General features: G+C 61.5%; 398 protein-coding genes, 3 tRNA genes, 1 rRNA gene, 8 pseudogenes and 2 riboswitches. Of the genes and pseudogenes, 206 read left to right on the top strand and 204 right to left on the bottom strand.

Annotated elements, in window-relative coordinates:
* Window positions 1-236 (bottom strand): 16S ribosomal RNA (locus tag B5E41_RS04345); the annotation flags it as partial.
* A 48-nt stretch (window positions 237-284) separates the two neighbouring features.
* A complete protein-coding gene (locus tag B5E41_RS31150; protein ID WP_141098740.1) occupies window positions 285-464 on the bottom strand; it encodes a hypothetical protein in 180 nt (59 codons plus the stop codon).
* A 417-nt stretch (window positions 465-881) separates the two neighbouring features.
* Here B5E41_RS31150 and lhpI point away from each other — a divergent pair, with 417 nt between their 5' ends.
* The 4 genes from lhpI to B5E41_RS04325 all read left to right on the top strand — a co-directional run bounded on the left by lhpI (window position 882) and on the right by B5E41_RS04325 (window position 6,287).
* Window positions 882-1,829, top strand: coding sequence for a bifunctional Delta(1)-pyrroline-2-carboxylate/Delta(1)-piperideine-2-carboxylate reductase (lhpI, locus tag B5E41_RS04340; RefSeq protein ID WP_088391323.1), 948 nt, complete (start codon window positions 882-884; stop codon window positions 1,827-1,829).
* The gene (gene hrpB / locus B5E41_RS04335) at window positions 1,826-4,291 is read left to right on the top strand and encodes an ATP-dependent helicase HrpB (RefSeq protein WP_088391321.1); all 2,466 of its coding nucleotides are present in this window, start codon (window positions 1,826-1,828) and stop codon (window positions 4,289-4,291) included. Before lhpI ends, hrpB begins: the two co-directional genes overlap by 4 nt.
* 21 nt (window positions 4,292-4,312) lie before the next feature.
* A complete protein-coding gene (locus B5E41_RS04330; RefSeq protein WP_088391319.1) occupies window positions 4,313-5,641 on the top strand; it encodes an ActS/PrrB/RegB family redox-sensitive histidine kinase in 1,329 nt (442 codons plus the stop codon).
* Window positions 5,642-5,708: 67 nt separating this feature from the next.
* The gene (locus B5E41_RS04325) at window positions 5,709-6,287 is read left to right on the top strand and encodes an ActR/PrrA/RegA family redox response regulator transcription factor (RefSeq protein ID WP_064800168.1); all 579 of its coding nucleotides are present in this window, start codon (window positions 5,709-5,711) and stop codon (window positions 6,285-6,287) included.
* Between the two features lie 12 nt (window positions 6,288-6,299).
* Here the strand turns inward: B5E41_RS04325 and B5E41_RS04320 are convergent, their stop codons facing one another.
* Window positions 6,300-6,794 (bottom strand): MmcB family DNA repair protein, encoded by a 495-nt coding sequence (locus B5E41_RS04320; RefSeq protein WP_088391317.1) that lies wholly within the window; start codon window positions 6,792-6,794, stop codon window positions 6,300-6,302.
* A gap of 179 nt (window positions 6,795-6,973) precedes the next feature.
* Between B5E41_RS04320 and B5E41_RS04315 the strand changes: the two genes are divergently transcribed.
* Window positions 6,974-7,657, top strand: a complete 684-nt coding sequence (locus tag B5E41_RS04315; RefSeq protein WP_088391315.1) for a L,D-transpeptidase — start codon at window positions 6,974-6,976, stop codon at window positions 7,655-7,657.
* Window positions 7,658-7,726: 69 nt separating this feature from the next.
* Here B5E41_RS04315 and B5E41_RS04310 read toward each other — a convergent pair whose 3' ends face one another.
* The 5 genes from B5E41_RS04310 to hslV form a co-directional block, all read right to left on the bottom strand.
* Window positions 7,727-9,898: a malate synthase G gene (locus tag B5E41_RS04310; protein WP_088391313.1), complete on the bottom strand. Its 2,172-nt coding sequence runs from the start codon at window positions 9,896-9,898 to the stop codon at window positions 7,727-7,729.
* Between the two features lie 85 nt (window positions 9,899-9,983).
* Entirely contained in the window at window positions 9,984-11,396 is a 1,413-nt protein-coding gene (locus tag B5E41_RS04305) for a cytochrome P450 (protein ID WP_088391311.1), read from the bottom strand.
* Window positions 11,397-11,444: 48 nt separating this feature from the next.
* Window positions 11,445-12,392 carry a DUF1402 family protein gene (locus B5E41_RS04300; protein WP_088391376.1) on the bottom strand — a complete coding sequence of 316 codons (948 nt, stop codon included), beginning with the start codon at window positions 12,390-12,392 and terminating at the stop codon, window positions 11,445-11,447.
* A gap of 189 nt (window positions 12,393-12,581) precedes the next feature.
* Window positions 12,582-13,889 carry an ATP-dependent protease ATPase subunit HslU gene (gene hslU / locus B5E41_RS04295; protein WP_064708200.1) on the bottom strand — a complete coding sequence of 436 codons (1,308 nt, stop codon included), beginning with the start codon at window positions 13,887-13,889 and terminating at the stop codon, window positions 12,582-12,584.
* A gap of 105 nt (window positions 13,890-13,994) precedes the next feature.
* Entirely contained in the window at window positions 13,995-14,522 is a 528-nt protein-coding gene (gene hslV / locus B5E41_RS04290; protein ID WP_064800163.1) for an ATP-dependent protease subunit HslV, read from the bottom strand.
* Window positions 14,523-14,699: 177 nt separating this feature from the next.
* Here hslV and hisB point away from each other — a divergent pair, with 177 nt between their 5' ends.
* The 9 genes from hisB to coaA are packed head-to-tail and all read left to right on the top strand — an operon-like array spanning window position 14,700 to window position 20,130.
* Complete coding sequence (hisB, locus tag B5E41_RS04285) at window positions 14,700-15,308, top strand: imidazoleglycerol-phosphate dehydratase HisB (protein WP_088391374.1); 609 nt, start codon at window positions 14,700-14,702, stop codon at window positions 15,306-15,308.
* Between the two features lie 21 nt (window positions 15,309-15,329).
* Window positions 15,330-15,815, top strand: coding sequence for a DUF2628 domain-containing protein (locus B5E41_RS04280; protein WP_088391309.1), 486 nt, complete (start codon window positions 15,330-15,332; stop codon window positions 15,813-15,815).
* 2 nt (window positions 15,816-15,817) lie between these two features.
* On the top strand, window positions 15,818-16,468 hold the full coding sequence (gene hisH / locus B5E41_RS04275; RefSeq protein ID WP_088391307.1) for an imidazole glycerol phosphate synthase subunit HisH: 651 nt from the start codon (window positions 15,818-15,820) through the stop codon (window positions 16,466-16,468).
* Between the two features lie 52 nt (window positions 16,469-16,520).
* On the top strand, window positions 16,521-16,703 hold the full coding sequence (locus B5E41_RS04270) for a hypothetical protein (protein WP_088391305.1): 183 nt from the start codon (window positions 16,521-16,523) through the stop codon (window positions 16,701-16,703).
* Window positions 16,700-17,257, top strand: coding sequence for a hypothetical protein (locus tag B5E41_RS04265; protein ID WP_088391303.1), 558 nt, complete (start codon window positions 16,700-16,702; stop codon window positions 17,255-17,257). The genes B5E41_RS04270 and B5E41_RS04265 overlap by 4 nt, the downstream gene beginning before the upstream one ends.
* Before the next feature lie 6 nt (window positions 17,258-17,263).
* Window positions 17,264-18,010, top strand: a complete 747-nt coding sequence (gene hisA, locus B5E41_RS04260) for a 1-(5-phosphoribosyl)-5-[(5-phosphoribosylamino)methylideneamino]imidazole-4-carboxamide isomerase (RefSeq protein WP_088391301.1) — start codon at window positions 17,264-17,266, stop codon at window positions 18,008-18,010.
* Window positions 18,010-18,798, top strand: coding sequence for an imidazole glycerol phosphate synthase subunit HisF (gene hisF, locus B5E41_RS04255; RefSeq protein WP_088391299.1), 789 nt, complete (start codon window positions 18,010-18,012; stop codon window positions 18,796-18,798). Before hisA ends, hisF begins: the two co-directional genes overlap by 1 nt.
* Window positions 18,799-18,814: 16 nt before the next feature.
* Window positions 18,815-19,138 (top strand): phosphoribosyl-ATP diphosphatase, encoded by a 324-nt coding sequence (locus B5E41_RS04250; RefSeq protein WP_088391297.1) that lies wholly within the window; start codon window positions 18,815-18,817, stop codon window positions 19,136-19,138.
* Entirely contained in the window at window positions 19,135-20,130 is a 996-nt protein-coding gene (gene coaA / locus B5E41_RS04245; RefSeq protein WP_011423444.1) for a type I pantothenate kinase, read from the top strand. Before B5E41_RS04250 ends, coaA begins: the two co-directional genes overlap by 4 nt.
* Window positions 20,131-20,144: 14 nt before the next feature.
* Here coaA and B5E41_RS04240 read toward each other — a convergent pair whose 3' ends face one another.
* The 3 genes from B5E41_RS04240 to B5E41_RS04230 form a co-directional block, all read right to left on the bottom strand.
* Entirely contained in the window at window positions 20,145-20,756 is a 612-nt protein-coding gene (locus tag B5E41_RS04240; protein WP_088391295.1) for an alpha-ketoglutarate-dependent dioxygenase AlkB family protein, read from the bottom strand.
* Between the two features lies 1 nt (window position 20,757).
* A complete protein-coding gene (gene arfB / locus B5E41_RS04235; RefSeq protein WP_064805811.1) occupies window positions 20,758-21,195 on the bottom strand; it encodes an alternative ribosome rescue aminoacyl-tRNA hydrolase ArfB in 438 nt (145 codons plus the stop codon).
* Between the two features lie 185 nt (window positions 21,196-21,380).
* A complete protein-coding gene (locus B5E41_RS04230; protein ID WP_088391293.1) occupies window positions 21,381-22,991 on the bottom strand; it encodes a phosphoenolpyruvate carboxykinase in 1,611 nt (536 codons plus the stop codon).
* A gap of 338 nt (window positions 22,992-23,329) precedes the next feature.
* On the opposite strand from B5E41_RS04230, the gene B5E41_RS04225 reads away from it, so the two are divergent.
* The 12 genes from B5E41_RS04225 (at window position 23,330) to trxA (B5E41_RS04170) (ending at window position 40,948) form a co-directional block, all read left to right on the top strand.
* The gene (locus B5E41_RS04225) at window positions 23,330-24,067 is read left to right on the top strand and encodes a response regulator transcription factor (protein WP_210191816.1); all 738 of its coding nucleotides are present in this window, start codon (window positions 23,330-23,332) and stop codon (window positions 24,065-24,067) included.
* A gap of 78 nt (window positions 24,068-24,145) precedes the next feature.
* Complete coding sequence (locus B5E41_RS04220) at window positions 24,146-25,936, top strand: sensor histidine kinase (protein WP_088391289.1); 1,791 nt, start codon at window positions 24,146-24,148, stop codon at window positions 25,934-25,936.
* Window positions 25,933-26,382, top strand: coding sequence for an HPr kinase/phosphorylase (locus B5E41_RS04215; RefSeq protein WP_088391287.1), 450 nt, complete (start codon window positions 25,933-25,935; stop codon window positions 26,380-26,382). The genes B5E41_RS04220 and B5E41_RS04215 overlap by 4 nt, the downstream gene beginning before the upstream one ends.
* Before the next feature lie 150 nt (window positions 26,383-26,532).
* Window positions 26,533-26,934 carry a PTS sugar transporter subunit IIA gene (locus tag B5E41_RS04210; protein WP_011423437.1) on the top strand — a complete coding sequence of 134 codons (402 nt, stop codon included), beginning with the start codon at window positions 26,533-26,535 and terminating at the stop codon, window positions 26,932-26,934.
* Window positions 26,935-26,943: 9 nt separating this feature from the next.
* Window positions 26,944-27,219, top strand: a complete 276-nt coding sequence (locus tag B5E41_RS04205) for an HPr family phosphocarrier protein (RefSeq protein ID WP_011423436.1) — start codon at window positions 26,944-26,946, stop codon at window positions 27,217-27,219.
* A gap of 144 nt (window positions 27,220-27,363) precedes the next feature.
* Window positions 27,364-28,764, top strand: coding sequence for an adenosylhomocysteinase (gene ahcY, locus B5E41_RS04200; RefSeq protein ID WP_088391285.1), 1,401 nt, complete (start codon window positions 27,364-27,366; stop codon window positions 28,762-28,764).
* A gap of 203 nt (window positions 28,765-28,967) precedes the next feature.
* On the top strand, window positions 28,968-31,553 hold the full coding sequence (locus B5E41_RS04195; protein WP_088391283.1) for a PAS domain-containing sensor histidine kinase: 2,586 nt from the start codon (window positions 28,968-28,970) through the stop codon (window positions 31,551-31,553).
* Window positions 31,550-33,064 (top strand): tRNA (adenosine(37)-N6)-threonylcarbamoyltransferase complex ATPase subunit type 1 TsaE, encoded by a 1,515-nt coding sequence (tsaE, locus tag B5E41_RS04190; protein ID WP_088391281.1) that lies wholly within the window; start codon window positions 31,550-31,552, stop codon window positions 33,062-33,064. The genes B5E41_RS04195 and tsaE overlap by 4 nt, the downstream gene beginning before the upstream one ends.
* 13 nt (window positions 33,065-33,077) lie before the next feature.
* Window positions 33,078-33,809 (top strand): nucleotidyltransferase family protein, encoded by a 732-nt coding sequence (locus B5E41_RS04185; protein ID WP_088391279.1) that lies wholly within the window; start codon window positions 33,078-33,080, stop codon window positions 33,807-33,809.
* 4 nt (window positions 33,810-33,813) lie between these two features.
* Entirely contained in the window at window positions 33,814-37,008 is a 3,195-nt protein-coding gene (gene addB / locus B5E41_RS04180; RefSeq protein ID WP_088391277.1) for a double-strand break repair protein AddB, read from the top strand.
* On the top strand, window positions 37,001-40,552 hold the full coding sequence (gene addA, locus B5E41_RS04175; protein ID WP_088391275.1) for a double-strand break repair helicase AddA: 3,552 nt from the start codon (window positions 37,001-37,003) through the stop codon (window positions 40,550-40,552). Before addB ends, addA begins: the two co-directional genes overlap by 8 nt.
* 75 nt (window positions 40,553-40,627) lie before the next feature.
* Entirely contained in the window at window positions 40,628-40,948 is a 321-nt protein-coding gene (gene trxA, locus B5E41_RS04170) for a thioredoxin (protein WP_004672616.1), read from the top strand.
* Between the two features lie 61 nt (window positions 40,949-41,009).
* Here the strand turns inward: trxA (B5E41_RS04170) and B5E41_RS04165 are convergent, their stop codons facing one another.
* The 10 genes and pseudogenes from B5E41_RS04165 to B5E41_RS04120 form a co-directional block, all read right to left on the bottom strand.
* Window positions 41,010-42,362: a bifunctional folylpolyglutamate synthase/dihydrofolate synthase gene (locus tag B5E41_RS04165; RefSeq protein WP_176439336.1), complete on the bottom strand. Its 1,353-nt coding sequence runs from the start codon at window positions 42,360-42,362 to the stop codon at window positions 41,010-41,012.
* A 27-nt stretch (window positions 42,363-42,389) separates the two neighbouring features.
* Window positions 42,390-43,295 (bottom strand): acetyl-CoA carboxylase, carboxyltransferase subunit beta, encoded by a 906-nt coding sequence (accD, locus tag B5E41_RS04160; protein ID WP_088391271.1) that lies wholly within the window; start codon window positions 43,293-43,295, stop codon window positions 42,390-42,392.
* A gap of 39 nt (window positions 43,296-43,334) precedes the next feature.
* The gene (gene trpA / locus B5E41_RS04155) at window positions 43,335-44,174 is read right to left on the bottom strand and encodes a tryptophan synthase subunit alpha (protein ID WP_088391269.1); all 840 of its coding nucleotides are present in this window, start codon (window positions 44,172-44,174) and stop codon (window positions 43,335-43,337) included.
* Between the two features lie 3 nt (window positions 44,175-44,177).
* The gene (gene trpB / locus B5E41_RS04150; RefSeq protein ID WP_088391267.1) at window positions 44,178-45,398 is read right to left on the bottom strand and encodes a tryptophan synthase subunit beta; all 1,221 of its coding nucleotides are present in this window, start codon (window positions 45,396-45,398) and stop codon (window positions 44,178-44,180) included.
* A gap of 2 nt (window positions 45,399-45,400) precedes the next feature.
* Entirely contained in the window at window positions 45,401-46,069 is a 669-nt protein-coding gene (locus tag B5E41_RS04145) for a phosphoribosylanthranilate isomerase (protein ID WP_088391265.1), read from the bottom strand.
* A 75-nt stretch (window positions 46,070-46,144) separates the two neighbouring features.
* Window positions 46,145-46,903 carry a M48 family metallopeptidase gene (locus tag B5E41_RS04140; RefSeq protein ID WP_088391263.1) on the bottom strand — a complete coding sequence of 253 codons (759 nt, stop codon included), beginning with the start codon at window positions 46,901-46,903 and terminating at the stop codon, window positions 46,145-46,147.
* A 209-nt stretch (window positions 46,904-47,112) separates the two neighbouring features.
* Complete coding sequence (locus tag B5E41_RS04135; RefSeq protein WP_064800136.1) at window positions 47,113-47,547, bottom strand: DUF2852 domain-containing protein; 435 nt, start codon at window positions 47,545-47,547, stop codon at window positions 47,113-47,115.
* Between the two features lie 144 nt (window positions 47,548-47,691).
* Complete coding sequence (locus B5E41_RS04130) at window positions 47,692-48,969, bottom strand: polyhydroxyalkanoate depolymerase (RefSeq protein ID WP_088391261.1); 1,278 nt, start codon at window positions 48,967-48,969, stop codon at window positions 47,692-47,694.
* A 204-nt stretch (window positions 48,970-49,173) separates the two neighbouring features.
* Entirely contained in the window at window positions 49,174-50,016 is an 843-nt protein-coding gene (locus B5E41_RS04125) for a fumarylacetoacetate hydrolase family protein (RefSeq protein WP_088391259.1), read from the bottom strand.
* A 95-nt stretch (window positions 50,017-50,111) separates the two neighbouring features.
* Window positions 50,112-51,049, bottom strand: a pseudogene (locus B5E41_RS04120) (glutathione S-transferase family protein).
* Between the two features lie 278 nt (window positions 51,050-51,327).
* Here B5E41_RS04120 and B5E41_RS04115 point away from each other — a divergent pair.
* Together B5E41_RS04115 and B5E41_RS04110 are read left to right on the top strand one after the other, a co-directional pair.
* Window positions 51,328-51,612: a DUF2218 domain-containing protein gene (locus B5E41_RS04115; RefSeq protein ID WP_064805809.1), complete on the top strand. Its 285-nt coding sequence runs from the start codon at window positions 51,328-51,330 to the stop codon at window positions 51,610-51,612.
* A 36-nt stretch (window positions 51,613-51,648) separates the two neighbouring features.
* A complete protein-coding gene (locus B5E41_RS04110; RefSeq protein ID WP_088391257.1) occupies window positions 51,649-52,248 on the top strand; it encodes a nitroreductase family protein in 600 nt (199 codons plus the stop codon).
* Between the two features lie 69 nt (window positions 52,249-52,317).
* On the opposite strand, the gene gyrB is transcribed toward B5E41_RS04110, so the two are convergent.
* From gyrB to B5E41_RS04085, 5 genes are all read right to left on the bottom strand, one after another.
* The gene (gyrB, locus tag B5E41_RS04105; RefSeq protein WP_064805807.1) at window positions 52,318-54,753 is read right to left on the bottom strand and encodes a DNA topoisomerase (ATP-hydrolyzing) subunit B; all 2,436 of its coding nucleotides are present in this window, start codon (window positions 54,751-54,753) and stop codon (window positions 52,318-52,320) included.
* A 135-nt stretch (window positions 54,754-54,888) separates the two neighbouring features.
* Window positions 54,889-55,266 (bottom strand): helix-turn-helix domain-containing protein, encoded by a 378-nt coding sequence (locus tag B5E41_RS04100; RefSeq protein WP_064800131.1) that lies wholly within the window; start codon window positions 55,264-55,266, stop codon window positions 54,889-54,891.
* Complete coding sequence (locus tag B5E41_RS04095) at window positions 55,263-55,832, bottom strand: Smr/MutS family protein (protein ID WP_088391255.1); 570 nt, start codon at window positions 55,830-55,832, stop codon at window positions 55,263-55,265. Before B5E41_RS04095 ends, B5E41_RS04100 begins: the two co-directional genes overlap by 4 nt.
* Window positions 55,832-56,953: a murein transglycosylase A gene (mltA, locus tag B5E41_RS04090; RefSeq protein WP_088391253.1), complete on the bottom strand. Its 1,122-nt coding sequence runs from the start codon at window positions 56,951-56,953 to the stop codon at window positions 55,832-55,834. The genes B5E41_RS04095 and mltA overlap by 1 nt, the downstream gene beginning before the upstream one ends.
* Window positions 56,946-57,650 (bottom strand): Tim44/TimA family putative adaptor protein, encoded by a 705-nt coding sequence (locus B5E41_RS04085; RefSeq protein ID WP_088391251.1) that lies wholly within the window; start codon window positions 57,648-57,650, stop codon window positions 56,946-56,948. Before B5E41_RS04085 ends, mltA begins: the two co-directional genes overlap by 8 nt.
* Window positions 57,651-57,781: 131 nt before the next feature.
* Here B5E41_RS04085 and B5E41_RS04080 point away from each other — a divergent pair, with 131 nt between their 5' ends.
* Together B5E41_RS04080 and secB are read left to right on the top strand one after the other, a co-directional pair.
* On the top strand, window positions 57,782-58,288 hold the full coding sequence (locus B5E41_RS04080) for an FxsA family protein (protein ID WP_088391249.1): 507 nt from the start codon (window positions 57,782-57,784) through the stop codon (window positions 58,286-58,288).
* Window positions 58,289-58,389: 101 nt separating this feature from the next.
* The gene (gene secB / locus B5E41_RS04075; RefSeq protein ID WP_011423412.1) at window positions 58,390-58,872 is read left to right on the top strand and encodes a protein-export chaperone SecB; all 483 of its coding nucleotides are present in this window, start codon (window positions 58,390-58,392) and stop codon (window positions 58,870-58,872) included.
* Between the two features lie 52 nt (window positions 58,873-58,924).
* Here secB and dnaQ read toward each other — a convergent pair whose 3' ends face one another.
* The 5 genes from dnaQ to B5E41_RS04050 are packed head-to-tail and all read right to left on the bottom strand — an operon-like array spanning window position 58,925 to window position 62,554.
* The gene (gene dnaQ / locus B5E41_RS04070) at window positions 58,925-59,647 is read right to left on the bottom strand and encodes a DNA polymerase III subunit epsilon (protein ID WP_088391247.1); all 723 of its coding nucleotides are present in this window, start codon (window positions 59,645-59,647) and stop codon (window positions 58,925-58,927) included.
* Window positions 59,640-60,251, bottom strand: a complete 612-nt coding sequence (coaE, locus tag B5E41_RS04065) for a dephospho-CoA kinase (protein ID WP_088391245.1) — start codon at window positions 60,249-60,251, stop codon at window positions 59,640-59,642. Before coaE ends, dnaQ begins: the two co-directional genes overlap by 8 nt.
* On the bottom strand, window positions 60,251-61,108 hold the full coding sequence (locus B5E41_RS04060; protein WP_088391243.1) for a shikimate dehydrogenase: 858 nt from the start codon (window positions 61,106-61,108) through the stop codon (window positions 60,251-60,253). Before B5E41_RS04060 ends, coaE begins: the two co-directional genes overlap by 1 nt.
* On the bottom strand, window positions 61,101-61,700 hold the full coding sequence (locus B5E41_RS04055; RefSeq protein WP_088391241.1) for a Maf-like protein: 600 nt from the start codon (window positions 61,698-61,700) through the stop codon (window positions 61,101-61,103). Before B5E41_RS04055 ends, B5E41_RS04060 begins: the two co-directional genes overlap by 8 nt.
* A 32-nt stretch (window positions 61,701-61,732) precedes the next feature.
* Complete coding sequence (locus B5E41_RS04050) at window positions 61,733-62,554, bottom strand: pyruvate, water dikinase regulatory protein (RefSeq protein ID WP_088391239.1); 822 nt, start codon at window positions 62,552-62,554, stop codon at window positions 61,733-61,735.
* Window positions 62,555-62,954: 400 nt separating this feature from the next.
* Between B5E41_RS04050 and hemE the strand changes: the two genes are divergently transcribed.
* From hemE to B5E41_RS04005, 8 genes are all read left to right on the top strand, one after another.
* Window positions 62,955-63,998: a uroporphyrinogen decarboxylase gene (gene hemE / locus B5E41_RS04040; RefSeq protein WP_088391237.1), complete on the top strand. Its 1,044-nt coding sequence runs from the start codon at window positions 62,955-62,957 to the stop codon at window positions 63,996-63,998.
* The gene (gene hemJ / locus B5E41_RS04035) at window positions 63,995-64,537 is read left to right on the top strand and encodes a protoporphyrinogen oxidase HemJ (RefSeq protein WP_088391235.1); all 543 of its coding nucleotides are present in this window, start codon (window positions 63,995-63,997) and stop codon (window positions 64,535-64,537) included. Before hemE ends, hemJ begins: the two co-directional genes overlap by 4 nt.
* A 200-nt stretch (window positions 64,538-64,737) precedes the next feature.
* The gene (gene rho, locus B5E41_RS04030; RefSeq protein WP_088391233.1) at window positions 64,738-66,003 is read left to right on the top strand and encodes a transcription termination factor Rho; all 1,266 of its coding nucleotides are present in this window, start codon (window positions 64,738-64,740) and stop codon (window positions 66,001-66,003) included.
* A gap of 102 nt (window positions 66,004-66,105) precedes the next feature.
* Window positions 66,106-67,425, top strand: a complete 1,320-nt coding sequence (gene mnmE / locus B5E41_RS04025; RefSeq protein WP_088391224.1) for a tRNA uridine-5-carboxymethylaminomethyl(34) synthesis GTPase MnmE — start codon at window positions 66,106-66,108, stop codon at window positions 67,423-67,425.
* Window positions 67,426-67,490: 65 nt separating this feature from the next.
* On the top strand, window positions 67,491-69,368 hold the full coding sequence (gene mnmG, locus B5E41_RS04020; RefSeq protein WP_088391222.1) for a tRNA uridine-5-carboxymethylaminomethyl(34) synthesis enzyme MnmG: 1,878 nt from the start codon (window positions 67,491-67,493) through the stop codon (window positions 69,366-69,368).
* Window positions 69,369-69,391: 23 nt separating this feature from the next.
* Window positions 69,392-70,009, top strand: coding sequence for a 16S rRNA (guanine(527)-N(7))-methyltransferase RsmG (rsmG, locus tag B5E41_RS04015; RefSeq protein WP_088391220.1), 618 nt, complete (start codon window positions 69,392-69,394; stop codon window positions 70,007-70,009).
* Between the two features lie 19 nt (window positions 70,010-70,028).
* Window positions 70,029-70,823 (top strand): ParA family protein, encoded by a 795-nt coding sequence (locus B5E41_RS04010; protein WP_064805796.1) that lies wholly within the window; start codon window positions 70,029-70,031, stop codon window positions 70,821-70,823.
* 32 nt (window positions 70,824-70,855) lie between these two features.
* A complete protein-coding gene (locus tag B5E41_RS04005; protein ID WP_064805794.1) occupies window positions 70,856-71,737 on the top strand; it encodes a ParB/RepB/Spo0J family partition protein in 882 nt (293 codons plus the stop codon).
* On the opposite strand, the gene holA is transcribed toward B5E41_RS04005, so the two are convergent.
* Genes holA through leuS form a run of 3 tightly spaced genes read right to left on the bottom strand, consistent with a single transcriptional unit; the run spans window position 71,738 to window position 75,930 of the window.
* Window positions 71,738-72,778: a DNA polymerase III subunit delta gene (holA, locus tag B5E41_RS04000; protein WP_088391218.1), complete on the bottom strand. Its 1,041-nt coding sequence runs from the start codon at window positions 72,776-72,778 to the stop codon at window positions 71,738-71,740.
* Between the two features lie 10 nt (window positions 72,779-72,788).
* Complete coding sequence (gene lptE, locus B5E41_RS03995; RefSeq protein WP_085860753.1) at window positions 72,789-73,310, bottom strand: LPS assembly lipoprotein LptE; 522 nt, start codon at window positions 73,308-73,310, stop codon at window positions 72,789-72,791.
* Window positions 73,300-75,930, bottom strand: a complete 2,631-nt coding sequence (gene leuS, locus B5E41_RS03990) for a leucine--tRNA ligase (RefSeq protein ID WP_088391216.1) — start codon at window positions 75,928-75,930, stop codon at window positions 73,300-73,302. Before leuS ends, lptE begins: the two co-directional genes overlap by 11 nt.
* A 201-nt stretch (window positions 75,931-76,131) precedes the next feature.
* Here leuS and B5E41_RS03985 point away from each other — a divergent pair, with 201 nt between their 5' ends.
* Both B5E41_RS03985 and B5E41_RS03980 read left to right on the top strand, forming a co-directional pair.
* Entirely contained in the window at window positions 76,132-76,791 is a 660-nt protein-coding gene (locus B5E41_RS03985) for a YggS family pyridoxal phosphate-dependent enzyme (protein ID WP_088391214.1), read from the top strand.
* A gap of 82 nt (window positions 76,792-76,873) precedes the next feature.
* Window positions 76,874-78,784: a propionyl-CoA synthetase gene (locus B5E41_RS03980; RefSeq protein ID WP_088391212.1), complete on the top strand. Its 1,911-nt coding sequence runs from the start codon at window positions 76,874-76,876 to the stop codon at window positions 78,782-78,784.
* 264 nt (window positions 78,785-79,048) lie between these two features.
* Here B5E41_RS03980 and B5E41_RS03975 read toward each other — a convergent pair whose 3' ends face one another.
* The gene (locus tag B5E41_RS03975) at window positions 79,049-79,750 is read right to left on the bottom strand and encodes a DUF1013 domain-containing protein (RefSeq protein ID WP_088391210.1); all 702 of its coding nucleotides are present in this window, start codon (window positions 79,748-79,750) and stop codon (window positions 79,049-79,051) included.
* 230 nt (window positions 79,751-79,980) lie between these two features.
* On the opposite strand from B5E41_RS03975, the gene acs reads away from it, so the two are divergent.
* Window positions 79,981-81,936 (top strand): acetate--CoA ligase, encoded by a 1,956-nt coding sequence (gene acs / locus B5E41_RS03970; protein WP_088391208.1) that lies wholly within the window; start codon window positions 79,981-79,983, stop codon window positions 81,934-81,936.
* 109 nt (window positions 81,937-82,045) lie between these two features.
* On the opposite strand, the gene B5E41_RS03965 is transcribed toward acs, so the two are convergent.
* Window positions 82,046-82,270 (bottom strand): DUF1674 domain-containing protein, encoded by a 225-nt coding sequence (locus B5E41_RS03965; protein WP_088391370.1) that lies wholly within the window; start codon window positions 82,268-82,270, stop codon window positions 82,046-82,048.
* A gap of 110 nt (window positions 82,271-82,380) precedes the next feature.
* Between B5E41_RS03965 and htpX the strand changes: the two genes are divergently transcribed.
* From htpX to purH, 4 genes are all read left to right on the top strand, one after another.
* A complete protein-coding gene (gene htpX / locus B5E41_RS03960) occupies window positions 82,381-83,337 on the top strand; it encodes a zinc metalloprotease HtpX (RefSeq protein ID WP_088391206.1) in 957 nt (318 codons plus the stop codon).
* Entirely contained in the window at window positions 83,328-84,716 is a 1,389-nt protein-coding gene (locus tag B5E41_RS03955) for an RsmB/NOP family class I SAM-dependent RNA methyltransferase (protein ID WP_088391204.1), read from the top strand. Before htpX ends, B5E41_RS03955 begins: the two co-directional genes overlap by 10 nt.
* A gap of 204 nt (window positions 84,717-84,920) precedes the next feature.
* Complete coding sequence (locus B5E41_RS03950; RefSeq protein ID WP_088391202.1) at window positions 84,921-86,594, top strand: heparinase II/III family protein; 1,674 nt, start codon at window positions 84,921-84,923, stop codon at window positions 86,592-86,594.
* A gap of 204 nt (window positions 86,595-86,798) precedes the next feature.
* A complete protein-coding gene (gene purH / locus B5E41_RS03945; RefSeq protein ID WP_088391200.1) occupies window positions 86,799-88,415 on the top strand; it encodes a bifunctional phosphoribosylaminoimidazolecarboxamide formyltransferase/IMP cyclohydrolase in 1,617 nt (538 codons plus the stop codon).
* A gap of 27 nt (window positions 88,416-88,442) precedes the next feature.
* Here the strand turns inward: purH and B5E41_RS03940 are convergent, their stop codons facing one another.
* The 3 genes from B5E41_RS03940 to B5E41_RS03930 all read right to left on the bottom strand — a co-directional run bounded on the left by B5E41_RS03940 (window position 88,443) and on the right by B5E41_RS03930 (window position 94,893).
* Window positions 88,443-89,831: an MFS transporter gene (locus B5E41_RS03940; RefSeq protein WP_088391198.1), complete on the bottom strand. Its 1,389-nt coding sequence runs from the start codon at window positions 89,829-89,831 to the stop codon at window positions 88,443-88,445.
* A gap of 23 nt (window positions 89,832-89,854) precedes the next feature.
* Window positions 89,855-94,630: an NAD-glutamate dehydrogenase gene (locus B5E41_RS03935; protein WP_088391196.1), complete on the bottom strand. Its 4,776-nt coding sequence runs from the start codon at window positions 94,628-94,630 to the stop codon at window positions 89,855-89,857.
* Window positions 94,631-94,707: 77 nt separating this feature from the next.
* Entirely contained in the window at window positions 94,708-94,893 is a 186-nt protein-coding gene (locus B5E41_RS03930; RefSeq protein ID WP_176439335.1) for a hypothetical protein, read from the bottom strand.
* A 15-nt stretch (window positions 94,894-94,908) separates the two neighbouring features.
* Between B5E41_RS03930 and pdxY the strand changes: the two genes are divergently transcribed.
* The 3 genes from pdxY to B5E41_RS03915 all read left to right on the top strand — a co-directional run bounded on the left by pdxY (window position 94,909) and on the right by B5E41_RS03915 (window position 98,207).
* Window positions 94,909-95,784 carry a pyridoxal kinase PdxY gene (gene pdxY, locus B5E41_RS03925; protein WP_088391194.1) on the top strand — a complete coding sequence of 292 codons (876 nt, stop codon included), beginning with the start codon at window positions 94,909-94,911 and terminating at the stop codon, window positions 95,782-95,784.
* A gap of 71 nt (window positions 95,785-95,855) precedes the next feature.
* Window positions 95,856-96,497 carry a carbonic anhydrase gene (locus tag B5E41_RS03920; protein ID WP_088391192.1) on the top strand — a complete coding sequence of 214 codons (642 nt, stop codon included), beginning with the start codon at window positions 95,856-95,858 and terminating at the stop codon, window positions 96,495-96,497.
* Window positions 96,498-96,587: 90 nt separating this feature from the next.
* The gene (locus B5E41_RS03915; RefSeq protein ID WP_088391190.1) at window positions 96,588-98,207 is read left to right on the top strand and encodes a GGDEF domain-containing protein; all 1,620 of its coding nucleotides are present in this window, start codon (window positions 96,588-96,590) and stop codon (window positions 98,205-98,207) included.
* Between the two features lie 80 nt (window positions 98,208-98,287).
* On the opposite strand, the gene B5E41_RS03910 is transcribed toward B5E41_RS03915, so the two are convergent.
* From B5E41_RS03910 to B5E41_RS32005, 3 genes and pseudogenes are all read right to left on the bottom strand, one after another.
* A complete protein-coding gene (locus B5E41_RS03910) occupies window positions 98,288-99,112 on the bottom strand; it encodes a lytic murein transglycosylase (protein WP_088391188.1) in 825 nt (274 codons plus the stop codon).
* 170 nt (window positions 99,113-99,282) lie between these two features.
* Window positions 99,283-100,317, bottom strand: coding sequence for an aspartate-semialdehyde dehydrogenase (locus B5E41_RS03905; RefSeq protein ID WP_020922622.1), 1,035 nt, complete (start codon window positions 100,315-100,317; stop codon window positions 99,283-99,285).
* A gap of 111 nt (window positions 100,318-100,428) precedes the next feature.
* Window positions 100,429-100,642: pseudogene (locus B5E41_RS32005) on the bottom strand (hypothetical protein).
* 85 nt (window positions 100,643-100,727) lie between these two features.
* Between B5E41_RS32005 and B5E41_RS03900 the strand changes: the two are divergent.
* From B5E41_RS03900 to B5E41_RS03880, 5 genes are all read left to right on the top strand, one after another.
* On the top strand, window positions 100,728-102,482 hold the full coding sequence (locus tag B5E41_RS03900; protein ID WP_088391186.1) for an alkaline phosphatase: 1,755 nt from the start codon (window positions 100,728-100,730) through the stop codon (window positions 102,480-102,482).
* Between the two features lie 99 nt (window positions 102,483-102,581).
* A complete protein-coding gene (locus tag B5E41_RS03895) occupies window positions 102,582-103,043 on the top strand; it encodes a hypothetical protein (RefSeq protein WP_088391184.1) in 462 nt (153 codons plus the stop codon).
* Between the two features lie 5 nt (window positions 103,044-103,048).
* A complete protein-coding gene (locus B5E41_RS03890; RefSeq protein WP_088391368.1) occupies window positions 103,049-103,741 on the top strand; it encodes an ABC transporter ATP-binding protein in 693 nt (230 codons plus the stop codon).
* Entirely contained in the window at window positions 103,738-105,009 is a 1,272-nt protein-coding gene (locus B5E41_RS03885; RefSeq protein WP_088391182.1) for an ABC transporter permease, read from the top strand. The genes B5E41_RS03890 and B5E41_RS03885 overlap by 4 nt, the downstream gene beginning before the upstream one ends.
* Window positions 105,010-105,252: 243 nt before the next feature.
* Complete coding sequence (locus B5E41_RS03880; RefSeq protein ID WP_088391180.1) at window positions 105,253-107,139, top strand: MFS transporter; 1,887 nt, start codon at window positions 105,253-105,255, stop codon at window positions 107,137-107,139.
* A gap of 41 nt (window positions 107,140-107,180) precedes the next feature.
* Here the strand turns inward: B5E41_RS03880 and lpxE are convergent, their stop codons facing one another.
* Window positions 107,181-107,933, bottom strand: coding sequence for a lipid A 1-phosphatase LpxE (gene lpxE, locus B5E41_RS03875; RefSeq protein ID WP_176439334.1), 753 nt, complete (start codon window positions 107,931-107,933; stop codon window positions 107,181-107,183).
* Window positions 107,934-108,110: 177 nt separating this feature from the next.
* Window positions 108,111-109,223 carry a 3-isopropylmalate dehydrogenase gene (gene leuB / locus B5E41_RS03870; protein ID WP_088391178.1) on the bottom strand — a complete coding sequence of 371 codons (1,113 nt, stop codon included), beginning with the start codon at window positions 109,221-109,223 and terminating at the stop codon, window positions 108,111-108,113.
* Between the two features lie 168 nt (window positions 109,224-109,391).
* Here leuB and B5E41_RS03865 point away from each other — a divergent pair, with 168 nt between their 5' ends.
* Window positions 109,392-110,324: a pyridoxal-phosphate dependent enzyme gene (locus B5E41_RS03865; protein WP_064805751.1), complete on the top strand. Its 933-nt coding sequence runs from the start codon at window positions 109,392-109,394 to the stop codon at window positions 110,322-110,324.
* A 102-nt stretch (window positions 110,325-110,426) separates the two neighbouring features.
* Here the strand turns inward: B5E41_RS03865 and leuD are convergent, their stop codons facing one another.
* From leuD to B5E41_RS03850, 3 genes are all read right to left on the bottom strand, one after another.
* Window positions 110,427-111,035 (bottom strand): 3-isopropylmalate dehydratase small subunit, encoded by a 609-nt coding sequence (gene leuD, locus B5E41_RS03860; RefSeq protein WP_064708129.1) that lies wholly within the window; start codon window positions 111,033-111,035, stop codon window positions 110,427-110,429.
* 237 nt (window positions 111,036-111,272) lie between these two features.
* Complete coding sequence (locus B5E41_RS03855; RefSeq protein ID WP_088391176.1) at window positions 111,273-111,692, bottom strand: VOC family protein; 420 nt, start codon at window positions 111,690-111,692, stop codon at window positions 111,273-111,275.
* A gap of 107 nt (window positions 111,693-111,799) precedes the next feature.
* Window positions 111,800-112,033, bottom strand: coding sequence for a hypothetical protein (locus B5E41_RS03850; RefSeq protein WP_088391174.1), 234 nt, complete (start codon window positions 112,031-112,033; stop codon window positions 111,800-111,802).
* A 113-nt stretch (window positions 112,034-112,146) separates the two neighbouring features.
* Here B5E41_RS03850 and B5E41_RS03845 point away from each other — a divergent pair, with 113 nt between their 5' ends.
* Window positions 112,147-113,052, top strand: a complete 906-nt coding sequence (locus B5E41_RS03845) for an HpcH/HpaI aldolase/citrate lyase family protein (protein WP_088391172.1) — start codon at window positions 112,147-112,149, stop codon at window positions 113,050-113,052.
* Window positions 113,052-113,258, top strand: coding sequence for a DUF1737 domain-containing protein (locus B5E41_RS03840; protein ID WP_009996762.1), 207 nt, complete (start codon window positions 113,052-113,054; stop codon window positions 113,256-113,258). The genes B5E41_RS03845 and B5E41_RS03840 overlap by 1 nt, the downstream gene beginning before the upstream one ends.
* Window positions 113,259-113,281: 23 nt before the next feature.
* On the opposite strand, the gene B5E41_RS03835 is transcribed toward B5E41_RS03840, so the two are convergent.
* On the bottom strand, window positions 113,282-113,719 hold the full coding sequence (locus B5E41_RS03835) for a metallopeptidase family protein (RefSeq protein ID WP_064811585.1): 438 nt from the start codon (window positions 113,717-113,719) through the stop codon (window positions 113,282-113,284).
* A 162-nt stretch (window positions 113,720-113,881) separates the two neighbouring features.
* On the opposite strand from B5E41_RS03835, the gene B5E41_RS32080 reads away from it, so the two are divergent.
* From B5E41_RS32080 to bfr, 5 genes and pseudogenes are all read left to right on the top strand, one after another.
* On the top strand, window positions 113,882-114,835 hold the full coding sequence (locus tag B5E41_RS32080; RefSeq protein WP_245303050.1) for an ImuA family protein: 954 nt from the start codon (window positions 113,882-113,884) through the stop codon (window positions 114,833-114,835).
* A 40-nt stretch (window positions 114,836-114,875) separates the two neighbouring features.
* Window positions 114,876-116,294, top strand: coding sequence for a Y-family DNA polymerase (locus tag B5E41_RS03830; RefSeq protein WP_245303053.1), 1,419 nt, complete (start codon window positions 114,876-114,878; stop codon window positions 116,292-116,294).
* The gene (locus B5E41_RS03825; protein ID WP_088391168.1) at window positions 116,291-119,743 is read left to right on the top strand and encodes an error-prone DNA polymerase; all 3,453 of its coding nucleotides are present in this window, start codon (window positions 116,291-116,293) and stop codon (window positions 119,741-119,743) included. Before B5E41_RS03830 ends, B5E41_RS03825 begins: the two co-directional genes overlap by 4 nt.
* A 90-nt stretch (window positions 119,744-119,833) precedes the next feature.
* Window positions 119,834-120,233: pseudogene (locus tag B5E41_RS03820) on the top strand ((2Fe-2S)-binding protein).
* Complete coding sequence (gene bfr, locus B5E41_RS03815; RefSeq protein WP_064805736.1) at window positions 120,199-120,684, top strand: bacterioferritin; 486 nt, start codon at window positions 120,199-120,201, stop codon at window positions 120,682-120,684. The pseudogene B5E41_RS03820 and the gene bfr overlap by 35 nt, the downstream one beginning before the upstream one ends.
* A gap of 81 nt (window positions 120,685-120,765) precedes the next feature.
* Here bfr and B5E41_RS03810 read toward each other — a convergent pair whose 3' ends face one another.
* The 6 genes from B5E41_RS03810 to rsfS all read right to left on the bottom strand — a co-directional run bounded on the left by B5E41_RS03810 (window position 120,766) and on the right by rsfS (window position 126,530).
* Window positions 120,766-121,299 (bottom strand): RNA pyrophosphohydrolase, encoded by a 534-nt coding sequence (locus B5E41_RS03810; RefSeq protein ID WP_088391364.1) that lies wholly within the window; start codon window positions 121,297-121,299, stop codon window positions 120,766-120,768.
* 25 nt (window positions 121,300-121,324) lie between these two features.
* Window positions 121,325-122,521 (bottom strand): divergent polysaccharide deacetylase family protein, encoded by a 1,197-nt coding sequence (locus tag B5E41_RS03805; RefSeq protein WP_088391163.1) that lies wholly within the window; start codon window positions 122,519-122,521, stop codon window positions 121,325-121,327.
* A 76-nt stretch (window positions 122,522-122,597) separates the two neighbouring features.
* A complete protein-coding gene (locus B5E41_RS03800; protein ID WP_088391161.1) occupies window positions 122,598-123,920 on the bottom strand; it encodes a S41 family peptidase in 1,323 nt (440 codons plus the stop codon).
* Window positions 123,910-125,307: a murein hydrolase activator EnvC family protein gene (locus B5E41_RS03795; RefSeq protein ID WP_088391159.1), complete on the bottom strand. Its 1,398-nt coding sequence runs from the start codon at window positions 125,305-125,307 to the stop codon at window positions 123,910-123,912. The genes B5E41_RS03800 and B5E41_RS03795 overlap by 11 nt, the downstream gene beginning before the upstream one ends.
* 179 nt (window positions 125,308-125,486) lie before the next feature.
* A complete protein-coding gene (gene rlmH, locus B5E41_RS03790; RefSeq protein WP_064805729.1) occupies window positions 125,487-125,969 on the bottom strand; it encodes a 23S rRNA (pseudouridine(1915)-N(3))-methyltransferase RlmH in 483 nt (160 codons plus the stop codon).
* Between the two features lie 117 nt (window positions 125,970-126,086).
* Window positions 126,087-126,530 (bottom strand): ribosome silencing factor, encoded by a 444-nt coding sequence (gene rsfS, locus B5E41_RS03785; RefSeq protein ID WP_042119120.1) that lies wholly within the window; start codon window positions 126,528-126,530, stop codon window positions 126,087-126,089.
* Window positions 126,531-126,739: 209 nt separating this feature from the next.
* On the opposite strand from rsfS, the gene B5E41_RS03780 reads away from it, so the two are divergent.
* Window positions 126,740-127,117, top strand: coding sequence for a winged helix-turn-helix domain-containing protein (locus B5E41_RS03780; RefSeq protein ID WP_088391157.1), 378 nt, complete (start codon window positions 126,740-126,742; stop codon window positions 127,115-127,117).
* Here the strand turns inward: B5E41_RS03780 and modC are convergent, their stop codons facing one another.
* The 7 genes from modC to obgE form a co-directional block, all read right to left on the bottom strand.
* A complete protein-coding gene (modC, locus tag B5E41_RS03775; RefSeq protein WP_088391155.1) occupies window positions 127,118-128,185 on the bottom strand; it encodes a molybdenum ABC transporter ATP-binding protein in 1,068 nt (355 codons plus the stop codon).
* Window positions 128,182-128,883 (bottom strand): molybdate ABC transporter permease subunit, encoded by a 702-nt coding sequence (gene modB, locus B5E41_RS03770; protein WP_088391153.1) that lies wholly within the window; start codon window positions 128,881-128,883, stop codon window positions 128,182-128,184. Before modB ends, modC begins: the two co-directional genes overlap by 4 nt.
* 264 nt (window positions 128,884-129,147) lie before the next feature.
* The gene (gene modA, locus B5E41_RS03765) at window positions 129,148-129,939 is read right to left on the bottom strand and encodes a molybdate ABC transporter substrate-binding protein (RefSeq protein WP_088391151.1); all 792 of its coding nucleotides are present in this window, start codon (window positions 129,937-129,939) and stop codon (window positions 129,148-129,150) included.
* 429 nt (window positions 129,940-130,368) lie between these two features.
* Window positions 130,369-130,968 (bottom strand): nicotinate-nucleotide adenylyltransferase, encoded by a 600-nt coding sequence (locus tag B5E41_RS03760; protein ID WP_245303052.1) that lies wholly within the window; start codon window positions 130,966-130,968, stop codon window positions 130,369-130,371.
* A gap of 37 nt (window positions 130,969-131,005) precedes the next feature.
* Complete coding sequence (locus B5E41_RS03755) at window positions 131,006-132,289, bottom strand: glutamate-5-semialdehyde dehydrogenase (RefSeq protein WP_088391147.1); 1,284 nt, start codon at window positions 132,287-132,289, stop codon at window positions 131,006-131,008.
* On the bottom strand, window positions 132,282-133,451 hold the full coding sequence (gene proB / locus B5E41_RS03750; RefSeq protein WP_088391362.1) for a glutamate 5-kinase: 1,170 nt from the start codon (window positions 133,449-133,451) through the stop codon (window positions 132,282-132,284). The genes B5E41_RS03755 and proB overlap by 8 nt, the downstream gene beginning before the upstream one ends.
* Window positions 133,438-134,526 (bottom strand): GTPase ObgE, encoded by a 1,089-nt coding sequence (gene obgE, locus B5E41_RS03745; RefSeq protein WP_088391145.1) that lies wholly within the window; start codon window positions 134,524-134,526, stop codon window positions 133,438-133,440. Before obgE ends, proB begins: the two co-directional genes overlap by 14 nt.
* 84 nt (window positions 134,527-134,610) lie before the next feature.
* Between obgE and B5E41_RS03740 the strand changes: the two genes are divergently transcribed.
* Complete coding sequence (locus B5E41_RS03740) at window positions 134,611-135,477, top strand: endonuclease/exonuclease/phosphatase family protein (RefSeq protein ID WP_088391143.1); 867 nt, start codon at window positions 134,611-134,613, stop codon at window positions 135,475-135,477.
* 37 nt (window positions 135,478-135,514) lie between these two features.
* On the opposite strand, the gene B5E41_RS03735 is transcribed toward B5E41_RS03740, so the two are convergent.
* The 4 genes from B5E41_RS03735 to rplU form a co-directional block, all read right to left on the bottom strand.
* Window positions 135,515-136,102, bottom strand: a complete 588-nt coding sequence (locus tag B5E41_RS03735) for a GNAT family N-acetyltransferase (RefSeq protein ID WP_085860724.1) — start codon at window positions 136,100-136,102, stop codon at window positions 135,515-135,517.
* The gene (locus B5E41_RS03730) at window positions 136,099-136,755 is read right to left on the bottom strand and encodes a GNAT family N-acetyltransferase (RefSeq protein WP_064696443.1); all 657 of its coding nucleotides are present in this window, start codon (window positions 136,753-136,755) and stop codon (window positions 136,099-136,101) included. Before B5E41_RS03730 ends, B5E41_RS03735 begins: the two co-directional genes overlap by 4 nt.
* A gap of 125 nt (window positions 136,756-136,880) precedes the next feature.
* A complete protein-coding gene (gene rpmA, locus B5E41_RS03725; RefSeq protein WP_004676172.1) occupies window positions 136,881-137,150 on the bottom strand; it encodes a 50S ribosomal protein L27 in 270 nt (89 codons plus the stop codon).
* Between the two features lie 34 nt (window positions 137,151-137,184).
* Window positions 137,185-137,502, bottom strand: coding sequence for a 50S ribosomal protein L21 (gene rplU / locus B5E41_RS03720; protein ID WP_007824851.1), 318 nt, complete (start codon window positions 137,500-137,502; stop codon window positions 137,185-137,187).
* Between the two features lie 304 nt (window positions 137,503-137,806).
* Here rplU and B5E41_RS03715 point away from each other — a divergent pair.
* Window positions 137,807-137,896, top strand: a tRNA-Ser gene (locus B5E41_RS03715).
* Between the two features lie 79 nt (window positions 137,897-137,975).
* Here the strand turns inward: B5E41_RS03715 and B5E41_RS03710 are convergent.
* The gene (locus tag B5E41_RS03710) at window positions 137,976-138,590 is read right to left on the bottom strand and encodes a TetR/AcrR family transcriptional regulator (protein ID WP_088391141.1); all 615 of its coding nucleotides are present in this window, start codon (window positions 138,588-138,590) and stop codon (window positions 137,976-137,978) included.
* Between the two features lie 96 nt (window positions 138,591-138,686).
* Here B5E41_RS03710 and B5E41_RS03705 point away from each other — a divergent pair, with 96 nt between their 5' ends.
* The 4 genes from B5E41_RS03705 (at window position 138,687) to B5E41_RS03690 (ending at window position 144,515) form a co-directional block, all read left to right on the top strand.
* On the top strand, window positions 138,687-139,415 hold the full coding sequence (locus tag B5E41_RS03705; protein ID WP_088391139.1) for an NIPSNAP family protein: 729 nt from the start codon (window positions 138,687-138,689) through the stop codon (window positions 139,413-139,415).
* 241 nt (window positions 139,416-139,656) lie between these two features.
* Window positions 139,657-141,099 (top strand): M81 family metallopeptidase, encoded by a 1,443-nt coding sequence (locus B5E41_RS03700; RefSeq protein ID WP_088391137.1) that lies wholly within the window; start codon window positions 139,657-139,659, stop codon window positions 141,097-141,099.
* Between the two features lie 48 nt (window positions 141,100-141,147).
* A complete protein-coding gene (locus tag B5E41_RS03695) occupies window positions 141,148-142,932 on the top strand; it encodes a gamma-glutamyltransferase family protein (protein WP_088391360.1) in 1,785 nt (594 codons plus the stop codon).
* 251 nt (window positions 142,933-143,183) lie between these two features.
* Window positions 143,184-144,515 carry a glucoamylase family protein gene (locus B5E41_RS03690; RefSeq protein WP_088391135.1) on the top strand — a complete coding sequence of 444 codons (1,332 nt, stop codon included), beginning with the start codon at window positions 143,184-143,186 and terminating at the stop codon, window positions 144,513-144,515.
* A 35-nt stretch (window positions 144,516-144,550) separates the two neighbouring features.
* On the opposite strand, the gene B5E41_RS03685 is transcribed toward B5E41_RS03690, so the two are convergent.
* The 6 genes from B5E41_RS03685 to hglS all read right to left on the bottom strand — a co-directional run bounded on the left by B5E41_RS03685 (window position 144,551) and on the right by hglS (window position 153,110).
* Window positions 144,551-145,588: an ABC transporter ATP-binding protein gene (locus B5E41_RS03685; protein WP_088391133.1), complete on the bottom strand. Its 1,038-nt coding sequence runs from the start codon at window positions 145,586-145,588 to the stop codon at window positions 144,551-144,553.
* The gene (locus tag B5E41_RS03680) at window positions 145,585-147,252 is read right to left on the bottom strand and encodes an ABC transporter permease (RefSeq protein WP_088391131.1); all 1,668 of its coding nucleotides are present in this window, start codon (window positions 147,250-147,252) and stop codon (window positions 145,585-145,587) included. The genes B5E41_RS03685 and B5E41_RS03680 overlap by 4 nt, the downstream gene beginning before the upstream one ends.
* Before the next feature lie 103 nt (window positions 147,253-147,355).
* Entirely contained in the window at window positions 147,356-148,378 is a 1,023-nt protein-coding gene (locus B5E41_RS03675; protein WP_088391358.1) for an iron ABC transporter substrate-binding protein, read from the bottom strand.
* 383 nt (window positions 148,379-148,761) lie between these two features.
* Window positions 148,762-150,300: an L-piperidine-6-carboxylate dehydrogenase gene (gene amaB, locus B5E41_RS03670; protein WP_088391129.1), complete on the bottom strand. Its 1,539-nt coding sequence runs from the start codon at window positions 150,298-150,300 to the stop codon at window positions 148,762-148,764.
* Window positions 150,301-150,325: 25 nt separating this feature from the next.
* Complete coding sequence (locus tag B5E41_RS03665) at window positions 150,326-151,609, bottom strand: NAD(P)/FAD-dependent oxidoreductase (protein ID WP_088391127.1); 1,284 nt, start codon at window positions 151,607-151,609, stop codon at window positions 150,326-150,328.
* Between the two features lie 67 nt (window positions 151,610-151,676).
* On the bottom strand, window positions 151,677-153,110 hold the full coding sequence (gene hglS / locus B5E41_RS03660; RefSeq protein ID WP_088391125.1) for a 2-oxoadipate dioxygenase/decarboxylase HglS: 1,434 nt from the start codon (window positions 153,108-153,110) through the stop codon (window positions 151,677-151,679).
* 84 nt (window positions 153,111-153,194) lie between these two features.
* Here hglS and B5E41_RS03655 point away from each other — a divergent pair, with 84 nt between their 5' ends.
* The 3 genes from B5E41_RS03655 (at window position 153,195) to B5E41_RS03645 (ending at window position 155,731) form a co-directional block, all read left to right on the top strand.
* Window positions 153,195-154,103: a LysR family transcriptional regulator gene (locus B5E41_RS03655; protein WP_088391123.1), complete on the top strand. Its 909-nt coding sequence runs from the start codon at window positions 153,195-153,197 to the stop codon at window positions 154,101-154,103.
* A gap of 68 nt (window positions 154,104-154,171) precedes the next feature.
* Window positions 154,172-154,408, top strand: coding sequence for an Lrp/AsnC ligand binding domain-containing protein (locus tag B5E41_RS03650; RefSeq protein WP_003567502.1), 237 nt, complete (start codon window positions 154,172-154,174; stop codon window positions 154,406-154,408).
* 144 nt (window positions 154,409-154,552) lie between these two features.
* Window positions 154,553-155,731, top strand: coding sequence for a glycosyltransferase family 4 protein (locus B5E41_RS03645; protein ID WP_088391121.1), 1,179 nt, complete (start codon window positions 154,553-154,555; stop codon window positions 155,729-155,731).
* Window positions 155,732-155,753: 22 nt separating this feature from the next.
* On the opposite strand, the gene B5E41_RS03640 is transcribed toward B5E41_RS03645, so the two are convergent.
* The 9 genes from B5E41_RS03640 to epmA all read right to left on the bottom strand — a co-directional run bounded on the left by B5E41_RS03640 (window position 155,754) and on the right by epmA (window position 168,660).
* Complete coding sequence (locus tag B5E41_RS03640) at window positions 155,754-159,065, bottom strand: alpha/beta fold hydrolase (RefSeq protein WP_088391119.1); 3,312 nt, start codon at window positions 159,063-159,065, stop codon at window positions 155,754-155,756.
* Window positions 159,066-159,256: 191 nt separating this feature from the next.
* Entirely contained in the window at window positions 159,257-160,435 is a 1,179-nt protein-coding gene (locus B5E41_RS03635) for a glycosyltransferase family 4 protein (protein WP_088391117.1), read from the bottom strand.
* Between the two features lie 41 nt (window positions 160,436-160,476).
* A complete protein-coding gene (locus B5E41_RS03630; RefSeq protein WP_088391115.1) occupies window positions 160,477-162,957 on the bottom strand; it encodes a beta-mannosidase in 2,481 nt (826 codons plus the stop codon).
* A gap of 16 nt (window positions 162,958-162,973) precedes the next feature.
* The gene (locus tag B5E41_RS03625) at window positions 162,974-163,936 is read right to left on the bottom strand and encodes a DUF1839 family protein (RefSeq protein ID WP_088391355.1); all 963 of its coding nucleotides are present in this window, start codon (window positions 163,934-163,936) and stop codon (window positions 162,974-162,976) included.
* Between the two features lie 8 nt (window positions 163,937-163,944).
* Window positions 163,945-164,853: an amino acid--[acyl-carrier-protein] ligase gene (locus tag B5E41_RS03620; RefSeq protein ID WP_088391113.1), complete on the bottom strand. Its 909-nt coding sequence runs from the start codon at window positions 164,851-164,853 to the stop codon at window positions 163,945-163,947.
* A 4-nt stretch (window positions 164,854-164,857) separates the two neighbouring features.
* Window positions 164,858-166,039, bottom strand: a complete 1,182-nt coding sequence (locus tag B5E41_RS03615; RefSeq protein ID WP_088391111.1) for an acyl-CoA dehydrogenase family protein — start codon at window positions 166,037-166,039, stop codon at window positions 164,858-164,860.
* A complete protein-coding gene (locus tag B5E41_RS03610; protein ID WP_088391109.1) occupies window positions 166,039-166,290 on the bottom strand; it encodes an acyl carrier protein in 252 nt (83 codons plus the stop codon). Before B5E41_RS03610 ends, B5E41_RS03615 begins: the two co-directional genes overlap by 1 nt.
* 253 nt (window positions 166,291-166,543) lie before the next feature.
* A complete protein-coding gene (locus B5E41_RS03605) occupies window positions 166,544-167,602 on the bottom strand; it encodes a lysine-2,3-aminomutase-like protein (RefSeq protein ID WP_088391107.1) in 1,059 nt (352 codons plus the stop codon).
* Window positions 167,599-168,660 carry an EF-P lysine aminoacylase EpmA gene (gene epmA, locus B5E41_RS03600; protein ID WP_088391105.1) on the bottom strand — a complete coding sequence of 354 codons (1,062 nt, stop codon included), beginning with the start codon at window positions 168,658-168,660 and terminating at the stop codon, window positions 167,599-167,601. The genes B5E41_RS03605 and epmA overlap by 4 nt, the downstream gene beginning before the upstream one ends.
* A 149-nt stretch (window positions 168,661-168,809) precedes the next feature.
* Between epmA and efp the strand changes: the two genes are divergently transcribed.
* The gene (gene efp / locus B5E41_RS03595) at window positions 168,810-169,379 is read left to right on the top strand and encodes an elongation factor P (RefSeq protein WP_064696465.1); all 570 of its coding nucleotides are present in this window, start codon (window positions 168,810-168,812) and stop codon (window positions 169,377-169,379) included.
* Window positions 169,380-169,520: 141 nt separating this feature from the next.
* On the opposite strand, the gene B5E41_RS03590 is transcribed toward efp, so the two are convergent.
* Window positions 169,521-170,195, bottom strand: coding sequence for a GntR family transcriptional regulator (locus B5E41_RS03590; RefSeq protein ID WP_088391103.1), 675 nt, complete (start codon window positions 170,193-170,195; stop codon window positions 169,521-169,523).
* A gap of 146 nt (window positions 170,196-170,341) precedes the next feature.
* Here B5E41_RS03590 and B5E41_RS03585 point away from each other — a divergent pair.
* The 4 genes and pseudogenes from B5E41_RS03585 to B5E41_RS03570 all read left to right on the top strand — a co-directional run bounded on the left by B5E41_RS03585 (window position 170,342) and on the right by B5E41_RS03570 (window position 174,075).
* Window positions 170,342-171,267 (top strand): annotated as a pseudogene (locus B5E41_RS03585) (substrate-binding periplasmic protein).
* Between the two features lie 9 nt (window positions 171,268-171,276).
* The gene (locus B5E41_RS03580) at window positions 171,277-172,020 is read left to right on the top strand and encodes an amino acid ABC transporter permease (protein ID WP_088391101.1); all 744 of its coding nucleotides are present in this window, start codon (window positions 171,277-171,279) and stop codon (window positions 172,018-172,020) included.
* Window positions 172,021-172,023: 3 nt separating this feature from the next.
* On the top strand, window positions 172,024-172,824 hold the full coding sequence (locus tag B5E41_RS03575) for an amino acid ABC transporter ATP-binding protein (protein ID WP_088391099.1): 801 nt from the start codon (window positions 172,024-172,026) through the stop codon (window positions 172,822-172,824).
* A 54-nt stretch (window positions 172,825-172,878) separates the two neighbouring features.
* Window positions 172,879-174,075, top strand: coding sequence for an NAD(P)/FAD-dependent oxidoreductase (locus B5E41_RS03570; RefSeq protein ID WP_088391097.1), 1,197 nt, complete (start codon window positions 172,879-172,881; stop codon window positions 174,073-174,075).
* 48 nt (window positions 174,076-174,123) lie between these two features.
* Here the strand turns inward: B5E41_RS03570 and B5E41_RS03565 are convergent, their stop codons facing one another.
* From B5E41_RS03565 to metA, 6 genes are all read right to left on the bottom strand, one after another.
* Window positions 174,124-174,852, bottom strand: a complete 729-nt coding sequence (locus tag B5E41_RS03565; protein WP_088391095.1) for an SIS domain-containing protein — start codon at window positions 174,850-174,852, stop codon at window positions 174,124-174,126.
* A gap of 17 nt (window positions 174,853-174,869) precedes the next feature.
* Window positions 174,870-176,021: an N-acetylglucosamine-6-phosphate deacetylase gene (gene nagA, locus B5E41_RS03560; RefSeq protein ID WP_088391093.1), complete on the bottom strand. Its 1,152-nt coding sequence runs from the start codon at window positions 176,019-176,021 to the stop codon at window positions 174,870-174,872.
* Complete coding sequence (locus B5E41_RS03555) at window positions 176,021-177,052, bottom strand: SIS domain-containing protein (protein ID WP_088391353.1); 1,032 nt, start codon at window positions 177,050-177,052, stop codon at window positions 176,021-176,023. Before B5E41_RS03555 ends, nagA begins: the two co-directional genes overlap by 1 nt.
* The gene (locus B5E41_RS03550; RefSeq protein ID WP_088391091.1) at window positions 177,045-177,821 is read right to left on the bottom strand and encodes a GntR family transcriptional regulator; all 777 of its coding nucleotides are present in this window, start codon (window positions 177,819-177,821) and stop codon (window positions 177,045-177,047) included. Before B5E41_RS03550 ends, B5E41_RS03555 begins: the two co-directional genes overlap by 8 nt.
* Before the next feature lie 224 nt (window positions 177,822-178,045).
* Complete coding sequence (locus B5E41_RS03545) at window positions 178,046-179,068, bottom strand: aldose epimerase family protein (RefSeq protein WP_088391089.1); 1,023 nt, start codon at window positions 179,066-179,068, stop codon at window positions 178,046-178,048.
* A gap of 119 nt (window positions 179,069-179,187) precedes the next feature.
* Entirely contained in the window at window positions 179,188-180,111 is a 924-nt protein-coding gene (gene metA / locus B5E41_RS03540) for a homoserine O-acetyltransferase MetA (RefSeq protein WP_088391087.1), read from the bottom strand.
* A gap of 49 nt (window positions 180,112-180,160) precedes the next feature.
* A riboswitch (SAM riboswitch) is annotated at window positions 180,161-180,238 on the bottom strand.
* Window positions 180,239-180,391: 153 nt separating this feature from the next.
* Between metA and B5E41_RS03535 the strand changes: the two genes are divergently transcribed.
* The gene (locus B5E41_RS03535) at window positions 180,392-182,248 is read left to right on the top strand and encodes an ABC transporter ATP-binding protein/permease (RefSeq protein ID WP_088391085.1); all 1,857 of its coding nucleotides are present in this window, start codon (window positions 180,392-180,394) and stop codon (window positions 182,246-182,248) included.
* Window positions 182,249-182,315: 67 nt separating this feature from the next.
* Here the strand turns inward: B5E41_RS03535 and B5E41_RS03530 are convergent, their stop codons facing one another.
* From B5E41_RS03530 to B5E41_RS03520, 3 genes are read right to left on the bottom strand one after another with little or no spacing between them, the layout of a single operon-like run.
* On the bottom strand, window positions 182,316-184,136 hold the full coding sequence (locus B5E41_RS03530; RefSeq protein WP_088391083.1) for an ABC-F family ATP-binding cassette domain-containing protein: 1,821 nt from the start codon (window positions 184,134-184,136) through the stop codon (window positions 182,316-182,318).
* 3 nt (window positions 184,137-184,139) lie between these two features.
* Entirely contained in the window at window positions 184,140-184,796 is a 657-nt protein-coding gene (locus B5E41_RS03525) for a thiamine diphosphokinase (RefSeq protein WP_170965842.1), read from the bottom strand.
* Window positions 184,797-184,855: 59 nt separating this feature from the next.
* Entirely contained in the window at window positions 184,856-185,383 is a 528-nt protein-coding gene (locus tag B5E41_RS03520) for a MarR family winged helix-turn-helix transcriptional regulator (protein ID WP_088391081.1), read from the bottom strand.
* Between the two features lie 114 nt (window positions 185,384-185,497).
* Between B5E41_RS03520 and B5E41_RS03515 the strand changes: the two are divergent.
* Both B5E41_RS03515 and B5E41_RS03510 read left to right on the top strand, forming a co-directional pair.
* Window positions 185,498-187,035 (top strand): annotated as a pseudogene (locus tag B5E41_RS03515) (MDR family MFS transporter).
* 386 nt (window positions 187,036-187,421) lie between these two features.
* Window positions 187,422-188,966, top strand: coding sequence for a M48 family metalloprotease (locus B5E41_RS03510; RefSeq protein WP_088391079.1), 1,545 nt, complete (start codon window positions 187,422-187,424; stop codon window positions 188,964-188,966).
* Window positions 188,967-189,018: 52 nt separating this feature from the next.
* On the opposite strand, the gene B5E41_RS03505 is transcribed toward B5E41_RS03510, so the two are convergent.
* The 5 genes from B5E41_RS03505 to B5E41_RS03485 all read right to left on the bottom strand — a co-directional run bounded on the left by B5E41_RS03505 (window position 189,019) and on the right by B5E41_RS03485 (window position 195,347).
* Window positions 189,019-189,882, bottom strand: coding sequence for an RNA polymerase factor sigma-32 (locus B5E41_RS03505; protein ID WP_064806404.1), 864 nt, complete (start codon window positions 189,880-189,882; stop codon window positions 189,019-189,021).
* 376 nt (window positions 189,883-190,258) lie between these two features.
* A complete protein-coding gene (locus tag B5E41_RS03500) occupies window positions 190,259-190,831 on the bottom strand; it encodes a CarD family transcriptional regulator (protein ID WP_011427211.1) in 573 nt (190 codons plus the stop codon).
* A 394-nt stretch (window positions 190,832-191,225) separates the two neighbouring features.
* On the bottom strand, window positions 191,226-191,564 hold the full coding sequence (gene fdxA / locus B5E41_RS03495; RefSeq protein ID WP_011427210.1) for a ferredoxin FdxA: 339 nt from the start codon (window positions 191,562-191,564) through the stop codon (window positions 191,226-191,228).
* A 193-nt stretch (window positions 191,565-191,757) separates the two neighbouring features.
* Entirely contained in the window at window positions 191,758-192,162 is a 405-nt protein-coding gene (locus B5E41_RS03490) for an RNA-binding S4 domain-containing protein (protein ID WP_088391077.1), read from the bottom strand.
* A gap of 2 nt (window positions 192,163-192,164) precedes the next feature.
* Window positions 192,165-195,347, bottom strand: coding sequence for a helicase-related protein (locus B5E41_RS03485; protein WP_088391075.1), 3,183 nt, complete (start codon window positions 195,345-195,347; stop codon window positions 192,165-192,167).
* Between the two features lie 795 nt (window positions 195,348-196,142).
* Between B5E41_RS03485 and B5E41_RS03480 the strand changes: the two genes are divergently transcribed.
* Both B5E41_RS03480 and B5E41_RS03475 read left to right on the top strand, forming a co-directional pair.
* Window positions 196,143-196,298: a DUF3309 family protein gene (locus B5E41_RS03480; protein WP_003543790.1), complete on the top strand. Its 156-nt coding sequence runs from the start codon at window positions 196,143-196,145 to the stop codon at window positions 196,296-196,298.
* Between the two features lie 26 nt (window positions 196,299-196,324).
* A complete protein-coding gene (locus tag B5E41_RS03475) occupies window positions 196,325-196,585 on the top strand; it encodes a YMGG-like glycine zipper-containing protein (protein ID WP_009991900.1) in 261 nt (86 codons plus the stop codon).
* Window positions 196,586-196,998: 413 nt separating this feature from the next.
* On the opposite strand, the gene phbB is transcribed toward B5E41_RS03475, so the two are convergent.
* The gene (gene phbB / locus B5E41_RS03470) at window positions 196,999-197,724 is read right to left on the bottom strand and encodes a beta-ketoacyl-ACP reductase (RefSeq protein ID WP_064805631.1); all 726 of its coding nucleotides are present in this window, start codon (window positions 197,722-197,724) and stop codon (window positions 196,999-197,001) included.
* Between the two features lie 67 nt (window positions 197,725-197,791).
* Window positions 197,792-198,973, bottom strand: coding sequence for an acetyl-CoA C-acetyltransferase (locus B5E41_RS03465; RefSeq protein WP_088391073.1), 1,182 nt, complete (start codon window positions 198,971-198,973; stop codon window positions 197,792-197,794).
* A gap of 238 nt (window positions 198,974-199,211) precedes the next feature.
* Between B5E41_RS03465 and phaR the strand changes: the two genes are divergently transcribed.
* The gene (phaR, locus tag B5E41_RS03460; RefSeq protein WP_085860697.1) at window positions 199,212-199,787 is read left to right on the top strand and encodes a polyhydroxyalkanoate synthesis repressor PhaR; all 576 of its coding nucleotides are present in this window, start codon (window positions 199,212-199,214) and stop codon (window positions 199,785-199,787) included.
* Here the strand turns inward: phaR and B5E41_RS03455 are convergent.
* The 5 genes from B5E41_RS03455 to mtgA all read right to left on the bottom strand — a co-directional run bounded on the left by B5E41_RS03455 (window position 199,782) and on the right by mtgA (window position 202,889).
* Window positions 199,782-200,189 (bottom strand): hypothetical protein, encoded by a 408-nt coding sequence (locus B5E41_RS03455; RefSeq protein ID WP_064805625.1) that lies wholly within the window; start codon window positions 200,187-200,189, stop codon window positions 199,782-199,784. The genes phaR and B5E41_RS03455 overlap by 6 nt on opposite strands.
* A 140-nt stretch (window positions 200,190-200,329) precedes the next feature.
* A complete protein-coding gene (rpmF, locus tag B5E41_RS03450) occupies window positions 200,330-200,515 on the bottom strand; it encodes a 50S ribosomal protein L32 (RefSeq protein ID WP_003543812.1) in 186 nt (61 codons plus the stop codon).
* Between the two features lie 156 nt (window positions 200,516-200,671).
* Entirely contained in the window at window positions 200,672-201,319 is a 648-nt protein-coding gene (locus tag B5E41_RS03445) for a glutathione S-transferase family protein (RefSeq protein ID WP_088391071.1), read from the bottom strand.
* A gap of 13 nt (window positions 201,320-201,332) precedes the next feature.
* A complete protein-coding gene (locus B5E41_RS03440; RefSeq protein WP_088391069.1) occupies window positions 201,333-202,055 on the bottom strand; it encodes a DUF1868 domain-containing protein in 723 nt (240 codons plus the stop codon).
* Between the two features lie 96 nt (window positions 202,056-202,151).
* The gene (gene mtgA / locus B5E41_RS03435) at window positions 202,152-202,889 is read right to left on the bottom strand and encodes a monofunctional biosynthetic peptidoglycan transglycosylase (RefSeq protein WP_176439333.1); all 738 of its coding nucleotides are present in this window, start codon (window positions 202,887-202,889) and stop codon (window positions 202,152-202,154) included.
* 134 nt (window positions 202,890-203,023) lie between these two features.
* On the opposite strand from mtgA, the gene B5E41_RS03430 reads away from it, so the two are divergent.
* The gene (locus B5E41_RS03430) at window positions 203,024-203,938 is read left to right on the top strand and encodes a polyprenyl synthetase family protein (RefSeq protein WP_088391067.1); all 915 of its coding nucleotides are present in this window, start codon (window positions 203,024-203,026) and stop codon (window positions 203,936-203,938) included.
* An 8-nt stretch (window positions 203,939-203,946) separates the two neighbouring features.
* Here the strand turns inward: B5E41_RS03430 and hisC (B5E41_RS03425) are convergent, their stop codons facing one another.
* From hisC (B5E41_RS03425) to B5E41_RS03410, 4 genes are all read right to left on the bottom strand, one after another.
* Window positions 203,947-205,008: a histidinol-phosphate transaminase gene (gene hisC / locus B5E41_RS03425; protein ID WP_088391065.1), complete on the bottom strand. Its 1,062-nt coding sequence runs from the start codon at window positions 205,006-205,008 to the stop codon at window positions 203,947-203,949.
* A 16-nt stretch (window positions 205,009-205,024) separates the two neighbouring features.
* On the bottom strand, window positions 205,025-206,275 hold the full coding sequence (ispG, locus tag B5E41_RS03420) for a flavodoxin-dependent (E)-4-hydroxy-3-methylbut-2-enyl-diphosphate synthase (RefSeq protein ID WP_088391063.1): 1,251 nt from the start codon (window positions 206,273-206,275) through the stop codon (window positions 205,025-205,027).
* Window positions 206,276-206,371: 96 nt separating this feature from the next.
* Window positions 206,372-207,565 carry an MFS transporter gene (locus B5E41_RS03415; RefSeq protein ID WP_088391061.1) on the bottom strand — a complete coding sequence of 398 codons (1,194 nt, stop codon included), beginning with the start codon at window positions 207,563-207,565 and terminating at the stop codon, window positions 206,372-206,374.
* A 62-nt stretch (window positions 207,566-207,627) separates the two neighbouring features.
* Window positions 207,628-208,404 carry a DeoR/GlpR family DNA-binding transcription regulator gene (locus B5E41_RS03410; RefSeq protein ID WP_064805613.1) on the bottom strand — a complete coding sequence of 259 codons (777 nt, stop codon included), beginning with the start codon at window positions 208,402-208,404 and terminating at the stop codon, window positions 207,628-207,630.
* 265 nt (window positions 208,405-208,669) lie between these two features.
* Here B5E41_RS03410 and B5E41_RS03405 point away from each other — a divergent pair, with 265 nt between their 5' ends.
* The 3 genes from B5E41_RS03405 to B5E41_RS03395 all read left to right on the top strand — a co-directional run bounded on the left by B5E41_RS03405 (window position 208,670) and on the right by B5E41_RS03395 (window position 211,098).
* Entirely contained in the window at window positions 208,670-209,443 is a 774-nt protein-coding gene (locus tag B5E41_RS03405) for an amino acid ABC transporter substrate-binding protein (RefSeq protein WP_085860690.1), read from the top strand.
* A gap of 216 nt (window positions 209,444-209,659) precedes the next feature.
* Entirely contained in the window at window positions 209,660-210,340 is a 681-nt protein-coding gene (locus B5E41_RS03400; protein WP_064805609.1) for an amino acid ABC transporter permease, read from the top strand.
* Window positions 210,337-211,098: an amino acid ABC transporter ATP-binding protein gene (locus B5E41_RS03395; RefSeq protein ID WP_088391059.1), complete on the top strand. Its 762-nt coding sequence runs from the start codon at window positions 210,337-210,339 to the stop codon at window positions 211,096-211,098. The genes B5E41_RS03400 and B5E41_RS03395 overlap by 4 nt, the downstream gene beginning before the upstream one ends.
* A 57-nt stretch (window positions 211,099-211,155) precedes the next feature.
* Here the strand turns inward: B5E41_RS03395 and B5E41_RS03390 are convergent, their stop codons facing one another.
* The 3 genes from B5E41_RS03390 to B5E41_RS03380 form a co-directional block, all read right to left on the bottom strand.
* Window positions 211,156-211,728, bottom strand: coding sequence for an NADPH-dependent FMN reductase (locus B5E41_RS03390; protein WP_088391058.1), 573 nt, complete (start codon window positions 211,726-211,728; stop codon window positions 211,156-211,158).
* A gap of 190 nt (window positions 211,729-211,918) precedes the next feature.
* Complete coding sequence (gene pyc, locus B5E41_RS03385; RefSeq protein ID WP_088391056.1) at window positions 211,919-215,383, bottom strand: pyruvate carboxylase; 3,465 nt, start codon at window positions 215,381-215,383, stop codon at window positions 211,919-211,921.
* Window positions 215,384-215,556: 173 nt separating this feature from the next.
* Window positions 215,557-216,312 (bottom strand): helix-turn-helix transcriptional regulator, encoded by a 756-nt coding sequence (locus tag B5E41_RS03380; protein WP_064805601.1) that lies wholly within the window; start codon window positions 216,310-216,312, stop codon window positions 215,557-215,559.
* Window positions 216,313-216,698: 386 nt separating this feature from the next.
* Here B5E41_RS03380 and B5E41_RS03375 point away from each other — a divergent pair, with 386 nt between their 5' ends.
* On the top strand, window positions 216,699-218,462 hold the full coding sequence (locus tag B5E41_RS03375) for a glucan ABC transporter ATP-binding protein/ permease (RefSeq protein ID WP_088391054.1): 1,764 nt from the start codon (window positions 216,699-216,701) through the stop codon (window positions 218,460-218,462).
* Between the two features lie 428 nt (window positions 218,463-218,890).
* Window positions 218,891-219,244, top strand: coding sequence for a VOC family protein (locus B5E41_RS03370; protein ID WP_088391052.1), 354 nt, complete (start codon window positions 218,891-218,893; stop codon window positions 219,242-219,244).
* Window positions 219,245-219,372: 128 nt separating this feature from the next.
* Here B5E41_RS03370 and B5E41_RS03365 read toward each other — a convergent pair whose 3' ends face one another.
* From B5E41_RS03365 to B5E41_RS03310, 13 genes are all read right to left on the bottom strand, one after another.
* Window positions 219,373-220,611 carry an OpgC family protein gene (locus B5E41_RS03365; protein ID WP_088391050.1) on the bottom strand — a complete coding sequence of 413 codons (1,239 nt, stop codon included), beginning with the start codon at window positions 220,609-220,611 and terminating at the stop codon, window positions 219,373-219,375.
* 102 nt (window positions 220,612-220,713) lie between these two features.
* Window positions 220,714-229,236, bottom strand: coding sequence for a glycoside hydrolase family 94 protein (locus B5E41_RS03360; protein WP_088391048.1), 8,523 nt, complete (start codon window positions 229,234-229,236; stop codon window positions 220,714-220,716).
* Window positions 229,237-229,687: 451 nt separating this feature from the next.
* The gene (locus B5E41_RS31590; protein WP_176439332.1) at window positions 229,688-229,852 is read right to left on the bottom strand and encodes a hypothetical protein; all 165 of its coding nucleotides are present in this window, start codon (window positions 229,850-229,852) and stop codon (window positions 229,688-229,690) included.
* Between the two features lie 124 nt (window positions 229,853-229,976).
* The gene (locus tag B5E41_RS03355) at window positions 229,977-230,168 is read right to left on the bottom strand and encodes a hypothetical protein (RefSeq protein ID WP_088391046.1); all 192 of its coding nucleotides are present in this window, start codon (window positions 230,166-230,168) and stop codon (window positions 229,977-229,979) included.
* A 162-nt stretch (window positions 230,169-230,330) separates the two neighbouring features.
* Window positions 230,331-231,080 carry an ABC transporter ATP-binding protein gene (locus B5E41_RS03350; protein WP_088391349.1) on the bottom strand — a complete coding sequence of 250 codons (750 nt, stop codon included), beginning with the start codon at window positions 231,078-231,080 and terminating at the stop codon, window positions 230,331-230,333.
* The gene (locus tag B5E41_RS03345; protein WP_064805587.1) at window positions 231,077-231,910 is read right to left on the bottom strand and encodes an ABC transporter ATP-binding protein; all 834 of its coding nucleotides are present in this window, start codon (window positions 231,908-231,910) and stop codon (window positions 231,077-231,079) included. Before B5E41_RS03345 ends, B5E41_RS03350 begins: the two co-directional genes overlap by 4 nt.
* Complete coding sequence (locus tag B5E41_RS03340) at window positions 231,907-232,842, bottom strand: ABC transporter permease (RefSeq protein ID WP_088391044.1); 936 nt, start codon at window positions 232,840-232,842, stop codon at window positions 231,907-231,909. The genes B5E41_RS03345 and B5E41_RS03340 overlap by 4 nt, the downstream gene beginning before the upstream one ends.
* Window positions 232,839-233,909, bottom strand: a complete 1,071-nt coding sequence (locus tag B5E41_RS03335; RefSeq protein WP_088391042.1) for an ABC transporter permease — start codon at window positions 233,907-233,909, stop codon at window positions 232,839-232,841. Before B5E41_RS03335 ends, B5E41_RS03340 begins: the two co-directional genes overlap by 4 nt.
* Window positions 233,910-233,927: 18 nt before the next feature.
* Entirely contained in the window at window positions 233,928-235,571 is a 1,644-nt protein-coding gene (locus tag B5E41_RS03330; RefSeq protein ID WP_088391040.1) for an ABC transporter substrate-binding protein, read from the bottom strand.
* Window positions 235,572-235,669: 98 nt separating this feature from the next.
* Window positions 235,670-236,728, bottom strand: coding sequence for a dipeptidase (locus B5E41_RS03325; protein WP_088391038.1), 1,059 nt, complete (start codon window positions 236,726-236,728; stop codon window positions 235,670-235,672).
* A gap of 158 nt (window positions 236,729-236,886) precedes the next feature.
* On the bottom strand, window positions 236,887-237,912 hold the full coding sequence (locus B5E41_RS03320) for an ABC transporter permease (RefSeq protein WP_088391036.1): 1,026 nt from the start codon (window positions 237,910-237,912) through the stop codon (window positions 236,887-236,889).
* Between the two features lie 34 nt (window positions 237,913-237,946).
* On the bottom strand, window positions 237,947-239,488 hold the full coding sequence (locus B5E41_RS03315; RefSeq protein WP_064805576.1) for a sugar ABC transporter ATP-binding protein: 1,542 nt from the start codon (window positions 239,486-239,488) through the stop codon (window positions 237,947-237,949).
* Window positions 239,489-239,557: 69 nt separating this feature from the next.
* Window positions 239,558-240,487: a sugar ABC transporter substrate-binding protein gene (locus B5E41_RS03310; protein WP_088391034.1), complete on the bottom strand. Its 930-nt coding sequence runs from the start codon at window positions 240,485-240,487 to the stop codon at window positions 239,558-239,560.
* A gap of 368 nt (window positions 240,488-240,855) precedes the next feature.
* On the opposite strand from B5E41_RS03310, the gene B5E41_RS03305 reads away from it, so the two are divergent.
* A complete protein-coding gene (locus tag B5E41_RS03305; protein ID WP_064805573.1) occupies window positions 240,856-241,353 on the top strand; it encodes a DUF1993 domain-containing protein in 498 nt (165 codons plus the stop codon).
* A gap of 94 nt (window positions 241,354-241,447) precedes the next feature.
* On the opposite strand, the gene B5E41_RS03300 is transcribed toward B5E41_RS03305, so the two are convergent.
* The gene (locus B5E41_RS03300; protein WP_088391032.1) at window positions 241,448-243,025 is read right to left on the bottom strand and encodes an alkaline phosphatase family protein; all 1,578 of its coding nucleotides are present in this window, start codon (window positions 243,023-243,025) and stop codon (window positions 241,448-241,450) included.
* Complete coding sequence (galE, locus tag B5E41_RS03295) at window positions 243,003-243,986, bottom strand: UDP-glucose 4-epimerase GalE (RefSeq protein WP_088391030.1); 984 nt, start codon at window positions 243,984-243,986, stop codon at window positions 243,003-243,005. The genes B5E41_RS03300 and galE overlap by 23 nt, the downstream gene beginning before the upstream one ends.
* Window positions 243,987-244,231: 245 nt before the next feature.
* On the opposite strand from galE, the gene B5E41_RS03290 reads away from it, so the two are divergent.
* A complete protein-coding gene (locus B5E41_RS03290; protein ID WP_088391028.1) occupies window positions 244,232-244,876 on the top strand; it encodes a ThuA domain-containing protein in 645 nt (214 codons plus the stop codon).
* 62 nt (window positions 244,877-244,938) lie between these two features.
* Here the strand turns inward: B5E41_RS03290 and B5E41_RS03285 are convergent, their stop codons facing one another.
* Entirely contained in the window at window positions 244,939-245,193 is a 255-nt protein-coding gene (locus B5E41_RS03285; protein WP_088391026.1) for a DUF2934 domain-containing protein, read from the bottom strand.
* Between the two features lie 150 nt (window positions 245,194-245,343).
* On the opposite strand from B5E41_RS03285, the pseudogene B5E41_RS32740 reads away from it, so the two are divergent.
* Window positions 245,344-245,529: pseudogene (locus B5E41_RS32740) on the top strand (transposase); the annotation flags it as partial.
* A 56-nt stretch (window positions 245,530-245,585) separates the two neighbouring features.
* Here the strand turns inward: B5E41_RS32740 and B5E41_RS03275 are convergent.
* Window positions 245,586-245,660: transfer RNA gene (locus tag B5E41_RS03275), tRNA-Gly, on the bottom strand.
* A gap of 255 nt (window positions 245,661-245,915) precedes the next feature.
* Here B5E41_RS03275 and B5E41_RS03270 point away from each other — a divergent pair.
* The 4 genes from B5E41_RS03270 (at window position 245,916) to B5E41_RS03255 (ending at window position 248,415) form a co-directional block, all read left to right on the top strand.
* Window positions 245,916-246,425 carry a prolyl-tRNA synthetase associated domain-containing protein gene (locus B5E41_RS03270; RefSeq protein ID WP_088391024.1) on the top strand — a complete coding sequence of 170 codons (510 nt, stop codon included), beginning with the start codon at window positions 245,916-245,918 and terminating at the stop codon, window positions 246,423-246,425.
* Between the two features lie 56 nt (window positions 246,426-246,481).
* Window positions 246,482-247,456 (top strand): thioredoxin, encoded by a 975-nt coding sequence (gene trxA, locus B5E41_RS03265; RefSeq protein WP_088391022.1) that lies wholly within the window; start codon window positions 246,482-246,484, stop codon window positions 247,454-247,456.
* 74 nt (window positions 247,457-247,530) lie between these two features.
* Complete coding sequence (locus tag B5E41_RS03260; protein WP_176439331.1) at window positions 247,531-248,217, top strand: LON peptidase substrate-binding domain-containing protein; 687 nt, start codon at window positions 247,531-247,533, stop codon at window positions 248,215-248,217.
* Window positions 248,218-248,226: 9 nt separating this feature from the next.
* Window positions 248,227-248,415, top strand: a complete 189-nt coding sequence (locus B5E41_RS03255; RefSeq protein ID WP_088391020.1) for a Trm112 family protein — start codon at window positions 248,227-248,229, stop codon at window positions 248,413-248,415.
* A 15-nt stretch (window positions 248,416-248,430) separates the two neighbouring features.
* Here B5E41_RS03255 and B5E41_RS03250 read toward each other — a convergent pair whose 3' ends face one another.
* Entirely contained in the window at window positions 248,431-249,645 is a 1,215-nt protein-coding gene (locus tag B5E41_RS03250; RefSeq protein WP_088391018.1) for a ubiquinone biosynthesis hydroxylase, read from the bottom strand.
* An 84-nt stretch (window positions 249,646-249,729) separates the two neighbouring features.
* Between B5E41_RS03250 and tesB the strand changes: the two genes are divergently transcribed.
* The 6 genes from tesB to B5E41_RS03220 all read left to right on the top strand — a co-directional run bounded on the left by tesB (window position 249,730) and on the right by B5E41_RS03220 (window position 257,259).
* A complete protein-coding gene (gene tesB / locus B5E41_RS03245) occupies window positions 249,730-250,614 on the top strand; it encodes an acyl-CoA thioesterase II (protein ID WP_088391016.1) in 885 nt (294 codons plus the stop codon).
* A 210-nt stretch (window positions 250,615-250,824) separates the two neighbouring features.
* A complete protein-coding gene (locus tag B5E41_RS03240) occupies window positions 250,825-251,175 on the top strand; it encodes a P-II family nitrogen regulator (protein ID WP_003543684.1) in 351 nt (116 codons plus the stop codon).
* Between the two features lie 27 nt (window positions 251,176-251,202).
* On the top strand, window positions 251,203-252,630 hold the full coding sequence (locus B5E41_RS03235; protein ID WP_088391014.1) for an ammonium transporter: 1,428 nt from the start codon (window positions 251,203-251,205) through the stop codon (window positions 252,628-252,630).
* Window positions 252,631-252,878: 248 nt separating this feature from the next.
* On the top strand, window positions 252,879-255,551 hold the full coding sequence (locus tag B5E41_RS03230; protein ID WP_088391012.1) for an FtsK/SpoIIIE family DNA translocase: 2,673 nt from the start codon (window positions 252,879-252,881) through the stop codon (window positions 255,549-255,551).
* 135 nt (window positions 255,552-255,686) lie between these two features.
* A complete protein-coding gene (locus B5E41_RS03225; protein WP_064805551.1) occupies window positions 255,687-256,355 on the top strand; it encodes an outer membrane lipoprotein carrier protein LolA in 669 nt (222 codons plus the stop codon).
* A gap of 100 nt (window positions 256,356-256,455) precedes the next feature.
* Window positions 256,456-257,259, top strand: a complete 804-nt coding sequence (locus B5E41_RS03220; RefSeq protein WP_088391010.1) for an exodeoxyribonuclease III — start codon at window positions 256,456-256,458, stop codon at window positions 257,257-257,259.
* Between the two features lie 6 nt (window positions 257,260-257,265).
* Here the strand turns inward: B5E41_RS03220 and B5E41_RS03215 are convergent, their stop codons facing one another.
* Window positions 257,266-257,721, bottom strand: a complete 456-nt coding sequence (locus B5E41_RS03215) for a cyclic nucleotide-binding domain-containing protein (RefSeq protein WP_064805547.1) — start codon at window positions 257,719-257,721, stop codon at window positions 257,266-257,268.
* Window positions 257,722-257,858: 137 nt separating this feature from the next.
* Complete coding sequence (locus tag B5E41_RS03210; RefSeq protein ID WP_011427159.1) at window positions 257,859-258,542, bottom strand: response regulator transcription factor; 684 nt, start codon at window positions 258,540-258,542, stop codon at window positions 257,859-257,861.
* Window positions 258,543-258,710: 168 nt separating this feature from the next.
* On the opposite strand from B5E41_RS03210, the gene B5E41_RS03205 reads away from it, so the two are divergent.
* A complete protein-coding gene (locus tag B5E41_RS03205; protein ID WP_088391008.1) occupies window positions 258,711-259,232 on the top strand; it encodes a L,D-transpeptidase family protein in 522 nt (173 codons plus the stop codon).
* Window positions 259,233-259,363: 131 nt separating this feature from the next.
* Window positions 259,364-260,194 carry an aldo/keto reductase gene (locus tag B5E41_RS03200; RefSeq protein ID WP_088391006.1) on the top strand — a complete coding sequence of 277 codons (831 nt, stop codon included), beginning with the start codon at window positions 259,364-259,366 and terminating at the stop codon, window positions 260,192-260,194.
* A 107-nt stretch (window positions 260,195-260,301) separates the two neighbouring features.
* Here the strand turns inward: B5E41_RS03200 and leuC are convergent, their stop codons facing one another.
* The 9 genes from leuC to ffh form a co-directional block, all read right to left on the bottom strand.
* On the bottom strand, window positions 260,302-261,711 hold the full coding sequence (gene leuC, locus B5E41_RS03195; protein ID WP_088391004.1) for a 3-isopropylmalate dehydratase large subunit: 1,410 nt from the start codon (window positions 261,709-261,711) through the stop codon (window positions 260,302-260,304).
* 243 nt (window positions 261,712-261,954) lie between these two features.
* Window positions 261,955-262,770, bottom strand: a complete 816-nt coding sequence (locus B5E41_RS03185; RefSeq protein WP_088391002.1) for an amino acid ABC transporter permease — start codon at window positions 262,768-262,770, stop codon at window positions 261,955-261,957.
* Window positions 262,771-262,788: 18 nt separating this feature from the next.
* Window positions 262,789-263,586: a basic amino acid ABC transporter substrate-binding protein gene (locus tag B5E41_RS03180; RefSeq protein WP_088391000.1), complete on the bottom strand. Its 798-nt coding sequence runs from the start codon at window positions 263,584-263,586 to the stop codon at window positions 262,789-262,791.
* Window positions 263,587-263,724: 138 nt separating this feature from the next.
* Window positions 263,725-264,267, bottom strand: coding sequence for a 50S ribosomal protein L19 (gene rplS, locus B5E41_RS03175; RefSeq protein ID WP_064805537.1), 543 nt, complete (start codon window positions 264,265-264,267; stop codon window positions 263,725-263,727).
* Window positions 264,268-264,477: 210 nt separating this feature from the next.
* On the bottom strand, window positions 264,478-265,179 hold the full coding sequence (gene trmD / locus B5E41_RS03170) for a tRNA (guanosine(37)-N1)-methyltransferase TrmD (protein WP_088390998.1): 702 nt from the start codon (window positions 265,177-265,179) through the stop codon (window positions 264,478-264,480).
* Window positions 265,179-265,745: a ribosome maturation factor RimM gene (rimM, locus tag B5E41_RS03165; RefSeq protein ID WP_064811781.1), complete on the bottom strand. Its 567-nt coding sequence runs from the start codon at window positions 265,743-265,745 to the stop codon at window positions 265,179-265,181. The genes trmD and rimM overlap by 1 nt, the downstream gene beginning before the upstream one ends.
* Window positions 265,746-265,861: 116 nt before the next feature.
* Window positions 265,862-266,233, bottom strand: a complete 372-nt coding sequence (gene rpsP / locus B5E41_RS03160; RefSeq protein ID WP_064805533.1) for a 30S ribosomal protein S16 — start codon at window positions 266,231-266,233, stop codon at window positions 265,862-265,864.
* Between the two features lie 48 nt (window positions 266,234-266,281).
* Window positions 266,282-266,602 carry a chorismate mutase gene (locus B5E41_RS03155; protein ID WP_088390996.1) on the bottom strand — a complete coding sequence of 107 codons (321 nt, stop codon included), beginning with the start codon at window positions 266,600-266,602 and terminating at the stop codon, window positions 266,282-266,284.
* A gap of 16 nt (window positions 266,603-266,618) precedes the next feature.
* A complete protein-coding gene (ffh, locus tag B5E41_RS03150; RefSeq protein ID WP_088390994.1) occupies window positions 266,619-268,196 on the bottom strand; it encodes a signal recognition particle protein in 1,578 nt (525 codons plus the stop codon).
* Window positions 268,197-268,593: 397 nt separating this feature from the next.
* Here ffh and B5E41_RS03145 point away from each other — a divergent pair, with 397 nt between their 5' ends.
* The 6 genes from B5E41_RS03145 (at window position 268,594) to B5E41_RS03120 (ending at window position 274,018) form a co-directional block, all read left to right on the top strand.
* Window positions 268,594-268,818 (top strand): hypothetical protein, encoded by a 225-nt coding sequence (locus B5E41_RS03145; protein WP_064805530.1) that lies wholly within the window; start codon window positions 268,594-268,596, stop codon window positions 268,816-268,818.
* Between the two features lie 112 nt (window positions 268,819-268,930).
* The gene (dapF, locus tag B5E41_RS03140) at window positions 268,931-269,836 is read left to right on the top strand and encodes a diaminopimelate epimerase (protein ID WP_088390992.1); all 906 of its coding nucleotides are present in this window, start codon (window positions 268,931-268,933) and stop codon (window positions 269,834-269,836) included.
* Window positions 269,833-271,104 (top strand): tRNA (N(6)-L-threonylcarbamoyladenosine(37)-C(2))-methylthiotransferase MtaB, encoded by a 1,272-nt coding sequence (gene mtaB, locus B5E41_RS03135; RefSeq protein WP_088390990.1) that lies wholly within the window; start codon window positions 269,833-269,835, stop codon window positions 271,102-271,104. The genes dapF and mtaB overlap by 4 nt, the downstream gene beginning before the upstream one ends.
* A 16-nt stretch (window positions 271,105-271,120) precedes the next feature.
* On the top strand, window positions 271,121-272,713 hold the full coding sequence (ftsY, locus tag B5E41_RS03130; RefSeq protein ID WP_088390988.1) for a signal recognition particle-docking protein FtsY: 1,593 nt from the start codon (window positions 271,121-271,123) through the stop codon (window positions 272,711-272,713).
* Window positions 272,714-272,789: 76 nt separating this feature from the next.
* A complete protein-coding gene (locus B5E41_RS03125; RefSeq protein ID WP_088390986.1) occupies window positions 272,790-273,434 on the top strand; it encodes a septation protein A in 645 nt (214 codons plus the stop codon).
* On the top strand, window positions 273,431-274,018 hold the full coding sequence (locus tag B5E41_RS03120) for a DUF2585 domain-containing protein (protein WP_088390984.1): 588 nt from the start codon (window positions 273,431-273,433) through the stop codon (window positions 274,016-274,018). The genes B5E41_RS03125 and B5E41_RS03120 overlap by 4 nt, the downstream gene beginning before the upstream one ends.
* 38 nt (window positions 274,019-274,056) lie before the next feature.
* On the opposite strand, the gene B5E41_RS03115 is transcribed toward B5E41_RS03120, so the two are convergent.
* From B5E41_RS03115 to ccmA, 5 genes are read right to left on the bottom strand one after another with little or no spacing between them, the layout of a single operon-like run.
* Complete coding sequence (locus tag B5E41_RS03115; RefSeq protein ID WP_088390982.1) at window positions 274,057-274,665, bottom strand: DsbE family thiol:disulfide interchange protein; 609 nt, start codon at window positions 274,663-274,665, stop codon at window positions 274,057-274,059.
* Window positions 274,662-274,829 (bottom strand): heme exporter protein CcmD, encoded by a 168-nt coding sequence (gene ccmD, locus B5E41_RS03110; RefSeq protein ID WP_064811520.1) that lies wholly within the window; start codon window positions 274,827-274,829, stop codon window positions 274,662-274,664. Before ccmD ends, B5E41_RS03115 begins: the two co-directional genes overlap by 4 nt.
* A 3-nt stretch (window positions 274,830-274,832) precedes the next feature.
* Entirely contained in the window at window positions 274,833-275,594 is a 762-nt protein-coding gene (locus B5E41_RS03105; RefSeq protein ID WP_064828670.1) for a heme ABC transporter permease, read from the bottom strand.
* A 47-nt stretch (window positions 275,595-275,641) separates the two neighbouring features.
* On the bottom strand, window positions 275,642-276,301 hold the full coding sequence (ccmB, locus tag B5E41_RS03100; RefSeq protein ID WP_088390980.1) for a heme exporter protein CcmB: 660 nt from the start codon (window positions 276,299-276,301) through the stop codon (window positions 275,642-275,644).
* Window positions 276,298-276,945 (bottom strand): heme ABC exporter ATP-binding protein CcmA, encoded by a 648-nt coding sequence (ccmA, locus tag B5E41_RS03095; protein WP_088390978.1) that lies wholly within the window; start codon window positions 276,943-276,945, stop codon window positions 276,298-276,300. Before ccmA ends, ccmB begins: the two co-directional genes overlap by 4 nt.
* A gap of 261 nt (window positions 276,946-277,206) precedes the next feature.
* On the opposite strand from ccmA, the gene acnA reads away from it, so the two are divergent.
* The 3 genes from acnA to B5E41_RS03080 all read left to right on the top strand — a co-directional run bounded on the left by acnA (window position 277,207) and on the right by B5E41_RS03080 (window position 281,695).
* The gene (gene acnA / locus B5E41_RS03090; RefSeq protein WP_088390976.1) at window positions 277,207-279,897 is read left to right on the top strand and encodes an aconitate hydratase AcnA; all 2,691 of its coding nucleotides are present in this window, start codon (window positions 277,207-277,209) and stop codon (window positions 279,895-279,897) included.
* 342 nt (window positions 279,898-280,239) lie between these two features.
* The gene (locus tag B5E41_RS03085) at window positions 280,240-280,980 is read left to right on the top strand and encodes a DUF1223 domain-containing protein (protein ID WP_064805509.1); all 741 of its coding nucleotides are present in this window, start codon (window positions 280,240-280,242) and stop codon (window positions 280,978-280,980) included.
* Window positions 280,981-281,293: 313 nt separating this feature from the next.
* Window positions 281,294-281,695, top strand: a complete 402-nt coding sequence (locus B5E41_RS03080) for a DUF2794 domain-containing protein (RefSeq protein ID WP_064805507.1) — start codon at window positions 281,294-281,296, stop codon at window positions 281,693-281,695.
* Between the two features lie 6 nt (window positions 281,696-281,701).
* Here B5E41_RS03080 and B5E41_RS03075 read toward each other — a convergent pair whose 3' ends face one another.
* The 4 genes from B5E41_RS03075 to B5E41_RS03055 all read right to left on the bottom strand — a co-directional run bounded on the left by B5E41_RS03075 (window position 281,702) and on the right by B5E41_RS03055 (window position 286,638).
* Window positions 281,702-282,259 (bottom strand): GNAT family N-acetyltransferase, encoded by a 558-nt coding sequence (locus tag B5E41_RS03075; protein ID WP_088390974.1) that lies wholly within the window; start codon window positions 282,257-282,259, stop codon window positions 281,702-281,704.
* 106 nt (window positions 282,260-282,365) lie between these two features.
* On the bottom strand, window positions 282,366-283,094 hold the full coding sequence (locus B5E41_RS03070) for a Bax inhibitor-1/YccA family protein (protein ID WP_088390972.1): 729 nt from the start codon (window positions 283,092-283,094) through the stop codon (window positions 282,366-282,368).
* A 296-nt stretch (window positions 283,095-283,390) separates the two neighbouring features.
* Window positions 283,391-285,934, bottom strand: coding sequence for an ABC transporter permease (locus B5E41_RS03060; RefSeq protein WP_088390969.1), 2,544 nt, complete (start codon window positions 285,932-285,934; stop codon window positions 283,391-283,393).
* Entirely contained in the window at window positions 285,931-286,638 is a 708-nt protein-coding gene (locus B5E41_RS03055; RefSeq protein WP_088390967.1) for an ABC transporter ATP-binding protein, read from the bottom strand. Before B5E41_RS03055 ends, B5E41_RS03060 begins: the two co-directional genes overlap by 4 nt.
* Before the next feature lie 72 nt (window positions 286,639-286,710).
* Here B5E41_RS03055 and B5E41_RS03050 point away from each other — a divergent pair, with 72 nt between their 5' ends.
* Both B5E41_RS03050 and thpR read left to right on the top strand, forming a co-directional pair.
* Window positions 286,711-287,355, top strand: coding sequence for an arylesterase (locus B5E41_RS03050; RefSeq protein ID WP_088390965.1), 645 nt, complete (start codon window positions 286,711-286,713; stop codon window positions 287,353-287,355).
* A gap of 68 nt (window positions 287,356-287,423) precedes the next feature.
* Complete coding sequence (thpR, locus tag B5E41_RS03045; protein WP_064805495.1) at window positions 287,424-288,017, top strand: RNA 2',3'-cyclic phosphodiesterase; 594 nt, start codon at window positions 287,424-287,426, stop codon at window positions 288,015-288,017.
* Here thpR and B5E41_RS03040 read toward each other — a convergent pair.
* Window positions 287,924-288,424 (bottom strand): low molecular weight protein-tyrosine-phosphatase, encoded by a 501-nt coding sequence (locus B5E41_RS03040; RefSeq protein ID WP_088390964.1) that lies wholly within the window; start codon window positions 288,422-288,424, stop codon window positions 287,924-287,926. The genes thpR and B5E41_RS03040 overlap by 94 nt on opposite strands.
* A 33-nt stretch (window positions 288,425-288,457) precedes the next feature.
* On the opposite strand from B5E41_RS03040, the gene B5E41_RS03035 reads away from it, so the two are divergent.
* Both B5E41_RS03035 and B5E41_RS03030 read left to right on the top strand, forming a co-directional pair.
* A complete protein-coding gene (locus B5E41_RS03035) occupies window positions 288,458-288,763 on the top strand; it encodes a 4a-hydroxytetrahydrobiopterin dehydratase (RefSeq protein ID WP_088390962.1) in 306 nt (101 codons plus the stop codon).
* A 67-nt stretch (window positions 288,764-288,830) separates the two neighbouring features.
* Window positions 288,831-289,223 carry a YkvA family protein gene (locus B5E41_RS03030; protein WP_088390960.1) on the top strand — a complete coding sequence of 131 codons (393 nt, stop codon included), beginning with the start codon at window positions 288,831-288,833 and terminating at the stop codon, window positions 289,221-289,223.
* A gap of 15 nt (window positions 289,224-289,238) precedes the next feature.
* Here B5E41_RS03030 and B5E41_RS03025 read toward each other — a convergent pair whose 3' ends face one another.
* Window positions 289,239-289,799 (bottom strand): sigma-70 family RNA polymerase sigma factor, encoded by a 561-nt coding sequence (locus B5E41_RS03025; RefSeq protein WP_088390958.1) that lies wholly within the window; start codon window positions 289,797-289,799, stop codon window positions 289,239-289,241.
* Between the two features lie 336 nt (window positions 289,800-290,135).
* On the opposite strand from B5E41_RS03025, the gene B5E41_RS03015 reads away from it, so the two are divergent.
* The 5 genes from B5E41_RS03015 to B5E41_RS02995 all read left to right on the top strand — a co-directional run bounded on the left by B5E41_RS03015 (window position 290,136) and on the right by B5E41_RS02995 (window position 294,957).
* Window positions 290,136-290,645: an invasion associated locus B family protein gene (locus B5E41_RS03015; RefSeq protein WP_064805485.1), complete on the top strand. Its 510-nt coding sequence runs from the start codon at window positions 290,136-290,138 to the stop codon at window positions 290,643-290,645.
* Between the two features lie 247 nt (window positions 290,646-290,892).
* A complete protein-coding gene (gene rlmN / locus B5E41_RS03010) occupies window positions 290,893-292,122 on the top strand; it encodes a dual-specificity RNA methyltransferase RlmN (RefSeq protein ID WP_088390954.1) in 1,230 nt (409 codons plus the stop codon).
* A gap of 93 nt (window positions 292,123-292,215) precedes the next feature.
* On the top strand, window positions 292,216-293,169 hold the full coding sequence (locus tag B5E41_RS03005) for an ABC transporter substrate-binding protein (protein ID WP_088390952.1): 954 nt from the start codon (window positions 292,216-292,218) through the stop codon (window positions 293,167-293,169).
* A gap of 118 nt (window positions 293,170-293,287) precedes the next feature.
* Entirely contained in the window at window positions 293,288-294,166 is an 879-nt protein-coding gene (locus B5E41_RS03000; protein ID WP_088390950.1) for an ABC transporter permease, read from the top strand.
* Window positions 294,163-294,957, top strand: coding sequence for an ABC transporter ATP-binding protein (locus B5E41_RS02995; RefSeq protein WP_088390948.1), 795 nt, complete (start codon window positions 294,163-294,165; stop codon window positions 294,955-294,957). The genes B5E41_RS03000 and B5E41_RS02995 overlap by 4 nt, the downstream gene beginning before the upstream one ends.
* A gap of 35 nt (window positions 294,958-294,992) precedes the next feature.
* Here B5E41_RS02995 and B5E41_RS02990 read toward each other — a convergent pair whose 3' ends face one another.
* Together B5E41_RS02990 and B5E41_RS02985 are read right to left on the bottom strand one after the other, a co-directional pair.
* The gene (locus B5E41_RS02990) at window positions 294,993-295,634 is read right to left on the bottom strand and encodes a LysE family translocator (RefSeq protein ID WP_088390946.1); all 642 of its coding nucleotides are present in this window, start codon (window positions 295,632-295,634) and stop codon (window positions 294,993-294,995) included.
* Window positions 295,635-295,818: 184 nt separating this feature from the next.
* On the bottom strand, window positions 295,819-296,670 hold the full coding sequence (locus B5E41_RS02985) for an SDR family NAD(P)-dependent oxidoreductase (protein WP_088391345.1): 852 nt from the start codon (window positions 296,668-296,670) through the stop codon (window positions 295,819-295,821).
* A gap of 176 nt (window positions 296,671-296,846) precedes the next feature.
* Between B5E41_RS02985 and B5E41_RS02980 the strand changes: the two genes are divergently transcribed.
* Window positions 296,847-298,070, top strand: coding sequence for an argininosuccinate synthase (locus B5E41_RS02980; protein ID WP_085861016.1), 1,224 nt, complete (start codon window positions 296,847-296,849; stop codon window positions 298,068-298,070).
* 92 nt (window positions 298,071-298,162) lie between these two features.
* Here the strand turns inward: B5E41_RS02980 and B5E41_RS02975 are convergent, their stop codons facing one another.
* On the bottom strand, window positions 298,163-299,131 hold the full coding sequence (locus B5E41_RS02975; protein WP_141098741.1) for a DMT family transporter: 969 nt from the start codon (window positions 299,129-299,131) through the stop codon (window positions 298,163-298,165).
* A 266-nt stretch (window positions 299,132-299,397) separates the two neighbouring features.
* Between B5E41_RS02975 and B5E41_RS02970 the strand changes: the two genes are divergently transcribed.
* Window positions 299,398-300,312, top strand: a complete 915-nt coding sequence (locus tag B5E41_RS02970; RefSeq protein WP_088390944.1) for a LysR family transcriptional regulator — start codon at window positions 299,398-299,400, stop codon at window positions 300,310-300,312.
* Between the two features lie 45 nt (window positions 300,313-300,357).
* Here the strand turns inward: B5E41_RS02970 and B5E41_RS02965 are convergent, their stop codons facing one another.
* Window positions 300,358-300,603 carry a DUF2798 domain-containing protein gene (locus tag B5E41_RS02965; protein WP_088390942.1) on the bottom strand — a complete coding sequence of 82 codons (246 nt, stop codon included), beginning with the start codon at window positions 300,601-300,603 and terminating at the stop codon, window positions 300,358-300,360.
* A 253-nt stretch (window positions 300,604-300,856) separates the two neighbouring features.
* Between B5E41_RS02965 and B5E41_RS02960 the strand changes: the two genes are divergently transcribed.
* The 3 genes from B5E41_RS02960 (at window position 300,857) to B5E41_RS02950 (ending at window position 302,559) form a co-directional block, all read left to right on the top strand.
* Window positions 300,857-301,261 (top strand): organic hydroperoxide resistance protein, encoded by a 405-nt coding sequence (locus B5E41_RS02960; RefSeq protein WP_088390940.1) that lies wholly within the window; start codon window positions 300,857-300,859, stop codon window positions 301,259-301,261.
* Window positions 301,262-301,353: 92 nt separating this feature from the next.
* Window positions 301,354-301,794, top strand: a complete 441-nt coding sequence (locus B5E41_RS02955; protein WP_088390938.1) for a DUF6130 family protein — start codon at window positions 301,354-301,356, stop codon at window positions 301,792-301,794.
* A 102-nt stretch (window positions 301,795-301,896) separates the two neighbouring features.
* A complete protein-coding gene (locus B5E41_RS02950) occupies window positions 301,897-302,559 on the top strand; it encodes a LysE family translocator (protein WP_088390936.1) in 663 nt (220 codons plus the stop codon).
* Here the strand turns inward: B5E41_RS02950 and B5E41_RS02945 are convergent.
* Window positions 302,540-302,970: pseudogene (locus B5E41_RS02945) on the bottom strand (hypothetical protein). The gene B5E41_RS02950 and the pseudogene B5E41_RS02945 overlap by 20 nt on opposite strands.
* A gap of 227 nt (window positions 302,971-303,197) precedes the next feature.
* On the opposite strand from B5E41_RS02945, the gene B5E41_RS02940 reads away from it, so the two are divergent.
* The 4 genes from B5E41_RS02940 to ppa all read left to right on the top strand — a co-directional run bounded on the left by B5E41_RS02940 (window position 303,198) and on the right by ppa (window position 308,656).
* Window positions 303,198-305,285: a M3 family metallopeptidase gene (locus B5E41_RS02940; protein ID WP_088390934.1), complete on the top strand. Its 2,088-nt coding sequence runs from the start codon at window positions 303,198-303,200 to the stop codon at window positions 305,283-305,285.
* Window positions 305,286-305,444: 159 nt separating this feature from the next.
* On the top strand, window positions 305,445-307,265 hold the full coding sequence (gene typA / locus B5E41_RS02935) for a translational GTPase TypA (RefSeq protein WP_011427108.1): 1,821 nt from the start codon (window positions 305,445-305,447) through the stop codon (window positions 307,263-307,265).
* Between the two features lie 200 nt (window positions 307,266-307,465).
* A complete protein-coding gene (locus tag B5E41_RS02930; protein ID WP_011427107.1) occupies window positions 307,466-307,972 on the top strand; it encodes a GNAT family N-acetyltransferase in 507 nt (168 codons plus the stop codon).
* A 147-nt stretch (window positions 307,973-308,119) separates the two neighbouring features.
* Window positions 308,120-308,656, top strand: coding sequence for an inorganic diphosphatase (ppa, locus tag B5E41_RS02925; RefSeq protein WP_011427106.1), 537 nt, complete (start codon window positions 308,120-308,122; stop codon window positions 308,654-308,656).
* A gap of 4 nt (window positions 308,657-308,660) precedes the next feature.
* On the opposite strand, the gene B5E41_RS02920 is transcribed toward ppa, so the two are convergent.
* The gene (locus B5E41_RS02920) at window positions 308,661-308,972 is read right to left on the bottom strand and encodes a DUF167 domain-containing protein (RefSeq protein WP_088390932.1); all 312 of its coding nucleotides are present in this window, start codon (window positions 308,970-308,972) and stop codon (window positions 308,661-308,663) included.
* Window positions 308,969-309,259 carry a YggT family protein gene (locus B5E41_RS02915; protein ID WP_011427104.1) on the bottom strand — a complete coding sequence of 97 codons (291 nt, stop codon included), beginning with the start codon at window positions 309,257-309,259 and terminating at the stop codon, window positions 308,969-308,971. Before B5E41_RS02915 ends, B5E41_RS02920 begins: the two co-directional genes overlap by 4 nt.
* Window positions 309,260-309,398: 139 nt before the next feature.
* Between B5E41_RS02915 and B5E41_RS02910 the strand changes: the two genes are divergently transcribed.
* Window positions 309,399-310,631, top strand: coding sequence for an MFS transporter (locus B5E41_RS02910; RefSeq protein ID WP_088390930.1), 1,233 nt, complete (start codon window positions 309,399-309,401; stop codon window positions 310,629-310,631).
* 9 nt (window positions 310,632-310,640) lie between these two features.
* Here the strand turns inward: B5E41_RS02910 and B5E41_RS02905 are convergent, their stop codons facing one another.
* From B5E41_RS02905 to hemC, 6 genes are all read right to left on the bottom strand, one after another.
* A complete protein-coding gene (locus tag B5E41_RS02905; RefSeq protein WP_064806387.1) occupies window positions 310,641-311,396 on the bottom strand; it encodes a glutamine amidotransferase in 756 nt (251 codons plus the stop codon).
* Entirely contained in the window at window positions 311,383-311,868 is a 486-nt protein-coding gene (locus tag B5E41_RS02900; protein ID WP_085860640.1) for a tellurite resistance TerB family protein, read from the bottom strand. Before B5E41_RS02900 ends, B5E41_RS02905 begins: the two co-directional genes overlap by 14 nt.
* A 17-nt stretch (window positions 311,869-311,885) precedes the next feature.
* Complete coding sequence (locus B5E41_RS02895; protein WP_088390928.1) at window positions 311,886-313,496, bottom strand: heme biosynthesis protein HemY; 1,611 nt, start codon at window positions 313,494-313,496, stop codon at window positions 311,886-311,888.
* Between the two features lie 4 nt (window positions 313,497-313,500).
* Complete coding sequence (locus B5E41_RS02890) at window positions 313,501-314,772, bottom strand: COG4223 family protein (protein ID WP_176439330.1); 1,272 nt, start codon at window positions 314,770-314,772, stop codon at window positions 313,501-313,503.
* A 68-nt stretch (window positions 314,773-314,840) separates the two neighbouring features.
* A complete protein-coding gene (locus tag B5E41_RS02885; protein ID WP_088390924.1) occupies window positions 314,841-315,548 on the bottom strand; it encodes a uroporphyrinogen-III synthase in 708 nt (235 codons plus the stop codon).
* 7 nt (window positions 315,549-315,555) lie between these two features.
* Window positions 315,556-316,485, bottom strand: coding sequence for a hydroxymethylbilane synthase (gene hemC / locus B5E41_RS02880; RefSeq protein WP_088390922.1), 930 nt, complete (start codon window positions 316,483-316,485; stop codon window positions 315,556-315,558).
* A 72-nt stretch (window positions 316,486-316,557) separates the two neighbouring features.
* Between hemC and tsaD the strand changes: the two genes are divergently transcribed.
* The 5 genes from tsaD to B5E41_RS02855 are packed head-to-tail and all read left to right on the top strand — an operon-like array spanning window position 316,558 to window position 320,033.
* On the top strand, window positions 316,558-317,655 hold the full coding sequence (tsaD, locus tag B5E41_RS02875; protein WP_088390920.1) for a tRNA (adenosine(37)-N6)-threonylcarbamoyltransferase complex transferase subunit TsaD: 1,098 nt from the start codon (window positions 316,558-316,560) through the stop codon (window positions 317,653-317,655).
* Window positions 317,652-318,635 carry an NAD(P)H-dependent glycerol-3-phosphate dehydrogenase gene (locus B5E41_RS02870; protein WP_088390918.1) on the top strand — a complete coding sequence of 328 codons (984 nt, stop codon included), beginning with the start codon at window positions 317,652-317,654 and terminating at the stop codon, window positions 318,633-318,635. Before tsaD ends, B5E41_RS02870 begins: the two co-directional genes overlap by 4 nt.
* Before the next feature lie 10 nt (window positions 318,636-318,645).
* Window positions 318,646-318,939 (top strand): YciI-like protein, encoded by a 294-nt coding sequence (locus B5E41_RS02865; protein WP_064805448.1) that lies wholly within the window; start codon window positions 318,646-318,648, stop codon window positions 318,937-318,939.
* Between the two features lie 2 nt (window positions 318,940-318,941).
* A complete protein-coding gene (locus B5E41_RS02860; RefSeq protein ID WP_088390916.1) occupies window positions 318,942-319,373 on the top strand; it encodes an EVE domain-containing protein in 432 nt (143 codons plus the stop codon).
* A gap of 6 nt (window positions 319,374-319,379) precedes the next feature.
* On the top strand, window positions 319,380-320,033 hold the full coding sequence (locus B5E41_RS02855; RefSeq protein WP_088390914.1) for a class I SAM-dependent methyltransferase: 654 nt from the start codon (window positions 319,380-319,382) through the stop codon (window positions 320,031-320,033).
* Here B5E41_RS02855 and B5E41_RS02850 read toward each other — a convergent pair.
* A complete protein-coding gene (locus B5E41_RS02850; protein ID WP_088390912.1) occupies window positions 320,030-320,533 on the bottom strand; it encodes a hypothetical protein in 504 nt (167 codons plus the stop codon). The two genes, B5E41_RS02855 and B5E41_RS02850, sit on opposite strands and share 4 nt — an antisense overlap.
* Window positions 320,534-320,948: 415 nt before the next feature.
* Between B5E41_RS02850 and sdhC the strand changes: the two genes are divergently transcribed.
* The 18 genes from sdhC to B5E41_RS02760 all read left to right on the top strand — a co-directional run bounded on the left by sdhC (window position 320,949) and on the right by B5E41_RS02760 (window position 339,014).
* On the top strand, window positions 320,949-321,344 hold the full coding sequence (gene sdhC / locus B5E41_RS02845) for a succinate dehydrogenase, cytochrome b556 subunit (RefSeq protein WP_064805441.1): 396 nt from the start codon (window positions 320,949-320,951) through the stop codon (window positions 321,342-321,344).
* A 10-nt stretch (window positions 321,345-321,354) separates the two neighbouring features.
* A complete protein-coding gene (gene sdhD, locus B5E41_RS02840) occupies window positions 321,355-321,735 on the top strand; it encodes a succinate dehydrogenase, hydrophobic membrane anchor protein (RefSeq protein ID WP_064805439.1) in 381 nt (126 codons plus the stop codon).
* A gap of 7 nt (window positions 321,736-321,742) precedes the next feature.
* Window positions 321,743-323,584, top strand: a complete 1,842-nt coding sequence (gene sdhA, locus B5E41_RS02835) for a succinate dehydrogenase flavoprotein subunit (protein ID WP_088390910.1) — start codon at window positions 321,743-321,745, stop codon at window positions 323,582-323,584.
* A gap of 18 nt (window positions 323,585-323,602) precedes the next feature.
* The gene (locus B5E41_RS02830; RefSeq protein WP_011427088.1) at window positions 323,603-324,382 is read left to right on the top strand and encodes a succinate dehydrogenase iron-sulfur subunit; all 780 of its coding nucleotides are present in this window, start codon (window positions 323,603-323,605) and stop codon (window positions 324,380-324,382) included.
* 467 nt (window positions 324,383-324,849) lie between these two features.
* Window positions 324,850-325,365, top strand: a complete 516-nt coding sequence (locus tag B5E41_RS02825; RefSeq protein WP_088391343.1) for a protease inhibitor Inh/omp19 family protein — start codon at window positions 324,850-324,852, stop codon at window positions 325,363-325,365.
* 80 nt (window positions 325,366-325,445) lie between these two features.
* On the top strand, window positions 325,446-326,609 hold the full coding sequence (zapE, locus tag B5E41_RS02820) for a cell division protein ZapE (RefSeq protein ID WP_088390908.1): 1,164 nt from the start codon (window positions 325,446-325,448) through the stop codon (window positions 326,607-326,609).
* Between the two features lie 176 nt (window positions 326,610-326,785).
* Window positions 326,786-327,748, top strand: coding sequence for a malate dehydrogenase (gene mdh / locus B5E41_RS02815; protein WP_010034465.1), 963 nt, complete (start codon window positions 326,786-326,788; stop codon window positions 327,746-327,748).
* Window positions 327,749-327,782: 34 nt separating this feature from the next.
* A complete protein-coding gene (gene sucC, locus B5E41_RS02810; RefSeq protein ID WP_088390906.1) occupies window positions 327,783-328,976 on the top strand; it encodes an ADP-forming succinate--CoA ligase subunit beta in 1,194 nt (397 codons plus the stop codon).
* 19 nt (window positions 328,977-328,995) lie between these two features.
* Window positions 328,996-329,898: a succinate--CoA ligase subunit alpha gene (gene sucD, locus B5E41_RS02805; RefSeq protein ID WP_088390904.1), complete on the top strand. Its 903-nt coding sequence runs from the start codon at window positions 328,996-328,998 to the stop codon at window positions 329,896-329,898.
* A gap of 170 nt (window positions 329,899-330,068) precedes the next feature.
* A complete protein-coding gene (locus B5E41_RS02800; RefSeq protein ID WP_088391341.1) occupies window positions 330,069-333,053 on the top strand; it encodes a 2-oxoglutarate dehydrogenase E1 component in 2,985 nt (994 codons plus the stop codon).
* 15 nt (window positions 333,054-333,068) lie between these two features.
* Window positions 333,069-333,377, top strand: coding sequence for a YciI family protein (locus B5E41_RS02795; RefSeq protein WP_088390902.1), 309 nt, complete (start codon window positions 333,069-333,071; stop codon window positions 333,375-333,377).
* 39 nt (window positions 333,378-333,416) lie between these two features.
* A complete protein-coding gene (gene odhB, locus B5E41_RS02790) occupies window positions 333,417-334,673 on the top strand; it encodes a 2-oxoglutarate dehydrogenase complex dihydrolipoyllysine-residue succinyltransferase (protein WP_064811503.1) in 1,257 nt (418 codons plus the stop codon).
* 12 nt (window positions 334,674-334,685) lie between these two features.
* Window positions 334,686-335,435: a DUF4241 domain-containing protein gene (locus tag B5E41_RS02785; protein ID WP_088390900.1), complete on the top strand. Its 750-nt coding sequence runs from the start codon at window positions 334,686-334,688 to the stop codon at window positions 335,433-335,435.
* Window positions 335,432-335,962 carry a hypothetical protein gene (locus B5E41_RS02780; protein ID WP_088390898.1) on the top strand — a complete coding sequence of 177 codons (531 nt, stop codon included), beginning with the start codon at window positions 335,432-335,434 and terminating at the stop codon, window positions 335,960-335,962. Before B5E41_RS02785 ends, B5E41_RS02780 begins: the two co-directional genes overlap by 4 nt.
* Window positions 335,959-336,711: an SDR family oxidoreductase gene (locus tag B5E41_RS02775; RefSeq protein ID WP_088390896.1), complete on the top strand. Its 753-nt coding sequence runs from the start codon at window positions 335,959-335,961 to the stop codon at window positions 336,709-336,711. Before B5E41_RS02780 ends, B5E41_RS02775 begins: the two co-directional genes overlap by 4 nt.
* Before the next feature lie 21 nt (window positions 336,712-336,732).
* Window positions 336,733-336,978 carry a hypothetical protein gene (locus B5E41_RS02770; RefSeq protein WP_088390894.1) on the top strand — a complete coding sequence of 82 codons (246 nt, stop codon included), beginning with the start codon at window positions 336,733-336,735 and terminating at the stop codon, window positions 336,976-336,978.
* 26 nt (window positions 336,979-337,004) lie between these two features.
* Window positions 337,005-338,411 carry a dihydrolipoyl dehydrogenase gene (lpdA, locus tag B5E41_RS02765; protein ID WP_088390892.1) on the top strand — a complete coding sequence of 469 codons (1,407 nt, stop codon included), beginning with the start codon at window positions 337,005-337,007 and terminating at the stop codon, window positions 338,409-338,411.
* A 102-nt stretch (window positions 338,412-338,513) separates the two neighbouring features.
* Window positions 338,514-339,014 carry a cytochrome b gene (locus B5E41_RS02760; RefSeq protein ID WP_088390890.1) on the top strand — a complete coding sequence of 167 codons (501 nt, stop codon included), beginning with the start codon at window positions 338,514-338,516 and terminating at the stop codon, window positions 339,012-339,014.
* A 78-nt stretch (window positions 339,015-339,092) separates the two neighbouring features.
* Here B5E41_RS02760 and B5E41_RS02755 read toward each other — a convergent pair whose 3' ends face one another.
* Window positions 339,093-340,169 (bottom strand): TraB/GumN family protein, encoded by a 1,077-nt coding sequence (locus B5E41_RS02755; RefSeq protein ID WP_088390888.1) that lies wholly within the window; start codon window positions 340,167-340,169, stop codon window positions 339,093-339,095.
* A gap of 179 nt (window positions 340,170-340,348) precedes the next feature.
* Window positions 340,349-341,284, bottom strand: a complete 936-nt coding sequence (locus B5E41_RS02750; protein ID WP_088390886.1) for a tyrosine recombinase XerC — start codon at window positions 341,282-341,284, stop codon at window positions 340,349-340,351.
* Between the two features lie 139 nt (window positions 341,285-341,423).
* Between B5E41_RS02750 and B5E41_RS02745 the strand changes: the two genes are divergently transcribed.
* Together B5E41_RS02745 and B5E41_RS02740 are read left to right on the top strand one after the other, a co-directional pair.
* On the top strand, window positions 341,424-342,374 hold the full coding sequence (locus B5E41_RS02745; protein ID WP_088390884.1) for a GNAT family N-acetyltransferase: 951 nt from the start codon (window positions 341,424-341,426) through the stop codon (window positions 342,372-342,374).
* Between the two features lie 4 nt (window positions 342,375-342,378).
* Entirely contained in the window at window positions 342,379-342,819 is a 441-nt protein-coding gene (locus tag B5E41_RS02740) for a GNAT family N-acetyltransferase (protein ID WP_088390882.1), read from the top strand.
* Window positions 342,820-342,833: 14 nt separating this feature from the next.
* On the opposite strand, the gene B5E41_RS02735 is transcribed toward B5E41_RS02740, so the two are convergent.
* The gene (locus B5E41_RS02735; RefSeq protein WP_088390880.1) at window positions 342,834-343,769 is read right to left on the bottom strand and encodes a dihydrodipicolinate synthase family protein; all 936 of its coding nucleotides are present in this window, start codon (window positions 343,767-343,769) and stop codon (window positions 342,834-342,836) included.
* 185 nt (window positions 343,770-343,954) lie between these two features.
* On the opposite strand from B5E41_RS02735, the gene B5E41_RS02730 reads away from it, so the two are divergent.
* From B5E41_RS02730 to B5E41_RS02695, 8 genes are all read left to right on the top strand, one after another.
* Window positions 343,955-346,171 carry a primosomal protein N' gene (locus tag B5E41_RS02730; protein ID WP_088390878.1) on the top strand — a complete coding sequence of 739 codons (2,217 nt, stop codon included), beginning with the start codon at window positions 343,955-343,957 and terminating at the stop codon, window positions 346,169-346,171.
* A 71-nt stretch (window positions 346,172-346,242) separates the two neighbouring features.
* Window positions 346,243-346,632: an AGROH133_08824 family phage infection protein gene (locus B5E41_RS02725; protein ID WP_088390876.1), complete on the top strand. Its 390-nt coding sequence runs from the start codon at window positions 346,243-346,245 to the stop codon at window positions 346,630-346,632.
* A 255-nt stretch (window positions 346,633-346,887) separates the two neighbouring features.
* Window positions 346,888-347,454: a F0F1 ATP synthase subunit delta gene (locus B5E41_RS02720; RefSeq protein ID WP_088390874.1), complete on the top strand. Its 567-nt coding sequence runs from the start codon at window positions 346,888-346,890 to the stop codon at window positions 347,452-347,454.
* Window positions 347,454-348,983, top strand: coding sequence for a F0F1 ATP synthase subunit alpha (gene atpA / locus B5E41_RS02715; RefSeq protein ID WP_011427067.1), 1,530 nt, complete (start codon window positions 347,454-347,456; stop codon window positions 348,981-348,983). The genes B5E41_RS02720 and atpA overlap by 1 nt, the downstream gene beginning before the upstream one ends.
* 28 nt (window positions 348,984-349,011) lie before the next feature.
* Window positions 349,012-349,896, top strand: coding sequence for a F0F1 ATP synthase subunit gamma (locus B5E41_RS02710; protein ID WP_064805394.1), 885 nt, complete (start codon window positions 349,012-349,014; stop codon window positions 349,894-349,896).
* A gap of 22 nt (window positions 349,897-349,918) precedes the next feature.
* Entirely contained in the window at window positions 349,919-351,346 is a 1,428-nt protein-coding gene (gene atpD, locus B5E41_RS02705) for a F0F1 ATP synthase subunit beta (protein WP_011427065.1), read from the top strand.
* A complete protein-coding gene (locus tag B5E41_RS02700; RefSeq protein ID WP_064696517.1) occupies window positions 351,346-351,585 on the top strand; it encodes a hypothetical protein in 240 nt (79 codons plus the stop codon). The genes atpD and B5E41_RS02700 overlap by 1 nt, the downstream gene beginning before the upstream one ends.
* A complete protein-coding gene (locus B5E41_RS02695) occupies window positions 351,585-351,989 on the top strand; it encodes a F0F1 ATP synthase subunit epsilon (protein ID WP_088390872.1) in 405 nt (134 codons plus the stop codon). The genes B5E41_RS02700 and B5E41_RS02695 overlap by 1 nt, the downstream gene beginning before the upstream one ends.
* A 343-nt stretch (window positions 351,990-352,332) precedes the next feature.
* Here the strand turns inward: B5E41_RS02695 and B5E41_RS02690 are convergent, their stop codons facing one another.
* The 5 genes and pseudogenes from B5E41_RS02690 to B5E41_RS02670 form a co-directional block, all read right to left on the bottom strand.
* Window positions 352,333-353,070 (bottom strand): sugar transferase, encoded by a 738-nt coding sequence (locus tag B5E41_RS02690; protein WP_088390870.1) that lies wholly within the window; start codon window positions 353,068-353,070, stop codon window positions 352,333-352,335.
* 167 nt (window positions 353,071-353,237) lie between these two features.
* Window positions 353,238-354,457, bottom strand: a pseudogene (locus tag B5E41_RS02685) (acyltransferase family protein).
* An 87-nt stretch (window positions 354,458-354,544) separates the two neighbouring features.
* The gene (locus tag B5E41_RS02680; RefSeq protein WP_088390866.1) at window positions 354,545-355,555 is read right to left on the bottom strand and encodes an ABC transporter substrate-binding protein; all 1,011 of its coding nucleotides are present in this window, start codon (window positions 355,553-355,555) and stop codon (window positions 354,545-354,547) included.
* A gap of 64 nt (window positions 355,556-355,619) precedes the next feature.
* Entirely contained in the window at window positions 355,620-356,432 is an 813-nt protein-coding gene (locus B5E41_RS02675; RefSeq protein ID WP_088390864.1) for an ABC transporter ATP-binding protein, read from the bottom strand.
* Window positions 356,429-357,235 (bottom strand): ABC transporter permease, encoded by an 807-nt coding sequence (locus B5E41_RS02670; protein WP_088390862.1) that lies wholly within the window; start codon window positions 357,233-357,235, stop codon window positions 356,429-356,431. The genes B5E41_RS02675 and B5E41_RS02670 overlap by 4 nt, the downstream gene beginning before the upstream one ends.
* 160 nt (window positions 357,236-357,395) lie before the next feature.
* A riboswitch (TPP riboswitch) is annotated at window positions 357,396-357,509 on the bottom strand.
* Between the two features lie 311 nt (window positions 357,510-357,820).
* On the opposite strand from B5E41_RS02670, the gene soxR reads away from it, so the two are divergent.
* The 10 genes from soxR (at window position 357,821) to B5E41_RS02620 (ending at window position 368,686) form a co-directional block, all read left to right on the top strand.
* The gene (gene soxR, locus B5E41_RS02665) at window positions 357,821-358,291 is read left to right on the top strand and encodes a redox-sensitive transcriptional activator SoxR (RefSeq protein WP_088390860.1); all 471 of its coding nucleotides are present in this window, start codon (window positions 357,821-357,823) and stop codon (window positions 358,289-358,291) included.
* Between the two features lie 123 nt (window positions 358,292-358,414).
* On the top strand, window positions 358,415-359,185 hold the full coding sequence (locus B5E41_RS02660) for an SDR family NAD(P)-dependent oxidoreductase (protein WP_088391339.1): 771 nt from the start codon (window positions 358,415-358,417) through the stop codon (window positions 359,183-359,185).
* A 103-nt stretch (window positions 359,186-359,288) separates the two neighbouring features.
* Window positions 359,289-359,630: an ArsR/SmtB family transcription factor gene (locus B5E41_RS02655; RefSeq protein ID WP_088390858.1), complete on the top strand. Its 342-nt coding sequence runs from the start codon at window positions 359,289-359,291 to the stop codon at window positions 359,628-359,630.
* Between the two features lie 78 nt (window positions 359,631-359,708).
* Window positions 359,709-360,602 carry a LysR family transcriptional regulator gene (locus B5E41_RS02650; protein ID WP_011427055.1) on the top strand — a complete coding sequence of 298 codons (894 nt, stop codon included), beginning with the start codon at window positions 359,709-359,711 and terminating at the stop codon, window positions 360,600-360,602.
* A gap of 133 nt (window positions 360,603-360,735) precedes the next feature.
* Window positions 360,736-361,215: a formate dehydrogenase subunit gamma gene (locus B5E41_RS02645; protein WP_011427054.1), complete on the top strand. Its 480-nt coding sequence runs from the start codon at window positions 360,736-360,738 to the stop codon at window positions 361,213-361,215.
* Complete coding sequence (locus tag B5E41_RS02640) at window positions 361,212-362,768, top strand: formate dehydrogenase beta subunit (protein WP_088390856.1); 1,557 nt, start codon at window positions 361,212-361,214, stop codon at window positions 362,766-362,768. Before B5E41_RS02645 ends, B5E41_RS02640 begins: the two co-directional genes overlap by 4 nt.
* Window positions 362,769-362,834: 66 nt before the next feature.
* A complete protein-coding gene (fdhF, locus tag B5E41_RS02635; protein WP_088390854.1) occupies window positions 362,835-365,714 on the top strand; it encodes a formate dehydrogenase subunit alpha in 2,880 nt (959 codons plus the stop codon).
* Between the two features lie 73 nt (window positions 365,715-365,787).
* On the top strand, window positions 365,788-366,612 hold the full coding sequence (fdhD, locus tag B5E41_RS02630; RefSeq protein WP_088390852.1) for a formate dehydrogenase accessory sulfurtransferase FdhD: 825 nt from the start codon (window positions 365,788-365,790) through the stop codon (window positions 366,610-366,612).
* The gene (locus B5E41_RS02625) at window positions 366,602-366,847 is read left to right on the top strand and encodes a formate dehydrogenase subunit delta (RefSeq protein ID WP_064805366.1); all 246 of its coding nucleotides are present in this window, start codon (window positions 366,602-366,604) and stop codon (window positions 366,845-366,847) included. The genes fdhD and B5E41_RS02625 overlap by 11 nt, the downstream gene beginning before the upstream one ends.
* Before the next feature lie 180 nt (window positions 366,848-367,027).
* Window positions 367,028-368,686 carry an OFA family MFS transporter gene (locus B5E41_RS02620; RefSeq protein WP_088390850.1) on the top strand — a complete coding sequence of 553 codons (1,659 nt, stop codon included), beginning with the start codon at window positions 367,028-367,030 and terminating at the stop codon, window positions 368,684-368,686.
* Window positions 368,687-368,870: 184 nt separating this feature from the next.
* Here B5E41_RS02620 and B5E41_RS02615 read toward each other — a convergent pair whose 3' ends face one another.
* From B5E41_RS02615 to rocF, 3 genes are all read right to left on the bottom strand, one after another.
* On the bottom strand, window positions 368,871-369,347 hold the full coding sequence (locus tag B5E41_RS02615; RefSeq protein ID WP_064707940.1) for a chemotaxis protein CheW: 477 nt from the start codon (window positions 369,345-369,347) through the stop codon (window positions 368,871-368,873).
* 197 nt (window positions 369,348-369,544) lie between these two features.
* The gene (gene rocD, locus B5E41_RS02610; protein ID WP_088390848.1) at window positions 369,545-370,744 is read right to left on the bottom strand and encodes an ornithine--oxo-acid transaminase; all 1,200 of its coding nucleotides are present in this window, start codon (window positions 370,742-370,744) and stop codon (window positions 369,545-369,547) included.
* A gap of 22 nt (window positions 370,745-370,766) precedes the next feature.
* Complete coding sequence (gene rocF, locus B5E41_RS02605; protein WP_088390846.1) at window positions 370,767-371,702, bottom strand: arginase; 936 nt, start codon at window positions 371,700-371,702, stop codon at window positions 370,767-370,769.
* 122 nt (window positions 371,703-371,824) lie between these two features.
* Here rocF and B5E41_RS02600 point away from each other — a divergent pair, with 122 nt between their 5' ends.
* Entirely contained in the window at window positions 371,825-372,262 is a 438-nt protein-coding gene (locus B5E41_RS02600) for an Lrp/AsnC family transcriptional regulator (protein ID WP_176439329.1), read from the top strand.
* A 191-nt stretch (window positions 372,263-372,453) separates the two neighbouring features.
* Here B5E41_RS02600 and B5E41_RS02595 read toward each other — a convergent pair whose 3' ends face one another.
* The 3 genes from B5E41_RS02595 to B5E41_RS02585 form a co-directional block, all read right to left on the bottom strand.
* Window positions 372,454-378,876 (bottom strand): translocation/assembly module TamB domain-containing protein, encoded by a 6,423-nt coding sequence (locus B5E41_RS02595; protein WP_088390844.1) that lies wholly within the window; start codon window positions 378,874-378,876, stop codon window positions 372,454-372,456.
* Window positions 378,877-378,936: 60 nt separating this feature from the next.
* A complete protein-coding gene (locus B5E41_RS02590) occupies window positions 378,937-380,865 on the bottom strand; it encodes an autotransporter assembly complex protein TamA (protein ID WP_176439328.1) in 1,929 nt (642 codons plus the stop codon).
* A 166-nt stretch (window positions 380,866-381,031) separates the two neighbouring features.
* Complete coding sequence (locus B5E41_RS02585; RefSeq protein ID WP_011427043.1) at window positions 381,032-381,289, bottom strand: YMGG-like glycine zipper-containing protein; 258 nt, start codon at window positions 381,287-381,289, stop codon at window positions 381,032-381,034.
* A gap of 327 nt (window positions 381,290-381,616) precedes the next feature.
* On the opposite strand from B5E41_RS02585, the gene hemA reads away from it, so the two are divergent.
* From hemA to B5E41_RS02550, 7 genes are all read left to right on the top strand, one after another.
* The gene (gene hemA, locus B5E41_RS02580) at window positions 381,617-382,831 is read left to right on the top strand and encodes a 5-aminolevulinate synthase (RefSeq protein ID WP_088391333.1); all 1,215 of its coding nucleotides are present in this window, start codon (window positions 381,617-381,619) and stop codon (window positions 382,829-382,831) included.
* Window positions 382,832-383,122: 291 nt separating this feature from the next.
* Window positions 383,123-384,145: a LacI family DNA-binding transcriptional regulator gene (locus B5E41_RS02575; RefSeq protein WP_088391331.1), complete on the top strand. Its 1,023-nt coding sequence runs from the start codon at window positions 383,123-383,125 to the stop codon at window positions 384,143-384,145.
* A gap of 69 nt (window positions 384,146-384,214) precedes the next feature.
* The gene (locus B5E41_RS02570) at window positions 384,215-385,453 is read left to right on the top strand and encodes an ABC transporter substrate-binding protein (RefSeq protein ID WP_088390842.1); all 1,239 of its coding nucleotides are present in this window, start codon (window positions 384,215-384,217) and stop codon (window positions 385,451-385,453) included.
* 73 nt (window positions 385,454-385,526) lie between these two features.
* Window positions 385,527-386,444: a carbohydrate ABC transporter permease gene (locus tag B5E41_RS02565; protein ID WP_088390840.1), complete on the top strand. Its 918-nt coding sequence runs from the start codon at window positions 385,527-385,529 to the stop codon at window positions 386,442-386,444.
* Window positions 386,441-387,304 (top strand): carbohydrate ABC transporter permease, encoded by an 864-nt coding sequence (locus B5E41_RS02560; protein WP_011427038.1) that lies wholly within the window; start codon window positions 386,441-386,443, stop codon window positions 387,302-387,304. Before B5E41_RS02565 ends, B5E41_RS02560 begins: the two co-directional genes overlap by 4 nt.
* A gap of 19 nt (window positions 387,305-387,323) precedes the next feature.
* Entirely contained in the window at window positions 387,324-389,246 is a 1,923-nt protein-coding gene (locus tag B5E41_RS02555) for a glycoside hydrolase family 127 protein (protein ID WP_088390838.1), read from the top strand.
* Between the two features lie 23 nt (window positions 389,247-389,269).
* Entirely contained in the window at window positions 389,270-390,343 is a 1,074-nt protein-coding gene (locus tag B5E41_RS02550) for an ABC transporter ATP-binding protein (RefSeq protein WP_176439327.1), read from the top strand.
* Window positions 390,344-390,358: 15 nt separating this feature from the next.
* Here B5E41_RS02550 and dxr read toward each other — a convergent pair whose 3' ends face one another.
* Window positions 390,359-391,549: a 1-deoxy-D-xylulose-5-phosphate reductoisomerase gene (dxr, locus tag B5E41_RS02545; protein WP_088390834.1), complete on the bottom strand. Its 1,191-nt coding sequence runs from the start codon at window positions 391,547-391,549 to the stop codon at window positions 390,359-390,361.
* A gap of 377 nt (window positions 391,550-391,926) precedes the next feature.
* Here dxr and B5E41_RS02540 point away from each other — a divergent pair, with 377 nt between their 5' ends.
* Window positions 391,927-392,577: a hypothetical protein gene (locus tag B5E41_RS02540; protein WP_088390832.1), complete on the top strand. Its 651-nt coding sequence runs from the start codon at window positions 391,927-391,929 to the stop codon at window positions 392,575-392,577.
* Between the two features lie 61 nt (window positions 392,578-392,638).
* Window positions 392,639-392,929 (top strand): BON domain-containing protein, encoded by a 291-nt coding sequence (locus B5E41_RS02535; RefSeq protein WP_064805340.1) that lies wholly within the window; start codon window positions 392,639-392,641, stop codon window positions 392,927-392,929.
* 68 nt (window positions 392,930-392,997) lie between these two features.
* Here B5E41_RS02535 and B5E41_RS31585 read toward each other — a convergent pair whose 3' ends face one another.
* Complete coding sequence (locus tag B5E41_RS31585; RefSeq protein ID WP_164517809.1) at window positions 392,998-393,150, bottom strand: hypothetical protein; 153 nt, start codon at window positions 393,148-393,150, stop codon at window positions 392,998-393,000.
* Window positions 393,151-393,270: 120 nt separating this feature from the next.
* Window positions 393,271-393,531: a hypothetical protein gene (locus B5E41_RS02530; RefSeq protein WP_088390830.1), complete on the bottom strand. Its 261-nt coding sequence runs from the start codon at window positions 393,529-393,531 to the stop codon at window positions 393,271-393,273.
* 146 nt (window positions 393,532-393,677) lie between these two features.
* On the opposite strand from B5E41_RS02530, the gene B5E41_RS02525 reads away from it, so the two are divergent.
* Window positions 393,678-394,193: a DUF2937 family protein gene (locus B5E41_RS02525; RefSeq protein WP_088390828.1), complete on the top strand. Its 516-nt coding sequence runs from the start codon at window positions 393,678-393,680 to the stop codon at window positions 394,191-394,193.
* 129 nt (window positions 394,194-394,322) lie between these two features.
* Here B5E41_RS02525 and B5E41_RS32075 read toward each other — a convergent pair whose 3' ends face one another.
* From B5E41_RS32075 to B5E41_RS02510, 3 genes are all read right to left on the bottom strand, one after another.
* Window positions 394,323-394,481, bottom strand: coding sequence for a DUF982 domain-containing protein (locus B5E41_RS32075; RefSeq protein WP_245303049.1), 159 nt, complete (start codon window positions 394,479-394,481; stop codon window positions 394,323-394,325).
* Between the two features lie 422 nt (window positions 394,482-394,903).
* A tRNA-Arg gene (locus tag B5E41_RS02515) sits at window positions 394,904-394,980 on the bottom strand.
* A 54-nt stretch (window positions 394,981-395,034) separates the two neighbouring features.
* The gene (locus B5E41_RS02510) at window positions 395,035-396,198 is read right to left on the bottom strand and encodes a M20 aminoacylase family protein (RefSeq protein ID WP_088390826.1); all 1,164 of its coding nucleotides are present in this window, start codon (window positions 396,196-396,198) and stop codon (window positions 395,035-395,037) included.
* A 158-nt stretch (window positions 396,199-396,356) separates the two neighbouring features.
* Here B5E41_RS02510 and B5E41_RS02505 point away from each other — a divergent pair, with 158 nt between their 5' ends.
* Together B5E41_RS02505 and B5E41_RS02500 are read left to right on the top strand one after the other, a co-directional pair.
* Window positions 396,357-397,490, top strand: a complete 1,134-nt coding sequence (locus B5E41_RS02505) for a D-alanyl-D-alanine carboxypeptidase family protein (RefSeq protein ID WP_088390824.1) — start codon at window positions 396,357-396,359, stop codon at window positions 397,488-397,490.
* A 28-nt stretch (window positions 397,491-397,518) separates the two neighbouring features.
* Complete coding sequence (locus B5E41_RS02500; protein ID WP_088390822.1) at window positions 397,519-398,685, top strand: CobW family GTP-binding protein; 1,167 nt, start codon at window positions 397,519-397,521, stop codon at window positions 398,683-398,685.
* A 67-nt stretch (window positions 398,686-398,752) separates the two neighbouring features.
* Here the strand turns inward: B5E41_RS02500 and B5E41_RS02495 are convergent, their stop codons facing one another.
* The 5 genes from B5E41_RS02495 to B5E41_RS31580 all read right to left on the bottom strand — a co-directional run bounded on the left by B5E41_RS02495 (window position 398,753) and on the right by B5E41_RS31580 (window position 402,563).
* Entirely contained in the window at window positions 398,753-398,977 is a 225-nt protein-coding gene (locus B5E41_RS02495; RefSeq protein ID WP_012485421.1) for a sulfurtransferase TusA family protein, read from the bottom strand.
* Window positions 398,978-398,982: 5 nt separating this feature from the next.
* Window positions 398,983-400,215 carry a L,D-transpeptidase family protein gene (locus B5E41_RS02490; RefSeq protein WP_088390820.1) on the bottom strand — a complete coding sequence of 411 codons (1,233 nt, stop codon included), beginning with the start codon at window positions 400,213-400,215 and terminating at the stop codon, window positions 398,983-398,985.
* Between the two features lie 196 nt (window positions 400,216-400,411).
* Window positions 400,412-401,365, bottom strand: coding sequence for an acetyl-CoA carboxylase carboxyltransferase subunit alpha (locus B5E41_RS02485; RefSeq protein WP_088390818.1), 954 nt, complete (start codon window positions 401,363-401,365; stop codon window positions 400,412-400,414).
* A 62-nt stretch (window positions 401,366-401,427) separates the two neighbouring features.
* Window positions 401,428-402,381, bottom strand: coding sequence for a site-specific tyrosine recombinase XerD (xerD, locus tag B5E41_RS02480; RefSeq protein WP_088390816.1), 954 nt, complete (start codon window positions 402,379-402,381; stop codon window positions 401,428-401,430).
* Between the two features lie 5 nt (window positions 402,382-402,386).
* Window positions 402,387-402,563, bottom strand: coding sequence for a hypothetical protein (locus tag B5E41_RS31580; protein ID WP_088390814.1), 177 nt, complete (start codon window positions 402,561-402,563; stop codon window positions 402,387-402,389).
* 148 nt (window positions 402,564-402,711) lie between these two features.
* Between B5E41_RS31580 and B5E41_RS02470 the strand changes: the two genes are divergently transcribed.
* Genes B5E41_RS02470 through B5E41_RS02460 form a run of 3 tightly spaced genes read left to right on the top strand, consistent with a single transcriptional unit; the run spans window position 402,712 to window position 405,739 of the window.
* Window positions 402,712-403,299 (top strand): shikimate kinase, encoded by a 588-nt coding sequence (locus tag B5E41_RS02470; protein WP_088390812.1) that lies wholly within the window; start codon window positions 402,712-402,714, stop codon window positions 403,297-403,299.
* Window positions 403,296-404,429, top strand: a complete 1,134-nt coding sequence (gene aroB / locus B5E41_RS02465) for a 3-dehydroquinate synthase (protein WP_088390810.1) — start codon at window positions 403,296-403,298, stop codon at window positions 404,427-404,429. The genes B5E41_RS02470 and aroB overlap by 4 nt, the downstream gene beginning before the upstream one ends.
* 47 nt (window positions 404,430-404,476) lie before the next feature.
* Window positions 404,477-405,739, top strand: a complete 1,263-nt coding sequence (locus B5E41_RS02460) for an HlyC/CorC family transporter (protein ID WP_245303051.1) — start codon at window positions 404,477-404,479, stop codon at window positions 405,737-405,739.
* A 46-nt stretch (window positions 405,740-405,785) separates the two neighbouring features.
* Here B5E41_RS02460 and B5E41_RS02455 read toward each other — a convergent pair whose 3' ends face one another.
* A complete protein-coding gene (locus B5E41_RS02455; protein WP_170965835.1) occupies window positions 405,786-406,070 on the bottom strand; it encodes a BolA family protein in 285 nt (94 codons plus the stop codon).
* A gap of 102 nt (window positions 406,071-406,172) precedes the next feature.
* On the opposite strand from B5E41_RS02455, the gene B5E41_RS02450 reads away from it, so the two are divergent.
* The 5 genes from B5E41_RS02450 to B5E41_RS02430 all read left to right on the top strand — a co-directional run bounded on the left by B5E41_RS02450 (window position 406,173) and on the right by B5E41_RS02430 (window position 411,682).
* Window positions 406,173-406,790 (top strand): J domain-containing protein, encoded by a 618-nt coding sequence (locus B5E41_RS02450; RefSeq protein WP_088390808.1) that lies wholly within the window; start codon window positions 406,173-406,175, stop codon window positions 406,788-406,790.
* A gap of 309 nt (window positions 406,791-407,099) precedes the next feature.
* On the top strand, window positions 407,100-408,092 hold the full coding sequence (gene cobS, locus B5E41_RS02445; RefSeq protein ID WP_064805316.1) for a cobaltochelatase subunit CobS: 993 nt from the start codon (window positions 407,100-407,102) through the stop codon (window positions 408,090-408,092).
* A 13-nt stretch (window positions 408,093-408,105) separates the two neighbouring features.
* On the top strand, window positions 408,106-410,007 hold the full coding sequence (cobT, locus tag B5E41_RS02440; protein WP_088390806.1) for a cobaltochelatase subunit CobT: 1,902 nt from the start codon (window positions 408,106-408,108) through the stop codon (window positions 410,005-410,007).
* A 24-nt stretch (window positions 410,008-410,031) separates the two neighbouring features.
* Window positions 410,032-411,057, top strand: a complete 1,026-nt coding sequence (locus B5E41_RS02435; RefSeq protein WP_088390804.1) for an esterase-like activity of phytase family protein — start codon at window positions 410,032-410,034, stop codon at window positions 411,055-411,057.
* A gap of 58 nt (window positions 411,058-411,115) precedes the next feature.
* On the top strand, window positions 411,116-411,682 hold the full coding sequence (locus tag B5E41_RS02430) for an ATP-binding protein (RefSeq protein WP_088390802.1): 567 nt from the start codon (window positions 411,116-411,118) through the stop codon (window positions 411,680-411,682).
* Between the two features lie 6 nt (window positions 411,683-411,688).
* On the opposite strand, the gene B5E41_RS02425 is transcribed toward B5E41_RS02430, so the two are convergent.
* Entirely contained in the window at window positions 411,689-412,324 is a 636-nt protein-coding gene (locus B5E41_RS02425) for a VUT family protein (protein ID WP_088390800.1), read from the bottom strand.
* 109 nt (window positions 412,325-412,433) lie between these two features.
* Entirely contained in the window at window positions 412,434-412,730 is a 297-nt protein-coding gene (gene rpmB, locus B5E41_RS02420) for a 50S ribosomal protein L28 (RefSeq protein ID WP_008527777.1), read from the bottom strand.
* Window positions 412,731-412,970: 240 nt separating this feature from the next.
* On the opposite strand from rpmB, the gene B5E41_RS02415 reads away from it, so the two are divergent.
* Both B5E41_RS02415 and yddG read left to right on the top strand, forming a co-directional pair.
* Window positions 412,971-413,750, top strand: coding sequence for a DUF3108 domain-containing protein (locus B5E41_RS02415; RefSeq protein ID WP_088390798.1), 780 nt, complete (start codon window positions 412,971-412,973; stop codon window positions 413,748-413,750).
* A 30-nt stretch (window positions 413,751-413,780) separates the two neighbouring features.
* On the top strand, window positions 413,781-414,671 hold the full coding sequence (gene yddG, locus B5E41_RS02410; protein ID WP_088390796.1) for an aromatic amino acid exporter YddG: 891 nt from the start codon (window positions 413,781-413,783) through the stop codon (window positions 414,669-414,671).
* Between the two features lie 3 nt (window positions 414,672-414,674).
* On the opposite strand, the gene B5E41_RS02405 is transcribed toward yddG, so the two are convergent.
* Both B5E41_RS02405 and gloB read right to left on the bottom strand, forming a co-directional pair.
* Window positions 414,675-415,097: a cupin domain-containing protein gene (locus B5E41_RS02405; RefSeq protein ID WP_064805304.1), complete on the bottom strand. Its 423-nt coding sequence runs from the start codon at window positions 415,095-415,097 to the stop codon at window positions 414,675-414,677.
* Complete coding sequence (gloB, locus tag B5E41_RS02400) at window positions 415,097-415,867, bottom strand: hydroxyacylglutathione hydrolase (protein WP_088390794.1); 771 nt, start codon at window positions 415,865-415,867, stop codon at window positions 415,097-415,099. The genes B5E41_RS02405 and gloB overlap by 1 nt, the downstream gene beginning before the upstream one ends.
* A 53-nt stretch (window positions 415,868-415,920) precedes the next feature.
* Between gloB and B5E41_RS02395 the strand changes: the two genes are divergently transcribed.
* From B5E41_RS02395 to B5E41_RS02380, 4 genes are all read left to right on the top strand, one after another.
* Window positions 415,921-416,697: a class I SAM-dependent methyltransferase gene (locus tag B5E41_RS02395; protein WP_088390792.1), complete on the top strand. Its 777-nt coding sequence runs from the start codon at window positions 415,921-415,923 to the stop codon at window positions 416,695-416,697.
* A 123-nt stretch (window positions 416,698-416,820) separates the two neighbouring features.
* On the top strand, window positions 416,821-417,918 hold the full coding sequence (hisC, locus tag B5E41_RS02390) for a histidinol-phosphate transaminase (protein WP_176439326.1): 1,098 nt from the start codon (window positions 416,821-416,823) through the stop codon (window positions 417,916-417,918).
* Window positions 417,915-418,841, top strand: coding sequence for a prephenate/arogenate dehydrogenase family protein (locus tag B5E41_RS02385; RefSeq protein WP_088390788.1), 927 nt, complete (start codon window positions 417,915-417,917; stop codon window positions 418,839-418,841). Before hisC (B5E41_RS02390) ends, B5E41_RS02385 begins: the two co-directional genes overlap by 4 nt.
* 9 nt (window positions 418,842-418,850) lie before the next feature.
* Complete coding sequence (locus B5E41_RS02380) at window positions 418,851-419,270, top strand: GNAT family N-acetyltransferase (RefSeq protein ID WP_088390786.1); 420 nt, start codon at window positions 418,851-418,853, stop codon at window positions 419,268-419,270.
* An 8-nt stretch (window positions 419,271-419,278) separates the two neighbouring features.
* Here the strand turns inward: B5E41_RS02380 and B5E41_RS02375 are convergent, their stop codons facing one another.
* Window positions 419,279-420,295, bottom strand: a complete 1,017-nt coding sequence (locus B5E41_RS02375) for a DUF2125 domain-containing protein (protein WP_088390784.1) — start codon at window positions 420,293-420,295, stop codon at window positions 419,279-419,281.
* 49 nt (window positions 420,296-420,344) lie between these two features.
* On the opposite strand from B5E41_RS02375, the gene B5E41_RS02370 reads away from it, so the two are divergent.
* Window positions 420,345-420,875, top strand: a complete 531-nt coding sequence (locus B5E41_RS02370) for a gamma-glutamylcyclotransferase (protein WP_088390782.1) — start codon at window positions 420,345-420,347, stop codon at window positions 420,873-420,875.
* Here the strand turns inward: B5E41_RS02370 and B5E41_RS02365 are convergent, their stop codons facing one another.
* The 4 genes from B5E41_RS02365 to ftsE form a co-directional block, all read right to left on the bottom strand.
* Window positions 420,876-421,673 (bottom strand): lysophospholipid acyltransferase family protein, encoded by a 798-nt coding sequence (locus tag B5E41_RS02365; protein ID WP_088390780.1) that lies wholly within the window; start codon window positions 421,671-421,673, stop codon window positions 420,876-420,878. It lies immediately after the preceding gene.
* Between the two features lie 198 nt (window positions 421,674-421,871).
* Window positions 421,872-422,588: a YdcF family protein gene (locus B5E41_RS02360; RefSeq protein ID WP_176439325.1), complete on the bottom strand. Its 717-nt coding sequence runs from the start codon at window positions 422,586-422,588 to the stop codon at window positions 421,872-421,874.
* A 66-nt stretch (window positions 422,589-422,654) separates the two neighbouring features.
* Window positions 422,655-423,674 (bottom strand): cell division protein FtsX, encoded by a 1,020-nt coding sequence (locus B5E41_RS02355; RefSeq protein WP_088390778.1) that lies wholly within the window; start codon window positions 423,672-423,674, stop codon window positions 422,655-422,657.
* Window positions 423,667-424,326 (bottom strand): cell division ATP-binding protein FtsE, encoded by a 660-nt coding sequence (gene ftsE / locus B5E41_RS02350; RefSeq protein ID WP_064805284.1) that lies wholly within the window; start codon window positions 424,324-424,326, stop codon window positions 423,667-423,669. Before ftsE ends, B5E41_RS02355 begins: the two co-directional genes overlap by 8 nt.
* Window positions 424,327-424,532: 206 nt before the next feature.
* Here ftsE and B5E41_RS02345 point away from each other — a divergent pair, with 206 nt between their 5' ends.
* From B5E41_RS02345 to B5E41_RS02335, 3 genes are all read left to right on the top strand, one after another.
* Window positions 424,533-425,186: a hypothetical protein gene (locus B5E41_RS02345; RefSeq protein ID WP_088391327.1), complete on the top strand. Its 654-nt coding sequence runs from the start codon at window positions 424,533-424,535 to the stop codon at window positions 425,184-425,186.
* 129 nt (window positions 425,187-425,315) lie between these two features.
* Entirely contained in the window at window positions 425,316-425,858 is a 543-nt protein-coding gene (hpt, locus tag B5E41_RS02340; protein WP_064805282.1) for a hypoxanthine phosphoribosyltransferase, read from the top strand.
* A gap of 136 nt (window positions 425,859-425,994) precedes the next feature.
* Window positions 425,995-426,354: a response regulator gene (locus tag B5E41_RS02335; protein WP_010028815.1), complete on the top strand. Its 360-nt coding sequence runs from the start codon at window positions 425,995-425,997 to the stop codon at window positions 426,352-426,354.
* Window positions 426,355-426,387: 33 nt separating this feature from the next.
* Here the strand turns inward: B5E41_RS02335 and B5E41_RS02330 are convergent, their stop codons facing one another.
* The 4 genes from B5E41_RS02330 to argH all read right to left on the bottom strand — a co-directional run bounded on the left by B5E41_RS02330 (window position 426,388) and on the right by argH (window position 432,371).
* The gene (locus B5E41_RS02330; RefSeq protein WP_088390776.1) at window positions 426,388-429,072 is read right to left on the bottom strand and encodes a TIGR02302 family protein; all 2,685 of its coding nucleotides are present in this window, start codon (window positions 429,070-429,072) and stop codon (window positions 426,388-426,390) included.
* 267 nt (window positions 429,073-429,339) lie between these two features.
* Window positions 429,340-430,608: a diaminopimelate decarboxylase gene (lysA, locus tag B5E41_RS02325; protein ID WP_088390774.1), complete on the bottom strand. Its 1,269-nt coding sequence runs from the start codon at window positions 430,606-430,608 to the stop codon at window positions 429,340-429,342.
* 12 nt (window positions 430,609-430,620) lie between these two features.
* Window positions 430,621-430,815 (bottom strand): LPS translocon maturation chaperone LptM, encoded by a 195-nt coding sequence (lptM, locus tag B5E41_RS02320; protein WP_003582619.1) that lies wholly within the window; start codon window positions 430,813-430,815, stop codon window positions 430,621-430,623.
* 152 nt (window positions 430,816-430,967) lie between these two features.
* Window positions 430,968-432,371, bottom strand: coding sequence for an argininosuccinate lyase (gene argH, locus B5E41_RS02315; RefSeq protein ID WP_088390772.1), 1,404 nt, complete (start codon window positions 432,369-432,371; stop codon window positions 430,968-430,970).
* Window positions 432,372-432,395: 24 nt separating this feature from the next.
* On the opposite strand from argH, the gene tlpA reads away from it, so the two are divergent.
* Window positions 432,396-433,058, top strand: coding sequence for a thiol:disulfide interchange protein TlpA (gene tlpA / locus B5E41_RS02310; RefSeq protein WP_088391325.1), 663 nt, complete (start codon window positions 432,396-432,398; stop codon window positions 433,056-433,058).
* Window positions 433,059-433,232: 174 nt separating this feature from the next.
* On the opposite strand, the gene B5E41_RS02305 is transcribed toward tlpA, so the two are convergent.
* Window positions 433,233-434,114: a 3-hydroxybutyryl-CoA dehydrogenase gene (locus tag B5E41_RS02305; protein WP_064805274.1), complete on the bottom strand. Its 882-nt coding sequence runs from the start codon at window positions 434,112-434,114 to the stop codon at window positions 433,233-433,235.
* Window positions 434,115-434,220 lie beyond the last annotated feature (106 nt).

Genomic DNA, 434,220 nt, shown 5'->3' with positions numbered 1-434,220 from the left:
TAGGCCTTTACCCCACCAACTAGCTAATCCAACGCGGGCCGATCCTTTACCGATAAATCTTTCCCCCAAAGGGCACATACGGTATTAGCACAAGTTTCCCTGCGTTATTCCGTAGTAAAGGGTACGTTCCCACGCGTTACTCACCCGTCTGCCGCTCCCCTTGCGGGGCGCTCGACTTGCATGTGTTAAGCCTGCCGCCAGCGTTCGTTCTGAGCCAGGATCAAACTCTCATGTTGAGAATTCAATCATTGGCAATTACGTCACGTTCTGAATCGACGAGAACTTCACACCTGTTTTCCAAACGCCAAACCGAAATCCAACGTCAAAAACCAGTGTAACTTCTCTTGATAAACGTGACCGCCAAAGTCTCTTTCAAAGAACCAGCATCGCTGCCGATCCCGCAAGCTCCGCCGCCCACGTTTCTCTTTCTTCTCATCTTCAATTGTCAAAGAACCGACGACCATCAGCCGTCACCAAAACCCGTTCCAAACTCGCGCCCAGAACACAAACCAGCAATCGCCAATCCGCTTGAGTTTCTTTAGAACGAAAGACTTCGTCGCCAGCAGCGCCGCCGCCCTCGTTCAGTGAGTGGGCTTATAGAGCTAACCCCTTTTCTAAGTCAACACACCAAGCCAAAGTTTTTTGACATTTTTGTAACAGGTTGATTCACAAAGGATTTTTGATTTACCGTTCGAAACCGCGCAAATTTACTGCCCGATCTGGCAGTTCCGGGGATTCGTTTTCGCCGAATCTCGATAAATCGCTTCGACCGCGAGGCCATGACCTATATGGGAAGCGGCGAGATGAAATTCCAGGGCGCTTGCCTCTCACGCACGCCACTCGCTAGTTTGCCGGGGAGAAAATGATCGGCGGAGTGAAAAATGCTTGTCCTCAACGAAGAACAGACGCGCGCGGCCCTGCCCTGGCCTGAGCTGATCGAAGCGATCGCCGCCATGTTTGCGAGCGAATGCGTGATGCCGGTGCGTCATCACCACGAGATGGACGTGCCCGGGGAAGAGAGCGCGACGCTGCTTCTGATGCCGGCCTGGGTTCCCGGGCGTCATGCCGGGGTGAAGGTAGTTTCGGTCTTTCCCGGCAATACGCGGCGAAGCCTGCCGGCAATCTCAGGAACCTATCTTCTTTCCTCGGGCGCGACCGGCGAAATGCTGGCCGTGATCGACGGCGCCGAGCTGACGGCGCGGCGGACCGCGGCGGCATCGGCGCTCGCCGCCCGTTATCTCGCGCGCCCGAATGCGGAGGAAATGCTCGTCTGCGGAACCGGGAGGCTGTCGCTCAACCTGATGCTCGCCCACGGCACGACCCGGCCCATCAAGAGATACACGATCTGGGGACGCAACGCGCAGGCGGCGGAGAAGGTCGCGGCGGAAGCGCGGGCGCTGGGCCTCGATGCTAGAGCCGTCGCCGACAGGGAGGCGGCGGCACGGACGGCCGACATCATTTCCTGCGCCACGCTTTCCAGCGACCCGCTGATATCAGGGGAATGGCTGAAGCCCGGCGCACATCTCGACCTCGTCGGCGCGTTCAAGCCGAGCATGCGCGAAAGCGACGACGAAGCCGTTCGCCGCGCTTCGGTCCATGTCGATACCCGCGCCGGCGCCACCAGCGAGGCCGGCGACATCGTTCAGCCGCTGACAAGCGGCGTGCTCGACATGAACGACATCCGATCGGAGCTTGCGGAACTCGTCAGCGGCGCCCATGGGGGGCGAAGCCATGACGAGGAGATCACGCTGTTCAAATCGGTCGGCGCAGCACTCGAGGATCTCGCCGGCGCCATTCTTGCCTATGAGACGGTGGCGGGCCGCAAGTGACGATCAGTGCATCATTGCCGGAGCTTCCGGTTTCGCATGTCCTGCCCGCCGTCGCGGCGGCACTGGCCGAGCAGAGACGCGCCGTTCTTTCCGCTCCGCCAGGCGCCGGCAAGACGACGCTGGTGCCGCTCTACCTGCTCGATCAGCCCTGGCGCGGCGACGGCAAGATCATCCTGCTCGAACCGCGGCGGCTGGCGGCGCGAGCCGCAGCCAGCCGGATGGCGTCGCTCATCGGCGAACAGGTGGGCGAGACGATCGGCTACCGCATGCGCCTCGACAGCAGGATATCGGCGGCGACCCGGGTCGAAGTGGTGACCGAAGGGGTTTTCGCCCGGATGATTCTCGACGATCCGGAGCTTTCAGGCGTCTCGACCGTGCTTTTTGACGAATTCCATGAGCGGTCGCTCGATGCCGATTTCGGGCTGGCGCTGGCGCTCGACGTGCAGTCGGCGCTGCGCGAGGATCTGCGCATCCTGGTGATGTCGGCGACGCTCGACGTGGAGCGTGTGGCCACCCTGCTCGATCACCCGCCTGTCATCGAGAGCCTGGGGCGCAGCTTTCCGATCGATGTCCGCTATCGGGACCGCCCCGGCGGCGAACGCATCGAGGATGCCGTCACCCGAGCGATTATCGAAGCACATGCCGACGAGGAAGGCTCTATCCTCGCCTTCCTGCCCGGCCAGGCGGAAATCACGCGCACCGCAGAGCGCCTGCAGGGGCGATTCGGGCCTGAAACCTTGATTGCCCCTCTCTACGGCAATCTCAGCCAAAAGGAGCAGGATGCGGCGATCCGGCCTGCACCCAAAGGAACGCGCAAGATCGTCCTTGCCACCTCGATCGCCGAAACCTCGATCACCATCGACGGCGTCCGAATCGTGATCGACAGCGGATTGCAGCGGCTGCCGGTCTTCGAGGCCTCGACCGCGATTACGCGGCTCGAGACGGTGCGGGTGTCGCGGGCCTCCGCCGATCAGCGGGCCGGCCGCGCGGGACGAACGGAGCCCGGCATCGCCATCCGGCTTTGGCATCAGGGGCAGATGGCGGCACTGCCGGCCTTCACGCCGCCGCAGATCCTCTCCAGCGATCTCTCCGGCCTGGTGCTCGATCTCGCGCATTGGGGCGTCCAGGATCCGGCATCGCTTGCCTTCGTCGATCAGCCGCCGGAAACGACTCTTAAGGAGGCGCGGGCGCTGCTCGGCCAACTGGGAGCGCTCGACAAGGATGGAGCGTTAACCGTCCGCGGCAAGATGATGCGCGATCTGGCTCTGCCGCCGCGGCTTGCCGCCATGGTCGTCTCATCAGGCGAATCGGGCCATGCCCGGGAGGCGGCGATGATTGCCGTGCTCCTGACCGAACAGGGACTTGGCGGACCGAGCATCGACATTGAGGACCGGCTGCGGCGCTTCAAGGCCGAGCGCGGCGAAAGAGCCGATGCCTCGCGGCGGCTGGCGGGGCGGCTGGCTGCCGGCCTCGATACCGTCACCAGGGCCGCACCTGTACTGGCGGGTCAGCTTCTGCTGCATGCTTTCCCCGATCGGATCGCGCTTCAGCGCGGCGGGCGCGGGCGATTCGTCATGGCGAACGGGCGGGGAGCGGAACTGCCGGAAACCGAGAGGCTCGCCGGCAGCCAGATGCTCGTCATCGCCGATCTCACCGGGCGCGCGGCACAGGGGCGGATTCTGGCGGCGGCCGAAGTGACTCGTGCGGATATCGAAGCCGAACTGCCTGGCGAGATCAGAACCGATGACCAGACATTCTTCGACCGGCAAAGCCGGCAGGTGCGGGCGCGGCGGGCAACCCGGCTCGGCGCGATCATCTTCGAAGAGACGCCGTTGCCGCGTCCTTCCGGGGCCGCCATCACTCAGGCGCTGATGGAGGGCGTGCGCGAACTGGGGCTCGATCAGCTCGCCTTCTCGAAGGAGGCCCTGCAGCTTCGCGAACGGATCGGTTTCCTTCATCGGACGATCGGTGATCCCTGGCCCGATGTCAGCGACGATGCTCTGCTTTCCCGGCTGGAGGAATGGTTCGCTCCCTTCCAGGAAGACGCCCGCAGCCTCTCCGAGATTTCTGCGGCAGGACTTTCGAACGGGCTGATGTCGCTGGTGCCGCACGAGCTGCAGCGCGATCTTAGCCGGCTTGCGCCGACGCATTTCGAGGCGCCGACCGGTCAAAAACATCCTATCCAATATGAGGGCGAGGAGCCTATCTTGACGATCCGGGTGCAGGAGTTGTTCGGGCTCAAACAGCATCCAGCGGTCGCCGGAGGCCGCCTGCCGCTGCTCCTGGAGCTGACGTCGCCGGCGCACCGGCCGATCCAGACGACGCGCGACCTGCCCGGTTTCTGGGCGGGCTCGTGGAAGGACGTACGCGCCGAGATGCGTGGACGCTATCCGCGCCATCCCTGGCCGGAGCGGCCGGAAGAGGCGTTACCGACGACACGGGCAAAACCACGTGGTACATGAGAGCCATCAAGGAGCCCCGGCATGATCGACAAGCCCGGCGTGATCGACAAGACGCAAAGCCATACGCTGGAAGACCGGCACAGCAGCCGCAGGCTGCGGCTGCAGACGCTGGTGCGGCTGCGCTGGCTTGCCGTCGGCGGCCAGGCGCTGACGGTATTCATCGTCGCCTTCTGGCTGAAATTTCCCTTGCCGCTGATCGCCAGCTCCTCGCTGATCGCCGCTCTTGCCTGGGTGAATTTCTACCTGACGATCCGCTATCCGCCGACGCACCGGCTGGCGCCGCCGGCCGCCTTCGCTTTGCTTGGCTTTGATCTCCTGCAACTCTGCGCGCTGCTCTTCATCACCGGAGGCCTCGCCAATCCCTTCGCCGCACTCGTCTGCGTGCCCGTCATCATCTCCTTTGCCTCACAGCCGATCCGCTACAGCACGGCGCTGATCGGCTTTGCGATGGTCTGCATTACAGTGCTCGCCTTTTCGCCTTTCCCGCTGCCCTGGTTCGACGGGGTCGAGATCAATGTCCACAACGTCATGCAGTTCGGGGTCTGGTGCTCGATCGCCTCGACCATGGCCTTTGCCGCCTTCTATGCCTATCGCGTCTCGATGGAAGCAAGCCAGCTTGCCGATGCGCTGGCCGCGACCGAACTGGTGCTGCAGCGGGAAAAGCATCTCTCGCAGCTTGACGGCCTGGCTGCGGCGGCAGCCCATGAACTCGGCACGCCGCTTGCCACGATCAGCGTCGTCGCCAAGGAAATGGAGCGCGAGCTCAAGGACGATGATCGCTTTCGCGAGGATGTCATGCTGTTGCGGAGCCAGAGCGAACGCTGCCGTGACATTCTGCGGCGGCTGACGACGCTCTCCTCGGAAGGCGAGGCGCATATGCGCCGGCTGCCGCTTTCCTCGATGATCGAAGAGGTCGTCGCGCCGCACCGGGAATTCGGCATCACGCTCGAGCTTATCGAAAAAAGCCCACGCAAAAGCGAGCCGGTCACCGACCGCAATGCCGGCATCATGTACGGACTCGGAAACCTCATCGAAAATGCCGTCGATTATGCCAGGGAGAAAGTGACCATCACCGTCGAGCACGATCACGACAAAGTGCTGATCGTCATCGAGGACGACGGCAATGGTTATTCGCCTGACATACTGACGCGAATCGGCGAGCCCTATGTGACCAAGCGGCAGAAGGAAGATACGGCCGGCGGCCTCGGGCTCGGACTTTTCATCGCCAAGACGCTGCTGGAGCGCTCGGGCGCATCGCTGATTTTCGAGAACCGCGAGCCGGAAAGAGCCGGCGCGCGCATCCGCATCGAATGGCCGCGAATGCTGATCGACGCAAATTCGACAAAATGAGTTTATGGGCATAAGTAGAAGAAAAACGGTTGACCAAGATCAGGCCCAACCGCCGGGACTCGAGACGATGACAGAACAGAATCATGGAAATTTCGCCGCATCGGATGAAGACCATATCGGGCCCGACGCCAGCCTGCTGATCGTCGACGATGACGGGCCGTTCCTGCGCCGTCTCGCACGGGCAATGGAGACGCGCGGCTTTGACGTGGAGACGGCCGAATCAGTGGCGGAGGGCGTTGCCAAATCGAAAGGCAGGCCGCCGAAATATGCTGTGGTCGATCTTCGCCTCGGCGACGGCAACGGGCTCGACGTCATCGAAGCGATCCGCCAGCGGCGTGACGACACGCGGATCATCGTGCTGACCGGCTACGGCAATATCGCAACGGCGGTGACGGCGGTAAAACTCGGAGCCGTCGATTATCTGGCCAAGCCTGCGGATGCCGACGACGTCTTTTCGGCACTGACGCAACGGCCGGGCGAAAAGGCGGAACTTCCGGAGAATCCGATGTCGGCCGATCGGGTGCGCTGGGAACACATCCAGCGGGTCTATGAAATGTGTGAGCGCAATGTCTCGGAAACGGCACGCCGGCTCAATATGCACCGGCGAACGCTGCAGCGCATCCTTGCCAAACGCGCGCCGAAATAGACGAAACCTTCGTCAGACATCATCCACGGTGAACGGTTTTCCGTTCGCCCATTCGGCCATCATCAGCCTTTGCGCGGCGGCACGCGAGAAACTGAGCGTGACGGATTTGCGCGTGGCCGGCGCCATGCGGTGTTCCGGCGCCTCGCGAATCATGTGGGCGCCATAGCCATCCGAGAGAAAGAGCCCGCATTCCTCCGGAAAGATGTCGAGCGGCACACCTTCATAAGTCGCAAAGAACAGGCGATCGCAATGCAGCCTGTATTCCGGCCATTTGCGATCCACCCGAAAATCCTCGATCGATGTCTTGATTTCGATAATCCAGACTTCGCCCTTTTCCGAAAGCGTGATCAGATCGGCGCGGCGGCCGCTGGCGAGCGGCAGTTCCGGCAGCACGGCATGGCGCATTTCATGCAGCAATATCTGCGTTCCGCGCCGCACGATCATGGCCCTGTCCGATTGCCGGCCATCGATTAACGGATTGTTATTGTAAACGCTCAAAATCGTCATGGATAACCGTCGCAGAGCCGGGTGTGTTGTTGCAAAAAAACCATGCGCTTTTAATTTGCGCAGCAGACGAATTCGTCGCGCCACAGTAGCCTTGCAAAGCGCAAGTTAATCGAAAATAAACCATAATCAACGATGGTCGAAAGACTGTTCTCCTCGCCCAAAAACTTCAAGAGTTATCTATGCGCATCCGCAATGCATTCCTTGTATTTGGCCTGCTGACGACGCTCGCACTGGCCGGCTGCTCCACCAATTCCGAAAGCGCATCCGTCGACGATAAGGGCGCAGGCCCGACGGTACAGACAGCTCAAATCTTCAACGACGCCTATGGCGTGACGAAGGATGCCGGATATTCCCTCCCGGCGATCCCGATCGACAGGGTCAAGCCGCAGTTCCGCCGCCAGGTCGTCAGCTACCAGACCACCGAGCGTCCAGGCACCATCATCGTCAATACGCGCGAGCGCTTCCTCTATTACATCCTGCCGAACGGTAAGGCGATGCGTTACGGCATCGGCGTCGGCAAGCAGGGCTTCGCATGGGCCGGCACCGCCTACGTCGCCTGGAAGCAGGAATGGCCGACCTGGCACCCGCCGAAGGAAATGGCCGAACGCCGCCCCGACGTCGCCAAATACGTCGAAGACGGTATGGGCCCCGGCCTCAGCAATCCTCTCGGCGCGCGCGCCATGTATCTCTTCAACGACGACGGCAAGGACACCCTGTTCCGCCTGCACGGCACGCCGGAGTGGGCTTCGATCGGCACCGCCGCTTCCTCGGGCTGCATTCGCCTGATGAACCAGGACGTCATCGACCTCTACAGCCGTGTCCGTCCCGGCAAGGGGACCTCCAAGGTCATCGTCATCCAGTAAGCTAGATACCGAATTCGGTATAAAAAAGGCCGCCGGACTGTCGTCCCGGCGGCCTTTTCGTATTCTCGGTCACCCCGATTGTTTCGCCTTGAGCTCGAGGCGGCGGCGGTGAAGCACTGGTTCCGTATAGCCGTTCGGTTGCTCCCTGCCCTTCAGGACGAGATCGAGGGCGGCCTGGAAGGCGATCGAATCATCGAAATTGCCGGCCATTGGCCGGTAGGCCGGATCCGACTCGTTCTGCCGATCGACGATGGCAGCCATGCGTTTCATCGTTTCGACGATGTGAGCTTCGGTGACGACCTTATGATGCAGCCAATTCGCCATGTGCTGGGCCGAAATGCGCAAGGTCGCGCGATCCTCCATCAGGCCGACGTTGTTGATGTCGGGCACTTTCGAGCAGCCGACACCCTGATCGATCCAGCGCACGACATAGCCGAGGATACCCTGGGCATTGTTATCGAGCTCTCGCTGGATTTCCTCCGGCGTCCAGTTCGGCCGCACCGCAACCGGCACGGAGAGAATGTCTGACAGCTTGGCGCGGGCCCGGTCCTTCAGCCCCTGTTGAACCCGGGCGACATTGACGCGGTGATAATGGGTGGCATGCAGGGTTGCAGCCGTCGGCGAAGGCACCCAGGCGGTATTGGCGCCGGCCTTGGGGTGGGCGATCTTCTGTTCCAGCATCGCCGCCATCAGGTCCGGCATCGCCCACATGCCCTTGCCGATCTGCGCATGGCCGGAGAGGCCGCATTCCAGACCGATATCAACGTTCCAGTTCTCATAGGCCGATATCCACGCTGCCTGGCGCATATCGCCCTTGCGAATCATCGGACCGGCTTCCATCGAAGTATGGATCTCGTCGCCGGTGCGGTCGAGGAAACCGGTATTGATGAAGACGACGCGCTCGCGGGCGGCACGAATGCACTCCTTGAGGTTGACCGTCGTGCGCCGCTCCTCGTCCATGATGCCCATCTTGATGGTGTTGCGCGCCATGCCGAGCGCATCTTCGACCCGGGAGAAAATCTCGACGGCGAAGGCGACCTCTTCTGGCCCATGCATCTTCGGCTTGACCACATACATAGAGCCGGTGCGGGAATTCTTCTTCCGGCCGCCGGGACCGATATCGTAAAGCGCGATCAGAGCGGTGATGACGGCATCCATGATGCCCTCAGGCACTTCGTCGCCGTCCTTGTCGAGGATCGCGGGATTGGTCATGAGATGGCCGACATTGCGCACCAGCATCAACGAACGGCGATGCACCTCGAACGAAGCGCCATCCGGGCCGGTATAGTCCAGATCCGGGTTGAGTTCGCGGATGAAGGTCGTTCCGCCCTTTGCCACTTCTTCCCGCAGATCGCCCTTCATCAGGCCGAGCCAGTTGCGATAGACGACGACCTTATCTTCAGCATCGACGGCGGCAATCGAATCCTCGCAGTCCATGATCGTGGTGATCGCCGATTCCAGCCAGACATCGGAAATATGGGCCGGATCGGCCTTGCCGATCGCCGTTGTGGGGTCGATGACGATATCGATATGAATGCCGTTATTCTTCAGGAGAATGCGGGTCGGCGCCGCGGCTTCACCGCGATAGCCGGCAAAATGCCCGCCATTCCCGAGCATTGTCTGCTCGCCGTCGACCGATCTGACGACGAGCGTTCCGTCCTTGACGGCGAAGCTGCCGACATCCTTCCAGCGGCTGTCCTGGAGCGGCGCCGCCGTATCCAGGAAATCACGCACCCAGGCGATGACCTTTTCGCCGCGCTTCGGATTGTAGCCCTTGCCTTTCTCGGCGCCGTCGCCCTCGGGAATGGCGTCGGTGCCGTAGAGCGCGTCATAGAGCGAGCCCCAGCGGGCATTGGCGGCGTTCAGGGCGTAACGCGCATTCATCACGGGAACGACGAGCTGCGGACCGGCGATCGAGGCAATCTCTGGATCGACCTTTCCGGTCGAGACCTGGAAGTCCGATCCTTCCGGCAGAAGGTAGCCGATGCTGCGGAGAAAGGACTGATATTCGTCCATATCCAACGGGACGCCATGCTGGCGATACCAGTCATCGATCTTCGTCTGCAGTTCGTCGCGTTTGGCCAGCAGCGCGCGATTGCGCGGGGCGAGATCGTGGACGATCGCCGAAAAATCGGCAAAGAACCTGTCCGCATCGATCGCCAGACCCGGCAGAACCTCCTGCGTCAGGAAATCGTGAAGGACGGTTTCGATGGCAAGACCGTTCTTATCAATGCGGCTCATGCGATATTCTCCCTGGCAACGCCTGTGAATGCTGCCACTTTGCCCGGCTTTCATTCACAGTCAATTCCGCAATAGTTCGAAAGATTTATGCCGTTCGGGAAATTATGCGCGACGTCACGCGCATGGGAAGCCCGTTCTGCGGCTGAGTCGTCAGTTTCTGCACCGGCCAGGGATTGGTGGTTGCCGTCTGATCGAAACGGAAACGGTGCATCATCACGGCCAGTGCGATCACCGCCTCCTGCAGCGCGAAGGTCGCGCCGATGCAGACGCGCGGGCCAGCGCCGAACGGCAGAAACTGGAAGCGGCCGATGCTGCCACGGTTTTCCGGCAGGAAGCGCTCCGGCATATAGGCGCGCGGCTTTTCCCAATAAAGTTCGTGACGATGCAGCGTCCAAGGCATGATAAGCACGGTGATATCGGCCGGTATTTCGACCTTTTCGCCTTTGGCGTTTATCCAGAGGTCATCGGCTATGGCGGCGCGATTAATCGAGGGGGCCGGCGGATAAAGTCTGAGAGCTTCTTCAAAGGCCGCCCGCGTCACCGGCATCAGATCCAGCCATTCCACCGGTTCGGCTCCAGTCGCCAGGACGGCATCGATCTCCGTCTCCATCGCCTCGCGAATATGCGGGCTGTTGGCCACACAATAGAGCGTCCAGGCAAGCGCACGCGCCGTCGTCTCGTGCCCGGCACCGATGAAAGTCAGGATATTGTCCTCGATCTCCTCCTTGGTCAGGCCATCCGGACCTGCCTGTTCCAGGAGCAGCGTCAGAAAATCGTCCGGTGCGGCGGCGCGATCGGCCTTCATCTTCGCCAGACGCATATCCATGGTATCGCGAACGATCGCCCTGAATTTTTCCAGTACCTTCTGACCGCCGATTCGGGTGAGACGCGGCACCCAGGCGGGCGCGCGCAGCAGGTCCATCGGGTCGATGCGGCCCATGCGGTGGAGAAGCTGATTGACGTCGTCGGCGAAATGACCGCTCGACGAGACGATTTCGCCGGAAAACAGCGTCTCGGCAAGAATAGCAAAGGTCAGATCGGTCATGTCGGTGGCGATATCGAAGACCTGGCCAGCCGCATCGACATTCTCGTATTTGCGGACGAAATCTTCCGATTGCCGCAGCATCTGGCCGGCAAAACCTTTGGCGTGGCGCGGCGTGAAGACCGGCGCGACCGCCTTTCGTGATCGCTTCCAGACCTGGCCTTCCGCCGTCAACAACCCATCACGCAGGATCGGCCGCAGCACCAACTGGCGAATGTCGGACATGCGGTAATTGGCGGCATTGTCGACCAGCACGTGCTTGATCAAGCCGGGATCGTTGACGATGAGGGTGTGTTGCCCGAAGAAACTCGTCTTGATCCAGGGCAAAGTATAAGAAGGCTCGCCCCAGAGTTCGAGCGGGTTGCGCAGGATGATTCGGATGATATCCAGCCGGCTCGGGGGCACGGTGCGCGGCAGCGGTGCCGGCGGAACGAAGGGGTCCGGACGCATGTCCATCGTCAAAGCCTTTCGGGGAAGAGCGACGCCTTCCCGGCAAGCTTGAAGCTAGAGCAGGCCCTTGAGTTCGTCCAGCTTGTCGTTGATCAGCCAGCCGTAATAATTCTCTTCGGGCCAAACGGTCGCGCCGGAAGAGCGGTTTTTCGCAGCCAGGGCTGCGGCACGCTGGCGTGAGTTGCCGACATTGTACAGCGTCGCCGTCAGGCCGGGGTTGCCTGAGATGTCCATGCCGGCAATCTCCTTGTAATCATCGATCGACCGGCGGATCGAGGCCGCGACGAAGGCGAGCGAGATGTCGGGATCCATGATCGCCTTATAGACGTCGCCGGCATTCTTCTCGTTCAGCTTCGGATAGCCGGAGACGCGGCTGACGAGATCGGAAAGCATCAGCGCCGTCAGGGGATTGACCTGGCCGAGGCCGAAGGTCTGGCCGGCGTAAAAGGGCTGGAAGAAGACCGCGCTGAAGCGGTTGTTGGGGAAGCTCTCGCCGCCCACCGTCTTGCCGCGGAAATCGCTTTCCCAGACATCTTCGCGGCAGGACCAGAGCGTGTAGGAATCACTCTTGCCCTTGCACTGCGCAAATTGCGGCCGCGCCACGAAATCATCGACGTTTTCGCCGTCATAGGCGAAGCGGAAACTTTCCCCGGCATAAGAGGCCGCCTTGACATAATAGGCCTGCAGCCGGTCGTAGGCGTCGACATTATAGGTATGTTCGCCGACGATCGCGCCGATGACATGGATAGGATTGATGCCGTAAGCGCTGGAAACCTTGCGGATCTTGGCCATCAGCTCGCGATCGGTCGCGAGAAGCTCATGGACCTTCTCATATTTCAGATCGAAGCTGCTCTTGGTGCCCTTGGTGCGGCGGACGGACGCGCCGGGAATATCGGGCTGCTCAGCATGGCGATTGCCGGCCGGCACCGTCTGCATGGCGAAGGCAGGCGCCGAATTCACCAGGGCAACGGCAATCAAAAGGCTTGTCAAAAGGCGTCGCACGATCCGCTTATCCCGTCCGTTCATCGTCCTGTTCGCGATGCGGCTGACTGGACCAGAATCTTGGCCGAATAAAGCCGCGGCGAAAAACAAAACGGGCCTTCACTAAGAAGGAAAAGGCCCGTTGTCGATAGCCGAGGTCAACAGAATGCGGCATTCACATCGGTAAAGCCATGAACCGGTGCGTCGATATCACAGGATGAAGCGTGACAGGTCGGTATTCTGCGCAAGATCGCCGACATGTTCGCGCACATAGGCTGCATCGATCGTGATGGCTGCCCCGGCCCGATCGGGCGCATTGTAGGAAATATCGTCCAACACCCGCTCCATCACCGTCTGCAGCCGGCGTGCGCCGATATTCTCGACCGAGGAGTTCAAGTGCACGGCGACATCGGCGAGCGCATCGATCGCGTCCTCGGTGAAATCGAGGTTCAGATTTTCGGTTTCCATCAGCGCCCTATACTGGCGGATGAGGCTTGCTTCGGTTTCCGTCAGGATCCGGCGGAAGTCCTCCTTGTTCAGCGGACGCAACTCGACGCGGATCGGCAGGCGACCCTGCAGCTCCGGCAAGAGATCCGAGGGTTTGGAGACATGGAAGGCGCCGGAGGCGATGAAGAGGATATGGTCCGTCTTCACAGGCCCGTATTTAGTCGAAACCGTCGTGCCTTCGACGAGTGGCAGGAGATCGCGCTGGACACCTTCGCGCGAAACGCCGGCGCCCATGCCGCCGTCGCGGGCGGCGATCTTGTCGATCTCGTCGAGGAAGACGATGCCGTCGTTTTCGGTAGAGCGGACGGCCTCGCGCTGGATCACCTCGTTGTCGATCAGCTTATCGGATTCATCGCGGATCAGATCGGTATAGGAAGCCTTGACCGTCGTGCGGACCTTCTTGGTGCGGCCGCCCATCGCCTTGCCGAACATTTCCGACAGGTTGAGCACGCCGATATTGGCGCCCGGCATGCCGGGTATTTCGAAGCCGCCCATGCCGGAACCGGCGTCGGCCACTTCGATGTCGATTTCCTTGTCGTCGAGTTCGCCGTCCCTCAGCTTCTTGCGGAAACTTTCGCGGGTGGCGGGCGAAGCGGTGGTGCCGACCAGCGCATCGAGCACACGCTCCTCGGCGCTCACATGCGCCTTGGCCTGGACCTCGGCCCGCTTCTTTTCGCGCACCAGGCCGATGCCGACCTCGACCAGATCGCGGATGATCTGCTCGACATCACGGCCGACGTAACCGACTTCGGTGAACTTGGTGGCTTCGACCTTGATGAAAGGCGCGCCGGCAAGTTTTGCCAGACGGCGGGAAATCTCCGTCTTACCGACACCGGTCGGGCCGATCATCAGGATGTTTTTCGGCATGACTTCGTCGCGCAGGCTCGGGTCGAGCTGCTGGCGACGCCAGCGGTTGCGCAGCGCGATCGCGACGGCGCGTTTGGCATCATGCTGGCCGATGATGTAGCGATCGAGTTCGGAAACGATCTCGCGGGGGGAAAAGGTCGTCATTGCGTATCATTCTCCTGGCGGTCCGGAACCATCGGCGCCCGGCCGCAATTCATCGTTGTCGCGCCGCGGCAGGTCAGCCGCGGCAGCAGCCGAAAGGCCCGGGATTCAGCTTTCGACGTCCAGCAGTTCCACCACGATATTGTGGTTGGTGTAGACGCAGATGTCGGCGGCGATATCGAGGGCGCGCCGGGCGATCTCCTCGGCCGATTTGTCGGTATCCATCAGTGCACGGGCGGCGGCGAAGGCAAAATTGCCGCCAGAACCGATCGCCGTCGTGCCATGTTCGGGCTCCAGAACATCGCCGTTGCCGGTGATTGCTAGCGTGATCGACTTGTCGGCGACGAGCATCATGGCTTCGAGATTACGCAGGTATTTGTCGGTGCGCCAGTCCTTGGCGAGCTCGACGGCGGCGCGCATCAGCTGGCCGGGATATTGCTCCAGCTTCTTTTCAAGCCTTTCGAGCAGGGTGAAGGCGTCAGCCGTGGCGCCGGCGAAACCGGCGATGACCTCGCCCTTGCCGATGCGCCGCACCTTGCGGGCATTGCCCTTCATGACGGTCTGGCCGAGGCTCACCTGGCCATCGCCCGCCATCACCACCTTGCCGCCTTTTCGAACTGTAATGATTGTTGTCATAAAACACCTGTCTGCCCATGACGCGGGCCTTTATACGAGACCGCAAACCGGCCCTTGTTGAACCCTATGTAAGCAGGCCGGAGCCGATTGCAAATGGGCGGGCTTTTCTCCTGGCCGGCTTCTGGATATTTGCCGATGCGCCTGATAAGGAACGGCCTTATTCCGATGGAGGGCCACATGGCCGAGACCGCAGCAAGCCGCAGGGGCAGCGTTGCCCGCAAGACCAACGAGACGTCGATTTCCGTTTCCGTCAACCTCGACGGCACCGGCAAATCGAAGATTTCGACCGGCGTCGGCTTCTTCGACCATATGCTCGACCAGCTTTCGCGGCATTCCCTCATCGACATGGAAATCGACGCCAAGGGCGACCTGCATATCGACGATCATCATACGGTCGAAGATACCGGCATTGCGATCGGCCAAGCGATCTCGAAAGCGCTCGGTGACCGGCGCGGCATCACACGCTACGCTTCGATCGACCTCGCCATGGACGAGACGATGACCAAGGCTGCGGTCGATCTTTCGGGTCGGCCCTTCCTCGTCTGGAATGTCGCCTTCAGCGCGCCGAAGATCGGCACCTTCGACACGGAGCTCGTGCGCGAGTTCTTCCAGGCGCTCGCGCAGAACGCCGGCATCACCTTGCATATTCTCAACCATTATGGCGCCAACAACCACCATATTGCCGAGACATGCTTCAAGGCGGTCGCCCGCGCATTGCGCACGGCGACAGAGATCGATGCGAGACAGGCGGGCCGTGTTCCCTCAACGAAGGGCACGCTGGTCTGAGCCCCTCAGGGAGCGGCGACAATGACCTCAAGCTATATTTTCCTGACACCGCCGGGCGGGGCGAGCGTAGCGACCGAAGAGGTGCGCACGATTCGCGACGGCTTCACCTGGCTCGGCTTCCTGTTTCCATGGGTTTGGCTGCTGGTGCACCGGCTATGGCTGCATGCGGCCGCGGCGTTTCTCTTGCAGGCAATCGGCGGCGCACTGATGGACGAACCCGGTCTGGGGCCGGCGGGCGCGGCGATCATGCTGGGCGTGAATATAATGGTCGGTCTCGAGGGCCAGAATTTCCGCATCCGCAACCTTGCCGCCAAGGGCTGGAATGAGGACGCCCTCATTGCAGCCGATAAGCTCGATATTGCCGAGCAGGTCTACTTTGCGGACAAGACGGTCCCTGCGGCGAGTGACGACACGGTCGCACCGGGCTGGCAGACCAAGCCCGGTGCAAACAGCCCGCCTGGCCAGGCAACATCGCTTGGTCTCTTTGGTTTTGATGGAGGACGCTGACGATGCGCGTCGCGATTATCGACTACGGTTCCGGCAACCTTCGTTCGGCGACCAAGGCTTTCGAACGCGCCGCGCGCGAGGCGGGCATCGATGCCCAAATCGATCTCACCGATAAGGCGGAGGACGTTGCTGCGGCCGATCGTATCGTGCTGCCCGGCGTCGGCGCATACGCCGATTGCCGGCGCGGACTGGACGCCGTGCCCGGCATGAGCGACATGCTGATCGAGGCTGTCGGGAACAAGGCGCGGCCTTTCCTCGGCATCTGCGTCGGCATGCAGCTCATGTCGTCGCGCGGTCTGGAGAAAACCGTGACGCACGGCTTCGGCTGGATCCCAGGCGACGTCATCGAGATGACACCTGGCGATCCCGCCTTGAAGATTCCGCAGATCGGCTGGAACACACTCGACCTGAAGCGCGAACATCCGCTGTTCGACGGTATTCCCACCGGACCGCAGGGACTGCACGCCTATTTCGTGCATTCCTATCATCTTGCCGCCCAAAACCCCGAGGATGTCATTGCGACCGTCGATTATGGCGGGTCGATGACCGCCCTCGTCGGGCGCGACAACATGGTAGGCGCCCAGTTTCACCCGGAAAAGAGCCAGAAGCTCGGCCTCGCCCTGATCGCCAATTTCCTGCGCTGGAATCCGTAATACCTCCGCCTTATTTCCTCTTTATGGAAAGGGCGGAACAGGAGTGCACTCGATGCCGGCTTGGCGGAAATCAGGCAAGGTGTTCTATATGCTGCGGCCCTCCAAGGAGGGTCTGCCTCCCTTCTCGGACATCCGGCTTCCCGACGGGACGATCATTCGCCGTGTCGACGAAGCCCTCCATAAAAGAGCGCTTTCCAATGCGGCCAAGGCATTGAAAGAAAGGCTGGACCGATGATCCACGAATTCCTTGCCGGCAACGAGAATTCGCAGCTGCGCGCCAATGGGATCAACGCAAATGATATCACCGAAGCCGTGCTGGAATTCTATATCGAAGGCGAAGACGATCTGATCGGCCTGCTTGCCTATGCCCTTTACGAGCGGCAAAAGCGCGATTTCGTCGTCAGCTATCGCAAGCGGAATGCCGGCCGTTCACCCAATGAGGCCGAGCTTGCCGCCGTTTCCAGCAACTATCTCTCTACCGACCTGCGCAATACGCTGCGCGATCGCGCCTCGCAGATTCTTTCGAGCTATGCCGAGACCTATGTGGAGGCGATGGAGCCCGATATCCGGCTCGCCGCCGTCAACAGCGACGCGTTGCGGCGGGTGCGCGAGATCGAGACATCGGTGAAGAAGCGCCTCGGCTTCTGGCGCCAGGTGCGTGCCGGCTTCATCGTCATCCTTCTGCTTCTGCTGCTTTTGAGCGCGGCCGCCATTGCCGCTGTCTTTTTCCGCTCGGATATCGTAGATGCGTGGAATGCGCTGATGGCAGCGATCACTCTACGGACGTAAGACGACATGATCCTTTTTCCCGCGATCGATCTGAAGGGCGGCCAATGCGTTCGCCTCAAGCTCGGCGACATGCAACAGGCGACGGTTTACAACACCGATCCCGCCGCCCAGGCGAAGTCCTTCGAAGACCAGGGATTCGAATGGCTGCACGTGGTCGACCTCGACGGCGCCTTCGCGGGACATTCGGCCAATGGCGATGCCGTCGAGGCGATCCTGAAGGCGACGAAAAATCCGGTGCAGCTCGGCGGCGGCATCCGCACGCTCGACCACATCGAAGCCTGGCTGTCGCGGGGGTTGCGGCGGGTCATCCTCGGCACCGTCGCCGTCAGAAATCCCGAGCTGGTCATCGAGGCCTGCCGGAAGTTTCCCGGCCGCGTCGCCGTCGGCATCGATGCCAAGGGCGGCAAGGTGGCGGTCGAGGGTTGGGCTGAAGCTTCCGAACTCGGCATCATCGAGCTTGCCAGGAAATTCGAGGGCGCTGGCGTTGCCGCGATCATCTACACCGATATCGACCGCGACGGCATCCTGACCGGCATCAACTGGAGCTCGACGCTGGAACTCGCCGATACCGTGTCCATTCCCGTTACCGCTTCGGGCGGCCTGGCCTCCATCGCAGATATCAAGCGCATGCTGCAGCCCGATGCGCAGAAGCTGGAAGGGGCGATTTCAGGCCGGGCGCTTTACGACGGCCGCATCGACCCCAAGGAAGCGCTGGCGCTGATCAAGGCCAACAGGGCCAAGGAGACTGCGTAATGACCCTCAAGGCCCGTGTCATTCCCTGCCTCGACGTCAAGGACGGCCGCGTCGTCAAGGGCGTCAATTTTCTCAATCTCGTCGATGCCGGCGATCCGGTCGAAGCGGCGAAGGCCTATGACGCGGCCGGCGCCGACGAGCTCTGCTTCCTCGACATCACTGCTTCCTCGGACAATCGCGAGACGATTTTCGATGTCGTGTCGCGCACAGCCGATCAATGCTTCATGCCGCTGACGGTCGGAGGCGGGGTCAGAACCATCGCCGACATCCGCAAGCTCTTGCTGTGCGGCGCCGACAAGGTGTCGATCAACTCGGCCGCTGTCAGCAATCCCGACTTCGTCGCCGAGGCGGCCGACAAGTTCGGCGACCAGTGCATCGTGGTCTCGATCGACGCCAAGCGCAGGCGTCGCCAAGCGGTCGGCGGCGACAATCTCAGCGCCTGGGAAATCTATACGCATGGCGGCCGCAACGCGACCGGCATCGATGCCGTCGAATTCGCGCAGAAGATGGTGGCGCGTGGGGCCGGCGAACTGCTGGTCACCTCCATGGACCGCGATGGCACCAAGGTCGGCTACGACCTGGAGCTGACGCGGACGATCGCCGATGCAGTGCGTGTGCCGGTCATTGCGTCCGGCGGTGTCGGCGACCTCGACGATCTCGTGGCCGGGGTGAAGGAAGGCCATGCCAATGCAGTGCTCGCCGCATCGATCTTCCACTTCGGCACCTATACCGTCGGCGAGGCAAAACACTATATGTCGAAGTGCGGCATCGACATGCGTCTCGACTGAATTCTGAGAACGAACAATGAGCGGATTTTCCCTTTCCGACCTCGAACGCATCGTCGAAGAGCGATCGAAAGCCTCACCGGAGCAGTCCTGGACAGCCAAGCTCGTGGCCGCCGGCCAGCCCAAAGCGGCGAAGAAGCTCGGCGAAGAGGCAATCGAAGCGGTGATGGCGGCGGTGACCGGCGATCGCGACAATCTGACCTATGAAGCGGCCGACCTGCTCTATCACCTATTGGTCGTATTGAAGATTGCTAAAATACCGTTAGAGAATGTCATGGCCGAACTCGAGCGCAGAACCGCGCAGTCCGGTCTCAAGGAAAAGGCCAGCCGGCAGAGTTCATGAGTATCGCGACTGAGATTATCGGGGTGCCGGAGATATTGGATCACTTCCAGTCTGAATCCTATTCGCCCTACCATTTCTTCTCTTCCGAGCAATGGGCGAAATTCCGCGCCGACACGCCGCTGACGCTGACCGGCGACGAGGTCAAGCGGCTACGCTCGATGGGCGACCCGATCGATCTCGACGAGGTCCGGCGCATCTATCTGTCGCTGTCGCGCCTGCTCTCGTCGCATGTCGAATCCTCGCAGATGCTGTTCGACCAGCGCAACCGCTTCCTCAGCATGTCGGATGTGACAAAAACGCCTTTCGTCATCGGCATCGCCGGCTCGGTCGCTGTGGGAAAATCGACCACAGCCCGTATCCTGAAGGAGCTCCTGGGCCGCTGGCCTTCCAGCCCGAAGGTCGATCTCATAACGACGGATGGCTTCCTCCACCCGAACGCGGTGCTGCAGCGGGAAAAGCTGATGCAGCGCAAGGGGTTCCCGGAAAGCTACGATACCGGCGCAATCCTGCGATTCCTCTCGGCAATCAAGGCCGGGCGGCCCGATGTGAAGGCGCCGTGTTATTCGCATCTCGTCTATGACGTGCTGCCGGACGAATACAAGATCGTCGACCGTCCCGACATTCTGATCTTCGAAGGCATCAACGTGCTGCAATCGCGCGACCTGCCGGCCGACGGCAAGATCGTGCCGATGGTGTCCGACTTCTTCGACTTCTCGATCTATATCGATGCCGCGGAAGATGAGATCCACAACTGGTATGTGACGCGCTTCATGCGGCTGCGGGAAACCGCCTTCCGCGATCCCAACTCCTATTTCCATCGCTACGCCTCGATCACCGATGCGGAAGCGCTTGAAATCGCCGAAGATCTCTGGACGAACATCAACCTGAAGAACCTGCGGCAGAACATCCTGCCGACGCGGCCGCGCGCCGATCTCATCCTGAAAAAGGGCAAGGATCATCTGATCGAACAGGTCGCGCTCAGAAAACTATAGCAGGCGATCAATTTTCACGGACGAACACGGCGTAGCGTCAGATTGATGCGGCCGCCGTTCTTCAACAGCGTCGATGTCGCGGGGTAAATGCGGTCGACGCCATGATAACAAAGCCTCCCCTCGCCGCCCAGCACGACCAGATCGCCGCTCGCAAGCCTGAAGGATAGCGTGCGATCATTGCGATTGAGGCCGCCGACCCGGAAGAGGCAGCTGTTGCCGAGCGAGATCGAGACGACCGGCGCCTGCAAATCCTGCTCGTCCTTATCCTGATGCAAGCCCATGCGGGCGTCGTCCGAATAGAAATTGACGAGGCAGGCCTCTGGCGGCTTCCCATAGCCGGAAACATCATTCCAGATATCGAGCAAAAGCTTCGGCATCTCAGGCCAGGGTCTGTCGGTCGCCGGATGCGTCGGTTGATAACGATAGCCCCGCTCCTTGTCCGTTACCCAGCCGAGCGGCCCGCAATTGGTCATCCTGACCGACATCGGCTTGCCGGTGCCGGGCATGGCGGGCACATAGAGCGGCGCCTCGGCGACGACGGCACGGATCAGCTCGACCAATTCCTCCTGGCGCGCCCGCTCGAGATATCCCGGCAGATACCGGATGCCGCTCAGGAGCTCGGACATGTCATTCACCGCCGCCGGGGCGGCCGCGCATTTTCTTGACTTCCGAGCGGCCGGATTTCTCCTTCAGACGACGCTCGACCGAACCTTTGGTCGGCTTGGTCTTCTTGCGCGGCGGCGGCGGCGGCTTGGCGGCCTCCAGAATCAATTCCTTCAGCCGCTCGCGCGCATCCTCGCGGTTGCGGTCCTGGCTGCGAAAGCGGCTCGCCTCAATCATCAGCACGCCGTCCTTCGACATACGCCGGCCGGCGAGCTTGATCGCGTTGGCCTTGACGCGATCATTGAGGGAAGGCGAATTCGCAATGTTGAAGAACAGTTGGACCGCGGTCGAAACCTTGTTGACGTTCTGCCCACCGGGACCGCCCGCCAGAACGAACTGTTCCGTCAGCTCCCATCCCGCGATGGTGATCCTGTCATCGATGTAGAGCGCGTCGCTGGCCATGCGGCGTTCTATCTCATATCGGCCGGCAATTGAAAACATCGGCCATCAACGAGAAAAACCCGGCTATCCTGCGATGCCGGGTTTCACGTGAATCAGAGATTCTGTTTAGCGCAATCCCGGCAAAAGCGCTTCGCGCTTTGCCTGGCAAAACAGCTGCACACTTTTGCTGGAATTGCTTGCGCTTTTTATTCGGCGGCGGCCTTTACGCCCGGGGCCGCATCGCGGACGCCGCCATCGACGTGATTCTCGAACTTGGCGAAGTTGGCGATGAACATCGAGACCAGCTTTTCGGCCTGCGCGTCGTAGGCTGCCTTATCAGCCCAGGTCGAGCGCGGATCGAGAATGCCGACGTCGACGCCATCGACGGAAACCGGCACGGCAAAGCCGAAATTCGTATCCGTGCGGAATTCGAGCTGGCCGAGTTTGCCGCTGAGGGCGGCCGCGAGAAGGGCGCGCGTTGCCTTGATCGGCATGCGCTTGCCGGTGCCGTAGGCGCCGCCGGTCCAGCCGGTGTTAACGAGCCAGCACTCGACGCCGTGGCGGCTGATCAGCTCCTTGAGCAGGTTGCCGTATTCGGCCGGGTGACGTGGCATGAAGGGCGCACCGAAGCAGGTGGAGAAGGTCGCTTCCGGCTCGACGACACCCTTTTCGGTGCCGGCCACCTTGGCGGTGTAGCCGGAGAGGAAGTGATACATCGCCTGATCGGGCGTCAGGCGCGCGATCGGCGGCATGACGCCGAAGGCATCGGCGGTCAGCATGATGATCGTCTTCGGATGTCCGGCGCGGCCGGTTTCCGAAGCGTTCGGGATGAAATGCATCGGGTAGGCGCAACGGGTGTTTTCCGTCAGCGAACCGTCATCGAAGTCAGGCTCGCGACGTTCGTTGAGGACGACGTTTTCGAGCACGGTGCCGAAGCGCTGCGTCGTTGCGTAGATTTCCGGCTCGGCCTCGGCCGAAAGGCGGATGGTCTTGGCGTAGCAGCCGCCTTCGAAGTTGAAGATGCCGTTTTCGCTCCAGCCATGTTCGTCGTCACCGATCAGCGTGCGCGCCGGATCGGCCGAAAGCGTCGTTTTGCCGGTGCCGGAAAGACCGAAGAAGACCGCCGCGTCACCGTCCGGACCGACATTGGCCGAGCAGTGCATCGGCATGACACCCTTGGCCGGCAAGAGGTAGTTGAGCACGGTGAAGACCGACTTCTTCATTTCGCCTGCATAGGAGGTGCCGCCGATGAGAACGAGTCCGTTGGTGAGATCGCAGGCGATCACCGTTTCCGAGCGACAGCCGTGGCGGGCCGGATCGGCCTTGAAGCTCGGCAGATCGATGATCGTCAGCTTCGGCACGAAGGTCGGCAGCGCCGCCGCCTCGGGGCGGATCAGCAGATTGCGGATGAACAGCGAATGCCAGGCGAATTCTGTGATGACGCGGGTCGGCAGGGCATGGCCTTCCTCGGCACCGCCGACAAGATCCTGGGCGAACAGATCCTTGCCGGCTGCATGCGCCAGCATGTCGTCGCGCAGCAGGGCAAAATGCTCCGGCGAGAGCGGCTTGTTGTTATCCCACCAGATCTGCCCATCGGTATTGGCGTCGCGCACGATGAATTTGTCGCGCGGCGAGCGGCCCGTGTGCTGACCGGTGAGGGCCCGAAGCGCCCCCTGAGCGGTCAGTTCGGCTTCACCCCGGCGGATCGCTTCCTCGTAGAGCGCTGCGGCGGAAAAGTTGTAGCGAACGCTGGCTGCGCCGCCCAATCCAACCGTTGCAAGCTCCGTTGCCGGGTTATGAACTCCGAACTTTTCCATGGCTAGTTCCCTTTGCTCAGGCTCGCTGCCGTTAAAACTAAGCGGAAAAATACGGGGAGAAATTTTAAAAGACAAGAGACAAAAATCGAGAAAATATAGTAATATCAAATAATTAATCGATTTAAATTTGTTTCATTCTTTTTAAATCGTTTGAAGAGCCACGTTGAAACATTTCGACACACAACTTTTGGGTGCCGGGGAATTTTACAACAATCTTCCCCTTTATCTTTGCCACAATTTGTTCCACCTTTATCCTCCATAAGCGCATCCGGTCATTGAGACCGCCTGGGGACGACCAAAATCCGGGAGATTGCGCACTGATGACGGAGACCAACACCATGGCTACAATCGCGCTCGTTGACGACGACCGCAACATCCTCACCTCGGTGTCGATCGCACTGGAGGCCGAAGGATATAAGGTCGAGACCTATACGGACGGTGCCTCGGCGCTCGATGGCCTTCTGGCGCGACCGCCGCAGCTGGCGATCTTCGATATCAAGATGCCGCGCATGGACGGCATGGAGCTGCTGCGCCGCCTGCGGCAGAAGTCCGACATTCCCGTCATCTTCCTCACCTCCAAGGATGAGGAGATCGACGAGCTGTTCGGCCTGAAGATGGGCGCCGACGATTTCATCACCAAACCTTTCTCGCAGCGCCTGCTGGTGGAGCGCGTGCGCGCCGTCCTGCGCCGCGCCTCGAGCCGCGAAGCTGCGGCCGCCAGCGGCACGAGCCCCGGCGGTGCGCCGAAAGCCGGGGCGGTGCAGCAGGCCCGCTCGCTGGAGCGCGGACAGCTGGTCATGGACCAGGAGCGCCATACCTGCACCTGGAAGGGCGAGGCAGTGACGCTGACGGTGACCGAGTTCCTGATCCTGCATTCGCTGGCGCAGCGTCCGGGCGTCGTCAAAAGCCGCGACGCGCTGATGGACGCCGCCTATGACGAACAGGTTTATGTCGACGACCGGACGATCGACAGCCACATCAAACGGCTGCGCAAGAAATTCAAGATGGTCGATACCGATTTTGATATGATTGAAACGCTCTACGGAGTGGGATACCGCTTCCGCGAAGCAGCCTGAGCCTCGACGGCGCAGCGCGAGACATAATTGAGGGTTGCGGGCCGGTTATCCGGCCCCGCCCTTCGAAAGGGCCTGTCATTGGCACAATTGGTGCAGGAAAGGGATTTGGATGATGCGGAGGGCGTGAGCACCCGTCGCGTGCGAGGCCGCCGTTGGTCGCATCCCTTCACGCTGATTCGCCGCATCTTCGGCAATGCCGTCTTTTCGAGCCTGACGCGGCGCATCGTCTTCTTCAATCTGGTCGCGCTGCTCGTGCTCGTCGGCGGCATTCTCTATCTCAACCAGTTTCGCGAGGGATTGATCGACGCCCGCGCCGAAAGCCTGTTGACCCAGGGCGAGATCATCGCCGGCGCTGTTTCGGCCTCCGCATCGGTCGATACCAACTCGATCACCATCGATCCGCAGAAGCTGCTCGAGCTGCAGGCCGGCCAGAGCATCACACCGGTGCCGAACGACGAGGATCTTGAATTTCCGATCGATCCGGAAAAGGTCGCGCCGGTCCTGCGCCGACTGATCTCGCCGACACGCACACGCGCGCGCATCTTCGATGCCGACGCCAATCTGCTGCTCGATTCGCGCCACCTCTATTCGCGCGGCCAGGTGCTGCGCTTCGACCTGCCGCCGGTCGAAGAGGAGAAGCAGACCTGGAGCGATTGGTTCGCGACCCTGTTCAACAAGGCGCTGCAGCCCGGCAATCTGCCGCTCTACAAGGAAGCACCGGGCGGCGACGGCTCGATCTATCCCGAGGTGATGAACGCGCTGACCGGCGTGCGCGGCGCAGTCGTGCGCACCACCGAAAAAGGCGAACTCATCGTTTCCGTCGCCGTGCCGATCCAGCGCTTCCGCGCCGTGCTCGGCGTGCTGCTGTTGTCGACGCAGGCGGGCGACATCGACAATATCGTCCATGCCGAACGACTGGCCATCATGCGCGTCTTCGGCGTGGCGACGCTCGTCAACGTACTGCTGTCGCTGGTGCTCTCATCGACCATCGCCAATCCGCTGCGCCGTCTTTCGGCCGCCGCCATCCGCGTGCGCCGCGGCGCCAAGACACGTGAGCAGATCCCCGACTTCTCCGCCCGCCAGGATGAAATCGGCAATCTTTCCATCGCCTTGCGCGAGATGACGACGGCGCTCTATGATCGCATCGAAGCGATCGAGAGCTTTGCCGCCGATGTCAGCCACGAGCTGAAGAACCCGCTGACCTCGCTGCGCAGCGCCGTCGAAACACTGCCGCTCGCGAGGTCGGAGGATTCCAAGAAACGGCTGCTTGACGTCATCCAACACGATGTCCGCCGTCTCGATCGCCTGATCAGCGACATTTCCGACGCCTCGCGGCTCGATGCCGAACTCGCACGCGTCGACGCCGCCTCCATCGACATGGAGGTGCTGCTGCGCGACCTGATCGACGTGTCGCGCCAGATCAGGGGCAGCAAAAAGCAAGTGCAGATCGACTATGTCGTCGAACGCAAGCCGAACATCAAAACGCGCTTCGTCGTCAACGGTCACGACCTGCGCATCGGCCAGATCGTCACCAATCTGATCGAGAACGCCCGCTCCTTCGTCCCCGAAAAGGACGGCAGGATTACCGTGCGGCTGATGCGGACACGGTCGCGCTGTGTCACCACGATCGAAGACAACGGCCCCGGCATCCAGGCGGAAAATATCGACCGCATCTTCGAGCGCTTTTATACGGACCGGCCGGAATCGGAAGGCTTCGGCCAGAATTCCGGGCTCGGGCTATCGATCAGCCGCCAGATCGCCGAGGCGCATGGCGGATCGCTCAGAGCAGAGAACATTACCGATGTCGACAGCGGGCAGGTGCTCGGCGCGCGCTTTATTCTCGCCCTGCCCCTCGATCCAGCCGCATGACGGCGGCTGCCAACATCCATGCCACGGCGATCGTCGTCGGCAGAACGGGGCTGCTGTTCAGCGGTCCCTCGGGCTGGGGGAAATCGATGCTGGCTTTCACCTGCATGACCGAGGCGCGCCGCCTCGGGCTGTTCACGGCGCTGGTCGCCGATGATCAGGTGCTCCTGTCGGCAGAGACCGGCACGGTGATCGCCACCTGTCCGCCGTCGATCGCCGGGCTCATCGAACTTCGCGGCACCGGCATCGTTCGGCAGGACCACGTCCCTCAGGCGGCCATGCATTATGCCGTGCTTCCGGGCAGCGCTTCCGGCGAAAACCGCGTGCCTCCAGAGGGTGAGATCGTCAGCCTTGCCGCCGGTGTTTCACTTCCCGCATTGCGGTTGCTCACAGGCGTGTCTTCACCGCTTGCGATCCTGATGGCAAAAGCCCCTGATATCGGAGATTGAGGCCATCCGGATTGATCAATCTGCCTTATATATTTGCATTTTTATCTTGCACTTCGGCTTTTCATGGCCAAGATGTGCCCCCACCGGTGGACGTAATTGCTGCATTGCGATATTGGGGCCACCGTTTGCGTATATGGGAGCAGTAATATCATGATCGGACTTGTGCTTGTCACTCATGGCAAGCTGGCTGAAGAGTTTCGTCATGCTGTCGAGCACGTCGTCGGTCCTCAGAAATTCATCGAGACGGTCTGTATTGGCCCCGAAGACGATATGGACCAGAGACGGCAGGACATTCTGCAAGCCGTTTCCGGCGCCGATGACGGCCATGGCGTTGTCATCCTCACCGACATGTTCGGCGGCACGCCGTCCAACCTCGCCATCTCGGTCATGAGCAGCGGCCACACCGAAGTCATTGCCGGCATGAACCTGCCGATGCTGATCAAGCTCGCCGGCGTACGCGGCGAGAACAACATGGAGAAGGCGCTGGTGGAGGCTTCCGAAGCCGGGCGGAAATATATCAATGTCGCGAGCCGCGTGCTCAGCGGAAAATAACGGCGCTTCATGACATCGCTTTCCCGGGAACTCCTTATCATCAACAAGCGCGGCCTTCACGCTCGCGCTTCCGCTAAATTTGTGCAGATGGTCGAGAATTTCGATGCAGCCATCACCGTTTCCAAGGATGGAATGACGGTCGGCGGCACCTCGATCATGGGCCTCATGATGCTTGCCGCAAGCCCTGGCTCCAGCGTCGTCGTCTCGGCAAGCGGCAGCCAGGCTCAGGAAGCCCTGGAGGCCCTGGATCAGCTGATCCAGAACAAGTTCGGCGAGGAAATGTGAGCTCGGCCGAGTTCATATAAACATATAAAGACTTCTTTATATCCTTATTGCCATCCCAGGCGAAGCCTGCTAAACGGCGGACATGCTGTGCGCTTGCTTGCGCCTGCGCCAATTTTTGAGACGTTTTTCAGCCTGGAGACCTCTATGAGCACTGAAAAAGATTATGTCGTCGCCGATATCGGGCTTGCGGACTTCGGCCGCAAGGAAATCACCATCGCCGAAACCGAAATGCCGGGGCTGATGTCCTGCCGCGCCGAATTCGGCGACGCAAAGCCGCTGAAGGGCGCACGCATCACCGGTTCGCTGCACATGACCATCCAGACGGCCGTGCTGATCGAAACCCTGGTGGCGCTCGGCGCCGAAGTCCGCTGGGCCTCGTGCAACATCTTCTCGACGCAGGATCATGCCGCTGCGGCGATCGCCGCGGCCGGCGTTCCGGTTTTCGCCATCAAGGGCGAGTCGCTCGAGGATTACTGGGTCTATACCGACAAGATCTTCCAGTGGGCCGATGGCGGCCTTTCCAACATGATCCTCGATGATGGCGGCGACGCCACCATGTACATCCTGCTCGGCGCCCGCGCCGAAGCCGGCGAGGACGTGCTCTCCAACCCGCATTCCGAAGAAGAGGAAATCCTCTTCGCCCAGATCAAGAAGCGCCTAGCCGCTTCCCCGGGCTGGTTCACCAAGCAGCGCGACGCTATCAAGGGCGTCACCGAGGAAACCACGACCGGCGTCAACCGCCTCTACCAGCTGAGCCAGAAGGGCCTGCTGCCCTTCCCGGCGATCAACGTCAACGATTCCGTCACCAAGTCGAAGTTCGACAACAAGTATGGCTGCAAGGAATCGCTGGTCGACGGCATCCGCCGCGGCACCGACGTGATGATGGCCGGCAAGGTCGCCGTCGTCTGCGGTTACGGCGACGTGGGCAAGGGTTCCGCTGCCTCGCTCTCCGGCGCCGGCGCCCGCGTCAAGGTTACCGAAGCCGATCCGATCTGCGCTCTGCAGGCCGCCATGGACGGCTATGAAGTCGTGCTGCTCGAAGACGTCGTTTCGTCGGCCGATATCTTCATCACCACGACCGGCAACAAGGACGTCATCCGCATCGACCACATGCGGCAGATGAAGGACATGGCGATCGTCGGCAATATCGGCCATTTCGACAACGAAATCGAAGTTGCAGCACTTCGTAACCTCAAGTGGACGAACGTCAAGCCGCAGGTCGACCTGATCGAATTCCCCAAGGGCAACCGCATCATCCTTCTTTCCGAAGGTCGCCTGCTCAACCTCGGCAATGCGACGGGCCATCCCTCCTTCGTGATGTCGGCGTCCTTCACCAACCAGACGCTGGCGCAGATCGAGCTCTTCACCAAGCCCGGCCAGTACGAGAACAAGGTGTATATCCTGCCGAAGCACCTCGATGAGAAGGTCGCGCGGCTGCATCTCGACAAGCTCGGCGTAAAGCTTACCCAGCTCAGCGAAGAGCAGGCAGCCTATATCGGCGTAAAGCCGCAGGGCCCGTTCAAGTCCGACCACTACAGATATTGATTGGGTCATCAATATCCACAACATGTAGAAGCCGCGGCATTGACAAATGCCGCGGCTTATTTTTTGGCCGCTCCCTTCCCGCCGATTCCCTTCCGAAGTATTGTTTTAAGACTTGATTCGGGACGCCGGACCCCGTCCGATCGCTCCGAAAATGGGATGTCTTGTCGTAATGCGGCACATTGAAGGACGGAGACATACCGCGGATGTCGGAAGTGAAAAACAGCCTGCCCGGTCAGGCGGATGACGGCGCTCGCGCCGGTCGCCGCCCGCTTTCGGCAGGCCAAGACTATAAATCTGCAACGGCACACGAGGCCGCAAAGCAAGAGCATGGATCATTGGCGCGCTTCCTGAAAACCTGCGCAGCCGGCACGGCGCTTGCCGCGCTGGCACGGCCGGTACTGGCACAGACAGAGCAGCAGGCGGCGGCCTCGGCTCACCTTTTCACTTCCTCGCAGGTCATCGGCGTCTCCGTCGTCATCGGCGTCATCTCGGCGGCGCTGCTTTCCACGCTGTGGCTCGTGCGCCAGCGCGGCAATCTGGAAAATGAGAGCCGGGAAATTCGCTCGGCGCTTTCCGATGCCCAGCAGCGCATTTCGCAATATCAGGCGCTGATCGCCGACAAGAACCGGCGGATCGTCATCTGGGACGGCAATGCCCGTCCTGAATTGCTCGGCCAGCTTCCGGCGGAGACCGGCGCGCCGCAGGACGGCGAATTCCTGGCCTTCGGCCTCTGGCTGAAATCACGCTCGGCCTCGGAACTGGAAAAGGCGATCGACCGGCTACGTGACGGGGCGCAGAGTTTCGACATGGTGGTCGAGACCATCCGCGACGAAATTCTCGAGGCGCAGGGCCGGGTTTCCGGCGGACGCGCCTTCGTCCGCTTCGTGGCGCTCAACAATCTGCGCGCCGAGCTTGCCGAACTCAGGATCGAGCGCGACCGGCTGATGACCTCGATCTCGGCCTTCCAGACCATGCTCGACGCGATCGACATGCCGGCCTGGCAGCGCGACCCGGCGGGCCGGCTCACCTGGGTCAACCAGGCTTATGGCGACGCGGTCGAGGCACGCTCGCCGCAGCAGGCGATCAACGAAGGCCGCGAGATGCTGACGACCGTGGCGCGCGAACGCATTCGCGCGGTGACGACGCCGGAATCGCCTTTCCACGACACGATCTCGACGGTTGTGCGCGGCAATCGGACATTCTTCGATGTCGTCGACGTCAAGGTCCCCGGCGGCTCGGCCGGCATTGCGGTCGACGTATCCGACATAGAGGCGGTGCGCGCCGAGCTGGAACGGACGCTGAAGAGCCATGCCGAAACGCTCGACCATCTCGCCACACCCGTCGCCATCTTCGACGGCGAGCGCCGGCTGCAATTCTACAACCAGGCCTTCGTTGCGCTGTGGGAGCTGGATATTGCCTTCCTCGAAGGCCGGCCTGATAATAGCGAGCTGCTCGAACGCCTGCGCGCGGCCAAGAAGCTGCCGGACCAGCTCAACTGGAAAAGCTGGAAGGATGCCGCCCTTTCCGTCTATCGCGCGCTCGACACGCAATCGGATCTCTGGCACCTGCCGAACGGCCAGACGCTGCGCGTCTTCGCCACCGCCCATCCGCAGGGCGGCGCCACCTGGGTATTCGAAAATCTGACCGAGCAGGTCGATCTGGAAACGCGCTACAACACGCTGGTCAAGGTACAGGGCGAAACGATCGATCATCTTTCCGAAGGCGTGGCGGTGTTCGGACCCGATGGTCGCATTCGCCTGTCAAATCCGGCCTTCCGGGCGCTCTGGGGCATTACCGAAATCGAAGCCAAGCCCGGCACTCATATCCGGGCGCTGGGCGAAGCCTGCGCACCCTCCTATGACCGGCCGGACGGCTGGAAGACCTTCGCGGAACTGATCACCAGCTTCGATGACGAACGCCGCTCGAGCCAGGGAACGCTGGAACTCTTCTCCGGCCTTGTGCTCGATTACGCCGTCATCCCGCTGCCGAACGCGCAGACCATGCTGACCTTCGTCAACATGACGGACAGCGTGCGGGCCGAGCGGGCGTTGACCGAGAAGAACGAGGCGTTGCGTAAAGCCGACGAATTGAAAAACGACTTCGTTCAGCATGTTTCCTATGAACTTCGCTCACCGCTGACCAATATCATCGGCTTTACCGATCTGCTGCGCACGCAGGGGGTTGGGCCGCTGAATGAACGGCAGGCCGAATATATCGACCACATTTCCACATCCTCCTCGGTTCTGCTGACGCTCGTCAACGATATCCTCGACCTTGCGACGGTCGATGCCGGCATCATGCGGCTCAACTATGCCGAGATTGATCTCAACGATCTGCTCGACGACGTCTCGATGCAGATCGCCGACCGGCTGCACGAAAGCGGCGTTGCCCTCGAAATCACCGCCCCCGCCTATCTCGGCTCGATCGTCGCCGATCCGCAGCGGCTGAAGCAGATCCTGCTGAAGCTTCTTGCCAATGCGGCGAATTTCTCGCCGGAGGGCACCTCGATCGCGCTCGAATGCCATCGCGAAGGCACGGATTTCGTGTTCGCCGTGAGGGATCACGGCCCCGGCATCTCGCCGGACATGATCGCGACCGTCTTCGACCGGTTCGCGACGGGGGCTAAAAGCGGCAAACGCGGTGGCGCCGGCCTCGGCCTCTCGATCGTCGACAGCTTCGTCAGTCTGCATCATGGCGACGTGGCGATCGACAGCGAGCCGGGCAAGGGCACGACGGTCGTCTGCCGTATCCCCTCGGTCAACATCCCGCATTCCGCCGCCGCCGAATGACGACCGACGATACCATCTCGCTGTTCCTGAAGGACGAAGCGGCCACCATTCGCCTCGGCGAAGACCTGGCCTTGGCCTTGAAGGCCGGCGATTGTCTTGCCCTGTCGGGCGATCTCGGCGCCGGCAAATCCTCGCTCGCTCGTGCGATCCTGCGTGCCATTGCCGATGACGATGGGCTCGAAGTCCCGAGCCCCACCTTCACACTGGTGCAATCCTACGACCTGCGTATTCCCGTTTCGCACTTCGATCTCTATCGGCTCGGCGACCCCGGCGAATTGACAGAGCTCGGCTTCGACGAGGCCCTGCAGAACGGCATATGCCTCGTCGAATGGCCGGAGATGGCCGCGAGCGAATTGCCTACAGAACGCATCACCTTGACGCTGACGCATGAAGGCGACGGTCGCCGGGCGACGATCAGCGCCGCCGGCGCGCAGGCTTCTCGCATCCGTCGGGTCCTCGCCATCCGCGATTTCCTCAACGAGGCTGGTTATGCCGATGCCAAGCGCCGGTTCCTGACCGGCGATGCCTCGCTGCGCGCCTACGAGGCGATCTATCGCGAGAATACCGAGCGTCGCGACATCCTGATGGACTGGCGGCCGCATCCCGAAGGGCCGCCGGTCCATGACGGCAAGCCCTATCCCAAGGTCGCGCATCTTGCACAGAACGCCTATCCCTTCGTCGCAATTGCCGATACGCTGCGCGAACGGGGTTTTGCGGCGCCGGAGATTTATAAGGTCGATTACGAGCAAGGGATTCTCTTGATCGAGGATCTCGGCACGGAAGGCGTGCTCGATGACGACGGACGGCCGATCGCCGAGCGTTACCGGCAAAGCGTCGCTTGCCTTGCCCATCTTCATTCCATGCCATTTCCGCGGGATATTCCGGTTTCCGCCGCGCACACCCACCACATTCCGGACTTCGATCGCATGGCGATGAAGATGGAAGTGCAGCTTGTGCTCGACTGGCACATCGCCTGGAAGCGCGGCACCGCACCTTCCGATGCCGAGCGTCAGGAATATCTGGCAATCTGGGATGCGCTGATCGATGAGCTCGGCACGGCCGAGAAAAACCTACTGCTGCGCGATTTCCACTCGCCCAATATTATCTGGCGGGGCCAGGAACCAGGCATCAAACGGATAGGTCTCATTGACTTCCAGGACGCCATGATCGGCCCCACGGCCTATGACCTGGCCTCGATCGTCCAGGACGCACGGGTGACGATCGAGCCGGAGCTCTTCCGGCAGCTGATGGATGATTATCTCACCCTCCGCCGCGCGCAGGGCGGCTTCGACGAAGCGGACTTCTTGAAGGCCTGGGCGATCATGTCGGCGCAACGCAATTGCAAGCTTGCAGGTCTGTGGGTGCGGCTGTTGCAGCGGGACGGCAAGCCCGGTTACCTCAGACATATGCCGCGCACGCTCGCCTATCTCCAGGTCGCGCTCGAGCACGAGGCGCTTGCCCCCTTGCGCGATTGGTGCGCAAGGGCTGGAATAGGCCAGAGCGAATCATAAGTTCCGGATCAAGATGACCATCAGACAAGCCATGGTACTGGCCGCGGGTCTCGGGACCCGCATGCGCCCGATCACCGATACGATTCCGAAGCCGTTGGTGAAGATCGACGGCAAGCCGATGATCGATTTTGCGCTGGAGGCGCTGGTTTCGGCCGGCGTCGAGCGGGCCGTCGTCAACGTTCATCATCATGCCGAGCAGATGCTCGACCATCTCGGCAAATATAGCGGCCTCGACATCGTCATATCGGACGAGCGCGACGGGTTGATGAATTCCGGTGGAGGCTTGGCGAAGGGCCTGACGCTCCTGGACCGTGACGATATCTTCGTCATGAATGCCGATCTCTTCTGGATCGGCGAACAGCCGGGACGGCCGACGAACCTGCAACGCTTAGCCGGATTCTTCGATGCAAAGCACATGGACATGGCGCTGCTTTGCGTTAGGATTGAGGATACGACGGGTCACAACGGCAAGAACGATTTCAGCCTCGCTGCAGATGGCCGGCTGACGCGGTATCGCGACGATCCGTCCAATCCCGTCGTCTATGCCGGGGCGATCGCCATGAACCCGGCGCTGCTTGACGATGCGCCGAAGGATGCTTTCAACCTCAATATCTATTTCGACAAGGCGATCGCGCGCCGACGGCTGTTCGGCATTATGCTCGAAGGCCATTGGCTGACTGTAGGAACGCCAGAGGCGATCGGCGAAGCGGAGGAAACGATCCGCCGACTGCGGGCGTTCGCGTGAGCTCATGGCGGACCGGCACCAGCCACGCATCCTGACGATACCGGCGGGCCTGCCCTTCCTGAAAACGCTGGCGACGACGCTTTGCGACGGCCGCTTGACGCCCCTCTTTCGGCATGAGCCCGATGATCCGCTGTCGCTCGCCAGGGTGACGATCTACCTGCCGACCCGGCGCGCCGTGCGTGTGCTGCGTTCGGAATTCGTCGACCTGCTCGGCGGCCGCTCGGCGATCCTGCCGGTGATCCGTCCTCTCGGCGAAACCGATGACGACAGCGGATATTTCGAAGAGGCGTTGCCGGCGACGATCGATCTCGCCCAACCGCTGTCGAATACCGCTCGGCTCCTGGAACTGGCGCGGCTGATCCTTGCCTGGCGAAACAAACTGCCGGAGATCGTCCGTCACATCCATTCCGACTCGCCGCTCGTTGCGCCGGCAAGCCCGGCGGATGCGATCTGGCTCGCCCGCAACCTCGCGGAGCTGATCGATTCCATCGAAACCGAGGATCTTGACTGGTCGGAACTGTCGAAACTCGACACCGGCGACTACGCCGCCTGGTGGCAGTTGACGGCGGAGTTCCTGCAGATTGCCAGCGCCTTTTGGCCAGAGCGGCTTTCCGAGCTTGGTAAGTCCTCGCCGGCGCGGCACAGAAACGCCATTCTGCGGGCCGAAGCAGCCAGGATTTCGGCGGCGAAGCCGGCCGGGCCGATTATCATCGCCGGTTCGACGGGTTCGGTTCCTGCCACGGCCGATCTCATCGCCGCCGTTGCCAATCTGCCGGAAGGCGTGATCGTCCTTCCCGGCCTCGATCTCTCCATGCCCGAGAGGCATTGGCAAATGGTGGCGCCGGAGCCGGCGCCGGGCCAGCATGCCAACCCGGCCAGCCGGAGCCATCCGCAATATGGCCTGTCCTCGCTGCTGAAAAGGCTGAGGCTGACACGGGCCGACATCAGTCTGCTTGACTGGCCGGAGGCCGATCTCGATCGGCGCGCCGAAGTCCTGTCGCGCGCGCTCGCGCCGGCAGAGGCGACCAGCGACTGGGGAGCCTGGAAGAGCGCGCTGCCCGAGGGAGCGCTGACTTCCGCCTTTGCCGATGTTTCGCTGATCGAAGCCGCCAATGAGCGCGAGGAAGCAACCGCGATTGCCATCGCACTCAGGCTGGCCTTGGAAAGGCCGGGACGTGACGGCGAAAGCCGGGCAGCGCTGATCACGCCGGACCGCAATCTCGCCCGTCGAGTGATGGCGGAACTTTCCCGCTTCGGGATCCTCGCCGACGATTCGGCCGGCACCCCGCTTCCGGCCACACCGCAGGGCACCTTGTTGCAGCTGCTGCTGGAGGCGGCGCTGCGGCCGGGCGATCCGGTGGCGATCGTCTCGCTGCTCAAACATCCGCTGGCGCGCTTCGGCCTTGAGCGCGACGCCCTGATTTCTGCCACCGAGGCGCTCGAGCTGTTGGCACTGCGCGGCGGCGTGGCGGAGGTGGATATCAGTGCGCTGGAGTTGCTCCTGACCCACCAGCTCGGCGAACAGGTCCTCGACCGACACGCGCCGCAATGGCGAAAGGCGCTGCCAGCCGAGGCGGCCAATGCCGCATCCGAGCTTGCCCGCCGGGTCACCCGCGCAACCGAGCCTCTTGCCTCCGCGCTGATCCGGCACCGGCCGGAGGAGCGCGGCAAGACGGCGCGCTTCACGCTGTCCGAATGGGCGGAGCGGACCGGCCGCTCGCTCGAAGCGGTCGCGGCAGATCCGCAAGGCAATCTTGCCGATCTCTGGTCGCACGAGGCAGGGGACGCCCTTGCCTCGCTTCTTGGCGAAGTGATCGACACGGACGGCCAGATGGAGGCCGACGGACCGCAATGGATCGACATCATGGCCGCGCTCGCCGCCGGCCATGCGGTGAAGCCACGGGCCCTCAGCCATCCCCGGCTCTTCATCTTCGGCACACTGGAAGCCCGCCTGCAGAGCGTCGACACATTGATCCTCGGTGGGTTGAACGAAGGCTCCTGGCCAGGGCAGAGCGCCAACAATCCCTTCATTCCGCGCATGATGAAGACGGAGATCGGGCTCGAACCGCCGGAGCGGCGCATCGGCCAGCTGGCGCATGATTTCGAGATGGCGAACGGCACTCGCCACCTGATCTATTCGAGAGCACTGCGCCAAGGTTCGACGCCGACCGTCGCCTCACGCTGGCTGCAGCGGCTGCTGGCGCTCGGCGGAGAGGCATTTGAAGCGGCATTGAGAGAGCGCGGTAAGAGGTATCTGCAATGGGCCGGTCTCATCGATCGGGGAGAGGACCAGGCACCGGCGCAGCGGCCCTCGCCGAAACCGCCGTTGGCGCTGCAGCCGAAATCCTATTCCTTCAGCGAAGTCGGACGGCTGCGCCGCGATCCCTACGCCATCTATGCCCGTCGCATCCTGCGGCTCGATCCGGTCGACGCGTTCAACCGTGACCCGGGAGCGGCCGAACGCGGAACGCTCTATCACACGATCATCGATCGGTTCATCCGCGAGACGCATGTGGCCGGCACGCCGGAGGCGGCAGCGGCGATGGAGGGGATCCTTACCGAGCTTTTCGACATGGAGAAGCTGCCGCCGCATATCGATGCCGTCTGGCGGCCGCGCTTTCGCGAGGTGGCCCGTGCCTTCCTCGAATGGGAGGCCGGACGACGCCCCGCCATCCGCAGGACGCTGACGGAAGTGCGCGGCGGCGTGGAGCTGGAGGCGATCAATATCCGACTGAACGGCGTTGCGGACCGGATCGATATTACAGGACCGGGGGCGGCCGATATCATCGATTACAAGACCGGCTACAACCCCTCACCGGCACAGGCGCGCGCGCTTCTCGATCCGCAGCTCGCGCTGGAAGCGGCGGCTTTGAACGCCGGCGCCTTCCGCGACGCCGGCAGTCTGGCGCCGCAGGATCTGCTCTATGTCCGCCTGCGTCCGGGACGTCGGTTTCAGGTCGATACGGTGAACAATGAGAACTCGGCCCGCAGCGACAAAGCAAAATCAGCGATGGACCTCGCCGCGGACTCGATCGACCAGCTGATCAAGTTCGTCAGTTTGCTGCAGTCCGGCGAAAAGGGCTTTACCTCGCGGCTCATTCCGGCGCAGCAGTTTGATTTCGGCGGCGATTACGATCATCTCGCCCGCGTCTCCGAATGGTCGACGGCCGAGACTGAGGAAGGCGGCGGCGATGAGTGACCAGACCGCTCTTCCGAATGACGACGATCCCGGCGCGTGGATCGGCTGGACCACGATTCAGCAGGCGATCGCCTCCGATCCCGAGCGCTCGGCCTGGGTTTCGGCCAATGCCGGTTCCGGCAAGACGCATGTTCTGACCCAGCGTGTCATTCGTCTGCTGCTTGCCGGCGCGCGGCCTTCCGCCATTCTCTGCCTGACTTATACCAAGGCCGCGGCCTCCGAAATGTCGAATCGCGTCTTCGAACGGCTGGCAGACTGGGTGGTGCTCGACGACGAAGATCTCAGCCGGCGGATCATGCAGATCGAGGGAACGGCGCCCGATGCGCTGAAACTTGCCGAGGCGCGCCGGTTGTTTGCGAAGGCGCTGGAAACGCCGGGCGGATTGAAGATCCAGACGATCCATGCCTTCTGCGAAGCGCTGCTGCACCAATTCCCGCTGGAGGCCAACGTTGCCGGGCATTTCTCGGTCCTCGACGATCGCGCGGCGGCGGCACTGCTTTCCGATGCGCGCCGGGCGCTACTGACGGCAACGGCGCCGGAGGAAGGCAGCGCCCTTGCCGCGGCTTTCGCCTATGTGCTCAATCTCGGCGACGAATCCGGGCTGGAGAACCTGCTCGCCGACATCGTCGCCAACCGCAACGCCATTCGCCGCTTCACGGCGGCTGCCGAACGACGGGGCGGCGTGGAGGCGGTTCTGCGCGACAGGCTCGGCCTTGCGGTGAGCGATACGGAAAGCCGGATCTCGGCGCAATATTGGCCGTTGCCCGAGCTTTCGGGCCGCATGCTGGAGCTTTATCTGTCCCTTGCCGACCAGAAGGGCGGCGCCAAGGCACAGGAGGTTGCTTATGGCCTCAGGCTCGCCGGCCGGGAGCGCGATGATGGCAGGCGCGCCGAAATGCTGGAGAAGATCTTCCTGACGGCAAGAGGCGAGCCGAAATCGGACTCGCAGTTCCTGGTCAAGGCGATGCTCGCGGAGGCGCCGCAATTGACAGGCGCCATCGCCGCCGCCCGTGCGCATGTCGCGGCAAGCCGTGACCGGTTGAAACTGATGCGGATGTTCGGCGCCACGCAGGCGGCGCTGGTGCTCGCCGGTCGGCTGAACCACGATTACGAGGAGCTGAAGAGGCAGCGCAGCCAACTGGATTTCGAAGACCTGATCACCCGCACCGCCGACCTGCTGACCAGGAGTGGCGTCGGTCCCTGGATCCATTACAAGCTCGACCGGGGTATCGATCATATCCTCGTCGACGAGGCGCAGGATACCAGTCCGATCCAATGGAGCGTCATCCAGTCGCTCGCCGAGGATTTCTTTTCCGGCGAGAGCGCCCGGCCGGACGTGCGCACGCTCTTTGCCGTCGGCGACGAGAAACAGTCGATCTACTCCTTTCAGGGGGCGCGGCCCGAACGTTTTTCCGAAGAGAGCGACCGGACGCGGCGGCGTGTCTCCGACAGCGGGCAGAGCTTTTCTTCCGTGCGGTTGCCGCTCTCCTTCCGCTCGACCGCCGACGTGCTCGAGGCCGTCGACCAGATCTTCAGGACAGCGGACAATGCGCGCGGTCTCAGCGCCGTCGGCGAGCCGGTCGTGCATCGGTCCAGCCGAATCGGCCATCCGGGCGCCGTCGATCTCTGGGAAATGATCGCGCCTGAGGCGGTGGTCAAGGAGGAGGATTGGACGGCGCCCTTCGATGCGACACCGGAAAGTGCACCGGCCGCAATCCTCGCGCGGCGGATCGCCCATGCGATCGGCACGCTCGTCGGCCGTGAAACAATCGTCGACAAAGGCAAGGAACGGGTGATCGAAGCCGGTGACATTCTTGTCCTGGTGCGCAAGCGCGATGCCTTCGTCAATGCGTTGACACGCGCCTTGAAGCGCCGCGGCGACATTCCCGTCGCCGGCGCCGACCGACTGACGCTGACCAGCCATATCGCCGTGCAGGATCTGCTGGCGCTCGGCCGTTTCCTGCTTCTGCCAGAGGACGATCTTTCGCTCGCTGCCGTGCTCAAAAGCCCGCTTTTCGATCTTTCCGAGGACGATATCTTTGCGATCGCCGGCCTGCGGGGCGACAACGAGAGCGTCTGGAGCCATCTCAAGAGGTTTGCGGCCGACGGCACCGAACGTTTCCGTGCTGCCGTCGAAAGGCTGGAGCTGTTTCTGCGGCAGTCGAGGCGTCTGTCGGTCCACGATTTCTATGCGCGCGTACTGGGCAGCCATGGCGGGCGGCGGCAATTCCTTGCCCGTCTCGGCACCGAGGTCAGCGATATTCTCGACGAATTCCTGACCTTTACCCTCGACCACGAGAGTTCCGGCCTTCCTGGGCTGCAATCCTTCATCTCAACGCTGGAGCTCGAAGCGCCGGAGGTGAAGCGTGAGCAGGACAAGGGGCGAAATGAAGTCAGGATCATGACCGTGCATGCCTCCAAGGGTCTTGAAGCACCAATCGTCTTCCTCGTCGACGGCGGTTCCAAGCCCTTCACGCATACACATCTGCCGAAGCTTCGCCTGATCGAAACCGACGCCGACGAGCCGCCGCTGCCGGCCTGGGTTCCCGTCTCCGACCTCGCCAATTCGCTGACGCAAAACGACGCAGCGCGGATCCAGATGCTGGCGGAAGAGGAGTATCGTCGGCTGCTTTATGTCGCCATGACGCGGGCTGCCGACCGGCTTGTTGTTTGCGGCTATCGTGGCGTTCGTGTCAATAACGATACCTGGCATATGATGATCTCAGCCGCGCTGAGCGAAGGCCATCCGCATGTGGAGGCGGCCACCTTCTCCGGCCCAGACGGGGAATGGCCGGGCATCCGATGGCGCGTGCCGCGGGTGGAGCGGCGCTTCGAGCGTATCGACCGCAACGAGGCGCGCGACAGCCAGGAGGCGTTGCCGGAAGGCCTGTTGCGGCCATTGCCGCCGCAGACTGAGCTGCCCCGCCCCCTCAGCCCATCCGGCGCCGGGACGATCGTCGACGAAGACGAAGGCGGCTTGCTTGTCGCTTCGCCGCTGTTCGGCGAGAAAGAGCGCAGCGATCGTTCGCTGGAAAAGGGCAGGCTGATCCATCGCATGCTGCAGGCGCTTCCCGACATTCCACCGGTCGAACGGCCGGGTGCCGCGAGCCGCTATGCCGAGCGGGCGGCGCGGTTCTGGCCGGAAGCGGAACGCCGCCGACTTGTCGATTCGGTTCTGAAACTCATGGACGAAGAGGGTCTGCAGCCGGTTCTCGGAGAAGAGGCGCAGCCGGAAGTTTCGATCATGGGAACATTGACGCTCGAAGACAGGCGCTATGCGGTCTCCGGCCGTATCGACCGGCTCGCCGTGCTTGCCGATCGCGTCGTCGTTCTCGACTACAAGACCAATCGGGTGCCGCCTTCGACCGAGGAGGCGATCCCTTTCGCACATAAGGCTCAGCTCGCGATCTATCGTGAGATCCTGGCGCCGCTCTATCCCGGCAAACACATCGACTGCATGCTCGTCTACACCGAGAATGCGTCGCTCTATAAGTTGAGCGAAAAGGCGCTCGGTTTGGCGCTTGCAGGACTCAAGACAAAGTGAAATACCCGACATTGAAAATTTAGCGCCGCACCATCACATGTGGTTCAACATCTTCTTCGGTCAAAGGAGCAGCCTATGGCTACCGTGAAAGTCGATATCAATAACTTCCAGTCGGAAGTTCTGGAATCCGCAGAACCCGTCGTCGTCGATTTCTGGGCCGAATGGTGCGGTCCCTGCAAGATGATCGCTCCGAGCCTCGAGGAAATTTCCGTCGAAATGGAAGGCAAGGTCAAGGTCGCCAAGCTCAACATCGATGAAAACCCGGAACTCGCCGCCCAGTTCGGCGTGCGCTCCATTCCGACGCTCGCGATCTTCAAGGGTGGCGAAGTGGCCGATATTTCGGTCGGCGCCAAGCCGAAGACAGCTCTTTCGAACTGGATTTCGAACGCCGCCTGATCGATATCGTCCTTCATATCGCATGAAAAAGCCCGGCTTCGACCGGGCTTTTTTCGTCTGCTTATTTCGGGGGCGTGCCATTGTCGGCAAGCACATCGCCGACGAGATAGAGAGAGCCGCCGACAAGGATGCGGGGCGGCGGTGCCGCCGGGGCGAGGGCCGATTTTATCGCTTCCAGCGCCTCGCCGACCGTCGACATCGGTTCGGCGACCAAACCGGCATCATAGGCGGCGTTCGACAATAGCACCGGGTCGATCATCGCGTCGCTGCCGCGGATCGGCACGCAGAACACCTTCTCGACCAGGCCTGTGAAGGCCTTGAAATAACCGATCGGATCCTTGGTGTTGATCATGCCGATGATCAGGAAAAGCGGCCGCGGCTGGCGCTCCTCGAAATTGGCCATGGCTTCGGCGATCACTTCGCCGGCGCCGGGATTATGCCCGCCATCGACCCAGATCTCGGCGCCGAGCGGGGCATGCGACAGCAGCCGGCCTTCGCTCAGGCGCTGCAGCCGGCCCGGCCATTCCACGCAATTCATCGCCTTTTCCATCATCGTCTCGGTGACGGTGAAACCCGCCGCCTTGACGGCGCGGATGGCGGCGGCGGCATTGGCGTATTGATGGCGACCGGGAAGACGCGGCAGCGGCAGGTCGGCAAGGCCGTATTCGTCTTGATAGACAAGCCGCCCATATTCCTCATGGGCCATGAAATCCTGCCCGAAAACCGCGGTCGGGCAATGCAGCCGTTCGGCCGTCGACATCAGCACATCGAGCGCGGCATCATATTCCTGGTGACCGATGACGACGGGCAGTCCCGGCTTCATGATGCCGGCCTTTTCGGCTGCAATCAGCTCGACCCTATCGCCGAGATAGGGCTGATGATCGAGCGAGATCGGCATAATGACCGAGACCGCCGGATCGGAAATAACATTGGTGGCGTCGAAACGGCCGCCGAGGCCGACTTCGATGATCGCAGCATTGGCCGGATGTTCGGAAAACAGAATGAAAGTGACGGCCGTCAGAATCTCGAAGACGGTGATGTGCTCGCCGGCATTCGCATCGGCCACACGGCGCACGGCCTCGGCAAAGACGGCATCGTCGACGAGTTGGCCACGGCCGCCCGCCACGCCGATGCGATAGCGCTCGTGCCAATTGACGAGATGCGGCGAGGTATGGACATGAGCACTGTAGCCGCCGGCTTCGAGCAACGCGCGGCAGAAAGCGGTGACCGAGCCCTTGCCGTTGGTGCCGGCGACATGGATCACCGGTGGCAGTTTCCTGTGCGGATTGCCAAGTCGGTCGAGAAGACGGGTGATGCGATCGAGAGACAGATCGAACCCCTTGGGATGCAATCCCATGAGTTTTTCGATCTCCTGCGCTGCCTCACTCACCGCGGTTTGGCCTCTGGGTATCAATTCGGCACCCCGCCTGTTTGCCTGATATCAGGCGCTCGCCGCCATGGCGATCGCTCCACGAGTCACGTCGTTGGCTGCCGAGACGGGCTTCTTCGTCAGAATTTTCAGGACCCGCGCCAGCGTTTCCGGAATGTCGTGACGTTTGACGACCATGTCGACCATACCATGTTCCAGCAGATATTCGGAGGTCTGGAAGCCTTCCGGCAGCTTTTCACGCAGCGTCTGCTCGATCACCCGCTTGCCGGCAAAGCCGATTTCGGCGCCGGGTTCGGCCAGATGAATATCGCCGAGCATGGCGTAAGAGGCCGTCACACCGCCCGTCGTCGGATTGGTCAGCACGACGACATAGGGCTGGCCGGATTCCTTGAGCAGATCGACGGCAACGGTCGTGCGCGGCAGCTGCATCAGCGAGAGAATGCCTTCCTGCATGCGCGCACCGCCGGAAGCCGGGAACATCACCAGCGGGCATTTTTCCGACGTCGCACGTTCGAAAGCCTTGACGATCGCCTCGCCGGCGGCGATGCCGAGCGAACCGCCGATGAAGTTGAATTCGTGCACGACGGCAACGAGTTTCAGACCCTGCACCTTTCCGAGGCCGGCGAGGATCGTGTCCTCCTGTTCGGTCTTCAGGCGACTGTCGCGCAGGCGATCGCTGTACTTCTTCGAATCGCGGAACTTCAACGGGTCCTGGGCGACCTTCGGCTGCGGCAGCGATTCATACTCGCCATTGTCGAAAAGATCGGCAAGGCGCGCCTTGGCCGGCATCTTCATGTGATAACCGGATGCCGGAATGACCCATTTGTTGGACTCCAGGTCCTTATGGAAGACCATCTCGCCCGTTTCTGGGCACTTGATCCAGAGGTTCTCCGGCACTTCGCGACGGCCCAGCATGGAATTGATCCGCGGGCGAACGTAGTTGGTGATCCAGTTCAACTCGAATTCTCCTAACTGACTAGTGCCAATGTGGGCAAACTATTCGGCAGCAACAAGGCGCGCCGAACGTGCTCCCGATGAGAGGCCGCGCACCAACGTTGCGACTGCCTGAACCGTGTCGGCCGTCGCCTTTCCGTCTTTCGTCAAACTGGTTGCGACCTGATTGACGATGGCGGTGCCGACGACGACGCCGTCGGCAGAGCCGCCGATCACCTTCGCGTGCTCCGCCGTCTTGACGCCGAAGCCGACGCAGACGGGCAGCTCCGTATGCTGCTTGATACGCTGGACGGCGCCGGAAACCAGCGACGGATCGGGCAGTGCCGAACCGGTGATGCCGTTCATCGACACGTAGTAGACGAAGCCGGAGGTGTTCTTCAACACAGCGGGCAGACGCTTTTCGTCGGTGGTCGGCGTCGCCAAGCGGATGAAGTTGATGCCCTTGCGGATCGCCGGAATGCAGAGTTCGTCATCCATCTCCGGCGGCAGGTCGACGACGATCAGGCCGTCGATACCGGCGGCCAGCGCATCATCGAGGAACGTCTCGACGCCGTAGATGTAGATCGGATTGTAATAGCCCATCATCACGATCGGCGTCGCGTCGTTGCTCTTGCGGAAGTCTGCCGCCAGCTGCAGCGTCTTCTTCAGCGTCTGGCCGCCTTTCAGCGCTCGCTGACCGGCCAGTTGGATCGCCGGACCGTCGGCCATCGGATCGGAAAAGGGCATGCCGAGCTCGATGATGTCGGAACCTGCTTCCGGCAATGCTTTCATGATGCCGAGAGAGGTATCGTAGTCAGGATCGCCGCCCATGAAATAGGTCACGAGCGCCGGACGGCCCTCGGCCTTCAGCTCGGCGAAGCGTTTGTCCATGCGTGCGGTCATGTCTTACAGTCCCATTCCCAGAATCTTGCCGACGGTGAAGATATCCTTGTCGCCTCGGCCGGAGAGGTTCATCAGGATGATCTCGTCCTTGCCCATCGTCGGCGCGCGCTTGATGACCTCGGCGATCGCATGCGCGGCCTCGAGCGCCGGAATGATGCCTTCGAGGCGGGTCAGGGTCTGGAAAGCCTCGAGCGCCTCGTGGTCCATGATCGGCACGTAATCGACGCGGCCGATATCGCTCAGCCAGGAATGTTCGGGGCCGATGCCGGGATAATCGAGACCGGCCGAAATCGAATGGCCTTCCTTAATCTGGCCGTCGCCATCCTGCAGCAGATAGGTGCGGTTGCCGTGCAGAACGCCCGGAGAGCCTGCGGTGATCGAGGCGCAATGTTCGTCGCCCTGCAGGCCCTTGCCGCCGGCTTCGACGCCGACGATCTTCACGGAGGAATCGTCCAGGAAGGGGTGGAAGATGCCGATCGCATTCGAACCGCCGCCGACGGCAGCGACGACGAGATCCGGCAGGCGGCCTTCGGCAGCCAGAATCTGCTCTTTCGCTTCCGCGCCGATCACGGACTGGAAATCGCGGACCATCTCCGGATAGGGATGCGGACCGGCCGCCGTGCCGATCAAGTAATAGGTATCCTCGACATTGGTGACCCAGTCGCGGAGCGCCTCGTTCATCGCGTCCTTCAGCGTGCCGCTACCGGCTGTTACCGGTTTGACCTCGGCACCGAGCAGCTTCATGCGGAAAACGTTCGGCGCCTGACGCTCGACATCGGTCGCGCCCATGTAGACGACGCAGGGAAGGCCGAAGCGGGCGGCGACGGTCGCGGAGGCAACGCCATGCTGACCGGCGCCGGTCTCGGCAATGATCCGCGCCTTGCCCATGCGCTTGGCGAGCAGGATCTGGCCGATGCAGTTGTTGATCTTGTGCGAACCGGTGTGGTTCAACTCCTCGCGCTTGAAATAGATCCTCGCGCCGCCGAGTTCGGCCGTCAGCCGTTCAGCGAAATAAAGCGGGCTCGGCCGGCCGATATAGTGCGCGCCAAGATGCTTCAGTTCCGCCTGGAAGGCCGCATCGTTCTTCGCCTTGCTCCACTCGTCCTGCAGGTCGAGAATCAACGGCATCAGCGTTTCGGCAACGAAACGACCGCCATAGATGCCGAAGCGGCCATCTTCATCAGGCCCGGAACGGAAGGAATTCGGTTTAGGCGTTTCGTTCACTCTCAACTCCCTGAGGCCGTCACAAGCGTCTCCGCCCTTTCGACCGCATCAAAAAATTCATCGATCATTGCGACGCTTTTCACGCCGGGCTCAATTTCGACACCCGAGGAGACGTCGATACCACGTGCCTTGGTCTTCACAAGCGCATCCGCGACATTGTTCTTGTTCAGGCCACCGGAGAGCATGTAGTCGATGCAGCCGTCGAGCCAGCCGAGAAGGCTCCAGTCGAAGGAAATCCCGTTGCCGCCAGGCAGTTCCGAACCCTTCGGCGCTTTCGCATCAAAGAGGAAACGGTCGGCAATACCGATATAGGCTTCGACGCGCCTGAGATCGTCGGCCGTGCGCACGGAAAAGACTTTCATGACAGGCAGGCCATAGAGCGCCTTGATCGTCAGCACATGTTCGGGACTCTCGTTGCCGTGGAGCTGTAGAATATCCGGCTTCAGCAGCGAGACGATCTCGTCCAGATCGTCATTGGTGGGATCGACGACGACGGCGACGATCTTCGCCTTGCCGCGCGCCGGTTCGGCGAGCTTTGCCGCCACATCGGGCTCGACGTAACGCGGGCTCTTTCCGAAAAAGATAAAACCGATATGGGTCGCGCCGCGTTTCAGCGCCCGATCGATCGCTTCGGGCGTCTTCAAGCCACAGATCTTGATATCGAGTTTCATGGCAGCGAAGTGACACGAAATGCTGCAAGAGTCGAGCCAATTTGCATGGAAAGCTGTATTTAGCGGGGCTTGGGTCTAATCGAAATCAATGGCGTGCAGCTGGCTGCCGTGCCGCTTCAGCCACAATTTCGCTTCCTCCATGCCAGGGCAAAGCTTCTTGCAAAGCGCCCAGAAGCGAGGGCCGTGATTCATCTCCTTGAGATGGGCGACTTCGTGAGCGGCGAGATAATCGATCACCGAAGGCGGCGCCATGACGATACGCCAGGAGAAACTCAAATTTCCCTCCGACGAGCAGGAGCCCCAGCGGCTGCGGGTATCCTTCATCGAAATCGAGCGGATCGGCGCCCTGATCGTTGCCGCATGCATCGCCGCCAACCGTTCGAGATCGGCGCGCGCCTCTTTCTTGAGGAAGGCCGCGGTGCGCCGTCCGACATGTTCGGGCAGCCCGCTGACGCGCAGCACAGGACTGCCATCCACGGAGACCACCTCCGTCAAGCCGCGCAGGCTGCCGGTGTGCTCGATGAGATGGGAAACGCCGCGCAGGAGGATCTTGCTGCCGTCGCTTAAGCCGGTATCGGTCGAAAACTTGGCAAGCTTGGTCAGCAGCCACCCCTGGTGCCGATCGAGGAAAGCATTGACCTCCCGCGCCGCAAGGCCTCTCGGCACCGTCATCTTCAGGGCCCGACCGCCCGGCTCGATGCGAAGCGTGATACGGGTTGCCTGATCGTGCTGCTTGATGGTCAGCGGCATGAGCCGGCCGGCGACATCGAGCGTCCGCGTTTCGGGCGGAACCGGCTTTCGCGCCTTTGGCCGTGTCTTCAGAAGCGGAAACATGGGGTTTTCTAATACGATTCGCCGGTGAATCTACACGATTTGCGAGGCAGGTGGCATGGAAAAACCGGCATCGCGAGATGCCGGTCATTATGTCATCGCCTAAAGCGCGTCGCGATCTTTCAGATTCGCTCCTTGCGCTTCAGGTCTTTGTTTACGCATGTCGTTGCCGCAAAACCGCTTCACACGTTTGCGCGACATGCTTTAAGCCTTCACGGCGTCTGGAACTCCGCCACCGGGCCGTTGTCGTCGCGCTTGGCGTTCTTGCGGTCACGCATGAAGCGATCAAACTCTTCCTGGTCCTTGGCGCGGCGGAGTTCACGCAGATATTCGTCGAATTCCTCGCGCATTTCGTCGAGCTTGCGGCGCTCTTCCTCGATCCGGTCGAGCTCGGCCTTACGCCAGTCGTCGAAGGCGACATTGCCGGTCGAGAAATGCGGGCGGTGACGGCCATGCGAACGGCGGCAGGAGGCAAAGAAACCATCGGTCGCCTGGTTGACGTCGCGCTTGAAGCCGCGCAGACGATCGCCGAAGATGATATAGGCAAGCATGGCCAGACCCAGAGGCCAGAAAACCATGAAGCCGAGAATCATCAGGGCAATGGTAGCCGGAGTCCAATCCGGTCGAAGCAATGCTGACTGGTTCATCGTGCGGTATCCTCGCTTTCGGCGCCCGGCAAGATGCCGAACGCTGGAAATCGATGTGGTAACCGCAAGAACCGCCTTCAAGACGATTGCCGGCGAAATCGGACAAAGCCTTGAATCGACGTTGCTAATTCAGACGTTACTGAATCACGCTGTCCGTCCACCCTTGATGACGCGCTGCACGGGGCGTTTGACGGCGGCGCGGGAATGCTGGCGGACGAAATTGACGATGCGCGGCGCGATCTCGCGGCGGAATCGCGAACCGTTGAAAACGCCGTAGTGGCCGACATCCGGCTGGAGATAGTGCATGCGCATATCTTCGGGGATGTTGACGCAGATGGTCTGCGCCGCTCTGGTCTGGCCGACGCCGGAAATGTCGTCATTCTCGCCCTCGACGGTCAGGAGCGCGACCTTGCGGATCGCCGCCGGATCGACGCGCTTGCCGCGGTGCATCAATTCGCCCTTCGGCAGCGAATGCTTCATGAAGACCTGTTCCACCGTCTGCAGATAGAATTCGGCGGTCAGATCCATGACGGCGAGATATTCGTCATAGAAATCGCGATGTTTTTCCGGCTCGCCGTCGTTCTTCACGAGATGCATGAAGAACTCCTTGTGAGCGACGAGGTGCCGGTCGAGGTTCATAGACATGAAGCCCGACAGCTGCAGGAAACCCGGATAGACAGGCCGCATGAAGCCCGGCTGCGGCCAGGGCACGTTCATGATGACATTGTCGGAAAACCATTGCAGCGACCGCTCCTGGGCGAGCTTGTTGACCGCCGTCGGGTTGATGCGCGTGTCGATCGGCCCACCCATCAGCGTCATCGATGACGGCGACAGCGGATCCTGGGCCTCCTCCATCACCGCGGCTGCGACCAGCACCGGCACCGACGGCTGACAGACGGCGATCACATGCGTGTCGTGACCGAGGAAATGCAGCATCTCGATGACATAGTCGACGTAATCGTCGAAATCGAAGGTGCCTTCCGTCATCGGCACCATGCGGGCGTCGATCCAGTCGGTGATGTAGACATCGGCGCTCGGCAGCAACGCCTCGACAGTGCCGCGCAGCAGCGTCGCATAGTGGCCGGACATCGGCGCAACAATCAGGATGCGCGGATCGCTGGCGCGGCCGGGCGGAATGTTGCGCGAGAAATGCAGAAGGTTGCAAAAGGATCGCGACCAGACGATCTCCTCGCGAACGGAAACCGTCTGATCGCCGATCACCGTCTGCTTCAATCCGAATTCCGGTTTCCCGTAGCGGCGCGTCGTACGCTCGAACATTTCGAGGCTTGCCGCCATCGTACGGCCGAACGGCGTCTGGGCGAACGGATTCAGCGGATTGGCATAGGCGAACCGCATGATGTCAGCCGCGGCGCGAAACGGCGCCATGGCGGCATGATTCAATTCATAAAGCTGATAGAACATAGAAGGCGCTGCCTTTCTCTATCGGAAAGATGACGTCGCTTGATAGACATCGAGCTCTTTCCGCACGCTGGCACGTAACGCAGACTAACAGGTTTTTGTTGCACAGCAACATGAACGTCCCAGGCCTGCACAGGAAATGCCAGAGAGTTGATCTCTGGCATCACCATAGAACGGAAAGCTTAAGGTTCCGCTGAGGAAGTGTCGTTAACGATCGGCAACGAAGCTCTGCTTCTGGCTGCCGAGACCTTCGATGCCGAGTTCCACGACATCGCCATCCCTGAGGTAGCGCGGCGGCTTCATGCCCATGCCGACGCCGGGCGGCGTCCCCGTCGAGATGACATCGCCGGGATGCAGCGACATGAACTGGCTGAGATAGGAAACGATGTGGGCGACGCCATAGACCATGGTCTTGGACGAACCGTTCTGCATCGTCTGGCCGTTGACCTTCAACCACATGCCGAGATTCTGCGGATCGGCAATCTCATCCTTGGTGACCAGCCAGGGTCCAATCGGGCCGAAGGTGTCACAGGACTTGCCCTTGGTCCACTGGCCGGCGCGTTCCGTCTGAAAGGCGCGTTCGGACACGTCATGCGACACGCAGTAGCCGGCGACGTGGTCGAGGGCCTCGGCTTCGCTGACATATTTTGCCGTCTTGCCGATGACGACGCCGAGTTCGACTTCCCAGTCGGTTTTCTCGGAGCCGCGCGGGATGAGAACGGTGTCGTTCGGGCCAACGATCGCCGAAGTCGCCTTCATGAAGATCACCGGTTCGGGCGGCACGGTGGCGCCGGTTTCGGCGGCATGGTCGGAGAAATTCAGGCCGATGCAGATGAATTTGCCGGTACCGGCGACGCAGGCGCCGATCCGGCCGGGAGCAAGCTCCGGAAGAATCTTCGGATCGAGCGCGGCGATCCTCGCAAGGCCCGCCGGCGAGATTGCCTCGCCGCCGATATCGGCGACATGCGCCGAGAGATCGCGGATCTTGCCATCGGCATCGAGAAGCGCCGGTTTTTCACGACCTGCTTCGCCAACACGCATCAGCTTCATGGAATGCCTCCTCATCGAAAACGAATTTGCAGCCACCTATGAACGAATTATTCATCGGTGTCATTACGGCTTTGCCCGGAAGCGGTACGGCGTTCCTAGAAAATTTCGGAGAGATCCGGCCCGGCAGGAACGATTTTCGTCGGGTTCAGGCTTTCGACCGAGTAGTAGCCACGCTTGATGTGGTCGAGATTCACCGTTTCGGCAATGCCCGGCCAATCCAGCATGCGCCGGCAGAAGGCGCGCAAATTGGCATAATCCGAAAGCCGGCGCAGATTGCATTTGAAGACGCCGTGATAGGCGACGTCGAAGCGCACCAGCGTGACGAAAAGGCGGATATCGCTTTCCGTGGGGTGATCCGCGAAGAGGAAAGACCTGCCTTCGAATTTCGGTTCGATCCAATCGAGGCAGGAGAAGACATCGGCGAAGGCTTCCTCATAGGCGATCTGCGTGGTGGCGAAACCGGCGCGATAGACCCCGTTGTTGAGGGCGGGATAGATGCGTTGGTTGAAAGCATCGATCTCGGCGCGTCTTTCGATGGGATAAAGGTCAATCGGATTTTTCGCCAGATCGCCGAAGCCGCTGTTCAGCATGCGCAGGATATCGGCCGATTCATTGTTGACGAGTCCCAAAGAACCGGCACGGTGGCGCGGCCGCTGAAGTCAGGCGCTGCCCTCGTATAGATTTCATGCATGTAGGTCGTGCCGTTGACATGATCCTGCGTCGCACCGGGATAGTCACCGAAGCGCCAGCCCTGCTTTGTCAGCGCCGGTTCGACGACGGAGATGGAAATGACGTCTTCCAAACCCTTGAGCTTACGGCCGATCAGGGTGCGCGAGGCCCAGGGGCAGATGTAGGCGACGTAGAGATGATAGCGGCCGAGGCCGGCTTCAAAACCGCCCTCGCCCGTCGGCCCGGCGCTGCCATCCGGCGTCACCCAATTGCGGAAACTCGAAATCTGCCTGACGAAGCCGCCTTTTTCATCCTTTGCCTGAACGGGCTGCCAGTCTTCCGTCCATTTCCCGTTCACCAGCATGCGCATTTCTCCGACCGATTGATTGAAGCAGTCCATTACTCTGCTTCGGCGCGTGCGTAAGGCCGCTTTTATGGAGACAGTCCGTCCACCCAACTGCGACGACGCTGCGCTTGCCAAGCCGGCGAAGCAGGAAATATGACTTGGCTCTAAAGCGCGTCACGATCTTTCAGATTCGCTTGATCCACGCTTTAAGTCCTTGTTTTACGCATGTCGTTACCGCAAAACCGCTGCACAGTTTTACGCGACATGCTCTTGTCCAAGATGAGATGGAGTTCGATATGCACCTCTCCAAGGCCGTCGTACGCACCGAACATGCGAGCCGCTACCTGCAGCAGCTCTGCAAACACTGGAGCCACAAGTTCAGCGTCGATTTCGATCCGCATAAGGGCCGGGTGCCGTTCAGCGATAGCGCTGAGGTGACATTCGCCGCCGACGATGCAGCGCTCACCATGACGCTTTCCGTTGCCGATCCCGACCAGCAGGCAAGGATGCAGGGGGTGATCGACGATCATCTGAAGCGTTTCGCCTTCCGCGAGGAACTCGACATCGTCTGGACCGATTGACCTCAACGATTTTTATGCCCCAACCCTGGAACAAGCATGACGCAGAGCAATAACCGCGAATCCCAATATCCGATCGATCCGATGTTTCTCGACCGCTGGTCGCCCCGCGCCTTTACCGGCGAAATCATTGAGGAGGCACAACTGCTCAGCCTGCTCGAAGCCGCCCATTGGGCGCCGTCCTCTTCCAACCAGCAGCCCTGGCGCTTCATCTATGCCCTCAAGGGCTCTGAGCACTGGGAGAAATTCGTCACACTGCTCGTCGATGCCAATCAGGAATGGGCCAGGAACGCGTCGGCGCTGATCTTCCTCGTGTCACGCAGTTTCACCGGCGTTGCTGGATCCGGCGAGGAAAAGCCGAGCTACACCCATTCCTTCGACGCCGGTGCAGCCTGGGGATATCTGGCCCTGCAAGCGCGCCTTTCCGGCTTCTATGCCCACGGCATGGGCGGCATCAAACATGAGGACATCAGAAAAACGTTCGATATCCCCGAGGGTTACCGGGTCGAAGCAGGCGTTGCCGTCGGCCGTCTGGCCGACAAGAGCGTTCTTTCCGAACGCAATCAGGCGCGCGAAGTCCCGAGCCAGCGCAAGCCGCTCTCCGAGCTTGCCTTTAACGGCCATTTCCTAGTCAACTGAGCGAGATCAGAATAAGCGAAAGCCCCGCCGTTCTGCGACGGCGGGGCTTTTTTGTTGAAGGCATATCGATCAGATATCGAGGTTTGCGACGCTCAGCGCATTGTCCTGGATGAATTCGCGCCGCGGCTCGACCTCGTCACCCATCAGGCGGGCGAAGAGACCGTCCGCGTCGGTGGCGTCGGCAACCTTGACCTGCAGCAGCGAACGGACATTCGGATCGAGCGTCGTTTCCCAGAGCTGCTCGGCATTCATCTCACCGAGACCCTTGTAGCGCTGCATGCTGAGACCCTTGCGGCCGCTGGCAAAGATCGCGTCGAGCAAGGCGCGCGGCCCTGAAATCTCGATGTCGCCTTCGCGCCGGTGCAGCGACGGCGGCGTCTGATAGATTTCCTTGAGGCGCGCGGTCAACTGGTCGATGTGCCGGGCATCGGAGGAGCCGATGAGCGCCATGTCGAGCACCACCACTTCCTTGACGCCGCGGACCATGCGCTCGAGGCGCAGGCCGCCATCGCTCGCCAGGTCGCCCTGCCAGCCGCGTTCGGTCTCTTCGGCAATGATGTCGAGACGGCTTGCGACCTCGCTCGCCAACGCCTGCGCTCTTGTCTGATCACTGACGAGCTCGGCGTTGAGAGCACCGGCGATCGCCGCCTGTTCGACGACGGCGCGATTGTAGCGCGAATGGAGATTGTCGAGCAAAGCGCGCATGCGCAGCGCATCGAGGATGACTTCGCGAAGGTCCTGTCCGGTGCGGACCTCGCCGCTGCCGAGCCTCAACGCGGCATCCTCCAGACCCTGGGCGATGAGATATTCCTCGAGCGCCTTCTCGTCCTTCAGATACTGCACCGACTTGCCGCGTGCGACCTTATAGAGCGGCGGCTGGGCGATGTAGAGATGGCCGCGCTCGATCAGTTCCGGCATCTGGCGGAAGAAGAAGGTGAGCAGCAGGGTGCGGATGTGGGCGCCGTCGACATCGGCATCCGTCATGATGATGATCTTGTGGTAGCGCAGCTTTTCGGCATTGAACTCATCCTTGCCGATGCCGGTGCCGAGCGCGGTGATCAGCGTGCCGATTTCCTGGCTGGAGAGCATCTTGTCGAACCTGGCCCGCTCGACGTTCAGGATTTTGCCGCGCAGCGGCAGGATCGCCTGGTTCTCACGCGACCGGCCCTGCTTGGCCGAGCCGCCGGCGGAATCGCCCTCGACCAAGAAGACTTCGGATTTGGCCGGGTCGCGCTCGGAGCAGTCGGCGAGCTTGCCCGGCAGCGAGGCAATATCGAGAGCGCCCTTGCGACGGGTCAATTCGCGGGCTTTGCGGGCCGCTTCGCGCGCGGCCGCCGCTTCGACGACCTTGCCGACGAGGATCTTGGCTTCGCTCGGATGCTCCTCGAACCAGGTGTTCAGCGCCTCGTTGACGAGGCTTTCGACGACAGGGCGAACTTCCGAGGAAACCAGCTTGTCCTTCGTCTGCGACGAGAATTTCGGATCGGGCACCTTGACCGACAGAACTGCCGTCAGGCCTTCGCGGCAGTCTTCCCCCTGCAGCGTCACCTTTTCCTTTTTAGTAATGCCGGAATTGTCGGCATAGGAAACCACCTGACGGGTCAGGGCCGCGCGGAAGCCAGCCATATGGGTGCCGCCGTCACGCTGGGGAATGTTGTTGGTGAAGCAGAGCACGTTCTCGTGATAGCTGTCGTTCCACCACATCGCCACTTCGACGGTGATGCCGTCCTTTTCGCCGCGGATGGCGACCGGCTTGTCGACCAGGGACTTCTTGGCACGGTCGAGATAGGCGACGAAAGCCTCGAGGCCGCCATCGTAACGCAGTTCTTCCTGCTTGATATCGGAATGGCGCTTGTCGGTCAGGAGAATGCGGACGCCGGAGTTCAGGAAGGCGAGCTCGCGCAGGCGATGCTCCAGCGTGCCGTAGTCGAACTCCGTCATGGTGAAGGTTTCGCTGCTCGGCATGAAGCTGACTTCCGTGCCGGTCTCATCGGGCGCGTCGCCGGTGACCTTCAGCGGCGCATCGGCCACGCCGTGGGTGAAGCTCATTTCGTGGATCTTGCCATGGCGGCGGATCTTCAGCTTCAGCCAGACCGACAGCGCGTTGACGACGGAAACGCCGACCCCGTGCAGACCACCCGAGACCTTGTAGGAGTTCTGGTCGAATTTGCCGCCGGCATGCAGCTGCGTCATGATGACTTCGGCTGCCGACACGCCTTCGCCGCTATGAATGTCGGTCGGGATACCGCGGCCGTTATCGGTGACCGTTACCGAGCCATCCGGGTTGAGGGTCACGGTGACGATGTCGGCATGGCCGGCCAGCGCTTCGTCGATCGCGTTGTCGACGACTTCGTAGACCATGTGATGCAAGCCGGAGCCGTCGTCGGTATCGCCGATATACATGCCGGGACGTTTGCGCACGGCATCGAGGCCCTTCAGGACCTTGATGGAATCTGCGCCATATTCGGTGCTTACGCCGTTTTCCGTCGCGGATGTATCGCTCATTCTGTCGAGATTTTCCCTGTTGTCGTAAAGCGGCGGCGCGCCCTGCGAATCACCGGCTTTCTTCACCTTCGTATATAGGTTTTTTGAGCCCGGTTCCCAATGGCAAGTCCCCTGAACAAGCCATTAAACAGGGGATTATGACGCTTTTCCGTCGCCTTTGCCGCCATTTTCGAGAACAGCCGATAGCCGGGCGATCTCGGCGCTGTCAAGATCACGGATCCGCCGGGCCAGCCGGTTGGCGAATTCGGTATATTCCGGCGGCAGGCCGGAGGTGTCGATGACGACGCGCGGGTCGGAGGAACGGGCGAGCAGGAACAGTTCCTCGGCCTCGTCCCAGATGATGTTGAAATAGCCGGCGATGCGCTGCAGCAGGTCGAATGTCGGCAGGCCGCGCTTGCCATGTTCGAGCGCCGAGAGATAGGCGGGCGAGACGTTCAGCGCTTCTGCCATCTCCTTCTGCGAGACCCCTTTGCGCACTCTCAGCCTGCGAACCGCCTCTCCGAAGGGCGTCATGGCTTTTCCCCATGCCACCGCGACAGGCGAATATAGAGCGCGCCCTCACCGCCATGATGCTGTGCGGCGGGCTCGTAGGAGGAGATCAGGTAACGGAATTCCGGCTTCGAGAACCACAGGGGAACCGCCCGTTTCAACGCACCTTCGCTGCCGAGCGAACTGCCTTTGCCGGTGATGACAAGCACATGGCGCATGCCGCGCTCATGGGCGCGGATTAAAAAATCGAGAAGAATGACGTGGGCCTCGCTCTGCACCAGTCCATGCAGGTCGATGCGCGCCTCGAGTGCCAGACGGCCTTTGGCGATCTTGCGCTTGACCGGCCGTTCCAACGGATGGTGCACCTTGGCCGGCTGCCTCGGCGTCGACGGTGGGGCCGGCTGTGCTGCCGTCGGCGAAACGGAGGTCTGCTTTTCGGCTGCCTGCCGTTCGGCTGCCGCTTCCGTTTCGACGAGAAAGGCATCGAGTTCGTTAAGCTCACCGGCCTTGCCCGGCATCGGCCGCGTGCTGCGGGCAACCTTGCCCCACAGGATCCTCTCATCGACGCTGAGCTTGCGATCCCTGGCCATCAGTCGAATCGTCCGGCGGCGGCTTTGGGGATGAGGATGACGAAATCGGCATCGTTGCGGACGGTGCCGGCGCGCGCTCCGGCCAAGTCCCCCGAACCAGTGAAGATATCGCCGCGCGCAGGCCCGACGATCGCCGAGCCCGTGTCGAGCGCCAGCATCAGCCGGCGGAAAGGGCGGCCGTGATCAAGATGGGTGAGGCTGTCGGCGCGGATGAAAAAGGGGAAACCGAACGTATGGATCATCCGGTCGACCGCAAGCGAGCGCCCGGCGAGAAGCGGCACCTTGGCGGCGGCGATCGGACCGGCCTCAGGATCGGCAACCGCCGCTTCCCGGAAGAAAATATAGGAACGGTTGTGCCATAGCACCTCGTCCACCCGCTCGGGATTGCGGGCCAGCCAGGTGCGGATCGACTGCATGGAAATCTCGGCGCGGTCGATCTCACCGCGGTCGATCAAAAGCTTGCCGATCGCCGAGAAGGGATGGCCGGCCTTCGCCGCATAGGTGATGCGGCCGATGCGGCCGTCTCGATAACGCAGGCGCGCGGCGCCCTGCACGTGCACGAAGAAGACATCGACTTTCGATTTCGCCCAGGCGATTTCGAGGCCGCGGCCGTCGAGAAAGCCCTGGTCGATCGCACGGCGATCCGGATAGGCGCCAATGCGGCCATCGTCATGCAGGCGGCCGAAAACATAGGATCCATCCAATTCGGCCGGGCGATTGCCGTCATCGAGATCGATCAGATCGTTCGGACGGCCGTAGAAGGGGAAACGGAAAACCTCGTCCGGCCGATCCGATACCTCGATCTCCGGCTCGTAAAAGGCGGTGACGAAACCGGAACTACCGTCCTTGCGGCGGATCAGAAAGGGCAGGCAACGCGTTTCGAAAAAGGCGCGCGCCGCTGCCGGCGACGACGGCGTAAAATTTTCAGCGTCCATGAGCAGCGGAAGCAGGTCCTCGGCGCTCAGGCCGAGCGACCCGGTGCGGTAGGGTTTGACGTCGGTAATCTGCCGGCGGCAGTGTCGCATCACTTCAAAAAGGCCGGAGGGATCATCATCCTTCCAGCCTTCCAAACAATCGAAGCTGATGGCCTGCAGGACGAAGCCCGATGCCTGATCACTCATGTTCCGATTCGGTCGCCACAAGTTTCCAGTTCGGATCGCGCGAACGGGTGTCGCGGGCGAAGGTCCAGAGATCGTTGACCTCGGCGACGTTTTCGGCGTCGCCCTCGATCAGGACATCCGCCTTGTCGTAAGTCGCCGATATCATCTGGCTGACGATGCGCACGGTGATCTGCGCTTCGCTGCCCTTCGTCTCGGCATGGGTGATTTCGGCCTTGTCGATACCGACGAAGGTGGACTTGACCTTTTCGCCGCGGGCTTCGCGCTCGGCGATCGCCGTCTCGAATCCGTCATAGACCTCGCGGGACAAAAGGCTCTTCAGCGTTTTGCGGTCGCCGTCGGCATAGGCCATGACGACCATTTCGTAGGCCATGCGGGCGCCGTTCAGAAACTCCTTCGGGCTGAAGGAAGGATCGGCCTTGTTCAGAGCGCGCAGCGATTCATTCAGCGGTGTCCCCGGTGCGGCAAAAGCGTCGATGGCGGAGAAGCGATTCTCATCGTCGGCCGTCGCATCACGGCGCGGCAGGGTCACGACCTTACCGGCATCAGCGGCTTCGGGTGGAGCCGCATCTCGCGGACTATAGAGATCGCGCGGCGGCTTCTCATTTCCTGTGCGGCGCCCGAGCACGGAGCGGAGCTGAAAGAAAATCAGCACCGCCGCCACCAGGAAGAATAATGTGATGAAGTCGTTCGAACTCATGTCGTATCGCAACCGCCGTTAACATCTCTGATTTGTACTCCCATATAGTCCGCCTATACAGATGATTCAAATCATGGCTGGCATCTTCGCCGGCGCCACGAGGAGACCGGCAAACACCGGGACATACCACTATGCGTTTTTCAATTCTGCCGGCTTTCATTCTGTTGCTGCCGCTTGGCGAAATTGCCGGCTTCGTCGTCGTCGGCCGGGCGATCGGCCTGGCGCTGACGCTTGCGCTCGTCATGGCGAGTTTCATTCTCGGCGTGGTCCTGCTGCGCCGGCAGGGGATCGGTATCCTGCGGCGCATGTCGAGCGAAGGGCGGAACGGCGTCATGCCCGGACGCGATCTGCTGAAGCCGGCGATGACGGTCATTGCCGCGCTGCTCCTGATCATTCCCGGTTTCCTCACGGATATCATCGCCATCCTCATTCTCATTCCGCCGGTGCGCGATTTCGTCTGGCGGTCGATCGCCAAACGCTTCGTCGTCGTCAACGCCAAAGGCGGCTTTTCCGACGGCCCAAATGCCGATTTCCGCGATCGCAACTCAAATTCAAAGGTGGTCGATCTGGACGAGGAGGACTATCATAGGGAGCCGGATCGTAACTCGCCATGGTCCGGCAAACATCTCGGTGACTGAGGTCTTGCCGGCGAGCGGGTGCGGCTTGCGCCCAGGGTTGTAAGCCCCTCCCCGAAATGTTAGATGGCGGCACCATTCCCATGCCCTTCGAGGAAAAGCCAATGGCAGACGATAACAACAGCAACGGCGCGACCAACCCCACTCTTTCGATCCTTGCGCAATATACCAAGGACCTCTCCTTCGAAAATCCGGGTGCGCCGCGTTCGCTGCAGGCCCGCGACAAGGCTCCGACGATCAACATCAATGTGAACGTCAACGCCAATCCGCTTTCCGACACGGATTTCGATGTCGTGCTGTCGCTGAATGCCGAAGCCAAGGACGGCGACAAGACGGTGTTCCATACGGAACTCGTCTATGGCGGCGTCTTCCGCGTCGCTGGTTTCCCGCAGGAGCACATGCTGCCGGTTCTCTTCATCGAGTGCCCGCGCATGCTCTTCCCCTTCGCTCGTCAGATCATCGCCGACGTGACCCGCAATGGCGGCTTCCCGCCGCTGATGATCGACCCGATCGACTTCACACAGATGTTCGCTCAGCGCGTTGCCGAAGAACAGGCCCGCGCCAAGGTTCAGGCCGTTCCGAACTGATCGAATTCTTTTGATTCTGATATGCGGATGCCCGGGCCGGTCCCGGGCATTTTCAATTCGGGCTGGCGTATTTCGCCCAGATGCCCTTTTCGCCGAGCTTGGCGACCAGCGCCTCGTGCGCCTGCGCTTCGGACTGGCTGAGGCGGGAGCCAAGCGGACGAGGGCGTTCGAGCGCCGCGGCAAACGCCATATCGTCTTCCATCGCCATTTCACCGCGGGCCGTCTGGCCGGGTTGACCCGATATGCTAAGGCCGAACGCTGCCTGTCTGCCGCCGATCATCTCGATATAGACTTCGGCCAATAGTTCGGAGTCGAGCAGCGCGCCGTGTTTGGTACGGTGCGAGTTGTCGATGCCGTAACGCCGGCAGAGCGCGTCGAGCGAATTCGGTCCCATCGGGTGCTTGCGCCGCGCCATTGACAGCGTATCGATGACCTTGTCCGGCAGGATCGGCGGCAAACCAATGCGCGCAAATTCAGCGTTGATAAAGCCCATATCGAAGGTCGCGTTATGAGCGATCCATTTCCCGTCGCCGAAGAAGGCGAGAATTTCGTCGGCAACCGCGGCGAAAGGCTTTTTGTCCTTCAGAAACTCATCGGTGATGCCGTGTACTGCGAGTGCATCCGGATGGACCTTCTGGTCTCCGGGATTGATGTAGATATGCAGCGTGTTGCCGGTCGGAAAATGGTTGAAGAGCTCGATGCCGCCTATTTCGATGATACGGTCGGCACGATTATCGAGGCCGGTGGTTTCCGTATCGAAAATGATCTCACGCATTCCGGAAATCTCCCTTGGCAATCCGCATTTTCAGCTCGGCGATGATCTCAAGCACCTGCGCCCTCGTCTCGGCAATGCTGTGGCTGGTGTCGACCAGATAATCGGCGCGGCGTCTTTTTTCCGCATCCGACGTCTGGCGAGAGAGAATCATGTTGAATTTTTCCTCGGTCATGTCGTCGCGCGCAAGCACCCTCTGGCGCTGAATCTGTGGATCGGTGCTGACGACGACGATGACGTCCACTCTTTCCCAGGCGCTGGTTTCAAAGAGCAGCGGAATATCGAGCAGCACCATTTCGGCGCCGTCTGCCCGTTGTTTCGCCAGAAATTCCATTTCGCGTTTGCGAACCAGCGGATGGACGATCGCTTCGAGGCGTTTAAAGCCTTCGGGATCGAGCGCGAGCTGGCGCCCCAGCTCATGCCGGTCGACTGCTCCATCCTTCATCGTGCCGGGAAAAGCGGCATTCACCAACGGCGCTGCCTCGCCGGCGTAAAGGTCGTGGACCACGGCGTCGGAGTCGTTCAAGGGGATTCCAGCCTCGGCAAAGAGTTTGCCGACCGTTGATTTTCCCATTCCGATTGAACCGGTGAGTCCGATCTTCAGCATCAGTGGACTTCCATGTCAGCAACGATCAGAGCGCGCAACGCCGCGTCGACGACGGGGCGCTTGCCGAACCATTTTTCGAAACCGGGAACAGCCTGGTGCAGCAGCATGCCGAGACCATCGACGACCGACAGTCCCTGCTCTTCCGCCTGTCTCAGGATCGGTGTCTTCAGGGGGATGTAGACGATATCGGTGACGACGGCATCCGCTGCAAGCGGCGCAAAATCGATCGACGGCGCCGCTTCGCCATCCATGCCGAGCGAGGTCGTGTTGATGAAAAGGCCGGCGCCATGCATGACTTCGGCAAGCGCGCCCACCGGATGGGCTCGAACTCTCGGACCGAAGCGATCAGCCAGCTCTCGTGCGCGTTCGATGGTGCGGTTGACGACGTGGATTTCTTTAAAGCCACGATCGCGGACCGCCTGAATGATCGCCCGGCTTGCGCCGCCGGCACCGAAGACCACGGCCGTATCATGACGGTCCCAGCCGGGATGGCGCTCATCGAGATTGGCGGTGAAGCCACGGCCGTCGGTATTGGTGGCATGCAGGAGGCCATCCTCCAGCCAGAGCGTGTTCGAGGCGCCGAGTTCGTGCGCCAGATCGTCCGGCTTGTCGGCGAGCCGGAAGGCAAGTTCCTTATGGGGGATGGTGACATTGCCTCCGATGAAATCGGAACTGCCGTCCTTCAGCGAGGCAATGAAATCGGGAAAGGCATCGGGCGCCACCTCGTGGGCGCGGTAGCTGCCCGGTAGGCCAAGCGTCTTTAGCCAGTATCCATGTATCAGCGGCGAGCGCGAATGCTTGATGGGAAAGCCCGTGACAAACGCATTCGGCCCCAGTGTTTCACGTGAATCATCCATCGATCGCCCCGAATTCTCGCAATTTTCCCAGGAGCGGAAGCATCGGCAGCCCGAGTATGGTGAAATAGTCGCCCTCGATCTTCTCGAAGAGTTGAACGCCCTCGCCTTCCAGTTGGTAGGCGCCGACGCTAGAAAGCGCCCGTTCACCGACCCGCGATAGGTGCCTGGCGATGAAATCTTCCGTCAAGGGTCGCATCGTCAGTTCCGCATGGCCGACATGCTCCCACAAGACGGCGCCGCCGCGGACGATCGCGATGGCGCTGTTCAGCCGGTGGGTCGTGCCCGACAGGGCGCGAAGGTGGTTCGCTGCGTCGCCCATGTCCTTCGGTTTGTGGAAAACGCGGTCGCCGAGCGACATCGTCTGATCCGAACCGATGACGAGACCCTCGGGAAAACGGGCGCTGACATCTTCGGCTTTAGCCTTGGCCAGGATGCAGGCGACGGTATCCGGCTTCGCACCGGCTTTTTCCAGCGGCGCCTCAACCGCCCTTTCGTCGATCTCCGCGGGGTGCGCCTCAAAGGAGAGACCGGCATTTTCCATCAGCATCCGCCGAAAAGGGCTCGACGATGCAAGGATGAGTTTCGGTGTCATGGATTCTTCCACTCCCGGCTTTTCGTCAGCGCTTAGCGCAGCTTCGGGCGGAGGGCAACAATGGCGGCCGCCGTTTCCTCGATCGAACGGCGAGTAACGTCGATCAGCGGCCATCCGTGGCGGGCGCAGAGAGAGCGGGCATATTTCAGCTCCTCGGAGATCGTGGCCCGATCGGTATAGTGCTCGCGGTCGAAACCTTGCGTCGTCCCGAGCACGCGATTTTCCCGAACCTGGGAAATGCGGTCGGTGGTGGCGATCAGGCAGACGATCAGCGGTTTTGTTGCCGCGAGCAGGTTTTCCGGCAGGGGTACGCCGTAGACGATCGGGATGTTCGCTGTCTTGATGCCGCGGTTGGCGAGATAGATGCTGGTCGGCGTCTTCGATGTCCGGCTGATCCCGATAATGACGACATCGGCATCGTTGTAATCATCCGGCATCTGGCCGTCGTCATGATCCATGGTGAAGTTCAGCGCCTCGATGCGCGCGAAGTAACCGGCATTCATCACATGCTGGGCTCCGACACGGCGGCGGGACGGAGCGCCAAGATAGATCTGGAACGCATTCATGACCGGCTCCAGCACATTGACCGAGGCGACACCCATCTCGACGCAGCGCTCGTCGATCAGGTTCGCCAGATCGCGGTCGACAATGGTGTAGAGCACGATTCCCGGCGCATGATCGATCGCCTGCAGAACCGGCAGCAGCTGTTTGCGATTGCGGATCAGCGGATAGACATGCTCGATCGGCTGAGCCGATCTGAACTGCGCCGAAGCGGCGCGGCCGGCGGAGATGAGAGTCTCGCCCGTCGAGTCAGAAATCAGGTGCAGATGAAAGAAGTTCGTTCTGTTCTCCACGTTATTTTCCGCTGCCTGTTGAAAAGACTGGATGATGGAGAGCTAAGGCGGCGAGGCTGCCTCGGGCAAGGGAAAACATGCTTGTTTATCCACATTTCGAATTTTGCGGACCGGTTTCGATCGCTCCTGTGGAGGCTGGGGATGAAATCGACTTGTCGTCCAGCGGCCCACAGCCTATCCACAGGCACGAAAAAACTCGTCCTCCGGCAAAGATTTGGAATCGCTTTCGGATTCGGATTCTCCCCGGAATTTAACAGAAGCGGAGAAATTCTTTCGAGTTCCTCGTCGAACGCGCGACAAATGGCATCGGCAGTGGATGGATTTTAATCCTTGATAGACACCGACTCTAAGAAATAGAAACCTTTTAAAATATCTTTGATTTTTTATAGGGAAGACGCGCTTGAGCGATAGGCGGCGAAAGATCATGAGGGTTCTCGACGGCGAAAGCGTCTTCCCTCCTCCTCTCTGGCTGATGAGACAGGCAGGACGCTATCTGCCGGAATACAGGGAGACCCGGGCAAAGGCCGGAAGCTTCCTCGATCTCTGCTACACGCCCGATCACGCCGTTGAAGTGACACTGCAGCCGATCCGCCGCTATGGCTTCGATGCAGCGATCCTGTTTTCCGACATTCTCGTCATTCCCGACGCGATGAAGCGGAATGTTCGTTTCACGGAAGGCCATGGACCGGAGATGGATCCGATCGATGAAGCGGGCATAGGCAGATTGAACGGCGACGACGTTGTCGATTATCTCAGACCGGTTCTGGAAACGGTGCGGCGGTTGCGGCAGGAATTGCCTGAAGAGACGACTCTGCTCGGTTTCTGCGGCGCGCCTTGGACGGTTGCGACCTATATGATCGCCGGCCACGGCACCCCGGATCAGGCCCCTGCCCGTCTCTTCGCCTACAAACATCCCCGCGCCTTCGAGCATCTGCTGATGCTGCTTGCCGAGGTTTCGGGCGATTATCTGGTGGCGCAGATCGACGCCGGCGCCGATGCCGTGCAGATCTTCGATTCCTGGGCCGGTGTTCTCGGCGAGAAAGAGTTCGACGCCTTCGCCGTCAAGCCGGTTGCACGGATGATCGCCTCGATCAAAGCGCGGCGGCCGCAGGCGCGCATCATCGCCTTCGCCAAGGGTGCGGGCTACCAGCTGAAAACCTATCGTCAGAAGACCGGAGCGGATGCGATCGGTCTCGACTGGTCCGTCCCGTTGGCCTTTGCCGCCGAACTTCAGAAGGATGGTCCCGTTCAGGGCAATCTCGATCCGATGCGCGTCGTTGCCGGCGGCCGGGCGCTGGAAGAGGGTATCGACGATATCCTAAGTCATCTCGGCAATGGACCGCTGATCTTCAACCTCGGCCACGGCATCACGCCGCAAGCCGACCCCGAGCATGTGCGTTTGCTGGTCGAGCGCGTGCGGGGGTCACGGATGCCCGAGGCATGACGACGGAAAAACAGACGGATCGTAGAGCCGGCGCTTACGCCCGGCGCCGCGCGCATTTTGCGCTCGCCTTCTTCGCGCTGATGGCGGTTGGGCTTTTCGCCTGGAATCCCGACAATCTCTATCTCTGGATCAAGGCGCTTCATATCATCGCGGTCATCTCCTGGATGGCAGGACTGTTCTATATGCCGCGGTTGTTCATCTATCATACCGACGCCGAACCAGGCTCGGTGCAGTCGGAAACCTTCAAGGTGATGGAGCGCCGGCTGCTTCGCATCATCATGACGCCGGCGATGATGCTGACCTGGATCTTCGGCCTTTATCTCGCCTGGTCGGTCTACGGGTTTCAGGGCGGCTGGCTGCATGCAAAGATCGGGCTGGTGGTGCTGCTGACCGCGATCCACATGTTCTTCAGCAACGCCGTGCGCGCGTTTGAGCGGGACGAAAATCGCCGTTCCGCGCGCTACTGGCGGTTCATGAATGAGGCGCCGACAGTGCTGATGATCGCGATCGTGATCCTCGTCGTGGTGAAGCCATTCTGAGGAGAAATCCTCTCTCAGGTTAAATTTGCTTCATTTTAAGCAGCCCCCTTGCGGCGGCGATAACGAGTCGCTATTTTCCGCGCATCTCATCTACGTGGCATGTGTGTAGATTTCAGTCGTCTGCGAGCCCCTTTCGCAGTACCGAATACGACCCAACATCGCCTTTCCCCTTCGAAATTGAAAAGAGTATTGGTCACTTCATGGCTGAAATGAAGCTTCAGGAACTTAAGAGCAAATCCCCGACGGATCTTCTGGCTTTCGCCGAATCGCTCGAGGTCGAGAATGCAAGCACGATGCGCAAGCAGGAGCTGATGTTTGCGATCCTCAAAATGCTTGCCAGCCAGGATGTGGAAATCATCGGCGAAGGGGTCGTCGAGGTGCTGCAGGACGGTTTCGGCTTCTTGCGTTCGGCGAATGCAAACTACCTGCCCGGTCCCGACGACATCTACATCTCACCGTCGCAGATCCGCCGTTTCTCGCTGAAAACCGGCGACACGGTCGAGGGACCGATCCGCGGGCCAAAGGAAGGCGAGCGTTATTTCGCGCTCCTCAAGGTCAACACCATCAATTTCGACGATCCGGAAAAGATTCGTCACAAAGTTCATTTCGACAACCTGACGCCGCTCTACCCGAACGAGCGCTTCAAAATGGAACTCGAGATCCCGACCTCCAAGGATCTGTCGCCGCGTGTGATCGACCTGGTGGCACCGCTCGGCAAGGGCCAGCGCGGACTGATCGTCGCGCCGCCGCGCACCGGTAAGACCGTGCTTCTCCAGAACATCGCGCATTCGATCACGGCCAACCATCCGGAATGTTATCTCATCGTCCTTCTTATCGACGAGCGTCCCGAGGAAGTGACCGACATGCAGCGCTCGGTTCGCGGCGAGGTTATCTCCTCGACCTTCGACGAGCCGGCGGTGCGTCACGTCCAGGTGGCCGAAATGGTCATCGAAAAAGCAAAGCGTCTGGTCGAGCATGGGCGCGACGTCGTCATCCTGCTCGATTCGATTACACGTCTCGGCCGCGCCTATAACACGGTCGTTCCCTCCTCCGGCAAGGTTCTGACGGGCGGCGTCGACGCCAACGCGCTGCAGCGGCCGAAGCGCTTCTTCGGCGCGGCGCGCAACATCGAGGAAGGCGGTTCTCTGACGATCATCGCTACCGCGCTGATCGATACCGGCAGCCGCATGGACGAAGTCATCTTTGAAGAGTTCAAGGGTACCGGCAACTCCGAGATCGTCCTTGACCGCAAGGTTGCCGACAAGCGCATCTTCCCGGCGATGGATATTCTGAAGTCCGGCACACGCAAGGAAGACCTTCTTGTACCACGCCAGGATCTGCAGAAGATCTTCGTTCTGCGTCGTATTCTCGCGCCGATGGGCACCACCGATGCGATCGAATTCCTGATCGACAAACTCAAACAGACGAAGAACAATTCGGACTTCTTCGAGTCGATGAACACCTGATCCTTAGCCGGATTCCTCCTATAAGAGCTGGCGCATCGTCTCGATGTCGCCAGCTTTTTGTTTGAGAGAGTCGATTCGGACTCGAACTGAAAAACCGGACGCATGGCCATGTTGAATGATACCATCTATGCGCTTTCGAGCGGTGCTCCGCCCGCAGGTGTTTCGGTCGTCCGCATCAGCGGTCCGCTGACTAAAGATATATTGATCCGACTGGCGGGATCGGCACCGGCTGCCCGAGCGGCGTCCTACCGAACGATTCGGACTTGTAACAACCAGCCGATCGACAACGGCTTGGTGCTGTTTTTCCCCGGCCCGCGCTCCTTTACCGGCGAGGACGTGGCCGAGTTGCAGGTCCACGGCAGTAAGGCCGTGCTGGCAGCATTGTTCTCCGAACTGGGTGATATTCCAGGTGTTCGTATGGCCAACGAGGGCGAGTTTTCGCGGCGGGCCTTCGAAAACGGCAAACTTGATCTTGTCGAGGTCGAGGGGCTCGCCGACCTGATCGGCGCCGAAACCGAAATGCAGCGCCGTCTCGCCGTGGAGCAGAGTGCCGGCGGTGTCTCGGCAATTTACGATTCGTGGGCGGAACGATTGACCCGGGCTCGGGCCTTGATCGAGGCGGAGCTTGATTTTCCCGACGAAGACGACGTACCAGGATCCGTCTCGGATATGGTCTGGACCGACATGAAGCGGCTTCGCGACGATATCGGCCTTCATCTCAACGCGGCCTCGGCGGGCGAAATCATCAGGGACGGCTTTAAAGTGGTGATCGCCGGCGCTCCGAATGCCGGAAAATCGAGCCTGCTGAACGCTCTGGCCCGGCGTGACGTCGCAATCGTCACCGACATTGCCGGAACGACCCGTGATGTGCTGCAGGTCGATCTCGATATTGACGGCTATCTTGTCAAACTCTATGACACCGCCGGTCTGCGCCAGGCGGACGACCGGGTGGAAATGGAGGGCGTGCGGCGCGCGCGTGTTGCGCTTCGTGATGCCGATCTTGCGCTGCTGTTGGTCGACATGAGCAATCCGACGATCCCCGGCGACTTGGAGCAGAATTTGCCCCATGTTATTGTCGGAACGAAGAAGGATCTCGTTGAGACTGGTTCGGATCGCTATGACCTGCAGATTTCGACGCTGACCGGTGACGGTCTGTCGGAGTTGCGCCAGCTGATCGGGCGCATTGTCGCCGATCGTTTCACTGGCCTGTCTCTGGCCATTCCTAGCCGGCAGAGGCATAAGGATTCGCTGACGAAATGTTTGGCAGCGCTCGACGCGGCGATCTTGGAGATTGACACAGATCTTGAACTGCGCACCGAGCAGCTTCGGCTTGCGGCTGAATACCTGGGGAGAATTACCGGGCGAGTGGACGTCGAACAGCTGCTCGACGTGATCTTCTCGGAGTTTTGCATCGGCAAGTGATTCACGTGAAACCTTTTCCGGCGCCCTCAGGTTCACGAGAAACCCTGCTGTTTTGGAGTTTTGATATGACCGATAGTGGCTATGATGTCATCGTCATCGGCGGCGGCCATGCAGGGACCGAGGCGGCCAGTGCGGCTGCGCGCCTCGGTGCGAAAACTGCGCTTGTTACCCACAGGCGAGACACGATCGGGGTCATGTCCTGCAATCCGGCGATCGGCGGGCTCGGCAAGGGACATCTGGTTCGTGAGATCGACGCGATGGATGGCCTGATGGGCCGTGTTGCCGATGTTGCCGGCATCCAGTTCAGAATGCTGAACCGCAAAAAGGGTGCGGCCGTGCGAGGTCCACGGACCCAGGCAGATCGAAAGCTTTACCGGCTGGCGATGCTCGCCGCAATCGACGCGACGCCAGGCCTGGACATTGTCGAGGGCGACGCATTCGATCTCGATGTGCTCGATAACCGGGTCGCTGGCGTCATCATGAAAGACGGCCGACGGCTGCAAGCGCCGGCTGTCGTCTTGACAACCGGCACCTTCCTGCGCGGCCTTATTCATATCGGCTCTGAAAAGACACCCGCTGGTCGTGTCGGCGAAGCGCCGTCGATCGGCCTGTCTGCCACCTTGGCGCGGTTGGGGCTGCGGCTGGGACGGTTGAAAACCGGAACGCCGGCCCGGCTGGATGGCAAGACGATCGACTGGCAATCCGTCGGCCGACAGGGGGCGGATGAGGAGCTTGTGCCCTTTTCCTTCATGAGCGATTCCATCACCACACGGCAGGTTGAATGCGGCGTCACCAGGACCACCGAGGCGACACATCGTATCATTGTCGACAATATCAAGCGCTCAGCGATGTATTCCGGGCAGATCGAAGGCGTCGGGCCGCGTTACTGCCCGTCCATCGAAGACAAGCTGGTGAAGTTCGGAGAGCGCGACGGACATCAGGTCTTTCTTGAACCCGAGGGACTGGATGATGACACGGTTTATCCGAACGGCATTTCAACGTCGCTACCGGCCGAAATTCAAGCCGCGTTTATTAAAACCATTCCAGGCCTCGAATCGGCCAGGATCCTGCAGCCGGGCTATGCCATCGAATATGACCATGTCGATCCAAGAGAGCTTACGCCATCGCTTGAGGTCAAGCGACTGAGGGGTCTGTTCCTCGCGGGCCAGATTAATGGCACCACCGGTTATGAGGAGGCAGCGGCCCAGGGACTGGCAGCCGGTTTGAACGCCGCCCTACGCAGTTCCGATTCGGAACCGTTCCATTTCAGTCGTACAAGCTCCTATATTGGCGTGATGATTGACGACCTGACGTCGCGTGGCGTTACGGAGCCGTATCGAATGTTTACCTCGCGTGCGGAATACCGCCTGACATTGCGTGCCGACAATGCCGATGTGCGGCTGACACCGCTGGCTATGGAGCTTGGATGTGTGGGCGCCGAGCGCGCCGAGCGATTCACGGCCTATCAGGCCGAGATTGACACTGGCCGCGCCCAGTTGATGGCGCTGACGGTGACGCCCAATGAGGCGCGACGGGCGGGCTTGAACATCAACCTCGATGGCCAGCGCCGGACGGCCTACGATCTCCTGTCCTATCCGGCCTTTGATTTCGCCACACTTCGACGGGTTTGGCCGGAGGAATTGGGCAGACTCCGGCCAAAGGCCGCGGAGGCGTTGGAGATCGAGGCAGGTTACTCGGTCTACCTTGATCGGCAGGCGGCGGCGATCGCCGATCAACAACGCGACGAGGAGCGGCGGATACCGGCCGATTTTGATTATGACGCGCTCTCGGGGCTTTCGAACGAGCTCAAGGCGAAGCTCAGTGCTGCTCGCCCGTTCAACGTTGCCCAGGCTGCGATTGTCGAGGGCATGACCCCCGCCGCCATTGCGCTGCTGCTGGTGCACTTGCGTCGGCAGCAGGGATTCGAACGCCAAAGCGCCTGATCGAGATGTGAGAGCTTTTGAGTATGGAATTGAACGGTTTGCGTGTTTCACGTGAAACACAGGAACGACTTCAACATTTTGCGACACTGTTTCAAAAATGGGCCAAGACGATCAACCTGGTGGCGCCCTCGACGCTCGATGCGCTGTGGCGCCGCCATATTGCTGATAGCAGTCAGATTTTTCAGATCTGCCCTCGGCCCGTCACCTGGGTCGATCTCGGCAGTGGCGGCGGCTTTCCCGGTGTGATCACCGCAATCTTTCTGGCAGAGCTGCAAGACGGTTGGGTGCATCTTGTCGAAAGCAACCACAAAAAGGCTGCGTTCTTGCGAACGGCTCTGCGGGAGACGAATGCACGGGGAAGCGTACACGCCAGTCGAATCGAAGACGCCTATGCGGAGATCGGCGACTGCGACGCGATCTCGGCGCGAGCCCTTGCCGATCTTAATGGGTTGATCGATTATTCGGCGCCTTGGATGCTTGGCAGGGAAAATTGCCGGGGGTTTTTTCACAAAGGCCGGGATTACCTGAGGGAAATCGCCGAAGCCCGTGGTCGGTGGGAATTCGATCTGATAGAACATGAGAGCGCCGTCGAGCAGGAATCCGTGATTTTGGAAGTATCGAATCTCCGGCGCTTGGTTTAACAGATCGGATATTGCAGCAATGGCTGGCGAACGACATCGGATAATAACCATCGCAAATCAGAAGGGTGGCGTTGGCAAGACGACCACTGCAATCAATCTGGCAACGGCGCTCGCTGCTATCGGCGAGCGTGTCCTGATCGTCGATCTGGATCCGCAGGGCAATGCCAGCACCGGCCTCGGTATCGACCGTCGCGATCGCAAGCTCTCCTCCTATGACCTGATGGTCGGTGAACGCGGGATCAGCGACGTGACGCTGGAAACAGCCGTTCCCAACCTTTTCATCGTTCCTTCGACAATGGATCTGCTCGGCATCGAGATGGAAATCGCGCAGCAGAGCGATCGGGTCTTTAAATTGCGGAAGGCACTGTCTTCTCCCGAGGCTATGGCATTCTCCTATATTCTTCTCGACTGCCCGCCCTCTTTCAATCTGTTGACGATGAATGCCATGGCGGCCGCCCATTCGGTGCTGGTGCCGCTGCAATGCGAATTTTTTGCGCTGGAGGGGCTCAGCCAGTTGCTCGAGACCGTCAGTCAGGTTCGTCGGACAGTAAATCCGCGGCTGGACATCCAGGGCATCGTCTTGACGATGTTCGATGCGCGCAACAATTTGGCCCAGCAGGTGGTCAATGATGTGCGGACGCATCTCGGGGAAAAGGTTTATCATACGTTAATCCCCCGTAACGTCCGGGTGTCCGAGGCGCCGTCCTACGGCAAGCCCGCTATTCTCTATGATCTGAAATGCGCGGGTAGCCAGGCCTATCTGCAACTGGCCTCCGAGGTCATTCAGCGTGAGCGCCAGAGACTGGCCGCGTAAAATCATTTCCGGGGTATAGGTGGGTGTAGATTATGAATGACGACGTATCGAAAAGACGACTGGGTCGCGGCCTTGCAGCACTGATTGGTGAAATGGATCAGCCTGTTCCGGTCGAAGCTGAGCGCACCGTCAGCGCCGACCGGATGATTCCGATCGAATTCGTCAGCCGTAACCCGCGCAATCCCCGTCGTTTCTTCGACGACACCGAACTGCACGATCTTGCGAGTTCCATCCGTCAGCACGGCATCGTTCAGCCGATCGTGGTGCGGACGATGTCGCAAGACAGATATGAAATCATTGCCGGCGAACGGCGTTGGCGGGCAGCTCAGCTCGCCGGCCTGATCGAAATTCCCGTCATTATTCGTGACGTTGACGATAAGACCGCGCTTGAGATTGCGATCGTCGAAAACGTACAGCGAGCGGACCTCAATCCTCTCGAAGAGGCATTGGGTTATGAGCAGCTGATCGCCGAATATGGCTACACCCAAAACGATCTCGGCGAGATTATCGGAAAAAGCCGCAGTCACGTCGCCAACTCGTTGCGTTTGCTGAAACTGCCGGAGCCGGTTCGCGATCTTCTTGCCGCCGGGAGCCTTTCCGCCGGACATGCCCGCGCGCTTGTGTCTACGCCCGACCCGGCAAGCCTTGCCCGCACCATTGTCGCCAAGGGCATGTCGGTGCGTGATGCCGAGAAGTTGGCGCAGAACAATATCAAGGCGCAATCAGAGCCGCAGCAGCCGGCCCTCCGTCGCGATCAGAAGGATTCGGATACGCTGGCGTTGGAGCGAACGCTTTCCGATGCCCTCGGTCTGGAGGTTTCAATCAATCACAGGAACGGCGGCGGCCAGATCAAGATTGCCTATAAGTCGCTGGAACAGCTAGAGGAAATCTGCCGCCTGCTGGAAAGGCGATGATCACGCGGATTTGCGGCCGGATTGAAGGGTGGTGGAGAGAAGTGTTTGCATCGCAACACTGTCTTCCAGCACCTGCCGCCGCCGGCTCTGGAGGATCGCCGCCTGCAGCCGATTGGATTCACGTGCGATGTTTTCCGCCGACCAGTGGCGGAGCGCCTGCTCGATGATCGGCTTGCGGCGAAAATGCAGATGCCGACCCATCGTCTGCATGACTTGAGGCGCCTGCACACGCTTTTCTTCCATTTCAGCGCGCATCATGTCCAGGAGTTGGAATTGCTTCAGACAGGCCTGGAGCACCAGAGAGATCGCGGTTTTTGAACTGCTGATCTTTTGCATGGCATGCAGGAAGCCGTTGAGGTCACCGCTGAGGATGGCATCGACGGCGTCATCAACGGAGATAGCGCTGGCGTCGCCAATTATTTCGGCAACGTGATGTTCTTCGACCGTATTGAGTCCGCTGCAATAGAGGGCGAGCTTCCGCACTTCGTTACGAGAGGCGATGCGATCACCGCCGATCAGTGCGATCAGCGCCTGACGGGCCGCCGGGGTAATGCCAAGCTTCTCCGCCCCGAGTTCAGCGTCGATCAGGCCGTTCAGAGCGCGGCTGTCGTCGGCGTAGGAGGGGATGGTCATGACGGATCGTGCGGCTTCCGCCGTCTTGCGGAGCAGGGATCCTTTTTTCAGATCGCCGGCCTCGACGATCAGGTAAGCGGCTTCGAGCGGCTTTTCGGCCAGCACCGCCAGCGAGTCCACGAGGTATTTTTCGTTGGCTGCACCGCGAATCCAGATGAGTTTCTCGCCGCCGAACAGCCCGATAGACTGAGCCTCGTCGACTAGGCGTCCGGGATCCTTCTGCAGATCGCCGATATCAAGTTTGGTCAGCGAGAAAGGGTCGTCGAGTGCGACGCCGGTCTTGCCGGCGATCTGGCCGGCCCGTTCGGAAACCAGACCCCGGTCCGGCCCGTAAATGACGAAAATCCGATAGTTCCCCGCCGATTTCTGCAGGAAAGTCTCGAATTCATGGGACTTGATTTCAGCCACCGCCCCGCCCTCAGCGGCTGAGGGCAGCGGCGAGATCCGCTCCTACGAATTCCGCCGCCTGGTCGGCCGCGCGGTTTTCGGCATCGCGGATCGCCCTTTGCTTGGCGAATTCCTGCTCGGAGAAATCCACCAGAGCCGTCGTCTGGCGACTGCCGGCCTTGATCACGTGACCGTCAGCTACGGCGCTCAGCGTATAGGTGACGGTGACGGTGACGCGACCGGCGCGCGATGTATCGCCGGATTGCCGCAGCAGCGTATCGGCGACGCTCGAGGTAGCGCGCATTTGGACGTGATATTGTGGATTTACCGCTTCGCCGGCGCCTCGCGATGCCAGGAAGATCAGGTGATTGCGCACCTGCTGCTCGACGCGACTGGCTGCATCGGAAAAGCCGACCGAGGACAGCTTTTCGACGACACCCGAGTTCTCCGAATAAAGCGGCCGAACCTGGCAGGCCGAAAGAAAGGCCGAGGCAGCAAGGATCATGGCGATGCCGGCATTGCGAGCCAGCCTGCGGGAGATATCAGACGACAATGTTCACAATCCTTTGGGGAACGACGATGATCTTCTTCGGTGCCTGCCCGTTCAGCACGTTCTTCACCGCATCCAGTTCCAGCACGGCGTTGGTGACGGCATTCTGATCTGCATCGCGAGAAATTGTCAATTCGGCGCGCTTCTTGCCGTTGATCTGCACGGGCAGAACGACGTCATTTTCCATGACCAGCGCTTCCACGTAACGCGGCCAGTCCGTGCGGGCGAGCATCCCGGCATTGCCGAGCGTCGCCCAGCATTCCTCGGCAAGATGCGGCGTCATCGGCGCGACGAGCTGGATCAGGATCTCGGCAGCGTCACGCACGGCGGCGCGATAGGCGATATCGCCTTCACCCGCAGCAACCCTCGTCAGCGGCGCAGCAAGTGCATTGACGAGCTCATAGATGCGGGCGACGGCCTTGTTGAACCAGAGCTTGTCGTAGTCGTTCTGAACGGCCTTCAGCGTCTTGTGCGCCGCCTGCGAGACTGCCAGAGCCTCCCCTTCGCTTGCCGGTGCGGGTGTTACGGTCGACAGCCCGCCGGCCGCTTCGGAAATCAGCCGCCACAGGCGCTGGGTGAAGCGATGGGCGCCTTCGACGCCGGCTTCCGACCAGATGACGTCGCGTTCCGGCGGCGAATCGGACAGAACGAAGAAGCGGGCGGTATCGGCGCCGTAGGAGGCGATGATATCGTCGGGATCGACGACGTTTTTCTTCGATTTCGACATCTTCTCGATCGAGCCGATGGCGACCTCCTCGCCTGTCGTCAGCAGCTGGGCGCGGCGTTTACCGTCGACCTCCTCGATGCGGATATCGGCGGGCGCCACCCATTCCCGGCTGGCGCCGGAGCCGCGGCTGTAGGTCTCATGGACCACCATACCCTGGGTGAAAAGGCCCTTGAAAGGCTCGGTGGCGGCGACATGGCCGGTCTCGCGCATGGCGCGGGTGAAGAAACGGGAATAGAGCAGATGCAGGATCGCATGCTCGATGCCGCCGATATATTGGTCGACCGGCAGCCAGCGATTAGCCGCCTCAGGATCGGTCGGTTTGGCTTCCCATGGCGCGGTAAAGCGGGTGAAATACCAGCTTGAATCGACGAAGGTGTCCATCGTATCCGTCTCGCGGCGAGCGTCCTTGCCGCAGTTCGGGCAGGCGACGTGACGCCAGGTCGGATGGCGGTCGAGCGGATTGCCGGGCTGGTCGAAGGTGACGTCCTCGGGCAGCTTGACCGGCAGATCCTTCTTCGGCACCGGCACGACGCCGCAGGCGTCGCAATGGGTGACCGGGATCGGGCAGCCCCAATAGCGCTGGCGCGAAATGCCCCAGTCGCGCAAGCGGAAATTGATCATCCGCTCGCCCTGAGGCGCGTTGCCGAGGGAAGTTGCCGACAGCCGGTCGGCGACGATATTGAAGGCTTCTTCCGTCGTCTTGCCGTCGAGGAAACGCGAATTGATCATCACGCCGTCGCCGTCATAGGCGGTGTCGCCAACGGAAAAGCTTGCGGCGTCACCATCCCTCGGCATGACGACCGGCACAACCGGCAGTCCATATTTCCGCGCAAAATCGAGGTCGCGCTGGTCCCCCGACGGGCAGCCGAAGATCGCGCCGGTGCCGTAATCCATCAGCACGAAATTGGCGATGTAGACCGGCAGTTCCCAGGAGGGATCGAGCGGATGCCTGACGCGGATGCCGGTATCCATGCCCTTCTTTTCGGCGGTTTCGAGCGCGGCAAGCGAGGTGCCGGCGCGGCGGCACTCCTCGCAGAAGGCTTCGATCTCAACATTCTTCGCGGCGGCATCCTTGGCCAGCGGATGATCGGCGGCGATCGCCAGGAAGGAGGCGCCGAACAAGGTGTCCGGCCGTGTCGTATAGACCGTGATTTCGGTCTCGCCGGCGGGCGCCGTTTCCGGCACGATCTCCCACCGGACCGTCAGGCCTTCTGAACGGCCGATCCAGTTCTTCTGCATCAGGCGCACTTTTTCCGGCCACTGGTCGAGCGTATCCAGCGCGTCCAGCAGGTCCTGGCTGAAATCGGTGATCTTGAAGAACCATTGCGTCAGCTCGCGCTGTTCCACCAGTGCACCGGAACGCCAGCCGCGGCCGTCGATCACCTGTTCGTTGGCAAGAACAGTATTGTCGACCGGATCCCAGTTCACCTTCGACTGCTTGCGGTAGACCAGGCCCTTTTCCAGGAAGTCCAGGAACAGGTGCTGCTGGTGCTGGTAATAGTCGGCGTCGCAAGTGGCGAATTCGCGGCTCCAGTCCAGCGACAGCCCCATGGCCTTCAGCTGCGCCTTCATCGAAGCGATGTTCTGGTAGGTCCAGGATGCCGGGTGCACGCCGCGCTCCATAGCGGCGTTTTCCGCCGGCATGCCGAAGGCGTCCCAGCCCATCGGATGCAGCACATTATAGCCGCGGGCACGCTTGTAACGGGCAACCACGTCGCCCATGGCGTAATTGCGGACATGGCCCATATGAATGCGCCCCGAGGGATAGGGGAACATTTCGAGGACATAATATTTTTCGCGCGGATCCGAATTGTCGGTCTCGAAGACCTTGTCTTCGTTCCATTTCTGCTGCCAGCGGGGCTCGGCGTCGCGCGGATTATAACGTTCGGTGGCCATGGTATTCAAAATTCCGGAAAATCAGGGGAGTTGGCCGAGACCTTCACCATGAAACCACCGTAGCGTCAAGTTTTGCAGGCGTTGCAAGCGTCCGATCTTCATGCCGCCGAAGCGATTTCACCAGCGCGGCTCTTGGCAAGCACGGAATGGCTGGCTAGTTCATTGCCAATTCTTTTCACGCTGATATGTCGAGGCAGAACGATGGACCTTCAAGAGCGGTTGAACGACGTGCGGTCGCGGATCGCGGCTGGGGAACGCCAGGCAGGCCGTCCGGCTGGGTCCGTTCAGCTCGTCGCCGTATCGAAGACGTTCGAGGCGGATGCGATCCGCCCCGCCATCGAGGCCGGGCAGCGGGTGTTCGGTGAGAACCGGGTACAGGAAAGCCAGGGCAAATGGCCGGCGCTGAAAACCGCACATTCCGACATCGAACTGCATCTAATCGGACCGCTGCAATCGAACAAGGCGGCGGACGCGGTGGCGCTTTTCGACGTGATCGAGACCGTCGATCGGGAAAAGATAGCGCGCGCCCTTGCCGAGGAGATGAAGCGGCAAGGTAAGACACCGCGGCTTTACGTCCAGGTCAATACCGGGCTCGAGCCGCAGAAGGCCGGCATTGCGCCTGACGACACGCCGGCCTTCGTCACGCTTTGCCGCGACGAGCTCGGCCTATCGATTGAGGGTCTAATGTGCATTCCGCCGGCCGAGGAAAATCCCGGGCCGCATTTTGCCCTGCTGGCAAAACTCGCATCGAAATGCGGCGTTGACAAACTCTCCATGGGCATGTCGGGCGATTACGAGACGGCGATCGCCTTCGGCGCCACCAGCGTTCGCGTCGGTTCGGCAATTTTCGGCGCGCGCTGATACGCTGCTTTGGTCGGGCTTCCCGTTCCCCTCCCCTGTGCCTAAATTAACATCGAGGCTTGCATGTCCTGGGGAGGAGCAGATGCAGAACGGCTACCATCAGGCCTATGCGGCCTGGAAAAGCGATCCCGAAGCCTTCTGGCGCGAAGCCGCCGCCGAGATCGACTGGTTCAAGCCGCCGGAGCGGGTGTTTTCGCCCGATGAGGGTATTTACGGCCGCTGGTTCTCGGAAGCGGAAACCAATACCTGTCACAATTGCCTGGACCGGCAGGTCACGGCCGGCCGCGGCGGCGAGACGGCCATCATCTTCGACAGCGCCATGACCGGCGAGAAGCGCCGGTTCTCCTATGACGAGGTGCTCGGCGAGGTAAAGGCCATCGCCGCGACGCTGCTGGCGCTCGGCATCGCCAAAGGCGACCGCGTTATCCTCTATATGCCGATGCTGCCACAGGCGGTGTTTTCCATGCTCGCCTGTGCTCGCATTGGCGCGGTCCATTCCGTCGTTTTCGGCGGCTTTGCGGCCAGCGAGCTTGCGGCGCGTATCGACGACAGTGGCGCCAGGCTGGTGATCACCGCGAGCTGCGGGCTGGAGCCAGGCCGCGTCGTCGCCTATAAGCCGCTGGTCGATCAGGCGATCGAGATTGCGCGGGTGAAGCCGGAGCGCTGCCTGGTGCTGCAGCGGCCGCAGCTCCGGGCAGAACTCGTCGGCGGCCGCGATGAGGATTTCGAGGCGGCTGTGGCGCCCCACCGCGGCGCCGAGGTGGCCTGTGTTTCCGTCAAGGCGACCGATCCGCTCTATATCCTCTATACCTCGGGCACGACCGGGCAGCCGAAGGGCGTGGTGCGCGACAATGGCGGGCATATGGTCGCGCTGAACTGGTCGATGCGGAATATCTACGGGCTGAAACCGGGCGAGGTCTTCTGGACGGCGTCCGATATCGGCTGGGTCGTCGGCCATTCCTATATCGTCTACGCGCCGCTGATATCGGGCGTGACGACTTTGATCTTCGAGGGAAAGCCGGTCGGCACGCCGGATGCCGGCGCATTTTGGCGCATCGTTGCAGAGCACGACGTGCGCGTGCTCTTCACCGCGCCGACCGCCTTTCGCGCCATCCGGCGAGAGGACGGGGACGGCGACCTGATCGCGCGCTACAAGATGCCCAATTTGCGGGCGCTGTTTCTTGCCGGCGAGCGGGCGGATCCCGAGACCTTGAAATGGGCCGAACGCATGCTTGCCATCCCCGTGATCGACCACTGGTGGCAGACGGAGACCGGCTGGCCGATCGCCGCAAATCCGCTCGGCCTCGGCGCCCTGCCCGTCAAGCACGGTTCACCGGCGCTGCCGATGCCGGGCTACGAGGTAACGGTGCTCGACGATGCCGGCCATCCGATCGAGGCGGGGACGCTCGGCAATATCGTCATCAGGCTGCCCCTGCCGCCCGGCTGCCTGCCGACCCTCTGGCATGCGGATGACCGTTTCCGATCGGCCTATCTCGATGAGTTTCCCGGTTATTACAAGACCGCCGACGCCGGCTATGTCGATGAGGACGGCTATCTCTTCATCATGTCGCGGACCGACGACATCATCAATTGTGCCGGTCATCGCCTCTCGACCGGCGCGATGGAGGAGGTTTGCGCGCGGCATCCCGATGTCGCCGAATGCGCGGTCATCGGTGTCATCGATGCGCTGAAGGGTCAGGCGCCTTGCGGCTTTCTGGTGCTGAAGCGGCATGTTTTGCGCGAATCGACGACGATTGAATCGGAGGTGGTGGCGATGATTCGCGATCAGATCGGGCCTGTCGCCGCCTTCAAGACGGCCATCACCGTGAACCGATTGCCGAAGACGCGATCGGGCAAGATCCTGCGCGGCACCATGCAGAAAATTGCCGACGGCATACCTTGGAAAATGCCTGCGACCATTGATGATCCGGCGGTTTTGGAGGAGATCGCCGAGGCCTTGCGCAAGCGCGGTTTCGGCTCGCTGCCAATGTAAAAGTTGCGCAGTCGATGAGCCCAAATGAGGAATTGTTAACCACGGTGCGCAGGGACTTGTTAACCGCAAAGGTTTGTATAGCAGGCTCTGCATGACACAGTCGCCGTTACCAACAGCAGCTCGGCAGCCAGTCGCCTTCGATTGCAGCTCAGCACAGAACATCCTCACCCTGTTCCGCAGCTGATCCGGGACGGGCGATCTCCATCAAAAAACCCCGTCGGGCGGTTCGCTCGGCGGGGTTTTCTTCATGAGACCTTGGATATCTCAGTACTGGTCGTCCTCGTCGTCGTTCTTCGGGGTCGAGCGCAGCGAGCTCAGCTTGCGGAAGACGGCGTCGGCGTCGATTTCCTTTTCCTCTTCGCGCTCGTAACTCGGGGTCAGGCGCTCGGTTTCCTGCGCCGATTGCAGCGTTGCGCCCAGCTCGGCGGCGGTCGGCAGCGGACGACCCTTGGAAGCTTTTTCCACTTCCATGTCGAGGTCGATCTGGCTGCAGAGGCCGAGCGTAACCGGATCCATCGGCGCCAGGTTGGCGGAGTTCCAGTGAGTGCGCTCGCGGATCTGCTCGATCGTCGATTTCGTCGTGCCGACGAGGCGGGAAATCTGCGCGTCCTTCAACTCCGGATGATTGCGCACCAGCCAGAGAATGGCGTTCGGGCGGTCCTGACGCTTGGAGACCGGCGTATAACGCGGACCGCGGCGCTTGGATTCCGGCACGCGCACCTTCGGTTCGGAAAGCTTCAGCTTGTGGTTCGGGTTGGCTTCGGCACGGGCGATCTCGTCGCGGGAGAGCTGTCCCGTCGAGATCGGGTCGAGGCCCTTGATGCCCTGCGCCGCTTCGCCGTCGGCAATCGCCTTGACTTCGAGCGGGTGCAGTTTGCAGAACTGCGCGATCTGATCGAAAGACAGCGCCGTGTTGTCGACAAGCCAGATGGCAGTCGCCTTCGGCATGAGCAATGTTTGAGCCATGGATATAGTCCTTCTATCGTCCGCGCCGGTCGCGGTCCGTGGATTGTCACCACAATGTCCGGGAAATATGCCGCTATATAACCGGACTGTCGCAGAATTGCAATTCTTCCGAAATGAAATGACCTTTGTCTAATTGCCGTAGCGATGCGAACTGCTATGAATTGCCGTGATTTGAAGTTCGGGCCCTGTATAGCTCGCGGTCCGTCGCATGTCCCATGAGGAGGAGTTCCATGTCGGAGAAGATCTATCCGGTCACGAAGCCGGTGAAGGCGCGCGCCCTGATCGATAAGGATAAGTACCTGAAATGGTACGAGGAGAGCATTGAAAATCCGGACAAGTTCTGGGGCAAGCACGGCAAGCGGATCGACTGGTTCAAACCTTATACCAAGGTCAAGAACACCTCCTTTACCGGTAAGGTCTCGATCAAATGGTTCGAAGACGGCCAGACGAACGTCTCCTACAATTGCATCGACCGCCATCTGAAGACGAATGGCGACCAGGTGGCGATCATCTGGGAAGGCGACAACCCCTATATCGACAAGAAGATCACCTATAACGAGCTCTACGACCATGTCTGCCGGACGGCGAACGTGTTGAAGAAGCATGGTGTCAAGAAGGGCGATCGCGTCACCATCTACATGCCGATGATCCCCGAAGCGGCCTATGCGATGCTCGCCTGTGCCCGCATCGGCGCGGTGCACTCGGTCGTCTTCGGCGGCTTCTCGCCGGAGGCGCTGGCGGGGCGCATCGTCGACTGCGAATCCACCTTCGTCATCACCTGCGACGAGGGCGTGCGCGGCGGCAAGCCGGTGCCGCTCAAGGACAATACCGATACCGCAATCCACATCGCCGCCCGCCAGCATGTCACTGTCAGCAAGGTGCTGGTCGTGCGCCGCACCGGCGGCAAGACCGGCTGGGCGCCCGGCCGCGACCTCTGGTATCATCAGGAAATCGCCAGCGTGAAACCGGAATGCCCGCCGGTGAAGATGAAAGCGGAAGACCCGCTGTTCATTCTCTATACGTCAGGTTCGACCGGCAAGCCGAAGGGCGTGCTGCATACGACGGGCGGTTATCTCGTCTACGCTTCCATGACCCATGAATATGTCTTCGACTATCATCACGGTGACATCTACTGGTGCACGGCCGATGTCGGCTGGGTTACCGGCCATTCCTATATCGTCTATGGGCCGCTGGCGAACTGCGCGACGACGCTGATGTTCGAGGGCGTGCCGAATTTCCCGGATCAGGGCCGTTTCTGGGAAGTGATCGACAAGCATAAGGTCAATATCTTCTATACGGCGCCGACGGCAATCCGCTCGCTGATGGGCGCCGGCGACGAATTCGTCACGCGCTCCTCCCGCTCTTCGCTGCGCCTGCTCGGCACGGTCGGCGAGCCGATCAATCCGGAAGCCTGGGAATGGTATTACAATGTCGTCGGCGACAAGCGCTGCCCGGTCATCGATACCTGGTGGCAGACGGAAACCGGCGGCCATATGATCACGCCGCTACCGGGCGCCACCGATCTGAAGCCGGGTTCGGCGACGGTGCCGTTCTTCGGCGTCAAGCCGCAGCTGGTCGACAATGAGGGCAAGGTGCTGGAAGGCCCCGCCGACGGCAATCTCTGCATCGCCGACAGCTGGCCGGGCCAGATGCGCACCGTCTATGGCGATCACGACCGCTTCATCCAGACTTATTTCTCCACCTACAAAGGCAAGTATTTCACCGGCGACGGCTGCCGGCGCGACGAAGACGGCTATTACTGGATCACCGGCCGTGTCGACGACGTACTCAACGTCTCCGGCCACCGGCTCGGAACGGCGGAGGTGGAGTCCGCCCTCGTCTCGCATAATCTGGTGTCGGAAGCCGCGGTCGTCGGCTATCCGCACTCGATCAAGGGTCAGGGCATCTATTGCTACGTGACGCTGATGGCCGGCCACGAAGGCACCGACACGCTTCGCCAGGAACTGGTGAAACATGTGCGTGCCGAAATCGGACCGATCGCCGCGCCCGATAAGATCCAGTTCGCGCCCGGCCTGCCGAAAACCCGCTCCGGCAAGATCATGCGCCGCATCCTGCGCAAGATCGCCGAAGACGATTTCGGCGCTCTGGGAGACACTTCGACGCTTGCCGATCCGGCTGTCGTCGACGATCTGATCGCCAACCGGCAGAACAAGGTGACCGCCTGATATAAAGAGCCGCTCCGGCCATCCGAGTCCCGGGGCGGCTCACTTTGTTTTGGCTGGCTGAATTTGGATGGCCCGCACGAGGCCCGGATTCGGGCCTGACAATCCTGCTTTAAAAATCGATTGCCCGGCCGTTGATCTCGTAATCACCGAAGCGCGCGGGCTCGGCTCCGCCGCGGCCGCCGATCTCAGGCGGAAGCTCCAGCGGCTTCTGGTTCTTCCGTCGTTCCTCAGCCTCGGCAAGCGCACGTTGGGCCGCCGGGGACAGCACTTTGCGCGGCCGCTCCGATTCCTCCGCCGTCGGCGTTTGGCTATTGTCGTTATCGGCTTCCTGCATGACCTTCTCCTGCCGGAAATATTGAAAATGGCGGGTGAATAACCAAATCATAATGCGCGGTCGCCGGGAATGAAAGCTTGTGACGCCGAAATCGGAGTTGGAGATTCGCAATGAACCTCGTTCGCACTGCCATGTTGCTTGCCTTCATGACGGCGCTTTTCATGTTCGTCGGCTTTCTGATCGGCGGTCGGGGCGGCATGATGATCGCCTTTCTCATTGCCGCCGGCATGAATTTCTTCTCCTATTGGAACTCCGATCGCATGGTGCTTGCAGCCTATCGCGCGCATGAGATCGATGAGCGCAATGCGCCGGAATTCTTTGCGATCGTGCGCGATCTCGCCCGCAATGCCGGCCTGCCGATGCCGAAGGTCTATCTCTACGACAGCCCGCAGCCGAATGCCTTCGCCACCGGCCGCAATCCCGAAAATGCCGCCGTCGCCGCGCCGACCGGCCTGCTCGCTGCCTTGTCTCCCGAGGAGGTCGCCGGCGTGATGGCGCATGAGCTCGCCCATATTCAGAACCGCGACACGTTGACCATGACGATCACGGCAACGCTTGCTGGCGCGATCTCGATGCTCGGCAACTTCGCATTCTTCTTCGGCGGAAACCGCGACAACAACAATAATCCTCTCGGTTTCATCGGCGTTCTCGTCGCGATGATCGTCGCACCGCTCGCCGCCATGCTGGTGCAGATGGCGATCAGCCGCACGCGTGAATATTCGGCCGACCGGCGCGGCGCCGAAATCTGCGGCAATCCGCTCTGGCTCGCCTCCGCACTTGGAAAGATCGCCCGTGGCGCGGCTCATGTGCCGAACGAGGATGCCGAGCGCAATCCGGCGACGGCGCATATGTTCATCATCAATCCGCTTTCCGGCGAGCGCATGGACAATCTGTTTTCCACCCATCCGAACACCGAAAACCGCATTGCCGCGCTGCAGGAGATGGCGCAAAGCGGCATGAATGTCTCGACGGGACCGGTGCGTGCTGCTAATCCGTCGCGCAAATCGCGCTCTGTTCCGAATACGGGTCGCGGTGGTTCGCAACCGCCAAAAGGTCCGTGGTCTTGAATTCAGACGGCACGAAAAAGCCATTCCGGAAACAGAAACCTTCGGCCGTTCGATCGGCGCCAGCCAAGCCCGGCCTGCAGGCCCGGGCGGCGGCCGCAAAAATTATGGCTGCGGTCGTCGACCGCAAGCTGCCACTCGACGGCGCTCTCGATCATGAACATGGCAATCCGGCCTATAAGGCGCTTGGCGAAAGCGATCGCGCCCTTGTCCGCGCCATTTTGAATACGACGCTGCGCCATCTGCCGCGCATCGACGCCGCGATTGCCTTGCTGCTGGAATCGCCGCTGCCGGAGGGTGCTCGGGCCTTGCACCATGTTCTGGCAATCGCGGCTGCGCAGATCCTCTATCTCGACGTGCCGGATCATTCGGCCGTCGATCTTGCCGTCGAGCAGGCCAACCTCGATCCACGCAATCGCCGCTTCGCCAAGCTGGTCAACGCGGTCCTGCGCCGGCTCGGCCGCGAAAAGGACGAGGTGCTGGAGCAGATCGGCAAGGTTCCGCCGATGCCGGGCTGGTTCCTCACACGGCTGGAGAAGGCCTATGGCCGGGACGCGGCGCTGGCGATCTCGCGATCGCAGCTCGAACCTGCGGCGATCGATTTGACTGTCAAATCCGACGCCGAAGCCTGGGCGAAGAAGCTGAACGGCGTTATCCTACCGACGGGCGGAGTCCGGCTTGCCGCCTTTGACGGCGGAATTCCTTCACTGGAGGGCTTCGACGACGGTGCCTGGTGGGTGCAGGATGCGGCGGCAAGCATTCCGGCCAGGCTTTTCGGTGATCTCTCGGGCAAACGTGCCGCCGATCTCTGTGCGGCACCCGGCGGCAAGACAGCGCAGCTCATCCTCGCCGGCGGCGCGGTGACCGCACTCGATCAGTCGGAAAGCCGGCTAAGACGGCTGCGGTCGAATCTCGAGCGGCTTGGCCTCAGGGCGGAAACGGTTGCGACAGATCTGACGACATTCAAGCCGACGGAAGGTTTCGATGCGATCCTGCTCGACGCCCCCTGCTCTTCCACCGGCACGACGCGCCGGCACCCCGACGTGCTGTGGACCAAGGGGCCGGATGATATCGCGAGGCTGGCGGCGCTGCAGGAGCGGCTGCTGCGTCATGCGCTGACCTTGCTGAAGCCCGGCGGCACGCTGGTGTTTTCGAACTGTTCGCTCGATCCCGCCGAAGGCGAGGAGGTCGTCGCCCGGGTTCTTTCCGATACGAACGCGATCGAGCGTGTTGCGATCAACGCCGGCGACTGGCCCGGTCTCGAAGCGGCGATCACGCCGCTCGGCGAATTCCGCACGCTTCCGACCATGCTGAAAATGCCCGACGGGATCGCCTCCGGTCTCGATGGCTTTTACGCGGCGATGCTGCGGCGAGCGGGCTGACCAAGCTCAAAGGCCGGCGCAACCATGCGAGGATTGGAAATCCTCGCATCATCGCCACGGTGCGTTGCGAACCGCCTAATGATCTCAACTGACATGCAGTAATTTGCGTATATCCGAATTTTGTCACGAATTAATTCATTGCGGGCGATGAAATCGGCTGCTTTTCACCTATTCTTAACTACGAGGGTCAATAGACAATAGAATATGCAGTCCGGTCGGCGTTTTGCGAGCATGTATGTTCGGGAAGCTTGGCGGCGCGCCTTGCGCCGCGTCGCATTGCTGCGCCTGAAACTCATTCGTCATTCGATCAAACCGCCCGAGCGTCTGATCGTCGCTCCGACCGATCTTCGCGGCATCGATTCGCATGTGGCCGACGAAATTCTCAATGGACGCTTCCTTCTGGCCGGGCGCATGCTGGAAACGAACGGCAAATCGCCCTTCACCTTCACCCTGCCCTCGCGGCCTTTTGCGACCCGCCTGCACAGCTTCGGTTGGCTGCGGCACATGCGGGCGCACAAGACGGAGCGCAGCGCGGCTGCTGCCCGCGCCATCGTCGACAGCTGGCTTTCCATCCATGCCGGCCGTATGGAAGGAATTGCCTGGGAGACCGACGTCACCGCTCAGCGCGTCATCGCCTGGCTGTCGCATTCGCCTGTTGTGCTGCAGAATGCCGACCGCGGCTTCTATCGCCGTTTCATGAAGTCGCTCGCTTTCCAGGTCAGGTTCCTGCATCGCATGGCGCCATATACGCTCGGCGGCCTGGAGCTGTTCCGGCTGCGCATCGCCCTCGCCATGGCCTCCGTCGCCATGCCGGCCCGCGCCTCCACGCTTCGAAGAGCGGCGCAGGCGCTCGACCGTCAGTTCGATAGCCAGATTCTGCCGGATGGCGGCCACGTCTCGCGCAACCCGCGCATCGGCCTGGAACTGCTGCTCGACCTGCTGCCGCTCAGGCAGACCTATGTAAATCTCGGCCATGACCTGCCGCAGAAGCTGATCTCCGGCATCGACCGCATGTATCCGGCTTTGCGGTTCTTCCGGCATCAGGACGGGGACCTGGCGCTTTTCAACGGGGCAACCTCCACGCTCGCCAATGAGCTGATGTCGGTGCTCAGATATGACGAGACCGCCGGCCAGCCGTTCAAGGCCTTGCCGCAGTCGCGCTATCAGCGGCTTTCCGGGGGCAAGACGGTTATCATCGCCGATACCGGCACGCCGCCTTCGGGCGGCGCGGTGCGGACCGCGCATGCCGGCAGCCTTTCCTTCGAAATGTCGTCCGGCCGCCATCGCTTCATCGTCAATTCCGGCTCGCCGAAATTCGCCGGACACCGCTATGTGCAGATGGCGCGCACGACCGCGGCGCATTCGACCGTCATCCTCAACGACACCTCATCCAGCCGTTTTTCACACTCGCCTTTCCTCGATCACGCGATCACCGAACCGGTAAAAACCGTCACAGTCGAACGTTTGGAAACGGAGGATGGGCGCGACAGCATCAAGCTCAGCCATGACGGTTATCTCAGGACGTTCGGCGTGCTCCACGAGCGTGAGCTGACGCTCAATGCCGCAGGTTCGATGGTGACAGGTCACGACCGGCTCATCCGGCGTGAAGGATATGAAAGTGACGAGGCCCTGAAGGCCGTCGCCCGTTTTCATATTCATCCGTCCATCGTTCTGCAGCAGAGCGATGGAGAATCCGTGCTGCTGACGGCGCCGGACGGCGAAAGCTGGCTGTTCTCCGCGCCCGGCAACGAAGTGCTGATTTCCGAAGACATCTTCTTTGCCGACAGCTCCGGCATTTGCGGCTCGGACCAGATCGAGATCGATTTCGATCTGGCCGAGAAGACGGAGATCCGCTGGTTTCTCTCCCGTAAGGCTTAGACGGGATTGCCGGCTCGCCAAATTCCAATCCGGGACTAAATCGAAAGGCAGAGCATCAGCGCTGTTTGCGTGGCGTCAAAGCTGTGCTAACGCGGCGACAGCAAGAAAACGTCCCTAAGGCAGGATCTCGTCCGAAAAAGCCGCTCACACTTTTCGGCCTCATGCTCTAGCGGATATCTCCCGAAGCCCGAACGGAGAAGGTTCATGGCCGTCATTTCCAAAAAGATCCCCGCCCCGGACAAGGTCGAAATCAAGACCGCGCTCCTTTCCGTTTTCGACAAGACCGGCATCGTCGAGCTCGCCCAGGCATTGTCCGAAAGAGGCGTGCGTCTGCTGTCGACCGGAGGTACCTATAAGGCGATCGCTGCCGCCGGTCTCGCCGTCACCGATGTCTCCGACATCACCCGTTTTCCAGAGATCATGGATGGCCGCGTCAAGACGTTGCACCCGACCGTGCATGGCGGCCTGCTGGCGATCCGTGACGATAGCGAGCACCAGGAAGCGATGAAGAAGCACGGCATCGAGGGCATCGATCTGGCCGTCGTCAACCTCTATCCCTTCGAAGAGGTGCGCGCGGCCGGCGGCGATTATCCGACGACCGTCGAGAATATCGACATCGGCGGTCCGGCGATGATCCGGGCATCGGCCAAGAACCACGCCTATGTGACGATTCTGACCGATCCCGAGGATTATGCCGAGTTCAAGGAGCAGCTTTCGGCTGATGCCGGCAAGACGGCCTATGCCTTCCGCCAGCGCATGGCCGCCAAGGCCTATGCTCGCACCGCGGCCTATGACGCTGCGATTTCCAACTGGTTTGCCGAAGCGCTGTCGATCGACACGCCGCGCCACCGCGTCATCGGCGGCGTGCTGAAGGAAGAGATGCGCTACGGCGAAAACCCGCACCAGAAGGCCGCCTTCTATGTCACGGGCGAGAAACGCCCGGGTGTTTCGACGGCGGTCCTTCTCCAGGGCAAACAGCTCTCCTATAACAATATCAACGACACAGACGCCGCCTATGAACTCGTCGCCGAGTTCCTGCCGGAAAAGGCGCCGGCCTGTGCCATTATCAAGCACGCCAATCCCTGCGGCGTCGCCACCGGTTCGAGCCTGGTCGAAGCCTATCGGCGGGCGCTCGCCTGCGATTCCGTTTCCGCTTTCGGCGGCATCATCGCGCTCAACCGGATACTGGACGCCGAAACGGCCGAAGAGATCGTCAAGCTCTTCACCGAGGTGATCATCGCCCCCGGTGTCACCGAAGAGGCAAAGGCGATCGTCGCCCGCAAACCGAACCTGAGGCTGCTGTCTGCCGGCGGCCTGCCCGATCCGCGCATTGCGGGGCTGACGGCGAAGACCGTTTCCGGCGGCCTGCTTGTCCAGAGCCGTGACAATGGCATGGTCGAGGATCTGGAGCTCAAGGTCGTCACCAAGCGTGCGCCGACGAGCCAGGAGCTCGAGGACATGAAGTTCGCCTTCAAGGTCGGAAAACATGTGAAATCAAACGCCGTGGTCTACGCCAAGGACGGCCAGACGGCCGGGATCGGCGCCGGCCAGATGAGCCGGGTCGATTCGGCGCGCATCGCCGCGCTGAAGGCCGAAGAAGCCGCCAAGGCGCTCGGCCTCGCGGTTCCGATGACCAAGGGTTCGGCGGTTGCCTCCGAAGCCTTCCTGCCCTTTGCCGACGGTCTCCTGTCGATGATTGCCGCAGGCGCGACGGCAGTCATCCAGCCGGGCGGCTCGATGCGCGATCAGGAGGTTATCGATGCCGCCAACGAACACGGCGTCGCGATGGTCTTCACCGGCATGCGTCACTTCCGGCACTGAAGAAGTGCTGGAAATGACCGAGCATTCCTATGCCCGGTCGGCCGGATACGGTGTGCGGATCAAGAGCACCAGGCCGCCGGCGAGAAACAGGATCAGCGTTGCCATTCCGAGCCGCGGTGAGCCGCTGAGATAGGTCACCAGCGAGAAGAGCAGCGTCGCCATGAAGCTCGTGGCGCGTCCTGAGAGGGCGTAGATGCCGAAGTAGCGGCCGGCTTCCTCCAGGCTGACGCTGCGGGCGAGATAGGAGCGCGACGAGGCCTGCACCGGCCCGAAGGCGAGACCGATCAGCAGGCCATAAAGGATATAGGCCTTTTCCGCGGCGGTGCCGAAGAGGCCACCGGAATCGGCGGTCGGCAGCGCCATCAGGCCAAACAGGGTATAACCCGGCCCGGTCGAGATGATGCCGATGGTGGCGAGAAGCAGCATGGTGAGGCTGATGACGACGGTCACCTTGGAACCGACGCCCTTGTCGATCCGGCCGGCGATCAGGCAGCCGAAGATCGCGACGACGTTCAGGATGATGCCGTAGAGGCCGATCTCGATCGTCGCCCAGCCGAACATGCCGGCGGCGAAGACGCCGCCGAGAATCAGCAGGCCGTTGACGCCGTCCTGATAGATCATGCGGGCGACGAGGAATTTCAGAACTCCGCGCCGCTCCTTGAGTTCGCCGAGGGTGTTTCTCAGTTCCCGCAGGCCGGCGCGGATGGCGGTGCCGAAGGGCAGCCCTCTGCCGACATCGGGTGTGAAAAAGAACATCGGCAGGATGAAAATCAGGTACCAGACGGCCGAGATCGGTCCCGTGATGCGCGCATCCTGGCCGGTCTTGGGATCAAGGCCGAAAAGCGGATCGAGGCCGAGAATGGTCTTGCCGCTTTCCGGGCTTGCCGCCAGAAGCGTGACGACAGCAATCAGCACGATCATGCCGCCGAGGTAACCAAGCCCCCAGGCGGTGTTGGAGAGCTGGCCGACCTCGTGCTTGGCGACCAGCCGCGGCATCATCGAATCGTTGAAAACGATCGAAAACTCGGCTGAAACCGAGGCGAGGATCATGAAGATCACGGGATAGAGGACAGGCGAACCGGGGGCTGCAAACCACAAGCCGAAAAGACTTGCGATCTTGATGATGGCGAAGAAGCCGATCCAGGGTTTGCGCGCGCCGGACTGGTCGGCGATCGAGCCGAGCACCGGTGAGAGCAGGGCGATGATCACCGATGAGATCGTCGCCATGTTGCTCCACGTCGTCTGCGCCGACACCGGGTCATCGGTCAGGCGCGAGACGAAATAGGGGCCGAAGATGAAGGTGGTGACCACCGTGAAGAAGGGCTGCGCCGCCCAGTCGAAGAACATCCACCCCCAGATGCCCTTCTCCGTGGCCTTTGGTGGCTGCGTCCCTGTCCAGTCAATGCGATTCAACATCCGCTCCTTTTTGGCGGACTGTCTCACCTCGCCCGGTCGCGCGCAAGATCGGTCAGGATGCCCGCGGCAACGGTAATGCGCGCAAGATTGGGATCGCCGCTGTCGCTGAGGCTCGAAAGTTCCTCGACGATGCGGTTGATGCGGACGCGATCCTGCGCATGCCAGGCCTGGACGGGCAGCTTCTCCTTGCCGTGATCGGAAAGCGCCGAGATGACGATGTCGCGCCGGGCGCTGGCGATCTGGTCGATGCTGCGGGCGAGCGCCAGATTTTCGTAGTGGTCGGAGGTGAGGATTCGGCCGCCTGCCGCCAGCAGCCGGGCGATCCGGAAGGTCTTCGACACCGCGAAATAATTTTCGGCCGCACGCACCAGCGGCTCGCCGGTGCGCTCGGCGATCTGCATGATCTCCGGCACCAGCGCAAAGCTCTGGAGGTTGGCGATCTCGGCAGCGAGCTTTTCGGGCACACCCGCCTGCACGTACTCCGCCTGGCGTGCGGCGGCATCGGCGGCTGCCTGTTCTGCGAAAGCAGGCCGCAACTTCTTGAGAGCGACCTGCAGCCGGCTAATTACCTCGGCCATGTCCGCCTTGGTCATGGCGGTCTTCAACAGCAGGCGCGTGAGCACGACAAAGCTGTGGCTGATTTCCTCGTAGATGCTGTTCTGCACCCCGCCCGATATCTTGCCGTCGAGCGCATCCGTCTCTGCCCAGAGTCGGGTGAGGTCGAAACCGTCACGTGCAACGATTGCGGCGCGCACCACTTCCGGCGCCGAAGCCGCCGTTGCATCCATCATCGCGACGATGAAGCTCGGCCCGCCGCGGTTGATCGCTTCGTTGGCAAGCACGGTCGCGATGATTTCACGCCGCAGGCGGTGGCGGGCGATATCGCCAGCATTCGACTTCTGCATCTTGACCGGGAAGTAATTAGACAGCGTCGACGCAAAATAGGGGTCGTCGGGCAGATCGCTTGCGGCGAGCGCGTCGAAGAGCACGATCTTGGCATAGGACACCAGCACGCCGATCTCCGGCCGCGTCAGCGGCTTGCCCGCCGTATAGCGTTCAGCAAGGGTCTGGTCGTCGGGCAAAGTCTCGACCTTGCGGTTCAGCTGACCGGCGGCTTCGAGCACGCTCATGAAGCGGCCGAGCTCCAGTCCATTTGCCGTGCCCTTGCGCTCCGTCAGCGAGATCGCCAGCGACTGGAGATAATTGTTGCGCAGCACGAGAGCCGCCACTTCAGCAGTCATCGACGAAAGAAGCTGATCGCGTTTTGCTCGCGTCAGCCGCCCGTCATGCATGGCGGCCGCCAGGGCGATCTTGATGTTGACCTCGACGTCCGAGGTGTTGACGCCGGCCGAGTTGTCGATGGCGTCGGAATTGCAGCGCCCGCCCCTGAGGCCATAGGCGATGCGGCCCTTCTGCGTGACGCCGAGGTTGGCGCCCTCGCCGATCACCCTGGCGCCCACTTCCGCCGCCGTGATGCGGATCGGGTCATTGGCGCGGTCGCCGACTTCGCTATCGGTTTCGGACGCCGCTTTCACATAAGTGCCGATGCCACCGAACCAGAGCAGATCGACAGGGCTCTTCAGGATCGCCGTCATGATCTCGAACGGCGTGGCCAAGGCTTTGTCGATGCCGATCGCGCTCACCGCTTCCGGCGTCAGCGTCACCGATTTCGCCGAGCGCGAAATGATCATCGCGCCCCTCGAAAGGACGTTCTTATCGAAGTCCTGCCAGCTCGAGCGCGGCAGATTGAAGAGGCGCTGCCGCTCGGCCAGCGTCTTTTCCATATCGGGATCGGGATCGATAATGATGTCGCGGTGATCGAAGGCGGCGATGAGCCGGATCTTCGGGGAGAGCAGCATACCGTTGCCGAAGACGTCGCCCGACATGTCGCCGACGCCGGCGACGGTAAAGGGTGTCGTCTGGATGTCGATGTCCATTTCGCGGAAATGGCGTTTTACGGTTTCCCAGGCGCCGCGCGCGGTGATGCCCATCTTCTTGTGATCGTAACCGGCCGAGCCACCGGAGGCGAAGGCGTCGTCCAGCCAGAAACCCGCCTCCTGCGCCAGAGCATTGGCGGTGTCGGAGAAGGTCGCGGTGCCCTTGTCGGCGGCGACGACGAAATAGGGATCGTCGCCATCAAGCCTGATCGTATCCGTCGGCGGCACGACCTCGGCGCCGGAGATGTTGTCGGTGATCGACAGCAGCGTGCGAATATAGGTCTTGTAAGCCTCCCGGCCAGCATTGAAGATCTCGTCGCGGCTGCCGCCCACCGGCAGCTTTTTCGGGTAGAAGCCGCCTTTGGCGCCGACGGGCACGATGACGGCGTTCTTCACCTGCTGTGCTTTGACCAGGCCGAGTACCTCGGTGCGGTAATCCTCGGCCCGGTCCGACCAGCGCAGACCGCCGCGCGCCACCTTGCCGAAGCGCAGGTGCACGCCTTCGACCTCGACGCCGTAGACGAACATCTCGCGGAAGGGTTTCGGTTGCGGCAGCCCGTCGACCAGGTGCGGATCGAGCTTGAAGGCCAGCATGGCTTTCGCCGACCCGTCGGGGTTCTTCTGGAAATAGTTGGTGCGCAGCGTCGCGTCGACGATGTTGACGTAACGGCGCAGGATGCGGTCGTCGTCCAGGCTCGGCACGTTGGCAAGCTCGGCCTCGATCGCCTGGTGCAGGTCGGCGATCTTCTTGACGCGGGCCTTGTCGGAAAGCTTGGGATCGAGCGTGTCGTGGAACAGGCGGAAGATCGCTGCGGCCACACCAGGATATTTGTCGAGCGTCGTTGCGATATAGTCCTGCGAATAGGCGATGCCGGCCTGTCTGAGATAACGGGCATAGGCGCGCAGCACATTCGTCTCACGGGCCGAGAGCCCCGCCGAAAGGATCAGCCGGTTGAAGCTGTCATTGTCGATCGTGCCGGCGAAGGCGGCGACGAAGGCTTCCTCGAGCGCAGCGCCATACCGGTGCAGATCGATTTCGCCGCCGGTGCGGGTCTCGAGCTCCATGTCGTGCAGCACGACGAGTTTGGTTTCGCCGTCGGCGACCGGTACTCCGATATCGAAGGTGCGTTCGCTGACGACATTGAAGCCGAGATTCTCGAGAAGCGGCACGCGGCGCGACAGCGCCAACTGACCGCCGGCGTGGAAGATCTTCAGCGAGAGGATGCGGCCATGGCCTTCCTGACGATGATAGAACTGGATGCGGAGCGGCTCGCCGGCGGCGCAGGCGCCGATATCGGCGAGATCAGCGACGGTTTCTTCCGGGGTGAAGGAATCCTGGAAGGCCTGGTCGACCGATATTTTCGGCGCCTTGGGCCCGGCCAGCGCTTCGAAACGGTCGTCCCAGCGGGCGGTGATTTCGCGGATCGTCTGCTCGAGCTTGGCTTGCGGAATGCGTGGCGTCTTGCCGCCGGAACGGCCGATGATGAAGTGCACGCGCGCGACGCCGCCTTCGGGAAAAGCCGGGTAATAGGCGGAGACACGGCCGTCATAGACCGTCTTCAGATAGGTGCCGATCCGCTCGCGCACGATCGAGTCATATTCCTCACGCGGAACATAGACGATGACCGAGACGAAGCGGTCGAAATGGTCGATGCGCGGCAGGACGCGCACGCGCGGCCGGTCGGCGAGATCGTTGATCTGCTCGGCAAAGCTTGCAAGCAGCGTCGTGTCGATCTGGAAGAGGTCGTCGCGCGGGTAGGATTCCAGCGTGTTGTCGAGCATGCGGCCGGAATGGCTCATCGGGTCGAAGCCGAAATGCTCCTTCACCTTTTCGATCTTCGAGCGCAGCAGCGGGATTTCGGAGGCGAGCGAGGTATAGGCCGTCGAGGTGAAAAGACCGACGATGCGCAGCTCGCCGGTGACGTTGCCCTCGGCATCGAACCGTTTGACGCCGACATAATCCATATAGGCGCGGCGATGGACGATCGATTTTACATTCGCCTTGGTGACGATCAAAAACTCGGGGCCGTCGAGGAAGGCAAGGATCTCCGGCGTGGTGGTCACGGCGTCCTTGCCGGTGCGCAGCACGAGAACGTCTGGGTTGGAGAGGATGCCGAGGCCGGCGCCCTTGTCGCGCTCGACCTTGGCGTCGGCGCCCTTGCCCGAATAAATATATTCACGCATGCCGAGGAAGGTGAAATTCTCGTCGCGCAGCCAGGTCAGGAAGGCTACCGCCTCGGCATGTTCGGCCTTCCTGCGGCCGGCGCCGTTGGCCGAAAGCTCGGTGATCACCCCGTCGAGCTTGGCAAGCATCGGCTTCCAATCCGAGACCGACAGGCGGACCTGTTCGAGCACGGTCTGGACGCGCTTGACGAGATCGGCAGCCTGGGTGGAGTTCAACGGGGCAATGTGGAGCTGGATATGGCTGACTCGGGCGGCGGGATCGCTCGGGTGGTCGGCGGAGTAGAGCGCGGGAGCTTTGCCCTTTTCCATGACGAGGATGGGGTGCACGGCCATGAACAGATCGCGATAGGTGCTCGTCACTTCACCCATGACCGATTCATACAGGAAAGGCATGTTCCGGTCAGTCACCGACAGCACCGAAACGGCGGTGCCGCCAGGCGTCACCTCGGCAATTGTGTCGATGCTGACGCGGGGCGCCTTGCCGCTCCAGGCGGCAAGTTCCTTTGCAGAATGCACGGCAGAGCGCGCCAGCATGTCGGGCGTATAGAGTTCCAGATCGTCATTGCTCGCCCGGCCGAAGAGAATTTCCGGATCGAGATGCGCCTCGCTCATCGCCTTGGCGATCTTGCGCGCAGTTTTGATCTGCTTTTCCCGTTTCGGATTGTTTCTGGCAGCCATGAATCGCCTCCCCGCAATGGACTGATTTTTTGCAAGCTAGCAGAAGATTTCTCGAAAAAATCCCTAAAAGAGAGGCCTCAGGCATTGTTTTGATGCTTTTTTGCCGATGGAAATGGGAAATTGTCAGAGATTTTTTCGCTTTTGAGGCCAAAACGCATTGGCAAGGCCTCTCTTCCGGCTTTGCTTTCGCGGCACATTTCCATGCTCACGTGAAGAATGGTTGACAGCCCGGCGTCAAAAAGATCATCAAACGCCATCATCATTCGGACCTCGATTTCATGTCGGAAAATGCAGCGGGCGCAGTCATCGTTATTTCCAGCCACGTCGTGCGTGGCTCGGTTGGCAATCGGGCGGCGGTGTTTGCGCTGGAGACGCTCGGCCATCCGGTCTGGGCGCTGCCGACCATCGTCCTGCCCTGGCATCCCGGCCATGGCCGTTCGACGCGGCTGACATTTGCCGAAGGGGATTTCGACGCGGCGATCGACGACCTGATCCGCGCGCCCTGGATCGGTGAAGTCAGGGCAGTGCTTTCGGGCTATTTCGGCAATGCCGCCCAGGCACGCTCGGTCGCCCGGCTGATCGCTGCGCTCCGGCAAAACAATCCCGAACTGCTTTATGTCTGCGATCCGGTCATGGGCGATCTCGGCGGCCTCTACGTGCCGGAAGCCACAGCCGAGGCCATTCGTGATCATCTCATTCCGCTGGCCTCGCTCGCAACGCCGAACCGGTACGAGCTCGCCTGGCTGTCGGGAGCAGCGCTCGATGACAACAGCGCAATCATGGAGGCAGCGCTGGCGCTCGGGCCGTCGCGCATGCTCGTCACCTCGGCGGTGCCCATGATGGCGGGCGGTACCGGCAATCTCTTCCTTTCCGGCCGTCACGCGCTGCTTGCCGAGCATCGCATCGTCCAGAACCCGCCGAATGGTCTCGGCGACCTGCTCGCCGCCGTTTTCCTGTCGCGCCTGCTGTCCGGCCTCGAGGATGAAAAGGCGTTGCAGCTTGCCACCGCCAGCGTGTTCGAAGTGCTTGCGCGTGCGGTCAAGCGCGGCAGCAACGAGTTGATGCTGGCCAGCGATGCGTCCAGTCTGTCGACGCCGATGGCCATGGTGCAGATGCGCCGGCTCGTACACCCGGCGCAGCGGCGGAAAAAATGACGCATTTGTCAATGTGCGCATTTTGCGGTGCAGCAGTTGATCTTGTCTTCCGCCCGCGCTAATCCAGAGGCATGCAGCGTTTTCCCAACACCCTTCTGAACGGTTATCGCAACTTTATGAACGGGCGTTATGCCGACGCCCGCGACAGGTATCGGCAACTTGCCGAAAACGGCCAGAACCCGAGCACGCTGGTCATTGCCTGTTCGGACTCGCGTGCGGCTCCCGAGCTGATCTTCGATGCCGGCCCGGGCGAGCTTTTCGTCATCCGCAACGTTGCCAATATGGTGCCGCCCTACGAGCCGGACGGTCATTTCCATTCGACGTCGGCCGCTCTTGAATTTGCCGTGCAGGCGCTGAAGGTCTCGGATATCGTGGTAATGGGCCATGGCCGCTGCGGCGGCATTCGGGCGGCACTCGATCCGAATGCCGAGCCGTTATCGCCCGGCGATTTCATCGGCCGGTGGATGTCGCTGGTCAAACCCGCAGCCGAGCAGATCCAGAGCAATGACGTGATGACCGCGGCCGAGCGGCAGACGGCGTTGGAGCGTGTCTCCATTCGCAATTCGCTCAACAATCTCAGAACCTTCCCGGAAATCAAGGCGCTCGAGGACGCAGGAAAAATGCACCTTCATGGCGCCTGGTTCGATATCTCGACCGGCGAGCTCTGGGTCATGGACGCCGAAACACGCGATTTCATCCGTCCCGAAATCTAGGAGCGTACCGGTTTATCACTTTTTTAAGGATTGCTGTTAAGCTTCTAATCGGCTGCACATGACCGGCATTTGACCACGTGGCGATTGGCGATGAAGTTTGAAACCATCAAAAAGGTTATCCTGGCCGCCATCCTGCTGCCGTTCGTCTTCATGCTCATTGAAGGCGTCTTCGTCCTTCGAACTTCGATCCTGCAATACAGAGATCTCGAGAAGGACCGGCAGTTCGCCGACGTACTTGCGCGTGGCGGGTCGATCGCGGCCACGGAAATTCTGAGCGAAATCGATGCCACTCGCCGCTATCTCGCGCATCCCAGCAGCGGGACTGCTGTCGACATGCAGCAAAGCCGACTGACGCTGGATCGCGAACGCCGCGCTTTCTATGCCAGCTTGCCGCCTCGCGATACGCTCGATCAAGGGCTTGCAGGTGAATTGTCGGCCCTCAGCCTTGCCTATAGCCGCATCGTCGCCGCGCGAAGCGCGGTCGACCAGGGCCGTTATTCCGGCAGCAATCCCGGTTCCATCTACTGGTATGCGGCTCTCAAGCAGCTTGCGGTCGTCGACGCACTTTCACCGCTGATCAGCGACCCGGTGCTGCTTGAAAAATCCAACCAACTGATGGGCATCCTGCTCACCTACTACGGCGAAAGATTGATTACCGGAATCGGCACTCGTTACCTCAATCAAGATGTTTCTGCCCGATTTCCGATCGAATTGTTCATTCAAGGCAAGACCATGCTCGGTGCCGGCATGGATCACATGGTCTTCCATTCGACCGCGCCGATCGTGCGCGACATCGTTGCCTATCTCGGTCGCGGCGACCAACTGAAGGCGAATGCGATCACCGACGCCATTCTCGCCGGGTCGCGGCCGTCGCGCGCAATGGGCGACGCCTGGGCGGCCGCACAGCGCGAACGCATGGCTTTCCTTCAGCAAAAGATGGTCGAGGCTGCGAGCGATATTCACGAGACCGGCGAACAGTTTTCCACGCTCTCGCACATACACCTGATACAGATTCTGGCGCTGTGCGCAGGCCTGTTGATTCTCGCCACGCTGGTAATGATGCTGGCGGCAAGAGGACTTCGGCTGATCGACAAGCTCGCTCGGGACCGGGAGACGCTGGTGGGTGAGTTGCGCAACGCTGCTCAAACCGATCTTCTGACGGGGCTCTACAACAGGCGCGGCTTCGAGGTCGCCGCCTCCGCGCTCCTTACGCAGGCCGAGCACGGCTCGCACTGGATTTCCGTCGTCCTCTTCGATCTCGATCATTTCAAGAAAATCAACGATATCCACGGCCACGATGCCGGCGATGCCGTGCTGCGGCACGTCGCCGGCGTTGCGCGCCAGAATTTTCGTTCCTTCGATCTCTTGGTGCGGCATGGGGGCGAGGAGTTTCTGGCGCTTTTGCCGGATTCGACGCCCGACAACGCCGCCATCGTCGCCGAGCGCGTGCGACAGGCGATCGAGGCGGCGGAAATCCCTCTTGCGAGTGGCGATCTCCTCAAGGTCACGGCGAGCTTCGGATGCGCCGGCCGGGCAAACGACGCCGCCAACCGGAACTTCGAGGATCTGGTCAAACGCGCCGATCTGGCGCTCTACGCCGCCAAGGCCTCCGGCCGCAATTGCGTGGTGTCGGGGCCGGTGGTGCCGGCTCCGCCGCAGGAGGAGCGACGCAAGACGGCATCGGGCGGCGGTTTTGATTCCCGCATATGAAAAACGCCGCCTTCGCAGCAGCGTTTCCAGAGCTTTTCCAGGTTAGGCTGGAAAAGCTCGGTATCGTTGTCAATGAAGTGTTATCTGCCGCCGTCGATCTGCTGGCCGATATAGGCAATCGCCTGCTGATAAACGCTGGCGGCGTTCCAGCCCTGGATCGCGGTGAAATTTGGCTCTCCCGGCTGATAGCCGGCGCCGGCACGCCAGCCGTGGCCCTTGAGGAAATTTGCGGTCGAGGCCAGCGCATCGGCGCGGGAGCCGACCATGTCGACCCGGCCATCGCCATCGCCGTCGGCGCCGAAGCGCACGACGTTGCGCGGCAAAAACTGCGTCTGGCCGATTTCACCATGGGCGGCACCCTTGGCCTGCGGGCTCAGATAACCCTCGGAAACCAGCTGGAGCGCAGCATAGAGCTGATCGGTGAAATAGTCCGAACGACGGCAGTCATAGGCAAGGGTCGACACAGCCGAGAGCGTATGCTGGTTGCCCATATAGCTGCCGAAACCGGTCTCCATGCCCCAGATTGCGATCAGCGGACCGGCGGGAACGCCGAAGCGGCGTTCGATCGAGGCAAAAAGGGCCTGGTTGGCCGCTTTCATCGACCGGCCGCGGGAAATGACGGCGGCACCGCCGCGCTTCTGCATGAAGGCGTCGAAGGAGAGCTTGAAGCTTTTCTGGCCGCGGTCGGCGGCGATCGTCGGCTTGTTGTAGTTGACGTTAGCGAAGGCGCGGTTGAGCACCGATTGGCTGACGCCATTGGCCGCTGCCGTCTGCTTGAAATCGGCGACCCAGGCGTCGAAGCCGGCGCTGGTATTGCCACATTGCGGTCCTTGTGCGAACGCCGGTACCGCGTGGAGGACGCCCATTGCCGCAGCGGCCGCCAGAAACAACTTTGTCATGCGCATTGAGAAACCCCGCTCTCGATCTGCATAGTTTTTAAGCGGGCAAGAGAATGCCAGCCACTCGCGATTTTGTCACGATCATCGTTTAGCGAGCGCTTATACAGTCGTATTTGCCCCGGAAAAAGCCCCGCTCAACGAGCAGGGCTTTAACATCTTATGGTTTACAAATGGTATCAGGCTGCCTGCTTGCGCGGCTTGACCAGGCCGCGATTGACGAGCAGCTCGGCGATCTGGATGGCGTTCAGCGCCGCGCCTTTGCGCAGATTGTCGGAAACAACCCACATATTGAGGCCGTTTTCGACCGTGGCGTCCTCGCGGATGCGCGAGATATAGGTCGCATCTTCGCCGGCGGATTCATAAGGCGTGATGTAGCCGCCGTTCTCGCGCTTGTCGATGACGAGGCAGCCCGGGGCATCGCGCAGGATATCGCGGGCCTGGTCGGCGGTGATCTCGTTCTCGAATTCGATGTTGACCGATTCCGAATGACCGATGAACACGGGCACACGCACCGCGGTGCAGGTCACCTTGATCTTCGGGTCGAGCATCTTCTTCGTCTCGGCCAGCACCTTCCATTCTTCCTTGGTGTAGCCGTCTTCCATGAAGCTATCTATGTGCGGGATGACGTTGAAGGCGATGCGCTTGGTGAACTTCTTGTTCTCGATCGGATCGGCGACGAAGACCGCGCGCGTCTGGTTGAACAGCTCGTCCATGCCGTCCTTGCCGGCGCCGGAGACCGACTGATAGGTGGAGACGACGACGCGCTTGATCTTGGCGAAGTCGTGCAGCGGCTTCAGCGCCACCACCAGCTGCGCGGTCGAGCAGTTCGGATTGGCAATGATGTTGCGCTTGGTGAACTGCGTGACGGCGTCCGGGTTCACTTCCGGCACGATCAGCGGTACGTCGGCGTCGTAGCGCCAGGCCGAGGAATTGTCGATGACGACGCAGCCCTGCTGGCCGATCTTGGGCGAGAACTTCTTGGAGACCTCGCCGCCGGCCGACATCAGGCAGATATCGGTATCGGAGAAATCGTAATTCTCCAGATTGGAAACCTTCAGCGTCCGGTCGCCGTAGGACACTTCGGTCCCCTGCGAACGTGCCGAGGCGAGCGCCACGACCTCATCGGCGGGGAAGCCGCGTTCGGAGAGGATGTTGAGCATCTCCCGGCCGACATTTCCGGTCGCTCCCGCAACTGCTACTTTAAAACCCATTTCTCAAGCTCTCTTTCTCTTCTCTCCTCTTGTCCGGTGAGGGGAAAGGCGCGACGGATCGCGTCTTCCTGTCCCCAGCCGAGCCGGGGAGAGAGCGGCAGGCCAGAGACGTCAGACAGTTTTCGTCGTCGTTTTGGCCTTGGTTTTGGCAGAAACCGGAACGGCAATATCCACCCCGGCAACCCGTGCCCGGTCATCGCATGCGGCAATGGCGTGTTCGTCGCGAACCATGGAGATTCCTTTTCCGCTGTTGCTCTTAGAAGGTTTTCCGCAGGAGTCAAGGTTTTTGCGTGAGCAGACAGCAGGTCAAAAGGGGCGGCCGCAAGCCGGGCTTTTTGTCATGCCGCTGTCATGCCCGGGAGATATCCCAACCCGGTTGTTAATGTCTGCAACGAAAACGGGGGTTTTCCATGCGTATGCTTCTCGCCGCCTTTGCGGCCACCACCATCCTCGCGGGCGCCGCTCAGGCGACGACAGTCTATCCGCTTGATCGCGCGACGATCCTTGCCGGCTCCCCATTCGATTTCAAGGTCGAGCTCAACAAGCAGGTCAAGCCGGAAGATGTGAAGGTCACGGTCAACGGTCAGGATTACAAGACTGTCCTTGGGGGCGAAGCGCAGTTCATCGAGCTGGAAAAAGGCAAGGAAGACAAGGCCCTCGGTTCCGCTCTTCTGCTCCGCGGCTTGAAGATCTCGGAACCCGGCGCCTACAAGATCGAGGTCTCCGCCGGCAATGAGACGAAGTCGGTCACCTGGGACGTTTACGAAACCGCCGCTCAGCCGAAGGCCAAGAACATTATCTTCCTCCTCGGCGACGGCCTTTCCGTCGCGCATCGCACCGCCGCCCGCATCATGTCCAAGGGCATGACCGAGGGCAAAGCGAACGGCCGCCTGAATATGGACGATCTCGATCATATGGCTTTTATCGGCACGTCAGCGACGAATGCCGTTGCCACGGACTCGGCCAACACCATGTCGGCCTTCATGACTGGGCACAAGACGGCCGTCAACGCGCTCGGCGTCTATGCGGACCGGACACCGGCCGCACTCGACGACCCGCGCGTCGAAACCTTTGGCGAGGCCGTTCGCCGCACGACCAAGAAGTCGATCGGCATTGTCGCGACGTCCGAAATCGAGGATGCGACGCCAGCTGCGGTCGTTTCCCATACCCGCAGCCGCAACGAAAAGGCCGACATCGTCGGCATGCTGCTCGAGGTGAAGCCGGAAGTCATCCTTGGCGGCGGCTCGGCCTATTTCCTCGGCAAGGAAGTCGCCGGCTCCAAGCGCAAGGACAATCAGGATTACATCAAGCTGTTCCAGGATGCCGGCTACAAGCTTGCGACCGACAAGAACGAACTCGCCGCCAATGCGTCGGCTGAAGGCAACCTTCTCGGCCTCTTCCACACCGGCAATATGGACGTCACGCTCGATCGCGAGTTCCTGAAGAAGGGCACTGTCGACAAGTTCCCGAACCAGCCAGGTCTCGTCGAGATGACCAAGGTTGCGCTCGACCGCCTGTCGAAGAATGCTGACGGCTTCTTCCTGATGGTCGAAGGCTCCTCGATCGACAAGATGTCCCATCCGCTGGATTGGGACCGTGCGGTTATCGACACCATCGAATTCGACAAGGCGATCGGCGTTGCCCGCGAATTCCAGAAGGCCCATCCGGACACTCTGATCGTCGTCACCGGCGACCACACGCACGGCGTATCGATCATCGGCACCGTCGACGACGAGAAGCCCGGCACGGAAATGCGCGAAAAGGTCGGCACCTACGCCGAGGCCGGCTTCCCGAACTACAAGGATGAAAATGGCGACGGTTATCCCGACAAGATCGACGTCAGCCGCCGCCTGTTCCTGAGCGCCAACAACGGCCCCGATCACTACGAGACCTTCCGTCCGAAGCTCGACGGTCCTTTCGTTCCGGCCGTCCAGAACGAGAAGAAGGAATATGTCGCCAACGAACAATATAAGGATGTTCCCGGCGCCGTCTTCGTACAGGGCAATCTTCCGAAGAGCAGCGAGAGCGGCGTTCATGCCGTCGATGATGTCGTCCTGCAGTCGGCCGGTCCGGGTGCCGAAGGCTTCCATGGTTACATGGAACAGAGCGACGTCTATCGCGTGCTCGCCGACACCTTCGCCCTCGGCGCCAGGCAAACGAACTGATTTTAAGCCGATCTTGCAGGGCCGCTTGCCGGCCTTGCCTCTTTTGTCGATCATGGTCCTGGCCGTTCACCGGCCGGGATTTGTTTCCTGGAGGCTGCCATGGACATATTCTCTTCGCTGTATCTCAGCCGCCGCCGGCTGATCGGCGCCGCCGTTGCGCTCCCCTTCACCGCTCACGCCGTTCGTGCCGCCGGCGCTTTGCTCTCCTTCGACGAGCTCTATGGCAAGTTCGGCGTGCTCGGTCTTGAGTTCTCCGATAAGGTGAAGCGCCTTGCCGGCCAGGAAATCAGCATGAAGGGATTTATGGCGCCGCCGCTGAAGGCCGAGGCGCAGTTCTTCGTACTCACCGAAGTACCGATGTCGCTCTGCCCCTTCTGCTCTTCGGATGCGGACTGGCCCGACAATATCGTCGTGGTTTACCTCTCGGAAAAACAGACCTTCGTGCAGCCGCGCCAGACAATCGAAGTGCGCGGCACGCTGGAATACGGCTCCTGGACGGATCCGGAAACCGGCTTCGTCAGCCTGCTGCGCATCCGCCAGGCCGAATATTTCGCCGTGTGAATCCGATGCTCGCGCTCGATATCGAAAACCTTGACGTTACCTTTCCAGGCCTCTCCTCGCCGGCGCTGGCGATCGGCCGCCTGTCGATCGTGGCCGGCAGCAGGGTCGCGATTACAGGAGCATCAGGCTCCGGCAAGAGCACCTTCGTCAATGTCGTCACCGGTCTGGAGCGGACGCGGCAGGGCCAGATCCGCTGGAACGGTGAGGATATCGCCGCTTTTTCGGAAAGCCGGCGCGACCGGTTCCGCGCCGTCAATATCGGCCTTGTCATGCAGGAATTCCATCTTTTTCCCGGCCTGTCGGCACTCGAGAACGTGCTTCTGCCTGCCCGGCTTGCCGGCGCCGCGACGGCCGCCGTCATGGAGCGGGCGCATGTGCTTTTGAACACGGTCAACCTGTCCCGGCCCGGCCAGAAGATCGAGACCATGTCGCGCGGCGAGATGCAGCGCGTGGCGATCGCCCGCGCGCTGCTGCGCAAGCCCGGCGTCATCATTGCCGATGAGCCGACCGCGAGCCTTGACGCCGAAAGCGGTGAGGCCGTCGGCGATCTCCTCCTCGAGCTTGCCAATGCCGAAGGCAGCACGCTGATCGTCGTTTCCCACGACCAGCGGCTCGCCGGCCGTCTCGACCGGCGCATCACGCTCAGCTCCGGTCGAATCAGCAAGGATGCCATTGCCGCTGCGGGGGAGGCCGCATGATCCGCTTCATTTGCGCCGATCTTCGCCGCCTGTGGGCGGGATCGCTGGTTGTCGTGCTGTTGGTGGCGCTTGCGACCGCGCTCGGCGTCTCCGTGGTCCTGCAGGAGCGGGCGCTTCGCCTCGGCAGCGCGCGCGCCGCCGATAAGTTCGACCTCGTCATCGGCGCCGGCGGCAGCGAGACGCAGCTCGTGCTCTCCTCCGTCTTCCTGCAGCCCTCGCCCCTGCCGCTGATGCCGGGCGAGGTGCTGGCAAGACTTGCCGCCGATCCCCGGGTCGACTGGGCGGCGCCGATCGGCTTCGGCGATTCCTTCTCCGGCTACCCGATCGTCGGCACGACGACAAAAATGTCGAACAAGCTGTCCGGCGACTTTGCCGAAGGCAAGGCTTTCACGCATGAGGGAGAGGCAGTGATCGGCTCCGCGGTCAGGCTTTCGCTCGGCGATGAAATCAAGCCGATGCATGGTTCGGCGGAAGAAGGGGGCGAAACCCATACCGAACTCGCCTATCATGTCGTCGGCCGCCTGCGGCCGACGGATACTGCCTGGGACCGGGCGATTCTCGTTCCCATTCAGGCGGTCTGGCACATTCACGGGCTGGAAGCGGAGGAGCATGCGGATGACGCCGAGGAGAGCGAAGGCGATCATGATCATGCCGGCGCCGAGCATGACGAGCATGGTCATCACGGCGCGCTCGATCCGGATGCGACGCTGAACGAGACCTGGGCCGCAGATGCTCCAGGCCTTCCGGCGATCCTCGTCAAGCCGAAAACGATCGCCGACGCCTATAAGCTCCGCCAGGACTATCGCAACGGCAACACCATCGCCGTCTTCCCCGGCGAGGTGCTAACCAGTCTTTACGCCACACTCGGCGATGCCAAGCAAATCCTTGTTGCGGTCGCTTCCGGCGCACAAGCTCTCGTCGCGGCCTCGCTGGTGCTGGTTACGGTCATCCATATCGGCCAGCGCCGTCGTCAGATCGGCGCGCTCAGAGCCTTCGGCGCCCCGCGCGGCGCGATCTTCGGCATCGTCTTCCTTGAATTTTTCTTCCTGGTGGCAGTCGGCATAGCGCTTGGGTTTGCACTCGGTTTCGCCGCGGCGCTGACCTTGTCCGGCATGCTCTCCCAGACCAGCGGCGTCGCCATGCCGGTTGGCTTCGCCCGGGAAGATGCCGGGCTTATGGGGGTGTTGCTTGCCTTTGCCGGCATTCTCGCCGCATTGCCGGCAGTGCTTGCCTACCGGCAATCGCCGGCGCAGGCGCTGAGGGCGTAGCAGGTCCCTTCGCTACCAACTAAAACTGTCCGCCGCCAAATGTCATCACCCGGCAGAAGGGCTGAGCAACGCTGCGATGCGAGTGATGAACGCGCGCTCGTTAGACTAAAGTCATAATCCCAAAGCATCTCTCTTTGCGGCCCGTCTTTTCTGGCACACTCTCGTCAGGCGTGTCGCGGCCAGGGGTATGCTTTGAGGAGAGTAGGCCGCGCGCGTTGCTCATCACTCTGTGGAGGACAGACAATGGCAAATGTCGCAAGCATCGACGGCGCGAAGGCCGGTCCGATGACGGGCGAGGAGAAGAAGGTCATCTTCGCCTCTTCGCTCGGTACCGTTTTCGAATGGTATGATTTCTATCTCTACGGTTCGCTCGCCACCTATATCGGCGCGACCTACTTCACCCAATATCCCGAGGCGACGCGCAACATCTTCACGCTGCTCGCCTTTGCCGCCGGCTTCCTGGTGCGTCCGTTCGGTGCGCTGGTCTTCGGCCGTCTCGGTGATCTCGTCGGCCGCAAATACACCTTCCTGGTGACGATCCTGATCATGGGCATGTCGACTTTTCTCGTCGGTATCCTGCCGGGAGCCGCCAGCATCGGCATCGCGGCTCCGATCATCCTGATCGGCCTGCGCCTGCTGCAGGGATTGGCGCTCGGCGGTGAATATGGTGGTGCGGCAACCTATGTCGCCGAACATGCGCCGAACGGCCGGCGCGGCTATTTCACCTCCTGGATCCAGACGACGGCGACGCTCGGCCTGTTCCTGTCGTTGATCGTCATCATCCTGGTTCAGTCGCTGATGGGGCCGGCTCAATTCGCCGCCTGGGGCTGGCGTATACCGTTCCTGGTCTCGGTCGTCCTGCTCGGCATTTCGGTCTGGATTCGCCTGAAGATGAATGAATCGCCGGCATTCCAGCGCATGAAGGCGGAAGGCAAGGGCTCCAAGGCGCCGCTGACCGAAGCTTTCGGGCAGTGGAAGAACGCCAAGATCGCGCTCATCGCGCTTCTCGGCGCCACCATGGGACAGGCGGTCGTCTGGTATGGCGGCCAGTTCTATGCGCTGTTCTTCCTGCAGAACGTGCTGAAGGTCGACCTCTTCTCGGCCAATGTCATGGTCGCTATTGCGCTCTTCCTCGGCACGCCATTCTTCGTCATCTTCGGCGGCCTTTCCGACAAGATCGGCCGCAAGCCGATCATCATGGCGGGCCTTCTCATCGCGGCGGTGACCTATAATCCGCTGTTCAAGGCGATGACCTGGACGGCAAACCCGGCACTTGCCGAAGCGCAGGCCTCGATCCGTGCAACAGTTACGGCCGATCCGGCGGATTGCAAGTTCCAGTTCAACCCGACGGGCACGGCGAAATTCACCAGCTCCTGCGACGTGGCGACGGCGTTCCTGACCAAGAACTCGGTGCCTTATGACGTCGTGCCTGGCCCCGCCGGACAGCCGGCGACGGTGAAGGTCGGTAACGCGACGGTCCCGAGCTTCGACGCCGCTGCCGCCGGCGACAAGGCGAAGGGCATGACCGCCGCTTTCGAAAAGGCCGTCAACATTGCTCTTCACGATGCCGGCTACCCGCTGAAACGCGGCGTCGCCAAGGTGCCGGATGCCAAGCTCGATGCCTTCATCGCCGCCAATCCGGAACTTTCGCTCAATGCCGATGCTGTTCGCGCCGGCGAGAAGGAAACCATGCCGGCAGCCAAGCTGGTCGAAGGCAAGCTGCTGACGGCCGATGAGGCCAATGGCGTCACCGACATGGCGGTCTACAACATCGCCAATGCCGGCAGCTTCGCCATGGTCGCCGACCCGAATCGCGTCAATTGGATCGGCACGATCGCCATCCTGTTCGTCCTCGTGATCTATGTGACGATGGTCTATGGCCCGATCGCGGCACTTCTGGTCGAGCTCTTCCCGACCCGCATCCGCTACACCGGCATGTCGCTGCCCTATCACATCGGCAACGGCTGGTTCGGCGGCCTGCTGCCGGCGACGGCCTTCGCGATGAGCGCTGCCGCAGGCGACATCTATTACGGCCTCTGGTACCCGATCGTCTTTGCGGCGATCACCCTTGTCATCGGCGTGATCTTCCTGCCGGAGACGAAGAACAGGGATATCCACGCCCTGGATTGATTACGCGATCGAGCGTGAGAAACTCGAAAAAGGCCCGGCGCTCACAAGGCGCCGGGCTTTTCAATGTCGGGGAAAAGGCGTTTGGCGAGTGGCCAGCCATCCGGCGCCAGTTTGAAGAGCAGGCCACAACGGGCATAGACGATCGCCGTCAGCAGCGAAAACCAGCCGCCGAAGGCAAGACCGGCGATGACGTCGCTCGGATAATGGGCGCCGACCATGACACGCGTCATGGCAAGCCAGATGGCGCAGGCGATGAAGAGAATGCGGTAGCGCGGAAACAGAAGCGCAAAGGCGGCGAAGAAGGCGCCGACCGTTGTGGAATGGCCGGAGGGAAAACTTTCAAAAGCGGCATGGCCCGAAAAGGGCGTGAAAGAAAACATGCCGTAATCGTGGAAATGGTCGGGACGCGCCCTTCCAATCGCCCGTTTCAGGAGATTGGCGAGAAGTCCGGAGAAGACGACCGTGGTGAAGAGATAGGCGCCGATCCAGCTGACATAAAGCGCCTGCGCCTTGGACCGCGCGGTCTTCAAAAGCTTGTAACCCGCCCTGCCCTGAAAGAAGAGCAGAATGCTGATGCAGATCAGCCAGGCGGAATCGCCGAAGCCGGTCAGCAGCTGGCCGAGCTGCTTCACCGCCGCAGGGCGTTCGCTGGCGCCGACCGGGGCATCGAAGAGCAGCATGGAAAGAGCCACGGCATTGATGGTGACGAAGAGGCAGGCCTGCCAGCGCAAGGGCGGCATGCCAACGCCGCCGCGGCGCCAGCGCCTATCAAGGGAAGCCCAAAATGCCCGCATCCTGTCGTCCGTTCGATTTTGCCGGGTTAAAATTCGGCGCAAAATACACGAGATTGTGGCTGAGAATAGCCCGTTTCGGATATTTCGACCGACCCGGCTGCGGCTGCTCGGCCTCACATGAAAAAGCCCTCCGCATGCGTGATGCGAAGGGCGGGAAACTGTTTCACGTGAAATATATCAGACGGAAAGCGCCTTGAACTCGGCGAGGATCGCATCGCCCATCTCGGCGGTGCCGACTTGCCTTGCGCCATCGGCCATGATGTCGCCGGTGCGGATGCCCTTGTCGAGCACGTTGGCGATCGCCTTTTCCAGATCGTCGGCTTCCTTCACCAGGTTGAAGGAGTAACGCAGGCACATGGCGAAGGAGGCGATCATGGCGATTGGATTGGCAATGCCCTTGCCGGCGATGTCGGGGGCCGAACCGTGCACCGGCTCGTAGAGCGCCTTGCGCTTGCCGGTTTTACCATCCGGCGCGCCGAGCGAAGCCGAGGGCAGCATGCCGAGTGAACCGGTCAACATGGCGGCGACGTCGGAAAGCATGTCGCCGAAAAGATTGTCGGTGACGATGACGTCGAACTGCTTGGGCTGTCGCACGAGCTGCATGCCGCCGGCATCGGCCAGCATATGTTCGAGCTGAACGTCGGAATATTTCGCCTTATGCGTTTCGGTCACGACCTGGTTCCACAGCACGCCCGACTTCATGACGTTGCGCTTTTCCATGGAGCAGACGCGGTTCTGCCTTGTGCGGGCCATTTCGAAAGCGACGCCGGCGATGCGTTCGATCTCGTAAGTATCGTAGACCTGCGTGTCGATGCCGCGCTTCTGGCCGTTGCCGAGGTCGATGATCTCCTTCGGTTCGCCGAAATAGACGCCGCCCGTCAGCTCGCGGATAATCAGAATGTCGAGGCCTTCGACCAGTTCAGGCTTCAGCGACGAGGCCGAGGCAAGAGCCGGATAGCAGATGGCGGGACGCAGGTTCGCGAAGAGCTGCAGGTCCTTGCGCAGGCGGAGCAGGCCGGCTTCCGGACGCACTTCGTAAGGCACGCTATCCCATTTGGGGCCGCCGACCGCGCCGAAGAGAACGGCGTCGGCGGCAAGCGCCTTCTGCATGTCGGCTTCCGAGATCGCCGTACCATGGGCATCGTAGGCAGAGCCGCCGACAAGGCCTTCGTCGGTAACGAAACCGGCATTCATCGCCTCGTTCATATAGGCGATGATCTTGCGGACCTCGCCCATGGCCTCGGGACCGATGCCGTCACCCGGCAGCAGGAAAACATTGCGCGCTGTCATGGAGCCCTCCTGGAAAAACAAGCTGCGGCTTCTTAGACCCCGGAACTGGGCATTTCAAGCGAGGGAACGGGCGAATCGGTACGCCTCGTTCTCAGCGCCGACGGTTGCTCCGACGCCTTCAACTGGAATAGAACGGTAGGCTCCAGCATTTATTTCCGGAATGTTTCCATGCCTTCAGCGCCTCTTCATCTCGACACGCCTCTGGCTCGAACAGCGCCTGATTACAGCGCCAGCGGCAAGCCGCTCTGGCTGAAGCTCGATGCACTGCAGCCCTCCGGCAGCTTCAAGCTGCGCGGCGTCGGTCGGCTTTGCCGGCACGAGGTGGACAATGGCGCGCGGGAGATCTTCTGTGCTTCCGGCGGCAATGCCGGTATTGCCGCGGCCTATGCCGGCCGGGCGCTCGGCGTGCCGGTCACGATCGTCGTGCCGGAGACGACGGCGGCCGATGTCCGGCAGACGATTGCCGCAACCGGCGCCAATGTCCTCGTGCACGGAGCCGTTTTCGACGAAGCCAATGCCCACGCGGTCGAACTCGCCCGCAGCCGCAAGGCAAGTTATGTGCATCCTTTCGACCATCCGCTTCTGTGGGATGGCCATGCGACGCTGATCGACGAAGTGGTGGCGAAGGGTGCAAAATTTGACTGTGTCGTCACCAGCGTCGGCGGCGGCGGGCTGCTTGCCGGCATTGTCGAGGGGCTGAAGCGAAACGGGCTGCCCGACGTGCCTGTGATTGCCGTCGAAACCGAAGGGGCAGCTTCGCTGCATGAGAGCCTCAAGGCAAATGAGCGCATCGCCCTGCCCGCAATCACCTCGATCGCCACATCGCTCGGCGCGCGGCAGGTGGCCCCGCATGTCTTCGACCTGCCGAAACGGCATCCGATCGAAAGCGTTCTCGTCAGCGACGCCGACGCCGTTGCCGCCTGTCTGAAATTTGCCGATGCGCAGCGCATCCTGGTCGAGCCGGCCTGCGGTGCTGCCCTTGCCGTTGCCGATGTGCATGCCGGGCTGCTTGCCCGCTTCGACAATCCGCTGATCGAAGTCTGCGGCGGCATCGGCGTGTCGCTGGAAAAGCTGAGGCTCTGGAAAGAGAAATTTCTCTGAGCTGCGGCAGTTACAGCGTCCTTTGCGCGCGTGAGATGCGCGCCGCTATAAAGAAAAAGCCGGGCGAAAGCCCGGCTTGATCGATCGGCAGTTCGTCAGGGTTTAAGCGGCCCAGGGATGCGAAGCGGCGTTCTTCTTTTCGAATTCGTCGATCGCCTTGCCCTTTTCCAGGGTCAGGCCGATATCGTCGAGGCCGTTCAGCAGGCAGTGGCGCTTGAACTCGTCGAGATCGAATTTGATCGAGCCGCCATCGGGGCCGGTGATTTCGAGGTTTTCGAGGTCGACGGTCAGGATGGCGTTGGAGCCGCGCGAGGCGTCATCCATCAGCTTGTCGAGGTCTTCCTGGCTCACCTTGATCGGCAGGATGCCGTTCTTAAAGCAGTTGTTGTAGAAAATGTCGGCAAAACTGGTGGAGATCACGCAGCGAATGCCGAAATCGAGCAGCGCCCAGGGAGCGTGTTCGCGCGAGGAGCCGCAGCCGAAATTGTCGCCGGCGACCAGGATCTTGGCATCGCGATAGGCCGGCTTGTTCAGCACGAAATCGGGATTTTCTGAGCCGTCTTCATTGTAGCGGGCTTCGGCGAAAAGGCCCTTGCCGAGACCGGTGCGCTTGATGGTCTTCAGATAGTCCTTCGGAATGATCATGTCGGTGTCGATGTTGACGACCGGCAGGGGCGCTGCAACGCCCGTGAGCTTCACGAATTTATCCATGACCCATGCTCCATTTCAGCAAATGTACTTTCCTGAATGTGCATCTAGTCCAGTTTTTTGCCGAAATGAAGGAGAATCTTTCTAAAGCGTACCGCGATCTTTCAGATTCGCTTGCTACGCTTTAGGTCTGGTCTGCCGCATGTCGTTCTCGCAAAACCGCTGCACACTTTTGCGCGATATGCTTTCAAATGGTGGCCACGCGGCGATTCGCGTGGCCTGGCAACGGTACGCGTCGCGTTATTTGGCGGGCGCGTTCAAACCCCAGATGACGCCGAACGGGTCGCGAAGCTGGCCGTAACGGTCACCCCAGAACATCAGTTCGACCGGCATGACGACTTCGGCGCCGGCGGCCACGGCACGATCCCACCAGAAATCGATATCGTCGATGACAAGCTGGATGGCGAAGCCTTCATGACCTTTGAAGGGATGGCCGTATTCGGGATAGGCATCCGCCAGCATGAGGGAGCTGCCATTGATATAGAGATGAATATGCATCGTCCGGCCGCTTTCATCGACCGGCACTCTGTGGGCCTCTTCGGCGCCGAAGGCCTTCTTGTAGAATTCCGCGGCCTTCACCGCGCCGTCGACGGTCAGATAGGGCAGCAGGCCATTCTTCACCGGCGGCAACTTGGCCGGCTTGTTTTCCGTCGTATCCATACTCGTCCTCCATCGTTTTTGAAGCGCCGGCTGAATGCCCGGCTGCTTCAAAGACGTATCATGGAAGCGTGATGCGACAGTGTCGGCGATTTTTTTGAAAGCAGGCCTCAGAGATCGATGATCGTGCCGCGACCGTCGTTCCAGATGCGCATCTCCGGCTTGCCGTTGTTTGCCTTGGCGCGGACCGGAGCGGGCTTCATCTTCAGCGAAAGCGCGCGTCCGACCATGAGCACGGTCAGGATGCCGCCGACGGCAAGCGTCACCGAGAAGGTGAGAAGCAGCATGGCGACAAAAAAGGTGGCGCCGGCCAGCATGAAGAAGATGGAGCGAATGTTCTGCATGGGTTTGAGACCTTTCTACAGAAAGGAATGTGGTCCTTCCTTTTCCTCTCTGCAAGGCAAGCATGGCTTTTTGTTGTCTTGCCCGGCTTTGCGAAGCTTGGCACTAATGGCTGATGAAGCAAACTACACCTCTGCGTTCCTCAAGTCTGCGCCGCTCGGTGCTGAGTGTCCCGGCCATCAATCTCCGGGCGCTCGAAAAGAGCCGTTCCCTTGATTGTGATGCGGTTATTTTTGATCTGGAGGATTCCGTCGCGCCCGAGAACAAGGGTCAGGCGCGGGAAAATCTGCGGGCTTTTTTTGCCGGGCCGCCGCTTGCGGGCAAGGAAAGGATCATCCGCATCAATTCTCTGTCATCCGCATTCGGGGCGGCGGATATCGATCTGGTCAAGGCGCTTTTGCCCGACGCCGTTCTCCTGCCGAAAGTGGATGGCCCCCAGGATGTCACCGACATCGGCGATCTGCTTGCCGATGCGAATGCGCCGGAGGAGCTGCGCATCTGGGCCATGATCGAGACGCCGCGTGGCGTGCTGAATGTCGGGGCGATCGCCGAAGCCGGCTGCATGCCGGGGGCGCGGCTCGATTGCGTTGTCGTCGGCCTCAATGATCTGCGCAAGGAAACCGGCGTCCTGCCGCAGCCGGGGCGAAGCTTTCTCGTGCCTTGGCTGATGCAGGTCATTCTGGCGGTCAAGGCCTATGGGCTCGATGCGCTCGACAGCGTCTTCAACGATTTCCGGGATGGCGAAGGTTTCGACGTCGAATGCGGGCAGGGACGCGCCATGGGTTTTGCCGGCAAGATGCTGATCCACCCCGCGCAGATTGCGGCCGCCAACCGGCATTTCGGCCCGAGCGCGGAGGAGATTGCCGAGGCGCAGGCAATCATATCAGCCTTTGCTGATCCGGCTGCCAGGGGCCTCAACGTCATCAATGCGAACGGGCGGATGATCGAGCGGCTGCATCTTGTCCAAGCCGAAGCTCTGGTTCATAAAGCGCGTCTGATTTCTGCAAGAAAGCACGCCTGATGAAACTCTACCGCTTCCTGACCGGCCCCGACGACGCTTCCTTCTGCCACAAGGTTACCGCCGCCCTCAACAAGGGCTGGTCGCTGGAGGGGTCGCCGACCTATGCCTTCAATGCCGCAACCGGCGCGATGCAGTGCGGACAGGCCGTCGTCAAGACTGTCGAAGGCAAGGATTATGATCCGGAGATGAAGCTCTCCGAGCAATAGGACCTTCTGCCGAACGCACGGTTTCAGCGCTCGGCAGCTTCCTCGGCGCTGGCCTCGATCCGCTCCATATCCTCGTCGCTCAGCCCGAAATGGTGGCCGATCTCGTGGATCAGGACGTGGGTGATGATATCGCCGAGCGTCTCGTCGTTTTCTGCCCAATAATCGAGGATGGGGCGGCGGTAGAGACGGATGCGGTTCGGCATCTCGCCGGTTTCCACGGTGAAACGTTCGGAAATTCCCCTGCCTTCGAAAAGGCCGAGCAGATCGAAAGGGGTTTCCAGCGCCATGTCCTCGAAAACGTCGTCATCGGGGAAATCCTCGATCTCGATCGTGAGATTGGTCGTCAGCTGGCGGAATTCATCCGGTAGATGGCTGTAAGCCTCCATGGCCAGCGACTCGAAGGTGCTGATCGTCGGCGCATGGCGGTCCTGCCAATCATCGCTCTGGTCTATGCGGGCCATGAATATTCCTTCCTTTGCGGGCCCATATAGAACCTTTGCCGCCGATTTTCGAGTGCGGAATCAAAGGCAGGAATAAATTCATAGAAAATGGTTGTTGACTCTTCTTCAGCTCTCTGGAATCCATAAGAACATAACAGGAACAAGACGGACGGAGTAAACGCCATGGCGCAGAACGCCCTGGCGCGCGAGCGGCTTTTTGCGCTCCGCGAAACCATTGCCAAGCTGGAAGGAAAGCCTGCGCCGGCGCTTGCGGCAGCGGAGCGGGAAGCCTTGGCTTCGGGTGAGACCGGGCGGCCGGATGCGGAACGGAATGGGCGCGCACAGCGCCTGCCGTTTGGCGTGACATCGCTCGACGAAGCGATGGAAGGCGGGCTGCCGCTCGATGCGATAACGGAAATCCGTTCGACGCTTTTCCGGGATGCGGGAGCTGCCAGTGGCTTCGCCCTTGCGGCCGCAGCGCTGCTGCAGCGAGTGGAGGAGGCGAGCGATTGTTCGCCAATACTCTGGATCGGCGATACGGTCTCGACGATGGAAGCCGGGCTTCCCTATGCAGTGGGTCTTCAGGATTTCGGCCTGCGGCCCGAGTGTTTCCTGCAGGCTTTGCCGCGCAAGCTCGACGAGGCGCTCTGGCTTGCGGAAACCGCGGTGGAAAGCGGCGCTTTTTCGGTGGTCATCCTGGAGATCAGGGGCAATCCTGCGCATTTCGGCCTGACCGAGAGCCGGCGGCTCGGTCTTCGCGCCAAGGCGGCCGGCCGGCCCCTCTTCCTGCTTCGGCAGGCCGGAGAGGAGGAGGCGAGCAGCGCCGCCTTCCGGCTGCTTGCCGAACCCGCGCCCTCCGGCATGCGGGCTCTGCCGGATGGATCGAGACTTGCCGGCAGTATCGGCAATCCGGTTTTTCATCTCAGCCTGGAGAAGAGCCGCAACCCGGCTCCGCTCTCCCTTCTTCTGGAGTGGAACCCCCATGAACGTCAGTTTTTCCCCATCGACGAGCCAAGGCGCGCTCTTACTCCAGACGAACGGTCAGCGCATCCTGGCGCTCAGCTTTCCGCATCTTTCGACGGACAGGATCGCCCGCAGAAAATGGGGTCTTTCCTGGCGTTCGAGAGGGCGTCCTGAGGCTGCGCCGATCGTCTGCGCCGGAAAGCACGAAAATGCCATGCGGCTGACGGCGCTGGACGAGGCCGCGGAGGCGCTTGGCCTGAAGAAGGGTCAGGGTGTCGCGGAAGCGCGCGCCATGCATCCGAAACTCGATATCGTTGAGGAGGATTCGGCCGCCGATGCGCGGCTGCTCGAAGCCATCGCCGACTGGTGCGACCGCTATACGCCGCTGGTGGCGATCGACGGACGGGACGGGCTGTTTCTCGACATTAGCGGCTGTGCCCATCTTTTCGGCGGCGAGAGAGCGTTGCTGAAGGATATTCTCCTTAGGCTTTTCCATATGGGGCTCGACGTCCAGGGTTCGATCTCCTCTTCGCCCGGCCTTTCCTCGGCCATCGCTCGTTTCGGCAATGGCGGCGTCATCGAAGACGAGGAAATGGAGGATGTGCTGGCGCCGCTGCCGGTCGCCGCGCTTCGGTTGAACGAAGACACCGTGGCATTGCTGAAGAAGCTCGGGCTGAAATATATCGGCGATGTCATGAATGCGCCGCGGGCGCCGTTGACCCGCCGTTTTGGAGCGAGCCTGCTTTTGCGGCTCGATCAGGCGCTCGGACATGACGAGGAACCGGTTTCGCCGCGCCTGCCGGTTGCGAGCCTTTCGGCCGAGCGGCGGCTGGCCGAGCCGATCGGCACCGAAGAGGATATTCTCGCCCTTGCCGGCCAGATCGCCGTGTCGCTGAAACCCTCCCTGGAAGCTCGCGGCGCCGGTGGCCGCGTCTTCGAACTCGTGCTGTTTCGGGTCGATGGCCGGGTTTTCCGGATTTCGGTCGGCGCTTCACGGCCGCTCAGAGAGCCGAAGCGGATCGCGGATCTTTTTTCCCAGCGTCTGCAGGCAATTCATGATGATCTCGATGCCGGATATGGTTTCGAGATCCTGCGGCTGAATGTCGTGCGCCATGAGCCCTTCGAAGGCACACAGGGTGACTTCGACGGCGGCCGGCAAAGAGAGGTCTCGCTTGCAGCTTTCGTCGACCGCGTCGCGGCCCGCCTTGGCGCGGACTGTCTCCAAAGCTTTCAGCTCCGCGAAAGCCACGTGCCGGAGCGTGCCGCTATTGCAAGCCCGTTCATGGAAAGTTTTCCGGCGCATCGCAGGAGCGAGGGATGCCGTCTTTCCCCAGCTCGCAGCGAGCGGCCCCTGAGGCTTTTTGCCAGACCGGAACCGGTGGAGGCCTTGCTTGCCGAAGTTCCGGAAGGGCCGCCGCAAAGTTTCCGGTGGCGCCGTATGCAGCATCAGGTTCTGCGCAGCGAAGGCCCGGAACGGCTTGCCATGGAGTGGTGGATCGATGGCGCCGACGCCAAAACGCGTGACTATTTCCGTGTCGAGGATAATGCCGGGCATCGTTTCTGGATTTATCGCGAAGGCTTTTACGGTGAAGAGCCGCCGCCGCGCTGGTTCATGCACGGGATTTTCGCATGAGTGCGGCACCTGCATTTTTCGAGATCGGCGCCCGCACCAATTTCTCCTTTCTGGAGGGTGCTTCGAAGCCCGAGGAAATGGTGGTGCAGGCCGCTGCGCTGAAACTTTCCGGTCTTGGAATCGCCGATCGGAATTCGGTAGCCGGCGTCGTTCGGGCGCATGCGCAGGCGCAGGAGATCGAAGAGAAATTCAGAAGAAGGCACGAGAAGAACCTCGACGGCAGAGAGGAAGAGAAGGTTTTCGATCCGATCCGGATTCAGCCGGGCGCCCGTCTCGTTTTTTCGGACGGAACGCCTGATATCCTTGCTTATCCTGAGAACAGGCGAGGGTGGGCGCATCTCTGCCGTTTGCTGAGTGCGGGAAATTTGAGAGCGGAAAAGGGATCCTGCCTGCTTTACGAGGCGGATATCATGGAATGGGGAGACAAGATGATGCTTGCCCTCGTTCCCGGCCAGGCGGCTGCCATCGAGCCTGTCGCCCAGCAGGAATTGGAAGCCTGTCTCGCCCGGTTCCGGAACCGTTTCGGCAAGGCGTTTCACGTGGCGCTGGCGCCTGCCTATGATGGCCGCGACAGGCAGGTTTTCGCGGCACTTTCCGTGATCGCCGCCCGCCACCGCATTCCTGTCATCGCGACCAACCAGCCGCTCTATCACCATACGGATCGCCGTCCCCTTTCCGATATCGTCATCTCGATCCGGGAGCATGTGCCGATCGCCGAGGCAGGATTTCTTCTTGCTCCGAATGCCGAGCGTTATCTCAAGGATCCACGTGAAATGGCCCGGCTGTTTCGCGACTATCCGGAGGCGATTGCCAATACCGGGACATTTTTCGGCAGGCTTTCGTTTTCGCTCGATGAGCTGAAACACAATTACCCGCCGGAAAACGATCCCGGCGAGACGCCTTATGAAACCCTCGAGCGTCTAACGAAGGAGGGCGCTGTGAAGCGCTATCCGGATGGCGTTCCTGCTCAAATCCAGACCCAGATCGACTATGAACTCAATCTCATCCGGGAGAAGAAATACGAGCCCTATTTCCTGACGGTCCACAAGCTTATCCAGCATGCACGTTATGAATTGAAGATCCTGTGCCAGGGCCGCGGTTCTGCAGCCAACTCGGTCATCTGCTATTGCCTCGAGATCACGGAAGTCGATCCGACCAAAAGCACGTTGCTTTTCGACCGCTTCATCTCGATGGATCGTGACGAGCCACCTGACATCGATGTGGATTTCGAGCACGACCGACGCGAAGAAGTCATCCAGCACATCTACAGAAAATATACCAAGGAGCATGCCGGGCTGACGGCCGGTGTCACCACCTATCGCACCCGTTCCGCCGGCCGCGAGGTCTCCAAGGCCTTCGGGCTTTCGGAGGACGTCCAAGCGGCGATCAGCAGCCTGGTCTGGGGCTGGTCGGAGGATAATCTGTCGGAGCGGGATGCCAAGGCGGCGGGGCTCGATATTTCGGACCCGGTGACATTAAACGTTCTGCGCTATGCGTCCGAGCTCCTCGGATTTCCGCGTCACCTGACCCAGCATGTCGGCGGCTTCGTCATCACCCGGGACCGGCTCGATGAAGTCGTGCCGATCATGAAGACGGCGATGCCGGATCGCTACATGATCGAATGGGACAAGGACGATCTCGACAATGTCAAGATCCTGAAGGTCGATGTTCTGGCGCTCGGAATGCTGACCTGTCTCAGGAAAGCTTTCTCGCTGCTCGAACTGCATTACGACGTGAAGAAAACCCTTGCCGATCTCGGCAATAGGGAACACGGAGACGAGGGCGTACCGGTTTATGACATGATGTGCCGGGCCGACACGCTGGGCGTCTTTCAGATCGAAAGCAGGGCGCAGATGAGCATGCTGCCCCGGCTGAAGCCGCGACGATTCTACGATCTCGTGATCGAAGTGGCGATCGTCCGTCCGGGACCAATTCAGGGCAATATGGTCCATCCCTACCTGACGCGACGGGAGCAGTCGCATTCTCCCGGTTTCAAGATCGACTATCCGAAAGACGAGATGATCCCGATCCTCAAGCGGACGCTTGGCGTCCCGCTGTTTCAGGAACAGGCGATGCAGATCGCGATTACGGCGGCGGGATTCTCGCCTGCCAAGGCCGACCGCCTGCGCCGCTCGATGGCGACCTTCAAGCGGTTGGGAAAGGTCAACGCGTTCAAGGATGATCTGATCAATGGCATGACCAGCAGAGGCTATCCGAGGGATTTCGCCGAACGCTGCTTCAGCCAGATCGAAGGCTTCGGCGAATATGGCTTTCCGGAAAGCCATGCGGCTTCCTTCGCCCTGCTGGTCTATGCCTCGTCCTGGATCAAGGCCTATTATCCCGACGTCTTTTGCGCTGCCATGCTCAATTCGCAGCCGATGGGCTTTTACGCGCCGGCGCAGCTTGTTCGTGATGCCAGGGAACACGGGGTCGAGGTCCGACCCGTCGACATCAACAGATCCAATTGGGATTGCCATCTCGAAGAGGCGGTATTCGACAGAACTGCCGTCGATAGGCGGCATGCCGATATGCGAGCCATCATCAAGGCAAAGCGAGCCGTTCGCCTCGGCTTTCGGCAGGTCAAGGGTCTGTCCGAGAAAGCGCTGGAGAGCCTTCTCGCCAACAGGGGCGATGGTTATGGCTCGGTTCGTGATCTCTGGCTGCGGTCCGGTCTCGACAAAGCCGATATCGAAAGGCTGGCGGATGCCGATGCCTTCGGCTCGATCGGCCTGTCGAGACGCGAGGCGCTTTGGGCTGCAAGGGCATTGGATACGAAATACGCTCCTGAAAAATTGCCTCTGTTCGATCGGGTGAACCATATCGATCTGCAGGTCGAACCGAAGACCAGTCTGCCTGATATGCCGCCGGGCGAGCAGGTGATCGAGGACTATCGTTATCTGTCATTGTCGCTGAAGGCGCATCCGGTGTTTTTCCTGCGGGAGGAATTCCGAAAAATGGGCATCACGCGCAATGTCGATCTCCTGACGGTGCCGAACGGAAAGAGGGTGACCATCGCCGGTCTGGTGCTGGTGCGCCAGCGCCCGGGTTCGGCCAAGGGCGTAATCTTCATGACGCTGGAGGATGAGACCGGCGTTGCCAACGCTATCGTCTGGAGCAAGATATTCGACAAATACCGGGCGGTCGTCATGGGCGCCCGGCTCGTGAAAATCCGAGGCAGGCTGCAAAGCCATAGCGGCGTAATCCATACGGTCGTCGAGCATATCGAGGATATGACGCCGGCACTTGGCATCCTACAACGCGAGGCCCGACGCTTCGGCGCCTGCGAGCGCGCCGACGAGGTACTGAGGCCAGGGGTCGATCCACGACAGAGAAGGCTTGCGAATGCGCAGGAAAGGGTGGAATTGGAAAGGCAGGCGGGTGCCGCGGACCGCCATGCCGGTGCGGCGGAAACCGCCGGGGTCATGCCGCGCGGGCGGAACTTTCATTGAGCAGTCGGATCGACCGGGGCATGCCTCATCGTGCGATCGCCGCACAGTTTCAGTCAATCTGCAACAGGCCGCGCCCATCGCTTCCAATCGATGCCGTCGGATTCGAATTTTTTCTTGACAGCCGCCATCTTCTTTAGCAGAAAACACGATAGTCAGTGTCATGTTTGGAAATGAAGACGTGCTTGTCTGCAGCTGCAATTACATAACCGACAAGGAAATCCGGGAGGTTATCATCAACCTTCTCGACGAAGATTGTTGGCAGCTTATCGTGCCTGCGAAGGTCTATCATGCGATGGAAAAGCGAGGCCGTTGCTGCGGCTGCTTCCCAAATGTGGTCGACATCATTATCCGTACAACCGAGGATTATCACGCCCGCCGCCACTCGACGGAAGCCGAAATATTTGATTTCATGTCGCGCTTGAAGCAATTCCATGAGGAAAACAGGAGAGCGGACATTGAAAGGCGACAAAAAGGTCATCGAGCGGCTTAACGAGGCACTGTTCCTCGAACTCGGGGCGGTCAATCAATATTGGGTTCACTATCGTCTTCTCGAGGATTGGGGCTACACCAAGCTCGCCAAGAAGGAACGCGCCGAATCCATCGAAGAGATGCATCATGCCGACCGGCTCGTCGCCCGCATCATCTTCCTCGAAGGCCATCCCAATTTGCAGACTCTGGCCCCTCTGCGCATCGGCCAGAACGTCAAGGAAGTCCTCGAAGCCGATCTCGCCGGCGAGTACGACGCCCGCACGGCCTACAAGAAGTCGCGCGATATCTGTTATGACGCCGGCGATTACGTCTCGATGAAGCTGTTCGAAGAGCTGCTGGCCGATGAAGAAGGCCATATCGACTTCCTCGAAACGCAGCTCGATCTGCTCGAAAAAATCGGTGAAAGCAAATACGGCCAGCTCAACGCCGATTCCGCTGACGAAGCCGAATAAGCTGCTATTAGATGTCGGCCGCTTCAGAGCGGCCGGCACTCCCGCGCTCGCCGCTCGCAAAACGGAAGCATTCCGGCATGATCAGCCTTCCGATTGCAACGCCGCCAGATGCTGGAACTCGGCGATCACCTGGTCGTAGACAGCGCGTTTGAAAGGAACGATCAGGCCCGGCAGTGCCTGCATCGGCTTCCATTCCCAGGCATCGAATTCGGGATCGTGGCCGCCGGGCGGCGGATTGATGGCGATCTCGCTCTCGTCGCCCTCGAAGCGGAAGGCGAACCAGCGCTGCGTCTGGCCGCGAAACTTCCCTTTCAGCCCGATGCCGATCAGCGCCGGGGGCAGATCGTAATTGATCCAATTGCTTGCTTCGGCGAGCAGCGTCACCGTCCTGATGCCGGTTTCCTCATAGAGCTCGCGATAGGCGGCGTCCAGGGGATTCTCGCCCTTGTCGATGCCTCCCTGAGGCATCTGCCAGAGCTGCGGCGAGCCGTCATATTCGGAATTGCCGTCAGGGATACGCCGGCCGGCCCAGACCAGGCCATCGCGGTTCAGGATCATCACGCCGACGCATGGGCGATAGGGCAGATCCTCGGCTTTCACAGTGGCCTGGTTCATCTTCTTCTCCGTTGAGGGCATCATCTCAGGGGTTTCTGGGGTCGTTGGAAAGCGACGCGACGCCGACGATCTCGATGCCGCGCATCGAAGCCTCTTCGCTCCACTTGGCAATGGCGTCGACGCTTTCGTCAAAAGCCGAGGCGATGCCGATCGCCTGGCCGTTCTTGCGAGCGATGCGTTCGAGCTCATCGAGTTTCTTGAGGATGGCGTTGACGTCAAGCTGGCCGTCGAGCTGCAGATCGGCAAAGGCATAGGGCAGTTCGGTCCCCTTGGCGACATCAGCCGTTTTCGACTGCGCCGACGTCCCGTCATCGAGGAAGAGCAGGCCACGCTTGCCGATATCGCGCATGATGGGCTCCATGGCGGCAGGGTCGGAAAGGAAACGGCCGCCGAGATAGTTCATGATGCCGGTGTAGTTGGTGATCTCGCCCATCGCCTTGTGCAGGTTCTCGACATTGCGGGCGACCGGCTTGGAGGTGAGCAGGGTCTCCGGGCCTGGATCATTGGCCGGGTAATCAAAGGGTTCCAGCGGCACCTGAAGAAGGATTTCATGGCCGCCGCGGCGAGCCTCCTGCATCCAGCGCTGGAGGCTATTGCCGCTTGCGGCAAAGGCCAGCGTGATCTCCTCGGGCAATTCGGCGATGGCGCGCTGCGTTCCCGTCTGGCTGAGCCCAAGGCCGCTGACGACAATGGCAACGCGCACACCGCGGGCACCGGACGAGGGACGGGCATACTGATCCATCGGCCGTCGGCCGTCGGGACCGACTTTCGGCAGCCTGCCATAGGCCGAATCCTCAAGCAGTGTCTCGTTCGGCAGCGCCGCCATGCGCGGATCCTGGCCGATCTGCATTGCATCGACCAATACCGGCCCGCTGCCGTCGCGGGGACGGGGGCTGTACTTGGTAACGACGGAGCCGTCACCGGTGACCATCTGCTCGACATTGGCGCCCGAACCCGGTTCGGCGCGCGGTATGCCATCCGCCGCCTGGCCGGCCGGCGTCTGTGCCGGTTGAGGCGTGCTGGAAGAGGGCGCTGCCGCTTGCTCGGTTGTCGGCGGTTTTTTGCGTTCGAGCCCGTCGCCGCGAAACGCCGTATAGAGAGAGAAGCCGCCTATCGCGAAAAGGCACAGACTGGCGGCGATGCGGCCAAGGCGCAGCACTCCCGGCCGCCGGCTGCCGGTTTTGCGGTTGCGCCCCAAAGGCGCATGCAGGTCCGTTCCCAATTTTCTCGCCCGCTCCAAACCGGGAAACAGCAGAAAGGGTCAAGGCCGGGCGAGTGCCCGGCCTTGCAATGATCGATTACTTGGCGACGACGGCCTTGTCCGGGTTCGGCGGGAAGGCCGGATCGGTCTTCTTGCCGCGCAGCAGGTCGAGCGCGTAGTTCAGCTGAACGTCATCCTTCGGGTCCGGCGGCACATAGGCGACGGAGCCCGAACCTTCGTCGGTTTCGCTCTGGCCCTTGATGTGGCCGCGCAGGCTGGATTCGCCTTCGGTCACCATCTTGCCCTGCAGTTCCTCCGGCAGCGGCTCCTCGACCTTGATGTCGGGGGTGATGCCGGTGCCCTGGATCGAGCGGCCCGACGGCGTGTAATAGAGCGCCGTGGTCAGGCGCAGCGCGCCGTTTTCGCCGAGCGGGATGATCGTCTGGACGGAACCCTTGCCGAAGGAGCGGGTGCCGAGAACGGTGGCACGGCGAAGATCCTGAAGGGCGCCGGCGACGATTTCCGATGCGGAGGCCGAACCGCCGTTGATCAGCACGATGACCGGCTTGCCATCGGTCAGATCGCCCGGACCGGCATTGAAGCGACGGGTTTCATCGGGATTGCGGCCGCGGGTCGAAACGACCTCGCCACGCTGCAGCAGCGCGTCGGAGACGTTGATCGCCTGGTCGAGCAGACCGCCCGGGTTGAGACGCAGGTCAAGGACGTAACCCTTCAGTTTGTCGGTCGGAACGGTGTCCTTGATCTTCTTGATCGCCTTCTCCATGTCGGGATAGGTCTTTTCGGTGAAGGAGATGATGCGGAGGTAACCGACATCGTCCTCGACGCGCGACTTGACGGCCTGGACGGCGACCACATCACGGACGATCGTCAGTTCGATCGGCTTGTCGGCGCCCTTGCGGATCAGCGTCAGCTTGATCGGCGTATTGACGGCGCCGCGCATCTTCTCGACCGCGTCTTCCAGCTTCAGGCCGCGCACGGACTGGCCGTCGATCTCGGAGATGTAATCGCCGGCGAGAACGCCGGCCTTGGCGGCGGGCGTGTCATCGATCGGGGTGATGACCTTGACGAGCTCGTCTTCCATCGTGACTTCGATGCCGAGACCGCCGAACTCACCCTTCGTCTGGGTGCGCATGTCTTCGGCGTCCTTCGCATTCATGTAGCTCGAATGCGGATCGAGCGAGGACAGCATGCCGTTGATGGCATTCTCGATCAGCTTGTCCTCGGCCGGCGGCGTGACGTACTGCGCGCGCACGCGTTCGAAGACGTCGCCGAATACCGACAGTTCCTTGTATGTGGAGGATCCGGCTGCTTCTGCCGGCACACCTGCCGAGTAAATGACGCTCATCGCGGTCGCACCCATCAATGCGCCGACCAGAACAAGAGAAGCCCTACGAATCATTGCGTGCCTTTCCAGTGTCCTTGGCGGTCCACCACGGTCGGGAATCGACCGGTTTACCGTCTTTTCGAAATTCAATGTAAAGCGTTGGCCGGTCCGTTTCCAGCGCCAATGCAGTTGCGCTCGCCACTCTTTTCGCTCCCATCACGGCGAGCGGCTCGCCGGAGAAAACGAATTTTCCCTGACGGGTATTGATCGCATCCATTCCCGAGAGAACCAGGTGGTATCCGTCGCCCGCGTCGAGAATGATCATCTGACCGTAACTGCGGAACGCGCCGGCAAAAACCACCAGGCCATCGGCAGGCGCCGTCACCACTGTCTCCGGGTTGGTGGCGACGGTCATGCCCATGGCTTCGTGCCCGGTGCCATCGGCATCGCCGAACTGGCGCAGGATATCGCCGGCCACGGGCAGTTCCAATTTCGCCTTCAATTCTGCGAAGGGATATGCGGGCGCAATGCGGTTTTTATCGGGCACGCCGCTGTCGGCCAGCGCCTTCGCCTGAGCCCGCTGCTCGTCGGTCAAAAGTTTGCGGTTCTCCTCGGCCTGGCGGGCGGCGGCAGCCGCTTCGCGCACCGAAGCGATCTCGGATTCCATCGAGGCGACAAGGCCTTCGAGGCTGGTCGCCTTGCCCGCGAGCTCCTCCGAACGTTTCCTTTCGGCCTCCAGTTCGGCGGCGTTGCTGCGGCTGAGCTTATCGTTTTCGGCAAGCAGCAGGTCCATGCGCCGCTCTTCCTCGATGCTGTCGGTCATCGTCGCCGTAAGCTGCGTCTTCTCGGCGGCGCTCGCCGTCTGCAGCGCAGCCAGGCTTGCGAGATCGGCGGCGAGCTTGTCGGTTTCCTTGCGAATACCGGGCACGACGGCGCCGAGCAGTATGGCGCTGCGCACGGAAGCAAGCGCGTCGTCGGGCGTGACGAGCAAAGCCGGCGGCGGATTGCGGCCCATGCGCTGGAGTGCCGCCAGCACCTCGGCCAGCAGGCCGCGGCGCTCATGCAGGGAACGGCGAATGCTATCCTGCTTGACGCCGAGATCGGCAAGCTTCTTCTCGCTCTCGAGAATCTGCTTTTCCAGCCCTTTGCGGCGGGCGGCGGAATCGATCAGCGCCTGGCGAATGCTCTGCGTGCTCTTTTCCAGATTGGCGATACTCTGCTGGAGTTCGCTCACCTTGTCGGAGGACAGGCTGATCGTCTTCGAGAGGGTTTGGAGTTCGGCGCGGGTCTGATCGCGTTTGGCGGCAAGTTCGGCGGCCGGATCGGGCGGCGCCTCGGCGGGCGGCGGGTCTGAAGATTGCGCCGCTTCCGGGGCGGCATCCTGGGCCCGGACCGAAAACGGGCTTGTCGAGACGAGTATGACCGCAACACCCAAACCGGCCGCAAGTGCCGGCAGAATCATGCGGTGTCGCCTGGTTGGAGTCGTCGTCATGCGTGTCCGGGCACTCTCTCAAATCGCGCCGAGACTAAGCTGATTTGGCACGCTTTGCCAGAAAGTTTGCAGGAGAAAGCCTGCCTGCGCAAAACAAGGCTGCGTGACAATGCGACGCATCGCCAAAGCCATGGACCGAGCCGGAATGGTCAGACGCGGTGATAGGGATGGCCGGACAAGATGGTGACGGCGCGGTAGAGCTGCTCGGCGATCAGCGTGCGCACGAGTTGGTGCGGCCAGGTCATTTTGCCGAGGCACAGTGTGGCGTCGGCCCGGTCGTAAAGGGCGGGATCGAGGCCGTCGGCTCCGCCGATCGCAATCGTCAGCTCGCGTTTTCCCTGGTCACGATAGGTGCCGAGCAGGTTTGCGAAGGCTTCGCTGTCGAGCGCCTTGCCGCGTTCATCGAGAAGAATGAGAACACTGCCCTCGGCCAGCGATTTCAAAAGCATCGCCGCCTCTTCGCGCTTGCGGGTCTCCGCATTGGAGGCGCGGCTTTCGCCCACTTCGGCAACACGGGTGAATTCGAGACCGACAGCAGAGCCGGCCTTGGCGAAACGATCGAGGTAACGGGCCACAAGATCCTTTTCGGGGCCGGACTTCAGCCGTCCCACCGCAAAAAGACCAATTCGCATTTCCCCGCTCCTGCTCGTGACGGCATTTCAGGCGCACGATGCACCGCAGCCGGCTTCTCATGTTTTCCGGCCAGTCAAATGCCGCATCTCAGGCGCCGGGCGATGCCGGCCCGCCTGTCAGTGCCGTGTTTCTTCATCCATATCCGGAGCCGCCCACATCTTTTCGATGTTGTAGAACTCGCGGATTTCGGGACGGAACACATGCACGATGATGTCACCGGTGTCGATCAGGATCCAATCGCCGCCTTCCTGACCTTCGACGCGGGCTGAACCGAAGCCTTCGTCCTTGAGATCGGTGAGCAGGTGATCCGAAATCGCCAGGACATGCCTGTTCGAGCGACCGGAGACGACGATCATGTAGTCTCCAAGCGCCGATTTTCCGGCAATGTCGATAGTGACGATATCTTCAGCTTTGGAGTCCTCAAGGCTGGTGAGGACGGCTTCTAAGGCGCGGGCGGCGGCATCGGCGCCACGTTCCGCGCTCTTCGGGACAACGGCGAGCGTTTTTCCCTTGGCGTGTACTGTTGTCAGTTTTTTCCCTTTCCTGGAATGACAAACCATGCACAACACGAGATCCGATCACGACCGGATCATGGTTAAGATAGGCATCAAACCACTAATGTTTCAAGACGTGCTAAGGTACAGAGCGGCCGAAAATCCGATCTGGCGCCCGAATTGAAGAATATTGCCGCCCAGGCTGCTTGTGCGGTCGGTGTACAGTTTCCGTACCGCGGCGTAAAGTGCCGCAAATTCCTCGATTTCTCGATGCGATGACCGACCCAGCCGCAAAAACACCTGTTCCCGTCCTGCGAATCAGCTTTCCGAATGAGCACCGCCTCGGTCACGGCAAGATGGAACTGCTGGAGCATATCCGCGCGACCGGATCGATCTCGGCGGCCGGACGGGCGATGGACATGTCCTATCGCCGAGCCTGGCTGCTCGTCAGCGAGATGAACCGGATGTTCTCAGAACAGGTGGTGGAGCCGCAACGCGGCGGGCAGAAGGGCGGCGGTGCGGCATTGACGCCATTCGGCGAAGAATTGCTCGCGCGTTTTCGCCGGATGGAAAAGACGGTGCGGGAGAGCCTTGCTGAGGATCTCGCCTGGCTCGAAGCCAAGCGCAACCTGCCGCCTGGCGAGCACGGCTGATCAGCTTTCCAGGGCAACCGTCTTGATGATGGCGAAGACCGTCTTGCCGGGCCGGAGATCAAGGCGCTCGCAGGAGAGCGCGGTTATACGCGAAAGAATGGCGTCGCCGGCACAATCGATCCGGATTTCGACCGTTCCGTCCTCGCCCGACGATATCGCTTCGATCCTGCCTTCGAGAATGTTTAGCGCGCTGAGGCCCTCGGGCCTGGCGGTCGCCAGCATGACGTCGCGCGACGGGATGCGGATGCGCACTGGTCTGCCGGGCGTAAGCACTGCGCTCGGAATATGCAATTGAGAGGATTTCAGAGTGACGGTCGACAAGCGGTGACGCGCATCGAAGCTTTCGACGGTGCCTTCGAGCAGCGCGCCGGCCTCTTTCCGGTCGGCGGCCGCAGACGGGCGGCTCAATATGTCGACGGCCGGGCCGGTCGCTTGCACCTTGCCGTCGCTGAGGACGACGACCTGATTTGCCAGCCGCGCCACCTCGGCGATCGAATGGCTGACATAGACGATCGGGATTTCGGTCTCATCGCGCAACCGCTCGAGATAGGGCAGGATCTCGGCCTTGCGCGCCTCGTCGAGGGCGGCAAGCGGCTCGTCCATCAAAAGCAGCCGGGGCGAGGAGAGAAGGGCGCGGCCGATCGCGACCCGCTGCTTTTCGCCGCCGGAAAGTTTTGCCGGGCTGCGTTCCAGCAGCGGCCCGATGCCGAGCAGGTCGATGATATGGTCGAAACTCTCGCGGCGCGCCGCCTTTGGGGCAAACCAGCGGCCGTAGGAAAGATTGGCGCGGACGCTCAAATGCGGAAACAGCCGTGCCTCCTGAAAGACATAACCGAAACGGCGGCGGTGTTTCGGGACGACGATGCCAGCTGTCGTTTCGGTGAGGCGCTCGCCGTCAAGCACGACGCGACCTTCATCCGGCCGGGCGAGACCGGCGATGATGCGGATCAGTGAGGTCTTGCCGGAGCCGGAGCGGCCGAACAATGCGGTCACACCGCCTTCGGAGGTGAAGGCGGCGTCGAGCGAAAAGGCGCCGAGTCTCTGTTTTGCCTGGACGATCAGGGTCATTCCGGATCGATCCTTCGGCCGGCGAGACGAGCGAGCAATTCGGAGGTGAGCACGGCAGCCATGGAAATGACGATGGCGATCAGCGTCAGCCGCAGCGCGCCGGCATCGCCGCCCGGCACCTGGGTAAAGGTGTAGATCGCGGACGACAAGGTCTGGGTCTCCCCGGGAATATTGGAGACGAAGGTGATTGTCGCGCCGAATTCCCCCATCGCCTTGGCGAAGGAGAGGATCATGCCGGCGATGATGCCGGGCAGGGTCAGCGGCAGGGTGATCGTCAGGAAAATCCAGACAGGGCCGGCGCCGAGCGTTCCGGCCGCCTCCTCCAGCTTGCGGTCGACTGCCTCGATCGACAGGCGGATGCTGCGAACCATCAGCGGGAAGGCCATGACGGCGCAGGCAAGTGCGGCGCCCGTCCAGCGGAAGGAGAAGACGATGCCGAAATGCTGGTCGAGCAGGCTGCCGATCGGACCGCGGCGGCCGAAGAGGATGAGAAGAAGAAAACCGGTGACGACGGGAGGCAGGATCAACGGCAGGTGAACGATGCCGTTCAGCACCGACTTGCCCCAGAAGCGGCCGCGGGCCAAGAGCAGGGCAACGAGGATGCCGAAGGGCAGGCTCGCCAGCATCGCGACGATCGAGACGCGCAGGCTGAGCAGGATCGCCGTCCATTCTTCGTTGCTCAGGCCGAATATGTTCAACTGCGGTGGTCTCCCTGGAAAATCCGGCATCACCTGACGCCTGCCCCTCATCCGCCTGCCGGCACCGCCGGGGTCTGGCCACGGGTCTCGACCCGTCCTTCGGACCCCGGCTCGCGGGGCGAAGGGGGATCGCCGCAACCTCTCCGTCCCTCACTAACGTCTCGGAGCGCAACCATCCGCACGAAGTGGGCAGCCAGAATAGTAGGTCAGCAGCCTTGACGCTAAGCTGTCGCCCCTGATTCCGCAATCGTCTCAGCTTCTCAATCACTTCAGGATAGTGAAGCCCTGCGCCGTGAAGAAAGCGGCTGCCTTGTCCGATTTCAGGAAATCGAGATAGGCTGCTGCATCCGGGTTCTTGCTGTCGGCAAGAATTGCCACCGGATAGATGATCGGTGGGTGGGAGTCGGCCGGGAAGGTGCCGACGATCGCGACACCCTTATCGGCCGCCGCGTCGGTCTGGTAGACGATGCCATAAGGTGCTTCGCCGCGGGAGACCAGGGCGAGGGCGGCGCGCACGCTTTCCGCGCCGGCGACCTTGCTTTCGACCGATGTCCAGACGCCGAGTTTTTCCAGTGCGGCCATGCCGTATTTGCCTGCGGGAACCGATTTCGGCTCACCCATGGCAAGCCTGCCGTCACCGAGCAAATCGGCGAGATCGAAACCCTGTTTGATCTCTACCGGCTTTGCCTTGTCCTTTTCGGCCACGAGTACGATCCGGTTTCCGAGCAGGTCCGAACGGCTCTCGGCTTTGATCAGCTTCTTCTCGGCAAGATAATCCATCCAATCGCCATCGGCCGAAATGAAGATATCGGCCGGGGCGGCATTTTCAATCTGCTTGGCAAGCGCCCCGCTCGCCGCATAGGAGGCGACGGTTTCCTTGCCGCTCTCCCTGGTCCAGGCGGCATTGGCGGCGTCGAGCGCATTCTTGAGGCTCGCCGCGGCAAAGACGGTCAGTTTTTCGGCGGCTGCGGCCGGCGCCGGCAGCGCTGCCGCGCCTAACCAGAGAGCCGCGATCGCGGCGGTTGCCAGGTTCATCCATCGGCCGCGGTTCTGCATACTTTCACTCACCAGGATTCGAAATATTTTAACGAATATAACGGCTCTCACGGTTTGGCTAGGGATGTATCCAAGAAAATATAACTGTATCGATGGCCTTACCTATTCATGAGGTGCATTGCGCGATCGGTACGCCAGAGGACCGCAAGGGCCAAGACGCTCTTTAGGTTTTGCCGATTAAAACGGCAGCGTACCAGGGCTCGCAGCCGCAGTATTGCATCGTCCGCATTGCTGCATTGCACAAAATGACATTCACCTTCCCGCGGAATATGGTACAACACATCCATCGAAACGGCTTTCTCCTCCTCCCATAGCCGTTCGACAGGATCGGCAACACTCCTCCTCCCAGTTGTCGGTCGAGTTTATAAGCCCGACGGATCTCCTCCCCCGTCGGGCTTTCTCGTTTCCGGGAGTTTTCCTGAAATTCAGCTATTCGACCGTGCCCGGCAAAGCGCCGTTGCGGATTGCCGTCGAGCTCAAGCCGGAGCGCGGGCCGTGAATGAAGGTCCAGGCCGGCGCCGGCTTCTTCCAGAGAACCCGCGCGTCGTCCTCGTCGATGCGGGCGAAATCGAAGGTCCTCGTCATTTTCGAAGAGAGATAGGAGAGTGTGGCGCCCGGTCGGTCGATCACGGCGATCGGAAAGGTGCGGGCGATCTCCTGCCATTTCTGCCATTTGTGGAAGGTCTGCAGGCTGTCGGCGCCCATGATCCAGATGAAATGCACATGCGGATTGCGGGCTTTGACGCGGGCCAGCGTATTGGCGGTGTAGCTGACGCCGAGCGCCTGCTCGAAAGCGGTGACCTTGATGCGCGGATCGGCGGCGACACGCTCGCTTTCGGCAATGCGCTCGGCAAGCGGCGCGAGAAGATTGCGGCTTTTCAGCGGGTTGCCGGGAGTCACCATCCACCAGAGCTGGTCGAGGCCGAGGCGCTTGATGGCGATTTCGGCGACGAGCGCATGGCCCTCATGCGGCGGATTGAACGACCCGCCGAACAGGCCGACGACCATGCCGCGCTCGCTGTGCGGCATGCGGAGATAACGTCGGTCCAGCTTTTCCGTCGTCACGTCAGGGTCGGGTCTGTCCGGCACCGCGCACCCGGTATTTGAAGGATGTCAGTTGTTCGACACCGACGGGGCCACGGGCATGCATCTTGCCGGTGGCGATGCCGATTTCCGCGCCCATGCCGAATTCGCCGCCGTCGGCGAACTGGGTCGAGGCGTTGTGCAGCAGGATCGCCGAATCGACTTCGGTGAAGAAACGCGCGACCACGCCGGGGTCTTCGGCGATGACGGCCTCGGTATGGTTAGACGAATATTTCTGGATATGGGCGATGGCGCCCGATATGCCGTCGACCACCGCGACCGATATGATCGCGTCGAGATATTCGGTCGACCAGTCCTCCTCCGTCGCGGGCTTAAGGCCGGGCGCAACCTTCAGCACTGCCGCCGAAGCGCGGATCTCGCAGCCGGCATCGGTCAGCACCTCGAGCAGTGGCGTCAGATGCGTGCCGATCGCTGCCGCATCGACGAGCAGGGTCTCGGCCGCGCCGCAGATGCCGGTGCGGCGCATCTTGGCGTTGACGACGATTTTCTTCGCCATCTCGATATCGGCCGATGCATCGACATAGATGTGGCACAGGCCTTCGAGATGCGCAAACACCGGCACGCGCGCTTCGCTCTGGACGCGGGCTACCAGGCTCTTGCCGCCGCGCGGCACGATGACGTCGATTGCACCCTCGAGGCCGCGCAGCATGGCGCCGACGGCGGCGCGGTCGGTGACCGGAACGAGCTGGATCGCATGCTCCGGAAGTCCCGCCGCCTTCAGGCCTTCGACCATGCAGGCATGGATAGCCTGCGATGAACGGCGCGAATCCGAGCCGCAGCGCAGGATGACCGCATTGCCCGCCTTGAGGCAGAGCGCGCCGGCATCGGCGGTGACGTTCGGCCGGCTTTCGAAAATGACGCCGATGACGCCGAGCGGCGTGCGGACGCGCTCGATCTTCAGGCCGTTCGGCCGGTCCCAGGCGGCGATGATCTCGCCGACCGGATCGGCAAGGGCGGCAATCGCGCGGATTCCCTCGGCCATCTCGGCAATGCGCTTGTCGTTCAGCGTCAACCGGTCGACGAAGGAGGCAAGCGTTTCGCTGCCTTCGATGTCCTTCAGGTCCTTGGCGTTTTCGGCGAGGATATGCGCCTTGTTCGCCAGGATCGCGTCGGCCATGGCGTTCAGGGCCTTATTCTTCGCCTCGGTGGAGGCAAAGCCCAACGGCCGCGCGGCAGCCTTCGCCTTGCGGCCGATGTCGTTCATCAGCGCATCAATGTCAGGGCCCGGCGCAACGGTATCAAGCATAGCTCGCGTCCTTCTTCTGCCTTTCCGATTTCGACCCGATCTGCGCGGTCATCACCATGTCGTCGCGATGAACCATAGCGGCCCGCCCGGCGTAACCGAGAATGGCCTCGATCTCCGCCGATTTACGGCCGGCGATGCGGCGGGCATCCTCGGCATCGTAGCTTACCAGGCCGCGGGCGATCTCGCGGCCGGCCGGTCCGATGATCGCCACGGTGTCACCGCGGCTGAAGAGGCCGGAAATGCTGCGCACGCCGGCGGGAAGCAGGCTCTTGCCAGCGCCGAGCGCCGTGACGGCACCCTCATCGACGTGCAGTTCGCCGGCCGGCTGCAATTGTCCGGCGATCCAGGTCTTGCGGGCGGTGACGGGCGTTCCGGAGGGGGCGAACCAGGAAGAGCGCGCGCCGTTTTCGATTGCCGACAGCGGGCTGTCGGTCTTGCCGGAGGCGATGATCATGGCGCAGCCAGAGGTGGTCGCGATCTTGCCGGCATCGATCTTGGTGCGCATGCCGCCGCGCGAAAGCTCGGAGGCCGCACCGCCGGCCATCGCCTCGATCTCCGGGGTGATTTCGGCGATCGTCTCCAGGAAGGCGGCATTCGGATCGAGATGCGGCGGCGCGGTGTAGAGGCCGTCGATATCGGAAAGAAGGATGAGCAGGTCGGCGCCGGTCATCGTCGCCACGCGGGCGGCCAGCCGGTCGTTGTCGCCATAGCGGATTTCGCTGGTGGCGACCGTGTCGTTCTCGTTGATGATCGGCACGGCGCCGATCTTCAGCAGCTGATTGATGGTGGCGCGCGCGTTGAGATAGCGGCGGCGCTCTTCCGTGTCGCCAAGCGTCAGCAGGATCTGGCCGGCGACGATCTCGTCGCGCGACAGGCTCTCCGACCAGGCGCGCGCCAACGCGATCTGGCCGACGGCGGCGGCGGCCTGGCTTTCCTCCAGTTTCAAGGCGCCAGAGGGAAGATCGAGCACCGAGCGGCCGAGGGCGATGGCGCCGGAGGAAACCACAAGCACGTCGATCCCCTTGGCCTTCAGGCCCGCGATGTCGGCGCACATGGCATCGAGCCAGGCCTTCTTCAGCCCGGCCTTGCGGTCGACCAGAAGGGCGGAGCCGATCTTGATGACGATGCGGCGGTAGCGGCCAAGCGGCTTACGGCTGGTCATCGGCCCCATCCTCGTCGTTGCCGTCTTCACTGACGACCATGTCGCGATGCCGGAGTTTCGGCGCCTTGGCCGGCTTCTCCTCGGCATTGTTCTCGACGATGATGTCGCGCAGTGCACGCAGAACCTCGGTCATGCCCCTGCCGGTAACGGCCGAGATCTGGAAGGGGGTCTTGCCGCAGGCTTTCGCCAATTCCTTCGTCTTCTTCTTCAGTTCGGCCTCGTCGAGCACGTCGATCTGCGACAGCGCCACGATCTCGGGCTTGTCGGTCAGCTCATTGCCATAGGCTTCGAGTTCGTGTTTGACCGTCTTATAGGCCTTGCCGACCTTTTCTTCCTGAGCGGAGACGAGGTGAAGCAGCACGCGGGTGCGCTCGACATGGCCGAGGAAACGGTCGCCGATGCCGACACCCTCATGGGCACCTTCGATCAGGCCGGGAATGTCGGCAAGAATGAACTCCCGCTCGTCGATGGTGGCGACGCCGAGATTGGGATGCAGCGTGGTGAAGGGGTAATTGGCGATCTTCGGCCGGGCGCGGGTAACCGCTGCCAGGAAGGTCGATTTGCCAGCATTTGGCAGGCCGACAAGGCCGGCATCGGCAATCAGTTTCAGCCGCAGCCAGATGGTTTTTTCCTCGCCGGGCAGGCCGGGATTGGCCCAATCCGGCGCCTGGTTGACCGAGGTTTTGAAATGGGCGTTGCCGAAGCCGCCATTGCCGCCGTGGGCGAGGCAGTAACGCTGGCCTTCCTCGGTCAGGTCGCAGATCATCGTTTCCCGGTCTTCCTCGAAGATCTGCGTTCCCACGGGGACCTTCAAGGTCACGTCGCTGCCGTTGGCGCCGGTGCGATTGCGGCCCATGCCATGGGTGCCGATCGTCGCCTTGAAATGCTGCTGGTAGCGGAAATCGATCAGCGTGTTAAGGCCGTTGACGGCCTCGACCCAGACGTCGCCGCCGCGTCCGCCATCGCCGCCATCCGGGCCGCCGAACTCGATGAATTTCTCGCGCCGGAAGGAAACGCTGCCCGCGCCGCCATCTCCGGATCGGATATAGACCTTTGCTTCGTCGAGAAATTTCATTTTACTTCCAGTATCCGGTGGCAGTTGGACGGCCCGTCTTGGCCCATTCGATATAGGCGGTTCCGACGGAGGTCAAAGATTATCGTGAATTTCGTGAGCTATAACATACAGTACGGCTTCGGTCTCGACGGCCGATACGATCTAAAGCGGATTGCCCGGAGCCTCGAAGGCGCCGATGTCATTGCACTGCAGGAGGTGACCCGCGGCTTTTCCCGCAACGGTTTTGCCGACATGGTGGCTGACATTGCTGCCTTCTTTCCCGACCATTTCTGGGTGTATGGGCCAGCCTGCGATATCCATATCGACGGGGGCGAAGGCGGGCTGCAGCCGGTGCGCGGCACGCGTTTTCAGTTCGGCAATATGGTGCTGTCGCGCTGGCCGATCCTGTCGACGCGGACGCTGCTTCTGCCACGCAGCCGGACGATCGCCAAGATCAACCTGCAGCGCGGCGCAACGGAGGCGCTGGTCGCCGCTCCCGGCGGGGCAGTCCGCGTCTATTCCGTCCATCTCGACCACGTCTCCGCCGACGAGCGCATTCGCCAGCTGCAATTTTTGAACGCCCAGATCAAAGCCTTCATGCAAGAAGGCGGGTCGTTGACAGGGGGCGCCGAATTCGAACTGCCGGAGCCGCCGCTGCCGGAGGATTATGTCATCGTGGGTGATTTCAACATGGAGCCGGAATCGCCGGAATATTGCGCGCTTGCCGGTGCCGGTGGCGGATATTACGGCCGCGTGGCGAGGATCGGCACGCCGGTTGACGCCTTTGCGGCGCTTCAGGCCTATCGCCCGGAGAGCTACAGCTGGATGGATCCTGAGGATCACGGTAAACGCATGCATCTCGATTACTGTTTCGTCAGTTGCGGCCTGGAGGGCCGGTTGAAATCCGCCCGGATCGATACGCAATCCGTCGGGTCCGATCATTTTCCGGTGTGGGTCGAGATCGGAGACTAACGGAGGCGCCGCCGGTGCGGCGGCGCCTCCTGTTTGACTAAGCAACCTTCCGCGGCTGCAGCGCGCCCGGCTGCAGCACGGTTTCGATGTGCGACACCATGGTGTTGCGGGCGAAACAATAGATTTCGCCGCAACCCGTCATGCGGAACCCGAGCTTCTCCTGCAGCCGCAGCGAAGCAGGGTTGTCGGCGAAGACACCGGAATGAACAGGCGTCTCAGGCATGCGGCGCGAGAAGCGCTCGATGATCGCCGCCACCGCCTCGCTCATATAGCCGCGTCGCCAGTAGTAGCGGTTCAGCCAATAGCCGAGGTGCCAGCGGCCGTGGCGCAGCTCGATCGAGACGGTGCCGATATGGACATCGTCCTTGCCAGTGATTGCCAGCGACCAGTCCGGCAGCGTGCCTGACGTGACCGGCATCAGCCAGTCCAGCGCATCCTGCCGGTCGAACGGCGCGGGGACGCGGGAAAGCATGCGCGTCACCGCGAAATCGGAGAGCGATTCCGCGATGGCGGGCGCATCGCTCAGCCGGTGGGGGCGGAGCGTCAGCCGTGCAGTCGGGATGACCGGCGCGGGGCCGGGCATCATCGGCCTGGTGTCCGGCCTTTGCAGTGCCGACGTGCTCATGCGATGTTCCCCCAGCTTCGGAGCGACATCCAGGTCTTGCGGTCGAGCCTGTACCATTCCACAGGCACGTTGCTGCCGAGCGCCAGCGAAGCGGCAAGCCCCGATCCCTGGAACTGGAAGCCGCACTTCTGGATGACGCGCCGCGAGGCGACGTTCATCACCCGGCAGCGGGCGTCGATCTGGTCTACGTCCTGCCGCGTCCGGAACACCATGTCGACGAGGGCATGGCAGGCCTCGGTGGTGTAGCCCTGGTTCCAGTAGGGCTCACCCAGCCAGTAACCGATCTCGACGGTCTTGCCGTCGTTATGCGGTTCCACGCCGCAGCACCCCATGAAGGCGCCGTTTTCGGCTTTGGTGATGGCATAGACGCACTTGCCAATCTCGCCATTTCGCGAACGCCAAACAAAGTCGGCGGCATCATTGGCGGTATAGGGGTGCGGCATACGCGATACCATGGTGGCGACTTTGGCGTTGTTGGCGAGATGGGCAAGGGCGTCGATGTCTTCTTCGTGGGGCGCGCGCATGACGAGCCGTTCCGATAACAAGACAGGGCAATCGGTCCTTAACCGCTCCGGCCTCAGCCGTTCCTTGGAAGACCGCTGGTCTTCCCGGGAAGACCGTGATTGGTCCACCCTTATCAATTCGCCTTGCATGTTCAGTCCTCCTGTTTGGACAACGAAAAAGGGGAGATGGCGCCCCATCTCCCCTGTTTTCTGGACTGAACCTGGTACGGCCAGCCGGGTCGATGAGACGCCGGCTGTTTTAGAGCGCTACCGGCTTATTCCGCTGCTTCCGCTTTCGGCATGACAGACACGTAGACGCGACCGTTGGCCTTCGTTCGGTAATCCACATTGCCGGCGGTAAGTGCAAAGATCGTGTGATCCTTGCCGAGGCCGACGTTGGAACCGGGATGCCACTGCGTACCGCGCTGACGCACGATGATGTTGCCTGCGATGACGGCTTCGCCGCCGAACTTCTTCACGCCAAGGCGCTTGGATTCGGAATCGCGACCGTTGCGCGAGGAACCGCCAGCTTTTTTATGTGCCATTGGAGTTCTCCTTTAAACCTGAAACCCGTTGATCTTACTTGGCAGCCACGATGTCCGTGATACGGACGACCGTGTGATGCTGGCGATGGCCGCGCGAACGCTTCGAATTCTGACGACGGCGCTTCTTGAAGGCGATGACCTTCTTGCCGCGGGTCTGGTCGACGACTTCCGCCTTGACGGAGGCGCCGGCTACGAAGGGCGCACCGATCGCCGCGTCGGCGCCTTCGCCGATCACGAGCACTTCGGTGAATTCAATGGAGTCGCCAGCGGATGCTTCAAGCTTCTCGATGGTCAGCACGTCGTTGGCTGCCACACGGTACTGCTTACCGCCGGTCTTGATGACTGCGAACATTTTTTATCCTTTCATGTTCGTTCCGGCGCTCCCCGCGATCGAAGCAGATGGCCGTCTTTTTATCAGTCGAAGTTAAGCAGGGATTTCAGGGAGCTAGCCCGGAATTCTGGTCTGCCGGTGAAACCCCGCGCGAGCGCGAGGCGGGCAAGGGGCGGACTACTCCACTCCTATTGCGGATGCGGGATACGCGAGTGACGGAAAGGTGTCAAGGCAAAAGGATGGAAAAGCTCGATATTTCGGCTTGCCAACCTGGCATAGGCCCGTTATGAGAACGCCCGCGCCGAACAAGCGCCGACCTGACCGCGGAGAGGTGGCAGAGTGGTCGAATGCACCGCACTCGAAATGCGGCATACCTGCAAGGGTATCGTGGGTTCAAATCCCACCCTCTCCGCCACTCGTTCACTGTCCATGCCGGCTTCACAAATCTGATTTTTCAGGCGAGATCGGCCGCCCCCTCTGAATGCAATTGGCGGTCAAGGCCGGCGGTAGTTCGCCGCCAGCAGCGCCGCCAATTCGGCGCGGCAATCGTTGAGCGGGCCGACATCCTGGCTTGCCTTTGCCATTGTCATGGCGCCGGAATAGGCGGCAATGACCAGCGTTGCAATTCTCGATGGAATAAGCCCGACGGCGCGTTTTTCTTCCAGATCTGCCGCAAACTTGGCGGAGAGCGCTTCATGCCAGGCTTCGAACACGGCACCGACAAGCGCGCGCATTTCCGCGTCAAGCTGCGAAACTTCCATTGCCATATTGTTGAGCGGGCAACCGGAGACCCGGTCCTTTTGCGTCAGTTCACCGATGATGGCTTCAAAAATCAGGTCTATGGCGGTCGGTGCATCCACACATGTGTGCAGCGGTTCGATCCATGTCTGCCGAACGGCGGCGGCGACGCGATCGCGGATGACTGCAAGCCCGAGGTCACGCTTTGCAGGAAAATGATGTGCCAGTGCGCCGCCGGACACTGAGGCCCTCTCGCGCAGTTCCAGCATGCCGGTTGCGAGATAACCCTGGGTGACAAAGGCGTCATAGGCAGCATCGATGATCCTGCGGCGCACGCCTTCGGGGTCGTTGATTCTCTTGTTTTCGATCATGGCGTCTCACGGGAACCGACGCTCACTCTAGCAGCTTGACAAAACAGGTCAATTGTCCTGTGATAAAACAGGATGATTGACCTGTCAGGAAAAGCCATGGACTCTCACATCATATTCGAGCTTCGCCGCTACCGGGTTCTTCCCGAGCGCAGGGAGGCGTTGATCCACCTGTTTGATCGCGAGTTCGTTGAGCCCCAGGAGGCGTTGGGCATGCGCGTCGAAGGGGAGTTTCGCGATCTCGACGACCCCGATTGTTTTGTGTGGGTTCGCTCCTTCAAGAACATGGATGCCAGAACGGAGGCGCTCGCATCCTTTTATTCGGGCCCAGTCTGGAAGGAACATGGACCGGCCGCCAACGCGACGATGCTCAATTCGGACAACGTCCTGCTGCTGAAGCCGGCGGCCGGCGTTCTTCCATTTGCGCATAACCTGCCGAGGGAGAAGGAGGCGGAGCGCGCGCCCGCACAGGGGCTGATCATCGTGAACATCTGCTCGCTCGCACCCGGAACGGATGAAGGCTTCTCGGAATTTTTCAGCGACAAGGCGATGCCGGCCATGCTGGCGGCCGGTGCGCGGATCGAGGCGGTGTTTATGACCGAGCGAAGCAGCAACGGTTTTCCTCGCCTGCCGGTTCGCGAGGGAGAAACGGTGTTCGTGTGGTTTGAAGCTCACGCGGATCAAAGCGGTGCCGCCGCCTACCAGCATCGATTGCGGCAGAATCCAATCTGGACGGCGGAGATTTATCCATGGATGGACAGTCAGTGCTGGCGGAGGATCGATGTCGCGCGGTTGACGCCGACGTCGCGGTCGCTTTGCGCCTGGTGAGTGCCCGCTGATCGGCGCAACTCGGTTCCAAAGGCAGATCGTCGACAAGTTTTGGATACCGCAGTCCGGATTATCGATCTCAGAATCGACCCGAAGCAACTTTGTCATGTCTTTGCGGTTGAACGGCTCGTTTTGCGAACTATCATCAGGATCATAGTGGCGGCGCGTCCTCTCGCCCCCATCTTCATCTCATCGCCACCCATTCCGTCGTGATTGCTCCCACTATCAACCGAGGTTTCCCATGCGCATCGCCGTCGGTGGCATTCATACCGAATGCAGCACATACAATCCCGTTCTGAATGAGGAGAAGGATTTTCGGGTGTTGCGCGGGGAAGGGCTGCTGGAATCCCCCTATTTCGCTTTTCTGAAGGATTATGATGCCGAGTTCCTGCCGACGATCCATGCCCGCGCCATTGCCGGCGGGCCGGTTTCGCGTGCCACCTATGAGGCCTTCAAGAGCGAATTACTCGAGCGGCTGAAGCCGCTGCTGCCGCTCGATGGCCTCTACCTCGCCATGCACGGCGCCATGTATGTCGAGGGCATGGAGGATGCCGAAGGCGACTGGATCGGTGCGGCCCGCGCGCTGGTCGGCGAAGCATGCACCGTCTCGGCAAGCTACGACCTGCACGGCAACGTCACCCAGCGCATCATCGATGCGCTCGACATCTACTCCACCTATCGCACCGCGCCGCATATCGATGTCGAGGAGACGATGCGCCGCTCGGTCTCGATGCTGGTCAAGAGCCTGAAAACCGGCGTAAAGCCATTCGTTCTCTGGGCGCCGACCCCGGTCCTCCTGCCCGGCGAGCGCACCAGCACGGTCGATGAGCCGGCGAACAGCCTTTATGCCAGGTTGCCCGAGATCGACGCGATGGATGGCGTCTGGGATGCGTCGCTGATGGTCGGTTACGTCTGGGCCGACGAACCGCGCGCCACGGCCGCTGCCATCATGACCGGCACTGATCGTGCCGTGCTGGAGCGTGAGGCGAGGCGGCTCGCCAGGGCCTATTGGGATGTTCGCGAAGACTTTGTCTTCGGCTGCGAGACCGGTCCGGTCCAGGAATGCGTTGCCAAAGCGATCGCCAGCCCGACCGCTCCTGTCGTGCTCGCCGAATCCGGCGACAACCCGACAGGCGGCGGCGTCGGGGACCGGGCCGATGTCCTGGCCGAATTGATCGCCAAAGATGCTGACGGCGTCGTCTTTGCCGGTATCGCCGACAAGGCGGCGACCGAAGCCTGTTATGCCGCGGGGGTGGGTGCGCAGCTTGTCTTGAGCGTCGGCGCCTCGCTCGATACCAAGGGCAGCAGGCCGGTCAACGCGCGCTTCACCGTCAAGTTCCTGTATGAGACCCCCGACCTCGCCGATCGACAGGCGGTCGTTTCGATCGGCGGCATCGATCTCGTGGTCTCGGCCAAACGGCGGCCCTACCACAATATCGCCGACTTCACCCGGCTCGGCCTCGACCCGCATGGCGCCAAGATCATCGTCGTCAAATCGGGCTATCTTTCGCCGGAACTGGCCCCGATCGCCAATCCCAACCTGATGGCGCTGTCGGAGGGCGTGGTCGATCAGTTCGTCGAGCGTCTGCCGCGGCTGCGCAAGCAGCATCCGACCTATCCGTTCGACAAGGATTTTGCCTTCGAGCCGCAGGTCTTCCTCTCCGCGCGCTCGCCACAGGCTTGAGTCCCAGCGATCCGAACGGGAGATGATTTCCCAAGGAGGATGTTCGGCATGACCGGATTTACCACCCGACCTGAAATTCTCGGCACTTTCGGCGTCGTCACCTCGACGCACTGGATCGGCTCTGCGGTCGGCATGAGCATTCTCGAAAAGGGCGGCAACGCTTTCGATGCGGCGGTGGCGACCGGCTTCGTGCTGCAGCTCGTCGAGCCGCATCTCTGTGGCCCCGGCGGCGACCTGCCGGCGGTGATCTATTCGAAGAAGAAGGACAAGGTCGAGGTCATCTCAGCCCAGGGGTCAGCACCCGCCGGCGCGACGATCGAACACTATACCGGGGAAGGCCTGACACTGATCCCCGGCGACGGCCTGCTGGCGACGGTCATTCCCGGCGCCTTCGACGGCTGGATGCTGATGCTGCGCGACTACGGCACGATGAGCGTGCGCGAGGTGCTGGAACCGGCGATCTATTATGCCGAGCACGGCCATCCGTTGCTGCCGCGGGTTTCGGCGACCATCAAGGGGCTTGCGGCATTTTTCGAAAAGGAATGGCCGACCTCCCACGAAACTTGGCTGCCAGGCGGCAGCGTTCCCGAAGCGCAGGCGAATTTCCGCAATCCGGCGCTGGCCGAAACCTGGAAGCGCGTCATTGCCGAAGCCGAAGCAAAGCGCGGTCGGGAAGCACAGGTGCAGGCGGCCCGCGACACCTTCTATCGCGGCTTCATAGCCGAAAAGATCGACGCCTATCTGAAGACCGCCGAAGTGATGGACGCAAGCGGCAGCCGCCACAGGGGCGTTTTGACCGCCAACGACATGGCCAACTGGTCGGCGACGATTGAGGAACCGCTGACCTATGATTATCACGGCTGGACCATCGCCAAAACAGGGCCCTGGGGTCAGGGGCCTGTCTTCCTGCAGACCCTTTCGATTCTGAAGGGGTTCGACCTCGCCGCGATGAGACCGAATGGCGCCGATTTCGTTCATACCGTTGTCGAGGCGATGAAGCTCGCCTTTGCCGACCGCGAAGTCTATTACGGCGACCCGAATTTTTCCGAGGTTCCCGTCGCGCATCTGCTGTCGGAGAATTATGCTGCCGAACGCCGCAAACTGGTCGGCGCGGATGCCTCCTTCGACCTTCGACCCGGCATCATTCCGGGTTTCGAAGCGCAGCATGATCTGACGATGAAGATGCTCGGCGCCGATTCGCAGACCGGCGCCGTCTACGAGCCCACCATGGCTCATTTGTCTGAAAAGCGCGGCGACACCGTGCATATCGACGTGATCGACCATGACGGCAACATGGTCTCCGCCACGCCGTCCGGCGGCTGGCTGCAGTCTTCGCCAACCGTGCCCGGCCTCGGCTTCTGCCTCAATTCCCGCGCGCAGATGTTCTGGCTGAAGCCTGGCCTGCCAACATCGCTTGCTCCGGGAAAACGGCCGCGCACGACGTTGACGCCGTCCCTCGGCCTCTATGAAGGCCGCCCGACCCTTGCCTTCGGCACGCCGGGCGGCGACCAGCAGGAGCAGTGGCAGCTTTCCTTCTTCCTGCGCCATATCCATCACCAGCTGAACCTGCAGGCGGCGATCGATCAACCGCTCTTTCATACCGCTCATTTTCCGAGCTCCTTCTATCCGCGCAGCCGCGAACCCGGCAGCCTGATAGTGGAAGAGAGTTTCGGTCCGGATGTACTCGAGGCGCTCGCCCGAAAGGGCCACAAGCTGACGATCACCGATCCTTGGGCGATCGGCCGGCTGACGGCCGCACGACGCGATGCCGACGGGCTGATGCGCGCCGCAGCCACCCCGCGCCTCATGCAGGCCTATGCTGTCGGACGATAATGGGCTGCTTTCCAGAGCGCCCCCGTCGGCAACAAGTATTGCCTGACATAGACTGTGCCGGTGCGGTGCGCGGCGGTGCTTTTGCTGCACCGCTTATATGACTTATGCTAGATATTAATTCACCGATAATTGTTAACGACCGACCGCCTCTGTTTGTGTTCTCTTATCCCTACGAATCAAAATGGTTTGATTTGCCTGGGGACGACCACCATGTTCAAGCATGGGTCGATGCAACAGTTGGGTAGGAGCCTATGCTGCAACGGATCGAAGACATTGATGCAGCCCTCATCGACAGGTTGCAGCATTCGGCTTTCAAGTACTTCCTGAAATATTCCAATCCCGAAAATGGCCTGGTGGCCGATACCTCGATCGCCGGCGTGCCCGCGAGCATCGCCGCCGTCGGCTTTGCACTTTCCTCCTATCCCGTTGCCGTCGAACGGTGCTGGATCAGCCGCAGGGAAGCGGCCGAGCGCACGGTCAATACGCTGCGTTTCTTCGCCGAGGCGCGCCAGGGCGACGAGCGCCATGCGACCGGCCATCGCGGTTTCTTCTACCATTTTCTCCACATGGATAGCGGCAATCGTGCCTGGAACAGCGAGCTTTCGACCATCGACACGGCGCTGCTCATCGCCGGCGTGCTGACCTCAGCGCAATATTTCAATCGCGAAGACGAGACCGAGACTGAAATCCGTGAGCTCGCGACCTTCATCTACGAACGCGTCGACTGGCGCTGGGCGCTGAACAAGGGCGACACGATTTCCATGGGCTGGAAGCCTTCGTCGGGCTTCCTGCGCTGGCGTTATCACGGTTTCGACGAGGCGATCATTCTTTATGCGCTGGCACTCGCCTCGCCGACACATCCCGTGCCGCAGTCGAGTTACGACGCCTTCACATCGAGCTATTCCTGGATGACGTTCGGCGACCAGCCGTATCTCTACGCCGGCCCGCTTTTCATTCATCTCTTCTCGCATGCCTGGATCGATTTCCGCGGCATCCAGGACAGACCGATGATGGATCGCAACTGGGACTACTTCCGCAATACCCAGGTCGTCATCAACATGCAGCGCGACTATGCCGAGCGCAATCCCGGCGGTTTCGTCGGTTACAACAGGAATGTCTGGGGCTTTACGGCCTGTGACGGCCCGCCGCCCACCCGGCGCATGCGCGGCGGTCGGCAGCCGAAGGTCCTGGGTTATGCCGCCCGCGGCGCGCCGCTCGGACCCGATGACGGCACGATCGCACCCTGGGCGGCACTCGCCTGCCTGCCCTATGACCGGCAGGCGGCTCTCGACGGCACCAAGGCGCTTTTGACCACCTATCCGAACCTGCTGCTGGAAGGCGGCTTCCCCGGCGGCTTCAATCCGACTGTGCAGACCAAACGTCCGGAGGGCTGGGTGGACGACCGCACCGTCGGCATCGACCAGGGCCTTGTCGTCATGACCATCGAAAACGAGCGTTCCGACTTCATCTGGAAGCTGATGCGGCAATCGCCGGTCATCCGCCTCGGACTTGAGCGCGCCGGCTTTACCGGCGGCTGGCTCGAGGGCGCCGAGCCGCAAGAGCTGGTGCGCCGGGTCGGTTAGCCCGCATGTCCAATAGGACGCGCAGGCTCTATTGTTCAGCGCTCGAAGACGTGCGCCTTGCCTGATATATCCAGGCGAACGAGATCGCCTCGCGAGGGAAGGGCGACGCTCGAGGTCTTGATCCGGATCGGCGGCAGGGCAACGCCGTCGAGCGAAACGGCGACGGTGCAGACCGCGCCACCGAATTCCACCTCGACAACCCGTCCGCCGTAGTCGCGATCGCTTTCATCGGCAACGACGCGGATCTGCTCGGGCCGCAGCATGATTTCCGCCTTGCCCTGACGGCCGCCTTCGACGGCGACATGGCCGAGGGCGCAGTCGGCAAGGCCGTTCCTTATGATTGCCGGAAGCAGCACGGCATCGCCGAGGAACAGCGCCGTCTCGCGATCCCTGGGATGCAGATACAGGGTTTGCGGTGATCCCGCCTGGATCAGCCGCCCTTCCCTCAGAACCGCGACCTGATCGGCAAAACTCAGTGCCTCTTCCTGATCGTGCGTCACGAGAACAGCGGTAATGCCGGCCGCCTGCAGCACGCGCGCGACAGCCTTGCGCATGTTTTCCCGCAAACCGGTGTCGAGCGCCGAGAAAGGTTCGTCGAGCAGCATCAGCCGCGGCTTGCGGCCGAGCGCGCGGGCGAGCGCCACGCGCTGCTGCTGACCGCCGGAAAGCTGATGCGGGCGCCGCACCAGCATGCCGCGGTCGAGCTCGACCATATCGAGCAGTTCGGCGATGCGCCGCTCACGATCGGCAGCACCCCGTTCGAAGCCGAAGCCGATATTTTCAGCCACGCTCAAGTGCGGGAACAGCGCGCCATCCTGGGAGACGATGCCGATGCCCCGTTTGTGAGCCGGCACCGCCGCCGAGCCATCGGCCAGCACGTCGCCATCCAATGTCACCCTGCCGGCGTCGGCTTGCTCGAAGCCTGCGATGATGCGCAGCAGCGTCGTCTTGCCCGAGCCGGACGGCCCGATGACGGCGGTGCGGCTACCGGCCTGGACATCGAGCGAGATATCCTTCAGCGCCTGGACAGGCCCGTAGCGCTTGCTGATGTTTTCGATCGTAAGCAGCGTCATTGGCCGGCGGTCCGTTTCGATTGCGTATAAAGCGTCAGGGTGAGCGGCAGCGACAGCACGACCATCATGAAGGCGTAAGGGGCGGCCGAGACGTAATCGATCTCGCTCGTCAGCGACCAGAATTTCGTCGCCAGCGTATCGACCCCGTTCGGAGAGAGCATCAGAGTTGCCGTGAGTTCATTGGTTATGCCAAGTGCGGTCAAGGCGATGCTGGCAGCGGCTCCCGGTGCGGCAAGCCGCATGGTGATCTGCCGCACTGCCTGACCGGGGGTGCGGCCGAGGCCCATCGCGGCGCGCTCCAGTTCCACCGGTGCCTGAGCGATGCTGGCGCGTAAGCCGACCATGGCACGGGGCAGGAAAAGCATCACATAGGCGACGAGCAGCGTTGCGAAGGTCTGATAGAGCGGCAGCACGAGACGGACGGTGATCGTCACCAGCGCCAGCGCCACGACGACGCCGGGCAGCGAGCCGACATAATAGTGGCAGGCTTCGAGCACGCGCTGGAAACGGCCGGGCGCGCGAACGGAGAGCCAGGCCATGGGGGCTGCGGCAATCGTCGCCAGCACGCCGCCGGCAAGAGCGAGCGCCATCGTCTGCAGGAAGGCACTGCCGACCTCGATGCGCCAGATCCCGCTGCCGCCGAGATAGAGCCAGCGGCCGAGTGTCATCAACGGCACGCCGAGCGTCAGCACCGCCAGGACGACAGGCAGCAGGATGGCCGGCACCACGAACCAGCCGAGACGCCGGCGATCGGCCGGACGCGGCGAGCCAGAGCCGACGCGGGCATAACGTTCGTTGCCGCGCAGCAGCACTTCGAGGCCGAGCAGGAAAAGGCAGCAGGCAACGAGCACGCCGCCGAGCATGTTGGAGGCCGGGCTGTTGTAGGAGGATTGGAACTGGTCGACGATCGCGGTGGCGAAAGTATCGAACCGGATCATGACGAACAGGCCGTATTCCGACAGCAGGTGCAGCGCAATCAGCAGCGAGCCGCCGCAAATGGCAAACCTCAACTGCGGCAGCACGGTGCGGAAGAAGACGCGCCAGGGATCGAGGCCAAGGGAGGCGGCGGCATCCTCGATGGCCGGATCGAGACGGCGTAGCGTTGCGGCGACCGGCAGGTAAAGGAATGGATAGTAGGCGATGATAGAAACGAAGACGCCGCTCTGCAGGCCGCGCATGCCGGGAATGAGGCTGACCCAGGCATAGCTGTGCACGAAGGCCGGCACCGCGAGCGGCGCGATCGCCAGCCAGGCCCAGAGCCTGGCGCCCGGAATGTCCGTTCGTTCGGTCAGCCAGGCAAGCGTCACGGCCAGCGCGATCGACAGCGGAATGGTGGCCGTTTCCAGGAGGACCGTATTGATGAGGAGTTCGCCGACACGTGGCCGGAAGACGAGCGTTTTCACCGTTTCCCAGCCGACATCGTAAGTGATCCAGCCGATGAAACCGAGCGGCACGAGACTGAAGATCGCGATGACGGTCGCGAGAAGCATCACGGACGCGTGCGGCTTGCGCCGGCGCGGCAATAGTATTCGCGCGGCCTTCGGCGCGACCGGCGCCTTGTTGCCGGCTACGAAAAATCTGTTGTCCTGCAGCAAGGCCGATGCCTTCATACGCTGAAAAAGGAGGGCAACCGTCTTGGAAAGACAGTTGCCCGATCCCGTCATGCCCTAAGGTTTTCTTGAGCCAAAAGCAATAGTTTTGGCTGCTGCAAGCCTGCGGCAGAAAGCCCAAAGCATTCCCCGCATCAGCGCTACGACACTAGAGAGCCTAGATCAGACCTGCCGCCGTCATCAATTCCACGACCTTCTTGCTGTCCAGCGTCGAAGCTTCGACCTTCGGCGCATTGAGGTCGGCAAGCGGAACGAGCTTGTCGTTGGAAGGAGCGTCCTTGCCGACGGCATATTCATAGGACGTGCCGTCCTTCAGCACGGCCTGGCCTGCTTTGCTGGTGACGAATTTCAGGAAAGCCTGCGCTTCCTTCATGTGCTGCGTGGACTTCAGGACGCCGCCGCCCGAAACGCTGACGAAAGCGCCCGGATCCTGGTTCTTGAAGTAATGCATGCCGACATTCTTGCTGTTCTCGCCGGTCTTCGCCTGATCGCCGAACCAGTAGTAGTGATAGATGACCGCGCCTTCGACTTCACCAGCATTGACGGCCTTCATAGCGACGCTGTTACCCTTGTACGGCGTCGCATTGTCCTTGAGGCCCTTCAGCCATGCCTTGGTGGCGTCTTCGCCCTTCAGTTGCAGCAGGGCGGCGACGATAGCCTGGAAGTCGGCGCCGGCGGGCGCTGCACCCCAGCGGCCCTTCCAGGCGGGATCGGCGAGGTCGAGCAGCGACTTCGGCAGCTTGTCTTCGCTGAGCTTCGTTTTGTCATAGGCAAACACCGTCGTGCGGGCGGCAATGCCGGTCCACATGCCGTCGGCAGGACGATACTGCTCCGGAACCTGATCCAGTGTTTCCTTTTCGACCGGGGCGAAGAGGCCGGCGCCGTCGACCAGCGTCATGGCCGGCGAATTCTCGGTCAGGAAAACATCGGCGGGGGATGCGTCGCCTTCCTGAATGATCTGGTTGGCGAACTGCATGTCGCTGCCCTGGCGCATGGTGACCTTGATGCCTGTCTCCTTGGTGAAGGCATCGATCCATTCGCGGCCCAGGCTTTCGTGCTGCGCATTGTAGACGACGAGACCTTCATCCTGCGCATTGGCGCTGCCTGCGAGCGCCGTGGCGGAGAGAAGCGACGCGGCGAGCGTCAGCACGCGGGAAAAACGGTTAAAAGCAATAGTCATGATGGCCTCCATGGCAATGTCACCCTGCGGGTAGGCGTATATTTTTCTTGACTACCTATTTCAAGTTTCGTCGCCGAGAAAAAAGCATCACGATATCTTGACCCGATAATTCAGATCGCCGGGAATAAACTCGATGGTGCCAAAAAGGCGACGCTCAGCCAGCGTCGCCCTCGTTTGCCGACAAAGTCTCCTCCGTCATGCTCGGCCTTGTGCCGAGCATCTAACAACCGCAGTTTCTTTTCAGAAAATCGTCTATTTTCAGATGCTTAATTGGCCGTCGCAGATCCTCGGCATAAGGCCGAGGATGACGTCGCGGTTTTTGAGCGGTTTGTCAGCAGCCAAAAGGCGACGCTCAGCCAGCGCCGCCTTTCCAGCGATTTTGCTTATTCGACGTCGAACTTGACGCCTTGCGCAAGCGGCAGTGTGCTGCCGTAATTGATCGTGTTGGTGGCGCGGCGCATATAGGCCTTCCAGGCATCGGAGCCGGACTCGCGTCCGCCGCCGGTCTCTTTTTCGCCGCCAAAGGCGCCGCCGATTTCGGCACCGGAGGGACCGAGGTTGACGTTGGCGATGCCGCAATCCGATCCGCGCGCCGAGACGAAGGTTTCCGCCTCGCGCATGTCGTTGGTGAAGATCGACGACGACAATCCCTGCGGCACGGCATTGTGCAGCGCCAACACCGCGTCGAAATCACTGTATTTCATCACGTAGAGAATGGGCGCGAAGGTCTCGTGCTCGACCGGACCGGTCTGATCTGGCATTTCGACGAGCGCGGGGCGAACGTAGAAGGCATCGGCGGAACCATTGTCGACGCGTTCGCCGCCCGTCACCTTGCCGCCGGCCGATTTGGCCTCGCCAAGCGCTGCCTGCATCTTCTCGAAAGCCTGGCCGTCGATCAGCGGGCCCACCAGTGTGCCTGTTTCGAGCGGATTGCCGATGGTGACCGAGCCATAGGCCTTCTGCAGGCGCGGCACCAGCTGGTCGTAGACGCTTTCATGGACGAAGAGACGGCGCAGCGTCGTGCAGCGCTGGCCCGCCGTTCCCATGGCGGAGAAGGCGACGCCCCGCAGCGTCAGGTCCAGATCGGCGCTGGGGCAGACGATGGCGGCATTGTTGCCGCCGAGTTCGAGAATGGCGCGGGCAAAACGCTGCGACAGGCGCGGGCCGACGGCGCGGCCCATGGCGGTCGAGCCGGTGGCGGAAACGAGCGGGATCTTCGGGTGGTCGACCAGCACCTCGCCGACCTCGCGGCCGCCGATGATCAGGGTCGACAGATTGGCCGGCGCCTTGCCGCCCTCGGCGACGAAGCGCTTCACGGCCTTTTCGAACAGCGCCTGCACCGCAAGCGCGGTCAACGGCGTTTTTTCCGACGGTTTCCAGACGGTGGAATTGCCGCAGACCATCGCCAGCGCCGCATTCCAAGACCAGACGGCGACCGGGAAGTTGAAGGCGGAAATGATGCCGATCGCGCCGAGCGGGTGCCAGCTTTCCATCATCCGGTGTTCGGAGCGTTCGGTGGCGATCGTCAGGCCATAGAGCTGGCGCGACAGGCCGACGGCGAAATCGCAGATGTCGATCATCTCCTGAACCTCGCCGAGGCCTTCGGAGGTGATCTTGCCGACTTCGATCGAGACGAGGCGGCCGAGCGCCGTCTTGGCGCTGCGCAGCTCCTCGCCGATCAGGCGGATCAGTTCGCCGCGCTTTGGCGCCGGCACGGAACGCCATTCGAGGAACGCTTTGTGCGCCTCTTCGATCGCCACTTTCGTTTCGGAAACGGAATGTTCTCTGAGCTTGCCGATTTCCTTGCCGGTGACGGGCGAGGAGACAGACAGCGTGCCGCCCTGATAGCGGCCGGCATCGACGCCGAGTTCGGCGAGCAGCTTGGCGGTTTCGGTGGCGAGATCGAGGACGGCGATGGTCATTGTCGTGTTTCCAATCTTATTGTTCTCAGAAGCGGGCATCGGCGAAATGGGCGACCTGAGCGCCGGCTTCGTACCATAGTTCCTTGAGCGCACGGAAGCTCGGCTCGCTGGGTGACGTCAGCGGCAGCGGCAGATCGGCCTCGGCAAGCCGGCCGAGAATATGGTCGGCCAATGTGCGGCCGAAGACCGTGCCGGGGGCTATGCCGCGGCCATTATAGCCCGAAAAGCCGATGACGTTCGGGGCGAATTTGTGGAAGCGCGGCAGCGCATTGTCGGTCATGCCGATCTGGCCATACCATTCGCATTCGAATTCGACATCGCCGATAATGGGAAAGAGCCGCTTCAGCGCACGTTTGGCCCAGCCCTTGTGTACGGCAAGGCCGGTATTGCGCAGCGCGCCGACGCTGCCGAAAACGAGACGTCCAGCCTGATCCATGCGGAAGGAGGAGAGAATATCCTTGGTGTCCCATGCGCCTTCTCGCCCCGGCAGGATCGACTGACGCAGATTGTGGCCGAGCGGCACGGTGGCGAAATTGAAATAGGGCAGATAGACCTGCTCGTTGCGCACCTGCTCGAAGGGGCCGGTGCTGTAGGCATCGGTCGCGACGATGATCCAGTCCGCGCTGACTTCGCCGCTTTCCGTCTTCACGGTCCAGCGGCTACCGCGACGCTCGGTTGCGATGACGGGGCTCGATGTATGGATGGCGACGCCCGCCTTGACGGCGGCATGGGCGAGGCCGCGCGCATAGGCAAGCGGCTGCAGCGTTCCGGCGCGCAGATCGAGCAGTGAGCAGGCATAAGCCTCGCTGCCGGTGCGCTTGGCCGTTTCAGCCGCATCGAGCAGCACGACGGGCGCGCCGCGGGCAGACCATTGCGCCGCACGCTCCTCGATCTCCTTCAGCCCGTCGGCGCCGACGGCGCAGTGCAGCGTGCCGTTACGCTCGAGTTCGCAGGCGATCGCATGTTTGTCGATCAATTCCATGACGAGCTTCGGCGCGTTGCCGAGCATTTCGAGCAGGCGTTCACCATGGACGGGGCCGAGCACGCCGGGCAGGTCGTTGGGCATCACCCACATGCCGGCATTGATCAGGCCGACATTGCGTCCAGCACCGCCGAAGCCGATCTCCTTCGCCTCCAGCAGCACCACCTTCGACCCGGCTTCGGCTAGATGCAGGCCGGAGGACAGGCCGGTATAGCCGCCGCCGACGATAACGACGTCTGCCGACACCGCGCCTTGGAGAGGCGAGGTCGCCGGCGGTTCGCCGGCGGTCTTTTCCCAGAGGCCGTGGGAGCGCGGGTCATTCAGCATGGCATAGTCCGACCGGATTGAAACCGGACTACTCTAGCGCATAAGAACAGGTGTTGAAGCGGCGATTTCACGCAAGGGTCCTCAGCTGCAGGCCCGCGACCCCGAGCGCCTCCATCGCGGCCTCCAGCGATGCGGCCTGCCGTTCCGCATAAAGCGCCAGTTCGTCCTGAGCGGTTGCTCCAAGTGCGGTCTCGAAGGCATCGCGGTTCGAGCGCGTCGCATAATTCTGCTGCTGGTCGGTGCCGAGATTCGACTGGAAAATGCCGGCCGCGCTGACGGGCAGGAAGTCTTCGTAGACGATCGGCGCAAAGGCGAGGTAGCCCTTGGCAACAAGCGCTTCTGGATCGCGCGGCAGTGGCCCGGCGACCGCGGCGGCGATGCCCGCCGGCGTGGCGGAATAACGGAAGAAGGCGAGATCCTGCTTGCGCAGCTCATCCCAGCCGTCCGGCAGCGCCTTGAAGCGCTCGGCCAATTCCTGGTCATAGGCGCCGGCCTTGGCGCCGCCGGCGCCGACCTGCACTTCGCCGCGAACCGAGGCGAGCAGCCGGTCGTAAAGCGCGCGGCCCTTGGCCGTCAACGCCACGCCGCGCTGCTCGATCTCGCCGAAGCGGGCGGTGTGCGTGCCCTGGACCGTACCCTCGTCACCTGAGAAGACGATCGCCTCCTCCAGCGCTTTGAAGCTCGTCTGCCGCAGCAGGATGTCGCACTGCCGGCGCGGCGGTCCTTCGATGACGGCTTTCGGGGTAATGCCGCGTTCCGGCATGCGGGCCTGGACCGCATCGATATCGAGCGTGCGCGGCGTCAAGTGGTTGATGTGCGGCCCCTTGAAGCTGACGACGTCGGCGATCAGCCGATGCGCGTCGTGCAGGCGCTTGTAGGTTTCGGCGCTGACAGTGGCCTCGCCGTGCCAGCGGAAGGTTTCAAGCGCCTCAGCGACGAATTCGCTCGCTTCCGCTTCCGTGAGACCGCCATTCTGCTCATGACGCTCGATCAGCGCGATGGCGCGCGGCGTATAGATGCGTCGCGCTGCCAAAATGGCCTCGGCTTCCCGGCGCAGGCTTTCATCCTCGATCAGCTCCAGGCGCAGCAGCGAGGTGAAGACGCGGAACGGATTGACGTTCAGCGCCGCCTCGTCGATCGGCCGGAAGCAGGTGGAATGAACCGGCACGCCGGCGACCGAAAGATCGTAATAACCGATCGCCTGCATGCCCATGACGGCAAACAGCCGACGGATGGTGAAAAGCTCTTCCGCCGTTCCGAGCCGGATGGCGCCGTGACGCTCGATATCGATGCGCTCAAGTTCGTCGGCGCTGGCGAAGCGTTCGCGCAGAGCGGGGTCCCTTTCGAGGCAGCCGGCATTCACATCCGCGACCAGTTCGATCAGCGTGCCGTATTGCGGCACCTCCGTCCGGTACATCTGCGACATCGCCTCGGTGAAAAGCGATCGTATATGGTCTGTGGAAACGAAGGCGTGCGGCATCTTGGAAAAACTCCGGCTCATTCCGTTTTTGCAGGATGAAACTCTTTACAATCGCGGGAAACCCGAAAATATCGACATTTCGGAAATAGCTCATTCTGAAACGGAATGATCATGCTCGCTTCAAGACGTTTTCTGCCGTCGATTTCACATCTCGCCGCCTTCGAGGCGGTCGCCCGCACCGGCAGCGTGACGGCGGCGGCGCGCGAACTCGATCTGACACAGAGCGCCGTCAGCCGTCAGGTCAGCGCACTGGAGGAGCAGCTTGGCGTCGAGCTCTTCCTGCGCGAACGCCAGACCATGCGGCTGACGCTCGCCGGCGACGGCTATGCCCGGGAGATTCGCGAGGCGCTGCGGCGCATCTCGAGCGCTTCCTTGAACCTGCGCGCCAATCCGCATGGCGGCACGCTCAATCTCGCCATCCTGCCGACCTTCGGCACGCGCTGGCTGGCGCCACGCCTGGGCCGCTTTCTTAGCACCAGTCCCGGCGTGACCATCAATCTGGCGACCCGGCTTTCGCCCTTCGACTTCCGGCTCGATTCGATCGACGCCGCGATCCACTTCGGCCACGCGCACTGGCCCGGCGCGGAACTGACCTTGCTGATGTCGGAACGCACAGTGCCGGCCTGCAGTCCCGATTTCCTGAAGCAGCACAGGATTTCGCGCCCAGAGGATCTGCTTGCGGTTCCGCTTCTGCATCTGACGACGCGCCCCGATGCCTGGGAACAATGGTTCGCCGGCAATGGCGTTTCCTTCGAAAGCGTGCACGGCATGCTCTTCGATCAGTTCGCCACCGCAGCGCAAGCCGCGATCGCCGGTCTCGGTGTCGCCCTGTTGCCGACATTCCTGATGCAGGAAGAACTCGGGCGCGGCGATCTCGTTGCCGCCGTCGACCGGGAGATGGAGAGCCGGGAGCGCTATTATCTTGCCTGTCCCAGCGAGCGCGCCGATTATGCCCCGCTCGCCGCCTTTCGCGACTGGATCGTCGCGGAAGCGACGGCCGGACGGACCACGTGAGGAACGGCTTGCATCCGCATGGCGCTTTCGACCATTATGCGGGCCAAACAACGTTGCAGGAAATTTCCATGAAGCCGATCTTCGTCCAGCTCCAATGCGCCCCCGGCAAGACCTATGAGGTCGCCGACGCCATCTACCAGACCGAGCTGGTCTCCGAGCTCTATTCCACAAGCGGCGATTACGACCTGCTGTTGAAGGTCTATATCGAGGAAGGCCAGGATATCGGCAAGTTCATCAACGACAATATCGCCAATATTCCAGGCATCGTCCGGTCGCTGACGACGCTCACCTTCAAAGCTTTCTGAACTCCCGTCAGACACGATTAACCCTGTTGCGAAGAATCGCTTCCGCAGGACGTTGCTGAACCCACGCCTTAACGCCTGAGATATCTGGTCGTTGCTATAAATCCGCGCCAACACGAGTTTGGCACGCGCAGCGATAGGTGGAAAATGGCGATCGTCGAGGCAGATAGTGGGCGCGAGAATCCGCAGCCGCAAACGGCTCCGCTGATCGTCCATGTCGTGCGCCAGTTCCTGCCCAATCGCGGCGGCCTGGAAGACGTCGTCGCCAATCTCAGCCGCCAGACCCTCCGGCGTGGCTATCGTGTCCGCGTCGTCACGTTGAACTCGCTGTTCACCGCGCCTGAAGATAAGCTGCCGGCTTGCGAGAATATCGACGGCATCGAGGTGGTGCGCATCCCGTGGTCCGGCAGCAGTCGCTATCCGTTGGCGCCGCAGGTTTTTCGTCATCTCGGCGACGCCGATCTCGTGCACGTCCATGCCATCGACTTCTTCTTCGATGCGCTCGCCTGGGGCCGGCTGCTGCACGGCAAGCCGATGATCGTCACCACGCATGGCGGTTTCTTCCACACCAGGAAATACGCGGCGATCAAGAAGATATGGTTCCGCACGCTGACTCGCGCCTCGGCGAGGGCCTATCGCCGCGTGGTCTGCTGCAGCGCCTCCGATCTCAAGCAATTTTCCGAGATCGTGCCGGACAGCGTGCTGATCGAGAATGGCGCCGATATCGGCAAGTTCGCCGACACCGCCTCACGCCTGGCAAGGCGCCGCGTCGTCACCATCGGTCGATTTTCGGTGAACAAGCGGCTGGACCACCTGCTCGACGCGATGGCCGTTCTGAAGAGCCGCGATTCGGAATGGCATCTCGATATCGTCGGGGCCGAATCCGACCGGAATCGGGAGGATATCGAAGGCAAAATCGAAAGCCGGGACCTGACCGGCCGCGTCACCCTGCATGTGTCGCCAGACAATGATACTATCCGCCGCATCATCACCGCAGCCTCGCTCTTCGCCTCCGCCTCGGAATATGAAGGTTTCGGCCTGGTCGCGCTGGAGGCGATGAGCGCCGGCCTACTGCCGGTGCTGAACGCCAACGATGCCTTTCAAACACTCGCCGACCGACATGCCGTCATCAGACTTGCCGATTTCACCAGTCCGGAGACTGCCGCGACGGCCATGGAATCGGCTTATGCCGACCTTGCGTGCCGACCGCACGCCCTTCGCTCGGAGCTCCTTGACGCCGCGCGCGGCTATTCCTGGGATATCGTCGCCGGGCGTTACATCGATCTCTACAGATCGCTTGATATCGCCACTGCGGAAAGCCTCTGATCCTGCCTAATCGAACACCCGCTTACGCTCTCGCCAGGCGAATGATCTCGTCGAGGACGAATTTGCGCGATTGCGGCGGCGTCAGATTGTGGTCCGCATCCGGCAGCATGAGCAGCCGCACGTTTGGGTAGCGGGAGAGCCTGGCGCCGCGCGGGCCGAAATGGAAATAGACATGATCGAGACCGACGTCGCCTTCGCTGTAGATCAGCGTCAGCGGCACCTTGCGCCTGCCGAACAGCGCGAAGGACTGTCGGACCTCGCGGGCGATATGGCGCCGGTCGGGAAGCAGTTCGAGCAGCGGCGCGACGAAGGGCGACAGTCGCCGGCCGCCGGCGATGACGATATTGCGCAGCGCCGACACCACGTCCACCTGACCGCGCAGCAGCCGCTTCAGCGTGTCGAGCCGCGCCAGGCGCTGACCGTAATCGTCGAGGCTGCGGGGAACGGAGACGACATGCTCGCGGCGCACCGGCACCTTCGGATCCCAGTAATAGACGAAGGGATTGATCGAGACGACCGCCTTCAGCCGCTCGTCGGCGACGCCGGCGCGGAAGGCGACATAGCCGCCGCTGCAGCGGCCAGCGACCATGACGGGGCCGGCAACGACGCTTTCGAGCAGATCGAGCGCGGCGATCGCATCGTCGGTCTGCGTCATCGAATAAAGCACCTGCTCCGGCGCATCCGGCCGCGGCGGACTGTCGCCGACATTGGCGGAATCGAAGCGCAGCGACACGACGCCATGGCGGGCGAGTTCGCGCGCCATGTCTACCGTCGTCCGTCCCCAGCCGGCATGCCGGTCATAGGCGGTCGACAGGAAGAGCACGGCATTGCCCTTGATCTCGCCGAGCGGCCGGCTGACGACACCGACCAGATGATCGTGACTTCCGAAACGCACCGGCGTTTCCGCGAAGCCTTCGCCGGCAAGCGATGTCGTTTCGACCGCTGCCGGCGAATGAGCGGCCGATGTCTCCACCGTCGCCGTCTTCAGCCAATCCGTCAGAAGCTCGACGACATCAATGGGTGTCTTGGCGAAGAGCGGATTGGTGACGAGCTCGTCATAGCCGTCGAACACTTTCTGCTCGACATTGGCGCCAAGCGCCTGCAGCGCATCGGCAAAGCCGGTATCTTCGGCCCTGACCGGACGTTCGAGGATCAGGTAGCGGGACGCCGCGAGCCCCTGCGGCACGGCGATGTTGAGCTTGCCGAGCTCGGCGGCGATCTCTTCCGGCATGACAAGCCCGGCGATCTGCACCTTTGCAGCCTGCACGTGCTGCTGGCCGAGGCCGAGATCGGCGTCGATGATCTTCGACCACATGTTGAGTTCACGCATATAGGCGCGGCCGCTCAGCACCGGTGCCAGCATGACGAGGCTGTCGAGGCCCTCGATCGAGGAGCCGATGCGCTGGGCAAGGGTTGCGCCAAGACCTTGGCCGATCAGGATGATGCGGTCGCGGCCGGTCAGCGATTTCAGCTTGGCGGCCGCCGCGCGGATCGAGTTTTCCCAGGTTTCCAGCCTTGCCGGAAGCGCACCGAAATCGAGCGCATCGCCGGTGCCGCGGTAATCGAAGCGCAGGCTGGGTACGCCGATATCGGAGAAATGTTCGGCCGCGACGCGGAAGAACTTGCGGCTGCACATTTCCTCAAAGCCCCAGGGGCTGACGAAGAGCACCGCGGCCGAGCGTTTCCCGGCTTCGGGATTTTCCGGCATGAACAGCCCGATCGTGCCATCGAAGACCACGGGCAGGGCGGCGCTGCGTCCCGCACCTTCGGCCGGTTCGAGCGAAAATTCGCCAGGCGCGACCTTGGCGCGGTCGGGATCGCCGGGGCGCCCCGGCGCAATGAAGTCGATCACGCGGCCGACCGGCCGCCGCAGCGCCGACGGCATCTTTTCGACAATGGAGCGCATGACCTCGACATCCTCGGCGGGCACGGCGCGCAGCACGCGGAGTGCGGCGAAATGTGCGAGCGTGCCGGCGATGATCGCTAGGATAAGACCGATCGGGCCATGGACGAATTCCAGCACTGAAATCGCCGCGCAGGCGCACAAGATGGAGGCCAGCGTCACCTTCGTCAGGCTTGCGTAGAGACCCGAGAGCTGGGACCCGAATCCTGTCTGTCTGATCATCATCACCGACATCGCAACGAACACGAGAATGCGTACGATTGCGGCCCCCTCGGCGGCAAGCCTAGGTACGATCAGTAAACAACCCGCTACCATGAGGAGGCCACCTATCACGCTGATGTTGAGGCGGGAGCGGGCCTGGTCCATCGACAGCAGATAGAGGCTGAGGATCTGCATAAAGGTGTAGGCGGGAGCGACGAGCGCGAGCAGCGCGACCACCGTGCCGCTGCGGCGGAAGGCTTCCCCGAACACGACGAGCACCAGTTCGCTGGAGATCGCGGCCAGCCCGAGGCTCATCGGCAGCACGATATAGGCCATGCTGCGGGTGACGGCGGCGAAGACCTCGACCGGCAAGGTCGAATCGTCGCTGCTGTGCCGCCGTTCGGAATAGTAGGGCAGCAGGCTGCCGGTCATCTGGATCGGCAGTTGCAGTGCGATGTTGGCGATCGACAGGCCGACGGCATAATAGCCGACCATCTCCACAGACCAGAACTGCTGCAGGAAGAGCAGTTCAAGCCGGTTGAGGAAAATGGAATCAATGATGAACTGGATCGACAGGATAATGGAGGAGGAGGCGAGGTACCTCAGTGAAACCCCGCACCAGTCGCGCCGTGCAAGAAGGATCGGCATTGTGGCGAAAAACAGCACGAGCTGGCCGAGCGCATAGCCGACGAGAACGCCTTCGACCCCGTAGAGGACGGCGCCGACGGCGACGCCGGCGAGCTGTAGGGTAGAGACGGCGACGGTCAGTTTGAAGAAGCTGCCCAGCCTCTTTTCGCCGATCAGGTAGAATTTGACGAAAGATCCGATCGCCTGGACGAAGAACAGCACGCCAGTGACGAGCGCGACGGAAGGCGCGGTTTTCGCCCAGTGCATCTCCTCGGAGGTCAGGAAGAACAGGGCGTAGAGCGCCAGCAGCAGCACCGTCGAAAACATCATGAAGCTGACGAGGATGGCGGCAAAGCCTCTCCGGCGTCCCGCGTCATAGCCCTCCGCCGAAAGCTGCGGCAGGGTCTTCAGCAGCGTGATGCTGGAGCCGAGCTCGGCGATGGAGGCGCCCGTCATCACCAGCCACAGCGAGAAGGCGACGATGCCGTTGGCCTCCGGTCCAAGCAGACGCGCGGTGATGATCGAGGAGACGAAGCCCGTCAGCAGCAGCAGCATGCCTGCCGCCGCGTTCATCACCGAATTTGCGATAATACCCTTCGACATCTGTCCATCCGCGGGATCAGCCTAAAACGCGTCGCGATCTTTCAGATTCGCTCCTCGCGCTTTAGGTTTTTGTTTTTACGCATGTCGCTATCGCAAAACTGCTGCACACTTTTGCGCAACATGCTTTGCAGCCGCATGCCCGTCATCACTAATGCGAAAATGTTAAAATAACGCGGAGTGGCGACCTCACCTTAGCTGGCCTGCATCGCCGCCAGCTTCTGGAGCGCCTTCTCATAACTGTTCTCTGCGAGGTAGCGCAGCAGGAACTCCCGTGCCTTCCCGGCCTTCTCCCGTGCTCGCTCGGGCGCACGGAAGATATCGCCAAGATGCGCGGCCGCGATTTCAGGAGAGGGATCCGCCCAGACCGCGCCCGGCAGCGCCGCAAATTCGGGATGAGAATCGACGACGGGAATGAGGGGAGAGGCGACCAGCCAGCTGTTCTCAGGATCGCAGAAATCTTCCGTGCCCGACCAGTCGGTTGAAATGACCGGGGTGCAATGCATGATCGCCTCGGCTACCGTCAGCCCGAAACCTTCCGAGCGATGCAGCGAGAGATAGGCATTGGAAGAGCGGATAAGGCCGTTGATCTCGGCGTTCGAGAGCTTGTCGGTGATGATCCTGATGCGGGGATCGCCGGCGACCGAAGCGATCAGTTCGCGCAAGCTCTCATCCTTGTCGATGTTGCCGCTCGCCTTCATCAACAGGAAGGCGCTCGGGCATTCAGCGCTGAATAGCCTGAAGGCTTCGATGACGGCTTGCGGGTTCTTCCGGTTGATCGAGGAACCGGCGCTGAAGATGAAGCTGACGAGAAAGGCGTCCTTGTCGATGCCGAATTTCTTCCGCATGCCCTCTGCCGCCGGCTTCTCGGTTACGGGATGCGGAACCACGATAACGGGCGCCGCCGTCAGCGGCGCAATCGTCCGCCTGGTGAATTCCGAGGGCACGAAGACGGCATTCATGTAACGCAACCCGTTGCGCCACTCCGCCGGCACGACTTCAAGCTCCCAGGCGAAATAACCGATGTTGAAAGCACGGGTGAATTTGGTGACACCCATCTTCAGGATGGCGCGCGGCAGCATCGGCGGATTGAGATGCCAGATACGGCTTCCCGGCGGTTCGGTCGAACGGTGCGAAGACGCCCAGCCGGCAAAGGATTTTTCGTCCGGGTGCGTGCTGACGTCTGAGAGCGAAATCGCCCGTCCCGCTTGGGAAAGCGCCCCGGCACAGAGCCTTGCCGATTCACCGACACCAACGGGCATAGAGAGATAGCCGACGATTTCGACCGGCTTGCGCGGGTTGAAGGCGAGGCGCGACCGCGGGATCAACTGCTGCAGGATATGGGCGCGTAGATAGCGGTATACCGTTCTCAAATTACGATCTTTCGGTGAGCTTGCATCGTTCCCTGCGAGCCTCAGCCCGCGAACCCGATGCGGCGCGAACTGCCTAGACTTCTGATTTCGCCCGTCGGCGGAACATCGCTCTCCGTGCCGGACAGCGCGGAGAGCTTCACGCGCCGCACCCGGCCGGGAGCAAGGTGGAACCAGTCGTCGTCGGCCCTGTAGCCTTCGACGTCGATATGCACCGATTGCGCCAACCGGTCGGTCCTGAGATCGATGACCCAGCTGTCGCCGTCTCTGCCGAGTGACGCCTCGATGCCGGCGTCGTGCAGTGCTTTTCCGCGTCCGCAGGGGAAATGGAAGCTCTCGGCGAGAACGGCGCCATCGGCGAGGGATCGCAGGCGCGCCACACTTGCATCATGCGCCGGCGGGCCGAAACGGAAGGCATAGGTCGTATCGAAGAAGGCGCCGAACAGCGTGGTCGCGGCAAGGCGTTCCGCGCTTCTTGCCGCGAGCTTGAAAGCCATGTTGCCGCTGACGACCTGCTGTTTTCCATCACGCAGGCAGACGACCTCGAGTTCCAGATCGAGGTCGGTGTCCGTCTCGTTGACGACATGCACGTCGAGACCGTTGGTTCCCTCATCGGTGAAGACCGCCTGAACCGGCCGGAAGGCACGTCGCATCGCATACCAGACAGGTTTCGGCTCGCCGGTGGAATCGATCACGCCCCAGCCGGGGCCGGGCAACAGGTCCTGCAGCGTCCAGACCAGCCCTCCGTTGCAGCCGGAGCCCTTGCGCCGCCATTCGGCGAAGGTCTCTTCGATCACCTCGCCGGTCACGGCACGGGAAAAGTCGAGATACCGTTCCGGATCTTCGCGGCGCAGCCGGGCCGGGTCGAAATCGTAGAGAAGCTCGAGATAAAAGTCGCGAACATCCTCGAAATCCCACGATGCGCTGCGGTCGCGGGGCACCCGCGCCCTCCACTGCGGGCTATGCACGGCGGGCACGTCGAGATGGCGCTGCAGCGTCCTTTGCTGCGGCACATGCGCAAAGGCGAGGCTTTCGGAGGCAAAGCGCACATCGGCGCGGCGGGCATCGGCAATCGGCCGCATATAGGCGCCGACGCCGTAATAATGCGCAATGCCGGCATTGGGCGAAAAGGGCATCGCTCCGCCGTAGGGTGAATTCGGCACATAGGGCACGTCGGGACGCATGCGCGCGGCAATGGCCGGGATGATTTCGTCGGTCACCGGTCCACTCCAGAATTCCATTGGCAGGCCGAGCATTGCCGCCTGCTGATGGATCTCGCTGCCGCCGCAGAGGACGGCAAGGGAAGGCGACGCCTGGACGCCGTACAGGAATTCCTCGATCTCGGCATGTACATGGCCGAGAAAGGCCTTGTCGTTGCGCGGATAGTCGAAATTGGCGAACATGAAATCCTGCCACACGAGCAGGCCGAGCTCGTCGCAGAGCGCAAAGAAATCGGGCGTCTCGTAAACCATGGTGCCGCCGATGCGGATCATGTTCATGCCGGCTTGGCAGGCAAGCTGCAGGAACGGCTCATAATCCGCCCGCCCGCCCGGCAGCCGCGCAATATCGGCGGTCGTCCAGACCGCACCGCGGCAGAAGACTCGCTCGCCGTTGACAAGGAGCGCGAAGTCTTCGCCATCCGCACCGCGGTCGACGTCGATGCGCCGGAAGCCGGTGCTCCCGAGCGAATATTCCTCGCCGTCGGAAACCAGCGTCAGATCATAGAGGCGCGGAGTGCCGTGTGTATGCGGCCACCAGGGCTCGATGTCGGACAGCTTGAGGATAGCCGAGTAATGATTTTCGCCGATCTTCTCGAAGGGCTGTTCCATGCCGCCGCAGCGCAGCAGCATCGCTGGGCCCCCGGCATTGTTATGCAAGGAGACGCTCAGCCGGCCGACGCCGCTCTCTTCCAGGACCGCGCGGATGGAGACATTATCGATCGATATGGTATCGCGTTGCACCAGTGAAATCGGCCGCCACGGCCCGACCGCATGGATATCCGGGCACCAGCCCGGCATATGGCCGAGCAGTGTCGTGCGGAAATTCTTCAGGCCCGCCGGCGTGATCATCTGCGGCCGCCAGCGCGCCCGCGGGCCGGGTTCGGACAGCCGGGGACCGAGCGCCCGGAAGCAGAGCGCCAGCTCGTCGCCGCCCGAAAGCGTCACCGGGAGCTCATGCGCCGTGAACATGCTTTCGGAAAAGAGGATTTCCTGACCGTTGAGGAAGACATTGCAAATCGTGGCCAGCCCGCCGAACCGCAGGATGGCTTCGCCGGGCTCGGCATCAAAAAGCCGGCACAGGTACCAAGCGTCCTTCATATTCAGCGGTTCGGGATTTTCCCGGTCGAAGAGCCCGGCTTTTTCAAGTGCGGCCGCAACGGTGCCGGGAACGGGCGCAGGAATAAACTGCGCGGAAAGATGAATATCGTGGGGTACGGCGCAGGCGCCCGGCTCCGTCAGGATCAGGTTCCAGCCTTCGGAAAGCATGCTTTCCCGGGCTCCGATGCTTGCCAAACGCCCCCGCATTGTCTGATCTCCGGCCTCAGATTCGCTCCGCAAGCGATGCCATCATGGAATCCCATGCATCGGCGGCCGGATCAAGGGCTGCCTGCAGCGGCTCGAACTTCCTGCGGGCGATAGCGCGGGCAAGCTGGAACTGCACGGATTTCGCCGCGTCGGAAATGCGCCGGGCATCCTCGGCGGCCGCCGTGAATTCGGTTGAGGACAGCCAGGTCAGATAATCAGCCGCCAGCTCGAAATTGGCGCCCGCCTGACGGAGCGTGTTGAAGGCATATTTGTGGAAGAAACCGAACGGCCGCTCCGCCACCGCTTCCACCTGTTGCGGGAAGACGCGGGCGAAGGCGCGGATCGGGTTTTGGCGGGGGCGCCTGGCGAAGTGAAAACCGGCAAGCCGCCGCGCGGTCGCGCGAAGATGCGCTTCGTCGGCGGGCTTTTCCGGAAGCCGCGCAAATTCCGTATAGGGCAGAAACGGCGGATCGCTTTCCGTCAGCTGCAGCTGGAACAGCCCGTCGAAATCCTCACCCCCGAGCTGGAAATAGCCTGCGTTGTGAAAATATTCGACGCGCTTTGCCGCAACATCAAGCCGGTTGATCGCAACCGTCGTCTTGCCGTGCTCCTGCCGGTAGGCGGTGCCGCGCGTATCCGGCATATAGAAGGAATCCATCTCGATCAGGCAGAGACGACCGCGCGCGAGCTGCACTTCGACATGCCGTTCGACGCGGTCGTAGATCGCAAGCTCGGTCGCGCGGATGCCGTAGAGCGCTTCGAGATCTTCGAGCGGCACTTTGAAGAAGGTGAACTGGTCGCCCTCGAAATCCTGCGCCAGGGTAAAACCCAGCATCGCCTCGGGGGCGACGCCCGATGTCGCCAGCACTTCGATCCAGAGATCGACATAGCAGTTGGTTTCCGGCCATGCACGTTCGCCGGAATGCAGCGCGTGCTGCCGGTAGGTTTCCGGGCTGATTCCCGGGAAGACCGATGTCATCGCCGTCATCAGCCCCACAGCGTTTTCCGTACGCTGGCCGGCCATTCCTTTACGTCGAGGCCATGGTGGTGGAAGAGGGCGAGCGCGATACGCTCCAGGCCGAAGCCGACGCAGGCGGTATGCGCGACGCTGCCGTCTTCGAGATTGAGGCCCCACTTCAGACCGAAGGAGTCCTGATGGTAATTGAAGCTCATGCAGGCGGTCGGCTTGGCCACTGAGGTAATCGGGATCAGCAGCTCGAATTTCAGGTTCTGGTCGCGCTGATTGTTGACCATCATCTTGCCGGCGCGGCCGAAGAACGGATCGTTGGCAACGTCGATGGTCACGTCGAGGCCGACCTGCTTCATCATCTCGACGCCGCGGTCCATCCAGCGCTGGCGGAAATCGGTGACGTGCTGCTCCGTTCCCATGCAGACATATTCGCGCATGCGGAACAGCTGCTGGCGGGCCGGATCCTTCGACGGTTCATGGCGGAAGCAGTAGGACTGCAGATCGAACAGGCCGCCCGTCTTCGGCAGGTTGCCGCGCTTGGCGACGGTTGGATAAAGCGGGTAGCAGGCGGCTGGCGTCAGCACGATATCGGTCGCTTGCTGGTCCTTGGTCCAGTCCTCGCCGACCTCCATGCATTCAAGCAGGCTCATATGATCGAGCTCGCTGCCGCAGAAGCTGTGCACCGTGCCGGCAAGCTGCGGAAAGCTCTTCATGTAACCGCTCTTTTCGAAGAGCGCACGGTTCATGCCGGGCGGGAAACGCATCGCTTCGGCGCCGTCGGCACCGCCGAACCTGTCGATCAGCCGTTCGAAGGCGGTGATGACATCTTCGAACTGGCCGCTGCGGCCATAGAGACCGTCAACGCCGGTATCGATCAGCAGACCGGACTCGAAGAGCCGGTCGAGAAACGAGGTCTGCATATCCATGGCTTTACCCCAGTAGGCTAGTGTCCTGCTTATGGACGAGAAGCATGCTCGACGTGTTGCCGAGGATGCGGTCGTTGGAGATCATGAGCTGTGCGGAATGGGCGTCGCGCAGATGGCGTCCGAGGCTGAAGGGCGTGCCGTTCTTGTAGCCCATGATGCCACAGATCAGCATGGCGTGGTTGACGATCTCCAGGATCGTCTCGGAAGAAGCGATCTTGACGTTGTTCATCGCCACGGCAAAACCCATCGACGACAGCCGGTCCGGATCTGATTTGGCGTCTTCATAGGCCTTGAGCCCGGCCACGACATTGGATTTCACCATCTGTAGCAGGTTCGAGACCTCGGCGAGGCGCAGCGCGCCCGGCGGCTGGGCGTCGGGGGCCTTGCGGGCAGCGGCGCGGACGAATGTCTGTGCGCGGGCGACTGCGTCGACCGCGATGCCGTACCAGACGCCGCTCCAGAGCAGATGCGAGGAAGCGAGCATGGATTGCGCGGCGATCTCGGCGAAAGGCTTCGGCAGAATTTGCCGAGCCGGCGCTTCGCCTTTGAAGAGGAAACCGTCGGAACAGGTGCCGCGCATGCCGAGCGTGTTCCAGGCATGCGTTTTTTCGAGCGTATACTGGTCCTTGAGGAAGGCCGTCAGCACCTGATCGGAAGAGGCTGCCTGCGGATGGCTGCGCGAAGTGATGAGGATGGCGTCGGCATGCGAGCCGTAGGAAATGACGGTCGCATCCTTTTCGAGGCGGCAAGTATCGCCGTCGACCTCGATCGCACAAATGCTGTTGCGAAGGTTGCCGCCGATGCCACCCTCGGTGGTGGCCGATGCGATCAGCAACTGTTCGGCTGCGATGCGGCGCATGAAGCCGCAATGCCACTCGTTTTCGGCGCCGTGCTCGACGAGGCTCGACAGCTTGATATGGTGCATGGCGAAGACCATGGCGCTTGCGGCACAGGCCTGGCCCAGCATCGAGCACAATTCGGCGATTTCGGTGATCGAGGCCGATTCACCGCCGAGATGGCGCGGCACCTGGATGCCGAGCAGCCTTTCGGCCTTCATCGCATCCACGGCTTCCTGGGGAAAGCGGCCTTCGACGTCGACGGCCTCCGCATGTCTTGCCGCAACTTCGGCGACACGGGCGACCCTTGCGACAAGACCGTCCTCTATGATCTTGACGGAGAAGTTCATTAGGCGACCTTCCGACCAGCCTGGATGATATCGACCGTCTTGGCGATGGCCGAGATGCTCGCGAAGGATTTGCGGTTCAGCAGATTGTCGGGAAACTCGATGTCGAAGGCCTCTTCGATGCCGAGCATGAGCTGCACCGAGGCAAAGGACGTCAGACCTGCCGCATAAAGATCGGCGTCGTCGGCGATCTGGTCGACCGACGTAGGAAGTTTGCCGAATTTGGCTACGAGGTCGCGGATTGTCTTATTCATCCCATCACTCCAAGATTCTCATGATCCCGAACCGGCGTTCATCGCCTTGTCATGAGCGTTCTTTTAGTGCGGAAAACAGAACATTCCGCTAATTTGTTGGGTTAAAGATGATTGTTCCTCATGGTTAGGATTTTAGCGATCCTTCCGGAGAGGGCGCGAATATTTATTTTATATCAATCGGCTAAGATCATTTCGGCGATAATGCTCGATACAGCTTCCGGCGCCGCGAGTACAGAAATGATACGGAAAGCCGCTAAGCCTCGTCAGTGGGCGGATAGCAATGCTCGCCGCCGCGGTAATCCGAAACGGAATAACAGCCGTCGCCCGTCGGCCGGATGCTACTTCCGCTGACGACGGCCTTGCCGTGACCGCCCGGAATATCGAGGATGTAGGTCGGCTGGCAAAGACCGGAAATCCGTCCGCGCAGCGCCGCCACGATCCTCTGCCCCTCCTCGATCGTCAGCCTGAAATGGCTAGTGCCCGGCGCGAGATCGGGATGATGCAGGTAATAAGGTTTGACACGGGTCTCGACGAAAGCCTTCATCAGTTCGGCAAGAATTGCGGGATCGTCGTTGACACCCTTGAGCAGCACCGATTGGCTGACCATGGCGATTCCGGCATCGATAAGGCGCGCGCATGCCGCACGCGCTTCCGCCGTCAATTCTCTGACATGGTTGGCGTGCAGCGCCACATAGACTGTCTTGCTGCTCGCTTTCAGCGCGGCGATAAGCGCCGCGTCGATTTTCTCCGGATCGACGACGGGAACGCGCGTGTGAAAACGCACGATCTTCACATGCGAGATATCAGCGAGCGCCTCCATGATCTCGCGGAGCCGGCGCGGCGAAAGCACCAGCGGGTCGCCGCCGGTCAGGATGACCTCCCAGATCTCCTGATGGCTCCTGATGTAATCGAAAGCCGCCTCCATCGCCGCCGCATCGAGCGTGCCGAGGCCCTGCGGCCCGACCATTTCGCGGCGGAAGCAGAAGCGGCAATAGACCGGGCAGACATGCACGGCTTTCAGCAGCACCCGATCGGGATAACGGTGCACGATGCCCTCGACCGGGCTATGAGCGTGATCGCCGATCGGATCGGCACGTTCTTCCGGCGCGACGATGAGTTCGGCGGTGTCAGGCACGAATTGCCGGGCGATCGGGTCGTTGGGATGGTTGCGATCGATCAGTGTGGTGATGGCAGGCGTCAGGGCAATTGCGTAACGGGCGGCCACCGCCTCGAGCGCTGCGCGGTCGGCAGGCGCGGCAAGCCCGGCCTTCACCAGATCGTCGACGTTTTTGACCGGTTTGACGGCATTCATCTTCCGCACTCCGCGACCGGCGCCCACAGCACCTGATCGATGCGCGACGCTCCCGTCGCCAGCATCACCAGCCGGTCGAAGCCGAGCGCGATGCCGCTTGCCTCGGGCATCAGCGACAGCGCGGCGAGAAAATCCTCGTCGATCGGATAGGTCTCGCCGTAGATACGCGCCTTCTCGGCCATCTCGATCTCGAAGCGCCGGCGCTGCTCGGCAGCATTGGTGAGTTCGCCGAAGCCGTTGGCAAGCTCGACGCCGCAAGCATAGAGCTCGAAACGCTCGGCAACCCGGGGGTCGCGCGCCGAGGGACGTGCAAGTGCGGCCTCAGAGACAGGATATTCGTCGAGGATGGTGATGCGGCCGAAACCGAGATGCGGCTCGATCTTTTCGACCAGCACCCGGCTGAACAGATCGGCCCAGCCGTCGTCTTCGGCGACACGCATGCCGACGCGCTTGAGCTCGGCCGCCAGATGATCGCGATCGGTCGATCCGTCAGCAGCGACGGAAGCGAGAAGATCGATACCGGCATGACGCTCGAAGGCTTCGGCGACACTGATCCGCTCCGGTCCCGCGAAGGGATCGCTCTCGGCGCCGCGATAGGCGAACACCGGCGTCTTTACCGTTTCTGCCGCCAGCGCCAGGATCCGCACGCAATCCATCATCAGGCTCTCGTAGCTTTCACCGGCCCGATACCATTCGAGCATGGTGAATTCGGGATGGTGCAACGGCCCGCGTTCGCGGTTGCGGTAGACATGGGCAAAACAGGAGATGCGCTCCTCGCCGGCCGCAAGCAGCTTCTTGCAGGCGAATTCCGGCGAGGTGTGCAGGTAGAACGGCGCCGTCTGACCGTCCGTCGTTATCGCCTGCGTCGCGAAGGCATGCAGATGCGCTTCGTTGCCGGGCGAAACCTGCAGCACCGCCGTATCGACCTCGATGAAATCCTCGCGCGCGAAAAACCCGCGCAATGCCGCCTGAATCGCGTTGCGCCCGATCAGGAACGGGCGGCGATCGGCGTGCACGGACGGGGTCCACCAGGGGGACGCTTTGGCCGAAAAATTCATTCCAAGCTTTCTTCGCCGGAGAAGCCGGTATGGGGGGTGGCTATTTCCCGGATTTTAGGTTAGTTGCGCCCCCAAAGAAAAACATTTGCGTCTTCGGGGCGTCTCGACAGTCCTCTACGACGCCGAAAGCCGAGTTACAAGGAAGTCTTATGGTCAAGGTCATCGCCTCTTCGGTCCGCAAGGGCAACGTTCTCGACGTGGACGGCAAGCTCTACGTCGTTCTCACCGCCCAGAACTTTCATCCGGGCAAGGGCACGCCGGTCACTCAGGTCGACATGCGCCGCATCGTCGACGGCGTGAAGGTCTCCGAGCGCTGGCGCACCACCGAACAGGTCGAGCGCGCCTTCGTCGAAGACGTCAACTTCCAGTACCTCTATGAAGATGGCGAAGGCTTCCACTTCATGAACCCGGCGACCTACGACCAGGTGGTCGTCAGCGCGGAAACTATGGGCGATCAGAAGGCCTATCTCCAGGAAGGCATGACCTGCATCCTGTCGATCCACGAAGGCATTCCGCTGGCACTCGAACTGCCGCGCCACGTCACGCTCGAGATCGTCGAGACGGAACCGGTCGTCAAGGGCCAGACGGCATCCTCTTCCTACAAGCCGGCCATGCTCTCCAACGGCATCCGCACATCGGTGCCGCCGCATATCGACGCCGGCACCCGCGTCGTCATCGCGACGGAAGACAATTCCTACGTCGAACGCGCCAAGGACTGATCCTGGTTTTTATCCGTCGAGGAGGCCGGCTCACGTCGGCCTCTCACTGAAATCTGGACTTCAGGCAGGTGTCGATGACCGCTCATTCTGCCGGAAGTATCTTCGCTCAGCCAAAGCTGGATCTAATTCCTAGAGCCGAAATCAGATAACCTTTCGGACCTCGCTCTCGAAGCTCATGACATGAGCCATTGCGATCTTTTCAGCCTCATCTGCATCCCCTCTGCATACCGCCTCAAGCATGAGAACCTGATCATGCAAGACGTCCTCAAGGCGCGGCACCAGAGTCGGAAAGCGTTTCATGGCGACGTAAAGGATTCTCAGCGACAGATTATGGTAGTGATCCAAGGTATCGAACAGGAAAGAGTTCTTCGCCACTTTGTAAATGAAGCGGTGAACCCGCCGATCCAGGGCAAGAATATCTTCCAGCGCCATCGGACCGGTCGTTTGCTTGAGTTCATCAATCAGCAGCCGCGCTTCTTGCCGCTCAAACTCGCGCAGCCTTTCCGCTGCTAACCGGGTCGCCCAGGACTCGATCCGTGCCCGCGCCTCGTAAACCGCAGTAAGATCATTGATATCGATCTTGCTGACAAATGTGCCGCGCCGCGCGCTGACGACAACGAATCCGTCATATTGCAGACGCTGAAGCGCCTCCCGGACCGGGGTGCGCCCGACTTCCATGCGTTTCATAAGATCGGCTTCCCGCAGAAGCGTGCCCGGAGGAAGCAGTGTCGTGATGATGTCGTCGCGCAGCCGAATATAGGTCCGCTCCGCCAGCGTTGCTTCAGCCGCTTCGTAATCCACTTCGAATGCCGACATATTCAGCGTGTTCCTCTCTGTCCATTTCCGCATAGCTAGAGGTTGCTCCGCCCAGATAAAGGCGCTCAACGAATCTGCTTGACTTCGTATCTTGTCTGCATATTGTCAATATATCAGCAATATATAACCACAAAGAGGGGTTTCAAATGAAACATGCTGAATTGACAAAAAAATCGCAGGCGAATGGGATCATTGCCGCGGCGATCTTGAGTTTGGGGCTGTTTGCGACGGCTGTGCCATTCCATGCGAACGCCGACGATCTGGAGTTGATGAAGCCGGGCACGCTCGTCGTTAGGTCCAGCCTTACATGCCCTATACGGCGGTCAAGGATGGAAAGCTCATCGGCCTCGACAGCGACATCTTGACAGCCATAGCCGATAAGCTCGGCCTCAAGATCGAAATCAACGTCACCGACTTTCCAGGCATGCTGGCTTCCGTCCAGACGCAGCGGGCCGATATAACCATTGGCGGAATCGCGTGGTCCGACGCTCGCCAGAAAGTCGGCTTGTTCACGGACCCGCCGTATTATTCGCCGCCGGCCATGGCGGTAAGCGGCACGGCGAGCTTTCCCGATGTTGCGAGCCTGGAAGGCAAAAATCTCGGCACCGTCACCGGCTATGTCTGGGCGAAATCCATCGCTCAGGTGCCCAACGCATCACCCCATACGTTCCCGAGCGCCGATAGTGTGTTCCAGGATATTTCTGCCGGGCGCCTGGACGTCGGCTTTCTCGATCCGCTGCTGATCACCTATCAACAGCAGCAGCGCCCCGACATGAAGGTCCGCATCGAATATCTGAAACCGCCGACAGACGAACAGGTCGCCGCCCATCCCGATTACAAATATTTTCAAGCCTACATGACCGGATTCTACCTTCCCAAGCAGTCGCCGAAGCTGGCCAAGGCTGTTTCCGATCAGATCGACGGCATGTACAAGGACGGGTCCCTTGCGGCTTTGATCACGAAATGGGGCGGCGATCCCCAGCAGTTCTTGGTCCCATCGCCCGAGATGGCGGCACAGCGGCGCGGCGTCGACCGTCCGGCCGACTGGAACCCGCCTTCCGTGGCGAAGTGAGATCGAAGCATGACGGCGTTGTCATCCTTCACCGACATCTTCCAGGTTCCCTGGAACGAATACGTCGGAAACATTGCCGGAGGTCTGCTGAAGACCCTCGGCTATACCGTGGTCAGCTTCGTCGGCGCGACGATCCTTGGTCTTATACTTGCGCTGATGAGGCTCAACCGGCTGCGACTGGTCCGCATCCCTGCGGCGTTCTACACCGAGCTCTTCAAAAACGTACCGCTTCTGGCGATCATTTTCCTCACCTATTTCGGCCTGCCCTCCGTGGGCATTAGGCTGGAGGTTTTCGAGGCCGGAGTGTTGAGCCTGGTGCTCTTCTACGCTGCCTACCTGTCCGAGATCTTTCGGGCAGCTATCGCCGGCGTGCACCAAGGACAGCAAGAGGCGTCTCAAGCTCTCGGGTTAGGGCGCGGCAAGACTTTCACCCATGTCGTCCTGCCGCAGGCGGTGCGCCTGGCGCTTCCCGGTACGAACACGATGTTCGTCGATCTGATCAAGTCGACCTCGCTGCTTGTCACGATCTCCGCTGCCGATTTGATGACGCAGGCGCAGTTGATCGCATCGGAAACATTCCGGGCGCTTGAAGTGTATCTCGTGATCTCGGCCATCTATTTCGCTATCTGTTATCCGGTGTCGCAATGTCTGCTTCTGCTGGAGCGCAAGATCCAAGCTGGTGTGCCATTGTCATTGGCCAGAAGGCGCCGGCTCAGGTTAGCCAGGACCTATCTCGCCGAGGGAAAGGTCTGACCCATGACGGCCACTCCTGCCAAAACTGCCTTTGTGCCAAAGCAGCCGGTCCGTCCCCCTGCTGTCGAAATCAGCGGGTTGCGCAAGTCTTTCGACGGGCGCCTGGTGCTCGATCGCGTCGACCTCGAGATCCCGCTTGGCAAAATCGTGAGCATCATTGGCCAGAGCGGTGGAGGAAAGACCACCCTCATGCGCTGCGTCAATTTGCTTGAGCGTCCCGATCAGGGAACGATCACTGTCGGCGATGAAACGATCTTTGCCGATGGCAAGGTGACCTGCCGCAACCTTGCAAAGCTTCGGCAACGTGTCGGCATGGTGTTCCAGCGTTTCAATCTGTTCCCGCATCTGACGGCGGTGGAGAACGTCGTTCTCGCTCAGATGCACGCAGCCGGGATCAGCGAGACACAGGCTGTGGAACGGGCCGTGAAACTTCTGACGAGAGTGGGCCTTGCCAAACGGGCGATGGCCTATCCGGAACAGATGTCAGGCGGCGAGCAGCAGCGTGTCGCGATTGCACGCGCCCTGGCGCTGGAACCAACAGTGTTGCTGTTCGACGAGCCGACGTCGGCGCTCGATCCTGAATCGACCGGCGAAGTACTCCGCGTCATGCGCGAACTGGCCGCCGACGGCATGACGATGATCCTGGTCACCCACGAGCTGCCCTTTGCAAAGGAAGTGTCGGACTGGGTCGTGTTCATCGATGGTGGTCTTATCATCGAGCAGGGAACCGCCGGAGATGTGCTCGACCGTCCAACGGAAGCACGCACGGCTGCCTATGTCGCGCGCTACGCTTCCCCAGGCTAGCCCTTGGTCGGGTCGGCATCCAAGCGTCGTTTCTCTAAGATAAATCCACCTCCGATGAACAAGCTAACAACAGATATCGCCGTCATCGGCGGCGGCGTGATCGGCGTGGCAACCGCTCTGCGGCTGTGTGCCGACGGTCGCGATGTCGTGGTGATCGAACCCAACAAACCCGGTTCGGGAGCATCTTACGGCAACGCCGGAACGATCGCCGATTATGCAATCATTCCCGTGGGCACGCCCACTGTCCTTAAAAACCTGGCCTCACTGCTTCTCAACTCCGACAGCCCGCTATCCATCCGCAAGGCGGCATTGCCGACGCTGTTTCCATGGCTGATGCGTTTTGCCTACGAATCCCTCCCTCACAGATACAGAGACAATACCAGCCGTATCGCCGACCTTCTGTCCGACGCTTCATCGGAATGGCTCGAGCTTGCAGCAGAGATCGGCGCATCCGATCTCTTGAGCGCGAGGGGATGCCTCTATCTCTACCAAACGCCCGAGGCCTTCAAGGCGGCCGCTTCGGATATCGAGCTTCGCCGAAACTACGGAATCGCGCAGCAGCTCCTCACTCCCGACGAGGTGCAAAGCCTGGAGCCTCGGCTGCCGCAGGTCCATGGCGGCGGGCTTTTCTTTCCGAAAGCGATAAACTTCACCGATCCCGGCGAGGTCATGAGCGCCATGGAAGCCGCCGCCAGACAAGCGGGCGTCGAGTTCGTCCGAGCCGCCGTGACGACTATTTCGCGCGAGCGGAATGGAGTGAAGATGATGGCTTCAGGCCGCAGCATTCATGCCCGAGCGGCAGTCATCGCTGCCGGCGCACATTCCCGCCGCCTGGCTCTGCAGCTCGGAGAGCGGGTCCCCCTGGATACCGAGCGCGGTTATCACCTCGAGTTCGATATGGAAGCACCGCCGGTGGAACGACCGGTGTGCCCGACGCATCATGGATTTTACTTTTGTCCGATGCGTGGCCGCCTGCGCGTGGCCGGCACGGTGGAATTCGGAGGCCTCACCGCGCCTCCGAATCCACGGCGCCTCGAAGTGCTATTGGCAAACGCCCGCAGGATTTTCCCGACGCTTGGTGAACCAAGCCGGAGCTGGATGGGCTTTCGCCCTTCCATGCCCGATTCCGTTCCCGTCATCCGGCCGTCAAGAGGAGGAAGGGACGTCGTGTTTGCTTTTGGACACGGCCATATCGGCTTGACGCTGGCACCGCGGACGGCCCGCATGGTCAGCTCAATTCTCGCAGCTTGATCGCCTCACGAATCCTGCCTGCGACAGCGGCAGGCTTTATCCGCTTTTTCACAGATGCGGGTTGCGCGGCCGGTATTTCTTGACGAGCTTCTGATTGATCTCGGCTGCACCCGGCATGTTGGCGCTGAGATAAACCGGCGCATTGCCTGACTTGGAAAGCTCCGAGGCGACTTCGGCAAAGATCGCGTTGATGATGGTCACCCCGACCGCCGTCGAGACGGGCCCGACCCGAAGTCCTGTTCCTTCAAGATCGACAACGGCATCACCTGGCGGCAGTCCGTTGTCGAGCACCACGTCGGCGACGTCGGCGAGCCGGCGGCGGCCATTGGCGATCGCTGAGGAATAGGCGATCGAGGTGATGGCGATCACCTTCGCGCCGATGTCGCGGGCGTAGTCGGCGGCCTCGATCGGCGCGGCGTTCACGCCCGAATTCGACGCAATGATGATGACGTCGCCCGGCTGCATTCCGTAACGCTCCAGCATCGGCCGCACCAGGCCCTGTGTGCGCTCATAGACCGAGCTGATCACCGCCCCCTCGTGCAGCATGGCCGAGCCGACGAGCACCGGCACGGTGAAGGCGAGCCCGCCGGCACGATAGTGCACCTCTTCCGCCAGCATATGCGAATGGCCGGTACCGAAGACATAGACGCGTTTGTCGCCGCGGGCGGCGTCGAGAATGACCGCCGCAGCCTGCGCCATCGGTCCGGCAAGCGTCTGCTTCAGCTCTTCCAGCCGGCCGATCAGGTTGGAGAAATAGGCATCGGTAATGTCGGTCATCCTACTTCTCCTTGAATTCAGACCACTTCGCCGGCAAGCCAGGTGGCGGAGACGGTGAGCGCATCGGTGAGATGGACAAGATCGGCACGCGCGCCCGGTGAAAGATGGCCGCGATCGGCAAGTCTCAGGAAACGGGCGGGATAGAGGGTCGCCATTCGCAGCGCCTCGGCGAGCGTCAGGTCGAGATAGGCGACGCCGTAGCGGATCGACGAAATCATATCGACGTCGGAGCCGGCGAGCGTTCCGTCGGAAAGCACCAGCTTCGAGCAGAAGCCGCCCCTTTCGCGCCGGACGGTGCGGCCGTTCAGCGTGAACGAGTCCTGCTGCGAGCCGACAAGCGACATCGCGTCGGTGACGAAGAACAACTTGCCTTCGCCGCGTTTGGCGCGCAGCGCCGTGCGCAGCGCCTTCGGATCGACGTGATGGCCGTCGGCAATGATGCCGCACCAGGTTGCGGGGTGATCGATGGCCGCGCCGACGAGGCCGGGGGCGCGGTGTCCCATCTGGCTCATGGCGTTGAAGAGATGCGTGACCCCGCGCGCTCCGGCATCGAAACGTTCCTCCGCCGCCTCACTCGAACAATCGGAATGGCCGATGCTGACGGTAACGCCGGCTTCCGCAAGTTTGCGCACCTGAGCGACCGTCACCTGCTCGGCCGCGATGGTGACGAGCAGCGTGCCGATCGACTCACGTGCCCGGATGAAGGCCTTGACGTCGCGATCCTCCACCGGCCGCATTAGCTCGGCCAGATGCGCGCCCTTGCGGGCGGGCGCCAGGTGCGGGCCTTCTAGATGCAGGCCGGCGACGCCGCGGTTCTCTTTTACAGCCTCCTTCGCCGCCTCGATGGCGGCATTGGTCGCCTCCGATGTATCGGTGATCAAAGTCGGCAGCAGCGACGTCGTGCCGTAGGGCCGATGCCCGCCGGCGATGATATCCATCGACGCCGGACAGGGCTCATCGTTCAGCATCCGTCCGCCGCCGCCATTGACCTGCGCATCGATGAAGCCCGCCGACAGGATACCGCCTTCAAGGGTTACCGTCTCGCCATCGGGCAGGTCGTTTCCCGCGACGATCGTTTCGACGCGGCCGTCGGCAACGATGAGTGCCTTGTCGTCATGGAAGCGCCCGCCGTCGAAGATCCGGGCGCCAGTGAAGATCTTGCGGACCATCAGACCGTCTCCGTCACCTTGAGCAGGTTTGCGGGTTTGTCGGGATCGAAGCCCTTGCGGCGCGTCACCGATTCGATCAGCCGGTAGTAGACGAGCAGCGACACCAGCGGATCGACGAGGCCGTTGCCCGTCGTCGGCACGCGCAGATTGATGCCCGAAAGCGGCTGCGTGGAGAAGCCGACGGTGGTGGCGCCGAGCTTCTGCAGGCGTTCCAGCGCCTTGCCGTTATTGGCGAAGGCCGCATCGTCAGGCGCAAAGGCGACGATCGGAAAGCCCGGCTGCACCAGCCGCATCGGGCCATGCATCAGTTCCGCCAATGAAAAGGCCTCGGCATGCAGACCGGAGGTCTCCTTGGCCTTCAGGGCCGCCTCGAGCGCGATCGCGAAGGCCGGGCCGCGGCCGGCGGTATAGAGCGAGGTCGCATGGAACAGCACCTCCTCGGCTGCCGCCGTGTCGATGCCGGCCGTCGCCGAAAGCGCCTCCGGCAGTTTTTCCAACGCTGCCTGCAGGTCGGATGCGCCGCCGATCGCAGCCGTCACGCCGGAAAGGGCGGCGACGGAGGCGATGAAGGATTTCGTCGCCGCCACACTCTTTTCCGCGCCGGCATTGAGGCCGAGAACGATATCGGCCTGCTTGGCAAGCGGGCTATCGGTGACATTGACGACGGCGATCGTCGTCGCGCCGCCCTTCTTCGCCGCCTCCTGCAAGGCGATGATATCCGGGCTCGCGCCCGACTGCGAAACGGTGAAATGCACGCCGCCCTTCAGGTGCAGGACCGCGCCGTAGACGGAAGCGATCGACGGGCCGACCGAGGCGACCGGGACGCCGCAGGTGATCTCGAACAGATATTTGAAGAAGGTGGCAGCGTGGTCCGAGGAGCCGCGCGCCGCCGTCGTCACGACGCTCGGGCGGGCGGACGAAAACAGCCGGGCGATCTCGGCAAAGACCGGCTTTTCCTTGTCGAGAAGCGTGGCCACCACCTCGGGTGATTGGCCGGCTTCCTGCAGCATCAGCGACTGGTTCTCACTCATGGTCATCTCCAATTCTCAATTCGGCAACGAAATCATAGGCATCGCCGCGATAATGCGAGCGCGTGTATTCGACGACGCGCTGGTCTTCCAGGCGCGAGACACGTTCGATCAGAAGCGCCGGCGCGCCTGTTTTGACGTTCAGCATCGCGGCATAGGAGGCATCGAGCGTGACGGCGGTCAGCCGCTGCAGCGCACGCACCGGCCGATGGCCGCTCGCCGCCAGCGCATCGTAGAGCGATCCTTCGCCGCCGGCGTTCTCTCCCAGAAACTTGACCGGCACGACGGCGCGCTCGATCGCCAGCGGCAGGCCATCGGCGAGGCGCAGCCGGTCGAGCCTCAGCACCGGTTCGTCGCCGCCGAGGCCGAGCAGGAAGGATTCCTCCGGCGACGGCGTGTTGACCTCCCGCGATAAGATGCGTGCGGCCGGCAGACGCCCGCGCGAGCGCATGTCGGCGGAGAAGGAGGAAAGCCGCCAGAGCGACTGTTCCATGCGCTCCACCTTGCCGGATACGAAAGTACCGCTTCCATGGCGCGATTCCAGTGCGCCCGCCGCCATCAGGTCGCGATAAGCGGTGCGCACGGTGACGCGGCCGAGCTTGAGAGCCTCGGCAAGGTCGCGCTCGCCGGGCAGCGCCGTGCCGGCTTTCAGCAAGCCCTCCTGAATGAGGCTGGTCAGCGCTTGCGCCAGCCGCTTGTAGAGCGGCCCGGCCAGCGCTTCGCCGCGCAGGCCGCGTCTATTGAGTTCAGCTACTAGACTGGTTCTATCCATGGACACGCAATAGAACCTATATAGAACCAATCGGCAAGCCTGAATCGCAAGACGCAGAAGAAAAAACCCTCTCCGGCAATCCGAAGAGGGTTCATAGCGGTCAAATTTGACAGCCGTGCGTCTCAGAGCATGCGCGCAAAAGTGTGGGGCTGTTTTGCGATAACGACATGCATAAAAGCAAAACCTAAAGCGCGAGGAGCGAATCTGAAAGATCGCGAGAACGTTCAGCTCTTGGTGAAGATATAATCCGTCTCCTGGCGCAGCACCTCGCCCGGACGCAGGACCGCATTCGGGAAGCCCTCGTGGTTGATCGCATCCGGCCAGACCTGCGTCTCCAGGCAGAAGCCCGCGAACGGGCCGTATTTGCGCCCGCCGAGGCCGGGAGCCCCTGTATTGAGCTTGAAGCCGGCATAGAACTGCACGCCGGGCTCGGTGCTGCGCACTTCCAGCGACACGCCGGAATAGAGGCTGCGGGCGAGTGCCACAGTCCGCTTGGCGGTGCGTTCGCGGGACAGGCAGAAATTATGGTCGTAGAGCACCTGTTCGCTGCCGACGAAACGCTTCATCGGGGCCATCTCACGGAAATCGAATTCGGTGCCGGCAACGGGCCGGATTTCGCCGGTCGGCACTTGCTTCTCGTCGGTCGGAAGATAGTGATCGGCGGCGATCATGATGTCGTGGCCCAGCGCATCGTCGCGGCCGTCGAGATTGAAATAGGCGTGCTGGCAGACATTGGCGAGTGTCGGCTGATCGCTTGTTGATTCGTAGGTGATCGACAGTTCGCCGTTGCCGTGCACCCGGAACGTTGCCTGGATGGTGCAATTGCCGGGATAGCCGGCGCGGCCGTCGGGATCGACGATCTTCATCACCAGGCGGTCCGCCTCATGCTCGACGATCGTCCAGTTGCGCTTGGCGATATTGTCGCTGCCGCCATGCAGATGTGTGACGCCGTTTTCGTTCGGCTCGAGGTGATAGTCCTTGCCATCGAGCGTGAACCTGCCGCCGCCGACGCGGTTGGCGCAGCGGCCGGGCGTCGCGCCGAAATAGTCCGAATAGAGGGGATAGCTGTCGAAATCCTCGAAGCCGAGTTGAAGCGGCGCCTCATGGCCTGCTAGGCGCAGATCCTGGATGACGGCGCCCCAGGTGATGATCTTGGCCGTCAGCCCGCCGCCCCTGATGACGACGCGATAGACGGTTTCGCCCGCCTTCGTCTGCCCGAAAACTTCCCGCTCCAACTTATCCGACATGATCGACCGTCCGTTCCTTTGCGCGTCCCATAAAGACGTGCGGCGCTATAGGGTTCCGGACCGGAACCTGCCCGCATTTGCTCCAAACCGCAACCGGGCAGGTCAGAAAGAAATGCCGTTCAGAGATCCATGCCGATCTCTTCGACGTCATAGGGCGTCGTCTGGTAAATCTCGTTGATCCAGTTGCCGAACAAGAGATGCGCGTGGCTGCGCCAGCGGTTCTGCGGGGCAAGCGTCGGATCATTATGCGGGAAGTAATTGTGCGGCATCTTGATCGGTACGCCGGCATCGACGTCGCGGAAATACTCGTCGGAAAGCGAGGTGGAATCATATTCGACATGGTTGAACATGTAGAGCCGCCGGCCCCTCTTCTCGTGCACGAGGCACACGCCCATCTCGCTGGATTCCATCAGGATTTCCAAGCTTGCGGATTTCTCTATGTCTTCGCGGCGCACCTCGGTCCACCGCGACACCGGCACCTCGAAATTGTCGGAAAAGCCGTTCAGATAGACGGAAGCGGGCTTCAGGTTCCGGTGGCGGTAGACGCCAAAGGCCTTTTCCTTCAGCTCATATTTCGGAACGCCGTGGAAGTGATAGATCGCCGCCATCGCGCCCCAGCAGACGTTCATCGTCGAATGGACGTTGGTCTCCGTCCAATTGAAAATCTCCTGCATCTCTGCCCAATAGGTAACGTCCTCATAGGGCAGAAGCTCGATCGGCGCTCCTGTGATGATGAAGCCGTCGAACTTGCGCTGCTTCACCTCTTCCCAGGTCTGGTAGAAGGCGAGCAGGTGATCTTCGGATGTGTTCTTCGCCTTGTGGCCGCCGATGCGGATGAGCGACAGCTCCACTTGCAGCGGCGAAGCGCCGACGAGACGGGCCATCTGTAGTTCGGTCTTGATCTTGTTGGGCATCAGGTTGAGCAGGCCGATCTGCAACGGTCTTATATCCTGACGGATCGCCATCGTCTCGGTCATCACCCGCACACCTTCCTGAACCAGGGTTTCGAAAGCGGGCAGCGTATCGGGGATCTTGATGGGCATTTGCGGTCAACTCGATCAAAAATAAAAAACCGGCGGCGAAAAAATCGCTACCGGTCCGCACGCGGCCCTTTAGCGACTTTTTTAACGTGGCTGCAAGCCGGCCGGCCAAATCACCACGGAGTGCCTTAATTAGTCCCAGTTGAGCCGCGAATCAACTCCGAATGCATGCAGGAGCGGCACGTCAAGAATCATCACACTTTAATGACTGATAAAATCTGTTGATAGACCGGTAACGTCACCATGTTAATAATGACAATATGGGCGGTGTTGGAAAAGCGTGATGGCAGATAAGATCGAAGGGAGGCCGGGCATCCGGAAGCAGGATAGAGTAGGGTATGATTTCAGCCTGACATATCGCCTCGGGGTGATGTTCTCAGCATTCTGGAATTCGCAAGTGCGTGGCAAGGTGCTGTTTCTGGCGACCGTGCTGATCCTCGTTATCCTGGTGACGGCCTATGGCCAGGTCATCCTCAACGAGTGGAACGCCCCCTTTTACGATTCGCTGGAGCGCCGCGATCTCGGCGAATTCTTCCACCAGCTCGAAATCTTCGCAATGATTGCCGGCACGCTGCTGCTGCTCAACGTGCTGCAGGCCTGGCTGAACCAGATGACGGCGCTCTATATGCGCGAGGGCCTGTCGCGCGATCTTGTCGACCAATGGCTGAAGCGCAAGCGGGCGCTGCGGCTCGCCTCGAGCGGCCTGATCGGCGTCAATCCGGACCAGCGCCTGCACGAAGATTCCCGCAACCTCGCCGAAAGCACGACGGGACTCGTGCTCGGCCTCTTGCAGTCGACCATCCTTCTGGTGAGCTTCATCGGCGTGCTCTGGGAGCTGTCGAGCGGCTTCATCTTTCGCATCAGCGGCCACAGCTTCTCCATACCGGGCTATATGGTCTGGGCGGCGATTTTCTATGCCGCTTCCGCCTCAGTGCTGAGCCAGGTCGTCGGCCGCAAGCTGGTCAAGCTCAATGCCGACCGGTTCTCGAAGGAGGCCGAGCTGCGTTTCACGCTGATGCATGCCAATGAGAACATGCCGGCCATCACCGTCGCCCGCGGTGAGGAGAACGAGCGCCGGCGCATCAATACCGACATCAGCTCGGTACTGAGGGTCGTCAAGCGGCTCGCCATGGCCAATACCAATCTCACCTGGGTTTCGGCCGGCTACGGCTGGCTGGTGATCGTCATTCCGATCATCGTTGCCGCGCCCGCTTATTTTTCCGGCGGCCTCACCCTCGGCCAGCTGATGATGTCGGTCGGCGCCTTCAACCAGGTCAATACCGCCTTGCGCTGGTATGTCGCCAATTTCGGCCCAATCGCCGAATGGCGTGCCACGCTGATGCGCGTCACCGACTTCCGCCAGGCGCTGCTCGACATGGACGAGGACTTTGGCGTGAAAGGCAGCATCGCCTATGAAAGCACCGCCGCCGACAGGCTCACGCTGAAGGATGTGGTGATCAATGCCAAGATCGGCGAAGACATCGAGGAATGCGGCGGTTTTCGCCTGCGTGAAACCGATATCGTGATCAAGGCCGGCGAAAAAATCATGATCAACGGCGATCATAGCGTCAACCGCAAGCTGCTGTTTCAGGCCTTGGCCGGGCTCTGGCCGTGCGGCAGCGGCACGATGGGTCTGCCGCCGATCGACGACATGCTGTTCGTTCCGCAGATCGCCTATATTCCGGGCGGCACGCTGCGCGAGGCGCTTGCCTTCCCCGAAAGCCCCGATGCCTACGAGCAGGCTGCCGTCGAGGCCGCCCTTGAAAAAGCCGGCCTGCACTCTCTGATCGCAAGGCTCGATACCCGCGCCCGCTGGGACAAGCTGCTCGACGGCGATGAACAGAAGGCGATCGGCTTCGCCCGCCTGCTGCTGGTGCGCCCGCGATGGATCATCTTCGACGAAGTGCTCGAGGGCATGGAGCCGGAATGGCAGGAAACGATGTGCAGCGTGCTGACTTCGATGCCGGAAACCGGCATGATCTATATCGGCCGCTCTGAAACTTATCTGGAGGCGCTGCAGCCGCGGGTGCTGCATCTGCAGGCTCTGCCTTCGAGATCCGAAGAGCCGCAGCAGCAGGTCGTCCAGACCGGCGCCAGCGCCAGTGCCGGCGCAGCCGCCGTGCCCGCGCCGGCGCTTTAGAGCTGCCCCAATCGTCTGGCAGAATCTTTGCCCACACAGATGAGGCGAGCGGTTGAGTGCGAGAGTCTCAGCCTTCCAGCTCTTCCCGCAGCATTTCGAGCTCCAGCCACTCCTCTTCCATCTTGGTCAGGCTGGCACGCAGCTTTTCCATCTCGCCTGCAAGCCGGTTGAAGGCAGCGGGATCGCGTGTGAAGAGACTGGGATCGGCCATGACCAGTTCGCGCTTGGCGATCTCGGTCTCGGTCTTGGCCATCTCCTTCGGCAGATTGTCAAGCGCGAATTTCTGTTTGAAGGAAAGCTTGCCCTTCGAGACTGCGCCGGAAGCGGTTGTCTCCTGCGTCTTCGGTTTTTCTGCCGCCTTCTCGGCTTTCCTGCGCTCTTCGAGTGCGCCCTTGCGCTGCGCCAACATGTCCGTGTAGCCGCCGGCATATTCGATCCATCGGCCGTCGGGCGCATCCGGCACGGCGGGCGCGATCGTCGAGGTTACGGTGCGGTCGAGGAAGTCACGATCGTGGCTGACGAGGATGACGGTGCCGGGAAAGCCGGCGACGATTTCCTGCAGGAGGTCGAGCGTCTCGATATCGAGATCGTTTGTGGGTTCGTCGAGAATCAGGAGGTTTGCCGGGCGCGAGAGGATGCGCGCCAACATCAGCCGGGCGCGCTCGCCGCCGGAGAGGCTCCTGATCGGCGTGCGCGCCTGTTCCGGTTGGAACAGGAATTCCTTCATGTATCCGGTGACATGGCGCTGCTCGCCGTTGACGATCAGGTTTTCGCCGCGCCCGTCGGTCAGGTAGTTTGCAAGCGTATCCTCGGGATCGAGGTCCTCGCGCTTCTGGTCGAGGGTGGCGATCTCCAGGTTGGTGCCGAGTTTTACCGTGCCGCTATCCGGCGAAAGCTGGCCGGTCAGCATTTTCAGGAGTGTTGTCTTGCCGGCGCCGTTCGGCCCGACGAGACCGATGCAATCGCCGCGATGCACGCGGATCGAAAATGGTGTGACGATGGCCCGGTCGCCGAAGCTCTTGGTGATCTTCTCGGCCTCGATGACCAGCTTGCCGGAGTCCTGCGCGTCCGAAACCGTCGCCTGCACCGTGCCTTGCGGTCCCTTGTGGCCGCGATATTGCGAACGCATCGACTGCAGCTCGCCGAGGCGGCGCATATTGCGTTTGCGCCGGGCCGTGACGCCGTAGCGCAGCCAGTGTTCCTCGCGCTCGATCGCCTTGCCGAGCTTGTGCTGCTCCAGCTCCTCAGCCTCCAGCACCTGGTCGCGCCAGGCCTCGAAATGCGCGAATCCCCTGTCGAGGCGGCGCGAGGCGCCGCGGTCGAGCCAGACGGTCGCGGTCGAAACCTTCTCCAGGAAACGCCGGTCGTGCGAGATCAGCACAAGGGCGCTGCGGGTCTTCTGCAGCTCGCCTTCCAGCCATTCGATCGTCGGCAGGTCCAGATGGTTGGTCGGCTCGTCGAGCAGGAGAATGTCGGGCTCCGGTGCCAGCACGCGGGCAAGGGCGGCCCGGCGCGATTCGCCGCCGGACAGGGTGCCCGGATCTTCCTCGCCGGTCAGGCCGAGATGCGACAGAAGATAGGTGACGCGATAGGGGTCGTCGCCCGGTCCCAGCCCGGCCTCGGCATAGGCCTGGACCGTGCTGAAGCCGGCAAAATCCGGCGCCTGTTCGAGATAGCGCACCGTCGATGACGGATGACGGAAGACTTCGCCGGACTGCGCCTCGACCAGGCCGGCGGCAATCTTCAGCAGTGTCGATTTTCCCGAGCCGTTGCGGCCGACGAGGCAGATCTTGTCGCCAGGCTCGACCTGCAACGCTGCACCCGCCAGAAGCGGTGCGCCGCCGAAGCTCAGGAAGATATCGTCGAGTTTCAGGATGGGAGGGGCCAAATATCAGACTCCGGAAAGATCATAGGGGCGGGCAAGCACGATCGCCCGGCCGCTCTCGAGCGAAAAGCGAACCTTGCCTTCCGCGACGTTGGAAATGGTGCGCGATGAGCCGAACGGCAGGTGGAAATCCGTGAGTGGATAACGCGCATTCTCGATCGAAAGTCCGGTCAGCGGACCAAATCCGGGCACGGAAAACAGGCTGCCTTTGGGAAGATCGAGCTCGATCGTGCCGGGAACCAGCGGCACTGCCTCTTCCTTGCCCGAGGTCAGCAGAACGTCGAAACCCTTTTCCGCCAGGCCGACAGCCGACAGCAGATGCTGAAGCGCATGGTCGGAGCGGTCGCCGCCGAGCGCGCCGGCGAGGATCAGCCGCCGTGCACCACGCGCGATCGCTTCCGACACGGCGATTTCGCCGTCCGTTGCCGCCTTGGCTGCGGGATAGGGCTGCTTCGGCACATCGAGAAAACCCGCTTCGAGATCGGGGGGCGTCGAATCGAAATCGCCGACCCAGAGCTCAGGCATGACGCCAAGCGCCATCGCATGCCGCATGCCGCCATCGGCCGCGATGAAGCGGCTGCCGCCGATCGCCTGGCGCAGGCGTTCCGTCAGGCTGAGTTCGCCGCCGAGCAGAATGGTGAAGGTGGATTGGCTCATGGGCATTGCCCTTAGCGCAAACGGGGGGGCGAGGGGAAGGGGCACCGACGGACGGCGCTTTCGCCTCAACCGGGCGTGTCCTTGTCGTGCGACAGAAAGATCGCCTCGTAGCCACCGATGAAACGTTCGAACAGCGTCGCGAAACGCTCTATATCCTCGCGTGGCCAATCGGACACGATCTCAGAAATGATGGCTATTTTCTGCGCGTGGATCTCGGCAAGCAGCGCCTGGCCAGCGTCGGTGATGACGACGACGATCCGCCGTGCATCGGCCTGTGAGGCCTCGCGACGCAGCACGTTGCGACCGACCATCTCGGCCACCACCCGGCTTGCTCGCGACGGATCGATGCGCAACATCTCCGCGATCGTGCCGACAGTCACCTCGCCGGCAGGCTCTGCACGCCGCACGGCGTCCAGCACGTCGAGATGGGAAAGCTCAAGCCCCGGCGCGGCGCTCTGGATTGCCAGCCTGCCGATCAGCCGCCGCCCGGTCATCAAACGCATGCGGGCCATACTCCGGCCGATGCGCGGCAGGTTTTCGTCGTCCGGCTCGGCCGAGCTGTTGGACAGGATCTTGGTCAGAGTCTCGTTCATCACGGAACCATAACAGAGCCGCCGCAAAAATTGAATATGCCGATGTCATTCGTGTGTCATTGACAAATACGTGCTGACAGCACATAAAACAGGTCGAACCGGGAAGTGAGCCTCATGGACATGCAACTCGCGCCTGCGCCGCTCGTGACGGATCCTCGTCGCCGGCTTATCCTCTTCTTCTTTCTGATGACCGCCATGTTCATGGCCACACTCGATAATCAGATCGTCTCGACGGCGCTGCCGACGATCGTCGGCGAGTTCGGCCATCTTGAACGTTTCGGCTGGATCGGCTCGGCCTATCTCCTGGCGCTCAGTGCGGTCATGCCGCTCTACGGCAAGCTCGGAGATCTCTTCGGCCGCAAATATGTGATGATGACAGCGATCGCAATCTTCACGGGCGGCTCCGCGATCTGCGGCCTCGCCGTCTCGATGAACACGCTGATCGCCGCCCGTGTGCTGCAGGGCCTCGGCGGTGGCGGCATCATGGTATCGATCTTTGCCGTCAACGCCGATCTGTTCGGCCGCGCGAGCGGGCGCGTTATCAAAGCTATTCCAGCCTCGTGCTGATGGCTTCGGGTGCGATCGGCCCGGTGCTTGGGGGAACGATGAGCGATCTCTTCGGCTGGCGCTCGATCTTCCTCGTCAACGTGCCGATCGGTTTCATCGTGCTCACCGGCCTTGCCTTCATGCTGCCCTACCGCAAGCCGCATCGACGCCCGAAGATCGATTATGCCGGCGCGCTCCTGATCGCGCTGACGACGACGAGCATCGTGCTTGCCACAGACAGCAGCGAATTGTTCGGCTCGTTGATCTCACCACAGAGTATCGGGATCGTCGCCTTCGGCGCCGTCTGCGCCGTCGCCTGGGTGTTCGTCGAGCGCCGCGCGCCGGAGCCGATCGTTCCCCTGCAGCTCTTCCGCAATGCGACCTTCAGCCTGCTGCTGGTAATATCGGTGATGGGCGGCGCCATCGCCATCGGCATGGTCAACTATCTCGCTCTCTTCCTGCAGACGACGACCGGCCTTTCGCCATCGGCCGCCGGCCTTCTGTTCATTCTGCTGACCGGTGGTCTCGTCTGCGGATCGCTTTCGGCCGGGCGTATCATCTCGATGACCGGCCGCTACAAACCATTCGCCATCACAAGCCTCGCCTGCAGCGCCATTGCCTTCGCGCTGATGTCGCAGGTCCATGCGGGAACTCCGATCGCTTTCATCGGCGCTATCATGATGCTGCATGGCATCGGCATCGGCCTTGCGCAGCAGGTGCCTGTCATCGGCGTGCAGAATGCCGCCCCCGCCCGCGACGTCGGCGCCGCGACCGGCTCGGTGACGCTCTCGCGCATGGGCGGCGCCTCGATCGCCATTTCGATCTACGGCGCGATCATCGCCTCCGGGCTCGGCAAGGTCGGCGCTCCCATTCCCGGTGTTGCGGATATCGAACAGCTGACGCCGAAGATGATGGCTGCCCTTCCCGAAGCGAGCCGCCAGGCCGTTGCGGATGTCTATGCCGCCGCCTTCTCGCCCCTTTTCATGACTTCCTGCGCCATTGCCCTGATCGGCCTTGCTGCCGCAATGACGCTGAAGCCCGTGCAGCTGCCGCGCACCGGGGAAACGAAGCGACCGCAATCGGCGGCGGCGGAAGCGGCGGAATAGCGGGCGGCATAACGGGAATATTCACCAGCAGACGTTCCATTATCGCGTAAATAAATTAAAAGTTGCGATTTTCACGGAGAGCTGCCGTTCTCCACCCTGTTGCTTCAATCACGCCGTTCTTTTTTCGTGCCGCCGACAAATCTATGCCTGGTGACGGAACTTTCGCCATAATTTCATCCGAGCGAAGGGAACCTTGATGCCTGAGGCTTGCTAAAATGCAACGGCGCCACAATTAAACAGAGTCTCGCTATGCAACCGATGCGTAAATCAGTTACAGCAACGACGTGTATCGGCCTAGCATGCGGCGCGAGATCAGGGGTGCGCACCTGTTGAGTTCCCCTTGCCAAGGCCGGTCCCCATCTGCGGCAAACCGGCAAAACAGCGACATGATGCGGAGAACCAGACTGGACAGCTTGACGACGTGGAAATCGCCCGCGCTTTCCAGTGCTGCCATCTCTGCGGCGCGCCGCTTCGCCCGTCGCCTCATGCTGCTTTCAACCGTCGCAATGGCGCTGAACGGGTGTCAGTCGCTGATCGAACAATCCTACCAGCCGAGCATCTCGCCTTCCTCCAATCCCCAGATCGTCGACGAGGTGCAGAAGAACGATCCGCGCGCGGCGATGGGCGCCCGCGAGCATCCGCGTATCGTGGCAAGCTACGGCGGCGAATATAAGGATGCCAGGACCGAGCGCCTCGTCGCCCGCATTGCCGGCGCACTGACGGCGGTGTCGGAAAATCCGAGCCAGTCCTACCGCATCACCATCCTGAACTCGCCTGCGATCAACGCATTTGCGCTGCCGGGAGGGTATCTCTACGTCACCCGCGGCCTGCTCGCCCTTGCCAACGACGCCTCGGAAGTCGCCGCTGTGCTGTCGCACGAAATGGGCCACGTGACAGCGAACCACGGTATCGAGCGGCAGAAGCGCGAAGAAGCCGAAGTCATCGCCAGCCGCGTCGTCGCCGAGGTCCTTTCGAGCGACATCGCCGGCAAGCAGGCGCTTGCCCGGGGCAAGCTCAGGCTTGCCGCCTTCTCCCGCCAGCAGGAGCTGCAGGCCGATGTCATCGGCGTGCGCATGCTCGGCGAAGCCGGCTACGACCCCTATGCCGCCGCCCGTTTCCTCGATTCCATGGCGGCCTACAGCCGCTTCATGTCGGTCGACCCGGAAGCCGACCAAAGCCTCGACTTCCTCTCGAGCCATCCGAACTCCGCCCAGCGCATCGAACTTGCCCGCACCCATGCGCGCGCCTTCGGCCAGGAGGGGGCGGTCGGCGACAAGGGCCGCGACTACTATCTCGACGGCATTGACGGCCTGCTCTACGGCGACAGCCCGGAAGAAGGTTACGTGCGCGGCCAGACTTTCCTGCATGGCGGCCTCGGCATCCGCTTCGACGTACCGGCGGACTTCAAGATCGACAATAAGGTCGAAGCCGTAATGGCCACCGGCCCCAACGACATCGCCGTCCGCTTCGACGGCGTCGCCGACAACCAGAACCAGAGCCTCGCAAACTACATCTCCAGCGGTTGGGTGACCGGTCTCGACCCATCGACCATTCGGCAGATCACCGTCAATGGCATGGAAGCAGCCACCGCCCGCGCAAGCGCCGACCGCTGGGATTTCGATGTGACCGTCATCCGCAATAATGCGCAGATCTTCCGTTTTCTGACCGCCGTGCCGAAAGGCAGCGACGCCCTCGAACCGACAGCCAATGTTCTGCGCGCCAGTTTCCGGCGCATGACACCGGCCGAAGCTGCCTCGCTGAAGCCGCTGCGCATTCGCGTCGTCACCGTCCGGCCCGGCGAGAACATCTCGACGCTTGCCGCCCGCATGATGGGCACCGACCGCAAGCTCGATCTCTTCAAGCTCATCAATGCCCTGCCGACGGGGGCGGCCGTTTCCCCTGGCGATCGCGTCAAAATCATCGCCGAATAAAAAAAGCCCGGCTTGCGCCGGGCCAGTCGGTGCTGCTGGAGGGTAAAGAAGTTCAAGCGTAGGCCGCCATATGAGGGTCGGCGCTGACCAGTGCGCTGCGAAGCTTTTCCATCGCCCGGCTTTCGATCTGGCGCACGCGCTCCTTGGAAATGCCGAGATCGGCGCCGAGTTCTTCGAGCGTGGCGCCGTCTTCCGCCAGGCGCCGGGCACTGATGATCTTCATCTCGCGTTCGTTGAGATGTTTCAGCGCCGAGGCGAGCCAGACGCGGCGGCGCTCGCCGTCGATCATATTGGAAACCTGCTCGTCCGGCAGCGGATCGTCGCTGACGAGGAAATCCATCTTCTCCGCACTCTCGGAATCGCCGGAGACGGAAGGCGCCTGCAGCGAAGCGTCGTTGCCTGAAAGCCTGGCATCCATGGTCTGCACATCGGCGAGGCTGACGCCGAGAGCCGCGGCGATTTCCTGGTGAATGGATTGCAGCGTCAGCTGCGTATCGCCCCTGGCGAGTTTGGCGCGCAGGCGGCGCAGATTGAAGAATAGCGCCTTCTGCGCCGAACTGGTGCCGCCGCGCACGATGGACCAGTTGCGCAGGATATAATCCTGGATCGACGCCCTGATCCACCAACTGGCATAGGTCGAAAAGCGCACGTCGCGTTCCGGTTCGAAACGCGCGGCGGCTTCCAGCAGGCCGACATAGCCCTCTTGCACGAGGTCGCTCATCGGCAGGCCGAAATTGCGGAACTTACCGGCCATGGAGATAACCAGGCGCATATGCGCCATGGCGATTTGGTTGCGCGCACCGCGATCGTCGTGATCTTTCCAGCGGGTGGCGAGATCGTGCTCTTCCTGACGGGCGAGATAAGGGGCGGCCATCGCGATTTTGATCATGCGCCGATCTGCAGACATGTTCTTCATTTCGATCTCCCGAAACAGGCCTTCGCCCTGAAAATGAACAATAAAACTCACCTTCCGGAACATCGCTGTCCGGATTGAATGGGGTTCCGAATGCAAAAGGGCCTCACCCTGGACTTTTCAGGGAAAGGCCCTATTTCTCATCATGTGCCGCTAAGACGGCTGGGTCGGACCTGTTTCTTCACGTTGCCGAACGGGCAATATTGAAAAGGCATGAGCCGCTCCTCACCGAATATTGACGGAATAGCAGTTCGCCCGACGAGCCAGCGCCCGGCGAGCAGTCCGCAATTACGTGTAGTAAACGCGTCAGTCGGGAAAAAGTTCCAATAAAAAACCCGGCGCGACGGCCGGGTTTTTTTATGGGAGAGACAGGCTTGCCTTAAGCGGCTTCGTCCTGCGAATCGTCTTCTTCGATCGCCTTGCCGCGCTTCGGACCCTTGTTGAGGTTGGTCTCGACGAGGCGGACAGCTTCGGTTTCCGACATCTTGTTGACAGCGGCGATTTCGCGCGCCATGCGATCGAGCGCTGCTTCGTAGAGCTGGCGCTCGGAATAGGACTGCTCGGGCTGGTTTTCTGCACGATAGAGATCACGCACGACTTCAGCGATGGAAATCAGATCGCCGGAATTGATCTTGGCATCATATTCCTGAGCGCGGCGGGACCACATGGTGCGCTTGACGCGCGCCTTGCCCTGCACAACCTTCAACGCACGATCGACGAAATCCGTTTCCGAAAGCTTGCGCATTCCGATGCTCATCGCCTTGGCGACCGGAACCTTCAGGCGCATCTTGTCCTTTTCGAAATCGATAACGAAAAGTTCAAGCTTCATGCCGGCAACTTCTTGCTCTTCGATAGCGGTGATGGTACCGACGCCATGAGCGGGGTAGACGATCGATTCACCGGTCTTGAAGCCGTGACGTGCTGTAGAAGGTTTTTTCTGCTGAGTCGTCATTCTAATCAAAAACTCCCTGTTACGCTTCCGGCGGCGGCCGGAGCCGGGTCAGTCAGGCCCGGTTGAGACGGTTGCATCCGTCGGGTGACTTCACTCTGGTCCCATCAGCCAAAAGCAAGGACTTCTTGCGCGCGATCTGGGGGACCCGGCGCTCAAAGCGTTGATATGTCACGGAAACCGCGTACGGATTGGTTTTGCTTTCGTGATGGTTTTGGGCATGCGTCATGCCACAAATGGAACAGTAGGCGAAACCTATCACAAAAATATGAGGAAATCAATAATTTGCTTCGTCTGAGTCATGCGGCCAACACAGATCACCCATATGCCAGACGCAGGATTTAAAACGTTTCACCGCATGGCCGCTCAAATGCGACGGCCGAATCGCGCAACCGTCTTAGTCGCCGGAACCGGGTTTTTCGGAGAAGTATTTCTCGAATTTTCCGGTCTGGCCATCCATTTCCTTGGCCTCCGGCAACGGGTCCTTCTTGACCGTGATATTCGGCCAGATGCTGGCATACTCGGTATTGATCTTCAGCCATTTGTCGAGGCCCGGCTCGGTATCCGGCTTGATCGCCTCGGCGGGACATTCCGGTTCGCAGACGCCGCAATCGATGCATTCGTCGGGATGGATGACGAGAAAATTCTCGCCTTCATAAAAGCAGTCGACGGGGCAGACTTCCACGCAATCGGTGTATTTGCACTTGATGCAATTGTCGGTCACGACATAGGTCATGAAGAACTCCAGGATTTCATGCGGATGGGGCCGGGCAACCTGGAACGTCGCGCCTATCCCCTTGCCGGGCGAAAAGCGTGGACAGGCTTGGCAGGCAAGCACGCTTCCGGCAAGTTGTCAGTGACCTATCGGCTTTAGCGCCGGATTTCAAGGATAAACGATCTGCAAAAGCCGCCGCCGGAGACAGAGTTTTCTAATCCTCGTCCGACATCAGCCTGTCGATTGCACGTCTTTCCTTCTTGGTCGGACGGCCGGTACCGGTCGCACGGGTCGCTTGCTCAAACGGCGTGAGACGTTTTGTCTCATCCGGCGATGGGGATTGGTCGTCGTAGAGCAGGCGAGCCTCCTCATAGGGACCCCGCCGATCCCCGGCGAGACGAACGACGAGGACGACGTCGCGCCGCTCCAGCGTCAGTTCGACGCGGTCACCCGGCTTGACCATCTGGCTCGGGTGACTGCAGCGCTCGCCGTTGATGCGCACGTGCCCCGACTGGACATGGCTCTGGGCCAGCGAGCGCGACTTCACCATGCGCGTGAAGAACAGCCACTTGTCGATGCGCTGGCGCGAACCGCTTGCCGGCTGTGTCTCCCCGCCCATGATTACTTCTTCATCTGTTCCTTGAGAGCTGCGAGCTTGGCGAAGGGCGAATCCGGATCGATCGGCTTCTCCTTGCGCGGCGGCTTGGCCTCGAAGCGCAGCGGCTGGGCGCCGCGATTGTTGTTGCGGTCGTTACGGTCATTGCGATCGTTACGCTCGCCGCGGTCCTTCCGGTCGCCACGATCCTGACGATCACCGCGCGGCTGGTCCTTGCGCTCGCCCCTTGCCTGCTGCGGCCTGCCGCCGTCGCGGCCGCCACCGTCCTTGCCGCGGCCGTGGCGGTTGTCGCGCCCGTCGCCGCCACGGTTGCCCTCGCCGCCTTCACCACCGTTCGGACGGCGATTGCGCTCGCCGCGATCCTGGTTCTGGCCGCCCCGGCGTTCGCCATGGCCGCTGCGTGCTTGGCGATGATTGTCATTGCGGCCGCCGAGACGCCACAAAAGAACCGGCTTCGGTTCCGCCGGCTCACCAGCTTCCCCGGAAGCGGCAGCCTCTGCCGAAGCAGTTGCCTCCGTCTCTTCGGCCGCCGCGTTGCCGTCGCTCGCTTCTGTCGCGGGGACGTCGGCCGCCGTCGAAGCTGGCTCGGCTGCGGATGCCTCGGAAGCAGCCTCTTCGGTCGCTCCGTCGGCATCGTCGTGATCGGCTTTTTCCGCCGCTTCTTCCGCGGATGTTTCCGCGGAGGCGGCAGGGGCTGAAGCTGCGTCCTGCGCCGCAAGATGGGCCGACGCCTCTTCCGCCTTCACGGCATCGGCGCGATAGCCGAGGCCCTTGAGGATCTCTTCCATGTCCTCGAGCGTCGCCCCGAGAATCGACAGCATCGCCGTCGTCGTCGTGAAACGGCGACCGTCATAGGCGCCTTCCGGACGATTGCTCTGACCGGGCTTCCATTGCAGCAGCGGACGGATGATATCGGCGAGCCGCTCCAGGATGTCGATGCGCACGGCGCGCTTGCCGAGGAAACGGAAGCCGGCGAGCTTGTAGAACATCCGCTCGAAGCTCGGATCGGTGACGACCGAGGTGCGCCCGGCGGCAAGCACGGGAATGAGATCGCCGTAACCCGGCTTGTCGAGACCGTCGTTCTTCAACGCCCAGAGCAACGTGATCAGTTCGGCAGGTGCCGGCTTCAGAAGGGCCGGAACGAAGATATGATAGGCCCCGAAACGCACGCCGTAGCGGCGCATTGAGGCGCGAGCCTCCTGATCCAGCGACTTCACCTCCTCGGTGACATCACGGCGGAAGAGCACGCCGAGATTTTCGACCAGCTGGAAGGCAAGGCCCTTGGCAAGACCCTGCAGGTCTTCGGCGCGCGACAGATCGTCCAGCGGCTTCAACACCGTGCTGATGTGATGATTGACGAAACGTTCTATACGGGCGGCGACGTGATCGCGGGCATTGCCCGTCAACTGCTCGTCGGCAAGCAAAATCACACGCGGACGCATGACGTGGTCGCTGCCGGAAAGCCGCGCCACCGGATCGCCGAGCCAACGGATCAAGCCATCCGAACCGATCGCCAGATCGCTATTGCCCGCGGCATGCAGCCGGGCCGCACGGGCCTCGAACTCGAGCGCGAGCGCCTTCTGCGACGCAGCCTGAACCGCCTTGGCATCCGGTCCATCCGTTCCCGCCACCGGGGTGAAACGGAATCCGCTCAACTGCCCTACATGATGTCCTTCAACGAAGACATCGCCATTCACACTGATTTCAGCTTCCAGCATCGCATTCTCTCTCAGGCGCTTCATGAGCACAGATGTCCTGCGATCAACAAAGCGTTTCGTCAACCTTTCATGTAACGCATCGGACAATCGATCTTCGATTTCCCGCGTCTTTTCCTGCCAATGTGTCGGATCGGCAAGCCAGCCGGGCCGATTCGAAACGTAGGTCCAGGTCCTTATCTGCGCGATTCGCGCCGAAAGCGTGTCAATCTCCCCATCAGTTCGATCCGAGCGATGAACCTGCTCCGCAAGAAACTGCTCATTTACCGTGCCATAGCGCACGAGATCGGAAAAGAGGGTCGAAATAAGATCGGCATGTTGGGCCGGAGTGATACGCCGGTAGTCGGGCAGCGCGCAAGCCTCCCAGAGTTTTTCGACACGGGCTGGCCTGTCGGCGAGGTCCATTACCTCGGGGTAGCGCGAAAGCTGCTCGAGCGCCTGCTGGTCGACCGCCGGCAGCGCCCGCGTCAGCCCGGGCACGCGCGGCCCGGCCTCCAGGCTGGCGCGCAGCGACTGAATCGAGGAAAAGTCCATCTCCGTCGTGCGCCACTGCAGAACCTTGACGTTGTCGAATTCATGTCCCTCGATGCGCTGCACCAGTTCCTCGTCGAAGGGCGAGACCTGGCCGGTGACGCCGAAGGTTCCGTCCCGCACGTGCCGTCCGGCGCGGCCGGCGATCTGGCCGAGTTCGGCCGGATTGAGGTTGCGGAACTGGTAGCCGTCGAATTTTCTGTCCTGGGCGAAGGCGACGTGATCGACATCGAGATTGAGGCCCATGCCGATCGCATCGGTCGCCACCAGATATTCGACGTCGCCCGCCTGATAGAGCGCGACCTGCGCATTGCGGGTGCGCGGGCTGAGCGCCCCCAGCACGACCGCCGCGCCGCCGCGCTGCCGGCGGATGAGCTCGGCGATGGCATAGACCTCATCGGCGGAAAAGGCGACGATGGCGGAACGCTGCGGCAGCCGGGTGATCTTCTTCTGCCCGGCGTAAAGGAGATGCGAAAGCCGCGGCCGCTCGACGATCGTAATCCCGGGCAGGATGTGCTGCAGGATCGGCCGCATCGTCCCTGCACCCAGCAGCAGCGTTTCATCACGGCCGCGAAGGTGCAGGATGCGGTCGGTGAAGATATGCCCACGCTCGAGATCGCCGGCGAGCTGCACCTCGTCGATCGCGACAAAGGCGGCTTTGGTCTCCCGCGGCATCGCCTCGACCGTGCAAACGGAAAAACGCGCATTGGGCGGCGAAATCTTTTCTTCGCCGGTGACCAGCGCCACGTTCTGCAAACCGACCTTCTCCACCACCCGCGTATAGACCTCGCGGGCCAGGAGCCTGAGCGGCAGGCCGATCACGCCGGTCCCGTGTGCGACCATGCGCTCAATGGCATAATGGGTCTTACCGGTATTGGTTGGTCCAAGCACCGCGGTCACACCGCGCCCGCTCAGAATCATCGGCTGCGAAGTCAGAGTCATGGTCCATGCAAGTGAGGCAAGCGCGCCCCGGGAAAGTTTTGCCCTCTCGATGAGGCACAGAACACATGGACAGCTGCCGCCGCAAACGCAAGGGCAGATTTCAAAATGCGCCGGGGATTGCGACCTTTGCGAGTCGTCCAGGCGGTGCGAATTTCCGATTTGGAACAGCGTGAGAACGAATCAGAGACGAATCGCTGACTCCTGCTGATTCAGCTTTTGTTCACGGCTAAGTATTGATTTTGAATCACTTTTTCCTACTAAATGCTGAATCGCGGGACTCTCTCCTGCTCGCATTTTTGTCGCCCTGCCTGAGGTCTGTCATGCGCTTTTCGCCAAGTGAAAAAATCCGCCGAAATTAACCCTTCGATCAAATCCGGAACGAATCGGGACGAATCGCCGACTGTGCTGTTTTCCCCTTTCGTTCACGGCCATATCTGGTGGTGTCGTGATGGTCCGCCGCTAGATGCGGGGCAGCGGAAAGGTCTCGTCACGTCGGTGTTAATCTTCCGGCGAGCAAATTCACACAGCGTTAGGCCTGACCCGCTTGCGCCACTGGACCGATCAAAAACGGAACGAATCACCGACGAATCGAAGACATTCAGACCTTCCCGCTTTGTTCACCGCAACATGTTGTATCTAAATGCCTTTTTAACCATACGAGCGATTTGTCGGGGGTGAGGGTTCACAAACCATGAATCGCCTTGCGTCCTAATTCACGCGCCCAACCGGGAACAAAAATCGCCAATGCGTGTTTCTTGTCCATCCAGATTGCGGATGAAATGAAGGAAAAACACCATGCTTGGCACGATACTTCTCGTTATCCTCATTCTGCTCTTGATCGGAGCCTTGCCAAATTGGGGTTATAGCCGTGGCTGGGGCTATGGACCTTCCGGCGGTTTGGGGCTAGTTCTCGTCATTATCATTATCCTTGTACTAATGGGCCGCATCTAAAGCCCGACAACCTGGGGAGTTACGACATGATGAAGAAGATTGTTCTTATTGGCGCGCTCGTGGGCGCTCTCGCATCCTGCACCGCGACCGAGCAGGGCACGGCGATCGGCGCCGGCACCGGTGCGGTCATCGGCGGCGCCGTCACCAACAGCTGGGGTGGTGCCGCTGTCGGCGCCGTTGCCGGCGGCCTGACCGGCGCTCTCATCGGCCAGTCGGTCGAACGCCGCGGCTACTGCATCTATCGCGATCGCTACGGCCGCCGCTACGAGGCTCGTTGCCGCTACTGACCGGCAAACGCATATCGGACTTCCCAACGGGCGCTTTGGCGCCCGTTTTTCTTTGCCGGCGGGTCCGTCAACGTGGCGTTGACGGTCGCGAGAGAGGCGAGGAACGTAGGCAGCGCAACATACCCTTTCTCCCCAGCGCGGAGAAGGTGCCGGCAGGCGGATGAGGGGGCCACACGGAACATCCCTCCCCTTAAAATAATCTATCGAAGTCCCGGATGGGTGGGTGATTGGAAAGACCGGCGGCGCCGGCCCTACGGGCACCTTCTCCACGAGGGGAGAAGGGGGAATCGAGAGGCCAGTGCTGTCCCTTCGCCCCGTTTACGGATGATGAAAAGAACGGGCCGAGACCAATGGTTCGGCCCTGTTGGCTTCGGATAAGGGGCTAGGTTGCTTTGCTCCCAGGATCTGCTGTCTTAAACGAAGAACTGCCCGCCATTGGCCGTCAGCGTCGAACCGGTGATGAAGCCGGCATCGTCGGAGACGAGGAAGGTGACGCAGCGCGCGATTTCTTCCGGTTCGCCGAGCCGGCCGACCGGGATCTGCGGAATGATGCGTTCATTCAGCACTTTCTCCGGCACGGCAAGCACCATTTCCGTCCCGATATAACCGGGGCAGATGGCATTGACGGTGATGTTTTTCGCCGCCCCTTCCTGGGCAAGCGCCTTGGTAAAGCCCAGATCGCCCGCCTTGGCCGCCGAATAGTTCGCCTGGCCCATCTGGCCCTTCTGGCCGTTGATCGAGGAGATATTGACGATGCGGCCGAAGCTGCGGTCGCGCATGCCGCTCCAGACCTGATGCGTCATGTTGAACAGGCCGGTCAGGTTGGTGTTGATCACCTCGTGCCACTGTTGCGGCGTCATCTTGTGGAACATCGCGTCGCGGGTGATGCCGGCATTGTTGACGAGGATTTCGACCGGCCCGATCTCTCGTTCGACCTTGGTGATCCCTTCACCGCAGGCAGCGTAGTCCGAAACATCCCATTTGAATACCGCAACCCCGGTGACGTCGTGGAAGGCATGAGCCTTCTCGTCGTTACCGGCATAAGTGGCCGCAACCCTGTAGCCGGCATTTTTCAGCGCCATGGATATCGCCGCGCCGATGCCGCGTGTACCTCCGGTGACCAGAGCCACTCTGCTCATGTTCCGCTCCCCCTCTGTGTTTTCGCCACTCGTGGCGGCATTTCAATCAATGACGGATCGTATGCTATTAAAGTGCTTCAAAGCACATGGCGACGCCCATGCCGCCGCCGATGCAAAGCGTGGCGAGGCCCTTCTTTGCGCCGCGGCGCTTCATCTCGAACAGCAGCGTGTTGAGAATACGCGCGCCGGAGGCGCCGATCGGATGGCCGATCGCAATCGCCCCGCCATTGACGTTGACGATCGACGGATCCCAGCCGAGATCCTTGCTGACGGCGCAAGCCTGAGCCGCGAAGGCCTCGTTGGCCTCGACGAGATCGAGATCGTTTACAGACCAGCCGGCCTTTTCCAGCGCCTTGCGCGACGCCGGGATTGGGCCGGTGCCCATGATCGAAGGATCGACGCCCGCCGTTGCCCAGGAAACGATGCGGGCAAGCGGCTGAATGCCGCGCCGGGCCGCTTCCGCCTCGCTCATCAGCACGGCGGCGGCAGCGCCGTCGTTGAGACCGGAGGCATTAGCGGCGGTGACCGTGCCATCCTTGTCGAAGGCCGGGCGCAGCTTGCCCATCGCCTCGAGCGTCGCACCGTGGCGGATATATTCATCGGAATCGACGGTCACGTCGCCCTTACGTGTCTGGATAATGTAGGGAATGATCTCGTCGGTGAAGCGGCCGGCCTTCTGCGCCGCTTCAGCCTTGTTCTGCGAGGCGACGGCGAACTGATCCTGGTCGTCGCGCGACAGCTGCCACTGCCGTGCGACGTTCTCGGCGGTGATGCCCATATGGTAGCCGTGAAAAGCGTCGGTCAGGCCGTCCTTGATCATCGTGTCGACCATCTTCATGTCGCCCATCTTCGTGCCGCTGCGCAAGTGCGCGGCATGCGGCGCCATCGACATGGATTCCTGGCCGCCGGCAACGATGATCCTGGCGTCGCCGGTGGCGATCTGCTGCATGCCGAGCGCGACGGCGCGCAGGCCCGAGCCGCAGAGCTGGTTGACGCCCCAGGCCGTCGTTTCCTTCGGAAGGCCGGCCTTGATCGCCGCCTGACGGGCCGGGTTCTGGCCTTCGCCCGCGGCCAGCACCTGACCGAGGATCACCTCATCCACCTCGCCGGCGTCGACGCCGGCGCGCGCGAGCGCGCCCCTGATGACGGCCGCGCCGAGTTCATGCGCGGGGACCGTTGCGAATGCGCCGTTGAACGAGCCGACGGCTGTCCGACCTGCGCTGGCGATGACGACGGATGAATTGCTCATGGGGAGGCTCCTCGTTTTTCGTCCCACTTACATAAGCGGAAACTGGCAAAGCTTTGAGCACAAGTCAAACGGGAAGACTGGCCGCCGCGATTTTTCGGCGGCAGCCGTCAAAGCCGATTCAGCTGATCTGTTAAAGGTTTGCCGCAACGCACAAAGAGATTGTCACCGGCCTTCTTTTGCGTTTACAGTCTGAAGTGGAGGAACATCCAAAAATCAGACGGGGGTTCAGGAGGCTGATATGGCGAAGAACGAGGGTCAGATAGTCATCAAGAAATACGCCAATCGCCGCCTATACAATACAGGCACCAGCACCTACGTGACGCTGGAAGATCTGGCGGAGATGGTGAAGAAGGGCGAAGATTTTACCGTCCAGGACGCAAAAAGCGGGGATGACATCACCCATTCGGTGCTGACCCAGATCATCTTCGAGCAGGAATCGAAAACCGGCAACACACTGCTTCCGATCTCCTTCCTGCGCCAGCTGATCACCTATTACGGTGACCAGATGCAGATGGTCGTGCCGAGCTTCCTCGAACATTCGATGCGCGCCTTCAGCGAACAGCAGTCCCAGATGCGCGAACAGGTAAACCGTGCCTTCGGCGAAACGCCGCTCGGCAAGAACCTGCAATTGCCGATGCAGATGGTCGAGGACCAGGTCCGCCGCAATACCGAGCTGTTTCAGCAGGCAATGCAGATGTTTTCGCCATTCATGGCGCCGCCGGCGGCCAAGGAAAGCCGCAAGGCCGAGGCCAAGGATATCGACGAGCTGAAGGAGCAGCTCCGCGCTCTCCAGAATAAACTCGACAACCTATAGACCGATAGAGACATCCCGCCCGGCGCTTCGGATCGAAACGGCAAAACCGCCGATCACATCGATTAGAGCGATCGTCATCAAAATGAAGAACACTTGCGTCGCAGCGTCCTGGACGAGCAGAAACTCGACCAGGAAGGCGATGAAGACCAGCATCGACAATATGTGGTTGAGCAGGTTGCCGGGCCCGGTTCGCGTTGCTTTCAGGATTTCGAAAAACAACACGATGAGGGCGACGACGATGAAGAGATCGCCGAGCGCCATGCTCCAGATCGCGCCCGAGAGCATCGACAGCACGATGATGTCGTGCTGCAAGGTTGCGATGCCGCCGCCGCCCATCAGGCCGAGCATCGCCAGATTGTAAAGAATAAACGGAATAATCATCAGCGGCATTGCGGCTACCATCGGCAATCTCCTTGCGCCGGAAGAATACTGCCGCAAACCGCTGCCCTACTGCAAGTCGTTGCAAATATTATCTTGCCGAAATGCAAAAGGCCGGCATGAAGCCGGCCTTGAACTTGCGATCGGATGATCCAGATCGGAAATTACGCGCTTTCCTTCGGCGTCAGAACCTGGCGGCCGCGATACATGCCGGTCTTCAGATCGATATGGTGTGGGCGGCGCAGTTCGCCGGAGTTCTTGTCTTCGACGTAGGTCGGAGCCTTCAGCGCGTCAGCAGAACGGCGCATGCCACGCTTGGACGGGCTCGTTTTTCTCTTCGGTACAGCCATTTTTCTTACTCCACTTGCGGGCAAGACATTCCCACGGCCAGACTGGCGGCCGAAACGGACATGTCGCGATTTCGGAAATTTTGCGCGCTTATACATGCAAGGGGCGGCCTTGACCAGTCCCCATGCATATTTTTTGCGAAGCCGATGATTCGAGCCTCAGACCTCGTCTTCCGCCACGATCCACGGCTCGGCACGGGCGGCCTCTTCCCATTCCCGCCAGGCCGGATGCGCCTTCATCGTCTCCATATAGGTGAGTGTATCTTCCCGGCTGACGAGATCATAGACGTCGAACCGGTTGACAACAGGCGCAAACATCGCATCCGCGCCGCTGAAGGCGCCAAAGAGAAAGGGGCCGCCGGATTTCTGCAGAAGGTCTCGCCAGATCGTCTCGATACGGCCAACATCGGCGTCGACGCCGTCAGGCAATGCGATCCCGCCTTTTGGCCGGCGAATATTCATGGGGCAGGCATTGCGCAGGGCTCGGAACCCCGAAAGCATTTCCATCGAAACAGAACGGGCGAGCGCCCGTTCGGCACGGTCGCGCGGCCAAAGGCCGGCGTCCGGATAAAGCTCGGCGGTATATTCGATGATCGCCAGCGATTCCCAGATCTTCAAACCACCATGCTGCAGGACCGGAACCCGGCCGCTCGGCGATATCGCCTTGATATTGGGATTGCCGCCCGCGTCGTCGAAGGGGATCAGGACTTCCTCGAAATCGACGCCGGCGCCCGTCAGCGCCATCCACGGCCGGAACGACCAGGAAGAATAATTCTTATTGGCGATGTAGAGCGTCGGTCTGTCCATAAGTCTCTCCCGTTCAGGCATCGAAATCGAAGATCAACAGTTCGTGGAAATGGTTCATGTCCTCGAACACGCAGAACGCCGGCGGCGCGAGCTCGAAAACAGGGGCCTTGCGGCGGATATCCTCGGCCACCTCGTCGAGCATTGCCTGCCATCGCGGCAAGGCTTCATCCTCCAGCCGCTCGATCACATACGCGAAGGTGATGTGGAACTTGTAATCCATATGGTTGGGCTGGCGATAGCCGAGAAGATCGGCAAGCGCGTTGCGCCAGGCGCGCATGACCTTGCGGTCCTTCTCCGTCGCTCCGTCGACGAGCAGGCCCGACGGCCGGGCTTCGACGACGGCGACTTTGAAGGGCTCCGCCATCGAGAAACCTTCGAACCGCGCCGCCATGAGTTCGGTCATATCGTCGATCGGCGTCTCGAGAGGGAGGTCCATAGGCCAGCAGTCTTGCCGGCGCCTGGTCTCGATGACGCCCTCGAAAAGCGTCATGTGAAGGCTTGAGATCGGCGTGAAGAGAAATTGCGGCGCCTCGGGCATCGCCAGATATTTCTCACGCGCCTCGATCAGCGCTGTCAGCGTTCTTGAGCCCTTCTCGGGGTGGCAGACGATGGTGTTGCCGGCTTCAGGCAGGAAGCCGCCGATCTTGCCATAGCGGCTGCCGAGGTGGGAGGGTAGGTTTTGATTGTGCGTCTTTGAGTAAAGCAGAAGCTCGGGAGAAAAGGTCGGGGCGGTCATGGGCGACTCGGGGGCTCTGGTTGGACTGCATTCGCCCATATGGCAGAACCAAGAATGTCAGATGACGCTCGCTGCTACTAACGACAAAGTCTGATCTCACTCATAGATGCACTTGATGTAGTCGCCCGACCCCTGGGCACGCCTCTCGATGACGCCGGCTAGCCGGCGAAGGCCTCGTCCGGGCTTGCCTGCTTTGCGGTCGATCGGGTTCGGCAGCGAAACGGCAAGCAGCGATGCCTGGCGCCGCGTCAGCTTCGAGGCCGATACCTTGAAATGATGCTGGGCGGCGGCCTCGATACCGTAAATGCCGGGACCCCATTCGGCGATATTGAGATAGATTTCCATCAGCCGCCGTTTAGACAAGACGAAATCCGTGGTGACGGCGAGCGGAAGCTCCATCGCCTTGCGCACGAAGGAGCGGCTGTTCCAGAGAAAGAGGTTCTTGGCCGTCTGCATCGGGATCGTGCTGCCGCCGCGTGTCGCCTGACCTTTCAGCGTGTCCTCGACCAGCATGCGCATCTCCGCCCAGTCGACGCCGCCATGGAAACAATATTGTCCGTCTTCGGACATCATCACCGATTGCACCAGGACCGGAGAGATCTCGTCAAGCGACACCCATCGGCGGTCATAGCCGCGCAGCAGCACCAGATCGCGCAGCATCAGCGTCGAGACGGGATGGATGAAGGGCAGCAGGTAGAGGAAGATCAGCGCGTAAGGAAGGATCAGCACGGCCAGCAAGCCAAGACCGATACGTTTCAGCACAGGCCGATCTTCGAACCATCGCCGATGGTCCGGCATGTCGGCGATATCCTCTCTCTCCGTCGCTATATCCAATGTCCCCAGCCCATTTCGCTCCCTTTCGTTCTCATAACGCCTGTGAGCCGCTTATGCCAGAGCACATGCGGAATCTTGCGGCAGTCATCGACAATTCCGTTGCAAGCCCCGATGCCCCATGCCAAACAGCGCCCATGGACGCGAACCGGGACACTTTCGAGACGAGGCTTAGCAACAACGCCCGAGAAATCGAGGCGCTGCTCGATACATTGCTTTCACCGAGCCCTCTTTTCGATGAAATCGTCAGACCCGACACCCTGCGCAGCGCCATGCATTATGCCGTGCTGAATGGCGGCAAGCGATTGCGCCCATTCCTTGTTGCCGAAAGTGCGGCCCTTCTCGGCGGCGATGTGCAGGCGGCCCTTCGGGTCGGCGCCGCACTCGAATGCGTTCACTGCTATTCCCTCGTGCATGACGACTTGCCGGCGATGGACGATGACGACCTGCGCCGCGGCAAACCGACAGTGCACATCAAGTTCGACGAAGCCACCGCAATTCTCGCCGGTGACAGCCTGCTGACCTATGCTTTCGACATCGTTGCCGCGCCGGAAACGGCCCTTTCCGACACGAGCAAAGCGGCGCTGGTGCTGGCCCTCGCCCGGGCAGCTGGTCTTGGCGGCATGGCCGGTGGCCAGGCGCTCGATCTTGCCGCGGAAAAGCAGGCTCCCGACGAAGCCGGCATCATCCGTCTGCAGGCGATGAAAACAGGCGCGCTGATCCGCTTCGCCTGCGAGGCTGGCGCCATTATCGCGGCAAGCCCGCCCGAAGATCGCCGCCGCCTGCGCGCCTTCGGCGAAAAGATCGGCCTCGCCTTCCAGCTGGCCGACGATATTCTCGACCTGACCTCGGATGCTGAGACCATGGGCAAGGCGACGGGCAAGGACGCAGGCCGTGGCAAGGGTACGCTCGTGGCGTTCCACGGCATGGAATGGGCCGAGGCCGAGCTTCATCGGCATGTGCGCGATGCCGAAGATCTGCTTGCTCCCTATGGTGCTCGCGCCTCTATTCTCACCGCCGCAGCGCGTTTCATCGCCGACCGCAAGAGCTGAATCGAAGGTCAGGCCACCAGTATTTCCTTGAGAGCGGAAATCAGGCGGGCGCATTCCTCATCCGTGCCGATGCTGATGCGCAGGAACTCCGAAATGCGCGGCTCGTCGAAGCGCCGGACGAGCACGCCACGCTCCCGCAGCTCGGCCAGAAGTGCGGCGCCCGATCGGCTCTCGTGCCTCGCGAAGATGAAATTCGCCTGAGACGGCAGCACTTGGAAACTCAACGCTTCCAACTGCCGGACAAGGTTTTCCCGGCTGGCGATGATTTTCCGCCGGCATGTCTCGAACCACGCCTCGTCTTTGATCGCCGCCGTCGCGCCGACCTGTGCCAGGCGATCGAGCGGATAGGAATTGAAGCTGTCCTTGACCCGCACCAGCGCCTCGATCAGATCCCGGTGCCCCAGGGCGAAACCGACGCGCAGACCTGCGAATGAACGAGATTTCGACAAGGTTTGGATGACCAGCAGGTTGGGATAGCGAGAAATGAGCGGCACGGCGCTTTGCCCGCCGAAATCGACATAGGCCTCGTCGATCACGACGACCACATCGGAATGGGCGGCAAGAAGCGCCTCGATCCCGGCCAGCGGCAGGCCGATACCCGTCGGTGCATTCGGATTGGGGACGATGATCGCGCCGCACGGTCTGTCGTAATCCGACAGCCGGATCCGGAACTGATGGTCGAGAGGTATCTCGATCGTCTCGATGCCATATAGCAGGCTATAGGTGGGATAGAAGCTGTAGGTCACATCGGGATAGAGAAGCGGCAGATCGTGGTTCAGCAGCGCCTGGAACGTATGGGCGAGAACCTCATCGGAGCCGTTGCCGACGAACACTTGTTCGGCCGTCAGCCCGAAACGGGCGGCGATTGCCTCGCGCAACTCGGTGGCGGCGGGATCGGGATAGAGCCGCAGACGATCGTCCGTGGCTTGCCTGATCGCCTCGATCGCCTTTGGGGACGGCCCGTAGGGATTCTCATTGGTGTTGAGCTTGACCAGGCCGGGAATGCGCGGCTGCTCGCCCGCGATATAGGGCCGAAGCTTGCTGACGATATCAGACCAATACCGGCTCATTCGAACGCGCGGGCCTTCATTCCGCCGCCGTCCGCTGGCCGAAGCGCTTCTCGATATAATCGATGACAAGCGCCTCGAAATCGGCGGCGATGTTGGGGCCGCGCAGCGTCAGCGCTTTCTTGCCGTCGACGAAAACGGGAGCGGCCGGCGTCTCACCGGTGCCGGGAAGCGAAATGCCGATATCGGCATGTTTGCTTTCGCCCGGCCCGTTGACGATGCAGCCCATGACGGCGACGTTCAGCGCCTCGACGCCTGGATATTTCTCACGCCAGACCGGCATGTTCTTGCGAATGTCGTTCTGAATGTTCTGCGCCAGTTCCTGGAACACCGTCGAGGTCGTGCGTCCGCAGCCGGGACAGGCGGCCACGACCGGCACGAACTGCCGGAAGCCCATAACCTGCAGGATTTCCTGCGCCACCTGGACTTCGCGCGTGCGGTCGCCGTTCGGCTCGGGCGTCAGTGAGACGCGGATCGTATCGCCGATGCCGTGCTGCAGCACGAAGCCCATGGCAGCCGACGAAGCGACGATGCCCTTGCTGCCCATGCCGGCTTCGGTGAGGCCGAGATGCAGCGCATGGGTCGAACGTTCGGCGAGCATGGAATTGACGGCGATCAGGTCCTGCACCTGGCTGACCTTGGCCGACACGATGATGCGGTTGCGCGGCAAGCCGATTTCCTCGGCAAGGGCGGCCGAAAGCAGCGCCGACTGCACGATCGCCTCCCGCGTCACCTGCCTGGCTGACAGCGGCGAGCCGGCCTCGGCATTCTGATCCATCAGCGCCGTCAAGAGATCCTGATCGAGCGAGCCCCAGTTGACGCCGATGCGCACCGGCTTGTCGTAGCGGATCGCCATCTCGATGATCTCGGCGAACTGCTTGTCCTTCTTGTCCTTGAAGCCGACATTGCCGGGATTGATGCGGTATTTCGCCAGCGCCTCGGCACAGGCAGGATGATCGGCAAGCAGCTTGTGGCCGATATAGTGGAAGTCGCCGATCAGCGGCACGTCCATGCCGAGCCGCAGCAGCCGCTCGCGGATCTTCGGCACGGCGGCGGCACTCTCGTCGCGGTCGACGGTGATGCGCACCAATTCCGAGCCGGCCCGGTGCAGGGCCGCGACCTGCGCGACGGTCGAATCGATATCGGCCGTGTCGGTATTCGTCATCGATTGCACGACGATCGGCGCGCCGCCGCCAACGATGACGCCGCCGACATCGACGGCGACGGAAGCGCGGCGCGGTTTCGGATCAAAATCGGCGGCTGACAACATGCAGAGTTCTTGCACCCCTAAAAACAGTGCCTTTCAGGTGGATCAAGCCCGGCTGCTTGTCAACCGCCTCCCATATCACTTTTGTTCCGAGGCGGCTCAGTGGCCGCCTCCGGAGACCCCATCGGCATAATGGGCCAGCTTGGAAAATATGAGAACGAACAGCAGCAGCACCGGCAGCGCCATGAAGACGACGGCAAAGCCGATGTGTTCGGCAACGAAGCCGATCACCGACGGTGCGACCAGCATGCCGGAATAGCCCATCGTCGTGACGACCGAGATGCCGATGCCGGGTTTGAGGCCGGGAATATTGCCTGCGGCCGAGAAAGCGATCGGCACCATGTTTGATATGCCGATGCCGCAAAGGGCAAAGCCCAGAATGGCGATCTCGGCGTCCGGTGCAAGGCTCGCCAGCAACATGCCGACGATGGCAAAGAGCGTGCAGATGCGTAGCGTTTTGACGCCCCCGAGGCGATCGCGCACCAGATCGCCGGCAAAGCGCATGGTCGCCATCGTCGCCGAAAAGGCCGCAAACCCGAGACCTGAAAGCGCCACCGACGCACCCATGTCCTGCCGCAGATAGAGCGCGCCCCAATCCAGAACCGCGCCTTCCGGCACCATCGAGAACAGCGCCATCAAGCCGAGCAGCCACGGCAGCGGCACCATCGGCAGCCTCGTCTTCTCCTTTTTGGCATCGGGATGGGGCGGATCCGCAAGGATCATCGGCCATGCCAGAGCGAGGAAGATCGCCGCCAGTACGGTCGCGAGCTGCGCATGGCCGAGAACGCCGAGTTTAGCAATCACGATGCCGCCGAGGCCCGAGCCGATCAAGCCGCCGAGGCTCCAGAAAGCATGACAGGACGACATGATGGCGCGGCGCATGGATTTTTCGACGGACACGGCATTGGCGTTCATCGCCACATCCATGGCGCCGATGAAGCCGCCGAACAGGAAGAGCGAGATTGCCGCGGTAATCACATTCGGCGCGAGCGTCAGAGCCAGGAGCAGCGGCAGCACGCAGACGGCGGTTGCCCGAACAACGACGCGCGAGCCATGCCTGGCGATCTGCGCGCCGGCGATCGGCATCATGACCAGCGAGCCGACGCCGAAGACGATGATCATCAGCCCGAGCTCGAACTTGCTCAGCCCGAGACGCTCGGCAAAATCCGGGATCTTCGGCGCCCAGCAGCCGACGACAAAGCCGTTCATGAGAAAGAGCAGGGAAACCGCCGCCCTGCTTCTGGTAATGAAGCCGCTGCGGACCCCCGACGGCGCATTCACATGACTGTCCATTTTCGGTCTTTCCTCGCTATCGGGCTTGAGAGCACCCGTTTTCTAAACTCCGCGACGGCGGCTCAGTTCGTTTTTTCGGCGATAACGGTCCGGCAGCCGCGCTCGCGATAACCCGCAAGAATGGCGGGATCGGCATCGTGCTCGACGACCAGGCACTCGCAATGCGCAACCGGAAGGATGCTGTGGGGTGCAGCCGTACCGAATTTCTCCGAGGTCACCGCCGCCATAATCCTTTTGCTTCTCGATGCCGCAAACCGCTTGAACTCAGCATCCTCGAAACCGAAGGTCGTGATGCCGGCCTCGAGATCGATGCCGCAGGCGCCAAGAATGCAGAGATCGGGCGAAATCTGTTCCATATCCCGCAAGGCCTTGGCGCCGAGCGCGCCGCCCGTCTGCCGGTCCACCATGCCGCCGATCAGGATGACATTGACGGCTGGCTTGTCGATGAGCGCTGCGGCGATCACCGGCGCATTCGTCGCAGCCGTCAGTTCGAGTTCGGCAGGCAGGGCATTGGCAATCGCCAGATTGGTGCTTCCGGCATCGAAAAACACGCAGGAACCGGCAGCGATCTGCTTTGCCGCAGCCCGCGCCAAGGCCTGCTTGCGGTCGGCAGCAAATCCCACGCGCTGCGTCAGGCTTCCATGCGCCGGCGACACCGGCAAGGCGCCGCCATAGACCCGCTCGCAGAGGCCTGCCGCCGCCATCTCGCGCAAGTCGCGCCGCACCGTATCCTCGGAGACGCCGAATTCGAGCGCAAGTTCCGCCGCCAGCACCCGGCCGTTCAGCCGCAGCCTTTCGGAAATCACACCTTGGCGCTCTCGCAACAGAAAATCCTGCATGTTTTTACCGGATCGAAAGTTGAATGATATGAAACGTGCATAAACGTTTATGACTGTGCATGCAACATGCACGGTCACACGTTTTCCGACCGGTTGAAATAAACGGTAAACGAGGGCTGGTTCGTGCAATTCGAGGCCCAGGCAACCGCTTGGGAAAAATATTTGCACTTGCTGCTTTTATTCGCAGTTTTCTTCGCTTCCGGCGCCCTAGTTTTCTGCGAACTATGGCGCATCCGCTAACAACCTCCCAAGGATGGATAAAACAATGAACTGGTTGAAAACCGTCGCCGCCGCTGCCCTTATTCAGGCTGCTGCCCTCCTGCCCGCTCATGCCGGCGAAAACCTTGCCGCCATCAAATCGGCCGGCGTCTTCAAGATCGGCACCGAGGGCACCTATGCGCCCTTCACCTATCATGACGAAAGCGGCAAGCTCGTCGGCTTCGATGTCGAGATCGGCGAAGCCATCGCCGCCAAGCTCGGCGTCAAGGCAGAATTCGTCGAAGGCAAGTGGGACGGCCTGATCGCCGGCCTCGACGCCAAGCGCTACGACACCGTCATCAACCAGGTCGGTATCACCGAAGCCCGCAAGCAGAAATACGACTTCTCCGAACCCTATATCGCTTCCAAGGCCGTGCTGATCGTTCGCGAGGGCGACGACAGCATCAAGACCTTTGCCGACCTGAAAGGCAAGAAATCAGCCCAGTCGCTAACCAGCAACTTCGGCAAGATCGCAACGGAATCCGGCGCCGAGCTCGTCGGCACCGATGGTTTCGACCAGTCGATCCAGCTTGTGCTGACCAAGCGCGCCGACGCGACGATCAACGACAGCCTGTCCTTCCTCGATTTCAAGAAGCACAAGCCGGATGCGCCGGTAAAGATCGCCGCCGAGCAGGAGAACGCCGATTATTCCGGCATCATCATCCGTAAGAACGAGCCTGAGCTTCTCGCGGAAATCAACAAGGCGCTTGCCGACATCAAGGCGGACGGCACTTACAAGAAGATCGCCGACAAATATTTCGGCCAGGACGTTTCCAAGTAAGCTCCATTTGAAAAGAAGTCCCCTCCCCACCCCCCCCCCACAAGGGGGAGGGGCTTTAGCGAGGCGCCGCCTCATCTCAAAATAAACGTCTCGACTTGCAGTTCGGTCGCTATTTCGTGAGGGGCGAGAGCTAGATTAAGTCCCTCCCCCTTGTGGGGAGGGGTTGGGGAGGGGTATTCCGAAACACCACGACCCACCGACTGGAAAGAACACCCCTTGGCGCACTGGCTCCAACTGATGGCGGAATCGCTTCCCTCGCTCCTCTGGGCGGGATTGATCTTCACCATTCCGCTGACGCTGCTCTCCTTCACCTTCGGTCTGATCCTCGGCCTGATCACGGCGATCGCCCGTCTTTTCGGTCCGGCGCCCGTCGCGGCGATTGCCCGGTTTTATGTCTGGGTTATTCGCGGCACGCCACTGCTCGTCCAGCTCTTCGTGATCTTTTACGGCCTGCCGAGCATCGGCATTCTGCTCGACGCCTTTCCTGCCGCGCTGATCGGCTTCACCCTGAATATCGGCGCCTACAGCTCAGAGATCATCCGCGCGGTCATCTCCTCCGTGCCGAAGGGCCAGTGGGAAGCGGCCTATTCGATCGGCATGAGCTGGCGTCAGGCGATGAGCCGGACGATCCTGCCGCAGGCAGGCCGCGTCGCCGTGCCGCCTCTGTCGAACACCTTTATCTCGCTGGTCAAGGATACCTCGCTTGCCGCCGCCATCACCGTGCCGGAGCTCTTCCAGGCGGCACAACGCATCGTCGCCACCACCTACGAGCCGCTGATCCTTTATATCGAGGCGGCGCTGATCTATCTGGTCCTCAGCTCCGTCCTCTCGCAGCTGCAGGTGCGGCTGGAACGTCGTTTCGCGCGTTATGGCGGCATGCTGGAGGCAAACGCATGATCGAGCTTTCCAACCTCGAGAAGCGCTTCGGCGACGCCGTCATATTGAAGGATATCAGCATTCGCATTCCCGAGGGCAGCGTCACCGCGCTCGTCGGGCCGTCCGGTGGTGGCAAGAGCACGTTACTGCGCTGCATCAACCTGCTCGAGATCCCGACATCGGGCGCGATCCGCCTCGGCGAGGAAGAGCTTTCCTTCGCGCCCGACAAACGCTTGGGCTGGCAGGCGATCCAGAAAATCCGCCGTCAGACCGGCATGGTCTTCCAGAATTTCCAGCTCTTTCCGCATCAGACCGCGATCGAAAACGTTATGGAAGGTCTGGTCACGGTGCTGAAGTGGCCGAAAGAGAAAGCGCGCGAACACGCCATGGAACTGTTGACCAAGGTCGGCATGGCGCACAAGACCGATGCCTGGCCTTCGACCTTATCGGGTGGTCAGCAGCAACGCGTGGCAATCGCCCGAGCACTCGCGCCGTCGCCGCGGGTGCTTCTCTGCGACGAGCCGACCTCGGCGCTCGATCCGGAACTTTCGGCGGAAGTGGTCGATGTGCTGGGTCAGCTTGCCCGCGAAGGCACGACGATGGTCATGGCCACCCATGATCTCCGGCTCGCCTCGAAAATCGCCAATGACGTGGTCTTCCTGGAGGCTGGAAGCGTGGTGGAAACGGGCAGCGCGAAAGCCATTTTCAGCGCGCCCAAGCGCGAACGCACCAAGCGCTTCATCTCAACGATCAACGCCGCCCATACTTACGATATCTGAAACGTCTCACGTGGATCGTGATTCACGTGAGACGCTTTGCTTCTCGGCGAACTGCCCTCAGGCTGAGGTGACGACAGAACGCGCTGCCTTCAACGCGTTGCCCCACCAGCTGAGCTGATCGAGCTGGTTCTTGGCCGCCTCGTTGAGGTGCGGGTAATCGCCAAGGCTCTTGCCTTCCTTGAGCACGCTCAGATATTCGCTGAAAGCGATGTGCACGCCCGTTTTCACCGAGGCGGCGCCCATTTCCACGAAGATCAGCCTCAGATGCTCGACGGCGCGCGCACCGCCGACGCCGCCGTAACCGACGAAGGCGACCGGCTTCTGGATGAACTCGCCGAGATCGATAGCGTTCTTCAGAACCGCCGTTGGCGCATGATTGTACTCGGCGACGGTGAATATGTAGCCGTCAAATTCGCGCAGCTTCTTCTTCCAGCGCTCGGCGGTGTCGCTTTCCGCCGTGGTGGCGCGCTCTTCGCCAAAGAAATGCATGGGATAGTCGAGAAGATCGAGAACCTCGACTTCCAGATCGGAGCGTTGGCCGACGAGCCCGGCAATCCATTTTGCCGGATGTTCGGCAAAACGGCCAATACGAGTGCTGCCGATAATGACGGCGATCTTCAATTTGCTCATGAAATCGTTTCCTGATTGATCTTGGGAGGGGGCAGGCAGGCAAGTCTACGAAAAAGCCTCCCCGCCGGGCAAGGCGAGGAGGCCATTCGCTTTTCGAAAAAGCCGGCCTTTTAACAGCCTGGCTCTACACAATCGGGTGATCAGCCCGACCTGGCAAGGACGGGCGGACGAAACCTTTCGTGCCGTTCGCTCATCCGCCGTAAACCACCAGTAGGTCCTTCGCATCGATCTGGTCGCCGGCCTTGACCAGCACTTCGGCAATGGTGCCGTCCTTTTCCGCATGGATCGCGGTTTCCATCTTCATCGCCTCGATGGAGACGAGCACGTCACCGGCACTGACGGCTTGGCCCGGCGAGGCGAAGACGCGGCTGATGACGCCGGGCATCGGCGCGCCGACATGGACGGCGTTGCCGATCTCGGCCTTGCGGCGCACGGCCGCCCCGGTCGCCCCATGGGCCCGGTCGGGCACCTTGATGCGGCGCGGCTGGCCGTTGAGCTCAAAGAAGACGGTGACCATGCCCTGGCTGTCGGTGGCGCTCATCGCCTGGTTGACGATGACGAGCGTCTTGCCCTTCTCGATATCGGCAAACAGCTCCTCGCCGTCAGCCAGCCCGTAGAAATAGGCGGGCGTCGGCAGCACCGAGACGGGGCCATAGGTATCGGAGGCGAGCGCAAAGTCGGTGAAGACCTTCGGATACATCAGATAAGAAGCGAATTCGAAGTCGCTGACCTCGCGCTCCAGCTTTCTCTCAATGACCTTGCGCTCGGCATCGAGATCGGCTTCCTTGAGCAGTGAGCCGGGACGCACCGTATAGGGTTTTTCGCCCTTCAGCGCCTTCTTCTGCAGCGCTGCCGGCCATCCCGACGGCGGCTGGCCGAGATCGCCCTTCAGCATCGAGACCACCGATTCCGGGAAGGAGACTTCGCGCTCGGGGCTGACGACGTCGGCGACCGTCAGGTCCTGGCTGACCATCATCAGCGCCATGTCGCCAACGACCTTGGAGGAGGGCGTCACCTTGACGATATCGCCGAACATCTGGTTGGCGTCGGCATAGGCCTGCGCCACCTGGTGCCAGCGGGTTTCCAACCCCAGCGAGCGGGCCTGTTCCTTGAGGTTGGTGAACTGACCGCCCGGCATTTCATGCAGATAGACCTCCGATGCCGGCCCTTTGAGATCGCTTTCGAAGGCGGCATACTGGTTGCGCACCGCTTCCCAATAGAAGGAGATGCGGCGGATCCATTCCGGATCGAGGCCGGGATCGCGCTCGGAGCCGGAGAGCGCCTCGACGATCGAGCCGAGACAGGGCTGCGAGGTATTGCCGGACAGCGCATCCATTGCCGCGTCGACGGCATCGACACCGGCTTCGACGGCGGCAAGAACCGTTGCCGCCGCAATGCCCGAGGTGTCATGCGTGTGGAAATGGATCGGCAGGCCGGTCGCTTCACGCAGCGCCTTGAACAGAACCTTGGCAGCAGCCGGCTTCAGAAGGCCCGCCATATCCTTGACCGCAATGATATGGGCGCCGGCCTTCTCAAGCTCGACGGCAAGGTTGGTGTAATATTTCAGGTCGTATTTCGGGCGGGCGGAATTGAGGATGTCGCCGGTATAGCAGATCGCCGCCTCGCAGAGCTTGTTCTCCTCGGCAATGGCATCCATCGACACGCGCATGTTCTCGACCCAGTTCAGGCAGTCGAAGACGCGGAAGAGATCGATGCCGCCCTTGGCCGCCTGGCGGACGAAGTATTTGACGACATTGTCGGGATAGTTGGTGTAGCCCACACCATTGGCGCCGCGCAGCAGCATCTGCAGGAGCAGGTTCGGCGCCCCCTCGCGGATCAGCGCCAGCCGCTCCCACGGATCTTCGGTGAGGAAGCGCATCGAGACGTCGAAGGTGGCGCCGCCCCAGCATTCGAGCGACAAGAGGTTCGGCAGCGCATGCGCATAGGTGCCGGCGATCCTGGCGATGTCATAGGTGCGCATGCGGGTGGCGAGCAGCGACTGGTGACCGTCGCGCATCGTCGTGTCGGTCAGAAGCACCCGCTTCTCGTTGCGCATCCATTCGCCGAATTTCTGCGGGCCGAGCGTGTCGAGCAGTTGCTTGGTGCCGTCCTTCACCCCATTGCCATTGGCATAGGGCACCACCGGCCTGGCAGCATTTTCCAGCGGCTTCGGCCTGTCCTTGGCCTCGGGATGGCCGTTGACGGTGACGTCGGCGAGATAGGTCAGCAGCTTCGTTGCCCGGTCCTGGCGCTTGACCTGCTGGAAGAGCTCCGGCGTCGTGTCGATAAAGCGGGTGGTGTAGCTGTTGTCGCGGAATTTTGGGTGGCCGATGATCGCTTCGAGGAAGGTCAGGTTGGTGGCGACCCCGCGGATACGGAATTCGCGCAGCGCCCGGTCCATGCGGGAAATGGCTTCCAGCGGGTTCGGCGCCCAGGCCGTGACCTTGACGAGCAGCGGATCGTAATAGCGGGTGATGATGGCGCCGGAATAGGAGGTGCCGCCGTCAAGGCGGATACCGAAGCCGGAGGCCGAACGATAGGCGGTGATGCGGCCGTAATCCGGAATGAAGTTGTGCTCCGGATCTTCCGTCGTCACGCGGCACTGCAGGGCGTGACCGTTGAGGCGGATGTTTTCCTGCTTCGGCACACCCGATTCCGGCGTGCCGATGGCAAAGCCGTCAAGAATATGGATCTGCGCCTTGACGATATCGATGCCGGTGACGACCTCAGTCACCGTGTGCTCGACCTGGATGCGCGGATTGACTTCGATGAAGTAGAATTTGCCGGTATCGGCATCCATGAGATATTCGACGGTGCCGGCGCCGATATAATTGGTCGCCTGCGCGATCTTCAGCGAATAGGCGGCAAGCTCCTGGCGCTGCGCTTCGGTGAGATAGGGTGCGGGCGCCCGCTCGACGACCTTCTGATTGCGGCGCTGAACGGAACAGTCGCGCTCAAAGAGATGCACGACATTGCCGTGGGTGTCGCCGAGGATCTGGCTTTCGACGTGGCGGGCGCGCTCGACGAGCTTTTCGAGATAGACCTCATCCTTGCCGAAGGCGGCCATCGCCTCGCGCTTGGCTTCGGTCACTTCCTTGGCGAGATCGGCCTCGGAACGGATGACGCGCATGCCGCGACCGCCGCCGCCCCAGGAGGCCTTCAGCATGACAGGATAGCCGATTTCGGCCGCCATCCTGGCGACTTCCTTCATATCGTCCGGCAGCGGTTCGGTCGCCGGCACGACCGGGACGCCGACCGAGATCGCCAAGTTGCGCGCAGCGACCTTGTTGCCGAGCTGGCGCATCGTATCGGCTTTCGGACCGATGAAGATGATGCCGGCCTTGTTGCAGGCATCGACGAATTCCGGGCTCTCCGACAGGAGTCCGTAGCCCGGATGGATGGCGTCGGCACCGGAAAGCTTGGCGACACGGATCACCTCGTCGATCGACAGATAACTTTCGATCGGCCCGAGATCGCGGGCAAGATGCGGACCGCGGCCGACCTGATAGCTTTCGTCCGCCTTGAAGCGGTGCAGCGCCAGCTTGTCCTCCTCCGCCCAGATCGCCACCGTTTTTATTCCAAGCTCGTTGGCCGCGCGGAACACGCGAATGGCTATTTCGGAGCGGTTGGCAACGAGTATCTTGGATATGGGCAAAACGGTCTCCTCCGTCGTTCAGACACGGGCATGCTGCACCCGCGAAGAAAATTCTTAACTTCTTGTCACGGGAAGTTCAATTTCTCTTGCGACTGCGAAATGCACTTTCTCGCCATGCCAGTGGCTGTCGGCCGACATGATGCGGCGATTTCAGCGAGATGGATAGAAAAAGCCTAGCTTATCAGACCGTGGCGGAAGGCGAGCGCCACCGCCTGCTGCCTGTTCTTTGCCTTCAGCTTGGCCTGCAGACCGTTCATGTACCAGTCGACGGTATGGTTTGAGATCTTCAGCATTTTGCTGATCTCCATCGACGTCATGCCTTCGGCAAGATAGTGGAGGATTTCCATCTCGCGCCGCGTCAGCGGCGTCTCAGTCGGCAGCATCGTTTCCAGCGCCTCAGCCTCGCCTTTCAGGTCAAGCAATCGCCAGAAGGTCTTGCGCGCCACGGCCTCGAGCAGCGCGATTTCCACCGGCGACAAGTCGATCGGCTTGCCGCCGAGGCTGAGACTGCCGAGAATGCCGTTGCGCCCATGAATCGGAAAGAGATAGCCGTCCTCCAATCCGTGGCCGAAGGCATCAACCATCATCTGCTCCATGCGGCGCTGATGCGCGTCACCGTCGAAGGCTGCCATGCTCTCCCGCCAGCGGAAAGGCCGTTGCGCATGCGCGAGATAACGCACCATCGGATCGATCCGGACATATTTTTTTGCGGCATATATCTGTAGCCATTGTTCCGGCCAGCGGCCGGCAAGCGGCGCAGCGCGCAGTTCGATCTTCTGTTGCGCCGGGTTTTGCTGCAAATGTCGCAGCAGACCGTAATACTGGAAACCGGAACCGTGGAGGACCTGCTCGAGTTCGGTGACGACGGCGTCCGGATTTGGGCACTCTTCCAGAATGACAAGCAATTGAATTAAAGAATTAATATTCACAAATAGCGCCCTTTGCCCGCACCTGATGCCCGCATCGAGGCCGTTGGCGGCTGTTCAGATTGGTCGCGTAACGGTCTTCTTCAAAAAATGCAGTCTCTAATTTAATGCTGCGCTAAACATTGATTAAAATGCAAGCGCAAATTGTCGCCAGATATAATCATGGCGGAATTCGGGCGCCAGACCCTGCGCCGAAAAATCTAAGGAGCCCGAGAGCGCCCCTCTGTTCTATCCTATTGAGGCGGCTTCAAATTCGTCGCAGCTCTGATCGTGCAATCAAGTTAACCACTTGGCGGGCTGAATTCCGAATACTCCGTTAATCGCCGGTTCAGGTAGCCTTTTGTAGCATCCCATCATTCCCGTTTTCGCAGATGCACAAGAGGTTAGACGTGTCGCTATTCAAGGTCTATGCAAGAGCTCTGCGCTATCTTGGCGCTTACAAGCTCCGCGTATCCCTGGTCGTTATCGCCAACATTGTTCTGGCGACCATCACCATTGCGGAACCGATCCTGTTCGGTCGCATCATCGATGCGATATCGGGCAAGGGCGAAGTCAAACCCATCCTCTTCATGTGGGCTGGTTTCGCCGTGTTCAATACTGTCGCCTTCGTTCTGGTATCCCGCGAGGCCGACCGGCTTGCTCATGGCCGGCGGGCAACGCTGCTGACGGAAGCCTTCGGCCGCATCATTTCCATGCCGCTTGCCTGGCACCATCAGCGCGGCACCTCCAACGCGCTGCATACGCTGCTGCGTGCCTGTGAAACGCTGTTCGGCCTCTGGCTTGAGTTCATGCGCAACCACCTGTCGACGGCCATTGCGCTGTCCCTGCTGGTGCCGACAGCAATGTCGATGGACTTGCGCCTCTCCGCCGTGCTGATCGTGCTTGGCATCGCCTATTGGCTGATCGGCCGCGTGGTCATGAGCCGTACCAAGGATGGCCAGGCTTCGGTCGAAAACCACTACCATACCGTCTTCTCGCATGTCAGCGATTCGATCAGCAACGTCTCCGTTCTGCATAGCTACAACCGTATCGAAGCGGAAACCAAGGCGTTGAAATCCTTCGCCAACCGGCTGCTCGAAGCGCAGTATCCGGTGCTCGACTGGTGGGCGCTCGCCAGCGCGCTGAACCGCATGGCCTCGACCATCGCGATGATGGTGGTTCTGATCATCGGCACGATGCTTGTCCAGTCCGGCGAGCTGCGCATCGGTGACGTCATTGCCTTCATCGGCTTTGCCAACCTGCTGATCGCCCGTCTCGACCTGATGCGCCAATTCGCGACGCAGATCTTCGAGGCCCGCTCCAAGCTCGAGGACTTCTACACGCTCGAAGACTCGGTGCGCGACCGTGAAGAGCCGGCCGGCAACAGCGAGATCAAGAACGTCAAGGGTGCGGTCGAATTCCGCGACGTCTCCTTCGGCTTCGGCAACAGCTCGCAGGGCCTGCACAATGTCTCCTTCTCGGTGAAGGCAGGCCAGACGGTCGCCATCGTCGGCCCGACCGGCGCCGGCAAGACGACGCTGGTCAACCTGCTGCAGCGCGTTTACGACCCGCAGGGCGGCCAGATCCTCGTTGACGGCACCGATATCACCAAAGTGACCCGGAAGTCACTGCGTCGCCATATCGCTACCGTCTTCCAGGATGCGGGCCTGCTGAATCGTTCGATCAGCGACAATATCCGCCTCGGCCGCGAAGGTGCGAGCGAGGAGGACATGCGCCGTGCGGCCGAAGCCGCCGCCGCCGCCGACTTCATCGAGACCCGTGAGGATCGTTACGATACTCATGTCGGCGAACGCGGCAACAAGCTGTCCGGTGGTGAACGTCAGCGCATCGCGATTGCCCGCGCCATCCTCAAAGACGCGCCGATCCTGGTGCTCGATGAGGCAACTTCGGCGCTCGACGTCGAGACCGAAGCCCGCGTCAAGGCAGCGATCGACAATCTGCGGCAGAACCGCACCACCTTCATTATCGCCCACCGCCTCTCGACGGTCCGCGAAGCCGATATGGTGCTCTTCCTTGATGATGGACGCGTCGTCGAGCAGGGTGGCTTCGATGAGCTCAGCCACAGCAACGGCCGCTTCGCCGCGCTGCTGCGCGCCAGCGGCATCCTGACGGACGAAGAAGTCCGCAAGGCCCACACCACCGAAGCCGCCTGAGCGCTTCGGGTTACAGGATAAAACCGGAAGGGCAGGCGCTCTTCCGGCCTTTTGTTTTTCCGGGGGAACTTTCTGGGATAGCAGAAAGCCGCGTGGCCCTCCTTTGTCCCGGCGGCCACCTCTCTGCCAGGCGAGATCGAGACGGAAGTCTCAGCGGTGCAGAGGAGGTCGTCACAAGGCACGACATGTCTGGTGACCGGACTGATCGATCACGTCGCCGATTCCCTCTTGAGCCTTTTCGGGCTAGCTTGTTAGCATTCTGTTGGCTGAAACGGGCCGGTTGATCGACCGGCCGGCTGGCCTTAGAGCTTGGCTACGATGCGCGCCGGCCGGTCGACCATCCGAGTCCGTTCGAGCCAACCCAATGCTTCAATCCAACCCGGAAAGGCTCTAAGCTGTTGTCGCTAGCCGATACTCAGGAGAGCGGTATGAAAGTCCTGCGCATCGTCGCCAATATCCAGGCGCCCGACATCATGGCCGCCAAACGTTTCTATCAGGATCTTCTCGGGCTTGATCTGATGATGGATCTCGGCTGGATCGTCACGTTCGGCGCGAATACTTCCATGAAGGTTCAGCTCAGTGTCGCCAGCCAAGGCGGCTCCGGGACTCCGGTGCCCGATCTCTCCATCGAGGTGGATGATCTCGATGCTGCTTTCGAGGCGATGTCTGCTGCCGGCGTTCCGATCGAATACGGGCCGGCCGACGAGCCCTGGGGCGTCAGGCGCTTCTACGTGCGCGATCCTTTCGACCGGCTGGTGAATATTCTCGTTCATAAAAGTTGAGCCGGCTGCATTACAGCGCAGCGCGTCTTTTCAGACGCGCGAAAGGCGCTGCAATGGCGTAGTGCTTTCGACGCCGATTTCGGGCGCCCCCGCTAAGCCCGCCGCTCTTCAATCAGATCGGGGGATTCCTATTTCCGATTGGTCCGGCGATAGGTATTCGCCGCTCCGCCGACTCGCACAGTCACAGGGACGGCGGCAATCTCCGTCACGAGCTTGTGCTTGATCTTGCCCAGCTGGCGCTTGTGCTCGAGATAGTAGGCATAGGCGAATTGCGTCGCGATGCCCACGATCACGAAGAACGGGCCAACCAGCGGATCCTTGTTGGTGATATAAAGCACGACCTGGCCGATCATGGCGAGAATCGTGCCGGCGACGAAGATGTTGAGCGAATGACGGCCGAGGATCGTCAGCGGGTGTTCGGCGGGGCGCCGCAGGATGCGCGAGAACGCCGGGATGCTGATGATGAGATAAGTCAGCGCCAGCACATGCAGCAGCCGCGGCAGCGACAGGAAAGTCTTGTCGAAACCAGTGATGACGGTGGGCAGGCCGAGCGCCGCCAGCGAATTGCCGAAAATCCACAGATGGCCGGTGACCCAGACGAAGGATAGCAGGACATAGAAGGCGGCAGCCGCGAGCAACAACGGATGCCGCGGGATCGTGCCGCCGCGCTTGATATGCAGGATCGAAACAATTCCAATCGAAAACAGGAACTGCCAGGAGAGCGGATTGAGGAACCAGTAGCCCTCTATCAGCAAATTGTGCGGCGCCACCTCGTAAATGCCGGCCAGCAGCCAGACCGTGCCGGAAACGGCGAGCGCCAGAAGAGGGCTTCGCTCGTTGAGGAGCAGGATGATCGGCACCATCAGCAACAATGCGCCATACATCGGCAGGATATTGTTGTAGCCGATCTGGTGACCGAGCAGCAGCAGCGCCGGAATGCCTTCCTTCAGGTTCATCAGAACCGCCAGGATATTGATCTCGACCAGCAGCCCCGGCCGGTGGAACAGCCACGCACCACAGATGAAGAGCGCCAGCGTCATGAAGGTGGTGATCATATGCGCAAGGTAGAGCGTGAAGGCGCGCCGCGCTGCCTTGATCGCCGTCTTGATGCGGCCGCCCGGCTTGAAGCGGGAACCGTAGGCGAGGCCGACGGCGATGCCGGAGATCAGGACGAAAGCCTCGGCGGCATCGGAAAAACCGAAATTCTTCGTCGTCACATATTCGAAGATTTGTCCGGGAACATGATTGATGAAAATCATGATCAGGGCCAGGCCACGCAGCACGTCAAGCCTCGTATCGCGCCCCGTCGCAGCAGCGGATGAGGAACTGCGCTCGGCGCCGATGGCCTCGGTCAGCGTGCTTGCCATATGGTTTCTCCTGTTATCCGATTTTTGCAAACGCGACGGCGGCCAAAAGGGTTCCCTTTTGGCCGCCGCGAATCGCCGTGTTCGTCAGCGTGGAGAACGCTGTTATCCGAGCGGATATCCCTCTTCGGGATCGGTGACTTCGCTGCCGTTGATCGACAGAGTGTAGCCGCTGGCATTGGACGCTTTTGAGACCGAAATGCGGTATTTGATGCCGCCCCGCTCTACCTCCGCCGCAAAACCGTCCCATTCCGACGGGAGCGACGGACGCACATGGAGCCGGCCATCCTTCAGCCGGATACCGAGGATGCCCTCGACGGCGGCCCGGTAAAGCCAGCCGGCCGATCCGGTATACCAGGTCCAGCCGCCGCGCGACGTATAAGGCTCATGCCCATAGACGTCGGCTGCCACGACATAGGGTTCGACCCGGTATTGTTCGGCCGAAGCCTTGTCGAGCGCATGCGTGATCGGATTGAGGATCTGGAAGCAGCGCAGCGCGTCGTCGCCCCGCTTCAGCTCCGCAAGCGCCATCACAACCCAGGTCGCGGCATGGGTATATTGCCCGCCGTTTTCACGCACGCCCGGCGGATAGGCCTTGATGTAACCGGGATCCCTGGCGGAATTGACGAAAGGCGGCGTGAACAGCCGGATGATGCGCGCCTCCTCGTCGACCAACTGGTCGAGCACGGCATCCATCGCCTTTCCGGCACGAGCCGGGTCGCCTTCGCCGGACAGAACGCTCCAGGATTGTGCGATGGAGTCGATCCGGCATTCCGGGCTCTCCTTGGAGCCGAGCAGCGCGCCGTCGTCGAATGTGCCGCGGCGATAGTAGCTGCCGTCCCACGCCGCGGTTTCGAGCGCCTTCTTCAATTCGGCGAGATGGGCCGACCAGCGCTCCGCTCGGGCCGTATCGCCGCGTTCTTCGGCATAGGGAATGAAGGCGCGCAATGCACCCGCCAGGAACCAGCCGAGCCAGACGCTGGTGCCGCGCCCGCCGATGCCGACGCGGTTCATGCCGTCGTTCCAGTCGCCGCCGAGGAACAGCGGCAGACCATTCGCGCCCTTGCGGGCGATGGCGAGATCGAGCGCCAGGGCCGCATGTTCGTAGACACTCGCCTTGTCCTCCGAAATCTCCGGCTTGTAGAACGAGTCGTGCTGACCTTCGAGAAGAGCGGGGCCTTCCAGGAAGGCAAGCTCCTCGTCGAGCACGCTCTTGTCGCCGGTGACGCTGCAATAATGCTGGATCGCGTAGCTCAGCCACACGACGTCATCCGAAATCAAGGTGCGAACGCCCGCACCCGTTCCCGGCAGCCACCAATGCTGAACGTCGCCTTCGCGGAACTGCCGCGAGGCGGCATTCAGAATCTGCCGCCGGGCGATCGAGGGTTCGTGCATCAGGAAGGCCAGCGTATCCTGCAACTGGTCGCGGAAACCGAAGGCGCCGCTTGCCTGGTAGAAGGCGGTGCGGGCCATGATGCGGCAGCCGAGGCTCTGATAGGGCAGCCAGGTGTTGACGAGATTGTTCATCCCGCGATCCGGCGTCGAGATCTGCAGTCGGCCGGTGAAATCGTGCCAGAAGGCGCGGTTGGCCTCGACCGCATCCTCGAACGAAGATTTGCTTATATCGGCGATCAGGGCGCGCGCTTCTTCTTCAGTCGGCGTATCGCCGAGGAAGAAGGTGACGTCGCGCTCCTCGCCGGCCCCGAGTTCGATGTCGATCGCCAGAGCCGCAGCCGGATCGCCATCCAGTTCGGTGATGCCCGAAAGCGGAGCTGCGGAGGTGACGGCCTGAGGCATGTGGATCGTGCCCGCCTTGCCGATAAATTCGCGCCGGCTAGCCGAGAAGCTTGAAAGCGTCTCGCTCGCCGCGAAGAAGGCGGTTCGGTTGGAAAAATCGATGCTGTAGGGATTGGTGGCAAACAGCGCCCCCGTCTCCTCGTCATGCCTCGACAGAATGAAGGGCGCCGTGCGTCCCGAATTGTTGCCAAGAACCCATTCGACGTAACCGTAGAGACGCAGCTTGCGGTCGGTCGAACCGGTGTTGCGCAGGCGCAGGCGCTGCAGTTTCACCGGCTTCTCGCGGTCGATCGTCTGCGTCAGCTCGAGCGCAATTTCGTGCTGAACGGTGGAAAAGACCGAATAGCCGAGCCCGTGGCGGGCTTCGAAGCGAATGTCCGGCCGACGCGAAAGCGCTGCGAACGGCGTCATGACAGCGCCGCTTTCGAGATCGGCCAGATAGAAGGCCTCGCCCGATCGGTTGACCACCGCATCGTTGGACCAGGACGTCAGCTGATAATCGCGCGAATTGACGCTCCAGGTGAAGCCTGCGCCTTCGGCCGACACGTGGAAACCGAACCTGTCGTTGGAGATGACGTTGATCCAAGGCTGCGGCGTCGCATGACCTCCGGGCAAGCGAATGACATATTCGCGGCCGTCGCGGGTAAAGCCGCCAATGCCGTTCCAGAAGTCGAGGTCGCCTTCCTCCTCGATGGCAACGGCGAGCACCACGGGCGGCGGCACCGGTGCAATGCGCTTGACCGGCACCCTGTTGCGCTCGACGCGCTCCATCTCCTGCAGTTCGTCCTTCGACGGCGCAAAGAGGGCGACGGCGCGGTTGATCTGGTCGACCACCTTGCCGTTCTTCGCATGCAGAGTGACGCGGGAAGCCGCGATCAATGCCTTGTAAGTGTTCTCCTCCATCAAGTCTTTGCGAACCGCGAAAATATGCTGGCGCAAGCCGTCAGCCTGGCCCATGCGGCGTACGTTCTCGCACATGGCGTCGAGCGCGTGTTGCATGTCCTGCGCATAGGAAGAGGCGCGTTCGTTCATGATAACGAGATCGGCGGTGACGCCGCGCGAGCGCAGATATTCCTGCGCCAGTAATGCCTCGCGGGCGATATCGAGATCCATGTCGTCGTTGACGCGCAACGTGAAGATCGGGAAGTCGCCGGAGATCGCCAGCGGCCAGAGCGCCGATTGCGATTGCAGGCCGGCCTCGACCGTCGCCTCATCCTTGCGCAGCTGCATGTCGGGATAGACGAGGTAGCGCCCGAGATGCTGGAAGGCGGCCGCCTGCTGGGAGGTGACGCCGACATGGCGCATCTGCACCTGCGTGCGCGTCCAGGCCTGGACGAGCTCATGGTTGAAGGCGTCGGGATGACGGTAGCGATTGACCGCCTTGTCGACCTCGTCGCGGCTTGGCGCAGCGATCGTCCAGAAGAACACGCTGACCTTCTTGCCGGCCGGCACCCGCACCGTGCGGCGCAGCGACATTACGGGATCGAGCGTGAAACCGTCGCTGCCGGAAAGCGTGGCACCCGGATCGAAGGCCGCTGCATCGGCGAGGCTGCGGCCGCGACCAATGAACTTGCGCCGGTCGGTTTCGGATTCGGTGTGACGGGTGTCGCCGGCATTGTCGACGATCAGATGCGCGATGCTGATGTTCGGCTCGTTCGGGTCACGCTTGTTGCGTTCGGCGCGGATGACGTCGCCGCGCTTGCCGATCTCGGTCTTGACGAACATGCGGGCGAATGCCGGATGCGCATTGTCGGTATCGTCAGAGGTGATCACCGGTTCGAGATAGGACGTGACTTCGATGAAACGATCTTCCGTGCCCATGTTGAGCAGGGTGATGCGACGGGCTTCCGCATCGTGCTCTGTGGCGATGATGCACTCCACCTCGCTCGTCAGATCTCCGACCGTCTTGATGAACTGCGCCTTCTCGTCGGCGAATTCGACCTTGATCTTTTCGCCCTCGACACCCTTCGGCTCCGCTGTCGCCGACCACCATTCGTTGGTGGCGGTATCGCGCAGGAAGATGAAGGTGCCCCAGCGGTCTTCGGTCGGATCGGCCTTCCAGCGGGAAACGGAAAGACCGTTCCAGCGGGAATAACCGGCGCCCGTCGCCGTCAGCATCATGGAATAATGGCCGTTCGACAGGAACACGAGCTCGCGGTCGCGCGAAAGGGGATCGCTGATCTTCCTGATTTCCGGCCGCATGAGATCCTCCTGGATGCTGGCCGGCGTATCGGATTCATGCTTGCCGCTCATGACGGGAATGTCGCGCGGCGCCTTTTCCTGTAGCAGAAGTTCCGCCGCCTCGATCACCGGATCGGAGTGGAAAAGCTCGCGCAGATGGCCGTTGAAGGCGACGTTGGCGACGGCTGCGATCGACATGCCGTGATGGTGGGCATAATAATTGTAGACTACCGCGCATTTCTTGCCTTCCGGCACGCGCGTCGGTGTGAAATCGACCGCGTCGTGGAAGCCGAACTTGCCGAGCGCGCCGACCTTGCGCAGTCTTTGCAGGTTTTCGAGTGCGCCGGGCGGATCGTACTGGCTGGCCAGCAGCGAAGCATAGGGGGCGATGACGGCATTGTGGCCGAGGCCGCGCTTGAGACCGAGCGTCGGCACGCCGAAATTCGTGTACTGGTAATTGAGGTTATGGTCGCGGGCATTGAAGGCCGCTTCCGAAATGCCCCACGGGATACCGAGCTTGCGGGCATAATTCATCTGCTCGACGACGACCAGATTGTTCGTCTGGTTGAGAATACCCCCGCCACGCTCCTGCATGACGAGCGGCGGCATCAGATATTCGAACATCGAGCCGGACCAGGAGACCAGCGCGCCGCGTGAACCCACAGGCACGACCTGGCGGCCGAGACGGTACCAGTGTTCCGTCGGCAGATCGCCCTTGGCGATGCCGAAGAGGCTGGTAAGGCGGCATTCCGAGGCGAGAAGGTCGTAGCAGGCCTGGTCGAGCTCGCCGCTTTCGACGCGGTAGCCGATCGACAGCAGTCGCCGTTCCGGCCGGAACAGGAAGCCGAAATCCATCGAAAAGGCGAGATCGCGGGCCTTGTCGCGCAACGCCACCAGGCGCGGCCTGAGCGCATCGACCTTGGAAAGATCGAAGGTGCTGTCTGATATATGCGCCTCGCAGACCTTCACCAGGGATGCCGCCCATTGGGTGACTTCCTCGCTCTGCTTCGACTTGACCTCATGGTCGAGATTGGCGGCGAGCTTCTCGATGTCGCGTGCGAGAACGGCAAGGTTTATGATGCGGATTGAGGCGAATTCGTGCTCGCGCTTGACGGCGGCAAGCGCATTCTGGAAGCCGACGATGCGCTCTTCCAGGCGCCGGCGCAGCGGGCGCACGGTCTTGCGGTCGTCGGGCAGGTCCGCGAGCACTTCGCCGAGAATGCCGGCCGTGTCGCCGACACCATCGAGATTGCCCTGCATGTGGGCCGACGGCGCCTCGGCCCAGTTGCGGCAGGCCGAAGAAATGGCGATCAGATGGCCGGCGAGATTGCCGCTGTCGACGGCTGAGACATATCGCGGCCCGAGCGTCTGCAGCGTATCGGTGTGATACCAGTTGAACAGATGGCCGCGGAATTTCTCCATCTTGTCGATCGTCGCGATCGTCTGCTCCAGCCGCTCAAGCGTTTCCTCGAAGGAGAACCAGCCGAAATGCCGGCCGGAAACCACGGAGAGCAGGTAGACGCCGATATTGGTCGGTGAGGTGCGGGCCGCGACGATGACATGCGGCGTTTCCTGGATATTGTCCGGCGGCAGATAATTCTGCTCGGCCGTCGTGAAAGTCTCGAAATACCGCCAGGTGCGCCGGGCGATCTTGCGCAGCTCGCTCGACACGGAATCGGCAACTTCGAGCCGGTCCTCGGTCTCTGCCGACTGGCTGACATACCAGGCGACGACAGGCGAGAGGATCCACAGCAGCGCAAAGGGGATGCCGACGAGGAAGGCGTTGTTGTCACCCGGAAGTGCTGCGAAACCGAGCGCCAGCAGCGCCAATACGGGCGCGTGCCACATTTGCTTGTAATAGGAGGCAAGGGTGCCTTGGCCGCCGGCCTGAACGCTGGCGGCGGTCCTCCACTGCAGCATCAGCTTGCGGCTGATGAACAGGCGGTAGAGCGAGCGGCCGATGGCATCCGCCATCATCGCGGCCGAATCGGCAATGAAGACGATCCGCAATGCGACCTGCGCATTGGCGGCGGTGATATCCGACCAGACCGTATAGAGATGGGCGCGGGCGACGATATCGCTGGTGCGGGGGATGATGCCGTTGATGAGTGACAGCGTCGGCGCCACGAACAGGCAAAAAATCAGCAGAATCTGCCAGACGAGCGCGCCGAGCGGACCCATGAAATACCAGCCGAGCACGGAGGCGAAGAACCAGGCGATCGGTGTCAGCGAACGGCGCAGATTGTCGAACATCTTCCAGCGGCCAAGGGCCGTGACGCCGTATTTCGGATTGAACATATAGGGCAGGAGCTGCCAGTCGCCGCGCGCCCAGCGATGCTGGCGCGACGTCTCCACCTCGTAGCGGATCGGGAAATCCTCGACGAGCTCGAGATCGGTGACAAGGGCGCAGCGCGCCATCGAACCTTCGAGAAGGTCGTGGCTGAGAACCGAATTCTCGTCGATCCGGCCCTTCAGCGAGGCTTCGAAGGCATCGACGTGATAAAGCCCCTTGCCGGTGAAGGTGCCTTCGCCGGCGAGATCCTGATAGACGTCGGAGACGGTGAAGACATAGGGGTCGAGGCCGCGGTTGATCGAAAAGACGCGCTGGAAGACCGAAGCGTCCTTGCCCGTCGTCAGCGACGGGGTGACACGCGGCTGCAGCACGCCATAGCCGCTTTCGACACGGCCGGTTTTCGGATTGATTACCGGGCGGTTGATCGGGTGATAGAGCTTGCCGACGAGCTTGGTGACGGCGTCGCGCATCAGGCGCGTGTCGGCATCAAGCGTCATGACATATTGCACATTGGCCGGGACGGTGTTGGCGCCGGAGAGATAAGTCGTGTCGCGGTCGCCGCGCAGCAGCATGTTGAGCTCATGCAGCTTGCCGCGCTTGCGCTCCCAGCCCATCCAGACGCCTTCAGCGGGATTGTACAGGCGGCGGCGGTGCAGCAGATAGAAGCGCGTCTTGCCGTCATAGGCATAGCGGGCAGACAGATTGGCGATCTCGCGTCTGGCATAGTCGAGAACTTCGAGATCGGCGGGCGTTTCCTCGACATCGCTGTCCGGCCAGTCGCTGAGCAGCGCGAAATAGATCTCGCCGCGCGGATTGGCGAGGTAGTGAACCTCGAGATTGCGCACATGATCGTCGACGCTATCGCGATTCGAGATCAGGCACGGCACGACGAGCAGCGTGCGCGCATCCTCCGGAATGCCTTCCTTGAACTCGTAGCCGACGAGGCGGGCCGGGGTCACGAAGAAGGACAGCAGGGTATTGAAGAGACCCGTTGCGCCCTCCGAGGCCGGCAATGAGAACATGATCAGCAGGATTGCGATCTCGATTGCGCCCATTCCGGCACTTGCCATGAACCTGCCGACGATTGCCATGGCGATGATCGTCAGCAGCATGACGGGCAGCGCGATCGACAGCCAATTGAACTGGCGCACGGCGCGCACAAAGTGCTGGGTGATCGTCGGACGATAATTCGCCCGCGCCTCGAGCTTCGGGCGTTGCGCCCCCGACAGAAAGCCGCCGACATTCGGCTCATGCGGCTGCGGCTCGTCGGAGGCCTTGGCAGCCTCGGTCATGTCGAGCGCCAGCTGAGCGATTTGCATTTCTGTCAGCGGCGAGCGCTTGGCCAGTTTCTCGATCTGCTTGCGGTATTTGTTGCGCGAGCCGGAATCGAGGATGCCGTAATCCGAATGCTCCCAGAGCAGCTTGTCCACATGGCTGACCTGCTCGACCCAGACCGACCATTCGGTATCGTCGATCTCGCGCAGGCTGCGGATGATGTTGCCCATCGTCACGTTGCCGGAAGAGAGACGGCTGTGTTCGGCGGTCGTCGCCTCTTCGGTATTGCGACCGAGCTCTTCCAGGCGTTCATCGAGCCAGGTGATTGCCAGGCTCGACGTCTGTGAGCCGTCACGCAGGCGATAGAGGAACTGCGTCGAGAAGGTGTTGTCTTCGGCAAACGGTTCCAGCGTCTTCAGATAGGCGGCAGCCTTGGCCGGATCGGTCAGGCGCACCAATTCGTCGGCCGCCTCGTTGGCGCGGCGGCGCAGGCGGCGGCTGGTTTCGACACGGCTCGAAATGCGGCGAAGGTTTTCCACCAGCACATAGCGCACCAGCGAGGGCAGGGCCCAGAGTTCACCGATCCTCAGCGTCTCGCTGGTCTGGAAGCCGTCGACCAGCGCCGTCAGGCTTTCCTGCGAGATCGTGCTGTGGGTATGGGCAACGTAGAGCCAAGCAAGCACCAGCGTGCGCGGAATGTCGACGCCGCCGACACGCATGGTCGGCAATTCGCGGTAGAAGCGGCGGGGAAAGTCGCGCCGCACCTCCTGGATCGCCTCTTCGACGATGTAGTGATTGTCCAGCAGCCATTCCGCCGCCGGCGTGATCGTCTCTCCGGCCTCGACGTCGGTTGCTGTGGTGCGGTAGACGCGCAGAATTTCCTTCTCGTTTTCCTTGTGGCGCGCGAAGAAATCAAAGGCGGCGAAAGCCGGCAGCTTGTCGACGCCGTTGACCGCGACGGCTTCGCCCATCGCCTTAATGTCCTCGATGGAAAGATAGGTCGAGCGGATCGAATCATTGTGATCGATCTGCTTCGTATCGGAGTCGCGTGGAAGGCTTGGAGAAAGATTGGCAATAGACATGGGTTCGGTTCTGGATCCAAACAAAGTTATGGCTGTTTTGCTCAGCCTTTTGCACTGCTTATCATGACTGCTACATGAACGGGGCCCGATTCTTCGAAGATCGATGAGACCGGGGTGAATGACGTCTGGGCCAAGCGATGTAAGCGGGCGTAGCCTTGGTCCAGCGCGAAGGTCGATCAATACCCTCTCCGCAAAACCATGGCGAAAAGTTGGACACTCTCGCGATAATTCAAGTCAAGAATCGTGATCCGAACGAGCCGGCGCGCTTGCGGCACAAGGCTGAGCGCCCAGCTTGTCGCCACCTTGCGGACTGCAGGAGCTTTTCGATAAGAGGAAGGTTCGCCAGATCATCGTCTGGCTGCGCTTTGATCGGGCTTGCCCAAGCGCGGAAACGCGCCGCATGGATACGCGCACGCAGCCCCGGCACGTGCCGAGGCCCATCATCTGCCGACTATCCGAGGACGCCGCAGACCATTGCCACCACGAACAGGAATGCCGCGGTGAAGATCGTCCCATGGAGCACCGTCTGAAGCCTGTGGCGCGTCGCGTGCGGCTTCCTGGTGGCTACCGAACCATAGTGGTTCACTTGAGTATGCGAAATACCCAGCTCTGCCATGTGTCGCCTCCGTTGTTCTCGTGCGGCCGGTTGTGCGGCTCGCTGTTATATTTCTTATTCCCTATCAGGTAGGTAGAGATAAATTTCCGTCCAGAGCGAGCGGAAGAGAAAATTCACCCGCTCTTTAGCAGAGCGTGCGCCATGCCCAGATCCAGGAGCGCTCGATGGCGTTCTCGTCCTGCTGCAGATCGGAGGTCTCGGTCCCGATCAGGCGCCGGTCCTGTTCCGCCGGCATGGAGACCGTAATCTGTTCCTTGCGATCAGCCCTCACCGGAGGATCGAGATAGCCCATGGTCATCCCACCGAGAAAGAACATGCCTCGACCTCCATCGATCACGAAAGCTAACAATCGTTAACAGGATCATGACAGAAGCGGGGCGGCTGTCAATAGTCTAGTCGAATGGTCGTCTTTTAAGGGAACATTATCCTTAACGCCGCCACCGGCCTTTTCTTTTCAATGGCCTAAAATGATTGCCTTTCAGGCTTTGACGAAACCCTTGCTCGCGATCATCAAATTTTTCGTGTAGTCCTCCTGGACCGCGCCCCGCGCCAGTTCTTCCGAGCTCAACCGCTCGACGACGGCGCCGTTGCGCATCACCGCGAGCCTTTCGCACATGTGGGTGATGACGCCGAGGTCATGGCTCACCATGACGAAGGTGAGCTTGCGGTCGCGGCGGATCTGTTCGAGCAGGTTCAGCACCTCCGCCTGCACCGAGGCGTCGAGCGCCGACGTCGGCTCGTCGAGCAGCAAGATCGACGGTTGCACGATCAGCGCCCTAGCGATCGCCACACGCTGTCGCTGACCACCGGAAAGCTGATGCGGGTAGCGGAAACGGAAACCATTGCCGAGACCGACCTCGTCAAGCGCGCGGGCAATACGCTTGTCCCTATCGGTAACGGCGTGGATGGCAAGCGGCTCGAGCAGCAGCCGGTCGATCGTCTGGCGCGGATGCAGTGAGCCATAGGGATCCTGGAAGACCATCTGCACGCGCCGATAGAAGGCCTTGCTGCGCTTTGAACCTTTCAGCTCTTCGCCGTCGATGCGGATCGCGCCGCCGCTGATGGGCGCAAGTCCGGCAACGGCGCGCAGCAAGGTCGATTTGCCCGACCCGGATTCACCGACGAGGCCGAAAGATTCACCGCGCTCGACGCTGATGCCGACATCCTTCAGCGCATGAAAATCATCGTAGACGACACTGAGATTGTCGACATGGAGGGCTGCGCTCATGCCGCCCACTCCGGCTTGCGGTCGAGCACCGGCAGCGGATGGCGGTTCGCGCCGATTTCCGGCATGCAGTTCAGCAGTCCCCGCGTATAGGGATGCTCAGCATGTTTGAGATCGGCGGCCGCCAGCTCTTCGACGATCTTGCCGGCATACATGACGATGACGCGATCGCAGAAGGAGGAAACCAGCCTCAGATCATGGGAAACGAAGATCAGCCCCATGCCGCGCTCGGAGACCAGCCTGTCCATGATCCGAAGCACATCGAGCTGCACCGTTACGTCGAGCGCCGAAGTGGGTTCGTCGGCAATCAACAGTTCAGGCCCGGCAATCAGCATCATGGCGATCATGGCGCGCTGTCCCATGCCGCCCGAAACCTCGTGCGGGTGCAGGTCGAAGACCCGTTGGGGATCGCGGATCTGCACCGCTTCCAGCATGGCGAGCGCCCGTTCGCGCGCTTCCGCTTTGCCGATCTTCTCATGGGTGCGCAGCGTTTCGCAGATCTGCCGTCCGATGGTCATGACGGGGTCGAGCGAATATTTCGGATCCTGCAGGATCATGGCGATGCGCTTGCCGCGCAACCTGCGCCTTTCGCCGGCGGATGCCTTGAGGAGATCGATGCCGCTGAAATCGAGCCTGTCGGCCGTGACGATGGCGTGTTTCGGCGTCAGCCCCATGATCGCCCGGCCAGTCTGCGACTTGCCGGAGCCGGATTCGCCGACGATGCCGAGCCTTTCCCTGCCGAGCGTGAAGGAGACGCCGCGCACGGCCTCGATCAGACCGGTGCGGGTGGGATAACTGACCTTCAGCTTGTCGACCGTCAGAAGTGTCGTCATTGGCCGCTCTCCTTCGGATCGAGCGCGTCGCGCAGGCCGTCGCCCAAGAGGTTGAAGCCGAGGCTGACGATGAGGATGGCTATGCCCGGCATGGCCGCGACCCACCACTGATCGAGGATGAAGCGCCGTCCAGAGGCGATCATCGCGCCCCATTCCGGCAGCGGCGGCTGTGCGCCGAGACCGAGAAAGCCGAGGCCGGCCGCCGTCAGGATGATGCCGGCCATATCGAGCGTCACGCGCACGATCAGCGAGGAAATGCAGAGCGGCATGACATGACGCACGATGATGCGGAACGGCGAGGCGCCCATCAGCTTTATCGCCGAGATATAGTCGGAACGCCGGACCGTTAGCGTCTCGGCCCGAGCGATGCGGGCATAGGGCGGCCAGGAGGTGATGGCGATGGCGATGACCGCGTTCTGGATGCCGGGGCCGAGAGCGGCGACGAAGGCGAGCGCCAATACCAGCTTCGGAAAGGCAAGAAAGATATCGGTGATGCGCATCAGCGTCGCATCCACCCAGCCTCCGGCATAACCCGAGACCGTGCCGACGATCAGCCCGATCGGCGCGGAGATGATGGCGACGAGCGCGACGACGAACAGAGTCAATCGCGACCCGTAGATCAGCCGTGAATAGATGTCGCGGCCCTGATCGTCCGTGCCGAGCAGGTAGCCGCTCGTTCCCGGCGGCAGCAGGCGGGCATTGCGGAGATCGCCGACGACGGGGTTGTGTGTGGCGAGGAGATCCGCGAAAGCGGCGACGAGGAGCAGGGCGATGATGATCAGCAGGCCGACGACGGCGAGCCTGTTGGCCGTGAACTGCCGCCAGGTGACGTAAGCGCGGCCGAGACGGGCCTGCCTGCGCGATTGCGGCCGGTCGGAAAGCAGCCATTCGCGGCGGCTCATCGCGGGAGAGGGGCTGGCAGGAGCCGTCATCGATTTCGCGTCCTCGGATCGAGCGTCCGGTAGAGAAGATCGGACAGAAGGTTGATGCCGATGAAGATCGTCCCGATGACGATCGTGCCGCCGAGCACGGCGTTCATATCGGCGTTCTGCAGCGAATTGGTGATGTAGAGCCCGATGCCCGGCCAGGAAAAGACGGTCTCGGTCAGCACCGATCCTTCGAGCAGGCCGGCATAGGAAAGAGCGATAACGGTGACCAGCGGCACGGCGGCATTGCGCAGAGCATGGCCCCAGATCACCCGCGTTTCCGAAAGCCCCTTGGCGCGCGCGGCCACGATATATTCCTGCGAAAGCTCGTTCAGCATGAAGCTGCGGGTCATGCGGCTGATATAGGCGAGCGAGAAATAGCCGAGCAGCGAAGCGGGCAGGATGATGTGGCGGAAGACATCGTAGAAGACATCCCATTGCCCCTGCCAGGCGCTATCCAGAAGATAAAAGCCGGTGATCGGCGTGAACGTATATTCGAAGACGATGTCGATGCGGCCAGGAAAGGCCACCCAGCGCAGCTGCGCATAAAAGATGACGAGCGAAATCAGCGCCAGCCAGAAAATCGGCACAGAATAACCGACGAGGCCGATGACGCGGACGACCTGGTCGGCGATGCTGCCGCGGCGCACGGCAGCGAGAACCCCGAGCGGCACGCCGACGCAGGCGCCGATCAGCGTTCCCAACGTCGCGAGCTCAATCGTCGCCGGCATGACCCGGCGGATGTCGACCATGACAGGATTGGTCGTCAGCACCGAGTTGCCGAAATCGCCGGACAGGATGCCTTTGATATAGATGTAGAACTGCTGATAAAGCGGCAGGTTGAAACCCATCTCCTGGCGCACCCGCTCAACGACGTGGGTAGGAGCGCGGTCGCCGAGGATGGCAAGCACGGGATCGATCGGCACGACGCGGCCGATGAAGAAGGTGACGGCCAGCAGGCCGAGATAAGTGGTGACGGCGGCGAACAGGAAGCGTCCCACCGCCTTGGCGAAAGTGCTGGCACGGCCCTTTCGGGGCCGCGCCGCCACCTGTGTTGCTTCGATGGTGCTCAAGGGATCAATCCTGCCGGATCATTCCTTGGCGATCGGACCGACAAAATTGGTGTCGAAGCTCGGACCCAGTTTGAAGTCCTTCAGGTTCTTGCGATAGCCGGCCACCTCGGTCTGCTGGAAGATGATGACAAAGGGGCTGTTGGCGAGGAACTTCTTCTGGATATCCTCGTACATGGCGGCGCGCTTCTCACCGTCGCGCTCGAGCAGTGCGGCCTTGGTTTGCTTGTCGAGTTCCGGCGCTTCCCAGGTGTTGCGCCAGGCGAGCGTCTTCACCGTCCCAGCATCGGAATTGTCGGGGTTGCTGGTGAAGGTGTCGGCATTCGAGTTCGGGTCGAAATAGTCCGAGCCCCAGTTGCCGATGTAGATGTCATGGGTGCGGGCGCGATATTTGGTCAAAGTCTGCTTGCCGTCGCCCGGGATGATTTCCAGCTTGACGCCGGCCTGCGCCAGCGTCTGCTGCATGGATTCAGCTATACCGGTCACCGGCTGCGTGTTGCGCACGTCCATCGTCACCGAGAACCCGTCCGGGAGGCCGGCCTTGGCAAGGAGCTCCTTGGCCTTGGCAACGTCGAGCTTGTAGGGGTTTTCATCCAGGGCGCCCAGTTGACCCTTCGGCAGGAAGGTTTGGTGGATCTCGCCGATCCCCTTGATCAAGGTTGCGCCGATCGCATCGTAGTCGACCAGATACTTGAAAGCCTCCTGAACTTCAGGCTTCTTCAGGTTCTCGTTCTTGTTGTTCAGGCTGACATAGTAGATCGTGCCTTTCGGTGCACTTGTCGTGGCGAGATCGGCATTCTTGGAAACGGCGTCGATATCGCCGGGCTCCAGATTGCGGGCGATGTCGATATCACCAGCTTCGAGCGCCAGCCGCTGGGCCGAGCTTTCCTTCATGTAGCGATAGATGACGCGGTTGAGCTTGGCCTTGTCGCCGTAATAATTGTCGTTGCGCTCGAGCACGACGACTTCGTTGGCTCGCCATTCGCGCAGCTTGAAAGCACCGGAACCGGCATAGCCGGTCTTCAGCCACTCATTGCCGAAATCATTGTCGTATTTGTGCTCGGCATCCGGCGTTACCGCCTTCACATGCTCCAGCACCAGCTTCTTGTCGACGACGGAAGCGACGGTCGCCGTCAGGCAGTTGAGCACGAAGCTCGGCGCATAGGCCTTGTCGACGGTGAAGACGAAGGTATTGGCATCAGTCGCCTTGGCCTTTTCGGTGACATTGTCGCCGGTCAGGCCGAACTGGGTGAGGATGAAGGCCGGGCTCTTGTCGAGTTTGACGGCGCGTTCGAAGGACCAGGCGACGTCTTCGGCGGTGATCGGATTACCGGAGGCGAATTTCATACCGGGTTTCAGCTTGAACGTATAGGTGAGGCCGTCATCCGAAACGCTCCAACTCTCGGCAAGATCACCCTTCACCTTGGATGTATCGGCAAGATCGAGGCGGACGAGCAGGCTGTAGCTGTTGCTGGTAATCTCCGCCGTCGAAAGCTCGAAGGCTTCGCCCGGATCCATCGTGATGATGTCGTCGATGGCAAGACCTTCGACCAACGTGTCCTTGGGCGTTTCGGCAAAGGCCGAGGGTGCTGCCATCATCAGCAGCGAAAGAGCGGCTCCTGCGGAAAGCAGGCGGAATTTGCGGCTGAGCCTGGTGATCATCATGGTCTGTTCCCCTGTTTTGATTGATTACGAAGCGTTTTGTCGGTCATGCGCCATTAAACTATTGTTTGTCGTGAGCGCGTCCAGAGGCGCGCAGCGCTTTAGGCGCGGTCCTCCCGCCAGGCTTGCGCCAGAATACGAAGCCAATTTTCACGGGCAAGTTTCGTCAGGTCGGCTTCATCATATCCAACCTCCCGGAGAGCGGCAATCAGCTTCTGATTGCCGGCCGCATCGCCGATTTCCTCAGGAATGGTGGCGCCGTCGAAATCCGATCCAAGCGCCACGCAATCAATGCCGATGCGGTTCACCAGATAGTCGATGTGGCGGATCATGTCGGCAAGCGGCGTATCGCTGTCCGAACGGCCGTCGTCACGCAGCATGGCCGTCGCATAATTGATCCCGACGAGCCCCCAGCTTTCGCGGATCGCGTCGAGCTGCCTGTCCGTCAGGTTGCGCGCGACCGGCGTCAGCGCATGCGCATTGGAATGGCTGGCGACCAGCGGCTGATCCGTCGTCTTCGCTACGTCCCAGAAGCCTTTTTCGGTGATATGGGCAAGGTCGATCAGGATACCGAGGCGATTGCACTCCCGCACCAGCTCGAAACCGGCCTCGGTGAGGCCGGGCGCCGTATCCGGCGACATCGGGAAGGCGAAGGGCACGCCGTGACCGAAGACGTTGTGCCGGCTCCAGACCGGGCCAAGCGATCGCAGTCCCGCTGCATAAAATAGTTCGAGAGCCGAAAGGTCGGCGCCAATCGCCTCGCAGCCTTCCATATGCATGACGGCGGCAAAGATGCCGTCCTCCATGGCGGCGCGGATGTCCTTCACCGTCCGGCAGAGCCGCCAGGCGCCTGCCTGATCGAGCCGCAGAGCGATCGCCGCCATTTCGGTGGCGATGACAAGCGATGGCAGCGGATCGAGAGGAGCCGCCATCGGCGTGATGTAGCGGCCATCGGCATCCGGATCGGCGAAGACAAGATCGCCCGAGGGAATGTAGATGGCGCAGAGGCCGCCTGAGAGGCCGCCTTCCCTGGCGCGACGCGCATCGATGTGGCCGGTCGTCGTGCCTTCCGCGAATTCCGCGATCGGGTTGCTGCCGTCTTTTGAATGGGTCCAGAGTCGAAGGAGAACGTCGTTGTGGCCGTCAAATACGAATTGCATCTGTCTTCCTGCGCTGCCCGAACGGGCCAATAAGCGGCAGAATAGAAAAGATGACGAAATTCGCCACCTCTTTTTTCGGTCATCTGCATCGTGGAGCATCACCAAAAAGGAAACGGGGGCCGAAGCCCCCGCAAAATTATCAAATCACATGGTCGTCGTCAGTGCTTGCGGCGCTTCTTCTGTCTGTAGACGTCGATGACGACGGCCGCGACGATGATGAAGCCCTTGACGATCTCCTGGTAATAGGCATCGATCCTGAGGAAGGTGAAGCCCGAGGTCATGACGCCGAGAATGATGGTGCCGATGACGGTGCCGGTAATGCGCCCGACGCCGCCGGTGAGCGAGGTGCCGCCGATGACGGTCGCGGCGATCGCGTCCAACTCATATCCGACGCCCATGCTTGCCTGCGCGGTTTCCGCGCGCGCCGCCGTGACGATGCCGGCAAGGCCAGCAAGCAATCCAGCGATCACATAGACTCTAACCAGGTGCGCTTCGATGTTGATACCGGAAACGCGGGCGGCCTGGGGGTTCGCGCCGATGGCGTAGGTGAACTTTCCATAGCGGGTGTAGCGCAGCGCGACATGGAAGATCAGTGCAACGACGAGGAAGACGACAACCGGCCACGCCTTCGTTCCGATGAAGTGAAACTGCTCGGTGATACCGGAAACCGGCTGTCCCTTCGTATACCACTTGGCAACACCTCTGGCAGAAACGAACATGCCGAGCGTTGCAATGAACGGCGGGATCTTCGTATAGGCGATGAGCGCGCCGTTCGCGAGACCGGCCGCCGCTCCGATCAGCAGACCGATCATGATGGGCACGAGCGCCGGAAGATCTGTCAGCGAAGGGAAGACGGCCCGCCCCCAGGTGGAGGACTGGGCGAAACTTGTTGCGATCATCGCCGTCATGCCGACGACGGAGCCCGATGATAGATCGATGCCGCCTGTTATGATGACCTGCGTGACGCCGACGGCGATAATGCCGATGACGGAGACCTGCAGGATCATGATTGTCAGGCGCTGCGAATTCATCAAGAAGCTTTGGCCGATGAACATCCAGCCGAGCGCTTCATAGATGAGCGCGATGCCGACAAGCACCAGGAAGATGCTGAGTTCCGGCGGCATACGCCGCCGTCTCTGCCGGGTTGCAAGCGGGGCCGTACCCTCTGCTGCCTTGGTACTCATATCAAACCTCCCTTAGGCGATTCCAAGCTGCGCATTACCGCGCAGCCAGCTCCATCACCTTGATCTGCGTTGCTTCATCGCGATTGAGGAAACCGGTCACCAGGCCCTCATGCATGACCATGATGCGGTCGCTCATGCCGAGAACCTCGGGCATTTCGGATGAGATCATGATAACTGCCACGCCGTTTCGCGCCATTTCCGTGACCAGCCGATGGATTTCCGCCTTGGCGCCGACATCGATGCCGCGCGTCGGCTCATCGAGGATCAGGATCTTCGGATGGGTGAGCAGCCAGCGTCCGATCAGCACTTTCTGCTGGTTGCCGCCCGAAAGGTTTTCCACCCGCTCGTAAAGATTGGGGGTTTTCACGCGCAGCCTTTTTGCCATGTCTTCGCAGGTCGCCTCGAGTGCGCCCTGCTGCACGAAACCACCCTTGACAAATTTGTCCTGCAGGACGGCGATCTGCATGTTTTCCAGAATATCCAGGATCAACAGGCAGCCGGTGTCTTTGCGGTCCTCCGTCAGGAATGCCATCTGGTGACGGATGGCCTCGGTCGGCGAGGAAATCGTCACCGGCTTGCCGAACAGTTCGATCGTCCCGGAGCTTGCCGGTGTCACGCCGAACAGCGTTTCGGCGACATTCGACCGTCCGGAGCCGACAAGGCCGGCCACACCGAGAATCTCGCCGGCCCTCACCTCGAAGGAAACATTGCGGAAGACGCCTTTGAGGCAGAGGTCCTTGACGGAGAGCACGACCTCGCCGATCGGCACCTCTTCCTTAGGAAACATCTGAGTGATCTCGCGCCCGACCATCATGCGGATGATGTCGTCGCGGGTGACGTCGGTCGAGGCATGCGTGCCGATATATCGGCCATCGCGGAAGACGGAAAACTCGTCGGCGATCTCGAAAAGCTCGTTCATCTTGTGGGTGATGTAGACGATGCCGATGCCCTGGGACCTGAGATCGCGGATGATGCGGAAAAGATGCTCGACCTCGCGCTCCGTCAGGGCCGAAGTGGGTTCGTCCATGATGAGGACATCGGAATTATAGGAAACCGCCTTGGCGATCTCGACCATCTGTCGGTTGGCGACCGAGAGGTGCCGGACTTCGATATCGGGATCGATATCAATATTAAGCCGGGCAAACAGCTCCTCGGTCATGCTGTGCATCACGCCATGGTCAATGAAACCGAAGCGGTTCTTCGGTTCGCGGCGGATCCAGATATTTTCGGCAACGGTCATGAACGGCATCAGGTTCAGCTCCTGATGGATCATGGCGATACCGTTCTCCAGTGCATCAAGCGGAGATTTCAGCTGGATCTCGACCCCTTTGAGGCGAATATCGCCTTTATCGGGCGTATAGATGCCGGCGAGAATCTTCATCAATGTCGATTTGCCGGCGCCGTTTTCACCCATCAGCGCATGCACGGAGGCGCGCTTCAGCCGGAACTGCACGTCATCGAGGGCGACGACACCGGGAAACTCCTTGCGAACGCCCTCGGCGCTCAGCAGATATTCCGCATTCGGAACGGCGCCGCTCGCACGCACGGCGGCCATGGTTGTCGGACTGACGGCCATATCATCTCCTCCGGATACGGACAGGCTGAAAGGATGCGGGCCGAGCCCGCATCCTTCTTGGCACTTACCTCAGTTCTTGGTGACGAAGTCCTTGACGTTTTCAGGCGTGACGAGCTGGAAGGGAATGTAGACCTTCTTCTCGGTCTTCTCGCCCTTGGCGATCTTCAGCGCCGTATCGAGCGCGCCCTTGCCCTGGCCGGCTGCGTCTTGGAACACGGTGACATCGAGGTCACCCGCCTGCATGGCGGCAAGGGCGTCCTGGGTGGCGTCGACGCCGCCGATGACGACCTTGCTCATATCCTTGCCGGCTGCCTTCAGCGCCTGGATGGCGCCAATTGCCATTTCGTCGTTGTTGGAGATCACGGCGTCGAATTCGATGCCGCTGGAGAGCCAGTTGGTCATCAGGTCGGCGCCCTGGGTACGATCCCAGTTGGCCGTCTGCTCTTCGACGATTTCCAGACCCTTGCACTCATCGGTCTTGATGACGTCATGGACGTCCTGGGTGCGCATGCGGGCAGCCTGGTTGGAAAGCTCGCCCATGATGACCACAGCCTTGCCCTTGCCGCCGAGAATACGGCAGATTTCCTTGGTTTCCAGCGTGCCGGATTCCTGCTCGTTGGAAGCGACGAAGGCCTGCTTTTCCGGAAGCGTGTCGACATTGACCGGCTGGCGGTTGACGTAAACCAGCGGAATGCCGGCATCGGCGGCAAGCTTCGACATCGCCGTCGTCGCGTCGGTATCGACAGGGTTGACGATGATTGCATCGACCTTGGAGGCGATGAAATTCTGGATCTGGCTCTGCTGCTTGGAAACGTCGTTCTGCGCGTCTTCGACCTGCAGCGTCACGCCGGAAAGCGTCTTTGCATAATCGGTCATGCCGTTGCGCAGAACGGTCAGGAAGTTGTCGTCGAACTTGGCCATCGACACGCCAACCGTTTCCGCGTGGGCGGCCGTCGACATGACGAGCGCCATCGCAGTGCCCAGGATAAACTTTTTCATTTTTACTTCCTCCACAAAGCGGTGCCCGGCTGCACCCTCCTCACGCCGGAGCTCCAGGCATCTGCCCTGAAGCCGCAATTTGCTGCGCCGCCTCTCCCGCGACGTTCCGAAAACGGAACAAACAAACCGTAAAATTTGTTATGCGGAATATTCATTCCATTTTCTGGGAGCGACGTCAAGTCTCTCTTTAGCGGCACTCGGGATATTGATGGGGCAATGCAAGGCAATTGCGCGTGGCACACGCGTTCGGCGGCATTGCGCACGAGGTGGGCAGCCTCCATCTATGGAACGGTCGAAGACAGGCTCACCGCCGCAGGCCCTTCGACATCCGCCGCGGCCGCCCATTGAAGATTTTGGAGACAGGACTGATGTCCATTTCGATCTATCGCCTTACCGTTCCGATGTTCCAGCGCGGCCTCGCCAGCCTGAAGACCTATCTCGACAAGGCTGAAGCTTATGCGAAGGAAAAGAATATCGATCCCGCCATACTCGTCTGCGCCCGGCTTGCGCCCGACATGCTGCCGCTCGCCGGCCAATATCAGCGGGCCAGCGACAGCGCCAAGTTCACGCTCGCTCGTCTGACTGCAACCGACGCGCCGAAGTTCGACGATAACGAGACGACGATCGAGCAGTTGCGCGAGCGCCTGGCAAAGACCGACGCCTATCTCGCCACCTTCTCGGCGCAAGCGCTGGAGGGCGCGGAAAGCCGCCAGATCACTCTGCCAGGAAAGAGCGGCATCGTGCTGCAGGGGGACGAATATATCACCACCTTCGCCCTGCCGAACTTCTACTTTCACGTCGCCACCGCCCACGCCATCCTGCGCAACCAGGGCGCCCCGATCGGTAAGCGCGACTATCTCGGTTGATTCAAGGCAATTTCAGCAAAAGCGCACAGCGGGTTTACTGGAATTGCGTGAAATAAAGCGGGCGGTGCCGTCATTCGAAGAAGACGGAAATGCTCTACCGGGGTCGGTGCGTCACCGGCCCTTTTTCCGTCAGCTCGGTATAGGCAAGCGTCTGGTCGAGATGCCGCGCTCTCAGCGAGAGCAACTTCTCGGCATATTCAAGTCGCATCGCTGCATAGGCCGGATCCGCCGCGACGTCGTCGAGCTCCATCGGATCGTCGCTGAGATTGAAGAGCAGCGGCGGCAGTGCGGCAAAGTGCACATATTTGAACCGATCGTCGCGAATCACGGCGAGATTGCACTGGTTCGGCCTCAACCCGAAATGCCGTTCCGCCTCACCTTTGGCAATGTCGCGGAAATCAAATTCCCAGAATATCGCGTCGCGCCAGACTTCCGCGCGCTCGCCCCTGATGAACGGCATCAGCGACCGGCCGTCGAGCCCGTGCTTTGGCTCGATGCCGAGCCTTTCGCAAAGCGTGGGAAAAATATCCGCAGCGCTGGTGAAATCGTCAACGATCCTGACGGCCGCAGCGTTTGCGGGATCGCGGATTATCAGCGGGATATGGTAGCTGCCATCGAAGAAGCCACCCTTGCCGAGCGTCCAGTGATCTCCCGCCATCTCGGCATGGTCCGAGGTGAAGACGACGAGCGTATTCTCCCAAGCGCCCGCATCCTTCAGCGCCTGCCAGATCCGGCCGAGCTGCGCATCGACCTCTGAGATCATCCCGTAATAAATCGCCCGGATCGCCGCGAAGTCCCTGCTGCTCCAGGCGCTGAGCGGTCCTTGCGTCCCGGGAATGAAGCTGCCCTTGTCGGCGAGCGGCATGGCGTAGGCGAGATAGGGATGAGCTGTCTGTTCTGCTTCGGGGTTTTCCGCACGCGCAAAGGCCGGCCCGTCATCCGGCTTGTACATTCGGTTGAACGGCGCGGGCACGGAAAATGGCGGGTGCGGACGCAAGAAGGAGACATGCGCAAACCACGGCCGGTCCTGTTCGCCCATCCAGCGAATGAACTCGCCGGCCAGGAAGGCGGTCTGGGTCTCATCGCTGGAATAGGCTGGCGCAGCATCGGAAATTTCGCCGGCTTGCGCACCGATGGGGATATGGATGTCGCGGCTGACGGCGTTCAAATGGCCACGTGACCTGAGCCATGAGAGCCATTGCCGCTCATGCTCGGGCAGGAGTTGGCGAGCGGTAAAACCCGGCAACACGCCTTCATAGGTGGTCAGATGCGGGTCGGCCGCATCCATGCCGCGCGGGTCGGGCGCCGTGTCGGTATAGCCGAACAGCGTCGGGTCGTATCCCGCCCGCCGGGCCGCCAGTGCCAGATTGTCGAAGCGCGCGTCGAGCGGCGAACCATTGCGGCAGACGCGATGGTTCATCTGATAAAGGCCGGTATAGAGCGTGGCCCGGGCCGGCGAGCAGGGGGCCGCCCCGGCATAATGCTGTCGGAAGAGTGTGCCTTCGCGCGCCAGCGCGTCGATGTGAGGTGTTTTCACACAAGCATGACCGACCGCCGATAGGCAGTCGCCACGCCATTGGTCCGCGGTGATCAGCAGAATATTGGGCCGGCGGAGCTTCTCAAGGCGTTTCGGCTCAATGCTGCTTGGCTCAATGCTGGTTGGATTTTGCATGCCAGTTCCAGGCGGAACTTATGATCTCGGACAGATCATACTGCGGTACCCAGCCGAGCACGTCGCGCGCCTTGTCGTTGTTGGCGACCAGCGTATGCGAATCCCCTTCGCGCCGGCCGATATATTCGACCGGGAAAGGCCGGTTCGATACGTCCTCGATCGCCCCGAGCAATTCCCTGACCGTCGTGCCCGTGCCGGTGCCGAGGTTGAGCGCGACGGAATCGCCGCCCTTCAGCAGATATTCGACGGCGCGCACATGCGCGTCGGCAAGATCCAGCACATGGATGTAGTCGCGCACACAGGTGCCGTCGCGCGTCTCGTAGTCGCTGCCGAACACCTTGAAACCCTGGCGACGGCCGAGGGCGGCGTCGATTGCCAAGGGAATTGCATGCGTTTCCGGCTGGTGCCATTCGCCGATCCGCCCTTCGAAATCAGCACCGGCCGCATTGAAATAACGCAGCACCACCGAGCGCAGGCCCTTGTACTGGTCGTAGTCGGCAAGCGCCTGTTCGACGATATATTTCGTCCGACCGTAGGGATTGATCGGCACCTGCCTGTGCGTCTCGTCGAGCGGCACGCTCTGCGGCAGGCCATAGGTGGCGCAGGTGGAGGAGAAGACGAAGGCGTTGATGCCGGCCGCCTGCGCTGCCGAAAGCAGCGTCAAAGTGCCGATCACATTGTTTTCATAGAAGGAAACCGGATCCTTGACCGATTCGCCGACTTCGATCAGCGCCGCGAAGTGCAGGATTGCCGCCGGCTTGTGCTTGGCCAGCACCTCGTCCAGCCGGCCACGGTCGCGAATGTCGCCCTCTTCCGCCGGCCCCCATTTGACGAACTCGCGATGGCCGTTTGAAAAATTATCGAAGACGACAGGCCTATAGCCCTTGTTCGCCAGGTCGAGGCACGTATGCGAGCCGATATAACCGGCGCCGCCGACCACAAGAACCGTTTCACCTGCCATGCACCACCCTTAATCATCAGTGAGAGATGGAAGAAACCTAGACGAGATAGGCGTCAATAAAAAGAAGGAACTGCGATCGGCACGAGCGGACAATACGTCAAATGCCGAAACCGGCGGTTTGCGATTTGGCCGAAACGGCGAAGTCGATCAATTATTCGCGTGATTTGCATGACCGCCCGATTTAAGCGGCTTGTATCATCGGGCGATGATCAACGATCCGCAGCAATCAGCCAGGGAGAACGGGAATGAGGAAGGCATTGATCGTCTGGGGCGGCTGGCAGGGCCACGAGCCGGAACAATGCGCCCATATCGTCGCCGATCTCCTGCGCGAGGACGATTTTGCGGTGGAGGTGACCGGCGATCTCGGCATATTCGGATCTCCGAGCCTGGCCAAGGCGGATCTGCTCGTGCCCATCATCACTGGCGGAACGCTGGAAAAGCCCCATGCTAGCGCCCTGGTCGAGGCCGTACGTGGAGGTCTCGGACTTGCCGGCCATCACGGCGCGCTCGCCACCTCCTTCAAGGAAAGCGCGCCGTTCCGCTACGTCTCCGGCGTCACCTGGGTCGCTCATCCCGGCAACATCATCGACTTCCGCGTCGCTGTTACCCGCCAGGACGATCCGATCATGGAGGGCATTCCCGACTTCGACTACCATTCGGAGCAATATTACCTGCATTACGATCCCACGGTCGAAATCCTGGCGACCACCACCTTCACCGGCGCATACGACCCGGCGGCCCGCAATGTGGTGATGCCGGTCGTCTTCAAGCGCCATTTCGGCGCCGGCCGCATCTTCTACTCCGCTCTCGGCCATGTCGCGGCCGAATTCGAGCATCCCTACATGCCACTCATGCTGCGGCGCGGCCTCAGCTGGGCCGCCCGCCAATAGCACCAGAACGACACATTGCTGCCCCCGGGCGGCTGAGTGCTTCAATCTGACAGGAAAAGGTTTTAACGCGCCGCTTTCAGCTGCAGGTCGTTCTCGGCGGCGGGGACCGGTCGGTCATAGACCCGCATCAGCCGCCCGGCCGCCTTCAGCTTTTCGATAAGGTCGTTTCCGTCGGGCGAGGCTTTCGTCAATTCCAGCTGCTCGAATTCCTTAAGCGCCTGCATCCAGTGGCTTTCCCCGCGCCCCTCTGGCCTGCCTTCGGCTTCCCACAGCGAATAAGCGCGCTGGCTGACCCAGGCGTCCCTATTGTGACTCATAACAAACCCCAGCGGAAAAATTGCAGGCAGATATGGATAGGCTCAAGGTTGCCAAAACCGGCTTTAGGAGTGGTTACGAGGGAGCGTTATTTTTTCGCTAACGGGCAACACCGCTTCGGAGGCATCCTAAATGGCACTTCGCGTCGCGCATGCGGCCGTCTGTGCATCCATCGCAAGAAGGTCAACATCTCAATCGTCACGACCGGTCAGAGACTCGGCTTCACGCAGCTCGACGGCCGCATTTGGCTTGTAAGCTTCTTGCGCCACGATCTTGGATATATCGATTCGGAACAGAGGGCACTGCAGACCATCGACAACCCATTCGGCACGAGGTTGTACCGATGTCCTAGGACAAACTGTTACCTGTGTCTCTGGATGGACAAGAGAGAAACTGGAGCGGGCGAAGGGATTCGAACCCTCGACCCCAACCTTGGCAAGGTTGTGCTCTACCCCTGAGCTACACCCGCTCAATCCGCATCGGTCCGGGGTAGTCGTTGGACCGTGGGCGCCGCCTCGTGGCGACGGGCGCTATATGGCCTAACGGATTTTCAATTGCAACAGGGAAATGACGGAGAAGCGAAGAAAAATTGCGATGTTCGCACAAGCGGCGCGGAAAGGCCGCAAAACGGGGGCAGAGCGTCGGTTGCGAAGATTGCCAAACATTGTGGACGGACTTAATCAGGACGCCTCGACTTTTCCCTTACGCGCCGATGGATCGCCCAATGCCCGAAAATGCCCCCAAGACAAGAGAAGAATTGTTCGCCTTCCTCGACGGACTAGGGATCGCTTACAAGACGGTCGATCACGCGCCGGTCTTTACCGTGGCCGAATCGGTTGCGCTGCGCGACGAGATCCCCGGCGGCCACACCAAGAATCTCTTTATCAAGGACAAGAAGGACAGGTATTTTCTGCTGACCGTGGAGGAGAATGCCGAGGTCGACCTCAAGCAGGTTCACACAATCATCGGCGGCTCCGGCCGGGTTTCCTTCGGCAGGGCTGAGAAGCTCATGGAGTATCTCGGTGTCATTCCGGGCGCGGTCACCGCCTTCGGCGCGATCAACGATGCGGCAGGAAATGTCACCTTCGTGCTCGATGCCGATCTGATGGAAGAGAAGATCGTCAACTGCCATCCGCTCACAAACGATGCGACGACATCGATTGCGAGCGATGACCTCGTTCGTTTCATGGAAGCGACGGGACATAAGCCGCTTGTCTTGAAAGTGACGTCCTGACATACGATTTTAGCGCTACAATGATGCCGGCAGGATCGGCGCGGCGGGAGATACCTATGAGCGGCAGCAACAACCCCTATAACGGTTCCTTCGGAAATCAGATGTCGGCAACGGCAAGCTTCGGCGCTCAGCCGGAAGCGGCGGCTGCGACCGGCAGCTACATCACGGACACGACAACTGCGAATTTCGGCAAGGACGTTATCGAGGCGTCGCGCAATCAGCCGGTGCTGGTCGATTTCTGGGCACCCTGGTGCGGTCCCTGCAAGCAACTGACGCCAGTCCTGGAGAAGGTGGTCAACGAGGCCAAGGGCCGCGTTCGGCTGGTCAAGATGAACATCGACGACCATCCCTCGATTGCCGGCCAGCTCGGAATCCAGTCAATTCCTGCCGTCATTGCCTTCGTCAATGGCCGTCCGGCCGACGGCTTCATGGGCGCGGTGCCGGAGACCCAGATTCGCCAGTTCATCGACCGAATCGCCGGTCCGGCCGGCGCCGACGAGGCGGCCGAGATCGAGGCGGTGCTGACGGAAGCGACAGAGATGCTCGCCGCCGGCAATATCAACGAGGCCGCGCAGCTCTACGGCGCCGTCATGCAGGCGGATCCCGAGAATGCCAAGGCGCTTGCCGGAATGGCCGAATGCATGATCGCCGCAAACCAGCATCAGCGGGCGCGCGAAACGCTGACTGATCTGCCGGAGGAGCTGGCGAAAGACGCCGGCATTCAGGGGGTGTTGAAGAAGCTCGACCAGATCGAGGAAGCGCGCAAGCTCGGCGACCCCGTCGCGCTCGAGCGTGAACTGGCTGCCAATCCCGATCATCACGAGGCGCGGCTGAAGCTCGCGAAAATCCTCAATGTCGAAGGCCGGCGGGAGGAAGCCGCCGAACATCTGCTTTTTATCATGCGCAAGGATCGCGCCTTCGACGATGACGGCGCCCGCCGGCAACTGCTGCAGTTCTTCGAGGTCTGGGGTTTCAAGGATCCGGCGACGGTTGCCGCCCGGCGCAAGCTTTCGGCAATGCTGTTCTCTTAAGATGTATATTCGCCCTTGCGTTTTCGGGCGAGGGCACCACATTCTCGTCAGGACGGGCATGCCCGTCCACCAGAATGCGGGACGGTTTCATGCAAGTCGGTAATGCCAGATACCTGAAGCCAGGCGATCTGCCTGATGCGATCGCCGTCTTCCCCTTGACCGGGGCCCTCCTCCTGCCCGCCGGGCAGCTTCCCCTCAACATCTTCGAGCCGCGTTATCTGGCGATGCTGGATGCGGCACTTGCCGGAAACCGGCTGATCGGCATGGTCCAGCCGGCACTCGGCGAACATGAGGACAAGGGCGGCGAGCACAATCTTGCCGCCGTCGGCTGCCTCGGCCGCATCACCTCCTTTGCCGAGACCGGCGACGGGCGCTATATCGTGTCGCTGACCGGCGTCTGCCGCTTCCGGCTGCTGGAGGAGAAGGTGACCAGCGATCCTTTCCGCACCTTCCGCATCGCGCCCTTCATTGCCGATCTTTCGGCTGAGAACGAGGAGGAGGGGGTTGACCGCACGGCGTTGCTGACCGCCTTCAAGGCCTACCTCGATGCCAATAAGCTGGAGGCCGACTGGGAGAGCGTCGAACGGGCCAGCAACCTGACGCTCGTCAATTCACTTGCCATGATGTCGCCGTTCGGGCCGGCTGAAAAGCAGGCGCTCCTGGAGGCGCCTGACCTGAAGACACGGGCCGAGACGCTGATCGCAATTACCGAAATCGTGCTGGCGCGGGTCTTCGGTGACTCCGATACCGTTCTGCAGTAGACTGCGGCCATGGACGAAAAACTGAGCCGCGTCGATCCGAAACTGCTGGAGCTCCTGGTCTGTCCGCTCTCCAAGGGCCGGCTTTCCTATGATCGCGAACACAATGAGCTCGTCTCGAAAAAGGCGCAGCTTGCCTATCCGATCCGCGACGGCATTCCGATCATGCTGGTGTCCGAGGCCCGCCGCCTCGACGAATAGCCTCTCCGAATTCGGCTAAATCGTCTGGCCGGCCAGCAGCCGCGGATTATCCTTTGCCGCTGTTCCGGCCGCCTGGCTGATGAAGAAGGATTTGAGGCGCGGCAGCCGGTCGACGATGCCGAGACCGACATCGCGAGCGATACGGATCGGCATTGCGTCGTTGGAGAAAAGCCGATTCAGCACGTCGGTCGTCACTCCCATACGGAAGGTGTCGAAGCGCCGCCAGGTCTGGTAACGCTCGAGGATGTTGATCGAGCCGATGTCGAGGCCGAGGCGGTCTGCCTCGACGATCGTTTCGGCGAGCGCCGCCACGTCCTTGAAGCCGAGATTGAGGCCCTGTCCCGAAATCGGGTGGATACCGTGCGCGGCGTCGCCGGCCAGCGCTAGACGCGGAGCGACAAAGGAGCGGGCAAGCGTCAGGCCGAGCGGAAAGGCGCGTTTGTCGCCGATGACCTTCAGCGCTCCGAGCTTGTGACCGAAGCGGCGTTCCAGTTCCTCCTCGAAGATCAGATCGTCGGCGGCAACCAGCCTGTCGGCATCATGCGTGCGTTCCGTCCAGACGAGCGAGGAGTGGTTGTTCGGGAGCGGCAGGATGGCGAAGGGGCCGGCCGGCAGGAAATGCTCCTCGGCACAGCCGTCATGCGGCCGCTCATGTTCGACGGTCGCGACAATGCCGGACTGGCCGTAGTCCCAGGTGACGGTCCTGATACCGGCGAGATCGCGCAGTCTCGAGCGCACGCCGTCGCAGGCAACCACCAGCCGGGATTCCAGGGTGCTGCCGTCCGAAAGCGTGACGCCGGCATGGCTGTCGTGGGTTTTGAGTTCGGTCGCGCTCAGTCCGTGGCGTATGTCGATACCGAGCCGTTCGCAGGCGCCGCGAAGCGCTGCGACCATGGCGACATTCGGAATCATGTGAGCGAAAGGCCGGCCTTCGGCCACTTCGCCGTCGAAGGTCAGGAAAACCGGACGGACCGGATCGGAGGTTCGGGAATCGGTCACGATCATCTTGGTGATCGGCTGAGCTTCCGGCTCGATCTCGGTCCAGATGCCGAAGATTTCGAGCATCTTTGCGGCGGCAGCGATGACGGCGGAAGCGCGCTCATCCTTTTTCCAGACATGCTCGGGTGCGGCTTCGACCACCGAGACTTTCAGATGCGGTGCTGCCTGCTTGACCGCAACGGCAGCGGAAAGGCCGACATAGCCCCCGCCCACAACCAGCATATCAAGCATCACGCCGCTCCCGTACCTTGTGCCTCAGATGTGATCTATATAGATCATCGCAACTTCACTTCCTACCGCCGGGAGACATACAAAATGACGCGCGAAACAAACGGACCGTCGGCGGTGGAGAGGCTGCTTGCGACGCTCGACCTGGAGCCGATCGAGGTCGATATCTTCCGTGGACGCAGTCCGCAGGCCGGCTGGCAGCGGGTCTTCGGCGGCCAGGTCATCGGCCAGGCGCTGATGGCGGCGCAGCGCACCATCGAGGCCGAGCGCTTCGTGCACTCGCTGCACGCTTATTTCATGCGCCCCGGCGATCCCTCGGTGCCGATCATCTACCAGGTGGAGCGCATCCGCGACGGATCGAGCTTCAACACTCGGCGCGTCGTTGCGATCCAGCACGGCAAGGCGATCTTCGCCCTGTCGGCTTCTTTCCAGGTGGAGGAAGCGGGCTTCGACCACCAGATCGCCATGCCCGAGGTGGCGATGCCCGAAGAACTGCTCGGCGAACAGCAGATCAAGGAGCAATATCTCGCGCATGCGCCGGATGCGATCCGGAAATACTGGGAGCGCGAGCGGCCGATCGAGATCCGCCCCGTCTCGTTGACCCATTATTTTTCCGACAGGAAGCTCGACCCCCGGCAGGACGTCTGGGTGCGCGCCACCGGTCCGGTTCCCGATGACCGGCTCTATCAGGCTGCGGTGCTTGCCTATCTCTCAGACATGACACTGCTCGATACGTCGCTTTATGCCCACGGAACGTCCATCTTCGACCAGAGCCTGCAGGTGGCAAGTCTCGATCACTCCATGTGGTTCCACCGGCCCTGCAAGCTCGACGACTGGCTGCTCTATACGCAGGACAGCCCCTCGGCTTCGGGCGCCAGGGGATTGACTCGCGGGAGCCTGTTCACGCGAACGGGTGTGTTGATCGCATCCGTCGCCCAAGAAGGATTGATTCGGAAAAAGGCAAATGAATAAATAACAGGCATATTTGCAAATTTGCGTATTATTTGTGCGCTTATCGGTCGGTCAATTGCCTGTTTATTGGCACCTCCAATTATAACATTTATTTTTCAATAAGTTAACTTCGGCTTCGAATCTGGCACGTCCTTTGAATGTATATCGCCGGTCGCTGTTCAGGAACGTCAGCGGCAAGGAGAGTCGGCTCCGCGCCGAGGATAACGAAGGATGGGAAACCAGATGAAAATTGTGATGGCTATAATCAAGCCGTTCAAACTCGATGAGGTCCGCGAAGCCCTTACGGCGATCGGCATTCAGGGCCTGACCGTAACCGAAGTGAAGGGCTACGGGCGCCAGAAGGGACATACCGAAATCTATCGCGGCACCGAATATGCCGTCAGCTTCCTGCCGAAGCTCAAGATCGAAATCGCGGTTGCATCGGAACTTGTCGACAGGGCGGTCGAAGCCATCGCGGCGTCGGCCAAGACCGGCCAGATCGGTGACGGCAAGATTTTCGTCTATTCGATCGACCATGCCGTGCGCATCCGTACGGGCGAAACCGATTCAGAAGCGCTGTAAGAACGGCAGATCAAGGAGCTTTTTCCAATGTCAATCTCGAAGTTTTCTTCCACCTTTGCGCGCATCGGCGCAGCATCGGCCGCGCTTCTTGCGCCGGCCGTCGCTTTTGCGCAGGAGACTGCTGCGCCAGCCGCTGCCGCCGCTGCTCCTGCCTTCACCATGGACAAGGGTGACAATACCTGGATGCTCGTCTCCTCGGCGCTCGTCCTTCTGATGACCATCCCCGGCCTTGCGCTTTTCTACGGCGGTCTCGTACGCGCCAAAAACATGCTCTCCGTGCTGATGCAGGTCTTCATGATCACGGCCGTCGTGTCGCTGATCTGGGTGACTTACGGCTATTCGCTCGCCTTTACCGACGGCGGCTCGCTAAACAGCTTCATCGGCGGTTTCTCCAAGGCCTTCCTTGCCGGCGTCAACACATCGTCGCTCGCCGAAACCTTCTCGAAGGGCGTCGCCATTCCGGAATACACCTTCATCGTCTTCCAGATGACCTTCGCCTGCATCACGCCCGGCCTGATCGTCGGCGCCTTCGCCGAACGCGTCAAGTTCTCGGCCGTCATGCTCTTCGTCGTGCTGTGGGTCACCTTCATTTACTTCCCGATGGCGCACATGGTCTGGTTCTGGGGCGGCCCGAGCTCCTACAGCGCACCGGCCGGCCTGATCTTCTCTTACGGCGCAATCGACTTTGCCGGCGGCACGGTCGTCCACATCAATGCCGGTATCGCCGGTCTCGTCGGCGCCATCATGCTCGGCAAGCGCACGGGCTATAAGAAGGAAATCATGGCTCCGCATTCGATGACGCTGACCATGGTCGGTGCCTCGCTGCTGTGGGTCGGCTGGTTCGGTTTCAACGCCGGCTCCAACCTCGAGGCCAATGGCTACGCATCGCTTGCGATGATCAACACCTTCGTCGCGACGGCTGCCGCCGCGGTGTCCTGGTGCATCGTCGAAAGCCTTGCCCGTGGCAAGGCCTCGATGCTGGGCGGTGCTTCCGGCGCTGTCGCAGGCCTCGTCGCCATCACCCCGGCCGCTGGTTTTGCCGGCCCGATGGGCTCGATCGTTCTCGGCCTCGTCGTCTCGCCGATCTGCTACTTCTTCGTCGACGTGGTGAAGAACAAGTTCAACTATGACGATAGCCTTGACGTCTTCGGCGTCCATTGCGTCGGCGGCATCATCGGCGCTCTCGGCACCGGCATCCTCGTCAACCCGGCGCTGGGCGGTGCAGGCATCGTCGACTATTCGACGGCTGATTTCGCCGCCACCTATGCCGGCACGGCAACCCAGGTCCTGAACCAGGCGAAGGGCGTTCTCACGACCCTCCTGTGGTCGGGCATCGGTTCGGCGATCCTCTACAAGATCGTCGACGTCGTCATCGGCCTGCGCGTGAGCGTCGAAGCCGAGCGCGAAGGTCTCGACCTTTCGACCCACGGCGAAGCCGCCTACCACGCCTCCTGATCATAAAGTTTGCGGCGCCCGGCAGACGGGCGCCGCTTCACGGCCCGTCGCGGCCTATCTAACCATAAGCCGCATTTGGCCCGGACCTCCCAAGGTTCGGGCTTTTTTCTTTTCTGGGGTGGATGCGCCTCCCGGCACGCATGGTTAACATCGCTTTAACCTCGTTCTGGTTAGATGGAGCGGACGCATTTTGGCATGGCGAAGCTTCGGTGATTCGCATGCCCTCAGGCAGTGGACGGGTTAGACACATGGCAAGAAGCACGTCGCCGGCGATGGATGGCCGTCCGGATCGGTTCTCCTTCTCGGCATTCATGCTGCGGCAGATCCAGGCGCTCATCGGCTTTGCGATCTTTCTGCTGCTGGCGTTCTGCGTCGCGGCGCTGGCGACCTGGAACGTCGCCGATCCGAGCTATTCCTACGCCACCGCCAACCTGCCGACGAATATCCTCGGCTACAGCGGCGCTGCCTTTGCCGATATCGTCATGCAGTTCCTCGGGCTTGCCAGCGTCGTGTCGATGCTGCCGATCGTCGCCTGGGCGCTGACGATGATCTCGGGCCGCAGCTTCAACCGCATCCCCGCCCGCATCGGCGCCTGGCTGGCCGGTTCGATTCTGTCTTCCGCCGTCATCGGCTGTTTTCCGCCGCCGCTCACCTGGCCGATCCCGAACGGTATCGGCGGCGTCGTCGGCGACATGATCCTGCGCTTTCCCGCACTCTTCGTCGGTGCCTATCCCACCGGCACCTTCGCCATGGCCGTTGGCTGCATTTTTGCCGTGCCGACCGCGTGGATGATGCTCTTCGCGTCAGGCCTCGTCGGCCGCAGTGACGCCGATGACGAAATCGAGGACGATTACGTCGAGACAACAAGCAAGGCGCGGGTGGTCGGAGACGAAGACGAGGACGAGGACGAATCGCGCTGGGTTGCGTTCAGCGGCGCCATAACGCATGCCTGGTTCATGAGCCAGGGCCGGCTGCGCCGGCTGTTCGGCATGGGACCGCGCCAGCGGCGCCAGGGCGATTTCGAATCGCCCTATGATTTCAACGACGATGAATTCGGCACGCTGAACGAACCGGTCCGCGCCAAAGCGCCGGCCGTTCGCGGCGAGCGCCTGGAGCCATCGATGGAGCCGCGTTCGACTTCGCCCCGCCGCGTCGTCGCCGCGCCGTCGCTTTCCATCGATGACGACGATGAGGACGACGATCCGCCCTTCGATACCGACATGCCGCCGCGTCCGGCCGACATTCTGCCCGACGAGGATGACGACGACTGGATGATCCGTGCGCCGGCAAAAGCCACCGCAAAACCGGAACCTCGCGTCGTCCCGGCGATCACGCGTCCGAAGCCCGGCGCCCGTGTCGAGCGGGAAGCGCAGGGCTCGTTCATTCGTCCCGAGGGTTTCCAGCTTCCCTCGATGCACTTGCTCGCCGAGCCACGGAACGTGGTGCGCGATTCAACACTGTCGGCGGATGCGTTGGAGCAGAATGCCCGCATGCTCGAGGGTGTGCTGGAGGATTTCGGCGTCAAGGGTGAAATCATTCACGTCCGCCCGGGCCCCGTCGTCACGCTGTACGAACTGGAGCCGGCGCCCGGCATCAAATCGTCGCGCGTCATCGGCCTGGCCGACGATATCGCCCGCTCGATGAGCGCCATTGCCGCCCGCGTCGCTGTCGTTCCCGGCCGCAACGCGATCGGCATCGAACTGCCGAACCAGACACGCGAGACCGTCTTTCTCCGCGAATTGATCGCGTCGCGGGATTTCGACGCCAGCAAGGCCAAGCTCGCCATGGCGCTCGGCAAGACGATCGGCGGCGAAGCGGTCATCGCCGACCTCGCCAAGATGCCGCACCTGCTCGTTGCCGGCACCACCGGTTCGGGCAAATCGGTCGCCATCAATACGATGATCCTGTCGCTGCTCTACCGCATGACGCCGGAACAGTGCCGGCTGATCATGATCGACCCGAAGATGCTCGAGCTCTCGGTCTATGACGGCATTCCGCATCTGCTTTCGCCTGTTGTCACCGATCCGAAGAAGGCCGTCGTCGCGCTCAAATGGACCGTGCGCGAGATGGAAGAGCGCTACAAGAAGATGTCGAAGATCGGCGTGCGCAACATCGACGGCTTCAACACGCGCGTCGAACAGGCGCTGTCGAAGGGCGAAGTGATCTCGCGCACCGTGCAGACCGGCTTCGACCGCCACACCGGCGAAGCCATGTACGAGACCGAGGAATTCGACCTCAAGCCGATGCCCTATATCGTCGTCATCATCGACGAGATGGCCGATCTGATGATGGTCGCCGGCAAGGACATCGAAGGCGCGGTGCAACGCTTAGCGCAAATGGCGCGTGCGGCCGGCATCCACGTGATCATGGCGACCCAGCGTCCGTCGGTCGACGTCATCACCGGCACGATCAAGGCGAACTTCCCGACCCGCATCTCCTTCCAGGTCACCTCGAAGATCGACAGCCGCACCATTCTCGGCGAACAGGGCGCCGAACAGCTGCTCGGCATGGGCGACATGCTCTACATGGCGGGCGGCGGGCGCATCCAGCGCGTCCACGGCCCGTTCGTTTCGGATGTCGAGGTGGAAGAGATCGTCTCCTACCTGAAGACGCAGGGCTCGCCGCAATATCTCGATGCGATAACCGCCGATGACGACGAGGATGGCGATTATGGCGGCGGCGGTCCGGCCGGCACGTCGAACCTTTCGGATTCGGAAGATCCCTATGATCAGGCCGTCGCCATCGTGCTGCGCGATGGCAAGGCTTCGACCTCTTACGTCCAACGCCGACTTGGTATCGGCTATAATAGAGCCGCCTCGCTGATCGAGCGCATGGAGAAGGAAGGCATCATCGGGCCGGCCAACCATGCCGGCAAACGAGAAATCCTCGTGCCGACCGAGGGCGACATCCTCGACCGCTGAGACGAGCGCCATATATTTCTGATGTGGCCGCTTTGGCGGAAACACGGTGGCATCAACGCCGTTTTCGCGCGCCGATCGCAACGCCTTGAAGACGCCGCCTTTGAGCGGCATGCAGATCGCATAAAGGAGATTTAGATGCGTAACTCCGATTCTTTCCTCTCCGGCCTGGCGATGACGCGCCGCGATCTTCTCGGCGCTTTCGCCGTTGCTGCGATGGCGAGTGCCGTCCCCTTGAGCGCCATCGCACAGGCTGCGGCGCCCGCTTCCGGCACGGCACAGGCAATCGCCGATCATTTTTCCGGCGTCACGACGATGCAGGGCGAATTCGTCCAGTTCGGTCCGCGCGGCGAACAGACCGGCGGCAAGTTCTTCATCCAGCGTCCCGGCAAGCTGCGTTTCAACTACGACGATCCGTCGCCGATGCGGGTGATTGCCGACGGCAAGAATGTCGCCATCGGCAATATGAAGCTCAAGACGTGGGATCTCTATCCGCTCTCGAAGACTCCGCTCAGCCTGCTCCTTGCGCAGCATATCGACCTTTCGGCCGGCATGGTGAAGGGCGTGAAGGAGGAGTCGGACCTGACGACAATCGCGCTCGGCAACAATACGGTGTTCGGAAACTCGACGATCACCATGATGTTCGATCCGAAGACCTATGATCTGCGCCAGTGGACGATCACCGACAACCAGGGCAAGGATACGTCGGTGATGATCTTCAACGTCAAGACGGGTGTGCAGTTCGACGACCGCGTCTTCCGGGTGCCCTACGAGAGCATTCCGGGTACGGCAGCTTCACGCGACTGAGGGTTTTCGGTTGATCGCCTGAGGCTTTTGCACGCTCCCGGTTTCCTCCTGTCCGCCTTTGTTCTAAAGCCCTTTCATGAAAGTGTGAAAGGGCAGGGGCATGGGCTTTTCGATCACCACCTGGAACATCAACTCGGTGCGGCTGCGCATGCCGATCGTCGAGCAACTCGTGCTCAAACACAGGCCTGACATTCTCTGCCTGCAGGAAACAAAGGTGCCGAACGAGCTCTTTCCGGCAGCACCTTTGCGGGCGATGGGCTACGATCACATCATCATCCACGGCCAGAAGGGTTATCACGGGGTCGCAATCGCCTCGCGCATTCCGCTGACGGAGGATCACCGGCAGGATTACTGCGGCGTCGGCGATGCCCGCCACATATCGGCGGTATTCGAGCGCGGCAACCGCCGTGTGCGGCTGCACAATTTCTACGTCCCTGCCGGCGGCGACGAGCCCGACCGCATGATCAATCCGAAATTCGGCCACAAGCTCGATTTCATCGAGGAGATGAAGCTCCTGAAAGCCAATGGCGAGGCCAACACCTCCGCCATCCTGGTCGGCGACCTCAACATCGCACCGCTGGAGCACGATGTCTGGTCGCACAAGCAACTGCTGAAGATCGTCAGCCATACGCCCGTCGAAACCGACGGGCTGCTCGAGGTGATGAAGCGCGGCGCCTGGCTCGATCTCATGCGCCAGCACGTGCCGGCCAGCGAGAAGCTTTATACGTGGTGGAGCTACCGCGCCAAGGACTGGGAGGCTGCCGATCGCGGCCGCCGGCTCGACCATATCTGGTCGTCATCGGATCTCGGGCCGCATCTCCAGCGGATCGAGATCCTGAAAGAGGCGCGCGGCTGGGACCGGCCGTCTGACCATGTGCCGGTAACGGCGCATTTCGATTTCTGACGGCAATCAGCTGAAGCGGTGAAATTGGCTTGCCGCCTTGGCTGCAAGCTCGGCGAGGTTGTCGCGGATGCGGTTTTCGATCAGACGGGCCGCATCGGGATATTCCTCGAGCAGCCGATGGAAGAGGGCGCGGGTGATGCGGATGATGCTCGTGTCCTCGCGCGCGATCGCGGTGAACTTGCGCTCCACCAAGGTGACCAGCGCCAGCTCCGAAATCAGTGTTCCCGGTCCGGCGACAGCCTCCGCCCGCTGCATGCCGTCGCTGCTCGTCGTGCTGAGTTCCAGGCTGCCGCTCAAGACGACGTAGGCGCTCTCGGCCGGCGAGCCTTGGCGGAACAGCATCTGGCCGGCGGCGATCATGCGCCGGTCGGCGCCGAAGGCGATTAGCCTCAGCTGGTCCTCGCTCATGTCCTTGAACAGCGGAAGCCGGGAAAGTAGATGAATGTCGTCGGTCAGCGCCATGCCGGCTTTTCGCCTTAGAGCAATTCCAGCAAAAGTGCCTGGCGGTTTTGCCAGGCAAAGCGTGAAACGCTTTTGCCGGGAACTGGGTGAAAACAAAGAGACAGAACATCTCCGCGATTCGGAAAAACGGAAATGCTCTAGGGTATGATCTTGTAGCCGCCGTTTTCCGTCACCAGAATTTCGGCGTTGGAGGGATCCCGCTCAATCTTCTGGCGCAGCCGGTAGACATGGGTTTCCAGCGTGTGCGTCGTTACACCAGAATTATAACCCCAGACCTCCTCGAGAAGCACGTCGCGGGTGACGACCTTCTGTTCGGCGCGGTAGAGATAGCGGATGATCGCCGCTTCCTTCTCCGTCAGGCGGATCTTCTGGCCATTGTCGGTGGTGAGCAGCTTCTGGCTCGGCTTGAAGAGGTATGGGCCGACGGTGAAAGTCGCATCTTCGCTCTGCTCGTGCTGGCGCAATTGCACGCGGATGCGCGCCAGCAGTACGGCGAAGCGGAAGGGCTTGGTGACGTAGTCGTTGGCCCCGGCTTCGAGGCCAAGGATCGTGTCCGAATCGGTATCGTGGCCGGTCAGCATGATGATCGGCGCCTTGAAGCCGCCCTTGCGCAGGAGCTTCACCGCTTCGCGGCCGTCCATATCGGGCAGGCCGACATCCATGATCAAGAGGTCGACCGGCGTCGAACGGGCGGTCGCAACGCCTTTGCCGGCGTTGGCTTCCTGCAGAACCGTGAATTCCTCATAAAGCGACAATTGCTCCGTCAGGGTCTGACGAAGGTCCTCGTCGTCATCCACCAGAAGAATGGTGCGTGCGGTCATGCCGTTGCGTCCTCAAAGTTAAGTCCCCTAGTCCTACGCCAAATTGCAGCTTTGGCAAGGATCGGCCGGCGGGGCTGTTGCCGCGCAGGTTTTCATATGATTTCAATCAAGGCCTCAGGCAATGCAAGACATGCGAGAAAAATGGAAAAAGCAAGGCGGAGCCGGGGTATGCGGCCATCGACGATCGTGGTGCGCCCCGCGCCAGGGCGCAAGAGCCGCGCCATCGTCCGATTCGGGGCAATCACCGTCCCTGCCGCCATCGGTCGTTCGGGCCGTACCATCCTCAAACGCGAGGGCGACGGCGCCACGCCGATTGCCGCGATGCGGCTGATTTCCGGTTTCCGGCGCGGTGAACGGAACGGTCAACTCACCACTTCGCTTCCCATTCGCCGCATCCGCGCAGACATGCTCTGGTGCGACCAGCCCGGCAACGCCAACTACAACCGCCTCGTGCGGGCGCCATTCGGCGCAAGTCATGAGCAGATGCGGCGCAGCGACGGCCTCTACGATATCTGCCTTGTCATGGACTGGAACATTTCCTCGCGGGCGCGCCATCGCGGCTCGGCGATCTTCTTCCATCTCATCAAGCCGGGCTACGAGCCGACGGCCGGCTGCGTGGCTGTAAGCCTGCGTGACATGCGCCGCCTTCTGCCTCACCTTCGAAGGGGGACGATTGTCCGGGTCGTCTGATTGTCTTCAGGATGCCGCCACCTATATGGTTCCGGTGACCGGACGCTCCGGCTGAAATGCGTTCCGGGACGTCCGCAGGTGCGGGCGCAATCCATGCCTCGTCCAATTCTTCAAGCGCCCGGAGATATATTGTGACCCCACAACCCATCATCACTTTCCATGACGGACATTCCATTCCCCAGGTCGGTCTCGGCGTCTGGCAGACGCCGCAGGAGATTGCCGCGCCAACGGTACGCACTGCCATTGCCGCCGGCTATCGGCATATCGACACGGCTTCTGGTTACGACAATGAAGAGGGTGTCGGCGAAGGTATCCGCTCGTCCGGCCTCGACCGCAAGGATATCTTCGTCACCACCAAGCTCAGGAATACCGACCAGGGCTACGACAATGCGTTGCGCGCCTTCGACGGCAGCCTCAAGAAGCTCGGCTCCGACCATGTCGACCTCTATCTCATTCACTGGCCGTCGCCGCATCGCGGCCTCTACACCGAAACCTGGAAGGCATTCGTGCGCATCCGCGACGAGGGCCGCGCTCGCTCGATCGGCGTGTCGAATTTCTATCCCGAACATCTCGAACGCATCATCGGCGAGACCGGCGTCGTTCCGGTCATCAATCAGATCGAGCTGCACCCCGACTTCCAGCAGAGGGCGGCCCAGGAAGCTCACAAGAAACTTGATATCGTCACCGAATCCTGGAGCCCGCTCGGCCAGGGCAAGTTCATTTCGAACCCGGCCATCGGCGCGATCGCCAACAAGCATCGGAAGACGCCGGCCCAGGTCATCATCCGCTGGCATATCGATACCGGCCTCGTCGTCATCCCGAAATCGGTCACGCCATCGCGCATCGAAGAGAACTTCCAGGTGTTCGACTTCAAGCTCGATGCCGACGACATGGCGGCGATCGCCAAGCTCGACACTGCCGGCGCCCGCATGGGGCCGGATCCGATGACGGCGGCTTTCTGATCGCCGATTGCGCGAATACCGTCGATCGGCTGTCGGCGCTCCAATAAGAAACCGCCCGATGCGCTGAGACGCATCGGGCGGCTTTATCTTTCATTCCGCCGGACGGGTCAGTTCCATTCCCGGATATCGACGAAGTGCCCGGCGATCGCGGCGGCGGCGGCCATGGTCGGGGAGACGAGATGCGTGCGGCCCTTGAAGCCCTGACGGCCTTCGAAATTGCGGTTCGAGGTCGAGGCGCAACGCTCGCCCGGCTTCAGGCGGTCATCGTTCATGGCAAGGCACATGGAGCATCCCGGCTCACGCCAGTCAAAACCTGCGGCCTTGAAGATCTTGTCGAGGCCTTCGGCTTCCGCCTGTTCCTTGACGAGGCCGGAACCTGGAACGATCATCGCGTTGACGGTCGAGGCGACGGTCTTGCCCTCCACGACCTTGGCGGCGGCGCGCAGGTCTTCGATGCGGCCGTTGGTGCACGAGCCGATGAAGACGCGATCGACAGCGATGTCGGTCATCTTCGTGCCCGGCTTCAGGCCCATATAGTCAAGCGCACGCCACTTGGAGGCACGCTTCGTTTCGTCCTGGATTTCATCCGGATTCGGCACGATGCCCTGGACGGAGACGACGTCCTCAGGCGAGGAGCCCCAGGAGACGATCGGCGGCAGTTCGGCGGCGTTCAGCTTGACGACGCGGTCGAAATGAGCGCCTTCGTCTGATTTCAACGTCTTCCAATAGGCGATCGCCTGTTCCAGCGCTTCGCCCTTCGGCGCGCGCGGCTTGCCCTTGATATATTCGAAGGTGACTTCGTCAGGGGCGATGAGACCGGCGCGGGCGCCGCCTTCGATCGACATGTTGCAGATCGTCATGCGGCCTTCCATCGACAGCGCACGGATCGCTTCGCCGGCATATTCGATGACGTAGCCGGTGCCGCCTGCGGTGCCGATCTCGCCGATGATGGCCAGAACGATATCCTTGGCGGTGACGCCCGCCGGCAGCTGGCCGTCGACCTGCACCAGCATGTTCTTGGCCTTTTTCTGGATCAGCGTCTGGGTGGCGAGAACGTGCTCGACTTCAGACGTGCCGATGCCGTGGGCGAGAGAGCCGAAGGCGCCATGGGTGGAGGTGTGGCTGTCGCCGCAGACGATCGTCATGCCCGGCAGGGTGAAGCCCTGTTCCGGCCCGATGATGTGAACGATGCCCTGGCGCTTATCGTTTTCCGAATAATATTCGACGTTGAACTCGGCGGCATTCTTGGCGAGCTGCTCGACCTGAATGCGGCTTTCCTCGTTCTTGATGCCGAGATGGCGATCGGCCGAGGTCGGAACGTTGTGGTCGACGACGGCGAGCGTCTTTTCCGGGGCGCGGACCTTGCGGCCGGACATGCGCAGGCCTTCGAAAGCCTGCGGCGAGGTGACTTCATGGACCAGGTGCCGGTCGATGTAGAGAAGACAGGTGCCGTCTGCCTGCTCGTCGACCAGGTGGTCGTCCCAGATCTTGTCGTAGAGGGTACGCGGTGCGCTCATGGCGGTAAGTCCGTTTTTGGAAGCTTTGGAAAATCGGAAAAAAGCGGATCAGGCTCCGCCGGCCGTCATTCGATCAACGAAGTCGGCTGTTGAGCGCACCGGAGACGCATGCGAAGAACCGCGCCGGCAGGCGATAATGATCCTGCAGCACGAAAATATGCGCGCCAATGCAACTGAACTTGGATTCCATGGCGCTGATATAGCGATTTTTGATCGAAACGGCAATTCGAATCGTGATGTGGCTCAGCGCGGCATCTGCTTCATCTTCTTCTCGATCCGCCGCAGCGCCAGCGACAGGCCGATCGTCAGGATCAGATAGATATAGGTAACGATCGAATAGGTCTCGAAGAAGCGGAACGAGCCGGAGGCATAGACCTTGCCCATCTGCGTGATGTCGGCGACACCGAGGACGGAGACGAGGGATGAATCCTTCACCATCGAGACGAAATCGTTGGAGAGCGGCGGGAGGATGACCCGGATCGCCTGCGGGAAGACGACGAGCCGGAAGCGGCGGTAGCGCGACAGGCCGAGCGACTTTGCCGCCTCGATCTGGCCGATATCGACGGACTGGAAACCGGCGCGGAAGATCTCGGCAATGAAGGAGGAATAGCCGATCATCAACGCGATGATGGCCCGCCACATCAGCGACAGGTCGCGCACCAGGATCGGTTCCGTAACGCCTGATTTCACCAGGGGTGTGATCATGAAGTTATAGGCTGTGACGAAACCGGGGGCACCGACGAAGGCGACGTAGAAGAGCAGCACCAGCATCGGGATGCCGCGGATGATCTCGATGTAGAAGCGGGCGATCTGGCGCAGCACGACGCTGTCCGCCAGGCCAAGCAGCGCGATGCCGAGACCGAGCACCGTTGCCAGGGCAAAGGCGACGAGCGTCACGAACACAGTGACGCCGACGCCATTAACCACGGTGCGGAAGACCTGGGTGTAAATGTCGTTTGTGATGATGACGACGGCGAGAACGATGCCGATCAAGAGAAGGACGGCCAGCCACCAGGGACGGTCGTCCTTCTCATGTCGCGGGGATGGTTGTGGCGCCATCTGCGATCTCTCGAGGGATTATTCGCCCATCTTGTAGTCGAGAAACCACTTCTTGTTCAGCGCCTCGAAGGTGCCGTCAGCCTTCAGCGCTGCGATGGCGGCATTGACGGGGGCGACGAGATCGGAGCCCTTCGGGAAGATGAAGCCGAAATCCTCGGTGCCGAGCGGTTCGCCAACCACCTTCAGGGCGCCATTCGAGGAATCGACATAGCCCTTGGCAGCGACGCTGTCGGTGAGGACGAGATCGACGTCGCCGGTCTTCAAGGCCTGCACGGTTGCACCGAAGGTCTCGAAGAGCTTGATGCGCGGGTTCTGTTCGTTGCCGTCGAGGATTTCATAGACGGCGGTGTAGAATGGCGAGGTGCCGGGCTGGGCGCCGATCAGGCCGTCCTTGAATTCACCGAAGGACTTGGCGTCGGTGAAGCGCTTCTCATCACCGCGCACCAGCATGAATTGCTGCGAGCGCATATAGGGATCGGAGAAGTCAACCTTCTGCTTGCGGTCGTCCTTGATGGTGATGCCGGTCATGCCGATGTTGTACTGACCGTCGGAAACCGCCTGGATCATCGCGTCCCAGCTGGTGTTCTGATATTCGACCTTGAAGTTCAGCCGCTTGGCGATCTCGTTCATCGCATCATATTCCCAGCCAACCGCCTTGCCGGATTTCGGGTCGACGAACTGCAGCGGCGGATAGGCATTTTCGGTGACGACGACGACGCTCTTGCCACCGAGATCCGGCAGTTCGGCGGCCGATGCGACAACAGGTGCAAGCACAAGGGCGGCGAAACTTGCGAGAACGGTGCGACGAAACAGCATAGAACGGCTCCAAAATTGAACGGCAAAAATTGTCACGGATGACCTGCCGAAGGCAAGGCCGCCGGCTGCACGGTCGCGTAAAAAATAGAAAAGGCGATCCGAAGACCGCCTTTCCAGAAACAGAATTTTGCGCAGATCTTATTCTGCGGCCTTCTCGGCTTCGGCTGCAGCAGCTGCTTCCGCCGCGGCCTTGGCTTCTGCAGCTTCTGCTGCTGCCTTTTCGGCGGCGAGCGCCTGGGCGGCTGCAACCTTCTCGGCTTCGATACGGGCCTTTTCCTCGGCGACAGCAGCGCGCTCGGCGTCGTTGAGCTTGCGGGCGCGAACGCCGGTGTCTTCAACGATACGAGCCGACTTGCCGCGACGATCGCGGAGGTAATAGAGCTTGGCGCGACGGACCTTACCGCGGCGAACAACGTCGACGCTTTCGATCATCGGCGAGTAGACCGGGAATACGCGCTCGACGCCTTCGCCGTAGGAGATCTTGCGAACCGTGAAGTTTTCCTGCAGGCCACCACCGGAGCGGGCGATGCAGACGCCTTCATAGGCCTGGACGCGGGTACGGTTGCCTTCCGTGACCTTCACGTTGACGCGGACGGTGTCGCCCGGGGAGAATTCTGGGAGGGTGCGCTTGGCTTCGATCTTAGCGGCCTGTTCGGCCTCGAGCTGCTGGATGATGTTCATCGTCTTAACCTTTGGTTCTTCTGAAACAGCCAGAGCGCTCATACTGTCCTTCGGTCGATGCCTCTGGAGTTTGCCCTTACGGACGGGAGCGGATTCGCCATTCTTTGTTTGCTGGCAGACGGGGCTAGCCCCATTTCCGCGTGCGCCAATACACGAAAGGCCGGGGCTTGTCATCCCTCGCACGACATTTTTGTGAAAAGGACGGCGAAATCAGCCGTTTTTCTCGGTTTTAGCGCTATCGAGCAGGTCCGGCCGCCGTTCCTGCGTCAGCCGCACTGCTTCTTGGTGGCGCCATTTCTCGATGGCTCCGTGGTTGCCCGACGTCAAGACGGAGGGAATTTCCCGGCCTTCCCACTCTTGTGGCCGGGTATAATGGGGATGTTCCAGCAACCCGCCTTCGAAGCTTTCGTGCAGGCCGGAAAGATCGTTGCCCATAACGCCGGGCAGGATGCGGATGATCGCATCAAGCAGGATCAGCGCCGCCGGCTCGCCGCCCGACAGCACGTAATCGCCGATCGAGACTTCTTCCAGTCCGCGCGCCTCGATCACCCGCTGGTCGACGCCCTCGAAGCGACCGCAGACGATGATGAGGCCGTCACCCGCCGCAAGCTCACGCACGCGCTGCTGCGTCAGCGGCCGGCCGCGCGGGCTCATCAGCAGGCGCGGCCGGGGATCATTTTCACCGACACTGTCGATTGCGCGGGCGAGAACGTCAGCCTTCAGCACCATGCCGGCGCCGCCGCCGGCCGGCGTGTCGTCGACAGTGCGGTGCCTGTCGGTGGCGAAATCGCGAATCTGCACCAGATCCAGTGACCATTGCCCACGCTCCATCGCCTTGCCGGCGAGCGAGAAGCCAAGATGCCCCGGAAACATTTCCGGATAAAGTGTCAGTACGCGCGCCCGGAAAGCCATTACTTCTTCTTTTTCGGCTTGTCCGCGGTGAACTGCGAAAGCTCGGGGTCGTCGACCAGTCCCGCCGCCAGCGGATCGATCAGCAGCGTACCGGCTTCGAGATCGATTTCCAGCACAGAGGCTTCCGAGAAGGGAATGAGAACGGGGCGCTTGCCCGGGCCCTTGAGCTCCAGGAGATCGCCGGCGCCGAAATCGAAGACGCCTGTGACCGTTCCGTAGCTGACGCCCTTGTCATCAAGCGCTTCGAGCCCTTCGAGATCGGCATAGTAGAACTCGTCGTCCTCGAGCTCCTCGTCCGGCAGGTTGTCACGCTCGATATAGAGTTCAAGTCCATTCAGCGCTTCGGCGGCGTTGCGGTCGTTGATGCCGCGGAAACGGACGACGACGACGTTCTTCATCTCACGGATTTCGAGGATTTCGAAGCTGCGTCCGTCCGTGCTGTGCAAAAGGCCGTAATCGCCGAGCGCGCTAGGATCGGCCGTGTAGGCCTTGGCGCGCACCTCGCCCCTGAGACCCTGCGCGCCACCGATCGTCGCCATCAAAACCGGGTTTTCAAGCTTTGTCATGGGTTCCTTCACGTGAAGCCGAAAGACAGGTTTCTCATAAACGAAGTGCGGGCGATTGGAAACGAAAACGGGCGGCATGTCGCCATGCCGCCCGCTCGAGAAGGGAATGTCCCGATTTATTCCGCGGCGTCGGCGGCAGCAGCTGCAGCGTCGGCGATCTTCTGGGCCTTTTCGGCGGCGCGTTCCTGGGCGCGCTTGCCGGGCTTTGCCTTGATCGGGTTGTTCTTGGCTTCGCGCTTGGCAACGCCGGCTTCATCGAGGAAGCGCAGAACGCGGTCGGTCGGCTGGGCGCCGTTGTCGATCCAGTGCTTGATGCGCTCGGCGTTCAGCTGAACGCGCTTCTCGTCGTCCTTGGCGAGCATCGGGTTCCAGGAACCGAGGTTTTCGAGGAAGCGGCCGTCACGCGGGCTGCGCGCATCAGCGAGCACGACGTGGTAGTACGGACGCTTCTTGGAGCCACCGCGGGCGAGACGAATTTTCAGTGCCATGTTCTTTACTCCTTAGGCTTTTCTTGACCGCTTCGTAGGGCGGTGTGGTTATCGGGCTGCGGCGCTCTGTTCAGCGTGGTCCGCAGCGATCTGCTCATGATGCCGGATGACTTCCTTGATGACGAAGTTCAGGAACTTCTCGGCGAAATCCGGATCCAAATTGGCGGTCTTCGCCAGCTGGCGAAGGCGTTCGATCTGGTATTCCTCGCGCGCCGGATCGGCCGGCGGCAGATTGTATTTGGCCTTCAGCACGCCGACTTCTTTGGTGCAGCGGAAGCGTTCGGCCAGCATGTGCACGAGAGCGGCATCGATATTGTCGATCGACTGACGATAGCTCGCGAGCTGGGTTTTGACGTTTGGATCAATCATGGGGCAAGCGATCCTTTCACTTCTTCTTCGGCAAGCCGGGCAAGCCCGGGAAACCACCGCCAAGGCCCGGCAGCTTGGCGCCGCCGAGGCCCGGCAAACCAACCGGCAGACCGCCGAGACCGGGCATACCCCCGCCCGGTTTTCCCAAACCCGCCGCTTCCGCCTGCTTCTGCAGGGCTTCGAGCTGACGGGGATCGATATTCGAGAGATCGGGCATGCCGCCCATGCCGCCGCCGCCAAGCCCCATCTTGCCGGCAAGGCCGCCCATCATCTGCTTCATCAGGCCGCCTTTGCCCTTGCCGCCCATCATCTTCATCATGTCGGCCATCTGGCGGTGCATCTTCAGAAGCTTGTTGATGGCGGCGGCATCGGTGCCGGAGCCGGCGGCGATGCGCTTCTTGCGCGAATGCTTGAGCAGGTCGGGATTGGCGCGCTCGGCCTTGGTCATCGATTGGATGATGGCGATCTGGCGGCCGAAAAGCTTGTCGTCGAGGCCGGCTGCGGCCATCTTGTCCTTCATGCCCGCCATGCCGGGCATCATGCCCATGATGCCGCCCATGCCGCCCATCTTCTGCATCTGGCGCAGCTGATCGGCGAGGTCGTCGAGGTCGAACTTGCCCTTGGCCATCTTGGCGGCCATGGCGGCCGCCTTTTCGGCGTCGATATTCTCCGCGGCGCGCTCGACGAGCGAAACGATATCGCCCATGCCGAGAATGCGGTCGGCAATGCGGCGGGGATGGAACTCCTCGAGCTCGCTCATCTTCTCGCCGACGCCGATCAGCTTGATCGGCTTGCCGGTGACGGCGCGCATCGAAAGGGCAGCACCGCCGCGGCCGTCGCCGTCCATGCGGGTCAGCACGAGGCCGGTGATGCCGACGCGTTCGTCAAAATTGCGGGCGAGGTTGACGGCGTCCTGGCCGGTGAGGCTGTCGGCGACCAGGAGGATTTCATGCGGGTTCGAGCGCTTCTTGATGTCGGCCATCTCGACCATCAAGGGCTCGTCGATATGGGTGCGGCCGGCTGTGTCGAGGATGACGACGTCATGGCCGCCGAGCTTGGCCGCCTGCACGGCGCGGGCGGCGATATCGGTCGGCGACTGGCCTGCAATGATCGGCAGCGTGTCGATATTGGCCTGCGCGCCGAGCTGGCGAAGCTGCTCTTGCGCGGCCGGACGGCGCGTGTCGAGCGACGCCATCAGCACCTTTTTCTTCTCGCGCGTCGACAGACGATTGGCGATCTTGGCTGACGTCGTCGTCTTGCCCGAGCCCTGAAGGCCGACCATCATGACGACGACGGGGGCGGCCGCATGCAGGTCGATGCCCACACCTTCGCCGCCCAGCATCTCGATCAGTTCGTCATGGACGATCTTGACGACCATCTGGCCGGGCTTGATCGACTTCAGGATCTCGGCGCCGACGGCTTTTTCACGCACGCGGTCGGTGAAGGAACGCACGACGTCGAGCGCGACGTCGGCCTCCAGCAGCGCGCGGCGAACCTCGCGCAGCGCTGCGGAAACATCGGCTTCCGAAAGCGCGCCACGGCCTGTCAGTCCATTCAGAATGGATCCAAGACGGTCCTGGAGGTTTTCAAACATCGGCTCTTCCTTGATACGTTTCGGGCGGGTTGATCTGCCCGGAAACGTCGTGCTTTTCCTTGACGAAAACAAGACGCAAAGCCAAAAAGCACCCGAGGGCGCATCGCGCTGTCGGGTGTTGACCTCCGGGATCTCAGGTCCCGGTCGGCGGCTCGGAGTCATGCGGCTCGTCGCGGATTGGGCGCGATAAACAGGAAAGCGGCGGGAAAGTCAAGGCGAATGCGGGCGGATGACCGCACAGCGGCCTTTTCGGAAGCGGTGCCACATGGGGCAAGCGGCTAAATTGCCGCTCACAATCCAATTCGCCATTCAGGCCAGTTGCAAAATATTCTGCTTGTGGTTCTACTTTCTACTTAAGTGCGTCCTGTAAATGATTCGTGAATATCCTTGATGCCGGATGATCCGGCGGAGATATCGAATGATCAATGCTGATATTGAAAGTTGGGCGCTGGCACGGGCCCATCATATTGTTCTCAACGAAGGCCTTAGTCTTGCAAAAGCGGCACAGGATCTGGATCGCAAACGATCCCGCTCGCTGGTCTACGAGCTGAGGAAGGTCATCACCGCCGCTATCGTCGAGGCGCATGCGGCGTCCTTCGAAGCCGACGGCGGGCAGCGGTAGAAGACGGACCGCCCGGAGGCTCAGTCGGCTGCAAGGCCTGCATGGCACTCACCCACTGGTAATTCCCTCGCGTTTCCGCCATATACAGCGGAAAGACGGACGGAATGACATCATGAGCGCAACGGTCGGATTCGCGAGGATGAACGGGCTTGGCAACAAGATCCTGGTCGTCGACATGCGCGGGCGGCCTGATAAGCTGACGCCCGCAGCGGCGGTCGCGCTCAATGCCGATCCGCAGACCGAGTTCGACCAGATCATGGCGATCCATGATCCGAAGGCTGAAGGCACCGACGCGTTCATCGATATCCTGAACTCCGATGGCTCGAAGGCGCAGGCTTGCGGCAACGGCACCCGCTGTGTCGTACAGGCGCTTGCCGCCGAGACCGGTCGGAAGGCCTTCACCTTCCAGACGGTCGCCGGCATCCTCAATGCTGTCGAGCACGAGGACGGGACGATCTCCGTCGACATGGGCAAGCCGGTGTTCGATTGGGACAGGATCCCGCTTTCGGAAGAATTCCACGATACCAGCCGCATCGAGCTGCAGATCGGCCCGATCGACAATCCGGTGTTGCATTCGCCTTCGGCCATGTCGATGGGCAACCCGCATGCGATCTTCTGGGTGGACAGGGACGTGATGTCCTATGATCTCGCCCGCTTCGGGCCGCTGCTGGAAAACCATCCGATGTTTCCCGAGCGCGCCAACATCACGCTGGCGCAGGTGACCTCGCCGACATCGATGACGACGCGCACCTGGGAGCGCGGCGCGGGACTGACGCTTGCCTGCGGTTCGGCCGCCTGTTCGGCTGCCGTCAGCGCAGCGCGCACCGGCCGCACCGGCCGCACGGTGACGATCAATGTGGCAAGTGCCAAGCCGCCGGCTACACTTTCGATCGAATGGCGCGAGCGCGACGATCACGTCATCATGACCGGCCCGGCCGAATGGGAATGGTCGGGCAGGCTCGATCCGTCGACCGGCCTGTGGTCGCGTAATGGTACCCGAGAGGTCGAGGCGCAGTGAGCGGCATCGAGGTCATTACCTTCGGCTGCCGCCTCAACACATATGAATCCGAAGTGATGAAGGCGCAGGCCGAGAGGGCCGGGCTCAACAACGCCATCCTGGTCAATACCTGCGCCGTGACCGGCGAGGCCGTGCGCCAGGCCCGCCAGGCGATCCGACGGGCGCGGCGCGACAATCCGCATGCCCGCATCATCGTCACCGGGTGTGCCGCGCAGACGGAAAAACAGACCTTCGCCGCCATGCCGGAGGTCGACGCCGTGCTCGGCAATGAGGAGAAGCTTTCGAGCGCCTCCTATCGCAGCCTACCGGATTTCGGCGTTTCGGCCGAAGAGAAGCTGCGCGTCAACGACATCATGAGCGTCAAGGCGACGGCGCCGCAGATGGTGAGGCACATCGACGGCCATGTGCGCGCCTTCATCCAGGTGCAGAACGGCTGCGACCACCGCTGCACCTTCTGCATCATCCCCTATGGCCGCGGCAATTCCCGCTCCGTGCCGATGGGAGCCGTCGTCGATCAGGCCCGCAAGCTCGCCGACAGCGGTTATCGCGAAATCGTGCTGACCGGGGTCGATGCCACCAGCTATGGCGGCGATCTGCCGGGCGCGCCGACGCTCGGGCTTCTGGCCAAGACGCTCTTGAAGCAGCTTCCGGAGATCCAGCGGCTCAGGCTTTCCTCGATCGACAGTATCGAGGCCGACGCCCATCTGATGGACCTGATCGCCGACGAGCCGCGCTTCATGCCGCATCTGCATCTGTCGCTGCAGCATGGCGACGACATGATCCTGAAGCGGATGAAGCGCCGGCATTCGCGCGCCGATGCGCTACGTTTCATCGAGGAGGCGCGCCGTCTTCGCCCCGAAATGAGCTTCGGCGCCGATATGATCGCCGGTTTCCCGACGGAAACGGAAGAGATGTTCGCCAGTGCCGTGCGGCTCGCCGAAGAGGCTGAAATCGCCCATCTGCATGTCTTTCCCTACAGCCCGCGTCCCGGCACGCCGGCCGCCCGCATGCCGCAGCTCGACCGGTCGCTGGTCAAGGATCGCGCCGCAAGGCTGCGCGCCACTGGACGTAGGCTCCATCAATCCCATCTCGACGGCATGGTCGGAACCCGGCAACGGCTGCTCGTCGAAAACAACGGCCTGGCCCATACGGAAAACTTCACGCTGGTCGCAGCCGCCGGCCTTCGTCCCGGCGAACTTGTGCCGGCGACGATCACCGGCCACAATGGCAAGCATCTCGACATGCAATTGACGGCCGCAGCGGCCTGACTTTCACGGAATCCTCATGGCGCTCAGTTTCATCAAAAAGGTCTTCACCTTCGGCAAGCCGGCTGAAGAGCCCGTGCCCCAGGCGGTCGACAAGGAGCTGGAGCGGCGTTCGCGCGCCGAAGATCTGCCAGTCGGCGATGATCCGGTGCTGCCCGAGGAAATGGATACGGCCGGCGGACCGGCGGCGGATATCGGCGAGGGCGTGACGGAAGAGCATGTCGCGGCAGAGGATACGGAACCACAAAATCTGCCCGCCCCGGACCAGTTGAGCGAAATGGGCGTCGTGCCACTTTCATTGCTGGAGGCAGAGGCTGCCGCGGAGGCGGAAGCCCAGCCGATTGCGGGCAGCGCTACGGAAACACCCCCCTCTGTCCCTTCGGGACATCTCCCCCACAAGGGGGGAGATCATTTGGAGCCTGATGCACCGGCTTTGATCGAAAGGACCGGGGAAGTCGCAGAAGGGCCTGTAGAGGAAATTCCACCTGAGATCGATGAGGTACCGGGCGCCTCTATTCAGCCGATCTCCCCCCTTGTGGGGGAGATGCCCGGCAGGGCAGAGGGGGGCATCACGCCCACCGGGCCTTCCGAGACGACTGCGGAACAGCCGAGGCTGGAATCTCCCGTTCTTCCCAAAGGCTTCGCCACCGGCCCGGCAATCGTCGAACCGCAGCCCATTGCCCCGCAGCCGAAGCTCAGCTGGTTCCAGCGGCTGCGCAACGGTCTGGCGCGCACCTCCTCGCAACTGACCGGTCAGATCACCGCCCTCTTCACCAAGCGCAAGCTCGACGACGAGACGCTGCAAGATCTCGAAGACCTGCTGATCCAGGCCGATCTCGGCGTCGAGACGGCGCTGCGCGTCACCGACACTCTGGCTTCCGAGCGCTACGGCAAGGACGTCACCGGCGAGGATGTCAGCAGGATCATGGCGTCCGAAATCGCCAAGGTTTTGAAACCGGTCGCCAAGCCGCTGCAGCTCGATCTCTCGCACAAGCCGCATGTCATCCTCGTCGTCGGCGTCAACGGCACCGGCAAGACGACGACGATCGGCAAGCTGGCGGCGAAGCTTTCCGGCGCCGGGCTGAAGGTCATGGTGGCTGCCGGCGATACGTTCCGCGCGGCGGCGATCGAGCAACTGAAGATCTGGGCCGAGCGGACCAATTCCGAATTCGTCGGCACCAAGCTCGGCGCCGATGCCGCCGGCCTTGCCTATGACGCCTTCGAACAGGCGAAAACGAAAAAATGCGACGTGTTGATCGTCGATACCGCCGGCCGCCTGCAGAACAAGGCTGAGCTGATGGCCGAGCTCGAGAAGATCGTGCGTGTGCTCGGCAAGCTCGATCCCGACGCGCCGCACACCGTGCTGCAGACGCTCGATGCCACGACCGGGCAGAATGCGCTGAGCCAGGTCGAGATCTTCCGCAATGTCGCCGGCGTCAACGGGCTGATCATGACCAAGCTCGACGGCACGGCGCGCGGCGGCATTCTCGTTGCGATCTCCGCCAAGCACAAGCTGCCGGTCTATTTCATCGGCGTGGGCGAAGGTGTCGACGATCTGGAGCCGTTCGAGGCCGAGGACTTCGCGCACGCCATTGCCGGACTTTCCCAATGATGCCACAGATATGCCGCCGAAAGCCTGCAGGGCATGACGGGAACAGGTTTTCAGGAACAGCAGGTTTGACGAACGCATGACCACCGAAAGCGATATCACCCCGAGCGCGGCTGACCGAAATCATCCGCTGTTGAAGCTGGCGCTGGAGCTCGGGCCGCTGTTGATTTTCTTCTTTGCCAATCTGCGCGGCCAGTGGCTGGTGGAGCGGTTTCCTGCTCTTTCGGAGCTTGGCGGTCCGCTGTTCGTCGCAACCGGGCTCTTCATGGCGGCGACGGTGTTTTCGCTTGTGGTTTCGAAGATCGTGCTCGGCCATCTGCCGATCATGCCCTTCGTTTCCGGCATCGTCGTCGTGATCTTCGGCTCGCTGTCGATCTGGCTGCAGAACGAGACCTTCATCAAGATGAAGCCGACCATTGTCAACACGCTCTTCGGCGTCGCGCTGCTCGGCGGGCTCGCCTTCGGCCGGTCGCTGCTCGGCTACGTCTTCAACGCCGCTTTTCAGCTCGATGCCGAAGGCTGGCGCAAGCTCACCATCCGCTGGGGCATCTTCTTTCTGATCCTCGCCGTGCTGAACGAAGTCGTCTGGCGCAATTTTTCGGACGATACCTGGGTCGCCTTCAAGGTCTGGGGCACGATGCCGATCACCATCATCTTCACGCTGGCGCAGATGCCGCTGGTGCTGAAACATAGCCTCAATCCCGAAACGGACGGCGAAAAGTGAGCGCTGCAGACGTTGAATATCGGATCAGGCACCAGAGTTTCTGGTTCGTCGCCTGCCTTGCGGTCCTGGTCGCCCAAGTCGTCGCCGAGCATCTGATGGGCCGCGTGCCGATCTGCGCCTGCGGCTATGTCAAGCTGTGGGAAGGCGGGGTCAATACCAGCGGCAATTCGCAGCATCTGTCGGATTGGTACACGCCGTCGCATATCATCCACGGCTTCCTGTTCTACGGACTGAGCTATCTGCTTCTGCGCCGCAAGCCGCTGATGGCGCGTCTGCTCTTGGCGCTCGTCATCGAGTCCGGCTGGGAACTGCTGGAGAATTCGCCTCTCATTATCGACCGCTACCGCACGGCGACGATCGCGCTCGATTATTATGGCGACAGCATTTTGAATTCGGCGATGGACACCGTTTTCATGTGCGTCGGCTTCTTTTTTGCATCGCGGGCGCCGGTGGCGCTGACGGTGGCGATCGCCATCTTCTTCGAGATTTTCACCGGCTACGTGATCCGCGATAATCTGACGCTCAACGTGCTGATGCTGATCTGGCCGGTGGAGGCGATCAAGGTCTGGCAGGGTGGGGTTTAGGCCCACGTCGTTGCAAAGACCCTCACCCGGAATGATGCTTACGAAGCCGGCTTCGCCAGCGCCTTTTCCATCGCCGGAAACAGCCCTTCCTTCAGGCTGATATCGTCGAAGGGGCCGACGCGTTTGTAGAGGATGGTGCCGTCGGGGGCGACCAGATAACTTTCCGGGATCCCGTAGACGCCCCAGTCGATCGCCGCCTTGCCGTTCGGGTCGACGCCGATCGCCCGATAGGGATTTCCGAGTTCGCCGAGGAAACGCAGGGCGTTGTCGTTCTTGTCCTTGTAGTTGATGGCGACGATGTTCAGCCGACCGTCCTTCGCCAGTTCCTTCAAGATCGGGTGTTCGTCCCGGCAGGGGATGCACCAGGAGGCAAAGACGTTGACCAGGGTCAGCTTGCCGTTGATCGCCGCATCGGTCAGCGCCGGCAGATTTGCGCCCTCGAGGGGCGGAAGGTTCAGCGCCGGCGCCTTGGTGCCGATCAGGGCCGACGGGATTTCGGCGATGTTCTTGCCATGGAAATCCTGGTCGTAGAGCATCTTTGCGGCCGTCGCGGCAATGGCGCCGAAGACGAACAGCGGCAGAAGCGCCAGGGCGTAGCGGCTAAGTCCGCTCGGCTTGCCGGGCTTGGCTTCGGGTGTTTCGCTCATTCGCCGTCCCTCGCGGGTGCCGAGCGGCGGCGAATGCCCGCGGCTTCGAGGGCTGCGAGCTCACGCCGGCGCGCCCGGCCGTCGGCCCAGGTCCAGAGCGTGACCGCAACAGTCACGAGCGCCGCAAAGCCGTAGGAGGCGTAGACGTAGAAGGCATGCGTCATGATCTACTCCTCCCGGCTCGCCATCCGGGCGGCGAGACGGCGCTGCGCGGCGATCCGGCGGCGCCAGATCTCGTTCCTCATCGCCATGATGTGCAGGGTAAAGAAAAGCAGGGTGAAGGCGATCGCCATGATGAGCAGCGGGCGCAGGAATTCCGGATCGATCGCCGGACCGCCGATCCTGAGCACGCTCGCCGACTGGTGCAGCGTGTTCCACCATTCGACGGAGAACTTGATGATCGGAATGTTGACGAAGCCGACAAGGATGAGCACGGCTGAGACCCGCGCCGCCCTCGACGGATCGTCGATGGCGCGGCTCAGCGCAATCAGGCCGAGATACATCAGAAAGAGCACGAAGACCGAGGTCAGGCGCGCGTCCCACACCCACCAGGTACCCCACATCGGCTTGCCCCAGAGCGAGCCGGTGACCAGCGCGAGCAAGGTGAAGGCGGCGCCGAGCGGGGCTGCGGCCTTGGCGGAGACGTCGGCCAGCGGGTGGCGCCAGACCAGCGTGCCGATCGCCGAGACGCTCATGATCGTGTAGCACATCATCGAAAGCCAGGCGGCAGGCACGTGGATATACATGATCCGAACGGTCTCGCCCTGTTGGTAATCGCCTTCGGTCGAGAAGCTGAGATAGAGGCCGGCCGCGAAACACAGCGCGGTGATGCAAGCCAGCCAAGGAATGACGCGGGCCGCCAGCGCCAGAAATCGCGTCGGATTGGCGAGATCGCTGAATTTACGGATGGCAAGGCTTATGTCGTTCATGGCCGCTTCCTTATCCCTATCCGGCCGTTCCCGCAATCGAGTGACATTCAATCCGACGTGTTTCGCAGCGCGAGCGCAGCGGCGGCCGGGCCGATCACCGCAAAGAACAGCGTCAGCGCAGTCAGGATGAGGAAGGGCGGCAGGAAAGGGGCGGGATCCTCGACCGCGGCATAGGTGGCGCTGACGCCGAAGATCAGCACCGGGATGGTCAGCGGCAGGACCAGGATCGAAACCAGCAGGCCGCCGCGGGGCAGGGCGACGGCAACGGCAGCGCCGACGGCGCCAATGAAGGTAATGGCCGGCGAGCCGACAAGAAGCGTCAGCATGGTCGCGCCGATCGCTGCCTCGTCCATATTCATGAAGAGGCCGAGCAGCGGCGAGGCGATCACCAGCGGCAGGCTGGTGGTGGCCCAATGGGCGAAGCATTTGACCAGCACGGTCAGGACAAGCGGTGTTTCCTGCATCAGCATCAGGTCGAGCGATCCGTCGTCGCGCTCGGCCTGGAACAGGCGGTCAAGGCCGAGAAGGGCGGCAAGCAGCGCGCCAATCCAGACGATGGCCGGCCCGATGCGCGAAAGCAGCTTGAGATCCGGCCCGACGCCGAAGGGGATGACGGCGACGACCGTCAGGAAGAACAGCACGCCGATCAGCGCACCGCCGCCGGCGCGGATGGAAAGTTTCAGGTCGCGGAGGAAGAGGGCAGTCATCCCCACACTCCCTGATCCACGCCGGCAAAGCCCGTCATCTTCAATTCCTGCATATTCTTCAATCCCAGCGGCTGATGTGTCGCCGCGAGTACGATGCCGCCCTTGGCCAGGTGCGCCTCGATCAATCCGGCAAAGAGCCGGTCGGCGCTCGCATCCAGTGCCGCTGTGGGTTCATCGAGGATCCAGACGGGGCGGTGGGCGACGAGCAGCTTGGCGAAGGCGAAGCGGCGTTGCTGGCCGGCGGAGAGATAGCCGAAGGGAAGGTGGGTGATCTCTGAGAGGCCGACGGCTTCGGCTGCCTCCTCAAGGGACAGGCCGGCAGAAGTTTCCGTTTCGTCGAGAAAGGTGCGCCAGAAATCGAGATTCTCTGCAACCGTAAGTTCATTCTTCATTGCGTTTCGATGGCCGAGGTAGTGGCTGACCTCGCCGGGATGCCGGCCTTCCCGGCTGCCGTCGCCATGAAAGACGACAGTGCCTTTTTCCGGCCGCAGGAGGCCGGCAACAACACGCAGCAAAGTGGACTTTCCGGATCCATTTCTCCCCGTCAGCACAAGCGCCTCGCCAGCCGCCAAGTGAAAGGAAAGATTAACGAAAATCAGATCGTCACCGCGCCTTGCGGCCAGATTTTCGGCGGTGAGATGCATGCATCGGTTCTTTCTTCTTTTCTGCTTCCGGACGGGTCAAAAAATGTCCGATTTTGCTCGTTTCCGGGTATGGCAAGTTTTTAGGAAATTATCTATAAGACCTGCAACCACGCCAGCGGTCGGCGTGAATTTCATCCTTGCGCCGAACTTGGAGCATCTGCTCCACGTGCGGACAGCGGAAATGGCCGTACCCGCATCCTGATGTGCATTAAGTGCATAGGCGTTCGCACGACTGTGTTGGCTATCAGAACGGGGTCTCTCGTGTCTAAATCTCTTGACAGTTTCAATTGTCGTTCCACACTTTCCGTTGGTGGAAAGGACTATGTCTATTACAGCCTGCCCAAGGCTGAGGCAAACGGACTGGCCGGCGTATCGAAGCTTCCCTATTCGATGAAGGTGCTGCTCGAAAATCTGCTGCGCTTCGAGGATGGCCAGTCGGTCACCAAGGAGCACATCCTGGCCGTCGCCGCGTGGCTGAACAACAAGGGTGCGGTCGAAAACGAAATCGCCTATCGCCCGGCGCGCGTTCTGATGCAGGACTTCACCGGCGTTCCCGCCGTCGTCGACCTGGCCGCGATGCGCGACGCGATGGTGTCGCTCGGCGGCGATCCCGAAAAGATCAACCCGCTCGTTCCCGTCGACCTCGTCATCGACCACTCCGTCATCGTCGACGAATTCGGCACGCCGCAAGCTTTCGCCAAGAATGTCGAGCTGGAATATCAGCGCAACGGCGAACGCTACCGCTTCCTGAAGTGGGGCCAGCAGGCCTTCAAGAACTTCCGCGTCGTTCCTCCGGGCACCGGCATCTGTCACCAGGTCAATCTCGAATATCTCGGCCAGACGGTCTGGACCAAGGAAGAGGACGGCGAGACGATCGCTTATCCCGACACCTGCGTCGGCACCGACAGCCATACGACGATGATCAACGGTCTCGGCGTTCTCGGCTGGGGCGTGGGCGGTATCGAAGCGGAAGCCGCCATGCTCGGCCAGCCGGTTTCGATGCTTCTTCCCGAAGTCATCGGCTTCAAGCTGACCGGCAAGCTGAAGGAAGGCGTGACCGCGACCGACCTCGTTCTGACCGTCGTGCAGATGCTGCGCAAGAAGGGCGTCGTTTCCAAATTCGTCGAATTCTTCGGCCCCGGCATGGACAACATGCCGCTCGCCGACCGTGCGACGATCGGCAACATGGGTCCGGAATATGGCGCCACCTGCGGCTTCTTCCCGGTTGACGGCGAAACCATCAACTATCTCACCATGTCCGGCCGCACGCATGACCGGATCGCGCTGGTCGAAGCCTATTCGAAGGCTCAGGGCATGTGGCGTGAAGGCGATGGTTCCGATCTGGTCTTCACCGACACGCTGGAACTCGACCTCGGCGACGTCGTCCCGTCGATGGCCGGCCCGAAGCGTCCGGAAGGCCGCATCGCGCTCGAAAACATCGCTTCCGGTTTCGCCGGCTCGATGGATGCCGATTACAAGAAGCCAGGTCAGCTCAGCAACCGCTATGCGGTCGAAGGCACGGATTTCGATCTCGGCCATGGCGACGTGGCGATTGCCGCCATCACCTCCTGCACCAACACCTCCAACCCGTCGGTGCTGATTGCCGCCGGTCTTCTCGCCCGCAACGCCGTTGCCAAGGGCCTGAAGACCAAGCCCTGGGTCAAGACCTCGCTCGCCCCGGGATCGCAGGTCGTCGGCGAATATCTCGCCAAGTCAGGCCTGCAGGCCGATCTGGACAAGCTCGGCTTCAACCTCGTCGGCTTCGGCTGCACCACCTGCATCGGCAATTCCGGTCCGCTGCCGGCGCCGATCTCGAAGACGATCAACGACAAGGGCCTGATCGTATCGGGCGTGCTCTCGGGCAACCGTAACTTCGAGGGCCGTATCTCGCCCGATGTCCAGGCGAACTACCTCGCTTCCCCGCCGCTCGTTGTCGCTTACGCGCTTGCCGGCACGGTCCAGAAGGATCTGACCAAGGAGCCGATCGGCGAAGACCAGAACGGCAAACCGGTCTACCTCAAGGACATCTGGCCAACCTCGCACGAGGTGCAGGAATTCATCCTGAAATACGTCACCCGCGAGCTCTATGAAAGCAAGTATGCCGACGTCTTCAAAGGCGACGTCAACTGGCAGGCCGTTCAGGTTCCGCCGGGCCAGACCTATGCCTGGGATGACAATTCGACCTATGTCCAGAACCCGCCTTACTTCGTCGGCATGGGCAAGAAGGGCACCGGCGTCTCAGACATCAAGGGCGCCCGCGTCCTCGGCCTGTTTGGCGACAAGATCACCACCGATCACATCTCTCCGGCCGGTTCGATCAAGGCGGCTTCGCCGGCAGGCGCCTACCTCATCGGCCACGACGTTGCAGTTGCCGACTTCAACCAGTACGGCACACGCCGCGGCAACCATGAAGTGATGATGCGCGGCACCTTCGCCAACATCCGCATCCGCAACCACATGCTCGGCCCGAACGGCAAGGAAGGTGGTTACACCATCCACTACCCGTCGAAGGAGGAGACTTCGATCTACGACGCCGCCATGCAGTACAAGTCCGAAGGCGTGCCGCTCGTCATCTTCGCCGGTGTCGAATACGGCAACGGCTCGTCGCGCGACTGGGCTGCCAAGGGTACCAACCTGCTCGGCGTCAAGGCGGTGATCGCCCAGTCCTTCGAGCGCATCCATCGCTCGAACCTGGTCGGCATGGGCGTCATCCCCTTTGTCTTCGAAGAGGGCACGACCTGGCAGAGCCTCGGCCTCAAGGGTGACGAACTCGTCACCATCGAGGGCCTGGACAAGATCAAGCCGCGCGAGAGGAAGATCGCCAAGATCACCTATGGCGACGGCACCGTGAAGGAAGTTCCGCTGCTGTCGCGCGTCGATACGCTCGACGAGGTGATCTACCTCAACAATGGCGGCATTCTGCAGACGGTTCTGCGCGATCTCGCTGCCTGATTTTCAGAGCATGATGCCGAAAAGTGTGAGCGGTTTTCGGACGACATCATGTTCTTCTTCTTTGATGTAGATCCGGATTCAGATTTTAGGCCGGGCCGGCCAAAATCATCCGGGTCTAGGAGTTGATTGATAATGGCCGCCGGAGAGCAATTTCCGGCGGCTTTTCTTTGCGGCGACAGTCTTTGCCGGAGGCTCACGATGATTTGTTTCAGCTGCGTTCCGGCCGAGCTGTGGTCTCACCCGTTCGTGATTTTTCGTTTGGATCGGGAAGGATTATTCGTACTCTGATATTTCAGAGCCTTCGGTTCCAAAACGCCGGCGCTGAAGAAGAGGTGCAGGTGAATGTCCCCCCGTTTCTTGATTTCGCTGATCGCCGGCATTGCTTTTGCAGGCTCGCTGCATGCCGAAGACGGCAAGCCCAGAGGCGTCGTCGAGCTTTTCACGTCGCAGGGCTGCTCCTCCTGTCCTCCCGCTGATGCCGCCTTCCGCAAGCTGGTGAACCAGGGCGACGTCATCGCGCTCGCCTATCATGTCGATTACTGGAATTATCTCGGCTGGGCCGATACGCTGAGCTCCAAGGAAAATACCGAGCGGCAGTACGGCTACGCCAGGACGATGGGCCGCAGCAACGTCTATACGCCGCAGGCGATCGTCAACGGGCGCGGCCATTTGGCCGGCGCCGATCTCACCGGTATCAACAGCAAGATCGATACATACAGCATCGAAGGCAACGGGCTGACCGTTCCCATCAGCGCAGCGATGCGCGGCGACGAGCTAGAGATCAAGATTGGCGAAGGACAGGGCAAGGCCAATGTCGTCATGGTCTATTTCGACAAGGAAAAGACGATCGACGTTGAAAAAGGCGAAAACAGCGGCAAGAAGATCTCCTATCTGCACAGCGTCACCAATGTCGAAACCGTCGGCATGTGGGACGGCAAGGCGACCAGTCTGACGCTGCCGGCGAGCGTCCTGCAGCGACCGCAGCTCGAGGGCTGCGCGATCCTGCTGCAGTCGGCGACGGCCGACGGCGATCCGGCAGCGATTCTCGGCGCAACCGTGGTGATGGCGGGAAAAAATATCTGATATTTCGCCCGATGACGGGTGAAATGCCGGGCGGCCCGGCCGAGCGTATTCGGGGCTGGGGTTAAGGTCGATACGCTCCGCCGGGCCCTTTGGCGCGCTGGCGCCAAACCGGGATGCATAAATCCCCTGCAAATGAGGCGCTGTTTTGACTGAAATGCGGCACAGGGGAGAAAGCATTGCTTGGTCCCCAACGAAGGTGCCTGGACGTGCGGCGTTGCGGTACGGCCAAATGTGAGGGGCCGCACTCTTGCAATTTGCGGCGGCTCGGGCAAACTGTCACTCTCCTGTCACAAGCGGAGGCCTTGGAGACCTGATGACAGATCAGCCGGATTTGCGACACGGCGAAAGCCGCTCCGTCGACAATAGTTCCTCGGTCGTCGTCGATCTCAGGGAGTACAAACAAAGCAAGGATCCGCTTCCGGTGACCTTCCACCGGCGTGAGCTGGACGCGATCCTCTGGATCTACGGCCGCATGGTCGGCGAGGGGGAATGGCGCGATTACGCCATCGACCATCTGAAGGACAGAGCAGTCTTTTCCGTCTTCAAGCGCTCCGGCGAGATGCCGCTCTTCCGGATCGAAAAGAACCCGAAGCTTGCCGCCAAGCAGGGCGCCTATTCTGTCATCAACGTCAACGGCATGATCCTGAAGCGCGGGCACGAGCTGAATCAGGTCCTCAAGGTGTTCGACAAGGCATTGAAACTCGTCGATAAATAATTCTCATCAGCCCGCAAACAAGGAACCGGGATAGGTGGAGGGATTCGGATCGGTCGTCATGCCCTCGCCGAGGCTGCGCTGCATGAGCATCGTGTCCAGCCAGCGGCCGTGCTTGTAGCCGGTGCCCTTCATCAGTCCGACCTCCACAAAACCCGCCTTCAGATGAAGCGCAATCGAGGCCGGGCTCGCGCCGCCGATGACGGCTACCATCTGACGAAAGCCAAGCCCGGTGCAGCGGTCGATCAGCTCGGCCATCAGTGCCTTGCCGATGCCACGGCCGCGGGCTTCGGGCGCCAGGTAGATCGAATCCTCCACCATCCAGCGATAGGCGGGGCGGGTGCGGAAGGCCGACGCATAGGCGTAGCCGAGGAATTTCCCGTCAGCATCGGTTGCGGCGACATAGGGATATTGCTGGCTGACGATCGCGGAAAAACGCTGGGCCATTTCGGCCTCGGAGGGCGGCGCAATCTCGTAGCTCGCAACGCCATTCAAGACCGAGTCACGATAGATCTCTGTAATCGCGGGGATGTCGGCTTGGGAGGCGTCGCGCAGGAGGAAGGACATCGAGTGGCAGGTCCATCGGAAGAGCAGGCTCCTCTAAAACCACCCCTGCGAAACCGGCGCAACAAAAAAGGCGGCCGAAGCCGCCTTTTCGATCTCAATGCACCTGTTATCTGCGGTTGCCCATGAACTGCAGCAGGAACATGAACAGGTTGAGGAAGTCGAGATAGAGCGTCAGTGCGCCCATGATCGCCTTGCGACCGGCGACAGCGACGTCATCGGCTTCGAAGTAGAGTTCCTTGATCCGCTGCGTGTCGTAGGCGGTGAGGCCTGCGAAGATCAGCACGCCGATCACCGAGATCGCGAACTGCAGCGCGGATGAAGCCAGGAAGATGTTGACGAGCGAGGCGATGATCAGGCCGAAGAGACCCATGATCAGGAACGAACCCATCGCCGACAGGTCGCGCTTCGCCGTATAGCCGTAAAGCGACAGCGCGCCGAAGGAGGCGGCGGTGACGAAGAAAGTCTGAACGACGCTCTGGCCCGTATAGACCAGGAAGATCGACGAGAGCGACAGCCCTACCAGGGCGGCGTAGATCCAGAAGGTCGTCTGGGCGGCGGACACGCTCATCTGATGAATGCGGAAGCTCAGGAAGAAGACGACCGCAAGGGGGGCAAGGATCACGACCCAGCGCAACGGCGACTGGAACAGAAGCGCGCCAAACTGGGTGAGCTGGCCGTCCTGGACTGCGAAGTTGAATCCGAGATATGCGGCCACGCCGGTGATCGCCAGGCCCAGCGCCATCAGGTTGTAGACCTTGAGCATATATGCGCGCAGGCCTTGATCAATCATCTCGCCGGCCTGGACGCGGCTTTGATAGTTACGAAGATCAGCCATAGTTTCCTCTTACAAGCTCCGAAGGAGATACGGTGTCGGGGTTCTCGACCCGGGCGCCGCTGCGGAGCTCCAGCATGCCTGCAGACAATATGAGGCCTTCGCCCTTTGCAAACAAGGGGCTTGCAAAGGCGCGGCCGGTTAAATCGCCGTAAGGTGAAGGCTTTGGGGCGGCGCCAGAGCGGTTCAGCTTTTCACGGAAACGCAGAACCGCTCTAACCTTTTGGATATATGCAATCCCGCAAAAGCGCTTCGCGCTCTGCCTGGCAAAACCGCTTCGCACTTTCCTGGAATTGCTCTCAAAGCTCGCGCAGCACAGGCGCGGCCTTCTGCCCGAGGATGCGCCAGGTGCCGATGAGGCCGATGCCGACGGTCAGAACGAGTGCCGTCACCAGCGTCAGTCCTGCTACATCAGGCAGGAAGGCAGACGGCAGTCGCATGATGCGGGCGACGATGAACCAAGCGGCAATACCGCCGGCAAAGAGTGCGAAGATCGCGGTTGCCAGTCCGAGGATCAGATATTCGTAGCTGAAGGCACGAATCAGCATGACGCGCGTGGCGCCGAGCGTCTTCAGCACCACCGCGTCGTGGGTGCGGGCCCTGTTGCCGGCGGCGAGCGCCCCGGCAAGAACAAGAATCGAGGCGATGAGCGCCACCGATGCGGCGGCTCGGATCGCGGTCGCAAGCTGGGCGACGAGCTGGTTGACGATATCGATCGCGTCCTTGACGCGCACGCTGGTGATCGTCGGATAGGTATTGGTGACGGATTTCAGAATTGCCGCATCTTCGGCCGGAGTCGAGGAGGGATCGGTCAGCGTCGCCAGCCAGGCATGCGGGGCGCCGCGGAAGGTGTTCGGCGAGAAGACCATGACGAAATTGATCGACAGCGATTCCCACTGAACGCGGCGCAGATTGGCGATCTTGGCCGTGATATTGCGCCCCAGCACGTTGACGGTGACGCTATCGCCGATCTTCAGGCCGAGTTCATGCGCCTCTTCGGAGGAGAAGGAGACGAGCGGCTCGCCGCTGTAATCCTTGTCCCACCAGCTGCCTTCGGTGAGCGCGGCATTTTCCGGCAGCGTGTCGGCATAGGTGATGCCGCGGTCGCCATTCAGCACCCAGCGGCCGGCGGCCGGCACGTCCATCTTGGTGACGTCCTCGCCGTTGAAGGCGATGATCCGGCCGCGCAGCATCGGCACCTCCATCAGCTTGCCCTTCGGCGCCTGCGCCTGGACAAGATTGCGGAAGGCGTCGACCTCGGCACTCTGGATATCGACGAAGAAGAAGTTGGGTGCACCCTCGTTCATGCGGCCGGTCAGCTGCTGGCGCAGGTTGCCGTCGATCAAGGTCAGGGTCACCAGCAATGCCAGGCCGAGGCCGAGCGAGAGCACCACTGATGGCGTCAGCGCGCCCGGGCGGTGGATGTTGCCGATCGCGAGCCTCAGCGCCGGCGAGTGAACGCGCGGGCTGCGGCGCGCGAGCCAGGCAATCAAGGCGGCGACGAGGCGCAGGACAACGAAGGCGAAGACGATTGCGCCGACGAAGACGACGGCGATGAAGCGATCATAGGCGGTGAGGATGGCAAGGCCGGCAAGGGCTGCCATGAAAAGGGCGGCAAGCAGGATATAGGGCCAGGACGGCAGACGGCGGGCCTCGAAGCCCTGCTCGCGGAAGAGTGCGGTCGCTGGCACTTCGCGGGCATAGCCGAGCGGCAAAATGGCGAAGGCGAGCGTCGTCAGGATGCCGAAGAGCGTCGCAAGCAGCAGCGCGCCGGGATAGAGGGTCGGCGCGGTTGAGACCGGCAGGAATTGCGCCAGGAACTGCGCCGCAAAGATCGGCGACAGGGCGCCGATGACGAGCCCGATCATGATGCCGCCAAGGGCGATGATGGCGATCTGAAAGAGATAGATCAGAACGACGACGGCGGCCGGAGCGCCGAGGCATTTGAAGGTGGCGATGGTGGTGCGCTTGGAATCGAGGAAAGCGCGTACGGCATTGGCGACACCGACGCCACCGACGATCAGCGCAGTCAGGCCGACCAGCGTCAGGAATTGCGAGAAACGGGTGATGTTCTCGGTGAGCGAGGGTGCTGCGCGGTCGCTGGTGCGGATCGACCAACCGGCAGAGGGAAACTCGTTGGAGGCGCGCGCCTGGATGCCCGACATCGCGTGCTTGTCTTCCAATCGGATCTTGTAGGCGTGTTCGACCAGGCTTCCGGTCTGGATCAGCCCCGAGGCTTCGAGCGCCTGTCGGCTGACGAGCAGACGCGGTGCAAAACCGAAGCCTTCCGACAGCGCGTCCGGCTCGGTTTTGACAGTGCCGGTAATGCTGAGCTTGACATTGCCGAGCAGCAATTCGTCGCCGACCGCAACGCCAAGCCGATCGAGAAGCAGCGGGGCGGCGACCGCGCCATAGGTGCCGCCTTGGTCGGAGAGCAGGGCTGTAAGCGGATAGTCCGGTTCGGCGACGAATCTGCCGTAGAGCGGATAGGCGTCGTCGATGGCCTTGACCTCGACCAGCGCCTGGTCGGAGCCGTCAGGCTTGCGGGCCATCGAGCGCAGGCCCGTTGAAACCGAAACGGTTCCCAGGCCCTGAAGGAAGCTCATTTCCTGAGGTGTCGCCTGGCGATTGTTGAGTTCGAAGCGGACGTCGCCGGCCAGCAACTCCTGCCCCTGCGAGGCGATCGTGTCGGTGATCGACTGCGAAACGGAATTGACGGCGGCGATCGCACCGGTGCCGAGCGCGATGCAAGCCAAAAAGATGTAGAAGCCACGAATGCCGCCGCGCAGCTCGCGGAGCGCCAGGCGAAAAGCGAGTGCGACGCGTGGCGTGACCATGCTCATGCGATTGCCGCCTCGCTGCGGCGGGCGGCGCTGTCGCCCTCGATCCTGCCGGAACGGACGCGGATCTGGCGCGAGCAGCGGTTTGCCAGCGAGACGTCGTGGGTGACGAGAAGCAGGGTCATGCCGCGTTCGGCCTGCTTGGCGAAGAGAAGATCGGCGATCTGTCGGCCCGTTTCGGTATCGAGATTGCCTGTGGGCTCGTCGGCAATCAGCAAGGCGGGCGAGGGAGCGAGCGCTCTGGCAATCGCCACGCGCTGTTGCTCGCCGCCGGAAAGCTGGCCGGGATAGTGGTTCAGCCGTTCGCCGAGACCGACCGAACTCAGTTCGCGATGGGCGATTTCGAAGGCATTGCTGATATTGGCGAGCTCCAGCGGCACCGCGACGTTTTCCAGCGCCGTCATGTTGGCGATCAGATGGAAGGACTGGAAGACGATGCCGATGTTGCGGCCGCGGAAATCGGCGACCTCATCCTCACTCAGGGCGTGGAGCGGCGTGTCATTGATATTGATTTCGCCACTGTCGAGCTTTTCCAGTCCGGCAAGCACCATCAGCAGAGTGGATTTGCCGGAGCCGGAAGGGCCGACGATGCCGACGGATTCGCCGGCTGATATATCGAGATCGATGCCCTTCAGAACATGAACGGAGGCGGCCGCACTGCCAAGGGTGAGATCGGCGCCCTTCAATTCGATGATGGTTTTTGCCAACAGAAATCGCCCTATATTAATCTCTAACGCAATGGCCGCATAACGGCACCTCGCCAATCTAGGGAAGCCAGAATGAGATTTAAAGTTGCCGCGCTTCAATTCACCGTCATCGCGGTGGGGCTGATCTTTGCCGTGGGCGCGAATGCGCGGACGATCAACCTCGTCGGGTTCGGAGACAGCCTGATGGCGGGTTATCAGCTGTCGCCCGGCGAGGGCTTTCCGGAAAAGCTGCAGGCGGCGTTGAAGGCCAAGGGGCTCGACGTTTCCATTGCCAATGCCGGGGTCTCGGGCGACACCACGACAGGTGGGCTTGCCAGGGTCGACTGGTCGGTCCCCGACGGCACCGATGGCGTTATCCTCGAGCTTGGCGCCAATGATGCGCTGCGCGGTATTCCGCCGGAAGAAAGCGAGAAAAACCTCGACCAGATGATCGCCCGGCTCAAGGCGCGCGGCATAGCGGTGCTGCTTGTCGGCATGATGGCGCCGCCGAACATGGGAGCGGATTATGCGGCGCGCTTCAATCCGATTTATCGGAAACTTTCCGACAAATATGGAGTTCGACTTTACGCCTTCTTCCTCGACGGGGTTGCGCTCGATGCGGGGCTGAAGCTCGATGACGGCATGCATCCGAACGCGAGAGGTGTCGACGTCATGGTCGAGAAAATGGAAGCTGATGTCACAAATTTCATCGATACGATTTCTTCTGTGAAGAATTAGGGGCTTGCACGGCCATTGATTGCGTGATTCCGTGTAAGCACCTGCAAAAGATTCGGGGAGTGCTCGTTATGCCGAGACTGTTTACCGCCCTCGAAATTCCGCGCAATGCGGCAATGAGCCTTTCATTGCTGCGCGGTGGCCTCCCCGGAGCACGATGGATCGATGTGGAGAATTACCACATCACGCTGCGCTTCATCGGCGATGTCGACGGCCGTACGGCCGATGAAATCGTTGAACGCCTCGACCGGATCGATCGGCCGGAATTTCAGTTCCGGCTCGAAGGCATCGGGTCCTTCGGCTCGAAGAAGCCGCATTCGGTCTGGGCAGGCGTTTCTCACTCGCCTGAGATGTACGCCCTGCAGGGCGAGATCGAACGGATCTGCCAGCGCATCGGCCTACCGCCGGATCCGCGCAAGTTCACGCCGCACGTGACGCTGGCCCGGCTGAAATCCTCGCGGCTCGACGATGTCGTGCAATATCTGAGTGGGCGCGGCAACTTCCACACCGCGACCTTCACGGCGCCGCGTTTCGTGCTGCTTTCATCGCGCGAATCGGTCGGCGGCGGGCCCTACCTCACCGAGGAAGTGTTCCCGCTGCACGAAGTACGTTCGGCGACCAGCGTTTCGAGCAGGCTGCTGCAGCCGGTCAAGAGCCTGGTATAGAGCAGCGCGAAATCTTCCGGACCGCCATAATAGGGGTCGGCAATGTCCTCCCCCGTTCCCAGCGCGATATCGCCGAACAGCTGGATATTCGCTTCGGGAGAGGCGATCCTGTTGAGTTCCGCCACGTTGTCGCGGTCCATGGCGACGATCAGATCGACACTGACGAAATCGATCGAACGGATGCGCCGGGCACGTTGCCCTGCTATGTCGATGCCATGGCTGCGGGCAACAGCGATCGAACGACGGTCGGGCGGTTCACCTTCATGCCAGCCGCCGGTGCCGGCGGAATCGATCGTGAAACGATCGGTCAGCTTCGCCTCGGCGACAAGGTGGGTAAAAATTCCCTCCGCGAGCGGAGAACGGCATATATTGCCCATGCAAACGAAAAGGATGCTGATGTGCTTCATCGGTAACCTGCTGACGGATGAGAGGACCATGGCATGAAACAGGAAAGACTGGAACGGGCTGAGGCCGAGGAACGACTGGCCGAGCTTTCAGGCTGGGCGCTCAATGATGCGGCCTCTTCGATCTCGAAATCGTTCAAGTTTTCAAATTTCATCGAGGCCTTCGGCTTCATGACGCAGGCAGCGATTACGGCCGAGAAACTCAACCACCATCCCGAATGGTTCAACGTCTATTCTCGGGTGGATGTGACGCTGAACACGCATGATGCCGGCGGGCTGACGGAACTGGATTTCAAGCTCGCCCGGGCGATGGACAAGGCGGCAGCACGCGGTGCCGTTTGAAGACGGGCGCTGATTGAAAGCCGAAACGCCGTCACCATATGTTCGCATGGACGAAAGGATGTCAGGGATGGACGAGGTCAAGTTCGGGGAAATCCTGCTGCCGGGCGACGAGGACACCCAGAGCCGGCGGGAGAAAACCGTACGGCAGAAATTCTGGCCGACCTTCCGCCGGGCCGTGCGCCAGATTCCCTTCTCGCGCGACGTCGTCGCCGGTTTCTACTGTGCGCTCGATCCGCAGACGCCGACCAAGGTGCGCGGCGTGCTGCTTGCAGCGCTCGCCTATTTCGTCATGCCGGTCGACATGATCCCGGATATTTTCGCCGTCATCGGCTTTTCTGACGACATCGCCGTGCTTTCCGCCGCCTTCGCCATGGTGCGCGGTCATATCCGGCCGAGCCATTACGACGCGGCGGACCGCGTGCTTGCCGATCGGCCCGTGGAGACGATGAAAACGATTTGAAGGCCACGGCGCGGTTCACCTGAGTTCCTGCTCCAGCATCTTGCGAAGCTTTCCAAACGCAAGCCGAATACGTGATTTCACCGTGCCGAGCGGCAGCCCGGTCGCCTCGGCGATCTCAGAATGCGATTGGCCGAGGAAGAAGGCGGCACGTAGCATGTCGCGCTGTTCTTCAGGCAGCTGTGCGACCGCGGCGCGTAGCTTGGCGTCGCGATCGCCACTGGCGATGATTTCATCGGCGCCGATCTCGGCCGGTGGCAGCAGGGTCGGGTCCGTTTCGTCGAAAGTACGGGTGCTGGTGCGGCGCCGCAGATCGATGCGGCGATTGCGGGCGATGCGAAAAACCCAGGTCGACAGAGAAGATCGCGTCGCATCGTAGAGATAGGCCTTGTGCCAGAGCACGATCATGATCTCCTGGACCAGCTCTTCGGCCTCGCCTGCTGTCATCTCCTGGCGCGTCAGCCAGGTCTTCAGTCGCGGCGCGAAATAGTCGAACAGGATGGAAAAGGCCTGCTGGTCGCGATCGTCTGCGACAGCCTTTGCGAGGGCAGCGAAACGCCGTCTTTCCTCGGCATCCATGTCGTCTCACCAGCCCCCTGCGGCGAAAATTTCGTCCCGGATTTCCAAAGTCTTAATGAGGTACAGCGGATTTTTGAAAGGTCAAACTCTTGCCTGAATCTTTGTGTCTTAAGGTCAGCCGAACGGCCAGCCGGTGCCATCGGCGCACCGGCATTGCAGCCGATTTCGGCAAGGGGCAAAAGTGGTAGTCGAGCTGAAATGACACAGGCACATACAAATCGCAGCTATTGTTGACCATTTGGTAACCTGAATTAAGTCAAAATAAAGCAGATCGTGATTATGCGGCGCCCGCTATGATCGCTTCGGGCCTTGAATCGCAAGAACCGGCAGGAATCCATGTTTGTAAGAAGTATCGTATCCGCCCTCGCCCTCACCCTGACAATGGCCGGAGTGGCGGCAGCGCAGCAGGCCGCGCCGACCCGCATTCAGCAGTTCCAGGCTTGGGGCGCCTATTCCTATAAGTCGGGCAACAGCACTGTGTGCTACGTGCTATCCGTTCCAACGGCGAAGCAGCCGGCAAGCGTCGACCACGGCGACAATTTCTTCATCGTTTCGCAGCGTCCGGGCCAGAACATCTCTTACGAGCCGCAGGCGATGATGGGCTACACGGTGAAGGAAAATTCAAAGATCAACGTCGTCATCGACAACAAGACCTTCGTGATGTTCACCAAGGACAAGGCCGGCTGGGTCGAGAATGCTGCGCAGGAGCCGGCCCTCGTCGCGGCGATGAAGACCGGCCATTCGATGACGGTGAATGCCGTTTCGCGCAAAGGCACCGGCACGTCCTACAGCTATTCGCTCTCGGGCATCTCGGCAGCGCTGAAGCAGATCGAAAGCTGCAAGTAGGCGGGACTTCCAGTGACAAAGTTTCAAGAGCCGGCCTTGTGCCGGCTCTTGCCATTTCCATCTATAGTGACGCGCGGGCAAAATGATGCTAAAGGCCGCGCAAACAGCGGACAGATCGCGATATCAGTCGCCGTCCGCCATCAATTTCTGCCAATGTGCCGTCATGCCTCCGCAAGTCTTCCGGATCAAATCCTGAAGTCCGCGGCTTGCGGAACGGTTACGTGTTTGAATTCGAGGTCAGAAGCCTATGTCCGTCATGGATGCGATCGTCGTCAAAAAACCTCAGGCCGCGCGCCCCTCTTCCGGCGCCGAGAAGCCGTCGTTGATCGGGCTCTCCCGCGAGGAAATGGCGGCGGCGCTCCGGGAAAAAGGTGTACCCGAAAAGCAGATCAAGATGCGCGTCTCGCAGCTCTGGAACTGGATCTATGTGCGCGGCGTCTCCGATTTCGACCATATGACCAATGTCGCCAAGGACATGCGTGAGATGCTGAAGACGCATTTCACCATTGCGCGTCCGGAAATCGTCGAGGAGCAGGTCTCGAACGACGGCACGCGCAAATGGCTGCTGCGTTTTCCCGCGCGGGGCGCAGGCCGCCCGGTCGAGATCGAGGCCGTCTACATTCCGGAAGAGGGCCGCGGCACGCTCTGTATCTCAAGCCAGGTCGGCTGCACGCTGACCTGTTCCTTCTGTCATACCGGGACACAGCGCTTGGTGCGCAACCTGACGGCGGAGGAAATTCTGTCGCAGTTGCTGCTCGCTCGCGACCGGCTCGGCGATTTTCCGGATCGTGAAGCGCCGCAAGGCACAATCATGCCTGCCGAGGGCCGCAAGGTCAGCAATATTGTCATGATGGGCATGGGCGAGCCGCTCTATAATTTCGACAGCGTCAAGCAGGCGCTGCTGATCGCCACGGATGGCGACGGCCTGTCGCTGTCCAAGCGACGCGTGACGCTTTCCACCTCGGGCGTCGTGCCGGAGATCTTCCGCACCGGCGAGGAGATCGGCGTGATGCTGGCGATCTCGTTGCATGCGGTGCGAGACGACCTGCGCGACATCCTCGTGCCGATCAACAAGAAGTACCCGCTGAAGGAGCTGATCGACGCCTGCAAGGCCTATCCGGGCCTTTCCAATGCGCGGCGCATCACCTTCGAATATGTGATGCTGAAGGATGTCAACGACAGCCTCGAAGACGCGAAAGGTTTGATCAAGCTCCTGAAGGGCGTGCCGGCGAAGATCAACCTCATTCCGTTCAATCCGTGGCCCGGCACCAATTATCAGTGTTCGGATTGGGAGCAGATCGAGAAATTCGCCGATTTCATCAATTCGGCCGGTTACGCCTCGCCGATCCGCACCCCGCGCGGCCGCGACATCCTTGCCGCCTGCGGCCAGCTGAAATCGGAATCCGAACGCATGCGCAAGACAGAGCGCCTGGCCTTCGAGGCAATGATGATCGCCAATCACGGCGCCGACGACTGATCAGCAAGTTTGATCCTCGCTACAATTCTCCTGCATTGATTTAAGGATGCGCTTTTCCTAATAGTGCCGCCAAAATCATTCAGGAGGACATCCATGCGCCCGATTCTGCTCGCTCTTGCCGCCACTTTGGCGCTTTCCCTGCCCGCCAAGGCCGGTGATGTGACTGTTGCCGTGACGGCGATCGTCGAGCATCCCGCGCTCGATGCCGCCCGCAAGGGCGTTCTCGACGTGCTGACGGCGGCCGGCTACAAAGAAGGCGAGAACCTGAAATTCGTGTTCGAATCGGCGCAGGGCAATCCGGCGACGGCGGCCCAGATTGCCCGTCAGTTCGCCGGTGATGAGCCCAATGTCATCGTGCCGATCTCCACGCCCTCGGCCCAGGCCGTCGTGTCGGCGACGCGCGACATTCCGGTCGTCTTCACGGCCGTATCCGACCCGCTCGGCGCCCAGCTCGTCAAGAACATGGATAAGCCCGGCGGCAATGTCACCGGCCTTTCCGACATGTCTCCCGTCGGCGAGCATCTGGCGCTGATCAAGGAAATCGTACCGAAGGCCAAAACAATTGGTTACCTTTACAATTCTGGTGAGGCGAATTCCGTTTCGTTGCTCGCAGTGTTGAAGGCCGAAGCCGAGAAGGCCGGCTTGACGGTCGTGGAATCGGCGGCCACCAAGTCGGCCGAGGTTCAGGGTGCGGCGCGCGCCCTCGTCGGTCGCGCCGATGCGATTTATGTTCCGACCGACAATACCATCATCTCCGCGCTCGAAGGTGCCGTCGCGGTTGCCGAAGAAAGCAAGCTGCCGCTTTTCACCGCCGATACGGATTCGGTATCGCGCGGTTCGATCGCCGCCCTCGGCTTCAACTATTACGATGTCGGCAAGCAGACGGGCGAGATCGTCGTTCGTGTGCTGAAGGGCGAGAACCCGGGCGATATCGCGGTCAAGACCGCTGCCGGCAGCGATCTGGTGGTCAACAAGGCTGCCGCGGCCAAGATGGGCGTCACCCTGCCCGAGAGCGTGCTTTCGCGCGCCAACAAAGTCATCGAGTAAGCGCTCATCTATACAACCATTCACATTCAGCCGCTCCCGTTTGCACGGGGGCGGCTGAAGTATTAAAAGGCTGCGGTTTCGCGACGGGCGGAACGGAAACAAAAAGGGGCTGAAAGCCTTGAGCCAAATCGCATTCTGGGGGGCCGTCGAGCTCGGCCTGGTCTATTCCTTCGTCGCCCTCGGCGTCTATCTCGCCTTCCGCGTCCTCGATTTTCCCGACCTGACGGTGGACGGTTCCTTTCCGCTCGGCGCCGCAGTGACAGCCGTTCTGATCATTGCCGGCGTCAATGCCTGGCTTGCGGCTTTGATCGCGATGGCGGCAGGAGCGGGCGCGGGCATGGTGACGGCGCTGCTCAACGTGCGCTTCAAGATTCTCAACCTGCTTGCCTCGATCCTGACGATGATCGCGCTGTTTTCGGTCAACCTCAGAGTGATGGGCAAACCCAATGTCGCACTCATCAATGCCGACACGATGATCAGCCCGTTCTTCGGTCATGGTCTGCGTGATTTCTACGTGCGGCCGCTGTTCGTCGGCGTTCTCGTCGTCGTCGCGCTGATTCTGGTCTGGCGTTTTCTGGAAAGCGATGCCGGGCTTGCGATGCGCGCGACCGGCGCGAATGCGCGCATGGCCCGCGCCCAGGGCGTCGACACCAGCCGGCAGATCTATCTCGGTATGGCGATTTCGAACGCGCTGGTGGCGTTCGGTGGCGCCTTGTTTGCCCAGACCAACGGCTTTGCCGACGTCACTTCGGGCGTCGGCACGATCGTCGTCGGGCTTGCTGCCGTCATCATCGGCGAGACGCTGCTCGGACGCCGGGGTCTGCTGATCGCGCTCGTCGGCTGCGTGCTCGGCTCGATCCTCTATCGCATCGCCATCCAGCTGGCGCTGTCGAGCGACGTCATCGGCCTGAAGGCCTCCGACCTCAACTTCGTGACGGCAGTTCTCGTGACCTTCGCACTCATTCTTCCCCGTCTTCGCCGAGGTGCCGCATCGTGATCAGCGTCAAGGACATCAAGGTCGTCTTCGGACGCGGCACGCCGCTGCAGAAGCAGGCGCTGAACGGGGTCAGCCTGACCATCGAGCAAGGCTCCTTCGTCACCGTCATCGGCTCTAACGGCGCCGGCAAATCGACGCTGCTCGGCGTGCTCGCCGGCGATGTCATCCCGAGCGAAGGACAGGTTCTGATCGGCAAGAGCGATGTGACGCGCAAATCGACGGCGGCGCGCGCCGGCCTGGTGGCGCGCGTCTTCCAGGATCCGCTGACGGGCAGCTGCGGTTCGCTGTCGATCGAAGAGAATCTTGCTCTGGCTGCCCGGCGTGGCGAAAAGCGCGGCCTTGTGCCGGCGCTTGGCGGCAAACGTCGGGACTTTTTCAAGGAGCGGATCGCCGAGCTCAATCTCGGGCTGGAAAACCGGCTGAAGGATCGCATGGACCTGCTTTCGGGCGGGCAGCGGCAGGCCGTTTCGCTCGTCATGGCCACTCTTGCCGGCTCGGAAGTGCTGCTGCTCGACGAACATACGGCAGCACTCGATCCTGGGATGGCCGAGTTCGTAATGAATCTCACGCAGAAGATCGTTGCCGAGCGCAAGCTGACGACGATGATGGTCACGCATTCCATGCGCCAGGCGCTGGATTACGGCCATCGCACGATCATGCTGCATGGCGGCGAGATCGTTCTCGACGTGGCGGGTGACAGCAGGAAGGACCTGCAGGTCGAAGATCTGATCGCCATGTTCCGCAAGATGCGCGGCCAGACGCTCGATGACGACGCTTTGCTGATCGGCTGAGCCGACAGCGGCCGATCGGCAAAGCCGACAGCGGCCTATCGCGCCTGGGTGAGCAGGATTTTGGCGGCGAAGACCGAGAAGACGCCGGCGAAGGTATAGTCCATGCCGCGCAGCACCTTCTTGTTGTTCTGCAGCCAGGAGGCCAGCCAGTCTGCGGCGAAGATGACGCTGGCATTGACGGGCATGCCGATCAGGATGAAGCAAAGCCCGAGGAAAAGCAGTTTCTGGGTGACGGCCGGATCGCCGGCGCTGACGAATTGCGGCAGAAAGGTCATGAAGAAAATGATGACCTTCGGGTTCAGAAGATTGACCCAGAAACCCGACGAGATGTTCGAAAGGGCTGTACCCTTCTGTTCCTCGACCTTGGCGACAGTGAGCTTAGAGCCGTAGCGGATCGCCTGCATCGCGAGCCAGAACAGGTAAGCGGCGCCGCCGGTCTTCAGGATCAGGAAGGCGGTCGGCGAGGCGGTGATCAGCGCCGAAATGCCAAAAGCGACCAGCATGGTATGGACGACAATGCCGAGGCTGGTGCCGACGACCACGAAGAGAGCAGGCTTCTTACCCTGCGCCAGCGCCCGGCTGATCGACAGCGTCATGTCAGGCCCCGGCGTTGCTGCGAGCAGCAGCGTGGCGGCAGCGAAGGCCAGAAGGGTCGGCAGGCTGGGCAGGAAATCCATGGGCATACTCTGAAAGCCGGGAAGACCCGACGATCTTTTATCCGGCTTTCAGAAAATTACCAATCAAACCTTCTCATGCGTGTCGCATTAAACTTGATTCATACGACGGGCATTCGCTATTTGCTCTATGTATGTCGTATCCCGGAACCGCTGGGCACGTTCGGGCGACATGCATTAGAGCCGATCACTTCTGATCCAGGAAGGCCTTGAACTTGTCGGCATAATCCTTGTGCCAGCGCGACAGCGGCGGACGGTTTTCGATGATGTCGCCCATCGCCCAGGCCATGCGGCGTTCGTCGACCGGACGGGCAACGTCGTTATCGGGGCAGAGGATATAGAAATCGCCGCGCTCCAGACTCTGCACCATGAAATCGACCGTCTGCTCCGGCGTCCAGGCGCCGGCCGGTTTTTCCGCGCGGTCGCCCTTGGTGAGGCCGGTGAAGACGAAGCCGGGGATCAAGAGATGCGCGGAGATCTTTCCGCCTTCGATGTTACGAAGCTCGTGTTCCAAGGCCTCGGTAAAGACCTTCACGCCTGATTTGGAGATATTGTAGGCGGGATTGCCGGGCGGCGTAGTGATGCCCTGCTTGGAGCCGGTGTTAATGATCAGGCCGGGTTCGCCGTGCGATAGCATCTTCGGGCCGAAGGTGCGTGTGCCGTTTATGACGCCCATCAGGTTGACGGCGAAGATGTGATCCCAGTTCGCCTGCGCGCTGAAGATCGAGGTCTCCGGACCGATCCCGGCATTGTTCATCAGCACATGCACCCGGCCGAAACGCTGGAGCACGGCGCGTTCGAGCGCCTCCAGAGAGTCCCGGCTGGCCACGTCGGTCTCGACCGCCATCACATCTTCTTCGCCGGCAATAGCCCTGAGTTCGTCGGCGGCGGCGGCCAGCCGATCGCCGCCGAGATCGGCGATGACGACGCTCATGCCGCGTCCGGCGAAATATTTCGCGGCGGCAAAGCCGATGCCGGAGGCGCCGCCGGTGACGACCGCGACGTTGGATTTCTTGAAAATCTCTTGAATATTCGTCACGGGGGGCCCCTCCTTGATCATTGTTCGGACGTTGGCGAATATGGGCTCCGCTTTCGCACTGTCAAACGCTATCGGCGCTGGCGGCGTCGCACTTGCCCTTGCGTCACGCGCCAATCTCGCTAAAAGTGCCGCGACACCGGGTTTTCGCCGGCCTTTATGCAACGGACCTCATCATCATGGCATCATACAAAGACGTGAAGAAAGTCGTGCTCGCTTATTCCGGCGGCCTCGACACCTCGATCATCCTGAAGTGGCTGCAGACGGAACTCGGCGCCGAAGTCGTCACCTTCACGGCCGATCTGGGCCAGGGCGAGGAGCTGGAGCCGGCGCGCAAAAAGGCCGAAATGCTGGGCATCAAGGAGATCTACATCGAGGACGTCCGCGAGGAATTCGTGCGCGACTTCGTCTTTCCGATGTTCCGCGCCAATGCTGTCTACGAGGGCGTCTATCTCCTCGGCACCTCGATCGCTCGTCCGCTGATCTCAAAGCATCTGATCGATATCGCCCGCAAGACCGGCGCCGATGCGATCGCCCACGGCGCGACCGGCAAGGGCAACGACCAAGTTCGCTTCGAGCTCTCCGCCTATGCCCTGAACCCCGACATCAAGATCATCGCGCCCTGGCGCGATTGGGCGTTCAAGAGCCGCACCGAGCTGTTGGCCTTTGCTGAACAGCATCAGATCCCGGTCGCCAAGGACAAGAAGGGTGAGGCTCCGTTCTCCGTCGACGCCAACCTTCTGCATTCCTCTTCCGAGGGCAAGGTTCTCGAGGACCCTGCCCAGGAGGCGCCGGAATATGTGCATATGCGCACGATCTCCCCGGAAGCAGCGCCCGATAAGGCGACGACAATCAAGGTCGGCTTCCGCAAGGGCGATGCCGTGTCGATCAATGGTGTCGAGATGTCGCCGGCGACGCTGCTCGCGACGCTCAACACCTACGGCCGCGACAACGGCATCGGCCGTCTCGATCTCGTCGAGAACCGCTTCGTCGGCATGAAGTCGCGCGGCGTTTACGAGACGCCCGGCGGCACGATCCTGCTCTCGGCGCATCGCGCAATTGAATCGGTCACGCTCGACCGAGGTGCCGCCCACCTCAAGGACGAGATTATGCCGCGTTACGCCGAGCTGATCTATTACGGCTTCTGGTTCTCGCCGGAGCGTGAGATGCTGCAGGCGCTGATCGACAAGAGCCAGGAGCATGTCGAAGGCGAAGTGACGCTGAAGCTCTACAAGGGCAACGTCATGGTCATCGGCCGCGAAAGCGAAAAGTCGCTCTATTCCGACAAGCTCGTCACTTTCGAGGACGATCAAGGCGCCTACGACCAGAAGGACGCAGCCGGCTTCATCAAGCTCAACGCGCTGCGCCTGCGCACGCTCGGCAAGCGGAACCTCGCGAAGTAATCGCGTTTCGCTTTCGAACAGAGATGAGCCCGCCGGCATCGCCGCGCGGGCTTTTTTGTGTCTCCTGAGAGCATGCGAGATGACCGCAGAGCTCACTCCTGCGCAAGCAATGTCCTTCCCGATGCGAATTGACGATCGTAGAAAATTCGCACCGACAGAACGACACCGGCGATCAGGACCGTCACCCCAGCGATTTCGATTGGGGTCGGCCAGCGGGCATGCACGACAAGTCCTCCGATGACGCCGAAGGCTGTTTCCGAAACGATCAATTGCGCGGCCAAGGCGACGGGCAGGCTTCGTGACGCAATGTTCCAGGCCCAGACGCCGCCCACGGTTGCCAGCAGCGCCAAAGATGTACCCCAAGCATACAAGCTGCCGGCGGAACTCCAGCCGAATCCCAACGCGGGGAGCTTGAAGACGCCCATCGCGGCACCGAGGGGATAGAAGACCAGCATCAAGACGCCGCCGCCCACCAGTGTGAGCGCCGACCAGACACCGGAAGGCATTTCCGGTCGGGCGGTGAGTGCGGCCTGATTGGCAAGAGCGAACCAGACCCAAAGTCCCACGGCAGCGAGCGCCAGCGGCACGCCGACCCACGAGGATTCGACTGAATTCAGTCCTTCAGGGGTGAATGCCGTGCCATTGACCAGAACAAGGCCGATCAGCACGAGCGTCAAAGGCGGCATAAGGGACCGCCATGGCAAGGATTCCTGACGCTGATTGCCAATGACCATCAAGACGATCGGTACCAGGCCGAGGAAGGCCGGCGCAATGACGGGGCCGGCAAAGATGGCCGCTCCCGTTACCGTCAGAAAGTAACCGACATATCCCACGAAGGCGAGCCAAAGGGCCTGCAAAACGTTCCGGAGGGTGAGATGGCGCGCGACGTGCTTCTCCGAAAACAGGATGAACAGACCGACGAGGGCCGAGACGAGATGACGGATGAGAGCGAAATCGAAGGTGGAATAGCCGCCGATGATGAAGGGCACGATAAAGTTGAGCGAAAAGGCGAAGGCCGCAAAGAGAGCGGCCGACACGCCGACATAGAAGGATCTGTCCATAATCTTCACCCCTTTGACGTTGCGCGCGCCCCGAGCTTTTGCCTCCGTGAGGCCGAACGATTCGACCGAGTAGCCGAGTTTACTGGCCGAGAGCCTTGGCCGGTACTCGGTGAAAATGAGAGCCACCCTCTCGATGCTCATCGGTTTCTTGAGGTCGTGCGCAACGCCCGAGCGGCCATAGCGTCGCTGAGACAACTGCATCGCCTATTCAGCAGAACCGATTTTTCATATCCTCCGACATCGCGGCTTCTAATTGTGGGGGCGTTATGGATCGGCTTGATGCAATGCGGGTTCTGCTTGCGGTGGTGGACGCCGGGAGCTTGTCGGCGGGCAGCCGGAGGCTGAACGCACCGCTGCCGAGCGTCAGCCGCAAGGTCGCCGATCTGGAGCGATACCTCGGCACGAACCTCATCATCCGAACGAGCCGCAACCTGCAGCTCACCGACGCCGGTCGCGACTATGTCGAGGCGGCGCGGAAGATTATCGCCGATCTGGAGGAGGTCGAACGCAGGGCGTCGGGCGAATATCAGATGCCGCGGGGACTGCTGACCATCACCATACCGATCGAATTCGGTCACCGCTATGTTCTGCCGATCGCACTCGACTTCGTGAACAGGCATCCGGAGGTCACGCTGAATATTCTTTCACTCGACCGCTCCGTTCATCTGGTCAACGAGCAGGTCGATGTCGCCATTCGGCTTGGTGAGTTGATCGATAGTTCGCTCTACGCCGTCAAGGCCGGCGAGTTCCGTCTGCTGACCTGCGCAAGCCCGGCCTATCTGGAACGGCATGGCATTCCGCAGCATCCCACCGAGCTCGCCAATCACGATGGGATCATGTTTCACAAGCGGTCGTTCTTTTGGAGTTTCGAGATGGAGGGGAAGCCTGTCGAGGTCATGCCACGGAGCCGGATCGAGGTGAACACGGCGGCCAATTGCGTTGCCGCCGCACTGAATGGGGTCGGAATCGCCCGCCTGTTCGACTACCAAGTTCCGGAGGAGGTGTCCTCGGGCGCGCTCGTGCAGATCTTGAAGGACTATGACGGCGAACCCAAGCCGATCCACATCGTCTATTCGCGTCAGGGCTTGCTCGCTCTGAAGGTGCGCGCCTTCATCGATTGGGCACTCCCCCGCCTTCGCGCGGCTTGCGGCAGCTATGACGATGTGCCGTCACTGAAATGAAGCGCCTACTTCTTTGACGATAGCCGCGGCGAAGCGTGGCCATCGTCACATTGATGGTTGCTCTTCCGCGTCACGGATAACGCGATCGATCTGCGCTTGAAGGCGAGGGCCGATCAGCAGGATGGCGGGGATGACTATGAGATAGGCGATGCTCCACGACCGCAGCCATGTCAGGACGAACCCCTTCGAGAAGCCCAGATTGAGCGCGAGCAGCGTGAAAGAGATCAGTCCCGTCGTCACGACGCCCATCGACAGAGCGAAGATGATCTTGCGTTTGAAATGCGTGTTCATGTCGGTCTCCCTGACGGATGTGAAAGCGGGATCGCTTCAGCGATCGCGTTTTCGGTTGGTGCCCTGACGATCGCGTAACTCCGGCACCGGCGGTAGCGAGAGAAAACGAGAGGCTCACTCTCGCTTCTGCTCGCTACCGGATCGCATTTGCGAAGCTCATCTTCCCGTCATCGCAGTCCAAGACCCATTGATCCTGGGTGCGCAAGTCGGCCGCCGCAACATCGCCGGCTGAAATCCGGCAAGGAGTATCCGAATGTCGACAGTCATCTACACAGGTAAAACCAGCACTACCGGCGGGCGCGACGGCACGCGCAGTTCCGATGGACGCCTCGACGTGACATTGTCCCCGCCCGGTTCCTCGGGTGTAGGCACCAATCCCGAGCAGCTCTTCGCTGCGGGTTGGTCTGCCTGTTTCCTCGGCGCGATCGGAAGGGCGGCCGCGGAGCGCCAGCTGCGCGTGCCTGCCGACGCTGCCATCGATGCCGAGATCGATCTGGTCTGGAATGACGGCGGCTATGTGCTGCAGGCGCGGCTAAACGCGAAGCTGCCGGGCATCGAGATGGATCTCGCCAGGTCTCTGCTCGAGCGTGCGCACCAGCTCTGCCCCTATTCCAAAGCAACCCGCGGCAATATCGCCGTCGAACTCAACGTCGCCTGATCGGTCTCCGATCAAGGCCTTCCAATCCGATATCGCGCCGGCGTCCCGACATATGTCGGCCATGACCAGCGCGACAACCAGAGGATTTTGTCATGATCACGACCGCAAAAGTCATCGCAACGGCAGCTTTGCTGCTTGCCGCCGGCACGCCCATCCACGCGGAAACGACGACGCAGTTCCTTCCCATCAAGAACGAGCCCGCACCCGAGCTCGTCGTGGATCAGCCCCTTGCGGGACCGCTCGCGAGCCGAGCGGTGGCCATCATTCCCTATCGAACCGAGAATTTCCGCATCCTGCCAATCTTTGGCGCCAGCGCCAGCGACGTCTCGCCGAGGGCCGGTCACCTTCATGTCAGCATCGACGACCAGCCTTGGAGGTGGGCCGATGCGGGCGGCACCGGCGCTATCGTCCTCACCGCCCTGCCGCCAGGCGAGCACAAGGTGCTCATCGAAATGGCCACGCCGGAACATGAAGTGCTCGGTGGAAAAGTCGTGAAGTTTACCGTACCGGCAATCAACAGCGCGCACCATTAGAGGCGAATTCGGCGGTGGCTACCTGAGCCGGGAGCCACCGCCATGCCCTTGATGCATGCCGGGGATGCCTTACTCTGCCTCGGTCACCCTCGGAGCTTTTCCATGACGCAGTCCCTGCTCTTCGGCGCCTTCCTGGCGGCGCTTTTCTACGTGCTCATTCCCGGACCCGCTTTCCTGCAGCTGCTCGGCATCGGCGCCGGGCAGGGGCGCAAGGCCGGCGCCTTGTTTATGATGGGGCATCTCGTCGGGGACATCATCTGGTCGTCGCTGGCCCTGATCGCGATCGTTGGAGCGAAGACGATCGGAACCTTCGTCTTCGATCTGCTCGGCCTTGCGTGCGGCTTCTATCTCGCCTGGATCGGCTGCAGCGCCGTCAACGCCAAGCCGAAAGCGGACGGGCGGGCCCTCGTCATGGTCGAGCGTCCGTTTCGCCGCGGTCTGATTTTCGGCGTCACCAATCCGAAGGGTTATCCGGTCGCTCTCGCCACCTTCACTGCGCTGGTCGCCGGTTCGGCCGGCGCACTCGATTTCGAGGCGCTGCCGGTGCTTCTCGCCGTGTCCTTCCTCGGTTTCGTTACCGCCGACATTATCCTCATCGGCATCATCGGCGCCGGTGCGGTGCGCCACTTCTATCGCGCCCATGAGCGGCTGATCGTGCGCACATCCGGCGTGCTCTTCATGGGTTTTGCCGTCCAGGCGCTCTGGCACGCGACGCCGGGCCTGCTTGGCTGGCGCCGCGCCTTATTTAGCCATCCAGGAAATTGACGATCGATTTCAGGGTCTGGACTTCATGAGGGTCGCCGATCGACATGGCGATCTGCAGCTGGTTTCGGTAATAATCGAGGAAATTGAAGCTCGTGCCGTCGGTGACGCTGGAGAGATCGATGAGATTGCCGAGCGGATCGATCGCGTGCATCGGCAGCGGTTCGGAATCGCGGCATAGGTATTCTGGTCGATCAGGCCGCTGTCAAAGCTTTGGCGCGCGTAGTTGCGCAATTGTCCGGGGCTGACCGCGGTGAAATCGGGGCCCTCGTCGACATTGCCTTCAATATGAAAGGAGGCCGGCGCCGGAGCTCTGGTCTCGATTTGAATATCCGTGGTCTTCGAATTTTTTGCGTTATTAGGATTGTTTTTAAATAGCAAACTCTGAGAAGACCGCACAGAAAAAATTTCCATGGCGCATGTCCCCTGAACAAGAAGATCATCGGGAAACTAGCGCTTGCGCGTGATTCGCGTCAATCGTTAACAAATGGTTAATTTCCATGCGTCAAATTTTGTCCACCAGATTTATCTGATGTCCACCGCTTTTGCCGCTGAGGCAAAAGGCCCCGCCGGCGACATACCAATTCTGCGGCCGCTCTCCTATATTGACCATCTATTCGCATACCAAAAGGAATTCTCCGATGGCTTCTCCCCACGATTTCAATCCGGCGCTCGTCAACTGGGACGCTCTCCACGGCCTGCCACGGTTCGATGCCATCGATGACGGCGATTTTTCCGCCGCTTTCGACGCCGCACTCGCCGCGCATGAACAGGAGATCGACGAGATTGCCGGAAACAGTGATGCGCCGACCTTCGACAATACGGTGGTGGCGCTGGAGATTGCCGGCGATGCGCTCTCGCGCGTTTCGGCGCTGTTCTGGAACAAGGCGGGCGCACATACCAACGAGGTCATCCAGGCGCTGGAGCGGGAGATTTCGCCGAAGATGTCACGGCACTATTCCAAGATCGGGATGAACGCCGCGCTCTTTGCCCGCATCGACACGCTTTGGGAGAACCGTGAGAACCTCGGCCTGACGCTGGAGCAGACGCGGGTGCTGGAGCGGCATTGGAAGGGTTTTGTCAAATCCGGCGCCAAGCTTGAAAAACCCGAGCAGGAGAAACTTGCGGCGATCAATGAAAAACTCGCGGGCCTCGGAACACAGTTCGGTCAGAACGTACTGGCCGATGAGAAGGCCTGGGCGCTCATCCTTTCCGAGGGCGCGGAACTCGACGGGCTGCCGGAATTCCTGCGCGACGCGATGGCGGCGGCGGCGCGCGAACGTGGTGAAGACGGCAAATATGCGGTGACGCTGTCGCGCTCGATCATAGAGCCGTTCCTGACCTTTTCGGAGCGCCGGGACCTGCGCGAACAGGCTTTCAATGCGTGGGTGGCGCGCGGCGCAAACGGCGGGGAAACCGACAACCGCGCCGTCATCAAGGAAACGCTGGCGCTGCGCCATCAGGTGGCGAAGCTGCTCGGCTACGGCAATTTCGCCGAGCTGAAACTCGACAACACAATGGCGAAGACGGCAGATGCGGTGAACGGCCTGTTGAAAGCCGTCTGGGCGCGGGCGGTGAAACGCGCCGGAGAGGAAGAGGTCGACATCGCGACGCTGATCGCCGAGGAGGGCCGGAACCATGAGGTGATGCCCTGGGACTGGCGCCACTACGCCGAAAAGATCCGAGCCCGGAAGTTCGATTTTTCCGAGGCCGAGCTCAAGCCTTATCTGCAGCTCGAAAAAATCATCGACGCCTGCTTCGACGTGGCCGGCCGGCTGTTCGGCATCCGCGCGGTCGAGAAGAAGGGTGTCGCGGCCTATCACCCCGACGTCAGGGTGTTCGAAATCAGGGGTCGGGACGACAGGCTGGTCGCCCTCTTCCTCGGCGACTATTTCGCCCGCAGCTCGAAACGGTCAGGCGCCTGGATGAGCTCGCTGCAATCGCAGCACAAGCTTCAACTGAAGAACGGCCGACGCGGCGAGTTGCCGATCATCTACAATGTCTGCAATTTCGCCAAACCCGCCGAAGGCAAGCCGGCGCTGCTGTCGCTCGACGACGCCCGCACGCTGTTCCATGAATTCGGCCATGCGCTGCACGGCATGCTTTCAGACGTCACCTATCCCTCGGTCTCCGGCACCGGCGTCTCGCGCGATTTCGTCGAGCTGCCCTCGCAGCTGTACGAGCATTGGCTGACGGTCCCCGCCATCCTCAAGGAATATGCCGTGCATTTCGAGACGGGCGAGCCGATGCCGCAGGTGCTGCTCGACAAGGTGCTGGCGGCCCGCACCTTCAATGCCGGCTTCAATACGGTCGAGTTCACCTCGTCGGCGCTGGTCGACATGGCGTTTCATACGCGACAGGCCGTCGACGACCCGATGGCGGTGCAGGCGGAGGTGCTGGCCGAGATCGGCATGCCGAAGTCGATCGTCATGCGCCACGCCACACCGCACTTCCAGCACATCTTCTCCGGCGGTTATTCGGCCGGCTATTACTCCTACATGTGGTCGGAAGTTCTCGATGCCGATGCCTTTGCGGCTTTCGAGGAGACGGGAGACGCCTTCAACGGCGAGATGGCGCGCAAACTCAAGGAGAATATCTATTCCACCGGCGGCTCGGTCGACCCGGAAGATGCCTACAGGGCCTTCCGCGGCAAGCTGCCGAGGCCGGATGCGATGCTCGTCAAGAAGGGACTTGCGACCTTCGAGGAATTGACAGGCAGCGACGCTTAAGACAGTTTGATGACATCAAGCAAAGCGGCATGGTGAAAGCCATGCCGCAGCTTTCGCGCGCGACCCCCTTTCGCAATCGCGAAAAAAACGGTAAGAGCGCGCCAAACGTAAATGGCGCGTCCACTTGGCGTAGCGCCCCAGCCTCAGAGATTATGACATATGGCACTTCGCAACATCGCGATCATCGCGCACGTTGACCATGGCAAGACCACTCTTGTTGACGAGCTTCTGAAACAGTCCGGCTCGTTCCGCGAGAACCAGCGCGTCATGGAACGCGTGATGGACTCCAACGACATCGAAAAAGAGCGCGGCATCACCATTCTCGCCAAGGCGACTTCCATCGAATGGAAAGACACCCGCATCAACATCGTCGACACGCCCGGCCACGCCGACTTCGGCGGTGAAGTCGAGCGCATTCTGTCGATGGTGGACGGCGCGATCGTTCTCGTGGACGCCGCCGAAGGCCCGATGCCGCAGACCAAGTTCGTCGTCGGCAAGGCCCTCAAGGTCGGCCTGCGCCCGATCGTCGCCATCAACAAGATCGACCGTCCCGATGCGCGCGCCGACGAAGTGGTCAACGAAGTGTTCGACCTTTTCGCCGCGCTCGATGCGACCGACGAGCAGCTCGACTTCCCGATCCTCTACGGTTCCGGCCGCGCCGGCTGGATGAACTACGATCCTGCGGGCCCGACCGATCAAGGCCTTGCACCGCTGCTCGACCTCGTCGTCAAGCATGTGCCCGAGCCGAAGGTCGAGGAAGGTCCGTTCCGCATGATCGGCACGATCCTGGAAGCCAACAACTTCCTCGGCCGCATCATCACCGGCCGCATCGCTTCCGGTTCGATCAAGCCGAACCAGGCCGTCAAGGTTCTCGGCCAGGACGGCAAGCTGATCGAACAGGGCCGCATTTCCAAGATCCTCGCCTTCCGCGGCATCGAGCGCCAGCCGATCGAAGAGGCGCATGCGGGCGACATCGTCGCGATCGCCGGCCTCTCCAAGGGCACCGTCGCCGATACATTCTGCGATCCGGCGGTGACGGAAGCCCTGAAGGCGCAGCCGATCGACCCGCCGACGGTCACCATGTCCTTCATCGTCAACGACTCGCCGCTGGCCGGCACCGAAGGCGACAAGGTGACGAGCCGCGTCATCCGCGACCGGCTGTTCAAGGAAGCCGAAGGCAACGTTGCCCTCAAGATCGAGGAAAGCGCCGATAAGGACTCGTTCTTCGTCTCCGGCCGTGGCGAACTTCAGCTCGCCGTTCTGATCGAAAACATGCGCCGCGAAGGCTTCGAGCTTGCCGTTTCGCGTCCGCGCGTCGTCATGCACAAGGATGAGAGCGGCCAGCTGCTTGAGCCGATCGAAGAAGTCCTGATCGACGTCGATGAAGAACATTCCGGCGTCGTCGTCCAGAAGATGTCCGAGCGCAAGGCAGAGATGGTCGAGCTTCGTCCGTCGGGCGGCAATCGCGTCCGTCTGGTGTTCTACGCGCCGACCCGCGGCCTGATCGGCTACCAGTCCGAACTGCTGACCGATACGCGCGGCACGGCCATCATGAACCGCCTGTTCCACAGCTACCAGCCCTACAAGGGTGAGATCGGCGGCCGCGTCAACGGCGTGCTGCTCGCCAATGAAGCCGGTGAAGCCGTTGCGTACGCGTTGTTCAACCTGGAAGACCGCGGCCCGATGATCATCGACGCCGGCGAAAAGGTCTATATGGGCATGATCATCGGCATTCATACGCGCGACAACGACCTCGAGGTCAACGTTCTGAAGGGCAAGAAGCTGACCAACATCCGCGCCGCCGGCAAGGACGAAGCCGTCAAGCTGACCCCGCCGATTCGTATGACGCTGGAGCGCGCGCTCTCCTGGATCCAGGAAGACGAACTGGTCGAGGTCACGCCGAAGTCCATTCGCCTGCGCAAGATGTATCTCGACGCCAACGACCGCAAGCGGTTCGAAAAGACCAAGGCGGCCCTCTAAGAGCTCAGTCGTTACCGTTTTCAAACCCCGGCCTTCGAGCCGGGGTTTTTTATTGTGCGCTGCGCTGATTCCGACTTGTGACAATCGTTAAAAAAGCGTTAAATTTTATCCGTCGTCCACATATCAAGTCTGTGGGCAATCGATCACGATGCGCTCGCCGCATATGGTTAATTGCCTGCGGCAGGACCAGAGTAAACGTTATGAAGACGTTGTCGATCGATGTCCGGCGGGCCGAACCGCACGATGCCCGAGCCATTTCGGAAACGCACAGGCTCGCCTGGCAACACACTTATGCGGGCATCATTCCGCATCGCGCGCTGACGCAGATGATCGAGCGGCGCGGCGAAAACTGGTGGCGCAAGGCAACACGCGGACCCGCGACATTGCTGGTTCTCGATGTCGCTGGGACGGTCGCCGGCTATGCGACGCTCGGTCTCAATCGTGCCCGCGCGCTGCCGCAGGAAGGCGAAATCTACGAGCTTTATCTTCGCCCCGAATATCAGGGCATCGGTCTCGGCCACATGCTGTTCGGCGAGGCGCGCCGGCTGTTGAAGTCGCTCGGCTGCAACGGGCTGGTCGTCTGGTGCCTTGAAGAAAACGAGGCCGCCAGCCGCTTCTACCGCCATCACGGCGGGACCGATTTCTGCGAAGGCATGGAAAATTTCGACCACAAGCAGTTGAAGAAGATCGGTTTCATCTGGAACTGATCGGCCTGCTCGAGCGTCGCACGCCTCTCCTCTAAAGTTTTTGCGGCATCACGCCGGTGTCATCACGCATCGGTGATCTGCCGTGTTGCGTTGCGAGATGAAACTGATTATTTGGCTTCGAGCAATTCAACCCCGCGGGAGTATCCTATGCGCATCGACGCCATTTCAATCGGTAAGAATCCACCTGAAGACGTCAACGTTATCGTCGAGGTTCCTGTTGGCGGCCATCCGATCAAGTATGAAATGGACAAGGAGGCCGGCACGCTGGTCGTCGATCGTTTCCTCTACACGCCGATGACCTATCCGGGCAATTACGGTTTCGTACCGCACACCCTGTCTGAAGATGGCGACCCGATCGACGTGCTGATCGCCAGCACCCGGCCGCTGGTTCCGGGCTGCGTCATCAACGTTCGTCCGATCGGTGTCCTGAAGATGGAAGACAATTCCGGCAAGGACGAGAAGATCATTGCCGTGCCGTCGCCGAAGCTGACGCTGCGCTATGAGAAGGTGAAGGACTTTACCGATCTTCCGGAGATCACGCTGAAGCAGATCGAGCACTTCTTCGAACACTACAAGGATCTGGAGCCTGGCAAGTGGGTGAAGATCTTCGGCTGGGGCGATTCCAAGGAAGCCGGCCAGCTCATCATCGAAGCCGTCGAGCGGGCCAAGAAGGCGAAAGGCTGACCCGTCAGCCTAATAGCGCTTCGAGCTTTTTTATCAAATCCTCCGGGTCGCCCTCGATCCGGAGGATTTTTTTGCGCGCCGTCTCGCCGGAGACGAGGCTGACGCTGGATTTCGGAATGTGCAGCGACCGGGCGATCAACAGGATCAACGCCTTGTTGGCCTTGCCCTTCTCGGGCGCTGATGTGACGCGCGCCTTCAACAGGGTCTCGCCGTCGCCATCCGCCTCGATGCCATCGATCGCGTCACGCCCGCCATTCGGCGTCAGCCGAACGGCCAGGCGCAAGTGATCGCCGGAAAATCTCCAGGGAGGGCTCAAGCGACCAGCGGGTATAGCGTGGTCCAAAGGAAGGTACGCAGGAAGAAGATGATCACCAGCAGGATGATCGGCGAAATATCGATGCCGCCGAGATTCGGCAGCAGACGGCGGATCGGCTTCAGCGCGGGTTCGGTGACATTGTAGAGGAACATGCCGACCGAATTGACGAACTGGTTGCTGGAATTGATGACGTTGAACGCATAGAGCCAGGAGAAAACGGCACTGGCAATCAGGATCCAGGTGTAAATATTCAAAACCAAATCAATGGTTTGAAACAAGGCAAACATCGTCGTCTCCAATTGGTTGTTGACAGACATGTAGACATTGGCGACTAAACGGGCAAGTGCCGTGTCGAAACGCATGGCAGATCATGTTTAACGGGCGGCCTCGCAGCCCTTCCGGCGCCCGCTTCCTCGGACAAGGCCCATGTCGTTTTCGCCTACCGGAGACCGTTTCGCCGCGTTTCGGCATTCGTCCTACACGCGCTTCTTCTTCGCGCGCTTTCTGCTTTCCTTCTCGCAGCAGATCGTCAGCGTCGCCGTCGGCTGGCAGATGTACGACCAGACCGGCAAGGCGATCTATCTCGGCCTGATCGGTCTCGTGCAGTTCCTGCCGTCGCTGCTGCTCATCCTCGTCACCGGCTCCGTCGCCGATCGGCACAATCGCCGGGCCATCGCCGCTCTTTGCTCTCTGGTAAGCGCGCTCTGCACGCTGGCGCTGCTGGTCATGACGGCGACGGAGACCTTCGCGCCATGGCCGGTCTTTGCGGTGCTCCTTATTTTCGGGATCGAGCGTGCCTTCATGTCGCCGGCGGTGCAGTCTCTCGCACCCAATCTCGTGCCCGAGCACGCCCTTTCCAATGCGATCGCCTGGAATTCATCGTCCTGGCAGCTAGCCGCGATCACCGGGCCTGTTATCGGCGGCCTGCTCTACGGGGTCAGTGCGACGACCGCCTATACGGTGGCGGTCATCTTTTCCATCCTCGGCGCGGCTCTTCTCTTCATGATCCCGAAGCCGGAACAGAAGACGACAGGCGAGGCCAAGAGCTGGGCGATGATCCTTGGCGGTTTCAGCTTCATCCGCGCCGAAAAGGTCGTGCTCGGTGCGATCTCGCTCGATCTCTTCGCCGTTCTGCTCGGCGGTGCAACCGCACTGATGCCGATCTTCGCCCGCGATATTCTGACGCTTGGCCCCTGGGGCCTTGGGCTGCTACGGGCAGCACCGGGACTCGGCGCCATCGTCATGGCGATCTTCCTCGCCGCCTATCCGCTGAAACACCGCGCCGGCCTCTATATGTTCATCGGCGTCGCTCTGTTCGGCGTCGGCACCATCATCTTCGGCGCCTCGACCAATACCGAAATTTCGATCGCAGCACTGGCGCTGATGGGCGCGGCCGATATGGTGTCGGTCTATGTGCGCGAGAGCCTGATCGCGCTCTGGACGCCGGATCAGCTCCGCGGCCGGGTCAATGCGGTCAACATGGTGTTCGTCGGCGCTTCGAACGAGCTCGGGGAATTCAGGGCGGGCACGATGGCATCGGTCTTCGGTGCCGTGCCGGCAGTCATCGTCGGCGGGATCGGAACTCTGGCGGTTGCGGCGATCTGGGCTTCCAGTTTCCCGAAGCTGCGCCGGATCGACACGCTCGACGCGCCCGCCTGAGCGACGGGATTATGCGTGCAGAGTGATAGACGGTGTCGCCTTCGCCGACTTTCCCTCAAAGACGAGATCGAGGAATTCTGTCAACCAGGCTCTCAGCGGCGCGTCGAACAGCATGCGGCCTTCGAGGTGTTCGCGGCCCTGCTGGGCGTTCGGCAGAATGAAGCGGTGCGCGCCGTGCACGACCCAGCGATGCATCATCACCCGGGTGAGCTCGGCATGGAACTGCAGGCCCCAGGCGTTGCCGTCGTAATGGAAGGCCTGGTTCGGGTAGGCATCGCCTTCGGCGAGCAGATCGGCGCCGTGTGGCAGCTCGAAACCTTCGCGGTGAAAATGATAGACCATCTTCGGCCAGTGCATCAGCAGGCGGCCCTTCTCGGTCGGGTGCAGCGGGTACCAGCCGATCTCCGTCGAGCCGTCGGCATTCGGCTGCACCTTGCCGCCGAGGTGACGCACCAGCATCTGGGCACCGAGGCAGATACCGAGAAAAGGGCGTTTTTCCCGTAGCGGGACCTCGATCCAGTCGATCTCCTTCTTGATGAAGTCATCCGGATCGTTGGCGCTCATCGGTCCGCCGAAGACGACGGCGCCGGCATGATCTGCGAGCGTCGTCGGAAGCGGATCGCCGAGGACCGGGCGACGGATGTCGAGGCAGTAGCCTTTTTCGACCAGCAATTGCCCGACACGGCCGGCACTGGACCGCTCCTGATGCAGGACGATAAGGATCGGGCGCCGGTCGCGGTCCGGATTTTGCTCAGTCGGCATCATCTTGCGCAACCTGGATATCCGTGACCCTGGCGGCCGCCTCCTGCCGCTTCTGGATGCGTTCGCGTGAGGAGACCCCGAGCAGATCGGCGATACGCCAGATGACATGGTCTTCCATCTCGCTGCGCTCGCCATCGGCGTAAACGATGTCCCAGAGAATGCCGATCAGCTCCAGCCGTTGTTCGGTATCGAGATGGCGTTTCAGGTCGGCGGTGAAGCGATAGTAGTCGACGGCGGAGCTTTCGGCTTCGAGGCCGGCGGCCATCAAAGCATCGAGCTGCTTGCTGTCGAGCGAATACTGCTCCTTCAAGAGCTTGCGCAGCCGCTTCTTTTCACTGGCCTTGATCTGACCGTCGGCCTCCATGACCTGCATGCAGAGTGCTGCCACTGCTATGCGCGGGTCATCGGGAGCAAAGCCTTTCTTCGGGCGGTCGGCGGTGAGCTTCTGGAAGAATGCCTGAAAGCGTTCGAACATGCGGGTTTCGTTCCGTGTCAGAAAAGGCGAAGCCGTGTCTTGGGTTCCGGTTCCGTCCTGGGATCGCGAACGCCGGGATCATCCGGCAGTCCGCCGAAAAAGGGCTTTGCTTCGTTCGGTGCTGGCGCTTTGTCGCTGGCGGTGGATTCGACGGGTTTCGGCTTTGCCGGTGCCGGTGCCGGGCGCACGGCCTCGGCGATCGTCGCGGCGCGTTCCAGCTCAATGATGCGGTGATCGTTGACCGGGCTTTCCGGCTTGACGTCACGCAGCGGCGGCAGGGTTTTCAGGGCGTTTTCGATCGAGGCGGGCGCCGACCCGTCTTCGAGCGGCCCCTCGATCTGACCGAAAGGCGCCTTCCATTCGAAGGCGTCGAGACGACCCGTGACCGGCGACACCGGCAGCCATTTGTCGGAGACGAAACCATCCGCCACCCAGGCGGGATCGCGCGGGGCTTTCAGTGCCTGGGCCAGCCAGTGGCGCACGCGGCCCTGGTCGCCGGTCTCGGCTTCCTCGATGTCGGCCAGGAGCAGGAAGGCGGCTTCACGCGGCTCAATACGCGCCGCCGCTTCCGCCTTGGCGCGCGCCTTGGCGAATTCCTGCGCGTCGAGCGCCGCCTGGGCGACGATGAGAAGAGATTCGACGTTGTTCGGGCGCATCGTCTCCAGCCGCTCGGCGCGCTTCAGCCGGTCGAGCGTGGAATCGCCGCTGCGGGCTCTGACATAGGTCTGACCAATCTCGGGATGAGGCGCCGATTTCCACACCTGTTCGAGGATCGAAGCGGCCTTGCGCAGACCGCCTTCGCGGAACAGTGCCTTTGCTGCAATGAGAGCGGCCGGAACGAAATCGGCGGCGAACTTCAGCGCCTGCAGGGCGTCGTCGCGGGCGCCGGCCGGATTGCCTTCCAGCTTCTCGGCGGCGCGTGCCGTCAGGAGCACGGCGTGCAGGCGGTTGGCCTCGGGTTTTTCGACGACGCGGGCGGCCTTCTGTTGCTCGAGCAGACGGATCGCATCGTCCCAACGGCCGGCCTGGCTGCGATATTCGAGAGTCGCCTGGGCGGCCCAGGGCAGATAAGGGGCATTGTCGGCGGCCTTTTCGGCATATTGGCGGGCGGCCTCGTTGGCTCCGAGGCGGCGTGCTTCAAGATAGAGGCCGCGCAGGCCAAGCTCCCGTGTTTCCGGGTCATTGGCCATGGCCTCGAATTTGGCGCGCGCTTCGTCATGGCGGCCTTCGATCAGCGCGGCCTGAGCCTCGAGCAGGTTGATCAGCGGCTCCTGATCGGCGCGGATGAGGCCGCGCGAGCGAGCGGCCATCTTGCGGGCGAGTAATGCATTGCCTGCGCCGGCGGCGATCAGGCCGGTCGACAGCGCCTGATAGCCGCGGTCGCGCTTGCGGGCACGGAAATAGCGGGTCACCGAATGCGGCGAAGTCCAGACCAGGCGAACGAACCACCAGGCGATCATCACGGCGCCTATGAGGGCGATGATCGCGCTGACGGCGACGATCAGCTTGGTCTGGTAGATCTGGCCCTCCCAGATCAGCGAGATGTCGCCCGGACGATCGGCGAACCAGGAGAAGCCGTAGGCGAGAGCCAACACGAAGAGGGCGAAGACGACAAGACGGATCAGCATGGTCTTATCCTTCCTTGCCTGTGCCGGAAACCGCTTTCGACAGCGCCCCGCCAACCAGCTCCTCGACACGGATGCGCGCCTCCAGAGACTGTTTGAAGGCGGCGGACGCCTGCTTGCCGGAGGCCGGTAGAGCGTTCCATTCGGCGGAAGCGCCGGGTAGATCGCCGTTCTTCACCTTGTCCTCCAGGCGGGCGGCGATCGCTTCGACGCTCTCACCTTCGATATTGCCGACCGGACGGACCTTGACCAGCGATTTCGCGCTCGCCATCAGCCGGTCCGACCAGCTCTGGTTCGGCTCCGGCTGGTTGACAGTTTCGACGATTGTGGTCGCAACGTCGGGAACCTGGCGCATCAGTTCGGCGCGCGAGGGAACGCCTGTCTCGGCAAAGCCACGCAGGTCGGTGACGGCAGGATCGTCGGGCGCGACGCCGGCGAAGGTGTCGAGTTCGGCCAGGAACGGCCCGCCACGATCGATCGCTGCCTTCAGGGCGGCTGCCGCGATCGCCCGCGCGACGGCAACATCCTCGCGCGGCTCGTTGAGCTTCTTTTCGGCCTCGGCGAGGCGCTTGTCGATATCGGCGGCGCTGCTCGTCTGCTGGTCGGAGGACTGAGCCAGTGTCGAGCGCAGCTGGTCGACCTGACTGCTCAGCTCTGCAATCTTCTGGTTGAGCGCCTCGACATTTGCAGGATCGGCCGACGGCGCCGCCGCGGGGTTCTTCGCAGCCGTTTCCAACGCGGCGACCCGCGTCTCAAGCGCGCCGTCGCCCGCGCCTGCGGGATTGGCGGCAAGGTTGGCAACGGTCTGTTTCAAGCCGTCGATCTCGCCGGAGAGATCGGCGATCTCGGGCGAGGAGGTCTCAGGTGCGGAGGAACCGGGGAGGTAACCGGCATATTGAATGACGCCTGCACCAAGCAGCGCCACGAGGCCGCCGAATATGCCGGCGGCGATAAGACCGGAGGTGCCGGCGCCCCGCGGCGCGGCCTGTTCGGCAGGGGGCCTGGAGGACGGTTCGGCGGCTGCCGGCGTCTCCTCTTCCTCCTCCGGCTCCGATTCGGGCTTGTTTTCAGGTTCAGGCTGCGACGCCGCTTCGGTTTCGGGCGGACCGAGATCCGCAGGGGGGCTATCGGCGTCGCCGGAATCATTGTTCACCGGCTTTTCGGTATCGGCTTCGGAGGCGAAGTCCTGTGCATCGAGGTCGATCGTGACCGGCTCGTCGGCGCTCTTCGAATGGCGTGGCGGGTTTCCCGATACCATGAGGTCCTCTTTATCCTGCATTGCAACGAAACTAGACAGTGATGCCAATTAAGGGAAGAGGTTAGATCAAATTTGGGCGGCTAAAGCATTCAAAGCAGCGACAAAAGACTTTGCTCATCCGGCATGGACGAAATCGCCACGGTTTTTTTCAGGGACATCGGAATGGCCTGCGCTACTGCTTCGCTCAGGCAGAGAAGGCGGATTTCGCGGTGTCCCGACAGGGCTGATCGCAGCTCCGCCAGGTGAAAAAAATCTTCCACCGTCTGCCGGGAATAGAAGAGAACGGCGTTAGGGCGGCCGCCGGAAAAGAGAGCTTCGATCTCAGTCGGGCTCGGAGCAACCGGCGTCATGCGATAGCATTCGGCGACCGAAAAGCAGATCCCGAGTTGGCGCAATCTTGTTTCGAACGTTTCGGCGCGCGGCATGCCGGCAAGGTAGAGTAACTCTTCTGTTGCCTGTGCGGCGACGAGATCGGCGAGATCGCGGCCGTTGCCTGCGGACGCGGCGACCGAGCGGAAACCGAGGCGGCGCGCCTCTTGCGCCGTCATCTCGCCGACCGCAAACAGCGGGCGGAGAAGATGCGGACGAAGTTTCTCGCCGAGCTCGGACACGACCCTGACGGCTTCGGCGCTGGTCACCGCGATCGCGCCGCTGGTGGCTTCGAGTGCGCCTGCGGCTGCGGCACTGTCGTGCTGTGGTCGGCGCAGCGGCAGCAGCAGCGGCTCGTGGCCCATTTCGCGCAGACGTTGTGCTGTTCTTGTCGCTGAATGCGAGGGGCGGGTGACGAGCACACGCATGGCCGCGTCAGCGCCAGTCGTCGAAGAAGGTGCTGCCGGCTCTTGCGCGCACGTCCTGGCCGGCGCGGGTGCCGAGTGCGGCCGCATCGCGGCGGTGGCCGTCGGTCGTCACCGCATGCTGGCTGCGGCCGTCGGGCGTGAGGATCAGGCCGGAGAATCGGATCAGGTCGCCCTCGCAGACGGCATAGCCGGCGATCGGTGTGCGGCAGGAGCCGTCGAGAGCAGTGAGGAAGGCGCGCTCGCAGGAGACAGTGTCGAAGGTCGCGGCATCGTTGACCGCCGCCAGCAGGTCATCGATTTTTGTGTCGCCGACGCGGCTTTCGATGCAGATCGCCCCCTGCGCCGGCGCCGGTGGGAAGGTGTCGGGCTCGAGGATATCGGTGATCACCTCGACTTTGCCGAGGCGTTTCAGGCCGGCGAGCGCCAGCAGGGTCGCATCCACCTGCCCTTCTTCGAGCTTGCGCAGGCGGGTTTCGACGAGGCCGCGGAAGGTAATGACGTTGATGTCAGGCCGCATGCGGCGGATCAGCGCCTGGCGGCGCAGCGACGAAGAGCCGACGGTGGCGCCATGCGGCAGCTCGATGAGCTTGCGCGCGGTGCGGCCGACGACGGCGTCGCGGATATCCTCGCGCGGCAGATAGGCAGACAGGTGAAGGCCGTCCGGCAGATGCGTCGGCATGTCCTTGGCGGAGTGCACGGCAAAATCCAGCTCGCCTGACACAAGCTTCTGTTCGAGCTCCTCGGTGAAGAGACCCTTGCCGCCGATCTCGGCCAGCGACCGATCGGTGATGCGGTCGCCCCTGGTGGTCAGCACGACGATCTCGAACATCTCTTCAGGCAGGTTGTGCGCCGCCATCAGCCTGTCGCGGGCCTCATGCGCCTGGGCAAGCGCCAGCGGGCTGCCCCGTGTGCCGATCCGGAAAGGTTTTGTTTGCATCCGCTCTGTTCCGTTGTTACCGGAATTCTCGTAAACGGGTTTCCGTTCCATCGCAATGAATGAACAGGCCACATGGTTCCCTTTCTGCGCATCCTCGGCATCGAAACAAGCTGCGACGAGACGGCCGCAGCCGTCGTCGAGCGCGATGCGGAGGGGCATTGCAACGTCCTGTCGGATGTCGTGCTTTCCCAGCTCGACGAGCACAGCGCCTATGGCGGCGTGGTGCCGGAGATCGCCGCGCGCGCCCATGTCGAGGCGCTGGACGAGCTGATCGAACAGGCGCTGAAGCGCGCCAATGTGTCGCTTGATGATGTAGACGCCATCGCCGCCACTTCAGGCCCGGGTCTGATCGGCGGACTGCTTGTGGGATTGATGACCGGCAAGGCGATCGCCAGGGCCGCCGGCAAACCGCTCTATGCGGTCAACCATCTCGAGGGCCATGCGCTGACGGCGCGGCTGACCGACGGGCTCTCCTTTCCCTATCTGGTGCTGCTGGTCTCCGGCGGTCATACCCAGCTGATCCTGGTGCGCGGCGTCGGACAGTATGAACGTTGGGGCACGACGATCGACGATGCGCTCGGCGAAGCTTTCGACAAGACGGCAAAACTGCTCGGCCTGCCCTATCCCGGCGGTCCGGCGGTGGAGCGGATGGCGCGCGACGGCAATGCCGATCGGTTCAATTTTCCGCGCCCGCTCGTCGGCGAGGCGCGGCTCGATTTCTCCTTTTCCGGCCTGAAGACGGCGGTGCGGCAGGCGGCGCAGGATATCGCGCCGCTCAGCGATCAGGACGTGGCTGATATTTGCGCCTCGTTCCAGCGGGCGATTTCGCGCACGCTGAAGGACCGCATCGGCCGCGGCCTGCAGCGGTTCAAGAGGGAGTTCCCGACCACCGGCGAGAAGCCGGCGCTGGTCGTTGCCGGCGGCGTCGCCGCCAATCTCGAACTGCGCGCGACGCTGCAGGCGCTCTGCGACAAGAACGGCTTCCGCTTCATTGCGCCGCCGCTCAGCCTCTGCACCGACAATGCGGTGATGATTGCCTGGGCGGGGCTCGAGCGCATGGCGACGGGCGTAGCGCCTGATACACTCGACGTGCAGCCGCGTTCGCGCTGGCCGCTCGATGCCAATGCCGAAACGCTGATCGGCTTTGGCAAGAGAGGAGCCAAGGCATGAGCGAAAAGATCGTCGTCATCGGATCGGGCGCTTTCGGGACGGCACTTGCCGCCGTCATCGCCCTTGCCGGCCGCAGCGCCGTAACGCTCGTCGGACGCAAGCCATCGCTGATGGCCGATCTGAAGAGCGAACGGCTGCATGGTGCCGTGCTGCCCGGCATTGTCTTGCCGGAATCGCTGGAATTCTCCGCCGAGGCGGAGGCGGTCGCCGACGCCTCGATCGTGCTTTTTGCGATGCCCTCGCAGGCGCAGGCCGATGCTGCGCAGCAATATGGCCCCTATATGTCGAAGGATGCCGTTGTCGTCACCTGCGCCAAGGGCATCGAGCGGACGACGGGCAATCTTTTGACCGACATGCTGGAGCGGGAACTGCCGGACCATCCGGTTGCGGTTCTCTCCGGTCCGGGATTTGCCGCCGATATCGCCAAAGGACTGCCGACGGCGATGGCGATCGCGGCTGATGACATGGAGACGGCCGAGCGGCTCGCTCAGGCGATCTCCGGGCGGACCTTCCGGCTCTATGCCTCCACCGATCGCATCGGCGTGCAACTCGGCGGCGCGCTCAAGAATGTACTGGCGATCGCCTGCGGCATCGTCGAAGGCCGCGGCATCGGTGAATCCGCCCGTGCGGCATTGATTGCCCGTGGTCTCGCGGAAATGTCGCGTTTCATCGTGGCCAAAGGCGGTCAGGCCGACACGGTGCGCGGACTTTCCGGTCTCGGCGATCTGGTGCTGACGGCGACGAGCCATCAATCGCGAAACCTGCGTTTCGGCATTGCGCTCGGGCGCGGCGAAAAGACCGATCCCGCGCACGGCGCGCTGGTGGAGGGTGCGTTTGCCGCTTCCGTCGCCTCCCGGCTTGCCGTGGAGCTTTCGATCAGCATGCCGATCACCGATGCCGTTTCCGCCATCATCGACGGCAGGCTCGATATATCGGACGCCATCGAGCAGTTGATGACGCGTCCAATCACCACCGAATAGGAGAATAGACATGCTTTTCGCCCTGCTCTGCAAGGACAAGCCGGGACATCTGAACGTCCGCATAGAGACGCGGCCGACGCATCTTGCCTATCTCGACAAGCTCAATGCCGAAGGCAAGCTCTCCATGGCCGGCCCTTTCCTCGACGACGAGGGCAAAGCCTGCGGCAGTCTGGTGCTTGTCAAGGCGGAGACGGCACAAGAGGCAAAGGCGCTCGCCGACGCCGATCCTTACGCCATGGCCGGTTTGTTCGAAAGCGTCGATATCAAGCCCTTCAACTGGGTCTTCAACAAACCGGAGGCGTGAGCATGGCGCATTGGCTCTATAAATCCGAACCTGCCTCCTGGTCCTGGGAGCAGCAGAAGGCCGCAGGCGAAAAGGGCACGGAATGGACCGGCGTGCGCAACTATCTGGCGCGCAACAACATGCGGGCGATGCAGATCGGCGACAAAGGGTTCTTTTACCATTCTAATGACGGGCTGGAGATCGTCGGCATCGTCGAAGTCGCAGCGCTGTCGCATCCCGACTCCACCGCCAAGGGCGACCCGAAGTGGGATTGCGTCGATATCCGCGCCGTCATGGACATGCCGAAGCCGGTGACCTTGAAGGACGTCAAGGCGAACCCGAAGCTCGCCAAGATGTCGCTCGTCACCTCCATGCGCCTTTCCGTGCAGCCGGTGACGGATGACGAGTGGGCCGAAGTCTGCCACATGGGCGGGCTCGACAATCCACCGCGCTGAAAATCTTTGAAGACCGATCCGGAAGCCTTCATTCGTGCGAATACCAATCTGATGCCGCCGCCGCATGTGCCGGAGATTTCGCTCTATCTGGCGAGCGAGGCACATGAACTCTGGCTGAAAACCGAAGAGGAGCTGGAAGCCATCGGCCTGCCGCCGCCCTTCTGGGCTTTTGCCTGGGCGGGCGGGCAGGGGCTGGCACGCTACATCCTCGATCATCCGGAGATGGTGCGCGGCAAGCGGGTGCTGGATTTTGCCAGCGGTTCCGGGCTTGTCGGCATTGCGGCCGTCATGGCCGGTGCCCGCGAGGTGTTGGCTGCCGATATCGACCCCTGGGCAAAGACGGCGATCCGGCTGAATGCCGAGGCCAATCATGTTGCGCTCGGATTTACCGACGCCGACCTGGTCGGTGCGCGTGTCGAGGCGGATATCGTGCTTGCCGGCGACGTCTTTTACGACCGCAGCTTTGCCGCTGCGCTCGTTCCGTGGTTCGCGAGGCTGGCGGCCGAGGGCAGGCCGGTGCTGGTCGGCGATCCCGGGAGAAGCTATCTGCCACGCGAACAGCTAGAATTCTGTGCGGCCTATCAGGTGCCGGTGACGCGGGCGCTGGAGGACAGCGAAATCAAGAAGACGACGGTCTGGCGCTTCGGCTTAGAGTCTTAGGGCCGGATCACGCAGACATTGGCCTCGTAGCTGCAGGGATCGTCCTGGACGGCGACGTCGATGACCTTCGCTTTCGGCGCCTGGGGCGCGAGCCGTGCGGTCGGATAATAGCCGTAGCCATTGCCCCCGACATAAGTCCCGCCATCGATCTGATAGACATAGGAGCCGGCATAGGTGTCGCCGCTGCCGCCCGGCGGCTGCGGTGCGAAGATGACCAGGCTGCTGCGGGCGATGCGATTTGTCGCAGGGGACGAAAACTGCTTCAGGAACGGCATCCGCTCCCTGCCGTGTCGGCGAACAAAGGCGCTGTCGAAACGGATGTCGCGATCGCGCCAGCCGAGACGTTGGCCGAGAAACAATCCGTTGTGCAAGGTGTGGCGGTGGCCAAGGAAGCGATGATCGGCGAAGCGATGATCGAGACGGCGCTCGCCGGCGGCGGCAGGCAAGGCGACGAGCGCGGCGAGCGCAAGCAGGGCGACTGCAGGCAGACTGCGAAACATGAATGCCGGCCTCCGGAATTGCCGATCGTTAACAAATCGTTAATGCCAGATTGCGCCAAAAGCCGTGGCTTGTCCATGCGCCTGGAAAGACGGCATGAATATTGAGCCGAAAAGACCAGTTTTCGTTGGGCAGTTCCGCTTTCGGCGAAGCGCAGAACCGCTCTAACCTTTTGTTCTTACGCAATTCCGGACGGAAAGGCGCTTCGCAGCTTTTCTGGAGTTTCTGCCGTCCGCAAACTTCGCGGTAACCCGAATCGATTAAATTAAAGGCTCACAGCGATTGTGCTTGTCGTCGGGCTTCCCGGTGAGTAAACGTCGCAATTGATGCAACGCACACAGAGAATTTTGTCATTCGTGTGGTTGACTGAGCATGCTCCGAAATCCGGGAGCGCAGAGAAGCCGCCGCGAGGTTCTGATGGCGAACGTGACAAATAACCGGCCCCTGTCGCCGCATTTGCAAGTCTATAAACTTATTCCCACCATGGTCATGTCGATCGTCCACCGCATCACCGGTGGTGCGCTCTACGTCGGCACGCTGCTCGTCGCCTGGTGGCTGATTGCGGCCGCAAGTGGCCAGAGCTCTTACGACTGGGCCAACTGGGTGCTCGGCAGCCTTCTTGGCAAGCTCGTGCTGCTCGGCTACACCTGGGCACTGCTGCACCACATGCTCGGCGGTTTTCGCCACCTCATGTGGGACCTCGGCCACGGCTTCGAGAAGGAAGTCTCGACCAAGCTCGCCATCGCCAACGTCATCGGATCGCTCTGTCTGACCGTGCTGGTCTGGGCGATCGGCTTCCTCATTCGCTTCTGAAGGCCCTCTCATGGATATGCGCACCCCCCTCGGCAAGGTTCGCGGGCTCGGCTCCGCCAAGGAAGGCACAAGTCACTTCTGGCGCCAGCGGCTGACCGCCGTCTCCAATATTCCGTTGATCCTCTTCTTCGTCATCTTCATGATCACCTATGCCGGCGCGCCCTATGCGGATGTGGTTCGTGCCCTGTCGAACCCCTTTGTCGCTGTCGTCATGGGATTGATGGTGATATCGGGCGTCATCCATATGAAGCTCGGCATGCAGGTGATCATCGAGGATTACGTGCATGCCGAATTCGGCAAGATCGCTCTGCTGATGCTGAACACGTTCTTCGCGATCGTGATCGCCAGCCTCTGTCTCTTCGCCATTCTGAAAATCGCATTCGTAGGATAAGCTCGACATGGCACCCACTTCACCCGCCCAGAACGGCAAGGCCTACAAATATGTCGACCACTCCTATGACGTGATCGTCGTCGGCGCCGGCGGCGCGGGCTTGCGCGCGACGCTCGGCATGGCCGAGCAGGGTTTCCGCACCGCCTGCATCACCAAGGTGTTCCCGACCCGCTCGCATACGGTTGCGGCCCAGGGCGGCATCGCCGCCTCGCTGCGCAACATGACGCCGGACAGCTGGCAGTGGCATCTCTATGACACCGTCAAGGGTTCCGACTGGCTCGGCGACGTTGACGCCATGCAGTATCTGACCATGGAAGCGCCGAAGGCGGTCTATGAGCTCGAGCATTACGGCGTGCCGTTCTCGCGCAACGAGGAAGGCAAGATCTACCAGCGCCCGTTCGGCGGCCACATGCAGAATTACGGCGAGGGTCCGCCGGTGCAGCGCACCTGCGCCGTTGCCGACCGTACCGGCCATGCCATCCTGCATACGCTCTACGGCCAGTCACTGCGCAACAACGCCGAATTCTTCATCGAATATTTCGCGCTCGATCTGATCATGTCTGAGGACGGCAGCCGCTGCACCGGTGTCGTCGCCTGGTGCCTCGATGACGGTACGATCCATCGCTTCGCTGCAAAGATGGTGGTGCTGGCGACCGGCGGCTACGGCCGCGCCTATTTCTCGGCGACCTCGGCCCATACCTGCACCGGTGACGGCGGCGGCATGGTGGCACGCGCCGGCCTGCCGCTTCAGGACATGGAATTCGTGCAGTTCCACCCGACCGGCATCTACGGTTCGGGCTGTCTGATCACCGAAGGTGCGCGCGGCGAAGGCGGTTACCTCGTCAACTCCGAGGGTGAGCGCTTCATGGAGCGTTATGCACCTTCGGCCAAGGATCTTGCCTCGCGCGATGTCGTCTCGCGCTGCATGACGCTGGAGATCCGCGAAGGCCGCGGCGTCGGCAGGAACAAGGATCACATCTTCCTGCATCTCGACCATCTCGATCCGGCGGTTCTGCATGAGCGCCTGCCGGGGATTTCCGAGAGCGCCAAGATTTTTGCCGGCGTCGACGTCACGCGCGAACCGATCCCGGTTCTGCCGACCGTGCATTACAATATGGGCGGCATTCCCACCAATTACTGGGGCGAAGTGCTGAACGCCGACGCCGCCAATCCGGAGCGGATCATCCCCGGCCTGATGGCTGTGGGTGAAGCCGGCTGTGCCTCCGTGCACGGCGCCAACCGCCTCGGCTCCAACTCGCTGATCGACCTCGTGGTCTTTGGCCGCGCCGCCGCGATCCGCGCCGGCGAGGTGATCGACCGCGCGGAGCCGATCCCGCATCTCAACGTGGCCGCCTGCGACAAGATCATGGACCGCTTCGACGGCCTGCGTCACGCCAGCGGCGGCACGCCGACGGCTGTGCTGCGCGAGAAGATGCAGCGCGCTATGCAGGAAGACGCCGCCGTCTTCCGCACGCAGGAATCGCTGGAATCCGGTTGCCGGCGTATTTCGGCGATCTGGGGCGAAATGAAGGACATCAAGGTCACCGACCGGTCGATGGTCTGGAACTCCGATCTCGTGGAAACGCTCGAGCTGCAGAACCTGATGGCAAACGCCATCACGACGATCTACGGCGCCGAGGCCCGCAAGGAGAGCCGCGGTTCGCACGCCCGCGAGGATTACACCGAGGGCGCATTCGCCGGCCGCGACGACGTCAACTGGCGCAAGCATACGCTCGCCTGGGTGAGCGAGGCAGGCGAGGTGAAACTCGACTACCGGCCTGTCCACACCGAGCTGATCGCCGAAGGCATCGATCCGCACAAGATCGAACCGAAGGCGCGCGTCTACTGATTTCAAGAGGAACCCGGCATGGTTGAACTCGCTCTCCCCAAAAATTCCCAGATGCGCGAAGGCAAGGTCTGGCCGAAGCCGGCCGGTGCGACCAACACGCGCGAATTCCGCGTCTACCGCTGGAGCCCGGACGATGGCCAGAATCCGTCGATCGACACCTTCTATATCGATGTCGACGATTGCGGCCCGATGGTGCTCGACGGTCTGCTCTACATCAAGAACAAGATCGACCCGACGCTGACGCTGCGCCGCTCCTGTCGCGAAGGGATCTGCGGTTCCTGCGCGATGAACATCGACGGCACCAACACGCTTGCCTGCACGAAGGGCCTCGACGATATCACGGGCGCGGTGAAGATCTATCCGCTGCCGCATCTGCCTGTCGTCAAGGATCTGGTGCCCGATCTCAGCAACTTCTACGCCCAGCATCGCTCAATCGAGCCCTGGCTGAAGACGGTGTCGCCGACGCCGGCCAAGGAATGGAAGCAGAGCCATGAGGACCGGCAGAAGCTCGACGGTCTTTATGAATGCATCCTCTGCGCCTGCTGCTCGACCTCCTGTCCGAGCTACTGGTGGAACGGCGACCGTTATCTCGGTCCGGCCGTTCTGCTGCAGGCCTATCGCTGGCTGATCGATTCCAGAGACGAGGCGACCGGCGAACGTCTCGACAACCTCGAGGATCCGTTCCGCCTCTACCGCTGCCATACGATCATGAACTGCGCGCAGACCTGCCCGAAGGGCCTCAACCCGGCCAAGGCAATCGCCGAAATCAAGAAGATGATGGTCGAGCGCCGGGTCTGATTGGTATGCATGCCACTCGACTGGACGGCTTCGATCCCGGAGCCGTCGCGGAGATCACGCATCGGTTTGGCGATCGAAAGCGGCAATCGCGCCTGGGGCTTTCCGCCTCGCGATCATCATGGTGCCGGGAAGGTTGCGGCAAATTATGTCGGGCTTATGCGGCAACATTTTCAAGACCACGGCGAAGCCGGTGTGGGCTATTCCTGCGCAGTTTGTTCGAGCACTATTCAGAGACCTTGCGGGCGTTTGGCAGAAATCCTGGCAGAGATGAGCGTGCGCAACACCTTGCTGACAAATTCTATGTGCAGGAAGTTTTGCAGCAGGGCAGTTGAACTGTATCGTTTTTCGGTTAGGTGTTGTCACGGGCAATTTCTGCAACCCGACTTGATTAACCAAAGCGAATTACGATAATCGAACTTGTCTCACGCCCGTTCTTTGCGGCGATAGCCGAATTCAGGAGTATGATGATGCAGTTGCGATATGCGATGACAGGTCTGGTGGTGGCTCTCGCGCTAGCCGGTTGTCAGCGTACGGCATATGATTACAGCTCCAACTCGAACGCCGGGCCGGCGCCGTTGACGGCGCAGCCTGTCCCCTCCGTCCAGGGCGGCCAGCTTCCGCCGCCGACCGGCAGCTCGCAGTTTCCGGCCGCGCCGACGGCGACGGCACCGATGCCTGGGGCACAGTCCGGCGCCATGGCTGCGAATGCGCTCGACGTCACCAAGGAATCGATGGTCGGAAGCTGGCGCGTCAACGGCAGCTGTGACATGTTCCTGACGCTCACCAATCTCGGCAGCGGCTCGCGTGGCGGCACGCGCGGCTGCGTCGGCGAGCTGACGGCGATGGGCTCCTGGGAGGTCGCGGGCAAGCAGGTGCTGCTCAAGGATCGTTCGGGCAACCAGATCGGCAGCGTCTACAAGACGGCCGACAATCGCTTCCAGGGCCAGACCAATACCGGTCAGCAGATCAGCCTCAGCCGGTAATTAACCGGCGCGGTAATCAAACCGGCGCGGTAAACGATCCGGCGGCGCCCCGCCGATGACCGACAGGCGGACATGCCCTTATGCAGCCAATGCCAGATTATGCGCTCAGCGTCTGCGAACAGCTTAAATCGCTGACGCTTTCCGGTGCTTTGCAGGTCGATTCCGCCCAGATGGATGTGGCCAAAAGCCTGGATCGGGTGCTCGCCGGGCTGAAGCAGCAGCGACCGGCGGCGAAATCGAGCGCGCTGGGCTGGCTGTTCGCCTCGAAGAAGAAAGCCGCAGGCGGCATCAAGGGGCTTTACATTCACGGCAGCGTCGGACGCGGCAAGACCATGCTGATGGACATGTTCTTTGCCATGGCGCCGTGCAGGAAGAAGCGCCGGGCGCATTTCCATGAATTCATGGCGGATGTGCACAACCGTATCGCGGCACACCGGCTGAAGCTCAAGAACGGCGAGACGAAGCAAGCCGATCCGATGCCGCCGGTGGCCGCAGCCCTTTACGAGGAAGCGGAACTGCTCTGCTTCGATGAATTCACCGTCACCGACATTGCCGACGCGATGATCCTGTCGCGGTTGTTTTCCGAACTCTTTTCGCGGGGATGCGTGCTGATCGCGACCTCGAACGTCGAACCGGACAATCTCTACAAGGATGGGCTCAATCGCGGCCTGTTCCTGCCCTTCCTCGCTCTACTCAAGCAGCATGTCGACGTCGTCACGCTGGATTCGCCGACCGATTACCGGATGGAGAAGCTGAACAGCCAGCCGGTTTATCTCGTGCCAATCAGCGAACATAACGACATGGCGATGGAGGCGTCCTGGACGCAGGCGCTGCATGGGCGCAAGGCGCAGCCGCTCGATATTCCGATGAAGGGGCGCTCCATCCACGTGCCGCTTGCCGCTGACCGGATGGCGCGCTTCTCTTTCGCCGATCTCTGCGACAAGCCGCTCGGGGCCGCCGACTTCCTGGCCATCGCCGAACGCTTCGATGTGGTCTTCCTCGATCACGTTCCGTTGCTCGGGCCGGAGAAGCGGAACCAGATCAAGCGTTTCATCATTCTGGTCGATACGCTCTACGATCATGCCGTGCGGCTTTACATATCCGCGGCGGCGTTGCCGGAGGACCTGCTCGTCAACCGCCGGGGCACCGAGGGCTTTGAATTCGATCGCACGGCCTCGCGCCTGTTCGAGATGCGGAGCGCGGAATATCTTGCGCTGCACCATGAGAAACGCGCCGCAGAGTAACAACCCAGTGACAAAATCTCTTACGTTTACGTAAGAATTTTTGTATCTAAACGATTGAAAATGCTGCATCAAAATTAATGGATTGCCATTTTTAGCCTTTGGGTCTATGCGAGTGCGTCATTGGGCGGTGCCTTCAAGCGTCGTTCGACGAATTTGATCGCAAAGGAAACAGCGAAATGGCGCGTAACAAGATCGCACTCATTGGTTCTGGCATGATTGGTGGCACGCTGGCGCATCTCGCCGGCCTGAAGGAACTGGGCGACATCGTCCTCTTCGACATCGCCGACGGCATCCCCCAGGGCAAGGGCCTCGACATCGCACAGTCCTCTCCGGTCGAAGGCTTCGACGCCAATCTGACCGGCGCCAGCGACTATTCGGCGATCGAAGGTGCCGACGTCTGCATCGTCACCGCCGGCGTCCCGCGCAAGCCGGGCATGAGCCGCGACGACCTTCTCGGCATCAACCTCAAGGTCATGGAGCAGGTCGGCGCCGGCATCAAGAAGTATGCCCCGAACGCCTTCGTGATCTGCATCACCAATCCGCTCGATGCCATGGTCTGGGCCTTGCAGAAGTTCTCGGGCCTTCCGGCCAACAAGGTCGTCGGCATGGCCGGTGTTCTCGACTCCTCGCGCTTCCGTCTCTTCCTCGCCAAGGAATTCAACGTCTCCGTTCAGGACGTGACGGCCTTCGTGCTCGGCGGCCACGGCGACACGATGGTGCCGCTCGCCCGCTACTCGACGGTCGGCGGCATTCCGCTCACCGACCTCGTCACCATGGGCTGGGTCACCAAGGAGCGCCTCGAAGAGATCATCCAGCGCACCCGTGACGGCGGCGCCGAGATCGTCGGCTTGCTGAAGACCGGTTCGGCCTATTATGCGCCGGCTGCCTCGGCGATCGAAATGGCCGAATCCTACCTCAAGGACAAGAAGCGCGTCCTACCTTGCGCGGCCCATCTGACCGGCCAGTACGGCGTCAAGGATATGTATGTCGGCGTTCCCACCGTCATCGGCGCCGGCGGCGTCGAGCGTGTCATCGAGATCGACCTCAACAAGACAGAGAAGGAAGCCTTCGACAAGTCCGTCGGCGCCGTTGCCGGTCTCTGCGAAGCCTGCATCAACATCGCGCCTGCCCTGAAGTAATCGGCGCTGAAGTAATCGAAACAGGGATAGACCCATGAACATTCATGAATATCAGGCCAAGGCTCTGCTGAAGGGCTATGGCGCACCGGTTGCCGAGGGTGTGGCAATTCTCAAGGTTGAAGAGGCCGAGGCGGCCGCCAAGTCGCTTCCCGGCCCGCTTTACGTGGTCAAGAGCCAGATCCACGCGGGCGGCCGCGGCAAGGGCAAGTTCAAGGAACTGTCGCCGGAAGCCAAGGGCGGCGTACGTCTCGCCAAGTCGATCGAAGACGTCGTTGCCAATGTCAAGGAGATGCTCGGCAACACGCTGGTGACTGCGCAGACCGGCGTCGCCGGCAAGCAGGTCAATCGCCTCTATATCGAAGAGGGCGCCGACATCGAACGCGAACTCTACTGCTCGCTGCTGGTCGACCGCTCGGTCGGTAAGGTCGCCTTCGTCGTGTCCACCGAAGGCGGCATGGACATTGAAGCTGTCGCCCACGATACGCCCGAGAAGATCCAGACCATCGCCATCGATCCGGAAGCCGGCGTGACGGCTGCCGACGTCGCCAAGATCTCCGCCGCTCTCAAGCTCGAAGGCGCTGCCGCAGAAGACGCCAAGTCGCTCTTCCCGCTGCTCTACAAGGCCTTCAACGAGAAGGACATGTCCCTTCTCGAAATCAATCCGCTGATCGTCATGAAGAATGGCCATCTGCGCGTCCTCGACGCCAAGATGTCGTTCGACGGCAATGCGCTCTTCCGTCACGACGACGTCCGGGCGCTGCGCGACGAGACCGAAGAAGACGCCAAGGAAATCGAGGCTTCCAAGTGGGACCTCGCCTATGTTGCGCTCGACGGCAATATCGGCTGCATGGTCAACGGCGCGGGCCTCGCCATGGCGACGATGGACATCATCAAGCTGTACGGCAAGGAGCCGGCCAACTTCTGCGACGTCGGCGGCGGCGCCGGCAAGGAGAAGGTCGCTGCGGCGTTCAAGATCATCACCGCAGACCCCAAGGTCGAAGGCATTCTCGTCAACATCTTCGGCGGCATCATGAAGTGCGACGTCATCGCCGAGGGCGTCATTGCCGCGGTCAAGGAAGTCGGCCTCAAGGTTCCGCTCGTCGTGCGCCTTGAAGGCACCAATGTCGAGCTCGGCAAGAAGATCCTGAACGAGTCGGGTCTCGCGATCACGGCGGCTGACGACTTGGACGATGCGGCCAAGAAGATCGTCGCGGCGATCAACGGCTAATTTTGAGGGATCGGAAAGAATGTCTATTCTCGTCAATAAAGACACCAAGGTCCTCGTTCAGGGTCTGACCGGCAAGACCGGCACGTTCCACACCGAACAGGCGCTCGCTTACTACGGCACCCAGATGGTCGGCGGTATCCACCCGAAGAAGGGCGGCGAAACCTGGACCGGCGCGAAGGGCGAAAGCCTGCCGATCTTCGCGACCGTCGCCGAAGGCAAGGAAAAGACCGGCGCCAACGCATCGGTCATCTACGTTCCGCCGGCCGGCGCTGCCGACGCGATCATCGAAGCGATCGACGCCGAGATCCCGTTCATCACCTGCATCACCGAAGGCATCCCGGTCATGGACATGGTGCGCGTCAAGGCGCGCCTCGACCGCTCCAAGTCGCGACTGCTTGGGCCGAACTGCCCGGGCATCATGACGCCGGAAGAGTGCAAGATCGGCATCATGCCGGGCTCGATCTTCCGCAAGGGCTCGGTCGGCATCGTCTCCCGCTCGGGCACGCTGACCTATGAAGCGGTGTTCCAGACCTCCAACGAAGGTCTCGGCCAGACGACGGCCGTCGGCATCGGCGGCGACCCGGTCAAGGGCACCGAGTTCATCGACGTGCTCGAGATGTTCCTCGCCGACGAAGCCACGACCTCGATCATCATGATCGGCGAAATCGGCGGTTCTGCTGAAGAAGACGCGGCTCAGTTCCTCAAGGACGAAGCCAAGAAGGGCCGCAAGAAGCCGATGGCCGGCTTCATCGCCGGCCGTACGGCGCCGAAGGGGCGCACCATGGGCCATGCCGGCGCCGTGGTATCCGGCGGCAAGGGCGATGCGGAATCGAAGATCGCAGCGATGGAATCGGCAGGCATTCGCGTCTCGCCGTCTCCGGCCCGCCTCGGCAAGACCTTGGTTGAAGTCCTCAAGGGCTAAGCCAGCCATATAGACCGGGCGGAAGAGCGGCATCTGCGTTTCCGCCCGGTGTGACAGCACGAGACTAGCAGATGCGCCGCGGACAGGCGGCAATCGGAATGCGGCAGCCGGTGACGAAGCCGGCAAATTCATCAAAGTCAGGAGGCGGACGGAAGCGTCCGCATATCACCATGGCACGGCAAGAAGCCAACGAGCAGTTTCAGATCACCTCGTTTCTGGATGGCGCCAACGCGGCCTATATCGAGCAGCTCTATGCGCGCTACGAAGAGGATCCGGCGTCGGTCGACGATCAATGGCGCACCTTCTTCAAGGCGCTGGAAGACGATCCTGCCGATGTGAAGAAGGCGGCCAAGGGAGCCTCCTGGCGCAGGAAGAACTGGCCGCTGGCACCTCGCGGCGATCTGGTGTCGGCGCTCGACGGCGACTGGGGCATCGTCGAAAAGGCGATCGAGACGAAGGTGAAGGCCAAGGCCGAAGCCGAGGGCAAGCCTGCCGACAGCACCGACGTGCTGCAGGCGACGCGCGATTCCGTCCGCGCCATCATGATGATCCGCGCCTACCGCATGCGCGGCCACCTGCATGCCAAGCTCGATCCGCTCGGAATCGCCGCCGCCGTCGACGATTATCGCGAGCTGTCGCCTGAGAATTACGGCTTCACATCAGCCGATTACGACCGCAAGATCTTCATCGACAACGTGCTCGGCCTGGAATATGCGACCATCCCCGAGATGATCGAGATCCTCGAGCGCACCTATTGCTCGACACTCGGCGTCGAATTCATGCATATTTCCAACCCGGAAGAGAAAGCCTGGATCCAGGAGCGCATCGAAGGCCCCGACAAGGGCGTGGCCTTCACCGCTGAAGGCAAGAAGGCGATCCTTGCCAAGCTCGTCGAAGCCGAAGGCTATGAACAGTTCCTCGACGTCAAGTTCAAGGGCACCAAGCGCTTCGGCCTCGACGGCGGCGAATCGCTGATCCCGGCTCTGGAGCAGATCCTGAAGCGCGGCGGTCATCTCGGCCTGAAGGAAGCCGTGTTCGGCATGGCCCATCGCGGCCGCCTCAACGTGCTCTCGCAGGTCATGGGCAAGCCGCACCGCGCCATTTTCCACGAATTCAAGGGCGGTTCCTACGCACCCGATGAAGTCGAAGGCTCCGGTGACGTCAAGTATCATCTCGGTGCATCCTCCGACCGCGAATTCGACGGCAACAAGGTACACGTGTCGCTGACGGCAAACCCGTCGCATCTCGAAATCGTCGATCCCGTCGTCATGGGCAAGGCGCGCGCCAAGCAGGACATGAGCGCTACGGTGTGGGAAGGCGACATCATCCCGCTTTCCGAACGCTCCAAGGTTCTGCCGCTGCTGATCCACGGCGATGCGGCCTTCGCCGGCCAGGGCGTCATTGCCGAAATCCTCGGTCTTTCCGGTCTGCGCGGCCACCGTGTTGCCGGCACCATGCACGTCATCATCAACAATCAGATCGGTTTCACGACGAACCCGGCCTTTTCGCGCTCGTCGCCCTATCCGTCCGATGTCGCCAAGATGATCGAAGCGCCGATCCTGCACGTCAACGGTGACGATCCGGAAGCGGTCGTCTACGCAGCCAAGATCGCGACCGAATTCCGCATGAAGTTCCACAAGCCTGTGGTGCTCGACATGTTCTGCTATCGCCGCTACGGCCACAATGAAGGCGACGAACCGTCCTTCACGCAGCCGAAGATGTACAAGGTCATTCGCGGTCACAAGACCGTGCTGCAGCTCTATGCGGCGCGCCTCGTCGCCGAGGGCCTGCTCACCGAAGGCGAAGTCGAGAAGATGAAGGCCGACTGGCGCGCGCATCTCGAGCAGGAGTTCGAGGCCGGCCAGAGCTACAAGCCTAATAAGGCCGACTGGCTGGACGGCGAGTGGTCGGGCCTGCGCACGGCCGACAATGCCGACGAGCAGCGCCGCGGCAAGACCGCGGTGCCGATGAAGACGCTGAAGGAGATCGGCCGCAAGCTCTCGGAAATCCCGGCGGGCTTCAATGCGCACCGCACGATCCAGCGTTTCATGGAAAACCGGGCCAACATGATCGCCACCGGCGAGGGCCTCGACTGGGCGATGGCCGAAGCGCTCGCTTTCGGCGCGCTTTGCCTCGAAGGCCACAAGATCCGCCTGTCCGGTCAGGATTGCGAACGCGGCACCTTCTCGCAACGCCATTCGGTTCTCTATGATCAGGAAACCGAGGAACGCTACATTCCGCTCGCCAATCTTTCGCCGACGCAGGCCCGCTACGAAGTCATCAACTCGATGCTTTCGGAAGAGGCCGTGCTCGGCTTCGAATACGGCTACTCGCTCGCCCGCCCGAATGCGCTGACGCTCTGGGAAGCGCAGTTCGGCGATTTCGCCAACGGCGCGCAGGTGGTCTTCGACCAGTTCATCTCGTCGGGCGAACGCAAGTGGCTGCGCATGTCCGGCCTCGTCTGCCTGCTGCCGCACGGCTATGAAGGCCAGGGCCCGGAGCACTCCTCAGCTCGTCTGGAACGCTTCCTGCAGCTCTGCGCGGAAGACAACATGCAGGTCGCCAACGTCACGACGCCGGCGAACTACTTCCACATCCTGCGCCGGCAGCTGAAGCGCGACTTCCGCAAGCCGCTGATCCTGATGACTCCGAAATCGCTGCTTCGCCACAAGCGGGCAGTTTCGACGCTTGCGGAACTCGCCGGCGAATCGGCTTTCCATCGCCTGCTCTGGGACGATGCCGAAGTGATCAAGGACGGCCCGATCAAGCTGCAGAAGGACAACAAGATCCGCCGTGTCGTCATGTGCTCCGGCAAGGTCTATTACGATCTTCTCGAAGAGCGTGAAAAGCGCGGTATCGACGACATCTATCTGCTGCGCGTCGAACAGCTTTATCCTTTCCCGGCTAAGGCGCTCATCAACGAGCTGTCGCGTTTCCGCAACGCCGAAATGGTATGGTGCCAGGAAGAGCCGAAGAACATGGGCGCATGGTCGTTCATCGACCCCTTCCTCGAATGGGTGCTTGCCCACATCGATGCGAAGTACCAGCGCGTCCGCTATACCGGCCGCCCGGCCGCCGCCTCGCCGGCGACGGGCCTGATGTCGAAGCATCTGTCGCAGCTCGCCGCATTCCTCGAGGATGCATTGGGCGGCTAATCAAAGGGGGGCGCAATGGCTTATTTCTTTTTAAGACTGCTGCCGCCGCGCCCCACTTTCCCGCATGACGGGACCGGGGAGGAAATGGCGGCGATGAAACGCCATCTCGAATATTGGCATCGGCAGGCCCTTGCGGGATCGGCAATTGTCGTCGGTCCCGTGTTCGAGGGTGCAGGCGCCTTCGGCATGGCAGTCGTCGAAGTGGAGGATCAGCCGGCGGCGCAAGCTCTTGCCGACGGCGATCCGATCATCGCTTCCGCTCTCGGGTTCCGTTTCGATATTTTGCCGATGCCCTCGATCATTTTGCGGCCGCCCGCCGTCTGAAACGCATAAACGAAAACACACGAAATCAGGATTTGAACAATGGCCACAGAAATCCGCGTTCCAACTCTCGGTGAATCCGTCAGCGAGGCAACCGTCGGCACCTGGTTCAAGAAGGTCGGCGACGCCATCAAGGCCGACGAGCCGATTCTGGAGCTTGAAACCGACAAGGTGACCATCGAAGTTCCCGCGCCTGTCTCCGGCACGCTGTCGGAAATCGTCGCCGCCGCCGGCGAGACCGTCGGTCTCGGTGCACTGCTCGGCCAGATCGCCGAAGGTGCCGGTGCTGCCGCGTCGGCTGCTGCCGCACCGGCTGCCGTTCCCGCCCAGCCGGCCCCGGCTGCCGCGGCCCAGCCGGCTGCTGCTGCCGCTGCATCCTCGTCGAGCGCTTCCGTCTCCACCATGCCGCCGGCACCGGCGGCTGCGAAGATGCTGGCTGAAAGCAATCTTTCCGCCGATCAGATCGACGGCAGCGGCAAACGTGGCCAGGTGCTGAAGGGCGATGTCATTGCCGCCGTCGCCAAGGGCATTTCCGCTCCGGCGGCCGTACCCGCAGCGGCGCCGGTTGCAGCGCGTGGCCCGTCGACGGTCGAGGATGCCTCGCGCGAAGAGCGCGTGAAGATGACGCGCCTGCGCCAGACGATCGCCAAGCGCCTCAAGGACGCGCAGAACACCGCCGCCATGCTGACCACCTATAACGAGGTGGACATGAAGGCGGTCATGGATCTGCGCAACAAGTACAAGGACATTTTCGAGAAGAAGCACGGCGTCAAGCTCGGCTTCATGGGCTTCTTCACCAAGGCTGTGACGCATGCGCTGAAGGAGCTGCCGGCGGTCAATGCCGAGATCGACGGCGCCGACGTCATCTACAAGAACTACTGCCATGTCGGCATGGCCGTCGGCACCGACAAGGGTCTTGTCGTTCCTGTTATCCGCGACGCCGACCAGATGTCGATCGCCGAAATCGAGAAGGAACTCGGTCGTCTTGCCAAGGCGGCGCGTGACGGCTCGCTTGCTATGGCCGACATGCAGGGCGGCACCTTCACCATCACCAACGGCGGTGTCTACGGTTCGCTGATGTCTTCGCCGATCCTCAACGCGCCGCAGTCCGGCATTCTCGGCATGCACAAGATCCAGGAGCGGCCGGTTGCGATCGGCGGCCAGGTGGTCATCCGTCCGATGATGTATCTGGCGCTGTCTTACGATCACCGCATCGTCGACGGCAAGGAAGCGGTCACTTTCCTCGTGCGAGTCAAGGAAAGTCTCGAAGATCCGGAACGTCTGGTTCTCGATCTCTAAGGGAGCATTTCGATGCGGCACCGGATCATGCGAGCGGCGCGCCTTGTTCTTTGCGCTGCCGCCGCGCATGCCCCGGTCTCCGCGTCGGCTGCCGGCTGGGATGTCGGCAAGGCCAGCAGCAATTTCGAGTTGGTGACGCTTGATGATGCTGAACTCTCCAGCCGGTCGATCGACGTGGTCCATATGGGCGATGTCGAGCTGACGTCGGGGCGCATCGTCGCGGCCGATCCGCTTGCTCAGCCGGATCGTCCGGCGCTGGCAAGAACGGTTGCGCCGGGCGACTATCCGGTGACGCTCTACCGGGCCTTCGGGCGCATCGCGGCGGCGAGCATGCGGTTGGCCGAGGGCAAGCCTGATCACTGGGAACTGGCCGTCGTTCCCGGGCAGGACCCGGCGACGCTGAAGGATGACGAGATCTTCGGCTACCCCGTCGATGCGGGCGTTGGCTGTTACATGGATGCCGATACGCTGGCGCTGATCGACGAGCGGCAAGCTCAGGTGCAGGCGCAGAAGCCGGATGCCGACATCAATTATTACGACGACGTGCTGGCTTCGGAGCTCGATGCCAACAAGAACCACTATGCGCTGCACCGGCCGATTGCCGGCAAGAAGGGCAATGTCGCCGTGTTCTGGAGCGGCTGGGGCGACGGTGTCTATCCTGTCTTCTGGGGCCTTGACAAGGATGGCCGTCCATTGGTGCTGTTGACGGATTTTGGTGTGATCGAGAAGGCCGACGGACGGCGAGAGCCGAAGGTGCAATGAGCGGGACGATCGGGATCACGGCAGGGCGGAGAGGTGCGGCTGCGATTGCAGCTGCCGCGGTTTTCGCCGTTCCAGTTGTTGCGTTCGCCGCAGACTGCAAACAAGAGCACGCCGTTTACGTCGACCGTGACGGCGCCTATGAACTGCGTTTTACACCGCTGAATTCTCCCTCGGCTGCCGCCAGCAACCAGTTCAAGGTCAATGCGCTCGAGACATCCGTCGTCATGGAAGGCTACGTGATGCCGTCGGAAGATCCGGTGCGCGCGATCGGCATCCTGATGTTCAACTGCCCGGAAGGGGACGCAACCGGCGCCGACCTCGATGCCTGCACCGTCTGGCAGGGCGCCGTCTATGGCATGAATGCCAAGGGCGAGATGGACAATCTGCAGCCGGAGGGTGCGGCGGCGGCCGAAAAGCTCGTGCTTCCCGGCCTTGGTCCCGCCATTCGTGAATCGAGCGCCTGGGGCGAGGGCAAGGCTTCGGTGGCGCCCTGGGACGTGCTGACTTTCAAGGAGTGTGCGACATGAGTAATGCACCTGTTGTTCTCGTGACCGGCGGCAGCCGGGGCATTGGCGCCGCGGTCTGCCGGCTCGCCGCGCGCCAGGGCTGGCGCGTCGCGGTGAATTATGCCTCCAGTCGACAGGCGGCGGAGGCTGTCGTTGCGACGATCACTGAGGCCGGCGGCGAGGCCATGGCGATCCAGGGCGATGTCGGCACGGCTGCCGATATCGCAGCCATGTTTGCCGCGGTCGATCGCCATTTCGGCCGGCTCGATGGGCTGGTCAACAATGCCGGCATTGTCGACTACCCGCAGCGGGTCGACGAAATGTCGATGGAGCGGATCGAAAGGATGCTGCGCGTCAATGTGACCGGCTCCATCCTGTGCGCGGGAGAGGCCGTTCGCCGGATGTCGAGCCGTCATAATGGGCGGGGCGGCGCGATCGTCAACGTTTCGTCGATGGCGGCAATCCTCGGCTCGGCGACACAGTATGTCGATTATGCGGCCTCGAAGGCGGCGATCGATACCTTCACCATCGGGCTTGCGCGTGAGGTCGCGGCGGAGGGTATTCGTGTGAATGCCGTCAGACCCGGTATCATCGAAACCGATCTGCATGCTTCCGGCGGACTGCCGGACCGGGCGCGCGAAATGGCGCCGTCGGTGCCGATGCAGCGTCCGGGCACCGCCGAGGAGGTGGCGGACGCTATCCTCTATCTTCTTTCTCCTTCCGCCTCCTATGTCACGGGCGCGATCCTCAATGTGAGCGGCGGCCGCTAGAGGGACGGGGCAAAAAGCAGCATGCAGTATATTCTCGAATTCCTCGGCCTGATGGCCGTCTTCTCGATCTTCCTCGTCGTATCGGGCGCCGATTTCGCCGCCATCATGACCGGCCTCGGCATGGGGTTTGCCGGCGTCTCCAAATTCTTCACAGTCAAGACGATCCGTGACCGCTTCATTGCCAGTGGCAAATGGTTCAACCGCATCACCGGAGCGGCACTCGTCGCCTTCGGCTTCCGCCTGGCGCTATCGCGCGCAGCCGATTAAACGAAAAATTCAAAGGGAAAGAAGCAATGTCTTATGATGTGATCATTATCGGAACCGGCCCGGGTGGCTATGTCTGCGCCGTCAAGGCAGCTCAGCTCGGCCTCAAGGTCGCCGTCGTCGAAAAGCGCGCCACTTATGGCGGCACCTGCCTGAACGTCGGCTGCATTCCGTCGAAGGCGCTGCTGCATGCTTCCGAAATGTTCCATCAGGCCGGCCACGGACTAAGCGCGCTCGGCATCGACGTGTCGGCGCCGACGCTCAACCTCGGCAATATGATGGCACACAAGGATGCGACGGTGAAGGCGAACGTCGACGGCGTCGCCTTCCTCTTCAAGAAGAACAAGATCGACGCTTTCCAGGGTACCGGCAAGATCGTTTCGGCCGGCAAGGTTTCCGTCATCGCCGAGGACGGCCAGGTGCAGGAGATCGAGGGCAGGAACATCGTCATCGCCACCGGCTCCGATGTCGCCGGAATTCCCGGCGTGCAGGTTGAGATCGATGAAAAGACCATCATCTCGTCCACGGGCGGAATCGCACTGGAAAAGGTGCCGGAAACGCTGATCGTCGTCGGTGGCGGCGTTATCGGGCTCGAACTCGGCTCGGTCTGGTCGCGTCTCGGCGCCAAGGTGACCGTCGTCGAATATCTCGACACCATCCTCGGCGGCATGGACGGCGAGGTCTCCAAGCAGTTCCAGCGCATGCTCGCCAAGCAGGGCATCGATTTCCATCTCGGCGCCAAGGTCACCGGCGTCGAGAAGGACGGCAAGGGTGCCAAGGTCACCTTCGAGCCGGTCAAAGGCGGTGACGCGGTGACGCTCGACGCCGAAGTCGTGCTGATCGCCACCGGCCGCAAGCCCTACACCGCAGGCCTCGGCCTGGAAGAGGCCGGTGTTGCGCTCGACAATCGCGGCCGTGTCGAGATCGATGGGCACTTCAAGACCAATGTCGCCGGCATCTATGCGATCGGCGATGTTGTCAAGGGTCCGATGCTGGCGCACAAGGCGGAAGACGAGGGTGTGGCGCTGGCCGAAATTCTCGCCGGGCAGCATGGTCACGTCAATTACGAGGTCATTCCGAGCGTCGTCTACACGCAGCCCGAGATCGCCTCGGTCGGTAAGACCGAGGAAGAGCTGAAGGCAGCGGGTATCGCCTACAAGGTCGGCAAGTTCCCGTTCACGGCCAACGGCCGCGCCCGCGCGATGCTGGCGACCGACGGTTTCGTCAAGATCCTCGCCGACAAGGACACCGACCGCGTGCTCGGCGGCCATATCGTCGGCTTCGGCGCCGGCGAGATGATCCACGAGATTGCCGTGCTGATGGAGTTCGGCGGTTCGTCGGAAGATCTCGGCCGCAGCTGCCACGCGCACCCGACGATGTCGGAAGCGGTCAAGGAAGCTGCGCTCGCGACCTTCTTCAAGCCGATCCACATGTAATCTTACATCTTCGTAATGAAGCGTTCAGCCGCTTGTCGCGAGGCAAGCGGCTGTTTTAATTTTGGCGCATCGCAGAAATCCGCATGTAACGAAGGTTAGAAAATGCAAAAGCCGTCCGACAAGGGTTACAGCCTTACCCAGCGCTTGCTTCATTGGACGGTGGCGCTTTTGATCTTCTTCAACCTGCTGTTTCCTGACGGCATGAACATCTGGCATCGGCTCATGCGCAGAGGCGAGGTGCCGACGCCGGAGCAGATTGCGTCGGCCAACATCCATGCCTATGTCGGCATCGGCATCCTGCTGCTCGCTGCCGTCAGGCTCGGACTGCGCTTCGTCAACGGCGTGCCGGCCGAGGAGGCGGCGGAGCCTGCGATCTTCCGTCTTGCGGCGAAGCTTGCGCATGCCGGTCTCTACATCCTAATCTTCGCCATGCCGCTTACGGGCATCGGCGCCTATTATTTTGGCGTCAATCCCGCGGGGTCGTTGCACGCGGATATCCTGAAGATCATTCTCGGGGCGCTGATTGCGGCCCATGTCGCGGGCGCGCTCGCCCATCAGTTCTATTGGAAAAGAAATGTGCTGCGCCGCATGACGCTCGGCTGAGCGCCATCTGATGTATAAAAACTGAGGTTGTCAGTCTCGAGGAGCTGCCATTGCGGCTGATTATTCCGGGGGCATGCTTCAGTTTACGGCCGTCACCGTAAAACCCTGCTTGCGCAGCAGTTCGATGACGCCGCCCTGGCCGGGCAGGTGCAGGGCGCCGACAGCCATGAAAACATTGCCGCCGTCGAGAATGGGAGTGGCGCGCTCGGCCATCACCTTGTTGCGATCGAGGATGACGCGCTGTTCGAAGGCGGCGTAGTCGCCGGCCTGGTCTTCATTCGTCGGCGTCACGGTCTTCAGAATCGGCATGGTCATGCCGATATCACCTGAGAGGTAGAGATCGGTCATCGTTTCGACGACGTCGCTCATCTTGTCGCCGAGTTCCAGCGTCTCGATCAGCGACTTCATATGGAATTCGACCGGCAGGTCGGCCATGGCCTGGATCTGTTCGGCAAGGGTCTCCAATCCCTTGACCTGCTTGCCTTCGGCGACGGCGTCGGTGGCGATCTTCTGGTCAAGGAACTGCACGCCCTTGGCCTTGCGGGCGAGCTCGCAGGCCGGAAGCGCGACGGCGCTCGAGATCATCCATGGCCGCATACGGGAGACGGCGCTGAGCGGGATGCCGCGCTGCTTGAGGCCGGCCTCCAGCCGTTTGTAATCTTCGGCAGACAGCAGCTTGTCGATCGTCGTGCCGTCGGTGAACATTGTCAGTTCCGGCCGTGCGAGCAGGGCGGCCGTCGCCTTGCGCTCATCGAGGATCTCGTCGGATTCGATGATGATCGTATTGGCTGCGTCGTGGGCGGCCTGGGCGCGCGGCGGCAGGGCAAGCACACGGGGATCGGTCACATGCATGCTGCCGAACAGCCATGAAGGGGCAAGTCCAGGCTTCTCGATCTTCCAGAAGATGCCCTTGCCGTTCGGCGTTGCCTCGGCTTCCTTGACCGCCTCGGCGTATCGCGCGGGGTCGCTCTGCTGTAAGTCGACCATCAAATTACGGCCGGTGCAGGCTGCGTCTTCGGCCGCCGCCGGCCTTGCGGCGAGGAGGGCGACAAACAGAGCCGCAACAAGCAGCATGTGGAAGGCTGCAATCAGCCAGAGCAGCAGATTGCCGGGTGCTGCGAGGAAAAAAGCCCGGCGGCTGATTGAAGTCGTCATCCTGGTATTCCCCACATGCCCTATCGCTTCTGCTCTACGCTCGGCTTGCGCATAATCCTTTAAGAGAATGCGTTAACGAAAACTTAGCGCATCGCTTCAGGCGGATTCATGGGCGCTGAGCTTGTCGACAATAGGAGATGCCGTCGTCACAAGTGCTGCGCATTTTTGGACGAGATGCATCAAGCGCGCGGATGGGCTCGATCATACACCTCAAGCAGCCGCGATGCATCGACGCCGGTATAAACCTGCGTTGTCGAAAGGCTGGCGTGGCCGAGCAGTTCCTGGATGGTGCGCAGATCGCCACCGCCGGCAAGCAGATGGGTGGCGAAGGAGTGGCGGAGTGCATGCGGCGTCGCCGTCTCCGGCAGGCCGAAGGCGCCGCGCAGCTTCTGCATGGCCCGCTGGATGATCGCCGCCTGCAGCTTGCCGCCGCGGGCGCCGCGAAACAGCGGCTCACCGCTTTCGAGATCATATGGGCAGAGCGCGCGATATTTCTCGACCTTGTCGAAAACCACGGGCAAAAGCGGCACCAGCCGTGTCTTGTTGCCTTTGCCGGTGATGCGCAGCGTCGTCGCGCCCTTCGGCAGGTCGGCGGGAACGAGACCCAGGGCTTCGGAAATGCGCAGGCCACAGCCATAGAGCAGGGTCATAACAGCCGCATCGCGCGCGGCAATCCAGGGTTCGTCATGCAACTGGGCTCCATCGCTGACGATGGTGATCGCCTGCGTGTCCGACAGCGGTTTGGGCAGCGACTTCGGCTGTTTCGGCGAACGGATCGCGCCGGCGCCGGCGGCATTGACCAGGCCCTTCTTTTCCAGGTGACGCAACAGCGAACGAAGGCCGGCGAGATTGCGGCCGAGCGAACGGGCGCCGGAGCCTTGCCTGCGCCGAGCAGCCAGGAAGGCGCGGAAATCGGCGGGGCGCAATTCCCTGATATCGCCGAGCGTTGCCGGGCCAGCGAGATGACCGGTCAGGAAGGTCAGAAACTGGCGGGTGTCGCGCTCATAAGCATCGAGCGTATGCTCGGAAAGACGGCGTTCACGAGCGAGGTTTTCGAGCCACGCAGCGCGTTCCGCCATCAGGCGCGGGTCGGCGATTACAAGCAGTTCATTCACGTTGCTGGCCTTGAATTTGCCTTCAAGTCCGCCAATTTGAAGCAGGAACAGTTATGGAATTGCTAATGCCGGCCAAGCCTTTGTCATCCTTCGATCATATTGTACTGCGATAGCTTACAGCCCATAGACAGGATCTTTCATGGCACGGCGCGATTCCATGACGGCTTTCGGACAACTCGCGGAAGCGATCGCTCTCGTTTCACAGGGAAAGCCCGGTCACATCGTCGACACGCTGATTGCCGAACGCGGCCAGAGGATCGTGAAACATCCGCTCTGGCCGGTCATGCGACCGTTCCTCTACACGCTTCTGCGCTACAACAAGGCAATCGAATTCGCCAATGCGGTTGCCAAGATGCCGGGGTTCCAGTCGTTCGAATATCTGAGCGACGTGCTGAAGCTCGACATCGGCGTCGCCAACGGCGAACGCATTCCTGATAGCGGCGGCTTCATCCTCGTCAGCAATCACCCCACGGGCATTGCCGACGGGGTTGCCGTATTCGACCTCCTGAAAACGCGTCGGCCTGATATGATGTTCTTTGCCAATCGCGATGCGATCCGCGTCAACCCGCGTTTCGCCGAGATGGTCATCCCCGTCGAATGGCGCGAGGAGCACAAGAGCAAACTCAAGGCGCGCGAGACGCTGCAATTGACGAACCACGCTGTGCGGGAAGGCAAGGCGACGGTGCTCTTTCCATCGGGCCGCATCGCCTATTGGGCCAATGGCCGGCTCAACGAACGCCCATGGAAAACGTCGGCGGTCGGGCTGGCGCGCAAATACAATCTGCCGATCCTCCCCGTCCACATGACGGCGCGCAATTCCGGCCTTTTTTATTGGCTGGCGAAGTGGTCGACGGAGCTTCGCGACATGACGGTTTTCCACGAACTCTTGAACAAGCGCGGCGACCGCTTCGATTTCGTGATCGGCAATCTCATTCCCGCCGAACAACTCGACGGCGATGTCAACGAGGTGACGAAGGCGCTGGAGAAACATACGGTCCACGACATGGCCCGCGATGGGGACGCGACATTCGTGCCGGTCGGCGGGCCGGCTGCGTCGATGCCGCGCGAGATGTCGGTTCTGGCCGTCTAGAACCATGACGATCGATATTCGCATCTTCCATGATGGGTTGCCGGAGGCGATGGCGGGACTTGCGCACGAAGCCCGACAGGAAGGCCATCTCCATATCGGCCGGCTTATCGATGAGTGGGCAGCTGGCGACATCCGCTTCGCGCGTGACGGCGAAAGGCTGCTCGGCGCCTTTGCGGACGAAGAACTGGTTGGTGTCGGTGGCATAACCATCGAACCCGTTCTGCCGGAAACGCTGCGGATGCGGCGTTTCTACGTTCGCCCCGCGATGCGCAGTCGCGGCGTCGGGCGGATGCTTGCGCTCACCCTTCTGGATCACGCGCGGCGCTTCTGCCGTTGTGTCACCGTGCATGCGGGAAACGACGGTGCTGCGAAATTTTGGGAGTCGCTTGAATTTCGTCCCCGTGACCAGGATGCCTATACCCATGTTCTCGACCTGCGCGCTTGAGGCGAGATCGCGCACTATCGTACACCGATTTCCTCGAGGCGGACGGCTTGGCGGGCCAAAAGCCGTTCGAAATCGGCAATGTCGAGCGCTGAAAGTCTAGGCCCCGGCTTGCGCAAGGCGGGGGACTTGATGACGCCGCGCTTGGCAAGCACGTATTTGCGGCAGGCAAGACCGATGCCCTGCTGCTGTTCATAGCGGGCGAGCGGCAGATAGGCATCGAAGATTTCGTGGGCGCGCTCGGGATTGCCGGCGCTATAGGCCTCGACGACGCCGACCATCATCTCGGGATAACAGAAGCCGGTCATGGCGCCGTCGGCGCCGCGGCCCATCTCCTCCGGCAGGAAAAGCCCGCCATTGCCGCAGAGGATGGAGATTCGCCGCATGCCGCCCTTGTCGCTGGCTGCGCGAAGCGCGGTGATTTTCGACAGGCCCGGCCAATCCTCGTGTTTTAGCATGACGCAATTCGCCACCTCTCTGACGATGCGCTCGATGACCGCGGGTGCGATCGTCACATTGGTGGTAAGCGGGTAGTCCTGCAGCACGAAAGGCGTATCACCCAGGGCCTCACCAACCGACTGGTAGAAGGCGAAGACCTGATCGTCGGTCCTGATGGTCCAGGGCGGCGCAACCATGACGCCGGCGGCACCTTCGCCCATGACGGCCTCGGCGAGCTCGCGCATCGGAGCAAGTCCGGGCGCCGACACGCCGACGACCACCGGCAGGCGCCCGTCGAGGCGCTTCAGCACACGCTCGACCACGATCCGCGATTCCGCGGCGGTCAGCTTCGGGGCCTCGCCGAGCTGGCCGAGCACCGTCAGGCCGGTGACGCCGGCGCCTTCATAGAAATCGACCATGCTGTCGATGCTTTCAAGATCGAGCGCGCCGTCGTCGGCGAAGGGAGTTGCCGCGATAACGTAGACGCCTTTGGCATCCGCGGTCAGCCTGGCCATTCATGCTCTCCGATTCAGCTGTCGAACAAATCCTCCGGTAGTGTAGGCGGCCAATTGCTTGACCCGCAACCTTTTCGTCAATGCGCGATCCATCCTGGCGGTCTTCGCTATCCACATTCTCGCCAAACGAGCCATCTCGTCTTTGCGGTTCCAATTCCATCGATTTGCGGGCATGGTCTCGCGCGATGAGCATAGATTCGTCCGATCTCTTTGGCGCGCTTTTCGAAGCACCGCCCGCGAACCGAACGGTTCCGGTGCTGGTGCCGATGCCGGCGCCGAAACCCTATTCCTACTCGGTGCCGGAGGGCATGGCGGTCGAGCCCGGCTCGGTCGTGCAGGTGCCGCTCGGGCCGCGGCAGGTGATCGGCGTCGTCTGGGACGGCGGCGAAGATGGCGTCGATCCGAAGAAGCTTCGGCCGATTAGCCATGTCTTCGATTGCCCACCGCTTTCCAAGGAGATGCGGGATTTCATCGATTGGGTGGCGAGCTACACGCTCTCCCCGCCCGGCCTCGTCGCGCGCATGGCGCTCAGGGCGCCGAACGCCTTCGAGCCGGAGCCGATGGTGGAGGGGCTGAAATTCGTCGGCGGCGAACCCGAGCGCATGACACCGGCACGTGCGCGCGTGCTCGCGGCCGCTTCCGACGGCCTCTCCTGGACGCGCAGCGGTCTGGCGCATGCGGCCGGCGTTTCGACGAGCGTCGTCGATGGGCTGATCACGCTCGGCATTTTCGAAACGGTGTTCCTGCCGCCGCCGCCTGTTGTGGCGATGCCGGATCCCGATTTTGCCGCCGCGCGCCTCGAAGGGCCGCAGAAAGAGGCGGCCGCGGAAATCGTCTCCGACGTCTGCAGGGGCGAATTTTCAGTGTCGCTGATCGACGGGGTGACCGGCTCCGGCAAAACGGAAGTCTATTTCGAGGCGATCGCCGAGACGCTGAAACGTGGCAAGCAGGTGCTGATTCTGCTGCCGGAGATCGCGCTGACGGCCAGTTTCCTCGAGCGTTTTCAGGATCGCTTCGGGGCAAAGCCCGCCGAATGGCATTCCGATCTCGCCCCACGCATGCGTGAAAAGGTCTGGCGCCATGCGGTGACCGGCGAGGTGCGTGTCGTCGCCGGCGCCCGCTCGGCGCTCTTCCTGCCTTTCGAGGACCTCGGCCTCATCATCGTCGACGAGGAGCATGATCCGGCCTACAAGCAGGAGGATCGCGTCTTCTATAATGCTCGCGACATGGCCGTCGTGCGCGGCCGCATCGGCGATTTTCCCGTCATCCTGGTCTCTGCGACACCGTCGGTCGAAAGCCAGGTCAACGGGCAGAGCGGCCGCTACAGCACCGTTCACCTGCCCACACGTTTCGGCGACGCGGCGCTGCCGGACCTGCATCTCATCGATATGCGCAGGCACGCGCCGGAGCGGGGTGGCTTCCTGTCGCCGGTGCTGATCCGGGCGATCGGCAAGACTGTAGAGAGGCGCGAACAGGCGCTGCTCTTTCTCAATCGGCGCGGTTATGCGCCGCTGACGCTCTGCCGGGTCTGCGGTCACCGCTTCCAATGCCCGCAATGTTCCAGCTGGCTGGTCGAGCATCGTTTCCGCAAGCAGCTGCAATGCCATCAATGCGGCCATGCCGAGCGCACGCCGGAAGCATGCCCGGAGTGCGGCACGCTCGACCATCTGGTCGCCTGCGGGCCAGGCGTCGAGCGCATCGCCGAAGAGGTGGAGCGGCATTTCCCCGAGGCGCGGACGATCGTTCTCTCCTCGGACATGATGGGCGGGGTGAAGCGGCTGCGGCTGGAGCTTGATGCAATCGCCAAGGGTGAGGCCGATATCGTCATCGGCACACAGCTCGTCGCCAAGGGGCATAATTTTCCGCTGATGACACTGGTTGGCATCGTCGATGCCGATCTCGGCCTTGCCAATGGCGATCCGCGTGCGGCCGAGCGCACCTTTCAGCTTCTGTCGCAGGTGACGGGGCGCGCCGGGCGCACCGGCCTCAAGAGCCACGGGCTGCTGCAGACCTACCAGCCGCAGCATCCGGTCATGCAGGCCATCGTTTCCGGCGATTCGGATGCCTTTTACGAGCGCGAAATCACCGAGCGCGAACGCGCGGCATTGCCGCCCTTCGGTCGGCTCGCCTCGATCATCGTTTCGGCCGAAACGCGCCATGACGCGGAGAACCATGCGCGCTGCATGCGCAACGCAGCCCCCCAGGTCTCCGGCATCTCAGTGCTCGGCCCGGCGGAAGCGCCGCTTGCGCTGGTGCGCGGCCGCCACCGTTTCCGCCTCTTGGTCCACGGACGGCGCAACTCCGACATGCAGGGGTTTCTGCGGGCGATGCTGTCGCAGTCACCGAAGGAGCGCGGATCAGTACAGGTGCAGCTCGACATCGATCCGCAGAGTTTTCTCTGATGCGCCATTCCCTCCTTTTCCGGCTCATGCCATAAAACACCGATTCTTTCCGGGTGATTTGAGGCTGATGCATGGAATTCTATTTTCCAACTGAACTCGGCGAGCAGCTCGCCTTCTGCTCTGCCGCTTTCACGGCGCTGGCCGGCTTCATCATGATGTTTGCGCCGGGCCATGCTTTCCGTCTTCTCGGCTTGCAGGCGCAGGAGGGGCGGTCTGAAGGATATGGCGAGGGACGCTCGATGGGCGGTTTCTATCTCGGCTTCGGCCTCGCGGCGATCATGCTTGCCCAGACAACGATCTACATGGCGTTCGGCGCCTCCTTTGCGATGGCTGCCTTTGCGCGGCTCATCTCGATCCTGTCCGATAAGGGGAGCAATCTGGTCAACTATTTACTTCTGGTTGTGCAAGGCGTGCTGGCTGCGCTGCCGCTGCTCTATGTTTTCGGCTTCGTTCAAACGTGAATTTCACCGCCGGCGGGCCGCCTTTGCGGCCTGTCCGCAAGCCTTTGCGCAATTTTGCGAACAGAAATTCATGCGAAAGGCGTATTCGGACGTTACGCGTGTTGCGAGTCCGAACATCCTATGTTAGACGGACCCCGAATTTCGGAAGAAGCAAGAGGCTTCTCTTGTGATTTCTGGGGGAAATCAAAACGAATTCAAGATCATAGGTTCGGCGCCCGCCGAGAGCCGGATTTTGGATTGAAATCAGGGAAATTTGTGCCAGTGGCAGACACGTCCCAGCTTACTTCTGGTGTTGCCGAGCGCTATGCCTCGTCGCTTTTCGAGTTGGCGCTCGAACAGGGCGCCGTCGACAGCGTAACCGCCGATCTCGACCGTTTCCAGGCGATGCTCGATGAAAGCGCCGAACTGAAGCGCTTCGTCGCGAGTCCGGTTTTCTCCGCCGAGGACCAGCTGAAGGCGATCATCGCCATCGGCGAGAGGGCCGGCATCAGCGGCTTCTTTGCCAATTTCCTGAAGGTCGTGGCGCGCAACCGCCGCCTGTTTGCCCTGCCGGGCATGATCAAGGCCTTCCGCGTCATCGCCGCGAATCACCGCGGTGAAATCTCCGCCGAGGTCACCTCGGCCCATGCTCTGACCGCAGAGCAGGAAAATGAATTGAAGGCGGCGCTGAAGGGCGTCACCGGCAAAGACGTGGCGATTGCCGTCACGGTTGATCCGTCAATTCTTGGTGGTCTGATCGTCAAGGTCGGGTCCCGTCAGATTGATACGTCTCTTCGTACCAAACTCTCTACCCTTAAGCTTGCATTGAAAGAGGTCGGCTGATGGATATCCGCGCCGCGGAAATTTCCGCAATTCTCAAAGACCAGATCAAAAATTTCGGCAAAGAGGCAGAAGTCTCGGAAGTCGGCCAGGTTCTCTCCGTCGGTGACGGTATTGCTCGCGTTTACGGCCTGGATAATGTCCAGGCCGGTGAAATGGTCGAGTTCCCCGGCGGCATCCGCGGCATGGCTCTGAACCTTGAATCTGACAACGTCGGTGTCGTTATTTTCGGCTCCGACCGCGATATCAAGGAAGGCGACACCGTCAAGCGGACCGGCGCCATCGTCGACGTTCCGGTCGGTCCGGAACTGCTCGGCCGCGTCGTCGACGCGCTCGGCAACCCGATCGACGGCAAGGGCCCGATCAATGCGACCCGCCGTTCGCGCGTCGACGTCAAGGCTCCCGGCATCATCCCGCGCAAGTCGGTTCATGAGCCGATGTCGACCGGCCTCAAGGCCATCGACGCCCTCATCCCGGTCGGCCGCGGCCAGCGCGAGCTCGTCATCGGCGACCGCCAGACCGGCAAGACCGCCATCCTTCTCGATGCCTTCCTCAACCAGAAGGCCATTCACGACAACGGTCCGGAAGGCGAGAAGCTTTACTGCGTCTACGTCGCCGTCGGCCAGAAGCGCTCCACCGTTGCCCAGTTCGTCAAGGTTCTCGAAGAGCGCGGCGCACTGAAGTATTCGATCATCATTGCCGCGACGGCATCCGACCCGGCGCCGATGCAGTTCCTGGCTCCGTTTGCCGGCTGCGCCATGGGCGAATATTTCCGCGACAATGGCATGCACGCGCTGATCGGTTACGATGACCTGTCGAAGCAGGCCGTATCCTATCGCCAGATGTCGCTGCTGCTGCGCCGTCCGCCGGGCCGCGAAGCCTATCCGGGCGACGTTTTCTACCTGCATTCGCGCCTGCTCGAGCGCGCTGCGAAGATGAACGACGACAAGGGCGCCGGTTCGCTGACCGCCCTGCCGGTCATCGAAACGCAGGGCAACGACGTGTCGGCCTTCATTCCGACCAACGTGATCTCGATCACCGACGGCCAGATCTTCCTCGAAACCGACCTGTTCTATCAGGGTATCCGTCCGGCCGTTAACGTCGGTCTCTCGGTTTCTCGCGTCGGCTCGTCGGCACAGATCAAGGCGATGAAGCAGGTCGCCGGCTCGATCAAGGGTGAGCTTGCCCAGTATCGTGAAATGGCCGCCTTCGCCCAGTTCGGTTCGGACCTCGACGCTGCAACGCAGCGCCTCTTGAACCGCGGCGCACGCCTGACCGAACTCCTGAAGCAGCCGCAGTTCTCGCCGCTGAAGACGGAAGAGCAGGTCGCCGTGATCTTCGCCGGCGTCAACGGCTACCTCGACAAGCTGCCGGTCGCTCAGGTCGGCAAGTTCGAACAGGGCCTGTTGTCCTATCTGCGCTCGGAAGGCTCCGCCATCCTCGATGCGATCCGCACTGAAAAGGCTATCAGCGACGATACCAAGGGCAAGCTTACGGCTGCTCTCGACAGCTTCGCCAAGTCTTTCCAGTAATCGGGCCCTAAGTTAGGACGGATCACGGATGCCTTCACTCAAGGATCTGAAAAACCGGATCGCCTCCGTCAAGGCGACGCAGAAGATCACCAAGGCGATGAAAATGGTCGCCGCGGCGAAGCTTCGGCGTGCGCAGGAGGCGGCCGAGGCCGCCCGGCCTTATTCTCAGCGCATGGGTGCGGTTCTGGCGAACATCGCCAAGGCCGTCACCGATGCGGATGGCGCACCGGCGCTGATGACCGGCAGCGGCCAGGACAAGGTCCATCTTCTGGTGGTCTGCACGGCCGAACGCGGTCTCTGCGGCGGCTTCAATTCGCAGATTGCCCGCTTTGCGCGTGACCATGTCCGCAAGCTGCTGGCCGAGGGCAAGACGGTGAAGATCTTCACCGTCGGCAAGAAGGGTTACGACATCCTTCGCCGCGAATTTGCGCCGCTGATCATCGAGCGCAAGGAACTGCGCGAAGTCAAGAAGATCGGTTTCGAAAACGCCGACCAGATCGGCAAGCGCATCATCGAGATGTTCGCTGCCGGTGAGTTCGACGTCTGCACGCTGTTCTACTCCGAGTTCAAGTCGGTCATCAGCCAGGTTCCGACCGCGCAGCAGCTGATCCCGGCCAAGGCTCCGGAAGCCGTCGCCGAAGATGCCGCCCATGCCGGCGCCGTCTACGAATACGAGCCGGATCCGGCGTCGATCCTCGGCGATCTGATCCCGCGCAACATCTCCGTCCAAATCTTCCGCGCGCTCCTGGAGAACGTCGCAGGCGAGATGGGCGCCAAAATGAGCGCCATGGACAATGCGACGCGCAATGCCGGTGAGATGATCAACAAGCTGACGCTGAGCTACAACCGTCAGCGTCAGGCTCAGATCACCAAGGAACTGATTGAAATCATTTCGGGCGCGGAAGCGCTCTGAGTTAGGAAAAGAGGGTAAGAAAATGGCTGAGGCAGCTACCCGCTCTGTCGGCAAAGTCACCCAGGTTATCGGCGCCGTCGTCGACGTTGCTTTCGAAGGCGAACTGCCGGCGATCTTGAACGCGCTTGAAACCGACAACAACGGCAATCGCCTGGTTCTCGAAGTCGCTCAGCATCTGGGCGAAAACGAAGTCCGCACGATCGCGATGGACTCGAGCGAAGGTCTCGTTCGCGGCCAGCAGGTCATCGATACCGGCGCTCCGATCTCGGTTCCGGTTGGCGATGAAACGCTCGGCCGTATCATGAACGTCATCGGCGAGCCGGTCGACGAAGCAGGCCCGCTGAACACCGCTCACAAGCGCGCCATCCACCAGGACGCTCCTGCCTATGTCGAGCAGTCCACGGAAGCGCAGATCCTCGTCACCGGCATCAAGGTCGTCGACCTTCTCGCTCCTTATGCAAAGGGCGGCAAGATCGGCCTGTTCGGCGGCGCCGGCGTCGGCAAGACCGTTCTCATCATGGAACTGATCAACAACGTCGCCAAGGCGCATGGTGGTTACTCGGTTTTCGCAGGCGTGGGTGAACGTACCCGCGAAGGTAACGACCTTTACCACGAAATGATCGAATCGGGCGTCAACAAGCATGGCGGCGGCGAAGGCTCCAAGGCTGCGCTCGTTTACGGCCAGATGAACGAACCGCCGGGCGCCCGCGCTCGCGTTGCTCTGACCGGCCTGACCGTCGCAGAACATTTCCGCGACCAGGGCCAGGACGTTCTGTTCTTCGTCGACAACATCTTCCGCTTCACGCAGGCTGGTTCCGAAGTGTCGGCTCTGCTCGGGCGTATTCCTTCGGCCGTGGGTTATCAGCCGACGCTCGCAACCGACATGGGACAGATGCAGGAGCGCATCACCACGACGACGACCGGCTCGATCACCTCGGTCCAGGCCATTTACGTTCCGGCCGACGACTTGACCGACCCGGCGCCGGCAACCTCGTTCGCCCACTTGGACGCAACGACCGTTCTGTCGCGCTCGATCGCTGAAAAGGGCATCTATCCGGCCGTCGACCCGCTCGACTCCACCTCGCGCATGCTCGACCCGATGGTCGTCGGCGAAGAGCACTACGAAGTGGCCCGTAAGGTTCAGTCGACGCTGCAGCGCTACAAGGCCCTGCAGGACATCATCGCCATCCTCGGCATGGACGAACTGTCGGAAGAAGACAAGCTTGCGGTCGCCCGCGCCCGCAAGATCGAGCGCTTCCTGTCGCAGCCGTTCTTCGTCGCAGAAGTCTTCACCGGTTCGCCGGGCAAGCTGGTCGCTCTCGAAGACACGATCAAGGGCTTCAAGGGCCTGGTCAACGGCGAATACGACAATCTGCCGGAAGCCGCCTTCTACATGGTCGGTTCGATGGACGAAGCTATCGAGAAGGCCAAGAAGCTCGCTGCTGCTTGATGAGCGACGCTCAGGACGAGATATTCTGCTGCGACTCCCTCAAAGGGGTCGTGGCGGAACTTCCGGAACCGGCCGCGCCCACTGTCTATCGTGCCGATAACGGCGTGCTGATGATGGTTGTCGGACTGGTTCAGACCGAGGAGGGCCTCGGATATCTCGACCAGGCGATACTGCACTGCCCGTTCTGCGGGACAAAATTGCAAGATGCAAAAGCCATAGCCGAGAAGGTAAGTCACTGATGGCTGACAATTTCAACTTTGAGCTCGTTTCGCCGGAGCGTCTGCTGCTGTCGGAGATGGTGACGGAGGTCGTCGTTCCCGCGACCGAGGGCGAGATGACCGTCATGGCGAACCACGCGCCGACAATGACGACGATCAAACCGGGCGTGGTGAGCGTGCGTTCGGCTTCCGGCAAGAAGCAGGACTATGTGGTGTTCGGCGGTTTTGCCGATATTCTGCCGACGGGTTGCACACTGCTGGCCGAATCCGCCGTTCCGGTCGAGGAACTCCATAAGGACGAGCTGACCCGCCGCATCGAGGCTGCCCGCAAAGAGCTCGAACATGCCGAGCTGCATGAGCACAAGTCGAAGCTCGAGCACTTCATCATGGAACTGACGCATCTTCGCGGCATCGTTCAGGATTGATCATACCGACAGCATCAATGAAAGGCGGCCTCGAAGGCCGCTTTTTTGTTTTTGCGGTCAAAGCGCCATCATCGAAGAGCTTGAAAGAAAGAGGGGCGTTCAAAGCCGCTTTTGCCCGGCTTATAACGGAGAGGCCACACTTGCTGCGCCGCCCGTCTCCAAGGCGCGCAAAGGCGCTGCCGCCCTTAATAAACCCATCGTGTTTTCTGATTTGGGTCGATGTGCTGAAGCGCGTCGCAGTCTTTCAGATTCGCCTCTCGCGCTTTAGGCGCTTTGTTTTGCGCATACCGTTTTCGTGGCCGCATATCTTTGCGCGCCATGCTTTGAACCGGGTAGACTCTCACTAGAAGCCGGTGCCGCCGCGCAACTCGATGACCAGCGTCTTGAACAGAATTTTCAGATCGAGCAGCAGGCTGAAATTCCTGACATAATAGATATCGCAGGCGATGCGGGCCCGGGCTTGCAACGGGCGCGTCGTCGGTCCGCGCCAGCCCCGTGTCTGCGCGAGGCCGGTGATGCCGGGGCGCATGATGTGGCGATGGTGGTAGTTCGGCACCAATTCTTCGTAGAGCCTGCCGGCTGCGCGCATGTTGATGGCATGACAGCGCGGACCGACCAGGGACATGTCGCCCCTGAGGACGTTTAGAAGCTGCGGCAGCTCATCAATGTTGGTCCTGCGGAGCAGCGCACCGATGCCGGTCACCCGCCTGTCGCCCTTGACGGTCTGCTGGATGCCGCTGGGATCGCAAGCGTCGGTGTGCATCGATCGGAACTTGAAGACGGTGATCTTCCGGCCGTTCAGGCCCCAACGGATCTGACGGAAGAATACGGGGCCACCATCGTCGAGTTTGATGAAAAGAGCGATTGCCAGGAAAAGCGGCGCCAGCACGAGGAGAGCGCTGGCCGAGATGACGATGTCGATCAGCCGCTTTACGGCCAATCGCAAAGCCGCCTTTCTCTCGACACCGGAAAAGCTGTCCGGCTGGCGAATGTTGGAGTTCGCTACAACCAGGGTCCGGATTTTGTTCTGACGCTGAGACGAATCGAAGCGTGAACTTATCTTCGAAGTAAAAGCATTCATTACTCAAAGCCCAGAAGTTTAGATGCGATACTGAACAGCGGGGAGACAGATACATGCTTACGTATGGTTTGTCATCGTTATAAATAAGAAATCGGTAAGCATAAAGACGCCAAAAATGGGAGTATTTCGCATTAACCCTAATGCCTCTAGTTGAGTGGTATTCGAAATTATACTTTTAAAGGAGTAGCCCGATCAGGCGGCGCGATGTCAGGCGGTTACCCAAGTCGATTGCCGGTCGTTCCAACAGATAATAACTGAGGCTTGCCACCAGAAAAACCAGCGCCGCCGTCAGTGCGCAGGATTGCAGCCAGCCGGTGACCACATTCTCCGAGGAGGCCCCGAATGAGCCGGGGTCGAGTCTCTGGATCAATGTCAGGATGATCTCCTGCCAGATATAAATGCCGAAGGAGATCTTGGCGACGTAGCGGACAGGAGCGTTATCAAGCAGCCTGCCCAAACCCTGCGAATGGCTGAGTGAAATGAGCGCTGTTGCGACCGCCAGTGGAAAGACCGGAAATCCATAGGGGATGTCAAGCCAGCCGTAACCTTCGGCCGAGCCACCGGGGGATATGAGGAGGCGGTAAGCGGCAACCGCAAGGGCGAGGAGTGCCGCAGCATCCAACCAGGAGGAGCGTCTTGCGGGCAACATCACTTCGATGCCGGCGGCAAGCGCGCCGAGCGCGAAGACGGCAAAGAAGCCGATCGGATTATATTTGGGCATCCATTCCTTCGCCCCGCCCTGCAGGCCATATGCCCAGCCCCGCCCGGTATCGTCCAGCGCAAAGAGCCTCAGGATCATCAGATGGGCAAGAAGGACGACGGCAATGACGCCGAGCCAGGCGGCGCGGGCGAAGAACGGACGCCGCCGCAGCAGCGGCAAGCGAAACAGCAGGAAAAAGCCGACCGGCAGGAGCACATAGCTGGTCACCTCAAAGGGAATGGACCAGAGCGGCCCATCGGCTTCGACGGGAAAAAACGTGCGCCAATGCCACTGGCTCATGAACAGTAGTCCGCAGACGTAGCGAAGGACGAGTTCCGGCGTTAGCGGCAGGGCAAGCAGCGTCAGGCTGAGGACGAAGCTGACGCTGGCGGCGAACCAGAAGCCCGGAGCGATGCGTGCCAACCTGCGGATGGCGTAGTGCCCAAGGTTCGGCATGGCGCCGCCGGCGTTGAGAGCGTGCCAGAAGGGGCGGGCAAGCAGAAAGCCGCTGAGCACGAAGAAGATGGCGACGCCGAAATTGCCGAAGCGGAGGACGTTTGCCGTCGCCGCCAATTCGTCCGGAACTCTGCGCATATCCAGCCGGAGCGCGAGATGATGCGCGAGCACCAACAAGCAGGCCATCGCGCGCAGAAAGTCGGCTCCGGCCAGTCTGTCTTGTGCTCGCATGTCGTTCCCCGCCCTGCCCGATTCGGCTCAAACCGCCAGGCCCGAAGCATTGCCGCGGAAGGCCGCGTCGGCAAGGCCGGGGCGGGCTCAGCCGAGGAGTTCGTTGGTATAATAGGTGGAAAAATCCGGCTTCTTCTTGAGCACGACGCCATTCGCATCGACGAGGATGCCGTTCTCGACCAGGAAGCCGCCGATGGCATCGGCCTTTGCCGGGTCAAGGGTGCCGATCACCCCGGCCTCGGATCTCAGGAAATGGCCTTCGATCAACGCCTTCTGAGATGCTTTTACCAGTTCCGTGTTCATCAGCGCACCGTTGCTTCCTGATATCAGCAGGTCGCAGGCTCCGTCGGGATGGTCGATGGAGTAGACATAGCCTTGACGTGTGGCCTGGATGAAGGCGCGCGCGTGTTCTCGACTGGCCGAGAGATAAGCGTCGCTGGAAACGATGACCGTCGTCTGCTCGTCGGGAATGCCGTAATCGGAATAATGGAAGCGGCTGATCTTCCGGTTCTCCAGCTCGGCGGCGATGCCCTCCCAGGTGTAGATCTCCAGCGTGAAATCAATCGAGCCATTGTCCAGCGCCTCATAGGCGGAGGTGCCGAGGGTGACGGTCTTGACGTCGCCTTTGCCGCCGTCATTGCGGATCATCGCCGAGACCAGCGCGCTTTCCCAGGTACCGCCGAAGCCGCCATAGGTCTTGCCGTCGAGATCTCTGGGGCTCTTGATGTCGTCGCGCCCGCCCTTGAAGATCAGGCGTGCGGTTTCCGTCTGGACGACGCCGTAGACCATCTTCACGTCACCGCCGCCAGCCCGCTGGGTCAGTGCCTCGATCTCGCTGCTGATGCCGAAATCGGCGACCCCGTTCGACACCAGCGTGCCGGCGCTGGTGTCGGTAAAGGGTAGAATTTCGACATCGAGGCCGGCGGCCGTGTAGAAGCCCTTCGCCTTGGCGACGTAGATGCCGATGTGGTTGGTGTTGGGCGTCCAGTCGAGCGCGATGCGAACCTTTGCGGGGGCCGATTGGGCAAAGGCGGCGCGGCCGGCGAGGCTTGTTGCGATGGCGGCGAGAATCGTCTGGCGGCGGGTGAGAAGCGGCATGGTGACCTCCTCAGGTCTTTAGAGCATGACGCCGAAAAGTCCGGTTTTCGAACGACATCAGGCTCTAACTCTTTAGATTGGAACAGGATTCGGATTTTGGGCCGACCGGCCTAATATCATCCTGTTCTAGCGGATGCAGCAGGGTTTTCAGGATCTCAGTCTCGATTGCCTGGGCCGCGGGCGAACCGAGATCGGCGATGCTTCTCGGGCGGGGCAGGGGAACGCGAAATTCGCGGATGACGCGGGCCGGACGGGCAGACAGCACGTAGATCCGGTCGGAGAGGAAAACGGCCTCGCGGACATCGTGGGTGATCAGCAGCGCCGTCCAGCGATGTTCGGTCCACATGCCCTGCAGCCACTCCTGGATCTGTGTGCGGGTCAGCGCATCGAGCGCGCCGAAGGGCTCGTCGAGCAGCAGCATGTCCTGTTTCTGGATGACGGTGCGCAGCAGTGCCGCACGCTGGCGCATGCCGCCGGAAAGAGAGGCGGGGTAGTGATGCTCGAAGCCGGCAAGGCCGAACCGCTCGAAGAGGGGCGCGACAGCGGCGCGGGCCGCCCGACGCTTCATGCCCTTCACTTCCAGGCCGAGCGCGGCATTATCGATGATCCGGCGCCAGGGCATCAGCGCATCGCGTTGCGGCATGAAGGCAAAGGAATGCGGCGTCTGTTCCAGTGCTGCACCGTTGAAAAGCATGGCGCCGGAATCAGGCCGCAGCGCCTGTGTCAGCAGTCTCAGCACGGTCGATTTTCCGGAGCCGGATGGGCCGACGATCGAGACGAACTCGCCGCTTGCGACGGTGAGTGAAATGTCGCTCAGAACCATCATGCCGTCGAAGGATTTCGAGATGTTGCGCAGCTCAAGCATCTGATCGGTCATCGGCGCCGCTCCTGGGATGGCTGCCAGGGCATGACGAAACGCTGGATAACCAGTGTCAGCGCGAAGAGGCAGAGCGTCAAGAGAGCGCTGACGATCACGGCGGCGAGCACGAGGTCGGGACGGAAATTGTTCTTGGCGTTGAGGATATAAATGCCGAGGCCCCTTGCAGCGCCGGCATATTCGGCAAAGATTGCGCCGACGACGGCATAGGTGATCGAGATTCGGAGGCCGGCGAAGAAATAGGGCAGCGACGAGGGAAACCGCGCCAGGCGGAAAATGCGCCAGCGGCTCGCTTTCATCGAATTCAAGAGCTCGGCAATGTCGCGATCGGTCGCCTCATAGCCCTGAAGCAGGGCGACGAGCAGCGGGAAGAAGGTGACGAGCGCCACCAGCAATATCTTCGGCAAAAGGCCGAAACCGAACCAGAGAACGACGAGGGGTGCAATCGCCACCAGCGGCAAAGTCTGGCTGGCGATGAAGATCGGCAGCATTGCCCGGCGCATGAAGGGCATGAAATCCATCAGGATCGAAGAGGCGAAGGCGAAGGCGAGCGACAGAGCGAAACCGCCGAGTGTGGCGCCGAGCGTCGGCCAGGTGTTTGATATCAGCCCCTCTCGGTTCAGCCAGCCCTGGACAAGGATGCGCGAAGGCGCCGGCAGAATGGACGGTTTGATGCCGGAAAGATCGACATAGAGTTCCCATGCCGCCAGAAAGGCAAAGCCTGCGAGCAAGGCGGGCATTGCCCGGTACACGGCGAGACAGAGCGTCGCAAGACGCGAATCCGATGGGCGTGGCGATGTCATCGGCGTTCGATTTCAGGCTTTCGTCGGGCCGTGCGCGCAAACCTGTCGAGGGCATCGGTCTCGATGCGCAGCCTGCCGCAATTCGGGGCGATTGCCTTGACGGCATCGATAGGGATGCCGGCGGAATGGCCGGACCTCGGGTAGAGTGACACTTGCGCGCCGGAATGCATTTGGACCTCGCTCCGCTGGCATTACCCAGATCAGCTTAGAAGGGTCCGGAAGCTTGCGCCTCGCATCTCAGCCCCGGCGACACGGAGCTCCCCTGTTATTTCGGCGAAAACTATCATCGGGGTTTTCTTGCCGCAACCGCAAAATTGCAAAGGGATTGAAGATGAAAAAACACCCGGACGAGGTCCTGTCCGGGTGTTTTCCGAGGTTCCGTACCTGCCGGGAACGGAACCCGAGCGCTTGCCTCTCAGCGGCAATATCGGCAGGGGCGATCAGAGCGGGGCGGGCAAGCGCCGATGCCATCAATTCAGCTTGTATCGACGGGATGATCTCACTGTCGTTCCTCCTGCGCCTCGCGCTTTACGGCCGGGGGAGCAGGGGTTATAAAACCTCAACTAATATTGAGGTCAATAGGCGATGAATAGGATCTCTGCAACACCGCTCGGCAGGCTTCTGACGGTCGGCGAAGTGGCGCAACGCAGTGGTCTTGCCGTCTCGGCGCTGCATTTCTATGAGGCCAAGGGGCTGATCTCGAGTATCCGCACGCGCGGCAACCAGCGGCGCTACGGACGCGATGTGCTTCGCCGGCTCGGCATCATCAAGGTGGCGCAACGTGTCGGCATTCCGCTTTCGGAAATCCAGACGGCATTTGCCTCCCTGCCGCAGGGACGCACGCCGACGGTTGCCGACTGGCAGACGCTGTCGGCGCGCTGGAAGGATGAGCTCGACACGCGAATCAGACGGCTGAGCCTGCTGCGAGACCGCCTGACCGGCTGCATCGGCTGCGGCTGCCTGTCGATCGAAAGCTGTCCGTTGCGCAATCCCTTCGATCGGCTCGGCGAGGAAGGGCCAGGCGCACGGCTGCTGGAGACCGAAATCGAAATATGAGCTTTCAGGGAAGAGCCTTAGTCTCTGGCGAAAAGATGATGCCGCCTTTCTTTCGGCCGGCGCGCTCATATGTTAAGGGCGAATGGCGCAACAGGCGGCTTTGTCCGCGAGGAGGACGGCTTCGTGTTCCATCCGAAACTATTCGAGAATCGCAATGTCATCGTGACCGGAGCCGGGCGGGGTATCGGCCTCGAAGTGGCGCGGCAGTTCCTGGACTGCGGCGCGAAGGTGATCGTCCATACCGGACGCAAACCGGGGCGGGACCTGCCGGATTTTCTGCTGACGGCTGAATCCGAAAGACGGGCGCTGCTGCTGCACGCCGATTTCACCGCCGCTGGCGGCGCTGCGCAATTTGCCGAAAATGCGCTTGCCTTTTTCGACAAGGTACATGTGCTCGTCAACAACGCCGGCACCATGCTCGGCCGTTTTCCGGCTGCCACACTGACCGACGCAGATTATGAGGCGATCGTGCGTTTGAACCAGACGTCGGTGGTGGCGCTGACGCGTGCGCTGCTGCCGGCATTAAAGGCGGCGGAAGGCGCTGCCATCGTCAACACCGTTTCAATTTCCGCGCTGACCGGCGGCAGTCCCGGTTCTTCGATCTATTCCGCTTCGAAAGCTTTCGTTTCCACCTATTCCAAGGCGCTTGCCCGCGAGCTCGCGCCGGATGGTATCCGCGTCAATTGTGTCTCGCCCGGAACGATCGAGACGGATTTCCATGAGCGCTATTCCTCCCGCGAAAAGCTGGAGCAGACGAAAAAGTCTATTCCCTTGCAGCGGCTGGGCACAGCGGAGGACTGCGCTCCGGCCTATCTGTTCCTGGCGGCACCCTCCCTCTCCGGCTACATTACCGGCCAGATCCTCGAGATCAATGGCGGCCAGCTTATCTGCTGATTTAGTTAGACCTTTTTTGACATTTCATCACTTTTGGCAAATTCGCGTGTGCGAATATGCTATTATGCTGATCTGCCTTTTCGCTTCCCTTCCGAGATGTCGAATGCCATTGCCCAAGCCCGAGCCGGGAATGTCCGGTCAGGAACTGCACAAACTCGCTGGAAACGCTCGTGAGGCGAGCGATCTGCTGAAGGCACTGGCGCACCAGACCCGACTTCTGATTCTTTGCATACTCGCGAGTGAGGAGCGGACGGTCGGTGAAATCGAGAGCATCCTCGGCATTCAGCAGGCAATGGTCTCGCAGCAGCTCGCGCGTTTGAGGCTAGAAGGTCTCGTCAATACGCGCCGTCAGGGCAGGCTGGTCTATTACCGTATCGGCAATACGAGCGTGCTTGCCTTCCTTGAATCGCTGTTCGATCTTTTTCCGGCTGCAGAAAACAATTAGTACCCGCCCTTGCGGAGCACGGTTGCTGCGTCGAAGATAGGCCGATCCGGATGATTTCGCGCCGGATCGGGAGACCGGATGATCGACAAGCTGGAATTTTTCATCGCCCTTGCCAACGAAAAGCATTTCGGCCGCGCCGCGGAGGAGTGCGGGATTTCCCAGCCGACACTTTCGGCCGCCATCCGGCAGCTTGAAGATCAGCTTGGTGTCATGCTGGTGCAGCGCGGCTCGCGGTTTCAGGGGCTGACGCCGGAGGGGCAGCGCGTGCTTGAATGGGCGCGGCGCATCGTCGGCGATGCCCGCACCATGCGGGAAGAGATGCGCGCCGCCCGCCGTGGTCTTTCCGGCCACATCCGCCTCGCTGCCATTCCGACCGCGCTCGCCATGCTTTCGCGCATCACCACGCCCTTTCAGGAACGACATCCGGGAGTGACCTTCTCGATTGTCTCGCGGAACTCGCTGCAGGTGCTGAGCATGCTCGAAAATCTCGAGATCGATGCCGGTATCACCTATCTTGAAAATGAGCCGCTCGGACGTGTCACCAGTGTTCCCCTCTACGCCGAGCGCTATCACCTGATCACGGCTGCGGGCAGCCCGCTGTCCGATCGCGACAACGTGACCTGGAAGGAGGTCGGCGATCTTCGGCTTTGTCTATTGACCGCCGACATGCAGAACCGACGCATCATCAACCGGCACCTGACGGAAGCGGGCGCGACCGTACATCCAACTCTCGAATCCAACTCGATGATCGTGCTGTTCTCGCATGTCAGAACCGGGCGCTGGGCAAGCATCATGCCGCGCAACGTCGCGAAATCATTCGGATTCCCAATAGAAATTCGCATGATTCCGATCGTCGAGCCGGAGGCCCACCATCTGGTCGGCCTCGTCGCGCCCTATCGCGAACCCTTCACGCCGCTCGTTTCGGCCTTGCTGCATGAAGCGCGCGTGCTCGTGCGGGATGAAGAGCTCTGATAGAAAAAACCTATCAATCCACGAGATAGCTTTATTGATCGTCGCCGGCTTCCCTGAGATGCTGCATGAGGGGATGGCCTCATGCCGGTGGAGAGCGCCATTCCGCAACGCAAGCGGCTGGGAGGGCTGCCTTATGACCATTCATATCGCCGAAGGCGATATCGCAGCGCGCACGCGTTCCATTGTCGCCGACCTTCGCTCCCTTGAAGGGCCGCTGCTTCCCATTCTTCATCAAGTTCAGCAGGAATTCGGCTATGTGCCGCAGCAAGCCCTGCCCGTGATCGCGGAGGAACTGAACCTCTCGCGCGCCGAAGTGCATGGGGTGATGACCTTTTATCACGATTATCGCGATCACCCCGCCGGGCGGCATGTGCTGAAGCTCTGTCGCGCCGAGGCCTGTCAGTCGATGGGCGGCGACGCGCTGGCTGAGCGCATCAAGGCGCTGCTCGGCATCGATTTTCACCAGACGACGCTCGACGGCAGCGTGACGCTGGAGGCGGTCTATTGCCTCGGGCTCTGCGCCTGCGCCCCGTCGGCAATGCTCGACGGCGAGGTTTATGGCCGGCTCGACGATCAACTGGCGACGGAGCTCGTTGCGGAGGCGCGCCGATGACAGTCAAGATATATGTTCCGCGCGATGCCGCTGCGCTGGCGCTCGGGGCCGAAAAGGTGGCAAAGACGATTTCCCAGGAGATCGTCGCCCGCGGCCTCGATGCCGAGATCGTGCGCAACGGCTCGCGCGGAATGTTCTGGCTGGAGCCGCTGGTCGAGGTCGAGCTTGCCGGCAAGCGCGTCGGCTACGGACCGGTGAAGGCCAAGGATGTGTCCGGTCTTTTCGATGCCGGCATCGTCAATGGCGGCGATCATCCGCTCTGTCTCGGGGAGGTTGAAGACCTCCCGTTCCTGAAGGAACAGACCCGCCTGACCTTCGCCCGCTGCGGCATCACCGACCCGCTTTCGCTTGGCGATTATGAGGCGCATGGCGGCCTTGCCGGCCTTCGTCGGGCTGTTTCGATGACGCCTGTCGAAATCGTCAAGGAAGTCACGGATTCCGGCCTGCGCGGACGCGGCGGTGCCGGCTTTCCCACCGGCATCAAGTGGAAGACCGTTCTCGATGCCAGCGGCGAACGCAAATATATCGTCTGCAATGCCGATGAGGGCGATAGCGGCACCTTTGCCGACAGGATGATCATGGAGGGCGATCCCTTCGTGCTGATCGAGGGCATGGCGATTGCGGGGCTTGCGACCGGCGCCACGAAGGGGTTCGTCTACACCCGTTCGGAATATCCTCATGCGATCGCGGTGATGAGCGAGGCGATCGGCATCGCCCGGCAGGCCGGCATTCTCGGCCCGTCGGTGCTTGGCTCGGGCCGCGCCTTCGATATCGAGGTGCGCACCGGCGCCGGCGCTTATGTCTGCGGCGAGGAAACGGCCCTCTTGAACAGTCTCGAGGGCAAGCGTGGCATTGTGCGTGCCAAACCGCCGCTGCCGGCGCATAAGGGCCTGTTCGACTGTCCGACGGTCATCAACAATGTGATCTCGCTCGCATCGGTACCCGTCATCATGGACAAGGGCGCCGCCTTCTACCGCGATTTCGGCATGGGCCGCTCGCGCGGCACCATCCCGCTGCAGATTGCCGGCAATGTCAGATATGGCGGCCTCTATGAGACCGCCTTCGGTCTTTCGCTCGGCGAGATCGTCGACAGGATCGGCGGAGGCACGAGGAGCGGCCGACCGATCAAGGCGGTTCAGGTCGGCGGACCACTCGGCGCCTATTTCCCGCGGGCGCTGTTCGATACGCCTTTCGACTACGAATCCTTTGCCGCCAAGGACGGGCTCATCGGCCACGCCGGCATTGTCGTCTTCGACGACACGGCCGACATGCTGAAGCAGGCGCGTTTCGCCATGGAATTCTGCGCCGTCGAAAGCTGCGGCAAGTGCACGCCCTGCCGCATCGGTTCGACGCGCGGCGTCGAAACGGTCGACAAGATCGCGCGCGGCATCGAGCCGGAGGAGAACCGAATATTGCTTGGCGATCTCTGCAATACCATGAAATTCGGGTCGCTCTGCGCGCTTGGCGGCTTCACGCCCTATCCCGTGATGAGCGCCATGACGCATTTCCCGGAAGATTTTGTGCCGGCACCCGTCGTGGAGGCTGCCGAGTGATGATCTTTCAAGCTGCAGCCGCATGCCGTGACCTGCGCAATCCCATTTCCCTACAGGAGGCCAACCATGTCTCTCATCCATGAAATCGACTACGGCACTCCCGCTTCGAAATCCAAAACCATGGTGACGCTCACCATTGATGGGCAGCAGATCAGCGTGCCGGAAGGCACCTCCATCATGCGCGCCTCAATGGAAGCCGGCATCGAGGTGCCGAAGCTCTGCGCCACCGACATGGTTGATGCCTTCGGCTCTTGCCGGCTCTGTCTCGTCGAGATCGAGGGCCGCCCTGGCACGCCGGCCTCCTGCACGACGCCGGTTGCGGCAAACATGGTGGTGCACACGCAGACGGGACGATTGAAGGATATCCGCCGCGGCGTGATGGAGCTCTACATTTCCGATCATCCGCTCGACTGTCTCACCTGCGCTGCCAATGGCGATTGCCAGTTGCAGGACATGGCAGGCGCTGTCGGCCTGCGTGACGTGCGCTACGGCTATGAGGGCGACAATCACGTCAAGGCGCGCAGCAACGGCGACATCAATCTGAAATGGATGCCGAAGGACGAGTCCAATCCCTATTTCACCTACGATCCCTCCAAATGCATCGTCTGTTCGCTTTGCGTGCGCGCCTGCGAGGAAGTGCAGGGCACTTTTGCGCTGACGATCGAGGGGCGCGGTTTCGGCTCCCGCGTGTCACCCGGCATGCATGAGAATTTCATGGATTCCGAATGCGTTTCCTGCGGCGCCTGTGTCCAGGCCTGTCCGACGGCGACGCTGACGGAGAAATCGGTGATCGAGATCGGCCAGCCGGAGCATTCGGCCGTCACCACCTGCGCCTATTGCGGCGTCGGCTGCTCCTTCAAGGCGGAGATGCGCGGCGAGGAACTGGTGCGCATGGTGCCGTGGAAGGAGGGACAGGCCAATCGCGGCCATTCCTGCGTCAAGGGCCGCTTCGCCTACGGTTATTCCACTCACAAGGACCGCATCCTCAACCCGATGATCCGCGAAAAGGTCAGTGATCCCTGGCGGGAGGTGAGCTGGGACGAGGCCTTCGCCCATGTGGCGTCGGAGTTCCGCCGGATCCAATATCAATATGGCCGCGACGCGATCGGCGGCATCACCTCCTCACGCTGCACCAATGAGGAAACCTATCTGGTGCAGAAGCTGGTCCGCGCCGGTTTCGGCAACAACAACGTCGATACCTGCGCCCGTGTCTGCCATTCGCCGACCGGCTACGGTCTCGGCCAGACATTCGGGACCTCGGCCGGAACGCAGAATTTCGACAGCGTCGAACAATCCGATGTCGTCGTCATCATCGGCGCCAACCCGACGGACGGTCATCCGGTGTTCGGCTCGCGGCTGAAGAAGCGACTGCGCCAGGGGGCGAAGCTCATCGTCATCGATCCGCGCCGCACCGATATCGTCCGGTCACCCCATGTCGAGGCTTCCTACCACCTGCCGCTGAAGCCGGGCACCAATGTCGCGGTGATGACGGCGCTGGCGCATGTGATCGTCACCGAAGGGCTCTATGACGAGACATTCATCCGCGAGCGCTGCGACTGGTCGGAATTCGAGGACTGGGCGGCTTTCGTCGCCGAGCCGCAGCATGGTCCCGAAGCGACGGAGGTTTTCACCGGCGTGCCGGCGGCGGATCTACGCGGCGCGGCAAGGCTCTACGCCAAGGGCGGCAACGGTGCGATCTATTACGGTCTCGGTGTCACCGAACACAGCCAGGGTTCGACCACGGTCATTGCGATCGCCAATCTGGCGATGGCGACCGGCAATATCGGCCGTCCCGGTGTCGGCGTAAATCCGCTGCGCGGCCAGAACAATGTGCAGGGCTCCTGCGACATGGGTTCCTTCCCGCACGAGCTGCCCGGCTACCGGCATATTTCCGACGATGCGACGCGTGATATCTTCGAAAAGCTCTGGGGCGTGAAGCTTAGCGACGAGCCGGGCCTTCGCATTCCGAATATGCTCGATGCGGCGGTCGACGGCTCGTTCAAAGGGCTTTACGTCCAGGGCGAGGACATCCTGCAATCCGATCCGGATACGAAACATGTCGCGGCCGGGCTTGCGGCGATGGAATGCGTCGTCGTGCAGGACCTGTTCCTCAACGAAACCGCCAACTACGCCCATGTTTTCCTGCCGGGCTCGACCTTCCTCGAGAAGGACGGCACATTCACCAATGCCGAGCGGCGCATCAACCGTGTGCGCAAGTTGATGACGCCACGCAATGGCTATGGTGACTGGGAGGTGACGCAGAAGCTTGCCCAGACCATGGGGCTCGACTGGAATTATGCCCATCCGTCGGAGATCATGGACGAGATTGCCGCGACGACGCCGAGTTTCGCGCTTGTTTCCTACGATTACCTCGAAAAGATGGGTTCGGTGCAGTGGCCCTGCAACGAGAAGAACCCGCTCGGTTCGCCGATCATGCATGTCAACGGTTTCGTCCGCGGCAAGGGGAAGTTCATCCGCACCGAATATGTGGCGACCGACGAGCGCACCGGCCCGCGCTTCCCGCTGCTGCTCACCACCGGCCGCATCCTCAGCCAGTATAATGTCGGAGCGCAGACACGACGGACCGAGAACGTCGTCTGGCACGCGGAAGACCGCCTGGAGATCCATCCGCACGATGCCGAACAGCGCGGCGTCCGTGATGGCGACTGGGTGAAGCTCGCCAGCCGCTCCGGCGACACCACGCTCCGGGCGCTGATCACCGACCGTGTCGCGCCGGGCGTCGTCTATACGACCTTCCATCACCCCAATACGCAGGCCAACGTCATCACCACCGACTTTTCCGACTGGGCGACCAACTGCCCGGAATATAAGGTGACGGCGGTGCAGGTCTCGCCGTCGAACGGGCCGAGCGACTGGCAGCTCGAATATGACGAGCAGGCACGGCAATCGCGCCGCATCGCCGGCAAGCTCGAAGCGGCGGAGTGAAGATGCCGGGGCGATTTGGCGTTGTCGGCGAGATCCTTCCTTCTCCCCTCGAGGAGAAGAGGAGGCGTCTGCGATGACTTTCCCCGCCACCGCCCGTGCTCCCGAAACCGCCCGCCGCAACGGCGTCATGCACAGCGGTTCGCGCATCGTGCCTGAGGAAGTGCCGATCGCCTTTTCCTATGGCGGCAGTTCGCATGCGGTGATGATGGCGACACCCGCGGATCTTGAGGATTTCGCCGTCGGCTTCAGCCTGACGGAAGGAATTATCGCCAGGCCGGCGGAGATATCCGCCATCGAGATCGTCGAGAGCGGGCAGGGCATCGACGTGCAGGTCAGCCTTGCCGACGACGTCGCCGATCGGCTGCGGGCGCGCCGCCGCAGCATGGCCGGACCGGTCGGATGTGGGCTCTGCGGCATCGAATCGATCGAACAGGCGGTGCGGCCGGTGCCCGATGTCTCGACATCGCCGTTGGCGCTGTCTCATGCGGATATCGTTCGGGCTGTTTCGCTTCTGAACGAGGCGCAGCCGCTGCATCGGGAGACGCGGGCCGTACATGGCGCTGGATTCTATCTTCCCGGCAGTGGGCTGATTGCGGTTCGCGAAGATGTCGGCCGCCACAACGCTCTGGACAAACTCTGCGGCGCCGTCATCCGCGCCGGCGAAAGCGGCGGAAACGGCGCGGTCGTCGTCACCAGCCGGCTGTCGGTCGAAATGGTGCAGAAGGCGGCGATCCTCGGCAGCCCCGCGCTCATCGCCATTTCAGCGCCGACGGCCCTTGCCATCCGCACGGCCGAAGCGGCCGGCATGACGCTCGTCGCGCTGGTGCGCGGCGAAGATTTCGAGATTTTCACACACCCGCACCGCATCTCGCCCGGAAGTATCGCCGATGTCGCATGATACCAAAACCAAGCTTGTCTATATGGCAAATCAGATCGCCACCTTTTTCAAAAGCCAGCCGCAAAATGAGGCCGCGCAAGGCGTCGCCACGCACATCAATAAATTCTGGGAGCCGCGCATGCGGCGGCAATTGTTTGAAATTCTCGATAAAGAGGAGAACGGTCTGGATGCACTGGTGCTTCAGGCCGCTCCCATGATCCGCAAGCCGGAGGCGGAGGCAAACCAGGTCCGGTAATTCAAAGTGGCGTCTGCGGAGGCGAGGCAGCAGCAAGTTGCCTGCGCATGCGCTACTGCATACGTCGAAATCTAATCGATTTAAAAAACAAGAAGTTGGAAGTGTTACGGCGTCCTTTGCGCGCTTGAAAATGGGCGACGCTACAATCACAGCAAGGTCTGAAACAAGGAGGAGTTGTTCATGACTGCAGCGGGAACACGTACTGACGGAGCGATGGCGGGCTCAGGCCTGCTCGATCGCGAAAGGATCATCGCAAGGCCCGGTTTCAACAGGTGGCTGGTGCCGCCGGCCGCACTTGCCATCCATCTCTGCATCGGCATGGCCTATGGTTTCAGCGTGTTCTGGCTGCCGCTTTCCAAGTCGCTCGGGATCACGGCCTCGACCGCCTGCCCCGATCTGACCCTCGCCTCGGCGCTCTTCACCACCACCTGCGACTGGCGCATTGCCGATCTCGGCTGGATCTATACGCTGTTCTTCGTTCTGCTCGGCTCGTCGGCCGCCATCTGGGGCGGTTGGCTGGAGCGGGCCGGCCCGCGCAAGGCGGGTGTCGTTTCCGCCTGCTGCTGGTGCGGCGGCATCGTGCTTGCCGCCGTCGGCGTCCTTACCCATCAGCTCTGGTTGATGTGGCTCGGTGCCGGCGTCATCGGCGGCATTGGTCTCGGCCTCGGCTATATCTCGCCGGTCTCGACGCTGATTAAGTGGTTTCCCGACCGGCGCGGCATGGCAACCGGCATGGCGATCATGGGCTTCGGCGGCGGCGCAATGATCGGCGCTCCGCTTGCCAACCTGCTGATGAACACCTTCAAGACCGATACATCGGTCGGCGTCTGGCAGACTTTCATCGTTATGGCGGCGATCTATTTCGTCTTCATGACGGGCGGCGCCTTCGGCTATCGCATCCCGCCGGCCGGCTGGCGGCCGGAAGGCTGGACGCCGCCCGCGGCCAAGAGCACGATGATCACCACCAGACACGTGCATCTGCGCGACGCCCACAAGACCAAGCAGTTTTGGCTGATCTGGGCCGTGCTCTGCCTCAATGTTTCGGCCGGAATCGGCGTTCTCGGCATGGCCTCGCCGATGCTGCAGGAAATCTTCGCCGGCTCGCTGATCGGCCTGCCTGATGTCGGCTTCGCTCAACTCGATGCAGGGCAGAAGGCATCGATCGCCACGATCGCTGCCGGTTTTGCCGGTTTGCTGTCGCTCTTCAATATCGGCGGACGGTTCTTCTGGGCGTCATTGTCCGACAAGATCGGCCGGAAGAACACCTATTATTGCTTCTTCCTCATCGGCATTGCGCTTTATGCGCTGGCGCCCACCTTCGCCGGCATGGGCAACAAGGCGCTGTTCGTTCTTTCCTTCGGCATCATCCTGTCGATGTATGGCGGCGGCTTCTCCACCATCCCGGCCTACCTTGCCGATATCTTCGGTACGCAGTTCGTCGGCGCCATTCACGGCCGGCTGCTGACTGCCTGGGCAACGGCGGGGATCGTCGGCCCCGTCGTGGTCAATTATATCCGCGAGGCTCAGATCGCCGCCGGCGTTGCCCCTGGTCCGGCCCTCTATACCGGCACCATGTATATCCTTGCCGGCATGCTGGCGCTCGGTCTCATCGCCAATGCGCTGGTCAGGCCGCTTCCGGACAACTGGTTCATGAGGGATGACGAGGTCGCGGCGCTGCAGGCGAAGTCTGCGGCCGTCAATGCCGGGCCGACCGGCTCCTTCGGCATCGGCACCGGCGGGCTGGACGCCAAGGCGAAGCTGGCCTGGGCCGTCGTCGGCATTCCGCTGCTCTGGGGTGTCTGGGTTACGCTGAAGGCGACTTTCGCCCTCTTCGGGTGAGCGGTCGAATTGCGCCGCCCGGTTTCCGCGGCGGCGCGCTCTATCGCAGCTTGCGCGGCGATTTCCTCAAACGGTTGACCGGTCCCGCCGACGAGACCGACCGCTGTAGGCCTAAATTACCTGTGACGAACAATAAAAAACCGCCGAGAACGGCGGTTTTTCGATATCCAATTGTTCTGGCAGATCAGGCAGCCAGTTCATCCGTCTCGTTTTCCTTGAACATCTTGGCGAGGTTCAGGAAGCAGATCATGCCGTTTTCCGAAGCGATGATGCCCTCGCAGAAAGCGCGGTCGAAGGAGGCGGTCACCTCAGGCACCGGCTGGACCTGGCTGGACGAGATGGTGAGAATATCTGAGACGCGGTCGACGAGCATGCCGATGACCATGCTGTGAACTTCAGCGACCACGATGGCGCTGCGTTCGTTGGCAACGGTGCTCTTCATGCCGAGCTTATAGGCGAGATCGATGATCGGGATGACCGAACCGCGCAGGTTCATGACGCCGATGACATCGGCCGGCGAATGCGGGATCGGGGTCGAAGGCGCCCAGCCGCGGATTTCGCGAATGGTCGTGGTCTTGACGCAAAATTCCTGATCATGCAGGCGGAAGGCAATGATCTCGAGCGTATCGCCGCTGAAGCTAGTGGAATTGATCGTGGCCATTAGAATTCTTCCCAACTGTCGTAAGCCAAAGCAGAAGCGGGTGCGCCACCATTGGCGCCGACGAGCTTTGCCTTCACACCACGCGATGACTTGCACTTAGCAAAGCATCGTTGCGGTTAGCGACGACATTAACGGAAGAGTGTTGCCCAAATCTAAATCGGGAACGGGAGTGTGAAGCTTTTCCGCCTCGATCTACTTCAACCGATCGTCTTTTCGATCTGCGAGACGGCCCAATCGACCTGCTCCCTCGTTATAACAAGCGGCGGAGCGAGGCGAATCGTGTGGTCATGGGTGTCCTTGGCGAGAAGGCCGCGCTCCTTCAGTGCATGGCAATATTGCCGCGCGCCGCCGGCTTCGGGCTCCAGCTCGATCGCCATCATCAGGCCGCGACCGCGCACCTCCCTGACGATGTTGGAGCGGATCGACCTCAAGCCTTCGATGAAATAATCGCCCATCGCGGCGGCATTCTCGATCATGCCTTCCTCGACGAGCACCTTGAGGGCCGTGCGCGCCACCGCGCAGGCGAGCGGATTGCCGCCGAAGGTCGAGCCGTGCTGGCCGGGCTTCAGCACGCCCAGCACCTCGGAATTCGAAAGGACGGCGGATACGGGATAGAAGCCGCCGGAAAGCGCCTTGCCGATCAGCGTCACATCGGCCTCGATGCCTTCGTGCTCCTCGGCCAGCAGCTTGCCGGTGCGGCCGAGGCCGGTCTGGATCTCATCGAGGATCAGAGTGACGTTGTTATCAGTGCAGAGTTCCCGGATACGGGTAAAGTAACCGGCCGGCGGGATGATGACGCCGGCTTCGCCCTGAATCGGCTCGATCAGGGCTGCAACGGTATTGCCGTTGATCGCGGCCTCGAATGCCTCGGCATCGCCGAAGGGAATGATGCGGAAGCCCGGCGTGTAGGGGCCGAAGCCGGTGCGGGCGTCGGGATCTGTGGAGAAACTGATGATGCTCAGCGTGCGGCCATGGAAATTGTCGGCGCAGACGATGATCTCCGCCTTGCCTTCAGGCACGCCCTTGACCTCGTATCCCCATTTGCGCACAGCCTTGATGGCGGTCTCCACCGCCTCGGCGCCGGAATTCATCGGCAGGATCTTGTGCGAGCCCGTCAGTGCGGCAAGCTCCTCGTAGAGATGGGCGAGCTGATCATTGCGGAAAGCGCGGGATGTGAGCGTCAGCCTGCCCGCCTGTTCGACCATGGCGGCGAGAATCTTCGGGTGGCAATGGCCCTGGTTGACGGCAGAATAGGCCGAGAGGCAATCGAGATAACGATTGCCGTCGGTATCCCAGACATACACGCCTTCGCCACGCGTCAGCACCACGTCGAGCGGCTTATAGTTGTTGGCGCCGAGCCGCTGTTCCGTTGCGATCAGTTTTTCCGAAGTGTTCATGGCGCTTCTCCCTCAGCCTTGTCTATGCGGCACGTGTCGGACGATCGAAGATGCGGCGGCCGAACAGGCTTGCCGTCAGTTCCACCAGGATGCGAGCGCTCTTGCCGCGATCATCGAGAAACGGATTGAGCTCGACGAGATCGAGTGACGAGACGAGGCCGCTGTCCGAAAGCATTTCCATGACAAGATGCGCCTCGCGAAAGGTCGCGCCGCCAGGCACCGTCGTGCCGACGCCGGGGGCGATGTCGGGATCGAGGAAATCGAGATCGAGGCTGACATGCAGCAGCCCGTCGGCCTTGGCGACAACAGCGAGAATCTCGCGCATGATCGCGCCGATGCCCTGCTCGTCGATCGCGCGCATATCGAAGACATTGACGCCGTGTTCATGGATTTCCTCGCGCTCGCGCGCATCGACCGAACGGATACCGACCTGGAAAACATTCTTCGGGTCGACGAAGGGCCGGTCCTTCGGGAGGATTTCGGCGAACTCCGCCTCGCCGCAGAAAAAGGCAACGGGCATGCCGTGAATATTGCCGGAGGGCGACGTGGCCGGAGAGTTGAAATCGGCATGGGCATCGAGCCAGAGCACGAAGAGCGGGCGCTCCTTGCTGGCGGCATAACGCGCCATGCCGGAGACGCTGCCCATCGACAGGCTGTGATCGCCGCCGAGAATCAGCGGAAAGCGGCCAGCGGCGGCGACGTCATAGACGCTGCTTTCCAATGCGCGCGTAAAGGCGCCGACGATCCTCAGATTGTGGGCTTTCGGATGATCCGGCAGATCCATCGCGGGCACGATGGAGAGATCGCCGATATCGGCGACGTCGTGGCCGAGATCGATCAGCGTCTGGTCGACGCCGGCAATCCGCAGCGCCGCGGGACCCATGGCAGCGCCTCTCCGGCCGGAGCCTTCTTCCAAGGGTGCGCCGATGAGGGTGACAGATCGCGATTGGACGTTCATTCGAGGGTTCCGTGTGGAGGCCTGTTTCGGCCGATAGTGGAATAAAGGGCTGGCGGCAAAAAGATGGAAAAGTGCCAGAAATGAACTATGATTGCGCAGATTGATAAAGCTATTTTGACAAAGTGTTCGACGTGGACGATCTCGATACCGAACTTCTGAGTGCGCTTCGCCACAATGCTCGCACCTCCGTCTCCTCGCTCGCGGCAATGACCGGTGCATCGCGGGCAACGGTCGCCGCCCGAATCGACCGGCTGGTCGCCAGCGGCACCATCGTCGGCTTCACCATCCGTACCAGTCACGAGACGCGATCCGCCGGCGTGCGCGCCATCGTCATGATCGAGGTGCTCGGCAAGCTCGCCGACCGGGTAGCCGATCAGCTCAGGGGCCTGCCACAGGTACGTGCGCTTCACAGCACCAACGGCAAATGGGATTTCGTCGCCGAGCTGGAGGACCGCGATCTCGCCGCCTTTGACGAGACGCTGCGTCGAATCAGATTGATCAACGGCATCAATTCGACCGAGACCAACATTCTTCTCAAAACGAGCAAGACAGGTTTCTAGGGCATGATCTGCGGAACTAGCCCCTCACCGCCGGCCGGCACCTCCGCTCCAACCTCGACGTTGCATTTGGCACGTCCCCTCGCCCCGCAAGCGACCGCAAGCGGGGATATGGTTAGGGTGAGTGGCAGACCTCAGACCTCAGGTCCGAACCGAACCGCCATCCGCTGCGTTCTGCTCCTGATTTAGCCGGCTTAATATTCCCGTTCATAGACGATGCCTGCTTCGCCGGCGCCGTTACCGCCGGCGGCTCCCCGCAATTTGACGCCGCGGCCGACATCGAGATTGATGATTGCCTTGGCGCCGGCCGAGCCGCCCTGCTGCAGTTCGAAATAGGTACGGTCGTTGAGGTAGCGGCCGACGCTGACACTCGTCTGGCCCTTCTCGTCGGTGCTGACGTCGAAATCGTCGACGCCGAGCTGGTTGCGCAGGCCCTCGAAGAGCGAGGTGGAGCGGTTGCCGGCCAGCTGGCTGACGGCGTCCGCGAGCTGGGCGATCTGTACCGGCGAGAGCTTGGACATCGACTGGCCGAAGATCAACTGCGCCAGCACCTCGTCCTGCGGCAGCTGGGGCGAGGAGGAAAAGGTGATCGAGGGATCGGTGGCAAGGCCTGAGACATCGACCGTCAGGGTCGTCGTGCCGGAGGTAGAGGTCGCTTCCATGTCGAGCGCCGGCGTCAGGTCGCCGGCAAAGGTGATCCTGCTTTTGTCGGAGAAGTTCAGACGGCGGTTGAGAATGGTCAGCCGGCCGCGGCGCATGGTAAAGCCGCCGGTGACGATGGGTGCTGCCGCCGTTCCGCGGATCGTCACGAGACCTCCGAGCTCGGCATCGATGCCGCGGCCGCGCGCGAAGATCTGCGAGGGCGCATCGATTTCGAGCTCGAGCGTGATAACGGAGGACTTCTCGCCCGGCTTTCGCTCGCCGTCATCGCGCAGCTGCGCCAGCACCGCTCGCGGTGCATTCTTATGCCGGATGTCGATTTCGCGGAGCGAGGTCGGCAATCTCTCCGGGACGGTGATCGAGGTCTTGTCCAGCCGGAGCTTGCCGCTCAGCGTCGCGCTCATGATCGGCCCGCGCAGGCCCACCGTTCCGTTGACAGTCGAGACAACAAGCGTTCCGTCGACATAGACGGCCTTGTCGAGCTTGATCGAAATGTCGGCGGGAAATCCGCCGGCCGGCTGAATGCCAATGGTGCCGCTTGCCGAAATCGTGCCGCCGCCGCCAAGATTGCCGCTGAGGCGCGAGATGACGGCCTGGTTGCCATTGAAGGTGACGGTGGCTGCGAGATTGTTGACGGCAAGATTGCGCCTGACGTCGACGAGCTTCGCGGCTGATGTCGAGACAGTGCCGTTGATGACGGGTGCCGCGGCCGTTCCGCCAATCTTAAGATCGACGCTGGCGACGCCGTCGGCGACAAAGCCCTGCTGTGCGAGCGGGGCGCCAAGCACGGCGAAGGGAACATTGCCGTTGAAGCGCATGTCGATGGCGCGGCTGCCTGACATCACGACGCTACCGCCGCCTTTCAGCGACATGCCGGCATCACCGGCAAGGTTGGTGTCGACTGTCAGCCTGTTATCGGCAAGCTTGCCGGATGCCCCGATGCTGAATGGCGAAAGACCGGCGCCTTTCGTCTGGCTCGTCGCGGCATTCTTCCAATCGACCTTGAAATCGACGGCGGGTGAGGAAAGCGCGCCCGTCGCCTTGGCCGTCGCCGTGATCGTGCCTTCGGCTCCGATGCCCGGAACAAAGCCGTTGGCGATGGCGGCCGGAACATTGGCAGCGTTCGCGGTGACGTCGATCGATCGGATCGTTGTGCCTGCAATGGAAAGATTGCCGGCGGCTTTCACCGAAATGCCGCCACTGCCGCTGAGGTCGGCATCGAAATCCAGTCGGTCGCCGGCATATTTTCCCGTCGCCGCCAAAGCAAGGCGGGAGAGGCCGGCGGCCTTGGTGTGGCTGGTCGCGGCATCTTTCCAGTTCAGCTTGAAATCGACGATCGGGTCTGCCGGCGTTCCCGATGTCTGGGCGCTTGCCGACAGAGTGCCTTCGGCACCGAGGCCGGGAACAAAGGCATTGGCGATATTTGCCGGCAGCGCCGGAATATCGGCATTGATCGAAAGGTCGCGTATGGCCGTTCCCGCGATCGTCGCGCCACCCGCCGCCTTGGCCAACATGCCGTCCTTGCCGGCAAGGCTGGCATCGAAGTCGACCCTGCCATCGGCGAACTTGCCGGAGGCCGTGGCACTCAGGCCCGACAAGCCGCTGCTCCTGGTCTGGGCGGTGGCGGCGTTCTTCCAATCGAGCTTGAAATCGACGGCGGGCTTGGGCAGCGATCCTGAGGCGGATGCCGTTCCTGATACCGTCCCCTCCGCGGCAAGACCGGCAACGAAGCCGTTGGCAAGGCTCGCGGGTAGATTGGCAAGATCGGCTTTGACGTCAATGTTGCGGATCGAAGTGCCCGATATCGCCACATTGCCCGCGGCATTCAGCGACACGCCGTCCTTGCCGCCGAGATTGGCGTTGAAGTCGAGCTTGTTGTCGGCGAGGTGTCCCGATGCGGCAAGCGCGAGGCCGGAAAGATGCGCGCTTCTGGTGTGACTGGTCGCGGCGTCTGCCCAGTCGAGCTTGAAATCTGCCTTGGGTGCAGCGGGTGTTCCGGCTGCCGAAAGCGTGCCGGATATCATGCCGCCGGCCGCCAGATCGGGGACGAAGGCATTGGCGAGGGCGGCGGGGAGTTTGACGATTTCGGCATCGACCTTCACGCTGTCGATTGCCGTACCGGCGAGAGCGACATTGCCCATGGCCTTCAATGAGAGACCTTGGTCGCCACCGGCCGCCGCGTTGAAATCAAGCTTGTTATCGGCAAATTTCCCCGATGCGGTAACGGTGAGAGCGGCAAGGCCGGCACGCTTCGTGTGGCTCGTCGCAGCGTCTTTCCAATTGAGGTCGAAATTGACGGTGGGGGCCGAAAGCGAGCCCGCAGCCGAGACCCTCCCCGAGACCGTGCCTTCGGCGGCGAGTTCGGTGACGAAGCTGTTTGCCAGGCTTGCCGGAATATTTGACAGCGTCGCATCGGCCGCGACGGTGCCGATCGTCGTGCCGGTAACGGCGACATTGCCGTTCGCCTTCAGCGAGAGGCTGTCTGCGCCGGCAACTGCGACGTCGAAATCAAGCTTGTTGTCGGCGAACTTTCCGGACGCGGTGAGGCCAAGACCGGCAAGGCCGGCCCGTTTCGTGTGGCTCGTCGCGGCGTTTTGCCAATGGAGATCGAAATCGGCGGCCGGGGCTGCAAGCGACCCGCTGGCCGCGACGGTTCCGGAGATTGCGCCTTCCGCTGCGAGATCGGGAACGAAGCCGTTGGCAATCGCTGCGGGGATATTGTCCAGTGTTGCGCCGACCTTGACGTTACCGATCGTCGTCCCGGCGATATCCACGTTGCCGTTTGCCTTGAGCGAGAGTCTGTCGGCGCCGATGGCTGCGGCGTCGAAATCGAGTTTGTTGTCGGCGAATTTGCCGGACGCGGTCACATCAAGAGCCGCGAGGCCGGCGCGCTTGGTGTGGCGCGTCGCAGCGCTTTTCCAGGCGAGGTCGAAATTGGCGGTTGGGGCCTTAAGCGAACCGGCGGCGGTCACCTTTCCCGTGATCGTGCCTTCGGCGGCGAGATCGGAAACAAAACCATTGGCGACCTGCGCCGGCAGGTTGAGGATATCGGCGTCGATATCGAGCACCGGCGCCGTCGGATCAGCGAGAGTGACGTTGCCGCGGGCCTTGAGCAACAGGCTGTCGGCACCGGCGATTGTCGTGTCGAAATCGAGCTTCCTCTCGGCAAATTTGCCGTTGGCGTTGATGCCGAGCGGTCCCAGGCCCGCGCCCTTAAGCTGCCCGGTCGTCGCATCCTTCCAGTCGAGTTTGAAATCGGCGATGGGTGCTGCCGGCGTTCCCGTCACGGCAATCGTTCCCGAGATTGTGCCGCCGGCCGAAAGGTTCGGCACGAAACCATTGGCCAGCGCTGCCGGCAGTTCGTGGATGTCGGCATTCAGCTTCAGCGTCTCGCCGGCGGAGCCGGTGACGCTCACCGAACCGGTGCCTGTTTTCAGCGTCAGTCCGTCCAGACTGGCGGTGCCGCCGCCGATCGTGACCTCAGTTGGTGCGGCAAGCTCGACCGGGATGTTGCGGGGGCTGGCCGAGAAGCGGTCAAGGTTTACCGCGATCGTGCCGCCTGATGCCTGGACATTGCCGGCGGCCAGCACCGGATTGCCGTCATAGGCGGCGTTAAGATCGAAATCGGTTCGGTTCTGCTGCTTGGTGAAATCGAGCGAAAGGCCGGCGAGCCTGTTTTCTCCGGCAGCCAGCTCTTCGGCGCGGATCGTGCCGTTTGCAGCAAGGGCGCTGAGATCGCTGACCGTGAGGTCGATAACCGGCTTGACGATCGCCAGCGTATCGCGGCGGATCGAGGCACCTGATGCAACGAGCTTGAGCGCGATCTTGCCGCCGTCGCTCTCGATGCCGAGCGAACCCTTGAGATCTCCTTCGGCTTTCTGGCCGCCGAGCGCAGCCAGCAAGCCGAGCTTGGGGAAATCGAAGGTCAATGCGCCCGAGGGCGTCAGGGAGGGCGAAAGCTCCAGCTTGCCGGTCAGCCGGTTGCCGCCGACATCGGCGGTTAGTGCGGGAATGCTCGTCCTGCCGTTCTCAGAACGGATGTCGCCGTTGATGCCGATCGGCTGTCCGTCGATCGTGCCGGTGGCCGCAAACTTCCCCTGCGGCGCCTTGGGATCGGCGACACCCGACAGATCGATATTGAGATCGGCGAGCGCGCGATCGGCCATCTCAAGGCTGGGAGCCTTGATATTGGCTGTCACGGAGATCGCCGGCAGTTCGCCTCCGATCCTCAGCGCGTAACCGGCGCCGCCGCTCGCGCCCGTCATCAGCTTGCCGATATCGGGCAGCCGGCCTGAAAGATCGGCGTTCAACATCGAACCGTCGAGCGCGATGTTGCCGGCAGCTTCAAGCGTGCCGGATTTCAGGACGAGGTTGGACAGCGCGAATTTCGAGGGGATCGTGCCGGTCACCTGGCTTTCGAACAAGATCGGCTGATCGAACCTGCTCGTCGCCACGGCCGGCAGGGCCGCCGGTTCGACGCTCAGCTTGACATTGCCGGTCAGCGCGCGCTCCGCCAGCCGATAGGAGCCGTTGAGGCTGCCGTTGATATTGGCGCTTTCGACGGTGGAGCCGTTGAAGCCAATGTCGCCCGACGAAATCTGGAGCGGCGCGGCGATGGTGATAGGGCCTTGAACTGCGCGATTGAGGTTCGGTTCGGTAAAGGTCGCGTCGCCGGCCACAAGGCGCAGCTGAACGCTGCCGGAACGGGCGGCAAGATTGAAGGCGTCGCTCTTTGCCGTCAGCTTGACGTTGCCGATATCGGCCTGCGGCAGGGTTGCGCTGTCGAGCGAGCCGCTGAGGCTCAGTCGGGCAGTCTGGGCATCGCCCGTCAGAGCCATGTTGAGGCCCGATATCAGGAAGCGCGCTTCGCCTTCGGCAAGCGGCCAGCGGAAATCGACGGGGCCGGATGTGCCGAGCAGATTGGCGTTCAGGCTGTTGTTGCCGGCCGGATCAAGCGCTCCCGATGCGGCGATGACAACGCTGCCGGTGGCGATATTGCCGGTCTGGATATCGATCTTTCCGTGGTCGTCGAAGGTGGCGGCAAGGTCGATATTGGTCTGGCCGGCGAAAAGCGGCCGGAATGCCGCGGGAAGCAGCGAGCTCAGGTCACCGCCACCCTTGAGATCGAGATGGTGCAGCCTGTCTGCGCCAATCGCATGCCGGCCCTCGATTGCAGCGCGCTGCTGCCCGTCGAGCGCAGCCTGTATCTTGCCTGTCCAGTCGGATATCGGTCCCTGGCCGTCGAGGTCGATGTCGACGGCAGGATTGCCGGGCAGGCCGAGGAAGCCCGCCAAAAGCCCACCCTTCGGCTCGGCAAGCTGCGCCTTCAGCCGCAGCCGGTTTTCGGCCGGCGCGTAGGCGATATCGGCAGTAAGGCGCGCATCCGGAACCGCGTGGCGGCTGACATTGACCATCGCTTCGCCGCCGTCGCCATTTGCCGAAAGGCTGCCTTCGGCGGCGAGCGCGAAAGCCCGCCCGGCAAAAGCTTCGGCCAGTTTGATATCGGGCAAGGCCACATGGTCGACATCGATCTTGACCGGAAGAGTGAAGCCGCCGGAGTTTTCGGCGCTGGGCCGCGAGGGCAGGGTGCGCACCGGTTTGCGCAGCACGTTGATCGTGTCGATCTGGAAACGCTTGGCGTGGAATGTTCCCGTCAGCAGCGCCAGCGGGTTCCAATCGATCGCCACACCGTGGATTTCCGCAAAAACGCCCCTCGTGTCGGATAGGGAGATTTCGCCGGCGCGAAGCCCGCCGGTCAAAAGCCCTTCCGGTTCGCGCACCTCGATCGTCATATCGCGGTTGGAAAGGGTGGAGGCGATTTTTTCGGTGACGATGCGGGCGCCGAAGGAGGTGAAGCCGAAGATCGCAAGTGCCGCGACAGCGAGAATCAAGATGGCGCCGACGGCATAGCCGGCGACCCGCACGATCCAGTTGACGATTTTTGCCAGCGTTTGCATCGGCGCGAACTACCCCGTTTTCATGCGGCCCATCGACCGGAACAAACCGGAATCGCAACCCTAGAAGGATTGGCCGATGCCGGCATAAATTCCATAATCTGTGCCATCTTCGTACTTGTTCAGCGGCACGGCAAAATCAAGCCGCAGCGGCCCGAAAGGTGTAGCATATCGTATTCCCGCGCCGGCGCCGGCGCGGATATCGGAAAAACCCGGGAAGGTGCTGTCCGATACGGTGCCGACATCGATAAAGGGCACGAGGCCGATCGTATCGGTGATCTTGAAGCGGGCCTCCAGCGACCCCGTCACATAGGAGCGGCCGCCGGTGGCATCGCCATTGTCGTTGTAAGGCGAAATTTCCTGATAACTGTATCCGCGCACCGAGCCGCCGCCGCCGGCGAAAAAGCGCTGCGTGGCAGGAATGTCCTCGATTCCGCCGCCGCCGATCAGCACGCCGGCAGCGACCTTGCCGGCAAGCACGAGGCGATCCTCGGCGCCGAACGGCAGATAGCCGGAAATCGAGCCTTCGAACGCCGCATAGGGTGTGGCGTTGAAGACCTCGTAGCCGGGCTTTGCCGAGACTGTCGCGCGATAGCCTTCGGTCGGATTGAACTTGTCGTCGCGTGCGTCACGATCATATTGAAGCGGCAGGGCGATGGTCAGATAGTCATTGGTGCCGAAGGCGTCGTCATCGCGTTCCCAGCTGACTTCGCCGCTCGCCGAAACCGTGTCCTTCTCGGTCAATTCATAGGAAAGCCCGAGCGAGGCGGTGACGAGCGTCGCGTTATAGGCGTCCGGATTCTGGGTCTTGGCGACGATACCGGCCTTCAGCGTGGCGGCCGGGAAGAAGGCGCCGGGCTTGGTGAAGAGGATGCCGGCGGAATAGTCGAGGCTGCCGACATCGGTGGTCTCGCCGAGCCGCGAGACCGAGCCTTCGATCCTCAGCGTCTCGGCCTCGCCGAACAGGTTGCGATGGCCCCAATAGCCCTGGATGCCGAGGCCGTCGGTGGTGGAATATTGCGCGCCGACGCCGAAATAACGCCTCTTGCCTTCGGAAACCTCGATCGTCATCGGCAGCGTACCATCAGGCGACAGCACATCGCCCTCATGAATGGTGACGCTCGAAAAGACGCCGAGGGCGCGAAGCCGCTCGCCGGCCTTCTTCAGCCTTTCCGGCGAATAGGCATCCCCTTTGTTCAGCCGGGAATAACGCTGGATGAAACCTGGCCGCACGGTTTTTTCGCCGGTGACCCCGACATCGCCGATCGGGGCGACAGGCCCGCCTTCGGCAGCAAGCACGATGTCGACCGTGTTGCTCCTGTGATCGGCGACGACCTTGCGTTCGGTCAATTTAGCGAAGGGCCGACCTTCGCTTTTCAACTGTTCGACAATCTTGTCGCCGGCCTTGATGATGGCGAGCGAGCCGGCCTCGGCGCCGGGGGCAAGGTCGTAATCGGCGGGATTGCGGTCCGCGGCGTCGCCGCCGAACTGCACCTCTTTGACCCTGAAAACGGGTCCGGGGGTTATATTGACGGTGACGGGGACCGGCCCGGAGCGGTCGAATGTCGGATTGGGCGGCAGCTCGTCGATATCCTTGCCGTCGATGGTGATCGTCACCACGCCGCCGTATCGGGCCTTTTCATACAAGGTGGCGATCAGCCGCTCGCGGTCGTCACGCGCCTTGACGACGATGCCGAGATCGCCGGAGACGGGCTGTTTCTGGTCGCTGACGAGGCGGGAGGTGTTTTCGAGCGCTTTCTTAAGATCGGCATCGGCGGTGTCGGCCTTGAGGTCGACGTGATAGCGCACCGGATCGGGCACCTGTTCGCTCTCGTCCTCCTCCTTGCCGAAGATGGTGATGCCGAAAAGCTTGAAGGCGTAAGCATCGCCGATCAGGACCGGTGAGAAAGCAGCTGCCGCTGCGACCACCATCATGGTGCCTGTTCGCCGATACGCAAAACCTGTTTTCGGACTTGTCCCTCTAATCCGCATCCGCTGCTTTTGGTTACGCCTACATGAAGCTTCGTTGCCCAGCCGTGAACAGCTTAGCGGCAAAATCGCGCAGGGTGTACCATTTTAAATTGCCCACGCGCTAATTCAGCACAAAAAATCCCGGATGTGTGTCCGGGATTTCCTGTTTTGCGTTTTGCCGGCGCTCTCAGCGCGGGCAAGCGTCGATGTAACGGCGGCCATAGCGGTCGCGATAGTAGCACTGGCCGGGCTGTTCCGCGACGCTGCCGATCAGGGCGCCCGACACGCCGCCGATGGCGGCGCCGACCGCCGCGCCACGAACGTTGCCGGTGACTGCACCGCCAATGACTGCGCCGGATGCAGCACCGATGCCGGCGCCCTGCTGGGTCGGTGTGCAGCTTGCGACCGACAGGCCGATCAATGCGAGTATGACAGCTTTTTTCATCTCTTTTCTCCTGGGTTATCGCCCAATGGGCATAGGCCGTCCCTATTGTTTTTTTGGCACGCTAGCTCGAAAACTATGTCGGAAGAAAGGGTTGTCCACTCTTCTCCGGATTTTTTTGCATCGAAGGGGTGTTGCGGGTGTTGCGGATTTTGCGCCTATGTCGGGCGCTTTTGCCGCATGGCCCCATTGATTGTGGCGCACGTATTTTTTTGTCTGGAATCATTCAAAAAACTGGGCCTTTTGCCGCAGTTGATGTTAAACCAAAGGTAAGCATTGACGCGCGGACGTCCGATCGGCAAGAACGGCCGCGTGATACTGGAGCATATGATGGATTTCGAAGCATTTTTCAAAAACGAGCTGGACGGGCTTCATGCCGAGGGCCGCTACCGCGTTTTTGCCGATCTCGAACGTCACCGCGGCAACTTCCCGCGCGCGACGCGCCATACGGCCGATGGCGAGAAGGAAGTCACGGTCTGGTGCTCCAACGACTATCTCGGCATGGGCCAGAACCCGAAGGTGATCGAGGCGATGAAGACCGCCATCGACCACTGTGGCGCGGGTGCGGGAGGCACCCGGAATATTTCTGGCACCAACCATTACCACGTCCTGCTCGAGCGTGAGCTTGCCGATCTGCACGGCAAGGAATCGGCACTGATCTTCACCTCGGGCTATGTCTCCAACTGGGCCGCACTCGGCACGCTCGGCGCCAAAATCCCCGGCCTGATCATCTTCTCCGATGCGCTCAACCATGCCTCGATGATCGAGGGCATCCGTCATGCCAAATGCGACAAGGTGATCTGGAAACACAATGACGTCGCCGATCTCGAAGCCAAGCTTGCCGCCGCCGATCCGAAAGCGCCGAAGCTGATCGCCTTCGAGAGCGTCTATTCGATGGACGGCGATATCGCCCCGATCAAGGAGATCTGCGACCTGGCCGACAAATACGGCGCGATGACCTATCTCGATGAGGTGCATGCGGTCGGCATGTACGGCCCGCGCGGCGGCGGCATTGCCGAGCGCGAGGGGCTGATGGAGCGGCTGACGGTGATCGAGGGTACGCTCGGCAAGGCCTTCGGCGTGATGGGCGGTTATATCGCTGCGTCGACGGCGCTGTGCGATTTCATCCGCTCGTTCGCCTCCGGCTTCATCTTCACCACGGCGCTGCCGCCAGCATTGGCAGCCGGCGCCGTCGCCTCGATCCAGCATCTGAAGGTCAGCCAGTTCGAGCGCGCCCGCCATCAGGACCGGGTGCGCAAATTGCGCTCGCTGCTCGATCAGCGCGGCATTCCGCATATGCACAATCCCAGCCATATCGTGCCGGTGATGGTCGGCGATGCAGCCAAATGCAAGTGGATCTCCGACCTCTTGCTCGACAATTGCGGCGTCTATGTCCAGCCGATCAACTATCCCACCGTGCCGAAGAAGACCGAGCGGCTGCGCATCACCCCGACGCCGCTGCATTCCGACGCCGATATCGCCCATCTGGTCGAAGCCCTGCATTCGCTCTGGTCGCGTTGCGCGCTGGCAAGGCACGTCGCCTGATCTTTCAATGATCGCCTGGGTTCTAACCTCGCGAATCAGAACCTCCATCGGAGGTTCTGACGGCGATTTGTTCCGCATTCATTAGCTGGATAAGATTATCTAGCCTGTCGCTCTATCGATGAATGACGCATTGCAGTCCGGTCTCATGGATTCGCATCGGCCTTTTCCACGCCTTCCTTCCTTCAATTCACGCTCGTTGTTTCATCAGTCGAATTGTATGAGAAAACCTTTTCTCACTTGACAGAGAGATTGGTAAAAGCTTTTCTCAAGCCAATTCAGAAGGAGGAAGGCCTGAACATATCGGGAGGAAAGAGAGGCAGGATCACCATCCATGAGGTCGCGTCGGCTGCCGGGGTGAGCATCTCGACGGCGTCGAAGGCTCTCAACGACACCGGCCGGATGGGAGCGGAAACCCGCGAGCGCGTGAAGCGGATTGCCGGCGAAATCGGATATCGGCCGAATGCGCTGGCAAGAGGTCTTCTCAGCAAGCGCAGTTTCACCATCGGGCTGCTGACGAACGACACTTACGGCCGTTTCACGCTGCCTGTGATGGCGGGTATTTCGGACGCGCTCGTCGATCATGGGGTCTCGGTTTTCCTGTGCGCCATCGAAGACGATCCGGCGCTTGCCCAGATCCATGTCGATGCGATGCTGGACAAGCAGGTCGACGGTATCATCGCAACCGGCAAGCGGTTGGACAGGCGTCTGCCTGTCGACCTGTCGAATTTGCATGTGCCTGTCGTCTACGCCTTCACCGAGGGGACGCAGAACAGCGTTACCTTTCGTTCGGACGACGAACAGGGTGCGAGGCTGGCCGTCGAATGGCTCGCGACAATCGGGCGGCGGCGGATTGCGCATATTACCGGGCCGGGAGACTTCTTTTCGGTGCGGGAGCGGGCCGGGGCCTATCATCAGGTGGCGGGCCACCGCGAGCCGGTGCTCTATGGCGTCTGGTCGGAAAGCTGGGGCCATGAGGCGGTGGAACAGCTTTGGAAGAGACCGGGGGAAAAGCCGGATGCGCTCTTCTGCGGCAACGACCAGATCGCCCGTGGCGCGGTGGATGCGCTGCGCGAGCGCGGCGTCAAGGTGCCGCAGGATGTTTCGGTAATCGGCTTCGACAATTGGGAGATTGTTGCGGCCCAGACGCGGCCGCCACTGACGACGGTGGATATGGAGCTGAAGGAGCTCGGGCGGCAGGCCGGTTTGACGGTGTTGGCGCTTGCGGAAGGACGGCCCGTCGAGCCGGGAGTGAGGAAATTGCCCTGCCGGCTCGTCATCCGGCGGTCATGCGGGGGTAGGACTCCTCCGGAATGAGACTAAGGGAATGAGAATCAGGGAAATGAGCAAAGGCGCGAGGAGATGCGCCATATTGGGAGGAGTGTCATGATCAAGCGTCTATTGGCGGCGACCGGCATCGCTACTTTGTGCCTGGTGTCGGCTGCATCGGCTGCCGAAAACGTCGAAATGTGGGTCCGGTCGGGGATCGGCGACGCGTTCAAGAAGGTCGTCGAGGCTTATAATTCCAGTCATGAGAACAAGGTCGTGATGACCGAAGTGCCGTTCTCCGAGCTGGTGCAGAAATATGCGACGGCAATCGCCGGCGGACAGGCGCCGGATGCCCTGTCGATGGACCTCATCTACAATCCCGCCTTTGCCGCGGCCGGCCAGTTGGAAGACCTGACGGACTGGGCGAAGTCGCTGCCCTATTTCAACTCGCTGTCGCCGTCGCATGTCCGCCTCGGCACCTATCAGGACAAGATCTACGGCCTGCCGCTCTCTGTGGAAACATCGGTTTTCGCCTGGAACAAGGATCTCTACAAGAAGGCCGGCCTCGACCCGGAAAAGGCACCGGCCAACTGGGACGAAATCACCGCCAATGCCGAGAAGATCCGGGCTCTCGGTGACGATACCTACGGCTTCTATTTCTCCGGCGGCGGCTGCGGCGGCTGCATGATCTTCACCTTCACCCCGCTCGTCTGGGGTGCGGGCGCCGACATCCTGTCGGCCGACAGCAAGAAAGCGACGCTCGATACGCCTCAGATGCGCAAGGCCGTCGACATCTACCGCAACATGGTCAAGAAGGACCTGGTGCCGGCGGGTGCGGCCAGCGACAACGGTACGAACTTCCTGACCTTCACCAACGGTAAGATCGGCCAGCAGAGCCTCGGCGCCTTTGCCATCGGTACGCTGGTGACCCAGCATCCTGAGATCAATTTCGGCGTGACCCTCATTCCCGGCGTCGACGGTAAACCGTCGTCCTTTGCCGGCGGCGACAATTTCGTCATCACCAAGGGGACGAAGAAGATCGACGCCGTGAAGGAATTCCTCGAATACATCTATTCGATGGACGGCCAGAAGATCATGGCGAAATATGGCAGCCTGCCGACACGCGGCGACATTGCCGATCAGGTGCTCGAAGGTCTCGACCCGCGCATGCAGGTCGGTCTGAAGGCAATCAGTGTCGCCAAGACGCCCTATACGCTGCAATTCAACGACCTGATCAACAGCGCCAACGGTCCCTGGGCAAGCTTCACCAATGCGGCGATCTTCGGCGACGATGTCGAGGGTGCGTTCTCCAGCGCCCAGTCGGAAATGCAATCGATCATCGATAGCGGCCAATAACTCTCCCAAGGCCGCGGCCGGGGAGCGGTGGCAGCTTCCCGGCCAACTTCAATTGACAGATGCGGAGCGTTTGATGACCGGTTCCGGTTCAGAGACTCTATTGCCTCGGCGCAGGCGGCGGCGCAGATCCAACTGGCGCGGCCTTGCCTATATCGCGCCTGCTATGGCGCTGGTCATCGTCTTCTTCATCATGCCGGTTCTCTTCACGGGGTGGATGAGCCTTCATAACTGGCCGCTGATGGGGGCGTCGCGCTGGATCGGCTTCAACAATTATTTCCGAATGGTCAACGACACTCGCTTCATGGCGGCACTGAATTTCACCGCCTATTACACCGTGATCGTCACCATTGCGATCTTTGCCATCGCCTTTCCGCTGGCAATCTTCGTCGAGAAGGAACGGCAGTTCGTCAGCGCCTACCGCACGATCATCTTCCTGCCTGTCGTGGTCGGCCTTGCCACCGCCTCGCTGCTCTGGGTCTGGCTTGCCAATGTCGATAGCGGCTTCATCGGCCCAGCCTTGAAGGCGCTCGGTCTTCTGGAAAAGAGCCCCAATCTGCTTGCGACCTTCGACACGGCCTTTCTGACTGTTGTGGTGATGGTCGTCTGGAAGATCGCCGGCTTCACCATGATCATTCTGCTGACCGGGCTTCAGGCCATTCCGTCCGAGCTGACGGAGGCGGCCCGCATCGACGGCGCCGGCCGCTGGCAGCGTTTCCGGCATCTGACGCTGCCGCTGATGCGTAAGACGATCGCGCTGGCGCTGATCGTCTCGGTCACCGGCTCGATCCTTGCCTTCGACCAGTTTTACATCATGACGGCGGGCGGACCGCAGAACAAGATGATCTCGGTGGTCTATTACATCTTCAACCAGTCCTTCGTCTCCTTCAATCTCGGTTATGGCGCAGCGCTTTCGATCGCCCTTCTCTCCATCCTGGTTGCCATCAGCATCGTCCAGCTCTGGCTGCTTCGCGTCGGGGAGGAGCGTCCATGACGACGTCAAGGCAACGCCGCGCCCGGAAGGCCATCCGCACGAAGTCGGCCTATCATCTCACCGGCATCGCCATTTCGATCTTCTTTCTGGCGCCCTTCGCGATCACGCTGCTCGCCTCTTTCCGGCCGGGTGCCGAAGCCAGTCTGCCGCCCTTGCCGCCGTGGCCGACATCCGGGGTCAGCTTCGATGCCTATGCGCTGCTCGATACCTTCGGCGCCGGCATCTGGCAGCACATGATCAATTCGCTGTTGGTGTCGGTCGCCACCGTGGTGCTGACCGTTCTGGTCAGCCTGCTCGCGGGCTATGGCTTCTCGCGTTATCGCTTCCCGATGAAGAATGCGCTCTTCGTGCTGATCATCGCCACGCTGATGATTCCGTTCCAGTCGATCCTGACGCCGCTCTTCATCATCCTGGCAAAACTCGGCCTCAACAATTCGCTGCTCGGGCTGACGCTCGTCTATGTGACGCTGCAGCTGCCTTTCTCCGTTTTCATGATGCGCAATGCCTTCGACGCCGTGCCGAAGGAAATCGAAGAGGCCGCGCGCATCGACGGCGCGCGCGATCTGAGGCTGCTGGCGCGGGTTCTGCTGCCGCTGGTGCTTCCCGGTGTTGCGACGGTGGCGATCTTTGCGTTCCTCAATGCCTGGAACGAGTTTCTCGCCGCGCTTGTGCTGCTCTCGAGCAATGAGAAATACACCCTGCCGGTGCTGATGACGGCAGTTCGCGCCGGGCGGCTCGGCGCCATCAACTGGGGAGCGGTGCAGGCCGGTGTCGTCGTCATGACGATCCCCTGCCTGATCGTCTTCCTGCTCCTGCAACGCTACTACATGCGCGGGCTGATGGCCGGCGCGGTGAAATGATCCCAAGAAGGTAGAGCCCATGACCAAGTCAAGCAACGACCGCCAGTTTCGCCCCGTCGCCGTTCCCGATGTCGAGCTCGGCGGGTTCTGGGGCAAATGGCAGGATGCCGTCTGCAATTCGACCGCCGAGACCCTGCTCGACCGCTGCGTCGAAGCCGGCATGCTCAAGGCGATCGACGTCAGCCAGCCGAGCCCCGGCTTCGTCATTCCCATTCAGCCGTGGGGCGGGACGACGCAGATGTTCTGGGATTCCGATCTCGGCAAGTCGATCGAGACCATCGCCTATTCGCTTTATCGCCGGCCGAACCCGAAGCTGGAGGCTCGGGCCGATGAGATCATCGACATGTATGAGCGGATGCAGGATAAGGACGGTTATCTGAACGCCTGGTTCCAGCGCGTCGAGCCATCCCGCCGCTGGACCAACCTGCGCGACCATCACGAGCTCTATTGCGCCGGCCACCTGATGGAAGCCGCGGTCGCCTATTATCAGGCGACCGGCAAGCGCAAGCTGCTCGACATCATGTGCCGCTTCGCCGACTATATGATCAAGGTTTTCGGCCATGGAGAGGGTCAAATACCAGGCTATTGCGGCCACGAGGAAGTCGAGCTGGCACTGGTCAAGCTCGCTCGCGTGACCGGCGAGAAGAAATATCTCGACCTCTCGAAATTCTTCATCGACGAGCGCGGCACCGAGCCGCACTTCTTCACGGCCGAAGCGGCTCGCGACGGCCGGAGCGCTGCCGACTTCCATCAGAAAACCTATGAATATGGTCAGGCGCACTTGCCGGTACGAGAACAGACGAAGGTCGTCGGCCATGCCGTGCGCGCCATGTATCTCTATTCCGGCATGGCCGACATCGCCACCGAATACAAGGACGACAGCCTGACGGCGGCGCTCGAAACGCTCTGGGACGATCTGACGACCAAGCAGATGTACATCACCGGCGGCATCGGCCCGGCCGCGTCCAACGAAGGTTTCACCGACTATTACGACCTGCCCAATGATACGGCCTATGCGGAAACCTGCGCCTCTGTCGGTCTGGTCTTCTGGGCAAGCCGCATGCTCGGGCGCGGGCCGGACCGGCGTTACGCCGACATCATGGAGCAGGCCCTTTATAACGGCGCGCTGCCCGGCCTTTCCACAGACGGCAAGACCTTCTTCTATGACAATCCGCTCGAAAGTGCGGGCAAGCACCACCGCTGGAAGTGGCACCATTGCCCCTGCTGCCCGCCGAACATCGCCCGTTTGGTGACGTCGATCGGCTCATACATGTATGCGGTTGCCGATGATGAGATCGCCGTCCATCTCTATGGCGAAAGCACCGCCCGGCTGAAGCTTGCCAACGGCGCCGAGGTGGAATTGGAACAGGCCACCAACTATCCGTGGGACGGCGCCGTCGCCTTCACTGTCAAGCTGGCAAAGCCGGCTCGGTTCGCGCTGTCGCTGCGCATTCCGGACTGGGCGGAGGGCGCAACCCTCAGCGTCAACGGGACGATGCTCGACCTCGATGCTCATGTCCGCGACGGATATGCGAAGATCGACCGCGAATGGGCGGACGGTGATAAGGTGGCCCTCTACCTGCCGCTGGCGCTTCGCCCCCAATATGCCAATCCGAAAGTGCGCCAGGATGCCGGCCGCGTCGCCTTGATGCGCGGTCCGCTCGTCTATTGCCTGGAAACAACGGACAATGGCAAAGATCTCAACGCCATCGTTCTGCCCCGCGAACTCCCGGCCGCCGAAACCGTCGTGCTGAAGGACCTCAATGATGCCGTCGCCCTCGATCTCAAGGTCGAGCGTGAGGAAACATCGAATTGGGGCAATTCGCTATACCGCAAGGCGCCGGCCGAAAGGCGGGTCGCCACCGCACGCTTTGTGCCCTATCATCTCTGGGACAACCGCGCGCCCGGAGAGATGCTCGTCTGGGTCCAGGCGGACAAGTAGGTCGTTTGGGGATGACGAACGGTATGGGTAACAAGAGCGTCGTCCTTCAGGACGTGCGAAAGAGCTATGGCAATCTGCAGGTGGTCCATGGCATCGACCTGACGATCGAGGAGGGCGATTTCGTCGTCTTCGTCGGTCCGTCCGGCTGCGGAAAATCGACGCTGCTTCGCATGATCGCGGGTCTTGAGGATGTGACCGATGGGGAGATCGAGATCAAGGGACGTGTTGTCACCGATCTCGATCCGTCCGAGCGCGGCATCGCCATGGTCTTCCAATCCTACGCGCTCTATCCGCATATGAGCGTGCGCGACAACCTGGCCTTCGGACTGAAGATGGCGCGTACGAATGGTGCGGAGATCGAGACGCGCGTCAAGGCAGCCTCGGCGATTCTGAAGATCGACCATCTGCTCGACCGGCGCCCTGGCCAGCTTTCCGGCGGCCAGCGCCAGCGTGTGGCGATCGGCCGGGCGATCGTGCGCGAGCCCGATGTTTTCCTGTTCGACGAACCGCTGTCCAATCTCGATGCGGAGCTGCGCGTTTCCATGCGCATCGAGATCGCCCGCCTTCACCGCGAACTCGGCAATACGATGATCTATGTCACGCATGATCAGACCGAGGCGATGACGCTTGCCGACAAGATCGTCGTGCTGCGTGACGGTCGCGTCGAGCAGGCCGGAACACCGCGCGAAATCTACGAGAATCCTTCCAATACATTCGTGGCGGGCTTCATCGGCTCGCCGAGGATGAATCTCCTGAATGCCCGATGGAGCGAAGGCGGCCTGGTCGATATCGCCGGCGGGCGCGTTGAAAGCGGCCTGCTGCCGAAAGACAGGCCGGCCGGTGCGGCCGTGACGCTCGGTCTGCGGCCGGAGCATCTGAAGGTGGCCCCGGAGCTCACAGGCAGCCTGACGGCAAGGGTCGATTTTTCGGAATATCTCGGCGGAACGCAGTATCTCTACTGCCAGCTCTGCGATGGCCAGTCGCTCACCGTCGAGCACCGGTCGCCGACCAGTATTGCAGCCGGCGAAGAGGTCAGCCTGCGGTTCGAGCCGTCGAATTGCCGATTGTTCGACGAGGGCGGCAATCGGCTGCGATAATCGCCGCCCGAGCCCTCACCCGACAAGATCGAGTTTCATCAGCGCCGACGCGCGCTGCCGGGCCTGCCTGTCGGCGTTGAAGACATCGTCCATGCCGGCAGCCGGCGGCAGGCCGGCCAGATCGTCCATGACCCTCTCGGTGACCTCGGCCATGGCGAGGAAGGACAGGCGCCCTTCGATGAAGGCCTCGAGGGCCACCTCCTTGGCGCCGTTCAGCACCGCGCCCTGAACGCCGCCGCGCGTCATCGCCAGGCGCGCCAGTCGCAACGCGGGGAACCGCACCTCATCCGGCGCTTCGAAATCCAGTCTCGCGAGCCTTGCGAAATCCAGCCGCTCGACCGGCAGGTTCGGCCGGCGCGGAAAGGACAGCGCGTACCCGATGGCGGTGCGCATGTCAGGTGCGCCGAGCTGCGCCAGCACCGAACCGTCGGTATAGCCGACCATGGAATGAATGATCGACTGCGGATGGAGGATCACCTCGATCTGCTCGGGCCTCAATCCGAAAAGGTGGCGGGCTTCGATCATCTCCAGCGCCTTGTTGAACATCGAGGCGCTGTCGATCGAGATCTTCAAGCCCATCGACCAGTTCGGATGGGCGCGCGCGGTTTCCACCGTCACATCGGCCATCTCCTTCAACGAGGCGGTGCGGAAAGGGCCGCCCGAGGCGGTCAGGACGACACGCTCGACGGCATGGCGCTGGTTTTCTTCCAGCACCTGGAAAATCGCATTGTGCTCGCTGTCGACGGGAAGCAGCCTGCCGCCGCCGGCGCGGATCGCCCCGATGAAGAGATCGCCGGCCGAGACCAGACACTCCTTGTTGGCAAGGGCGATATCGGCGCCACGGCGCGCAGCGGCAAGCGTCGGCGCCAAACCCGCCGTGCCGACGATTGCCGCCATCACCCAGTCGGCTTGCCGGTCGGCTGCTTCCATGAGGCCGGATTTCCCCGACGCGACCGCGATGCCGCTGCCGGAAAGTTCGCTTTTCAGCGCTTCATAATGCCGGTCGTTTGCTGTCACCGCCAGCCGCGCGCCGAAAGATCTGGCTTGCCGGGCGAGCAGCTCGACATTGCCGTTGCCTGTCAGAACGGAAATTTCGAAGTTCTCCCGCCCGCCCAGATGTTCGACAACATTGAGGGTATTGCGGCCAATCGACCCGGTCGAGCCGAAGATGCTGAGGCGCCGCGGCGCGGTTTTGCCGGTCATCATTTGGAATTTCGCGAAAAATGTCTCTCGTAGGCTCAGGCTCTACTAGGGTTTGGAGGGTGCGGCAAGTGTGCGGTGCAGCAGATATCGGCCCTTCAGGGGTTTACAGAGCGGCGGCTGGATGTGATCCTTATGACATTCCTGAAGGGATGTGATTCCCCTGTGGCCTCTCGTAGGCACATGGGCAATCGGGCCGCTGCGGCGGCCATTGAAAAACGGGCACTTGGCTGCCCTCGGCTTTTTCGGCCAACATTAAATCGAGGATGACATCGGGAAAACGGCTTGGCTGTGCCGCCCGGCCGTGTTCGCTGCGAGCACTTTGGTGCGGTATCGTGCCATTCGATGAGCCAGCACGTGTCAGGTCAAAACGATCGGATCACATGACGATATTCAGAATAGCCATCCTTCTTTTCGCCATCCTGTCTTCGCTGAGCGTGGCTGCAAAGGCGGACGACCTGCTGATCTGGTCGCCTGCCAAGGTTTCGGATCGGTCGTACAAGGCGACGGTGGGTTTTCGTCTGCCGGCGGAATGGGAGACCAGCGCCGGCGCCGACCTCGCATTGGCAGCGACAAAAGGCGGTGCGCCGCTGCCCGATTCCGAACAGGCCATGCTCTGGGGCAGGATCAGCAAGACGAGTGTCACGCCGGCAGGTCAATCACAGCAGGGCGCCAGGGTCAGCGTCGATACGCTGCGCGGCAGCGGCGCGCTGACGCTCAGCCGCTCGCGCAGCTGGATCCTCTCGGATTCGCTCGACATGCAATCGAGCCGCTCCGTCAGCGTCCGTTACGACCCGGTCGACGCCAGGGAGACTTCGGTGACGGCGTCGCAGGCGCTGAAATTGATCCATCCCTGGACGGGAACCTCGCTTTCGGCCGGCGCAGGCATCAGCAATGCCAGCGGCGACTTCTCGAGTACGGTGGCGGTCAACCAGGCGATCCTGCCTAATCTTAACCTCGATGCCTCGGTCAGCAATCCGTTCTCGCCCGATGAGGTCGGTAGCGTCAATCTTCGCTATCGCGTGCAGTGGTAGCGGTACGAAACCAAACGAGGCCGGTGGCGTTTCTTCTTCAGGTTTTTCGGAGGAACGGAATATGGTTTTCAAAGAGCCGACATTTCACGGGCTTGCGCCCGAAATGGAAGCGGAGATCGCCAATCGCGCATCTCTCGAGGCCGCCGTCGCCAATGCATTGGCAATTGCCGGCGGCATCGATGCGTCGGATGTGGAAGTGACGATGGAGGAAGATCAGGTCGTGTTGACAGGCACTGTCGGTACGGTCGGGGAGATCGAACGGGCAACCGCCGTCGCCAGGGCGGTGGAAGGCGTGACCGCGGTGCAGAACCGAATCCTGCTCAGCGGATCTGCTAGGGGCGACCCGCATTGATATTATCAAAACTCGCTTGCGATCGCCGGTCTTGCCGGCCGCACGCTGTTACGCCGGCGCTCGGCTGATCAACCTGCGAAGCGCTCGACGAGGAAGGATGAACCTTCCAGGCGATCGGTCTTCGCTGCGGTCACCGGCCCCTGCGGCTGATAGGCGATGGCAAGCAGCAGAGCGCTGACGGCGACATAGGCGATTGCCAAAAGAGTCATCTTGATACGCATGATGCGTTCTCCCATTTTCGCGATAAACGCGGCCGATGTCGCGAAGTTCCTGATGGCGAAGTCAGAGGAAAGGCCCGACCACGGGAGGAGCGGCCGGGCTTTTCGTGCATAGACACTGCCTTATCGGCAGATCCGGGTCTCCTTGATAATCGTATGGCCGTGACGGCGGATTCTTTCCGTCTTGGTGAAGCAATCATCGGAGACGCGGCGCATCATGTGATGGCGATAGTAGGGCCGGTGGTGGCGATAATAGCTGCCTTCCGAATCGCTATAATAAGGACGCGGGTTATCCGTGGTGATCGTCACGCTGGCCGCCTGGGACGGCATGGCGGAAAGGACGGACGCTGCAGCGAGCGTGCAAGCAAGAATGAACTGTCTCATGACGAGCCTCTCTTTCTGAGTTGATCATAGTCTCAACTCGCCGGAAGCGCCGCCGGTTCAATCACATAGCGTTACCGATTGTATCGAAGGCAGAAACCTTTGCGGCCGCGGATCGTTAGCGCAGGGAACAGCCGGAGGCCACGATCGTGGGACGGATTGCAAAGATCATCGCCATTGTCTCCGGACTTGCCGGCGGCACGGTGTTTTCGCAAGCGCCGGAATTTGCGCAGCAATATCGCCAGCGGATTGGCGGGGCGATCGATGAACTGCGTGTCATTGTCGAGGACTTCAACCGCCAAGCCGCCCAGCACCATCTCGACCGCCAGGAGGCGTTGAACGCCTATGCCCAATCTTCCGACGATTTCCTGCGCGACCGCGGCGTCTCGATGCAGAGCACGATCGCGCGTTACGAAGAACTGCAGTCGCAGCAACTGAAACTCGGCACCGCCGCCCCAGTCGCCAAGCCCTTCGTGCTGCTGAGGAATGCGGATGATGTCGTTTTCGCCAATACCTGGCGCGACTTCGTGCCCGGGGTGCCGATGAGCTTTGCCGGCCTCGTCTGGGGCGCAATCGGTTTTGTCGGCGGATCGGTTGTGGCGGCGCTGCTGGGATTGGGGGCACGACGCGTTGGACGCCGACGAGTCTATCGTCAGGTGCCGTGAGCATATACGGAGTCAGGCGCCGCCCTGCTGCCCATCTTTAAGACGAGATCAGTCATTCCACTTCTCCCCCAGCATGCGAGGAAGCAGACGACTTAAAGCAAGCGGCCGCTGCACGACGCTCTGCCTAGCTCAATGAAGAACGGCGATGGCCGTTACGCCAGCTTCGTCCGCGGCGCGAATAATCGCCGCCCTCAGTCGCTCAGGTTTAACGTTACCCTTCACGACGTCCAGGCAGATTTCAATCGCAGCAAGGAACTCCTTTCCGTCGTCGTGCGGGAACTCGTTCATCAGCGCGTTGGCGGCCCCACGGCCGTCCTGATGGAAAAAGCCGTTCCGGGTTCTTAAAGAGAAGAATGACGGGATCGAAATCGATCGAAGTGCCCCATTCCATTACACAATACTCCTGATGGCATGGCATATTGTTAACGGTGCAAGGGGCGTGCCACTGCGCGCGACGGTTTACGCAAAAGCTGGCATGGCATCGAAAGGCAATGAATTGGCACCTCGGAAGAGGGCACAATGCATCTTGAACGGGGATGCTCACAGCCGAACTCGACATCATCTTTGAAGGTATAAGCCGGAGAAATCCGATGTCAGCCAGTATTGAGCCGCTTGCCGCTGCCTCATTTGAATCCTTGGAAATCAACGGAAGCAGCTGCAAAACGATTGCGACATGCGGCGGCAACATTTCGATGTAGATTGTTTGATAGTGGTGATCCCGGCGCGATTCGAACGCGCGACCCCCAGATTAGGAATCTGATGCTCTATCCTGCTGAGCTACGGGACCACTTGCACGCCATGCATACAAAAGGCTTGGCGCGAAGCCAAGCCTTAATTCTTGTCAAAGGCCAAGGCGTTGTTCGGCGAGCCGGACCCAGTAGGAGATGCCGTGGGCGATGGCTTCGTCGTTGAAGTCGTAGGCCGGGTTGTGCAGGCCGGCGCTGTCGCCGTTGCCGATGAAGATGAAGGCGCCGGGGCGGGCGTTGAGCATGTAGGAAAAGTCCTCGCCGCCCATCATCGGATCGATTTCGGCATTGACGTTGGCCTCGCCGGCAATGGCGCTGGCGACGGCCACCGCATGCTCGGTTTCCTCGGGATGGTTGACGGTGACGGGGTAGTTGCGGTTGAAGCTGATCTCGGCATCGGCGCCGTGGGCTGCGACCAGGCCTTCGATGATCTGCCGGAAACGCGTCTCGGCGAGCGTGCGCATCTCGCCATCGAGGGTGCGCACGGTGCCGGCGAAGGTCGCGTCATTGGGGATGACGTTATGGGCGAAACCGGCATTGAACTTGGTCACCGAGACGACGACAGAGCTGATCGGATCAGCGGTGCGCGAGGCGATCATCTGCAGATTGCCGACGATCTGGGCGGCGATGGCGATCGGGTCGATCGTCCGGTGCGGCTGGGCGGCGTGGCCGCCGCGGCCCTTGATGGTGACGGTGAATTCGTCGGTCGCCGCCATGATGGCGCCCTTGCGGATCGCGAACTGTCCGACGGGCAGGCCCGGCAGGTTGTGCATGCCGTAGACCTCTTCGATTTCGAAGCGCTCCATCATGCCATCCTTGACCATCAGATTGCCGCCGCCGCCGCCTTCTTCGGCGGGCTGGAAGATGACGGCGACATTGCCGTTGAAATTGCGGGTTTCGGCGAGATATTTCGCGGCGCCGAGCAGCATGGCCGTATGGCCGTCATGGCCGCAGGCATGCATCTTGCCGGGTGTCTTCGAAGCCCACGGCTTGCCGGTGACTTCGGTCAGCGGCAGGGCATCCATGTCGGCGCGCAGGCCGATCGTGCGGCGGCCTTCGCCCTTGCCCTTGATCAGGCCGACGACGCCGGTGCGGCCGATGCCGGTGACGATCTCGTCGACCCCGAATTCCCTGAGTTTTTCAGTGACGAAAGCGGCCGTGTTTTCCACCGCGAAAAGAAGCTCGGGCCGGGCATGGATATGGCGGCGCCATTCGGCGACTTCGTCCTGCAATTCGGCGGCTCTGTTCAAAATCGGCATATTGGCTTTCCTGTTATCAAATCCCGACAATCGTTCGTCGCTTCAAAAGGGCGTGAGGCCCATGCAAATTACTTCGTCAATGACCTTTGCCATGTCATAGCCATATAGGCTAGATAGATGAAGGTTGCGAGATTTTCCGGACATCTGAAGGACGAACCGTGTCGACGAGCCACTTCCGTTTGTTTGCCGCCATGCGGCCGTTTCGTTTCATGATTGCCGCGACTGCCGCTTTTGTCGCCTCCGTTTCGCTCGTTCAGGCCAATCCCCATATTCTCGTCGACGTGCAGACAGGCCGAGTCCTCGAACACGAAGAAGCCTTCCGCAAGTGGTATCCGGCCTCGCTCACCAAGCTGATGACCGTCTATACCGTCTTCGATGCGATCCGCGCCGGTCAGATCAGCCTCGATACGCCCATCGTCATGAGCAAACGCGCCGCCGCACAGCCAGCCGCCAAGATGTATTTCAAACCGGGCCAGAAGCTGACGCTCGACAGTGCGTTGAAGATCCTGATGGTGAAATCAGCCAACGATATCGCGGTTGCGGTCGCAGAAGCCGTCGGCGGTACGCAGGAAGGTTTCGTGACCCGGATGAACGGCGAGGCGCTGAAGCTCGGCATGACGGATTCGCATTTCGTCAATCCGAATGGCCTGCCGGGCAAGGGGCAGTATACGACGGCGCGCGACCTGGCGGTGCTGACGGTGGCGCTGCGCCGCGATTTTCCGCAATATGCCAGCTATTTCGCGCTCGAAGGCTTCACCACCGGCCAGCAAAACGTGCCGAACCTCAATATGCTGATCGGCCGTTTCGCCGGCGCCGACGGCATGAAGACCGGTTTCATCTGCGCCTCGGGCTTCAACCAGATCGGTTCGGCGACACGCAACGGCCGCACCCTCGTCTCCGTCGTGCTCGGCACCGACAGTCTGGCGGCGCGTGCCGATGCGACGGCGAACCTTTTGCAGAAGGGCTTTACGACGCAGTTTCCCGGAAACGAGACGCTCGGTTCGCTGAAGCCCTACGGGCCGGGACAAGACCAGGTGACCGACATTACCGCCGATATCTGCAGCGCCAAGGGCGCCAAGGTGCGCAGCGAAACGCGAGACGAGGTCGGCCGCATGAAGGTGCACTCGCCCTATATTCTCGAAATGGACCACGACCCGCAATTCGTCTTCGCCGGCCTCATTCCGGGGCAGGATCCGCAGCCGGCGCAGCAGCCGGAAAAGGTCGCGACCGGCGACACGGCCGGAGGCATCGCCAACGTGCCGGTGCCGATGCCGCGTCCGACCTCGTTCTAAGATTAGATCGTTTTCAAGGTAAAATGAGATGAGCGCGCTCAACGACAGGATTCCGGTCACCATCCTGACCGGCTTTCTCGGCGCCGGCAAATCGACGCTGCTGAACCGCATCCTCAAAGACCCTGACATGAAGGATGCGGCTGTCATCATCAACGAATTTGGTGATGTCGGCATCGACCATCTGCTGGTCGAAAGTTCCGGCGACTCGATCATCGAGTTATCCGACGGCTGCCTCTGCTGCACGGTGCGCGGCGAGCTTGTCGATACGCTGGCGAACCTGATGGATGCCGTGCAGACCGGCCGCGTCAAACCGGTGAAACGCGTCGTCATCGAAACGACCGGCCTTGCCGATCCGGCGCCAGTCATGCAGGCGATCATGGGCAATCCTGTCATTGCCGCGAATTTCGAGCTCGACGGCGTCGTGACCGTCGTCGATGCGGTCAACGGGCTGCAGACGCTCGACAATCACGAGGAAGCGCGCAAACAGGCGGCCGTCGCCGACCGGCTGATCGTCTCGAAGACATCGATGGCCGGTGTAACGGCGGAGCTGGAACAGCGCCTGCGGACGCTCAATCCGCGCACCGCGATGATGGATGCCGACGGTACCGAGGCCGGCAGCGCTGCCGTGTTGGTGAACGGGCTCTATGATCCGGCGACGAAGATCGCCGATGTCGGCCGCTGGCTGCAGGACGAGGATGCGCATGAGGCGCATCACCACAATCGCGGCCACGATCATGATCACGATGGCGCTCACCATCACCATGGCCACCGCCATGATCACCATGCGGGTCAGGATCCGCACGACGTCAATCGTCACGATGCCTCGATCCGGTCTTTCTCCATCGTCGAAGAGAAGCCGATCGATCCAATGGCGCTCGAAATGTTCGTCGATCTGCTGCGTTCGGCCCATGGCGAAAAGCTGTTGCGGATGAAGGCGATCGTATCCGTCTCCGATCGGCCGGAACGGCCGCTGGTGCTGCACGGCGTCCAGAGCATCTTCCACCCGCCGGTGCGGCTACCGGCGTGGCCGGATCCGCAAGACCGGCGCACGCGCATGGTGCTGATCACCAAGGACCTGCCCGAGGCCTTCGTGAAGGATCTCTTTGACGCCTTCCTAGGCAAGCCGCGGATCGATACACCGGATCGTCAGGCGCTGTCCGACAACCCTCTCGCCATTCCGGGTTTGCGCATCTAAAGGCGCGCCGCATCGTGCTATCCGAAAATCGAGTCCGATTTTCAGGCCGATGTGCTGGCGACATGTTTTACCGCTTGCGGATCAGGAAGCGATGACCGCTCTCGGTCTTTTCCGTCTCGACCAGTTCGTGGCCGTCCTCATTGCAGAAATGCGGCATGTCGATCACCGCCAGCGGGTCGCTGGTATCGACGAGGATGAGCGCGCCGCTGGCCATGGCGGCAAGCTTCCGGCGTGTCTTCATCACGGGGAGTGGGCATTTCAGGCCGCGAAGATCGTAGAGAACGGGGTTCAAGCCGTTCAGTTCCGCGCCCAGAATTTCCAGAACGGCTTCTTTGCCGCGGCTTCTGCCGTCTCCTGCGGTTCGGGCGCGGGCGCGGTATAGGCGAGCGGATTCTGCATCGGCACCGGCACGACCGCAGGCGCCGCGGCGGCAACGGTCGTTGCCTGCGGCTGGGCCGGCGTTGCGGGTGTGGCGCCGGCCGCGGAGTTGGCGGTGAGGCTCTGCGTCGTGCGCTTGGCCATCAGGTCTTCCAGTTCGGCGACCTTGACCATGCGGCCGGCTTCGAGCGAGGTGCCGGTCGGCGCGAAGGCGAGTTCGCGGCCCTTGCGCAGCTTGGCGACCACCGCTTTGCGCTCGGCTTCGGATGGGTCGTACCAGGCCATGCCGTCATATTTGCTCATCGCCTTGGCATAGTCGGCGTCATAGGTTTTGCCGTAGGAGGCAAGGGCGGCCGTCAGCGCCGGCGGCGTCGACATGACAGGGCATTTGCCGGCGGCGTTGAAGGCGCCGCCATCGGCTGCCTGCTGGTTGAAGACATATTTCTTCTCGCAGACGTTCACCTCGGGCGGCCGCTTCGTCACTTCGAAATTGTCGTAGCCGACCTTCAGCATCTTCCAGAAGTCGTAGTTCGGGTCAAGCCGATGCTTGACCATGTTTTCCGCCGTCATGCGGAAGGGGAAGGCCTGCAGCTGCACCGTCGATTGGCCGCCCTTGAAAGCGTCGCGGGCAAAGGCATAGATCTCCAGCACCTGCTGGTCGGTCATCGAATAGCAGCCGGAGGACGAGCAGGCGCCGTGGATCATCAGATCGGAGCCGGTGCGGCCGTTCACCGCGTCGTAGCGGTTCGGGAAGCCGGTGTTGATCGCGAGATAATATTTGGAATTGGGATTCAGGTTGGCGCGCGTCAGCTCGTAGAAGCCTTCCGGCGCCTGCCGATCGCCGGTCTTGACCTTCGGACCGAGGCGGCCGGACCAGGCGCAGATCTTGTAATCGGCAATCTTGTCAAAACGGTTGTCGGTCTTCGCTTTCCAGATCTCCATAGCACCTTCTTCCTTGAAGATGCGGATCATGATGGGCGAATTGCGGTCCATGCCCTTGGCGGCCATGGCGTTGAGGATATGGGGAGGGAGCGGCTGCTCGACCTTGTTCTTGACCTTGGAGAGATCGACCTGCGCGGTTTCCAACGTGTCATTGCAGCCGGTCAGAGCCAGCGCCATGAGGGAAACATAGGCAAAATGACGTATGCGCATCCAAATTAGCCCATAAAGATAGTGCGACCCGGTCCGCCTATGGAGTTCGGGCATTGGAAGGAATCATAGGCGGTTTATACTTTATAAAACCTTACCAGCCTATGACGTGCCTCGAACATCCCCGCAAGCGCGAATGTTACAGATAATATCAATGTGGCCAAGATTTGGCCCCAATCGCTGAAAGGTGCAACTTGTCTTAGAGGTTGCGGCCCATATTGAGGAATTTCTGACGCCGCTCATTGCGCAGCTGTTCGCCGGAACGCGATGCCATTTCGCCGAGCGCATTGGCGATCACGTCGCCGGTCGCGGCGATGACGCTGTCGGGATCGCGATGGGCGCCGCCGAGCGGCTCGGAAATGATGCCGTCGATGACGCCGAGCGATTTCAGGTCTTCGGCTGTGATCTTCATGTTGGTCGCCGCCTCGCGGGCGCGGGTGGAATCGCGCCAGAGGATGGAGGCCGCCCCTTCCGGCGAAATGACGCTGTAGATCGAATGTTCGAGCATATAGACCCTGTTGCCGGTGGCGATCGCGATCGCGCCGCCGGAGCCGCCCTCGCCGATGACGACGGAAACCAGGGGAATCTTGACGCCGAGGCACATTTCCGTCGAGCGGGCGATTGCCTCGGCCTGGCCGCGCTCTTCGGCGCCGACGCCGGGATAGGCGCCGGCCGTATCCACCAGAGAAATCACCGGCAGGCCGAAACGGTCGGCCATCTCGAGGATGCGGATCGCCTTGCGGTAGCCTTCCGGCCGGGGGCTGCCGAAATTATGTTTCAGGCGGGACTTGGTGTCGTTGCCCTTTTCCTGGCCGATGACGGCGACGGGCTGACCGCGAAAGCGGGCAAGCCCCGCCTGGATCGCAGCGTCCTCGGAAAACTTGCGGTCGCCGGCAAGCGGCGTGAATTCCTGGAACAGCGTCTTGGCGTAATCGACGAAATGCGGGCGCTGTGGATGGCGGGCAACCTGCGTCTTCTGCCAGGCATTGAGCTTGGAATAGATTTCGACGATCGCTTCGCGGACGCGAACCTCCAGCCTGCCGATCTCATCGGTGGTGTCGATGCTCTCGTCTTCCGATGCGAGCTTCTTCAGCTCGATGATCTTGCCTTCGAGGTCGGAGATCGGCTTTTCGAAGTCGAGATAATTGTGCATGAGGTGCGTTTCCGTTCCTTGTGCCCGGGGCGTTTTCCTGGCTCCGCCCCTTGTCGCCGGTCCTATTCGTGCTTTTTCGCCTGTTTGGCAAGGGGGTGATGCGTCTGGACGAGCTGCTGCAGCCGCTCTTCGAGCACATGTGTGTAGATCTGTGTGGTCGAAATGTCCGAATGGCCGAGGAGTTCCTGCACGACGCGCAGATCGGCGCCGTTGGCAAGCAGGTGGCTGGCAAAGGCGTGGCGCATGACATGCGGCGAGATCAGGGACGGCGTCAGGCCGGCGCGGATCGCCAGGTTTTTAAGGTCGCGTGCGAAAACCTGGCGCGGCAGATATCCCTCCTTGGAGGCGGCGGGAAACAGCCAAGGGCTTTCCTGCGGCTCCTTCGCCGCGGCGGTTTCGGCGGCCAGCCGCCGCCCATACGACTTCAGGGCCGCGATCGCCGAGTGCGACAGCGGCACCAGCCGCTCCTTGTTGCCCTTGCCGCGGATCATCAGGAAGCGCCCCTCCTGGTCGAGCACGCGGGCGGGAAGCGAGACGAGTTCGCTGACGCGCATGCCTGTGGCATAGAGCAGTTCCAGCAGCGCCAGCATGCGCAGGCGCTGCAACTGGCCCGGAGCCGGATCGTCGGCCTCGGTCTGCGCTTGGGACAGCAGGCGGCCGACCTCCTCGACCCCCATCGTCTTCGGCAGTGGACGCCCCTTCTTCGGCGCGTCGAGAACGCCTGTGGGGTCGTCGGTGCGCAGGCCCTCGGCATAGAGGAACTTGTAGAATTGCCGCATGGCCGCAAGCCGGCGCGCCTGCGAGGAGGGCTTGAAGCCCTGGCGCGCCAGCGAGGCGAGATAGGCGGCCAGATCGGTGGAGCCGGCTTCGGTCAACCTTATGCTGCGGCCGTTCAGGAAAGCGCTGACATCGTCGAGGTCGCGCTGGTAGGATTGCAGGGTGTTGGCGGCAGCCCCACGTTCGGCGCTCATCATTTCCAGGAAGGATTCCACGTGGACGCGGCTTAGATCCATCATCTCACTCACTTCCCGGTCGTGTCGATCGTGCCCGTCGCCGGCGGGTTGACCCGCTCGGAGGGGATACGGATCGTCACGTCGCGCGGCTCGGGCTCCACGAAGGTCACGAGCGCCCACATCGCTCCGTAAACCGTCCCGGCGAGGATCGCGCAGAAGAACAGGAAACGGAACAGGGTCGGCATCCGGCAACTCCTTCATGCTCTGCTTCTGTTATAAGAAGCGTATTCGCAAGTGCAAGAAGCGCTATTCAAGCCATGATTCCCTTGTCCGCGACTTGACGCTCCACCTGCATTTGTCGATACGGTTTGCAAACAAAGTGTGAATGGACCGATGAGTGACCCACTGCTGACCGTTGCTGACAGCCTGAAAGACAGAGCTCGCGCTGCGCTCGGTTCACGCAATCTGGTCCTCGTCGGCCTGATGGGCGCCGGTAAATCCTCCGTTGGGCGTATCGTCGCCAGCCAACTCGGCATTCCCTTCATCGACAGCGATCATGAAATCGAGCGGGTGTCGCGCATGACAATCGCCGAACTGTTCGCAGCCTATGGCGAGGAAGAGTTCCGGGCTTTGGAAACGCGGGTGATGAAACGGCTCCTCAAGAGCGGACCACGTGTCGTCTCCACCGGCGGCGGCGCCTTCATCAACGACCGCACGCGCAGGCATATCAAGAAGGGCGGCCTTTCGATCTGGCTGAAGGCGGACCTCGACGTGCTTTGGGAGCGGGTCAACAAGCGCGACACGCGGCCACTCCTCAAGACCGAAAATCCGAAGCAGACCCTCGAAAACCTGATGAACGCGCGTTATCCGATCTATGCGCAGGCAGACCTCACCGTACTCTCGCGTGATGTGCGCAAGGAAATCATGGCAGACGAGGTGCTGAAGGCCGTGGCCGAACAGAAAGAAAGTGCAGCATCATGAATGCGATAAGCTCCACCTCATCAGTCCAGACAGTGCATGTGCCGCTCGGCGAACGCGCCTACGACATCCTGATCGGGCCGGGGCTGATTGCGCGGGCCGGCGCCGAGATCGCCTCGCGTCTCAAGGGCCGCAAGGCGGCCATCATCACCGACGAAAATGTCGCACCGCTTTATCTCGAGGCCGTCGTCGCGAGCCTGAATGCGGCAGGCATCGTCTCGGCCGAGGTCGTGCTGCCGGCCGGCGAAAAGACGAAGAGCTTCGAACATCTTATTGATGTCTGTGACAAGGTGCTCGAAGCCAGGGTCGAGCGCAATGACTGCGTGATCGCGCTCGGCGGCGGCGTCATCGGTGACCTCTCGGGTTTTGCGGCCGGCATCGTCCGTCGCGGCGTGCGCTTCGTGCAGGTGCCGACCTCGCTGCTGGCGCAGGTCGATTCCTCCGTCGGCGGCAAGACCGGCATCAATTCCCCCCGCCACGGCAAGAATCTGATCGGCGTCTTCCATCAGCCGGATCTGGTCCTGGCCGATACGGATGTGCTGAATACGCTGAGCGAGCGGGAATTCCGCGCCGGCTACGCCGAAGTCGCAAAGTATGGGCTGATCGACAAACCGGATTTCTTTGCCTGGCTGGAAGCGAACTGGAAGTCGGTGTTTACGGGCGGCTCCGCCCGCATAGAGGCCATCGCTGCCAGCTGCCAGGCGAAAGCCGATGTCGTCGTTGCCGACGAACGTGAGACCGGCCAGCGGGCGCTGCTCAATCTCGGCCATACGTTCGGCCATGCGCTGGAAGCGGCGACCGCCTATGACAGCCGCCGCCTGGTGCACGGCGAGGGTGTTGCGATCGGCATGGTGCTGGCGCATGAGTTTTCCGCACGCATGAATCTTGCGAGCCCCGACGATGCACGGCGCGTCGAGCGGCATCTGAAGGAGGTCGGCCTGCCGACCGGCATGGCCGAAATTCCGGGCGAGCTGCCGCCGGCCGAATCGCTGATGGAGGCGATCGCGCAGGACAAGAAGGTCAAGAGCGGCAAGCTCACCTTCATCCTGACGCGCGGTATCGGCCAGTCCTTTGTCGCCGACGATGTTCCGGCATCCGAAGTGCTCAGCTTTCTCCGGGAAAAACATCCTTGACGACGATCGAAGGCGTTCTGACATTTGTCGCGGCCTAATGGCCGGAGATCCTTTCGATCACGGCGCTCGTGCTGACGTCCGCCTTCTTTTCCGGCACGGAGACTGCGCTCACCGCCGTTTCGCGCAGCCGCGTTCATACGCTTGAGGTCAACGGTGATGAACGCGCCGGTCTGGTCCGGCAGCTGATCGAACGGCGCGACCGGCTGATCGGTACGCTGCTGATCGGCAACAATCTTGCCAACATCCTCTCCTCCTCGATCGCCACCAGCCTCTTCCTTGGGCTGTTCGGCGGTTCGGGCGTGGCGCTGGCGACACTCGCCATGACCATCATCCTCGTCATCTTCGCGGAAGTGCTGCCGAAGAGCTGGGCGATCTCGGGACCGGAACGCTTCGCGCTTGCCGTCGCACTTCCCACTAGACTCTTCGTCGCCATCGTCGGCCCGGTGTCTTCCTTGGTCAATGCGGTCGTGCGGCAGATCCTGGCGCTGTTCGGCATCAATCTTTCGCGGGAAGTATCGATGCTGACGGCGCATGAGGAGCTGCGCGGCGCCGTCGATCTGCTGCACCGCGAGGGTTCGGTGGTGAAGGCCGATCGCGACCGCCTCGGCGGCGTGCTCGATCTCGGCGAGCTGGAACTCTCCGACATCATGGTCCATCGCACCAAGATGCGGGCGATCAATGCCGACGATCCGCCAGAGGCAGTGGTGCGCGCCATTCTCGAAAGTCCCTATACGCGCATGCCGCTCTGGCGCGGCACGATCGACAACATCATCGGCGTCGTCCACGCCAAGGATCTGCTGCGGGCATTGGCCGAGCCGAACATGGAGCCGCAGAATCTCGACATCGTGAAGATCGCGCAGAAGCCGTGGTTCGTGCCGGACAGCACCAATCTCGAGGACCAGCTCAACGCCTTCCTGCGGCGCAAGCAGCATTTCGCCGTCGTCGTCGACGAATATGGCGAGGTGCAGGGCATCGTCACGCTGGAGGATATTCTCGAGGAAATCGTCGGCGACATTTCCGACGAGCACGATATCGAGATGCAGGGCGTGCGTCAGGAGGCGGACGGCTCGGTGGTCGTCGATGGCAGTGTGCCGATCCGCGATCTCAACCGCGCGCTCGACTGGAACCTGCCCGACGAGGAGGCGACGACCATCGCCGGCCTCGTCATCCATGAATCGATGACCATCCCGGAAGAGCGTCAGGCCTTTACCTTCTACGGCAAGCGTTTCGTCGTCATGAAGCGGGAGAAGAACCGCATCACCAAGCTGCGCATCCGCCCCGCGCAGGAAGACGATGCAAAACCGGTGTGATCCGTTGGATTGCCCGCATCCTATACCCATATAGGCTGCTGTGCCTCTACCAGCGGGTCGGTTCGCCGGGTGCGGCGGGTTCGACGGCCAGCGCATGCAGGCCGGCATCAAGCTCCGGTTTCAACAGGTCGGTGATCGCCCGGTGGCGCGCCAGACGGGAGAGACCGGTAAATTTTGCCGAAACGATCCTCACCCGCATGTGGGTTTCGCCGGTGCCTGTGATGTCAGGCTGGTGGCCGGCATGCAGATGGCTTTCGTCGACGACGCTCAGACGTTCGGGCGCGAAGGCTTCGACAAGTTTTTCTTCGATGCGGGTCCGCAGGGTCATCATCCGGTCTTGCTGCTTCGCGAAAAGGGTTCCCACCAAGCCAGCAACATTCCCATTTGTCAATTCTTGTTGTCGCCTCGCGACAGCCTCATAATTAGCGCCGCCATGAGACTTGATTCCAAATATTTCGATCGCATCCGCACACGCCGCAAACGCGAGCAGGAGGCAGAGCAGGCACCGCCTACCTGCCAATGGGACGGCTGCGACAAAAAAGGCTCGCATCGGGCTCCCGTGGGACGCAATGCGGAAGGCCAGTTCTTTTTGTTCTGCTTCGAGCACGTCAAGGAATACAACAAGGGCTATAATTATTTCTCCGGGCTTTCGGACGGCGAGATTGCGCGCTACCAGAAAGAGGCGATCACCGGCCATCGTCCGACATGGACCGTCGGCGTCAACAAGTCGGCCAAGGACAGTCCGCTGCATTCCGAGGTGCGCTCCGGCGCCTATACACGGGTTCGCGATCCCTTCGGCTTCGTCAAGGAAGGCGGCAAGGGCAGCGGCCCGCGCTTTCCCCAGACACGCAAGCTGAAATCGCTCGAAAGCAAAGCCTTCGACACGATGGGCCTCAACGGCAATGCGACGTCGGCAGAGATCAAGAGCCGCTACAAGGAACTGGTCAAGAAGCACCATCCGGATGCCAATGGCGGCGACCGCGGCTCGGAAGAGCGTTTCCGCGCCGTCATCCAGGCCTATCAATTGTTGAAGCAGAACGGTTTTTGTTAATTCCCGTCCTTGCTCTTGGGCTTCAATCGGGTATGGTCCAAATCGGCTGAGGCCGCAGGCAAACGCGGCTCCTATCTGCGTGTTTTCCCGACATCGCCTCGGCCGACCTTCCGGACGCGGCGTTTCTTGTCCGGGACTCTTTCAAGAATGCTCGCACGCGGTCATTATCCCGCCGAGGTTTCGTTTCAGTCCCGGAGAAGTATCGCCGACGTTCCGACCTGGACGGGCGCGGAATAGAATCGCGGCGTCACGGTTGCGACATGGCCTGAGACAGTTTGGCCGGGTGGCTTCACCCGCCTTGGAGACATGATGAGCAAGATCGACCTCGATATTTCAGAACTGCCCGATACCACCGTTTCGGTCCGCGAGACCTTCGGCATCGACTCCGACATCCGCGTTCCCGCCTACAGCAAGGGCGACGCCTATGTCCCGGATCTCGATCCGGACTACCTGTTCGACCGCGAGACGACGCTCGCCATTCTCGCAGGCTTCGCGCATAACCGTCGCGTGATGATCTCCGGCTATCACGGCACGGGCAAATCCTCGCATATCGAGCAGGTGGCGGCGCGCATCAACTGGCCCTGCGTGCGCATCAACCTCGACAGCCATGTCAGCCGTATCGATCTCGTCGGCAAGGACGCGATCGTCGTCAAGGACGGGCTGCAGGTCACCGAATTCAAGGACGGCATCCTGCCCTGGGCCTATCAGCACAATGTCGCGCTCGTCTTCGACGAATATGACGCGGGCAGACCCGACGTGATGTTCGTTATCCAGCGCGTGCTGGAATCGTCCGGCCGCCTGACGCTGCTCGATCAGAGCCGCGTCATCCGGCCGCACCCGGCCTTCCGCCTGTTTGCCACCGCCAATACGATCGGACTCGGTGACACCACGGGCCTCTATCACGGCACGCAGCAGATCAACCAGGCGCAGATGGACCGCTGGTCGATCGTGACGACGCTGAACTACTTGCCGCATGATCACGAAGTGAACATCGTCGCCGCCAAGGTGAAGAGCTTCGGCAAGGACAGGGAAGGGCGAGAGATCGTCTCGAAAATGGTCCGCGTCGCCGATCTGACGCGCGCCGCCTTCATGAACGGCGATCTTTCGACTGTCATGAGCCCGCGCACTGTTATTACCTGGGCCGAGAATGCCGAAATCTTCGGCGACCTCGCCTTTGCCTTCCGCGTCACCTTCCTCAACAAGTGCGACGAACTGGAGCGCCCGCTGGTCGCCGAGCACTATCAGCGCGCCTTCGGCGTCGAGCTGAAGGAAAGTGCTGCCAACATCGTCCTCGGAGCCTGAGGCCCGACCGATCATGGCAGCTCGCGGTGACAATTCGAAAGCAAAACCCGGCGCGCCCGTCGACGTCGAGCCGTTGCGCCGGGCGATATCCGGTTGCGTCCGCTCGATCGCCGGCGACGGCGATGTCGAGGTGACCTTCGCCAATGAACGGCCTGGAATGACCGGCGAGCGCATCCGTCTGCCGGAGCTTTCCAAACGGCCGACGGCGCATGAGCTGGCGGTCACCCGCGGGCTCGGTGATTCCATGGCGTTGCGCCTGGCCTGCCATGACGAAAAGATGCATACGACGATGGCGCCGCAGGGCTCGGACGCCCGGGCGATCTTCGATGCGGTCGAGCAGGCGCGTGTCGAATCGATCGGGACACTGCGCATGGAGGGCGTGGCGGCGAACCTGCGCTCCATGACGGAAGAGAAATATTCCAAGGCGAATTTCACCGGCATCGAGCGCCAGGAAGACGCGCCGATCGGGGAAGCCGTCGCCATGATGGTGCGCGAGAAGCTGACCGGCCAACGCCCGCCGGCCTCGGCCGGCAAGGTGCTTGACCTCTGGCGCGGCTTCATCGAGGACAAGGCGGGCTCCGAGCTCGATAACCTGTCGGGTGCGATCAACGACCAGCAGGCCTTCGCCAAGGTGATCCGCAACATGTTGTCGGCCATGGAGATGGCCGAGGAATACGGCGACGACGACAGCCAGGCCGACGATGACGATCAGTCGGAGCAGGAAGACCAGCCGAGCGGCGATGAGCAGGACCAGGACGAGGTCGACGAGGATGCCGGCACCGATGCCGCGCCCGTCGAGGACAGTGAAGTCTCCGACGAGCAGATGGAGGACGGCGAGACCGAAGGCGCCGAAATCTCCGACGACGACATGATGGAAGAGGGTGAGGACGATTCGGAAACGCCGGGCGAGACCCGCCGTCCGAACACGCCTTTTGCCGATTTCAACGAGAAGGTCGATTATCACGTCTATACCGAAGAGTTCGACGAGATCATCACCGCCGAGGAGCTCTGCGATGCCGCCGAGCTGGAGCGCCTGCGTGCCTTTCTCGACAAGCAGCTGGCGCATCTGCAGGGTGCGGTCGGGCGTCTCGCTAACCGGCTGCAGCGCCGCCTGATGGCGCAGCAGAACCGCTCCTGGGATTTCGATCTGGAAGAGGGCTATCTCGATACGGCCCGGCTGCAGCGCATCATCATCGATCCGATGCAGCCGCTCTCCTTCAAGATGGAGCGCGACACACAGTTCCGCGACACGGTCGTCACCCTGCTCATCGACAATTCCGGCTCCATGCGCGGCCGGCCGATCACCGTTGCCGCCACCTGCGCCGACATTCTCGCCCGCACGCTGGAACGCTGCGGCGTCAAGGTCGAGATTCTCGGCTTTACGACCAAGGCCTGGAAGGGCGGGCAGGCGCGTGAGACCTGGCTTGCCGGCGGCAAACCGCAGACGCCGGGTCGTCTCAACGACCTGCGTCACATCATCTACAAATCGGCCGACGCGCCGTGGCGGCGCGCACGCGCCAATCTCGGGTTGATGATGCGCGAAGGCCTGCTCAAGGAAAATATCGATGGCGAGGCGCTGATCTGGGCGCATAACCGCCTGCTCGCCCGCCGCGAGCAGCGCCGCATTCTCATGATGATCTCGGACGGCGCGCCGGTCGACGATTCGACGCTGTCGGTCAATCCGGGCAATTATCTCGAGCGGCATCTGCGCGCCGTCATCGAGCAGATCGAGACGCGCTCGCCTGTCGAAATGCTGGCGATCGGCATCGGTCACGACGTGACGCGCTACTATCGCCGCGCCGTGACGATCGTTGATGCGGACGAACTGGCCGGGGCGATGACCGAACAGCTTGCCTCGCTCTTCGAAGATCAATCCGCCCAGCCGCGCGGCGGCCGACTACGCCGTGCCGGCTGACGCTCCTGGAAGGAAACAAGTGGAATGATGGTCAAGCGCCTCTGCCGTGCGGCATCGGTCTTGCTTTGCCTGGCAGGGGGCGCTTCCGCGGCGATGGCCGGCGACGAAATACCCGTCATTGGCCGGCAAATTACCGATTTCAGGATCGGATCGTCGGAGACGACGTTCGGATCGCTGGAATTTCTCGGCGGGCTGGAGATGGTTTCCAGCCGCGCGCTGTTCGGCTCGCTTTCCTCCATCCGTTTCCGGCCGGACCAGAAACACTTCATCGTCGTCCTCGACACCGGCCAGTGGCTGACCGGCAGCATCGAGCGCGATGCGAGGGGCAAGCTTTCGGGCCTTTCTCAGGTCGAGATCACCCCGATGAAGAACCGCGCGGGCCGCAGCCTCGAGGGCAAGGGCTATATGGATGCCGAGGGCCTGGCGCTCGACGGCGACCGAATTCTGGTCTCCTTCGAGCAGAACCATCGCGTCGATGCCTATCCCGATCCCGGATTTGCCGCATCGCGCGCGATCGCGACCCTGCCGATCCTCATCCCGCGAAAGATGCTGAGCGACAATCGCGGTATCGAAACCATAGCCGTGGCGCCCGCCTCCAGTCCGTTGAAGAGCGGCGTGGTCATCGTCTCCGAGCGCGGTCTCGACAGCGAGGGCAACCGGATGGCGGCTATTCTCAACGGGCCGCTGAAAGGGCTGTTCTCGATCAAACGCGACGGCAGCTTCGACGTCACCGACGGTGCCTTCCTGCCGGACGGCGACCTGCTGCTCCTGGAGCGGCGGTTCAATATGGCCGAAGGTATCGGCATGCGGCTTCGGCGCATCAAGGGCGCCGATATCCGGCCGGGGGCCGTCGTCGATGGTGAATTGCTGATCGAAGGCAATTTCAATTCGCAGATCGACAATATGGAAGGGCTTGACGTGTTCCAGGCCGCGGACGGCACGACCCATGTCATTATGGTGTCGGACGACAACCACTCGATCCTGCAGCGTAATCTGATGCTCGAATTCCGGCTCTCCGATCGCCACGTGCTCAGCGCGGCGTCAGATTGACGTCACATGCCTCGGCTATCCCATGGTCGCATCGAGAGCAGCTTTCGGAGGGGCAGTCATGGTGCATATTCATATCATGGGTGCCTCCGGTTCCGGCACGACATCGCTCGGCCATACGCTTGCCGAACGGCTTGATATCGCCCATCTCGATACCGACGATTTCTTTTGGCTGCCGACCGATCCGCCATTCACGACGCCGCGGGACGCCGACGAACGCATAAGACTGCTTCTTGCCGAGGCGGCACGGCATGACGGCTGGATCCTCTCCGGATCGGCGCTGAAATGGGCGAGGCAGATCGAGCCGTTCTATGATCTGATCGTGTTCCTCAGGATCGAGCCGGATCTGCGGATGGCGCGGATCCGTGCCCGCGAGATCGCCCGCTACGGAGACAGAATCGGGCCTGGCGGCGATATGGAAATCAAAAGCGGGGAATTCATGGAATGGGCGGCAAGTTACGACACGGCCGGTCCGGAACGCCGCAGTCTTGCGGCGCATGAGCAATGGTTGGAAACGCAGACGGTCCCGGTGTTACGGCTCGATTCGTCACGAGAGATCGATGATCTGGTTGCAGAGGTTCTGCTGCATCCGGCCATCGCCGCCGGCGCGGTCCGGCAGCGCCGTTGAAAGGCTTTAGCTGACGCGTGCGGGCTGCATCGGCCGCAGCACGTTCATGAGCGCGCCATAGGGCAGCAGCATGACGAGACCGACGATCATCTTGACGGCGAAATCGCCGATCGCCCAGGAAATCCAGCGCGGGGCCTCGGCGGCAAAGATGCCGAGGACAGGAGCTGCTTCGAGCGCAAAGGGTTCGTTCGGGCCGAGGAAGACGAAAAACGCGGCAAAGGACAGCGAGAAGAACATCACCGTGTCGAGCGCCGAACCGATCAGCGAGCCGATGAGCGGCGCGCGCCACCAAGCCTGGCGGCGAAGCCGGTTGAAGACGGCGATGTCGAGCAATTGGCCGGCGAGATAGGCCGAGCCGGAGGCGATGGCGATGCGCGGCACCGAGGTGAAGAAGGACAGCGTCACGCCCACAACGAAGCCGGCAAAAACGACCTTGCGGGCTGCCTGCGGGCCAAACTGGCGGTTGGTCAGATCGGTAATCAGGAAGGCGACCGGGTAGGAGAAGGCGCCCCAGGTCAGGATGTCGGCCAGGTTGACGCCCGAGACTTCAACGTTCAGCGGAAACTGGACGAGGAAGTTGGAGGCGACGACGACAAGCGTCATCAGTGCGACATAGGCAATGGTGTAGCGCGTCTTCAGCATTTTTTTATCCTGGGTGATGCCACCAGTTGGAGTGCTCAGGCAAAGCAAAAGGCTTGTCCGGTGTTATCCGTTCAAGCCTTTCGAAGCCGTATGAAAGAAGGGCAGAAGCTTACGCAGCAGCGGCTTCGGCAGTCTTCTTGACGATCTGACGGCGCAGCAGGCGCGCGCGCATCGACAGTTCGTTTTCGCTTGCCTTGATCAGGAAGGCATCGAGGCCGCCACGATGTTCGACGGAGCGAAGAGCCGCAGCCGAAACGCGAAGACGATAACGCTGGTTGAGAGCGTCGGAGATCAGCGTTACCTGGCACAGGTTCGGCAGGAACCGGCGCTTGGTCTTGTTGTTGGCATGGCTGACATTGTTACCAGTCAGGACGGCCTTGCCGGTCAATTCGCACACGCGGGACATGGAACACCTATTCTTGTTTTTCTCGGGCCATCGAATTGACATCCCCGGCAAAACCGGGCTCGCAATCCAACAGGCATGATTGGAAAGTTGCGGTTCTATAGTCAGAGAGGCTGCGCGCGTCAAGCCAAACCTTGGCCTTTCCCGCAATTCTGTCAAAAAGCTGCTGTTTTCTTCCCCTTGCGGCAGGAGTATAGAGCGGTCGGCAGGGCTGCCGGCGCGCGGCAAGACAAGGCTTCACTCATGGCTCACTCGGGCAGACGCATTTTCATTTCGGCTATCGCCGCACTCCTTGCCATACCGGCATCGGCGGCCGAAATCCAGCATCAGACAGTATACCGGGTGACGCTTGCCGGCCTGCCGATCGCGCGCGCGGCGTTTCTGACGCAGATCGAGGATGATCACTCTTACAAGATCGCGGGCGATATCAAATCCGCCGGCCTTGCCGATCTCATCAAGACAATCTCGGCAAAGACCAGCGTCACCGGCGTCGTCCGTAATGACCGGTTGCAGGCGCTGAAATATTCGCTCTATTACAAGAGCGGGAAGAAGGCCCGCGTCTACGAGGTCAGTTACCGCAACGGCAACATCATCTCGGCGACGACGACACCGCCGCCGAAGCGCCCGAAGAACTGGATCGACGTCACGCCGAGCGACATGCGTTCGGTGCTCGATCCGATCTCCGGCCTTGTTTTCACCGGCGATACCAAGGTCTGTGCACAGACGCTGCCGATCTTCGACGGCGAGACGCGCATGGACCTGGTGCTTTCGCCGAAAGGCGACGAGGATTTTTCGACCGACGGCTTCAAGGGCAAGGCGGTCGTCTGCGGCGTGCGTTTCGTGCCGCGCTCCGGCTACAAAAAGGGCCGCAAGGACATCGACTATCTCAGCAAGAGCGACCGCATGGAAATCTGGTTTGCCAAGTCGGAGGCGGCCAATGTATACGCTCCGGTCTATGTGCGCATTCCCACAGAATATGGAATGGTGACGATCACCGCCGTCAAATATGGCAGTGTCAGCTGACGGAGCTTTCGCCTCCGTGAAGGGGGACAGGTGAAGCTTCGTGCGACGCTAGTCGGTTTTACGGCTATTCTGATGTGGTCGTTCCTGGCACTATTGACGGCCGGCTCCGGCAAGATGCCGCCCTTCCAGCTTTCGGCCGTCTGCTTTGCGATCGGCAGCATTCCGGGTCTCGTCGTGCTTGTCCTCAACCCGGCGCGGCTGGGGCTGCTGAAGCAGCCTGCCCGGGTCTGGTTCACCGGTATTGCGGGTCTCTTCGGCTATCACTTCCTCTATTTTACCGCACTCAGGAGTGCGCCTGCGGTGGAGGCAGGGCTGATCTCCTATCTCTGGCCGCTTCTGATCGTCGTTGGCTCGGCGCTGCTGCCGGGAGAGCGATTGCGCTGGTATCACGTGGCGGGCGCGCTTGCGGGGCTTTGCGGCACCTTCCTGATCGTCGGCCGCAACGGCATCGATTTCGATGGAGCTTACGCAGTCGGTTATGGCGCTGCCTTCCTCTGCGCCTTCACATGGTCGGGCTATTCCCTGCTGACACGGCGTTTCGAGGCTGTCTCCACAGATGTCGTCACCGGCTTTTGCCTTGCGACCTCCATCCTGTCCTTCTTCAGCCATCTCGGCCTGGAGGCGACTGTCTGGCCGGAAACCGGCGTCGAATGGGTGGCCGTCATCGGGCTCGGCCTCTTCCCGGTCGGGGCGGCCTTCTATGCCTGGGATTACGGCGTCAAGAACGGCGATATCCAGATTCTCGGCGCAGCAAGTTATGCCGCGCCGCTGCTGTCGACGCTCATCCTGACGCTGTTCGGATTTGCCGAGCCGAGCTGGCGCATTGCTCTCGCCTGCCTGCTCGTCACCGGTGGAGCGCTGCTCGCCGCCCAGAAAATGTTCCGCCGCAAAAGCCAGGCACAGCCCGCGGCCGCAGGGTAAGTCTCAGCCGCCGGGTTTCCAATCCGCCGGTGCCATCTCGAAGCTCGAAAATTCGAAACCGGGCGAGACAGTGCAGCCGACCAGGGTGAAATCGCCGAGCGGCTCGGCCGATTGCCACCAATTGGCGGGAATGATTGCCTGCGGCCGCTCGCCGGCAGGAAGGTTGGTTCCGAGCGTCAGCGTCTCGCTTGCCATCCCGTCCTGCGAGCGGTGCAGCGCCAGTGGCGCACCGGCATAATAATGCCAGACCTCGGCCGCGTCATGGACCCGATGCCAGTGCGAACGCTGTCCCTTTGTCAGCAGATAATAGATCGCCGTCGAATGGCCGCGCGCTCCGCCCGCCGTGTCGCGGAATGTCTGCACGTACCAGCCGCCTTCAGGATGCGGCTGCATGCCGAGCTCGCGAATGATCCCCTCAGGCGACATCAAAAGTTGTCCTTGCGCTTGCGGATCTCGGCAAAGACCTCCTCATTCGTCTTGCCTTCCATGAGCAGATTGCGGCGGATCGCGGGATCGGCGGCACGCAGAAACGGATTGGTTTCCTTTTCCAGTCCGAGCGTCGTCGGGATGGTGAATTTGCCTTCGGTGCGCAGGGCTTCGATCTCGGCGGCGCGGCTCTTCAGGCGCTCATTGTCGGGATCGACAGTCAGTGCGAAGCGGGCGTTAGACAATGTATATTCGTGGCCGAAATAGACGGCGGTCTCGTCCGGCAGCACGGCGAGCTTCTGCAGGGAATGCCACATGTCGGCGGCGGGGCGTTCGAACAGGCGGCCGCAACCGAGCGCAAACAGCGTGTCGGCGGCAAAAAGCAGCTTATCGTCGACGAAGTGATAGCAGATGTGACCGGCGGTGTGACCGGGAGTCTCAATGACCTTGACCGTGTGATCGCCGAAAAGGAAGCTGTCGCCATCGGCCATCGTCCGGTCGAGACCAGGAATGGCGATAGCCTCGTTGATCGGACCGATGATCTCGCAGCCGAACTGCTCCTTCAGCGCCAAGTTGGCGGCGACGTGATCGGTGTGGTGATGCGTGGTGAAGATGTGGGTGATCTTCCAGCCGCGCCGTGTTGCCGCTTCCAGGATCGGCGCCTCCTCCGGCGCATCGATCGCCGCGGTAAATCCCGTCTCCGGGTCGTGCACGAGCACGCCGAAATTGTCGGTACGGCAGAGAAAAACGTCTAATTCCAAAGGTTTCATCTTCAAACAATCCCTTGTCCCACGACTCTCGCGGGAATGTAGAGAGTCCGGCCTTGAAGTCCAACCGCCCGCTGATAACATTTATCGCAATGCACGCCGATATCGTCGACCTACGCCAGTTCTATCACTCCGACCTCGGGCGTCTTGCCGAGCAGTCGATCGCCATGGCGCTTTCGTCGCTCTGGGTGCGCCTGCCGCAGGAGCGTCTCGTCGGGCTCGGTTATGCCGTGCCCTTCCTCGATCGCTTCCAGGCCGATACCGAACGCACCTTCGCCTTCATGCCGGCTGGACAGGGCGCGGTGAACTGGCCGATGGGCTCGCTGTCGTCGACGACGCTTATCTTCGATGAGGAACTGCCGCTGCCGGATTCCTCGATCGACCGGGTGCTGATGGTGCATTCGCTCGAGTTCGCGGAAAGCCCCCGCGAGACGCTGAAGGAGCTCTGGCGGGTGCTGGCGCCGGGCGGGCGGCTTGTTATCGTGGTGCCGAACCGGCGCGGAGTCTGGGCCCGCATGGAACACACCCCCTTCGGTTCGGGCCGGCCCTATTCCCGGGGCCAGCTGACGCATTTGCTGCGCGAGACCAATTTCACGCCGGGTGCGACCGCCGAAGCGTTGTTCTTTCCGCCCTCGAAACTCAGGACCATCCTGCGCCTTCGCCGCGCCTTCGAGCGGATCGGCCGCACGTTATGGCCGGCGTTTTCGGGTGTCATCATCGTCGAGGCGCAGAAGCGGCTCTATCAGGGGTTGCCGGTCGCCGCCCGTGCCTCGCGTCGCGTCTTCGTGCCCGTTCTCGCGCCGCACGGCGTACCGACGACACGTAACAGCTGAATATAAGAATGATATTCTCCTTCTGATTGCGTCACGCCCATGCCTCTCGACAACAATCACGTTCCGCTTTAATGCCACTTGGTCATTTTCCGGAAAATCCAAGGTCGACCCATGAGCGTTGAGATGAGCAAGCCCGTTCCGCGTCCCGGTATTCTCGATATCGCATCCTATGTGCCGGGCAAGGAACACGCGCCGGGTGTCGCCCGCGTCTACAAGCTTTCCTCCAACGAAACGCCGCTCGGCGCCAGCCCGAAGGCGATCGCCGCCGTCAAGGCAGCGGCCGACAATCTGGGACGTTATCCCGACGGGCAGGCAATCGAACTGCGCGAGGCGATCGCCGCCGTGCATGGCCTCAATCCGGCAAACATTCTCTGCGGTAATGGTTCAGACGAGCTTCTCGGCCTGCTGTGCCATGTCTACCTCGGCGCCGGCGATGAAGGCATCATCACCGAGCACGGCTTCCTCGTCTACAAGATCCAGATCATGGGCGCGGGTGCAACGCCCGTCGTCGTCAAGGAGAAGGATTATACCGTCGACGTCGACGCGATCCTGGCAGCGGTGACGGAAAGGACGAAGATCGTCTTCATCGCCAATCCCGGTAATCCGACGGGTACATATGTTCCGGTCAGCGAGATCCGCCGCCTGCAGGCCGGCCTGCCGAAACACGTCGTGCTCGTGCTGGATGCGGCCTATGCCGAATATGTGCGCCGCAACGATTATGAAGCCGGCATCGAGGTCGTATCGTCCAGTTCCAACGTGGTGATGACCCGGACCTTTTCGAAGGCCTATGGTCTTGCCGCCCTGCGCGTGGGCTGGATGTATGCGCCCGCGGAGATCGTCGACGCCGTGAACCGTGTACGCGCTCCGTTCAACCTGAATGCGGCCGCGATTGCCGCCGGTGCCGCGGCCATCCGCGACCAGGCCTTCGTCCAGCAGGCCGTCTCTTTCAACCAGATGTGGGTGGAGACGCTCACCGAGGCCCTCGAAGCGATCGGGTTGAAAGTGACGCCCTCCGTCGCCAATTTCGTGCTCATTCATTTTCCTGACGTCGACGGCAGGCGCGCGGCCGATGCCGACGAGCTCCTGACGAGCCGCGGCTACATCCTGCGCGCCGTGCGCAGCTACGGCTTTTCCAATGCGCTGCGGATGAGCATCGGTCCTGAAGAGGCCAATCGCGGCGTCATCGCGACGCTGCGTGAGTTCATGGGACGGCAGGCATGAGCGTGCTGTTCGATCGCATCGCGCTGATCGGCATCGGGCTGATCGGCTCTTCGCTTGCTCACGATATCCGGCGGCTCGGGCTTACCAAAGACATCGTCGTCGCAACACGCAGCGCCGATACGCTGAAGCGCGCCAAAGAGCTCGGCCTCGGCGACCGCTATACGACCTCTTCGGCCGACGCTGTTCGAGATGCCGACCTCATCATCGTTTCGGTTCCGGTCGGCGCTTCGGAAAGCGTGGCGAAGGAAATCGCCGGCAGCCTGAAGCCGGGTGCTATCGTCACCGATGTTGGTTCCACCAAAGCATCGGTGATCGCGCAAATGCAGCCGCATATGCCCGACCACGTGCATTTCATCCCCGGTCATCCGCTGGCCGGCACGGAAAAATCCGGCCCGGATGCCGGTTTCCCCGGCCTCTTCGAAGGTCGCTGGTGCATCTTCACGCCCGTTCCGGGAACCGACGAGACGGCGCTGAAGCGGCTGCGCAGCTTCTGGGAAGCGCTCGGATCGAAGGTCGACGAGATGGATGCGGAGCATCACGACAAGGTGCTCGCGATCGTTTCGCACCTGCCGCATATCATCGCCTACAACATCGTCGGCACCGCCGACGATCTGGAGACGGTGACGGAGTCCGAGGTCATCAAATATTCGGCCTCCGGCTTTCGCGATTTCACCCGTCTTGCCGCTTCCGACCCGACGATGTGGCGCGACGTCTGCCTGCACAATCGCGATGCGATCCTCGAAATGCTGGCGCGCTTCTCAGAAGATCTCGCTTATCTGCAGCGCGCGATCCGCTGGGGTGAAGGCGACAAGATTTTCGAACTCTTCACCCGCACGCGCGCCATCCGTCGCTCGATTATCCAGGCCGGCCAGGATGTCGACGCGCCCGATTTCGGCCGCCCCCACCCGCTTGATAAGAAGTAGACTCTCGCGATGGTGGAGGTAGCGAGCGCAAGTCAGGCGGATATCGACTGGCTGGCTCGCGAGGATGCCAGTGCCGGCAAGGCGTGGGTATCGCGATGCGTGGCGCTTGGCGAATACCTGATTGCCAGGGAGTCCGGCGAGATCGTCGGCTTCCTGCGCTTCTCCCGCTTCTGGGGCAGGGTTCCCTATATGGAGATGATCCGCGTTCTGCCCGGCAATCGCCGGTCGGGCGTCGGCACCGCACTGTTTCTCTCCTGGGAAGCGGCCATGCGTGGCGAGGGCGCCCGGCTGCTGATGACGTCGAGCGAATGCGACGAGAGCCGGCCGCAGGACTGGCATCGCCGCAACGGATTTGCTGAAATCGGCGCCATCGAGCTGACAGGTCTGCAGTCGGTGCCCGAGGTCTTCTTCATCAAGCACATCGGCTGAGGGGGCAGTCAGATCGGCGGGATCTGGCCGAGCGGAATGAAGCCGCTGACGGTGGCATTGCCGCGGTCGACGACGAGATCGACCGAGACCTTGTCTCTGCCGCCGGCCAGCGCCTTCAACATCTTCGTCGCCGTGTTGACGGTCGAGGCAATATCCGGGAAGGCCTGTTTCAGGCTGTCGCCCCAGGGGCCGAGTCGTTCGATTTCCAGCTTGAATTTTCCGGAGAGAAAGCCTTGCTCGTCAAAGGAAAAGGGGCCGGTGAGCGTCATCACCTTACCGTCGCCGATGTCGGCGACGATGCGACGCAGTTCGCCGGCAGAACCATTGAGGCCGTTCGGGTCGCTGCCGTCAATCAGGCCGGCTTTGCCGGCGATCGTGAGATCGATACTGGCGGAGAGTTTCGGGAAGAGTTGCGGCCAGTCCTTGATCGCGGTGTTCGCATCCTGCACCGAGATTGCGCCGTCGAGATCGGCGCCGTTCTGGCGCAGGTGAATTTCGGTGCGAGCCGCATCGAAGCTGATGGTTTGACCGGTATAGGAGGAGACCGCCGTCGCCTTAAGACCCTCGATGACGGTGGAGCTGTGATCAACGCCCTGCAGCTTGGTCGTCAGGCTCGCCTGCAGATTCGTCCACTGAGCCGAAACCGAAAGGCCGTTTGTGGTGCGGATTTCGGCCGGTGAATCGAGCTCCCAGACAATATGGCTCGGCGCATAGACCTGCGCGGCGGAGCGCAATGCGCCGAAGGTGGCGGAGACGCCGTTGACATTGTCGTCGAGATCGACCTTGGAGCAAAACAGACCGATGCGGAAGGGATAGCCGTGGAATTCGATATCGGAGCATTCGCCGGTGACGCCTGCCTGATCGCGCGGCGCGATTGCTTTCAGCACCGTCGTTTTCAAAGCCGATGCGGCATAGAACCAGCCGCCGGTATAAAGCGCGATCACCAGGAGGATGCCTCCGCCCAGCAACCAGAATTTCTTGCTGTTGCCGGTTTGGCTGCTGCCGGATCGGCTTGACGCTGCCATGATGTTCTCCAATGGTGAATTGCAAAGTGATTCCGGTCTGGCGTGCGATATGGACGAATTTTGGGTGTTTGGCTACGGCTCGCTGATGTGGAATCCGGGCTTCGAGTTCCTGGAGCGGGCAGAAGCTCTGGTGCATGGTTACCGGCGTTCGCTGTGCGTCCGATCCTTCGTTCATCGCGGCACGCGCGACAATCCGGGTCTGGTTCTCGGCCTCGACAGGGGTGGAGCATGCCGCGGCATGGCGTTTCGTATTTCGGCGCACAAATGGGACGAGGTGATCGAATATCTCCGTGCCCGCGAACTCGTCACCAATGTCTATCTGGAGCGCCGGGTTCGGCTGCAGTTTGCCGGCGGTCGCCGAACGGAAGCGGTTACCTACATCGCTGATCGCGACCACGAGCAATATGCCGGTACGCTCGATGCGCTTGCGGCCGCGCGGGTTGTGAACGAGGCCAGGGGGCAGTCAGGCCCGAACGACGCCTATGTCTTCAACACGCTTGCGCACCTGAAACAGATGGGCATTCGCGACCCATGGCTGGAGCAGGTCGGCAACGAGGTGGAGCGGCTGCGGGCTGGCTGATCAGGCCGTCGCCGCCGTCACTTTGCGCAACTCGGTCAGCCGAGCGACCGTTGTTGGCGGCAACGGCAGATGCGGATTACGGTCGACGGTGTCGATGAGGAGCTCGTCGCTTGCCCGTTCCGTGACCTCGATCAGATGAGCGAAGAAGGCATCGGGATCCATTCCCGGCATGATCGGCGGCAGGATCCTGACCTTGAAATGGCCGGGATAACGGCGGACGCTCCGCCGCGGCCAGAAGAGGCCGGGATGCATGGCAACCGGCACGACGGGAATGCCAAGATCGCGGTACATGCGGGCGATGCCGTATTTATAGACCGGCTCTGCCCCCGGCGGGCGGCGGGTGCCCTCAGGATAGATGATCAGCTGACGGCCGGTCGAAAGTTCTTCCTTGGTGCGTTTCAGCACCTCTACCATCACCTTGCCGCGGGCGCCGCGGTCGACCGGGATCATGCGCTGCTTCTTCGCATACCAGCCAAAGAGCGGAATCCACATCAGCTCGCGCTTCAGGATGTAGACCGGATCCTTGAGATTGGGCAGCAGCGCATAGGTGTCCCAGAAGGACTGGTGCTTCGGCGCCAGGATAAAACTGCCCTCAGGCAGGTTCTCCAGCCCCTCGATCTCGAAGGTCGTGCCGACGATCATGCGCATCAGGCAATGGTTGGAGCGCGCCCAATTCTTCGGAATCGCATAGGCCGTCAGCCGCGGCACCACGAAATAATAGGGCGAGAGCACGATCATCCGGATGATGAGATTGGCGTAGAAGATCGTGTTGAAGAGGACGGAACGCAGGGCGATCATAAAATTATCCCGAGGCAGGCTCATGCGACCGGCCTACACGATATTGCCGGTCATAAAAAGCGTTTGATGCTGCCCCAGAACAGGATTCAGATTTTAGGCCGGACCTAAAATTTGAATCCTGTCCTGAATTAAAGAGTTAGAGCATGATGCCGTCCGAAAACCGCTCACACTTTTCGGCATCAATGCTCAAGCAAAAGCTCAGTCTGCGGCGGATACGCTTGCCGAGCGCAGTCCGGTGTGACGGCCGAAGCCGGTGATATTTCGGGCGCCTGTTAACAGCACCTTTGCATATTCGGCGAGCATGACGCGCATCGCGTTCGGGTCGGTAAACCAGTTGCGGGTCTTCAAATCCGAATTGACCACCGGATAGGGGATGAACTCGATGTCCGGATCGACATAGGAGAGTTCTGCGAGGCTGCGCGGCATGTGATAATTGTTGGTGACGACGAGAACGCTTCTGTATCCCCTGGCGTGGATCCAGTTGGAGGTTTCCTCGGCGTTGCCGATCGTATCTATTGCATCATGGCCGATATCGACGCAGCAGGAGAAAAGATCGGCCGGGCCTTGCGTCATCTTGCGAATTTGCGCCGGCGTCGTCGTCGGGTGGACACCGGAGATCAGCAGTCGTTTGCCCGCCCCCTTCTGCAGCAGTTCCACGGCCTGGTCGATGCGCTGGTAGCCACCGGTCAGCACGACGATCGCGTCTGCCTTGGGTTCGACTGGTGGCTTGAGCGTGGTTACGGAATCGGCAAACCGCAGGAAGCCGCCGAACACCAGGGCGATTGCCAGAACGCAGCCAAAGCCGCCCCAGCGCAGCAGGCGGCGGATCGGACCGCGCCGCGGCGGCAGGCCCGCCGGACGATCAAGCTCCGGCTCCTGCCGAATCGGATTGCGTGTCGTATCGCCCATGGTCATGAATCGTGATTATACGCTGATTGCGGCGCGGAACAGACGCTTTCACGATAAAACGGCATGGCACGATCAACTTGCGATGCCGTCGGTGCGTGTCGGGTCCGAACGCAATGTATCGATTTCATAGATCGTCCGCATGACGGTCAGCCGCGCCGTGACGGTCGTCAAGAGCGCGATGACGATCATCGTCGCGAAGATGCCGGCATAACCGAGTACGCCAACGGAGAAGGTGCCGAATAGCGCCGTCGCCTGATCCGTCTCCGGCGTGGCCAGCGTGCGGCTCTGCCAGAAGCCGGCGGTGGCGAAGAAAAGAGCCGCAAGCGCGCTGCCGATCGCCGAGCCCTTGAGGCTGATCTTCAGAAAATGCTTCTGAAATTCAGTAGCGACGAAGGAGCTCTCGGCACCGACGAAATGCAGCACTTCGACGATGTGGCGGTTGCCCGACAGCGCGCCGCGCGTGGCGAAAACGACGGTCAGCACCATGGCCGAGAAAACCAGGAGCAGGACGCCGGTGCCGATCAGCACCGTCGTGTGCGCCATGGAGACCAGCCGGTCGACCCAGGTGCGGTGATCGTCAAGGCTCGCCTGCGGGATGCTGTCCTTCAGGAGGCCCCGCATCGCATCGAAATCGGGCGGATTGTTTTCGTCGATGGTGATGACGACGAGACGGGGAACAGGCAGGTCCTTAAGATCAAGGCCGGGGCCGAGCCAGGGTTCGAGCAACCGGGCGGTGGCTGCCTCGTCGACGATCTGGCCGCTCTTGGTGCCGACGAAGGTCAGCGCCAGGTCGCGTGCCTGCGTCAGCGCCTTTTCCATATCGAGATTGTCGTCCGGCTTGATCTGGATGGTGATCTCGCGAGAGATCTGGCTCTCCCAGCTTGCCGCCGTCGAACGCACCATGCTGACGCCGCCGAGCGTCAGGCAGGCGAGAAAGGCCATGATCGATATGACCACCATCAGGGCATTGCCCTGGATATTGGAGGGCGGCAGGATCGGCGCGGTCGGGCGCACACGCATTTCCGGGCGCTTCTGCTGGGCGGCAGGCTGGGCCGACGCCTTCTCTCGGTTCTTGGACGGGGGCTCAGTCATAGATATCGAGATGCCCTTCCGAGAGGATCATACGGCGGGCTTCCACCTGTTCCATCAACGTCAGGTCATGGGTGGCGATCACGACCGCCGTACCAAGCCGATTGAGTTCGAGGAAAAGATTGAGCAGGCGCCTCGCCATCGGCGGGTCGACATTGCCCGTCGGCTCGTCAGCCAGCAAGACTTCCGGCCGGTCCATCAGCGCCCGAGCGATGGCGGCGCGCTGCTTCTCCCCGCCGGAGAGGACCGGCGGCAGCACGTTGATGCGTTCGCCGAGCCCGACCCATTTCAAGAGTTCCAGAACATCGGTTTTGTAGGAGCTTTCCTCCTTGCCGCGCACCCGCAAGGGCAAAGCGACGTTTTCATAGGTCGTGAGATGGTCGAGCAGGCGGAAATCCTGGAAGACGATGCCGACGCGCCGGCGCAGCAGCGGCAGTTCCGGCCGGGGAATTTCGGAAATGTCGCGCCCGAACATGCGGATCAGGCCACGTGTCGGCTGCAGCGACATAAAGAGCAGCCGCAGCAGCGAGGTTTTGCCGGCACCGGATGGGCCCGTCAGGAACTGAAAGGATTTCTTCGGAATGTCGAAGGTCAGGTCACGGAGGATTTCCGGGCCCATGCCATAGCGCAAACCGACATTCTCGAAGTGGATCAACGGGCAGCTCAGTCTGTTCTTGGTTTCACCGCGCGACTTGTTAACCAACACCGTTAACAGCCGGTAAATTTTGCCGGAAAGACGCCCGTTTGATGGCAATCTTTGCGAAGCATTAACCATTAAAATTTACGACTGAGGAGGATTCGTTTCAATGCCAAGATTTCTTGCGGCAGCGAAACCATGTGGACATCTGCGAGGCAGCCACCATGGAAGCATCCTCCTTCAGCCGCCGGACACCAGGCCAGGCCTATGATTTCCTGCCGCCCGAACCCGCGCGCCGCCAGTATCGTTCGACACGTCCTGCCGATATTTCCGACGCCGAATTCGTGACGGTCGGCAAAACCCGGCCGAAGGACTTCAGCTCCAGGATCCATAACGACAACAGCAGGCGCATGGCGGCAGCGCGCGCCGTACGGCCGCCGTTCCTGCTGGCGATGACTGCTTCCGCTCTGCGAAGGGCGGAATCCTGGCTGCAGCGGGCGTCGCTGCGCAGCTTCGCGGTGCTGGTACTGGCGCTTGCCGTGCTCGTTTTCGGGCTCGCAGGCGGCTTTTTCGGCCTTTCCGCCGCGGGCGCCTCCTCCAAAGCGCCGCTGCATTTCACCCATGTCACCGTGACGCCGCGTGATGCGAACGGCATGCGTGTGCTCGTCGTCAACGGCATCATCGAAAACGAAAGCGGCACGACGCAGACGGTGCATCCGATCCGCGCCGATCTGGTGGCAGACGAACGGCTGACGGCAAGCGTCGTCATTGATCCGCCCGCCGACGTCATCTATGACGGCCAAAGCCGTGGTTTTTCGGCGCGAGTCCAGCACGCCGGGGGAAAATTGCCGGAGGTTCGGCTTTCCTTCCTGCCGTAGAAATAACCGGATTCGTGATGGCTTTCCGCCACAGGGCGGGCCGATCCCGTTGATTTCATGAACGGCGAGGCTGTTTCAGGTGCGCATATGTGCTAACGGCTTACCCTTCTTTTCATGGAGCAAGCCCTTATGCCTGTCGTGCGCGGAAAAAACATCGAGCCGCTCTTCACCGCCGAGCAGATCGCGGAGCGCAATCATGCGATGGCGCGGGAGATCGCCAACGGTCCGACCAAGGACCTGCTCGTTATTGCCGTGCTCAAGGGCTCCTTCATCTTCGCCGCCGACCTGATCCGCGCCCTGCACGACACCGGGCTTGCTCCCGAAGTCGAATTCATCACGCTGTCGAGCTACGGCACCGGCACGGTTTCCCAGGGGGTGCGCATCGTCAAGGATATCGACAGCGACGTGCATGGCCGAGATGTCCTCCTGATCGACGATATTCTCGAGTCCGGTAGGACGCTGCTCTTTGCCAAGGAGCTGCTCTTCGAACGTGGCGCGCGCAACGTGACGATCGCCGTGCTGCTCGACAAGCGGGTCAAGCGCAAGGAAAAGCTGGAGGCCGATTATGTCGGCTTCGAATGTCCCGATTACTTCGTCGTCGGTTACGGCATGGACGTTGCCTATGCGTTTCGCGAACTCCCCTTCGTCGGCGTGGTGACCGGCGACGCCTGACGGAATGCGGGCGTCACGTCATTGCCGCGTGAAGACGGGTTGTTAACCATCTCGTCCATCGCTTCGCCATCTTTACCGATCGAAAAGGAAAGTCTGGTGATTTCCGTCGCGGGGCTGAAGACGGAGCAATGCACATATGGCAAGAATTCTGATTACGGAAGACGAGGATTCCCTGCGGTCTTTCGTAGCCCGGGCCTTGCGGCTCGACGGTCATGAGACCGATGAGGCGGCCGACGGCGCCGAGGGGCTGGAGAAGCTGAAAGACGGGGTCTACGATCTGCTGCTGTCGGATATCCGCATGCCCGTGATGGACGGCATCGAACTCGCCCATCAGGCGAAAGACGCCTTCCCTGCTTTGAAGATCCTGCTGATGACCGGTTATGCCGAGCAGCGCGAGCGCGCCGACGATCTTGCAGAAAAAATCATCGACGTCGTCGCTAAGCCATTTGCGCTTCCCGATATACGCAAGGCTGTCGCCCGGGCACTGGTCGCTTAAAGCGCGCGCCTATCTTTGACGGCGGTGTGAGGCTTACTGGATGTCCAGAAGCCGTTCGAGGTACCGCCGTTCCATTTCCTGTGGCGGATTGTTGCCGAGCTTCTCGCGGATCGCATCGAGAATTTCGCGTGCGCGCTGAACGTCGATTTCGTCAGGCACCTTCACGCCGTCGTCGTCGATATAGCCGTTGCTCATGCGTGGCCGTCCCAACGGATCCCGGCCGTTCTGATCGCCCTGGCCGACCTGGCCGTTCGGGCCCTGTCCCTGCTGGCCCCGTTGCGCCTGCATCATCTGGTTCATCATGTCGCGGGCACCCTGGCGAAGGGCTTCCAGGGCACGGCCCTGGTTCTCGACGGCCGTGTCGCCGCGGCCTTGGCCGAGCTCGCGGCCGGCGCCGTCCATCTCGCGTTGGGCCTGGCCGAAGCCCGGGCCGGGCTTCATGCCCATTTCGCCGAGTTTCTTCTGCAATTCTCCGAGCTGCTTGCCGAGGGCATCCTGCTGGGCGCGCAACTGTTTCAGCGCTTCCCTGAGCTGCTCGGCGGTCATCTGGTCGGAAGGTTGCTGGCCCTTACCTTGCTGGCCCTTGCCTTGCTGGCTCTGGCCTTGCTGCCCCTGCTGCTGATCCTGCGGCTCGCCATTCTCTCCCGGCATCATCTCGTCGAGCAGTGGATCGTTTTCGCCCATATCGGATTCGCCACGCTGCATGCGGTCCTTGAGCTGCTGATCGAGGCGGAAGGTTTCTTCCATCAGCTTCTGCTGATCGCGCAGGATCTCGCCGAGCTTGTCGATCTGCTTGCGGGCTTCGCTGTTTTCCTGACCCTGCTGGCCCCGCTGCGGCCGGCCGGCCTGCAGGTTGTTCATCATGCGCTGCAGTTCCGACAGCATCTGCTGTGCCGCGTCGCGATTGCCCGAGCGGGCGAGATTCTCGATCTGGTCCATCATCCGTTCCAGATCCTGCTGGCGCAGGATGTTCTGCGCATGCTGGTTCGGCTGCATCGTCGGGGCGTTCTGCATGCGTTCGGCAAGCTCCGTCAGATAGTCCTGCATCGCCTTGCGCAGCTCATCCATCAGCTTCTTGATCTCTTCGTCGGGCGCGTTGCGGTCCAATGCGTCGGCAAGCTTCTGCTGGGCTTCGCGCAGCTTGCGCTCGGCAAGCGAAAGATCGCCGTCCTCCATGCCGAGCGCAATCTCCCAGAGATACTGGGCCGTATCCTTCAGCGCCTCCTCGCCCTTTGCCAGCTTCATGCGGGCCAAGGCCGATTCCAGCAGCAGGTAGTTGGTGAGCTTGGGGATGGTCTCCTCGGGACGGATGGTCAGCGCCTCGTTCAGCGCGATCGCCTGCGGCATCTTACGGGTATCGAGCGCGAAAACCTGCCGTTCCTCGGCGACGGCTGCGGCAAGCGGCTCGTTGAAGGGCCGCGACGGCAGCGTCATTTCGTAGGGCGGGCTGCGGCCGGTCTGGCCGGCGGCATCCTTGGCGACGAGGGTAATGCGCACCTGCTTGCCGGCAAGCGGATGTTCGGTCAGATTCCGGCTGGTCACGCCCTTGGCGTCGCGGGCGTTGCGGCGGGGAATATCCAGCCGGTACTCCGGCAGTGGATAGAGCGGCGTCGCCGCCGGATCGTTTTCCAGAGGAACGATCTCCGCATGGGCCTCCTGGACACCATAGTCGTCCTTGACGGTGAAGCCGATTTCCAGCGCGCCGTTGACGCTTGCCTTCGGCATGCCGTCAAAGGCGATTTCAGGCGCCTTGTCGGGCAGCACGTCGAAGCTCCAGCGGCGACCGTTGACCTCGAGCGCGCCATTTTCCTCAAGCTTCATCACATGCGTCTGTGCGACGAGGGCATTGTTGGCAGGCGCGCCGGCCGTCGGCTGCTCGCCGGCAGGTGCGCTTGCCTGCTGCGGCCTTGTGTCGGTCTGTACGGCGATATCCCGCGCCTCGCCGTTCGCCTTGCGGAACACGACCTTTTCGGCCGTCTTTCCGCCGCTGACGCGCACGGTGAGACCGGAAAACTGCGGAACGCCGATCGGCGCCTGTTCGCTGCCGTCGGCGGTCAGGTAAACCGGCGCGCGACCGGTATAAGAGGGCGGCGTCACCCAGGCGTCGATGCGCACCGCCGGATCGACCGCCACCTGCTCGGGCGCCGACTGCAATGCGTCACTGACCGAGCCGCCGTTGAGCGACAGCGAATAGCTAAAAGCGGTGACGAGCAGCAGAGCAGGGATGGCGCGCAGGGCGAAGCGGTCATGTGCGGCGATATCAGGCTGCGGCATGCCGGCATCGAGTGCTGCGATCTTTTCGGCCATGCGCACTTGGTGCTCACGCCAAAGTGCCCGCGAAAAGGGCGTGTCGTAGGCCGGCTCGTCTTCCTGGACCGCAACTGGCTGGTGCGGCAGGCCATTGCGCTCTTCCAGCATGCGATCGGCTTCAGCGGTTTTCGGCCAGCGCAGATGGCGGAAGGGGACAAGCGAGACGAGGAACGCCGCGGCAAAGGCGATCAGCAGCAAGATGCGCAGCCAGTCCGGCACGTTGCGGAAGATGCCGAACCAGGAGGCCGAGAGATAAATGGCGACGATGCAGAGGATCGGCATCAGCAGCGGCAGCAGTTGCTCGAAGAAGAGCACGGTGCGCGCCAGCAGGCGTTTTGTCGTTACCAGCCGGGCAAGCGAGGGACGGAGCGCGAATGCACCCTTCCTCTGCCTTGAGGGGCTTGTCATCGGTCCGGTCTCCGCGATCTGGCGTTCTGGTGCAGAGGGCGCTTCCGGCGATTGCGGGGCAATACGCTCATGAACGAAAGGATAACACTCTTTGTGGCGAAGGCGAGGGCGAACGGGCAGGAATACCGCCTTTTCACGTTTATTCGCCGAAAAGTGATGTTGCTGCTAAAGCGCGTCGTGGTCTTTCAGATTCCTTCTTGCGCTTTAACTCTTTGTTTTACGCCTGTCGTTATCGAAAAACCGCTTCACACTTTTGCGCGACATGCTCTAGTCGAGCCAGGCCGGAACGGAATCGAGGCTGATCAGCTCGGCATAGGTCCTGCGCGGGCGAATCACATGAAAATCGCTGCCCTTGACCAGAACCTCGGGCACCAGCAGACGGCTGTTATAGGTGCCGGCCTGGACGGCGCCATAGGCGCCGGCAGTGCTGACGGCCATCAGGTCGCCGGGCTTCGGCATCGCCATTTCGCGGTCGAGCGCCAGATAATCGCCGGTCTCGCAAACGGGGCCGACCACATCGGCGCGGATGCGCGGCGCGTTTGCCGCCGAAATCGTCACCGGACGGATTTCGTGATAGGCCTCGTAGAGCGTCGGGCGAATGAGGTCGTTCATCGCACCGTCGACGATGACGAAAGTCTTCTCGCCGCCGTCCTTCACATAAAGAACTTCGGTGACGAGAATGCCGGCATTGCCGACGATCAGGCGACCGGGTTCGGTGACGATCTTGCAGTTCAGACCGCGCAGCTGGTTTTTGACGATCGCCGCATAGGCATCGGGCAGCGGCGGCGGATTGTTGTCATCCTTATAGGGAACGCCGAGGCCGCCGCCGATGTCGACGTGATGGATGGAGTGGCCGTCGGCACGCAACGTCGCGACGAGATCGCGCAGCAGCTTGAAGGCGTCGTCGAAGGGCTGCAGTTCGGTGATCTGACTGCCGATATGCATGTCAATGCCGGTGACGTCGATCCCCGGCAGCTTGGCGGCATGGGCATAGATGGCGCGGGCGCGATCCCAGGAAATGCCGAACTTATTTTCCTTCTTGCCAGTCGAGATCTTCGCATGCGTCTTGGCATCGACATCCGGATTGATGCGGAAGGAGACCGGTGCTCTCTTGCCGGCGTTGACGGCGCGCTGGTTGAGGATCTCGAGCTCAGGCTCAGATTCGACATTGAAGCAGTAGATGCCGGCCTCTAGCGCGAAATCCATCTCCTGCGGCGTCTTGCCGACGCCCGAAAACATGATGCGGTTCGCCGGAATGCCGGCAGCAAGCGCACGGCGCAGTTCGCCTTCCGAGACGACGTCGATGCCGGCGCCGAGACGTCCCAAGGTCTTCAGCACGGCTTGGTTCGAGTTCGCCTTCATCGCGTAGCAGACCATCGAGTCGACATCGGCGAAGGCTTCGGCGAAGACGCGATAGTGGCGCTCCAGCGTTGCGGTGGAATAGACATAGAACGGCGTGCCGACCGCCTTGGCGATCTCGGGAACGGGGACGTTCTCGGCGTAAAGGATGCCGTCGCGGTAATCGAAATGGTTCACGGGGCGCGCGCCTTAAAGGAGGGGGTCAAGAAGGAAGGGCTTATCGACGGTGCCTGGCTGTTTCGTCGGCTTGGAAACATCGCCTTCCTTCGTCGCCGCAGCACTCGGCGGATCGAGATCGCCCTTGCGTCCGCATCCGGCAACGGCAAGGCCGATGACGGCGAGCACCGCCGTCAGGCGGATGAGGTGCGGCAAGCTCTTCTGCATGGATATCCTCTTGTGCGGCGTATGGCTGATATCAATCGTATCGAACGACGGGATCTTCATAGCGAAGTTTGTCCGCCTTGTGCACCCTGATTGTTGGAGGGCATTTCCGCGCTTGCAGGGAGGGGAGACGGCTTTCACCCGCCCGATATCTCTCAATTGCGGGCGCGCCAGAAGGCGATCTGCTTGCGCACTTCAGAGGGCGCCGTGCCGCCGAAGCTCTTGCGGCTGGCGACCGAGGCTTCCACCGTCAACACGTCATAGACCTTGTCGGTGATTGCGGAATGAATCGCCTGCAGGTCGGAGAGCGGCAGCTCGGCAAGATCGCAGCCCTTGCTTTCGGCGAGCGCCACGGCGCGGCCGGTGACGTGATGGGCGTCCCGGAACGGCAGGCCCGCTTCGCGCACCAGCCAGTCGGCAAGATCGGTCGCCGTCGAAAAGCCGGAGCCGGCCGCCGCCTTCATGCGCGCTGTGTTGACGGTCATGTCGCGCACCATGCCGGTCATGGCGGCGATCGCCAGCTCCAGGCTCTCGGCTGCGTCGAAGACCTGCTCCTTGTCTTCCTGCATATCCTTGGAATAGGCGAGCGGCAGGCCCTTCATGATCGTCAGCAAGGCGATCAGCGAGCCGTTGATGCGGCCGGTCTTGGCGCGCACCAGTTCGGCTGCATCGGGGTTCTTCTTCTGCGGCATGATCGAGGAGCCGGTCGAGAAGGCGTCGGACAGACGCACGAAACCGAATTGCGGCGTCGACCAGATGACGATCTCTTCCGCGAGGCGCGATAGATGCATCCCTGATATCGCGGCGATCGCCAGAAATTCGATGGCGAAATCGCGGTCAGAGACCGTGTCGATGGAGTTGCGAGTCGGCTCGCGGAAACCCAGCGCCTTGGCCGTCATGTAGCGGTCGATTGGATAACCGGTGCCGGCCAGCGCAGCCGCGCCGATCGGGCTTTCGTCCAGATGTTCGATGGCGTGGCGCACACGCGAGCGGTCACGGCCGAACATTTCGACATAGGCCATGCAATGATGGCCGAAGGTGACGGGCTGGGCGGTCTGCAGATGGGTGAAGCCCGGCATGACGCTTTCGGCATGTTCCTCGGCGCGGTCGAGGAAGGCAGCGATCAGACCGGTCAGCATCTGTTCGGTCTTCTGCAGTTCTTCCTTCACCCAGAGGCGGAAATCGAGGGCCACCTGATCGTTGCGCGAGCGAGCGGTGTGCAGCCGGCCGGCCGCCGGTCCGATCAGCGTCGCCAGGCGTGCTTCGACGTTCATGTGGATGTCTTCGAGCCGGCGGGAGAATTCGAAATTGCCACTTTCGATTTCTGACAGGATCGTGTTTAGCCCGTGAACGATCTTGTCCTTATCGTCCGATGAAATGATGCCCTGATGTGCGAGCATGGTCGCATGGGCGACGGAACCACGGATATCCTGGGCGAATAGCTTCTTGTCGAAACCGATCGAGGCATTTATCTCCTCCATGATCGCGTCCGGGCCGGAGGCGAAGCGACCACCCCACATCTGGTTGGAGGATTTGGTGTCCGTGTTGTTCTCGGCCATAAGATGCCCGTCCTGGAGAATGAAATGACGACAAAAAAACCCTTCGGCCTGCCGTCCGGAAAACTGATCGCAATCGCCGCCGTCGCAGGTGTCGTTGCAGGTGCGGCAGCGGTATACGTGAAGGAGACGGGCATTGGCAATGGCATCGGCAGCAGCGCTTCGGCCGAATGCCCGTTGGCAAAGGAGCGCGCCGCCAATCTGACGCCGCTCATGAAGGGTCAGGTCGCCGCCATGGTTGCCGCCAACGAGCCGCGCAAACTGACCACGGTGTCCTTCAACGGACCGGATGGCAAACCCCTGACGCTCGATCATTTCGCCGGCAAGACCGTGCTGCTCAATCTCTGGGCGACATGGTGCGTGCCCTGCCGCGAGGAGATGCCGGCGCTGAACGCTCTGGAAAAGGAGATGGGCAGCGACAAGTTCCAGGTCGTGCCGGTCAATATCGACACTGGTGACGACGAAAAGCCGAAGACTTTCCTTGCCGAGACCGGTGTCGATGCGCTGCAGCTTTACCGCGACAATACGATCGGCGTCTTCAACGGCCTGAAGAAGGAAGGTCTCGCTTTCGGCTTGCCGGTGACGCTGTTGCTCGACGATAAGGGCTGCCTGATTTCCGCCATGAACGGGCCTGCCGCCTGGGACAGCGAAGATGCAAAGGCGCTGATCAAGGGCGCAATCGGGTCGTGAGGATATCGCTCAGTCCCCATCGCCTCTTATGAGGAAGACGCCTGCGAGTCCGATCAGGACGCAACATTGCAGCAGGAACATGGGTGTTTCGGTCGACATGGCATTCCTCCCGTTCCCGGTAAGGAAAGCATTTCGCGGGCGTGCGGTCCATTCGCCCTTTCTGATGATGTCCGCTTACCGCGTCGGGACGGGCACTTCGCCGCGATAATCGTAGAAGCCGCGGCCGGATTTGCGTCCGAGCCAGCCGGCTTCGACATATTTCACCAGCAGCGGGCAGGGGCGATACTTCGAGTCCGCCAGGCCGTCATGCAGCACCTGCATGATCGACAGGCAGGTGTCGAGGCCGATGAAATCGGCAAGCTGCAGCGGCCCCATTGGATGGTTGGCGCCGAGCTTCATCGCCGTATCGATGGCGTCGACGGTGCCGACACCTTCGTAGAGCGTATAGATCGCCTCGTTGATCATCGGCAACAGGATGCGGTTGACGATGAAGGCCGGGAAATCCTCGGCGACGGTGACGGTCTTCTCCAGCGAGCCGACGAACTCCTTGGCGGCGGTGAAAGTCTTCTCATCGGTTGCAATGCCGCGCACCAGCTCGACCAGCTTCATTACCGGCACCGGATTCATGAAGTGTATGCCCATGAAGCGCTCGGCGCGGTCGGTGGCGGCAGCAAGACGGGTGATGGAAAGCGAAGAGGTGTTGGTGGCCAGCAGCGCTTCCGGCTTCATCACCGGACAAACCTGGCTATAAATCTTGCGCTTGACGCTTTCGTCCTCGGTGGCCGCCTCGATGACGAGATCGGACGGGGCGAGATCGTTGACATCGGCGGAGCCTGATATGCGCGACAAGGTCGCCTTGCGCTCCTCGTCGGTCATCTTGCCGTTCGTCACCAGGCGGGCGAGATTGCCGTTGATGGTGGCGAGGCCGGATTCGATGCGGTCCTGCGAGAGATCGTAGATATGAACCCTGTAACCTGCGGCGGCCGAAACATGCGCGATGCCGCAGCCCATCTGGCCGGCACCGATAATACCAATATTCTTCAACACCGCATTCATCTCCAAACCCCCGCTCGGCAGTCGCCCCCGCGGTGCCGTATTATATTAGCAATACTGCCGGACGAAAGATCGCCCGGCAGTAAGTAGTAGACCGATAAAAGACAAT

The organism is Rhizobium esperanzae, from assembly GCF_002204185.1.
Lineage (GTDB): Bacteria > Pseudomonadota > Alphaproteobacteria > Rhizobiales > Rhizobiaceae > Rhizobium > Rhizobium esperanzae.
This window is presented reverse-complemented; position numbering and strand designations above follow the sequence as displayed.

Coding starts and splice junctions, on each gene's coding strand:
- B5E41_RS31150 (WP_141098740.1), bottom strand. CDS start 464: ATGGTCGTCGGTTCTTTGACAATTGAAGATGAGAAGAAAGAGAAACGT.
- lhpI (WP_088391323.1), top strand. CDS start 882: ATGCTTGTCCTCAACGAAGAACAGACGCGCGCGGCCCTGCCCTGGCCT.
- B5E41_RS04330 (WP_088391319.1), top strand. CDS start 4,313: ATGATCGACAAGCCCGGCGTGATCGACAAGACGCAAAGCCATACGCTG.
- B5E41_RS04325 (WP_064800168.1), top strand. CDS start 5,709: ATGACAGAACAGAATCATGGAAATTTCGCCGCATCGGATGAAGACCAT.
- B5E41_RS04320 (WP_088391317.1), bottom strand. CDS start 6,794: ATGACGATTTTGAGCGTTTACAATAACAATCCGTTAATCGATGGCCGG.
- B5E41_RS04315 (WP_088391315.1), top strand. CDS start 6,974: ATGCGCATCCGCAATGCATTCCTTGTATTTGGCCTGCTGACGACGCTC.
- B5E41_RS04310 (WP_088391313.1), bottom strand. CDS start 9,898: ATGAGCCGCATTGATAAGAACGGTCTTGCCATCGAAACCGTCCTTCAC.
- B5E41_RS04305 (WP_088391311.1), bottom strand. CDS start 11,396: ATGGACATGCGTCCGGACCCCTTCGTTCCGCCGGCACCGCTGCCGCGC.
- hslU (WP_064708200.1), bottom strand. CDS start 13,889: ATGACGACCTTTTCCCCCCGCGAGATCGTTTCCGAACTCGATCGCTAC.
- hslV (WP_064800163.1), bottom strand. CDS start 14,522: ATGACAACAATCATTACAGTTCGAAAAGGCGGCAAGGTGGTGATGGCG.
- hisB (WP_088391374.1), top strand. CDS start 14,700: ATGGCCGAGACCGCAGCAAGCCGCAGGGGCAGCGTTGCCCGCAAGACC.
- B5E41_RS04280 (WP_088391309.1), top strand. CDS start 15,330: ATGACCTCAAGCTATATTTTCCTGACACCGCCGGGCGGGGCGAGCGTA.
- hisH (WP_088391307.1), top strand. CDS start 15,818: ATGCGCGTCGCGATTATCGACTACGGTTCCGGCAACCTTCGTTCGGCG.
- B5E41_RS04270 (WP_088391305.1), top strand. CDS start 16,521: ATGCCGGCTTGGCGGAAATCAGGCAAGGTGTTCTATATGCTGCGGCCC.
- B5E41_RS04265 (WP_088391303.1), top strand. CDS start 16,700: ATGATCCACGAATTCCTTGCCGGCAACGAGAATTCGCAGCTGCGCGCC.
- hisA (WP_088391301.1), top strand. CDS start 17,264: ATGATCCTTTTTCCCGCGATCGATCTGAAGGGCGGCCAATGCGTTCGC.
- hisF (WP_088391299.1), top strand. CDS start 18,010: ATGACCCTCAAGGCCCGTGTCATTCCCTGCCTCGACGTCAAGGACGGC.
- B5E41_RS04250 (WP_088391297.1), top strand. CDS start 18,815: ATGAGCGGATTTTCCCTTTCCGACCTCGAACGCATCGTCGAAGAGCGA.
- coaA (WP_011423444.1), top strand. CDS start 19,135: ATGAGTATCGCGACTGAGATTATCGGGGTGCCGGAGATATTGGATCAC.
- B5E41_RS04240 (WP_088391295.1), bottom strand. CDS start 20,756: ATGTCCGAGCTCCTGAGCGGCATCCGGTATCTGCCGGGATATCTCGAG.
- arfB (WP_064805811.1), bottom strand. CDS start 21,195: ATGGCCAGCGACGCGCTCTACATCGATGACAGGATCACCATCGCGGGA.
- B5E41_RS04230 (WP_088391293.1), bottom strand. CDS start 22,991: ATGGAAAAGTTCGGAGTTCATAACCCGGCAACGGAGCTTGCAACGGTT.
- B5E41_RS04225 (WP_210191816.1), top strand. CDS start 23,330: ATGGCTACAATCGCGCTCGTTGACGACGACCGCAACATCCTCACCTCG.
- B5E41_RS04215 (WP_088391287.1), top strand. CDS start 25,933: ATGACGGCGGCTGCCAACATCCATGCCACGGCGATCGTCGTCGGCAGA.
- B5E41_RS04210 (WP_011423437.1), top strand. CDS start 26,533: ATGATCGGACTTGTGCTTGTCACTCATGGCAAGCTGGCTGAAGAGTTT.
- B5E41_RS04205 (WP_011423436.1), top strand. CDS start 26,944: ATGACATCGCTTTCCCGGGAACTCCTTATCATCAACAAGCGCGGCCTT.
- ahcY (WP_088391285.1), top strand. CDS start 27,364: ATGAGCACTGAAAAAGATTATGTCGTCGCCGATATCGGGCTTGCGGAC.
- B5E41_RS04195 (WP_088391283.1), top strand. CDS start 28,968: ATGTCGGAAGTGAAAAACAGCCTGCCCGGTCAGGCGGATGACGGCGCT.
- tsaE (WP_088391281.1), top strand. CDS start 31,550: ATGACGACCGACGATACCATCTCGCTGTTCCTGAAGGACGAAGCGGCC.
- B5E41_RS04185 (WP_088391279.1), top strand. CDS start 33,078: ATGACCATCAGACAAGCCATGGTACTGGCCGCGGGTCTCGGGACCCGC.
- addB (WP_088391277.1), top strand. CDS start 33,814: ATGGCGGACCGGCACCAGCCACGCATCCTGACGATACCGGCGGGCCTG.
- addA (WP_088391275.1), top strand. CDS start 37,001: ATGAGTGACCAGACCGCTCTTCCGAATGACGACGATCCCGGCGCGTGG.
- trxA (WP_004672616.1), top strand. CDS start 40,628: ATGGCTACCGTGAAAGTCGATATCAATAACTTCCAGTCGGAAGTTCTG.
- trpA (WP_088391269.1), bottom strand. CDS start 44,174: ATGACCGCACGCATGGACAAACGCTTCGCCGAGCTGAAGGCCGAGGGC.
- B5E41_RS04145 (WP_088391265.1), bottom strand. CDS start 46,069: ATGAAACTCGATATCAAGATCTGTGGCTTGAAGACGCCCGAAGCGATC.
- B5E41_RS04140 (WP_088391263.1), bottom strand. CDS start 46,903: ATGTTTCCGCTTCTGAAGACACGGCCAAAGGCGCGAAAGCCGGTTCCG.
- B5E41_RS04135 (WP_064800136.1), bottom strand. CDS start 47,547: ATGAACCAGTCAGCATTGCTTCGACCGGATTGGACTCCGGCTACCATT.
- B5E41_RS04130 (WP_088391261.1), bottom strand. CDS start 48,969: ATGTTCTATCAGCTTTATGAATTGAATCATGCCGCCATGGCGCCGTTT.
- B5E41_RS04125 (WP_088391259.1), bottom strand. CDS start 50,016: ATGAAGCTGATGCGTGTTGGCGAAGCAGGTCGTGAAAAACCGGCGCTT.
- B5E41_RS04115 (WP_064805809.1), top strand. CDS start 51,328: ATGCACCTCTCCAAGGCCGTCGTACGCACCGAACATGCGAGCCGCTAC.
- B5E41_RS04110 (WP_088391257.1), top strand. CDS start 51,649: ATGACGCAGAGCAATAACCGCGAATCCCAATATCCGATCGATCCGATG.
- gyrB (WP_064805807.1), bottom strand. CDS start 54,753: ATGAGCGATACATCCGCGACGGAAAACGGCGTAAGCACCGAATATGGC.
- B5E41_RS04100 (WP_064800131.1), bottom strand. CDS start 55,266: ATGACGCCCTTCGGAGAGGCGGTTCGCAGGCTGAGAGTGCGCAAAGGG.
- B5E41_RS04095 (WP_088391255.1), bottom strand. CDS start 55,832: ATGGCCAGGGATCGCAAGCTCAGCGTCGATGAGAGGATCCTGTGGGGC.
- mltA (WP_088391253.1), bottom strand. CDS start 56,953: ATGAGTGATCAGGCATCGGGCTTCGTCCTGCAGGCCATCAGCTTCGAT.
- B5E41_RS04085 (WP_088391251.1), bottom strand. CDS start 57,650: ATGAGTTCGAACGACTTCATCACATTATTCTTCCTGGTGGCGGCGGTG.
- B5E41_RS04080 (WP_088391249.1), top strand. CDS start 57,782: ATGCGTTTTTCAATTCTGCCGGCTTTCATTCTGTTGCTGCCGCTTGGC.
- secB (WP_011423412.1), top strand. CDS start 58,390: ATGGCAGACGATAACAACAGCAACGGCGCGACCAACCCCACTCTTTCG.
- dnaQ (WP_088391247.1), bottom strand. CDS start 59,647: ATGCGTGAGATCATTTTCGATACGGAAACCACCGGCCTCGATAATCGT.
- coaE (WP_088391245.1), bottom strand. CDS start 60,251: ATGCTGAAGATCGGACTCACCGGTTCAATCGGAATGGGAAAATCAACG.
- B5E41_RS04060 (WP_088391243.1), bottom strand. CDS start 61,108: ATGGATGATTCACGTGAAACACTGGGGCCGAATGCGTTTGTCACGGGC.
- B5E41_RS04055 (WP_088391241.1), bottom strand. CDS start 61,700: ATGACACCGAAACTCATCCTTGCATCGTCGAGCCCTTTTCGGCGGATG.
- hemJ (WP_088391235.1), top strand. CDS start 63,995: ATGACGACGGAAAAACAGACGGATCGTAGAGCCGGCGCTTACGCCCGG.
- rho (WP_088391233.1), top strand. CDS start 64,738: ATGGCTGAAATGAAGCTTCAGGAACTTAAGAGCAAATCCCCGACGGAT.
- mnmE (WP_088391224.1), top strand. CDS start 66,106: ATGGCCATGTTGAATGATACCATCTATGCGCTTTCGAGCGGTGCTCCG.
- mnmG (WP_088391222.1), top strand. CDS start 67,491: ATGACCGATAGTGGCTATGATGTCATCGTCATCGGCGGCGGCCATGCA.
- rsmG (WP_088391220.1), top strand. CDS start 69,392: ATGGAATTGAACGGTTTGCGTGTTTCACGTGAAACACAGGAACGACTT.
- B5E41_RS04010 (WP_064805796.1), top strand. CDS start 70,029: ATGGCTGGCGAACGACATCGGATAATAACCATCGCAAATCAGAAGGGT.
- B5E41_RS04005 (WP_064805794.1), top strand. CDS start 70,856: ATGAATGACGACGTATCGAAAAGACGACTGGGTCGCGGCCTTGCAGCA.
- leuS (WP_088391216.1), bottom strand. CDS start 75,930: ATGGCCACCGAACGTTATAATCCGCGCGACGCCGAGCCCCGCTGGCAG.
- B5E41_RS03985 (WP_088391214.1), top strand. CDS start 76,132: ATGGACCTTCAAGAGCGGTTGAACGACGTGCGGTCGCGGATCGCGGCT.
- B5E41_RS03980 (WP_088391212.1), top strand. CDS start 76,874: ATGCAGAACGGCTACCATCAGGCCTATGCGGCCTGGAAAAGCGATCCC.
- B5E41_RS03975 (WP_088391210.1), bottom strand. CDS start 79,750: ATGGCTCAAACATTGCTCATGCCGAAGGCGACTGCCATCTGGCTTGTC.
- acs (WP_088391208.1), top strand. CDS start 79,981: ATGTCGGAGAAGATCTATCCGGTCACGAAGCCGGTGAAGGCGCGCGCC.
- B5E41_RS03965 (WP_088391370.1), bottom strand. CDS start 82,270: ATGCAGGAAGCCGATAACGACAATAGCCAAACGCCGACGGCGGAGGAA.
- htpX (WP_088391206.1), top strand. CDS start 82,381: ATGAACCTCGTTCGCACTGCCATGTTGCTTGCCTTCATGACGGCGCTT.
- B5E41_RS03950 (WP_088391202.1), top strand. CDS start 84,921: ATGCAGTCCGGTCGGCGTTTTGCGAGCATGTATGTTCGGGAAGCTTGG.
- purH (WP_088391200.1), top strand. CDS start 86,799: ATGGCCGTCATTTCCAAAAAGATCCCCGCCCCGGACAAGGTCGAAATC.
- B5E41_RS03940 (WP_088391198.1), bottom strand. CDS start 89,831: ATGTTGAATCGCATTGACTGGACAGGGACGCAGCCACCAAAGGCCACG.
- B5E41_RS03935 (WP_088391196.1), bottom strand. CDS start 94,630: ATGGCTGCCAGAAACAATCCGAAACGGGAAAAGCAGATCAAAACTGCG.
- B5E41_RS03930 (WP_176439335.1), bottom strand. CDS start 94,893: ATGATGATGGCGTTTGATGATCTTTTTGACGCCGGGCTGTCAACCATT.
- pdxY (WP_088391194.1), top strand. CDS start 94,909: ATGTCGGAAAATGCAGCGGGCGCAGTCATCGTTATTTCCAGCCACGTC.
- B5E41_RS03920 (WP_088391192.1), top strand. CDS start 95,856: ATGCAGCGTTTTCCCAACACCCTTCTGAACGGTTATCGCAACTTTATG.
- B5E41_RS03915 (WP_088391190.1), top strand. CDS start 96,588: ATGAAGTTTGAAACCATCAAAAAGGTTATCCTGGCCGCCATCCTGCTG.
- B5E41_RS03910 (WP_088391188.1), bottom strand. CDS start 99,112: ATGCGCATGACAAAGTTGTTTCTGGCGGCCGCTGCGGCAATGGGCGTC.
- B5E41_RS03905 (WP_020922622.1), bottom strand. CDS start 100,317: ATGGGTTTTAAAGTAGCAGTTGCGGGAGCGACCGGAAATGTCGGCCGG.
- B5E41_RS03900 (WP_088391186.1), top strand. CDS start 100,728: ATGCGTATGCTTCTCGCCGCCTTTGCGGCCACCACCATCCTCGCGGGC.
- B5E41_RS03895 (WP_088391184.1), top strand. CDS start 102,582: ATGGACATATTCTCTTCGCTGTATCTCAGCCGCCGCCGGCTGATCGGC.
- B5E41_RS03890 (WP_088391368.1), top strand. CDS start 103,049: ATGCTCGCGCTCGATATCGAAAACCTTGACGTTACCTTTCCAGGCCTC.
- B5E41_RS03885 (WP_088391182.1), top strand. CDS start 103,738: ATGATCCGCTTCATTTGCGCCGATCTTCGCCGCCTGTGGGCGGGATCG.
- B5E41_RS03880 (WP_088391180.1), top strand. CDS start 105,253: ATGGCAAATGTCGCAAGCATCGACGGCGCGAAGGCCGGTCCGATGACG.
- lpxE (WP_176439334.1), bottom strand. CDS start 107,933: ATGCGGGCATTTTGGGCTTCCCTTGATAGGCGCTGGCGCCGCGGCGGC.
- leuB (WP_088391178.1), bottom strand. CDS start 109,223: ATGACAGCGCGCAATGTTTTCCTGCTGCCGGGTGACGGCATCGGTCCC.
- B5E41_RS03865 (WP_064805751.1), top strand. CDS start 109,392: ATGCCTTCAGCGCCTCTTCATCTCGACACGCCTCTGGCTCGAACAGCG.
- leuD (WP_064708129.1), bottom strand. CDS start 111,035: ATGGATAAATTCGTGAAGCTCACGGGCGTTGCAGCGCCCCTGCCGGTC.
- B5E41_RS03855 (WP_088391176.1), bottom strand. CDS start 111,692: ATGGATACGACGGAAAACAAGCCGGCCAAGTTGCCGCCGGTGAAGAAT.
- B5E41_RS03850 (WP_088391174.1), bottom strand. CDS start 112,033: ATGCAGAACATTCGCTCCATCTTCTTCATGCTGGCCGGCGCCACCTTT.
- B5E41_RS03845 (WP_088391172.1), top strand. CDS start 112,147: ATGAAGCAAACTACACCTCTGCGTTCCTCAAGTCTGCGCCGCTCGGTG.
- B5E41_RS03840 (WP_009996762.1), top strand. CDS start 113,052: ATGAAACTCTACCGCTTCCTGACCGGCCCCGACGACGCTTCCTTCTGC.
- B5E41_RS03835 (WP_064811585.1), bottom strand. CDS start 113,719: ATGGCCCGCATAGACCAGAGCGATGATTGGCAGGACCGCCATGCGCCG.
- B5E41_RS32080 (WP_245303050.1), top strand. CDS start 113,882: ATGGCGCAGAACGCCCTGGCGCGCGAGCGGCTTTTTGCGCTCCGCGAA.
- B5E41_RS03830 (WP_245303053.1), top strand. CDS start 114,876: ATGCGGCTGACGGCGCTGGACGAGGCCGCGGAGGCGCTTGGCCTGAAG.
- B5E41_RS03825 (WP_088391168.1), top strand. CDS start 116,291: ATGAGTGCGGCACCTGCATTTTTCGAGATCGGCGCCCGCACCAATTTC.
- B5E41_RS03810 (WP_088391364.1), bottom strand. CDS start 121,299: ATGAACCAGGCCACTGTGAAAGCCGAGGATCTGCCCTATCGCCCATGC.
- B5E41_RS03800 (WP_088391161.1), bottom strand. CDS start 123,920: ATGATTCGTAGGGCTTCTCTTGTTCTGGTCGGCGCATTGATGGGTGCG.
- B5E41_RS03795 (WP_088391159.1), bottom strand. CDS start 125,307: ATGATTCTGCCGGCACTTGCGGCCGGTTTGGGTGTTGCGGTCATACTC.
- rlmH (WP_064805729.1), bottom strand. CDS start 125,969: ATGCGAATTGGTCTTTTTGCGGTGGGACGGCTGAAGTCCGGCCCCGAA.
- rsfS (WP_042119120.1), bottom strand. CDS start 126,530: ATGGTTTGTCATTCCAGGAAAGGGAAAAAACTGACAACAGTACACGCC.
- B5E41_RS03780 (WP_088391157.1), top strand. CDS start 126,740: ATGACCGACCCAGCCGCAAAAACACCTGTTCCCGTCCTGCGAATCAGC.
- modC (WP_088391155.1), bottom strand. CDS start 128,185: ATGACCCTGATCGTCCAGGCAAAACAGAGACTCGGCGCCTTTTCGCTC.
- modA (WP_088391151.1), bottom strand. CDS start 129,939: ATGCAGAACCGCGGCCGATGGATGAACCTGGCAACCGCCGCGATCGCG.
- B5E41_RS03760 (WP_245303052.1), bottom strand. CDS start 130,968: ATGCCGCACAGCGAGCGCGGCATGGTCGTCGGCCTGTTCGGCGGGTCG.
- B5E41_RS03755 (WP_088391147.1), bottom strand. CDS start 132,289: ATGCTTGATACCGTTGCGCCGGGCCCTGACATTGATGCGCTGATGAAC.
- proB (WP_088391362.1), bottom strand. CDS start 133,451: ATGACCAGCCGTAAGCCGCTTGGCCGCTACCGCCGCATCGTCATCAAG.
- obgE (WP_088391145.1), bottom strand. CDS start 134,526: ATGAAATTTCTCGACGAAGCAAAGGTCTATATCCGATCCGGAGATGGC.
- B5E41_RS03735 (WP_085860724.1), bottom strand. CDS start 136,102: ATGAGCACGTCGGCACTGCAAAGGCCGGACACCAGGCCGATGATGCCC.
- B5E41_RS03730 (WP_064696443.1), bottom strand. CDS start 136,755: ATGCAAGGCGAATTGATAAGGGTGGACCAATCACGGTCTTCCCGGGAA.
- rpmA (WP_004676172.1), bottom strand. CDS start 137,150: ATGGCACATAAAAAAGCTGGCGGTTCCTCGCGCAACGGTCGCGATTCC.
- rplU (WP_007824851.1), bottom strand. CDS start 137,502: ATGTTCGCAGTCATCAAGACCGGCGGTAAGCAGTACCGTGTGGCAGCC.
- B5E41_RS03710 (WP_088391141.1), bottom strand. CDS start 138,590: ATGATCGAAAACAAGAGAATCAACGACCCCGAAGGCGTGCGCCGCAGG.
- B5E41_RS03705 (WP_088391139.1), top strand. CDS start 138,687: ATGGACTCTCACATCATATTCGAGCTTCGCCGCTACCGGGTTCTTCCC.
- B5E41_RS03700 (WP_088391137.1), top strand. CDS start 139,657: ATGCGCATCGCCGTCGGTGGCATTCATACCGAATGCAGCACATACAAT.
- B5E41_RS03695 (WP_088391360.1), top strand. CDS start 141,148: ATGACCGGATTTACCACCCGACCTGAAATTCTCGGCACTTTCGGCGTC.
- B5E41_RS03690 (WP_088391135.1), top strand. CDS start 143,184: ATGCTGCAACGGATCGAAGACATTGATGCAGCCCTCATCGACAGGTTG.
- B5E41_RS03685 (WP_088391133.1), bottom strand. CDS start 145,588: ATGACGCTGCTTACGATCGAAAACATCAGCAAGCGCTACGGGCCTGTC.
- B5E41_RS03680 (WP_088391131.1), bottom strand. CDS start 147,252: ATGACGGGATCGGGCAACTGTCTTTCCAAGACGGTTGCCCTCCTTTTT.
- B5E41_RS03675 (WP_088391358.1), bottom strand. CDS start 148,378: ATGACTATTGCTTTTAACCGTTTTTCCCGCGTGCTGACGCTCGCCGCG.
- amaB (WP_088391129.1), bottom strand. CDS start 150,300: ATGACCATCGCCGTCCTCGATCTCGCCACCGAAACCGCCAAGCTGCTC.
- B5E41_RS03665 (WP_088391127.1), bottom strand. CDS start 151,609: ATGCTGAATGACCCGCGCTCCCACGGCCTCTGGGAAAAGACCGCCGGC.
- hglS (WP_088391125.1), bottom strand. CDS start 153,110: ATGAGCCGGAGTTTTTCCAAGATGCCGCACGCCTTCGTTTCCACAGAC.
- B5E41_RS03655 (WP_088391123.1), top strand. CDS start 153,195: ATGATCATGCTCGCTTCAAGACGTTTTCTGCCGTCGATTTCACATCTC.
- B5E41_RS03650 (WP_003567502.1), top strand. CDS start 154,172: ATGAAGCCGATCTTCGTCCAGCTCCAATGCGCCCCCGGCAAGACCTAT.
- B5E41_RS03645 (WP_088391121.1), top strand. CDS start 154,553: ATGGCGATCGTCGAGGCAGATAGTGGGCGCGAGAATCCGCAGCCGCAA.
- B5E41_RS03640 (WP_088391119.1), bottom strand. CDS start 159,065: ATGTCGAAGGGTATTATCGCAAATTCGGTGATGAACGCGGCGGCAGGC.
- B5E41_RS03630 (WP_088391115.1), bottom strand. CDS start 162,957: ATGCGGGGGCGTTTGGCAAGCATCGGAGCCCGGGAAAGCATGCTTTCC.
- B5E41_RS03625 (WP_088391355.1), bottom strand. CDS start 163,936: ATGACATCGGTCTTCCCGGGAATCAGCCCGGAAACCTACCGGCAGCAC.
- B5E41_RS03620 (WP_088391113.1), bottom strand. CDS start 164,853: ATGGATATGCAGACCTCGTTTCTCGACCGGCTCTTCGAGTCCGGTCTG.
- B5E41_RS03615 (WP_088391111.1), bottom strand. CDS start 166,039: ATGAACTTCTCCGTCAAGATCATAGAGGACGGTCTTGTCGCAAGGGTC.
- B5E41_RS03610 (WP_088391109.1), bottom strand. CDS start 166,290: ATGAATAAGACAATCCGCGACCTCGTAGCCAAATTCGGCAAACTTCCT.
- B5E41_RS03605 (WP_088391107.1), bottom strand. CDS start 167,602: ATGAATGCCGTCAAACCGGTCAAAAACGTCGACGATCTGGTGAAGGCC.
- epmA (WP_088391105.1), bottom strand. CDS start 168,660: ATGAATTTTTCGGCCAAAGCGTCCCCCTGGTGGACCCCGTCCGTGCAC.
- efp (WP_064696465.1), top strand. CDS start 168,810: ATGGTCAAGGTCATCGCCTCTTCGGTCCGCAAGGGCAACGTTCTCGAC.
- B5E41_RS03590 (WP_088391103.1), bottom strand. CDS start 170,195: ATGTCGGCATTCGAAGTGGATTACGAAGCGGCTGAAGCAACGCTGGCG.
- B5E41_RS03580 (WP_088391101.1), top strand. CDS start 171,277: ATGACGGCGTTGTCATCCTTCACCGACATCTTCCAGGTTCCCTGGAAC.
- B5E41_RS03575 (WP_088391099.1), top strand. CDS start 172,024: ATGACGGCCACTCCTGCCAAAACTGCCTTTGTGCCAAAGCAGCCGGTC.
- B5E41_RS03570 (WP_088391097.1), top strand. CDS start 172,879: ATGAACAAGCTAACAACAGATATCGCCGTCATCGGCGGCGGCGTGATC.
- B5E41_RS03565 (WP_088391095.1), bottom strand. CDS start 174,852: ATGACCGACATTACCGATGCCTATTTCTCCAACCTGATCGGCCGGCTG.
- nagA (WP_088391093.1), bottom strand. CDS start 176,021: ATGGTCCGCAAGATCTTCACTGGCGCCCGGATCTTCGACGGCGGGCGC.
- B5E41_RS03555 (WP_088391353.1), bottom strand. CDS start 177,052: ATGAGTGAGAACCAGTCGCTGATGCTGCAGGAAGCCGGCCAATCACCC.
- B5E41_RS03550 (WP_088391091.1), bottom strand. CDS start 177,821: ATGGATAGAACCAGTCTAGTAGCTGAACTCAATAGACGCGGCCTGCGC.
- B5E41_RS03545 (WP_088391089.1), bottom strand. CDS start 179,068: ATGTCGGATAAGTTGGAGCGGGAAGTTTTCGGGCAGACGAAGGCGGGC.
- metA (WP_088391087.1), bottom strand. CDS start 180,111: ATGCCCATCAAGATCCCCGATACGCTGCCCGCTTTCGAAACCCTGGTT.
- B5E41_RS03535 (WP_088391085.1), top strand. CDS start 180,392: ATGGCAGATAAGATCGAAGGGAGGCCGGGCATCCGGAAGCAGGATAGA.
- B5E41_RS03525 (WP_170965842.1), bottom strand. CDS start 184,796: ATGCCCATGAGCCAATCCACCTTCACCATTCTGCTCGGCGGCGAACTC.
- B5E41_RS03520 (WP_088391081.1), bottom strand. CDS start 185,383: ATGAACGAGACTCTGACCAAGATCCTGTCCAACAGCTCGGCCGAGCCG.
- B5E41_RS03510 (WP_088391079.1), top strand. CDS start 187,422: ATGATGCGGAGAACCAGACTGGACAGCTTGACGACGTGGAAATCGCCC.
- B5E41_RS03505 (WP_064806404.1), bottom strand. CDS start 189,882: ATGAAGAACATGTCTGCAGATCGGCGCATGATCAAAATCGCGATGGCC.
- B5E41_RS03500 (WP_011427211.1), bottom strand. CDS start 190,831: ATGACGACTCAGCAGAAAAAACCTTCTACAGCACGTCACGGCTTCAAG.
- fdxA (WP_011427210.1), bottom strand. CDS start 191,564: ATGACCTATGTCGTGACCGACAATTGCATCAAGTGCAAATACACCGAT.
- B5E41_RS03490 (WP_088391077.1), bottom strand. CDS start 192,162: ATGGGCGGGGAGACACAGCCGGCAAGCGGTTCGCGCCAGCGCATCGAC.
- B5E41_RS03485 (WP_088391075.1), bottom strand. CDS start 195,347: ATGACTCTGACTTCGCAGCCGATGATTCTGAGCGGGCGCGGTGTGACC.
- B5E41_RS03480 (WP_003543790.1), top strand. CDS start 196,143: ATGCTTGGCACGATACTTCTCGTTATCCTCATTCTGCTCTTGATCGGA.
- B5E41_RS03475 (WP_009991900.1), top strand. CDS start 196,325: ATGATGAAGAAGATTGTTCTTATTGGCGCGCTCGTGGGCGCTCTCGCA.
- phbB (WP_064805631.1), bottom strand. CDS start 197,724: ATGAGCAGAGTGGCTCTGGTCACCGGAGGTACACGCGGCATCGGCGCG.
- B5E41_RS03465 (WP_088391073.1), bottom strand. CDS start 198,973: ATGAGCAATTCATCCGTCGTCATCGCCAGCGCAGGTCGGACAGCCGTC.
- phaR (WP_085860697.1), top strand. CDS start 199,212: ATGGCGAAGAACGAGGGTCAGATAGTCATCAAGAAATACGCCAATCGC.
- B5E41_RS03455 (WP_064805625.1), bottom strand. CDS start 200,189: ATGGTAGCCGCAATGCCGCTGATGATTATTCCGTTTATTCTTTACAAT.
- rpmF (WP_003543812.1), bottom strand. CDS start 200,515: ATGGCTGTACCGAAGAGAAAAACGAGCCCGTCCAAGCGTGGCATGCGC.
- B5E41_RS03445 (WP_088391071.1), bottom strand. CDS start 201,319: ATGGACAGACCGACGCTCTACATCGCCAATAAGAATTATTCTTCCTGG.
- B5E41_RS03440 (WP_088391069.1), bottom strand. CDS start 202,055: ATGACCGCCCCGACCTTTTCTCCCGAGCTTCTGCTTTACTCAAAGACG.
- B5E41_RS03430 (WP_088391067.1), top strand. CDS start 203,024: ATGGACGCGAACCGGGACACTTTCGAGACGAGGCTTAGCAACAACGCC.
- hisC (WP_088391065.1), bottom strand. CDS start 205,008: ATGAGCCGGTATTGGTCTGATATCGTCAGCAAGCTTCGGCCCTATATC.
- ispG (WP_088391063.1), bottom strand. CDS start 206,275: ATGTTGTCAGCCGCCGATTTTGATCCGAAACCGCGCCGCGCTTCCGTC.
- B5E41_RS03415 (WP_088391061.1), bottom strand. CDS start 207,565: ATGGACAGTCATGTGAATGCGCCGTCGGGGGTCCGCAGCGGCTTCATT.
- B5E41_RS03410 (WP_064805613.1), bottom strand. CDS start 208,404: ATGCAGGATTTTCTGTTGCGAGAGCGCCAAGGTGTGATTTCCGAAAGG.
- B5E41_RS03405 (WP_085860690.1), top strand. CDS start 208,670: ATGAACTGGTTGAAAACCGTCGCCGCCGCTGCCCTTATTCAGGCTGCT.
- B5E41_RS03395 (WP_088391059.1), top strand. CDS start 210,337: ATGATCGAGCTTTCCAACCTCGAGAAGCGCTTCGGCGACGCCGTCATA.
- B5E41_RS03390 (WP_088391058.1), bottom strand. CDS start 211,728: ATGAGCAAATTGAAGATCGCCGTCATTATCGGCAGCACTCGTATTGGC.
- B5E41_RS03370 (WP_088391052.1), top strand. CDS start 218,891: ATGAAAGTCCTGCGCATCGTCGCCAATATCCAGGCGCCCGACATCATG.
- B5E41_RS03365 (WP_088391050.1), bottom strand. CDS start 220,611: ATGGCAAGCACGCTGACCGAGGCCATCGGCGCCGAGCGCAGTTCCTCA.
- B5E41_RS03360 (WP_088391048.1), bottom strand. CDS start 229,236: ATGTCTATTGCCAATCTTTCTCCAAGCCTTCCACGCGACTCCGATACG.
- B5E41_RS31590 (WP_176439332.1), bottom strand. CDS start 229,852: ATGGCAGAGCTGGGTATTTCGCATACTCAAGTGAACCACTATGGTTCG.
- B5E41_RS03355 (WP_088391046.1), bottom strand. CDS start 230,168: ATGTTCTTTCTCGGTGGGATGACCATGGGCTATCTCGATCCTCCGGTG.
- B5E41_RS03350 (WP_088391349.1), bottom strand. CDS start 231,080: ATGAGCGCAGCCCTCCATGTCGACAATCTCAGTGTCGTCTACGATGAT.
- B5E41_RS03345 (WP_064805587.1), bottom strand. CDS start 231,910: ATGACGACACTTCTGACGGTCGACAAGCTGAAGGTCAGTTATCCCACC.
- B5E41_RS03340 (WP_088391044.1), bottom strand. CDS start 232,842: ATGACGGCTCCTGCCAGCCCCTCTCCCGCGATGAGCCGCCGCGAATGG.
- B5E41_RS03330 (WP_088391040.1), bottom strand. CDS start 235,571: ATGATGATCACCAGGCTCAGCCGCAAATTCCGCCTGCTTTCCGCAGGA.
- B5E41_RS03325 (WP_088391038.1), bottom strand. CDS start 236,728: ATGCAATTCGTATTTGACGGCCACAACGACGTTCTCCTTCGACTCTGG.
- B5E41_RS03320 (WP_088391036.1), bottom strand. CDS start 237,912: ATGAGTACCAAGGCAGCAGAGGGTACGGCCCCGCTTGCAACCCGGCAG.
- B5E41_RS03315 (WP_064805576.1), bottom strand. CDS start 239,488: ATGGCCGTCAGTCCGACAACCATGGCCGCCGTGCGTGCGAGCGGCGCC.
- B5E41_RS03310 (WP_088391034.1), bottom strand. CDS start 240,487: ATGAAAAAGTTTATCCTGGGCACTGCGATGGCGCTCGTCATGTCGACG.
- B5E41_RS03305 (WP_064805573.1), top strand. CDS start 240,856: ATGTCCATTTCGATCTATCGCCTTACCGTTCCGATGTTCCAGCGCGGC.
- B5E41_RS03300 (WP_088391032.1), bottom strand. CDS start 243,025: ATGCAAAATCCAACCAGCATTGAGCCAAGCAGCATTGAGCCGAAACGC.
- galE (WP_088391030.1), bottom strand. CDS start 243,986: ATGGCAGGTGAAACGGTTCTTGTGGTCGGCGGCGCCGGTTATATCGGC.
- B5E41_RS03290 (WP_088391028.1), top strand. CDS start 244,232: ATGAGGAAGGCATTGATCGTCTGGGGCGGCTGGCAGGGCCACGAGCCG.
- B5E41_RS03285 (WP_088391026.1), bottom strand. CDS start 245,193: ATGAGTCACAATAGGGACGCCTGGGTCAGCCAGCGCGCTTATTCGCTG.
- B5E41_RS03270 (WP_088391024.1), top strand. CDS start 245,916: ATGCCCGAAAATGCCCCCAAGACAAGAGAAGAATTGTTCGCCTTCCTC.
- trxA (WP_088391022.1), top strand. CDS start 246,482: ATGAGCGGCAGCAACAACCCCTATAACGGTTCCTTCGGAAATCAGATG.
- B5E41_RS03260 (WP_176439331.1), top strand. CDS start 247,531: ATGCGGGACGGTTTCATGCAAGTCGGTAATGCCAGATACCTGAAGCCA.
- B5E41_RS03255 (WP_088391020.1), top strand. CDS start 248,227: ATGGACGAAAAACTGAGCCGCGTCGATCCGAAACTGCTGGAGCTCCTG.
- B5E41_RS03250 (WP_088391018.1), bottom strand. CDS start 249,645: ATGCTTGATATGCTGGTTGTGGGCGGGGGCTATGTCGGCCTTTCCGCT.
- tesB (WP_088391016.1), top strand. CDS start 249,730: ATGACGCGCGAAACAAACGGACCGTCGGCGGTGGAGAGGCTGCTTGCG.
- B5E41_RS03240 (WP_003543684.1), top strand. CDS start 250,825: ATGGGAAACCAGATGAAAATTGTGATGGCTATAATCAAGCCGTTCAAA.
- B5E41_RS03235 (WP_088391014.1), top strand. CDS start 251,203: ATGTCAATCTCGAAGTTTTCTTCCACCTTTGCGCGCATCGGCGCAGCA.
- B5E41_RS03230 (WP_088391012.1), top strand. CDS start 252,879: ATGGCAAGAAGCACGTCGCCGGCGATGGATGGCCGTCCGGATCGGTTC.
- B5E41_RS03225 (WP_064805551.1), top strand. CDS start 255,687: ATGCGTAACTCCGATTCTTTCCTCTCCGGCCTGGCGATGACGCGCCGC.
- B5E41_RS03220 (WP_088391010.1), top strand. CDS start 256,456: ATGGGCTTTTCGATCACCACCTGGAACATCAACTCGGTGCGGCTGCGC.
- B5E41_RS03215 (WP_064805547.1), bottom strand. CDS start 257,721: ATGGCGCTGACCGACGACATTCATCTACTTTCCCGGCTTCCGCTGTTC.
- B5E41_RS03210 (WP_011427159.1), bottom strand. CDS start 258,542: ATGACCGCACGCACCATTCTTCTGGTGGATGACGACGAGGACCTTCGT.
- B5E41_RS03205 (WP_088391008.1), top strand. CDS start 258,711: ATGCGGCCATCGACGATCGTGGTGCGCCCCGCGCCAGGGCGCAAGAGC.
- leuC (WP_088391004.1), bottom strand. CDS start 261,711: ATGAGCGCACCGCGTACCCTCTACGACAAGATCTGGGACGACCACCTG.
- B5E41_RS03185 (WP_088391002.1), bottom strand. CDS start 262,770: ATGGCGCCACAACCATCCCCGCGACATGAGAAGGACGACCGTCCCTGG.
- B5E41_RS03180 (WP_088391000.1), bottom strand. CDS start 263,586: ATGCTGTTTCGTCGCACCGTTCTCGCAAGTTTCGCCGCCCTTGTGCTT.
- rplS (WP_064805537.1), bottom strand. CDS start 264,267: ATGAACATCATCCAGCAGCTCGAGGCCGAACAGGCCGCTAAGATCGAA.
- trmD (WP_088390998.1), bottom strand. CDS start 265,179: ATGGCTTTCCGGGCGCGCGTACTGACACTTTATCCGGAAATGTTTCCG.
- rimM (WP_064811781.1), bottom strand. CDS start 265,745: ATGACAAAGCTTGAAAACCCGGTTTTGATGGCGACGATCGGTGGCGCG.
- rpsP (WP_064805533.1), bottom strand. CDS start 266,233: ATGGCACTGAAAATTCGTCTCGCCCGCGGTGGCTCCAAGAAGCGTCCG.
- B5E41_RS03155 (WP_088390996.1), bottom strand. CDS start 266,602: ATGATTGATCCAAACGTCAAAACCCAGCTCGCGAGCTATCGTCAGTCG.
- ffh (WP_088390994.1), bottom strand. CDS start 268,196: ATGTTTGAAAACCTCCAGGACCGTCTTGGATCCATTCTGAATGGACTG.
- B5E41_RS03145 (WP_064805530.1), top strand. CDS start 268,594: ATGATCCGGCGGAGATATCGAATGATCAATGCTGATATTGAAAGTTGG.
- dapF (WP_088390992.1), top strand. CDS start 268,931: ATGAGCGCAACGGTCGGATTCGCGAGGATGAACGGGCTTGGCAACAAG.
- ftsY (WP_088390988.1), top strand. CDS start 271,121: ATGGCGCTCAGTTTCATCAAAAAGGTCTTCACCTTCGGCAAGCCGGCT.
- B5E41_RS03125 (WP_088390986.1), top strand. CDS start 272,790: ATGACCACCGAAAGCGATATCACCCCGAGCGCGGCTGACCGAAATCAT.
- B5E41_RS03115 (WP_088390982.1), bottom strand. CDS start 274,665: ATGAGCGAAACACCCGAAGCCAAGCCCGGCAAGCCGAGCGGACTTAGC.
- ccmD (WP_064811520.1), bottom strand. CDS start 274,829: ATGACGCATGCCTTCTACGTCTACGCCTCCTACGGCTTTGCGGCGCTC.
- B5E41_RS03105 (WP_064828670.1), bottom strand. CDS start 275,594: ATGAACGACATAAGCCTTGCCATCCGTAAATTCAGCGATCTCGCCAAT.
- ccmB (WP_088390980.1), bottom strand. CDS start 276,301: ATGACTGCCCTCTTCCTCCGCGACCTGAAACTTTCCATCCGCGCCGGC.
- ccmA (WP_088390978.1), bottom strand. CDS start 276,945: ATGCATCTCACCGCCGAAAATCTGGCCGCAAGGCGCGGTGACGATCTG.
- B5E41_RS03085 (WP_064805509.1), top strand. CDS start 280,240: ATGTCCCCCCGTTTCTTGATTTCGCTGATCGCCGGCATTGCTTTTGCA.
- B5E41_RS03080 (WP_064805507.1), top strand. CDS start 281,294: ATGACAGATCAGCCGGATTTGCGACACGGCGAAAGCCGCTCCGTCGAC.
- B5E41_RS03075 (WP_088390974.1), bottom strand. CDS start 282,259: ATGTCCTTCCTCCTGCGCGACGCCTCCCAAGCCGACATCCCCGCGATT.
- B5E41_RS03070 (WP_088390972.1), bottom strand. CDS start 283,094: ATGGCTGATCTTCGTAACTATCAAAGCCGCGTCCAGGCCGGCGAGATG.
- B5E41_RS03060 (WP_088390969.1), bottom strand. CDS start 285,934: ATGAGCATGGTCACGCCACGCGTCGCACTCGCTTTTCGCCTGGCGCTC.
- B5E41_RS03050 (WP_088390965.1), top strand. CDS start 286,711: ATGAGATTTAAAGTTGCCGCGCTTCAATTCACCGTCATCGCGGTGGGG.
- thpR (WP_064805495.1), top strand. CDS start 287,424: ATGCCGAGACTGTTTACCGCCCTCGAAATTCCGCGCAATGCGGCAATG.
- B5E41_RS03040 (WP_088390964.1), bottom strand. CDS start 288,424: ATGAAGCACATCAGCATCCTTTTCGTTTGCATGGGCAATATATGCCGT.
- B5E41_RS03035 (WP_088390962.1), top strand. CDS start 288,458: ATGAAACAGGAAAGACTGGAACGGGCTGAGGCCGAGGAACGACTGGCC.
- B5E41_RS03030 (WP_088390960.1), top strand. CDS start 288,831: ATGGACGAGGTCAAGTTCGGGGAAATCCTGCTGCCGGGCGACGAGGAC.
- B5E41_RS03025 (WP_088390958.1), bottom strand. CDS start 289,799: ATGGATGCCGAGGAAAGACGGCGTTTCGCTGCCCTCGCAAAGGCTGTC.
- B5E41_RS03015 (WP_064805485.1), top strand. CDS start 290,136: ATGTTTGTAAGAAGTATCGTATCCGCCCTCGCCCTCACCCTGACAATG.
- rlmN (WP_088390954.1), top strand. CDS start 290,893: ATGTCCGTCATGGATGCGATCGTCGTCAAAAAACCTCAGGCCGCGCGC.
- B5E41_RS03005 (WP_088390952.1), top strand. CDS start 292,216: ATGCGCCCGATTCTGCTCGCTCTTGCCGCCACTTTGGCGCTTTCCCTG.
- B5E41_RS02990 (WP_088390946.1), bottom strand. CDS start 295,634: ATGGATTTCCTGCCCAGCCTGCCGACCCTTCTGGCCTTCGCTGCCGCC.
- B5E41_RS02980 (WP_085861016.1), top strand. CDS start 296,847: ATGGCATCATACAAAGACGTGAAGAAAGTCGTGCTCGCTTATTCCGGC.
- B5E41_RS02975 (WP_141098741.1), bottom strand. CDS start 299,131: ATGGACAGATCCTTCTATGTCGGCGTGTCGGCCGCTCTCTTTGCGGCC.
- B5E41_RS02970 (WP_088390944.1), top strand. CDS start 299,398: ATGGATCGGCTTGATGCAATGCGGGTTCTGCTTGCGGTGGTGGACGCC.
- B5E41_RS02965 (WP_088390942.1), bottom strand. CDS start 300,603: ATGAACACGCATTTCAAACGCAAGATCATCTTCGCTCTGTCGATGGGC.
- B5E41_RS02960 (WP_088390940.1), top strand. CDS start 300,857: ATGTCGACAGTCATCTACACAGGTAAAACCAGCACTACCGGCGGGCGC.
- B5E41_RS02955 (WP_088390938.1), top strand. CDS start 301,354: ATGATCACGACCGCAAAAGTCATCGCAACGGCAGCTTTGCTGCTTGCC.
- B5E41_RS02950 (WP_088390936.1), top strand. CDS start 301,897: ATGACGCAGTCCCTGCTCTTCGGCGCCTTCCTGGCGGCGCTTTTCTAC.
- B5E41_RS02940 (WP_088390934.1), top strand. CDS start 303,198: ATGGCTTCTCCCCACGATTTCAATCCGGCGCTCGTCAACTGGGACGCT.
- typA (WP_011427108.1), top strand. CDS start 305,445: ATGGCACTTCGCAACATCGCGATCATCGCGCACGTTGACCATGGCAAG.
- B5E41_RS02930 (WP_011427107.1), top strand. CDS start 307,466: ATGAAGACGTTGTCGATCGATGTCCGGCGGGCCGAACCGCACGATGCC.
- ppa (WP_011427106.1), top strand. CDS start 308,120: ATGCGCATCGACGCCATTTCAATCGGTAAGAATCCACCTGAAGACGTC.
- B5E41_RS02915 (WP_011427104.1), bottom strand. CDS start 309,259: ATGTTTGCCTTGTTTCAAACCATTGATTTGGTTTTGAATATTTACACC.
- B5E41_RS02910 (WP_088390930.1), top strand. CDS start 309,399: ATGTCGTTTTCGCCTACCGGAGACCGTTTCGCCGCGTTTCGGCATTCG.
- B5E41_RS02905 (WP_064806387.1), bottom strand. CDS start 311,396: ATGATGCCGACTGAGCAAAATCCGGACCGCGACCGGCGCCCGATCCTT.
- B5E41_RS02900 (WP_085860640.1), bottom strand. CDS start 311,868: ATGTTCGAACGCTTTCAGGCATTCTTCCAGAAGCTCACCGCCGACCGC.
- B5E41_RS02895 (WP_088390928.1), bottom strand. CDS start 313,496: ATGCTGATCCGTCTTGTCGTCTTCGCCCTCTTCGTGTTGGCTCTCGCC.
- B5E41_RS02890 (WP_176439330.1), bottom strand. CDS start 314,772: ATGCAGGATAAAGAGGACCTCATGGTATCGGGAAACCCGCCACGCCAT.
- B5E41_RS02885 (WP_088390924.1), bottom strand. CDS start 315,548: ATGCGTGTGCTCGTCACCCGCCCCTCGCATTCAGCGACAAGAACAGCA.
- hemC (WP_088390922.1), bottom strand. CDS start 316,485: ATGCAAACAAAACCTTTCCGGATCGGCACACGGGGCAGCCCGCTGGCG.
- tsaD (WP_088390920.1), top strand. CDS start 316,558: ATGGTTCCCTTTCTGCGCATCCTCGGCATCGAAACAAGCTGCGACGAG.
- B5E41_RS02870 (WP_088390918.1), top strand. CDS start 317,652: ATGAGCGAAAAGATCGTCGTCATCGGATCGGGCGCTTTCGGGACGGCA.
- B5E41_RS02865 (WP_064805448.1), top strand. CDS start 318,646: ATGCTTTTCGCCCTGCTCTGCAAGGACAAGCCGGGACATCTGAACGTC.
- B5E41_RS02860 (WP_088390916.1), top strand. CDS start 318,942: ATGGCGCATTGGCTCTATAAATCCGAACCTGCCTCCTGGTCCTGGGAG.
- B5E41_RS02850 (WP_088390912.1), bottom strand. CDS start 320,533: ATGTTTCGCAGTCTGCCTGCAGTCGCCCTGCTTGCGCTCGCCGCGCTC.
- sdhC (WP_064805441.1), top strand. CDS start 320,949: ATGGCGAACGTGACAAATAACCGGCCCCTGTCGCCGCATTTGCAAGTC.
- sdhD (WP_064805439.1), top strand. CDS start 321,355: ATGGATATGCGCACCCCCCTCGGCAAGGTTCGCGGGCTCGGCTCCGCC.
- sdhA (WP_088390910.1), top strand. CDS start 321,743: ATGGCACCCACTTCACCCGCCCAGAACGGCAAGGCCTACAAATATGTC.
- B5E41_RS02830 (WP_011427088.1), top strand. CDS start 323,603: ATGGTTGAACTCGCTCTCCCCAAAAATTCCCAGATGCGCGAAGGCAAG.
- B5E41_RS02825 (WP_088391343.1), top strand. CDS start 324,850: ATGCAGTTGCGATATGCGATGACAGGTCTGGTGGTGGCTCTCGCGCTA.
- zapE (WP_088390908.1), top strand. CDS start 325,446: ATGCAGCCAATGCCAGATTATGCGCTCAGCGTCTGCGAACAGCTTAAA.
- mdh (WP_010034465.1), top strand. CDS start 326,786: ATGGCGCGTAACAAGATCGCACTCATTGGTTCTGGCATGATTGGTGGC.
- sucC (WP_088390906.1), top strand. CDS start 327,783: ATGAACATTCATGAATATCAGGCCAAGGCTCTGCTGAAGGGCTATGGC.
- sucD (WP_088390904.1), top strand. CDS start 328,996: ATGTCTATTCTCGTCAATAAAGACACCAAGGTCCTCGTTCAGGGTCTG.
- B5E41_RS02800 (WP_088391341.1), top strand. CDS start 330,069: ATGGCACGGCAAGAAGCCAACGAGCAGTTTCAGATCACCTCGTTTCTG.
- B5E41_RS02795 (WP_088390902.1), top strand. CDS start 333,069: ATGGCTTATTTCTTTTTAAGACTGCTGCCGCCGCGCCCCACTTTCCCG.
- odhB (WP_064811503.1), top strand. CDS start 333,417: ATGGCCACAGAAATCCGCGTTCCAACTCTCGGTGAATCCGTCAGCGAG.
- B5E41_RS02785 (WP_088390900.1), top strand. CDS start 334,686: ATGCGGCACCGGATCATGCGAGCGGCGCGCCTTGTTCTTTGCGCTGCC.
- B5E41_RS02780 (WP_088390898.1), top strand. CDS start 335,432: ATGAGCGGGACGATCGGGATCACGGCAGGGCGGAGAGGTGCGGCTGCG.
- B5E41_RS02775 (WP_088390896.1), top strand. CDS start 335,959: ATGAGTAATGCACCTGTTGTTCTCGTGACCGGCGGCAGCCGGGGCATT.
- B5E41_RS02770 (WP_088390894.1), top strand. CDS start 336,733: ATGCAGTATATTCTCGAATTCCTCGGCCTGATGGCCGTCTTCTCGATC.
- lpdA (WP_088390892.1), top strand. CDS start 337,005: ATGTCTTATGATGTGATCATTATCGGAACCGGCCCGGGTGGCTATGTC.
- B5E41_RS02760 (WP_088390890.1), top strand. CDS start 338,514: ATGCAAAAGCCGTCCGACAAGGGTTACAGCCTTACCCAGCGCTTGCTT.
- B5E41_RS02755 (WP_088390888.1), bottom strand. CDS start 340,169: ATGACGACTTCAATCAGCCGCCGGGCTTTTTTCCTCGCAGCACCCGGC.
- B5E41_RS02745 (WP_088390884.1), top strand. CDS start 341,424: ATGGCACGGCGCGATTCCATGACGGCTTTCGGACAACTCGCGGAAGCG.
- B5E41_RS02740 (WP_088390882.1), top strand. CDS start 342,379: ATGACGATCGATATTCGCATCTTCCATGATGGGTTGCCGGAGGCGATG.
- B5E41_RS02735 (WP_088390880.1), bottom strand. CDS start 343,769: ATGGCCAGGCTGACCGCGGATGCCAAAGGCGTCTACGTTATCGCGGCA.
- B5E41_RS02730 (WP_088390878.1), top strand. CDS start 343,955: ATGAGCATAGATTCGTCCGATCTCTTTGGCGCGCTTTTCGAAGCACCG.
- B5E41_RS02725 (WP_088390876.1), top strand. CDS start 346,243: ATGGAATTCTATTTTCCAACTGAACTCGGCGAGCAGCTCGCCTTCTGC.
- atpA (WP_011427067.1), top strand. CDS start 347,454: ATGGATATCCGCGCCGCGGAAATTTCCGCAATTCTCAAAGACCAGATC.
- B5E41_RS02710 (WP_064805394.1), top strand. CDS start 349,012: ATGCCTTCACTCAAGGATCTGAAAAACCGGATCGCCTCCGTCAAGGCG.
- atpD (WP_011427065.1), top strand. CDS start 349,919: ATGGCTGAGGCAGCTACCCGCTCTGTCGGCAAAGTCACCCAGGTTATC.
- B5E41_RS02700 (WP_064696517.1), top strand. CDS start 351,346: ATGAGCGACGCTCAGGACGAGATATTCTGCTGCGACTCCCTCAAAGGG.
- B5E41_RS02695 (WP_088390872.1), top strand. CDS start 351,585: ATGGCTGACAATTTCAACTTTGAGCTCGTTTCGCCGGAGCGTCTGCTG.
- B5E41_RS02690 (WP_088390870.1), bottom strand. CDS start 353,070: ATGAATGCTTTTACTTCGAAGATAAGTTCACGCTTCGATTCGTCTCAG.
- B5E41_RS02680 (WP_088390866.1), bottom strand. CDS start 355,555: ATGCCGCTTCTCACCCGCCGCCAGACGATTCTCGCCGCCATCGCAACA.
- B5E41_RS02675 (WP_088390864.1), bottom strand. CDS start 356,432: ATGACCGATCAGATGCTTGAGCTGCGCAACATCTCGAAATCCTTCGAC.
- B5E41_RS02670 (WP_088390862.1), bottom strand. CDS start 357,235: ATGACATCGCCACGCCCATCGGATTCGCGTCTTGCGACGCTCTGTCTC.
- soxR (WP_088390860.1), top strand. CDS start 357,821: ATGAATAGGATCTCTGCAACACCGCTCGGCAGGCTTCTGACGGTCGGC.
- B5E41_RS02655 (WP_088390858.1), top strand. CDS start 359,289: ATGCCATTGCCCAAGCCCGAGCCGGGAATGTCCGGTCAGGAACTGCAC.
- B5E41_RS02650 (WP_011427055.1), top strand. CDS start 359,709: ATGATCGACAAGCTGGAATTTTTCATCGCCCTTGCCAACGAAAAGCAT.
- B5E41_RS02645 (WP_011427054.1), top strand. CDS start 360,736: ATGACCATTCATATCGCCGAAGGCGATATCGCAGCGCGCACGCGTTCC.
- B5E41_RS02640 (WP_088390856.1), top strand. CDS start 361,212: ATGACAGTCAAGATATATGTTCCGCGCGATGCCGCTGCGCTGGCGCTC.
- fdhF (WP_088390854.1), top strand. CDS start 362,835: ATGTCTCTCATCCATGAAATCGACTACGGCACTCCCGCTTCGAAATCC.
- fdhD (WP_088390852.1), top strand. CDS start 365,788: ATGACTTTCCCCGCCACCGCCCGTGCTCCCGAAACCGCCCGCCGCAAC.
- B5E41_RS02625 (WP_064805366.1), top strand. CDS start 366,602: ATGTCGCATGATACCAAAACCAAGCTTGTCTATATGGCAAATCAGATC.
- B5E41_RS02620 (WP_088390850.1), top strand. CDS start 367,028: ATGACTGCAGCGGGAACACGTACTGACGGAGCGATGGCGGGCTCAGGC.
- B5E41_RS02615 (WP_064707940.1), bottom strand. CDS start 369,347: ATGGCCACGATCAATTCCACTAGCTTCAGCGGCGATACGCTCGAGATC.
- rocD (WP_088390848.1), bottom strand. CDS start 370,744: ATGAACACTTCGGAAAAACTGATCGCAACGGAACAGCGGCTCGGCGCC.
- rocF (WP_088390846.1), bottom strand. CDS start 371,702: ATGAACGTCCAATCGCGATCTGTCACCCTCATCGGCGCACCCTTGGAA.
- B5E41_RS02595 (WP_088390844.1), bottom strand. CDS start 378,876: ATGCAAACGCTGGCAAAAATCGTCAACTGGATCGTGCGGGTCGCCGGC.
- B5E41_RS02590 (WP_176439328.1), bottom strand. CDS start 380,865: ATGCGGATTAGAGGGACAAGTCCGAAAACAGGTTTTGCGTATCGGCGA.
- B5E41_RS02585 (WP_011427043.1), bottom strand. CDS start 381,289: ATGAAAAAAGCTGTCATACTCGCATTGATCGGCCTGTCGGTCGCAAGC.
- hemA (WP_088391333.1), top strand. CDS start 381,617: ATGGATTTCGAAGCATTTTTCAAAAACGAGCTGGACGGGCTTCATGCC.
- B5E41_RS02570 (WP_088390842.1), top strand. CDS start 384,215: ATGATCAAGCGTCTATTGGCGGCGACCGGCATCGCTACTTTGTGCCTG.
- B5E41_RS02565 (WP_088390840.1), top strand. CDS start 385,527: ATGACCGGTTCCGGTTCAGAGACTCTATTGCCTCGGCGCAGGCGGCGG.
- B5E41_RS02560 (WP_011427038.1), top strand. CDS start 386,441: ATGACGACGTCAAGGCAACGCCGCGCCCGGAAGGCCATCCGCACGAAG.
- B5E41_RS02555 (WP_088390838.1), top strand. CDS start 387,324: ATGACCAAGTCAAGCAACGACCGCCAGTTTCGCCCCGTCGCCGTTCCC.
- B5E41_RS02550 (WP_176439327.1), top strand. CDS start 389,270: ATGGGTAACAAGAGCGTCGTCCTTCAGGACGTGCGAAAGAGCTATGGC.
- dxr (WP_088390834.1), bottom strand. CDS start 391,549: ATGATGACCGGCAAAACCGCGCCGCGGCGCCTCAGCATCTTCGGCTCG.
- B5E41_RS02540 (WP_088390832.1), top strand. CDS start 391,927: ATGACGATATTCAGAATAGCCATCCTTCTTTTCGCCATCCTGTCTTCG.
- B5E41_RS02535 (WP_064805340.1), top strand. CDS start 392,639: ATGGTTTTCAAAGAGCCGACATTTCACGGGCTTGCGCCCGAAATGGAA.
- B5E41_RS31585 (WP_164517809.1), bottom strand. CDS start 393,150: ATGCGTATCAAGATGACTCTTTTGGCAATCGCCTATGTCGCCGTCAGC.
- B5E41_RS02530 (WP_088390830.1), bottom strand. CDS start 393,531: ATGAGACAGTTCATTCTTGCTTGCACGCTCGCTGCAGCGTCCGTCCTT.
- B5E41_RS32075 (WP_245303049.1), bottom strand. CDS start 394,481: ATGAACGAGTTCCCGCACGACGACGGAAAGGAGTTCCTTGCTGCGATT.
- B5E41_RS02510 (WP_088390826.1), bottom strand. CDS start 396,198: ATGCCGATTTTGAACAGAGCCGCCGAATTGCAGGACGAAGTCGCCGAA.
- B5E41_RS02500 (WP_088390822.1), top strand. CDS start 397,519: ATGAGCGCGCTCAACGACAGGATTCCGGTCACCATCCTGACCGGCTTT.
- B5E41_RS02490 (WP_088390820.1), bottom strand. CDS start 400,215: ATGCGCATACGTCATTTTGCCTATGTTTCCCTCATGGCGCTGGCTCTG.
- B5E41_RS02485 (WP_088390818.1), bottom strand. CDS start 401,365: ATGCACAATTATCTCGACTTCGAAAAGCCGATCTCCGACCTCGAAGGC.
- xerD (WP_088390816.1), bottom strand. CDS start 402,381: ATGATGGATCTAAGCCGCGTCCACGTGGAATCCTTCCTGGAAATGATG.
- B5E41_RS31580 (WP_088390814.1), bottom strand. CDS start 402,563: ATGCCGACCCTGTTCCGTTTCCTGTTCTTCTGCGCGATCCTCGCCGGG.
- B5E41_RS02470 (WP_088390812.1), top strand. CDS start 402,712: ATGAGTGACCCACTGCTGACCGTTGCTGACAGCCTGAAAGACAGAGCT.
- aroB (WP_088390810.1), top strand. CDS start 403,296: ATGAATGCGATAAGCTCCACCTCATCAGTCCAGACAGTGCATGTGCCG.
- B5E41_RS02455 (WP_170965835.1), bottom strand. CDS start 406,070: ATGATGACCCTGCGGACCCGCATCGAAGAAAAACTTGTCGAAGCCTTC.
- B5E41_RS02450 (WP_088390808.1), top strand. CDS start 406,173: ATGAGACTTGATTCCAAATATTTCGATCGCATCCGCACACGCCGCAAA.
- cobS (WP_064805316.1), top strand. CDS start 407,100: ATGAGCAAGATCGACCTCGATATTTCAGAACTGCCCGATACCACCGTT.
- cobT (WP_088390806.1), top strand. CDS start 408,106: ATGGCAGCTCGCGGTGACAATTCGAAAGCAAAACCCGGCGCGCCCGTC.
- B5E41_RS02435 (WP_088390804.1), top strand. CDS start 410,032: ATGATGGTCAAGCGCCTCTGCCGTGCGGCATCGGTCTTGCTTTGCCTG.
- B5E41_RS02430 (WP_088390802.1), top strand. CDS start 411,116: ATGGTGCATATTCATATCATGGGTGCCTCCGGTTCCGGCACGACATCG.
- B5E41_RS02425 (WP_088390800.1), bottom strand. CDS start 412,324: ATGCTGAAGACGCGCTACACCATTGCCTATGTCGCACTGATGACGCTT.
- rpmB (WP_008527777.1), bottom strand. CDS start 412,730: ATGTCCCGCGTGTGCGAATTGACCGGCAAGGCCGTCCTGACTGGTAAC.
- B5E41_RS02415 (WP_088390798.1), top strand. CDS start 412,971: ATGGCTCACTCGGGCAGACGCATTTTCATTTCGGCTATCGCCGCACTC.
- B5E41_RS02405 (WP_064805304.1), bottom strand. CDS start 415,097: ATGTCGCCTGAGGGGATCATTCGCGAGCTCGGCATGCAGCCGCATCCT.
- gloB (WP_088390794.1), bottom strand. CDS start 415,867: ATGAAACCTTTGGAATTAGACGTTTTTCTCTGCCGTACCGACAATTTC.
- hisC (WP_176439326.1), top strand. CDS start 416,821: ATGAGCAAGCCCGTTCCGCGTCCCGGTATTCTCGATATCGCATCCTAT.
- B5E41_RS02385 (WP_088390788.1), top strand. CDS start 417,915: ATGAGCGTGCTGTTCGATCGCATCGCGCTGATCGGCATCGGGCTGATC.
- B5E41_RS02380 (WP_088390786.1), top strand. CDS start 418,851: ATGGTGGAGGTAGCGAGCGCAAGTCAGGCGGATATCGACTGGCTGGCT.
- B5E41_RS02375 (WP_088390784.1), bottom strand. CDS start 420,295: ATGGCAGCGTCAAGCCGATCCGGCAGCAGCCAAACCGGCAACAGCAAG.
- B5E41_RS02370 (WP_088390782.1), top strand. CDS start 420,345: ATGGACGAATTTTGGGTGTTTGGCTACGGCTCGCTGATGTGGAATCCG.
- B5E41_RS02365 (WP_088390780.1), bottom strand. CDS start 421,673: ATGATCGCCCTGCGTTCCGTCCTCTTCAACACGATCTTCTACGCCAAT.
- B5E41_RS02360 (WP_176439325.1), bottom strand. CDS start 422,588: ATGACCATGGGCGATACGACACGCAATCCGATTCGGCAGGAGCCGGAG.
- B5E41_RS02355 (WP_088390778.1), bottom strand. CDS start 423,674: ATGACTGAGCCCCCGTCCAAGAACCGAGAGAAGGCGTCGGCCCAGCCT.
- B5E41_RS02345 (WP_088391327.1), top strand. CDS start 424,533: ATGGAAGCATCCTCCTTCAGCCGCCGGACACCAGGCCAGGCCTATGAT.
- hpt (WP_064805282.1), top strand. CDS start 425,316: ATGCCTGTCGTGCGCGGAAAAAACATCGAGCCGCTCTTCACCGCCGAG.
- B5E41_RS02335 (WP_010028815.1), top strand. CDS start 425,995: ATGGCAAGAATTCTGATTACGGAAGACGAGGATTCCCTGCGGTCTTTC.
- B5E41_RS02330 (WP_088390776.1), bottom strand. CDS start 429,072: ATGACAAGCCCCTCAAGGCAGAGGAAGGGTGCATTCGCGCTCCGTCCC.
- lptM (WP_003582619.1), bottom strand. CDS start 430,815: ATGCAGAAGAGCTTGCCGCACCTCATCCGCCTGACGGCGGTGCTCGCC.
- argH (WP_088390772.1), bottom strand. CDS start 432,371: ATGGCCGAGAACAACACGGACACCAAATCCTCCAACCAGATGTGGGGT.
- tlpA (WP_088391325.1), top strand. CDS start 432,396: ATGACGACAAAAAAACCCTTCGGCCTGCCGTCCGGAAAACTGATCGCA.
- B5E41_RS02305 (WP_064805274.1), bottom strand. CDS start 434,114: ATGAATGCGGTGTTGAAGAATATTGGTATTATCGGTGCCGGCCAGATG.